General features: G+C 71.2%; 392 protein-coding genes and 1 pseudogene (2 of these 393 only partly in view). 169 read left to right on the top strand and 224 right to left on the bottom strand.

What is annotated here, in order from left to right; genetic code table 11:
• Positions 1–480, bottom strand: partial view of an SIS domain-containing protein gene (locus EOE66_RS02670; RefSeq protein ID WP_128227126.1) — the 5' portion only. It extends 66 nt beyond the left edge of the window; only the first 480 of its 546 coding nucleotides appear in the window; its start codon is at positions 478–480; the stop codon falls past the left edge of the window.
• 235 nt (positions 481–715) lie between these two features.
• Between EOE66_RS02670 and EOE66_RS02665 the strand changes: the two genes are divergently transcribed.
• Positions 716–1,867, top strand: coding sequence for a trypsin-like serine protease (locus tag EOE66_RS02665; RefSeq protein WP_164884974.1), 1,152 nt, complete (start codon positions 716–718; stop codon positions 1,865–1,867).
• Positions 1,868–1,935: 68 nt separating this feature from the next.
• Here the strand turns inward: EOE66_RS02665 and EOE66_RS02660 are convergent, their stop codons facing one another.
• Complete coding sequence (locus EOE66_RS02660; protein ID WP_128227125.1) at positions 1,936–2,388, bottom strand: YraN family protein; 453 nt, start codon at positions 2,386–2,388, stop codon at positions 1,936–1,938.
• Here EOE66_RS02660 and rsmI point away from each other — a divergent pair.
• Positions 2,381–3,316 (top strand): 16S rRNA (cytidine(1402)-2'-O)-methyltransferase, encoded by a 936-nt coding sequence (gene rsmI / locus EOE66_RS02655; RefSeq protein ID WP_128227124.1) that lies wholly within the window; start codon positions 2,381–2,383, stop codon positions 3,314–3,316. The two genes, EOE66_RS02660 and rsmI, sit on opposite strands and share 8 nt — an antisense overlap.
• A gap of 2 nt (positions 3,317–3,318) precedes the next feature.
• On the opposite strand, the gene EOE66_RS02650 is transcribed toward rsmI, so the two are convergent.
• Positions 3,319–3,684 (bottom strand): hypothetical protein, encoded by a 366-nt coding sequence (locus EOE66_RS02650; protein ID WP_128227123.1) that lies wholly within the window; start codon positions 3,682–3,684, stop codon positions 3,319–3,321.
• A gap of 232 nt (positions 3,685–3,916) precedes the next feature.
• Between EOE66_RS02650 and tldD the strand changes: the two genes are divergently transcribed.
• From tldD to EOE66_RS02630, 4 genes are all read left to right on the top strand, one after another.
• On the top strand, positions 3,917–5,392 hold the full coding sequence (gene tldD, locus EOE66_RS02645) for a metalloprotease TldD (protein ID WP_128227122.1): 1,476 nt from the start codon (positions 3,917–3,919) through the stop codon (positions 5,390–5,392).
• A complete protein-coding gene (locus tag EOE66_RS02640) occupies positions 5,389–6,594 on the top strand; it encodes a threonine ammonia-lyase (protein WP_128227121.1) in 1,206 nt (401 codons plus the stop codon). Before tldD ends, EOE66_RS02640 begins: the two co-directional genes overlap by 4 nt.
• Before the next feature lie 11 nt (positions 6,595–6,605).
• The gene (locus tag EOE66_RS02635) at positions 6,606–7,295 is read left to right on the top strand and encodes a DUF502 domain-containing protein (RefSeq protein ID WP_245478872.1); all 690 of its coding nucleotides are present in this window, start codon (positions 6,606–6,608) and stop codon (positions 7,293–7,295) included.
• A 213-nt stretch (positions 7,296–7,508) separates the two neighbouring features.
• Positions 7,509–8,639: a 3-deoxy-7-phosphoheptulonate synthase gene (locus EOE66_RS02630; RefSeq protein WP_128227120.1), complete on the top strand. Its 1,131-nt coding sequence runs from the start codon at positions 7,509–7,511 to the stop codon at positions 8,637–8,639.
• Positions 8,640–8,889: 250 nt separating this feature from the next.
• Here EOE66_RS02630 and EOE66_RS02625 read toward each other — a convergent pair whose 3' ends face one another.
• The 3 genes and pseudogenes from EOE66_RS02625 to EOE66_RS22430 form a co-directional block, all read right to left on the bottom strand.
• Positions 8,890–9,612: a PEP-CTERM sorting domain-containing protein gene (locus EOE66_RS02625; protein ID WP_164884973.1), complete on the bottom strand. Its 723-nt coding sequence runs from the start codon at positions 9,610–9,612 to the stop codon at positions 8,890–8,892.
• Between the two features lie 316 nt (positions 9,613–9,928).
• Positions 9,929–12,868: a serine/threonine-protein kinase gene (locus EOE66_RS02620; protein ID WP_128227118.1), complete on the bottom strand. Its 2,940-nt coding sequence runs from the start codon at positions 12,866–12,868 to the stop codon at positions 9,929–9,931.
• A 1,999-nt stretch (positions 12,869–14,867) separates the two neighbouring features.
• Positions 14,868–15,809, bottom strand: a pseudogene (locus tag EOE66_RS22430) (serine/threonine-protein kinase); the annotation flags it as partial.
• Between the two features lie 40 nt (positions 15,810–15,849).
• Between EOE66_RS22430 and EOE66_RS02610 the strand changes: the two are divergent.
• Positions 15,850–16,539, top strand: a complete 690-nt coding sequence (locus tag EOE66_RS02610) for an ECF-type sigma factor (RefSeq protein ID WP_164884972.1) — start codon at positions 15,850–15,852, stop codon at positions 16,537–16,539.
• On the opposite strand, the gene EOE66_RS02605 is transcribed toward EOE66_RS02610, so the two are convergent.
• Positions 16,472–17,371, bottom strand: a complete 900-nt coding sequence (locus EOE66_RS02605) for a PEP-CTERM sorting domain-containing protein (RefSeq protein WP_128227116.1) — start codon at positions 17,369–17,371, stop codon at positions 16,472–16,474. The genes EOE66_RS02610 and EOE66_RS02605 overlap by 68 nt on opposite strands.
• Positions 17,372–17,536: 165 nt before the next feature.
• Here EOE66_RS02605 and EOE66_RS02600 point away from each other — a divergent pair, with 165 nt between their 5' ends.
• Positions 17,537–18,133: an ECF-type sigma factor gene (locus EOE66_RS02600; RefSeq protein ID WP_128227115.1), complete on the top strand. Its 597-nt coding sequence runs from the start codon at positions 17,537–17,539 to the stop codon at positions 18,131–18,133.
• Between the two features lie 30 nt (positions 18,134–18,163).
• Here the strand turns inward: EOE66_RS02600 and EOE66_RS02595 are convergent, their stop codons facing one another.
• The 7 genes from EOE66_RS02595 to EOE66_RS02565 all read right to left on the bottom strand — a co-directional run bounded on the left by EOE66_RS02595 (position 18,164) and on the right by EOE66_RS02565 (position 27,328).
• Positions 18,164–19,231, bottom strand: a complete 1,068-nt coding sequence (locus EOE66_RS02595) for a hypothetical protein (RefSeq protein WP_128227114.1) — start codon at positions 19,229–19,231, stop codon at positions 18,164–18,166.
• Positions 19,232–19,374: 143 nt separating this feature from the next.
• Positions 19,375–19,950 (bottom strand): cob(I)yrinic acid a,c-diamide adenosyltransferase, encoded by a 576-nt coding sequence (locus EOE66_RS02590; RefSeq protein WP_128227113.1) that lies wholly within the window; start codon positions 19,948–19,950, stop codon positions 19,375–19,377.
• A gap of 103 nt (positions 19,951–20,053) precedes the next feature.
• Positions 20,054–20,368: a hypothetical protein gene (locus EOE66_RS02585; protein WP_128227112.1), complete on the bottom strand. Its 315-nt coding sequence runs from the start codon at positions 20,366–20,368 to the stop codon at positions 20,054–20,056.
• A 93-nt stretch (positions 20,369–20,461) separates the two neighbouring features.
• A complete protein-coding gene (locus EOE66_RS02580; protein WP_128227111.1) occupies positions 20,462–21,319 on the bottom strand; it encodes a PEP-CTERM sorting domain-containing protein in 858 nt (285 codons plus the stop codon).
• Positions 21,310–23,796 (bottom strand): PEP-CTERM sorting domain-containing protein, encoded by a 2,487-nt coding sequence (locus EOE66_RS02575; protein WP_128227110.1) that lies wholly within the window; start codon positions 23,794–23,796, stop codon positions 21,310–21,312. Before EOE66_RS02575 ends, EOE66_RS02580 begins: the two co-directional genes overlap by 10 nt.
• 27 nt (positions 23,797–23,823) lie before the next feature.
• The gene (locus tag EOE66_RS02570) at positions 23,824–24,060 is read right to left on the bottom strand and encodes a hypothetical protein (RefSeq protein WP_128227109.1); all 237 of its coding nucleotides are present in this window, start codon (positions 24,058–24,060) and stop codon (positions 23,824–23,826) included.
• Between the two features lie 130 nt (positions 24,061–24,190).
• Positions 24,191–27,328 (bottom strand): ATP-binding protein, encoded by a 3,138-nt coding sequence (locus EOE66_RS02565; protein ID WP_164884971.1) that lies wholly within the window; start codon positions 27,326–27,328, stop codon positions 24,191–24,193.
• Positions 27,329–27,401: 73 nt separating this feature from the next.
• On the opposite strand from EOE66_RS02565, the gene EOE66_RS02560 reads away from it, so the two are divergent.
• The gene (locus EOE66_RS02560; protein ID WP_128227107.1) at positions 27,402–28,820 is read left to right on the top strand and encodes an FAD-binding oxidoreductase; all 1,419 of its coding nucleotides are present in this window, start codon (positions 27,402–27,404) and stop codon (positions 28,818–28,820) included.
• Between the two features lie 14 nt (positions 28,821–28,834).
• On the opposite strand, the gene EOE66_RS02555 is transcribed toward EOE66_RS02560, so the two are convergent.
• The 3 genes from EOE66_RS02555 to EOE66_RS02545 form a co-directional block, all read right to left on the bottom strand.
• The gene (locus tag EOE66_RS02555; RefSeq protein WP_128227106.1) at positions 28,835–29,062 is read right to left on the bottom strand and encodes a hypothetical protein; all 228 of its coding nucleotides are present in this window, start codon (positions 29,060–29,062) and stop codon (positions 28,835–28,837) included.
• 95 nt (positions 29,063–29,157) lie between these two features.
• On the bottom strand, positions 29,158–32,244 hold the full coding sequence (locus EOE66_RS02550; protein ID WP_128227105.1) for an FAD-binding and (Fe-S)-binding domain-containing protein: 3,087 nt from the start codon (positions 32,242–32,244) through the stop codon (positions 29,158–29,160).
• Positions 32,241–32,936 carry a GntR family transcriptional regulator gene (locus EOE66_RS02545; RefSeq protein WP_128227104.1) on the bottom strand — a complete coding sequence of 232 codons (696 nt, stop codon included), beginning with the start codon at positions 32,934–32,936 and terminating at the stop codon, positions 32,241–32,243. Before EOE66_RS02545 ends, EOE66_RS02550 begins: the two co-directional genes overlap by 4 nt.
• Positions 32,937–33,048: 112 nt before the next feature.
• Here EOE66_RS02545 and EOE66_RS02540 point away from each other — a divergent pair, with 112 nt between their 5' ends.
• On the top strand, positions 33,049–34,254 hold the full coding sequence (locus EOE66_RS02540; protein ID WP_128227103.1) for a pyridoxal-phosphate-dependent aminotransferase family protein: 1,206 nt from the start codon (positions 33,049–33,051) through the stop codon (positions 34,252–34,254).
• A 115-nt stretch (positions 34,255–34,369) separates the two neighbouring features.
• Positions 34,370–35,347, top strand: a complete 978-nt coding sequence (locus tag EOE66_RS02535) for a Bug family tripartite tricarboxylate transporter substrate binding protein (RefSeq protein WP_128227102.1) — start codon at positions 34,370–34,372, stop codon at positions 35,345–35,347.
• Positions 35,348–35,357: 10 nt separating this feature from the next.
• Here EOE66_RS02535 and EOE66_RS02530 read toward each other — a convergent pair whose 3' ends face one another.
• The 5 genes from EOE66_RS02530 to EOE66_RS02510 all read right to left on the bottom strand — a co-directional run bounded on the left by EOE66_RS02530 (position 35,358) and on the right by EOE66_RS02510 (position 44,686).
• Positions 35,358–37,571 (bottom strand): putative bifunctional diguanylate cyclase/phosphodiesterase, encoded by a 2,214-nt coding sequence (locus EOE66_RS02530; RefSeq protein WP_128227101.1) that lies wholly within the window; start codon positions 37,569–37,571, stop codon positions 35,358–35,360.
• Positions 37,568–39,766, bottom strand: coding sequence for an HDOD domain-containing protein (locus EOE66_RS02525; protein WP_128227100.1), 2,199 nt, complete (start codon positions 39,764–39,766; stop codon positions 37,568–37,570). Before EOE66_RS02525 ends, EOE66_RS02530 begins: the two co-directional genes overlap by 4 nt.
• Positions 39,767–39,921: 155 nt before the next feature.
• Positions 39,922–41,478, bottom strand: coding sequence for a SpoVR family protein (locus tag EOE66_RS02520; protein ID WP_128227099.1), 1,557 nt, complete (start codon positions 41,476–41,478; stop codon positions 39,922–39,924).
• Positions 41,475–42,764: a YeaH/YhbH family protein gene (locus EOE66_RS02515; RefSeq protein ID WP_128227098.1), complete on the bottom strand. Its 1,290-nt coding sequence runs from the start codon at positions 42,762–42,764 to the stop codon at positions 41,475–41,477. The genes EOE66_RS02520 and EOE66_RS02515 overlap by 4 nt, the downstream gene beginning before the upstream one ends.
• The gene (locus tag EOE66_RS02510; RefSeq protein WP_128227097.1) at positions 42,764–44,686 is read right to left on the bottom strand and encodes a PrkA family serine protein kinase; all 1,923 of its coding nucleotides are present in this window, start codon (positions 44,684–44,686) and stop codon (positions 42,764–42,766) included. Before EOE66_RS02510 ends, EOE66_RS02515 begins: the two co-directional genes overlap by 1 nt.
• Before the next feature lie 479 nt (positions 44,687–45,165).
• Between EOE66_RS02510 and EOE66_RS02505 the strand changes: the two genes are divergently transcribed.
• Entirely contained in the window at positions 45,166–46,341 is a 1,176-nt protein-coding gene (locus tag EOE66_RS02505) for an MFS transporter (RefSeq protein ID WP_128227096.1), read from the top strand.
• 7 nt (positions 46,342–46,348) lie between these two features.
• Here the strand turns inward: EOE66_RS02505 and EOE66_RS02500 are convergent, their stop codons facing one another.
• From EOE66_RS02500 to EOE66_RS02490, 3 genes are read right to left on the bottom strand one after another with little or no spacing between them, the layout of a single operon-like run.
• Positions 46,349–47,251, bottom strand: a complete 903-nt coding sequence (locus EOE66_RS02500) for a ParB/RepB/Spo0J family partition protein (protein WP_128227095.1) — start codon at positions 47,249–47,251, stop codon at positions 46,349–46,351.
• A 29-nt stretch (positions 47,252–47,280) separates the two neighbouring features.
• Positions 47,281–47,793, bottom strand: coding sequence for a hypothetical protein (locus EOE66_RS02495; protein WP_128227094.1), 513 nt, complete (start codon positions 47,791–47,793; stop codon positions 47,281–47,283).
• Entirely contained in the window at positions 47,790–48,341 is a 552-nt protein-coding gene (locus tag EOE66_RS02490; RefSeq protein WP_128227093.1) for an RBBP9/YdeN family alpha/beta hydrolase, read from the bottom strand. Before EOE66_RS02490 ends, EOE66_RS02495 begins: the two co-directional genes overlap by 4 nt.
• A gap of 47 nt (positions 48,342–48,388) precedes the next feature.
• Between EOE66_RS02490 and argC the strand changes: the two genes are divergently transcribed.
• Positions 48,389–49,327, top strand: a complete 939-nt coding sequence (gene argC / locus EOE66_RS02485; RefSeq protein WP_128227092.1) for an N-acetyl-gamma-glutamyl-phosphate reductase — start codon at positions 48,389–48,391, stop codon at positions 49,325–49,327.
• Between the two features lie 15 nt (positions 49,328–49,342).
• Here argC and EOE66_RS02480 read toward each other — a convergent pair whose 3' ends face one another.
• From EOE66_RS02480 to EOE66_RS02455, 6 genes are all read right to left on the bottom strand, one after another.
• A complete protein-coding gene (locus EOE66_RS02480; RefSeq protein WP_128227091.1) occupies positions 49,343–50,131 on the bottom strand; it encodes a GNAT family N-acetyltransferase in 789 nt (262 codons plus the stop codon).
• Positions 50,128–50,925 (bottom strand): ParA family protein, encoded by a 798-nt coding sequence (locus EOE66_RS02475; protein WP_128227090.1) that lies wholly within the window; start codon positions 50,923–50,925, stop codon positions 50,128–50,130. Before EOE66_RS02475 ends, EOE66_RS02480 begins: the two co-directional genes overlap by 4 nt.
• A complete protein-coding gene (locus EOE66_RS02470; protein WP_128227089.1) occupies positions 50,922–51,533 on the bottom strand; it encodes a LysE family transporter in 612 nt (203 codons plus the stop codon). Before EOE66_RS02470 ends, EOE66_RS02475 begins: the two co-directional genes overlap by 4 nt.
• 120 nt (positions 51,534–51,653) lie before the next feature.
• Complete coding sequence (gene rsmG / locus EOE66_RS02465) at positions 51,654–52,292, bottom strand: 16S rRNA (guanine(527)-N(7))-methyltransferase RsmG (RefSeq protein WP_128227088.1); 639 nt, start codon at positions 52,290–52,292, stop codon at positions 51,654–51,656.
• 4 nt (positions 52,293–52,296) lie between these two features.
• Positions 52,297–54,282 carry a tRNA uridine-5-carboxymethylaminomethyl(34) synthesis enzyme MnmG gene (gene mnmG, locus EOE66_RS02460; RefSeq protein WP_128227087.1) on the bottom strand — a complete coding sequence of 662 codons (1,986 nt, stop codon included), beginning with the start codon at positions 54,280–54,282 and terminating at the stop codon, positions 52,297–52,299.
• A gap of 110 nt (positions 54,283–54,392) precedes the next feature.
• On the bottom strand, positions 54,393–54,638 hold the full coding sequence (locus EOE66_RS02455; protein ID WP_128227492.1) for a DUF2061 domain-containing protein: 246 nt from the start codon (positions 54,636–54,638) through the stop codon (positions 54,393–54,395).
• 98 nt (positions 54,639–54,736) lie between these two features.
• Here EOE66_RS02455 and EOE66_RS02450 point away from each other — a divergent pair, with 98 nt between their 5' ends.
• Both EOE66_RS02450 and EOE66_RS02445 read left to right on the top strand, forming a co-directional pair.
• Positions 54,737–55,003, top strand: a complete 267-nt coding sequence (locus EOE66_RS02450; RefSeq protein WP_128227086.1) for a YkgJ family cysteine cluster protein — start codon at positions 54,737–54,739, stop codon at positions 55,001–55,003.
• Between the two features lie 234 nt (positions 55,004–55,237).
• Positions 55,238–55,432, top strand: coding sequence for a YgaP family membrane protein (locus EOE66_RS02445; protein WP_245478871.1), 195 nt, complete (start codon positions 55,238–55,240; stop codon positions 55,430–55,432).
• 84 nt (positions 55,433–55,516) lie between these two features.
• Here EOE66_RS02445 and EOE66_RS02440 read toward each other — a convergent pair whose 3' ends face one another.
• From EOE66_RS02440 to EOE66_RS02425, 4 genes are all read right to left on the bottom strand, one after another.
• Entirely contained in the window at positions 55,517–57,622 is a 2,106-nt protein-coding gene (locus tag EOE66_RS02440) for a peptidase domain-containing ABC transporter (RefSeq protein WP_245478870.1), read from the bottom strand.
• Positions 57,619–58,866, bottom strand: a complete 1,248-nt coding sequence (locus EOE66_RS02435) for an HlyD family secretion protein (protein ID WP_128227085.1) — start codon at positions 58,864–58,866, stop codon at positions 57,619–57,621. Before EOE66_RS02435 ends, EOE66_RS02440 begins: the two co-directional genes overlap by 4 nt.
• A 90-nt stretch (positions 58,867–58,956) precedes the next feature.
• Positions 58,957–59,175, bottom strand: a complete 219-nt coding sequence (locus EOE66_RS02430; protein ID WP_128227084.1) for a hypothetical protein — start codon at positions 59,173–59,175, stop codon at positions 58,957–58,959.
• Between the two features lie 159 nt (positions 59,176–59,334).
• Positions 59,335–60,024 (bottom strand): autoinducer binding domain-containing protein, encoded by a 690-nt coding sequence (locus tag EOE66_RS02425; protein WP_164884970.1) that lies wholly within the window; start codon positions 60,022–60,024, stop codon positions 59,335–59,337.
• 236 nt (positions 60,025–60,260) lie between these two features.
• Between EOE66_RS02425 and EOE66_RS02420 the strand changes: the two genes are divergently transcribed.
• Positions 60,261–60,569, top strand: coding sequence for a DUF4902 domain-containing protein (locus EOE66_RS02420; RefSeq protein ID WP_128227082.1), 309 nt, complete (start codon positions 60,261–60,263; stop codon positions 60,567–60,569).
• Positions 60,570–60,662: 93 nt separating this feature from the next.
• Here EOE66_RS02420 and EOE66_RS02415 read toward each other — a convergent pair whose 3' ends face one another.
• From EOE66_RS02415 to EOE66_RS02400, 4 genes are all read right to left on the bottom strand, one after another.
• A complete protein-coding gene (locus EOE66_RS02415) occupies positions 60,663–61,829 on the bottom strand; it encodes an ABC transporter permease (protein WP_128227081.1) in 1,167 nt (388 codons plus the stop codon).
• On the bottom strand, positions 61,826–62,638 hold the full coding sequence (locus tag EOE66_RS02410; RefSeq protein ID WP_128227080.1) for an ABC transporter ATP-binding protein: 813 nt from the start codon (positions 62,636–62,638) through the stop codon (positions 61,826–61,828). Before EOE66_RS02410 ends, EOE66_RS02415 begins: the two co-directional genes overlap by 4 nt.
• Positions 62,635–64,164, bottom strand: coding sequence for an alpha/beta fold hydrolase (locus tag EOE66_RS02405; protein ID WP_128227079.1), 1,530 nt, complete (start codon positions 64,162–64,164; stop codon positions 62,635–62,637). Before EOE66_RS02405 ends, EOE66_RS02410 begins: the two co-directional genes overlap by 4 nt.
• 124 nt (positions 64,165–64,288) lie before the next feature.
• The gene (locus tag EOE66_RS02400; RefSeq protein ID WP_128227078.1) at positions 64,289–64,654 is read right to left on the bottom strand and encodes a glutaredoxin; all 366 of its coding nucleotides are present in this window, start codon (positions 64,652–64,654) and stop codon (positions 64,289–64,291) included.
• 140 nt (positions 64,655–64,794) lie between these two features.
• On the opposite strand from EOE66_RS02400, the gene gstA reads away from it, so the two are divergent.
• Positions 64,795–65,406, top strand: a complete 612-nt coding sequence (gene gstA / locus EOE66_RS02395) for a glutathione transferase GstA (protein ID WP_128227077.1) — start codon at positions 64,795–64,797, stop codon at positions 65,404–65,406.
• A 77-nt stretch (positions 65,407–65,483) separates the two neighbouring features.
• Here the strand turns inward: gstA and EOE66_RS02390 are convergent, their stop codons facing one another.
• Positions 65,484–67,058 (bottom strand): thioredoxin family protein, encoded by a 1,575-nt coding sequence (locus EOE66_RS02390; RefSeq protein WP_128227076.1) that lies wholly within the window; start codon positions 67,056–67,058, stop codon positions 65,484–65,486.
• 194 nt (positions 67,059–67,252) lie between these two features.
• On the opposite strand from EOE66_RS02390, the gene prsT reads away from it, so the two are divergent.
• Both prsT and xdp1 read left to right on the top strand, forming a co-directional pair.
• The gene (gene prsT, locus EOE66_RS02385; protein WP_245478869.1) at positions 67,253–70,084 is read left to right on the top strand and encodes an XrtA/PEP-CTERM system TPR-repeat protein PrsT; all 2,832 of its coding nucleotides are present in this window, start codon (positions 67,253–67,255) and stop codon (positions 70,082–70,084) included.
• Between the two features lie 169 nt (positions 70,085–70,253).
• A complete protein-coding gene (gene xdp1, locus EOE66_RS02380; RefSeq protein WP_128227075.1) occupies positions 70,254–71,153 on the top strand; it encodes an exosortase-dependent surface protein XDP1 in 900 nt (299 codons plus the stop codon).
• An 84-nt stretch (positions 71,154–71,237) separates the two neighbouring features.
• Here xdp1 and EOE66_RS02375 read toward each other — a convergent pair whose 3' ends face one another.
• The 3 genes from EOE66_RS02375 to EOE66_RS02365 all read right to left on the bottom strand — a co-directional run bounded on the left by EOE66_RS02375 (position 71,238) and on the right by EOE66_RS02365 (position 73,761).
• Positions 71,238–72,614 carry an EAL and HDOD domain-containing protein gene (locus tag EOE66_RS02375; protein WP_128227074.1) on the bottom strand — a complete coding sequence of 459 codons (1,377 nt, stop codon included), beginning with the start codon at positions 72,612–72,614 and terminating at the stop codon, positions 71,238–71,240.
• Between the two features lie 78 nt (positions 72,615–72,692).
• Positions 72,693–73,472 (bottom strand): hypothetical protein, encoded by a 780-nt coding sequence (locus EOE66_RS02370; protein WP_310733086.1) that lies wholly within the window; start codon positions 73,470–73,472, stop codon positions 72,693–72,695.
• A 7-nt stretch (positions 73,473–73,479) separates the two neighbouring features.
• Positions 73,480–73,761, bottom strand: coding sequence for a DUF427 domain-containing protein (locus EOE66_RS02365; protein WP_128227073.1), 282 nt, complete (start codon positions 73,759–73,761; stop codon positions 73,480–73,482).
• 124 nt (positions 73,762–73,885) lie between these two features.
• On the opposite strand from EOE66_RS02365, the gene EOE66_RS02360 reads away from it, so the two are divergent.
• Positions 73,886–74,764 carry a pirin family protein gene (locus tag EOE66_RS02360; protein ID WP_128227072.1) on the top strand — a complete coding sequence of 293 codons (879 nt, stop codon included), beginning with the start codon at positions 73,886–73,888 and terminating at the stop codon, positions 74,762–74,764.
• A 16-nt stretch (positions 74,765–74,780) separates the two neighbouring features.
• On the opposite strand, the gene EOE66_RS02355 is transcribed toward EOE66_RS02360, so the two are convergent.
• The 3 genes from EOE66_RS02355 to EOE66_RS02345 all read right to left on the bottom strand — a co-directional run bounded on the left by EOE66_RS02355 (position 74,781) and on the right by EOE66_RS02345 (position 77,732).
• Entirely contained in the window at positions 74,781–76,058 is a 1,278-nt protein-coding gene (locus EOE66_RS02355) for a DUF4397 domain-containing protein (RefSeq protein WP_128227071.1), read from the bottom strand.
• Positions 76,059–76,173: 115 nt separating this feature from the next.
• Complete coding sequence (locus EOE66_RS02350; RefSeq protein ID WP_128227070.1) at positions 76,174–76,548, bottom strand: hypothetical protein; 375 nt, start codon at positions 76,546–76,548, stop codon at positions 76,174–76,176.
• A 212-nt stretch (positions 76,549–76,760) separates the two neighbouring features.
• Complete coding sequence (locus tag EOE66_RS02345; RefSeq protein WP_128227069.1) at positions 76,761–77,732, bottom strand: MBL fold metallo-hydrolase; 972 nt, start codon at positions 77,730–77,732, stop codon at positions 76,761–76,763.
• Between the two features lie 163 nt (positions 77,733–77,895).
• Here EOE66_RS02345 and EOE66_RS02340 point away from each other — a divergent pair, with 163 nt between their 5' ends.
• On the top strand, positions 77,896–79,038 hold the full coding sequence (locus tag EOE66_RS02340) for a metal-dependent hydrolase (protein ID WP_128227068.1): 1,143 nt from the start codon (positions 77,896–77,898) through the stop codon (positions 79,036–79,038).
• 19 nt (positions 79,039–79,057) lie between these two features.
• On the opposite strand, the gene EOE66_RS02335 is transcribed toward EOE66_RS02340, so the two are convergent.
• Both EOE66_RS02335 and EOE66_RS02330 read right to left on the bottom strand, forming a co-directional pair.
• Positions 79,058–79,540 (bottom strand): DUF456 domain-containing protein, encoded by a 483-nt coding sequence (locus EOE66_RS02335; RefSeq protein WP_128227067.1) that lies wholly within the window; start codon positions 79,538–79,540, stop codon positions 79,058–79,060.
• Between the two features lie 14 nt (positions 79,541–79,554).
• Complete coding sequence (locus EOE66_RS02330) at positions 79,555–80,148, bottom strand: NnrU family protein (RefSeq protein ID WP_128227066.1); 594 nt, start codon at positions 80,146–80,148, stop codon at positions 79,555–79,557.
• A 62-nt stretch (positions 80,149–80,210) separates the two neighbouring features.
• Between EOE66_RS02330 and EOE66_RS02325 the strand changes: the two genes are divergently transcribed.
• The 5 genes from EOE66_RS02325 (at position 80,211) to EOE66_RS02305 (ending at position 84,169) form a co-directional block, all read left to right on the top strand.
• Entirely contained in the window at positions 80,211–80,732 is a 522-nt protein-coding gene (locus EOE66_RS02325) for a MaoC family dehydratase (RefSeq protein WP_128227065.1), read from the top strand.
• Positions 80,729–81,448 (top strand): SDR family NAD(P)-dependent oxidoreductase, encoded by a 720-nt coding sequence (locus EOE66_RS02320; RefSeq protein ID WP_128227064.1) that lies wholly within the window; start codon positions 80,729–80,731, stop codon positions 81,446–81,448. The genes EOE66_RS02325 and EOE66_RS02320 overlap by 4 nt, the downstream gene beginning before the upstream one ends.
• 121 nt (positions 81,449–81,569) lie before the next feature.
• Positions 81,570–82,703, top strand: a complete 1,134-nt coding sequence (locus EOE66_RS02315) for an extracellular solute-binding protein (RefSeq protein ID WP_128227063.1) — start codon at positions 81,570–81,572, stop codon at positions 82,701–82,703.
• Between the two features lie 28 nt (positions 82,704–82,731).
• The gene (gene lhpI / locus EOE66_RS02310) at positions 82,732–83,682 is read left to right on the top strand and encodes a bifunctional Delta(1)-pyrroline-2-carboxylate/Delta(1)-piperideine-2-carboxylate reductase (protein ID WP_128227062.1); all 951 of its coding nucleotides are present in this window, start codon (positions 82,732–82,734) and stop codon (positions 83,680–83,682) included.
• Positions 83,683–83,737: 55 nt separating this feature from the next.
• Positions 83,738–84,169, top strand: coding sequence for a hypothetical protein (locus tag EOE66_RS02305; protein ID WP_205702611.1), 432 nt, complete (start codon positions 83,738–83,740; stop codon positions 84,167–84,169).
• An 85-nt stretch (positions 84,170–84,254) separates the two neighbouring features.
• Here EOE66_RS02305 and EOE66_RS02300 read toward each other — a convergent pair whose 3' ends face one another.
• The 4 genes from EOE66_RS02300 to EOE66_RS02285 all read right to left on the bottom strand — a co-directional run bounded on the left by EOE66_RS02300 (position 84,255) and on the right by EOE66_RS02285 (position 89,559).
• A complete protein-coding gene (locus EOE66_RS02300; RefSeq protein ID WP_128227061.1) occupies positions 84,255–85,949 on the bottom strand; it encodes an AMP-binding protein in 1,695 nt (564 codons plus the stop codon).
• Between the two features lie 143 nt (positions 85,950–86,092).
• Positions 86,093–86,923: an HDOD domain-containing protein gene (locus tag EOE66_RS02295; protein ID WP_128227060.1), complete on the bottom strand. Its 831-nt coding sequence runs from the start codon at positions 86,921–86,923 to the stop codon at positions 86,093–86,095.
• 336 nt (positions 86,924–87,259) lie between these two features.
• A complete protein-coding gene (locus EOE66_RS02290) occupies positions 87,260–88,879 on the bottom strand; it encodes a GMC family oxidoreductase (RefSeq protein WP_128227059.1) in 1,620 nt (539 codons plus the stop codon).
• A 38-nt stretch (positions 88,880–88,917) separates the two neighbouring features.
• The gene (locus EOE66_RS02285) at positions 88,918–89,559 is read right to left on the bottom strand and encodes a MarC family protein (RefSeq protein ID WP_128227058.1); all 642 of its coding nucleotides are present in this window, start codon (positions 89,557–89,559) and stop codon (positions 88,918–88,920) included.
• 249 nt (positions 89,560–89,808) lie between these two features.
• Here EOE66_RS02285 and rbp point away from each other — a divergent pair, with 249 nt between their 5' ends.
• Positions 89,809–90,297 carry an RNA-binding regulator gene (gene rbp / locus EOE66_RS02280; RefSeq protein WP_128227057.1) on the top strand — a complete coding sequence of 163 codons (489 nt, stop codon included), beginning with the start codon at positions 89,809–89,811 and terminating at the stop codon, positions 90,295–90,297.
• Positions 90,298–90,426: 129 nt separating this feature from the next.
• Here rbp and EOE66_RS02275 read toward each other — a convergent pair whose 3' ends face one another.
• Genes EOE66_RS02275 through EOE66_RS02250 form a run of 6 tightly spaced genes read right to left on the bottom strand, consistent with a single transcriptional unit; the run spans position 90,427 to position 94,770 of the window.
• On the bottom strand, positions 90,427–90,735 hold the full coding sequence (locus EOE66_RS02275) for a P-II family nitrogen regulator (RefSeq protein ID WP_128227056.1): 309 nt from the start codon (positions 90,733–90,735) through the stop codon (positions 90,427–90,429).
• On the bottom strand, positions 90,732–91,664 hold the full coding sequence (locus EOE66_RS02270) for a sodium-dependent bicarbonate transport family permease (protein ID WP_128227055.1): 933 nt from the start codon (positions 91,662–91,664) through the stop codon (positions 90,732–90,734). The genes EOE66_RS02275 and EOE66_RS02270 overlap by 4 nt, the downstream gene beginning before the upstream one ends.
• Before the next feature lie 36 nt (positions 91,665–91,700).
• Positions 91,701–92,486, bottom strand: a complete 786-nt coding sequence (locus EOE66_RS02265) for an SDR family oxidoreductase (RefSeq protein ID WP_128227054.1) — start codon at positions 92,484–92,486, stop codon at positions 91,701–91,703.
• An 18-nt stretch (positions 92,487–92,504) separates the two neighbouring features.
• On the bottom strand, positions 92,505–93,200 hold the full coding sequence (gene lptC / locus EOE66_RS02260) for an LPS export ABC transporter periplasmic protein LptC (protein WP_245478868.1): 696 nt from the start codon (positions 93,198–93,200) through the stop codon (positions 92,505–92,507).
• Entirely contained in the window at positions 93,197–93,784 is a 588-nt protein-coding gene (locus EOE66_RS02255; RefSeq protein ID WP_128227053.1) for a KdsC family phosphatase, read from the bottom strand. The genes lptC and EOE66_RS02255 overlap by 4 nt, the downstream gene beginning before the upstream one ends.
• Complete coding sequence (locus EOE66_RS02250; RefSeq protein WP_245478867.1) at positions 93,781–94,770, bottom strand: KpsF/GutQ family sugar-phosphate isomerase; 990 nt, start codon at positions 94,768–94,770, stop codon at positions 93,781–93,783. Before EOE66_RS02250 ends, EOE66_RS02255 begins: the two co-directional genes overlap by 4 nt.
• A gap of 28 nt (positions 94,771–94,798) precedes the next feature.
• Here EOE66_RS02250 and EOE66_RS02245 point away from each other — a divergent pair, with 28 nt between their 5' ends.
• The 3 genes from EOE66_RS02245 to EOE66_RS02235 are packed head-to-tail and all read left to right on the top strand — an operon-like array spanning position 94,799 to position 97,964.
• Positions 94,799–96,799, top strand: a complete 2,001-nt coding sequence (locus EOE66_RS02245) for a cation:proton antiporter (RefSeq protein WP_128227052.1) — start codon at positions 94,799–94,801, stop codon at positions 96,797–96,799.
• A gap of 8 nt (positions 96,800–96,807) precedes the next feature.
• Positions 96,808–97,395, top strand: a complete 588-nt coding sequence (locus EOE66_RS02240) for a histidine phosphatase family protein (RefSeq protein WP_128227051.1) — start codon at positions 96,808–96,810, stop codon at positions 97,393–97,395.
• 17 nt (positions 97,396–97,412) lie between these two features.
• Entirely contained in the window at positions 97,413–97,964 is a 552-nt protein-coding gene (locus tag EOE66_RS02235; protein ID WP_128227050.1) for an adenine phosphoribosyltransferase, read from the top strand.
• A gap of 24 nt (positions 97,965–97,988) precedes the next feature.
• Here EOE66_RS02235 and mnmE read toward each other — a convergent pair whose 3' ends face one another.
• The 5 genes from mnmE to rpmH form a co-directional block, all read right to left on the bottom strand.
• On the bottom strand, positions 97,989–99,398 hold the full coding sequence (mnmE, locus tag EOE66_RS02230; protein WP_375137448.1) for a tRNA uridine-5-carboxymethylaminomethyl(34) synthesis GTPase MnmE: 1,410 nt from the start codon (positions 99,396–99,398) through the stop codon (positions 97,989–97,991).
• A 201-nt stretch (positions 99,399–99,599) separates the two neighbouring features.
• Positions 99,600–101,285 carry a membrane protein insertase YidC gene (gene yidC, locus EOE66_RS02225; protein WP_128227049.1) on the bottom strand — a complete coding sequence of 562 codons (1,686 nt, stop codon included), beginning with the start codon at positions 101,283–101,285 and terminating at the stop codon, positions 99,600–99,602.
• Entirely contained in the window at positions 101,282–101,605 is a 324-nt protein-coding gene (gene yidD, locus EOE66_RS02220) for a membrane protein insertion efficiency factor YidD (RefSeq protein ID WP_245478902.1), read from the bottom strand. The genes yidC and yidD overlap by 4 nt, the downstream gene beginning before the upstream one ends.
• Positions 101,606–101,691: 86 nt before the next feature.
• Positions 101,692–102,156 (bottom strand): ribonuclease P protein component, encoded by a 465-nt coding sequence (locus EOE66_RS02215; RefSeq protein ID WP_128227047.1) that lies wholly within the window; start codon positions 102,154–102,156, stop codon positions 101,692–101,694.
• A gap of 59 nt (positions 102,157–102,215) precedes the next feature.
• Positions 102,216–102,350 (bottom strand): 50S ribosomal protein L34, encoded by a 135-nt coding sequence (gene rpmH / locus EOE66_RS02210; protein WP_006299042.1) that lies wholly within the window; start codon positions 102,348–102,350, stop codon positions 102,216–102,218.
• Positions 102,351–102,464: 114 nt separating this feature from the next.
• Here rpmH and EOE66_RS22260 point away from each other — a divergent pair, with 114 nt between their 5' ends.
• From EOE66_RS22260 to EOE66_RS02190, 5 genes are all read left to right on the top strand, one after another.
• The gene (locus tag EOE66_RS22260) at positions 102,465–102,590 is read left to right on the top strand and encodes a hypothetical protein (RefSeq protein WP_259376377.1); all 126 of its coding nucleotides are present in this window, start codon (positions 102,465–102,467) and stop codon (positions 102,588–102,590) included.
• Positions 102,591–102,689: 99 nt separating this feature from the next.
• On the top strand, positions 102,690–104,135 hold the full coding sequence (gene dnaA, locus EOE66_RS02205; RefSeq protein WP_128227046.1) for a chromosomal replication initiator protein DnaA: 1,446 nt from the start codon (positions 102,690–102,692) through the stop codon (positions 104,133–104,135).
• A 315-nt stretch (positions 104,136–104,450) separates the two neighbouring features.
• Positions 104,451–105,560: a DNA polymerase III subunit beta gene (dnaN, locus tag EOE66_RS02200; protein ID WP_128227045.1), complete on the top strand. Its 1,110-nt coding sequence runs from the start codon at positions 104,451–104,453 to the stop codon at positions 105,558–105,560.
• Between the two features lie 100 nt (positions 105,561–105,660).
• On the top strand, positions 105,661–108,228 hold the full coding sequence (gyrB, locus tag EOE66_RS02195; RefSeq protein ID WP_128227044.1) for a DNA topoisomerase (ATP-hydrolyzing) subunit B: 2,568 nt from the start codon (positions 105,661–105,663) through the stop codon (positions 108,226–108,228).
• Between the two features lie 770 nt (positions 108,229–108,998).
• Positions 108,999–109,601: a hypothetical protein gene (locus tag EOE66_RS02190; RefSeq protein ID WP_128227043.1), complete on the top strand. Its 603-nt coding sequence runs from the start codon at positions 108,999–109,001 to the stop codon at positions 109,599–109,601.
• On the opposite strand, the gene EOE66_RS02185 is transcribed toward EOE66_RS02190, so the two are convergent.
• Complete coding sequence (locus tag EOE66_RS02185; protein ID WP_205702610.1) at positions 109,602–111,488, bottom strand: type IV secretory system conjugative DNA transfer family protein; 1,887 nt, start codon at positions 111,486–111,488, stop codon at positions 109,602–109,604. It abuts the gene before it with no gap.
• Positions 111,489–111,559: 71 nt separating this feature from the next.
• Positions 111,560–112,099 (bottom strand): SEL1-like repeat protein, encoded by a 540-nt coding sequence (locus EOE66_RS02180; protein ID WP_128227041.1) that lies wholly within the window; start codon positions 112,097–112,099, stop codon positions 111,560–111,562.
• 285 nt (positions 112,100–112,384) lie between these two features.
• On the opposite strand from EOE66_RS02180, the gene EOE66_RS21705 reads away from it, so the two are divergent.
• The 3 genes from EOE66_RS21705 to EOE66_RS02170 are packed head-to-tail and all read left to right on the top strand — an operon-like array spanning position 112,385 to position 114,293.
• Positions 112,385–112,699, top strand: coding sequence for a hypothetical protein (locus EOE66_RS21705; RefSeq protein WP_164884968.1), 315 nt, complete (start codon positions 112,385–112,387; stop codon positions 112,697–112,699).
• Positions 112,692–113,384, top strand: coding sequence for a Fic/DOC family protein (locus EOE66_RS02175; RefSeq protein WP_164884967.1), 693 nt, complete (start codon positions 112,692–112,694; stop codon positions 113,382–113,384). The genes EOE66_RS21705 and EOE66_RS02175 overlap by 8 nt, the downstream gene beginning before the upstream one ends.
• A gap of 48 nt (positions 113,385–113,432) precedes the next feature.
• Positions 113,433–114,293, top strand: a complete 861-nt coding sequence (locus tag EOE66_RS02170; RefSeq protein WP_128227039.1) for a tetratricopeptide repeat protein — start codon at positions 113,433–113,435, stop codon at positions 114,291–114,293.
• Between the two features lie 13 nt (positions 114,294–114,306).
• On the opposite strand, the gene EOE66_RS21700 is transcribed toward EOE66_RS02170, so the two are convergent.
• Entirely contained in the window at positions 114,307–114,459 is a 153-nt protein-coding gene (locus EOE66_RS21700) for a hypothetical protein (RefSeq protein ID WP_164884966.1), read from the bottom strand.
• Between the two features lie 157 nt (positions 114,460–114,616).
• Between EOE66_RS21700 and EOE66_RS02165 the strand changes: the two genes are divergently transcribed.
• Positions 114,617–114,916, top strand: a complete 300-nt coding sequence (locus tag EOE66_RS02165; protein ID WP_164884965.1) for a hypothetical protein — start codon at positions 114,617–114,619, stop codon at positions 114,914–114,916.
• 25 nt (positions 114,917–114,941) lie between these two features.
• On the opposite strand, the gene EOE66_RS02160 is transcribed toward EOE66_RS02165, so the two are convergent.
• The gene (locus EOE66_RS02160) at positions 114,942–115,481 is read right to left on the bottom strand and encodes an acyl-CoA thioesterase (protein WP_128227037.1); all 540 of its coding nucleotides are present in this window, start codon (positions 115,479–115,481) and stop codon (positions 114,942–114,944) included.
• A gap of 53 nt (positions 115,482–115,534) precedes the next feature.
• Here EOE66_RS02160 and EOE66_RS02155 point away from each other — a divergent pair, with 53 nt between their 5' ends.
• Complete coding sequence (locus EOE66_RS02155; RefSeq protein WP_128227036.1) at positions 115,535–116,041, top strand: MarR family winged helix-turn-helix transcriptional regulator; 507 nt, start codon at positions 115,535–115,537, stop codon at positions 116,039–116,041.
• 17 nt (positions 116,042–116,058) lie between these two features.
• Here the strand turns inward: EOE66_RS02155 and EOE66_RS02150 are convergent, their stop codons facing one another.
• The 3 genes from EOE66_RS02150 to EOE66_RS02140 form a co-directional block, all read right to left on the bottom strand.
• Positions 116,059–116,754, bottom strand: coding sequence for a hypothetical protein (locus tag EOE66_RS02150; RefSeq protein WP_128227035.1), 696 nt, complete (start codon positions 116,752–116,754; stop codon positions 116,059–116,061).
• A 101-nt stretch (positions 116,755–116,855) separates the two neighbouring features.
• Entirely contained in the window at positions 116,856–117,503 is a 648-nt protein-coding gene (locus tag EOE66_RS02145) for a Crp/Fnr family transcriptional regulator (RefSeq protein WP_164884964.1), read from the bottom strand.
• Between the two features lie 121 nt (positions 117,504–117,624).
• Positions 117,625–118,362 (bottom strand): Crp/Fnr family transcriptional regulator, encoded by a 738-nt coding sequence (locus tag EOE66_RS02140; RefSeq protein ID WP_245478866.1) that lies wholly within the window; start codon positions 118,360–118,362, stop codon positions 117,625–117,627.
• Between the two features lie 146 nt (positions 118,363–118,508).
• Here EOE66_RS02140 and EOE66_RS02135 point away from each other — a divergent pair, with 146 nt between their 5' ends.
• The 6 genes from EOE66_RS02135 (at position 118,509) to EOE66_RS02110 (ending at position 122,182) form a co-directional block, all read left to right on the top strand.
• Positions 118,509–119,585 (top strand): extracellular catalytic domain type 1 short-chain-length polyhydroxyalkanoate depolymerase, encoded by a 1,077-nt coding sequence (locus EOE66_RS02135; protein WP_128227032.1) that lies wholly within the window; start codon positions 118,509–118,511, stop codon positions 119,583–119,585.
• A 63-nt stretch (positions 119,586–119,648) separates the two neighbouring features.
• Positions 119,649–119,981 (top strand): BON domain-containing protein, encoded by a 333-nt coding sequence (locus tag EOE66_RS02130; protein WP_128227031.1) that lies wholly within the window; start codon positions 119,649–119,651, stop codon positions 119,979–119,981.
• A gap of 70 nt (positions 119,982–120,051) precedes the next feature.
• Complete coding sequence (locus EOE66_RS02125; RefSeq protein ID WP_128227030.1) at positions 120,052–120,234, top strand: CsbD family protein; 183 nt, start codon at positions 120,052–120,054, stop codon at positions 120,232–120,234.
• A 204-nt stretch (positions 120,235–120,438) separates the two neighbouring features.
• Complete coding sequence (gene queC / locus EOE66_RS02120) at positions 120,439–121,161, top strand: 7-cyano-7-deazaguanine synthase QueC (RefSeq protein ID WP_128227485.1); 723 nt, start codon at positions 120,439–120,441, stop codon at positions 121,159–121,161.
• Positions 121,158–121,790: a 7-carboxy-7-deazaguanine synthase gene (gene queE, locus EOE66_RS02115; protein WP_128227029.1), complete on the top strand. Its 633-nt coding sequence runs from the start codon at positions 121,158–121,160 to the stop codon at positions 121,788–121,790. The genes queC and queE overlap by 4 nt, the downstream gene beginning before the upstream one ends.
• Positions 121,787–122,182, top strand: a complete 396-nt coding sequence (locus EOE66_RS02110; RefSeq protein ID WP_128227028.1) for a 6-carboxytetrahydropterin synthase — start codon at positions 121,787–121,789, stop codon at positions 122,180–122,182. Before queE ends, EOE66_RS02110 begins: the two co-directional genes overlap by 4 nt.
• 13 nt (positions 122,183–122,195) lie before the next feature.
• Here the strand turns inward: EOE66_RS02110 and EOE66_RS02105 are convergent, their stop codons facing one another.
• The 4 genes from EOE66_RS02105 to EOE66_RS02090 form a co-directional block, all read right to left on the bottom strand.
• Positions 122,196–122,951, bottom strand: a complete 756-nt coding sequence (locus tag EOE66_RS02105; RefSeq protein WP_164884963.1) for an HvfC/BufC N-terminal domain-containing protein — start codon at positions 122,949–122,951, stop codon at positions 122,196–122,198.
• The gene (gene bufB / locus EOE66_RS02100) at positions 122,948–123,805 is read right to left on the bottom strand and encodes an MNIO family bufferin maturase (protein WP_128227026.1); all 858 of its coding nucleotides are present in this window, start codon (positions 123,803–123,805) and stop codon (positions 122,948–122,950) included. The genes EOE66_RS02105 and bufB overlap by 4 nt, the downstream gene beginning before the upstream one ends.
• A 5-nt stretch (positions 123,806–123,810) precedes the next feature.
• Positions 123,811–124,089 (bottom strand): BufA1 family periplasmic bufferin-type metallophore, encoded by a 279-nt coding sequence (locus EOE66_RS02095; RefSeq protein WP_128227025.1) that lies wholly within the window; start codon positions 124,087–124,089, stop codon positions 123,811–123,813.
• Positions 124,090–124,235: 146 nt separating this feature from the next.
• Positions 124,236–124,721, bottom strand: a complete 486-nt coding sequence (locus EOE66_RS02090; protein WP_164884962.1) for a TlpA family protein disulfide reductase — start codon at positions 124,719–124,721, stop codon at positions 124,236–124,238.
• A gap of 281 nt (positions 124,722–125,002) precedes the next feature.
• Between EOE66_RS02090 and EOE66_RS02085 the strand changes: the two genes are divergently transcribed.
• From EOE66_RS02085 to EOE66_RS02075, 3 genes are all read left to right on the top strand, one after another.
• A complete protein-coding gene (locus tag EOE66_RS02085; RefSeq protein ID WP_128227023.1) occupies positions 125,003–125,821 on the top strand; it encodes a spondin domain-containing protein in 819 nt (272 codons plus the stop codon).
• Positions 125,822–125,891: 70 nt separating this feature from the next.
• A complete protein-coding gene (locus tag EOE66_RS02080; protein ID WP_128227022.1) occupies positions 125,892–126,596 on the top strand; it encodes a response regulator in 705 nt (234 codons plus the stop codon).
• Positions 126,593–128,113, top strand: coding sequence for a sensor histidine kinase (locus tag EOE66_RS02075; protein ID WP_128227021.1), 1,521 nt, complete (start codon positions 126,593–126,595; stop codon positions 128,111–128,113). The genes EOE66_RS02080 and EOE66_RS02075 overlap by 4 nt, the downstream gene beginning before the upstream one ends.
• Here the strand turns inward: EOE66_RS02075 and EOE66_RS02070 are convergent.
• Together EOE66_RS02070 and EOE66_RS02065 are read right to left on the bottom strand one after the other, a co-directional pair.
• Positions 128,110–129,381, bottom strand: a complete 1,272-nt coding sequence (locus tag EOE66_RS02070) for a hypothetical protein (protein ID WP_245478865.1) — start codon at positions 129,379–129,381, stop codon at positions 128,110–128,112. The genes EOE66_RS02075 and EOE66_RS02070 overlap by 4 nt on opposite strands.
• Positions 129,378–129,938, bottom strand: coding sequence for a peroxiredoxin-like family protein (locus tag EOE66_RS02065; protein ID WP_128227020.1), 561 nt, complete (start codon positions 129,936–129,938; stop codon positions 129,378–129,380). Before EOE66_RS02065 ends, EOE66_RS02070 begins: the two co-directional genes overlap by 4 nt.
• 92 nt (positions 129,939–130,030) lie before the next feature.
• Here EOE66_RS02065 and EOE66_RS02060 point away from each other — a divergent pair, with 92 nt between their 5' ends.
• Both EOE66_RS02060 and EOE66_RS02055 read left to right on the top strand, forming a co-directional pair.
• Positions 130,031–130,888 carry an AraC family transcriptional regulator gene (locus EOE66_RS02060; protein WP_128227019.1) on the top strand — a complete coding sequence of 286 codons (858 nt, stop codon included), beginning with the start codon at positions 130,031–130,033 and terminating at the stop codon, positions 130,886–130,888.
• Positions 130,885–131,445 (top strand): DUF7482 domain-containing protein, encoded by a 561-nt coding sequence (locus tag EOE66_RS02055; protein WP_164884961.1) that lies wholly within the window; start codon positions 130,885–130,887, stop codon positions 131,443–131,445. Before EOE66_RS02060 ends, EOE66_RS02055 begins: the two co-directional genes overlap by 4 nt.
• Positions 131,446–131,499: 54 nt before the next feature.
• On the opposite strand, the gene EOE66_RS02050 is transcribed toward EOE66_RS02055, so the two are convergent.
• Positions 131,500–134,943 carry an ATP-binding protein gene (locus EOE66_RS02050; protein WP_164884960.1) on the bottom strand — a complete coding sequence of 1,148 codons (3,444 nt, stop codon included), beginning with the start codon at positions 134,941–134,943 and terminating at the stop codon, positions 131,500–131,502.
• A gap of 73 nt (positions 134,944–135,016) precedes the next feature.
• Here EOE66_RS02050 and EOE66_RS02045 point away from each other — a divergent pair, with 73 nt between their 5' ends.
• On the top strand, positions 135,017–136,147 hold the full coding sequence (locus EOE66_RS02045) for a flavin monoamine oxidase family protein (protein WP_128227016.1): 1,131 nt from the start codon (positions 135,017–135,019) through the stop codon (positions 136,145–136,147).
• On the opposite strand, the gene EOE66_RS02040 is transcribed toward EOE66_RS02045, so the two are convergent.
• On the bottom strand, positions 136,144–136,518 hold the full coding sequence (locus EOE66_RS02040; protein WP_128227015.1) for a hypothetical protein: 375 nt from the start codon (positions 136,516–136,518) through the stop codon (positions 136,144–136,146). The genes EOE66_RS02045 and EOE66_RS02040 overlap by 4 nt on opposite strands.
• Positions 136,519–136,659: 141 nt before the next feature.
• Here EOE66_RS02040 and EOE66_RS02035 point away from each other — a divergent pair, with 141 nt between their 5' ends.
• Positions 136,660–137,295: a Crp/Fnr family transcriptional regulator gene (locus tag EOE66_RS02035; RefSeq protein ID WP_245478901.1), complete on the top strand. Its 636-nt coding sequence runs from the start codon at positions 136,660–136,662 to the stop codon at positions 137,293–137,295.
• Positions 137,296–137,355: 60 nt separating this feature from the next.
• On the opposite strand, the gene EOE66_RS02030 is transcribed toward EOE66_RS02035, so the two are convergent.
• From EOE66_RS02030 to EOE66_RS01940, 19 genes are all read right to left on the bottom strand, one after another.
• The gene (locus EOE66_RS02030) at positions 137,356–138,591 is read right to left on the bottom strand and encodes a vWA domain-containing protein (RefSeq protein ID WP_128227013.1); all 1,236 of its coding nucleotides are present in this window, start codon (positions 138,589–138,591) and stop codon (positions 137,356–137,358) included.
• An 8-nt stretch (positions 138,592–138,599) separates the two neighbouring features.
• Positions 138,600–140,960, bottom strand: coding sequence for a DUF5682 family protein (locus EOE66_RS02025; RefSeq protein ID WP_128227012.1), 2,361 nt, complete (start codon positions 140,958–140,960; stop codon positions 138,600–138,602).
• 10 nt (positions 140,961–140,970) lie between these two features.
• A complete protein-coding gene (locus tag EOE66_RS02020; protein WP_128227011.1) occupies positions 140,971–142,071 on the bottom strand; it encodes an ATP-binding protein in 1,101 nt (366 codons plus the stop codon).
• A 25-nt stretch (positions 142,072–142,096) separates the two neighbouring features.
• A complete protein-coding gene (locus EOE66_RS02015; RefSeq protein WP_128227010.1) occupies positions 142,097–143,611 on the bottom strand; it encodes a DUF5691 domain-containing protein in 1,515 nt (504 codons plus the stop codon).
• Positions 143,608–144,930: an SWIM zinc finger family protein gene (locus EOE66_RS02010; protein ID WP_128227009.1), complete on the bottom strand. Its 1,323-nt coding sequence runs from the start codon at positions 144,928–144,930 to the stop codon at positions 143,608–143,610. Before EOE66_RS02010 ends, EOE66_RS02015 begins: the two co-directional genes overlap by 4 nt.
• A gap of 123 nt (positions 144,931–145,053) precedes the next feature.
• A complete protein-coding gene (locus EOE66_RS02005) occupies positions 145,054–147,288 on the bottom strand; it encodes a xanthine dehydrogenase family protein molybdopterin-binding subunit (RefSeq protein WP_128227008.1) in 2,235 nt (744 codons plus the stop codon).
• Positions 147,285–147,773: a (2Fe-2S)-binding protein gene (locus EOE66_RS02000; protein ID WP_128227007.1), complete on the bottom strand. Its 489-nt coding sequence runs from the start codon at positions 147,771–147,773 to the stop codon at positions 147,285–147,287. The genes EOE66_RS02005 and EOE66_RS02000 overlap by 4 nt, the downstream gene beginning before the upstream one ends.
• A gap of 97 nt (positions 147,774–147,870) precedes the next feature.
• Positions 147,871–148,578, bottom strand: a complete 708-nt coding sequence (locus tag EOE66_RS01995; protein WP_128227006.1) for a PEP-CTERM sorting domain-containing protein — start codon at positions 148,576–148,578, stop codon at positions 147,871–147,873.
• Between the two features lie 58 nt (positions 148,579–148,636).
• Positions 148,637–149,212, bottom strand: coding sequence for a DUF2894 domain-containing protein (locus EOE66_RS01990; RefSeq protein ID WP_128227005.1), 576 nt, complete (start codon positions 149,210–149,212; stop codon positions 148,637–148,639).
• Positions 149,209–149,931 (bottom strand): OmpA family protein, encoded by a 723-nt coding sequence (locus EOE66_RS01985; RefSeq protein WP_128227004.1) that lies wholly within the window; start codon positions 149,929–149,931, stop codon positions 149,209–149,211. The genes EOE66_RS01990 and EOE66_RS01985 overlap by 4 nt, the downstream gene beginning before the upstream one ends.
• Entirely contained in the window at positions 149,928–152,258 is a 2,331-nt protein-coding gene (locus EOE66_RS01980) for a coiled-coil domain-containing protein (protein ID WP_128227003.1), read from the bottom strand. Before EOE66_RS01980 ends, EOE66_RS01985 begins: the two co-directional genes overlap by 4 nt.
• Positions 152,255–153,148 (bottom strand): DUF3348 family protein, encoded by an 894-nt coding sequence (locus EOE66_RS01975; RefSeq protein ID WP_128227002.1) that lies wholly within the window; start codon positions 153,146–153,148, stop codon positions 152,255–152,257. Before EOE66_RS01975 ends, EOE66_RS01980 begins: the two co-directional genes overlap by 4 nt.
• Before the next feature lie 133 nt (positions 153,149–153,281).
• Positions 153,282–154,451, bottom strand: a complete 1,170-nt coding sequence (gene galK / locus EOE66_RS01970; RefSeq protein ID WP_128227001.1) for a galactokinase — start codon at positions 154,449–154,451, stop codon at positions 153,282–153,284.
• On the bottom strand, positions 154,448–155,512 hold the full coding sequence (locus EOE66_RS01965; protein ID WP_128227000.1) for a UDP-glucose--hexose-1-phosphate uridylyltransferase: 1,065 nt from the start codon (positions 155,510–155,512) through the stop codon (positions 154,448–154,450). The genes galK and EOE66_RS01965 overlap by 4 nt, the downstream gene beginning before the upstream one ends.
• Positions 155,513–155,531: 19 nt before the next feature.
• Positions 155,532–157,727: an alpha-galactosidase gene (locus EOE66_RS01960; RefSeq protein WP_128226999.1), complete on the bottom strand. Its 2,196-nt coding sequence runs from the start codon at positions 157,725–157,727 to the stop codon at positions 155,532–155,534.
• 8 nt (positions 157,728–157,735) lie between these two features.
• Positions 157,736–158,896, bottom strand: a complete 1,161-nt coding sequence (locus EOE66_RS01955; protein WP_128226998.1) for an ABC transporter ATP-binding protein — start codon at positions 158,894–158,896, stop codon at positions 157,736–157,738.
• A gap of 26 nt (positions 158,897–158,922) precedes the next feature.
• Positions 158,923–160,245, bottom strand: coding sequence for an ABC transporter substrate-binding protein (locus EOE66_RS01950; protein ID WP_128226997.1), 1,323 nt, complete (start codon positions 160,243–160,245; stop codon positions 158,923–158,925).
• An 86-nt stretch (positions 160,246–160,331) separates the two neighbouring features.
• Positions 160,332–161,222 carry a carbohydrate ABC transporter permease gene (locus tag EOE66_RS01945; protein ID WP_128226996.1) on the bottom strand — a complete coding sequence of 297 codons (891 nt, stop codon included), beginning with the start codon at positions 161,220–161,222 and terminating at the stop codon, positions 160,332–160,334.
• Positions 161,219–162,145, bottom strand: a complete 927-nt coding sequence (locus EOE66_RS01940) for a carbohydrate ABC transporter permease (protein ID WP_128226995.1) — start codon at positions 162,143–162,145, stop codon at positions 161,219–161,221. The genes EOE66_RS01945 and EOE66_RS01940 overlap by 4 nt, the downstream gene beginning before the upstream one ends.
• Before the next feature lie 143 nt (positions 162,146–162,288).
• On the opposite strand from EOE66_RS01940, the gene EOE66_RS01935 reads away from it, so the two are divergent.
• From EOE66_RS01935 to EOE66_RS01920, 4 genes are all read left to right on the top strand, one after another.
• On the top strand, positions 162,289–163,356 hold the full coding sequence (locus tag EOE66_RS01935) for a LacI family DNA-binding transcriptional regulator (protein ID WP_128226994.1): 1,068 nt from the start codon (positions 162,289–162,291) through the stop codon (positions 163,354–163,356).
• Positions 163,357–163,666: 310 nt separating this feature from the next.
• Positions 163,667–166,252, top strand: a complete 2,586-nt coding sequence (locus tag EOE66_RS01930; RefSeq protein WP_128226993.1) for a TonB-dependent receptor domain-containing protein — start codon at positions 163,667–163,669, stop codon at positions 166,250–166,252.
• 89 nt (positions 166,253–166,341) lie between these two features.
• Entirely contained in the window at positions 166,342–167,874 is a 1,533-nt protein-coding gene (locus EOE66_RS01925) for a tryptophan halogenase family protein (protein ID WP_128226992.1), read from the top strand.
• Positions 167,867–169,354, top strand: coding sequence for a glycoside hydrolase family 32 protein (locus EOE66_RS01920; RefSeq protein ID WP_245478900.1), 1,488 nt, complete (start codon positions 167,867–167,869; stop codon positions 169,352–169,354). Before EOE66_RS01925 ends, EOE66_RS01920 begins: the two co-directional genes overlap by 8 nt.
• 23 nt (positions 169,355–169,377) lie before the next feature.
• Here the strand turns inward: EOE66_RS01920 and EOE66_RS01915 are convergent, their stop codons facing one another.
• The 3 genes from EOE66_RS01915 to EOE66_RS01905 all read right to left on the bottom strand — a co-directional run bounded on the left by EOE66_RS01915 (position 169,378) and on the right by EOE66_RS01905 (position 173,920).
• Positions 169,378–170,727 carry an MFS transporter gene (locus tag EOE66_RS01915; RefSeq protein ID WP_128226990.1) on the bottom strand — a complete coding sequence of 450 codons (1,350 nt, stop codon included), beginning with the start codon at positions 170,725–170,727 and terminating at the stop codon, positions 169,378–169,380.
• A gap of 133 nt (positions 170,728–170,860) precedes the next feature.
• Positions 170,861–171,958 (bottom strand): LacI family DNA-binding transcriptional regulator, encoded by a 1,098-nt coding sequence (locus EOE66_RS01910; RefSeq protein ID WP_245478864.1) that lies wholly within the window; start codon positions 171,956–171,958, stop codon positions 170,861–170,863.
• Between the two features lie 51 nt (positions 171,959–172,009).
• Positions 172,010–173,920 (bottom strand): amylosucrase, encoded by a 1,911-nt coding sequence (locus tag EOE66_RS01905; protein WP_128226989.1) that lies wholly within the window; start codon positions 173,918–173,920, stop codon positions 172,010–172,012.
• 270 nt (positions 173,921–174,190) lie between these two features.
• Between EOE66_RS01905 and EOE66_RS01900 the strand changes: the two genes are divergently transcribed.
• The 5 genes from EOE66_RS01900 (at position 174,191) to EOE66_RS01880 (ending at position 178,345) form a co-directional block, all read left to right on the top strand.
• Positions 174,191–174,538: a hypothetical protein gene (locus tag EOE66_RS01900; RefSeq protein WP_128226988.1), complete on the top strand. Its 348-nt coding sequence runs from the start codon at positions 174,191–174,193 to the stop codon at positions 174,536–174,538.
• 68 nt (positions 174,539–174,606) lie between these two features.
• A complete protein-coding gene (locus EOE66_RS01895; protein ID WP_128226987.1) occupies positions 174,607–175,842 on the top strand; it encodes a hypothetical protein in 1,236 nt (411 codons plus the stop codon).
• A 62-nt stretch (positions 175,843–175,904) separates the two neighbouring features.
• Positions 175,905–176,846: a carbohydrate kinase family protein gene (locus EOE66_RS01890; protein ID WP_128226986.1), complete on the top strand. Its 942-nt coding sequence runs from the start codon at positions 175,905–175,907 to the stop codon at positions 176,844–176,846.
• 203 nt (positions 176,847–177,049) lie between these two features.
• Positions 177,050–177,496: a hypothetical protein gene (locus tag EOE66_RS01885; protein ID WP_128226985.1), complete on the top strand. Its 447-nt coding sequence runs from the start codon at positions 177,050–177,052 to the stop codon at positions 177,494–177,496.
• Between the two features lie 12 nt (positions 177,497–177,508).
• Complete coding sequence (locus EOE66_RS01880; RefSeq protein ID WP_128226984.1) at positions 177,509–178,345, top strand: SIR2 family NAD-dependent protein deacylase; 837 nt, start codon at positions 177,509–177,511, stop codon at positions 178,343–178,345.
• A 24-nt stretch (positions 178,346–178,369) separates the two neighbouring features.
• Here EOE66_RS01880 and EOE66_RS01875 read toward each other — a convergent pair whose 3' ends face one another.
• The gene (locus tag EOE66_RS01875) at positions 178,370–179,188 is read right to left on the bottom strand and encodes a hypothetical protein (RefSeq protein WP_128226983.1); all 819 of its coding nucleotides are present in this window, start codon (positions 179,186–179,188) and stop codon (positions 178,370–178,372) included.
• 190 nt (positions 179,189–179,378) lie between these two features.
• Here EOE66_RS01875 and EOE66_RS01870 point away from each other — a divergent pair, with 190 nt between their 5' ends.
• Together EOE66_RS01870 and EOE66_RS01865 are read left to right on the top strand one after the other, a co-directional pair.
• The gene (locus EOE66_RS01870; protein WP_128226982.1) at positions 179,379–181,025 is read left to right on the top strand and encodes a choice-of-anchor I family protein; all 1,647 of its coding nucleotides are present in this window, start codon (positions 179,379–179,381) and stop codon (positions 181,023–181,025) included.
• A 62-nt stretch (positions 181,026–181,087) separates the two neighbouring features.
• The gene (locus tag EOE66_RS01865) at positions 181,088–182,374 is read left to right on the top strand and encodes an alpha/beta fold hydrolase (RefSeq protein ID WP_128226981.1); all 1,287 of its coding nucleotides are present in this window, start codon (positions 181,088–181,090) and stop codon (positions 182,372–182,374) included.
• A 13-nt stretch (positions 182,375–182,387) separates the two neighbouring features.
• On the opposite strand, the gene EOE66_RS01860 is transcribed toward EOE66_RS01865, so the two are convergent.
• The 6 genes from EOE66_RS01860 to EOE66_RS01835 form a co-directional block, all read right to left on the bottom strand.
• Positions 182,388–183,668, bottom strand: coding sequence for a hypothetical protein (locus tag EOE66_RS01860; protein WP_128226980.1), 1,281 nt, complete (start codon positions 183,666–183,668; stop codon positions 182,388–182,390).
• 122 nt (positions 183,669–183,790) lie between these two features.
• Positions 183,791–185,728 carry a methyl-accepting chemotaxis protein gene (locus EOE66_RS01855; protein WP_245478863.1) on the bottom strand — a complete coding sequence of 646 codons (1,938 nt, stop codon included), beginning with the start codon at positions 185,726–185,728 and terminating at the stop codon, positions 183,791–183,793.
• Positions 185,729–185,854: 126 nt separating this feature from the next.
• Positions 185,855–187,276 (bottom strand): S8 family serine peptidase, encoded by a 1,422-nt coding sequence (locus EOE66_RS01850; RefSeq protein WP_164884959.1) that lies wholly within the window; start codon positions 187,274–187,276, stop codon positions 185,855–185,857.
• A gap of 109 nt (positions 187,277–187,385) precedes the next feature.
• Entirely contained in the window at positions 187,386–190,136 is a 2,751-nt protein-coding gene (locus tag EOE66_RS01845) for a CHAT domain-containing tetratricopeptide repeat protein (RefSeq protein ID WP_128226977.1), read from the bottom strand.
• A gap of 38 nt (positions 190,137–190,174) precedes the next feature.
• Complete coding sequence (locus EOE66_RS01840; protein ID WP_128226976.1) at positions 190,175–190,753, bottom strand: hypothetical protein; 579 nt, start codon at positions 190,751–190,753, stop codon at positions 190,175–190,177.
• A 93-nt stretch (positions 190,754–190,846) separates the two neighbouring features.
• Complete coding sequence (locus EOE66_RS01835; protein WP_164884958.1) at positions 190,847–191,419, bottom strand: RNA polymerase sigma factor; 573 nt, start codon at positions 191,417–191,419, stop codon at positions 190,847–190,849.
• A 72-nt stretch (positions 191,420–191,491) separates the two neighbouring features.
• Between EOE66_RS01835 and EOE66_RS01830 the strand changes: the two genes are divergently transcribed.
• The 3 genes from EOE66_RS01830 (at position 191,492) to EOE66_RS21920 (ending at position 193,809) form a co-directional block, all read left to right on the top strand.
• Positions 191,492–192,562: an NAD-dependent epimerase/dehydratase family protein gene (locus EOE66_RS01830; RefSeq protein ID WP_128226974.1), complete on the top strand. Its 1,071-nt coding sequence runs from the start codon at positions 191,492–191,494 to the stop codon at positions 192,560–192,562.
• A gap of 126 nt (positions 192,563–192,688) precedes the next feature.
• Positions 192,689–193,066: a 4-carboxymuconolactone decarboxylase gene (pcaC, locus tag EOE66_RS01825; RefSeq protein ID WP_128226973.1), complete on the top strand. Its 378-nt coding sequence runs from the start codon at positions 192,689–192,691 to the stop codon at positions 193,064–193,066.
• A 53-nt stretch (positions 193,067–193,119) separates the two neighbouring features.
• Entirely contained in the window at positions 193,120–193,809 is a 690-nt protein-coding gene (locus tag EOE66_RS21920) for an OmpA family protein (protein ID WP_245478862.1), read from the top strand.
• Here EOE66_RS21920 and EOE66_RS01815 read toward each other — a convergent pair.
• Both EOE66_RS01815 and EOE66_RS01810 read right to left on the bottom strand, forming a co-directional pair.
• Positions 193,796–194,644 carry an alpha/beta fold hydrolase gene (locus EOE66_RS01815; RefSeq protein WP_128226972.1) on the bottom strand — a complete coding sequence of 283 codons (849 nt, stop codon included), beginning with the start codon at positions 194,642–194,644 and terminating at the stop codon, positions 193,796–193,798. The genes EOE66_RS21920 and EOE66_RS01815 overlap by 14 nt on opposite strands.
• 37 nt (positions 194,645–194,681) lie before the next feature.
• Positions 194,682–195,584, bottom strand: coding sequence for a LysR family transcriptional regulator (locus tag EOE66_RS01810; RefSeq protein ID WP_128226971.1), 903 nt, complete (start codon positions 195,582–195,584; stop codon positions 194,682–194,684).
• Positions 195,585–195,743: 159 nt separating this feature from the next.
• Between EOE66_RS01810 and EOE66_RS01805 the strand changes: the two genes are divergently transcribed.
• The 4 genes from EOE66_RS01805 to EOE66_RS01790 are packed head-to-tail and all read left to right on the top strand — an operon-like array spanning position 195,744 to position 199,684.
• Positions 195,744–196,724 (top strand): Bug family tripartite tricarboxylate transporter substrate binding protein, encoded by a 981-nt coding sequence (locus tag EOE66_RS01805; RefSeq protein WP_128226970.1) that lies wholly within the window; start codon positions 195,744–195,746, stop codon positions 196,722–196,724.
• Positions 196,725–196,732: 8 nt separating this feature from the next.
• Positions 196,733–197,488 (top strand): maleate cis-trans isomerase family protein, encoded by a 756-nt coding sequence (locus EOE66_RS01800; protein WP_128226969.1) that lies wholly within the window; start codon positions 196,733–196,735, stop codon positions 197,486–197,488.
• Positions 197,489–197,502: 14 nt separating this feature from the next.
• A complete protein-coding gene (locus EOE66_RS01795; protein ID WP_128226968.1) occupies positions 197,503–198,699 on the top strand; it encodes a CaiB/BaiF CoA transferase family protein in 1,197 nt (398 codons plus the stop codon).
• Between the two features lie 10 nt (positions 198,700–198,709).
• On the top strand, positions 198,710–199,684 hold the full coding sequence (locus EOE66_RS01790; RefSeq protein ID WP_128226967.1) for a hydroxymethylglutaryl-CoA lyase: 975 nt from the start codon (positions 198,710–198,712) through the stop codon (positions 199,682–199,684).
• A 62-nt stretch (positions 199,685–199,746) separates the two neighbouring features.
• Here EOE66_RS01790 and EOE66_RS01785 read toward each other — a convergent pair whose 3' ends face one another.
• Entirely contained in the window at positions 199,747–200,562 is an 816-nt protein-coding gene (locus EOE66_RS01785) for a PEP-CTERM sorting domain-containing protein (RefSeq protein ID WP_128226966.1), read from the bottom strand.
• A 592-nt stretch (positions 200,563–201,154) separates the two neighbouring features.
• Between EOE66_RS01785 and EOE66_RS01780 the strand changes: the two genes are divergently transcribed.
• Entirely contained in the window at positions 201,155–202,867 is a 1,713-nt protein-coding gene (locus EOE66_RS01780; protein ID WP_164884957.1) for a methyl-accepting chemotaxis protein, read from the top strand.
• Positions 202,868–202,894: 27 nt separating this feature from the next.
• On the opposite strand, the gene EOE66_RS01775 is transcribed toward EOE66_RS01780, so the two are convergent.
• Entirely contained in the window at positions 202,895–204,139 is a 1,245-nt protein-coding gene (locus tag EOE66_RS01775) for an MFS transporter (RefSeq protein ID WP_128226964.1), read from the bottom strand.
• Positions 204,140–204,189: 50 nt separating this feature from the next.
• Between EOE66_RS01775 and EOE66_RS01770 the strand changes: the two genes are divergently transcribed.
• A complete protein-coding gene (locus EOE66_RS01770) occupies positions 204,190–204,837 on the top strand; it encodes a CatA-like O-acetyltransferase (RefSeq protein WP_128226963.1) in 648 nt (215 codons plus the stop codon).
• A 1-nt stretch (position 204,838) separates the two neighbouring features.
• On the opposite strand, the gene EOE66_RS01765 is transcribed toward EOE66_RS01770, so the two are convergent.
• On the bottom strand, positions 204,839–205,978 hold the full coding sequence (locus EOE66_RS01765; RefSeq protein ID WP_128226962.1) for a serine hydrolase domain-containing protein: 1,140 nt from the start codon (positions 205,976–205,978) through the stop codon (positions 204,839–204,841).
• A gap of 150 nt (positions 205,979–206,128) precedes the next feature.
• Here EOE66_RS01765 and EOE66_RS01760 point away from each other — a divergent pair, with 150 nt between their 5' ends.
• The gene (locus tag EOE66_RS01760) at positions 206,129–207,235 is read left to right on the top strand and encodes a PAS domain-containing sensor histidine kinase (protein WP_128226961.1); all 1,107 of its coding nucleotides are present in this window, start codon (positions 206,129–206,131) and stop codon (positions 207,233–207,235) included.
• On the top strand, positions 207,232–207,882 hold the full coding sequence (locus tag EOE66_RS01755) for a response regulator (protein ID WP_128226960.1): 651 nt from the start codon (positions 207,232–207,234) through the stop codon (positions 207,880–207,882). Before EOE66_RS01760 ends, EOE66_RS01755 begins: the two co-directional genes overlap by 4 nt.
• A gap of 34 nt (positions 207,883–207,916) precedes the next feature.
• On the opposite strand, the gene EOE66_RS01750 is transcribed toward EOE66_RS01755, so the two are convergent.
• Both EOE66_RS01750 and EOE66_RS01745 read right to left on the bottom strand, forming a co-directional pair.
• Positions 207,917–209,050 carry a hypothetical protein gene (locus tag EOE66_RS01750; protein WP_128226959.1) on the bottom strand — a complete coding sequence of 378 codons (1,134 nt, stop codon included), beginning with the start codon at positions 209,048–209,050 and terminating at the stop codon, positions 207,917–207,919.
• 222 nt (positions 209,051–209,272) lie between these two features.
• A complete protein-coding gene (locus EOE66_RS01745) occupies positions 209,273–210,262 on the bottom strand; it encodes a response regulator (protein WP_128226958.1) in 990 nt (329 codons plus the stop codon).
• A 230-nt stretch (positions 210,263–210,492) separates the two neighbouring features.
• Between EOE66_RS01745 and EOE66_RS01740 the strand changes: the two genes are divergently transcribed.
• From EOE66_RS01740 to EOE66_RS01705, 8 genes are all read left to right on the top strand, one after another.
• The gene (locus tag EOE66_RS01740) at positions 210,493–211,881 is read left to right on the top strand and encodes a CmpA/NrtA family ABC transporter substrate-binding protein (protein WP_128226957.1); all 1,389 of its coding nucleotides are present in this window, start codon (positions 210,493–210,495) and stop codon (positions 211,879–211,881) included.
• A 1-nt stretch (position 211,882) separates the two neighbouring features.
• Entirely contained in the window at positions 211,883–212,785 is a 903-nt protein-coding gene (gene ntrB / locus EOE66_RS01735; RefSeq protein ID WP_128226956.1) for a nitrate ABC transporter permease, read from the top strand.
• 105 nt (positions 212,786–212,890) lie between these two features.
• Positions 212,891–213,775 carry an ABC transporter ATP-binding protein gene (locus tag EOE66_RS01730; protein WP_128226955.1) on the top strand — a complete coding sequence of 295 codons (885 nt, stop codon included), beginning with the start codon at positions 212,891–212,893 and terminating at the stop codon, positions 213,773–213,775.
• Positions 213,772–214,215, top strand: coding sequence for a cyanase (cynS, locus tag EOE66_RS01725; protein ID WP_128226954.1), 444 nt, complete (start codon positions 213,772–213,774; stop codon positions 214,213–214,215). Before EOE66_RS01730 ends, cynS begins: the two co-directional genes overlap by 4 nt.
• A gap of 221 nt (positions 214,216–214,436) precedes the next feature.
• The gene (locus EOE66_RS01720) at positions 214,437–215,420 is read left to right on the top strand and encodes a TRAP transporter substrate-binding protein (RefSeq protein WP_245478861.1); all 984 of its coding nucleotides are present in this window, start codon (positions 214,437–214,439) and stop codon (positions 215,418–215,420) included.
• 8 nt (positions 215,421–215,428) lie between these two features.
• The gene (locus EOE66_RS01715; RefSeq protein ID WP_128226952.1) at positions 215,429–215,965 is read left to right on the top strand and encodes a TRAP transporter small permease subunit; all 537 of its coding nucleotides are present in this window, start codon (positions 215,429–215,431) and stop codon (positions 215,963–215,965) included.
• Positions 215,955–217,286 carry a TRAP transporter large permease gene (locus tag EOE66_RS01710; protein ID WP_128226951.1) on the top strand — a complete coding sequence of 444 codons (1,332 nt, stop codon included), beginning with the start codon at positions 215,955–215,957 and terminating at the stop codon, positions 217,284–217,286. Before EOE66_RS01715 ends, EOE66_RS01710 begins: the two co-directional genes overlap by 11 nt.
• Positions 217,287–217,293: 7 nt before the next feature.
• Positions 217,294–217,764, top strand: a complete 471-nt coding sequence (locus EOE66_RS01705) for a nuclear transport factor 2 family protein (RefSeq protein WP_128226950.1) — start codon at positions 217,294–217,296, stop codon at positions 217,762–217,764.
• A gap of 3 nt (positions 217,765–217,767) precedes the next feature.
• On the opposite strand, the gene EOE66_RS01700 is transcribed toward EOE66_RS01705, so the two are convergent.
• From EOE66_RS01700 to EOE66_RS01690, 3 genes are all read right to left on the bottom strand, one after another.
• Complete coding sequence (locus EOE66_RS01700; protein WP_128226949.1) at positions 217,768–218,616, bottom strand: toll/interleukin-1 receptor domain-containing protein; 849 nt, start codon at positions 218,614–218,616, stop codon at positions 217,768–217,770.
• A 147-nt stretch (positions 218,617–218,763) separates the two neighbouring features.
• Complete coding sequence (locus EOE66_RS01695) at positions 218,764–219,168, bottom strand: hypothetical protein (RefSeq protein WP_128226948.1); 405 nt, start codon at positions 219,166–219,168, stop codon at positions 218,764–218,766.
• 7 nt (positions 219,169–219,175) lie between these two features.
• The gene (locus EOE66_RS01690) at positions 219,176–220,156 is read right to left on the bottom strand and encodes a tripartite tricarboxylate transporter substrate binding protein (protein ID WP_128226947.1); all 981 of its coding nucleotides are present in this window, start codon (positions 220,154–220,156) and stop codon (positions 219,176–219,178) included.
• A 216-nt stretch (positions 220,157–220,372) separates the two neighbouring features.
• Between EOE66_RS01690 and EOE66_RS01685 the strand changes: the two genes are divergently transcribed.
• The gene (locus EOE66_RS01685; RefSeq protein WP_128226946.1) at positions 220,373–222,100 is read left to right on the top strand and encodes an alkaline phosphatase D family protein; all 1,728 of its coding nucleotides are present in this window, start codon (positions 220,373–220,375) and stop codon (positions 222,098–222,100) included.
• A gap of 45 nt (positions 222,101–222,145) precedes the next feature.
• Here EOE66_RS01685 and EOE66_RS01680 read toward each other — a convergent pair whose 3' ends face one another.
• From EOE66_RS01680 to arsS, 3 genes are all read right to left on the bottom strand, one after another.
• Complete coding sequence (locus EOE66_RS01680; RefSeq protein WP_128226945.1) at positions 222,146–223,273, bottom strand: ProQ/FINO family protein; 1,128 nt, start codon at positions 223,271–223,273, stop codon at positions 222,146–222,148.
• Between the two features lie 406 nt (positions 223,274–223,679).
• Positions 223,680–224,363 (bottom strand): TIGR04283 family arsenosugar biosynthesis glycosyltransferase, encoded by a 684-nt coding sequence (locus EOE66_RS01675; protein ID WP_128226944.1) that lies wholly within the window; start codon positions 224,361–224,363, stop codon positions 223,680–223,682.
• A 16-nt stretch (positions 224,364–224,379) separates the two neighbouring features.
• On the bottom strand, positions 224,380–225,354 hold the full coding sequence (arsS, locus tag EOE66_RS01670) for an arsenosugar biosynthesis radical SAM (seleno)protein ArsS (RefSeq protein ID WP_128226943.1): 975 nt from the start codon (positions 225,352–225,354) through the stop codon (positions 224,380–224,382).
• Positions 225,355–225,499: 145 nt separating this feature from the next.
• On the opposite strand from arsS, the gene EOE66_RS01665 reads away from it, so the two are divergent.
• Positions 225,500–225,886, top strand: a complete 387-nt coding sequence (locus tag EOE66_RS01665) for a hypothetical protein (protein ID WP_128226942.1) — start codon at positions 225,500–225,502, stop codon at positions 225,884–225,886.
• A gap of 9 nt (positions 225,887–225,895) precedes the next feature.
• Here EOE66_RS01665 and EOE66_RS01660 read toward each other — a convergent pair whose 3' ends face one another.
• Positions 225,896–227,758: a DUF885 domain-containing protein gene (locus EOE66_RS01660; protein ID WP_128226941.1), complete on the bottom strand. Its 1,863-nt coding sequence runs from the start codon at positions 227,756–227,758 to the stop codon at positions 225,896–225,898.
• 169 nt (positions 227,759–227,927) lie between these two features.
• Here EOE66_RS01660 and gshA point away from each other — a divergent pair, with 169 nt between their 5' ends.
• Positions 227,928–229,451 carry a glutamate--cysteine ligase gene (gene gshA, locus EOE66_RS01655; protein WP_128226940.1) on the top strand — a complete coding sequence of 508 codons (1,524 nt, stop codon included), beginning with the start codon at positions 227,928–227,930 and terminating at the stop codon, positions 229,449–229,451.
• A gap of 3 nt (positions 229,452–229,454) precedes the next feature.
• Here the strand turns inward: gshA and EOE66_RS01650 are convergent, their stop codons facing one another.
• The gene (locus EOE66_RS01650) at positions 229,455–231,911 is read right to left on the bottom strand and encodes an alpha/beta hydrolase family protein (protein WP_164884956.1); all 2,457 of its coding nucleotides are present in this window, start codon (positions 231,909–231,911) and stop codon (positions 229,455–229,457) included.
• A gap of 337 nt (positions 231,912–232,248) precedes the next feature.
• Here EOE66_RS01650 and EOE66_RS01645 point away from each other — a divergent pair, with 337 nt between their 5' ends.
• Positions 232,249–235,251 (top strand): TonB-dependent receptor domain-containing protein, encoded by a 3,003-nt coding sequence (locus EOE66_RS01645; protein ID WP_128226938.1) that lies wholly within the window; start codon positions 232,249–232,251, stop codon positions 235,249–235,251.
• An 85-nt stretch (positions 235,252–235,336) separates the two neighbouring features.
• On the opposite strand, the gene dacB is transcribed toward EOE66_RS01645, so the two are convergent.
• Entirely contained in the window at positions 235,337–236,881 is a 1,545-nt protein-coding gene (gene dacB, locus EOE66_RS01640; protein WP_164884955.1) for a D-alanyl-D-alanine carboxypeptidase/D-alanyl-D-alanine endopeptidase, read from the bottom strand.
• A 37-nt stretch (positions 236,882–236,918) separates the two neighbouring features.
• Here dacB and EOE66_RS01635 point away from each other — a divergent pair, with 37 nt between their 5' ends.
• The 10 genes from EOE66_RS01635 (at position 236,919) to EOE66_RS01585 (ending at position 247,884) form a co-directional block, all read left to right on the top strand.
• Positions 236,919–237,881, top strand: a complete 963-nt coding sequence (locus EOE66_RS01635) for an N-acetylmuramoyl-L-alanine amidase (RefSeq protein ID WP_128226936.1) — start codon at positions 236,919–236,921, stop codon at positions 237,879–237,881.
• 18 nt (positions 237,882–237,899) lie between these two features.
• Positions 237,900–238,940 carry a GNAT family N-acetyltransferase gene (locus EOE66_RS01630; RefSeq protein ID WP_128226935.1) on the top strand — a complete coding sequence of 347 codons (1,041 nt, stop codon included), beginning with the start codon at positions 237,900–237,902 and terminating at the stop codon, positions 238,938–238,940.
• 252 nt (positions 238,941–239,192) lie between these two features.
• Entirely contained in the window at positions 239,193–240,689 is a 1,497-nt protein-coding gene (locus tag EOE66_RS01625) for a glycoside hydrolase family 10-like protein (RefSeq protein WP_245478860.1), read from the top strand.
• Positions 240,690–240,724: 35 nt separating this feature from the next.
• Positions 240,725–241,606, top strand: coding sequence for an N-acetylmuramic acid 6-phosphate etherase (locus EOE66_RS01620; protein ID WP_375137455.1), 882 nt, complete (start codon positions 240,725–240,727; stop codon positions 241,604–241,606).
• A gap of 29 nt (positions 241,607–241,635) precedes the next feature.
• Positions 241,636–242,820, top strand: a complete 1,185-nt coding sequence (locus EOE66_RS01615) for an acyltransferase family protein (protein ID WP_128226933.1) — start codon at positions 241,636–241,638, stop codon at positions 242,818–242,820.
• 132 nt (positions 242,821–242,952) lie between these two features.
• Entirely contained in the window at positions 242,953–243,876 is a 924-nt protein-coding gene (locus tag EOE66_RS01605) for a dioxygenase family protein (protein WP_164884954.1), read from the top strand.
• Between the two features lie 68 nt (positions 243,877–243,944).
• Complete coding sequence (locus EOE66_RS01600) at positions 243,945–244,640, top strand: response regulator (RefSeq protein ID WP_128226931.1); 696 nt, start codon at positions 243,945–243,947, stop codon at positions 244,638–244,640.
• Complete coding sequence (locus EOE66_RS01595) at positions 244,637–245,779, top strand: ATP-binding protein (protein ID WP_128226930.1); 1,143 nt, start codon at positions 244,637–244,639, stop codon at positions 245,777–245,779. The genes EOE66_RS01600 and EOE66_RS01595 overlap by 4 nt, the downstream gene beginning before the upstream one ends.
• A gap of 63 nt (positions 245,780–245,842) precedes the next feature.
• Positions 245,843–246,847 carry a recombination-associated protein RdgC gene (locus EOE66_RS01590; RefSeq protein ID WP_128226929.1) on the top strand — a complete coding sequence of 335 codons (1,005 nt, stop codon included), beginning with the start codon at positions 245,843–245,845 and terminating at the stop codon, positions 246,845–246,847.
• A 152-nt stretch (positions 246,848–246,999) separates the two neighbouring features.
• Positions 247,000–247,884, top strand: coding sequence for a PEP-CTERM sorting domain-containing protein (locus tag EOE66_RS01585; protein WP_128226928.1), 885 nt, complete (start codon positions 247,000–247,002; stop codon positions 247,882–247,884).
• A 16-nt stretch (positions 247,885–247,900) separates the two neighbouring features.
• On the opposite strand, the gene EOE66_RS01580 is transcribed toward EOE66_RS01585, so the two are convergent.
• Entirely contained in the window at positions 247,901–248,818 is a 918-nt protein-coding gene (locus EOE66_RS01580; RefSeq protein WP_128226927.1) for an L-lactate dehydrogenase, read from the bottom strand.
• Between the two features lie 92 nt (positions 248,819–248,910).
• Here EOE66_RS01580 and EOE66_RS01575 point away from each other — a divergent pair, with 92 nt between their 5' ends.
• On the top strand, positions 248,911–250,110 hold the full coding sequence (locus tag EOE66_RS01575; protein ID WP_128226926.1) for a cation:proton antiporter: 1,200 nt from the start codon (positions 248,911–248,913) through the stop codon (positions 250,108–250,110).
• Between the two features lie 127 nt (positions 250,111–250,237).
• Positions 250,238–251,122, top strand: coding sequence for a PEP-CTERM sorting domain-containing protein (locus EOE66_RS21915; RefSeq protein WP_205702608.1), 885 nt, complete (start codon positions 250,238–250,240; stop codon positions 251,120–251,122).
• Here the strand turns inward: EOE66_RS21915 and EOE66_RS01565 are convergent.
• Entirely contained in the window at positions 251,094–252,005 is a 912-nt protein-coding gene (locus tag EOE66_RS01565) for a class I SAM-dependent methyltransferase (protein WP_245478859.1), read from the bottom strand. The genes EOE66_RS21915 and EOE66_RS01565 overlap by 29 nt on opposite strands.
• A gap of 200 nt (positions 252,006–252,205) precedes the next feature.
• On the opposite strand from EOE66_RS01565, the gene EOE66_RS01560 reads away from it, so the two are divergent.
• Both EOE66_RS01560 and EOE66_RS01555 read left to right on the top strand, forming a co-directional pair.
• Positions 252,206–253,021: a hypothetical protein gene (locus EOE66_RS01560; RefSeq protein ID WP_128226925.1), complete on the top strand. Its 816-nt coding sequence runs from the start codon at positions 252,206–252,208 to the stop codon at positions 253,019–253,021.
• Positions 253,022–253,033: 12 nt separating this feature from the next.
• Positions 253,034–253,789: a transporter substrate-binding domain-containing protein gene (locus EOE66_RS01555; RefSeq protein WP_128226924.1), complete on the top strand. Its 756-nt coding sequence runs from the start codon at positions 253,034–253,036 to the stop codon at positions 253,787–253,789.
• On the opposite strand, the gene EOE66_RS01550 is transcribed toward EOE66_RS01555, so the two are convergent.
• The 3 genes from EOE66_RS01550 to cphA all read right to left on the bottom strand — a co-directional run bounded on the left by EOE66_RS01550 (position 253,776) and on the right by cphA (position 258,785).
• Positions 253,776–253,991 (bottom strand): hypothetical protein, encoded by a 216-nt coding sequence (locus EOE66_RS01550; RefSeq protein WP_128226923.1) that lies wholly within the window; start codon positions 253,989–253,991, stop codon positions 253,776–253,778. The genes EOE66_RS01555 and EOE66_RS01550 overlap by 14 nt on opposite strands.
• Before the next feature lie 103 nt (positions 253,992–254,094).
• Positions 254,095–255,918 (bottom strand): Mur ligase family protein, encoded by a 1,824-nt coding sequence (locus EOE66_RS01545; RefSeq protein ID WP_128226922.1) that lies wholly within the window; start codon positions 255,916–255,918, stop codon positions 254,095–254,097.
• A gap of 17 nt (positions 255,919–255,935) precedes the next feature.
• Positions 255,936–258,785 carry a cyanophycin synthetase gene (gene cphA, locus EOE66_RS01540; protein WP_128226921.1) on the bottom strand — a complete coding sequence of 950 codons (2,850 nt, stop codon included), beginning with the start codon at positions 258,783–258,785 and terminating at the stop codon, positions 255,936–255,938.
• Positions 258,786–258,921: 136 nt separating this feature from the next.
• Between cphA and EOE66_RS01535 the strand changes: the two genes are divergently transcribed.
• From EOE66_RS01535 to EOE66_RS01525, 3 genes are all read left to right on the top strand, one after another.
• The gene (locus tag EOE66_RS01535) at positions 258,922–260,130 is read left to right on the top strand and encodes a hypothetical protein (RefSeq protein WP_128226920.1); all 1,209 of its coding nucleotides are present in this window, start codon (positions 258,922–258,924) and stop codon (positions 260,128–260,130) included.
• A 192-nt stretch (positions 260,131–260,322) separates the two neighbouring features.
• The gene (locus tag EOE66_RS01530; RefSeq protein WP_128226919.1) at positions 260,323–261,021 is read left to right on the top strand and encodes an anti-sigma factor; all 699 of its coding nucleotides are present in this window, start codon (positions 260,323–260,325) and stop codon (positions 261,019–261,021) included.
• 106 nt (positions 261,022–261,127) lie between these two features.
• The gene (locus tag EOE66_RS01525) at positions 261,128–261,688 is read left to right on the top strand and encodes a DUF3455 domain-containing protein (protein ID WP_128226918.1); all 561 of its coding nucleotides are present in this window, start codon (positions 261,128–261,130) and stop codon (positions 261,686–261,688) included.
• Positions 261,689–261,698: 10 nt separating this feature from the next.
• Here EOE66_RS01525 and EOE66_RS01520 read toward each other — a convergent pair whose 3' ends face one another.
• The 3 genes from EOE66_RS01520 to EOE66_RS01510 all read right to left on the bottom strand — a co-directional run bounded on the left by EOE66_RS01520 (position 261,699) and on the right by EOE66_RS01510 (position 263,477).
• A complete protein-coding gene (locus tag EOE66_RS01520) occupies positions 261,699–262,517 on the bottom strand; it encodes a S1/P1 nuclease (protein WP_205702607.1) in 819 nt (272 codons plus the stop codon).
• 73 nt (positions 262,518–262,590) lie between these two features.
• Positions 262,591–262,803 (bottom strand): hypothetical protein, encoded by a 213-nt coding sequence (locus EOE66_RS01515; RefSeq protein ID WP_128226917.1) that lies wholly within the window; start codon positions 262,801–262,803, stop codon positions 262,591–262,593.
• Between the two features lie 77 nt (positions 262,804–262,880).
• On the bottom strand, positions 262,881–263,477 hold the full coding sequence (locus tag EOE66_RS01510) for a phosphoesterase (RefSeq protein WP_128226916.1): 597 nt from the start codon (positions 263,475–263,477) through the stop codon (positions 262,881–262,883).
• A gap of 89 nt (positions 263,478–263,566) precedes the next feature.
• Here EOE66_RS01510 and mdeB point away from each other — a divergent pair, with 89 nt between their 5' ends.
• Complete coding sequence (mdeB, locus tag EOE66_RS01505; protein ID WP_128226915.1) at positions 263,567–266,209, top strand: alpha-ketoglutarate dehydrogenase; 2,643 nt, start codon at positions 263,567–263,569, stop codon at positions 266,207–266,209.
• Between the two features lie 244 nt (positions 266,210–266,453).
• Here mdeB and EOE66_RS01500 read toward each other — a convergent pair whose 3' ends face one another.
• The 9 genes from EOE66_RS01500 to EOE66_RS22330 all read right to left on the bottom strand — a co-directional run bounded on the left by EOE66_RS01500 (position 266,454) and on the right by EOE66_RS22330 (position 277,646).
• Positions 266,454–267,491, bottom strand: coding sequence for an NAD(P)/FAD-dependent oxidoreductase (locus EOE66_RS01500; protein WP_164884953.1), 1,038 nt, complete (start codon positions 267,489–267,491; stop codon positions 266,454–266,456).
• The gene (locus tag EOE66_RS01495; protein WP_128226913.1) at positions 267,488–267,688 is read right to left on the bottom strand and encodes a hypothetical protein; all 201 of its coding nucleotides are present in this window, start codon (positions 267,686–267,688) and stop codon (positions 267,488–267,490) included. Before EOE66_RS01495 ends, EOE66_RS01500 begins: the two co-directional genes overlap by 4 nt.
• A gap of 160 nt (positions 267,689–267,848) precedes the next feature.
• Complete coding sequence (locus EOE66_RS01490) at positions 267,849–268,295, bottom strand: PH domain-containing protein (RefSeq protein ID WP_128226912.1); 447 nt, start codon at positions 268,293–268,295, stop codon at positions 267,849–267,851.
• 32 nt (positions 268,296–268,327) lie between these two features.
• On the bottom strand, positions 268,328–269,170 hold the full coding sequence (locus tag EOE66_RS01485) for a cyanophycinase (RefSeq protein WP_128226911.1): 843 nt from the start codon (positions 269,168–269,170) through the stop codon (positions 268,328–268,330).
• Positions 269,171–269,245: 75 nt separating this feature from the next.
• Positions 269,246–269,743 carry a hypothetical protein gene (locus tag EOE66_RS01480; RefSeq protein ID WP_128226910.1) on the bottom strand — a complete coding sequence of 166 codons (498 nt, stop codon included), beginning with the start codon at positions 269,741–269,743 and terminating at the stop codon, positions 269,246–269,248.
• Between the two features lie 133 nt (positions 269,744–269,876).
• Positions 269,877–270,881 carry a Bug family tripartite tricarboxylate transporter substrate binding protein gene (locus EOE66_RS01475; RefSeq protein ID WP_128226909.1) on the bottom strand — a complete coding sequence of 335 codons (1,005 nt, stop codon included), beginning with the start codon at positions 270,879–270,881 and terminating at the stop codon, positions 269,877–269,879.
• A gap of 106 nt (positions 270,882–270,987) precedes the next feature.
• Positions 270,988–273,366 carry a TonB-dependent receptor plug domain-containing protein gene (locus EOE66_RS01470; RefSeq protein WP_128226908.1) on the bottom strand — a complete coding sequence of 793 codons (2,379 nt, stop codon included), beginning with the start codon at positions 273,364–273,366 and terminating at the stop codon, positions 270,988–270,990.
• Between the two features lie 99 nt (positions 273,367–273,465).
• Positions 273,466–275,643 (bottom strand): GGDEF domain-containing protein, encoded by a 2,178-nt coding sequence (locus EOE66_RS01465; RefSeq protein ID WP_128226907.1) that lies wholly within the window; start codon positions 275,641–275,643, stop codon positions 273,466–273,468.
• Positions 275,640–277,646 carry a GGDEF domain-containing protein gene (locus EOE66_RS22330; RefSeq protein ID WP_128226906.1) on the bottom strand — a complete coding sequence of 669 codons (2,007 nt, stop codon included), beginning with the start codon at positions 277,644–277,646 and terminating at the stop codon, positions 275,640–275,642. The genes EOE66_RS01465 and EOE66_RS22330 overlap by 4 nt, the downstream gene beginning before the upstream one ends.
• A gap of 119 nt (positions 277,647–277,765) precedes the next feature.
• Between EOE66_RS22330 and EOE66_RS01455 the strand changes: the two genes are divergently transcribed.
• From EOE66_RS01455 to EOE66_RS01375, 17 genes are all read left to right on the top strand, one after another.
• Positions 277,766–278,872 (top strand): S-(hydroxymethyl)glutathione dehydrogenase/class III alcohol dehydrogenase, encoded by a 1,107-nt coding sequence (locus EOE66_RS01455; protein WP_128226905.1) that lies wholly within the window; start codon positions 277,766–277,768, stop codon positions 278,870–278,872.
• A gap of 13 nt (positions 278,873–278,885) precedes the next feature.
• Complete coding sequence (gene fghA / locus EOE66_RS01450; protein ID WP_128226904.1) at positions 278,886–279,743, top strand: S-formylglutathione hydrolase; 858 nt, start codon at positions 278,886–278,888, stop codon at positions 279,741–279,743.
• Positions 279,744–279,745: 2 nt separating this feature from the next.
• A complete protein-coding gene (locus EOE66_RS01445; RefSeq protein ID WP_128226903.1) occupies positions 279,746–280,825 on the top strand; it encodes an RNA methyltransferase in 1,080 nt (359 codons plus the stop codon).
• A 245-nt stretch (positions 280,826–281,070) separates the two neighbouring features.
• A complete protein-coding gene (gene atzF / locus EOE66_RS01440; RefSeq protein WP_128226902.1) occupies positions 281,071–282,942 on the top strand; it encodes an allophanate hydrolase in 1,872 nt (623 codons plus the stop codon).
• A gap of 60 nt (positions 282,943–283,002) precedes the next feature.
• Positions 283,003–283,995, top strand: a complete 993-nt coding sequence (locus EOE66_RS01435; RefSeq protein WP_128227477.1) for an ABC transporter substrate-binding protein — start codon at positions 283,003–283,005, stop codon at positions 283,993–283,995.
• 8 nt (positions 283,996–284,003) lie between these two features.
• Positions 284,004–284,882, top strand: a complete 879-nt coding sequence (locus EOE66_RS01430; RefSeq protein ID WP_128226901.1) for an ABC transporter permease — start codon at positions 284,004–284,006, stop codon at positions 284,880–284,882.
• A 5-nt stretch (positions 284,883–284,887) separates the two neighbouring features.
• Positions 284,888–285,709: an ABC transporter ATP-binding protein gene (locus EOE66_RS01425; protein ID WP_128226900.1), complete on the top strand. Its 822-nt coding sequence runs from the start codon at positions 284,888–284,890 to the stop codon at positions 285,707–285,709.
• Positions 285,706–285,921 (top strand): DUF4089 domain-containing protein, encoded by a 216-nt coding sequence (locus EOE66_RS01420; RefSeq protein WP_128226899.1) that lies wholly within the window; start codon positions 285,706–285,708, stop codon positions 285,919–285,921. Before EOE66_RS01425 ends, EOE66_RS01420 begins: the two co-directional genes overlap by 4 nt.
• Positions 285,918–287,339, top strand: coding sequence for an AtzE family amidohydrolase (locus EOE66_RS01415; RefSeq protein ID WP_128226898.1), 1,422 nt, complete (start codon positions 285,918–285,920; stop codon positions 287,337–287,339). Before EOE66_RS01420 ends, EOE66_RS01415 begins: the two co-directional genes overlap by 4 nt.
• 4 nt (positions 287,340–287,343) lie before the next feature.
• Entirely contained in the window at positions 287,344–287,766 is a 423-nt protein-coding gene (gene hpxZ, locus EOE66_RS01410) for an oxalurate catabolism protein HpxZ (protein ID WP_128226897.1), read from the top strand.
• On the top strand, positions 287,763–288,902 hold the full coding sequence (locus EOE66_RS01405; protein WP_245478858.1) for a BMP family ABC transporter substrate-binding protein: 1,140 nt from the start codon (positions 287,763–287,765) through the stop codon (positions 288,900–288,902). The genes hpxZ and EOE66_RS01405 overlap by 4 nt, the downstream gene beginning before the upstream one ends.
• A 13-nt stretch (positions 288,903–288,915) precedes the next feature.
• Positions 288,916–289,998: an ABC transporter permease gene (locus EOE66_RS01400; protein WP_128226896.1), complete on the top strand. Its 1,083-nt coding sequence runs from the start codon at positions 288,916–288,918 to the stop codon at positions 289,996–289,998.
• A gap of 10 nt (positions 289,999–290,008) precedes the next feature.
• Positions 290,009–290,932 carry an ABC transporter permease gene (locus tag EOE66_RS01395; protein WP_128226895.1) on the top strand — a complete coding sequence of 308 codons (924 nt, stop codon included), beginning with the start codon at positions 290,009–290,011 and terminating at the stop codon, positions 290,930–290,932.
• A gap of 16 nt (positions 290,933–290,948) precedes the next feature.
• Positions 290,949–291,632, top strand: a complete 684-nt coding sequence (biuH, locus tag EOE66_RS01390; protein ID WP_128226894.1) for a biuret amidohydrolase — start codon at positions 290,949–290,951, stop codon at positions 291,630–291,632.
• A gap of 28 nt (positions 291,633–291,660) precedes the next feature.
• Positions 291,661–293,247: an ABC transporter ATP-binding protein gene (locus tag EOE66_RS01385; RefSeq protein ID WP_128226893.1), complete on the top strand. Its 1,587-nt coding sequence runs from the start codon at positions 291,661–291,663 to the stop codon at positions 293,245–293,247.
• Positions 293,244–293,969 (top strand): cysteine hydrolase family protein, encoded by a 726-nt coding sequence (locus tag EOE66_RS01380; RefSeq protein WP_128226892.1) that lies wholly within the window; start codon positions 293,244–293,246, stop codon positions 293,967–293,969. The genes EOE66_RS01385 and EOE66_RS01380 overlap by 4 nt, the downstream gene beginning before the upstream one ends.
• A 65-nt stretch (positions 293,970–294,034) precedes the next feature.
• A complete protein-coding gene (locus tag EOE66_RS01375) occupies positions 294,035–294,715 on the top strand; it encodes a GntR family transcriptional regulator (protein ID WP_128226891.1) in 681 nt (226 codons plus the stop codon).
• Between the two features lie 3 nt (positions 294,716–294,718).
• Here the strand turns inward: EOE66_RS01375 and EOE66_RS01370 are convergent, their stop codons facing one another.
• The 5 genes from EOE66_RS01370 to EOE66_RS01350 form a co-directional block, all read right to left on the bottom strand.
• Positions 294,719–296,710: a putative bifunctional diguanylate cyclase/phosphodiesterase gene (locus EOE66_RS01370; protein ID WP_128226890.1), complete on the bottom strand. Its 1,992-nt coding sequence runs from the start codon at positions 296,708–296,710 to the stop codon at positions 294,719–294,721.
• 21 nt (positions 296,711–296,731) lie between these two features.
• Positions 296,732–297,352, bottom strand: a complete 621-nt coding sequence (locus EOE66_RS01365; RefSeq protein ID WP_128226889.1) for a glutathione S-transferase family protein — start codon at positions 297,350–297,352, stop codon at positions 296,732–296,734.
• A gap of 217 nt (positions 297,353–297,569) precedes the next feature.
• Positions 297,570–299,231, bottom strand: a complete 1,662-nt coding sequence (locus EOE66_RS01360) for an ABC transporter ATP-binding protein (RefSeq protein WP_128226888.1) — start codon at positions 299,229–299,231, stop codon at positions 297,570–297,572.
• 10 nt (positions 299,232–299,241) lie between these two features.
• Entirely contained in the window at positions 299,242–300,312 is a 1,071-nt protein-coding gene (locus tag EOE66_RS01355) for an ABC transporter permease (RefSeq protein ID WP_164884952.1), read from the bottom strand.
• 12 nt (positions 300,313–300,324) lie between these two features.
• Positions 300,325–301,263 (bottom strand): ABC transporter permease, encoded by a 939-nt coding sequence (locus tag EOE66_RS01350; protein ID WP_128226887.1) that lies wholly within the window; start codon positions 301,261–301,263, stop codon positions 300,325–300,327.
• Between the two features lie 201 nt (positions 301,264–301,464).
• Between EOE66_RS01350 and EOE66_RS01345 the strand changes: the two genes are divergently transcribed.
• The 6 genes from EOE66_RS01345 to EOE66_RS01320 all read left to right on the top strand — a co-directional run bounded on the left by EOE66_RS01345 (position 301,465) and on the right by EOE66_RS01320 (position 312,787).
• Entirely contained in the window at positions 301,465–303,273 is a 1,809-nt protein-coding gene (locus EOE66_RS01345) for an ABC transporter substrate-binding protein (RefSeq protein ID WP_245478857.1), read from the top strand.
• 63 nt (positions 303,274–303,336) lie between these two features.
• Positions 303,337–305,208 (top strand): ABC transporter substrate-binding protein, encoded by a 1,872-nt coding sequence (locus EOE66_RS01340; protein WP_128226886.1) that lies wholly within the window; start codon positions 303,337–303,339, stop codon positions 305,206–305,208.
• Entirely contained in the window at positions 305,205–307,046 is a 1,842-nt protein-coding gene (locus tag EOE66_RS01335) for an ABC transporter substrate-binding protein (RefSeq protein WP_128226885.1), read from the top strand. Before EOE66_RS01340 ends, EOE66_RS01335 begins: the two co-directional genes overlap by 4 nt.
• A gap of 10 nt (positions 307,047–307,056) precedes the next feature.
• Entirely contained in the window at positions 307,057–308,862 is a 1,806-nt protein-coding gene (locus EOE66_RS01330; protein ID WP_245478856.1) for an ABC transporter substrate-binding protein, read from the top strand.
• Positions 308,859–310,748: an ABC transporter substrate-binding protein gene (locus tag EOE66_RS01325; RefSeq protein WP_128226883.1), complete on the top strand. Its 1,890-nt coding sequence runs from the start codon at positions 308,859–308,861 to the stop codon at positions 310,746–310,748. Before EOE66_RS01330 ends, EOE66_RS01325 begins: the two co-directional genes overlap by 4 nt.
• Complete coding sequence (locus EOE66_RS01320) at positions 310,745–312,787, top strand: acetoacetate--CoA ligase (RefSeq protein WP_128226882.1); 2,043 nt, start codon at positions 310,745–310,747, stop codon at positions 312,785–312,787. The genes EOE66_RS01325 and EOE66_RS01320 overlap by 4 nt, the downstream gene beginning before the upstream one ends.
• Before the next feature lie 24 nt (positions 312,788–312,811).
• Here EOE66_RS01320 and EOE66_RS01315 read toward each other — a convergent pair whose 3' ends face one another.
• Together EOE66_RS01315 and EOE66_RS01310 are read right to left on the bottom strand one after the other, a co-directional pair.
• Positions 312,812–313,432 carry an OmpA family protein gene (locus tag EOE66_RS01315; protein WP_128226881.1) on the bottom strand — a complete coding sequence of 207 codons (621 nt, stop codon included), beginning with the start codon at positions 313,430–313,432 and terminating at the stop codon, positions 312,812–312,814.
• Between the two features lie 73 nt (positions 313,433–313,505).
• Entirely contained in the window at positions 313,506–313,955 is a 450-nt protein-coding gene (locus tag EOE66_RS01310; protein ID WP_128226880.1) for a hypothetical protein, read from the bottom strand.
• Between the two features lie 213 nt (positions 313,956–314,168).
• On the opposite strand from EOE66_RS01310, the gene EOE66_RS01305 reads away from it, so the two are divergent.
• The 5 genes from EOE66_RS01305 to EOE66_RS01285 all read left to right on the top strand — a co-directional run bounded on the left by EOE66_RS01305 (position 314,169) and on the right by EOE66_RS01285 (position 319,515).
• On the top strand, positions 314,169–314,888 hold the full coding sequence (locus EOE66_RS01305) for a response regulator transcription factor (protein WP_128226879.1): 720 nt from the start codon (positions 314,169–314,171) through the stop codon (positions 314,886–314,888).
• Complete coding sequence (locus EOE66_RS01300; RefSeq protein ID WP_128226878.1) at positions 314,889–316,715, top strand: sensor histidine kinase; 1,827 nt, start codon at positions 314,889–314,891, stop codon at positions 316,713–316,715. It abuts the gene before it with no gap.
• A 108-nt stretch (positions 316,716–316,823) separates the two neighbouring features.
• Positions 316,824–317,333, top strand: a complete 510-nt coding sequence (locus EOE66_RS01295) for a hypothetical protein (protein ID WP_128226877.1) — start codon at positions 316,824–316,826, stop codon at positions 317,331–317,333.
• Positions 317,334–317,470: 137 nt separating this feature from the next.
• Positions 317,471–317,980, top strand: a complete 510-nt coding sequence (locus EOE66_RS21905) for an OmpA family protein (protein WP_205702606.1) — start codon at positions 317,471–317,473, stop codon at positions 317,978–317,980.
• A gap of 2 nt (positions 317,981–317,982) precedes the next feature.
• Positions 317,983–319,515: a caspase family protein gene (locus EOE66_RS01285; RefSeq protein ID WP_128226876.1), complete on the top strand. Its 1,533-nt coding sequence runs from the start codon at positions 317,983–317,985 to the stop codon at positions 319,513–319,515.
• A gap of 21 nt (positions 319,516–319,536) precedes the next feature.
• Here EOE66_RS01285 and trxC read toward each other — a convergent pair whose 3' ends face one another.
• On the bottom strand, positions 319,537–319,971 hold the full coding sequence (trxC, locus tag EOE66_RS01280; protein WP_128226875.1) for a thioredoxin TrxC: 435 nt from the start codon (positions 319,969–319,971) through the stop codon (positions 319,537–319,539).
• 88 nt (positions 319,972–320,059) lie between these two features.
• Here trxC and EOE66_RS01275 point away from each other — a divergent pair, with 88 nt between their 5' ends.
• Complete coding sequence (locus EOE66_RS01275; protein WP_245478855.1) at positions 320,060–320,971, top strand: M48 family metallopeptidase; 912 nt, start codon at positions 320,060–320,062, stop codon at positions 320,969–320,971.
• A gap of 21 nt (positions 320,972–320,992) precedes the next feature.
• Here the strand turns inward: EOE66_RS01275 and EOE66_RS01270 are convergent, their stop codons facing one another.
• From EOE66_RS01270 to malZ, 4 genes are all read right to left on the bottom strand, one after another.
• A complete protein-coding gene (locus tag EOE66_RS01270) occupies positions 320,993–321,661 on the bottom strand; it encodes a Crp/Fnr family transcriptional regulator (protein ID WP_128226874.1) in 669 nt (222 codons plus the stop codon).
• Positions 321,662–321,708: 47 nt separating this feature from the next.
• On the bottom strand, positions 321,709–322,452 hold the full coding sequence (locus EOE66_RS01265; RefSeq protein WP_245478854.1) for a helix-turn-helix transcriptional regulator: 744 nt from the start codon (positions 322,450–322,452) through the stop codon (positions 321,709–321,711).
• A 115-nt stretch (positions 322,453–322,567) separates the two neighbouring features.
• Positions 322,568–323,230, bottom strand: coding sequence for a helix-turn-helix transcriptional regulator (locus EOE66_RS01260; RefSeq protein ID WP_128226873.1), 663 nt, complete (start codon positions 323,228–323,230; stop codon positions 322,568–322,570).
• Positions 323,231–323,304: 74 nt separating this feature from the next.
• Complete coding sequence (gene malZ, locus EOE66_RS01255) at positions 323,305–325,080, bottom strand: maltodextrin glucosidase (protein ID WP_164884951.1); 1,776 nt, start codon at positions 325,078–325,080, stop codon at positions 323,305–323,307.
• A 121-nt stretch (positions 325,081–325,201) separates the two neighbouring features.
• Between malZ and EOE66_RS01250 the strand changes: the two genes are divergently transcribed.
• From EOE66_RS01250 to EOE66_RS01240, 3 genes are read left to right on the top strand one after another with little or no spacing between them, the layout of a single operon-like run.
• Positions 325,202–326,137 (top strand): LysR family transcriptional regulator, encoded by a 936-nt coding sequence (locus EOE66_RS01250; protein WP_128226871.1) that lies wholly within the window; start codon positions 325,202–325,204, stop codon positions 326,135–326,137.
• Positions 326,134–326,763 carry a M15 family metallopeptidase gene (locus EOE66_RS01245; RefSeq protein WP_128226870.1) on the top strand — a complete coding sequence of 210 codons (630 nt, stop codon included), beginning with the start codon at positions 326,134–326,136 and terminating at the stop codon, positions 326,761–326,763. The genes EOE66_RS01250 and EOE66_RS01245 overlap by 4 nt, the downstream gene beginning before the upstream one ends.
• A 36-nt stretch (positions 326,764–326,799) precedes the next feature.
• Positions 326,800–327,837, top strand: coding sequence for a S66 peptidase family protein (locus EOE66_RS01240; RefSeq protein WP_205702605.1), 1,038 nt, complete (start codon positions 326,800–326,802; stop codon positions 327,835–327,837).
• Between the two features lie 6 nt (positions 327,838–327,843).
• Here the strand turns inward: EOE66_RS01240 and EOE66_RS01235 are convergent, their stop codons facing one another.
• Positions 327,844–328,128 carry a GNAT family N-acetyltransferase gene (locus EOE66_RS01235; protein WP_245478853.1) on the bottom strand — a complete coding sequence of 95 codons (285 nt, stop codon included), beginning with the start codon at positions 328,126–328,128 and terminating at the stop codon, positions 327,844–327,846.
• A 67-nt stretch (positions 328,129–328,195) separates the two neighbouring features.
• Between EOE66_RS01235 and EOE66_RS01230 the strand changes: the two genes are divergently transcribed.
• Entirely contained in the window at positions 328,196–329,326 is a 1,131-nt protein-coding gene (locus EOE66_RS01230; RefSeq protein ID WP_205702604.1) for an EAL domain-containing protein, read from the top strand.
• Between the two features lie 25 nt (positions 329,327–329,351).
• Here EOE66_RS01230 and EOE66_RS01225 read toward each other — a convergent pair whose 3' ends face one another.
• The 6 genes from EOE66_RS01225 to bchE form a co-directional block, all read right to left on the bottom strand.
• Positions 329,352–330,020: an SRPBCC family protein gene (locus EOE66_RS01225; RefSeq protein ID WP_128226869.1), complete on the bottom strand. Its 669-nt coding sequence runs from the start codon at positions 330,018–330,020 to the stop codon at positions 329,352–329,354.
• A 32-nt stretch (positions 330,021–330,052) separates the two neighbouring features.
• On the bottom strand, positions 330,053–333,319 hold the full coding sequence (locus EOE66_RS01220; RefSeq protein WP_128226868.1) for a PAS domain S-box protein: 3,267 nt from the start codon (positions 333,317–333,319) through the stop codon (positions 330,053–330,055).
• Positions 333,320–333,329: 10 nt separating this feature from the next.
• Positions 333,330–334,187 (bottom strand): orotidine-5'-phosphate decarboxylase, encoded by an 858-nt coding sequence (gene pyrF / locus EOE66_RS01215; RefSeq protein ID WP_259376374.1) that lies wholly within the window; start codon positions 334,185–334,187, stop codon positions 333,330–333,332.
• 5 nt (positions 334,188–334,192) lie between these two features.
• The gene (gene purB, locus EOE66_RS01210; protein WP_128226867.1) at positions 334,193–335,566 is read right to left on the bottom strand and encodes an adenylosuccinate lyase; all 1,374 of its coding nucleotides are present in this window, start codon (positions 335,564–335,566) and stop codon (positions 334,193–334,195) included.
• 146 nt (positions 335,567–335,712) lie between these two features.
• Entirely contained in the window at positions 335,713–336,348 is a 636-nt protein-coding gene (gene bchJ, locus EOE66_RS01205) for a bacteriochlorophyll 4-vinyl reductase (RefSeq protein ID WP_128226866.1), read from the bottom strand.
• A complete protein-coding gene (gene bchE / locus EOE66_RS01200; protein WP_128226865.1) occupies positions 336,345–337,988 on the bottom strand; it encodes a magnesium-protoporphyrin IX monomethyl ester anaerobic oxidative cyclase in 1,644 nt (547 codons plus the stop codon). The genes bchJ and bchE overlap by 4 nt, the downstream gene beginning before the upstream one ends.
• A gap of 151 nt (positions 337,989–338,139) precedes the next feature.
• Between bchE and EOE66_RS01195 the strand changes: the two genes are divergently transcribed.
• Entirely contained in the window at positions 338,140–338,853 is a 714-nt protein-coding gene (locus tag EOE66_RS01195) for a haloacid dehalogenase type II (protein ID WP_128226864.1), read from the top strand.
• Positions 338,850–340,634, top strand: coding sequence for a tetratricopeptide repeat-containing diguanylate cyclase (locus EOE66_RS01190; protein WP_128226863.1), 1,785 nt, complete (start codon positions 338,850–338,852; stop codon positions 340,632–340,634). Before EOE66_RS01195 ends, EOE66_RS01190 begins: the two co-directional genes overlap by 4 nt.
• 9 nt (positions 340,635–340,643) lie before the next feature.
• Here the strand turns inward: EOE66_RS01190 and EOE66_RS01185 are convergent, their stop codons facing one another.
• Complete coding sequence (locus EOE66_RS01185; RefSeq protein WP_245478852.1) at positions 340,644–341,543, bottom strand: DUF3667 domain-containing protein; 900 nt, start codon at positions 341,541–341,543, stop codon at positions 340,644–340,646.
• 32 nt (positions 341,544–341,575) lie between these two features.
• On the opposite strand from EOE66_RS01185, the gene chrA reads away from it, so the two are divergent.
• The 5 genes from chrA to EOE66_RS01160 all read left to right on the top strand — a co-directional run bounded on the left by chrA (position 341,576) and on the right by EOE66_RS01160 (position 348,264).
• On the top strand, positions 341,576–342,916 hold the full coding sequence (gene chrA, locus EOE66_RS01180; protein ID WP_128226862.1) for a chromate efflux transporter: 1,341 nt from the start codon (positions 341,576–341,578) through the stop codon (positions 342,914–342,916).
• 164 nt (positions 342,917–343,080) lie between these two features.
• A complete protein-coding gene (locus EOE66_RS01175) occupies positions 343,081–343,578 on the top strand; it encodes a DUF6795 domain-containing protein (RefSeq protein ID WP_205702603.1) in 498 nt (165 codons plus the stop codon).
• 31 nt (positions 343,579–343,609) lie between these two features.
• The gene (locus EOE66_RS01170; protein WP_128226861.1) at positions 343,610–344,782 is read left to right on the top strand and encodes a lipase family protein; all 1,173 of its coding nucleotides are present in this window, start codon (positions 343,610–343,612) and stop codon (positions 344,780–344,782) included.
• An 82-nt stretch (positions 344,783–344,864) separates the two neighbouring features.
• Complete coding sequence (gene deoC, locus EOE66_RS01165; RefSeq protein WP_128226860.1) at positions 344,865–345,869, top strand: deoxyribose-phosphate aldolase; 1,005 nt, start codon at positions 344,865–344,867, stop codon at positions 345,867–345,869.
• Between the two features lie 7 nt (positions 345,870–345,876).
• Entirely contained in the window at positions 345,877–348,264 is a 2,388-nt protein-coding gene (locus EOE66_RS01160) for an aldehyde dehydrogenase family protein (RefSeq protein WP_245478851.1), read from the top strand.
• A 93-nt stretch (positions 348,265–348,357) separates the two neighbouring features.
• Here EOE66_RS01160 and deoA read toward each other — a convergent pair whose 3' ends face one another.
• The 9 genes from deoA to EOE66_RS01115 form a co-directional block, all read right to left on the bottom strand.
• Positions 348,358–349,686: a thymidine phosphorylase gene (deoA, locus tag EOE66_RS01155; RefSeq protein ID WP_128226859.1), complete on the bottom strand. Its 1,329-nt coding sequence runs from the start codon at positions 349,684–349,686 to the stop codon at positions 348,358–348,360.
• Positions 349,683–351,440, bottom strand: a complete 1,758-nt coding sequence (locus tag EOE66_RS01150) for a bifunctional metallophosphatase/5'-nucleotidase (protein WP_128226858.1) — start codon at positions 351,438–351,440, stop codon at positions 349,683–349,685. The genes deoA and EOE66_RS01150 overlap by 4 nt, the downstream gene beginning before the upstream one ends.
• Before the next feature lie 20 nt (positions 351,441–351,460).
• On the bottom strand, positions 351,461–352,774 hold the full coding sequence (locus EOE66_RS01145) for an exonuclease/endonuclease/phosphatase family protein (RefSeq protein WP_128226857.1): 1,314 nt from the start codon (positions 352,772–352,774) through the stop codon (positions 351,461–351,463).
• 17 nt (positions 352,775–352,791) lie between these two features.
• Positions 352,792–353,601, bottom strand: a complete 810-nt coding sequence (locus tag EOE66_RS01140) for a purine-nucleoside phosphorylase (RefSeq protein ID WP_128226856.1) — start codon at positions 353,599–353,601, stop codon at positions 352,792–352,794.
• Positions 353,598–354,023 carry a cytidine deaminase gene (gene cdd, locus EOE66_RS01135; RefSeq protein WP_128226855.1) on the bottom strand — a complete coding sequence of 142 codons (426 nt, stop codon included), beginning with the start codon at positions 354,021–354,023 and terminating at the stop codon, positions 353,598–353,600. The genes EOE66_RS01140 and cdd overlap by 4 nt, the downstream gene beginning before the upstream one ends.
• Positions 354,007–354,975, bottom strand: coding sequence for an ABC transporter permease (locus tag EOE66_RS01130; protein WP_128226854.1), 969 nt, complete (start codon positions 354,973–354,975; stop codon positions 354,007–354,009). The genes cdd and EOE66_RS01130 overlap by 17 nt, the downstream gene beginning before the upstream one ends.
• Positions 354,968–356,077: an ABC transporter permease gene (locus EOE66_RS01125; protein ID WP_128226853.1), complete on the bottom strand. Its 1,110-nt coding sequence runs from the start codon at positions 356,075–356,077 to the stop codon at positions 354,968–354,970. The genes EOE66_RS01130 and EOE66_RS01125 overlap by 8 nt, the downstream gene beginning before the upstream one ends.
• An 88-nt stretch (positions 356,078–356,165) precedes the next feature.
• On the bottom strand, positions 356,166–357,674 hold the full coding sequence (locus EOE66_RS01120) for an ABC transporter ATP-binding protein (RefSeq protein ID WP_245478850.1): 1,509 nt from the start codon (positions 357,672–357,674) through the stop codon (positions 356,166–356,168).
• A 65-nt stretch (positions 357,675–357,739) separates the two neighbouring features.
• Complete coding sequence (locus EOE66_RS01115) at positions 357,740–358,747, bottom strand: BMP family lipoprotein (protein ID WP_128226851.1); 1,008 nt, start codon at positions 358,745–358,747, stop codon at positions 357,740–357,742.
• A gap of 157 nt (positions 358,748–358,904) precedes the next feature.
• Between EOE66_RS01115 and add the strand changes: the two genes are divergently transcribed.
• Entirely contained in the window at positions 358,905–359,996 is a 1,092-nt protein-coding gene (add, locus tag EOE66_RS01110) for an adenosine deaminase (RefSeq protein WP_128226850.1), read from the top strand.
• A 10-nt stretch (positions 359,997–360,006) separates the two neighbouring features.
• Here the strand turns inward: add and EOE66_RS01105 are convergent, their stop codons facing one another.
• The 8 genes from EOE66_RS01105 to EOE66_RS01070 all read right to left on the bottom strand — a co-directional run bounded on the left by EOE66_RS01105 (position 360,007) and on the right by EOE66_RS01070 (position 370,853).
• Complete coding sequence (locus EOE66_RS01105; protein WP_128226849.1) at positions 360,007–362,472, bottom strand: putative bifunctional diguanylate cyclase/phosphodiesterase; 2,466 nt, start codon at positions 362,470–362,472, stop codon at positions 360,007–360,009.
• Positions 362,469–363,125, bottom strand: a complete 657-nt coding sequence (locus EOE66_RS01100; protein ID WP_310733085.1) for a methylamine utilization protein — start codon at positions 363,123–363,125, stop codon at positions 362,469–362,471. Before EOE66_RS01100 ends, EOE66_RS01105 begins: the two co-directional genes overlap by 4 nt.
• A gap of 108 nt (positions 363,126–363,233) precedes the next feature.
• Complete coding sequence (gene mnmA, locus EOE66_RS01095; RefSeq protein ID WP_259376383.1) at positions 363,234–364,457, bottom strand: tRNA 2-thiouridine(34) synthase MnmA; 1,224 nt, start codon at positions 364,455–364,457, stop codon at positions 363,234–363,236.
• Positions 364,458–364,482: 25 nt separating this feature from the next.
• Entirely contained in the window at positions 364,483–364,737 is a 255-nt protein-coding gene (locus EOE66_RS01090; RefSeq protein WP_128226847.1) for a hypothetical protein, read from the bottom strand.
• Positions 364,738–364,853: 116 nt separating this feature from the next.
• Positions 364,854–365,825 (bottom strand): M14 family metallopeptidase, encoded by a 972-nt coding sequence (locus EOE66_RS01085; RefSeq protein WP_128226846.1) that lies wholly within the window; start codon positions 365,823–365,825, stop codon positions 364,854–364,856.
• A gap of 11 nt (positions 365,826–365,836) precedes the next feature.
• Complete coding sequence (locus tag EOE66_RS01080) at positions 365,837–366,754, bottom strand: phosphoribosylaminoimidazolesuccinocarboxamide synthase (RefSeq protein WP_128226845.1); 918 nt, start codon at positions 366,752–366,754, stop codon at positions 365,837–365,839.
• A gap of 84 nt (positions 366,755–366,838) precedes the next feature.
• A complete protein-coding gene (locus EOE66_RS01075) occupies positions 366,839–367,918 on the bottom strand; it encodes a serine hydrolase (RefSeq protein ID WP_164884950.1) in 1,080 nt (359 codons plus the stop codon).
• Between the two features lie 118 nt (positions 367,919–368,036).
• The gene (locus EOE66_RS01070) at positions 368,037–370,853 is read right to left on the bottom strand and encodes a TonB-dependent receptor (protein WP_128226843.1); all 2,817 of its coding nucleotides are present in this window, start codon (positions 370,851–370,853) and stop codon (positions 368,037–368,039) included.
• A gap of 248 nt (positions 370,854–371,101) precedes the next feature.
• Between EOE66_RS01070 and EOE66_RS01065 the strand changes: the two genes are divergently transcribed.
• Positions 371,102–372,448 carry an MFS transporter gene (locus EOE66_RS01065; protein ID WP_259376373.1) on the top strand — a complete coding sequence of 449 codons (1,347 nt, stop codon included), beginning with the start codon at positions 371,102–371,104 and terminating at the stop codon, positions 372,446–372,448.
• Between the two features lie 31 nt (positions 372,449–372,479).
• Here EOE66_RS01065 and EOE66_RS01060 read toward each other — a convergent pair whose 3' ends face one another.
• From EOE66_RS01060 to EOE66_RS01010, 11 genes are all read right to left on the bottom strand, one after another.
• On the bottom strand, positions 372,480–373,130 hold the full coding sequence (locus EOE66_RS01060; protein WP_375137454.1) for a YidB family protein: 651 nt from the start codon (positions 373,128–373,130) through the stop codon (positions 372,480–372,482).
• Complete coding sequence (locus tag EOE66_RS01055; RefSeq protein ID WP_128226841.1) at positions 373,018–373,746, bottom strand: 16S rRNA (uracil(1498)-N(3))-methyltransferase; 729 nt, start codon at positions 373,744–373,746, stop codon at positions 373,018–373,020. Before EOE66_RS01055 ends, EOE66_RS01060 begins: the two co-directional genes overlap by 113 nt.
• A 5-nt stretch (positions 373,747–373,751) precedes the next feature.
• Positions 373,752–375,089 (bottom strand): amidase, encoded by a 1,338-nt coding sequence (locus EOE66_RS01050; protein WP_128226840.1) that lies wholly within the window; start codon positions 375,087–375,089, stop codon positions 373,752–373,754.
• A 35-nt stretch (positions 375,090–375,124) separates the two neighbouring features.
• Entirely contained in the window at positions 375,125–376,756 is a 1,632-nt protein-coding gene (locus EOE66_RS01045) for an AMP-binding protein (RefSeq protein ID WP_310733084.1), read from the bottom strand.
• 159 nt (positions 376,757–376,915) lie between these two features.
• Positions 376,916–377,998: a DNA polymerase III subunit delta gene (gene holA / locus EOE66_RS01040; RefSeq protein WP_128226838.1), complete on the bottom strand. Its 1,083-nt coding sequence runs from the start codon at positions 377,996–377,998 to the stop codon at positions 376,916–376,918.
• Positions 377,999–378,015: 17 nt separating this feature from the next.
• Positions 378,016–378,492 carry an LPS-assembly lipoprotein LptE gene (locus tag EOE66_RS01035; RefSeq protein WP_310733083.1) on the bottom strand — a complete coding sequence of 159 codons (477 nt, stop codon included), beginning with the start codon at positions 378,490–378,492 and terminating at the stop codon, positions 378,016–378,018.
• Between the two features lie 10 nt (positions 378,493–378,502).
• Entirely contained in the window at positions 378,503–381,151 is a 2,649-nt protein-coding gene (gene leuS / locus EOE66_RS01030) for a leucine--tRNA ligase (RefSeq protein WP_128226836.1), read from the bottom strand.
• 46 nt (positions 381,152–381,197) lie between these two features.
• Positions 381,198–381,629: an ExbD/TolR family protein gene (locus EOE66_RS01025; RefSeq protein WP_128226835.1), complete on the bottom strand. Its 432-nt coding sequence runs from the start codon at positions 381,627–381,629 to the stop codon at positions 381,198–381,200.
• The gene (locus EOE66_RS01020) at positions 381,630–382,286 is read right to left on the bottom strand and encodes a MotA/TolQ/ExbB proton channel family protein (RefSeq protein WP_128226834.1); all 657 of its coding nucleotides are present in this window, start codon (positions 382,284–382,286) and stop codon (positions 381,630–381,632) included.
• 19 nt (positions 382,287–382,305) lie between these two features.
• On the bottom strand, positions 382,306–383,121 hold the full coding sequence (gene dapB, locus EOE66_RS01015; RefSeq protein ID WP_128226833.1) for a 4-hydroxy-tetrahydrodipicolinate reductase: 816 nt from the start codon (positions 383,119–383,121) through the stop codon (positions 382,306–382,308).
• A 9-nt stretch (positions 383,122–383,130) separates the two neighbouring features.
• The gene (locus EOE66_RS01010) at positions 383,131–383,631 is read right to left on the bottom strand and encodes an outer membrane protein assembly factor BamE (protein ID WP_245478847.1); all 501 of its coding nucleotides are present in this window, start codon (positions 383,629–383,631) and stop codon (positions 383,131–383,133) included.
• A 220-nt stretch (positions 383,632–383,851) separates the two neighbouring features.
• Here EOE66_RS01010 and fur point away from each other — a divergent pair, with 220 nt between their 5' ends.
• Positions 383,852–384,283, top strand: a complete 432-nt coding sequence (gene fur / locus EOE66_RS01005) for a ferric iron uptake transcriptional regulator (RefSeq protein WP_128226831.1) — start codon at positions 383,852–383,854, stop codon at positions 384,281–384,283.
• A gap of 16 nt (positions 384,284–384,299) precedes the next feature.
• Here fur and hprK read toward each other — a convergent pair whose 3' ends face one another.
• The 3 genes from hprK to hpf all read right to left on the bottom strand — a co-directional run bounded on the left by hprK (position 384,300) and on the right by hpf (position 386,307).
• A complete protein-coding gene (hprK, locus tag EOE66_RS01000) occupies positions 384,300–385,256 on the bottom strand; it encodes an HPr(Ser) kinase/phosphatase (protein ID WP_128226830.1) in 957 nt (318 codons plus the stop codon).
• A gap of 1 nt (position 385,257) precedes the next feature.
• Positions 385,258–385,728, bottom strand: coding sequence for a PTS sugar transporter subunit IIA (locus tag EOE66_RS00995; RefSeq protein WP_128226829.1), 471 nt, complete (start codon positions 385,726–385,728; stop codon positions 385,258–385,260).
• A gap of 237 nt (positions 385,729–385,965) precedes the next feature.
• On the bottom strand, positions 385,966–386,307 hold the full coding sequence (gene hpf / locus EOE66_RS00990) for a ribosome hibernation-promoting factor, HPF/YfiA family (RefSeq protein WP_054138449.1): 342 nt from the start codon (positions 386,305–386,307) through the stop codon (positions 385,966–385,968).
• Between the two features lie 395 nt (positions 386,308–386,702).
• Between hpf and EOE66_RS00985 the strand changes: the two genes are divergently transcribed.
• From EOE66_RS00985 to EOE66_RS00975, 3 genes are read left to right on the top strand one after another with little or no spacing between them, the layout of a single operon-like run.
• A complete protein-coding gene (locus EOE66_RS00985; protein WP_128226828.1) occupies positions 386,703–388,019 on the top strand; it encodes an amidohydrolase family protein in 1,317 nt (438 codons plus the stop codon).
• Between the two features lie 54 nt (positions 388,020–388,073).
• Complete coding sequence (locus tag EOE66_RS00980; protein WP_128226827.1) at positions 388,074–388,691, top strand: glutathione S-transferase family protein; 618 nt, start codon at positions 388,074–388,076, stop codon at positions 388,689–388,691.
• Positions 388,691–389,335 carry a flavin reductase family protein gene (locus EOE66_RS00975; RefSeq protein ID WP_128226826.1) on the top strand — a complete coding sequence of 215 codons (645 nt, stop codon included), beginning with the start codon at positions 388,691–388,693 and terminating at the stop codon, positions 389,333–389,335. Before EOE66_RS00980 ends, EOE66_RS00975 begins: the two co-directional genes overlap by 1 nt.
• Here EOE66_RS00975 and EOE66_RS00970 read toward each other — a convergent pair.
• The gene (locus EOE66_RS00970; protein ID WP_128226825.1) at positions 389,313–390,998 is read right to left on the bottom strand and encodes an FMN-binding glutamate synthase family protein; all 1,686 of its coding nucleotides are present in this window, start codon (positions 390,996–390,998) and stop codon (positions 389,313–389,315) included. The two genes, EOE66_RS00975 and EOE66_RS00970, sit on opposite strands and share 23 nt — an antisense overlap.
• A 255-nt stretch (positions 390,999–391,253) precedes the next feature.
• On the opposite strand from EOE66_RS00970, the gene metX reads away from it, so the two are divergent.
• Together metX and metW are read left to right on the top strand one after the other, a co-directional pair.
• On the top strand, positions 391,254–392,414 hold the full coding sequence (gene metX / locus EOE66_RS00965) for a homoserine O-succinyltransferase MetX (RefSeq protein ID WP_128226824.1): 1,161 nt from the start codon (positions 391,254–391,256) through the stop codon (positions 392,412–392,414).
• A complete protein-coding gene (gene metW, locus EOE66_RS00960; RefSeq protein ID WP_128226823.1) occupies positions 392,411–392,995 on the top strand; it encodes a methionine biosynthesis protein MetW in 585 nt (194 codons plus the stop codon). The genes metX and metW overlap by 4 nt, the downstream gene beginning before the upstream one ends.
• A gap of 21 nt (positions 392,996–393,016) precedes the next feature.
• Here the strand turns inward: metW and EOE66_RS00955 are convergent, their stop codons facing one another.
• From EOE66_RS00955 to EOE66_RS00920, 8 genes are all read right to left on the bottom strand, one after another.
• A complete protein-coding gene (locus EOE66_RS00955; RefSeq protein ID WP_128226822.1) occupies positions 393,017–394,885 on the bottom strand; it encodes a PAS domain-containing protein in 1,869 nt (622 codons plus the stop codon).
• Between the two features lie 27 nt (positions 394,886–394,912).
• On the bottom strand, positions 394,913–396,607 hold the full coding sequence (locus EOE66_RS00950) for a M14 family metallopeptidase (RefSeq protein ID WP_128226821.1): 1,695 nt from the start codon (positions 396,605–396,607) through the stop codon (positions 394,913–394,915).
• 60 nt (positions 396,608–396,667) lie between these two features.
• Positions 396,668–397,468 (bottom strand): LytR/AlgR family response regulator transcription factor, encoded by an 801-nt coding sequence (locus tag EOE66_RS00945; protein WP_310733082.1) that lies wholly within the window; start codon positions 397,466–397,468, stop codon positions 396,668–396,670.
• A 17-nt stretch (positions 397,469–397,485) separates the two neighbouring features.
• The gene (locus EOE66_RS00940; RefSeq protein ID WP_128226820.1) at positions 397,486–398,625 is read right to left on the bottom strand and encodes a sensor histidine kinase; all 1,140 of its coding nucleotides are present in this window, start codon (positions 398,623–398,625) and stop codon (positions 397,486–397,488) included.
• Complete coding sequence (locus tag EOE66_RS00935) at positions 398,622–399,836, bottom strand: sensor histidine kinase (protein ID WP_128226819.1); 1,215 nt, start codon at positions 399,834–399,836, stop codon at positions 398,622–398,624. Before EOE66_RS00935 ends, EOE66_RS00940 begins: the two co-directional genes overlap by 4 nt.
• Positions 399,837–399,940: 104 nt before the next feature.
• Entirely contained in the window at positions 399,941–400,705 is a 765-nt protein-coding gene (locus EOE66_RS00930; protein ID WP_128226818.1) for a class II glutamine amidotransferase, read from the bottom strand.
• 31 nt (positions 400,706–400,736) lie between these two features.
• Positions 400,737–401,453 (bottom strand): peptidylprolyl isomerase, encoded by a 717-nt coding sequence (locus tag EOE66_RS00925; protein WP_310733081.1) that lies wholly within the window; start codon positions 401,451–401,453, stop codon positions 400,737–400,739.
• A gap of 17 nt (positions 401,454–401,470) precedes the next feature.
• Positions 401,471–402,736 (bottom strand): NAD(P)/FAD-dependent oxidoreductase, encoded by a 1,266-nt coding sequence (locus EOE66_RS00920; protein ID WP_245478846.1) that lies wholly within the window; start codon positions 402,734–402,736, stop codon positions 401,471–401,473.
• A gap of 130 nt (positions 402,737–402,866) precedes the next feature.
• Here EOE66_RS00920 and EOE66_RS00915 point away from each other — a divergent pair, with 130 nt between their 5' ends.
• From EOE66_RS00915 to EOE66_RS00905, 3 genes are all read left to right on the top strand, one after another.
• Entirely contained in the window at positions 402,867–404,471 is a 1,605-nt protein-coding gene (locus tag EOE66_RS00915; RefSeq protein ID WP_128226817.1) for a Re/Si-specific NAD(P)(+) transhydrogenase subunit alpha, read from the top strand.
• Between the two features lie 19 nt (positions 404,472–404,490).
• On the top strand, positions 404,491–405,906 hold the full coding sequence (pntB, locus tag EOE66_RS00910) for a Re/Si-specific NAD(P)(+) transhydrogenase subunit beta (protein ID WP_128226816.1): 1,416 nt from the start codon (positions 404,491–404,493) through the stop codon (positions 405,904–405,906).
• 220 nt (positions 405,907–406,126) lie between these two features.
• Positions 406,127–407,452: a M20/M25/M40 family metallo-hydrolase gene (locus tag EOE66_RS00905; RefSeq protein WP_245478845.1), complete on the top strand. Its 1,326-nt coding sequence runs from the start codon at positions 406,127–406,129 to the stop codon at positions 407,450–407,452.
• Here EOE66_RS00905 and EOE66_RS00900 read toward each other — a convergent pair.
• From EOE66_RS00900 to EOE66_RS00875, 6 genes are read right to left on the bottom strand one after another with little or no spacing between them, the layout of a single operon-like run.
• Positions 407,446–408,348, bottom strand: coding sequence for a 2-hydroxyacid dehydrogenase (locus EOE66_RS00900; protein ID WP_128226814.1), 903 nt, complete (start codon positions 408,346–408,348; stop codon positions 407,446–407,448). The genes EOE66_RS00905 and EOE66_RS00900 overlap by 7 nt on opposite strands.
• Positions 408,345–408,845: a CinA family protein gene (locus EOE66_RS00895; RefSeq protein ID WP_128226813.1), complete on the bottom strand. Its 501-nt coding sequence runs from the start codon at positions 408,843–408,845 to the stop codon at positions 408,345–408,347. Before EOE66_RS00895 ends, EOE66_RS00900 begins: the two co-directional genes overlap by 4 nt.
• Positions 408,833–409,360, bottom strand: a complete 528-nt coding sequence (locus EOE66_RS00890; protein WP_128226812.1) for a phosphatidylglycerophosphatase A family protein — start codon at positions 409,358–409,360, stop codon at positions 408,833–408,835. The genes EOE66_RS00895 and EOE66_RS00890 overlap by 13 nt, the downstream gene beginning before the upstream one ends.
• A gap of 1 nt (position 409,361) precedes the next feature.
• Positions 409,362–410,327, bottom strand: coding sequence for a thiamine-phosphate kinase (gene thiL, locus EOE66_RS00885; RefSeq protein WP_128226811.1), 966 nt, complete (start codon positions 410,325–410,327; stop codon positions 409,362–409,364).
• 2 nt (positions 410,328–410,329) lie between these two features.
• Positions 410,330–410,983, bottom strand: a complete 654-nt coding sequence (locus EOE66_RS00880; RefSeq protein ID WP_128227458.1) for a response regulator transcription factor — start codon at positions 410,981–410,983, stop codon at positions 410,330–410,332.
• A gap of 15 nt (positions 410,984–410,998) precedes the next feature.
• Positions 410,999–413,179, bottom strand: coding sequence for a PAS domain-containing sensor histidine kinase (locus EOE66_RS00875; RefSeq protein WP_375137447.1), 2,181 nt, complete (start codon positions 413,177–413,179; stop codon positions 410,999–411,001).
• Positions 413,180–413,385: 206 nt separating this feature from the next.
• Between EOE66_RS00875 and EOE66_RS00870 the strand changes: the two genes are divergently transcribed.
• From EOE66_RS00870 to EOE66_RS00860, 3 genes are all read left to right on the top strand, one after another.
• Positions 413,386–415,719: an NADP-dependent malic enzyme gene (locus tag EOE66_RS00870; protein ID WP_128226810.1), complete on the top strand. Its 2,334-nt coding sequence runs from the start codon at positions 413,386–413,388 to the stop codon at positions 415,717–415,719.
• 125 nt (positions 415,720–415,844) lie between these two features.
• Complete coding sequence (locus tag EOE66_RS00865) at positions 415,845–416,282, top strand: guanyl-specific ribonuclease (protein WP_164884949.1); 438 nt, start codon at positions 415,845–415,847, stop codon at positions 416,280–416,282.
• A gap of 56 nt (positions 416,283–416,338) precedes the next feature.
• Positions 416,339–416,734, top strand: coding sequence for a barstar family protein (locus EOE66_RS00860; protein WP_128226809.1), 396 nt, complete (start codon positions 416,339–416,341; stop codon positions 416,732–416,734).
• A 235-nt stretch (positions 416,735–416,969) separates the two neighbouring features.
• On the opposite strand, the gene rsmA is transcribed toward EOE66_RS00860, so the two are convergent.
• Genes rsmA through EOE66_RS00845 form a run of 3 tightly spaced genes read right to left on the bottom strand, consistent with a single transcriptional unit; the run spans position 416,970 to position 421,515 of the window.
• Positions 416,970–417,740, bottom strand: a complete 771-nt coding sequence (gene rsmA, locus EOE66_RS00855) for a 16S rRNA (adenine(1518)-N(6)/adenine(1519)-N(6))-dimethyltransferase RsmA (protein WP_128226808.1) — start codon at positions 417,738–417,740, stop codon at positions 416,970–416,972.
• A 48-nt stretch (positions 417,741–417,788) separates the two neighbouring features.
• Complete coding sequence (locus EOE66_RS00850; protein ID WP_128226807.1) at positions 417,789–419,135, bottom strand: peptidylprolyl isomerase; 1,347 nt, start codon at positions 419,133–419,135, stop codon at positions 417,789–417,791.
• The gene (locus tag EOE66_RS00845; RefSeq protein ID WP_128226806.1) at positions 419,128–421,515 is read right to left on the bottom strand and encodes an LPS-assembly protein LptD; all 2,388 of its coding nucleotides are present in this window, start codon (positions 421,513–421,515) and stop codon (positions 419,128–419,130) included. Before EOE66_RS00845 ends, EOE66_RS00850 begins: the two co-directional genes overlap by 8 nt.
• A 131-nt stretch (positions 421,516–421,646) precedes the next feature.
• Between EOE66_RS00845 and EOE66_RS00840 the strand changes: the two genes are divergently transcribed.
• Positions 421,647–422,249, top strand: coding sequence for a hypothetical protein (locus EOE66_RS00840; RefSeq protein ID WP_128226805.1), 603 nt, complete (start codon positions 421,647–421,649; stop codon positions 422,247–422,249).
• 68 nt (positions 422,250–422,317) lie between these two features.
• Here the strand turns inward: EOE66_RS00840 and EOE66_RS00835 are convergent, their stop codons facing one another.
• The 3 genes from EOE66_RS00835 to EOE66_RS00825 form a co-directional block, all read right to left on the bottom strand.
• Positions 422,318–422,770, bottom strand: coding sequence for a fasciclin domain-containing protein (locus tag EOE66_RS00835; protein ID WP_128226804.1), 453 nt, complete (start codon positions 422,768–422,770; stop codon positions 422,318–422,320).
• A 61-nt stretch (positions 422,771–422,831) separates the two neighbouring features.
• A complete protein-coding gene (locus EOE66_RS22325; RefSeq protein ID WP_310733080.1) occupies positions 422,832–424,637 on the bottom strand; it encodes a fasciclin domain-containing protein in 1,806 nt (601 codons plus the stop codon).
• A gap of 149 nt (positions 424,638–424,786) precedes the next feature.
• Positions 424,787–425,764, bottom strand: coding sequence for a LysR family transcriptional regulator (locus tag EOE66_RS00825; RefSeq protein ID WP_128226803.1), 978 nt, complete (start codon positions 425,762–425,764; stop codon positions 424,787–424,789).
• A gap of 82 nt (positions 425,765–425,846) precedes the next feature.
• Between EOE66_RS00825 and EOE66_RS00820 the strand changes: the two genes are divergently transcribed.
• Entirely contained in the window at positions 425,847–427,703 is a 1,857-nt protein-coding gene (locus tag EOE66_RS00820) for an ABC transporter ATP-binding protein (protein ID WP_128226802.1), read from the top strand.
• A 21-nt stretch (positions 427,704–427,724) separates the two neighbouring features.
• On the top strand, positions 427,725–428,384 hold the full coding sequence (locus tag EOE66_RS00815; RefSeq protein WP_128226801.1) for a DedA family protein: 660 nt from the start codon (positions 427,725–427,727) through the stop codon (positions 428,382–428,384).
• 115 nt (positions 428,385–428,499) lie between these two features.
• Here EOE66_RS00815 and EOE66_RS00810 read toward each other — a convergent pair whose 3' ends face one another.
• From EOE66_RS00810 to EOE66_RS00785, 6 genes are all read right to left on the bottom strand, one after another.
• Positions 428,500–429,177 (bottom strand): PEP-CTERM sorting domain-containing protein, encoded by a 678-nt coding sequence (locus tag EOE66_RS00810; RefSeq protein ID WP_128226800.1) that lies wholly within the window; start codon positions 429,175–429,177, stop codon positions 428,500–428,502.
• A 190-nt stretch (positions 429,178–429,367) separates the two neighbouring features.
• Positions 429,368–431,092 carry a DUF885 domain-containing protein gene (locus EOE66_RS00805; protein WP_128226799.1) on the bottom strand — a complete coding sequence of 575 codons (1,725 nt, stop codon included), beginning with the start codon at positions 431,090–431,092 and terminating at the stop codon, positions 429,368–429,370.
• 8 nt (positions 431,093–431,100) lie between these two features.
• Positions 431,101–432,459 (bottom strand): aminopeptidase P family protein, encoded by a 1,359-nt coding sequence (locus EOE66_RS00800; protein WP_128226798.1) that lies wholly within the window; start codon positions 432,457–432,459, stop codon positions 431,101–431,103.
• 9 nt (positions 432,460–432,468) lie between these two features.
• Entirely contained in the window at positions 432,469–433,776 is a 1,308-nt protein-coding gene (locus tag EOE66_RS00795) for an NAD(P)/FAD-dependent oxidoreductase (RefSeq protein WP_128226797.1), read from the bottom strand.
• Entirely contained in the window at positions 433,773–434,744 is a 972-nt protein-coding gene (locus EOE66_RS00790) for a 4-hydroxyproline epimerase (protein WP_128226796.1), read from the bottom strand. Before EOE66_RS00790 ends, EOE66_RS00795 begins: the two co-directional genes overlap by 4 nt.
• Positions 434,745–434,748: 4 nt before the next feature.
• Positions 434,749–435,453: a GntR family transcriptional regulator gene (locus tag EOE66_RS00785; protein ID WP_128226795.1), complete on the bottom strand. Its 705-nt coding sequence runs from the start codon at positions 435,451–435,453 to the stop codon at positions 434,749–434,751.
• 116 nt (positions 435,454–435,569) lie between these two features.
• On the opposite strand from EOE66_RS00785, the gene EOE66_RS00780 reads away from it, so the two are divergent.
• Together EOE66_RS00780 and EOE66_RS00775 are read left to right on the top strand one after the other, a co-directional pair.
• Positions 435,570–436,499 carry a dihydrodipicolinate synthase family protein gene (locus tag EOE66_RS00780; RefSeq protein ID WP_128226794.1) on the top strand — a complete coding sequence of 310 codons (930 nt, stop codon included), beginning with the start codon at positions 435,570–435,572 and terminating at the stop codon, positions 436,497–436,499.
• Positions 436,500–436,512: 13 nt separating this feature from the next.
• A complete protein-coding gene (locus EOE66_RS00775; protein ID WP_164884948.1) occupies positions 436,513–438,222 on the top strand; it encodes an MFS transporter in 1,710 nt (569 codons plus the stop codon).
• 18 nt (positions 438,223–438,240) lie between these two features.
• On the opposite strand, the gene EOE66_RS00770 is transcribed toward EOE66_RS00775, so the two are convergent.
• Both EOE66_RS00770 and EOE66_RS00765 read right to left on the bottom strand, forming a co-directional pair.
• Entirely contained in the window at positions 438,241–439,725 is a 1,485-nt protein-coding gene (locus tag EOE66_RS00770; RefSeq protein ID WP_128226792.1) for a M20 family metallopeptidase, read from the bottom strand.
• A gap of 34 nt (positions 439,726–439,759) precedes the next feature.
• The gene (locus tag EOE66_RS00765; protein WP_128226791.1) at positions 439,760–440,650 is read right to left on the bottom strand and encodes an alpha/beta hydrolase; all 891 of its coding nucleotides are present in this window, start codon (positions 440,648–440,650) and stop codon (positions 439,760–439,762) included.
• A 166-nt stretch (positions 440,651–440,816) separates the two neighbouring features.
• Here EOE66_RS00765 and EOE66_RS00760 point away from each other — a divergent pair, with 166 nt between their 5' ends.
• Positions 440,817–442,004 (top strand): cyclic nucleotide-binding domain-containing protein, encoded by a 1,188-nt coding sequence (locus EOE66_RS00760; RefSeq protein ID WP_128226790.1) that lies wholly within the window; start codon positions 440,817–440,819, stop codon positions 442,002–442,004.
• Between the two features lie 38 nt (positions 442,005–442,042).
• Here EOE66_RS00760 and EOE66_RS00755 read toward each other — a convergent pair whose 3' ends face one another.
• Entirely contained in the window at positions 442,043–442,837 is a 795-nt protein-coding gene (locus tag EOE66_RS00755) for an exodeoxyribonuclease III (RefSeq protein WP_128226789.1), read from the bottom strand.
• 21 nt (positions 442,838–442,858) lie between these two features.
• Between EOE66_RS00755 and pyrE the strand changes: the two genes are divergently transcribed.
• The gene (gene pyrE / locus EOE66_RS00750; RefSeq protein WP_128226788.1) at positions 442,859–443,536 is read left to right on the top strand and encodes an orotate phosphoribosyltransferase; all 678 of its coding nucleotides are present in this window, start codon (positions 442,859–442,861) and stop codon (positions 443,534–443,536) included.
• On the top strand, positions 443,537–444,253 hold the full coding sequence (locus EOE66_RS00745; protein WP_128226787.1) for a hypothetical protein: 717 nt from the start codon (positions 443,537–443,539) through the stop codon (positions 444,251–444,253). It abuts the gene before it with no gap.
• Between the two features lie 21 nt (positions 444,254–444,274).
• On the opposite strand, the gene gatB is transcribed toward EOE66_RS00745, so the two are convergent.
• From gatB to gatC, 3 genes are read right to left on the bottom strand one after another with little or no spacing between them, the layout of a single operon-like run.
• Positions 444,275–445,723 carry an Asp-tRNA(Asn)/Glu-tRNA(Gln) amidotransferase subunit GatB gene (gatB, locus tag EOE66_RS00740; RefSeq protein ID WP_128226786.1) on the bottom strand — a complete coding sequence of 483 codons (1,449 nt, stop codon included), beginning with the start codon at positions 445,721–445,723 and terminating at the stop codon, positions 444,275–444,277.
• Positions 445,720–447,228, bottom strand: a complete 1,509-nt coding sequence (gene gatA, locus EOE66_RS00735) for an Asp-tRNA(Asn)/Glu-tRNA(Gln) amidotransferase subunit GatA (protein WP_128226785.1) — start codon at positions 447,226–447,228, stop codon at positions 445,720–445,722. Before gatA ends, gatB begins: the two co-directional genes overlap by 4 nt.
• Positions 447,225–447,524 carry an Asp-tRNA(Asn)/Glu-tRNA(Gln) amidotransferase subunit GatC gene (gatC, locus tag EOE66_RS00730; protein WP_128226784.1) on the bottom strand — a complete coding sequence of 100 codons (300 nt, stop codon included), beginning with the start codon at positions 447,522–447,524 and terminating at the stop codon, positions 447,225–447,227. Before gatC ends, gatA begins: the two co-directional genes overlap by 4 nt.
• A 368-nt stretch (positions 447,525–447,892) precedes the next feature.
• Between gatC and EOE66_RS00725 the strand changes: the two genes are divergently transcribed.
• Both EOE66_RS00725 and mreC read left to right on the top strand, forming a co-directional pair.
• Positions 447,893–448,939: a rod shape-determining protein gene (locus tag EOE66_RS00725; RefSeq protein WP_054140609.1), complete on the top strand. Its 1,047-nt coding sequence runs from the start codon at positions 447,893–447,895 to the stop codon at positions 448,937–448,939.
• 31 nt (positions 448,940–448,970) lie between these two features.
• A protein-coding gene (gene mreC / locus EOE66_RS00720) for a rod shape-determining protein MreC (RefSeq protein WP_128226783.1) crosses the window boundary here: on the top strand, positions 448,971–449,239 show its beginning. The gene runs 673 nt beyond the window's last position; 269 of the gene's 942 nt are visible here — the first part of the coding sequence; the start codon lies at positions 448,971–448,973; its stop codon lies beyond the right edge, outside the window.

The raw sequence follows: 449,239 nt of genomic DNA, 5'->3' as shown, positions 1-449,239 counted from the left end.
CTGCAGCTCGGCCACGCGCGCTGCGCGCTCATGGGGCACGGCCACCAGCACATCGGTCTCGGCCAGCAGTTCGCTGAAGGCCTGGGCCCCACGGCCGGCGAGCACGACGATGGTCATGTCCTTGCCCTGCGCAGCGGAGATGACCATGGTGCTGTGGCCTTCGCCGTCATCAATGTAGAGCAGCACATCCCCCGGCAGGCCCAGGGCCTTGACCTGCTGTGCGGCGTCGGGGCCGGGCGAGAGGGCCAGGGCCGCCAGCGGTGGGCGCTGGCGCTCGAAGCGCCCGGCAAACAGGCGGGCGAGGTGCGGCGCCAGGGCTGCGCCTGCGCCACTGCCCCCCACCAGCACCTTGCCGCCGCTGGTGATAGCCGCCAGCAGGGCGGCGGTGGCCTCGGCGATGGGACGCGCCAATGCCTCGGCGGCCTGGTATTGCAGGTCAGCGCTCTCGAAGAACTGCTGTTGGATGCGCTGTTCAAGCATGGACACGCATCATATGACGGGGTTTCGGCGGGTCGGTTCCCGCCCGCAGCGCCGGCCAAGGCCGGTGCGGGTGTCGCCTGCACGCACCACCCCCCCGCGAACCCGGGGCTACTCCGGCCCCCTGGGCTCGGGGTTGTGCCGGTTTTGCACCGCCATCGCTGGTTACGATCCGGCCATGTCAACGGTCTGTGGACCGCACTGGCGCCCGTTCAACTTCACCGAGTCGATACACCACATGAAGACCCGCATTCTCAAGACCGCCTTCACGGCGCTGGCGCTGGCCGCTTCGATGGCAGCTTCTGCTGCAGACGGCGCGCGCACCAATGTCGCCTCGGGCTCGTTCAACGGCCTGCAGTGGACGGCCCAGAGCCTGCTCACCGGTTTCGCCACCGCCGGCACCGGCACGGCCTCGGCCGCAGGCGACGCTGCCTACCTGCCCAGCTTCCCCGCCAGCACCGGCGTCGTCGGCCTGCTGATGGCCACCACCGCTGGCAACTTCATCTGCACGGGCACGCTGCTGCCGGACCGCCAGTCCATCCTGACCGCAGGCCACTGCGTGAGCGATGGCGCCGGCACCGCCAACCCCCTGAGCACGACGGTGTTCTTCCAGCCGCCTACTGGCCTGAGCCCCACGGCGTCGATCTTCAACAACCCGGCTGCCACCTCGCGCACCGTCACGAACTACTTCGTGAACTCGGGCTACACCGGTGAAGTGATCGACCAGAACGACATCGCCGTCCTGCGCCTGAACGCCCCGGCGCCTGACTGGGCCGTGTCGCACGGCATCTACACCGGTGGCGACCTGACCGGCCAGAACTTCACGGTCAACGGTTACGGCCGCTTGGGCACCGGCGCTGGCGGCACCAACACCGCCACCGGTCGCCTGCGCACCGGTGACAACCGCTACGACTTCCGCTTCGGCGACAGCGCCTTCGGCCCGGGCTACTGGAACGGCGCCTTCGGCACGGCCTCGGTCGAGTTCTCGTACCTCTCCGACTTCGACAACGGCCTGGCCCTCAACGACGCTTCGTGCCGCCTGGCCGCCGACCCCGACTTCACCATCCCCGCGGGTTCGGCCCAGTTCTGCAACACGGGTGTCGGCATCCGTGAAGTCGGCGTTGCCGGCGGTGACTCGGGTGGCCCGAACTTCATCAACGGCCTGATCTCGGGTGTGAACAGCTACGGCCTGAGCTTCGGCACCGCCTACGGCGACGTCAACACCACCCTGAACAGCAGCTTCGGCGAGTTCAGCGGCTACGTGCCCACCTTCATCCACGCCGACTTCATCAACGCCTCGATGGTGCCGGAAGCCTCGACCTACCTGATGATGGGCCTGGGCCTGATCGGCATCGGCGCGGTGGCCCGCCGCCGTCGCACCCAGGCCTGATCACCCGCCTGGCGCAGGCGCGGTCGCGTCTGCAACCGAACGGCCCGCTTCGGCGGGCCGTTTTGTTTTCAGGCCTCGAAGGCCGCCTGCAACCACTCCACCTGCTCGCCGTCCAGCGCCAGCACATCGAAACGGCAGGGCGGCAGGCTCGCGAAGCGCAGCAGGTAGTGCTGCGCCGCCAGCACCAGGCGGCGCTGCTTCGCAAAGGTGACGCTGGCGGCGGCACCCCCGTGGTCGCCGCTGCGGCGCTGGCGCACCTCGACGAAGACCAGCGTGCCATCGCGGTCGCGCATGACGAGGTCGATCTCGCCGCCGCGCGCCGAGGGCCCGCGGGCCACCCGATAATTCCGCTGCTCCAGCACCAAGCCCCGCGCCTGCAACCAGGCCAGGGCACGCAGCTCGGCGGCCTCGCCGCGTGCGGTGGTGGACGTGCCCGCGGCCGTGCCGGGGCTGCCCGCGCGGCCGGCTGCCGTGTGCTGACTTGCTGCGCCTGCCCCGCGCCCTGCCGCCTTCGTGACCACCGACCCCGCCCCCCTGCTGCACGCCGCGCGCCTGGCCACCGGCCACCAGCAGCACCCCGCCGGCACACTCTACGTGGTGGCCACGCCCATCGGCAACCTGGCCGACCTGACGCTGCGCGCCATCCACGTGCTGGGCCTGGTGGACGCCGTGGCCTGCGAAGACACGCGCGTGGCCGCGCAGCTGCTCACGCACCTGGGCCTGCACAAGCCGCTGCGCGCGCTGCACGCCCACAACGAACACGAGGCCGCCCAAGGCGTTTTGGCGCTGCTGGCGCAGGGCCAGCGCGTGGCTTATGTCAGCGATGCCGGCACGCCGGCCGTCAGCGACCCCGGCGCGGTGCTGGTGGCCGCAGCGCGCGCCGCCGGGCACGCTGTGGTGCCGCTGCCCGGGCCCAGCAGCGCGCTCGCCGCCTTGAGCGCCGCGGGCGACACACTGGCCACGGCCTTCTGCTTCATCGGCTTCCTGCCAGCCAAGGGCGGTGACCGCCGCACGGCGCTGGCCGCAGTGCTGGCCGATGCGCGCGCGCATGTCCTCTTCGAGGCACCGCACCGCATCGCCGAGCTCGCTGCGGCGCTCGCCGAGGCTGCGCCGCAGCGCACCGTGACGCTTTGCCGCGAGCTGACCAAGCAGTTCGAGAGCATCGTCACGCGCCCGGCCGCCGAACTGCCAGGCTGGCTGGCGGCCGGCGCCCACCACGAGCGCGGCGAGTTCGTGCTGGTGCTGCATGCCTTGCCGCCGACCGTGGCCGACGATGAAGCGCTGCCGCCCGCAGCGCTGCAGGCCCTGCGCGTGCTGATGCGCGAACTGCCGCTGAAGCAGGCCGTGGCGCTGGCCGCCGAATTGAGCGGCGCGCCGCGCAAGGCGCTGTACCAGCGGGCGCTGGCCGAGCGTGATGCCGGCGCGTCAGAGGGCGAAAGCGACGCCTGAGCTCACGGCGTCGGCGTGGCCGCCGGCTTGGCGTTCTGCGCGTCGTGCTTCTGGTGGCGGATGTCGCGGCTGGCCTTGTTCTGCAGGTGGTGCAGGCGCTTGCGCTCCTGCGCCGTCACGGTGCCGTCGGCCTTCGCGTGCGCCTCGGCCCTGGCGATGCCCTTCTGCTCCATCTCGAGCCGGCGCTGTTCACGCCGCGTCAGGGTGCCTTTCTGCTCACCGGCTTCGATGCGCTGGTCCTGGATGGCCTGGCGGGCGTCCACGCGCGGCGTGGCCGGTGGGGCCGCGGGCTCGGCGGCTTGTGCCCAGGTGGCGCTGGCCAGCAGGCTCAGCAGCGTGGCAGCGGCGGTGATGCGGAGGTTCTTCATGGTCTTCGGGCCTTTCCGGGGGCTGGGGGTTGGAACACCGGCGAGCGGCGTGCTTCCACAATGCGCGCCGCCCTGGCCGCGTTCACATCGCGCGGTCAAGGCGCGGTAAAGAACTGCGAACGGCCGTGCCCAGGCGTGAGCGCCCCACAGCACGGAGAGCCCCAGGGTCATCCGGCCCTGCAGGGGGCGGCTCCTACAATGGTTTTCCACTCCAGCACGCAGGCCGCATGCCATGATCACCCGCGAACCGACGCTCGAACGCCTGGCCATCGCCCAGGGCCTGATGCTCGAACCCTTCGGCATCGGCGAGAGCACGCTGCAGCAGGCCCTGGCCACCATCCGCGAACACCGCGTGGACGACGCCGACCTCTACTTCCAGACCACGCGCCACGAGGGCTGGAGCCTGGAAGAGGGCATCGTCAAGAGCGGCAGCTTCAGCATCGACCAGGGCGTGGGCGTGCGCGCCGTGGCGGGCGAAAAGACGGCCTTCGCCTACAGCGACGACCTGAGCCCGGCCTCGCTGATGGACGCGGCGCGCACCGTGCGCACCATCGCCGCGGCCGGCCAGAACAAGCGCGTGAAGCTGGCGCGTGCGCCCAAGATCGCCGGCAGCCGCGTGCTCTATGCGCCCACCGACCCCATCGGCACGCTGGACAGCACGCAGAAGGTGGCGCTGCTGGAGCGCATGGAGAAGATGGCCCGCGCCAAGGACCCGCGCATCGCGCAGGTGATGGCCAGCCTCTCGGCCGAGTACGACGTGGTGCTGGTGGCGCGTGCCGACGGCACGCGCGCGGCCGACGTGCGCCCGCTGGTGCGCCTGAACCTCACCGTCATCGCCGAGCAGACCGTGGGCGGCGTGGTGCGCCGCGAGGTGGGCAGCGGCGGCGGCGGCGGCCGCTTCGGCCTGGGCTTCTTCACCGACAGCGTGATCCAAGGTTATGTCGACCACGCCGTGAAGGCCGCGCTGACCAACCTGGAAAGCCGCCCCGCCCCAGCCGGCGAGATGACCGTGGTGCTCGGCCCGGGCTGGCCCGGCGTGCTGTTGCACGAGGCCGTGGGCCACGGCCTGGAAGGCGACTTCAACCGCAAGGGCAGCAGCACCTTCAGCGGCCGCATCGGCCAGCGCGTGGCCGCCAAGGGCGTGACGGTGCTCGACGACGGCACGCTGGCCGACCGGCGCGGCAGCCTCAACATCGACGACGAAGGCCACGCCAGCCAGCGCAACGTGCTGATTGAGGACGGCATCCTGCGCGGCTACATCCAGGACAGCCTCAACGCGCGCCTGATGGGCGTAAAGCCCACCGGCAACGGCCGCCGCGAAAGCTACGCCAGCCTGCCCATGCCGCGCATGACCAACACCTACATGCTGGCCGGCGACAAGACCCGAGAAGAGATCATCGCCAGCATGAAACGCGGCCTCTACGCCACCAACTTCGGCGGCGGCCAGGTCGACATCACCAGCGGCAAGTTCGTCTTCAGCGCGAGCGAAGCCTTCTGGGTGGAGAACGGCAAGATCCTCTACCCGGTGAAGGGCGCCACGCTGGTGGGCAACGGCCCCGAGGCGATGACGCGCGTGAGCATGATCGGCAACGACATGGAGCTCGACACCGGCGTGGGCGTGTGCGGCAAGGACGGCCAGAGCGTGCCCGTGGGCGTGGGCCAGCCCACGCTGCGCATCGAAAGGCTGACGGTCGGAGGCACGGCTTGACCGTCACCTTTGCCGACATCGAAGCCGCCGCCGGCCGCCTGGCCGGCCAGGTGCTGGACACGCCTTGCGTCGAGAGCAAGACGCTGGGGCAGATCGTCGGCGCCCGCGTCTTCCTGAAATTCGAGAACCTGCAGTTCACGGCCTCGTTCAAGGAACGCGGCGCGCTGAACAAGCTGGCCACGATGGTGGAAAGCGGGCAGCCCATCAAGGGCGTGATCGCCGCCAGTGCCGGCAACCACGCCCAGGGCGTGGCGCACCACGCGCAGCGCCTGGGCCTGCGGGCCGTCATCGTGATGCCGGTGGCCACACCCACCGTGAAGGTGGAACGCACGCGCGGCTTCGGCGCCGAGGTGGTGCTCCACGGCGAAACCTTCGACGAAGCGCGCAAGCACGCGCTGATGCTGGCCGAGCAGCAGGGCCTGAGCTTCGTGCACCCCTTCGACGACGCCGCTGTCATCGCGGGCCAGGGCACCATCGGCGTGGAGATGCTGCGCGCGCAGCCCGATCTGGACACGCTGGTGATCGCAGTGGGCGGTGGCGGGCTCATCAGCGGCATTGCGACCGCGGTGCGCGAGATCAAGCCCGGCGTGCAGATCGTCGGCGTGCAGACCAGCCGCTTCCCGGCGATGGTCAACGCCATCAAGGGCACGGCGCACCCGCAGGGCGCCAGCACCATCGCAGAAGGCATTGCCGTGGGCCAGCCAGGACAGCTGACGCGCGAACTCATCCGCCAGCGCGTAGACGACCTCGTGCTGGTGGACGAAGGCGACATCGAGCAGGCCGTGCTGATGTTGCTGGAGATCGAGAAGACCGTCGTCGAAGGCGCGGGCGCTGCCGGTCTTGCGGCGCTGCTCAAGCACCCTGAACGGTTCGCCGGCAAACAGGTGGGCCTGGTGCTGTGCGGCGGCAACATCGACCCGCTGATGCTGTCCGCGTTGATCGAACGCGGCATGGTGCGGGCCGGGCGCCTGGCGCGCATCCGCGTCAACGCACGCGACACGCCCGGCGTGCTGGCCCGCATCACCGCCGTGGTGGCCGAGGCCGGCGCCAACATCGACGAAGTGCACCACCAGCGCGCCTTCAGTTCGCTGAGCGCGCAGAACGTGGAGGTGGAACTGGTCTTGCAGACGCGCAATGCCGCGCACGTGCAGGACGTGGTGCAGCGCCTCGCCGCGGCGGGTTTCGAGGCGCAGACGGGCTGAGCGCCATGCCGATGAAACGCGCCCACGCCCACCTGCTGCGGCTCTTCGTCACCGGGCTGCTGGCGGCGCTGCCACTGGCGGCCACCGTGGCCATCTTCGCCTGGGCCGGCAGCGTGCTGGTGCGCTGGCTGGGGCCCGAGAGCCCGGTGGGTTCGCTGCTGGTGGCCATCGGCCTGGGCGTCACGGGTTCGGAGGTGGTGGGCTACCTCATCGGCATCGGCCTCGTGCTGCTGGCGCTGGTGGCGCTGGGGGCCTTGGTGGAAGCCGGCCTGCAGCGCGGCCTGGTGCGGCTGGTGGACGGCGTGATGCGCCGCATTCCGCTGGTGCGGCAGGTCTACGAGATGGTCCAGAAGCTGGTGGCCCTTTTCGCGCAGCGCGACCCGAACCAGGCGCGGGCGATGCAGGCGGTGTGGGTGCGCTTTGGCGGCGAAGCCGGCGGCGCGGTGGTGCTGGCGTTGCAGACCACGGCCACGGCCTTGCTGGTGGAGGGCCGCCGCTGCGTGCCGGTGCTGGTGCCCACGGCGCCCGTGCCCGTGGGCGGCGGGCTGCTCTTCGTGCCCGAGGATTGGGTGACACCGGCGGGCCTGAGCGTGGAGGCGGTGACGAGCGTGTATGTCTCGATGGGCGTCACGGCCCCGCAGCACCTGCCCGTGGCTGCCGGCGCTGTCGCCGCACCAGCGGCCGTCAGCCAGCCGACATGAAGTGCGTGCTACATTCCGCCCCATGCGCCCCGCATCGTTTTACTTTTCGTACTTTTGGTTCTCGCACCGCTTGGCGGCTGGAGAGGCAAACGCGTAAGGTCAACGAACGCACCGCACCCCAGAAACCGCCGGCAGCCCCGGCGGTTTTTTCTTGTCTGGGGCCCTGCAGGCCAGCCTTCAACACCCGAAACGGAACCCGTCAGGAACCCCTTCATGAGCCCGAAGAACGCGATCCCCAACGACGAGCGCCTCGCCCTGTCGGAGAAGACCAGCCAGACCGACGACCAGCGCATCCGCGATGTCACGCCGCTGCCGCCGCCGGAGCACCTGATCCGCTTCTTCCCCATCGCCGACACGCCGATCGAGACGCTGGTGAAGGACACGCGCAACCATGTGCGCCAGATCATGCAGGGCGAGGACGACCGGCTGCTGGTGATCATCGGCCCGTGCAGCATCCACGACCCGGCCGCCGCGGTGGAGTACGCCCGCAAACTCAAGGCCGAGCGTGAACGCCACGCCGGCGAGCTGGAGGTGGTGATGCGCGTGTACTTCGAGAAGCCGCGCACCACGGTGGGCTGGAAGGGCCTGATCAACGACCCCTACCTGGACGAGAGCTACCGCATCCACGAAGGGCTGCGCATCGCGCGGCAGCTGCTGGTGGACATCAACCGCCTGGGCGTGCCAGCGGGCAGCGAGTTCCTCGACGTGATCAGCCCGCAGTACATCGGCGACCTCATCAGCTGGGGCGCCATCGGCGCGCGCACCACCGAGAGCCAGGTGCACCGCGAACTGGCCAGCGGCCTGAGTGCGCCGGTTGGCTTCAAGAACGGCACCGACGGCAACGTGAAGATCGCCATCGACGCCATCCAGGCCGCCAGCCGCCCGCACCACTTCATGAGCGTGCACAAGAACGGCCAGGTGGCCATCGTCGAGACCAAGGGCAACAAGGACTGCCACGTCATCCTGCGCGGCGGCAAGACGCCGAACTACGACGCCGCCAGCGTGGCCGCGGCCTGCGCCGAGATCGAGGCCAGCAAGCTGCCCTGCCGCCTGATGGTGGACGCCAGCCACGCCAACAGCAGCAAGCAGCACCAGCGCCAGATCGAGGTGATGAAGGACGTGGGCGCGCAGCTCGCCGCCGGCAGCCGCTGCATCTTCGGCGTGATGGTGGAAAGCCACCTGAGCGGCGGCGCGCAGAAGTTCACCCCGGGCAAGGACGACCCGGCCAAGCTGGCCTACGGGCAGAGCATCACCGATGCGTGCATCGACTGGAACGACACGGTGGGTGTGCTCGACGGGCTGGCGGCGGCCGTGAAGGCCAGGCGTGCGGCGAAAAAGAGCTGAGCCGGGTGCTCAGCCGGCGCGAATGGGCCGCTCTCGCTGACTCAGCCAACCAACGCGCCGACACGGCTGGGGTCCCTTCGTTGCCTCAGGGAGCCAGTTCGTGTCGGAACCTCACGAATGCGGACCGGCCCCCGCTGCGGCATCGCTGCACGGAGACACAGTCTGGGCACCGATCGGTCGCGGATGTTGCACTGGCCCGCTGGGAGAAGCCTGCAGCGGATCGTGGCCCCTCAGGGGAATCGGACGGCTGTCAATCAGCGCGGCTGCGGCTGCGGCCACGACTCAAGCCGAGGCCCATCAGCGCCAAACCAACCAGTGCCAGAGAACCGGGTTCGGGCACTTGCGTCACGACTGGCGAGGTACCGAAGGTGGTTGCGTCGTTGTGGATGCGGATGAAATCCACCCGGCCGGCAAAAGCCTCGTTCTGGCTCGTCGCGAGGTCATCTTCGACGAAGTTCAGGACGTTGCCTGACGGTACGCCCTGGTTGCCGGTCGAAGCAACGCTCACCAGATTCACGCCATTCAGCCAGAGAGACAGCGAATTGGTGGCGCTTGAACGAACCAGACCGACGGTGAAGTCGGTGTCCAGGCTGACGCTGCCGAAAGTGCCGGTCGCGGTGTAGAACCTGATGGCTCCGTTCAGCACGTAGAGGCCAAGGTCGCTGCTGAGATCTTCAAAGTCGATCAGCTTGTTGTAGCCCGACGTGCTGTCGGTGACACGCAAACGCATCTCGATGGCGTAGTCAGTGGTGCTGGGAAGCGCAGAGGTCAGACGCAAGCCCTGATTCAGGCCGAAGGTGTAGCCGCCAGCGCCCAGAACACCCCCTGATGCTTGCAAGGCATTGCCATTGCCCAGGGTGTCGGTCAGGGTGCCATTGAAGTCATAGCTCTTCACGAGCGCCGCGTTTGCAGCCATGGCGCCAACGGTCAGCAGCGCGCCAACGAGCATCTTCAGGGGGGAATTCGGTGTCATCTTGGATTCGAATGAGAAAGGGCGGGGATTTTTGAGGCTCTGACAGCACGCTTCATGCCACACGCGCATCGAGCATCACCGAGCGAGCCTAAGCGCCTGATTCAAAACAGATTCGGGCAGAGCAGCCTGCATTCGGGACACCCCACGGCAGGCAGGGGTTGTCAAGTTTCACGACAGCTGTCGGGATGTTGCCCGCCAGCCGCCCGTGCAGGCGCGCCGACTCAGCAGGGGTCCAAGCCATCCGGGTCTGCGACGGGCCACCCGACGGTGCAACCCGCGGTCGCGCGAGGCCCCGTACAAGGCCTGAGCACGCCGCTCAGCCGGCGGCCTGCGCGGCCAGCCAGCGTGATTCGGCCCGCGTTGCGGGCTCCACCAGCCCGCGCGCTGCCAGTTCGGCCTGCTGCTGCAGCGCCGCCGTCACCAGCCGCGCTTGCAAGGCCGCGGTGGCTTCGCCCGTGCAACTCACCGCCAGGCGCACGGCCAGCTGCCAGCTGCGCACGGCCTCGATGGCGTCACTGGGGTCGCGCACGGCGCGCATGGCCTGCAGGCGTTCGAGCGCGGCCTCGGCCGAGGCGGCGGCTTCGTCGGGCAGGCCCATCGCGCTGGCCAGCTGCGCGCCCGCGATGTGGATGTTGGCTTCCAGCTCGCAGTCCAGCGCGGCGGGGTCGTCGCGCAGGCGCAGCGTGCCGCCGTGCATCCAGGCGTGCAGGCGCTGCAGCCGCTGCTGCGCGGCGTCCAGCCGGCCGCAACGCGCCCAGGCCAGGGCCTGCAGGCTGTCCATCCACGCGTGCTGCCAGGGGCGTTTGCACAGCGGGTCGGCTTCATGCGCGGGGGTCAGCACCGGCAGGTGCTGGTGGGCCTGGGTGTACAGCGCCTCGGCCTCGGCTTCACGGCCGCGGTGCAGGCACAGGTCCAGCAAGGTCTGCGAAACAGCCACCAGCTGGCGCTGCCGGTGTTCGTCGCCCGGGTTGTCGTGCAGGTCGCGCTGCGCTTGCAGCAGCGCCGGGGCCAGGGCCTCCGCGCCTTCGTCGTAGAGGCCCGCCGCGCGGCTGGTGATGGCCACGCGGATGGCGGCCTGCGCGTAGTCGCTGGCGCGCAGCGGCTCGCCGTCGGGCAGGCCGATGGCGCGCTCCAGGAAGGCGAAGGCCTCGCGCTCTGCCGCCACGGCGGCTGGCAACTGCCCTGAGATGGCCACGTGGCCGGCGGACAGGCGCATGACGAAGCCCCGCACGCGCAGCGCCTGGGGCTGCGTGGGCGCCCAGGCCACGAGTTCTTCGCTGCGCCGCACGGCGGCTTCGACGTGGCGGCGCGCCAGCGCCAGATCGGCCAGGCCGTGGAAACGCACCACCGGGTAGGCCTGGTCGGCGCGGTGGGCCAGCAGCGCGCACTCGTGGCAGCGCAGGCGCAGGTCTTCCGGCGCCAGCTTCACGGCCTGCTGGGCGTGGCCCACCGCCCTGTCGATGGCGGCCATGGCTTCTGCCGGCCGGCGCAGCTGGCGTGTGACGGCGAAGCGCCCTTCCAGCGCCGCGCCCATGGCCGCGTGCCAGCCGGCGTGGGCCTGCAGGCGCGGTGCCAGCGGCTCCAGCACCTGCAGCGCGCGGTCGTAGAGCACCAGCGCGCCGGCCACGTTGCCGACGTTGTTGGTGTTCTCGTGCCCCTCCAGCCGCGCCAGGCGGGCCAGGGCCATGCCCAGCTCCACGCGCTCGGCATCGCTCATCTGGCCGAAGGCGGTCTGGCGTTCCAGCGATTGCGCGGCCGCACTCACCAGCGCCTTGCGGCCTTCGATCTGGCCGCGCTCCAGCGCCTCGTTCACCTCGAAGACCATGCTGTTGGCCAGCCGGCGCAGCTCGCCCAGGTGGCGCGTGGCGCTGTCGCGCGCACGCGCAGCCTCATCCAAGGCGCGCTGCGCCCGCTGCGCCTGCACCAGCGCCAGCACCAGGCCGGCGCCCAGGCCGGTGGCGCCCAGCGCCAGGGCCACGCGCCCCTGCAGCAGCGTGGCCAGCAGGCCCGTGAGCAGGCCCAGGCCGCCCAGGGCGCCGGCCGCCGCGGCCGCGCGGTGGCGGCGCAGCCACTTGCCCAGCACGTAGGCCGGGCTGGCGGCGCGTGCGCTGACGGGCCGGCCGTCGAGGTAAGCCTGCACGTCGGCGGCCAGCGCGTCGACGCTGGCGTAGCGCTCGGCCGGCTGCTTGCCCAGGGTCTTGAGCAGGATGTTGTCGAGGTCGCCTTCGAGCCGGCGGCGCGTCTGCACCCATTGCGGGTCGGGCACGTCTTCGCTGCTCAGGCGGCTGGGGCGCGTGGGCTGCTCGTCGAGCACGCTGCGCGCGGCCTCGGCGGCGTTGGTGGCCTTGCGGCCGGTGGGCCGCGTGCCGGTGAGCAGCTGGTACAGCAGCACACCCAGGCTGTAGATGTCGGTGGCGGTGGTGACGGGTTCGCCGCGCACCTGCTCGGGGCTGGCGTAGTGCGGCGTGTAGGGGCGCACGCCGCCCACGGTGGTGGCGCCGTCGGCGTCGCCGTCGGGGCCCAGGCGATGCTCCAGCGGGTCCAGCGCCTTGGCGATGCCGAAGTCGAGCAGCTTGACCTGGCCGTCCTGGTCCACCAGCACGTTGCTGGGCTTGAGATCGCGGTGCACCAGCAGGTTGCGGTGCGCGTGCGCCACGGCATCGGTCAGCTGCAGGAAGAGGCGCAGCCGCGCCTCCAGCGGCATGGTGGCGGTGGCGCGGTGGATGGGCTGGCCTTCCACCAGCTCCATCACGAAGTAGGGCCGGCCGTCGGCGCTGAGCCCGGCATCGAGCAGCCGCGCGATGTGCGGGTGGTTCAGGCGGGCCAGCGCCTGCTGCTCTTGTGCAAAACGCGCCAGCACGGCAGCGCTGTCCATGCCGCGCTTGAGCAGCTTGACGGCGGCCGCACCCTCGAAGCGCCCGTCGTTGCGCGCGGCGCGCCAGACCTCGCCCATGCCCCCGGCGCCCAGCGGCGCCAGCAGGCGCCACGCGCCCAGCTGCAGGCCGGCGGTGGTCACGGGCGCGGGCAGCGGGCGTGCCGCGGTGTGGTCGAGAAAGGCGGCGCCGTCGGCGTCGGCGCTGCTCACCTCGGCAGCGTGGGCCAGCAGCGAACGCAGCTCCGCCACCAGGGCCGGTGTCAGTGCGGGGTCGGCCAGCAGGGCCTCGCGTTCGGCGGCCGCCAGGGGCAGTGCGGCGTCGAAGAGCTCGCGCAATCGGGCCCAGTCGGACTGGGGCACGGGGGCGGGAGGCAGGCTCACGGCGCGATGTTAGGAGCGATGGCCGCCCGGCCTCGCGGCGCGCGCCGGTCGCAGCCGGTGCGGCACAGGCGGTGGATCGCCCTGCTCCCGACGCCGGCGCGGGCGTGGTGCCGGGGCGGGTGCCGCACGGGGCCCGGAGCCGCCGCTGCCGGCCAGCACGGTGCAGCGCCCGCCGGTGTGCGGGTGCAGACGCGGGCGGGGTCCGTGGGCATGGGGTGTTTCCTGGGGCCGGGTCATCGGGCGCGCTGGCAGCAGCGTCGGGCCCTGCCATCCCCCGCTTACGCCGCGCGGCGGGTGCAAACGTGTCACGCGCAGCCGGCGGCTTCAGCGCCCCACGGCGGCTGCGGCTGCCTGCACCAAGGCCGCGAACAGCGGCGGCAGCGGCTTCCTCACGCCGGCCGGCGCCGGCCAGGGCCCGCGCGCGCTCGCCTTCGGCCAGCGCCAGGCCCCAGCGGCGAGCGGCGTTGTCGGGGTCGGGCGGCGTGGCCTGCACGAGGGCCAGCGCGGCGTCGGCATCGGCCAGGGCCTGGGCTGGCGAGGGCGCGGGTCCGGCCAGGTGCATGCGGGCCCGCCAGAGCCGCGCCTCGGCGTGCCAGTGCGTGACCAGGAAATCCTGCCCGTGGGCCGGGGGCAGCGTGGCCAGCGCCTCGTCCAGGCGCGCCAGCGCCTCGGCGCGCCGCCCCGCCAGCGCCGCAGACCGCCCGCGCACCACCTGCAGCACGGCCAGGTCGCGCTGCAGCGCGCGGTTCTCCTTCTCGGCGGCGGCCAGGCGTCGGTTCTGCGCGTCCACGTCGTCCAGCAGCGCCTGCGAGCGGGCGTGTTCCCCGGCCAGCGCCAGGCTGGAGCCCAGGCGCAGCTGGAAGACCACCGCCTGGTAGCGCAGGTGATGGTCGTCGGGACGCGCCGCGGCGGCGCTGCGGCGCAAGGCCAGGGCCCGTTCGGCCGCGGCCGTGGATGCCGACCACTCGGCCTTCAGCAGATGCAGCACCTGCTGGTTGCCCACCGCCCACGCCAGCTGGTGCTGCCATTCGGCGACCTGGGGCTCGCGCGCCATCAAGCCTTCGAGCAGCGCCGTGGACCTCGCGTAGTGCCCCGCGGCTTCGTCGATGCGGCCCAGGCTGGCCAAGGAAGCCGCGCCGGCCTTCACCAGGCCCAGCCGCCCCTCCAAGGTGGCCAGGCGCGACACCGCGGCCGGCGTGTCGCCCAAGGCCTGGCGCATGCGCTCGGCCAGGGGCTGGGCCTGCTCCAGCGCCCGCAACGCCGGCTGCAGACGGCCGCGCCGCGTGTGCAGCAGCGAACGCATCAGCCACATGTCCACCGCCGGCGGCAGCGCGGCGGGGTCCACGCGGGCGCGCTGCAGGTACAGCGGCTGCAGGCGCAACGCCTGCTCGATGCTGGCCTCGGCAGCGTCCAGCCGCTCCTGGCTGGGCGAGAAGGTCTCGCCCTGCAGCGCCGCCACGCGGAAGTGGGTTTCCGCGAGTTCGCGGGCGAGCGCTGCGTCGTCGCCCACCTCGGCAGTGAGGGTGGCCAGATAACGCTGCGCGTCGGCCAGCAGCGCCTCACGCGCCGGCAGGGCGCCCGCGAGGTTGACGATCTTGTCGTGGTGCTCGAACAGCAAGCGCTGCGACAGCGCGCGGGCCTGCGCGAAGCGCCTCTCCGCCTGGGCCTGGGCGGCCTGCGTTTCGTGCACCTGGTGCAACAGCGCCGCCAGGGCGCCCAGCAGCGCCAGCAGGGCAGCCGCCGAGAGCGCCACGGGCACGCGGTGCCGCGCCAGGAAACGCCGCACCCGGTAGGCCGCGCCCGGCGGGCCCGCGCTGACGGGACGGCCGTCCTGCCAGGCCCGCAGGTCTGCCGCGAGCGCGTCCACGCTGGGGTAACGCTCGACCACCTGGAGCGCCAGCGCCTTCATCACGATGCGATCGAGATCGCCCCGCAGCGTGCGCACCCAAGGGTCGCCGGCGGGCAGCGCCTGGCTGGGCGGCACCGGGGTGGTGTTCAGCACGGCCTGCAGCACCTCGCGCGCGCCAGGGCCGGCCTGGGCGTGCGGGCGCCGGCCGGCCAGCAGTTCGTAGAGCATCACGCCCAGGCTGTAGACGTCGGTGCCGGTGCCCACGGGCTCGCCGCGCACCTGCTCGGGGCTGGCGTAGTGCGGTGTCAGCGGGCGCTCGCCCGCCTGCGTGAGGCCGGGGTCGGCGCCCTCCAGCGGGTCCAGGGCCTTGGCAATGCCGAAGTCCAGCAGCTTCACCTGCCCTTGCTGATCCACCAGCACGTTGCCCGGCTTGAGGTCGCGGTGCACCAGCAGCTGCCGGTGCGCAAAGGCCACGGCATCGGCCAGTTGAAGAAAGAGGGCCAGCCGCTCGCCCAGCGGCCGGCCAGCGCAGGCGCGGTCGATGGGCTGGCCTTCGACGAGCTCCATCACGAAGCAGGGCGTGCCGTCGGGCAGGCGCTCGGCATCCAGCAGCCTTGCGATGTGCGGGTGGTTCAGCCGCGCCAGCGCCCGCTGCTCCTGGGCAAAACGCGCCAGCACGGCCGCGTTGTCGATGCCCGGGCGCAGCAGCTTGACGGCCGCGCGGCCGGCCCAGGCGCCGTCGGCGCGGTGTGCCGACCAGACCTCGGCCATGCCGCCCTGGCCGAGCCGTGTGTCCAGTTGCCAGGGGCCGACCTGCTGGCCCTGACGTTCGGGCCAGGCCGCCGCCGCCGGGGCAGCGCCCGGCAGGCTGGCGGGCTGCGCCAGGAAGCGCTCGCCGGCGCGCTCTTCGGCCGCGTGCTGGGCCAGCAGCGCCCGCACCTCGGCCAGCAGGGCCGGCGGACCTTCGGCGGCCCGCAGCTGCTGCTCGCGCTCAGGCGGCGGCAGGTCGAGCAGGCGCTCGAACAGCGTCTTCACCGCCGGCCAAGGCGGCCGTTCGCTGCCTTGCGGGGGAGGAGGATCGGGGTCGGACATCGCTGCAGCGCCCAGGCGTTCAGACAGGCCACGGCGGCCCGTGGCAGCCATCGTAGGCGCACCCCGCAGGCGGGGGGCCGTCATCGTTCACGCTGCAGCGGTGCCGCTGGTGGGGCATGGCTTGCCTGGCGCCACGCCCTGCACCAGCATCACCGCCGTGGACAAGCCCGCGCCCGCCCTCGACGACTGGCTCGCCCGCCTGGGCACCGACCCGCAGGCGGCCCAGCAGGTCTACACGCTGCTGTACGGCGAGCTGCACCGCGCGGCCGCCGGGCACATGCGGCGCGAGGCTGCCGGCCACACGCTCAGCGCCACGGCGCTCGTCAACGAAACCTGGCTGCGTCTGTCGGCGCAGACGCGTACGGCCTGGCAGAACCGGCAGCACTTCGTGGCAGTGGCCAGCACGATGATGCGGCGCATCCTGGTGGACCACGCGGTAGCCCACCGAGCGGCCAAGCGCGAGGCCGAGCTGCAGGTGCTCAACACCACGCTGGTGGACCGTCATGCGCTGGGCGTGCAGGCCGACGTGGTGGCCGTGCACGAGGCGCTGCTGGCGCTGGAGCAACAAGACCCGCGTGCCGCGCAGGTGGTGGAGCTGAAGTTCTTCGGCGGGCTGGACGTCGACGAGATCGCGCAGGCGCTCGACATCTCGCGCGCCACCGTCAAGCGCGACTGGGCGCTGGCCCGGGCATGGCTGCGGCGCGAGCTGGGCGGCCAGACCGAGCCCTGAACAGAAGACCGGCCAGCGCCAGCACCGCCAGGGCCAGGCTGCCGGGCTCGGGCACGCTGCCGCCGCCAGGGTTGCCGGGGCCGGTGGCGGGGGCCAGGCCCAGCGACATCGAAGTCAGCCTGAACTCGCCCTCCGCCCAGTAGTCCAGCACGTTGACGGCGCTGTAGCGGTACATCAGGTAGCTGTTGGTCTGACCGCCACCGGGTGCGCCGGTGATGGCAGCGATGTCGGCGGCGTCGAAGTCGAGGGTCTGCACCAGCGCGTCGCTGGCCAGGAAGTCGAAGATGCCGAAGAGCTTCAAGCGCAGCTGCGTGGTGGCCAGGGCGCCGCCCGAGCAGGTGGCCGGGTTGCTGTTGTCGCTGCACAGCAGGCGCTGGCTGCCGTCGCCGATCTCGTAGATGTCCTGCTGCACGAAGTTCACGGGCGGGATGTTCTGCACCGCGGCGTATTCGAGGCTGTGCTGCGTGGCCGGCCCCATGTACTCGCTGGCGTTGAAGTTCCTGCCGGCGATGCTGTAGGTGGCGGTGAAGAAGTCAGCGGGCTGGGGAAAGAGCCCGTTGGTGGGCCCGTAGCTGCCGTTGTAGATGCTGGCGTTCTGGTCGGCGTAGGCGGTGCTGTCGATGACGATGCGGCCGCTGATCACCTGCCCGTTCTGGCCGCCCTCGGTGTTGGCACCGAAGAGCTCGCCCATGCCCGGGTTGCCGCGGTCTGCGCTGTTGGTGATGACCCCGGTGAAGTTCAGGTGGTACAGCGGGCCTGCGGCGGCTGGCAGCGCGCCCACGGCCAGGGCCAGGGCCGCGGGCAGGCCGACGAGAAAGCGGATGCTGGGCATGGAAGGTCTCCGTGAGGGGTTGCCGCGGGCCCGTGGCCTGCTCAGGGTTCTCACGCGCAACGCCCGCGGATCCGGGCTCACCGCCGCCGCCGGCCCCCCGCGTCCCGGGGGGCGCCGTGCCGGCGCGGGCTGGCGTGAGGCCGCGGCACCACAATCACCCCCGCGATGTCTTCCGCCGCCCTTCCGGACCCTGCCGACGCCGAAGCCCTGGGCGACGTCACGCAGTGGCTGCAGCAACTCGGCCCCAGCGGGCCCGAGGCGTCCAGCGAGCTCTTCGTGATGCTCTACGACGAGCTGCGCCGCATGGCACGCAGCCACCTGCGGCGCGAGGACGCCGGCCACACGCTCAGCCCCACGGCGCTTTCGCACGAGGCCTGGTTCCGCATGGCCGAGCAGACGCGCACGGCGTGGAAGAACCGCAACCACTTCCTGGCGGTGGCCAGCACGATGATGCGGCGCATCCTCGTCAACCACGAGATGGCGCGCCGCGCCGCCAAACGCGAGGCCGAACTGGTGCCGATGACGCTGTCGGGCCTGGCCGAGCTGGGCGCACCGCCCGACCGCGACCTGGTGGCCGTGCACGAGGCCCTGCTGGCGCTGGAGGCCACCGACCCGCGCGCCGCCAAGGTGGTGGAGTTGCGCTTCTTCGGCGGCCTGGAACTCACCGAGGTGGCCGAGGCCCTGGGCCTGAGCCGCGCCACCGTCAACCGCGACTGGGCCCTGGCCCGCGCCTGGCTGCACCGCGAGCTGGCCGAGCGTTGAGTCGCCGTGAACGGCCCGGCCCGCGCAGGCTCACCGTTCGCTCTTCAGCCGCGCCACGAACATCTGGCCCACCTGGCCCAGCCCGCCGCCCACCACCTCGCGGTAGCGCACGGGGTCGGCCACGGCTTCCATGGCTGAGCTGCTGTTGCTGTCCTTGCTGCCGATGGCAAAGGCCAGCACCGCCACGGCCACCGCACCCGCCTTCTCGCCCGTGCTCTTGGCCTGCTCGCGCACGGTGCTGAAGGCGCTGGCGTCCAGCGCCAGCGCGCGCGTGAGTTCCAGGCTGCCGCGCACGGCGCCGACCTGCACGCCCAGCGTGGCCTTGCCGACGCTCGGCGCCGTCTTGGCGCCCACCGAAGCGGTGCTGGAGATGCGGCCGAAGAAGCCCTTGTTGTTGTTCGTCAGCTCGACGAAGTTCACCACCATGTGCACCTCCAGCAAGGCGGCGTCGCCCAGCTCCTTGCCCAGCGCCTGCACGTCGCCGATGGAGCCGATGGCCGAGGCCACGCTGCTGAAGCCCGAGAACGTGCCCAAGAGGCCCGCGCTCTTCCCAGGGGCCGTGGCGATGGCCCGGTTCGTGCCGTAGAGCGCCAGGCCCTGGGGCGCCACGGTGATGCTGCTGTCTTCCCGCACCGGCGTGCTCACGCCCGAAGCGGCCAGCTTGGCGTAGCTGGGCGCGGCCGTCACCTGCGCCAGCGGCAGCACCTCCAGCCCGCTGGCGGCCAGGGCCTGCAGGAACTCGACGTACAGCGCCTCCGTCATGGCCTGGAACTCGGGCTCGGCCACGCCCTGCAGGCGGTAGCTGGCCGTCACGCGCGCGCGGCCGGCGGCGGCGAAGCCCGAGGTCTCGGCGCTGGCGCTGTCGGCGGTGATGAACTCCACGCTGAACTGCGGCACGGCCACCCGCCGCAGACCCTTGAGCAGCTGGGCCTCGCTCACCTTCAGCAAGGCGCCCGCCTGCGCGGCAGCGTCGAAATCAGCGGCCACGGCCACGGGCTCGGGCACGTCCTTGGCATGCAGGGCGGCGGGGCCCGCCGCCATGAGCAGGGCCAGGCCCAGCAGGGCGGGGAGGCGGCGAGGCAAACAGCGGACGGGCATGGCGGGCTCCAGGCTTGCGGGGCCGGAAATAGCCCCGCTTGCCGGTCAACGCCGCCTGCGGGCGCCCAACGTCTCACGATGCCTGCACACCGTGGGTTCGCACCGGGGTGCGCGCACCCCGCCCACCTCGGTCCGGCGGCGGCTCAGCCGCCTTCGCGCGCCAGGCGCTCGCTGCGCCAGTAGACGTCGTCGCCGCCCAGGCCGTCGAGGTTGGCGCGGTTGAGCACGCGCGCCAGCACGAAGAGCAGGTCGCTCAGGCGGTTGAGGTACTGGCGCGGCGCGTCGTTCACGGGCTCGGCGGCGGCCAGCGCCACCACGGCGCGTTCAGCGCGGCGCGCCACGGTGCGGCTCACGTGCGCCAGCGCGGCGCTGCGCGTGCCAGCGGGCAGGATGAATTCCTTCAGCCGTGGCAAGGCCGCGTTGTAGTGCGCCAGCGCGTCGTCCAGCCGCAGCACGGCCTCGGCCTTCAGCAGCGTATAGCCCGGGATGCTGAGCTCGCCGCCCAGGTTAAACAGCTCGTGCTGGATGGTCACCAGCAGCTCGCGCACGTCGGCCGGCAGCGGCTCGGCCAGCAGCACGCCCAGGCCCGAGTTCAGCTCGTCGACATCGCCCATGGCCATCACGCGCAGCGCGTCCTTGCGCGTGCGGCTGCCATCACCCAGGCCGGTGGAGCCGTCGTCTCCGGTGCGGGTGGCGATCTGGGTCAGGCGGTTCGACATGGGGCGGCTCGGGCAGGCGGTGGACGAAGCCGCGTATTGAACCACCGTAGCCCTCACCCGCCCGTGGCACGGGTCGCCCGGGCTGGCAGCCCGGGCGTGGTGCTCAGCCCAGCAGCCGCACCGCCACACGCTGCAGCAGCGGCTTGCGGCGCCACTCGCGCGTGGCGCGGTCGGCGAAATCGCGGCCGCGCGGCGACAGGCGCCAGCACTTCGTGCGCGGGCGCTGATCGGGCACCGTCACGGGGTCGATGAGGCCGTAGGCGCGCAGCGTGGGCATCGAGTGGTAGATCGGTGCGCCGCTCAGCACACAGCAGCTGTCGGTCTCGCCGTTCTGCACGAGCAGGTGGCCCTGGCGCAGCAGGTTGAGCACGTCGACGAACTCGGCGCGGTCGGGGATGATCGGATTCGGAGAAGGCATGGCAGGCTCCGGAAACAAGGGCACGAGCACCTTGATTTCGGCACGACGCGGCCGCCAGCAGCCTCCGAAATCCGGGGGATTCCCGGCGTGTTTCTACCGCGTCTGGCGCCGCCGCACCAGCAGGGCCGCCACGCCGCCGAGCATCAGCGCCCAGGTGGCGGGTTCGGGCACGGGGCTGAGGATGGGTTGCGTCGAGAAGCTCACGGTCACCCAGCTGTCCTGGCGGCCGCTGCGCGGGTCGCCGGCGTTGTCGCCGAGCCAGGTTCTGATCTGGATGTCGGGCCGGCTCCACGTGCCGTTGGGCGAACCGCCGTAGGCCCACGAGCCGCTGGCCGAGCCGGTGCCGCTGATGGCCTGGTTGAAGACACCGGAGAAGTACACGTTGTTGCTGGCGATGGCATTGCCGGTGGTGGCGATGTGCCAATCCAGCCGCCAGTACAGGTTCAGGGGCTGCGGGCCGAGCCAGATCGAGGCGTAGCCGTCGTGATTGGCATTGGTGCTGATGCCGTAGCCGGGCTCGTTCTCGCCCAGCACGTTCCACAGGTGGATGAAGGTGCTGGACACGCCGCCGTTGTCCAGCACCTGCTGCGGGCCGACGGTCACCTGGCCGCCCGAGTAGGTGTTGCCCACCGCGCCGCCGCGAGCCAGCAGTTCCCAGCCGACGGTGAGGTTGGCTTCGGCGTTGGCGTAGCCCGGCCGGCTGCTCCAGTTGCGCCCCTGCCCGCTCCAGCTCACCGAAGAGCCGTCGGGGGCCGACGTGGCGCCGTAGCCCCAGTCGGGGCCGAGGTCGGAAGACCACTCGGCGCCGGCCGACATCTGGCTGGCGGGCCAGCCGCCGGCCAGCGTCCAGGCAATGAACTGGGCCTGCTGGGCGGCGGCCGGCAGGCTGACGCAGAGACCGGTGACGAACAGCGCCGCCAGCGGCGCGCGCAGCGAGATCTTCAGATGCATGGGGCTCTCCTGGATGAAATGGTGAATGGCGCCGTGCCGGCTTGCGGCTCGACATCGGCATGGTGGGCAGCCGGCGTTTCACCGGCGTTACGCGGCGCCACGGCGGCCAGGCCGGAGCGCTGCCGCCTGCGCAGCAGACCGCAGGCCAGGCCCCCCAGCATCAGCGCCCAGGTGGCCGGCTCAGGCACGGCGGTCACCGACAGGGCGCCGCCGGTGTACAGATCGCTGGTGTCCCAGGCCAGGCCTTCGGCCAGCGCGGGCAGGGCCAGCGTGGTGAAGCTGCCGCTGACGCCGCCGTTCCAGTCGAAGAGGTCGAAGGCGCTGCCGGCCGCCAAGCCGGCGGCGAGGGCGCTGCCATCGGCCAGAGACAGCGTGGCGCCGTCCAGCAGCACGGCGCCGTTGAAGACGATGCGGTCGTGGGCCAGGGCGCCCGCGGGGCCGGCCGGGCCGCCCGCTGCCTCGGGCGGCCCGCCACCCAGGTTCAGCGCCACTTCGGACGCCACCACGGCGCGCGGGGTCACGTGCAGCACGGTGGGCGTGCTGCCCAGGGCCAGGCCGCCTTCGAAGCGCACTTCGCCGGTGCCGGTGAGCACGCCCGTGCCTTCCACGCGCCCGAAGAAGCTGGCCGCGCCGCCGGCCGACACCCGCAGCTCGCCGCGGTGCACCACGCTGCCGTAGAAGCTGGCGCGCGCGCCGTTGGAAACCACCAGCAGGCCGTTGTTGGTGACCTTGCCGGTGATGCTGCTGTCGCCGAAGCTGAAGGCCAGCGTGCCGGCGTTGAACAGCTGCGGGGCGCCCGCGCCTTCGGGCATGCTGATGTGCGCGTTCTGCAGGCTCACTTCGCCGAAGTTCGACAGGCCGCTGGCCAGCACCGCGTCGGCATGCTGCAGTTGCAGCCGGGCGCCGGCCTGGGTGTAGAAGGCACCGCCCGACACCTGCAGCCGCGCCGGCGCGAAGGCCGTGCCCTGCGCCCGCACGGTGCCCTGGTTGTCGAGATAGGCCACGGCCAGCTGCTGCTGTTCACCGGCGCCCACTTCGATGCGGCCCCCGGCGCGCACGCGCAGGTCGTCGCCGGTCTCCAGGCGCCCACTGCCGCGCAGCACGCCGCCGTTGGCGATAGCCGATTCGGTGAAGGTGGCGACGTTGCCATCGCTCAGGCGCGTGGTGCCGCCGTTCAGGTCCAGCGTGACGAGATGGCCGGCCGTGCCGCCGATGCGCAGCGAGCGCGCCTGGCCGTCGGCGCTGCCCCGCACGGTGGCGCTGCGGCCGGGGTCGATGACGACATCGTGCATCGCGCCCACCCGCGCGGCCGCGGTGCCGGTGCCGGCCCAGTTCCAGCGCTGGCCGGTGCTGTCGTCCCAGGCGCCGTCGCCGCCGTTCCAGTCGGGGTGCAGCGTCATCAGGAAGGCGCGGCTGCCGGCGCTGGTGCTGGCCGTGCCCACCACCTGCGCGAAGCTGTTGATGCCGGAGGCCTCGACGGGGTTCACGCCCGCGCCGGCCAGCGCCGACAGGTTGCTCATGCCCGCGCCTTCGCGCCACAGCATGGCCACGTTGGCGCTGGCGCCGGCCAGGCGCGAACTGCCCACCACCTGGCCGAAGTCGTTGAGGGCCAGCGCCGCGCTGGTGCCGGCGCCCAGGTGGCCCAGGCTGCGCGTGCCCGTGGTGGCCTGCCAGATGAAGGCCTGCACCGTGGTCTGCGGCGTGTTGGGGTTGGTGATCAAGCCCATGCCAACCACGACGCCCAGGTTGTTGATGTCCCGCGGCGCGAGCGAAGGCAGCGCCGTGACGCTGCCGTCGGCTTGCCACAGCTGGCCCACGCCGAACAGGCCGCCCACCATCTGCCCGGCGTCGTTGATGCCCGTGACCTGGCGGTCCTGTGGCTGCAGCTCCAGCAGGCTGCCGTCGTTGCCCCAGCGCATGCCGCGGTCGACGTAAGGCCCCGACCAGTAGCCGGCGGCCACCCCGGCCTCGTTCAAGGCCAGGGCCGCACCGCTGGGCTCGCCCGACGGCACGGGCAGCACGCGCAGCCCGGTGCTCGCTGACCACAGGAAGGGCGCAGAACGGCGGTTGCCCTCCAAGTAGCGCCCTGCCACCTGCCCCGCGTTGTTGATGGCCATCGCGTCACCGGAGACGCTGGCCGGCGTGAGCGCCTGCATGCCGCTGCCGGCCTGCCACAGGAAGCCGCGTGTCACGGCGCCGTCGGAGCTGCTGCCCACCACCTGCCCGAGGTCGTTGACGCCACGCGCCGCGCTGAAGTTGCCGCCCAGCGTCGGCAGCACCTGCACGGTGGCACGGGGTGCGGCGGTCTGCGCCTGCGCCTGCATCTGCGCGGCCAGACACAGCAAGGCGCCCGTGATGGCGGCCCAGCGCACACGCCGGTGCCGATGCTTCGGCAGTGCCGCCGTGGTGGCGCTGACACCCATGCAGGCGGCAGGCGCGGTTGCTGGGGCCTTGCGGCTGGAAGTGCTGGCGTTCATGGGTTTCTCGCTCCTGGTCGTCAAGCGTCAAGGGAGGCCAAGCCGACCCGAGGTCGGGTCTGCAGCCGCATGGTCGGCAGCCGGCGTTTCGCCGGCGTTACCCGGCGCTGCGACAGCGCCGGTCACCGCCCGCTGCAGGTAGGCGGCCACCGCGGCAGGCTCGGTGAACAGCTCGGCGTGCTCGTCGCCCACGGCGCGCAGCACGGCGCGGAACCCGCGGGCGTGCCGCCACACCTGCAGCGTGTACAGCCGGGCTTCTTCCATGGCGCGCACCTCCGGCCGGGGCCAGGGCGGCCGCCCCGGAGCTTCCGGCTGCGGTGCAGGATCGGGCGCGGGCGTTTCTCCGGCGTTTCTCCGACGCTTTCCCGGCGTTGCAGCGCCGCCCGGCAGCGCCTCAGTGCGCTGGCAGCAGCTCGTCGATGGCCGCCCGCAAGGTGGCGTCGGGGTCGGCAGGCGGTGGCCGGGGTTCGCCGGCGTCCAGCAAGGCCTGCAAGGCCGCGCCGGCCTGCTTCTGGCGCTCGGCGTCGGCGCGCGGGTGGGCCGCGCAGGCTGCCAGCAGTGCCGCCGCACGGCCGCGGTGGCCGGTGGCCACCAGCAGCCGCGCCAGGTAGTAGGGCAACTCGGTGAAGAAGGTGGTGGCGTAATTCATCTCGCGCACCGCGCGCGCCACCCGCTGCAGCCGCAGGCGGGCCTGCTCGAAGGCGGCGGCCGTGCCCTGCGCCACCTCCACCAGCACCAGCTCCAGCTCGGCCACCTGCGTCACCTGGTGCAGGCCGCTGGCCTGTGCCAGCGCCAGCGCCTGCCGCAGCGAGGCCGCGGCCTCGGCCGGCGCCTGGCGCCGACTGACCAGCAGCCCCAGGGCCAGGTGCAGGAAGGGCAGCATGTTCGTCAGGCCGTGCTGGCGGCTGAGCGCCAAGCCTTCTTCCAGCACGCGCTGTGCGGCCTCCCAGTCGCCCATGACGCGGTGCAAGCCCCCGAGGTTGTTCAGTTGCACGACGGTGGCGTTGGTGTCGCCCAGCTCTCGGGCCAGCGCCAGCGCGCCGAGGTAGTGCTGCAAGGACAGCTGCAGGCGGCCCAGGCGCTTCTCGGTGATGGCCAGGTTGCCCAGCACCACGGCCTCTTCCTGGCGCTGGCCATGGCGCCGCGACAGGCGCAGCGCGCGCTGGAACAGGTCGCGGGCAAAGGCGTAGTCGCCCGAGGACGAGGCGATGTTGCCCAGCACGTTCAGGCAACCGGCGGCGGCCGCGTGCTCGCCGCAGGCCTGTGCCGGCGCCACGGCGGCCTGCGCCAGCTCGTGCGCCTGGGCCAGCTCGCCGGCGCGGTAGCAGAGCATGGCCACCGCGTGCCGCGTGCGGGCCAGCGCACGCGGTGCCCAGCCGGGCTCACCCGCCGGCACCGGGTGCTGCAGCGCCAGGCGCAGTTCGGCGCCGCCTTCCAGCAGCCGGCCGCGCACTTCGAAGAACCACCGCAAGGCCTGCACCATCACGGCCACCAGGTCGTGGCGCCCGGCGGTGATGGCCCTGCGCCAGGCCGCGCGCACGTTGGCTTCTTCTTCCGAGATGGCCAGCGCCAGCCGGCCCTTGGCCGTGCGCAGCAGCGGCGAGAGGCCTTCGAGCCAGCGCGCGTAGTGCTCGGCATGGCGCAGCCGCAGCGCGGCCACGGCGGCCTGCGCGGCACCGGGCGCATCGGCCCCGCCGTCCCCACCATCACCGCCGTCTGCGGCCACCGGCGCCGCCAGGCGCGCCGCGGCGTCGGTGGCCACCACCGGGTGCAGCCCGAAGCGGCCGTGCTCGTCCACGGCCAGCAGGCTCTTGTCGACCAGCGACGAGAGCATCGGCATCGAGCAGCCCGCCACCGCGCGCGCCGCTGCCGTCGTGAAGCCACCCTCGAAGACCGACAGCGCCATCAGCGCCGCCCGCTCCTGCGGCGCCAGCAGGGCCCAGGTGCCGTCGAGCACGGCGCGCAGGCTGGCGTGCTCGGGGCGGGCCAGCGGCTCGGCGGCGGCGGGGTCGCGTTCCAGCAGGTCGATGGAGCCGCGCAGGTCTTGCGCCACCTGCTCGGGGGGCAGCAGGCGCACCCAGCGCGCCGCCAGCGTGATGGCCAGCGGCAGGCCGCCCACGGCCTCGACGATGGACAGCACGGCGTCCAGGTGGCGGGCGAGCTGGAAGTCGCGCTGCACGGCCTGCGCGCAACGCTCGAACAGGCGCACGGCGTCGTAGCTGCCAGCGGCCTCGAGGTCGCGGCTGTCGGCGTCGGGCACGGCCAGGCCGGGCAGCGGGTGCACGGCATGGCGCAGCGTGTCGTCAGGCCAGGGCAGGCGCTGGCGCGAGGTGAACAGCAGCGCCAGCTGCGGCGCCGCCTGCAGCAGGCGCTGCAAGGGCGCGGCCAGCGGGGTGAGGTGCTCGGCGTTGTCCAGCACCAGCAAGCAGGGCGCGGTGGGCAACGCGCGCGCCAGCAGCGGGATGGCGTCGACGGTGTCGCTCGGCGCCGCACCCAGCGCTTGCGCGATGCGGGCCAGCGCCTCGCTGGGGGTGCGCAGGTCCTGCAGCTCCACCCAATGCCGCGCCCCCGGGAAGCGTGCGGCCAGGCGCAGCAGCAGCTGCTGCGCCAGCCGGCTCTTGCCCACGCCGCCGGGGCCCATCAGCGTGACGCTGCGCAGGCCGGGCTCGTCCCACAGCGCCTGCAGCGCTGCCAGCTCTGCACGGCGGCCGACGAAGCCGTCGTCGGGCGTGGGGGCGGCGCCGGCCGTTGGCGCGGCCGACACGGCAGCTGCAACGCCTGGCGCCTGTGCCGCCGGTGCTGGCTGAGCCGAGGGCACCGCAGCGCCGTGCACCAGCGCGCGCAGCGCCGCGGCGGGCTCCACGCCCAGCTCTTGCGCCAGGCGCCGGGCGTAACGCTGGTACTCGGCGCGCAGCTCGGCCAGGCGGCCTTGCGCGGCCTCGGCTTGCAGCAGCAGCGTCACCGCGGCCTCGTCCAGCGGGTCGACGTCCAGCAGGCGGCGCGCGACCTCGGCGCGCCCACCGGGGTCGGCCTGGGCCTGGGCATGGGCCAGTGCGGTGTCGCGCCACGCGGCTTCCAGCCGCGTGCGTTCGGCCTGCAGCCAATCGGTGAAGGCGCCGTTGCGGGGGTCGTCCAGGCCCTGCAGCGGCGGGCCGCGGCGCCAGGCCAGGGCGGCGGCGCGTTCGGCCGGCTGCTCGCGCTGGGCGCGGAAGGCCTGCACGTCGCTGCGCACCGGCCAGCGCAGCGCGTGCGGCTGGGCCTCCAGCCCTTCGAGCCGGTGGGCTTGTGCCAGGGCGTGGGCGTCGTGCACCACCTTGCGCAGGTTGCGGCGGGCGTCGGCAGCACCGCGCTCGGGCCACAGCAGCGCGGCCAGACGGTCGCGCTCGATCCAGCCACCGGCCTGCAGCGCCAGCACGGCCAGCAGCTGGCAGCGGCGCTCGGCGCTGAACACCAGCACCGCCCCCTCGGCACCCTGCCATTCGGGAACGCCCCACAAACGCAAGGGGGGCGGACCTTCGGGGCTGGGGTGCATCGGGGTGTTGGTGGGCGTGGCTTGCAGGCAAGATGCCGGACCCGCCATCGCGCGTCAACCCGCACGCCCCCCCATGAACGCACCCACGCCCGCCCAGCACCTGCAACGCCCCGTGCCGCCCGCCATGCTGGCCGCGCTGCGCGCGGCCTTCGGCGAGCGCTGCAACACCGCCTTGAGCGTGCGCGAGCAGCACGGCCGCGGCGAGAGCGTGTACGACGCCGCGCCGCCGGAGGCCGTGGTCTTCTGCGAAAGCAACGAAGACGTGATGACCGTGGTGCGCCTGGCCGCGGCGCACGGCGTGCCCGTCATCCCCTACGGCACCGGCACCTCGCTGGAAGGCCACCTGCTGGCGGTGCAAGGCGGCGTCAGCATCGACCTGAGCCGCATGAACCGCGTGCTGCGCCTCAACGCCGAAGACCTGACGGTGACGGTGCAGGCCGGCGTGACGCGCGAGCAGCTCAACCGCGAGATCCGCGACAGCGGCCTCTTTTTCCCCATCGACCCTGGGGCCAACGCCAGCCTGGGCGGCATGGCTGCCACGCGCGCCAGCGGCACGAACGCCGTGCGCTACGGCACCATGCGCGAGAACGTGCTGGGGCTGACGGTCATCACCGCCAGCGGCGAGCTGATGCACACCGGCACGCGTGCGAAGAAAAGCAGCGCGGGCTACGACCTCACGCGGCTGTTCGTCGGCAGCGAGGGCACGCTGGGCGTGATGACCGAGATCACGCTCAAGCTCTACCCGTTGCCCGAGGCGGTGAGCGCGGCCATCTGCCACTTCCCCAGCATCGATGCCGCCGTGCAGACCACCATCCAGACCATCCAGATGGGCGTGCCCATCGCGCGCTGCGAGCTGCTGGACGCCAACGCCATCCGCGCCGTCAACCTGCACAGCAAGCTGGGCCTGCGCGAAGCGCCGATGCTGCTGATGGAGTTCCACGGCAGCGAGGCCGGCGTGCAGGAGCAGGCCGAGACCGTGCAGGCCCTGGCCGCCGAACACGGCGGCGAGGCCTTCCAGTGGGCCAAGACGCCCGAAGAACGCACGCGGCTGTGGACGGCGCGCCACCAGGCCTATTTCGCGGCGCTGCAGCTGCGCCCGGGCTGCCGCTGCCAGAGCAGCGACACCTGCGTGCCCATCTCACGCCTGGCCGAAAGCATCAACGAGAGCGTGGCCGAGGCCGAGGCCAGCGGCATCCCTTACTGGATCGTCGGCCACGTGGGCGACGGCAACTTCCACCTGAGCTACCTGATGGACCCGAACGACGCCGCAGAGGCCGCGAAGGTGGAGGAACTCAACGTGCGGATGGTGCGCCGTGCGCTGCGGCTGGAAGGCACCTGCACCGGCGAGCACGGCGTGGGCCTGCACAAGATGGGCTACCTGCTGGAAGAAGCCGGCGCGCCGGCGGTGGCCGCCATGCGGGCGATCAAGCAGGCGCTGGACCCACAGAACATCATGAACCCGGGGAAGGTGTTCGCGCTGCAGCCGGTCTAGGCGGAAAGCCAGCCTCAGACATTGCCCGCCCAGGGCAGCAGTTCCTCGGGCAAGGGCTCTTCCCGGTTCACCTCGCTGAAGCCCAGCAGGTGCACGGCCGCACGCAGGCCCTCGAGAAAGCGGCCGCGCCGTGCGGCCAGCAAGGTGAGGCTGCTGCCCAGGCAGACGATGAACAGCGCACCGTGCAGACCGGGCAAGAGGGTCAGCGCCGGCAGGGCCAGCGGCAAGGCAGTGCGCTCCATGCCCGTGATGTTGCGGTGCCGCACCCGGGGCCAAACGCGGAAATGCGGCGGCCCGGCAGCGCATTCCTGCGGTCTGCGTGGCTGTGCGCCCGGGCTCAGTGGAGCAACGAAGCCAGCAGCGCCGCCGCATGCACGGCCTGCCGCTGCGCGCCGTGTTCGATCTGGTGGCGGCAACTGGTGCCGTCGGCCACCACCACGGCATCGGGCTGCTGGCGGATGGCAGGCAGCAGGCTGAGTTCGGCCATCTGCTTCGACACCGCCTGGTGGCGCGCCTCGTAGCCGAAGTGGCCGGCCATGCCGCAGCAGCTGCTCTCGATGAGTTGCGGTTGCGCGCCGGGGATGAGCTTCAGCACCTCCAGCACCGGGCTGACGGCGCCGAAGGCCTTCTGGTGGCAGTGGCCGTGCACGAGCAGCGGTTGGTCCAGCGGCCTCAGCGACAAGGCAAAGCGGCCGGCCTTCACTTCGCGGGCGATGAACTCCTCGAAGAGCAGCGCTTGCGCGGCCACCGCCTCGGCCTTGGGGCCGAGCTTCAGCGCCAGCGCCTCGTCGCGCAAGGTGAGCAGGCAGCTGGGCTCCAGGCCCACCACGGGAATGCCGGCGCTGACCAGCGGCAGCAACGCGTCGAGCAGCGCCGAGAGCGAAGCCCGCGCCGCGGCCACCTGGCCGGCGGCCAGCATCGTGCGGCCGCAGCAGTGGTGGCCGCCGTCCTTGCTGACCGTGTGCAGCGCGTAACCGGCCGCGTGCAGCACGCGCGCGGCATCGAGCGCGTTTTCGGTCTCGAAGCCGCCGTTGAAGGTGTCGACGAAGAGCACGGCCACCCTCTGGCCGGCGCGCGCCGCGGCGATGGCTTCGTCGGCCCCGACGAAGGGCGTGCCCGGTGTGGCGGCGGCGCGGCGCGCCCAGAAGGTGTCGCGCCGGAAGGCCGGCAGCGTGCGGCCGGCGGCGATGCCCAGCCAGCGCTCGCCCAGCCGCCGCGCCAGCGGGCTGCGGTTGCGCAGGTTCAGCAGCGCGGCCAGGCCCGGCACACGTGCGGCGCGCTGCACCTGCCGCGGCAGCCCGGCGAGCAGCCGGTCTTTCAGCGTGAAACCATGGCGCGCCTTGTACTGCGCGGTGAACTCCAGCTTCATGCGCGCCATGTCCACGCCCGTGGGGCAATCGCGCTTGCAGCCTTTGCAGCTGACGCAGAGGTCCATCACCTCGGCGACGGCTTCGCTGGTGAAGGCGTCGGGCCCGAGTTGCCCGCTCAGGGCCAGCCGCAGCGTGTTCGCGCGGCCACGGGTGACATGCTGCTCGTCGCGCGTGACGCGGTAGCTCGGGCACATGGTGCCGGCGTCGAACTTGCGGCAGTGGCCGTTGTTGTTGCACATCTCCACGGCCATAGCCAGGCCGTGCGTGCTGTCGCCGCCAGTGCCAGGCGCGGTGGTTTGCTCGGTGACGGGGTGGGCCTGGACGTTCCAGGCGCTCCAGTCGAGCACGGGTGTCAGTGCGATGCGGCGGTAAGGCTTCGGCGCGTCGGCCGGCGGAAAGCGGAAGAGCGCGCCCTCGTCCATCTTGGGCGTGTCGACGATCTTGCCGGGGTTGAAGAGGCGCTGCGGGTCGAGCTCGTGCTTGATGGCGCGGAAAGCTTCGCCCAGCTTCGGCCCGAACTGCCATTCGATCCACTCGCCGCGGCACAGGCCGTCGCCGTGCTCGCCGCTGAAGGCGCCCTTGTACCGGCGCACCAGCGCGGCGGCTTCTTCGGCGATGGCGCGCATGCGCTGTGCGCCATCGCGCCGCATGTCGAGAATGGGCCGAACGTGCAGCGTGCCCACGCTGGCGTGCGCGTACCAGGTGCCGCGCGTGCCGTGGCGCGCGAACACCTCGGTCAGCGCATCCGTGTACTCGGCCAGGTGCACCAGCGGCACGGCGCAGTCTTCGATGAAGCTCACCGGCTTGCCGTCGCCCTTCAGGCTCATCATGATGTTCAGGCCGGCCTTGCGCACCTCCCACAGGTTCTTCTGCGCGGCCTCGTCGGGCATGGCCACCACGGTGCCGGGCAGGCCCAGGTCGCCCATCAGGGCCTCGAGGTCGCGCAGCTTCTGCAGCAGGGCCGCCTTGTCGGCACCGGCGAACTCCACCAGCAGGATGGCCTCGGGTTGGCCGATCAAGGCCGTGCGCATGGTGGGCGCGAAGGCGGGGTTGGCCAGGGCCAGCTCCACCATCGTGCGGTCGACCAGCTCCACGGCCGTAGGCCCCAGCTTCACGAGGTGCTGCGCGCTGTCCATCGCGCGGTGGAAGCTGGTGAAGTTGACGATGCCCAGGGCCTTGTGCCGCGGCAGCTCGGCCAGGTTCAGCGTGAGGCTCTTCGTGAAGGCCAGCGTGCCCTCGCTGCCCACCAGCAGGTGTGCGAGGTTGACACTGCCGTCGGGCGTGTACGGGCGCTCGCTGCGGGGGTGGAAGATGTCGAGGTTGTAGCCTGCGACGCGGCGCATCACCTGCGGCCAGTGCGCCTCGATCTCGGCGCGGTGCTGCTCGGCCAGGCCGCGCACGAAGTTCGCGAACTGCGCGGCGCGGCCGCTGGCCTGGTCAACGCGGCCGAAGTCCACCACCTCGCCATCGGCCAGCCAGGCCTGCGCGCCGGCCACGTTGTGCACCATGTTGCCGTAGAAGAGGCTGCGGCTGCCGCAGGAGTTGTTGCCTGCCATGCCGCCCAAAGTGGCCTGCGCGCTGGTGGACACGTCCACCGGGTACCAGAGGCCGTGTTGCTTCAGCGCGGCGTTGAGGTGGTCCAGCACCAGGCCGGGTTCCACCGTGGCGGTGCGGGCCTCGGGGTTCACATCGAGCACGCGGCGCAGGTGCTTGCTGCAGTCGATGACCAGCGCGGCGCCCGTGGTCTGGCCGCACTGGCTGGTGCCGCCGCCACGCGGCAGCACGGGCACCTTCAGTTCACGCGCCACGGCCAGCGCGGTGGCCACGTCTTCTGGCGTGGTGGGCACGAACACGCCCACGGGGGTGATCTGGTAGATCGACGCGTCGGTGGCATAGCGTCCGCGCGAGGCGGCGTCGAACATCACCTCGCCGCGTGTTTCGGCGCGCAGGCGGCGCGCCAGGGCTTCGCACACCTCGTTGGACGGCAGAGCGGTGTGCGGGTGTTCGGCCGGCGGGCCCAGGCGCGCGGTTTCTTCGCGGGTGAGGGCGTTCATGCCTGCTGCCCCTGCCAGCGCTCGGCCAGCGTGCCGGCGCGCATCAGCTCCAGCACGGTGTCGCGCTTGTGCGCGAGGTGGGTCTTCAGGATCTGCCGCAGCGCCGCGCCGTCGCGCGCGTCCAGCGCTTCGAGCATCTGCGTGTGCTCCTGCATCGCGCGCTGCCACTTGGCTTCGTTCTGGTTGGTGCGGAAGCGCAGGCTCTGCACCCGCGCGTTCACCTTCTGCAGCGTGCTGTCCAGCACCGGGTTGGCAGCCGCTTCGGCGATGCCGGCGTGGATCAGCGCGTTCAGCCGGTAGTAGCCCGAGAGGTCATGCCGCGCGTGGCAGGCCAGCATCTCGTAGTGCTTGGCGCGCAGTTCGCCGCGTGCGGCATCGGTGATGCGCTGCGCGGCCAGCTCGCCGGCCAGGCCTTCCAGCTCGGCCAGCAGCTCGAAGCTGTGCACCACGTCGGCCTCGGTCAGCTTCACGGCCACGGCGCCGCGGTTGGGCAGCAGGTCCACCAGGCCCTCGGCGGCCAGCATCTTGATGGCCTCGCGCAGCGGGGTGCGGCTGATGTGCAGGGCCTCGGCGAGTTCACGTTCGTTGAGCTTGGCGCCCGGGGCGATGCGGCCTTCCACCAGCCAGGTGCGCAGGCGTGCGGCGGCCTGCTCGTGCAGCCCCGCGGGGCCCAGTTCGATGATGTCTGCCATGGTGAGCACATTCTGCATGCAAATCTGGACGGGTGACGCAGAGGCAGCCTCGGGTAATCCAGCAAGCCCCAGGCTGTTTTGCATGCAAAACTTCGGCGCGAAAGGAATTCCCATGCTCACGCTGAACCAGCACCCTTCCGGCCGGCACTTCCTGCAGATCCCTGGGCCCAGCCCGGTGCCCGACCGCATCCTGCGCGCGATGTGCCTGCCCACCATCGACCACCGCGGCCCCGAGTTCGGCCGCCTGGGGCTGAAGGTGCTGGCCGGCATCCAGCAGATCTTCCAGACGCAGCACCCGGTGGCCATCTACCCCGCCAGCGGCACCGGCGCCTGGGAGGCGGCGCTGGCCAACACCATGAGCCCCGGTGACCGGGTGCTGATGGTGGAGACCGGCCAGTTCGCCACGCTGTGGCAGAAGATGGCCACGCGCCTGGGCCTGCAGACCGAGTTCATCAGCGAGCCCGGCACCTGCGCCGAGACCGGCCTGCCGCTGGCCTGGCGCCGCGGCGTCAATGCGGCGCTGATCGAAGAGCGCCTGCGGGCCGATGCCGGCCACCAGATCCGGGCCGTGTGCGTGGTGCACAACGAAACCAGCACCGGCGTCACCAGCGACATCGCCGCCGTGCGCCGCGCCATCGACAGCGTCAAGCACCCGGCGCTGCTGATGGTGGACACCATCTCGGGCCTGGCCAGCGCCGACTACCGCCACGACGAGTGGCGCGTGGACGTGGCCATCAGCGGCTCGCAGAAGGGCCTGATGCTGCCGCCGGGCATCAGCTTCAACGCTTTGAGCCCGCGTGCGCTGGAGGTCAGCAAGACCGCCAAGTTGCCCAAGAGCTTCTGGGCCTGGGACGAGATCGTGGAGATGAACAAGGGCGGCTACTGGCCCTACACGCCCAGCACCAACCTGCTCTACGGCCTGCACGAGGCGCTGGACATGCTGCTGGCGCAGGGCCTGCCCACCGTGTTCGCGCGCCACCAGCGCTGGGCCGCCGGCGTGCGCGCGGCCGTCACGGCCTGGGGCCTGCCCATCCAGTGCGCCGACCCGGCGGTGTACTCGCCGGTGCTCACCGGCGTGGTCACGCCCGCGGGCGTGGATGCCGACGCCGTGCGCAAGCTCATCCACACACGCTACGACATGAGCCTGGGCACGGGCCTGGGCAAGGTCAAGGGCCGCATGTTCCGCATCGGCCACCTGGGCGACTGCAACGACCTCACGCTGGTGGCCACCGTGGCCGGCTGCGAGATGGGCCTGAAGCAGGCCGGCGTGAAGCTGGCCGGCAGCGGCGTGCAGGCCCTCATGGAAGCTTTCACATAGCCCCCAGGCTCGCTCCGCTCGCCACCCCCCGAGGGGGCTCTGGCAGCGGCCCGGCAGAGCCGGTTCCGCGCCAGGCCTTGATGAGTTCCCGTTCACAAAAGCAGGAGACACGACGATGAAGAGACGCACCCTGATCCAAGGCGCCGCCGCGGCACTGGCCGTTCCAAGCGCCGCGTTCGCGCAAAGCGGCTGGCCCAGCGGCCCGGTGAAGATCGTCGTGGGCTTCCCGCCCGGCGGCGGCACCGACGCGCTGGCGCGTGTGGTGAGCGCCAAGCTCACGCAGATGTGGGGCCACCAGGTCATCGTCGAAACCAGGGCGGGCGCGGCCGGGCTGATCGCGGCCGAGCACATCGCGCAGCAGCCGGGTGACGGCAGCGTGCTGCTGATGGCGCACATCAACAGCCACGCTTTGGGCCCGGCGCTGCAGGGCGCCAAGCTGCGCTACAACGCCGAGAAGGACTTCGTGCCCATCTGCCTGGTGGGCGTGACGCCCAACCTGCTGGTGGCCAACCCCGGCGTGCCGAACAAGAGCGTGGCCGAGGTGGTGGCGCGCTGCCGCGCCGAGCCGGGCAAGATCGCCTTCGCGTCGGCCGGCCAGGGCTCGGCCCAGCACCTGGCGCTGGAGATGTTCAAGGTGCGCGCGAAGGTGGACGCCATCCACGTGCCCTACAAAGGCAGCGGCCCGGCGCTCACCGACCTGATGGGCGGGCAGGTGCAGTACTGCTTCGAGACCATGACCTCGGCCACGCCGCACGTGAAGAGCGGCAAGATCGTCGCCGTGGCCCAGACCCGCCTGCAGCGCGCCAAGGGCCACCCCACGGTGCCGACGATGCAGGAGCAGGGCTTCGATGGCTTCGAGGCCACCACCTGGTACGGCCTGGTCGGGCCCAAGGGCCTGCCGGCGGCCATCGCCGACAAGATCAACCGCGACACCAACACCGTGCTGGCCATGCCCGACGTGGTGGCGCAGCTGGAAACCTACGGCGCCGAAGACGGCGGCGGCAGCCGCGAGAAGTTCGCGCAGTTCATCCTGAGCGAGCAGGCCAAGTGGGCCAAGGTGGTGAAGGACGGCAACGTGAAGGTGGACAGCTGAGGCCTGGCCTTCACCCGCCCAGCGGCGTCGGCAACTGTGGCGGGTGGCTCAGCAAGGGTGTCAGCGCCGACGCCGGCATGGGGCGGCCGAGCAGGTAGCCCTGTACCTCGTCGCAGCCCATCGCACGCAGCGCCTGCAGCTGCTCCACCGTCTCCACGCCTTCGGCCACCAGTTGCAGGTTGAAGCCGCGCGCGATGCCGACGATGGCCTGGATGATGGGCGAGTCACCCTCCACGCCCAGGTCGCGCACGAAGCTCTGGTCGATCTTCAGGCTGTGGATGGGAAAGCGCCGCAGGTAAGCCAGCGACGAGTAGCGCGTGCCGAAATCGTCGATGGCCACGCGCACGCCCTGCGCGCGCAGGCGCTCGAGCTTTTCCACGACGCTGGGCGCGTCGTCGAGCAGCATGTTCTCGGTGATCTCGATCTCCAGCGCACCCGGCGGCAGCAGGTGGCGCGCCAGCGGTGCGGTCACGCGCTCGACGATGTCGTTGCGCACCAGCTCCAGCGGACTGAGGTTCACCGCCATGCGCAGATGGCGGTAGCCCAGCGCGTGCCACAGCGCGAGTTGGCCGCAGGCGCGCTCCAGCACCCAGTCACTCAAGGCGCAGATCATCCCGGTCTCTTCGGCCAGCGCCACGAACTGGCCGGGCATCAGCAACCCGAGCACCGGGTGGCGCCAGCGGATGAGCAGCTCCACACCGACCACGCGCCCCTGCCCCAGGCTGACCTGGGGCTGGAAATGCGCCTCGAACTGGCCCTGGGCGACAGCGCGGCGCAGATCGTTCTCCAGCGCCAGGCGCTGCGTGTGGCCGGCGTTCATCCCGGTGGTGAACATGCGCCCGCCATTGCGGCCGCTGGTCTTCACCTCGTACATCGCGATGTCGGCGTTCTGCATCAGCTGCTCGGCCGTGAGCCCGTCGCGCGGGTAGGTGGCAATGCCCACGCTGGCGGTGGCGCGGAACTCGCGGTCGCCCAGCAGGAAGGGTTTGTCCAGCTCGGCCAGGATCTTCTGCGCGATGGGCAGCGCGTCATCGGCATTGGTCAGGTCGGGCAGCAGCACGGTGAACTCGTCGCCGCCCTGGCGCGCCACGGTGTCGCCCGCGCGCACGCAGCCGCGCAACCGGTGCGCAAAGCTGCGCAGCAGCTCGTCGCCCAGCAGGTGGCCGTAGGTGTCGTTCACGAGCTTGAAGCGGTCGAGGTCGATGAACATCACGCCCACCAGCTGGCCGCGGCGTTCGGCCTGCACCAGCGCCAGCTCGAGGTGGTCCTTGAACAGGCGGCGGTTGGGCAGATCGGTCAGCTGGTCGTGCAAGGCCTGGAAGCTGATGGTCTCTTCGGCGCGCTTGCGGTCGGTGATGTCGCGCACCACGCCGTAGCTGCCCACGAAACGCCGCCGCTGCCGCAGGCCCGAGGGCGCGCCGGGCACCGCGCCCGGCGCGGCGGTGTCGTCGTACACGCCCATGGCGCTGACCGTCGTCACCAGGTGGCGTTGCGCTCGGCCGCCGGCCAGGCGCGGCCCGCACAGCAGGCGCAGCTCGATGTTGGTGGAGGCGCGTTCATCACTGCGGCGCTCGGCGAACGCGAAACGCGCCAGGGCCACGTCGTCCTCGTGCACGATGCGCGTGTAATGGCTGCCCAGCAGCTCGTCACGCGCATAGCCCAGCAGCGATTCGACGCGCGGGTTCACGAAGACGAAGCGCCCGTTCTCGTCGAGCGTGTAGACGATGTCGGGCGAGCTTTCCACCAGGAAGCGGTGCAGCCGCTCCGAGTGCGCCAGCCGCGCCGTCATCTCGGCGTTCTCGCGCTGCAGGCGCAGGCGCAGCAGCGTCTGCTCCACGCGCTCGGGCAGGAAGTCGAGGTCGTCGGGCTTGCGCACGAAATCGAGCGCACCGTGGCGCAAAGCGCGCACGGCGGCTTCGAGTTCGCGCTGGCCGCTGACCATCATCACGCCGGTGTGCGGGCGGTTCTCGGCCAGCCAGCGCAGCACGTCCAGGCCCGAGATGCCGGGCAGGCCGATGTCGAGCAGCACCAGGTCGAAGCTGCGCGCCTTCAGCGTGGCCAGGGCCTCTTCGCCCGAGCCGGCTTCGGCGATGTCGCGGCCGGGCTGCGCGAGCAGCAGGCGGAAGCTGCCGCGCAGGCGCGCGTCGTCGTCCACCAGCAGCAGCTGCGGCGTGCCGGGGCCGGCCGGCAGCGGCGTATGGAGATGGTCGACCAGCGCGTTCATGGGGCAGCAGGCGGGGACACGAGGCGCTGGGCCGGGGTGGCTGTGCCGGCATCGGCAGGCTGCTGCGGCAGCAGGATGAAGAATCGCGTGCCGCGGCCGGCCTGGCTCTGGCAGGCGATTTCGCCGCCCAGGCGGGTGACGAGGGTGTGGACGATGGACAGTCCCAGGCCCGAGTGCCCCGCACGGCGCGTTCGGCCCAGCGGCCGGAACAGCGACACCATCACGTCACCCGGCAGGCCGGGGCCGTTGTCGGCGATGCACAGCTGCGTGTAGATGCGGCCGTCGCGGTGGATGTGGTCGGCGGTGCTGGTGGTCACGCGCGCACCGGGGGGCAGCGCCTCGGCCGCGTTCTTCCACAGGTTCAGCACGATCTGGCGCAGGCCGTCGCGGTCGGCGCGCGTGGCGGCCAGCGGACGCTGGAGTTCCAGCGCCAGCTCGATGCCGGCGCGCCCGAACAGCGGCTCTGCGTAGAGCGCATACAGGCCTTCGACGGCGGTGTTGAGATCCAGCGTGTCGGCAGCCGCAGCGCTGTCCGGCGGCGGCTCGCCCAGCTGGCGCACGATGCGGCCCACGCGGTCGATTTCCTCGTGCAGCACCTGCAGCTCCTCGCCGAGCTGCACGCCCTCGGGCAGCTTGCGCCGCACCAGGGTGAGGTAGTTCTTGATGATGCCCAGCGGGTTGCTGACCTCGTGCACCACCTGGCGCTCGCGCTCGCGCAGGCGGTCGGCGGTGGCGGCTTCGAGTTCGCGGTCGCGTTCGCGCTGCGCGCGCCACTGCTGCAGGTGGCCGGCCAGCAGGCCGGCAAAGCTGCCCAGCAGCGCCAGGCGCTGCTCCAGCCGTTCGGCCTGCAGGCGACCCACGGGGCAGGCCATCACGCCCAGCACCACGCCGCCGGCGGCCATGGGCACGCACAGCAGGCCTTCGCTGCCCAGGGCACGCGCCAGCTGCAGGTCGCTGACCGACAACGGCCCCGCAGGCCCGCTCTCGAAGGTGGAACAGGTGCGCCCGGTGTGCGCCGCGCGGCCGCAGGCGCCCGAGGCCGCGTTCTGCAGGTTGACCTGCAGGCGCTGCAGCTGCGGCGGCTGGCCGGGCAGCGACAGGGCCGAGAGCACGGCGTCGGCGCCGCTGCGCAGCAGAAAGACGACATCGCGCACGCCGAAGAGGATGCGGGCCGATTCGCGCGCGGCGTTGAGCAATTGCGGCTCGCTGTCGGCCGCGGCCAGCTCGTGCTGCAGCGGCTGCAGCGTGGCCATGGCGCTGAGTGTTTCGCGCAGCTGCTCGCGGGCGACATCGGGCGTGGCCGGTGGCGCCGGGCGCCACAGCGGCAGGGGCGTAGGCCCGGCAACGGTTTTCACGCCCAGGGCGCCGGCCAGCGTGGCCACATCGGCCTGCGCCTGCCCCACCAGACGCGCCAGCAGCATGGCGGGCAGGCCCACCAGGTGGCCGGCCGATTCGAAGGCGGCGGCATCGGGCGCGGCATCGGCGGCCAGCGCGTCGCAGGCGTGGGCCACCCACAGCGCGCGGGTCAGCGGGTCGGCCAGCGCCACGTCTTCCGGGCTGTGGTGGTGGAAGAGCAGCGCATCGGCCATGAAGGAAGGCAGCTGCCAGCGGTCGACCAGCCAGGCGCCCACGGCCGCGTGGTCGGTCTGCAGCGCGGCGCGTTCCAGCGGCACCAGTGCTGTCTCGGTGCCGCCGGCTTCGCCCAGCAGCGGGCCGTAGCGGGCAGGCAGGCCGCCCAGCAGCAGCAGCTCGCCCACATCGTGCAGCAGGCCGGCGAGGTAGGCTTCTTCGGGGTTGGGCTGCTCGGTGGCCGTGGCGATGGCCTGCGCCAGCTCGGCCACCATCAGCGTGTGGCGCCAGAAGCCGTCGAAATCGCCGGCCCGCGCACCGGTCAGGCCTGCGAAGGCCTCGCGCACGGCGATGCTGGCGGCGATGCTGTGCAAGGTGCGCACGCCCAGCACCTGCAGGCACTGCTTCAGGCTGCGCAGTTCTCCGCGGGTCTTGTAGGCGGCCGAGTTGGCCACCGTCAGCACGCGCGCGGCGAGTGCGGGCTCGCGCCGCACCAGCTCGGCCAGCTCGTCCATCGAGATGTCGTCGCGCGCGACCGCCTGAAGGAAGGCCAGCACGGCGCCCGGGGGCGTGGGCAGGTCCAGCGACTCCAGCGCTTCCAGCGTCGGACGGGGCAGGTTGAGCAAGTCGGGGCCTTGGGGCGTGGGCAGCTGTTCAGGGCTTGGCTGGACAGGCGCCAGTCAATCCTCAATGGTAACGAGATCGTTACCGATTTCTGCGCACTTGCAGGGCGCCGTGCCCTGCCGAACGGGCCAGCGCCCGCCCGCAAACCGGGCCGGTTTCAGGCCCCCGTGGGCGCCTGAACGCCAAAGCGCTTGGTGACCTCGCCCTTGGCGTTGACGCTTTCCAGCTGCACGCCGAAACCCCACAGCCGCGCCACGTGCTTCAGCACCTCCTGGCCGCTGTCGTGCAGGGGCCGGTCCTGGTGCTGGAAGTGGCGCAGCGTGAGGCTGCGGTCGCCCCGCAGGTTCACGTTCCAGACCTGGATGTTGGGTTCGCGCTGCCCCAGGTCGTACTGCCTGCTGAGCGATTCGCGCACGCGGCGGTAGCCGGCTTCGTCATGGATGGCGCTGACCTCCAGCTCGCTCTGCTTCTCGTCGTCGGTGATGGCGAAGAGGCGCAGCTCGCGCATCAGTTTCGGGCTGAGGTACTGGCCGATGAAGCTCTCGTCCTTGAAGTTGCGCATGGCGTGGTCCAGCACCGGCAGCCAGGGCTTGCCGGCGATGTCGGGGAACCACTGGCGGTCTTCTTCCGTGGGGTGCTCGCAGATGCGCTGGATGTCGGTGTACATCGCGAAGCCCAGCGCATAGGGGTTGATGCCGCTGTAGGCACGGTGGCCCACCGGCGGCTGGTAGATGACGTTGGTGTGCGAGGTCAGCCACTCCAGCATCACGCCGTCGGTGAGGTAGCCGTCGTCGTACATGGTGTTGAGCAGGCGGTGGTGCCAGAAGGTGGCCCAGCCCTCGTTCATCACCTGCGTCTGGCGCTGCGGGTAGAAGTACTGCGCCACCTTGCGGACGATGCGCACGATCTCGCGCTGCCAAGGCTCCAGCAGCGGCGCGTTCTTCTCGATGAAGTACAGCAGGTTCTCCTGCGGCTCTTCCGGGAAGCGCTTGGCCTCGGGCGCCACGCCTTCCTTGGCGGCCGTGCGCGGCAGCGTGCGCCAGAGGTCGTTGACCTGGCGCTGGGCATAGGCCTCGCGGTCGATGCGTTCGCTCAGCTCCTGCGCCAGGCTCTTGCGGCTGGGGCGCCGGTAGCGGTCGACGCCGTGGTTCTGCAGCGCGTGGCAGCTGTCGAGAAAGCTCTCCACGGCATCCAGGCCGTGCTTCTCTTCGCACTGCGCGACGTAGTTCTTCGCGTAGACCAGGTAGTCGATGATGGACGCTGCATCGGTCCACATGCGGAAGAGGTAGTTGCCCTTGAAGAAGCTGTTGTGGCCGTAGGCCGCGTGCGCAATCACCAGGGCCTGCATCGCCAGCGTGTTCTCTTCCATCAGGTAGCTGATGCAAGGGTTGCTGTTGATGACGATCTCGTAGGCCAGGCCCATGTGGCCGCGCTTGTAGTTCTTCTCGGTGGCGATGAACTCCTTGCCGTAGCTCCAGTGGCGGTAGTTCACCGGCATGCCCACGCTGGCGTAGGCGTCCATCATCTGCTCGGCGGTGATGATCTCCAGCTGGTTCGGGTAGGTGTCCAGCCCGAAACGCTCGGCCGTGGCCTTGATGACGCGGTGGTACTGCTCGATGAGCTCGAAGCTCCAGTCGCTGGGGGCGGCCAGCGGTTCGCCAGGGCGCTGGGCCAGCGGCAGCGGTTGTTCCAGGGCCAGGGGACGAGGCTTCATGCCGCTTTCGCGCCTTCCTTCTTGAACAGATCGCGGAACACCGGGTAGATCTCGCTGGCCTGCACGGCCTTGCGCATCGCGAAGTGGCGGTGCGCGGCCTGCAGCTGCGTGTACTCGTCCCACAGGTTCTGCTCTTCTTCGGCCACCTGCACGTAGGCGAAGTAACGCACCAGCGGCAGGATCTTCTCGCTGAGGATCTCGCGGCAGCGCCCGCTGTCGTGGTGCCAGTTGTCGCCGTCGCTGGCCTGCGCGCCGTAGATGTTCCACTGCGCCGGGTCGTAGCGCGCCTTGATGATCTCTTCCATCAGCACCAGCGCGCTGCTGACCACGGTGCCGCCGGTTTCACGCGCGTGGAAGAAGTTCTGCTCGTCCACCTCTTGCGCCTGCGTGTGGTGGCGGATGAAGACGAGGTCGATCTTCTCGTAGTGCCGCGTGAGGAAGAGGTACAGCAGGATGAAGAAGCGCTTGCTGAGCTCCTTGCGCGCCTCGTCCATGCTGCCGCTGACGTCCATCAGGCAGAACATCACCGCCTTGCTCGTGGGCACCGGCACCTTGATGCGGCTGCGGTAGCGCAGGTCGATGGGGTCGAGGTAGGGGATGCGTTCGATGCGGCCGCGCAGGAGGCGTATCTCTTCGGCCAGCGCCTTCACGGCGGCTTCGGCCACCACATCGCCCGGCTGCAACGCGGCCTGCATCTCGGCCAGGCGTTCTTCCATCGCATGCAGCTCGCGCCGCGGCCCGTTGCCCAAGGCGATGCGCCGGCCCAGGGCGCCGCGCATGCTGCGCACCACGTGCAGGTTGTTGGGCGTGCCGTCGCTGGAGAAACCGGCGCGTTGGCTTTTCCATTCGGGCATTTCGGCCAGTTGCGTGCGCACCAGGTGGGGCAGCGCCAGGTCTTCGAAGAAGACCTGCATGAACTCTTCCTTGCTCAGCGCGAAGACGAAATCGTCCTCGCCTTCGCCGCTGTCGCTGGCCTGGCCTTTGCCCGAGCCCCCACCGCCCTGCCCGCCTTTCGGGCGTTCGATGCGATCGCCCTGCACGAAGTCCTTGTTGCCCGGGTGCACCACCTCGCGCACGCCGCCCGGGCCGTGGCCGAACACGGGTTCGCTCAGGTCCTTCTTCGGGATGTGGATGTCCTCGCCGCGCTCGACATCGCTGATGCTGCGGCCGTCGATGGCACGCTTGACCGCCTCGCGGATCTGCTCCTTGTGCCGGCGCAGGAAACGCTCGCGGTTGCCGATGGACTTGTTTTTCCCGGCAAGGCGGCGGTCGATGATCTGCTGCATCAGCTGCTCTTCCGCACGCGCAGGTACCACTCACAGAGCAAGCGCACCTGCTTCTGCGTGTAGCCCTTGGCCACCATGCGAGTGACGAAATCTTCGTGCTTCTTGGCCTCGTCGGCGCTGGCCTTGGCGTTGAAGCTGATCACCGGGAGCAGCTCCTCGGTGTTCGAGAACATCTTCTTTTCGATCACGGTGCGCAGCTTCTCGTAGCTGGTCCACACCGGGTTCTTGCCCTGGTTGCTGGCGCGCGCGCGCAGCACGAAGTTGACGATCTCGTTGCGGAAGTCCTTCGGGTTGGCAATGCCGGCGGGCTTCTCGATCTTCTCCAGCTCGGCGTTCAAAGAGCCGCGGTCGAAGACCTCGCCGGTGTCGGTGTCGCGGTACTCGTGGTCTTGTATCCAGTAATCGGCGTAGGTGACGTAGCGGTCGAAGATGTTCTGGCCGTATTCGGAGTAACTCTCGAGATACGCGGTCTGGATCTCTTTCCCGATGAACTCGGCATAACGCGGCGCCAGCAGTTCCTTGATGTAGCCGACGTACTTGTCTTCCAGTTCTTTCGCGAACTGCTCGCGTTCGATCTGCTGCTCCAGCACGTACATCAGGTGCACGGGGTTGGCGGCCACCTCGGTGCTGTCGAAGTTGAAGACCTTGCTGAGGATCTTGTAGGCAAAACGCGTGCTGATGCCGTTCATGCCCTCGTCGACACCGGCGTAGTCGCGGTACTCCTGGTAGCTCTTGGCGCGCGGGTCGGTGTCCTTCAGGTTCTCGCCGTCGTAGACCAGCATCTTGGAATACAGCGACGAGTTCTCCGGCTCCTTCAGGCGGGTGAGGATGGCGAACTGGCTCATCATCTTCAGCGTGCCCGGCGCGCAGGTGGCCGCGGCGAGTGACGAGTTCTTCAGCAGCTTCTCGTAGATCTTGATCTCTTCGCTCACGCGCAGGCAGTAGGGCACCTTCACGATGTAGATGCGGTCGAGGAAGGCCTCGTTGTTCTTGTTGTTGCGGAAGGCCTTCCACTCACTTTCGTTGCTGTGCGCCAGCACCACGCCGTCGAAGGGGATGGCGCCGAAACCTTCGGTGCCCTTGAAGTTGCCTTCCTGGGTGGCCGTCAGCAGCGGGTGCAGCACCTTGATGGGCGCCTTGAACATCTCCACGAATTCCAGCAGGCCCTGGTTGGCCAGGCACAGGCCGCCGCTGTAGCTGTAGGCGTCGGGGTCGTCTTGTGAATAGCTCTCGAGCTTGCGGATGTCGACCTTGCCGACCAGGCTGCTGATGTCCTGGTTGTTCTCGTCGCCGGGCTCGGTCTTGCTGATGCCCACCTGCTTGAGGATGCTGGGGTGGCGCTTGACCACCTTGAACTTGCGGATGTCGCCGCCGAACTCCTCCAGCCGCTTCACGGCCCAGGGGCTCAAGATGCGGTTGAGGTAGCGGCGCGGGATGCCGTATTCGCTTTCGAGAATCGGCCCGTCCTCCGCGGCGTCGAAGAGCCCCAGCGGGCTCTCGTTCACCGGGCTGCCCTTGATGGCGTAGAAGGGCACTTCCTGCATCAGCTGCTTCAGGCGCTCGGCGATGCTGCTCTTGCCGCCGCCCACCGGGCCCAGCAGGTAGAGGATCTGTTTCTTTTCCTCCAGCCCCTGCGCGGCGTGTCTGAAATAGGACACCACCTGTTCGATGGCGTCCTCCATGCCGTAGAACTCGGCGAAGGCCGGGTAGACCTTGATGACCTTGTTCGCGAACAGGCGCGAGAGCCGCGGGTCGTTGCGCGTGTCCACCGTGGTGGGCTCGCCGATGGCCTTGAGCATGCGCTCGGCGGCGCTGGCATAGGCCAGGGGGTTGCGCTTGCACTCCGCGAGGTAGTCCTCGAGCGAGAGCTCTTCTTCACGCGTACGCTCGTAGCGAGCGGCAAAGTGGCTGATCACGTCCATGCGGCCTCCGGTGTTCGCAGGCGCGGCCGAAGTGGACCCATATCCACCCCCAACCGTGCCCGGGAAGTTCTGATGGAGTCCCGGCTTGACAGACCCAGGCTCCATCAGAGCTTTCCTTCGCCACCGGCCCCACCGGTTCATGCGGGGCGCTGTCGTGTGATCTCAGCTTCGTTCATTCTGCTCCGCACCCATGCGGCGAAGTCCAGCCCTTTCCACAACCTTTTCTGCGGCAACGGCATTTCCGCAACGCTGGCTCCGCTGTGCAAGAGCTATGCCCTGGGGGGCCCTCATCTGCGGCATCACCAGCCCGAGGTGCCCTGGCTTCAACGCCCGGGCCCGCGCGCAGGCTGACCACGGCAGGCCCCACGCACCGCGATGGAGCTCCACCGCCCTGCAAAGGTTCCACACGGTGCGATGATCGGCCCGACGCGCGCGCCACACCGGCGCACTGCGCACAGCCCTGGGGTCGCGCCCTGCCGATGAATGCAAACCTCTGGCTGCTGACCGTCTGTCAGGCGCTGTTTCTCGTCAACAACGTCACCTTCATCGCCATCAACGGGCTGGTGGGGCTGTCGCTGGCGCCGCTGGGCTGGATGGCCACACTGCCCGTCACGGGCTATGTGGTGGGGGCGGCGCTGTCGGCCATGCCGGTGTCGCGGCTGCAGGCGCGTGTGGGGCGCAAGCGTTCGTTCCAGATCGGGCTGTTGGTGGCCATCGTCGCCTGCGCGGGCTGCGCGCTGGCGGTGTCCCTGCAGAGCTTCTGGCTGCTGTTGCTGTCCACGGTCATGGCGGGCTTCTACAGCGCCAACGGGGCGCTCTACCGCTTCACCGGCGCCGAGCTCGTGGCACCCGCCTACAAGGAACGCGCCCTGTCGATGGTGCTGGCCGGCGGCATTGCCGGCGCCTTCATCGGGCCCAACCTGGCCAGCGCCACGCGCGACTGGCTGCCGCTGCCCTTCGCCGGCGCCTACCTGGCCCTGGTGGGCGTGGCCCTGCTGGCGCTGGCGGTGCTGAGCTTCATCCGTTTTCCGGCCCACGTGCCGCCGGTGCCTGGCGCCGCCCTCGGCCGGCCCGCGGCCGAGCTGATGCGCCAGCCCATCTTCGCCGTGGCCGTGATCGGCGCGGCCTTGGGCTACGGCGTGATGAACCTGCTGATGGCCGCCACGCCGATCGCCATGCAGCAGTGCCAGCACCCCTTCAGCAGCGCCGCGCTGGTGCTCGAATGGCACGTGCTGGGCATGTTCGTGCCCAGCTTCTTCACCGGCCACCTCATCAAGCGCTACGGCGCGCTGCCCATCATGTTCACGGGCGGGCTGCTGAACCTGGTGTGCGTGGCGGTGGCGCTGTCGGGCGTGGACCTGATGCAGTTCCTGGTGGCGCTGTTCGCCCTGGGCGTGGGCTGGAACTTCCTCTACACCGGCGGCAGCACGCTGCTCACGCAGGCCTACCGGCCGGAGGAGAAGAACCGCGCCCAGGGCCTGATGGACACGGCCGTGTTCTGGACCATGGCGCTGAGCTCCTTCGCCTCGGGCGCGCTGATCACCACCCAGGGCTGGACGCTGCTGAACCTCGGTTCGCTGCTGCCCATCGCGGCGGTGATGGCGGCGGTGCTGTGGCTGCTGCTGAAGCAGCGCGCGGCGGCCCAGCCGGCCTGAACACCCCTCAGGCTTCGCCGGCGCCCAGCTTTTCCAGCAAGCCGTTCAACTCTTCCAGCGAACCGAAGGCGATGGCGATCTCGCCGGCCTCGCCACGCGCGGTGCGCTTCTGCACGCGGATCTCCACGCTGGCCGTCAGCAGGTCGGCCAGGCGTTCTTCCAGCCGCAGCAGGTCGCGCGATTTCGCCGGCTTGCTGCGGCTGGCGCCGCCGCCACCACTGCGGCCGGGCGTCTGCCGCGCCACCAGGCGCTCGGCCTCGCGCACGCTGAGCTTCTTGGCGCTGATCTCGTGCGCGGCCATCACCTGCTCGGCCGCCGGCAGGGCCAGCAGCGCGCGGGCGTGGCCCATGTCCAGGTCGCCGGCCAGCAGCATCTGCTGCACGGGCTCGGCCAGCTGCAGCAGGCGCAGCAGGTTGCTGGCGGCGCTGCGCGAACGGCCCACGGCCTGCGCCGCCTGCTCGTGCGTGAGGCTGAACTCGTTGACCAGGCGCTGCAGTCCCTGCGCCTCTTCCAGCGGGTTGAGGTCTTCGCGCTGGATGTTCTCGATCAGCGCCATCACCGCGGCGGCTTCGTCGGGCACCGGCTTCACGAGCACAGGCACCTCGGCCAGCCCGGCCAGCTTGGCGGCACGGAAGCGGCGTTCGCCGGCAATGATCTCGTACTGCCCCGGCTCGGCCAGCGGGCGCACGAGGATGGGCTGCATCACGCCCTGGCCCTTGATGCTTTCGGCCAGCTCGTAGAGCGAGCCCTCGTCCATGCGCGTGCGCGGCTGGTACTTGCCGGCACGCAGGCGCTCCAGCGGCAGGCTGTTGGGCAAGGCGGGCGCGGCGGCGGCCGGCACTTCGCTGACCTTGGGGCCGAGCAGGGCCTCCAGGCCCATGCCCAGGCCCTTCATCTTCTTGGTGACCATGGGCGGATTGTCATGTATGGGCCGGTGCCTCAGGCACGTTCGCGGCGGCGTTGCGCCGGGTAGAGCAGGTCGCGCTCGAGATAGCGCCGCAGCTTCTGCATCCGCGGCTCGTCACGGCCGGGCATGCTGGCGAGGTAGGCGATGACGGCGTCCACGCGCAGCATCAGCAGGCCCTGCTCGTTGCGGCGCCAGGCGCCGGTGTGGCGCGCGGCCAGCGCTTCTTCGGGCTCACGGCGGCGCAGCACGCGCAGCAGGCCGGGGCCATCGAGCCAGACATGGCGGCCATCGTCTTCCACGCGCAGCGTCACGCCGTCGAATTCATGGTGCTGGCCTTCGTCGGCGCCGGCCAGCTTCTCGCGCAGCGCCGCGCGGGCGTCGCTGGTGCGCTGCAGCAACCACCACAGGCCCCCGACCGCCCCAGCGCACACCACGGTGATCAGCAGCACCGAAATCCCCAGGTGGCTGCCCAGCAAGCTGCTCCAGCCCAGCACGGTGGCGATCACCAGGCCGATCACCACGGCCCATCCGGCACGGCTGTTCATGCGCCGCGCCAACCCAGGGCCTGCAGCCGGGCCAGGCCCTCGGGCCAATCACCCAGGCCCGAGTCGCCGTTGATGTGGCCGAGGGCGCCCAGGCCGTGCGCCGCGGCGCCCCAGGCCTCGGCCAGTGCTTGCGTGCGCCCGGGCGCTGCGTACGGGTCGTCGGCGCTGTACAGCACGGTGGCGGCGAAGGGCAGGCGTTCGCAAACCATGGGCCGCCAGTTGTGCAGTTGGGGAGGCATGTCTTCGCGCTCGGTGTCGGGCGGGGCCACCAGCAGCGCACCGAGCACGCGAGCCGTGTGGCGGCTGTGCGCGGACCAGGCGGCCACGAGGTGGCAGCCCAGGCTGTGGGCCACCAGCAGCGCCGGGGTGTCGGCGGCCAGCAGCACTTCTTCCAGCCGGGCCATCCAGTCGCCGCGGCGGGGCCATTGCCAGTCGGCCTGCTGCACACGCTCGAAACCGTGCAGCACCTCCCAACGGCTCTGCCAGTGCGTCGGGCCGGAATCCATCCAGCCGGGCAGGTTCAGTACGCGGGGTGCCGCGTCATTCATGGCTTGTATCCTCCGCGCCTTGCAGCGGCATTGTGAGTGAGGCACCCATGAGCACCAAAGTCTTCGTCGACGGACAGGAAGGCACCACCGGGCTGCGCATCCACGAGGTGCTGGCCGCGCGCAGCGACATCGAGGTGCTGCGCATCGACGCCGACAAGCGCAAGGACAGCGCCGAGCGCGCCCGCCTGCTGAACGCCGCCGACGTGGCCTTCCTGTGCCTGCCCGACGCCGCCTCCCGCGAAGCCGCGGCGATGGTGACGAACCCGAACACCTGCCTCATCGACGCCAGCACCGCGCACCGCACGGTGCCGGGCTGGGTGTACGGCCTGCCCGAACTGGCGCCCGGCCAGCGCGCCGCCATCCGCGGTGCCAAGCGCATCGCCAACCCGGGCTGCCACGCCAGCGCCTTCATCCTGCTGCTGCGGCCGCTGGTGGACGCCGGCCTGGTGCCGAAGAGCGCCGTGATCTCGGCCACCTCCATCACCGGCTACTCGGGCGGTGGCAAGAAGATGATCGAGCAATATCAGGCACTTCCCACGGAGCCGGCGCTCACATCACCACGGCCTTACGGGTTGACGCTGGCGCACAAGCACCTGCCCGAGATGGCGACGCACACAGGGCTGGCCCAGCCGCCGATCTTCCAGCCCATCGTTGCCAACTTCTACAAGGGGCTGGCAGTAAGCGTGCCGCTGTCGCTGGCGGCGCTGGGCACCACGGCCGAGGCGCTGCAGCAGGCCTACGAGCGCCACTATGCCGGCGAGCGCTTCATCCGCGTGATGCCGCTGCGCGACGCGGCCACGCTGGAAGGCGCCTTCTTCGACGTGCAGGCCTGCAACGACACCAACCGCGCCGATCTCTTCGTCTTCGCCAGCGAGTTCCAGGCCGTGGTGATGGCGCGGCTGGACAACCTGGGCAAGGGCGCCAGCGGCGCCGCCGTGCAGGCGATGAACGTGCACCTGGGTGTGGAAGAGAGCCTGGGGCTCTGACTGGGCGCGCCGCCCTCAGACCCTGCCGCCCGCGGGCGGGGCCTGGCGGTAGTGGTAGGCGTAGGCGTCGGCGAAACCCAGGCGCGTGTACACGCGGCGGGCCGGCGCGTTGTCGGCTTCCACCTGCAGGTAGGCCACCCGCGCGCCTTGCCGAAACGCTTCTGTAAGCAGGTGCTCACACAGCCACCGCGCCAGGCCCTGGCTGCGGGCGGCCGGCGCGGTGTGGATGTCGTACAGGCCCACCAGATCGCCTTCACGGGCGAACTGGCCACAGGCCAGCACGTCACCGGCCTCATCCTGCACCACCCAGCCGCTGTAAGGCACGGGTGACGAGGCCAGGCGTTGCGCATGCGCCTGTCGCTGGGCCGCGGGCGAGCCACGCAGCCGGCCGACCACATCGGCAAAGGCGGGCGCCGACAGCGGCGCACACACCAGCCCTGCGGGCCAAGCCGGCGGTGTGCCGTCCGTCAGCGCCGGGCACACCATCACGCGCGTGTCATCGAGCGTGGCCCAGCCTGCCGCAGCGAGCCGCTGGTCCAAGCCTGCAGGCTCGGTGTAGGGCGTGATGCGGAACAGCAGCGGCACGCCTTGCTCATCGAACCACGCAGAGGCACGCTCCAGCTTCTCTGGCCAAGGCTGGTGACCTGGCGCCACCGCGTTGATGCAGCGGGCCCGTTTGGCCTTGCCGGGCGAGGCCCTCAGCAGCCAACCGTCCATCCAGCGCTGCTGGGGCGGTGCGCTGGCGTTCAGGCCGGCGTCTTCCACGCGGCGCAGCAGGCCGTCGCCGAAGGCCGCCGGGTTCATGGGGTGCGGCCGAGGCGCTGCACCATCTCTTTGGCGAACTCGACGAAAGCCTGCGCGCCCTTGCTGGCCGGGTCGAAGGTGACACCGGGCTCGCCATAGCTGGGCGCTTCGGCCAGGCGCACGTTGCGCGGGATGACGGTGTCGAAGACCTTCTCGCCGAAGTGCGCCTTGAGTTGCTCGCTCACCTGCTGCTGCAGCGTGATGCGCGGGTCGAACATCACGCGCAGCAGGCCGATGATCTGCAACTCGGGGTTGAGGTTGGCGTGCACCTGCTTGATGGTGTTCACGAGGTCCGACAGGCCTTCCAGCGCGAAGTACTCGCACTGCATGGGCACCACCACGCCATGCGCAGCGCACAGGCCGTTCAGCGTGAGCAGGCTCAGGGAGGGCGGGCAGTCGATGAGCACGAAATCGTGGTCGGCGGCCACGGCGGCGATGGCGGCCTTCAGGCGCTTCTCGCGGCGCTCCAGCGGCACCAGTTCCACCTCGGCACCGGCCAGGTCGCGGTTGGCGCCCAGCACCATGTAGCCGCCCTTGGGGCTGGGCTGGCGGGCTTCGGCGATGCCGGCTTGTTCGAGCAGCACGTCGTAGACGCTGAGCGGCAGCGCGCGCTTGTCGATGCCCGAGCCCATGGTGGCGTTGCCCTGCGGGTCAAGGTCAACCACCAGCACGCGCTGGCCGATCAACGCCAGGCCGGCGGCGAGGTTCACCGTGGTGGTGGTCTTGCCGACGCCACCTTTCTGGTTGGCCACGCAGAAGATGCGCGGACCGGGCACGGCGCTGGCCTGGCTCATTGCACCCCCAGGCGGATGCCGAAGCCCACGAGGAAGACGCCTGCCGCGCGTTCCAGCAGGCGCCCGATGCGCGAGTTCTTCTTCAGCCGCGCACCGATGGCGTCGGCAAAGAAGCACAGCGTCAGGCAGTAGGCGGCGGTGATCACGGCGATGGTGGCCGCCATGGCAGCGAAGGTGACGGCACCGCGGTGCTGGGCCGGGTCGATGAACAGCGGGAAGAAGGCCATGTAGAAGACGATGGCCTTGGGGTTCAGCAGCGTGATCAGGAAGGCCTGGCGTGCGTAGTGGTGCGGCTCGATGCGGATGGGCGAGGCCTCGCCCGGCTTGGCGAAGATGAGCTTCAGGCCGATCCACACCAGGTAGGCCGCGCCCAGGTACTGAACGCCTTGGAAGAGCACGGGGTTGGCACTCAGCAGGGCCGCGACACCCGCCACGGCCAGCCACAGCAAGGCCTGGTCACCGAGGATGACGCCGGCCGTTGCCGCGGCGCCCGCCCGCATGCCGCCCTTGGCCGTGGAGGTGAGCAGCGCGAAGGTGCCCGGGCCGGGCAAGGCGAGGAACAACAGGATGGCGGCGCAGAATGCGCCGTAGTCGCCGATGCCGAGCATGGAGTTTCGCTCTGTGTTGTGGGTGGGTGGGGGCGGCTGAAGCGTGCGCGCGAAGTGGGAAAGAGCGTAGCCGAGATTCGGCGCCGAACCGCCCGCGTTGGGCCGCGGCGGTCTGCTTTTTCAGCCTGCGGGACGCATCCAGACCAGACAACGCTGGGCCTCCAGGCCCGGGACGACCAGTTGTTCCACGTGAAACACGTTCACATCGGCCGGCAGCTCGGCCGCTTCTTCATCGGGCGCCCTGCCCTTCATCGCCATCCACACGCCGCCCGGTGCGAGGTGCGGGCGGGTCAGGCGCGTGAAGTCGGCCAGTGAGGCAAAGGCGCGCGAGGTGATCAGGTCGTAGGGCGGCTGCTTGAGTTGCTCGATGCGGGTGTGCTCGGCGCGCAGGTTGGGCAAAGGCAGGGTACCGGCCACCTGGCGGACAAAGGCCATCTTCTTGCCGACCGCGTCAACGCAGGTCACGCTCCACGCTGGCAGCAGCGTGGCGATCACCACGCCCGGCAGCCCGCCGCCGCTGCCCACATCCAGCAAGCGCCCGCCCTCGGCATGGCGTTGCAGCGGCGGCACCACCGCCAGGCAGTCGGCCAGGTGCTGCGTGAGCATGGCCGCCGGGTCGCGCACTGCGGTCAGGTTGTAGGTGGCGTTCCAGCGCTGCAGCAGCGCCAGGTAGTCGGCCAGTGCCTGCAGCTGCCTGCCGTCGGGGTTCAGGCCACAAGCTGCGCAGAGCGCCGCAATCTCGTCCAAGTGCGAGCTCACGCGCTCAGGCCGCCTGGCTGTCGGCCGCCGGGGCTGGCGTCGTGGGCACGCGCGCAAAACCTTCGAAGCGGTTCTTCTTCAGGTGAACCAGCAGCAGGGAGATGGCCGCCGGCGTCACGCCCGAGATGCGCGAGGCCTGACCCAGCGTCGCGGGCCGATGCCGGGCCAACTTCTGGCGCACCTCGAAGGACAGGGCCGTGACGCTGGCGTAGTCCAACTGTTCGGGCAGCTTCAAGTTCTCCAGCGTGGCGGCGCGCTCGACCTCGTCGTTCTGCTTCTCGATGTAGCCGGCGTACTTCACGGCGATCTCGGCCTGCTCGATGACGGCGTCGGCCTCGCGCTGGCCCCACGCGGCCCGCAGTGTTTCACGTGAAACACGGTGGTGCTCGGTGCCGCCAGCCACGGCAGCCACGGCGCAGACGGCGTCGAAGTCCACCCCCGGCCGGCGCAGCAGGTCGTCCAGCGGGTACTCGTGCTCCAGCGCCTTGCCCAGCAGGCGCTCGGCCTCGGCCGCCGGCACCGTGGCCGGCCGCACCCAGGTGCTGCGCAGGCGCTGGCGCTCTTGCTCCAGGCGCTCGCGCTTGGTCTCGAAGGCCACCCAGCGGGCATCGTCCACCAGGCCCAGCGCCCGGCCCTGCTCGGTGAGGCGCAGGTCGGCGTTGTCCTCGCGCAGCTGCAGCCGGTACTCGGCGCGGCTGGTGAACATGCGGTAGGGCTCGGTCACGCCCTTGCTGGTGAGGTCGTCCACCAGCACGCCCAGGTAGGCCTGGTCGCGGCGCGGCAGCCAGGGTTCACGCCCCTGCACCTGCAGCGCGGCGTTCACCGCGGCGTACAGGCCTTGGGCCGCCGCCTCTTCGTAGCCCGTGGTGCCGTTGATCTGCCCGGCAAAGAACAGGCCCTGGATCGCGCGCGTCTCGAAGCTGGGCTTGAGTTCGCGCGGGTCGAAGAAGTCGTACTCGATGGCGTAACCAGGGCGCAGGATGTGCGCGTTCTCCAGGCCGACCATCGAACGCAAGGCGCCGAGCTGGATGTCGAAGGGCAGCGAGGTGCTGATGCCGTTCGGGTAGAACTCGTGCGTCGTCAGGCCCTCGGGCTCCAGAAAGATCTGGTGGCTGCCCTTGTCGGCGAAGCGGTTGACCTTGTCTTCGATGCTGGGGCAGTAGCGCGGCCCCACGCCTTCGATCACGCCGGTGAACATCGGGCTGCGGTCGAAGCCGCTCTTGATGATCTCGTGCGTGCGCTCGTTGGTGTGCGTGATCCAGCACGGCACCTGGCGCGGGTGCTGTTCGGGGCGCCCCAGGAAGCTGAACACGGGCACCGGGTCGAGATCACCGGGCTGCTCCACCAGCTTCGAGAAATCGATGCTGCGCCCATCGATGCGCGGCGGCGTCCCGGTCTTCAGCCGGCCCTGCGCCAGCTTCAGCTCTTTCAGCCGCGCCGAGAGGCTGACAGCCGGCGGGTCGCCCGCCCGCCCCGCGCTGTAGTTCTGCAGGCCCACGTGGATGCGGCCGTCGAGAAAGGTGCCCGCCGTCAGCACCACCGCGCGGGCGCGGAAGCGCAGGCCGATCTGCGTGACGGCGCCCACCACGCGGTCGCCTTCCACCATCAGGTCGTCCACGGCCTGCTGGAAGAGCCACAAGTTGGGCTGGTTCTCCAGGCGCTGGCGGATGGCGGCGCGGTACAGCACGCGGTCGGCCTGGGCGCGCGTGGCGCGCACGGCCGGGCCCTTGCTGCCGTTGAGGATGCGGAACTGGATGCCGGCTTCGTCCGTCGCAGCGGCCATGGCGCCGCCCAGCGCGTCGATCTCCTTGACCAGGTGCCCCTTGCCGATGCCGCCGATGCTGGGGTTGCAGCTCATCTGCCCCAGGGTCTCGAGGTTGTGGGTGAGCAGCAGCGTCGTGCAGCCCATGCGGGCGCTGGCCAGAGCGGCCTCGGTGCCGGCATGGCCGCCACCGACCACGATGACGTCGAACTCCTGCGGGTGCAGCATGGAAGACCTCTGGAAAAAGCCGAGCGCGGCCGGGCCAAGACCGGCCAGACCGCGCGCAAGCCCTTGATTTTACGGGCCTTCCTGGCGGCCAGCAGCCACCAGCGCCACGCTCAGGCCGGCGCGGCGCCAGAATTCGCGCCGGGCGCGACACTCCACACGGCGGCAGCCGCTGCTGCGGCCTGCTGGCGCCGCTCGCGCCGGGCCCACCAGCGGTCGAAAAAGTAGTGCGCCACGGTGTTCACCACCGGCTCGACGAGGGTGATGGCGCCGGCGATCGCAACGCTGCCCATCAGGACAAAACTGACGCCGAAAGCGATGCCCAGGTGCATCACGCCGAATGTTGCCGACTTGGCCACCATGCCACCTCTTTGAGAATGATTCCTGTTTGAATTGTGCAGACCCCCGGGCTGCCGCAGCATGGCTTGTGCCGATGGCAGCGATAGCATCGGCGGCCATGGATTGCCGACCTGGCTGCGGCGCGTGCTGCACCGCGCCTTCGATCACTTCACCCATCCCCGGCATGCCGCAGGGCAAGCCGGCGGGCATTCGATGCGTGCAACTGGACAACGACGCACGCTGCCGGGTGTTCGGCCGGCCCGAACGCCCGGCCGTTTGCGCCTCCCTGGCGCCCAGCGCAGAGATGTGCGGGCCCGACCGCGTGCACGCCATGGCCTGGCTGCTGCGCCTGGAAGCCCAGACGCAACCCCCAGCCACGCCGTGATGGCACATGCCGCGCTGCAACCCGGCACGGCACGTGCGCAGCAAGCGCCGAGTGCCCGCGCCCTGAAACCGCGTGTCGAAAAGAAGCACTGAGTGACCCGGGTCCTCGCCCCGGGCCCGGTCTGGCGGCAGAATCGGGGCGCGGCGCCGGCAGTGAGGGGGCCGCGTCCTTCATCCTTGCCACGGCCCACCCGCTTGCGCGCGGGCCACGAACACACTGCCTGGAGACCACACCATGATCGCCAAGAACATGTCGGGTTACGACCGCGTCTTCCGTATCCTGCTGGGGCTGTTCCTGATCGCCTTTGCCATCAGCGGCAAAGTGGGCGGCTGGGCCTGGGTCGTGGGCCTGGTGATGCTGCTCACGGCAAGCCTTGCGCGCTGCCCGATGTACGCACTGCTCGGCTTCCGCGTGCGCAAGTCGGGCTGAGGCCTGACGTGGAAGGCCTCAGGGCCTTGCACGCCTGCAAGAGGCCCGACCGCGACTTCGCGCCAGAGGGCTGACCCCGCCTTGTCAGCCTGCGGGTGCGCCCGCGGCCGGCACGCTGCGCAGATCTTGCGCGACGCGTCCCTCGTGCAGCGCCACCACGCGGCCGGCCGACTGGATGGTCTCGGGCCGGTGCGCCACGATCACGCGCGTCAAGGCCAGGTGGCGGATGGCCTGATTGACCGCTCTCTCCCGCTCGACGTCCAATGAACTCGTGGCCTCGTCCAGCAGCAGGATCTTCGGCCGCTTGTACAGCGCCCGCGCCAGCAGCAGGCGCTGCTTCTGCCCGCCCGACAGGGCCGCGCCCATGTCGCCAATGAGCGTGTGGTAGCCCATGGGCATGGCCGCGATCTCGTCGTGCACGCAGGCCAGGCGCGCACATTCCTGCGCCCAGGCGGCATCGGGCTCGGGGCTGAAGAAGCTGATGTTGTCGAGCAGGCTGCCCGAGAACAGCGGCTCGTCCTGCATCACCACGCCCACGTGCTCGCGCCAGGCATGCAGCCCGGCGCGACCCAGCGGCACCCCACCCACCAGCACCTGCCCTGCAGTGGGCGCGTGCACGCCCAGCATCAGCTTGAGCAAGGTGGTCTTGCCACAGCCTGAGGGCCCGACGATGGCCACGCTCTCCCCGGGCTCGATGCGCAGGTTCACGCCCCGCAAGACCTCGGGTTCGCCATCGGCGTAGGCGAAACGCAGGTCGCGCAGTTCCAGGCTGCCATCGAGGGGCCGCTGTGCTTCGGGGGCTTCGGCCTCCAGCTCGGGCGCGGTCAGCACGATGTCGGCCAGGCGTTCGCCCTGCAGGCGCAGCATCTTCAGGTCGACGGCCTTGTCGACCAGCGCACTCACACGCGCCGCGAAGGTCTCCTTGTAGGCGACGAACGCGAACAGCATGCCCAGCGACAGCCGCTGGTCGATGACCAGCAGCGCCCCCAGCCACACCACGGCCACGCGCTCCAGCCCGAAGAGCAGCCGGTGCAGCACCGTGAACACCAGCTCCAGCTTGCGCACCGTGAGCTGTGCGTTCATGGTCTCCACCACCAGGCTCGCGAAACGCGATTGCCGCTCACCCTGTGCATTGAAGAGCTTGATGGCCAGCACGCCGCGCAGTGATTCCAGGAAGTGGCTGCTCTGCCGCGCCTCGAACACCAGCGCCTCTTCACTCGCGCGCCGCAACGGACCGAAGAAGACCCAGCGCAGCAGGCCGTAGCCGGCCACAGCGCCCAGCACCACCGCCGTGAGCAGCGGGCTGTAGAGCAGCATCATCACCAGCGTCAGCAGCACCAGCAGGCCGTCGAGCACGGCCTCGATGAAGCTCGTCGTCAGCGTGCGCTGGATGTGCTGCACTGCACCGAAGCGCGACCAGATGTCGCCGGCATGGCGCTTCTCGAACCACGCCACCGGCAGGCGCAGCAAGTGCGCGAAGACGTTCACCAGCCACTGCAGGTTCAGGCTGGCCGACAGCGCCAGCACCGCCCAGCTGCGCGCCGCGGCCGTGGCCGCCTGCACCAGCACCAGCAAGCCGAAGCCGATGCCCAGCGTCAGCACCAGGTCGCGGTCGGCACTCACCAGCGCGCCATCCACCACCCACTGCATGAAGAACGGGCTCAGCAACACGAAAGCTTCCAGCGCGAACGCCAGCATGAAGATCTGCAGCAGCGAGCGCTTGAGCCCGCGCACCGGGCCCAGCAGTTGCCGCAGGCTGACATGCTGGCGCTCGCGTGCAGGCTGGAAACCCGCGGCAGGCAGCAGTTCGAGCAGCACGCCGCTGAAGTGGCGCGACAGCTCGGCCAGCTTCAAGCGCAGCAGGCCGCGCGCCGGGTCGTGGATGACGGCCTCCTCGCGCTGCAGCGCCACCAGCACCACGAAGTGGTTCAGGTCCCAGTGCAAGACGCAAGGCAGCTGCACCTGGGCCAGCTCGGCCGGCTCGGCGCGCAGCGCGCGTGTGTTGAGCTGCAGCACGTGCGCCATGCGCACCATCTCGGCCAGCGTCACGCCCTTGAGCGAGAGCGAGAAGCGCCGGCGCAGCGTGGGCAGGTCGGTGTCCAGGCCGTGCGCGCCGGCCACCATCGCCAGGCAGGCCAGGCCGCATTCCGCGGCCTCGGACTGCAGCACCACCGGCACCCGCCTGCTCACAGCCGCCCTTTCAGGCCGAGCAGCGGCTCGAACAGCCACTCGATCAGGCGGCGCCTTTCCAGCAGCACGTCGGCCTGCAGGCGCATGCCGGCGCTGAGCGGCGCCACCGGTTCGCCTTCCAGCGCAACGGTGATGCGGAACAGCGGCTCGGCCCCGGCGCCCACCGCCGGCAAGGCCAGGGCGGCCAGCTCGCTGGCCGCCAGCGGCGTGCGCGACACCTGCAGCACACGCGCAGGCTGCTGTCCGAACTTCTGGTACGGGAAGGCTTCGAAGCGCAGCCGCACCGCCTGCCCGGGCTGCACAAAGCCGATGGCGCTGGACGGCGCGAACAGCTGCGCCTGCAGCACCGCACCTTCGGGCATCAGCGTGGCCAGGGCCGAAGCGGGTGACACGCTCTGGCCAGGCTCGGCCAGCAGCGTGCTGACCGTACCGCTCTGCGGCGCACGCACCACGAGGCGCTGCTCGGCGCCCTGCTCGACCGCGTCGCGGTCGGCCTGCGCGAGGTCGCGCGCCAGGCTGCCCAGAGCCGCGCCCGCCACCAGCGGCAGCGCACGCCGCTCGCCTTCAAGCTCGGCCCGCTCACGCAACAGGGCGGCGCGCTGGCGCTGCAGCCCCTGGGCGGCCACCTTCAGGCCCAGTACCTCTTCCGCTTTGGCCTGCGTCTGCGCCGCAGAGATGAACTGGTCGGCCTGCAGCGACTGCAGTCGCGCCAGGTTCTGCTCGGCCATGGCCAGCCGCTGCTGCTGGAGGCCGGCCTCGACGTCAAGCTGCGCAAGCTCGCCCTCCATCGCGGCCAGTCGCCGCTCCAGCGCGGCGCGCTGCGTGCCCGCCAACGCCTGCTGCGCGCCCGCGGCCTCGGCCAGGCTGCGCCGGCGTTCGTCCAGGCTGCGGCGCACCACAGCCTGGGCATCGGCCGAAAGCAGCGGGCGCTCCAGCGCCAGCACGAAAAGCACATCGCCCGCGCGCACCGCCTGCCCTTCGGCCACCCGCCGCTCGAGCACCGTGCCGGCCGCTGCAGGCACCAGGCGGATGAGCCCCCGATCCGGCACCACCACCCCAGGGCTCGTGGCCTTGCGCGTGTACTGCGCCAGGGAAAGAAAGGCCCCGAGCGCCAGCGCCACCACCACGACACCCGCGGTCAGCCAGGCCAATGAAGGCGGGCGAACGAGCTGCACCCCGCCCAGCCACTGCAGGCGCTGGGCCTCCACCGCTTCAGGCCTGAACAGGGGGCGCGGATCAGCCATGAAAAAAAGGGTCGGCTACGCCGACCCACGAACACCTCAATCCCCGAGGGATGGGCTTTGAGATGGGACCAAAGAAATCAGGCGCGCAGCTCAGCTGACGCTGGGCTGCGTGGTGACGCTGCTTTCGGCCGGCGGCAGGGCCACCGACGAACCACCCAGGCCCCCGACACGCGGCAAGCCGCCGCCCACCAGCGCCATGGCTTCGGGCGTGAGCTCGGTGGGCTGCGCAGGAGTGGTTTGCACGGCGCCCGAAGTGGCAGCCGCGGCTTGAACTTGGGTGCGGGCGAACAGGTTCTTGAAGGCTTGCATGGCTTGAGCTCCGGCTGATGACTCGTGCGAAATCGCACGCTTGGCAGCATTGGAGCAGCCGGCATCGGCGCGGGGTACTGTCAGGTCTTACAGGTCGCAAGACCAAATTCAAGGGAGCCCTGGCCGCCCTCAGCCCAGCGCCAGGCCACAGGCCCAGGCTCAATCGATCAGGCCCAGCCGCAGGGCCTTGAGCACCGCCTGGTGCTTGTTCACGCACTGCAGCTTGTGCATGGCGTTGTTGATGTGCAGCACCGCCGTGCGCTCGCTGATGCCCAGCACCGCGCCCACCTCCCAGGCGGTCTTGCCTTCCATGGTCCAGCGCAGCGCCTCGAGTTCGCGCGGCGTGAGCGCGGGCCGCTCGGGTTGCTGGGCCACGGGCAGCAGCAGGCGCATGGCGGCCTCCTGCGCGTGCACCGCGAAGAGCTGCAGGTCGGCCACCACGCGCTGCAGCTCGTGGGGGTCGGCGGGCAGGGGCTGGTCGCGGTCGACGCCCAGCAGGAAGTGCTTGCCCTCAGGCAGGTGCAGCGCCATCGCGATGCCGGTGCGGTAACCGAACTGCGCCTGCTGTTCCCAGAGGTCGCCCACGCCATGGGCCACGTAGGTGTCCTGGTTCCAGATGATGGGCACGGTCTGGCGGCGGCAGTGCTGCAGCACCGGGTCGCGCTTGCCGCTGGCGGCATCGCCGTAGGTCTGGGCGTAGCTGGTGGGCGTGTTGTCCACCATGATGAGATCGCACTTGCCCCGGCCGTGGTCGATCATCGTGACCGCCGAGACGGTCTCGAAACCGAGTTGCTGCGTGAAGCGCACCACTTCATCGCGAAACTCGTCACGGTTGCGGGCTTGCAGCACCGCTGAGTAACCACCCGGGAGCATTGCTCTCCTCGCCCGCCGAAAGACCCGGCCCAAAGGCGTCAGCGACGCCGCCCTGACAGGGTTTACAGCTGTTCGCCGCCAGGACGCTAACGAAGAATGTGTGTATGCAACCCAACGCACACATGATTTCGTCACCTGTCCACCCCTTGACCACGGCGTGGGCTTTGCGCTCGTGGCCGCCTTTATTGTGGCAGGCCACCGAGCCCAAACCTGTGCGGTTTCACCACCTTGGCACGCACATCACCCCGACGGGCAGCCTGCCCGGCTGCTTCTCGGGCCAGACGCTGTGGATGGCACACGGCGCAGAGGGCGAAGCCGGCATGGCCTGGGACTGGATCGAGATCGCGCACGGCGTGGTGGCCATGGCCGACCCGCTGTCGGTGGTGAGCAACGTGCGCTTCATCGGCGAAGAAGGCGAAGTGCTCACCGCCCTGCAGGCTGCGCCCTACCTCAACGGGCTGGTGCACCAGCTGCCCTGGCAGCAGGAGGTGGCACGTGCGCTGCGGCGCCAGCTCAACTGAGCCGGCGCGTGCAAGGCCGGAAGGCCTTGTACGGCTGGCGAAGGCTTCGCGGCGATTTCACGCCACGAGGCATGAGCCGGCGCGTGCGCCCCTTCACTTCAACGCTGCGCTGCGCAGCACGCGCGCCACGTAGGCCACCGCCAGCGCCGTCAGCACGCCGCAGACCAGCAGCGAGGGCATCAGGTCGGCCATCGGCAACGCCTCGCCCTTGAGCACACGGCCCATCAGCGTGGTCTGCGCCAGGGCCGGCATCCACAGGTGCCAGGGTGCCGTGCCTTCCTGGTTCATCACCAGCACCAGCGGCAGCATCGAGATGGCCAGCACCAGGATGGTGGCGTTGGCCTGCGCCTCCTTGAAGGTCTTGCAGCGGATGGCGATGGCCATCAGCAGCGCCGACAGCGCACCGGCCAGCGGCAGCAGCAGGCCGATGAACCAGGCCGCCTCCAGCGGGCCGAAACGGAACATGGCCGACAGCGCCTCGCTGCGCAGCAGCTGCTGCGCCGGCAGGAAGCTCAGGCACGAAAGCACCGCGATCAGGATGCCCACCGTGGCCACCGCGCCCCACTTGCCCAGCACCAGCGCCAGGCGCGACGCGGGGTTCATCAGCAAGGGCTCCAGAGACCCGCGTTCGCGCTCGCCGGCCGTGGTGTCCAGCGCTGCGTTGAGCGCGCCGTACAGCACCGCCATCAGCACGAACACCGGCACCATGAAGCTCAGCTGCGCGGCCCGCGCGGCGGGGTCGGCCAAGTCGCGTTCTTCCACGCGCACCGTCTCCAGCGCCGAGGGCGCCACGCCGCGCAGCGCCAGGCGCAGGGTGGCCTGCTCCTGGTTGTAGGCGCGCAGCAGCCGCTGCAGCGAGCCCGTGCCGCCTTGCGCGCGCTGGTCGGTGGCGCTGCTGACGATCTCGACCACGGGCGCCTCCAGGCGCGCCACCGTGGCCGCGTAGTCGGCCGGCACCACCAGCACGGGGTGGCCGAGCTTGCTGTCGCGCAGGCGCTGCTCCCAGTCGGCCGGCGCCTTCTTCAGCACGTAGGTCTGGCGCTCGAGATAGTTCTGCAGGCCGGGCGCGTGTTCGATGCCCACGGCGTAGACCTCACGGGCCTCGGCGCGCTTCTCGATGCCGGCCACGAGTTGCGAGATCGCCACCAGCACCAGCGGGCCGATGGCCACCGAGCTGAGCAGCACCATGGTCAGCGTGCGCCGGTCGCGCAGCGCGTCGCGCAGTTCCTTGAGGAAGACAACCCAGGCGGCGGCAATCATGCGGCGCTCCCGGCGGTGGTGTGGGTGGCGGCACCTTCGGCACCGAACACCGAAGCGGCGCCTTCGGCACCGAAGGCAAGCTTCACGAAGGTCTCCTCGAAATCGGTCTGCCCGGCCGCGGCCGAGAGTTCGACGACGGTGCCCGCGGCCACGGTGCGGCCATGGGCCACCACGACGACGTGGTCGCACAGGCGCTCCACCTCTTGCATGATGTGCGTGGAGAAGACGATGCACTTGCCCTCGTCGTCGCGCAGCCGGCGCAGCGCCTCGCGCAGAGCGCGCGTGGCCAGCACGTCCAGGCCGTTGGTGGGCTCGTCGAGCACGATGTTGGGCGGGTCGTGGATCAGCGCGCGGGCCAGCGCCGTCTTCATGCGCTCGCCCTGGCTGAAGCCTTCGGTGCGGCGCTCGAGCAGCGGCGCCATGTCCAGCGTCTTGGCGAGCACGTCCACGCGCGCGGCGGCGGCGGCGGCCGTCATGCCGTGCAGGCGGCCGTAGTAGATGATGTTCTCGCGCGCCGTCAGCCGCGGGTACAGGCCGCGCGCATCGCTGAGCACGCCCATGCGGGCCAGCGCTGCGGCGGGCTGCTGCGCCACGTCGATGCCGTCCACGCGCACCGTGCCGCTGTCGGGTTCGATCAGCGCCGCAGCGATGCGCAGCGTGGTCGTCTTGCCCGCGCCGTTGGGGCCCAGCAGCCCGGTGATGCGGCCGTTGGGCGCGGTGAAGTTCACGCCGTCCACCGCCTGCACGGTGCGCTTCTTGCGCCCGCTGCCCTGGGTGAAGCTCTTGCGCAGTTGTTCGATCTGGATCATTTCGCGGCCTCCGCCACGGGCGGCAGGTGAACGGGCGGGCGGGGGATGTTCTCGGCGCAGCTGGCGTCGACCTTCAGCGCTTCGGCATCGCTTTCGGCGTTGATGAAGCGGAAGAGCACGTCGCGCATGCAGCCCAGGCCCATCACGCCGTGGCCGGCTTCCTTCACCACCACGTGGCGCGCCTGGGCGCCGAGCAGCTTCGTCACACGCTCGCCATGGCGCGGCGGCGTCACGGGGTCGGCCCCGCCCGAGAGCACCAGCGTGGCGGCCTGCGCCGGTGGCACGGTGTAGAAGGCCGCCGGCACCTCGCCGCGCGGCCAGCTGCCGCAGATCCGCTGGTACTGCTGCGCGAAGGTGCTGCCGAAATCGGCGCCGGGCACATCGGTGGCCTGCGCCAGGCGTGGATAGTCTTCGGCGCACACCACCGAGAAGTGCATGCCTTCGGACATGCGCATGGCGCGCCCGCCACCCCCCGCGAAGGCGATGGCCAGGCCCACCAGCGGCTCCAGCCGGCCGGCCGCGCCTTCGCCGATGGCCATGGGCAGCGCCGAAGCCAGCACCGGCACGTACATCGGCGCACGCACCAGGTTCAGCAACCCGTCCCGCGTGAGCGTGGCCTTCTCGGTGCGGCCGAGGACCGGGTGCGCCACCGTCATCTCGCGCGGCATGGAGGCCAGCAGCTTCTGCCAGTCTTCACGCAGCTGGGGGTAGCGCGCGCGGCAGGCGGCGTCGGCCTCGCAGCTCTTGAACACCTGCGCCAGCGCGGCCTGGTTGTCGGTGCTGAAGGCCGCCGGCAACACCATGTCCGGCGGCGCCACGCCGTCGATGACGGCGCGCCGCACGGCCTTCGGGAACTGGCGCATGTACTCCAGCACCGCGCGGGTGCCGTAGGAACCGCCCACCAGGTTGATCCGCGGCGCGCCCAGGGCCTGGCGCACGGCGTCCACGTCCTGCATCGCCACGGTGGTGGTGTAGTGGCGCAGGTTGCCATGCGGCAGCTTCTGCAGCTGGGTGGTGCAGGCCTGCAGGCGCGCAGCCTGGCGCTCGTTGTCCATGCCCTGCACCAAGGGTTCGAAGACCGAGACCTCGTCGCAGTACAGCGGCGCGGTGCTGCCGGTGCCCCGCTGGTCGACCAGCACCACGTCGCGCCGGTTGCCCAGGCGCGCCAGCAGGCGGCTGATCTGGCCGCCCAGGGCGATGGCGCTCTGGCCCGGCCCGCCGGCGAAGAAGAACACCGGGTCGCTCTGGCGGTTGCGCGCCAGCGCCGGCAGCACGGCGTAGTGCACTTCGATCTGCACGCCCTGCGGCTGCGCCGGGTCGAGCGGGCGGCGCAGCACGCCGCATTGCGCGTCGTGCACGACGCCCTGCACGCGGCAGGGCTTGAGGCCGGGGCGGGCTTCGGCCGCCAGGGCCTGCGGGGCCGTGGCGGCGGCCAGTGCGGCCAGACCGGCGGCAGCGGCCACGGCTTGCAGCGCGCCGCCCCAGCCGCGCTGGCGCGGGCGTGGGAAGGTGGGGGGGGTGTTCATGGCGCCCATTCTGCGGCGCCCTCACCTCCGCCCCAGCCGCCGCGCGGCGAGTGGCAGATTGCCGCGACGAACGCCCCCAAAGCCCGCGCGGGCGGCGGCGACGGGCCCGCGGATGCCGGACGGCTCAGCCGAGCAGGCGCTTCAGCTCACCGCTGGCGATCAAGGCCTGCAGGTCCTGCGCACCGCCCACCAACACCCCGCGCACGAAAACCATCGGGAAGGTGGGCCAGCCCGTCCACATCTTCAATGCATTGCGGCGGCGCCACTGGCTGGTGTAGCCACCGATGTCGATGTCGTGGTGGGCCACGCCGGCGGCGTCGAGCGCCTTGCGTGCCTGGCGCACGAAAGGGTTGAGCGCCATGCCCACCACCACCACGGCGTGGCGGGCGGTGGCGTCCTGCACCTGCTGCACGGTGTCGGCGTTCAGGCGTGCGACCGCCTCACGGATGGCGGGATGCAGGCGGGCTTCTTCGAGGATGGCGCGGGGCATGGTCAGTCTCGGGCGGCGGCGACAACAAGGGCCCCCAGTATGGCGGCGCATCGAACGATGGCTTCAGCGCGATGCAATGCCGGCCCAGGACGGCGTGGCTATGCTCCCCGGTGTTCCACCACCCCTCGCGGAGACACCCCATGACCAAGCTGTACTACAGCCCCGGCGCCTGCTCGCTCAGCCCGCACATCGTGCTGCGCGAGACCGGCCAGCCCTTCCAGCTGGTGATGGCCAGCACCAAGACCAAGAAGCTGGCCGACGGCACCGACTACCTCACCATCAACCCCAAGGGCCAGGTGCCCCTGCTGGAACTCGACGACGGCCAGCGCTTGAGCGAAGGCCCGGTCATCGTGCAGTACATCGCCGACCAGGCCCCGGCCAGCGGCCTGGTGCCGCCGGCCGGCACCATGGCGCGCTACCGCGTGCTGGAGTGGCTGAACTACATCAGCACCGAGCTGCACAAGGGCTTCACGCCGCTGTTCACGCCCGGCACGCACGAAGACACGAAGACCGCCTCGCGCGCCAAGCTCGGCGAGAAGCTGGCCTGGGTGGACAGCCAGCTCGCCGGCAAGACCTGGCTGATGGGCGACAGCTTCACCGCCGCCGACGCCTACCTCTTCACCGTGGCCGGCTGGGGCAAGTACGTGGGCGTGGACATCGCCCCGCTGGCCCACCTGAGCGCCTACATGGGCCGCGTGGCCGCGCGCCCGGCCGTGCAAGAGGCGCTGAAGGCCGAAGGCCTGCTGAAGTAAACCCTGCCGCACCAGGGAAAAGCCGCCCGGGCCTGGGCCCGCGGCGGCTTTCTTCTGGACAGTCTGCGGGCTGGCGCTCAGGCCTTCTTCGCCGCCGGCTTCAGCAAGGCCTGGCAGGTGGCGCGCTGGCCCTCAGCGGTGTCGACCTTGGCGCACACGCCGCTGAGCTGGCCCTGCAGGCGCTTCATCGCGGCCGCCTGCTTGCCATCGCCGTTCCAGGCCACCAGCTTGGCGCTGATGCGCTGCAACGAGCGCGCACTGCGGCCCTCGAAGGCGCCTTCATCCTTGGCGGCTTCGGCCAGCAGCTGGGCGGTGGTCTTCTCGATGCGGGCGGCGTCCTGCGGCGCCAGGTCCACCAGCGCCATCAGGTAGGTGGCCCCCCACTGCAGGCGTGTGGCCGGGCCTTCGCTCTTGTCGAAGGCCTGCGCATACCAGTTCAGCGCCTCGTCGTTCCTGCCCTGCTTGCGCGCGTTGCTGCCCAGCTGGCTCATCAGGTAGTAGGGCGAGTGGCTCTTGGCCAGGTTGGCCTTCAGCAGCGTCTCGCTCTCGGCCCACAGCCCGGCCAGGCCCAGGGCGCTGCCGGCGTAGGTGATGACGGCCTGGCGCTCGTAGCCGTCGGTGATCTCGCGGTCGGCGCGGGCGACGAACTCGCGCACGTCCTTCAGCAGCGGCTCGGGCAGCTTGGGCTGCACGGTGTCCTTGGGCATGTCGATGCGCGCGAGCTGGATGCGGGCGTAGAGCGCGTCCATGCGGTTGCTGCGCGACAGCGTGGCATCGGCCTGCAGGCGCTGCAGCGCCGCGTCGAAAGCGGCCACCAGGGGCGCGCGGCCCGCGCTGCCCTCGGCTTCGAGCGTGCGCACGATGTCCACGGCGCCGCCGGCGATGGCGTCGATGTGCTCGCGCGATTGCGCCGGGTCGGCCAGCACGCGGCGCACGCGCTCGCGCAGGCTGGCGTCGGGTTTCACGCCCTGGCCGTCGTCGCTGGCGGCCAGGGCCTTCAGCCACAGGCGGGTGGTGATCTCGCTCTCGGTGCCGGCACCGGCGGCGGGGCTGGCCACGGCCAGGCGCGTCAGCAGCGCGGGAAGCTCGGCCTTGGGCACGACCTGGGCCTCATCGGTTTCCCACGAGTAGTAGGCCAGCAGCTTCCAGTCGCCGGCGCTCAAGGGCTTGGCAGCCAGCGCGTCGGCCAGCACGGCCTTCACGGGGCGGCCGCCGTTCAGGCCGAGTTGCAGCACCTGCAGCATCTGCGCGGCGTCCACCTCACCGGGCAGGCGGGTGATTTCCTGGCCTTCGGGCGTGAACAGCACCGTGGTGGGGTAGCCGCTGACCTTGAAACGCCGGCTGAGCTTCTGCGCGCCGGGGCGGTCGCCGTCCACGTGCACGGCAACGAAGTTCTTCGACAGCGCCGCGAACTCCGCGCGGTTGAAGAGCGTGGCCTTGAGCTGGTTGCAGGGCGGGCACCAGGTGGCACCCCAGTACAGCAGCACGGGCTTCTTGGCGGCGCGGGCCTGGGCAAAGGCGCGCTCGATGTCGGCATCGGCCGCGGCGGCCTGCCAGGCGACGTTGGTGCTGGGGAGGCTGGGGGCGGCTTGGGCGGGGCCGGCCAGCTGCAGGGCGCCAGCGACGAGGAGGGCAAGAAGGGTGGGCTTCATGAAGTGGGCTTTCAGAAAGCGGTGGGGCTCCGCCCCGCCAAGAGCCGCGATTGTCGGCGTGAATGCGTCAGTTTGCGCTGCAGGGCCACCACAGGCAACGTGCGGGGAAGCTCACGCTACAACTGCACACGCGGGCCGCCGGCGGTGGCGGCGCCCGAGAGAAACCGCGCAAGCATCTTTTACGATGCGGGACGATGAAAACGAAACTCTCGCTGCGCAGCCCCGTGGGCTGGCGAACCCCCCTGCTCGCCCTCGCCTTGGCGATGGGGGCGCTGGCGGCTGCCGGCCCTGCCGGGGCCTCCGGCGCCAAGGCCTCCCAGTTCTACGAAGACGCCCTGAGGCGCTTCGAGAACAAGGACTACCCCGGCGCCATCGTGCAGCTGAAGAACGTGCTGAAGGCGGACAACAAGAACCTGTCCGCACAGGTTCTGCTGGGCAAGGCCCTGCTGGAGAACAACGAGGTCGGCGCCGCCGAGGTGGCGCTGGCCGAGGCCCTGCGCCTGGGCGTGAGCCGCGCCGAGGTGGTGACGCCCCTGGCGCGCGCGGTGATCGCGCAGGGCAAGCCCGAAGAAGTGATCAATGGTTCACGCTTTGCGCTCGAAGGCCTGCCCAAACGCACGCAGTTCGACCTGCTGCTGCTGCGCGCTGGCGCGGCCGGCGAGATGGCGGATTCCAAGGTCGCGATCAAGGCCATCGAGGACGCCCGTGCCCTCGAGCCGCTGGACTCGGCGAGCTGGGTGGCCGAAGTGCCGCTTCGCATCCGGGCGCGCCAGCTGAAAGAGGCGCTGGCCGCTGCCGACAAGGCCATCGCCATGGCGCCCACGCTGGCCGAAGCGCACTTCGTCCGGGGCGAGGCCCTGCATGTCGTGCCCCAGCTGAACGCCGCGCTGGGCAGTTACGACAAGGCCCTGCAGATCGAGCCCACGCACGTCGGCGCCCTGGTTGCACGCGCCGGGGTCTACATGGACCTCAACCGCATCGAGGACGCCGGCCGCGACATCGCCGAGATCAAGAAGGCCGCGCCCCGCGACCCCCGCGGCATCTACCTGCGCGCCCTGCTCGCTGAGCGACAGGGCAGGAGGGAAGACAGCCGCGCGGCGCTCAACGAGCTGACCGCCATGCTCGACCCGATACCGCTGGGGTTCCTGCGCTACCGGCCGCAAACCCAGATGCTCGGCGGTCTGGCGCACTACAGCCTGGGCCAGCGCGAGAAGGCCAAGCCCTACCTGGAGGGCCTGCTGCGCAACTCGCCGGGCCATGCGGCCTCCAAGGTGCTGGCCAACATCTACCTCAGCGAAAAGAACATCGACCGCGCGATCGAGACCCTGGACCTCTACATCCGCGCCAATCCGGGCGACACCCAGGCCATGATGCTGCTGGCCTCGGCCCACATGTCGGTGGGCCGGCACTCCCGGGCCACCGCCATCGCACAAGAGGCGCTGAAGATCAGCGACCAGCCCATGGTGCGGACCGCGTTGGGGCTGAGCCTGGTGGGCAGTGCTCGCTTCGGCGAGGCCATCAAGGAACTGGAGGCTGCGTTCGCCAAGGACCCCAAGCAACTCCAGGCAGGCTACGCCTTGGCATCGCTCTACGTGCAGTCGGGCCAGGGAAACAACGCGGTACGGGTGGCAGAGGCCGTGGACAAGGCCCACCCCAAGAACCCGGGCGTGCTGAACCTGCTCGGCGCAGCCAGGCGTCTCAAGGGCGACGTGGCTGGCGCCCGCACGGCTTTCGAGGCGGCGGCGGCGGCAGATCCAGGCTTCACCACGGCACAGGTCAGCCTGGCGCGGCTGGACATGGACGCCAACAACCTGCAGGCGGCGGCGACGAGGCTGAACGCTGCGATCGCCAAGGACGACAAGAACATCGAGACGCTGCTGGCCGTGGCGCAGCTGGCCGAGCGCAACCGGCAACTGGCCGACGCGCAACGCTGGCTGAGCAAGGCCGACGAACACGCCGGCCCCGACAACTCTGCGCCCGCATTGGCGCTGGTGGACTTCCACCTGCGCAACGGCCAGGCGGCTGCGGCGAAAGAGGCGGTCAAGCGCGCCCAGAACCGGGCGCCGGATTCGGTGCAGACCTTGATCGCCCTGGGCCGCGTCAGCATCGCCAATGGCGACGTCACCGCGGCGCGGGGGCACCTCACCCGCGCGGCCACCACGGCCAGCTTCAACGCGCCCCAGCTGACCCAGATCGCCGTGCTGCAGAACCAGGCGGCAGACACGAAGGGCGCCGCCTACACCCTCGACAAGGCGCTGACCGAGCGCCCTGACTACGTGCCGGCCCTGAGCCTGCGCGCCAGCGTCGACACGCGCCTGGGCGAGCTGGCGCAGGCCGAGCAACGGGCCAAGCGCGTCATCGCCCTCATGCCCAAGGCCGGCCTGGGCCACGCGCTGCTGGGAGACGTGGCGCTGGCGCGCAAGCAGCTGGATGCCGGCGTGCAGGCCTACCGCAAGGCGCACGAGCTGGACAAGTCCACCGACAGCCTGATGCGGCTCTTCGTGGTGCAGGCGCAGCGCGACCCCGCCGGCGCCATGCGGCTGGCCGAACAATGGCTGGCCACCCGGCCCCGCGACGCCGTCGTCTGGCGAGCCCTGGCCGACACCCAGCTCAACGCCGGCAACATGGCGGGCGCCCGCCGCAGCTACGAATCACTGGTCAAGCTGCAGGCGGTCAACGCCGACACGCTCAACAACCTCGCCAACGTCATGCTCATGCAGAAGGACCCTGGCGCCCAGAAAGTGGCCGAGCAAGCCTTGGCGATGGCGCCCGACGCGCCGCACGTCATCGGCACGGCGGGCTGGGCAGCCTTCCGCGCCGGGCAGGCCGACCGCGCCCTGCAGCTGCTGCGCGACGCGCGGCTGCGAGACCCGAGCAATGCAGACACCCGCTTCTTCCTCGGCAGCGTGCTCGCCAGCCAGGGGCGGAAGGCAGAAGCGCGTGAAGAACTCACGGCGGCCCTGAAGGCCCCGGCCGGCTTCCGCCAGCGCGCCGAAGCCGAAGCCTTGTTGGCAACCCTGAGGTGAGCGGTGCCGCCAGGTGTCGGATTTACTTACGCTTACTGCGATGGCACCTGCACCAATTCCAGCAAACTCTTGTCAGCGTTGATGTTTTTGCTTCTGGCCCGCTGATTGCTCCAACTCCAGCGCAGCCTTCGAAGATTTTTCTGAAGCGCGTTTTTTGAGGAAACCCGAAATGTTCACCACCACCCTTGCACGCACGGCTGTGCTCGCTCTGGGCTTGGCCACCGCCGGCGCCGTCAGTGCACAAACCAGAACGTGGAGCTTCCTGGACAACGCCAACCCGGGTGGCTGCAGCGGCAACACCACGGCGGTTGGCGGCGCGCTCGGCACGTCCACCGGCAACACCTGGAACTGCACGGACCAGTCGTCCAATGCCCCGCCGTTCAACCTGGCCATCACCGCCTTCAGCGCCGCCAACACGCGTGCCAACACCTCGCTGGCGGCGGGCAACACCAACGTCGGCGGCACCGCCACCAACACCTTCGCCACCTCCACCATCGTGCTGCACGGCGGCCAGACGCCCACCCCCACCTCTGACGGCTTCGGCCTGGGTGTCGGCAACGCAGCCGAAGGTGGCAGCGCAGCCACCAGCACCAACGGCAACCACGCCATGGACAGCAACGACGGCAGCACCGACATGCTGCTGCTTTCGTTCACCAGCGCGCAAGTGCTGCGCACGGTGACCATGGGCTGGGCCAACCCGGACGGCGATTTCCAGGTTCTGGCCTGCGTGGGTTGCACGAGCACGCAAGCCAGCATCGCCGGCAAGACCGCCGACGGCCTCCTGACCGGCGGTTGGTCGCTGATCTCTACGGTGGATGGCACCAGCGGCTACAGCCCCGACCGTGTCTTCAACATCAACGGCGGTGGCGTTTCGTCGAGCTACTGGCTGATCAGCGCCTACAACAGCTCGTTCGGCGGCACCAACCTGGGCTCGACGGGCGACGCGATGAAGGTCATGGGCGTCACGTCGCGTCCGAACGGCGTGCCCGAGCCCGGCTCGCTGGCGCTGGCCGGTCTGGCGCTGATGGGCGCCTTCGCGACCCGTCGCAAGCTGCAGGTGCGTGGCTGACCACTCACCGCGCCCAGCGTGAACCGAAGGCCGCTGCAAAGCGGCCTTTTTCTTTTTGGCCGCGATGCGCAGCGCGCCGGGCGGTCAGGGGCTCTCGCTGTCGACCTCGGTGGCCCACTGCCAGGCAACAGCCACGAGCTCGCGCATCTGCGCCACCGTGCCGCCAACGGCCACCGCCCACTGTTCGAGCGCCTCGTCGTCGCCGCGGTCCCACGCCTCCAGCATGGCGAGCCTCGGCGCCAGCGCGCCTTGCCGGTGCAGCAGGGCCGCCCTGAAGTCTTCCCCGAGGCGCAGCGGCCCCAAGGCCTGCGCCACGGGAACCTGCAGCAACGGCTCGATCAGCGAAAGCACACCGAAGGTGAAATGCGCGCCAGCGTTGAGCTCGCCGTTCTGCTGCGCCAGGGCCTCCAGGATGCGGCCCCGCGCCAAGGCACTTTCCTCCAGCGCACGCCCCGCCGCCCGGCCGGGTGAACTGGCCGCCAGCTGCACCGACAACCACCGCCGCAGTTCCGCCCGGCCCAGCAACTGCACCGCATCGTCCACCGCCTCCACCGCACGCTTCAAGCCGATGGCCGGGCTGTTGGCGTAGCGCAGCAGGCGGTAGGTGAGCGTGGCGTCGCCGCGCACCGCATCGGCAATGACCGAGGTGTCGCGGTCTTGCGCCAGGTCGTTCAGCAAGCCGACGATGCGCAGCGCTGCAGCGCCCAGCGGGCGCGGTGGCGGGGCGCTGCGGCTGCGGCCGAGCTCGCCGCTGGCGAGGTCCACACCGGCCTGCAGCAGCTGTTCGACGTCTTCGAGGTGCTGCAGCCCGGTGCACACCAGGCGCACACGCGGCAGCACTTCGCGCCAACGCTGGACTGAAAGCAGCAGGCTGTCGATGCCGGCCGCTCCGCCTTGCAGCAGCACGAAATCAGGGCTCGGTTCGGCCTGGGGCGGTCCATCGGGAACGCCCAGATGGGCACCGCGGGCCCGCAGGGCCTCGGCCTGCGCGGCGGGCAGGGTGGCGAGGTCGCTCACGGCCACCCAGGCGCCCGGCGGCACCAGCGCGGCCATCGCTTCCTGGGCCAGCGCGGCCGCCGGCAGGCGCACCAGCGCCGCGCGGCCGCCCGCAGCCACCGCGGCGGCCGTGTTCAGCAGCACGCGGTGGTAGAGCTGGGCCGAGGGCGTGTCGGCGCGCCCGGCGAGCCGGCGCTCGACCGCCGGTGCCAGCAGCAGCTCGAAGCCGGCCACCTGGCCCTGGCGCCCGACCAGGGGGCGGCGCACGCCCAGGCCGTCCACCGGCAGGTCTTCCAAGGCCGCCGCGCGGGCCACTGGCGCCGGTGGCGGGGCCACGGCCTGAGGGGTGGGCGCCGCGGGCCGCACCGGCGCCGAAGCACTGGCGGCCGCCCGTGCGGGCAGGGCCGCAGGCGGCGGCTTGCTCACAGGCGCAGCAGAGCGCCCCAGCTTCAACCAGGACAACATGGGTTCCAACCTCGGTGGCAAGGCACGCAGCGCGCGCGCCGGCGGGATGCGGGCAGCATCCCCCTGGCTATCGGCCGTTCAGCCGCCGGGTGTAGCCGTGTCTGCCAGCCAGGCCGAGCCCTCGGACTCGTCGTGCGGCTCGGGGTGGGCCTTGGCCAAGGCCATCCACACCGCCAGCGGCAGGCGCATGGCCCGGCGCGGCGCGGGGCGCGCCACCACCAGGCCGCTGGCGCTGGCGAACATCACGCCGTAGGCCGGCGGCACCTCGTCGGACTCGGCAATGCCCTCGCGCAGCACATACCAGCACTGGCTGGAGACCGCGAGGTAGGCCGCCGCCTTCTCGGGCCGGCGCAGATCGCTCAGCAGGTCGGCGCGACGCACCTTGATCTCGTGCGCGATGGGTTCGACGTGGTCTTCCACCGTGGTGTGGCGGATCGAATAGACATCGGGCATGGCCACGGCCCACACGGTGGGCGACCGGGCGGGCGCGGCGGCGGTGGCCGTCTCGATGCCGCCCCCGTTGTGGGCAGGCGGCGCAAGCTCGGCCGGCTCCGCACGCAAGGGCGCGCGCAGGCTCAGGCCCCGCCAGGCGATGCGGCCGGCGCGCTGCATCTCGCGCGCCACGCGGGCCACCAGCGCCTCGTGCTCGGTGTAGGCCGCCTGGTGGCGCTGGCGCGCCTCCGCCAGCCGCTGCAGGCCGGCATCGGTGACCCGCAGGGTTTCGCGCTCGGCGGCATCCCAGCGGCGCTCCAGCAGGCCGGCGGCCAGCAGGTCGAGCTCGATCGCGTCGTGGCAGGGCCAGCCCGCCGAGCGCCACATCTCGCGCAGGCGGCGGCGTTGGCTGGCGGTCAGCGCCACGCGGCCTTCACTCGACGACTTGCACACCCTTCCAGAAGGCCAAACGGCCCTTGATCTCGGCGGCGGCGTCTTTCGGGTCGGGGTAGAACCACACGGCATCGGGGTTGGCATCGCCATCGACGAAGAGCGTGTGGTAACTCGCCTGGCCCTTCCAGCTGCACATGGTCTTGGTGTTGCTGGGCAGCAGGTACTCGGCCTTCACGGCCGCAGCCGGGAAGTAGTGGTTGCCTTCCACCACCACGGTGTCGTCGCTCTCGGCAACCACGGTGCCTCTCCAGATGGCCTTCATCGCGCGGGCTCCTGCTCGTTCGTCTGCGTTGGGGGTGCCGGGCAGATTACCACCCGGCCGCTTCCGAACGTTGCGTGCAAGCCCGTGCAACCCGGGGCCGCGCGCGGCTGGCTACAGTGCCTGCATGGACACCACGCCCCCCCCTTCCCGCCCGGCCACCTTGACCGCCCCGCGCCTCGTCGAGCGCCTCATCCAGGGCCAGGCCACCAGCGACGGCGCCGGCGTGCGCCTGACGCGCCTGCTCACGCAAGACCTGCAGCGGCGCCTGGACCCCTTCCTGATGCTCGACCTCTTCGGCACCGAGAACCCGGGCGACTACATCGGCGGCTTCCCCGACCACCCGCACCGCGGCTTCGAAACCATCACCTACATGCTGCAAGGCCGCATGCGCCACCGCGACAGCGCCGGCAACGAGGGCCTGCTCGTGCCCGGCAGCGTGCAGTGGATGACGGCCGGCCGCGGCGTCATCCACAGCGAGATGCCCGAGCAGCAGGAAGGCGCCATGGAAGGCTTCCAGCTCTGGCTGAACCTGCCCGGCCGCGACAAGATGCGCGAGCCCTGGTACCGAGACATCGCCACCGCCGAGGTCCCCGAGTGGCAGGGCGAGGGCGTCACCGCGCGGGTGATTGCCGGCGCCACGCACGGCGTGCAGGGCGCGGTGCAGCGCGATGCCACCGAGCCGCTGTACCTCGACCTGCACCTGGCCCCCGGCGCCGTGTTCACGCAGCCGCTGCCGGCGCACCACAACGCCTTTGTGGTGGTCTACCGCGGCGAGCTGAACGTGGCCGAGACGCTGGTGCGCACGCGCCGCATGGCCATCCTGGCCAACACGCCCGGCAGCGACGGCGTGCTGCTGCGCGCCGGTGAAGCGGGCGCGCGCGCCATCCTGGTGGCGGGCCAGCCGCTGAAGGAGCCCATCGCGCAGTACGGGCCCTTCGTGATGAACACGCAGCAGGAAATCTTCGACGCGGTGAACGACTTCCGCGCCGGCCGCCTGGCCTGAACCCGCGCCCCGAGCCTCAGCGGTCCTTGCGCACGATGCCCACCGGTGCCGTCGGGCTGCCCACCAGGAAGACGGTGTAGTTCGACGCGGCCACGAAGGTCTGCTCGGTGGTCTCGAAGAGCGGCAGTGCGGTGCCCGCGGCCACCACCGAAAGGCGGCCGGTGGTGGTGGCGTCCACCAGCTCGTAGACCGAAGCCTTGCCGGCGTCCACGCCGTCGGCCACCGGCGAGAAGTCCGCACTCATCGACAAGGTGCCGGTCAGGCCCTGCACGCCGTTGACCAGCCGCAGCTTGGCGCGGGTGCGGTCCGTTGGAAGCGTGTTGTTGTCGGGCAGCAGCGCCACAGCGGGCGTGCCGCTGGGGCTGCCGTAGACGAGCACGGTGTAGTCGCTGCCCACGGCCAGCGTCTGCGTGGTGGTGGAGACCACGGTGCCGTTGACCGTGACGATGGTCTCGCGCGCGCCGGCGCTCACCAGCGTGTAGTTCGTGACCGCCGGCGCGGTGACATTGGCGAAGAGCGCCGTGCCGCCCACCCGCAGCCCGGCGCTGCCGGCGCTGCTCAGGCCCGAGGCCAGCCGCACGCGCGCCTGCGTGGGCGCCAGCGTCGTGATCTCGCCTTGCTGCGTGAGCAGCAGCGCCTGCACCAGCACGCCGCCCGTGGTGGGCGTGAGCACCAGCGTGGCCACCTGGCGGCTGCCGAGCGTGAGCGCAGCCACGTCCAGGCGCAGGTCGGTCTTGCTGCCGGCGGCCGTCACGCGCAGGCGGTAGCCGCCGCTGTTGAGGGTGAGCCAGGCGCCCACGGCGTCCACCGCGGCGGCGGCCTGCTGCGGCACGCTGGCGGCCAGGGTGTCGTCGGTGCCGGTGAGGTAGACATCCAGCGCGCCGGCGTCGGGCGCGGCGTTCACCACGCGCAGCAGCGCGCGGTTGGTCTCGGGCGCGCCGGCGTTGTCGTCCAGCAGCACCTGCCTCGCAGCGCCGGACGCGCCGTAGGCCAGCACCGTGTAGTGCTTGCGCGCCGACACACTGGGCGTGAAGCTCAGCAGCGAGGTGCTGTTGCCCGCGCTGTGCAGCGTGAAGGCCTTGCCAGGGTCGGCTTCGACATAGCTGGCCGCGTTGCCGTAGCTCACGCCGGCCTGGCGCACTTCGTTGTCCACGCGCAGGTCGAGCTGGGTGTAGCCACTGCTGGCGTTCACCAGGCGCACCTGCGCCTTGGTGCGGTCGGCGCCACCGCCGCAGGCGGCCAGCAAGGCTGCGGCGGCCAGGGCCAGGGTGGCGGTCCATCGAAACAGGGTCATGGCGGGGTCCTCACGCGCCCGCCGTTGGGGCGGTGGGCGATGGCTTCGAGCGTCAGGGCGGCGCTTCAGGGTGCGCGCCGCCGGGCCCGCATGATGCCTGCGCCGGCGGCCGCGCTCATGTCACGGCGGTGAAGGCGCTGGCCTGGGCCCCGGGCGGCTCGGGCCGCCAGCCCTGCAGCTGCAGCTCCAGCCAGGCGGCCAGCGGCAGGTCGGCCAGCGCAGGGTCGCTGCCGGGCAGGCCGGTGTGTTCCTCCACGCGCAAGCCCTGCTGCAGATCGAGGCTGGAATCGAACCAGCCACAGCCGCGGTGGCGGTCGTCTTGGTCGGTGCTTGAGAGCACCGGCGCTTCGGTGTCGGCACCACGGTGCGGTTGCAGGGCGTCCTGCAGCCGCTGCATCCAGCGCTGAGACAGCACGCAGGCCGGCAGGCGGTGCACAGCCGCAGCAAGCAAGCGCTGGGCCGGGGACAAGGGGCAGGTGGTCGAGGTCATGGCAGCGGGCCTTTCGCGCCGCCGCTGTGTCGGCGCTGCCGGTCTGCAGCGCCGTTTCAGGGCGGTGCGCCATGCTCGCCAGACGGCCCGTGGGGAACCATCGCTCCGAGGTCGGCGCGGCGTGGGCCCCCGGCCCGGGGCCCCGCGCGGGGGTGCTGCCCGCCTCCCCCCGCGGGTGGGGCCGGGGCCTGCCGGCCCGGCCCAGCGCCGGGTCAGGCCATCGGCTGGAAGGCGTAGCCCTGGCCGGCCGCGGCCATGCGGCCGAAGGCCGGGAAGGGGAAGTGGAAGCCGCCCACCATCGCGTTGCTGCTGACGATGCGCGCAAACACCTCGCGGCGCACCTTGCGCGCGGCCTCGGCGTCCATGTCGAAGGTCACGGCCCAGTCGGGGTTGCGTGCGAACAGCGCCGGCACGTTGGTGAGGTCGCCGATGAACATGAAGGTCTGGCCGGCCGACTTCACCTCGAAGAGCGTGTGGCCCGGCGTGTGGCCGTAGGCGGCCACCGAGCGGATGCCCGGCGCCAGCTCGGTGCCGGCCTCGAAGCGCTGCAGCGTGCTGGCCGGCATGGTGGCGAAGACGCGGCGCACGTTGTTGAAGGCGCCCTTCATGCCTTCCGGCGCGGCGGCCATCTTGGCGTCGTCCATCCAGAAGTTGTATTCGGCGGCCGGCACCATCACCTTGGCGTTCGGGAACACCAGCTCGCCGGCGCGGGTGCGCAGGCCGTTGATGTGGTCGCCGTGGAAGTGCGTGATCAGCACGGTGTCGATGTCGGCCGGCTGCACGCCCGCGGCGCGCAGGTTCTCCAGCAGCTTGCCCGTGGTGGGGCCGCCGAACTCGCCCAGGCCCGTGTCCATCAGCACGCGGCGGCCGCCGCCCACCACCAGGAAGGGCGTGAAGGGGATGTCGATGTAATCGGTGGCCAGCCCCTGCGAGGCCAGCAGCGCCTTCACCTCGGCCAGCGGCGCGTTCTTCACGAACTCTTCGCCCAGCGGGCGGCGGGCGATGCCGTCGATCAGCGAGATCACTTCGATCTCGCCCAGCTTCATGCGGCGGAAGCCCGGGCTGGGCAGCGTGGGCGTGCCCAGGTTCGGCGCGTTCTGCGCCCAGGCGGGCACGAAGGAGCCGGCGGCGTAGGCCAGGGGCGCGGCGAGGCCGGCGCTGAGGAAGTCTCGACGGGTGAACATGCGGCGTTGCCTGTGGGGTGGTGGGAGAGGCGCGCATGATGGTCAGCCGGCGCGCATGCGCCAGCAAGGGCGGGCAAAGACGCCTGATCGCGAAGGGTTATCCCAAGCCCGCGCCGAGCCCGCGCCAGCAAGGGCCGGGCAGCCTGCGGCATGCTCGCGACCCATGGATACCCTGACCCACGCCTTGTCCGGTGCCCTGGTGGCGCGCCTGATCGCCGCCCGCGGCCCGGTGCCGCTGGCCGCAGCGCCCGGCTCGCAGCCCCCCGGCCGCTTCACTGCCGCCTGGGATGGTGGCGCCGCCGCGCCGCTGCCGTGGCAGGGCGTGGTGGTGGGGCTGGTGGCGGGGGCCTTCCCGGATGTGGACGTGGTGGCGCAGTGGTTCGGCGACATCGCCTACCTCACCCACCACCGCGGCATCACGCACTCGGTGCTGCTGCTGCCGCTGTGGGCCTTCATCGTGGCGTGGTTGATGGCACTGGCCTTCCGCACCACGCGCGGCCAGCCCGGCGGGTGGAAGAGCCTCTACGTCTTTGCCGCGGCCGGCATCGCCATCCACATCGCGGGCGACTGGATCACGCAGTTCGGCACCATGCTGCTGCAGCCCTTCTCCGACCGGCGCTTCGGCCTGGGCTCGATGTTCATCATCGACCTGATGTTCAGCGGCCTGCTGCTCGCCGGACTGGTGCTGGCGGCGGTGTTCCCGCGCCGGCGCTGGCCCGCCGCTCTCGGCCTCGGCACCGCGGCGGCCTGGGTGGGCCTGGCCACGGTGGGCCAATACGAGGCGCTGGCGGTGGGCGAGCGCCACGCCCGCGCCCAGGGCATGAAGACGGCCGAGGTGAGTGTGATGCCACGCCCGGCCTCGCCCTTCAACTGGACGGTGACGGTGTTCGACGGCCAGACCTACCACCTCGCCCACGTCAACACCCGCCGCAGCGAAGCACTGCAGGTGGAGGCCGACAGCAACTTCATCCAGCGTTTCTCCGCCCCCTACCTGCCGGTGCCGCAGGCCGTGTGGCAGCAGGTGCCGAAGTTCGGCAGCGCGGGTGCGCCAGCGTGGGTGGTGGAAGCGTGGAACGCGCCGGCCTTCGGCTTCTTCCGCTGGTTCGCCCAGACGCCCGCCTGGCTGCCGGGCCCGCCCGACGGGCCCGGTGAGCGCTGCGCCTGGTTCCGCGACCTGCGCTTCGATTTCCCGGGGCGCGAGGAAGGTCCCTTCCGCTACGGCGTCTGCCTGCCGGCCGCCGGCCAGGGCGGCGCCGAGGCGGCACGCATCTTCAAGCTGGAAAGCGGCGTGCGGCGGCCGGTGTGAGCCGCGCCCGGCGTGGTGCTCAGAACACCAGCGCCACGATGAAGATGCCGATCATCATGAAGGCCAGCACCACCTTGGCCAGCAGCCCGGCCATGATGCCCAGCCAGGTGGCCACGCCGACCTGCAGCGCCTGGCGCTCGTCCTTGCGGGCGAGGTACTCGCCCACGGCCGCGCCCACCAGCGGCATGAAGAGCACACCGACGATGCCCATGAACAGGCCCACCACCGTGCCCACCGCGGCACCGATCAGCGCCTGCTTGCTGGCACCGGCACGGCGCGCACCCATCAGGCCGGCCACGTAGTCCAGCACCCAGGCCAGCACTGCCAGCACGGTGCACAGCACCACCACCCACACCGGCACGCGGGTGAAGTCGTCGATCCACGCACCGAGCACGATGCCGCCCAGCACGAAGGCCGTGCCCGGCAGTGCCGGCAGCACCGTGCCGGCCACGCCCACCACGATGAGCAGCGCGCTCAGCGCCCAGAGCAAGCCTGCGCTCATGCCTCAGCGCCCCTTCAGGCGCCGCCCATGGGGCCGAAAGGCTTCACGCCGATCAACGCACCGTGGGCCCAGAAGGCGAACACGGCCCAGGCCACCAGGCCGGCCACCACGGTGATGACGGTGGGCACCGCGCGGCCCGGCGCGTAGACCGTGCCGTTGGCGCGGTCGCGCGCACGGGCCGCGCGGAAGTTCAGCACCGCCCACAGCAGGAAGCCGCCGAAGAGCAGCAGGTCGGCCAGCGTGTTGTTGGCGATCAGGTGCGACAGCGCCCAGACCTTCACGCCCAGCACCATCGGGTGCTTGAGCTTGGCCTTGATCGAATTGCCAGGCACATAGGCCGCGGCCAGCAAGACGAAGGCCGGCAGCGTCAGCAGCGCGGCCAGGTGGCGCGTCCACCGCGGCGAGCCCCACAGCACCGTGGGGTCCAAACGCGCCTGGCCGTAGCCCCACACCAGCAGCACGAAGCCGGCGATGGAGACCACCGTGTACAGGCCCTTCCACGTCATCTCGCCGCGCTGGGCGATGAAGTTCGTGCGCCAGCCCTCGGCAAAGATGCGCGTGGAGTGCGCGCCGAGGAAGAGGATCAGGCCGAGGATCAGCAGCGTCATGACGGTGGGCTTGTTCGAGGTTCGCGGTGGCGCGCATTGTGGCGCCGCTATGCTGGCCGTCCATGGAGAACGAACAGCCCCCAACCGTATTGCGGACGAAGCGCAGCCCGCGCCTTTTCTGGGAAGACTTCCCCATCGGGCATGTGCTGGACTTCGAGGGCCGGCCGGTCAGCCGCGAGGCCGTCATCGCCTTCGCCAGCCAGTTCGACCCGCAGCCCTTCCATCTGGACGACGAAGCCGGCGCCGCCTCGGTCTTCGGCGGCCTGTGCGCCAGCGGCTGGCACACCTGCGCGATGGCCATGCGCATCATGTGCGACGGCTACCTGCTCGACAGCAGCAGCCAGGGCAGCCCCGGCATCGACAACCTGCGCTGGCACAAGCCCGTGTTCCCGGGCGACACGTTGCGGTTGCGCATGGAAATCCTGGAAGCGCGGCCCATGAACAGCAAGCCGCACATCGGCCTGCTGCGTTGCCGCTGGACGATGCGCAACCAGCACGAGCAGCCGGTGCTCACGATGGAAGGCTGGGCGATGTTCGGCCGGCGTGATGTGCCGAATGACGTGCCGGCCCCGGCTCCCGAATGAGCACCCTCGCTTCCTTGCCCGAGGGCTACCGCGCCGCCGTCATCGGCGCCACGGGCGCCATCGGCGGCGCGCTGGTGCAGGCGCTGCAGGCCGATGCGCGCTGCGGCGGCGTGCACGCCTTCTCACGCCGCAGCGCGCCGGCGCTCGACCTGCTGGACGAGGCCAGCATCGCCACGGCGGCCGCGCACCTGCGCGAGCAACTGCCCGGCCCGGGCGGCCTGCACCTGCTGGTGTGCGCCACCGGTGTGCTGCAGCTCGGGCCCCGCTCGCCCGAGAAGCGCCTGGCCGACCTGGCGCCCGAGACGCTCGCCCGCGCGATGGCCCTCAACGCCATCGGCCCGGCGCTGGTCCTCAAGCACTTCTGCGAGCTGCTGCCGCTGAAAGAGCGTGCGCTGGTGGCCGTGCTCTCGGCGCGCGTGGGCAGCATCGGCGACAACCGCAAGGGCGGCTGGTACGCCTACCGCGCCAGCAAGGCGGCCCTCAACCAGTTCCTGCACACCGCGGCCATCGAGGTGGCGCGCAAACGCCCGCTGGCGGTGCTGGCCGCGCTGCACCCGGGCACGGTGCAATCGGGCCTGTCGGCGCCCATCATCGGCGACGCGGAAGCCACCACGCCGCCGGTGGCCGCCGCCAACCTGCTGCGCGTGCTGAACGGCCTGCAGCCCACCGACAGCGGCGGCTTTTTCGCCTGGGACGGCACGGCCATTGCGTGGTGAGGGTGGGCGCGGGCGGCCGGTCGGCCACAATCCCGCCCCGTCCGTTTCAGGTGCTGGCCTGTCGGCCCTGAAGCACGCCAGAACCGCTCATCCCCGCCATCCCCCCGAGGAGCCCACCGCCATGCGCACCGCCCGCCGCCCCTTCACCCGCACCCTGCTCGCGCTCGGCTTGGCCGGCGCAGCCCTCTTCACCAGCGGGGCCGCCATGGCCCAGGCCCCCGAGCCCAAGGTGCTGAACGTGCTGAACTGGGCCGACTACATCGGCCCGGACACCATCGCCAAGTTCGAGAAGGAAACCGGCATCAAGGTGCGCTACGACACCTTCGACAGCAACGAGACCCTGCACGCCCGCCTGGTGGCCGGCAAGACGGGCTACGACGTGGTGGTGCCTTCCTCGCACTTTGCCAAGCGCCAGATCGAGGCCGGCCTCTTCCTGCCGCTGGACCGCGCGCTGCTGCCGAACTGGAAGAACCTCGACCCCGCGCTGCTCGAGAAGCTGGGCGAAAGCGACCCCGGCAACAAGCACCTGGTCACGTGGCTGTGGAGCTTCGTCACCATCGGCATCAACACCGACAAGGTCAAGGCCGCGCTCGGCACCACGCCCATGCCGGCCAACCCGCTGGACCTGATCTTCAAGCCCGAGCTCGCCGCCAAGGTGAAGAGCTGCGGCATCCACGTGCTCGATTCGGCCAGCGAAGTGATCCCCGTGGCCATGATCTACGCCGGCAAAGACGGCTACAGCAGCAACGCCAAGGACTACGAAGCCGCCGCCGCCGTGCTGAAGGCGGCGCGCCCCTTCGTCACGCGCATCAGCAGCCCCGGCCCCATCAACGACCTGGCCCAGGGCCAGATCTGCGTGAGCCTGGGCTACGCCGGCGACTTCAACATCGCCGGCAGCCGCGCCGCCGAAGGCAAGACCGGGCAGAAGATCCAGGCGCTGATCCCGCCGGCCGGCGCCACGCTGTTCTTCGACACCATGGCCATCCCCAAGGACGCCAAGCACCCGAAGAACGCGCACGCCTTCATCAACTTCATCATGAAGCCGGAGAACCACGCCGCGCTGACCAACCAGGTCTTCTACGGCAACCCCAACAGCGCCAGCAAGCCTTTCGTGAAGCCCGAGCTGGCGGCCAACCCGGTGATCTTCCCGCCGGCGGCCGAGCTGAAGAAGATGGCCATGCCCAAGGCGCTGGACAACAACGCCCGCCGCCTGCAGACGCGCACCTTCACCAACTTCAAGGCCAACGCGAAGTAAGGCGCAGCGGCCGCCGGCACCCGGGCCCGTGCTGCAGCTCGACGCCGCCACCCTCGCCCAGCGCCTGCCGCTCGGCGCGCTGGTGCCGGCGCTGCGAGAGATGTTCATCGCGGGCTGCGAGGTGCCGCAGCGGCACACCCACCGCATCACGCACCCCACCGGCGAAGCCGGCACGGTGCTGTTGATGCCGGCCTGGCAGCCGGGGCGCCACCTCGGCGTGAAGACCATCAACATCTTCCCCGGCAACACGGCGCTCGGCCTGCCGGGGCTGCATGCCATCTACCTGCTGTTCGACGCCAACACCGGCGTGCCCGTGGCGCTGATGGACGGCAGCGAACTCACCGCGCGCCGCACCGCCGCGGCCTCGGCGCTGGCGGCGCACTACCTGGCGCGCGCCGATGTGCAACACCTGGTGGTGCTGGGCAGCGGCCGCGTGGCCACGCTGCTGCCCCAGGCCTACCGCCAGGTGCGGCCCAAGCTGCAGCGCGTGACGGTGTGGAACCACCGCCCCGAAGGCGCCGAGCGCCTGGCCGCGCAGCTGCGCGATCAGGGCTTCAACGCCCAGGCCAGCACCGACCTGGAAGCCGCCGTGCGCAGCGCCTGCATCGTCAGCTGCGCCACGCTGGCGCGGCAGGCGCTGGTGCACGGCGCGTGGCTGGCACCGGGCACGCACCTCGATCTGATCGGCAGCTTCGCGCCCGACACGCGCGAGGCCGACGCCGCCTGCTTCACGCGCGGCCGCGTGTTCGTCGATACCGAAGAGGCGCTGCTCAAGGCCGGCGATCTGGTGCAGGCCGCGGCCGAGGGGCAGTTCAAGCCGGCGCGCCTGCAGGCCACGCTGGCGCAGCTGTGCCGCGGCCAGCACGCCGGGCGCCAGCAGGGCGGCGACGTCACGGTCTTCAAGGCCGTGGGCAGCGCGCTGGAAGACCTGGCCGCGGCCGAGCTGGCCCTGGCCTGGGCCGACACACCCGGCGGCTGATAATCCGCGACCACCCCCCGCTCATCCCCCGCCCTGCGCGCCTTGCGCCCTTGCCATGTTCAAACGTGTTGTCCTGCCCCTGCTTGTGCTGGCCCTGCTGTTGGCCGCGTACTTCTGGGCCGCGCTGAGCTGGAGCTACTCCACCGGCGACCGCGCCGGCTGGGTGCAGAAGCTCTCCAACAAAGGCTGGATCTGCAAGACCTGGGAAGGCGAGCTGGCGCTGGTCTCGCTGCCTGGCACCACGCCCGAGAAGTTCCTCTTCACGATCTGGAACGACGAAGTGGCGCAGCAGGTCACGCGCGCCATGGGCAAGCGCGTGACGCTGCACTACGAAGAGAAGGTGGGCCTGCCCGGCAGCTGCTTCGGCGACACGCGCTACTACGTGACGGCGGTGACCGTCAGCGACGAGATCCCGCTGGCCACGGGCGTCATCGTGCCCAACGCGCAGGCGCCTGCCGTGCCGGCCTCGGCCGCTTCCCGGCCTTGAGCGGCCCTGAGGCCGCGGCACCGCGCATGAACAACGGGGCCCTTGGGCCCCGTTTGTTTTCTGCCGGTCAGGCCGGTCGAGCCCATCAGGCCCCGTACCAGACCACCTTCTTGCGCGAGCCCACCCACTTCTCGTAGTTCTTCGCGAACAGGTCTTCGATGCGGTTGCGCTTGACCTTGAAGGTCGGCGTGATGATGTCGTTGTCCACCGTCCAGGCCTCTGACATCAGCACGATGCAGTCGAGCTGCTCGTGCGGGTCCAGCGAGGCGTTGATGGCGTCGATGTGCGCCGCCATCGTGCTTTCCAGCTCGGCGCGGCCCTCGGCGCTTTGCGCCTTCTTTGCGCCATCGGGGTTCAGCATGGCCAGCGCCAGCGGCTGGCCGAGGTTGGCGCCCGTCACGCAGCAGGCTTCCACCGCGGGGTGCATCACCAGCTTGTCTTCGATGGGCGCGGGCGCAACGTACTTGCCCTTGCTGGTCTTGAAGAGGTCCTTCACGCGGCCGGTGATCTTCAGCCGGCCCTGGCCGTCGACCGCGCCCTTGTCGCCGGTCTTGAGCCAGCCGTCGGGTGTCATCGCGTCGCGGCTGAGCTCGGGCTCGCGGTAGTAGCCGAGCATGGTCCACGGCGCGCGCACCTGGATCTCGCCGTTCTCCGGCGCGATGCGGCACTGCACCACGTCATAAGGGCGGCCCACGGTGCCGAAGCTCACCGGATCGCCGTCGGTGATGTGGCTGGCGCCCAGGTTCTCGGTCATGCCATAGCCCTCGGCCACGCGCAGGCCGAGGCGGGCGTACCAGTGCAGCAGTTCGTGCGGCATGGGCGCTGCGCCGCCAGCGGCGAAGATGCACTCCTGCAGGCCCAGGGCGGTGAGGATCTTCTTGCGCACGATGCCGCCCAGGATGGGCAGGCTCAGCAACAGGTTCATCTTCTTGGCCGGCATCTTGGCCTGCACACCCTGCTGGAACTTCACCCACAGGCGCGGCACGCTGAAGAAGACCGTGGGGCGCGCGCGCTGCAGGTCTGCGGTGAAGGTCTCCAGGCTTTCGGCGAAGAAGACGTGCATGCCCGTGGCCAGCTGGCCGTGCTCGACGAGTGCGCGCTCCACCACGTGCGACAGCGGCAGGTAGCTCAGCATGCGGCCGTCTTGCCGCAGCGGCACGCGCTGCAGGCCCTGCTGCACCGCCTGCGCAAAGCTGCCGAAGCTGTGCATCACGCCCTTGGGCGCACCCGTGGTGCCGCTGGTGTACATGATGGTGGCCAGGTCGGCCGCCTCGCGCACCGGCTGGCCTTGCATCGGCGCGGTCTTGGTCGTGATGCTTTCCCAGGTGGGGTAGCTCTTGGCGGCATCGGCCGGGCACAGCGGCAGGCTGATGCAGGGCAGGCCGGCAGGGATGCCGGGCTTCATGCCATCCCAGCCGTCGAGCTTGCCCACGAAGAGCAGCTTGGCGCCGCTGTGCTCGAGGATCTGGCGGATGGTGCCCGCGGCCAGGGTGGGATACAGCGGCACCGAGATGCAGCCGGCCATCCAGATGGCCAGGTCGCTCATGATCCAGTGCGCCGTGTTCTTCGACAGCATGGCCACCTTGTCGCCGGGCTGCAGGCCCAGGCTCTGCAGGTGGCTGGCCATGCGGCGCACCTGGTCGCCCACCTGCTTCCAGGTGTAGTCGAGCACCTGGCCGCCGCCTTGCGGCTGCGTGAAGGCGACGCGATCGGGCGTGGTGGTTTCCCAGTGGTACAGGCGCTGCAGGGCGAGCGCTTCAGGCGAGACGGTGGAGGCCATGATGAGGTGGTGAGGGCGTGCGGGCCCGTGGACAGCGCAAAGAGGCGCGAGACTACCCAAGCGCGGCACCGCTGCCCAGACGGGCTTTCCTCAAGCTGACAGCCGGATACCGGGCATCCCTCGGAAGGGGGATGCCCCGCGGTTCAGTGCAAGGCAGCGCGGCCGGCCCTTTGCGCGTCGGCCAGTTGCTCGTGGGCTTGCCGGGCGGCGCGCAGCACGAGCATCTCGTCCAGGTCGGCGGCCGGTGCGACGGCGCGCACGGCCTCGTCCAGCCGTCCGGGGTCTTGCATCAGCACGTGGGCCAGCACCGACAGCGCACTGATCGAGCGCCGCCCTTCGGCCGCCGGCAGCGCCAGTGCCGCCTGCGCCACCACATGATGGCGAACGCTGGCCACCGCCGCAGCGCCCAGGCCCCAGCTCTCGCACAGGGCGGCACCCAGGGCGTCGTGGCTGACACCGAAGCCGGCATGCTCCAGCCCGACCAGGTCGACGTCGTTGTCGGTGGCGCGCAACATGGCGCGGTAGTGGTCGCTGGCGTGGCGGAAGAGAACGGCCTTGCCGCACTCCTCGAAAAGCCCGGCCGAATGCGCCCCCCAGGCATCCAGCGAGAGCCTGGCCGCGAGCTTGCCCATGAGGGTGCCGCGCTGCCCGGCGCGCTTCCACAGGGGTTCGAGTTCTGGGGCCGGCGGAAAGGCCGCACGCAGCCCCATCTCGAAGGTGATGGCCGCCACCTCGCGCATGCCCAGGTAGGTGATGGCCTGGTGCACGCTCTGCACGCGGCCCTTCAAGCCATAGAGCGACGAGTTCACGGCCTTCATCACGGCGGCTGCCAGCGCCATGTCGTTCTCGATCAGGCTGGCCGCAGCCTGCATGTTGATGTCTTCGTCGGCCATCAGCAGCGAAAGCTGCACCAAAGACTGAGGCTGCGACGGGATGTCGATGTCCAGCTTGCGCAGTTCAGGGTTCACGGACATGGCAGACCTTCAGGCGTTCGGGGCAGGGGCTTCTCGCGCCCATGCTAGGCCGCTGATCCACGGCCTATCGCCCGAAAGACACCCGAAACACCGGCCTCCAAAACGGCACGGCCACGAAAAAGGCCCTGACCAGCGGCGAGAACATGAAAAAGGCGCCGACCAGCGGCGCCTTGGAAAAGCCAACCCATCTGCGGGGTCGGTCTGTGTTCTGCTCTTCGAATTCTGTCCGATGTCTCCTCAGGCCCCCGTGAGGCGGGCCGGAAGACCAAGGTCAGGCCGACAACGCCACGAGTGACACAAATGTAACAACCGGGCCCCGGCGCCCACCATCCGGACTTACCCGCCGGCCCGCAACCACTGCGCGGCGCGCTCGGCAATCATCAGCGTGGGGGAGTTGGTGTTGCCGCTGGTGATGGTGGGCATCACGCTGGCATCGGCGATGCGCAGGCCGGCAAGGCCGCGCACCTGCAGGCGTGGGTTCACCACCGCACCGGCGTCACCCTCGGCGCCCATGCGGCAGGTGCCGACGGGGTGGAAGATGGTGGTGCCGATGTCGCCGGCCAGGCGAGCCAGTTCTTCATCGCTCTGGAACTGCACCCCGGGCTTCACCTCCTGCGGCCGGTACCTCGCGAGCGCCGGCATGGCGGCGATGCGCCGTGTCAGGCGCAGCGAATCAGCGGCCACCTGGCGGTCTTCGGGCGTGGAGAGGTAATTCGCCAGGATCACCGGCGCGTCCTCGGGGCGCGGGCTGCGCAGGCGCACGTGCCCCCGCGAGGTCGGGTTGAGGTTGCAAACGCTGGCCGTGAACGCGTTGAACCGGTGCAGCGGCTGGCCGAAGGCGTCCAGCGACAGCGGCTGCACGTGGTACTGCACGTTGGGGTGCGGCTGATCCGGCGACGATCGGGTGAAGGCCCCCAGCTGCGAGGGCGCCATGCTCATCGGCCCGCTGCGCTTGAGCAGGTATTCCAGCGCGATGGCCGCCTGGCCCAGCAGCGAATTCGCCTGCGTGTTCAGCGTCTTCACGCCTTCCACCGAGAACACGGCGCGGATCTGCAAGTGGTCTTGCAGGTTCTCGCCCACGCCGGGCAGCTCGTGCCGCGGCGTGATGCCCAGGGCGTGCAGCCGCTCGCCCGCGCCAATGCCCGAGAGCTGCAGCAGCTGCGGCGTGCCGATGGCCCCGGCGCACAGCACCACCTCGCGCGCGGCGCGCACGGCCACGGGGGCGTCGGTGCCGCGCTGCACCTCCACGCCCGTGACGCGCGAGCCTTCCATCAGCAGGCGCCGCGCCTGGGCATGTGTCCACACCGTCAGGTTGGCGCGGCCGCGCACCGGCCGCAGGAAGGCCTTGCTCGTGTTCCAGCGGATGCCGCTGCGCTGGTTGACCTCGAAGTAGCCCACGCCTTCGTTGTCACCGCGGTTGAAGTCGTCGCTGGCGGGAATGCCGGCCTCGCGCGCCGCGGCGGCGAAGGCGTCGAGGATCTCCCAGCGCAGGCGCTGCTTCTCCACCCGCCACTCGCCGCCAGCGCCGTGCGCGCCGGCCACGGCGCCGCGCCAGTGGTCTTCATGGCGCAGGAAATGCGGCAGGCAGTGCTCCCAGGCCCAGCCGGCGTCGCCGGTGATCTGCGCCCACTGCGCGTAGTCGCGCGCCTGGCCGCGCATGTAGATCATGCCGTTGATGCTGCTGCAGCCGCCCAGCACCTTGCCGCGCGGGTAGCGCAGCTGGCGGCCGTTGAGGCCGGGGTCGGCTTCGGTGAAAAAGAGCCAGTCGGTGCGCGGGTTGCCGATGCAGTACAGGTAGCCCACCGGGATGTGGATCCAGTGGTAGTTGTCGGGGCCGCCGGCTTCCAGCAGCAGCACGCGGCACTTCGGGTCGGCCGAGAGGCGGTTGGCCAGCAGGCAGCCGGCGGTGCCGGCGCCGACGATGACGTGGTCGAAAACGGGGCTGCTGTCGTTCATCGGGCGGGGGGTGCGCAAAACGGCGGGGCCTGGGTGGCTCAGCGCGCCACGTGGCTGGCCAGCACCGGGAAGAGCTTCACCAGGCCGTCGGCCAGCAACTCCACGGCCATGGCGGCGAGGATCAGGCCCATCAGCCGCGTCATGATGTTGATGCCCGTGCGACCCAGCACCTTGGCGATGCGACCGGAGGCCGAGAACACGAGGAAGACCACCAACGCGATCACCACGCCGTAGGCCACCAGCACACCCAGTTCCCACAAGTGCCGCGTCTTGTCGGCGTAAATCACCATCGTGGAGATGGTGGCCGGCCCGGTGAGCAGCGGGATGGTGAGCGGCACCACCGCGATGCTGGCACCGGCGTCGACCTTCTGGTCGCCTTCGTTGAGGTCGCTGGGCTTGGTGTCGGCCTGCTCGGCATTCAGCATCGCCAGGCTGCTGATCAGCAGCAGCGTGCCGCCGCCGACCTGGAAACTGGCCAGCGAGATGCCGAAAAACTCGATGACCTTCAGGCCTGCCACCGCGCTGATGGCGATCACGCAGAACGTGGCGAAGGCGCTGATGCGGATGGTGCGCTGCCGCTGATCGCGGTTGAAGGCCTGTGTGAAGTGAATGAAGAAGGGCACCACCCCGATCGGGTTGACGATCGCCAGCAGGGCGATCAGGGGCTTGAGCAGGTCCATGGGCGCCGATGGTAGGCGCTGGCTCCGGGGTGCCACGGGCCGGGGTGCGCCGAAACTGGCCGTACCCGCGGGCCGCCCGGGTTTTTCCGCGGCGCGCGAAAACAACACTCGTGACTCGGGTTCTTTACATGCCGCTTGCGGCGGTGCGCTAATAGGGAGTCTGTGTTTGGCAGCCGCACCTTTCGCATGATTGGTTCACGCAGGGTTGAGCTCCGCATGGTTATTGACAGGTTCTTTTGAGGGCTCCCCGTGGGAAACAAACTTTACGTAGGTAACTTGGCTTACTCGGTTCGCGACGACTCGCTGCTGCAGGCCTTTTCGCAGTTCGGCACCGTCACGTCCGCCAAGGTGATGATGGACCGTGAAACCGGTCGTTCGAAGGGTTTTGGCTTTGTCGAGATGGGTTCCGACCCCGAAGCACAAGCCGCCATCAACGGCATGAACGGCCAGCCCATCGACGGCCGCGCCGTCGTGGTGAACGAAGCCCGTCCCCGTGAAGAGCGCCCGGGCGGCTTCGGCGGTGGCGGTGGCCGCAGCGGTGGCGGCGGGTACGGTGGTGGTGGCGGCGGTGGCTACGGCGGCGGTGGTGCCGGCGGTGGCGGCGGTCGCAGCCCCTACGGTGGCGGCGGTGGTGGCGGCGGTGGCCGCAGCCCCTACGGTGGTGGCGGCGGCGGTGGCCGCAGCGGCGGCGGTGGTGGTGGTTACGGCGGTGGCGGCGGCAGCCGCGGCGGCTACTGAGCACCCCAGCGCTGCGCTGGCCCCAAGGGCCAGCACGCCAGCAAATCAAAAGGCACCCTCGGGTGCCTTTTTGCATGGTGGGGCGACAAGCAGCGCTGCCGCCGGCCGCGCTTCGCTTGCCAGCGGCCCTCAGTAGCGTTCGGGACGCAGCACTTGCACCGGGCTGAAATACAGCGCCACACCGTAGTTCGGCGCATACACGCTCAGCACGTGGGCCGCGATGGCGTCGGCCACGGCCGGTTCGCAGATGAGTTTCATCTCGATCGTGCGGTCGGCCTCCCATGCTCCTTCACGCACGCCCCCATGGCCGCCGCCGTGCACTTCGGCCACGGTCCAGCCTTGCGCGCCGCGCTCGCGGGCGTCTCGCACCAGGGCTTTTTCCAGCACCGCCTCGGCCACGATGACGAGGAGGGTTTTCGGGTGTTTCTGCAGGCTCATGCCGTCCATCTTTTCGCCAGTTCGATATAGATCGGTATGCCGATCACGATGTTGAACGGGAAACTGATACCCAGCGCTGCCGTGATGGAAAGTGCCGCATTCGCCTCGGGCACGGCAATGCGCATGGCCGTCGGCGCAGCGATGTAGCTCGCGCTGGCGGCCAGGGTGGCCAGCAGGGCCACGCCGCCGGTGCTGAGCCCCAGGGCCAGGCCAGTGGCCGCCCCGGCCAGCGCCAGCAGGGGCGGCGCGCCCAGGCCGATCACCAGCACCGCCGGGCCGAAACGGCGCACCTCGCCCAGCCGGCCCCCGGCCACCAGGCCCAGTTCCAGAAGAAAGAGCGCGAGCACGCCCTTGAAGGGGTCGATGAACACGGCCTGGATGGGCTTCGTGCCCTCCACGCCAGCCACCGCGCCGATGACCAGCCCCCCCAGCAACAGGAGCACGCTCTTGCCGAAGGCCACGTCGTGCGCCAACCCGCGCCAGTTCGTGGCGCCGCCCCGGCCCATGCGCGCCAGCAGGATGCCGGCCACGATGCCCGGCGCTTCCATCACCGCCACCCACAGCGCGGCATGGCTCTCGTAGGCGATGCCCTGCCGCGTCAGCGCCGCCGTGGCCACAGCGAAGGTCACCACGCTCACGGAACCATAGTGCGCCGCCAGCGAGGCCGCATCGGCCTGCACCAGTTTCAGCGCCCGGCCCAGCGGGTAGAGCAGGAAAGGAATCGCAAACCCCAGCGCCATGCACACCAGCACCTGCGGCACCAGGGCCACCAGCGGCTGCTTGCTGAGCTCGATGCCGCCCTTCAGGCCAATGGCCAGCAGCAGGTAGATGGACAAGGTTTCGTAGAGCGCCTCGGGCAGGCGCAGGTCGCTGCCCACCAGGCGCGCGAACACCCCCAGCAGGAAAAAGAAGACGACGACATCGATCATGGCGGGCGCGATGCTGCCATGCCGCGCAAGCCGCCCTCAGGCGCGGCGGGGCTTGCGCCCGCGGCCGGCCATCAGGCGGTCGTACAGCGGGTTGGGCAGCAGGCGCAAGAGCTTCGCCACCACGCCCATCTGCCAAGGGATGACGCGGTAGCTGTCGCCCGCCTCGATGGCACGGAAAGCGCGTTCCGCAAAGGCGTCGGGCGCCATCAGGAAGGGCATGCTGTAGGGGTTCTTCGCCGTCAGCGGTGTGGCCACGTAGCCCGGCAGCAGCGTGACGACGCGCACGCCGCTGCCGCGGCATTCCACGCGCAGACTCTCGCAATACGCCACCACGCCGGCTTTGCTGGCGCTGTAGGCACCATGCCCCGGCAGGCCGCGGATGGCGGCCACGCTGGCCACGCCCACCAGGGTGCCGTGCCCGCGCTGGCGCATGGCGGCCACGAAGGGGTGGAAGGTGGCGGCCAGGCCGATGTTGTTGAGCGCCAGCACGTCGCGCAGCACATCGAGATCGGCGCGCTCGGCGGTGTCCATGCCCACGCTGATGCCGGCGCAGGCCAGCACCACCTCGGGCAGGCCCTGCGCGGCGATGCAGGCCTGCCCGGCTGCCACGACGCTGTCAGGCACCGCGACATCGGCGCCATAGACCGCCACGCGCTCGGGCCCCAGCCCCTGCGCCACGGCCCAGGCCTGCATCTCGGCCGTGCGCCGCGCCACCAGCGCCAGCCGCCAGCCGGCGGCCGCGTACCGCGCCGCCAGCGCCTGGCCGATGCCGCTGGAGGCCCCGGTGATGAACGCCAGCGGTGCGGCGCCGCGGTCTGCCATCTCAGCCCGCCCTGCCGCTCAGGGCCGCGGCGCCGGGGCCGCGCGGGCCGGCACCGGCGCACGCGGCGTCAGCTCGGCCCGCATCGGGCCCAGCAGTTCCAGGCGGCGCTGGCCGTGGTCGTAATCGAGGCCGGCGGCGCGCAAGGCGTTGCCGCCCAGGCGCACCTCCACCGGCAGGTGGCTGCGCACCTGCTCGGTGACGAGGAAGGCGTGCAGGAATTCGCTGCGCATCACCAGCGGCTGCCCGTTGGCGTCGGTGGCCGTGACCTCGGCGCCGCCACGCAGCTGCACTTCGCTGCCATCCCCGTTGCCCAGTGCCAGCTTCGCCCGCGCCAGGGTGACACGGCCGTCAGGGGAGATGGCCCGGATCTGCGCGTCTTCGATCTCGATGCGGTCGGTGGCCGGGAAGTGTTTCAGCGTGGCGCCTTCGATGCGCAGCTTGAGCCGACCCTGCGCATCGAAGCGCTCCAACGCGAACTGCGCCATCGTGTAGTCGGGCTCGTTGCTCACGGGTCGCTCTTCCGCCGGCGCCAGGGGCCGCGGCGAGTTCTTCACCAACCACCAGCTCGCCAGCACCAGCAGCGCCATCACCAGCAGCGGCAGGTAAGACGACAGCTGCTCGCGCCAACGCAGGTGCCAGGGCAGGCGGGGGCGTGGCTGGCGGCCCGCCGCGGGCGCCAAGGCGCCCGAAGGTGCCGAATCGGCAAAGCTCACGCGCTGTCCAGCGTCTGCAGGTGCCCCTGCAACAGCGCGGCGTACCGGCCGCAGGCCATCAACAGCAGGTCGCAGAACTCGCGCGCCGCGCCCTCACCGCCGCGCGCACGGGTGACGTGGTGGGCCACGGCCCGCACCTCGGCATGCGCGTTCGCCGGTGCGCAGGCGAAGGCAGCGCGTGTGAGCAGCGGCAGATCGGGCCAGTCGTCGCCGATGGCGGCCACCTCGGGCCAGCCCAGGCCCAAGCCGGCGAGCACGCGCTCGGCGGCGGCCGCCTTGTCGTGCACGCCGTAGAGCGCATGCGTGAGGCCCAGGTCTGCCACGCGGCGGCGCACGGCGGGTGAGTCGCGCCCGGTGATCACCAGTGGCTCGATGCCGCCCTGCTTCAGCAACTTCAGGCCGTGGCCGTCCAGCGCGTGGAAGGCCTTCACGGTCTCGCCCTGCTCGCTGATGTAGAGGCGCCCGTCGGTGAGCACGCCGTCCACGTCGAAGATGGCCGCCTTCAGGCCCAGGCCCGCGCCCTGCGCCCGCAGCAGCGTCTCGGGCGGGAAGCGCAAGGCGGCTTGCAGCAGCGGCGCGCTCATATGACCTTGGCGCGCATCAGGTCGTTGCTGTTGAGCGCACCCACCAGCAGGCCTTCGCCATCCACCACCAGCACGCTGGTGATGCGGTGCTGCTCCATCACGCCGGCGGCGTCCACCGCCAGCGCGTCGGCGCGCACCAGGCGCGGGCTGCGGTGCATCACCTGCTCGGCCGTCAGCGAGCGCAGGTCGGTGCCGCGTTCGATGAGGCGGCGCAGGTCACCGTCGGTGAAGATGCCCAGCGGGCGCTGGGCCTCGTCCACCACGGCGGCAAAGCCCAGGCCCTTGGCGCTCATCTCGCGCAGAAGCTCGCCGAACAGCGCGCCGGGCGCCACACGCGGCAGCGCGTCGCCACTGCGCATCAGGTCGTGCACGTGCATCAGCAACTTGCGCCCCAGCGCACCGCCGGGGTGCGAGCGCGCGAAGTCGGCCTCCTTGAAGCCGCGCGCATCCAGCAGCGCCACGGCCAGCGCGTCGCCCAGCGCCATCTGCGCCGTGGTGCTGGCGGTGGGCGCCAGGTTCAGCGGGCAGGCTTCTTCGTCCACGCCGCTGTTCAGCACCGTGTCGGCGTGGCGCGCGAGCGTGGAGCCGGGGCGCCCGGTCATCGCGATGAAGTGCACGCCCAGGCGGCGGATGGCAGGCAGGATGGCCGCGAGCTCGTCGCTCTCGCCGCTGTTGCTGATGGCCAGCAGCACGTCGCCGGCCACCACCATGCCCAGGTCGCCGTGGCTGGCCTCGCCGGGGTGCACGAACATCGCCGGCGTGCCGGTGGAAGCCAGCGTGGCCGCGATCTTGCGGCCGACGTGGCCGCTCTTGCCCATGCCCATCACCACCACGCGGCCGCGGCAGGCCAGCACGGCTTGCACGGCTTTTGCAAAGCCTTCGTCCAGGCGCGCGGCCAGCCCGGTGAGGGCCCGCGCCTCGATCTCGAAGGTGCGCCGGGCCATGGCCAGCGCGCGAGCCGCATCGAAAGTGCCGTCGAATAGCATCGAAGCATTCTAGGAGCCCACCCCCACCTTGGCGTCGACCCTCGAACTCGTTCTGCTCTACCTGGTGGCGGCCGTGCTGGGCGTCGTGGTGTGCCGTTCGCTGAGGCTGCCGCCGATGCTGGGCTACTTGGTCGTGGGCGTGCTGATCGGGCCCAACGCGCTGGCCTTCGCGCAGGACAGCGCCGGCGTGAAGTACCTCGCCGAGTTCGGTGTCGTCTTCCTGATGTTCGTCATCGGGCTGGAATTCAACCTGCCCAAGCTGCGCAGCATGCGCACGCTGGTCTTCGGGCTGGGCCTGAGCCAGGTCAGCCTGACGATGGCCGGCACGCTGGCCGGCCACGGCCTGCTGGTGTGGGCCTACGCCACCTTCCTGGGCAAGACCTGGCAGATGGGCTGGCAGGGCGCCGTGGTGCTGGGCGGCGCCATCGCGATGAGCAGCACCGCCATCGTCGTGAAGCTGATGGCCGAGCGCCTGGAAATGGAAAGCGAACACGGCAAGCGCGTGATGGGCGTGCTGCTGTTCCAGGACTTGGCCGTGGTGCCGCTGCTGGTGCTGATCCCTGCCTTGGGCAGCTCGGGCGAAGACCTGATGATCGCCATGGGCCTGGCGGCGCTGAAGGCCGGTGCGCTGCTCACGCTGCTGCTGGTGGGCGGCCAGCGCGTGATGCGCTGGTGGCTCACGCTGGTGGCGCGGCGCAAGAGCGAAGAGCTCTTCATGCTGAACCTGCTGCTCGTCACGCTGGGCCTGGCCTATCTCACCGAGCACGCGGGCCTGAGCCTGGCGCTGGGCGCTTTCGTGGCCGGCATGCTGGTGGCCGAGACCGAATACAAGCACCAGGTGGAGACCGACATCCGGCCCTTCCACGACGTGCTGCTGGGCCTGTTCTTCATCACCATCGGCATGAAGCTCGACTGGCGGCCGGTGCTCGACCAGTGGGCCCTGGTGCTGCTGCTGACCACGCTGCCCATCATCGCCAAGTTCGTGCTGGTGGCCGCGCTCGCACGGGGTTTCGGCGCACAGCCGGGCGTGGCGCTGCGCACGGGCCTGTACCTGGCGCAGGCCGGCGAGTTCGGCTTCGTGCTGCTCACCCTGGGTGCCGACCGCGGCCTGGTGGCGCCCGAGTGGATGAGCCCGGTGCTCGCCAGCATGGTGCTGAGCATGCTGGCCACGCCCTTCCTCATCCTGTACAGCAACCGCATCGTCAACCGCCTCAGCGCGAGCGACTGGCTGATGCAGAGCGTGGCGCTGACGACCATCGCCAAGAAGGCCATCGCCACCGAGAAACACGTGATCATCTGCGGCTACGGCCGCAGCGGGCAGAACCTGGCGCGGCTGCTGCAGCCCGAGGGCATCCCTTACATGGCGCTGGACCTCGACCCCGACCGCGTGCGCCAGGCCGCCGCCGCTGGCCAGAGCGTGGTCTTCGGCGATGCCGCACGCCTGCCCAGCCTGATGGCGGCCGGCCTGAACCGCGCCGCCGCGGTGGTGGTGAGCTACCACGACACGCCCAGCGCGCTGAAGATCCTGGATCTGGTGCGCGCCCACGCGCCCAAGGTGCCGGTGATCGTGCGCACCATCGACGACAGCGACATCGAGAAGCTGCGCGCCGCCGGCGCCACCGAGGTGGTGCCCGAGGCCATCGAAGGCAGCCTCATGCTGGCCGGCCACGCGCTGGCGCTGGTGGGTGTGCCGATGAAGCGCGTGATCCGCATCACCCGCGACGCGCGCGACGCGCGCTACAGCCTGCTGCGCGGCTACTTCCACGGCGCCGACGACGACACCGTGCAAGAGCTCGACCAGGCGCGGCTGAAGAGCGTGACCATCCCCGACGCCGCGCGCTGCGTGGGCCAGACGCTCGATGCCCAGGCGCTGCACGCGGTGGGCGTGAGCGTGGTCTCGGTACGCCGCGCCCACGGCGGCGTGCTGGCGCCCGCGCCTGAGATGGTGCTTCAGGCGGCCGACACGTTGGTGCTCTCGGGCCTGCCCGAACCCCTGGCGCTGGCAGAGGAAAAGCTGCTGCGCGGATGATGCGGCGCATGAGCGCCACCTCCCGCCGTCAAGTGCTGCAAGGCAGCCTCGCCTTGCCACTGTGGGCCCTCGCCGGCGAGGGCGAGGCTGCCGACGACACGCTGGCGCTGCTCCGCCAAGGGGGCGTGGTGCTTGCGCTTCGCCACGCACTGGCCCCAGGCACTTTCGACCCGCCCGAGTTCAAGCTCGGCGACTGCCGCACCCAGCGCAACCTCAACGACGAGGGCCGCGCACAGGCGCGGCGCATCGGGCAGTGGTTCCGGCGCCAGGGCCTGCAGCCCGCCGCCGTGCGCAGCAGCCCGTGGTGCCGCTGCATGGACACGGCCACCGAGGCCTTCGGCAGCAGCGGTGCCGTCCAGGCCTGGGCAGCGCTGGGCTCGCCCCACGGCCGCAGCGAGCAGACCAACGAAGCCAGCCGCGCGCAGCTGAGGGCGGCCCTGCGTGCCGTGCCGGCCGGGCGCTTCGAGCTGTGGGTGACGCACGCCTTCGTGCAGCAGGCGCTGGCCGGGCAGAGCACCGGTTCGGGCGACGGCCTGCTGCTGCGGGCCGCGCCTGGTGGCGATGTGCAGGTGCTGGGGCGCTTCAGCGTGGGCTGAGCGCCGACAATGCCCGCATGAACGACGCCCTCTCGCCCGCCGACTACATCCGCAGCCACATCCGCACCGTGCCGCACTGGCCTGCGCCTGGCGTGATGTTCCGCGACATCACGCCGCTGCTGGCCAACCCGCGGGTGTTCCGGGTGCTGATCGACCAGTTCGTGCACCGCTACTTCGACGTGAAGCCGGCGGCCATCGCGGGGCTGGACGCGCGCGGCTTCATCATCGGCAGCGTGGTGGCCTACGAGCTCAACGTCGGCTTCGTGCCCATCCGCAAGAAGGGCAAGCTGCCCTTCACCACGGTGGAAGAGACCTACGAGCTCGAGTACGGCAGCGCCACGGTGGAGATGCACACCGACGCCGTGAAACCCGGCGACCGCGTGGTGCTGATCGACGACCTCATCGCCACCGGCGGCACGATGATGGCCGGCAAGAAGCTGCTGGAGCGCCTGGGCGCCGAGGTCATCGAAGGCGCGGCCATCGTCGACCTGCCGGAGCTGGGCGGCTCGAACAAGCTGCGCGACGCGGGGCTGCCGCTGTTCACGCTGGTGAACTTCGCCGGCCACTGAGGCCGCGGTGCCTGGCAGGCGCTGTCACTTGCCGATGCAGAAGCGGCTGAAGATGACGCCCAGCAGGTCTTCGGTGCTGAACTGGCCCGTGATCTCGCCCAGGGCCCGGTGCGCCAGGCGCAGCTCTTCGGCCAGCAGGTCCAGCGCGGCATCACGCAATGCAGCTTGCGCTTGCGCCTGCAGCAGGTGCGCGCGCGCGCGCTGCAATGCCTGCACGTGGCGTGTGCGCGCGATGAACAGGCCCTCGGGTGCGGCTTGCCAGCCGGCTTGTGCCAGCAGCGCGCGGCGCAGGGCGTCCAAGCCTTCACCCGTGCGCGCTGAAAGACGCAAGGCGCCTTCCGGCAACACGCGACCGCCGCCACCTTTGACATCGGCCTTGTTGTAGACCTGCAGCCGCGGCACGCCTTCGGGCAGCTGCGCGCGGATCAGCGTGTCAGCCGCTTCGTAGTCGGCCTCGCCCACACGCCCCAGGTCGTGCAGGAAGATCACCACGTCGGCACCACCGATGGCCTGCCAGCTGCGCTGGATGCCGATGCGCTCCACCTCGTCGGCCGCCTCGGCTTCGCTGCGCAGGCCGGCGGTGTCGGTGATGTGCAGCGGCACGCCTTCGATCTGCAACGTCTCGCTGACGCGGTCGCGCGTGGTGCCGGGGATGGGCGTCACGATGGCCAGCTCGGCGCCCGCCAGCGCGTTCAGCAGGCTGCTCTTGCCCACGTTGGGCTGGCCGGCCAGCACCACGCGCAGGCCCTCGCGCAGCAGCGCGCCCTGGCGCGTGCGGGCCAGCGCTTCGTCCACCGTGGCCAGCAGCGCATCGAGCTGACCGCGCGCGCCGGCTTTTTCCAGGAAATCGATCTCTTCTTCGGGGAAGTCGAGCGTGGCTTCCACCAGCATGCGCAGGTGCACGGTGCGTTCGGCCAGCCTTTCGATCTGGCGGCTGAAGTCGCCGCTGAGCGAACGCGCGGCCGAGCGTGCAGCGGCTTCGGTGCTGGCGTCGATCAGGTCGGCCACGGCCTCGGCCTGCGCGAGGTCGAGCTTGTCGTTCAGGAAAGCCCGTTCAGTGAACTCGCCCGCCTCGGCCAGGCGCAGGGCGGGCTGCGCCTGCAGGCAGCGCGCCAGCAGCAGTTGCAGCAGCACCGGGCCGCCGTGCGCCTGCAGTTCCAGCACGTCTTCGCCGGTGTAGGAGTGTGGTGCAGGGAAGTGCAGTGCCAGGCCACGGTCGAGCGGCTGTCCGTCTTCGCCCAGGAAGGGCAGCAGCGTGGCCACGCGCGGCGCCAGCGGGCGGCCGCACACGGCCTGGATCAGCGGCGACAGGTCGCGCCCGGAAGCTCGCACGATGCCCACCGCGCCGCGGCCCGGGGCCGAGGCGATGGCGACGATGGGGTCTTGGTGGCGGCCCGGCAGCAAGGCCGGGGCGCGGGGTTCGGCGGCACGCATGGTGGGCCGATTCTGGCTTGCCGCCGGGGCCCGTTCAGGCACCCGGCGGCGGGGGGCAAGTGGCGCGGGTGGAGCAGCGTTGCCGCCGTGTCTCCTGAGCCGCCTCGGTCAGAGGTGGGTCGCCCGCATGTCCGCATGGTGCGCCTGCGGGCGCGTGGCGCTCAAGCCCCCGCGTGGGGATGAAACGCGCCGCGCCGTGCGCTATTTACCGAGCACGCCCAATTGCTTGTTGATGAACCACTGCTGCGCGATCGACAGGATGTTGTTCGTCAACCAGTACAGCACCAGGCCGGCCGGGAAGAAGAAGAACATGAAGCCGAAGGCCAGCGGCATGATCCACATCAGCTTGGCCTGCATGGGGTCCGGCGGGGCCGGGTTCAGCCACACCTGGAACAGCGAGCTCGCGGTCATCAGCACGGGCAGGATGAACCAGGGGTCGATGGCCGAGAGGTCCTGGATCCAGCCGATCCACGGCGCGCCGCGCATTTCCACGCTGCTCAACAGCACCCAGTACAGCGCGATGAAGAAGGGCATCTGCACGAGGATGGGCAGGCAACCGCCGAGCGGGTTGACCTTCTCCTCGCGGTAGATCTTCATCATCGCCTGCTGCATCTCCTGCGGCTTGTCCTTGTAGCGCTCGCGCAGCTCGGTCACGCGCGGGGCCACGGCCTTCATCTTGGCCATGCTGCGGTAGGCGCTGGCGTTCAGCCAGTAGAAGGCGATCTTCAGCAGCACCACCAGGCCCACGATCGCCCAGCCCCAGTTGCCCAGCACGCCGTGCAGCTTGTCCAGCAGCCAGAACAGCGGCTTGCTCAGCACGGTGAGCCAGCCGTAGTCCTTCACCAGTTCCAGGCCGGGGGCCAGGGCGGCGAGCTTCTTCTCTTCCTGCGGGCCGGCGAACAGCACGGCCTCGTGCGTGGCGCTGGCGCCCGGCGCCACGGTACCCAGCGGCTGCACCATCGCGATGGTGTAGTGGTTGTCGGAGACCTTGGCGGTGCGGAACTCGCGCGCGCCCGGCGTCTTCACCAGCCAGGCACTGGCGAAGTAGTGCTGCACCATGGCCACCCAGCCGTTGTCGGCCGCCTTCTCGTGGCTGGCGCTGCCCTTGGCGATGTCCTTGAAGTCGATCTTCGTGAACTTCGCGGCGTCGGTGTACATCGCCGGGCCGGTGAAGGTGAAGTAGAAGCTGCTCTCGCCTTCGGGCGGGTTGCCGTCGCGCGCCAGCTGCAGGTACACCTGCGGGGCGATGGGTGCCGTGCCCTGGTTGCTGAACTCGTGTTTCACGCCCACGGTGTACTCACCACGCGTGAAGGTGTAGGTCTTGGCCAGCTTGTGGCCATCGATCAGCGGTGATTCGAAGCGCAGCGCGAGCGTCTTCGCGCCGGCGGCCAGCGTGCGTTCGCCAGGCACCACCGTCATCTGCGTGAAGTGGTTGGGCAAGGCTACGCCCGGCGTGGCGGCCACGAGGCCCGTCTGCGCCACGTACAGGCGCTTGGGGCTCTGGTCGAGCAGCACCACGTTGCGCTTCGGGTCGACACCGTCCTTGTAGCCCAGCAGTTCCAGGTAGACGAGATTGCCGCCCTGGCTCTCGAAGACGGCCTTCACCACGTCGGTGGTGATCGTCACGCGCTCGCCAGTGGGCGTGGGCGCTGCCGTCGGCAGGCCCGGGGCCGTGGGAGCGGCTCCCGCCGCCGCAGGCACGGCGGCCGGGGCAGGCACGCCGCTGCCGGCCGGCATGCCCGGGCTGCTGCCGGCAGCCGCCACCGGGCGTGGCGCCGGACCGCCGAACAGCGAGCCATGGCCGGTGTGCTTTTGCCAGGCGTCGTAGATCAGCACCAGCGACATGCCAAAAACCACCCAGAGCAGGGTGCGACGGATATCGTTCATGGGGTTTTCCGGGTCGGGGAAGGCGTGGATGGCCGGTCTTCAGCAAGCGGCGCATCGGAATTCAGGCCCAGCCGTGTGAACAGGCCGGCGGTCGGGCGGGGCAGATTCTCAGGCACGGGGTCGTGGCCCCCGTTGCACCAGGGGTGGCAACGCAGCAGGCGCCAGCCCCCCAGCGCGCTGCCCCCCAGCGCGCCATGGCGTTGCAGGGCTTCCAGCGTGTAGGCCGAGCAGGTGGGCTCGAAGCGGCACGCATTGCCCAGCCAGGGCTTGAGCAGCAGGCGGTAACCGCGCACCAGCAGCATCAGCACACGTTGCGGCAAGCGCACCGCCCAACGCAACACACGCACCCACAGCGGTGCCACGGCTTCAGGGGTGGAACGGTGGGGCGTCATCGCGGCACGAGGCGTCAACGGGCCCGCGGGGTGGCAGGCGCGAACAGGCCTTCCAACTCCTGCCGTGCTGCCTGACGCAAGGCGTCAGAGGCGGCCGAAGGGAAAGCCGACACCGCAAACGGCTGGCGCAGGCGCACGAGCCACAAACCGCCGGGCAGGCCGGCGGCATGGCGTTCGAACGCCCCCCGCACTTGCCGCTTGAGCAGGTTGCGCGTGACCGAGCGGCGCGCATGGCGCTTGGGCACCACGTAACCGAGCCAGTGGCCTGTGGGCAAGTCATCCACAGGCGGTGGGCAAACCGGTGCAGGGGCTGTGGACAACTCGGTGGACACCGCGGGGGTTGCTGCAAGGCGGGCCGGCTTGGCAGCCGGTGTCGGCGCGCTGGGCACGTGGTGCACCGCGAAATGCGCGCTGCGCGCCCAGGGGCGCGCTCCGAGCAGGCGCTCGAAATCCGCCTTATTCACAAGGCGGGCTGGCATCGCGGCCCGGGGGCCTTGCGGCGAGATGATGCGGACAGGTCGCGGACCGGCCGCGAACCTCAGACAGCCAGGCGCTTGCGGCCCTTGGCGCGGCGTGCGTTGATCACGGCACGGCCGCCGCGCGTCTTCATGCGCACGAGGAAACCGTGGGTGCGGGCGCGGCGGATCTTGGAGGGTTGGTAGGTGCGCTTCATGGCGGACTCCGTCGGGGGGCTTGTTGTGGACTTGCAGTCTCAGGGGGTGCGGGCCCGCTCGAGGGCGGGCCGGTTCGGGGCCGTGCCGCGTCAGTGTTCCGAAGGACTCACCGCGTGCCCGATTCCGAAGGCCGCCATGCAGGCGCTGCTGTTTTTTCCGCCGAAGATGGATTCGGGAAACCCACGATTACAGCAAAAAACTCCAATCCGGTCAAACACTTGCACCACAGCCTGCAGTGAAGCGCGGGGCTTGACGCGCTTTCCGAATGTGTGGATAACTGCGTTCCGCCGGCTTAGAGGGGCCTCAGTGCTGGCGGCTCACGACAAAAGATATCCACAATGAGCTCAGACCTGTGGCTGCGCGGTTGCGAACGTCTCGCCGCCGAATTGCCAGAACAACAATTCAACACCTGGATCCGTCCGCTGGCGCCCGAGTTGCGGGCCGCGGGCCCCGGCGACACCGTGGAGGTGGTGGCCGTGCAGGTGCCCAACCGCTTCAAGCTCGACTGGATCCGCTCGCAGTACGCCGGGCGCATCGAACATGCGCTCAGCGAAGTGGCCGGCCACCCCGTGCGCCTGGAACTGACGTTGGCCCCGCGCGCCGAACCCCTGCCCGGCGCGGCCGAGCGCAGCCCGGCCAACAGCGGCCCCGCCAACGCCGCCAGCCTGCTGGGCGCGGCGCTGGAGCGCCCGAATGGTGCCCCGCCGCTGACAGCAGGCCCTGCAGCCAACCCCCGCGGCACGAACCCCGCCCCGGCCGCCACCACACACCGCCTGAACACGGCGCTGACCTTCGACACCCTGGTGGCCGGCCGCGCCAACCAGATGGCCCGCACCGCCGCACTGCACGTGGCCGGTGCCCCGGGCCAGATGTACAACCCGCTCTTCATCTATGGCGGCGTGGGCCTGGGCAAGACCCACCTCGTGCACGCCGTGGGCAACGCGCTGCTGAAAGACAACCCACAGGCCCGCGTGCTCTACCTGCACGCCGAGCAGTTCATCAGCGACGTCGTCAAGAACTACCAGCGCAAGACCTTCGACGAGCTCAAGGCCAAGTACCACAGCCTCGACCTGCTGCTGATCGACGACGTGCAGTTCTTCGCCGGAAAGGACAGAACCCAGGAAGAGTTCTTCAACGCCTTCGAGGCCCTGCTCACCAAGCGCGCGCACATCATCATGACGAGCGACACCTACCCCAAGGGGCTGGTGGACATCGACGAGCGCCTGACCAGCCGCTTCGACGCCGGCCTCACGGTGGCCATCGAGCCGCCCGAACTGGAGATGCGCGTGGCCATCCTGATGCGCAAGGCCGCGGCCGAGCACACCGAGATGCCGGAGGACGTGGCCTTCTTCATCGCCAAGAACGTGCGCGCCAACGTGCGTGAGCTCGAAGGCGCGCTGCGCAAGGTGCTGGCCTACAGCCGCTTCAGCCACAAGGACATCAACATCGCGCTGGCGCGCGAGGCGCTGAAAGACCTGCTGAGCATCCAGAACCGGCAGATCGGCGTGGAGAACATCCAGAAGACGGTGGCCGACTTCTACAAGATCAAGGTCGCCGACATGTACAGCAAGAAACGCCCGGCCAGCATCGCCCGGCCGCGCCAGATCGCCATGTACCTGGCCAAGGACATGACCAAGAAGAGCCTGCCCGAGATCGGCGAACTCTTTGGCGGCCGTGACCACACCACCGTGCTGCACGCGGTGCGCAAGATCGGCGCCGAGCGCAGCACCAACCCCGAACTCAACCAGCAACTGCACGTGCTGGAGCAGACGCTGAAGGGCTGAAGCCCCCACCCCGTCACCACCCCAGCCAAAGGCCGTGCCAGAGGCCGAAAAAGGCCCGCCGGCGCGTCACAATCCACCCTGGATCACGTTTGAACAAAGCTGTGGAGAAAAGCCGCACAAGCCTGCCCTTGTCCACAGGCCCGGCCCCCGCCGCAAAGTTGTTCCATCCGGCACGACAGCGGCACCGGGGCCTGGCCCACAGGCTTCAGAGGCTGGCAAGCCTTTGATCTGCAAGGGAAAAACAGGCTTGTCCCCAGAAGCGGCTGGGCTCTACCAGCTACTACCAAGTTAAAAAAGAGAGAAAGAGGCACAGGCATGATCGTTCTCAAAGCGCCGCAGGCCAAGCTCCTCGAGGCCCTGCAGTCGGTGGCCGGCATCGTGGAGCGGCGGCACACGCTGCCCATCCTGGCCAACGTGCTGCTGCGCAAGAACGGCGATGGCATCGAGTTCACCACCAGCGACCTGGAGATCCAGGTGCGTACCAATGCCGAACTGGGCGGTGACGGCGGCCAACTCAGCACCACGGTGGGTGCGCGCAAGCTCATCGACATCCTGCGCAGCCTGCCGGCCGACCAGACCGTGACGCTGAGTGCCGCGCAGAACAAGCTCACGCTGCAAGGCGGCAAGAGCCGCTTCACGCTGCAGACGCTGCCGGCCGATGACTTCCCGCTCGTGAACGAAAGCGTCGACTTCGGCCCCACCTTCAGCGTGCCGCAGAAGACGCTGCGTGAACTGATCAACCAGGTGCACTTCGCGATGGCGGTGCACGACATCCGCTACTACCTCAACGGCATCCTCTTCATCGCCGAAGGCAAGACGCTGACGCTGGTGGCCACCGACGGCCACCGCCTGGCCCTGGCGCAAAGCCAGCTGGAGCAAGACGTGCCGAGCAAGCAGGAAGTGATCTTGCCGCGCAAGACCGTGCTGGAGCTGCAACGCCTGCTGAAGGACGAAGACACCGCCATCGAAATGCGCTTTGCCAACAACCAGGCCAAGTTCGTGTTCGGCGCGATGGAGTTCGTCACCAAGCTGGTGGAAGGCAAGTTCCCCGACTACAACCGCGTCATCCCCAAGAACCACAAGAACGCCGTGGTGCTGGGCCGTGCGCCGCTGCTGGCCAGCCTGCAGCGCGCCGCCATCCTGACGAGCGAGAAGTTCAAGGGTGTTCGCGTCAACATCGAACCCGGCCTGCTCAGGATAGCCAGCAGCAATGCCGAGCAGGAAGAAGCCAAGGAAGAACTCGAGATCGACTACGGCGGCGACGCCATCGAGATCGGCTTCAACGTCACCTACCTCATCGACGTGCTGGCCAACAGCCCGCACGAGATGGTGAAGCTCGAACTGCAGGACAGCGCCGCCAGCGCGCTGTTCAGCATCCCTGAGCAACCCGGCTTCAAGTACGTGGTGATGCCGATGAGGATCTGAGGCGCGCCCTGCGCCACAGCCGATTGCAGCGGGCCACGGCCCGCTTCAGCGTTTTTGAAGGGGCCAGAAAGTGCAGCCCCGCGACAGCAGAAAGCTCCCGATGACCGACCCGCAGAAGCCCAGCAAGCCCTCCGACGATGGCGTGACGCAGCGTGCCGTGCCCACGGCCGAAGGCCAGGCCGCCAGCACCGGCAGCGAGGCCAGCGCCGCCTATGGCGAAGGCAGCATCCAGATCCTGGAAGGCCTGGAAGCCGTGCGCAAGCGCCCGGGCATGTACATCGGCGACACGTCTGACGGCACCGGCCTGCACCACCTGGTGTTCGAGGTGGTGGACAACTCCATCGACGAAGCGCTGGCCGGCCACTGCGACGACATCGTCGTCACCATCCACACCGACAACAGCATCAGCGTCACCGACAACGGCCGCGGCATTCCCACCGGCGTGAAGATGGACGACAAGCACGAGCCCAAGCGCTCGGCCTCTGAAATCGCCCTGACCGAGCTGCACGCGGGCGGCAAGTTCAACCAGAACAGCTACAAGGTCAGCGGCGGCCTGCACGGCGTGGGCGTGAGCTGCGTCAACGCGCTGAGCGTGTGGCTGCGCCTGACGGTGCGGCGCGAAGGCAAGGTGCACTTCATCGAGTTCAAGCGCGGCGTGACGCAAGACCGCGTGATCGAGATGCGCGACGGTGTTGAAACCAGCCCGATGAAGATCATCGGCGACACCGAGAAGCGCGGCACCGAGGTGCACTTCCTGCCCGACGACACCATCTTCAGCAACATCGACTTCCACTACGACGTGCTGGCCAAGCGCCTGCGCGAGCTGAGCTTCCTGAACAACGGCGTGAAGATCCGCCTGGTGGACGAGCGCAACGCGAAGGAAGACAACTTCGCTTTCGCCGGTGGCGTGAAGGGCTTCGTCGGCTTCATCAACACCGGCAAGAAGACCCTGCACCCGAACATCTTCCACGCCATGGGCGACAAGATGAGCGACCAGGGCACCAACATCGGCGTTGAAGTGGCGATGCAGTGGAACGACGCCTACGCCGAGAACGTGCTCTGCTTCACCAACAACATCCCGCAGCGCGACGGCGGCACCCACCTCACCGGCCTGCGCGCGGCGATGACGCGCGTGATCAACAAGTACATCGACGACAACGAGATCGCCAAGAAGGCGAAGGTGGAGATCGCCGGTGACGACATGCGCGAAGGCCTGGCCTGCGTGGTGAGCGTGAAGGTGCCCGAGCCCAAGTTCAGCAGCCAGACGAAAGACAAGCTCGTCAGCAGCGAAGTGCGCGGCCCGGTGGAAGACATCGTGAGCAAGCTGCTGACCGACTGGCTGCTCGAGAACCCCATCGACGCCAAGATCATCTGCAGCAAGATCGTGGACGCCGCGCGCGCCCGCGAAGCCGCCCGCAAGGCCCGCGAGATGACGCGCCGCAAAGGCGTGCTGGATGGTCTGGGCCTGCCCGGCAAGCTGGCCGACTGCCAGGAAAAAGACCCGGCGCAGTGCGAGATCTACATCGTGGAGGGCGACAGCGCAGGTGGCAGCGCCAAGCAGGGCCGCGACCGCAAGTTCCAGGCGATCCTGCCGCTGCGCGGCAAGATCCTGAACGTGGAGCGCGCGCGGTATGAACGCCTGCTCAGCAGCGACAGCATCGTCACGCTGATCACGGCCCTGGGCACGGGCATCGGGGCTGAAGACTTCAACGCCGACAAGCTGCGCTACCACCGCATCATCATCATGACCGATGCCGACGTGGACGGCGCGCACATCCGCACCCTGCTGCTGACCTTCTTCTACCGGCAGATGCCGGTGCTGGTGGAGCGCGGTCACATCTACATCGCGCAGCCGCCGCTCTACAAGGTGAAGCTCGGCAAGCACGAGGAATACCTCAAGGACGGCTTGGCGCTCGACGCCTTCTTGCTGAAGGTGGCACTGGACGGCGCCAGCGTGTGGCCCGACGGCCTGGCTGAAGGCGGCCGCCCCGCCATCGAAGGCAGCGCGCTGGAAGTGCTGGCGCGCCGCTACCTGGTGGCCAACGCGGTGAGCGACCGCCTGAGCAACTGGATGGACGTGGACGCCGTGCGCGCCATCAGCAGCGGCCTGACGCTGAACCTGGACACGCTGGAAGCCGCCGAAGCCAGCGCCACCGCGCTGCAGGCCAAGCTGAAAGACGCCATGGTCAGCGCCGAGTTCGACGCGCGCAGCGACAAGCACCTGCTGCGCATCAGCCGCCGCCACCACGGCAATGTGAAGAGCAGCGTCATCACGGCCGACTTCGTGCACGGCGCCGATTACGCGGCGCTGGCCGACGCCGGCCTGGCTTTCCTCGACCTGCTGGGGCCTGAAGCCGTGGTGCGCCGCGGCGAGGGTGAGAAGTTGAAGGAACAAAAGGTGGGCGACTTCCGCGCCGCGATGGCCTGGCTGATGGGCCAGGCCGAAAGCGCCGTGGGCCGCCAGCGCTACAAAGGCCTGGGCGAGATGAACCCCGAGCAGCTGTGGGAAACCACCATGGACCCCACCGTGCGGCGTTTGCTGAAGGTGCAGATCGATGATGCGATCGAGGCTGACCGCGTGTTCACGATGCTGATGGGGGATGAGGTGGAGCCGCGCAGGGACTTCATTGAGGCGAATGCGCTCAGGGCGGCGAATATCGACGCTTGAGTTTGTCTGTAGGTTCTCAAAAGTCGCGCCAACTTTCTCAGTATTCCGGAGATCGCTGCAGAGGCGGTGACCATCAGCTACCCGCCCGTCTTGAACGAACTGGCTGCACTAGTTCGTCAGCTTGTTTCAGAGTCAACAAATCCCAAGCGGAACCGCTTGCTGGAATTGCTCGCGAGCTCCCCTGCTACCGTTGATCCGGTCGCAATACTGGCGAACTTTTGCGGATCTCCTACTCCCGGCCGGCCAGCTTCCATAGACGGTAAATGCGATTTCGGGTCGGCTTCGGTAGAGCTTGTTCGTCTGAAGAGACAGACCAAGAGGTCGCTCTATGGACGCTTGTTGATTCCAGGAAACCCGTGGTTCGCTCCCAGTAGAGTTCTCTTTGATCTGCTGTATGGAGGGCGAACTTCCGATATCGTGGTGCTCGCCTACCGGGCAGAGCGCATATCGCTGCCTACCCCCAGGAAGATGCCAACTGGGTTCGTGTTTGCGTCGATCGATGAACCGAATTTGCAGGCGCTCGATGTGATCGCGCCGGGAGCGGATACTCAACTTCTTGAATGCTCTCCTCGATCTCAATGTCTTTCAGCTCACGCACCGTTGGTCGACGGCCTAGCGTGTTGGCGCGCCTGGGGGACGGCATGAGGTCAGCCCATGATGTGATCGAACTGACGGGCTTGTAGGTAACGGGCTTGTTGTTGTCGGTCATGTGGCGGTCCTCCCTGCTTACCTCTACCATGACCGGACCTTGGATTTCAGCAGCATTCGCCATGGCTACCTCTGACCCTGGAAGCATTAACGACCCCCTTGCTGACGCTGTGGAAGCTCTCGCCAAGCGCTATGGGGAGCGCCGGGAGCGGTTGCTGCAGCAGCAAGTAGACACGCGTGCGGAGCGCGAGGCACGCACCTCCCACGTGGACCGGAACGTTAAGCGAACCTACGACCAGATTGACGGCCTGCAGCTGGCGCGGCTGGACGCCGAGCATCGACGCGAGCTGGCCATCCTGGCTGCCCTCGGTCAGGCTCCGGAGGGGATGAACGACGCCCAGATCGCGCGCGACGTGAAGGAACCTGTCCAGGTCTTTGCCAAGCACACGACGCGACGCGAGCCAACCGCGGAGTTCCAGGAGCAAGCGAAGAGGCCTGGCGGCATTAGCCCGGTGGGCGAAAAAATCGACGCCCTAGCCGCGTTGGCCGATGCTGGCGGGAATCCGGTGTTGTTTCAGCGCAGCACCGAGCCACACCCCGACATCAAGGCCGCGAAGCAGCGGGCTATCGAGCAGGCGATCGGGCCGTTCGATGACCCAGGCGGCAAAGGAGGCCGAGGGCGGGAGCGCGAGGGGCAGGGCCGGGGTGGCTACGAGCGAGAGTAGTCAGACCTCATCCCAGCGGCCCGCCAGTTCAGGGTCCTTGAAGTAAGCCAGGCGCTCAATGTAAATCGGCGCGCTGCTGGGCGGTAGCACGAACATCCCTTCATTGCGCATCACCTCATCAGGGGTGCGCAGCTGACGCTTGGCCGCGCTGGTCGTCGTGCTGTTGTTGCCGCCTGAGGTGTTCGTGCTTGTTGCCTCCACGGTGGCCTCGCCGAGCATGTCCGAGACGTACTTGGCGGTGTCGAAATCCTGCACCCCGAAGAAGCAACGCAGCCCGGCGTTACCGGGGAAGGTCGGCCACTTCTCCTTGTAGGTGTCCTTCATCTGCGCCAGGTCCTGGAACACCGCCCAGACCTGAATGCCGTACCCGGCCCCAATGCCAAGGGCATCCTCCACGGGCTTCATGCGGCCGAGGGCGGCCAACTCGTCGAGCATGAACATCACCGACTGCGGCGGCGGGCTCAACCGCCTGGTCATGGCCCTCAAGGCACCGATGACAACCAGCCGTAGCCAACGGCTGTAGACCGTCAGCAGGTCAGGCGGAACACACAAGTAGACCGACAGGGCGCTACCGCGCTGCCAGGCGCTGAAGTCGATGGCATCGACGCCATCAAGACCGAGGTTCTTCTGCAGCGTCGGGTTGTCGAGGAAGTCGGTCTCGGTCGCCGCCGTCGAGATGATCGAGGAGAACTCCTTGCCGTCGCTGAGAGCGAGCATCGTTCCTGCGCGCGAGCGGATCACGTCGGGCCCGAAGGTGCTGGCCGCCATGGCTCCCAGCGTCGGCCGCAGCCTTTGGGTCAAGAGCTGCCGGACGATCGTGAGGTCGGCGACCGGCCGCAGGTTCGGCTCGGTTACCACGAAGGCAATGAGGCCCTCCAGTAGTTGCCGCGCTGAATCGCTGAAGTGCCGGTTCGGCCCGTCACTCGGCATGACCAGGGCACCGGCAATCACCGCCGCGCCGGTTGCCACCTCTTCAAGGCTGTTCGATGCCGCCAGCTCAGCCAGTGGGTTGAAGCCGCTAGACGGACGCCCGGTGATGCCCCATGGGTCGAGGTAGCAGACTGGTCCGTAGCTCTCGCGGTGACGGCCGGTGCGCAACGCGTTCTCGCCCTTGGGGTCGAGCACCATCACTGGGCCCGTATAGGAGAGCAGATTCGGGATGAGAAGGTCGCGCCCTTTTCCGCTGCGCGCGCTAGCGACGACCAGCACGTGCTTGTCGGTGCGGTAGGCCAGCGGTACCCCGACTGGACTCGGTTCGCCATCGTCGCCAGCAGGATGGGCAAGCCCAAGACGCACTGTCGCGCCCTTGTGGGCGGCCGCCTTGGCGTCGGCGTTCCAGCGGTCTACTTCCTCGATCGAGGCAAACCGCGCGGTGCCGAACGTTTTGCTTGGTTTGCTCTTGAAGAGGAAGAACGTCGCGACGTACCCGAACCAACACAGCACCATGCAGATGAGGCCAAAGAGACGCCAGTCAAGCGCCAACGCGACTACGGCAATGCCAGCACCGACGATGTTTGCCTTCAGCGAGGTCGCCTGGCGCTTGTGGTCTGCAACCAAGTCACCCACAACAGGGCTCACCGAGCGCTTCTGCGTCAGCCGCCGTAGATGAAGGAACGCCAGTGCCGCGACGAGCAGGCTAGCCAGGATTGCCGGGAGGCGCAGGTACAGAAGGCCCTCGCGGTCGCGGTCCTCCTGGGTTCTCATCGGCGGCTGCGCGGGCTGCGTGCTCGCAACCCACTGCGGCCAAGTGCGCTGCGTGAAGGTCACGCAGGCGTTGAAGTCGTTGAGCATCGCCGCGGGCGGCTCAGGGGCTTGCGGGTTCCGCTGGCGTTCGCTCTTGGCCCGGTCGTAGCTCTCCCGGCATTGCTTCCCCAGGATCGGGTCCATGGCGGCCAGGCTGCTGGTCGACCAGGTCGCGGCCATCAGCAGCACGGCGCACCAACGGCGTGCGCGGACCGTCACGGTTTTGTCGCTGAGGCTGCCGACGCCGCTGGCGCAGAGGCCGCGCTATCGGGTTCGTCGTCACGGCTGTGAGGCAGCCTCTTCTCCATTTCGCGCACGGCTTCCGCGTCATCTGCCTTCGCTGCGAAGTTGAGCCACATCAGCCCGCGTGCCGATGGGCTGCTGCCCCAGTAAAGCTGTTCCTCATCGCGCGACATGGGTAGCGGAGCCTTGCTCGGTAGTGGGCCGTTCTCGTCATCAAGATAGAGAAGGCCAAGCTCTCGCCGCGCCGCAACGTGACCCGTCTCCCAGGCGAACAGGCCAGGCTTTGCGGCGCGGAGGTACCAGAACTCTGCCGCCTCAGGATCACGCGCGAGGAAGCCGCCGTAGTGGCGCTGTTGGCCCATCCAGAACTCAGCGTGCGGCAACGCCAGGCCGATTGGCATGTAGACCAGCAAGAGCAGCGGCAGCATGGCCAGGAGCCGGAACGTCGCGGTCGCTAGCAGCGACAGAACGACAAGCGGCGTGTAGATGAACCACCCGACGGGTGTGTCCATCGTGAGCAGGAGCCTGTCCAATGGCCCTATGCCAAGCCCCTTCAGCAACTCCCTCATCGCTACCCCCGGCCTCTTTCTCGCTGTATGGACTCAGTTTAAGTGCGGCGTGGTGAACTTCATGGCGTGGCCGGGATGCCCCGTGCCCGCCCAAGGAACTGAAAAGGGGCCGGCGGTGCGGCTGGCCTGTCGGATGCGCAGCTGCGCGTCAGTTCTATCTGGCTTGACTTTGGCGGTGCCGCGAGTGGCCAAATAGACGGGGAGGATCGACCATGACAGACTGCGTGAATGAGCACTACGGCATCACCGATTGAGGCCATCGCTGCCGAGGTGGCGCGCATCCTGACGGCGCTGCTGGCCGGGGCCGACGAGGATGCCAAGACGCACCGGTTTACGCCCCTGACCGATGCTGAGCTTGCGGTACGCCGCCCCCGCGCCTTGCAGGCCAAAGCCAGCGCCGAGCTTGAAGGCGTGCTGCCGACCGTGGCCGGGGAGGGCCTTGAGGAGGCCTTCTTCAAGCAGCGCTGGGACGGCGAACGATGCTGCCGCTACATCATCCAGTCTGCGCAGAAGGGCGTCTTGCCGTCCGCCAACCGTGAGTGACCCGTACCTATACCCGGGCACTGAGGTCCTGCAGAACCTCTTGGGTATCTGTGACCAGGCTCAGCTTCAGGAGGTCGAACATCGGTTGAGTGCGAGCCGCGCCATTAAGGAGCTGCCCAAGGGTGACTTCAGTTATGCCCACCTCAAAGCCATCCACTGGCACCTGTTCCAGGATGTCTACGACTGGGCTGGCGACGAGCGCATCGTCGAGATGGTCAAAGACGACACGGTTTTCTGCCCCTCTGAGCACATCACCCAGCGCATGACCGAGATCGCTGACGACCTGGCCGCTGAGTACCATTTGGTCGGTATGGCAGCGCCCGAGTTCGCCGCACGAGCTGCGCACTATCTATGCGCCGTCAACGCCGCGCACCCCTTCCGCGAAGGCAACGGCCGGACGCAGCGCGCCTTCTTTGCTCAGCTCGCCGAGCAGGCTGGTCACCGGTTGGACTTTTCTCGAGTGACTGCGGCGCAGATGCGCGAGGCGTCGGTTGCCGGCGTGCACGGGGAGGAGTCACCGATGGCTGCCCTGATGCTGCAAGCCGTTAGTCGTGCGCCAGCCCGGAAGGCAGCGATCGAACGGGCTTTGCAGAAGCCTGGGCCGCATAGCAGCTGTGAGGAGACAATGGCTCAGCGGAAACAAGAGCGCCGAATGCGTACCCGTGACCACGACATCGAGCGCTGAGCTGTCTCTGCACAACAGGCGGCGATCGCGCCAGTCGGGGAGAGGTTGATGGAATTGCTGTCGCCAGCTAAAGGGATGTTCTCGGTGTTGGCGCTGCTCGCGCTACCTACGGCAGTGGTGCTGTACAGCCTTATGCCCACAGGGCGAAAGGTCGCGCTGCCCTCGACGCGGTTGGCGTTCGGGCTGTTGGCCACACTCTTGGTTGGTGCTGCCGCGACATATCAGGCCTTTCGAGAGCGCGCTGCAGTGAAGCCAGCGCTGCTGAAGGCATGCCAAGCTAGCCCATTCCTTAGCGAGATAACCGCCGACTGGAAGGAAGCTTCGCAAAGGTTCTGTGACTGCGCCTTGTCGCGGACTGTGGGCGCGGGGTTCTTGTCGAAGGGCTTGGCCAGCACGTTAGGCCTGCCACTTGTCGCCGCTGACACAGTGCGGCTGCGATTTGGTCTCAGTGAACCTATAGACATCGTTCCAGACCTCACGCCGCTAGCAGACGGGCGATGCAAGTCAGATGCACGATGGGTGGACCCCATGAGCATGTGGACTCATGGCGTCAGCCACCTCTGGGGCCTGAGCAGCAAGGAGCTCAACTACGCCCTGGGAGTCAAGTGGGTGACCAAGGCGGCAGAGAGCGGCTTAGCGCGAGCGCAAGGAACATTGGGGTCCCTGTACTTGTCTGGTGAATATGGACAGGCCAAGGACGATGCTCTAGCGAGATCTTGGTTGACCAAGGGCGCCGCACAAAGCGATCCGCGCTCTCTGTACCTGCTTGGATACATGCACCTCATGGGGCGCGGCGGTCTCAAGGAAGACGCGATCGAGGGACGGCGGCTCATCGCCAAAGCGAAGGAGCTGGGTTTTGCCGACGCCTCACCACCTCAGTCATCGCCTGCAGCTTCCTCGTCGAGGTAGTCCACAGGCTTCTTTATTCGCAGCGGCCCTTGGCCAGCCGACGTCGTAGTCGCTCAGCTTCGCGCTTGACTGCCTCCTCAACGGCCGCAAGCTTAGTCGGGTAGGTGCCGGTTTTCAGGATGAAGCGCAGCGCCTCACCTGCCTCAGCTTCGAGCGTGCCGATCACCGCATCGCCACCGGCCTCAAGTCGCCGGGCACGGCCATGCGCGCGGTAAACCGCGTTCGGTAGCGTGCCGCCCTCGCTGGTCGCGGTCTCCTTCGTTGGGCTTATGCATCAGGCGCCCACACGGGCGCGACCCCGGTAAGGGTCCGCCGCACGTGACATGTCATGTGAAATTTCTCGTCGGGCCAGTTTGCTGAGCTTCAAGAGCGTACCGCTCATCCTGTCCCTCTGCATTTTTGCCAACGACCAGGAGATCAGCACGATCATCTATCGCGCTGCAGCCGCCTGCGGCCTTGTTCTTGCAAAGCTTGCTGCCGGCAGCGTCTCGAAACTGGACAACCCGCTCCCTTCATCGCGCGCTCGAGCAGGAGCGGTGAAGACGAAGACACCCGCCTTTCGCGCCGTCCTGCGCGGCGAGGCCCAGCGTGCGGGCTCGACATCCAGCGCCATCACGCCCTGAGCGCAGAGCCTGAGCCTGCGCAGCCTCAAGTGGCGGCTTCGAAGTCCTTCATCACGCCGGCTTCCGCGGCCAGCCAGTGCTGCACCGGCACGGGCAGTGCCTGTTGCGTGAACTCGCGCCCGAGCCGCGCGTACGAGCGCTCGTTCGGCACCAGGCCGTTGCGGCTGACCGCGGCGCCCTTCATGTAGCCCGCCGCACAAGGCGTGCCGTCTTCGCGTAGGAACTCGAAGCGCATGTAGTTCCAGGCATGGTCGGCCCCCGCCAGCGAGAACCTGATGCGGTAGCGCTGCCACGGGGTCAGGCCCTTGCGGTAGGTGATGAAGGCGCCGCCCGACATCGGGCGCCAGCCGGCCTTCAGCATCACCCTCGCGAAACCGCTGCGCACGAAGTACTCCACCAGCATCAGGTCGACGATGGTCAGGTAGCGGCCGTTGTTCATGTGGCCGTTGATGTCCAGGTCGTTGGGCAAGACGCGCAGCCGTCGTTCGATCCACGCTCCAGGCTCGATGGGCTGCAGGCGGGCCGAGCGCAGCAGCGCCCAGAGCAGGCGAAGGTAGAGGTTCATGGCAGCCGCATAATTGGTTCGTTAGTGAACAGTATAGTTCGAAAACGAACCACATGAACCGAGCTCCGAAGTCAGCACCTGCCCGTGTTCCGCGCAAGCGCGCATCCATCGCAGAGGAAGACCGCAACGCCGAAGCCGTGCGCTCGTGGCTGTCGGTCGTGCAGGCTTATCACCTGTGCGATGCGCTCATGACACGGCGCCTCGCCGAGCTGGGTGTGCGCGTGCCAGAGCACGAGATCCTGGCCAACCTGCGCCGCGAGCCCGGCATCACGCAGCAGGTGCTGGCCTCGCGCTGCTTCTCGGCCAAGAGCCACATCAGCGCGCTGCTGACCTTGCTGGAAGGGCGCGGCTGGGTGCGGCGCGAACCCGACCCCAGCGACGCCCGCGCCAAGCGGCTGTTCCTGGCCGCGGAGGGCGAGCGCATCGCCGCACAGACGGCAGCGGTGCAGACTGCCGTGGTGGCCGCGATGGTCGACGGCGAAACGGACACGGCCTTGCAAGCGGTGACCGAGGCGATGAAGCGCGTGGCAACGCGGCTGAAGGCCCAGCTCGAGGCATGAGCGCCGCGTCCGCGACCTCAGCGGATGTTCCCCGGCCCCACCTGCTGCGCCAGGCCGCCCACCACAGGCCCGACAGGCACCATCGGCGGGCAGAAGGTCGGCACCGGCCCACCGCCCATCACGTTGTGCAGCAGGTTGGTGCTCAGCCAGGGCATCAGGGCCTTGTTCAGGCCATCGGCCACCGCCTGGGCCACGCCTTCGGCACACGGGGGTTTGTTGTGGCCGAACTTCTGCACGATGGCCTGCTTCACGGCACCGGGGTCGACGAGCGCCAGGCCCGGCATGCACAGGGTGAGCAGCTTCTCGGGCCGGGCCGGCTGCGGCGGGGCCACCGGGCCGGGCCAGGCCGCGAACTGCGGGTACCACGCCAGCCCGGGCACGATGGCCAAGGCAAGCATCTGGTGGAACTGGTTGTGCACGCCAGCGGCAATGGCGGTGTTGTAGGCCGCCCAGTTGCCAGGGGGGTTGGCGCCGCGGATCAGGGGGTCGAGCAGCGGGCCCACCAGGCGCCCGCCCGAGACGATCGGCCCGGCGATGATGGCCCCCTGCAGCACCGTGCGCTGCCGCCATTGGTCCAGTGCGGTACCGATGCACTGGCCGATCTGGCCCAGGTAGGTGTTGAAGGTGTCGCGGTTCGTGCCGGCGGGCATGGTCTGGCGCGAGAAGGCCGAGACCGCGGTGGTCTTGAAGAGGTTGATGTCGAGGTTGGGCATGGGCACAGCTCCAGAGGGCTGGCGGCCATGCTGCTGCGCAGGCGTTTCTCGGGCGTTTCGCTGCGCGGTCGCGGCACCGCGTGCGCGCTTGGGTTCCACCCTCAGGTGCGCCCCTCGCTGAGCACCTGGATGTGGCCGCGGCTGTAGCGGATCAAGCCCTCGCGCTGCAGTTGCAGCGCCGCCACCGTCACGCCCTCGCGGCGCACGCCCAGCATGCCTGCAATGCGCTCTTGCGTGATGTGCAGGTCGTCGCCCACCTGCCTGTCCAGGTGCTGCAGCAGCCAGCAGCACACCTGGCGCGTCAGGGTGTGGTGCCGGTGGCAGGCCGATGTCTGCGCCATGTGGGTGAACAGCGCCTGCGTGTAGCGCAGCAGTTGCTGCATCACCGGCGCGGAGTCACGCGACAGGTCTGCAATGTCGCTGGCCCGCATGCGCCACGCCTGCCCGCCGCGCTGCACCACCGCGCTGCTCAGGGCGTTGCCGCCGCCCATGAAGGCGCACACGCCCACGACGCCTTCACGGCCGACCACGGCCACTTCGGTGCAGGCGCCGTCTTGCATGGGCGACACGAGCGATACGACGGCCGTGACCGGAAAGTAGACCTGCCGCAGCAGCGTGCCCGCTTCGTAGAGCGTGTCCCCTGCTTTCAGCTCAGTGGCTTCGGCGCGGGCGTGCAGAGCTTCGGCCACGTCGGCCGGCAGGGCGGCCAGCAAGTCGTTCCTGGATCGTGTGTTGCTGTCGGTGCTCAAGGGGCAGTGGCTCGTGGGCGACCTCAAGGTCGAAGGGCCTCAATCTAGAGCGCGCTGTTTCGATCCTTCATGTCGAAAGACACAGAGGTGCATCCGCCCCACACACCCCGGTGCAGGCCCGTCAGACCAAGGGCCGCGGCGGCGGGCGGCCGTCGCCGTAGAGGTCGGCCAGGCGCGCCAGGGCCTTCACGTCGCGCAGGTAGAGCCGGCCCTCGGCGATGCGGTGCAGGCCGTGGCGCTCCAGCTTGCGCAGGGTCTTGTTGGTGTGCACGAGCGAGAGGCCCAGGCCGTCGGCGATGTGCTGCTGCGTCAGCGGAAAAGCCACGCCCCCGGCGCCCGCATCGAGCTGCAGCGCGCCAGCGCGCTTGAACAAGAGGATGAGCAGCGAGGCGATGCGTTCTTCGGCACTGCGCCGGCCCACCGAGAGCAGCGTGTCGTCGACCATCGACTCTTCGTGCGCGGTGAGCCAGGTCACGTTGAAGCCCATCATCGGGCTGCGCCGGTGCAGTTCCCACAGCGCGTCACGCTGGAACACGCAGGCCAGCGCGTCGGTGAGCGTCTCCACGCCGTGCGCCGCGGCATCGCCCATCTTCTGCTGCACGCCGATGAAGTCACCGGCCAGCAGGAAACTGAGGATCTGTCGGCGCCCGTCGCTCAGGGTCTTGAAGCGGAAGGCCCAACCCTGCAGCAGGGTGTAGAGCGGTGCATCGGTCTGGCCTTCGTGAATCAGCACTTCACCGGGCACCAGGCGGCGCTCTCGCCGCTTGAGCGATTGAACGAGCTCGAGCTCTTCGCCCGTCGGTTCATGGAAGAGCTTCAGGGGCCGCAGCGGGCAATCGCGGCAGGCTGTCTCTGGCACCGGTGCCGGGGGTGCGCGGGGCGGTGGCGGCGGGGTGGGGTTCATCCCGCAGTGTGGCGCAGTGGGGCCTTCAGCGTGTGCCGGTGTGCCAGCCACTGCGCGACAGCGCACCGAAGGGCCCGTGCAAGCCGCGCACACTGCCCCGGATGACCCAGAGATTTCGCTTGGCGGCCTGGAGCCGCGCGGTGCGGCGCCAGCTCGCGGCCCTGAAGCGCCTGGCCCAGGGTGCGAACAAACGGCCACGCGCCAGCACCGCACCCGGCAAGGCAGGCCCGCGTGCGCCCACGCGCGGCCCCGGCGTGTGGGAGCCGGGCGTGGCGCTGGGCCCGGCGGGCGCCCGGCGCTACCGGCTCTACCGGCCGCCCGACATGCCGCCTGGCGCGCGCCTGCCCTTGCTGGTGATGCTGCACGGTTGCCAGCAGGACGCTGCGGGTTTCGCCGCCAGCACGCGCATGAACAGCTTCGCGCGCCGCGAAGGCTTCGTGGTGCTCTACCCGGAGCAAGACCGCCTGTCGCACAACCAGGCTTGCTGGAACTGGTACGGCATCGACAACGGCCGTGCCGCCCGCGAAGCCGCCTCCATCCTGCAGGCCATCGACCAGGTGTGCCGCTGGCACCCGGTGGACGGCCGCAAGGTGGCCATCGCCGGCTTGTCTGCGGGCGCCAGCATGGCGGCCTTGCTGGTGGAGCGGCAGCCCGAGCGCTTCAAGGCGCTGGTGATGCACTCGGGCATTGCGCCGGGCGTGGCGCACTCCGGCCTGTCAGCGCTGGCCGCCATGCGGGGCCGGCGCACGGCACCCGCCAGGGCGCCCGTGCCGGGCGCGGGTGATGCGGCGTGGCCGCCCTTGCTGGTGATTCACGGCGATGCCGACGGCGTGGTGTCGCCTGCCAACGGCCGGTCTGCGGCCGAGGCCTGGGCGCAGGCCACCGGCGCGCAGGCCGTGCCTTCCACCACCGTGCGCCGCGGGCAGCGCCGTGCGATGACCGTCACGCAGTTCAAGCGGGCCGGCGTCACCGCTTCCGCCTTGATGGCCGTGCACGGCCTGGCCCACGCCTGGAGCGGGGGCGCCGGCAAGCAGCCTTTTGGCGATGCCCGCGGGCCCGACGCTTCACGGCTGGTCTGGGCCTTTGCGAACCAGCAGTTCCGCAACGTCGAGGGTGCGGGGCTGGCCGCGGCGGTGCGCGTGCGTCATCGCACAGACCCGCGCCTTCGCAGTGCCTAGCCTGGGCGTCTGGCGGGCCGCTTCAGACGATGCGGCCCGTGGACAACGAACCGAGGACGCCCCATGAAGAACCGAACACTCGCCGGCCTGCTGCTGGCCATCGCCGCCGCGGCATCACCCCTGGCTTTGCACGCCGCCGAGGCCCAAGGCGCCCAGGAGAAGACCAAGGAATACGTCAAGGACTCGGTGATCACCACGAAGGTGAAGACCGAGCTCGCCGCGGCCAAGCTCTCCAGCCTGCTGAAGATCCAGGTGGAAACCGGCAACGCCGGCCGCGTCACCCTGACCGGCACCACCAACACCCCATCGGCCAGGAACAAGGCCGTGTCCCTCACCAAGGCGGTGAAGGGTGTGACCTCGGTCGACAACCAGATCAAGGTCGTCGCTGACAAATGAACCCAGGTCGGCCGCGCCCACCCGGCCTGGCCCCAGGGTTTCCCGATCGCAACGCAAGCAAGGAACAGCCATGAACAAGGATCAAGTCAAGGGCACGCTCAAAAGCGCCGCCGGCAAGGTGCAACAAGCCACCGGCAAGGTGGTCGGCAGCAACGAGCAGCAGGCCAAGGGCCTGAAGAAGCAGGTGGAAGGCCAGGCGCAGAAGGCGGTGGGCGACATCAAGGAAGTGGTCAAGGATGCAACCAGGAAATAGGGCCGCTGCGCACTGGGGAAGGCGCTGAAACGGCGCTGAAACGGCGCAGAAAGGTCGCAGAATCGCGCGTCCCAGAACTCCAGCGCCCGCCTGGCCCCAACGCGGCCCTGCCCGCGCGCGCGACGACCTGCATGCAGCGCGATGCCCTGATCTCCACGCAACACCTTGGCCCACGCCGCCCCGGGCCCTGCGGCGCTGCCGGCCATGTCTGACGCGCGCCCGGTGCACACGCAGGCCTTGGTGCTGTTTTCGGGCGGCCAGGATTCGGCCACCTGCCTGGCCTGGGCGCTGTCGCGCTACGAGCGGGTCGAGACCATCGGCTTCGACTACGGGCAGCGTCACAAGGTCGAACTGACGTGCCGGGGCCGCTTCCTCGAGGCCTTGAAACAGCGCTACCCGCAGTGGGCCCGCAAGATCGGGGACGATCATCTGCTGGACCTCGCGCTGCTGGGCCAGATCAGCGACACCGCGCTGACCCAGGACAAGGCCATCGCCTTTGCATCGACCGGCCTGCCGAACACCTTTGTCCCGGCGCGCAACCTCGTGTTCCTGACCCTGGCCGCGGCCATCGCCTACCGCCGCGGGCTCACGGTGCTGGTGGGCGGCATGTGCGAGACCGACTACTCGGGCTACCCCGATTGCCGCGACGACACCCTCAAGGCGCTGCAGGTGGCGCTGAGCCTGGGCATGGACAGCCGCTTCCTGCTCGATACGCCGCTGATGTGGCTCAGCAAGGCCCAGACCTGGCACCTGGCCGAAAGCCTGGGCGGCCGCCCGCTCGTCGAGCTGATCCGCGAGGAGACCCACACCTGCTATGCGGGCGACCGCCAGACGCGGCACGCCTGGGGCTACGGCTGCGGCAGCTGCCCGGCCTGCGAGCTGCGCCGCAAGGGCCACGACACCTACCTCGAGGCGCCCGCCCCGTGACCTACAGCGTCAAGGAGATCTTCTACACGCTGCAGGGCGAGGGCTTGCGCGCGGGGCGGCCGGCCGTGTTCTGCCGCTTCGCGGGCTGCAACCTGTGGACGGGCCGCGAGCCCGACCGGGCGCAGGCCGTCTGCCAGTTCTGCGACACCGATTTCGTCGGCACCGACGGCACCTTGGGCGGCAAGTACGGCAGCGCCCCGGCGCTGTCGGCACAGATCGCGGCGCTGTGGCCCGCCGGGCACGGACACCGGTACGTGGTGCTCACCGGGGGCGAGCCCTTGCTGCAGGTGGACGGCGCGCTGGTGGCGGCGCTGCATGCAGAGGGCTTCGAGATCGCGGTCGAGACCAACGGCACGGTGGCGGCTCCGCCGGGCATCGACTGGATCTGCGTGAGCCCCAAGGCCGGCGCCGCGTGGGTGCAGCGCACGGGCCATGAGCTGAAACTCGTGTACCCGCAACCCGGCCTGATGCCCGAGGCCGTGGACACCGAGGGCTTCGAGCACTGCCTGCTGCAGCCCATGGACGGCCTCCTGCAGCGGGCGAACACCCGCGCCGCCATCGCGCACTGCCAGGCCCATCCTCGCTGGCGGCTGTCTGTCCAGACCCACAAGATCCTCGACATCCGATGAGCCTCTCGCAGCCCGCCGGTGCGGTGTACGAACTCTCGCAGCGCTTCTACTTCGAGGCGGCCCACACGCTGCGGCGCAGCCAGGAAACGGCCGGCAGCCTGCGCATCCATGGCCACACCTACGAGGCCGAAGTGACGCTCAGTGGCCGGCCCGACCCCGCCACGGGCATGCTGATCGACCTGGCCCTGGTGCGCGCCGAGATCGCGCGCGTGCGCAGCCTGCTCGACCACCGCTTCCTCGACGAGGTGGAAGGCCTCGGGCCGGCGACGCTGGAGAACCTCTGCGCCTATCTGCGGGCGCAGTTGCAGACCGGCCTGCCGGCGCTTTGCGCCGTGATGGTCGAACGGCGCGCCAGTGGCGACCGCTGCGTGCTGCGCTGGCCCGCGGCCTGAGGGCTGCCCGGGCTCAATCACTCGCCGCCAGCCGGCTCGCACCACACAGCCACTCCTGCTGCAAGGCGCTTTGCAGCCAGTCAGCAAAGTCGAAGGTCTCGTCGGGCGGGCTGTCTGGTCGCGCGGCGGCTGCTTCCAGCGCGGATTGCAAAGAATGACCAGCCAGCACGGCGCCGAAGAAGCTCGCCTGCGGCGCCGAAACCGATATCCACGCCGCACGCCACGCCTGGCGCCACACGAGCAAGTGCCGCGGGCCCATGCCGTCAATGCCCAGCAAGCTCAGGGCCTCGGCTTCCATGTGCAGCAGCTGGAGGCCTGGGCGCAGTGCCAGCTGCAGCGTGTCGGGCGTTTCGGTGGCCAGGCATTGCAGGCTGTCAACGTCCAGCACCGCATTGGCCGCGCGTTCGGCCTGGTGCAGCGCCCAATCCAGCCGCGCCAGGCCTGGCAGCCCTGAAGCAGCCCCAGCCCGGTCCATCAGAAAGGCTTCGAGCCCGCTGCCCCACTGCGCCAGGTCGCCACTCGCCGGGGGTTCTGCGCGCCAGAAGCTCCACGCCAGCGCAGCAAAGTCGGCTTCGCCCAGGTGCGCCACGAGCTGCGTGAACACCTGGCCCAGGCTGCGCGCGCTGAGGCTGCGCAGGTGGCCCTGGTAGGCCGCAAGCCCACGCGCTTTTGAAACGGCCGGCAGTCCCTGCAGACCCGGCGGCGGCGCGTCGGCACCCAGCAGGGCGTGCAGCAAGGCTTGCTGCTGCAGAACCAGGGCCGCGCTCACGCGGGTGCTCCGGTGCCGTGCCCGGGCTGGCAACGGCGGGCCCTGGCCGCCTCGTCCTGCAGCACCTCCAGCGCGGGCACATCGGTGTCCCATTCGATGAGCGTCGGCACCAGGCCCAGGCGGCGCAAGGTGTGTTCGTAGAGTTGCCAGAGTTCATCGCTGACGCGGCTGCCGTGATCGTCGATGACCACATCACCCTGGTCGCAATGGCCTGCCAGATGAATCTCGCCCACGATGCCGGGTTGCAGCGCCGCCACCCAGGCCTGAGCGCTTTGTACCGCGGTGGCGGGGCTGTCGCCGCGGTTGCGGCTGTTCACCATGAGGTTGTTCAGATCGAGCAGCAAGCCACAGCCGCTGCGGCGGCAAAGCTCGTTGAAGAACGCGGGCTCGGCCATGGTGTCGCTGTCCCAGGCCAGGTAGGCGCTGATGTTCTCCACCAGCAGGGGCCGCCGCAAACGGTCTTGAACCTGCTGCACGTGGCTCACCATCACGGCCAGCGAGGCCTCGTTGAAAGGCACGGGCAGCAGATCGCTGGCATGCGCGCCCGAGGCCACCCTGGCGAAACAGGCATGGTCTGACACCAGCGCGGGCTCGAAGCGTTCCACCAGGCGTGCCAGGCGCTCAAGGTGCCAGCCATCCAAGCCGGAAGCCGAACCCAGGCCCAGGCCCACCCCGTGCAGGCTCAGGGCGTACGCCCCGCGGCCGGCTTCCAGCACAGCCAGCGTGGCGCCGCCCTCGGCAAAGAAGTTCTCGGCATGCACCTCGATGAACCCGAGGGCGGGCCGCTGTTCCAGCAGGCTGCCGTAATGGGCCTGCCGCCAGCCCAGGCCCACCGCGTTCGGGGCGAGGCGCACGCGTCTCACTTCTTCATTTTTGCCTTCGCCTCTTCGGCGCTCAGGCCGCCTGCCTTGGCGCAGGTGCCCTTGGCGACGTACTTCCACTCCTCGGGTGACTTGTCCACCTTCGCCTGGCCGGCGCAGGAATGCGAGCCGCTGAGGTTGGCGCAATCGTTCTGCCCGGCCTTGGCGATGCCGTAGCACTTTTCCTTGGCGGCCTTGTCCTGGGCAGCGGCCTGTCCCACCAGGCCCAGGGCGAGCGCAGCAGCAAAGGCGGAAGAAACAACGAGCTGGGTTTTCATCGACAGGACTCCATCAAAGGTTGAAAACACGGGTGCGCCGGTACGGCGGCGTCAACAGCCCGATGCCGTTGACGCGGGCTGGGTCGTGCAGACCACGGCACTCATTACAGAAAAGCCTGGCCATGGTGCCGATGGACGCGGCGGCGCTAGGGCAGCAGGTCGGCCAGGTCGTCCCAGACGCTGGCGGGCACGCGGCCTTCATGCCGCGCCTTGAGCGCGCCTTTGTCGTCGAAGATCAGCGTGACCGGCAGGCGTGCCTTGGCGGCCCAGCTGGCGGTCCATTCGATGTCGCCGTGCCAGAAGCTCCACAGGGGCCCGTCGGCGCCACTCACCTGACGCCGCAAGCGGTCGTAGGTCTGTGCGTCGGTGCGTTGGGCATCCAGGCTCACGGTCACCAGATCAAACGGCTTGTTCTTCCACCCCAGGGCGTTGGCACGCAGCTCGGGCATCTTGTTCAGGCACACCGCGCAGTCGGTGCGCCACAGCACCACCATCACCACACGGCCGCGCTGCGCGGCCAGGTCAAAGGCTTTGCCTTCCAGGCTGGGGCCCCGCAGCACGGCAGGCCCAGCCACCGCCGCAGGCGAAGGCGCAGCGCCAGGGGCCTGCGCCCACACAGGCGGCACCGTCATCAGGCATGCGGCACCCAGGCCGGCCAGCCAGCGGCAGGGCCGCATGAGAGAACTGGGTCGAAAGCTTGGGTTCATGGCGGCGCAGCTTAACCCGCGACATCCCACGGGAGCATCACGAAATCGCGACATCCCCGAAAGCCGTGCTGCTGTCGAGGTGCCGCCCAAAACCTCCCGCTCCGGTGATCTTTCGGTGAGGCGCCCGGGAACCTGAATTTCTAGCATGGCCTTGGCGAAGTTTGCTTCGTCTTGTTCTCCATTCAAACCCAGCCAGGAGTCAGCCCATGCCTACGAATCTTCACCGCGCGCTCCGTGCGACCGCCGTCGCGTTCGCGGCGGCTTGCACCGGCCTGTCCGCAAGTGCCGCCATCGTCGACGTCACCGTCACCGTCCAGAACCTCGTGCCCGCCAACGGCATCGCCTTCGCACCGCTGCACCTGGGCTTCCACAACGGCAGCTTCGATGCCTTCAACCTGGGCGGCGTTGCCACCGCACCCATCATCTCGGTGGCTGAAGGGGGCGCCGGCGGCGCGTGGCAATCGGCCTTTGCAGCGGCAGATCCCACGGCCACACGCGGCACTGTCGGGGGCCTGTTGCTGCCGGGTGCGACCAGCAGCCTCACGCTGCGCGTCGACACCTCGCTCAACCCGAACTTCACGTTCGCAGGCATGGTGGTGCCCAGCAACGACTTCTTCATCGGCAACGACAACCCCTTGGGGTACCGCCTGTTCGACGCTGCCGGTGGGCTGGCCATCCCGTCCATCACCATGAAGGCCAGCGAGATCTGGGACGCCGGGTCCGAGGCCTTCGATCCCGCGGCTGCCGCTTTCGTGGGCGCCAACGACCTGCGCACACCGCAGAACTCGGTGGTGGCCTTCAACTTCGCTGAACTGGCCGCATTCAACGGCCTCGCCACAGGCGCGGGCTACACCTTCAACAGCGGCCTGAGCGCCGGCAGCGAGGTCTATCGCATCAGCTTCGCGGTGTCGCCGGTGCCCGAGCCCGGCAGCCTGGCGATGCTGACGGCCGGCCTGCTGGGTATCGGCTTTCTCGTGCGCCGACGCCGTGAGGAAGGCGCCCGCGGCCCTGCGCGCGCAGCCTGAACGGCAGGGGCTGCGTTCTGTTTCAATGACGAACGGGTCCGCCATCGGCGGCGGCCCGCACGGGCCACGCATGAACAAGCATCTGCTGCTGGTGGAAGACGACGACGCCATCGCGCAGGCCCTGGGCCTGCACCTGGAGCAAGCGGGCTTCCGACTGCACCGCGAGGCCGATGGCCGCCACGCCATGGCGGCCATCGACCGCCAACGCTGGGACCTGGTGCTGCTGGACCTGATGCTGCCCGGCGCCGATGGCTGGGAGGTCTGCCGCCACCTGCGCGAGCGCCATGCCGATGTGCCTGTGATCATGCTCACCGCGCGCTCGGCCGAGGCACACCGGGTGCTGGGCCTGGAGCTGGGCGCCGACGACTATCTGGCCAAGCCGTTTTCAATGCTGGAGCTGGTGGCCCGCATCCGCGCGCTGTTCCGGCGCATCGAGCAGCTGAGCGCGGCATCACCGGCGTCGCACGCGCTGCGCTTCGGCCCGTTCCGGCTTGACACCGTGCGTCGCGAGCTGCTGCGGGACGACCAGGCGGTGCCGCTCACCCTGCGTGAATTCGACCTGCTGCACTTCCTGCTGAAGCACCCGGGTCGGCCCTTCAGCCGGGGCGAGCTGCTGCAGCGTGTGTGGGGCGCCGGCTTCGACGGCTACGAGCACACGGTCAATTCGCACATCAACCGCCTGCGCAGCCGCATCGAAGACGACCCGCGCGAGCCGAGGCGGGTGGTCACCGTATGGGGCGTGGGCTACCGCTTCGACCTCGAGCCGGCCCCATGAGGGCCCGCGGCGTTTCGTTCACCACACGCCTGGCGCTGGTGCTGGCCTTGCTGCTGCTGGGTCATGGCGCCTTCGTGGCGCTGATCGGGCGGCAGTACGCGCAAGAGCAGGCACAGGAATCGCTGCAGCGCCTCTCGCACGGGCTGGCGCAGCACATCGTGGCGCAATGGCCCGAGATCACGGCGGCCGGCGCGCCGGGCTCGGAAGGCGCGGAGGGCGCGGCGCGCAAGGCCCTGCTGCAGATGCTGATGTCGGTGAACCCTGGCGTGCAGGTCTACCTGCTGGACGCTGCGGGCCGGGTGCAGCATTACATCGGCGAGCCGGGCATGGTGCGGCAGAACCAGGTGGACCTGGACGTGGTGCGCGCCTTCCTGACCGGCGCCAATCTGCCGCTGCGTGGCACCGACCCCATGGGTTCGGGCGTGCCGCGCATCTTCAGTGCGGCGATGTTCCCGCCCCGCCCAGGCGACGCCCAGGCGCCGGGCTACCTGTACGTGGTGCTCGACGGCACGGCGCGCGAGCAGGTGGCTGCACAGCTGGGCGCCGATCGTCTCTGGCAAGGCATTGCGTGGGCTTCGTTGGCAGGGTTGCTGGTCACGCTGGCGCTGGGCGTGTTCACGTTCCGCCGCTTGAGCCTGCCGCTGCGCCGGCTGGCCACAGACATGAACGGCTACCAGCGGCGCGAGCCCGGCAGCGCCCTTGTTGCCGGAACCTCCGGCAAGCGGCCGGCCGGCGACGAGGTGCAGGCCCTGGCCAGGGCTTTCGGCGAGTTGCGCACGCGCGTCGAAGCCCACGCCGAACGCGAACACCGCCAGATGGCTGACCACCGCGAGATGCTGGCCAGTGTCGCGCACGATCTGCGCACGCCGCTGACCGCGCTGCACGGCCACCTCGAAGCCCTGGAGCAGGGTTCACTGCACAGTGGCGGGCCAATCGCGCCGCCGCGCGCTGCCGTGCTGCAGGCCGCGCTGGCGCAGAGCCGCAAGGTGGGGCGGCTGTCGCAGCAGCTGTTCGAGCTGGCCGCGCTGCAGTCGGGCGACCCTGGGCTGCAGCGCGAGCGCTTCGCATTGGACGAAGTGGTCAGCGATGCGGTGCAGAAGTTTGAAGTCGGCCACGCCAAGCCGCCGGTCACGCTTCAAGGTGTGCCACCCGGGCGGATGGAACTGGACGGTGATCTGCAGCTGATCGAACGGGCGCTGACCAACCTCATCGACAACGCCGTGCGCCACGCGCCCGCGCAGCAGCCCGTGCGCGTGAGCCTGCGGCGCGAAGGCATGCAGGCCGAGATCGTGATCGAGGACAGCGGGCCCGGCCTGCCTAGCGATCTTCAGGAGCGCCTGGAGCGAGGCCTGTCGCTGCGCGAACCGCCGATCAAGCGGCTCAGCGGCGGCATCGGCGGGCTCGGTCTGGCGATCGCGCAACGCGTGGCGGTGCTGCACGGCGGCAGCCTTCGCCCCTTGCCGGCCCCGGGCGGGGGAACCCGGCTTTGCCTGCTGCTGCCGTTGGCAGCCCCTTAGCTGCGCTTGCCGGCCGGCAGCGGCGTGCTCACGGGCGCCAACAGCACCCCGCCATCGTCCAGCAGGCCCACCCAGGCCGAGGCATCGGCCAGTGCGGTGGTCTGCACCACCCGCGCGGGCAGCGGCAGCGCGCCCTCGTCGGCCCACTCCCGCGCAGGGTTGAAAGTCCTCAGCACCAGGCCGTTCTGGCTGGGCAACAGCAGGCGCCCATGCAGCCAGACGGCCAAGTCGGTCTCGCGTGAGCCGATGCGGTGTGTGCTGATGTCGCCAGCCAGCAGGCGTCGCACCAGGCGTTGCCCTTCCTGGCGGTACGCATGAAGCTGGCCGCCTATGTGCGGTGTGTGCACCGCCACGATCTGCCGGCCGTCGGTGGTAGGGGCCAGCCAGCGGTGGAAGCCGCCCACCGGTTCGCCCAGACCGGCCAGTTGCAGGCGGGCGGGTTGCGCTGGGTCCGCGACCAGCAGGGCCAGTTGGCCGCCTTCGGGCCCGGCGCGAACCGTCAGCAGCCCGGTGGTGCCGGCAGGCCCGGGCAGCGCCACAGGCCGCGGTGCGATGTCCTCGAAGACATGCGGCGCCGGCAGGTCCAGCGCCCGCATCAACTCCAGGCCATGGCGCTCGAGCCACAGCACGCGCGTGGCTTCCACCGCGTCGCCCAGCACGCCGTGCCGGTAGCGCTGCGTGTCAGGGCCGGCCAGCACCACGATGTGACCGCCGTCGCCGCGGCCGTCCAGATCGGCCTGCAGCGGGCGCGCGTCGGGCAAAAGAGCCTCTCGCGACCTGGCCACGGCGTGCCAGCGGCCGCCACTGGCAGGTTCGAAGCGCACCAGCCTGTGGCCCTGAGCCGCCACGCCCAGCACGGCCAGCGGCAAGACCAGCAGGCCCGCGTGTGGCGCCAGGTCTGCATCACGCTGTGTCTGGACTTGGCCGGCAGCCCGATCGAACACCCAGAGGCCGCCGTCGGCGGTGCGCGCGGCAATGCGACCGTGGCCGCTGGCCAGTGGCGTGGCGGGATCCAGGCCGTCGGCAAGGCGCAGTGGCAGCGCTTGCTGCGGCCACAGGGCCCACAGCGCGCCGTCGAAGGCCAGCCCGAGCAGGCCGGAGGGGCCGCCCGCGTGCAGTTGCGCGATCCGGGTTCCAGCGGGCAGGTTCAACAGGCGCGGCGTGCCGTCGCGAAGCGGCGCGGAGCGGCTGCCGTGCGCGCCCGCGGCCATCAAGCCCGCCAGCAGCGCACTGCGGCGAGAGATGAAACGCGTGCCGGCCGCCTTCACACCGCGCCCGCGTACTCGCCACGCGCGGGGTAGGCCTTGGCCAGCGCGAAGTCGACGGCCGCCAGCAGTTCGTCGAAATGGGGCCGTGCGAAGGGCATGGTCTGCACGGCACCGTAGTACAGCGTGCCGTCGGGTCGCACGAGGAAGACACCCGGCTCCGAAAACAGCGCCGGCTCCTCGATGCCGATCGAAGTGGTGCCCCGCGAGGTGCTGATGTACAGGCCCCACGCACGGGCCTGGGCCAGCGGCAGGCTGTGGCCCATGCGCAGGCCCGGCGCCTTCAGCTTGTCGGCCATGGCCTGCGCGCGCTCGGGCGTGTCGCTCGACAGCGCGATGAGCTTCACGCCACGTTGCTCGAAGTCGGCCTGCAGCCGGCCCAGTTCGAGCAGGTACTTCAGGCAGATGGGGCAGTGCAGCCCGCGGTAGAAAACCAGCAGCGTGAAGTTCGTCGCCCCATCTCCGCCGAGCTCGAAAACGCCGTGTTCGAGCGTGGGTACCTGCAGTGCCGGCACAGGCTGGCGTGGCATCAGGGCGTTCGGCGCAGTCGCGGTCGTCATGGCGGGCTTCGGGCAGATGAGACAGGTGCACTCTAGCGCGGGCGGTGAGATGATTGGCTGCGTTTCATCTCAGAGATTGCTCTTCTCGTCTCATGTCTGACCGCCTGTCGGCCCTGCTGCAGCGCTTTGAGCTGCGTGCGCAACTCTTCACGGGTGGCTTGCTGCACCACGAGCGGCCGATCGAGCCCCACGGCAGCGACGGTCATCTTCACGTGCTGGGCCGGGGGCCGCTGCGACTGCTGGGGCCGAAACGGCACCGTCACCTTCTGAACCAGCCGAGCCTCGTCTATGTGCCGGGGCCCCTGCCGCATCGGCTGATGGCCCCCTCGGCGGAGGGCGCTGAGCTGGTCACGGCCGCCATCCATTTCGGTGCCCCCGACGAGAACCCGCTGCTCAGCAGCTTGCCACCGGTGCTGTGCGTGCCGATGGTGCAGTTGCCGGGCCTGGCGCTCACGCAGCAGGTGTTGTTCGCCGAGGCCGCGGCCGGCCGCTGCGGCCATGCCGCCGTGGTGGAGCGTTTGGTGGAGGTGCTGATGATCCAGCTGCTGCGCCACGCCATGGCCACGCGGCTGGTGGACGCCGGCCTCATGGCGGGCCTGGGCGACGCACGTCTGGCCAAGGCCCTCAGCGCGATGCACGCCGATCCGTCGCGGGGCTGGACTTTGGAAACGCTGGCCGCGGTGGCTGGCATGTCGAGGGCGCGCTTTGCCGCGCACTTCGCGGGCACCGTGGGCGTGCCACCAGGTGACTATCTCACCGGCTGGCGTCTGGGGCTGGCGCGCCGGCTGCTGCGCCGAGGGCTGGCGGTCAAGCAGGTGGCCGCCGAGGTGGGCTATGCCAGCCCGGGTGCTTTCGGACGGGTGTTTCTGCAGCGGGTGGGGCGTACGCCCCGAGATTGGCAACGAGCGGCCGCGTCGTCGGCCATGGCACAGGGAGTTTCGCAATGGTGAAGAAGTGGCTCGTGCCGCTGGGCCTGGTGGCGGCGTTGGCGGGCTGCGTGCACACGCCTGCCCCACCAGGCCCCGGGCCGGGCCCGGGCCAGGTTCAACTGCCGGTGCTGATGGGCTGGTTCGATGGCGAGGCGGTGCTGTACGTCACCACCGATGTCTCGCATGCCGACGTGGCCGCGGCCAAGGGAGCGAACTTCGCGCCGCGCCTGGCCCACGCCCTGCCGGGCGGCCCACCCCAGCCCGGGCGGGTGTCGTCTGTCGACAAGGTTTACGCGGTGACCAACTTCCAGCAGCCGAGCTTGTTCGCCTCGGCACCGCGGCCGGTAGGGCCGGCCAGTGGCGATGCCGGCTACAGCCCCCTGTGGCAGATGGTCAAGGTCACCTGGCAGCCCGGCCGCACCCCGCGCGAACTGCGGGCCGAAGAGGCCGTGCTGGCCGCCGCCGAAAAGGGGGATGTGGTTCTGGAGCCCACCCCGGTGGTGTTGAACTGCCCGATCGTTCAGCGCGATGGGCAAGGCAGCTTGCCGGGTGTGGTGCTGCCGCGGTCGCAGCGCTGAACGCGAGGGCCGCGGCGACACCAGGCGGGGTCCGGCGCGGCGCAGGCCGCGCCCTCAGCGCCCGCCCCGCGCCGCCCACAGCGCCACGATCTCGCGGTGCACCGGGATGCGCGCCAGAAACATCTGCCGCAGCGCCGCGTCTTGCAGCGTGTCGGCCTGGGCCTGCACCTCGCGGTGCGCGCGGTGTAGCCAGGCGTCGGCGCGCGGGTCGCCAGCGGCCGCCAGCACCTGGTGCAGGGTGAGCTCGATCAGGCGCTGTGATTCGGCGCCGTCGAAGCGGCCCACCGCCCCGTGCGTGCTGTCGGGGGAATCGCCGGCCGCGGGGTCGTGTGGCGGTGCGGCCATGGCCATCAGGGCCTCGGCTTGCTGCAAGGCCGCTGCCAGATCGCCCTGCTTCAACGCCACCCGGGCCAGGCTGGCGCTGGCGTCGAAGCGGCAGCCGTGGCCGATGCCCTGCGCCAGACGCTGGGCCAGCGTGTAGGTTTGCGCAGCAGCGGCCAACTGGCCCAGCGCGATTTCGGCCTGCCCGCGGCTCAGCAACGCCAGCACCTCGTAGTGCGGCGCGCGCACGGCCCCCGCGATGTCCAGCGCTCGCCGGGCCAAGGCCAGCGCCTGTTCGTCGTCGTCTTGCTGGTGCGCCAGGGACGACAGGCCCAGTGAGCATGCGCACTCGGCAATGCGGTCGCCGTTCTGGGCCACCACCCGCAGCGCGTCTTGCAGGTCTTGCCCCGCGGCGTCGAGGTGGCCCAGGTTCAGCCAGCCCACGCCCACGTTGATGAGCGCATTGCCCTCGTTGCGCCGGTCGCCGGCCCGGCGCAGCAGGCCCAGGGCTGCCCGGGCCAGCTCGAGCATGCGCACGTGGTCGCCGCGGCGCAAGGCCAGCGCCGACAGGCTGTTCAGGCAGAAGGCCTGCAGCTTGAACAGGCCGCGCACACGGCCTTCGTCCAGGGCCTGCTGCAACAGGGCCTGCCCTTCGTCCGGGCGGCCCTGGTGCACGGCGGCCAGGCCTTGCAGGCGCAGGTTGAAGAGCCGCTGTTCGTGCAGCTCCTGCGCGCTGCCGCTGCCCTGGGCCAGTGCCTGCTCGGCGAGGTCCACGGCACGGCGCGCAATCGTCTCGCACTCGGCATGGCGGGCCATATGCAGCGCGCGGTGCGCGCGGCGGTTGGCGGCGTAGGAGCGCCGGGCGTCGTCGGCCAGTGCTTCGGCCATTCCGTCCATGGCATCCAGCGCGTGACCTTGCGCTTCGCGCGAGCCCTGGAAATCCAGCGTTCGTTCCTGCACGTGCAGCAGCCGCCAGCGCAGCAGCGCATGGCGCGCCGCGGGGCCCAAGGTGTCGAGCAAGGCCAGCCCCTGCTGCACATGGCCCAGCACGGCCGTGTGCGCCAGGCGGCCGATGGCGTGCTCGGCGGCCCTGGCGTGGAACTCGGCCGCTTCGGCGGCGGCGCCGGCCTCCTGGAAGTGGTGCGCGGTGACGCCAAGAAAGTCGCCCGCCCGCGCGCTGTTGCTCTCGCTCTGCGCCGCCAGCCAGGCGGCCAGCTTGGCGTGCAGCAGGCGGCGCTCGCGCTTGAGCACGGTCTCGTAGGTCACCTGGTGCAGCAGCGCGTGCTGGAAGGCGTACTCGCGCAGGCCGTCGGGGTGGGTGTCCTGGCGCGGCAGGGCCAGTTCGCGGCGCACCAGCCTTGGCAGCGTGGTCTCGGCCCGCGCGTCCAGCGCGATCAGCGCACGGTCCCAGAACAGCGGCCCGATGACGCTGGCTTCCTGCAAGGTCAGCCGCTCGGCGGCGGGCAGGCCGTCCAGCCGCGCCTGCAGCACGCCCGTGAGCGTGACGGGCACTTTGCTGGCCACCAAGCGGTGTTCTTGCAGCTGCCAGGTGTCGCCGCTGGCATCGATGGCGCCCTGGTCGATGAGCATGCGCACCAGCTCTTCGGTGAAGAAGGGGTTGCCCTCGGCGCGGCCGGTGATCAGCGCGGTCAGCACCGCCGGCGGCGCGGGCAGCTTCTGCAGCAGCTCGCCCACCAGCGCTTGCTGCGCTGGCGCATCCAGCGGCTGCAGGTCGATGCGTTCGTGCGGCCAGTGGCTGCGCCGCTCGAAGAGCGTGGGCCGCGTGAAGGCCAGCACCCACAGCGGCAGGTCGCTGTTCACGTTGCACAGGTGGCCCAGGAAATCGAGGCTCTCGTTGTCGGCCCAGTGCAGGTCTTCCAGCTGCAGGATCAGCCGCGTGCCGCGTTGCGCGCCCGCGGGTCGGCTCAGGCGCCGGAACATCTGCACCGCCGTGTGCTGCGCGCGGCCGTGGATCTGCTTGGGGTCGTCGAGGATGCCGCGCAGGTGCGGGCTGTCCTTCCAGTCCAGGCCGATCAGGTGCCCCAGCAGGTGGGCGTGCCCTTGTGCGAAGGCCGGCTCGTCGGCGAACAGCGGCATCAGGCCGCCTTCGATCTTCGCCTTGGCTTCGTCGAGCGTGTCGTCGTCGCCGATGTGCAGCCACGTGGCGATGAGGTCGCGCAGCAGCGCATAAGGCTGGCCCTGGCTCTGCGGCGTGGCGCGGCCGTGGAAGCGCAGCACCGGTTCGGCCTGCCGCGCGGTCCAGGCCTGGAACTCGTCCAGCAGGCGGCTCTTGCCCAGGCCCGCCTCGCCCACCACCGTGACGGCCAGCAGTACTTCGTGCGTGCAAAGCCGCTGGAAGGCGGCCTGCAGCGCCGCAAGCTGGGCCTCGCGGCCGACCATGCGCGTGGCCACGCCTTCGATGCCGCGCGCGCCGCGGCGGAAGGCCAGCGGCAAGGCCTTGTGCACCAGGTGGCTGACGATGGGCGCATCGACACCCTTGACCTGCAGCAGCTCGGGCGGGCTGAACTCGAACAGGCCTCGCACCTGCGACCAGGTGTCCTGGCTGATGCGCAGCGCACCGGCCGGCGCGCTCTGCTCCATGCGTGCGGCGATGTTGACGGCCAGCCCGCGGACAGCGCTCTCGTCACCGGCACCGCCGCCCCCGCCGCCCACCAGCACGCCGCCGGTGTGGATGCCCACGCGCACATCACAGCCCGCCTGCCCGTGCGCGGCCAGCACTGCGGCGCCCAGCTCGCGCCCCAGCGCCAGCAGGCGCAGGCCACAGCGCACGGCGCGCTCTGCGTCGTCTTCGTTGGCCTCGTCCATGCCGAAGACACCGAGCAGGCTGTCGCCCGCGTACTGCACCACGCGCCCGCCGTGGGCCACCACCAGCGCCGTGCCGCGGCGCAACGCGCCGTCCATCACGGCGCTGGTCTCTTCGGGGTCGAGGTGCTGGCTCAGCATGGTGGAGCCGACCACGTCCACGAACAGCAGGCTCACCTGCTTGAGCGCGCGTGCGGGGGCGGCGCCTTCCTTGGCCTGCAGGGCCGCCAGCCGGGCGCGCAGGCCGCCCAGGGCGGCATCGACCACGGCATCGCCCAGCGTGGCGCGCTGCGCCTCCAGCGCGGCGATGCCGGCTTCCAGCGCTGCAGCTTCGGGGGCGGGCGTGGCGGTCATCGCGCCCATTGTGGGCTGCGCCATCGCCAGCGCTTTCCGCCGTCTGACCGAAGGCGGATCTGAAAATGCCGCGATGACTGCGACGCCCGATGAACCCCGTGTGAAGCCCGCCGTGGCGCCCGTCGCCATCGTCGGCGCCGGCCTCGCCGGCCTGCTGGCGGCCCGCCTGCTCGAAGCGGCTGGGGTGCGCGGGGCCCTGCTCTTCGAAGCCGAGTCCACGCTGGGCGGGCGCATCCTGTCCGAGCCTGCTGGCGTGGCCGGTCGTTTCGACCTCGGCCCCACCTGGTTCTGGCCCGAGCACCAGCCCGATCTCAGCCGCCTGATCGACGAGCTGGGCTTGTCGCGCTTTGCCCAGTTCGACATCGGCGACCTGCTGCTGGAGCGCCACCCCGGCGCACCGCCGGAGCGCGTGCGCTCGCCGTGGGAGACGCCGGTATCGATGCGCCTGCAGGGCGGCATGGCCGGCCTGACCGAGGCGCTGCACGCCAGCCTGCGCCACACCCGCGTGCTCGGCCGGCACCGCGTGCTGCACCTGGCCGTGCACGACGCGGGTGTCGCGCTGACGGTGCAAGGCCCGGCCGGCGAGCCCGTGCGCTGGCAGGCCGGGCACGTGCTGCTGGCCCTGCCGCCGCGCCTGGCGGCCGGCCTGGGCTGCACGCCGCCGCTGCCGCCAGCGCTGCAACGGGCCTGGAGCAGCACGCCCACGTGGATGGCCCCGCATGCCAAGTACGTGGCCGTCTACGACACGCCCTTCTGGCGCGCGCAGGGCCTCTCAGGCCAGGCCCGCAGCGCTGTCGGGCCGCTGGGTGAGATCCACGATGCCAGCCCGCCGCAGGGCAGTGGCGCGCTCTTCGGGTTCTTCGGTGTGCCGGCCGCGGTGCGCCTGCGTCTGGGCGAAGGCGCGATGCGCGATCTGGCGCGCGCGCAGTTGCAGCGCTTGTTCGGCCAGGCAGCGGCCGCGCCGCAAGCCGAGTTCTTCAAGGATTGGGCCGCCAGCCCGCACACGGCCACCCCGGCCGACTTGCAGGCCGCCCCCGCCCACCACGCCCCTGCGCCCGAAGCTGCAGCCGCCAGCGGGCCCTGGGCAGGCCGCCTCACCGGCATCGGCAGCGAATGGTCGCCGCAGCACCCGGGCTACCTGGCCGGCGCGGTGGAAACCGCGCAAGACGGCGTGGCCGCCTGGCTGGCTCGGCGGCAGCCTTAGCGCGGGGCCAGTGCCGTCTTGCTCAGCCCGCGGGGGTACACGCGCGCCTGCAGCACCGGTGCAGGGCGGCCAGTCAGGGCGGCCCAGGTGCTGAGCTCTTCCTGCGTCACGTCCCAGTCCTTGCCGAACACCTGGGTGGCGTTCTGCGCCATGAACAGCGCGAGCTCGGCCGCGGGCGCGTGGCCCGCGTTGGCCAGTGCGATGAAGCGGCCGTAGGCCTCGGAGAAACGCCCCTGCTGGAACGAGGCCAGGGCGTTGGCGTGCAGCTGGTCGCGCAGCGGCACCGTCTGGGCCTGTGCGGCCGGCGCGAGGCAGGCGGCGGCCACAAGCGTGATCTGGGCGGCGCGGAAGAAGGCGGTAGGCTGGAACATGGGGCTCTCCTGTTGCGGCCCTGCTGGTGGGGCCGGTGCAGGGATGCTCCATCCAGCCGATGTGCGGCGCGCACCATCGTTCAATACTGACCGCTGGGCGGTGCCGCACGGGACCGCACCGCGTTCAAGCCGGGGGTGGGTATGTTGCAAGGGGCGCAGGCCGGGACGGCCGATGACATCCTGGCCGAGCTGGCGCGGCTGGGCGAGACACGCACCTGGGAGCCCGGCAGCACCGTGGTGGCCGAGGGCGACGAGGCCGACAGCCTCTACCTCGTGCACGAAGGCGAGCTGCGCGCCTACGTGGCCGGCGACGGCGGGCGCGTGGTGGAGCTCAACACGCTGCACGCCGGCGAGCTGTTCGGCGAGCTGATGCTCGGCGGCCAGCGCCGCACCGCCACCGTGCAGGCGCTGACCCGGGCGCGCCTGACGCGCGTGATGCGCGGCCAGGCCGAACAGGCGCTGGCCGAGCACCCGGCCCTGGCCTTGCAGCTGATCCAGCGCCTGGCGCAGCGCGTGCGGGTGCTCACGCACACGGTCAGCCGCCTGGCCTCGGTGGATGTCTACGGCCGGCTCGTGGGCCTGTTCGAGGCCCTGGCCGTCGACGACCACGGGCAACGCTGCGTGCCCGGGCCGCTGAGCCAGCAGCGCATCGCCGAGCGCGTGGGCGCTTCCAAGGCAATGGTCAACCGGCTGCTGGCCGACCTGGCCCGCGGCGGCTACATCGAGGTCACGCGCGAGCGCATCGTGCTGCTGAAGAAGCTGCCGCCGAAGTGGTGAGGCCGGCCGGGTGCTCGCGCACTCGGGCGAAGCGCACCGGCCAGGTGATCGACGCCTGCCTCACCGTGGGGGCTCTCCAGGCCGTGTCGCCACCAGCCCGCGCCCGGCCGCCCAGGCGTTGACGTCTTCGCGGCGGATGGCCGCGGCCATCAGCGCCGGGAAGGCATCGGGCGTGCACGCGAAGCTGGGCACGCCCAAAGCGGCCAGCTGCGCGGCGAGTTCGCGGTCGTAGGCCGGTGCGCCTTCGTCCGACAGCGCCAGCAGCGTGATGAACTGCACCCCGCTTTCCACCAGCTCGGCCGCGCGGCGCAGCAGCTGCGGCGCCACGCCGCCCTCGAAGAGGTCGGAGATCAGCACGAGGATGGTGTTGCGCGGTTCGCGGATCAGCGTCTGGCAGTAGCCCACCGCGCCGTTGATGTCGGTGCCGCCACCGAGCTGCACGCCGAAGAGCAGCTCCACCGGGTCGTCGAGCTTCTCGGTCAGGTCGACCACCGCGGTGTCGAAGACCACCAGCTTCGTGCTCACGGCCGGCAGGCTGGCCATCACCGCGCCGCAGATGCTGGCGTAGACCACCGACTGCGCCATCGAGCCGCTCTGGTCGATGCACAGCACCACCTCGCGCTGCGGCCGGCGCGCCTTGCGGCCGTAGCCGTGCAGCACCTGCGGCACCACGGTGCGGTACTCGGGCTGCCAGTGGCGCAGGTTGGCGCGGATGGTGCGGTGCCAGTCGATCTCGGCATGGCGCGGGCGGCGGTTGCGCTGGCTGCGGTCGAGCGCGCCCGTCACGGCGCTGCGCAAGGGCTCGTCCAGCCGCTGCATCAGCTCGTCGACCACGCGCCGCACCACGGCGCGCGCGGTGTCGCGGGTCTTGGCCGGGATCACGCTGCTCAGCGCCACCAGCTGCGCCACCAGGTGCACGTCGGGCTGCGCGGCTTGCAGCATCTCGGGCTGCAGCAGCATGTCGCGCAGGTTCAGGCGTTCCAGCGCGTCGCGCTGCATCACCTGCACCACTTGCGAAGGGAAGTAGCGGCGGATGTCGCCCAGCCAGCGCGCCACGCCCGGGCGCGAGGCGCCGCGGCCGCCGCGCCGGTCAGGCCCCAGGCCGCCGTTGCCATCGGCTTCGTACAGCGCGGCCAGGGCCTGGTCGATGTCGGCCTCGGCGCCCAGCGGTGCGCCGCAGGCGGCTTCGGCCTCGCCGCCCAGGGCCAGGCGCCAGCGGCGCAGGCGGGTGGCGTCGTCCACGCGCACGGGCTCGGCCGGGGCGCGGTCTTCGGGCGCTGGCGTGAGGTCTGTCATGTCTGAGCTCATGCCGCCACCCCCAACCAACGCCGCAGCCAGGGCAGCGGCAGGGCAGCCTTGTCGGCCGGCCAATCCGGCGCCACGGTGGCCGGTGTGATGGTGGCCACGCCTTGGCGCGCGCGGGCCCCCAGGTCGCGCCGCTCGCCGGGGCCGAAGGCCGAGAAGCAACGCCGCACCAGCGGCAGCACGCGCAGGAAGTGCGCGTCGCTCAAGCCCGCCAGCCAGGCGTCCAGCAGCTGCCAGACGGTGGCGTCGTGCAGCAGCAGCGTGGCGTTGCGGTTGAGAAAACCGTCCAGCCAGGCCGCCGCTTCGGCCGGCTCGCTGCCGGCCGAGAGGTGCAGTGACATCGCCTGCGCCGCCGCGGCCGGCGCGCGCTGGCCTTCGTCCAGCAGCAGGCGCAGCGTCAGGCCCTGCAGCAGCGGGTGGGCGCTGGGGCTGTCGGCCAGCTGCTGCAGCGCGTGGCGCCAGGCGGCCAGCGGGGTGGCGTCTTCGGGCGTGGCGCTGTCGTCGTCGGCAGTGGCCGCGGTGGCTGCGTCGGCGGGGGCCTCGCGCAGGCGCAGCGCGCCGTGGGCGGCCAGCAGGTGTTCACGCAGGGCGCCAGCGGCTTCTTCGTCCAGCGCCTGCGCGGCCAGCGGCAGGCCGATGGCGGCGCGCTGCACCAGGCCGTCCAGCACGCCGGCCACCAGCGTGGCGTCGGTCTGGCGCACGTTGCCGTAGCGGAAGACGTTGGCCAGCGCCGGCAGCGCCGCCAGCAGCTGCGGCACGTCGCCGCTGAGCGCGGCGCGGTCTTGCAGCGTGTGCGTGGCGGCCTGCACGGCGGCAGGCAGGTCGGCCAGCAGCGCGTCGTCCACACACTTCGAGAGTTCGGCCAGGCCCGGCAGCGTGGGGCAGCGTTCATGGATGCAGGCCGTGGCCGCCTGCTCCAGCGTCTGGCCCCAGCGGCTGGCCTCGATGAGGCGCAGCGCGAACTCGGGCTGCCATTGCAGCTGCCAGACCTCGTGGAAGCTGCCCCGGGCGCCGCTGGGCGCGCCGGCCCGCTGCCCCACGCGCGCCAGCGTGCCCCAGGGGATGCCGAGCAGCACCAGCCGGTGCAGCAGGCGGCTGCGCGCCAGATCGCCGGGCTGGCGCAGGTCGAGGTCCAGCGTCTTCTGCAGCGCCTCGGGCTTGAGGCGCAGGGTCTTCTGCTGGGCTTCCAGGTCGCGCTGCAGCGGCACGGTGGGCACGTCGGCCGGCACCTCGCCCAGGCGGTCGCCGATGACCAGGGCCTCGCACACGAAAGCCAGCACGGTGTCGTCGCCCATCGTCAGCACGGCGCGCGTGGCTTCGTTCAGCTCGTCCAGGCCCGGGGCCGCGCGGCCGCGCATCGCAGCCAGGCTTTCGGCCAGGCGCGTGGCTTCGATGAGGTGGCCGCTGGAACAATCGAGATCCCGCTCGCGCATCAGCGTGGCCACGCGCGCCAGCCAGCCGGCGGCGCGGGTGCGGCCCGTGGCCCCCGCGGGGCCCCCAGTGCCACCGCCAGTCGCCCAGAGGTGCTCGTACCAGCCGGGTGAACGCACCCCGGCGCCGTAGCCGCTGGCGCGCGCCAGGTGGCGGTAGGTCCAGGGCACCCAGGTGGCCGCCACCTTGCGCTTGGGGGCCCCCTTGAGCAGCGCGGTGTCGGCCTTGGCGGTGGGCGCGCCGGGCACGTCCAGCCGCAGGGCCGGCACGTGCCAGGCGCCGCACACCACGGCGATGCGTTCGGCGTCTTCGCGGCGCGCAGCGCGCAGGCACTGGCGCATGTGGGCTTCGCGCAGGGCGTCGATGTCGGGGGTGGGCTCGGCGCTGGCGTCGGTCGGAACGTCAGCGCCCTTGGGCTCGGTTTCGGCCTCGCGCAGCGCCACCATCGCTTCGGTGATGGCCTCGAAGAGCCCGGCCGCCTCGTGCCGCTCTTCCACCTGCTGGTTCCACCAGGCTTCGCCGTCTTCGAAGCCGGCGGCCTGGGCCAGCGCGCCCAGCGGGTCGCGGCGCGGTGTGCCGGCGGCTTCAGCCGGCGCGTCGTCGTCTTCTTCGGGCAGCGCCAGGCGGTGGGCCTGCGGCAGGTCGATGAAACGCAGCGCCACGCCGCGCTCGGCCGCCCAGGCCAGCGCCTGCCACTCGGGCGAGAAGCGCGCGAAGGGGTGGTAGACGGCGCGCCGCGGCTCGTCCACCGCGTGGGTCAGCACGGCCACCGGCGGCACCAGCGCCGGCACGTGCGCCAGCAGCGCGTCGGCCTCGGGCGGGCCTTCCACCAGCACCAGCGTCGGCGCCCAGGCGTCGAAGGCCGCGCGCAGGCTGCGCGCGCAGCCCGGGCCGTGGTGGCGGATGCCGAAGAGCCGGGTTTCGCTCATGCCGGCCAGGTCACAGCGTCTCGCGGCAGGCGCGGTAGAGGTCCTTCCACTCGCTGCGCTCCTTCACCACCGTCTCCAGGTACTCGGCCCAGACCACGGCGTCTTGCACCGGGTCTTTCACCACCGCGCCCACCAGGCCGGCGGCCACGTCGCGCGGACGCAGCACGCCGTCGCCGAAGTGCCCGGCCAGCGCCAGGCCGCTGTTGATGACGGAGATGGCCTCGGCCGTGCTCAGCGTGGAGCTGGGCGACTTCAGCTGCGTCTTGCCGTCTTCGGTGCGGCCGTTGCGCAGCTCGCGGAAGATCTGCACGATGCGCCGCACCTCCTTCAGCGCCGGCGGTTCCGCCGGCAGCTGCAGCGTGCGGCTCATCTCGCCCACGCGCTTCGTGACGATGGCGACCTCGTCGTCTTCGCTGGCTGGCACCGGCAGCACCACGGTGTTGAAGCGCCGCTTCAGCGCCGCCGAGAGTTCGTTGACGCCCTTGTCGCGGTTGTTCGCCGTGGCGATGACGGAAAAGCCCGCCACGGCCTGCACCTCGCTGCCCAGCTCGGGGATGGGCAGGGTCTTCTCCGACAGCACCGTGATCAGCGAATCCTGCACGTCGGCCGGGATGCGCGTGAGCTCTTCCACGCGTGCGATGCGCCCGTTGCGCATGGCCTGCATCAGCGGGCTGGGCACCAGCGCGGCTTCAGACGGCCCGTGGGCCAGCAGCTGCGCATAGTTCCAGCCGTAGCGCAGCTGTTCTTCGCTGGTGCCAGCCGTGCCCTGGATGAGCAGCGTGGAGTTGCCGCTGATGGCCGCGGCCAGGTGTTCGCTCACCCAGCTCTTGGCCGTGCCGGGCACGCCGTAGAGCAGCAGCGCGCGGTCGGTGGCCAGCGTGGCCACGGCCACTTCCATCAGCCTTTCGTTGCCGATGTACTTGGCGCTGACCTCGAAGCCGTTGTCGAGCCGGCCGCCCATCAGGTAGCGCAGCACCGCCCAGGGCGAGAGCAGCCAGTTCGCTGGGCGGGCGCGGTTGTCCTGCTTGGCCAGCTCGGCCAGCTCTTCGGCGAACTGCTGCTCGGCGTGTTGGCGCATCACTGCGGTGCTGGCCGGGCTGGTGCTACTCATGGGCGTGTCTTTCATCGATGCGGGTTCAAGGGCTGCCTGCCGCGTGCAGCAGGCCGCGGGCGGTGGCGATGCGCTGCACCGTGTGCAGCAGCGCCGTCACGGCGGGCGTGTCGTCGGGGTGGTGCGTCAGCGTGCGCAGCGGCGGCAGGGCCAACGGGTGCAGCAGGCCGGTGATGTCAGCGAGGTTCTCGCGCAGCGGCCAGTCGGTGGCGAGATGGCCTTGCACCAGGCGCTGGCACAGCCCCGCGGCCACGCGCTGCGACAGCGGCAGCGAGAGGTGCTGCGGGCTCGGGCAGCCCGCGCCCAGTTGCATCAGCAGGGCATCGGGCAAGGGTGGGTCGGTGTCGAGCTGGGCTTGCCAGTGGGCTTCACGCTCGGGCAGCGGCAGCAGGGCCAGCACCGCGGCGCGCTGGTCGGGGCCGGCGCCGCGCGGCCAGTGGCGCAGGAAGGCGGCGCACCACGCGGGCTCGGGCGCAGCGAACAAGGCGTCGCGCCAGGCGCGGTGCAGGGCATCGGCCCAGTCGGTGCTTTCGGCCCAGCGCAGCAGCTCGGCCGGCGTCTGGCCCAGGTGCTGCGGCCACCAGGCCAGCGGCACCTGGCGCGCCGCCATGTAGAGCCACCAGGCGCGTTCGCCCAGCGGCTCGTGCTTGGGTCGGGCGGGGTCTGTGGCGGGCACGGTGGCTGGCGGCTCGATCAGCCAGCGCTTGCGCAGCAGCACGCGTTCCTGCTTCAGCAGTGCTTCGATGGTGGCGATGGCGCGCGCCGCAAAGGCGCTGCCCGGCAGGCGCTGCAGCAGCGCTGCGGCGGTCTGGCGCACCTCGCGGCTGCGGTCTTGCAACAGGGTGTCGAGCAGCGCTTCGTCGGCATCGCTCAGGCCGGTGGCGAGCGTGGCCACGAGTTCGGCGCGTTCGTTGGCCGGCAGCTCGTGCAAGGCCGCGGCCAGACGTTCACGCGCCGCGGCGGGGGCCTGGCTGCGCTGCTGGCGCAGCCAGGCGCTGCGCTGCACCAGCGTGCCTTCGGTCCAGGCGGCCTCGCCGTCATCGGCGGTGGCGGTGCTGGCGGCCCAGCGCCAATCGTCACGTTGCGCGGCCAGCCAGGCGCCGCGGGCACCCAGCACGGCGGCCACGGGCGCGCGCAGCGCGGTGCTGCGCCGGCCCAGCTCCAGCGCCGCGGGCAGCCAGGCCCCGGGCAGCACCTGCCCGCGCGCGGCCAGCACGGCCAGCAGTTCGTGCTGCACGCGCGGCACGCCTTCGCGCAGCAGCCAGCCGAGCAGGGGTTCGTCAGGCGCGATGGGCTGGGTTTCGGCCGGCGCGGCCGTGGGCAGCGGCGCTGTCCAGGCCTGGCCGAACTCGCTGGCGGTCTGCACCACGGCCAGCACACCGGCGGCACGCAGCAGCCCCGTGGCCCGGGCCGGGGCCGCGCTGGCGGCTTGCAGCACTGCGCCCACTTCGGCCGGCCAGCCGCCCGCCGGCGGCCAGGCGCCGCTGTGGCGTTCGGTACCCACCAGCGCGGGCGGCAGCAGGGGCGCCCAGGCGCTCATGCGGCGGCCCCCCGTTGCCACAGCGGCGGTGTGCCCGGCGCCGCCCACGCGGTGAGCAGCGTGCCGCGGCGGCCGTCCCACTCGCCGGCCAGTTGCAGCGGCTGGCCGCCGCTGCGCGCCTGCAGGGCCCAGGCCTCGTCGTCGTTCAAGGCCAGCGCGAAGGCGCGGCCGCCAGCCAGGGCCTGCCAGCCGCCGGCCTGCACCAGCACGGCGTCGCACCACAGCACCGGGTGCAGCGGCACGAAGGGGTTCGCGGCCACGCGTTCGGCCAGGCGCTGCCACTCGTCTTCGGGCGCTGGCAGCGTGGCCACGCCCAACGGCACCGGGGGCGCTTCGCACAGTGCGCGCAGCGGCGCGGCCGAGGGGTAGAAGACCAGCGTCGCCTCCACGTCCACGCCAGCCACCCAGCCCTGCTCGAAACCCTTGCCGGCGTAGGCGTGCTCCAGCAGCAGCGCGCGCCGGCCGCTGGCGTGGCCGTGCAGCCAGACGCGGCGCTCGGTGAGCTTGGGTTCACGTTCGTCCTGCGCCACCGCCAGCACGCACCAGCGGTCGGCCACGGGCGTGCCGCGGGCCAGCACGTCCGTGCGGTCGAGCGGCCAGCCCACCAGCGTGCGCAGGTCGGCCTGTTCGGCCGCGGGCAGGCTGCCGCGCCGCGCCAGGCCTTCACAGGCCAGCTGCAGCAGGCCCAGGCGGGCCAGCGTGTGTTCGGGGGCCTCGCCGATGTGCGCGGCGGCGTCGCGCACCCGTTGCGCCAGGCCCGGGGCCTGCGCGTCCACCAGGCGCGCGGCCATCGTGGCCCAGGCGGCCACAGCGGCCGGGTTCAGCGCGCCCAGGCCCTGCTGCAGTTGATCGGCCAGCCAGCGCGCCAGGTCGGCGCCGGCGTGGTCGATGCGCTGCCAGCGCTGCGCCTCGCGGCGCGCGGCGGCTTCGGGGTCGGCGGGGGTGTCGGGCTGGGCCGTGGCCGCCGCGGCGCGGGCTTCCTGCTTCTGCGCCTTTTCGGCGCGCGTGGCCAGCCATTCGCTCACCCAGGCCGGCGGCGGGCCGCCCGTGAAAGCCGCGCCATCGGCCACCTTCATCAGCAGCAGCGCCAGGCCGTGTTTGCAGGGGAACTTGCGGCTGGGGCAGCTGCAGCGGAAGGCCGGGCCGGCCAGGTCCACCTGCGTCTGGTAGGGCTTGCTGCCGCTGCCCTGGCACTCGCCCCAGACGGCGCGTTCGTCGGCGCCGCGCAGCGGCCACTTCGAGGGCGCCACCAGCCCACGGGCCGCCTTGGCCGAGGCCTCGTCAGGCGCCAGCGCCAGCACGGAATCGGTGGTCAGCATCGTGGGCCGGCCTTGGTGTTTCAGTCTCCCTGGCGCGCGAGTCTACGGTGCTGCGCCACAGGCCCCAGTGATCAAGACCATGGCCGCCAGAGGTGGGTTCTGCCCGCGCAGACCCGCGGGGGCTCAGGCGAAAGTCACTTGCTTGCCGAACGGCATCTCGCGCAGCCGCTGCCCCGTGGCCGCGAAGATGGCGTTGGCCAGCGCCGGCGCAGCCGGCGGCACCGGGGGCTCGCCGACGCCGCGCACCTGCGGCCGGCGCTCCAGGCCGCGCACGGTGATGGCCGGGCACTGGTTCAGGCGCAGGCCGGTGTGGGCCGGGAAGTTGGTCTGCTGCGCGCGGCCGTCGGCGTAGGTGATCTCGCAATTCATCGCGTGGCCCAGGCCCCAGACCACGGCGCCCTGCACCTGGTTCTCGAAGTTCACGGGGTCGATGACACGCCCCACCTCCAGCGCCACCCACACGTGCGCGATGCGCAGGCCCTGCGGCGTCTGCACCACCTCCACCACCTGGGCGCAGGGCACGCCGAAGGATTCGACGAAGGCCACGCCGCGCCCGCGCCCCGGGCCCAGGCGCGCGCCCTGCCAGTTGCACATCTCGGCCACCGCTTCCAGCACGGCCTGCGCGGGCGTGCCCTGCGCCAGGCGCAGGCGTTCACGCATCGGGTCGGCGCCGGCGGCGTGGATCAGTTCATCCAGAAACCCATCGGCAAAAAACCCTGCCGAAGACGCCCCCACCGAGCGCCACGAGCTCGTGGGCGCCAGCTCGGGCACGCGGTAGGCGCGCATGCGGAAGTGCGGGAACCGGTAGGGCAGGTTCCAGGCGCCTGCGGCGATCTGCAGGTCGGGCCCGACCATGGGCTGGCCCAGCCGCGCCAACTGCGACGCGCTGGCCGAGACCGAGGCGATGTCCAGCGCCATCGCCTCGACCTGCCCGTTCTTCACGCTGCCGCGGCCGCGGGCCATGGTGATCTGGCGCGGGAAGTCGTGCGCGAAGTCTTCCTCGCGGCTGAAGGTCAGCTGGATGGGCACGCCGGGCATCTGCCGGGCGATCTCGGCGGCCAGCGTGATGTTCTCGAACTCCAGCCGGTGGCCGAAGCTGCCGCCGGCGGGCTGGTTGTGCACGTGCACCGCGGCCACGTCCACGCCGGTGATGCGCGCCACCTTCTCCTGCGCGAAACGCGGTACCTGGGTGCTCACCCAGAGGTCCACGCGCTCGGGCGTGCAGCGGCAGATGGCCGACAGCGGCTCCAGCGGCGCGTGGGCCACGTAGGGCGCGCGGTACTCGGCGCTCAGCGACTGCTCGCTCAACACGGTGTCGACCGCGCCGTCATCGCGCCAGGTCTTGTCCAGCCGCTCGGGCACGAAAGACTCGGCCACCGCGCGCCAGTGTTCGGCCTGCTCGGCCGGGTAAGGCGCGGGGCCCCACTCGGGCTGCAGCGCCTGCACGGCCTGGAAGGCGCGCCAGGTGTTGTCGGCGATGACCGCGATGCCGCCCGTCACCGGCACCACCTTCTTCACGCCGCGCCGGCCTTCGGCGGGCTTCGTGTCCACGCGCAGCATCGCGCCGCCCTGGCGCGGGTTCACCTTCACGGCGGCGTGCAGCAGCCTTTCGGGCCGCAGATCGATGCCGAACTTCAGCGTGCCGGTGGACTTGGCCACGATGTCCAGCCGCTGCATGGGCTTGCCGATCAGGCGCCACTGCGCAGGCTCGCGCAGCACCACGTCTTGCACGGGCTCGATCTTGGCGGCGTCGGCCGCCAACGCGGTGTAGGCGAGGCGGCGGCCGTCGGGCAGCACCACGGCGCCGTCGGCGGTCTTCAGCTGGGCCACGGGCACGCCGGCCTGTTTCGCGGCGGCGAGCTTGAGCGTCTCGCGCGCCACGGCGCCGGCGCGGCGCAGCTTGTCGAAGCTGTCGGGCACGGTGCTGGAGCCGCCGGTGAGCTGCAGGCCCAGCACCTTGAACAGCGCGCCCATGGCGCCGCGCACACCGTCGGCCACCGCGCTGGTGTCGGTGGCCAGGAAGGGCGCCTGCTCGGCGCCCAGGGCGGTGTTGTAGTAGGCCGCGCTCGGCGGGCCGGGTTCCACCCTGAACTGGCCCCAGGCCAGGTCCAGCTCTTCGGCGATGAGCGCAGCCTGCACCGACAGCACGCCCTGCCCCAGCTCGGTGTGCGGCGCGATCAGCGTGATGCCCTGTGCATCGATCTTCACCCAGGGGTTGAACACGGCCTCGCCTTCTCGCTGCCCTTCCAGCAGCGGGTTGGCCGGCGTGCGGCGCACGAGGTAGGTGCCGAAGGCCACGCCGCCGGCCAGCACGGCCGAGGCGACGAGGAAGCCGCGGCGTTTCAGGCTGCCGCTCATTTCGACACCCCGGCACTGGCCTGTGCGGTGGGTTTCGCCGTGGCCGTGGCCGCCGCCTTCACCGCCGCGCGGATGCGCGGGTAGGTGCCGCAGCGGCAGAGGTGGCCGGACATGGCGTCGTCGATGTCGGCGTCGCTGGGCGTGGCGTTGCGCGCCAGCAGCGCCGCCGCGGCCATGATCTGGCCCGATTGGCAGTAGCCGCACTGCGCCACCTGGTGCTCGATCCAGGCGCGCTGCACGGCGTGCAGGGCCGCGGGCGTGCCCAGGCCTTCGATGGTGGTGACGGCGCCCTGCACGGCGCTGGCGGGCGTGACGCAGGCGCGCATCGGCTGGCCGTCGATGTGCACCGTGCAGGCCCCGCAAAAGCCGATGCCGCAGCCGTACTTCGGGCCGGTGATGCCGAGTTCGTCGCGCAGCACCCACAACAGCGGCATCTCGGGTTCGACGTCCACCTCGTGGGGCCGGCCATTCACGTTCAAGCGCATGCAAATCTCTCCTGCAGGCCTGAAGTGTCGCCGCCCCGGGCGCAACGTGCGGCCGGGGCGGCGTGGAAGGGGCTTGTCGGCCGCAGGGCCGGGGGCCTCAGCGCGGTGCCATGCGGCGCCGCCAGGCCAGCCCGGCCAAGCCGGCCAGACCGAAGGCGAAGCTCAGCGCCGTGGCCGGCTCGGGCACCGGCGTGGTGATGGCCCGGCCCATCACGTCTTCGTACGCGAAGGCGTTGAGCGTGAGGCTGAAGTTCGGGTTGATGGTGATGTCGGCGTAGCCGTAGAACACGTCGCTGGCGCTGTTGCCGGCCGGGTTGCGGATGGTCAGGCCCACGTAGCCGCGCCCCACCTGGCCGTTGCCGAAGAGCGGGCCGATGTCGGGGAAGCCGGCGCCCGGGCTCTGGTAGCCGGTGTTCGGGCCGATGACGGCCCCGTAGCCGAACCAGGCCGGGTTGGGGTTGTCCACCGACTCGTAGACCACGCCGTTGCCGCGCGAGAAGAAGCCCTGCGTGAAGATCATGGCCTCGGGGCTGCTGTAGGTCACGGTGTCGAGCAGCAGGAAGAACAGGCCGTCGGCGAAGAGCGGGTCTGGGAAGAAGAAGCCGCGGCTCTCGGCGGTGCCCGTGAGCACGTTGAACCAGACGCCGGTGCCGTCGTTGAGGCCGCCTCCGGTGTTGGGCGCGGTGGTCAGGGGTGTGGCCAGCGTGGTGACGCGCACCTCGGCCTGCGCCGGCGCGGTGGCGGCCAGGGCGGCGAGCGCGGCGGTGGCCAGCGCGGTGCGGAAAGAGAAGCGGCTGCTGTTCATGGGGTGGGTGGGGAGGAAAGGGGACAGCCGGCATGGTCGGCCAGCGCCGCGCGGCCGCCTATCCCCCGATTCCGGGCCCGTGGCCGCGGCGGGCCGGTGCGCTGAGCTGCTCCAGCCACAGCAGCGCCTCGCCCTGCACCACCAGGCGCTGCAGGTAGGCCGGCGAGAGCGTGTTCAGCGTGCGCAGCGCCTGGTGCACGAGGCGCTGCGTGTTCAGCGGCCCGGCGTTGCTGGGCACGCTGGCCAGGGCCTGGTGCAGGCGCTGCTCCACCGCCAGGCGCGACCAGGTGCTGCGGTAGTCGCGCACGGCCTTCAGCTCGCGGTGGCTGCGGGCCGAGGGCGTGTGCGGCGCGGCAGCACCGCCCGGGCGCGGGGCCGCGGGCCCGGCCTCGGCGCCCGCCGGGCCGGGGCCCCACTCGCTGCCATCGGTGATGTCCGCCAGCTCGGCCAGCAAGGCGGCCAGCGGGCTGGGGCCTGCCGGTTCGGGCGGCGGCGCCGCACGGGCCTGCGGCGCGCCGGCCTGCAGGGCCTGCAGCCGCGCCTGCAGCAGCGCCCGCACGGCCTCGGGCTGGCCCTCGGCGCGCCGCGCCAGGGCGGCCTGGTGGGCCTGGTGCAGGGCGGAGATCGCGCTCATCGTGCCGGGGCGGAAGCGGTGGTGGGTGCGGCGCTGGGCGCGGCCGGGGCGGCCTTGGCGCGCGGCATCGGTGCGATCTCCACGCGGCGGTTCAGCGCGCGGCCGGCGGCGTCGCTGTTCGACGCCACGGGCTGCTCGGCGCCGAAGGCCGCCGCGAAGACCGAGGCCGAAGGCACGCCGGCCTCGATGAGCGTGCGCGTGACGGTGAGCGCACGCTGGGCCGAGAGCTCCCAGTTGTCGGCGAACTTCTCGCTGCCGCCGCGCACGCCGCGGTCGTCGGTGTAGCCGCTGACCATCAGCACCTCGTCGCTGGCCTGCAGGTAGGCCTGCAGCGTGCCGGCCAGGTTCTTCAGCAGCGCGCGGCCTTCGGGCTGCAGCTCGGCCGAGTTGAAGGCGAAGAGCAGGCTGCTGCTGATGCCGATGCGCCCGCCGCTGAGCGTGACGCGCCCCTCGGCCAGCGGCACGGCCAGCGCCTGCGCCAGCGCGCCGCTGCGCTGCGCTTCGGCGCGGCGTTGCTGCACCTCGGCTTCCAGGCGCTCGGCCATGGCCAACTGCAAAGCCAGCGCCGCCACGAGGATGAGCACGAAGGCGCCCAGCAACCCCGCCATCAGGTCGCCGAAGACGGCCCACTCCGGGGCCACCGGCGCGCCGCCGGCGTCTTCGCGTTCGAGCGGCTCGTCGAAGCCTTCTTCGAGGCCGCTGTCGGTGGCGGTGTTCATGCCGCGGCGGCCTCGGGGGCCGCGCCTTCGCGCGGGGCGGCCAGGCGCTGCAGGTCGTCGACGATCTGCTTCTGCGACAGCAGGCTCAGGTCGATGACCTCGCGCGCCTGCGCCACGTAGTAGGCCAGCTGCTCGTCGCTGCGCGCGCCGGCGCGGGCCAGGGCCTCTTCCACGCGCTGCAGCTGCGCCAGCATCTGATCGCTGCCCTGCGCGAATTGCCCCACCGCGGCGCCGAAGGCCTCGCCCAGGCTGGCCACGTCCACCGCGCTGGCGCCCAGCTGCGCGGCCACGGCCTGCAGGCGCGCGGCTTCGGCCTCGGCCTGGGCCTGCACCCGCGTCTCGGCCTCGCCCAGCACGCGCGTGCCGGCTTCCACGAGGGCCTGCACCGCGCCCTGCTGCGCGCTGGCGCCGGCCTGCAGCTCGGCCAGCACGGCCTGCAGGGCCGCCAGCAGCTGTTCGCGCTCGGCCAGGCGGGTGTTGTCCTGCACCAGGCTCTGGCTGAACTGCTCGCGCAGCTGGGCCGCGAGTTCGGCCGCGGCGCGCGGCGCCTCGCCGGCGGCCTGCACCACCTGCGCCACTTCGGCGATGGTGGCGCGGGCTTGCGTCTCGGCTTGGGCCACCATCTCGCCGGTGCGCTGCTGCAGCTGTTCGGCCATCTGCTGCAGCGCGGCGCTGAACTGCGCCAGGCGCTGCGTGTCGGCCTCGGCCGTGTGGGCCTGCTGGGCCGCGAGCGTGGCCTCTTGCTGCGCCTGCAGCGCCTGCAGCATGGCACCGGTGTGCTGCTGCACCTGCGCGCCCACGGCGGCCACCCAGGTGCTGCTCTGGCGCTCGAAGCTCTGCGTCAGGCCGTCCAGCTGCTGTTGCACGCCGCCGATCAGGCTGCCTAAGGCGGCGGCGGTGCGGCTGCGCTCTTCCAGCAAGGCGCTGTCCTGCGCCAGGCTGCGGCTGAGCTGCTCGCGCAGCTGGGCCACCACCTCGGCGGCGGCGCGCGGGGCCTCCACGGCGTGGTTCTCCACGCTCTGCACCAGCCGCGCCACTTCGTCCAGCGTGCCGCGGGCCTGCGCTTCGGCCTGCGCCGTCATCGCCTGCGTGCGCTGCTGCAACTGCAGCGCCATCTGCTCCAGGGCGGTGGTGTAGGCCGCCAGGCGGGCCTGCTCGGTTTCAGCCGCTCGTTGCTCGGCGGCGGTCTGCCGCGCCTGTTGCTGCGCCTGCGCATCACCCAGCGCCTGCAGCAGTGCCTGGGTCTGCTGTTGCTGCTGGGTGCCGACGGCCGCCACCCAGGCCGTGGCCTGCGCTTCGAAGCGGGCCGCCAGGCCGTCGAGCTGCTGCTGCACCGCGCTGCGCACGGCGCCGTGCAGCGCCGCGGTTTCGCGCGCGATGCCGTCCATCGCCGCCTGCACCGCCGGCTGCAGCGTGGCCGCGGCCTGCTGCGCGGCGCCGGCCAGGCTGCGCTGCAGGCTGCTGTCGACCGAATCGGCCAGCGCCCGGGTGGTCTGGGCGGTTGTTTCGTGGAAGTGTTGCTGGCGCTGCAGCAGCGCTTCGTTCGCCGCCTGGCTCTGCTGCTGCAGCTGGGTCACCAGGGCCCGCAGCGCTTCGGCCTGCGCCTGCTGGGCGGCCAGCTGGGCGGCCTGTTGTGCCTGTTGTGCCGCGGCCTCCTGTGCGCGCTGCGCCTCGCGCGCCTGCTGTTGCTGGTGGGCGCGGGTGTGGGGCAGCAGCGTGCCGGCGATGTGGGCGTCCAGCGCCTGCAGGGCGGCCGTGCGGCTGCGGCGCGCCAGTGCGGCCATCAGGCCTAAAGCGGCCGAAGCCGCCACGCCGGCCACCGAAGCGCCGAAGGCCAGGCCCAGCCCGCGCACGGGCGCCGCCAGCGAATCGCGCAGCGTGGCCACGTCGCCCGCGCTTTCCAGCGCCAGGCCGGTGCCGCGCAGCGTGACGATCATCCCCGCGAAGGTGCCCAGCATGCCCAGCAGCACCAGCAGGCCGGTGAGGTAGGGCGCCATCGCGGGCGCAGGCAGGGGCGCGCGGCCGCTGGCCTGCACGCGGCGCGCCACGGGCTCGCGCAGCAGGGCTGGCAGCGCGGCCAGCCAGGTGGCCAGGGCGCCGGCATCGAAAGGCGTGCTGTCGCCCGCGGGCAGTTGGTCGAGGGCCTTTTGCAGCCCCAGCGTGGCGCGCTGGTGGCGCAGCAGCTCGGCCACACCGGCCGCGTAGACGGCGCCGATCAGCAGCGTCATGGCCAGGGCCAGCGGGTGGCCCTGCAGGTAGCCGGCGGCCACCCAGGCCACAGCCAGCGCGCCGGCCAGGCCGGCGGCGGGGAAAAGCAACTTGTTCATGCGGAACCCGGAGAACTCGGGAGAGGGCCACGCAAGGCGTCCAGCAGGCCCAGCGTGGGCTGCAGGCGCAGCTCCAACTCGGCCTGCAGCATGCGGCGCATGTCGTGGCGGAAGGTGGTCAGCCAGGCCGGGGCGGCCTGGGGCTTGCGCGCGCGGGCGGCGGGTGCCGGGGCTGCGGGGTTTGCGGCGGTTGCTGGGGGCTGCGCGGGTGAGAGGGCGCTGGCCGCTTCGCGCAGGCGGGTGTGGTGCTTCTCCAGCAGCACGGGCAGCTGCGCCAGCAGGGCCTGCTCGCGCGGGGCCAGCGCGCCGGCCAGGGCCGCGTCCAGGGCGGCCAGTTGCGCCATTGGGGGGCCGCTGCGCGCCAGCAGCGCGCGCGCCTGCTCGCGCAGCGGCGCGAGCGTGAGCTCCATGGCCTGCTGGGCGCCGAAGTAGCGGCGGCGGTGGGGCAGGAAGTCGCTGCCGTCTTCAGGCGCTTCCTTCAGGGCTTCTTCGAAGCGGCGGGCCAGCACGTCGCGCACGCGCTGCACCTCGGCCTGCAGCCGGGTGGCGGCGCTGGCGGCGGCCGTGGCGGCGCCGGCCGGCACCGTGGGGGGTGCAGCCGAAGGCGGGGCGGTCGGGCCCGTGGGGCGGCCGGGGCCAGCGCCGAGGCGTCCGTCCGATCGCTCGGGCGGTGCCTGCAGCACGGCCGACACGGCGATGGCTTCGCGCCAGCCCAGCCAGCGGCCCAGGCCTTCCACCAGGGAAGGCGGCGCTGCAGGGCGGTCGGACAAGGCCAGCTGTGCCAGCAATCCCACGAGGGCCGAACCGTTGAGCGTGGCGCTGGGGGGCGCCGCGGCCCGTGCGCCCGGGGTCAGGCCCGGGGCGGGGCCGGCGGGCGGTGCACGCAACATGCGGGGGTCGGTGGGACGAAAAACCTGGCACTCTACACCGCCGGCCCACCCTGCCTGCCTGCCCCACCGGCTCGGCGCCGGCTTCTCGCGGCGGCGTTCCGGCCCGGATCGGCGCGGGCTGTGCCGCCGCGGCTCAGGCCGCGCCCACGCCCCCGGCCGCCTCGCACACCCACACCGTGGCCGGCTCGCCGCCCGGCGCGCGGTACTCGGCGGCGATGCGCGCCTGCAGCGCCGGCACGCGCGCTTGCGGCAGCAGCGCCACGATGCAGCCGCCGAAGCCGCCGCCCGTCATGCGCGCGCCACCCTCGGGCCCGATGGCCGACTGGGCGATGGCCACCAGCCGGTCCACCGCCGGGTGCGTGATCTCGAAGTCGTCACGCATGGAATCGTGCGAGGCTGCCATCAGCACGCCCAGCCGGCGCAGGTCGCCCTTGGCCAGCGCCTCGGCTGCATCGAGCGTGCGCTGGTTCTCGGTGACGATGTGCCGCGCGCGGCGGTAGGTGGTGGCGTCCAGCCCCGCCGCGCCGGCCTGCAGCTGCGCCAGGTTCACGTCGCGCAGCGCCGGCACGCCGTAGTGCGCAGCGGCGGCCTCGCACTGGCGGCGGCGCTCGTTGTAGGCGCTGTCGACCAACCCGCGCTGCACGCGCGAATGCACGATCACCACCGCCATGCCCGAAGGCAGCGGCACGGCGCGGGTCTCCAGGCTGCGGCAGTCGATCAGCAGCGCGTGGCCGGGCTCGCCGCAGGCCGAGATCATCTGGTCCATGATGCCGCACTGGCAGCCGACGAAGCTGTTCTCGGCCCGCTGCGCCAGCAGCGCCATCGCCGGGCGCGCCAGGCCCAAGCCTTGCAGCGTGCTCAGCGTGTGCAGCACCGCCACTTCCAGGCTGGCGGAAGACGAGAGGCCCGCGCCCTGCGGCACGTCGCCGGCGATGGCGAGGTCGGCGCCCTGCACGGCCACACCGCGGGCCGCCAGCTCGGCCTGCAGCACCGCCACCACTCCGCGCACGTAGTTGGCCCAGGGTGCGCTGGCGTGGTGGGGCACGGGGGCCTGGGTGCTGAATGCGTCCAGCGCGCCGGCCATGTCGGCGGCGACCACGCGCAGCTGCCCGTCGCTGCGCGGGCGCGCCGCCACCAGGGTCTGGCGGTCGATGGCGCAGGGCAGCACGAAGCCAGCGTTGTAGTCGGTGTGTTCGCCGATCAGGTTCACGCGGCCGGGCGCGCGCACCCACAGCGTGGGCTCGCCACCGTGGACCTGGGTGAAGGCGTCGGCAACGCGGTGGTGCAGCGGGGGGGTGGTCATGGCGTGTTCGGCGCGGTGCGGCTGCGGTAGTGAAGGTCGGGCAGCGCACGCAGGCGCTCGGCGGCCTGCTCGGGCGTTAGGTCGCGCTGGGCCTCGGCCAGCATCTCGAAACCCACCATGAACTTGCGCACCGTGGCCGAACGCAGCAGCGGCGGGTAGAAGTGCGCGTGCAGCTGCCAGGGCGCGGGGTCTTGCCCGTCGAAAGGCGCGCCGTGCCAGCCCATCGAATACGGGAAGCTGCATTCGAAGAGGTTGTCGTAGCGCGTGGTCAGGCGGCGCAGCACCTCGGCCAGATCGGCACGCTGCGCGGCGTTCAGCTGCGGCAGGCGCTGCACGGCAAAACGCGGCAGCAGCAGGGTCTCGAAAGGCCAGGTGGCCCAGAAGGGCACGATGACGAGCCAGTGCTCGCTGGCCAGCACCTCGCGCGGGCCGCCGGCTTCGCGCGCGGCCACGTCCAGCAGCAGCGGGCGGCCGGTGCGGGCGTGGTGCTCGCGCTGCTGCCGGTCTTCGGTCGCGGGTTCTTCGGGCAGGAAATCGCAGGCCCACACCTGGCCGTGCGGGTGCGGCTGCGAGCAGCCCATCACCTCGCCCTTGTTTTCGAAGACCTGCACCCAGCGCCACTGCCGGCCGAGCTCTTCGGTCTGCGTGCACCAGGTGTCCACCACGGCCTGCAGCGCCGGGGCCTCCAGCTCGGGCAGCGTGCGTGCGTGGTCGGGCGAGAAGCAGATGACGCGGCTGGTGCCGGCCGCGGGCTGCAGCGTGAAGAGCGGGTCTTCGCCGGCCGCCGGGGGGGCGGTCGGCGCGGGCACCTCGGGCATCAAGGCCGCGTGGTCGTTGGTGAAGACGTGGGTGCCGGTGTAGGCCGGGTTGCGTTCGCCGTTGACGCGCAGGTTGCCGGCGCACAGGTAGCAGTGGGGGTCGTGCGCGGGCAGCGCGGCCTCGGTCTGCGCCTCCTGCCGGCCCTGCCAGGGGCGGCGTGCGCGGTGTGGCGACACCAGCACCCAGCGCCCGTTCAGCGGGTTGCGGCGGCGGTGGCTGTGTTCGGCGGGGTCGAAGTTCATGGCCTGGTCCATCGCGCCCTCACACGGCCTGCAGGTCGACGATGAAGGCCGTCTCGGCGTGCACACGCGGCATCGGCAGGCCGGCTTGCAGCAGCCAGGCGCCGCTGACGCGCAGGCCCTCGGGCGTGTTCATCGCATCGAAGAAGGGCGCGGTGTGGTGCCGGCCCGTGGGCGCGGCTTCACCTTCGGGTCGCAGCTGGCGCAGGCGGTAGTGGCGCGTGGGGTCGAGCATGGGCAGCGGCAGCGGCGGTGCGTAGCGGTGGTCGCTGGGGCGCGTGCGGTAGACGAAGAGCAGCAGCTGGTGGGCCGGCGCCTCGGGGTAATCTGGGGCCTCGGCCGCCTCGCCATGCGCCTGCCACACCAGCCCGTCGCTGCCGTGGCCTTCGGCGCGGCCGCACCACACGCGGCCGTGGTGCAGGCGGTCGCGCAGCTGCTGGTGCAGCCTGATCCAGGCTTTCAGCTCGGCGCGCTGTTCGGGCGTGAGCTGGCGCACATCGAACTCCACGCCCAGGTGCCCCGGCAGCGCCACCGCGGCGCGGAAGGCCATGGCCTGCGTGCGCCCCGTGGTGTGGGCCGGTGCGGTGCCGACGTGTGCGCCCATCACCTCGGGCGGGAAGAACTGCAGGCAGCCGCGCTGGATGTCCACACGCGAGAGGGCGTCGATGCAGTCGCTGGTCCAGACGCGGTGGCTGTGCTGCAGCACGCCGAAATCGATGCGGCCACCGCCGCCCGAGCAGCTTTCGATCTCCACCTGCGGATGCGCCGCGCGCAGCCGCGCCATCAGCGCCCAGGCCGCGTGCACCTGCGCGCGGTAGCCGGCGCGGCCGTCGGCCAAGCCGGCGGTGGTGAGGTCGCGGTTGTGGTCCCACTTCAGGTAGGCGATGGGGTGGGCCGCCAGCTGTGCGGAGATCTTGCCGAAGAGGTAGTCGGCCACTTCGGGCCGCGCGATGTCGAGCACGAGCTGGTGGCGCGCCGTCAGCAGTGGCCGGCCGGCCAGCTGCAGCGCCCAGTCGGGGTGGGCGCGGAAGAGCTCGCTGTCGGGGTTGACCATCTCGGGCTCCACCCACAGCCCGAACTCCATGCCCAGGCCGTTGACGTGCGCGATCAGCGGCCCCAGGCCCTGCGGGAACTTGCCCGCATCGGGCCACCAGTCGCCCAGCGCGGCGCGGTCGTGGTGGCGGCCGTGGAACCAGCCGTCGTCGAGCACGAAACGTTCGATGCCCACCTCGGCCGCGGCCGTGGCCAGCGCCATCACCTTCTCGGGTTCGAGGTCGAAGTAGAAGCCTTCCCAGGTGTTCAGGTGCACCGGCCGCGGGCGCATGCGGCCGCCGGGCCAGGGCAGGCGGCGGCGCAGCTCGGCGTGGAAGTTGGCAGCCAGCCCGTTGAAGCCGGCGCTGGACAGCGTGGCCACCACCTCGGGCGTGTGCAGCTGCGCGCCGGGCGCGAGCAGGCCTTCGCCCGGCGCCAGCCATTCGCCCAGCTGCCACTGGTACTGGCCGTCGTGCAGCCACTCCACCGTCTGCTGGTGGTTGCCCGACCAGGCCAGGTGCGCGCCATAGACCAGGCCCGTGTGCTCGGTGGCGCCGGGCGTGGTGAGCACGGCGCCGGGAAAGCAGTCGTGCGAGGTGCGGCCGCGGCGGCTCTCGCGGCGCCACAGGCTGCGCGAGAGCCGGTCCTCCTGCAGCAGGAACTCGTGCATGTGCTGGCCGGCGTAGCTGCGCACGGTCTGGCAGTGGCCGGGCAAAGGCAGCGTGGCGGCGGCCAGCCACTGCACGTCCAGCGGCGTTTCGCCTTCGTTGGTGAGCGTGCTGCGCACGCGCAGCACGTCGGTCTCGGGCTGCAGTTGCAGGTGCAGTTCCACGCGCAGCTGCGCCACGCTGTCGTGCAGCACCAGTTGCAGTTCGCGCCCGGCTTGCAGCCAGTGCGCTTCACAGGCCGTGGTGCTCTGCGCGAAAGCCAGCCCGCCGCGGTGGGCCAGCAGCGCGCTCTGGTTGAACCAGCCCACGCCGAAGCCGGGCAGCACGCTCAGCGGCACGTCGGCGTCGAGGTTGAAGCTGGGCAGCATGCGCGTGTCGCGCAGCGCGGTGGGCGGTGCCGCGCCATCGGGCAGCCGCGGGCCCCAGTAGCGCCACAGCGGCGCCTCGTCGGGGCGCATCTCCAGCACCAGGCTGCTGCGGCGGCCGTGCAGGGTGAGGAAGGTAGGGGTGTCGGTCATGGCGATGTTCACGCGGCGGCCGGCAGCGTGATGTCTTCGTCGGCCACGCAGCGCGGCAGGGCCTGGCCCTGGGCGTCGAAGCAGTGCAAGGCGCGGGCCGGCAGGCCGAAGGCGATGCGGTGGCCGGGCTGGGCGTGCGTGGCGCCCGGGGCCTTCACGATCAGCGGTGCGCTCAAGGCGGTGTCACCGCCGCTGCCCTCCAGGTAGAGGTAGGTGGCTTCGCCCAGGCGTTCCTGCCAGCGCACCGGGCGCACGATGTGCTGCACGGCGGTGCCCAGCTCGGCGTGCTCGGGCCGCAGGCCCAGCGTGACGGCGGCGCCGGGCGCCAGGCGGCGTGCGTCCACCGCGGCTTCCAGCAACTCGCCGCCGGGCAGCTGCACGCGGGCGCTGGCCGGGCCGGCTTCCACCAGCGTGCCGGGCAGGAAGTTCATCTTCGGGCTGCCGATGAAGCCTGCCACGAACAGCGAGCGCGGCCGGTGGTAGAGCTCCAGCGGGCTGCCGCACTGCGCCACGCTGCCTTCCTTCAGCACCGCGTCGCCGGCGTTGAGCAGCAGGATGCGGTCGGCCAGGGTCATGGCCTCCACCTGGTCGTGCGTGACGTAGACCATGCTGGCGCGGCCGTATTCGCGGTGCAGGCGTGCGATCTCGAAGCGCGTCTGCACGCGCAGCGAGGCGTCGAGGTTGGACAGCGGCTCGTCGAAGAGAAACACCCCCGGCTCGCGCACGATGGCGCGGCCGATGGCCACGCGCTGGCGCTGGCCGCCCGAGAGCTGCTTGGGCTTGCGGTCGAGCAGGGCTTCGAGCTGCAGCACGCGCGCGGCCTCGTTCACCTTCCGCGCGATCTCGTCGGCCGGGCGCTTGGCCAGCGTGAGCCCGAATGACAGGTTCTCGCGCACGCTCAGGTGCGGGAAGAGCGCGTAGCTCTGGAAGACCATGGCCACGCCGCGGCGCGCCGGCGGCACGTCGTTCATGCGCTGGCCGCCGATGAGCAGCTCGCCGCCGGAGATGTCTTCCAGCCCCGCCACCATGCGCAGCAGCGTGCTCTTGCCGCAGCCGCTGGGGCCGACGAAGACGCAGAACTCGCCGTCGGCGATGTGCAGGTCGACGTTGCGGATGACGCTGACCGCGCCGTAGGACTTCTGGATGTTCTGCAGTTGGATGTCGGCCATGGGGGGCTTTCGGGAAACGTGTTCGTCTAGCGCGCAGGCGCCGCGGCGGGCGCACCGCGCTGCAGCAGGCGGTTGACCTGGGTGTTGGCGGCCTTCAGCGCAGGCCCGGCCTTCTCGCGGCCGGCCAGCACCGATTCGATGGCGCCCTTCATCAGCTCTTCGATCTGCGCGGCGTCGTCGGCCATGGGGGTGGCGTAGGTGTGCTCGCGCGCCATCTGCAGCAGCGCGCCGGTGTCCGCGCCGCGCCGGCGCTGCACGGCCTGCGCCTGTTCGGCCAGGCCGAGGATGGCGGGGAAGACAACGCCGTGGCCGGCCACCACCTGCTGGCATTCGCGCGAGGCGAGGTACTTCACCCAGCGCCAGGCGGCTTCTTTGTGGCGCGAGCCGGCCCAGATGGAATCGGCCAGGCCGTTGAGCATGCTGGCGCGCCGGCCGGTGGGGCCGATGGGCAGCGGCACCCAGGTGTACTCGAACTTCGCCTGGTTGGCGAAGTAGGAGACCATCCACGAGCCCTCGGGCACCATGGCCGCCTTGCCGGCGATGAACATCGCGCCGCCGCCCAGGCTCTTGGCGTTCTGGAAGGGCGCCGAGAGGCCGCGGGCCGACAGGCCGGCCAGCCAGTCCAGCGTCTCGGCCAGGCGCGGGTCGTCGTAGAGGAACTGGCGGGCCCAGGGTGCGGGCTGGTAGCGGAAACCGTTGCTCACCGCGAAGTGGCTCCACTCCACCTGGCCCGTCATGCCGCCCGCGCTGCCGATCTGGAAGCCGTGCACGGCCACGCGGCGCGCATCGAAGCCCGGCTCGTCGGCGCGGCGGCCCTGTGCGTCCACCGTGAGGCGGCGAATGACGCGCTCGAAGCTGCCGCCGTCCTGCGGGTTCCAGCGCATCTGCTGCAGCTCGGCCAGCGTCACGCCGGCCTGCCGCGCTTGGGCCAGGTTCACCACCAGGCCCACGGTGTCCCAGTCTTTCGGCAGGCCGTACTGGCGGCCGTCGCGCTGCCACACGGGCAGCAGGCCGGGGGTGTATTGCGCCAGGTCCAGGCCGTCGCGGCGGATGTAGGGCGCCAGGTCGACCAGCAGGCCGTTGCGCGCGTACTCGGGGTACTTGCCGGGGTGGTTGACGAAGACATCGGGCGCGCTGTCGGCGATGAAGCCGATGGACAGCGCCGTCCAGTAGTCGCCCCAGCCGGCCTGCGAGATCTTGATGCGCAGATCGGGGTTGGCGCGCTCGAAGTCGGCCGCGCACTGGCGGTAGGCGGGCAGCTGGATGCTGTCCCACATCATGTACTTGACGGTGGTGGGCTGGGCCGTGGCGGTGCCGGCGGCCGCCAGCAGCCAAGCCGCGCAGGCCATCAGCCAAGGCCTTGCACGGAACCGGCTCCGCCGGGCCGTCGCAAGAGCCCCCTCGGGGGGCAGCGAACGAAGTGAGCGTGGGGGCACTATTTCCCCCCCGAGTACTGCACCGACTCGACGACACGGCGCCCGAAGGCCAGCATCAGCAGCACGGTGGGCAGCAGGGCCACGGTGGCGGCGGCCATCAGACCGGTCCAGTCGGGCTGGCCTTGCGGCGTCTGCGTCTTGAAGGTCTGCAGCGCCACGGGCAGCACCTGCAGGCTGTCGTCGCGGCCCACCAGGTAGGGCCAGAAGAATTCGTTCCACATGTTGATGCCGATGAGCATGGCCACGGTGGCCAGCGCGGTGGTGGACAGCGGCAGCGCGATGCGCCAGAACACGTAGAAGTGGCTGGCGCCGTCCATCAGCGCGGCCTCTTCGATGTCGCGCGGGATGGACAGGAAGAACTGCCGCAGGAAGAACACCGAGAAGCCCTGCATCAGGCAGAAGGGCGCCACCATGCCGGCCACGGTGTTGAGCCCGCCCAGCTGCTTGAGCAGCACGAAGTTCGGTATCAGCGTGACGACGCCGGGCACCATCATCGACGCGATGAACAGGCCGAACAGCACCCGCTGCCCCGGAAACCGCAGCCGCGCGAAGGCGTAGGCCGCCATCGCCGCGCAGAAGGTCTGCATCACGACGATGACGCCGGTGAAGACCACCGAGTTCATCAGCGCACGGCCGAAGTTCACGTCGGCGCCCGAGCCGCCGAGCGCGATGCCTTCCTCGGGGCTCAGCAGCCCCAGCACGCGGCGGAAGTTGTCCAGCGTGGCGCCGTGCGGCCACAGCGTGGCCGATTGTTCGAAGAGCGTGGCGTTGGGCACCAGCGCCGTCTTCAGCACCACCAGCAGCGGCAGCAGCGTGAAGGCCAGCATGCCGGCCAGGGCGGCCCAGGCGAGCATGCGGCCCGGGCTCATGCGGGGGGTGGCGGCGCTCATGCCAAGTCACTCTCGTTCGCGCGCATCACGCGCATCTGCACCACCGTGTACAGCACCATCACCGCGGCCAGCGCCATGGCCATCGCGCTGGCGTAGCCCATCTTGTAGAAGGTGAAGGCGTTCTGCACGATGTAGTGCACGATGACGCGGGTGCTGTCCTGCGGGCCGCCGTTGGTGGTGACGGCGATGGTGTCGAAGATCTGGAACGCGCCCGTCACGCTGGTGACGAGCACGAAGACCATCACCGGCCGCAGCAGCGGCAGCGTGACACGGCGGAACATCTGCCACTCGCCCGCGCCTTCCAGCGCCGCGGCTTCGTACAGGGTGCGCGGAATGTTCTGCAGCCCCGCGAGAAAGAGCATGGCCACCAGGCCCATGTGGCGCCAGACGTTCACCGCGGCCACCGTCACCAGGGCCTGGTCGGCATCGCCGAAGAAGGGCTGCCGCTCCAGGCCCACGTGCTGCAGCGTGTGGTTCACCAGGCCCAGCACCGGGTCGAGCATCCACAGCCACACCATCGCCACCAGCACGTTGGACAGCAGGTAGGGCAGCAGCACCACGCCCTTGACGAAGAGCGATCGCGTCAGCCGGTCCATCGCCACGGCCAGTGCCAGGCCCAGCGCGATCTGCAGCGGGATGTTGAGCAGCACGTAGTACAGGCTCAGCTTCATGCCGTTCCAGAAACGGCCGTCTTCCAGCATGGCGGCGTAGTTGGCCAGGCCCACGTAGCGCGGTTCGCTGAGCAAGTTCCAGTCGGTGAAGCTGATCTCCAGCGCCCGCACCGTGGGCAGCGCGTAGAAGGCGAGGAAGCCCACCAGCGCGGGCAGCACCAGCGCCCACGCGGTGAGCGTCTCGGCGCGCCGGGTGGGGCTCAGGGCGTGGGGCCGGGGGCGGTGGGGCGCGGGGGCTGGCAGGGGGCTCACGGTGGGAGGCTTTCTGGCGTCAGGGCGGGAAGGGTCGCTGGCAGGCGATGGCCAACCCGCCTCTAACGCGCGTTAGTTGAACTGTAGAGGGCGGGGTGCGGGCCGGTATCGGGGGAAGTACTAAACCGCGTTAGCATGCTTGGATGAACCCGCTCGATCCGGCCGCCCCGCCCCGCGTCGTGCCCAGCAGTGCCGAGGTGGCGCGCCGGGCGGGTGTCTCGCGCACGACGGTGTCCTTCGTGCTCAACGACGTGCGCGACCGCGGCATCAGCGAGGCCACGCGCGAGCGCGTGCTCGCCGTGGCGCGCGAGATCGGCTACGAGCCGCACGCCGCCGCGCGCATGCTGGCCGGCGGCGCCACCGGCACGGTGGCGCTGGTGGTGCCGCGCATGGCGCACCTGTCGGTGGACGCCTTTCTTTCGCAGCTGGTGGCCAGCATCAATGCCGAATGCCACCGCCACGGGCTGGCGCTGCTGATCGAGAGCACCGAGGACGAAGGCCGCGAGCCCGGCGGCTTCCTGCGCCTGGTGCGCAGCCGCCGCATCGACGGCCTCATCGTGGCCAACCTGCGCACGCAGGAGATCGCCCACCTGCAGCAGCTGCGCGCGGGCGGCGTTCCGCTGGTGGTGTTCGGCTGCCAGCTGCCCGAGGCCGAGGGTTTCCACACCATGGGCGACGACACCTGGCAATCCGCGCGCCTGGCGGTGGACCACCTGCTCGACCTCGGCCACCGCCAGGTGGCCTTCGTGAACTACGCGCAGCCCGAGTTCCACAACGTCAACCAGCGCGAACGCGGCTGGCGCGCGGCGCTGCAGGCGCGCGGCATCGAGCCTGACGCCGCCTGGCTGGCGCACGCCGACATCAGCGCCGAGAGCGGCTACCTCGCCACGCGCCGCCTGCTGGCGCGCGGCGTGCCCTTCACGGCGCTGTTCGCGGGCAACGACACCATCGCCTTCGGTGCGCTGCGGGCGCTGCGCGAAGCCGGCCGCCGCGTGCCGCAGGACGTGGCCGTGGTGGGCTACGACGACATCCCTCTCGCCCCCTACGCCGACCCGCCGCTGAGCAGCGTGCGCACCGACCCTGCCGTGCACGGCCGCCAGGCCGTGCAGACGCTGCTGGCGCAGCTGCGCCCTGGCAGCGGCGTGGTGGATGCCGTGCCCGCGCCCGTGCTGGTGGTGCGCGCCTCCTGCGGCGCGGCCCCTCGGCGCTGAAGGCCGGCGCAGGACTGCAAACGGTTTACAGCTTTGGCCCTGCCCAGGGCGCACCGCCCAGCCGGCCGTGGTTCCCGATCGACCCGTCTGAATGCCGGAAACCAGGGTTTCACCCGGTGATTTCCGCGTTTTCCCGAGGATCATCAAGTGGCGTGCTGGCGACATATTCGCACCCTAACTCGTGTTAACCCTATTTTGCAATCGATTGCTGCCCGATAGTCTTTCGTTCCGTGATCGCCCGGCGTCGCAGGCCTTGCTTGGCTGCGCGACGGACTTTGGCCACGCCCAGCCCCACCCGCGAGGAGACACCATGAACAGCCCCCTGAACCGCCGCCAAGGCGGTCCGAAGCTCACCCCCATCGCCGCGCTGCTCGCGTCGACGGCCTTCACGCTGGCGCTGGCGCCGGCGGCCCATGCGCAAGCCCAGGCGGCTGCTGCCGCAGCCCCGGCGGCCTCGGCGCCCGAAGCGGCAGCCGCTGCCAGCTTCGGCAGCGCCGGCCTGGAGCGCATCGTCGTGACCGCCACGAGCCAGGCGAAGTCGAAGATGCGCAGCTCGGTGTCGGTCACCGACATCGACCAGGAGCAGGTGCAGAACCTCGGCGCCCGCTCCGAAGCCGAAGTGCTGCTGCTGATCCCCGGCATCCGCACCGAGCCCACGGCCGGCCCTGGCGGCAACTCGAACATCTCGGTGCGCGGCCTGCCCATCTCGTCGGGCGGCTCGAAGTACGTGCAGCTGCAGGAAGACGGCCTGCCCACCGTGCAGTTCGGTGACATGAACTTCGGCAACAACGACTACTGGATCCGCTTTGACAACAACGTCGAGAGCATCCAGACGCTGCGCGGCGGTTCTTCCTCGGTCTTCGCCTCGCAGGCGCCCGGTGCCGTCATCAACTACATCAGCAAGACGGGCAAGAACAAGGGCGGCTCCATCGGTCTTTCGCAAGGCCTGAACTTCCGCGAGACGCGTTTCGACGGCGACTACGGCAACCGCCTCGCGCCCGACCTGTACTTCCACGTCGGCGGCTACTACCGCCAGGGCGAAGGCGCGCGCAAGTCGACGCCGAACTCGCTGCTGGGTTACCAGATCAAGGGCAACATCACCAAGGAGTTCAACGGCGGCAAGGGCTACTTCCGCGTGAACTTCAAGGCGCTGAACGAACACGCGCCGACCACGCCGCAGACTTTCGTGCGTGCCACGCAAAGCGGCAACAAGATCAGCGGCTTCAGCAAGGCCGCAGGTTACGACGGCACGCGCGATTCGCAGTACAGCATCTACAACAGCACCCTGCCGGGCATCGACCCGCTGACGCGCCAGCTCACGAACACCTCGCTGGTGGACGGCATCACGGTGGACACGCAGGCCCTGGGCTTCGAGTTCCGCAACGAACTCAGCAACGGCTTCACGGTGGACAACAAGTTCCGCCTGACCAAGGCCTCGGGCGCCTTCCAGGCGCAGTTCTGGGACGTGAAGACGCTCTCCAACATGCTCAGCGGCTTCGGCGCCGGCGCCACCGCGCGCTTCTACAACGGCCCGCGCACCGGCCAGGCCGCCACGGCCACCACGCTGCAGACCGGCCTGGTCTCGCAAGGCGCGGCCATCAACGTCACGCTGCCCGACATGGGCATCCTGGTGAACGACTTCTCGGTGGCCAAGCAGTTCAAGACCGGCTTCGGCTCGGTGGACCTGCGCGGTGGCTTCTACCTCTCGCGCCAGAACGTGGTGCAGCGCTGGTCCATCAGCGAACGCATCATGGAAGTGGGCCGCAACGGTGCCGTGCTGGACGTGTTCGATGCCAGCGGCGCGGCCCTCACCACCGCGGGCCTGACCGGCTACAACAACCAGTGGGGCGGCTGCTGCGCGCGTGACGTGGACGCCAGCTTCACCACGCAGGCGCCCTACCTCGGCCTGAACTTCGTGGCCGGCCAGCTCGACATCGACGCCGGCGTGCGCCGCGAGTCCTTCAACGCCAGCGGCAGCTACGCCTCGGGCAGCAGCCGGCCCTTCGACGTCGACGGCAACGGCACCATCACCGGCGCCGAGCGCAACGTGTACCTGATCAACCAGGGCACGCCGCGCGGTCTGGTGGACTACACCATCCACTACAACAACTACTCGCTGGGCGCGAACTACCGCCTGAACAACGACCTCAGCGTGTTCGTGCGCACGAGCAAGGGCAACCGCGCCATCGCCGACCGCCTGCTCTTCAGCGCCAACATCGACGCCGTCACGGGCCAGCTCACCTCGGGCGGCAAGGACGCGGCGCTGGCGCCGGTCAAGCAAAGCGAGCTCGGCCTGCGCTACCGCGGCAACACCAGCTGGGGCAACTACGGCCTGTCGGTCACTTACTTCAAGTCGACCACCAACGAGTTCGACTACGACCAGACGCGCCAGGACAACCCCAACCTGCCCAACTACCAGGGCCCCAAGCTCAACGTGCTGGGCTTCAAGGCCGACGGCATCGAGCTCGAGACCGCCGGTTCCGTGGGCAACCTGGGCCTGAACGTCAACGTGGTGTATTCCAAGGAAACCATCACCAAGAACCTGGGCGACCCGTCGCAGGTGGGCAAGACCTCGGGTGGCGTGCCCAAGCTGCGCTACACCATCTCGCCGACCTACTCGCTGGGCGACCTGACGCTGGGTGCCACCATCCGCGGCCAGGGCAAGGTCTACGCCGACAACAACAACGTCACCACCATCGACGGGCACTACGTGGTCAGCGCCTTCGTGACCTACGACTTCGGCGGTGGTCTCATCGGCTCGCTGAAGGTCAACAACCTGCTCGACAAGGTCTACCCCACCGGCGGTGGCGGCTTCGTCGGCGGCTCGACCAGCATCTTCGGCGCCGGCATGGAGACGGGCCGCACCATCAACGCCTCGGTGCGCTACCAGTTCTGAGCGTCCATCGCCAGGCACTCGGGGGAAGCAGCGGCTTCCCCCTTTTTCATGGTCAGCCCAGAATGACCGCCAGCCCACAGAGCCCCACCATGCACACGCCTGAAGACCGCCGCATCCGCCACGTCGTCATCGTCGGGGGCGGCTCCGCCGGCTGGATGAGCGCGGCCGCCCTCTCCCGCGCGGTGGGCACCGCCTGCCGCATCACGCTGGTGGAATCCGAAGAGATCGGCACCGTTGGCGTGGGCGAGGCCACCATCCCGCCCATCCGCCTGTTCAACCAGATGCTGGGCATCGACGAGGCCGAGTTCCTGCGCCGCACCCAGGGCAGCTGCAAGCTGGGCATCGAGTTCGTGAACTGGGGCGCCGAGGGTCACCGCTACTTCCACCCCTTCGGCCCGCACGGCCTGGCCTTCGACCTGGCGCCGCTGCACCAGCACTGGCTGCGCCACCGCCACACGCCAGGCGTGGCCGGGCTGGACGAACACTCCATGGCCTGGAACCTCGCGCGCCGCGCTCGCTTCGAGCGGCCCAGCGGCGACCCGCGCAGCGTGATGTCGACCTTCGACTACGCCTACCACTTCGACGCCGGGCTCTACGCGCGCTTCCTGCGCGAGCTGTCCGAATCACGCGGCGTGCAGCGGCTGGAAGGCCGCATCACCGGCACGCGGCTGCGCGGGCACGACGGCTTCGTCGAGGCCGTGCAACTCGCCGACGGTCGCAGCGTGGAAGGCGACCTCTTCATCGATTGCTCGGGCTTCCGCGGCCTGCTCATCGAGGAAGCGCTGCACACCGGCTACGAAGACTGGCGCCACTGGCTGCCCTGCGACCGCGCCATGGCCATGCCCTGCGCGTCGGCCGGGCCGCTGCTGCCTTACACGCGCAGCACGGCGCGGGCGGCGGGCTGGCAGTGGCGCATCCCGCTGCAGCACCGCACCGGCAACGGCTACGTCTACTGCAGCCAGTACATCAGCGACGACGAGGCCGCCGCCACGCTGAAGAGCCACCTCGACGGCGAGGCCCTGGGCGAGCCGCGGCCGCTGCGCTTCGTCACCGGCCGGCGCAAGCAGCTCTGGCACCGCAACGTGGTGGCCGTCGGGCTGGCCAGCGGCTTCATGGAGCCGCTGGAAAGCACCAGCCTGCACCTGGTGCAGTCAGGCCTGTCGCGTTTGCTGGCGCTGTGGCCCGACCGCGATTTCGACCCGCTGGTGACGGCCGAGTACAACCGCATCGGCGTGCAGGAGTTCGAGCGCATCCGCGATTTCCTCGTGCTGCACTACAAGCTCAACGCGCAGCGCAGCGGGCTGAACCAGCCGCTGTGGCGCTACTGCGCCGAGATGGCCATCCCCGAGACGCTGCAGTACAAGATGGCGCACTTCCGCCGCTACGGCCGGCTGGTGAGCGACGGCCCCGATCTCTTCGGCGCCGCCAGCTGGCTGGCCGTGCACATCGGGCAGCTGCACTGGCCCGAGCGCCACGACCCCATGGTCGATCTGCGCCCGCTGGACGGTGCCTCGGTGCTGCAGCGCCAGCGTGCGGCCATGGCGCAGGCGGCGGAGGCCCAGCCCACGCACGCCGCTTTCCTGCAGCGCCACGCGCCGGCCGCGCCCGTTGCGCGTGTCTGAAACCTCGCCACCCGGCCTGCCCGGCCCCGACGGCGCGCTGCCCACGCCGCACTGGCGCCCGCGCCTGCACTTCACGCCGCCCGCGTGGTGGATGAACGACCCCAACGGCCTGGTGTGGCACGCCGGCCGCTGGCATCTCTTCTACCAGTTCCACCCGCACAGCCGCGTGTGGGGCCCCATGCACTGGGGCCACGCCAGCAGCAGCGACCTGCGCGTGTGGCAAGACCACGGCGTGGCGCTGGCGCCCACCGCGGCAGGCATGGTGTTCTCGGGCAGCGCGGTGCTCGATGCCGCCCACACCAGCGGCCTGGGCAGCGCCGGGGCGCCGCCGCTGGTGGCGCTGTACACGCTGCATGACGAAGCCGCCGCGCAGGCCGGCCAGGCGACCTTCCAGCACCAGGCCCTGGCCTACAGCCTCGATGGCGGCGGGCAGTGGCAGCGCCTGCCGGGCCCCCCCGTGCTGCCCAACCCCGGCACCCCGGGCACGCGCGATTTCCGCGACCCCAAGCTGCGCTGGCTGCCCGAGCGCCAGCGCTGGCTGATGGCGCTGGCCGTGGGCGACCACATCGCCTTCTACAGTGCAGCCGATCTGCGCCACTGGGTGCACGAGAGCGACTTCGGCGCCGGCCTGGGCGCGCACGACGGCGTCTGGGAGTGCCCCGATCTCTTCCCCTTGCCCACGCCCGAGGGCGAGCTCTGGGTGTTGCTGGTGAGCCTGGTGAAGGGCGGCCCGGCCGGGGGCTCGGCCACGCAGTACTTCGTGGGCCACTTCGACGGCACGCACTTCCACGCCGATCCCGAAGGCCCCGGCGTGCGCTGGATCGACCACGGCCCCGACAACTACGCCGGCGTCACCTGGGCTGGCGTGCCCGACGGCCGCGCCGTCTTCATCGGCTGGATGAACAACTGGGATTACGCCCGGGAGCTGCCCACCGCCCCCTGGCGCGGCGCGATGACGCTGCCGCGCGAACTGCAGCTGCGCCGCAGCGGTGCAGGCCCCGGCGGCGTCTGGCGCCTGTGCAGCACGCCCGCGCGCGAAGTGCAGGCAGGCCTGGGCCCGGTGCTGTGGCAGACCGGCGATCCGGCGGAGGCATTGAACTTCGCGCTGCAGGCGGCCGGCGGCTGTGCATGGCTCACGTGCCAGGCCGATGCGCGCGAGAGTTTCAGCCTGCTCTTCGACAACGGGCTCGGCGATGGCCTGCGCGTCGGCTTCGATGCCGTGGATGGCGTGTACTTCATCGACCGCCGCCTGGCCGGCGAGACCGGCTTCCACCCAGCCTTCGCCGCGCGCCACGAGGTGCCACGCTGGGCGGCTGGCGAAGCGCTCACGCTGACGCTGGTGCTCGACACCAGTTCGGTGGAGCTGTTTGCCGACGAGGGCTGCAGCGTGCTGACGAGCCAGGTCTTCCCGCGCGCACCCTGGGGCCGGCTGCTGTGCCAAGGCCCGGTGCAGGGCCTGCGGCTGCAGGCCCTGGGCTGAAGGGCGCGCCGCCGCCGCGGTGCTCAGCGCGCCGCGTCGGCCAGGCTGTCGGGGGCTTTCTCGGGCACCTTCACCAGCAGCGTGGCCACGGCCGCGGCGATCAGCAGCACACCGGCCAGCACCACCACGTTGCGCGGGTCGCCGCCCAGCAGCGGCTTGTAGAACAGCGGCAGCGTGAAGCTCTGGATCAGCATGGGCACCACGATGAACATGTTGAAGATGCCCATGTACACGCCCGTGCGCTCGGGCGGGATGCTCTTGGCCAGCATCACGTAGGGGTTGCCCATGATGCTGCCCCAGGCCAGGCCGATGCCCACCATGGGCAGGAAGATCCAGGCTTTGTCCTGCAGGCCGGGCAGCGCCATCATGCCGATGCCGCCGGCCGTGAGGCACAGCGCATGCACGGCCTTGGCGCCGTGGCGCCGCGTGAAGGGCACCATCGCGAACGCGGCCACGCAGGCCACGGCGTTGTAGAAGCCGCCGGCCTGCCCGTTGGTGAGCACGGCCTCGCGGAAGCCGGCCGAGCTGGCATCCGAGGTGTCGTACAGCGAGCGTGCCAGCGCGTGCACCACGTACTGCCAGTAGCAGACCATGGCGTACCACTGGAAGAGCTTCATCAGCGCCAGCTGGCGCATGGCCTTGGGCATGTCGACGAAGGCGTCCTTGATCTCGACGAAGGTCGAGAGCCAGCCGCTGCGCTGCGCCTTGTGCGCGCGGATGGCGGCGATCTGCGACTCGGTCAGCGGCAGCTCGCGCACCGTCAGCACCGAGTAGAGGATGGTGCACAGCGACAGCGCCGCACCGATGAAGAAGGAGATCTTGGTGATGTCGGGGATGCCGTTGCTGTCCACCGCATCGCGGTTCATGCCCATCCACACCAGGATGGAGGGCGCGAGGTAGCTCAAGGTCTGGGCCAGCCCCGTGAAGGCACTTTGCGTGAGGAAGCCGCTGGCGTGCTGCTTCTCGTCGAGGCGGTCGCTCACGTAGGCGCGGTAGGGCTCCATCGTGATGTTGTTGGCCGCGTCCAGGATCCACAGCAGGCTGGCCGCCATCCACAGCGCCGCGCTGTAGGGCATGGCCAGCAGGCTCAGCGAACACAGCACGGCACCGATCAGGAAGTAGGGCGTGCGGCGGCCGTACTTCGAGAGCGTGCGGTCGCTCATCGCGCCGACGATGGGCTGCACCAGCAGGCCCGTCACCGGCCCGGCCAGGTACAGCAGCGGCAGCGCCGATTCGTCGGCGCCCAGGTAGGCGTAGATCGGGCTCATGTTGCTCTGCTGCAGCCCGAAGCTGAACTGCAGGCCGAGGAAGCCGACGTTCATCTGCAGGATCTGCCGCGCAGACAGCAGCGGCTTGGCGAGGGAAGCGCTCATGGACAGGCACCCGGGTTGACGGTAGCGGCAGCTTAGGAAGCGCCGCAATCGATTGCAATCGTGATTACCCGCAGGGCTGCGCCCAGGCGGCTCGGCTGGGCGGTTCAGCCGCGCCGCGAGCCCGGCGGTACCTTCAGGCGCGCTGCGAGCTTTCCCGCGCGTGGAAGGTCGTCGGCAGCACCCGCGAACTCGGCCGTGCGCCACCGATCTGCGCCAGCACCTCGGCCACCAGCGCAGGCCCGGCTTCGCCCAGGGGCTGGCGCACGGTGCTCAGCGGGGGGTGGAAGTGCTCGGCCAGCGGGATGTCGTCGTAGCCGGCCACCAGCACGTCCTGCGGCACCTGCCGCCCCAGGCGGCGCAGGGTGCTGATCACCGTCATGGCCATCAGGTCGCTCGCGGCGAAGACGGCGTCGAAGCGCGTGCCGCTGGCCACCAGGTTTTCCACCGCCGCCTCGATGGCGCTGTTCACGAAGGGCACCGGCAGCATCAGCTTGGCCGCCGGGCGGGCGTTCACCGCCTCCAGCGCCTGCAGGTAGCCCTGGTGGCGCTGGCCCACCTCGGGCAGCTGCCAGTCGCCGAAGAAGGCGATGCGGCGCGCACCTTGCTGCCACAGGTGGCTGGTGGCCAGGCGGCCGCCCTGCACGTTGTCCGAACCCACGGTCGCATAGGCCTGCCCGGGCAGCGCCGCGCCCCACACCGCCAGAGGCAGGCCGCGCACCGCCAGTGCGTTGAGCTGGTCGTGGTGGCGCCACTGCCCCACGAGGATGAGCCCCGCTGCACGGCCGGCCTCCACACCCTGCGCGGCGAGGTCGAGCCGGTTGGCATCCACGCGCGACAGCAGCATCTCGTGGCCACGGTCGGTCAGCGCGTCGGCCAGGTTGCCGATGAGGCTGAGGAAGAAAGGGTCCGACAACGGTTGGCGCAGGTCGGCGTCGAAGGGCACCACCACCGAGACGGTGCGGTTCTGGCGCAGCCGCAGGTTCTTGGCCGCCACGTTGACGGTGTAGTTCAGCGAGCGCGCCAGCTCGGCCACCCGTTCGCGCGTGGCGGCGTTGACGAGCGTGCTGCCCGCCAGCGCCCGCGAGACCGTGGCCACCGAGACGCCCGCCAGCCTTGCGATGTCGGCCATCTGCAGACGCGAGGCCTGCCGCGCGTCACGCGGGTCGGTGGCAGGTGCGGGGGGCGGGGCCGTGGGGGCCGGCGGCTGCGGTGTCTTGGGCGTGCGGGGCATCTCGGGGCGCGAGCTTAAACCTTGGGGCGCCCGGCGCCGTGTCGCCACCGTTCAAGTTTCCGGATAACGCAGCCACAGCAGCGCATAGGGCGCCAGGCCCAGGCCGTCGCGCAGCGTGTGGCGGGTGCCGCCCAGTGCGCAGGCGGTCTGCGCCGGCCCGGCGCTGAACACCGCGGCGTCGATGCGCTGCGGGTGCTCGCTGAAGTTGCCCAGCACGAGCACACGCTCGGCCCCTTGCCCGCGCAGGTAGCCCAGCACGTGCGGGTTGCCGCTGTGGAAGGGCACCAGCGCGCCGCCACGGAGCCCCGGCAGTTGCTGGCGTGCCGCCACCAGGCGCTGGAAGCCCGCGAAGATGCGGCCGGCGTCGGTGGCCGCGTCCAGCCGCTCGGCAAAGCGCTGCGCGCTGGCCGCGGGGCGGTGCACCCAGCGGCTGTCGCCGGCGCGGGCGGGGTCCTGCAGGTAGCCGTGGTCGTTGAGCTGGCCGAGTTCGTCGCCCAGGTACACCAAGGGCAGGCCCCCGCTCGAGAAGGCCACGCCATGCAGCAGCAGGATGCGCGCCACCGCGTGCACATCGCGCTGCTCCAGCCCGCACAGCGAGGCGCAGGTGCCGCTGACCCGGCAGTCGCCCGTGGCCGGGTTGTCCTGGAAAGGCACGCCCCGCGCGAAGCTGCCCGGGTGGCGGTTGACGTAGAAGCGGTTGAGGAACTGCCGGTGGTCGTGGCCGCGGATGCCCAGGCGTTCGGCGTCTTCGTCGGCAAAGGTCCAGCCGATGTCGTCGTGGCTGCGCACGTAGTTCACCCAGGCCGTGCCCTCGGGCAGTGCGTGGCGTTCGCTGAGTGCGGCCTGCAGCAGGTTCACCTCGCGCGTGGCCAGGCTGTTCCACAGCAGCGCCATCTGCAGCGGGTTGTAGGAGATCTGGCACTCGTGCGGGCCGATGTAGCTGAGCACGTCGTCGGGGTGGACGATGGCCTCGCTCTTGAACACCAGCGAAGGCGCGGCCAGACGCGCGAGCGCGTTGAAGGCGCGGATGAGGTGGTGCGCCTCGGGCAGGTTCTCGCAGCTCGTGCCCAGGCGCTTCCAGATGAAGGCCACGGCGTCCAGGCGCAGCGCCTCCACGCCCAGGTTGGCGATGGCCAGCATCTCGCCGGCCATGGCGTTGAACACGTGCGGGTTGGCGTAGTTCAGGTCCCACTGGTAGCTGTGGAAGGTGGTCCAGATCCAGCGCCCGTCGGGCAGCTGCGAGAAGGCGCCCGCATGTTCGTCGGGAAAGATCTCGCGCACGGTGCGCTCGTAGGCGTCGGGCATCGCCCGGTCGGGGTAGACGATGTAGAAGTCTTCGAAGCCCGGTTGCCCCGCCGCGCAGGCGCGCGCCCAGGCGTGGTCGCTGGCGGTGTGGTTGAACACGAAGTCCAGCACCAGGCTGATGCCGGCGCGGCGCAGGTCTTCGGCCAGCCCGCGCAGGTCGGCCATGCTGCCCAGGCGCGGGTTCACCTCGCGGTAGCTGCTGACGGCGTAGCCGCCATCGTTCGGGCCCTCGGGCACCTGGAAGGGCGGCATCACGTGCAGGTAGGTCACGCCCAGCTCGCGCAGGTAGGGCACGCGCTCGCGCACGCCCGCCAGGCCGCCAGCCCAGAGGTCGGCGTAGCAGACGGCGCCGATGGCGCGCTCCGACGTGAACCACGGTGGCTCGTGTTCGCGCTGCGCATCCAGCGCCCGCAGGGCGGCGCTGCGCTCGCACCAGCCTTGCCAGGCCGTGAGAACGGCCGCGCCCAGCACGTCCAGGAAATCGGCGCGTTCGCCATAGACGGCATGCAGCTCGGCGGCCAGCACCGGCAGGTGGACCTGCAGGCGCGCCTGGAAGGCGGGCCAGCCCGCGTGCTGCTGGAGCTGCGGCTGCTGCTGTTGCAGCGCGGCCTGCGCGTGCGCCACGAGCAGGCGCGTCTGGTGCTGGGGGTGGAGCATGGGCGGACGGTCGGGCAGGAAACAAATCGCCAGGGATCGAAGCCGCGAGGTATACCCAATTTGCAAATGATTGCAAAGCGGGATGTCCCGCGGCACAACCCGCCTCCGTCGCTTGCCGACAGAGGCCATTGCCCAGCGTAAATCAGTCGCCAGGGTGTCTGGCGACTACGGGATCACCCGGATGCTGCAATCGTTTGTAATCCGGCTAGGATTGCGCCATCGTCGCCGCCCGCCGCGGGCGGGTTGCCTGCTTCGTCGAGGGCTCTTGCCATGCCTTTGCTCACCACCGGTGTCTTCGTCGCCTCAGGGCCTCGGCCTGGGCAGCGCCTGCCCGTCCGCGCCAACCCGCGGGCCGCGCGCGCGTTGCCGGCCGTCGCTGCCACCGCGCCTGGCGCGCGCTTCAGCCCGGCCGAACGCGAGCGCCTGTTGCTCGAGCGCGGCATCGGCCCCACCACCGTCGAACGCCTGGAACGCGCGGGCTTCGCCTCGCTGGAGGCGCTGCGCCGGGCCGGAGTGCAGCAGGTCGTGGCGACCGTGGTTTCGGCGGTCGAGACGCCGGGCTGGCGCAACCGCCTGCGCGCGCTGGAGCGCGTGGTGCAGGCCACGCAAGCCCGATGAAGGCGCCTCTTGCCCCGCGGGCGCGGCGCGCTGGCGACGGGGCCGTGCCGGCGGCCTGCAGGGGGGTTGTGCCCACGGTCGTGCATGCCGCGGTGCTGGCGGTCGTGCTGGCAAGCGGTCCGGCGGCACTCGCCCAGACTGCGGCCGCGCCGGCCGCCGCCGCCTCGGCCCCCACGGTGCGCGCCGAGATCGCCGCACCCTTGCAGGCCGCGCAGGCCCTGCTGCAGGCCGGCCGCGCGGCCGAAGCGCTCGCGCAGGTGCGCCTGGCCGAAGCCGTGCCGGGTGCGAACGCCCACGAGCGCCAGACCGTGCTGCGCATGAAAGGCAGCAGCGCGCTGGCCTTGCGCGACGATGCCACGGCACTGCAGGCCTTCCAGGCTGCGCTGGACACCGGCGCCGTCCCGCCTGCCGAACAACTGCCGCTGCTGCTGGCCACCACCCGGGCTGCCGCAGCCCAGGGCCGTACCGAAGCCCTGCTGCGTGCCGGCCGCGCCTACCTGCAGCAAGGCGGCCGCGAGCCCGCGGTGCGCGTGGCGCTGGCGCGCGCGATGCTGGCTGCCGGTGATGCCGCGGGTGCCACCGAGCAGGCCCGCGCGCTGCTGGCCGAGCAGCCGGCCGGCACGCCCCCACGCGAAGAGACGCTGCAACTGCTGCTGCGCGCGCAGCGCGCCGCCAAGGACGAAGCCGGGCTGGCTGCCACGCTGGAGGCGCTGGCCACCCACCATCCCCGCCCCTCCATCTGGGCCGAGCTCGTGGTGCGCGTGCAGGGCGCTGACGACTTCGCCGACCGCCTCACCATCGACGCCTACCGCCTGCTGCGCCACACCCGCGCGCTGGGTGACGCCGCGGCCCATGCCGAGCTCGCCCGCCTGGCCCTGCGCGCCGGCCAGCCGGCCGAGGCGCTGGCCGTGCTGGACGAAGCCCTGGCCCAGCCGCGCATTGCGCAGGGCCCCGATGGCCCCGCGCTGCGCACGCAGCGCGAACAGGCCGCTGCCGCCGTGGCGGCCGAACGCAGCCAGCGTGCGGCCGAGGAAAAGAGCGCCCGCGCGGCGGCCGATGGCGGCCCGCTCTTCGCGCTGGGGCTCACGCTGGCCGCCGGGGGCGAGGCACCGGCAGGCCTGGCGCTGATGGCCGAAGCCCTGGCCAAGGGCCTGAAGGCGGGGGCCGACGACGCCCGCCTGCGCCTGGGCGCGGCCCAGCTCCAGGCGGGCCGGCGCGCCGAAGCCGAGCAGACCCTGGCCACCGTGCAAGGCCGCGACGGTGCGGCGACACTGGCCCGCCTGTGGCGCCTGACGCCGCGCTGATCCACCCACCCGGCGGGTAGGCCCCGGCCTGCCCTGCCGTCACCCGAACCCTGGAGCCCCCGATGATCGTCGTCAGCGGCGAAGCCTTGATGGATGTGTTCGACGCCGGCCCCACCGCCACGGGCCAGCGGCTCGACGCCCGCATCGGCGGCTCGCCGCTGAACGTGGCCATCGGCCTGGCACGCCTGGGGCAGCCGGTGGGCTTCTTCGGCGCCATCGGCCGCGGGTTTCTCGGCGAGCGCCTGCTGCAGGCGCTGCAGCAGGAAGGCGTGGACACCACCGCCGTGAGCCGCGTGGCCGCACCCACCACGCTGGGCCTGGTGGGCCTGAGCGCCCAGGGCGTGGCCGACTACGCGTTCTACGGCGAGGGCGCCGCCGACCGCCAGCTGCACCCGGCCGACCTGGCGCGCGTGCCTGCGGCCGCGGCCTACCACTTCGGCAGCTACGCCATGGTGGTCGAGCCCGTGGGCGGCACGCTGCGCACGCTGGCCCGCCAGCTGCGGCAGCAGCGGCCCGAGGCGCTGGTCAGCTACGACGTCAACGTGCGCACCAACGTCGAACCCGACATCGCACGCTGGCACGCCGTGCTGGCCGACATGCTGCCCTGCACCCACCTGCTCAAGCTCAGCGACGAAGACCTGCACCACCTGCACCCCGGCGCCGACCCCGCGGCACTGGCGCAGCAGTGGCAAGCCCACGGCGTGGCGCTGGTGGTCCTGACGCGGGGTGCCGCGGGGGCCACCGCCTACACCGCCGCCGGGCCAGTGCACGTGGCCCCGGTGGCCACGGCGCTGGTGGACACCGTGGGCGCCGGCGACACCTTCCACGCCGCGCTGCTGGCCGCGCTGGCCGAGCGCGGGGCGCTGTCCGCCGCTGCCGTGGCCGCGCTGCGCCCCGAAGACTGGCACCCGCTGCTGCAGTTCGCGGCACAGGCCGCGGCGCTGACCTGTTCGCGCCGCGGCGCCGACCTGCCGCGCCGCGAGGAGCTGCCCGCCCTTGCCTGAAAGCCGGCCCGCGGGCCGGCTTTCCGGGGCCAGCGTCCCCCCGCTGGCGTATGCGCGGCCGGCGGTTGCGGCAGGCCGCCTCGGGGCGCGCCTGGGCACCTGGGCCTGCGGGGGGTGCCGCTCGGCGCGGCTCTGCCGTAGAGTGCGTCTTCCGCGAGCGCCCCCCGGCCAGAAGGGGGCCCGCGCCGAGGAAGGAGATCCCCATGCAACACCCCACCCTCCGTGCGGCCCTTCGGGCTGTGGTCTTCGGCTTGGCCGGCGCTGCCGTGCTGCCCGCGGCCGCCCAGACGCCCACCGCCGCTTCGCGCAACCCCGCAGCGCAAGACCTGCGCTTCGAAGGCGTGTGGGCGCGCCCCGGCTCCGTCACGCTGATCAAGCAGTTCCCCAAGCATCTTGTGCTGCAGGGCAAGGACGAGGCCTCGGTCTGGTCGGCGCGCTGCGTGCTGGGCGGCGGCAAGGCGGTCTGCCGCGGCCACGGCTTCACCATCACCGGCTACGACTTCGCCTACGAGAGCGTGGTCACGCTGGAAGGCGGCGGGCTTCGCGATGTCTGGCGCGCGGTCTTCCCCGACGCGCAAGACCTCACCGGCAACGACCTGCTGCGCGCCGTGCCGCTGCCGGCCTTCGAGCCGGGCCGCAAAGCCCCCTGACACGCCCGGCCCATGCCGGAAAGCCAGGCCCAGGCCGTCGCCCGCGCCGCCGAGCTGCTGGCGCAGGCCGATGGGCTGATCGTGGCGGCCGGGGCGGGCATGGGCGTCGATTCGGGCCTGCCCGATTTCCGCGGCACCGAGGGCTTCTGGCGCGCCTACCCTGCGTTGAAGCAGGCCGGCCTGGCCTTCGAGGAGGTGGCCTCGCCGCTCACCTTCGTGCACGAGCCGCGCCTGGCCTGGGGCTTCTATGGCCACCGCCTGCAGCTCTACCGGCGCACCCTGCCCCATGCCGGCTTCCAGACCCTGCTGCAGTGGGGCGAACGCCTGCCGCACGGCGCCTGGGTCTTCACCTCCAATGTCGACGGCCAGTTCCAGAAGGCCGGCTTCGCGCCGCGGCGCGTGGCCGAGTGCCACGGCAGCATCCACTGGCTGCAATGCACGCACTGCGAGGCCCTGCCCTGGCCTGCCGACGCGCTGGCCGTGGAGGTGGACGAAGCCCGCTGCCGCTGGCTGGGCGCGCTGCCCACCTGCCCGCACTGCGGCGCGCTGGCGCGGCCCAACATCCTGATGTTCGGCGACGGCGCCTGGCGCGAAGAGCGCACCCAGGCGCAGCTGACGGCGCTGCAGCACGCACTGGCGGGCATGCGCGCGCCGCTGGTGCTGGAGCTCGGCGCCGGCAGTGCCATCCCCAGCGTGCGCCACTTCGGCCACCGCGTGCTGCGCGAGCACGGCGGGCGCCTGGTGCGCATCAACCCGCGCGAGAGCCAGGTGCCCGGCGCGCTGGACGTGGGCCTGCCCATGGGTGCTGCCGCGGCGCTGGCCGCGCTGGCGGCGGCCCTGCAGGCCTGAGCAGCGCTGCCAGTGCCCCTGCCGCTAGGGGCGGGGCAACGGGGGCAGCGCGGGCAAGGCCGGCAGCTTCACCTGCCCCACGTAGGCCTGGCGGTAGGCCGCCAGGCGCGTGGCCAGGGCTTCGCGCTGGGTGGCCAGCGCGGCCTCGTAGATGGTGGCCTTGCCCGAGGCGTAGTGCAGCCGCGTGCGCGCCTTGTTGAACTTGAAGAAGAGCACCTGCGTCATCTCGGTGTGGGCCTGCAGCTCGAAGGCCGCCAGCGCCACCTGCAGCAGCCCGCCGGGCGCCATCTCGGCCGTGGCCACCTGGAAATGCGCCGACTGCTCGCGCCGCGACTGGCGCTCGAAGAGGGTCAACCACGGCGCGTTGTCCTCCATCGACTTCAAGCCGTCGAAGGCCGCCTGCAGCACCGCCAGCGCGCTGGCCTGCGGGCCCAGCAGCGCCGAGACCACCGGCAGCACGGCCTCGTGCGCGATGGCGCCGCTGCTCTTGAACTCGTAGCGCTCGAAACGCTGGTCGCTCTGTGCCCAGCCCAGCGCCGACAGCGCGCCGAAGTAGGCCGTGTACCAGGCTGTGGCCTGGCTGGCGTCGCCCACCTCGGCGGTGGCCACCAGCTGCGCGAACAGCGTGCAGTTGATGAGGTCTTCGCGCATCTGCACCGGCACCTTCTGCGCCGCCACCACCAGACCGCTGCCGACCACCAGGGTCTGTGCGTCCGAGGCCTTGAGCTGCAGCGGCGGCGTGTCGGCCACGGCGCCGGCACTGCGGCTGCGCGGGCGCGCCGGCAGCGCCGGCAGGCGGGCCTTGGAGACGAAGCGCTGGCTGCTGGCGGGGGTGACGATCATCGCGGGCTCCTCGGGTCGGGGGCTGGCGCCGCACGCGGCGGCGGACCGGAAGCACTGTAGGCCGCCCCCGCGAGCGCGGCCATCCCCAGGCGCCCTTCCTCGCGCACCCTGCAGGCGCGGGGGGCGGCTGTCACGACACCGTCAAACGCCGTGGCGAGCATGCGCGGTTTCCGCCACCACCGCCGCCGCCATGCACCACCTGAAACCCCGCCTGCACACCCTGGCCGCTGCCGTGGCCCTGGCCACCGCCGCCCTGTCGGCCGGCGCCAGCAACCCGATCGCGGCGGTCACGCCGCTGTGGACCTTCAACCACAACGTCGAGCCTACCATCGGCCGCTCGTCCGAGATCCCGGTGTGGGACGCCGGCACCTCGGCGTTGTGGATCATCGGCGGCAACGGCCTGGACGTGCTGAACCTCACCGGCCAGCGTGTGCAGAGCTTTGCCACCAGCGCCTACGGCAACGTGAACAGCATCGCGATTGCCGGCAACACGCTGGCCGTGGCCTTCACCAACAGCAGCAACGCCGGCCTGCCGGGCTCGGTGCAGTTCTTCGACACCGCCACCTTCCTGGCCCAGGGCGGTGCCGCGGCCCACCTGGGTGGCGTGGCCACCGGCGCGGTGCCCGACATGCTGACGTGGACGGCCGGCGGCACGCGCCTCCTGGTGGCCAACGAAGGCGAGCGCCAGAGCGACGCCAACAACCCGGCGGGCAGCGTGAGCCTGATCGACGTCTCGCGCGCCGGCGGCAGCCTCGTCACCAGCGTCACCACCGCCGGCTTCGGCGCCTTCGACGGCCAGGAAGCCGCGCTGCGCGCCGCGGGCGTGCGCATCCAGGCCGGCGTGGCCGCCTCGGTGGCCTTCGAGCCCGAGTACATCGCCGTGGCCCCGGGCGGGCAGTTCGCGCAGGTGACGCTGCAGGAGAACAACGCCATCGCCGAGCTGAACCTGCAGACCGGCCAGTTCACGCGCATCCTGCCGCTGGGCAAGAAAGACTTCAGCCTGCCCGGCAACGCCATCGACACCAGCGACCAGGACGGCGGCATCAGCCTGCGCAACGTGCCCGTCAAGGGCCTGTACATGCCCGACGCCATTGCCAGCTACAGCCGCGGCGGCCAGGCCTACTACGTGATGAGCAACGAGGGCGATGCCTTCGTCGACGACGCCGACATCGTGCGCTTCGGCAACGCCGCGGTGACGCTGGACCCCACCGTCTTCAACGGCACGAACCTGCCCACGCAGGCGCAGCTCAAGCCCAACAGCGTGCTGGGCCGCCTGAACGTGCTGCGCGCTGGCGCCACCGGTGACGGCAGCAGCACCAACATGGTGGAGATCGTCACCCTGGGCGGGCGCTCGTTCAGCATCCGCGATGCCGACGGCAACCTGGTCTACGACAGCGGCAACACGCTGGAGCAGGCCGCCATCGCCGCCGGTGTGTACGCCGACAACCGCAGCGACGACAAGGGCGTGGAGCCCGAGGGCGTGGCGCTGTTCGAGATCAACGGCCGCACGCTGGCCTTCGTGGGCCTGGAGCGCACCACGCGCAGCGCGGTGGCGGTGTACGACATCACCGACCCCGCGCAGGCCAGCTTCCTGCAGCTCATCGTGAGCAGCGACACCACCGTGCTGCGCCCCGAGGGCCTGGTGGCCTTCGAGAGCGAGGGCCGCACCTTCCTGGCGGTCTCGCACGAGAGCACCGAAGACCTCATCATCGCCGGCGGCGGCAGCAACCGCACGGTGCTGTACGAGATCAGCCCCGTGCCCGAACCCGGCACCTGGGCGCTGATGCTCGCCGGCCTGGCCGGCGTGGCCACGCTGGCGCGCCGCCGCCGCGGCTGAAGCGGCCGGCAGGCGAGCGCATCGGTGGCAGCGGCCCAGGCGCCGCTGCTACGCTTGCCTGCATGCAGATCTTCAAGTTCTGGCCGCGCGTGCTCGTGGCGCCGCTGGCGGCCTGCGCGCTGGCGCAGGCGGTGGCCGCAGGCGCCCCGCCCTTCGAGCCCCTGCCGGCCCCGGCCGGGGCGCCCGCCACGCTGAGCAGCGAAGCGCGCTGGGCGGGGCACGGCTGGCAGGCCATCGAGGCCGAAACGCAGCGCCTGGCCGTGCGCGAGATCGGCAGCTTCCAGGGCCGGCCCACGGGCGGCTTGTTCGGCCTCGGCACGCGCCCGGTGCAGCTGCACTGGCGCGCCTACCGCCACCGCAGCGAGAGCCGCGGTGCCGTCATCGTGGTGCCCGGCTTCACCGAAGCCCTCACGATGTACCAGGAGCTGGTGCACGACCTCGTCGTGGCCGGCTGGTCGGTCTATGTGATGGACCACCGCGGGCAGGGCTTCAGCAGCCGCCTGCTGCCGCCCGAGCCGCCCACCGCGCAGGGCGACGATGACGCGGGCGAGCGCGGCCACATCGACGAGTTCGAGCACCTCGTGGACGACCTGCAGGCCTTCGTGCAGCGGGTGCAGGCCTCGCGGGTGACCGATGCCGCTGCGGCGCAGCGCCCCACCGTGATGCTGGCGCACTCGATGGGCGGCGCCGTGGTCTCGCGCTACCTCGCGCGCGTGGGTGCGGCCTCGCCGGTGGCGGCAGCGGCCCTCGTCACGCCCATGCACGAGCCGCGCGTGGCCGAGCCGGGCACGAACAAGGTGCTGCGGCGCTGGTGCGATGACGGCGCGGTGCAGCTGCCCTTCCAGCTGCCCGGCCTGAGCGCGCGGCGCGTGCAGGGCGAAGGTTTCGACGTGGAACGCGCGGCTTGGTGGGCGCAGGCCGACCGCGCCGACAACGAACTCACGGCCAGCGTGCCCCGCCTGCAGCGCCGCTGGGCCGACCGCATGGCGCGTTGCGAAGGCGAACACTGCGGCCACCCACACGCCCGCGTGGCCGGGCCCACGCTGCGCTGGGTGGCGCAGGCCTGCGCCGGCGCGGCCGCGGCGCGCGGGCCCGAGGCGGCGCGCATCGCGGTGCCGGTGCTGCTGCTGCAAGGCGGGTTGGACACCGTGGTGGAGCCCGCGGCGCAGCAGGTCTTCTGTGCGAACGTGAATGCCGCGGCCCCGGGCCGCTGCACCGCCTGGCGCCTGCCGCAGGCGCGCCACTCGGTGCTGGTGGAGGCCGATGCGCAGCGCGGCCCGGCCCTGCAGGCGGTGCTGCAGTTCCTGGCCGCGGCGCCGGCCCGCGGGCCTGACCTGCGCGCGCCCTAGCCGGCGCCCGGGTTCAGAGCCCGCGGCACTGGTCTTCCTTGTTCGCGGCCACGTTGCCGCTGCCGCTGGGCGCCGGCAGGTTGTCCTTGCACTGCAGGTTGCCGCCGGCGCGGTTGTTGTTGAGCACCGCGCCGCCGGTGTTGCCCAGCACCTGCAGGTCGCCCGTCAGCGTCAGGCCCTGCAGCCACAGCAGGCCGGTGCCGGCCACCGCCTGCAGCGAGCCCCCGACGCGCGTGCCGTTGAGCGTGGTGGCCTGCGCGCGCGCCAGCTGCACCGAACCGTCGATGCGGCCGCCGTCCATCTGCACGGGGCCGGGTGTGTCGCCGTTGAGGCTGCCGTTGATCTGCGCCTGCACGCCCTTCACGCTCGCCCCCGGGGCGAGCTCGAGGTTGCCGGTGAGCTGCGTGCCGATGAGCTCGCAGCGCGCGCCGGCCGGCACTTCCACGCTGGCGTAGCGGGTGGCGTCCAGGCTCAGGTCGCGGCAGACCACGTTGCTGCCGGCGGTGAACACGCCTGCGGGCAGGCTGGGCGCCGGCAGCGTGGGCGTGGTCGGCGGCACCGGGGCCACCGGCGGGTTGACGGGCGTGCCCGGCGCCGGCGTGGGCGCAGGCGCCAGGCTGCGGCACTGGTCTTCCAGGGTCGCGGCGGTGTTGCCGCTGCCCTGCGGCGCCGGCAGGTTGTCCTTGCACTGCAGGTTGCCGCTGGTGCTGTTGTCCACCAGCGTCACACCGCCCAGGTTGCCCAGCACCTGCACGTTGCCGCTGGTGCGCAGGGCTTCGGCCCGCACCGGGCCGGCATGCGCCTCGATCTGCAGGTTGCCGGCGATGCGCAGGCCCAGCAGCGTGGCCGCGCCGCCCTGCACGAGCTGCACCGAGCCGGTGACGCTGGAAGCGCCGGCCACCAGCACCGAGGCAGCGCCGTCGGCCTGCAGGCTGCCGACGATGGTGATGTCGCGGGCGTCGAGCACGCTGCCCGCGCCCAGCTTGATGTTGCCTTCCACGCGCGTGCCCTGCAGCACGCACACCTGGCCGGCGGGCACCTCGATCTCGCCGCTGCGCAGCGCGCCCAGCGTCACGTTGCCGCAGCGGTAGGTCACGGCCGGCACGGGCGTGGCACCAGCGGGCAGTGCGGGGGCGGCCGACAGTGCGAAGGCGCGCGTGCCGGGTGCTTCGTTCGCACCGGCGGCCGTCGCCGGGGCATCGGCGCCACCGCCACCGCCGCAGGCCGCGAGGAACAGCAGCGACCAGGCGGCTGCGGCGGTGTGGGTGAGTTTGAGTTTCAGGTCGGTGCGCATGTCGATCTCCTTGGGTGCAGTGGGGCCCGTTGCGGGCGTGTGCTGCACAGAAGGAGGGAACTGCTGCGCGATACACCCTCATCTGCAATCTTTGGTGACAGCTCCGCAGCGGCTGGGGCGGGCTAGATCCTGAACACCGCCACCGTGCCCTGCAGCGAGACCGCCTGCTGGCGCAGGCTCTCGGCCGCGGCAGCACCTTCTTCCACCAGCGCGGCGTTCTGTTGCGTGACCTGGTCCATCTGCGTGACGGCATCGCCGATCTGGGCGATGCCGGCGCTCTGCTCCTGCACCGCGGCGCTCACCTCGGCAATGAGGTCCGACACGCGGCGGATGGACTGCACCACGCTCTGCATGGTCTCGGCCGCGTGGCTGCCCTGTTCGTTGCCGGCTTCCACGCGCTCCTGGCTGGCGGTGATGAGGCTGCGGATCTCGCGCGCGGCCAGGGCGCTGCGCTGGGCGAGGGCCCGCACCTCGCTGGCCACCACGGCAAAGCCCCGGCCCTGCTCGCCGGCCCGCGCGGCCTCCACCGCGGCGTTCAGTGCCAGGATGTTGGTCTGGAAGGCGATGCCGTCGATGGTGCCGATGATGTCGGCCATGCGGTGCGCGCTGTCTCTGATCTGCGCCAGCGTGCCGGCGAGATCCTGCACGGCTTGGCCGCCGTTGCCGGCCACGTCGCTGGCCTGCAGGGCCAGCTGGTGCGCCTGGCGTGCGCTGTCGGCGCTTTGCGCGACGGTGGCGCGCAGTTCGTCCATCGAGGCCGCGGTCTGCTCCAGCGCACTGGCCTGAGATTCGGTGCGTGCCGACAGGTCGTGGTTGCCCTGGGCGATCTCCGCGCTGGCCGTGGCCACCTGCTCGGCGTTGTCGCGCACCGTGGCCACCACCTGGCCCAGCTGGCGCGCCATCGCGGCCAGTGCCACCACCAGGCGCTGGCCTTCGTCCTGCGTGCCCGGGGGCAGCGTCTGCGGCGTGCCGGGTGGCAGCTGAAGGCGTCCGTCCGCAACGGCGTCGGCCAGGCCGATGGCCTGTTCGATCGAGCGTGAAGCCCCGCGCGCGATGGACCACAGCAGCCAGCCGCCCCCGGCACCCAGCACGAGCAACAGGCCGGCGATCCAGCCGACGGCCTGGGTTTCCCACTGGCGGTGCTGCGCCAGGTCCTTGGACAGCGCGGCCATGGCGGCATCGCCGAGCGCAAGCTGGTCGTCGATGGCTTGCGAGGTCTGCGCCCACCACTCGGCGCGGGGGTGATCCAGCGCCTCGGCCTCGATGAGCTTGCTGCGGGCGAGGGCCAGCGCTGCGTTGAGCGACTTCTCGGCCCGGGCCGGCGCGTCGCCGAGTGCCGCAGCCACGGCCGCATCGGCCTGTACGGCATTGGCCAGCGCGCGCTGCGCCGAAGCGGCCGCGAAGAGCGCACGTTCGGCGTGCACGGCCAGCCGGCTGCGCTCGGCGCTGCTGGCCTGGCCCTTGGCCAGCATGCCCATGCCGCTGCCCCGCAGCCGGCCCAGCAGTTCCGAGACCAGCGGCAGGTGGTTCAGCGCGGCGTCCTGCAGGTGGTAGCCCGAGGCCCAGGGGTTGAGGACCAGCTCGGAACGGATGGCCACGTCGTGCAGCAGAGCGAGCTGCCCCTCGACGATGGCGGTGTGCCGCTGGAAGCTTTCGGGCGCAGGCACGCCGGCCGTCGCCACGGCCTGGGTCAGCGTCTGCTGCGCCTGCCACAGCGCTTCCAGCCGCCGGCTCAGCGTTTCGTCGCCGAAGGCCGCGAAGCTCGCTACCGAAGCCGCTTGGCGCTCTTGCAGCGCCTGCCACGCCTTTTCACGGGGGGCGGCTGCGCTGCTGTCGCCGTTCAGCACGCCGTTGGACAGCCCCCGGTGCTGCGCCGTCGTGCGTGCCAGACCCACCAGGGCCTGGGCTGGTGGCAGGCCCGAGATCTCGTTCTCGACCTGTGCCAGCGAGGCCTGCACGCGGTGGAGGAAGAATCCCGTCGGCAGGGCCGCCATGGCCAGTGCCAGCGCACCGATGAGGGCGAACTTGTGGCGCAGTCGCAGGCGCTGCATCAAGGGCATGAGGGATCCTCCGACCGGTAGGGCGGGAATGCCCATGTTCCCGTATCGGCTGGCATCCGACGTGCTTGATGGCGGTCTGCCGCCGCCTGGACCGGCGTCAAGCCGGGTGAGAAAAAGTGCCGGGCATCAGGGGCAGGCGGGCGCCGGCGCCGGCGTGTTGCTGACGGCCGCCGCGGCGTCGATCTGCCGGAGCGCGGCCCCGCACACCGGCTTGCTGCGGTCTTCCAGGCGCTTCATCAGGTCTTCGGCGCGCCACTGGCGCAGCGCCGTGGCGCCGGGCACGGGGCTGGGGCTGGGCGTGCCCAGCACCAGCGCCGCGGTGCCCGCGGCCAGCGGTGCGGCCATCGAGGTGCCCGACCACGTGCCGTAGCCCCCGCCGGGCACGGCGCTGACGATCAGCTCGCCCGGCGCGGCCAGCTTGATCCAGCCGCCCGAGTTGGAGAAGGCAGCGAGGCGCTGCGCCTGTGAGGTGGCGCCCACCGCGCGCGTGCCGGGCGCGCTCTCGGCAGCGGGGTAGACGCGCTCGTCGGGGCTGCCCGCGTTGCCCGCCGCGGAGATCACGGCCGCGTTGCGGCCCTGCGTGCAGCGGGCGCGGTCGTCGTCGAAGCCGGCGTCCTTGAAGTTGTCGTCGTCGTCGCTGAACTCGCAGTTGGCCAGCGCCACGGCCACGGCCAGCAGGCGCGTGGGGCGGGTGCTGCCCAGGCTCATGTTGATGACGTGGGCGCCGTCGTCAGTGGCGGGGTTGGCGTCGGGGTCCACGGCCCAGGCCAGGGCCTCGGCCAGCACCCAGGCGTTGCCGCGACCGGCGCGGTCGAGCACACGCAGCGGCATGAGCATCGCGCCCGGCGCGGCCAGCGCCACGAGGCCGGCCACGTGCGTGCCGTGGCCGTAGCCGGTGTCGCTGCGGCTGCCTTCTTCGGCCGGGTTGTCGTCGTCGTCGACGAAGTCGCGGCCCAGCAGGCTGCCGTCGGCGCGGCGCGCCAGGCGGCCGGCGAAGGCGGGGTGGGTGGCGTCGATGCCGGTGTCGAGCACGGCCACGCGCACGCCGGCGCCGGTGCTGCGGGTGTGGGCATCGGCCAGGCGCAGGGTCTGCGGGGCCCATTGCGTGGCGTAGGTGCCGCTGTCGCCGCCGATCACCCAGACGGTGTTGCGCGTGGTCTCCGGCGTCTCGTTGGGCAGATCGGGCTCGGCGAAGACCACGCCCGGGGTGGTGGCCAGCGCAGCGGCCACGGTGTCGGCGTTGGCGCCGGCGGGCAGCTGCAGGCGGTAGATGGGGCGGCGGCCGAACTGCTCGGCCACGGTGGCGTTGCGCGCGCGGGCGAGCGCGGCCACGTCGGTGCCGGTGGCCACCTGCACCAGCACCACGGGGCCGGCGGCCGGGGTGGGCGTGGTGGGCGGTGGGTTGGCCACAGGCGCGCTGTCGCCACCGCCACCCCCGCCGCAGGCGGCCAGCATCAGCAGCGCGGCGGCAGCGGCGCACGCGCGCAGGGCGGTGGCCCGCTTCGGTCGGGTGCAGGCTTGGGGGCGGCGGGAGGGGACGGTTTTCATGGGTCTGTTTCGGGGCCTGGCGGTTGTGCCGTGGTGCACAGAGCCGCGCCGGCGCTGCCTGATACAGCGCCGGCGCCTGTGGCGGCGGACGGCAGGCAGCCTGCCCGTCTCAGGCCCGCCCATGCAGCGCGAAGCCGGCCCATGCGTAGGGATGATGACCGGCCTGCGCCGCCTCGGCCTGCGCGCGCTGCAGCGCGCCGGCCGGCCCCAGGCCTTCGTGCAGGCCGGCATAGAAGCGCAGGGCCAGCGCGGCCGTGGCGCGGTCTTCCACCGGCCAGAAGGTGGCCAGCACCGTGCCCGCGCCGCCGCGCAGGCAGCTGCGCACCAGGCCTTGCAGTTCTTCGCCGGGTGCCACGCGGCTGGCCCCGGTTTCGCAGGCCGACAGCGCCACCAGCCCGGCTGGCAACTGCAGCTGCGCCAGCTCCAGCAGCGTCAGCGGCCCGTCGCCGAGCAGCACCGATGAGAAGGCCGGGTTGTCGGCGCGGAACTGGCCGTGGCAGGCCAGGTGCAGCACGTCGGCCGTGGCGGCGGCGCGGCCCAGCGCGGCGCGGGTGGCGGCTGCGCCCAGCAGCAGCTCGCCGCCCGCGCCGAAAGCCGCGGCCACCTGCTGCGCTTCCACCTCCACCTGCGGCAGTTGGGGGTCGCCCACGCCCAGCACCAGCGCGCGTTCGTAGCGGGGCGCCGGCCGCTGCTGCAGCGCCAGCCACACGGCGGCGCTGGGGGCCCAGGCCAGCTCGGTGTGCTGCACCAGCCAGTGCCGGCCGTCGTGCAGCGCGGCGAAGGGCACGGCGTGCAGGTCGCGGTGCGGCAGCAGCACGCAGCGCGTGCGCCCGCCCAGCAGCGGCAGCAAGGGCGCCCACAGCGCGGCGTGCAGCGCCTGCAGGCGGTGGCGCACCCGTTCGAGCAGCAGCGCGCCGTGGCGCTGGGCCAGCACGTCGCCATGGCGCAGCGCATCCATCTGGAAGCGCAGCGCGCGCACCTGGCCCGCCACACCGGGCGCCGCCCAGGCGCGGTGCGCCACACCCTCGGCGGTGACCACGCAGGCCAGCAGCGTGTCGCCCTGCAGGTGGTAGGCCACCAGCGCCCGGTCGGGGCCCAGGGCGGCCTGCAGCGCGGGCAGGTCGTCGGCGCCGAAGCCGGGCCCCAGGGGCACCGCCGGGCCGCTGCCGGCCGGCAGGGGCTGGCCCAGGCTGCTGCGCCGGTGCGCCTCCAGCAGCTTCTGCTCCAGCGCCTGCACGCGGGCCGCCAGCGCGGGGGCGCGCTCGGCATCGCCCTCGCTCAGCGTCTGGCGCCATTGCTGGCGCAGCCACTGCAGGTGCGCCGCCTCGGGGCCTTGCGCGGTGGGGGCCACCGGCGCCTGCAGCTCGGCCAGGGCCAGCGCCAGGCTGCGCGCGCGGCCGCGCTCCATGTCCACCAGCAGCTGCAGCGGCGAGCCCTGGGCCTGGGCCACGGCCACCAGGCCGTCGTGCACGGTGCTGCCGGCTTCGGCCTGGGCGCTGCGCAGCTCGTCGCCGGGCAGCGCGGCGCGCAGGTCTTCAAGCACGGCCAGGGCCTGCTCGTACGCGTGGCGGGCGCCGGCCAGATCGCCGCTGGCCTGCGCCAGGGCGCCCAGCCCGGCGTGGCAGGGCCAGGCCAGCTGCGGCAGCGCCGGCGCGCCGGTGGCCGCGGCCAGCACCGCCCGGTAGGCGGCCGCGGCGCTCTCGTGCGCGCCGGCCGCGGCATCGGCATCCGCGCCCAGCACCTGGGCTTCCAGCTGCCAGGCCAGCAGGCCGCTGCCTTGCAGTGCCGTCTGCGCCCGTTGCGCGCAGGCGCGTGCCGTGGCGGCATCGCCTTGCGCCAGTGCCAGGCGCCCCTGTTCCAGCGCGATGAGGCCCAGCACCGGGCCGTTGCCGGCCTCGGTGTAGAGGGCCTCGGCCTGCGCGAAGCCGGCCGTGGCGGCGGTGGCATCGCCCAGCTGCGCGTGGGCGCGGGCCCGTTGCAGCGTGGCCCAGGCGCGTTCGGTGGGCAGCCCGAAGGTCAGCGCCTCCTGCACCAGCGCGTCGTACAGGCTCACGGCCTCGGCGCGCAGGCGTACGCCGAGGTAGGCGTCGGCCAGCGCAGCCTCGGCCTCGATGCGGCGCTGTGGCGGCGCGCCGCTCTCGGCCACCAGCCGTGCCGCGGCGGCCAGCTCCTGCAGCGCGCGCTGGCCGTGGCCGCGGTGCATCTCGATCTGGCCCACGCCCTGGTGCACCTGCGCCACCAGCACGTGCAGCCCGCGCGGCAACGCGCGCAGGCGCGCGCGTTCGTACATCTGCAGCGCCTCGTCGAAGCGGAACTGCCAGCCCAGCAGGTTGGCCAGCGCGACATCGGCGCCGATGCTCAGCTCGGCATCGCCCGTCTGCGCGAAACGCAGCGCGGCGCGGCGGAAGTGCGGCTCGGCCTCGGCGTGGCGGTCTTGCCGGAAGAGCACGCTGCCCAGGTTCAGCTCCACCTTGCCGGCCGAGCGCACGTCGCCGGCCGCGATGAACTGCGCCAGCGCGCCTTCAGCGCAGGCCTGGGCTTCGGCCTCGCGGCCCAGCATGGCCAGCACGCCGATCTGCGGCACGCGCGTCTCGGCCGCGCGGCCGGGCTCGCCGCGCGCCTCGAAGGCGGCTTGCGCGCGCTGCAGACGGCCCAGCGCATCGGGCAGCCGGCCCTCGGTCAGCGCGGCGATGCCGGCCGTCCAGGCGGCCAGGGCCTGCAACTCGTCGCTGTCGGCATGGGCGGCGGCCAGCAGCGCCAGCTCGGCGGCCGCCGCACGCGAAGCCGCGGGGTCGCGGTGCCAGGCCTCGTAGCAGGCCGCCTTCAGCGCCCAGCCGGTGGCTTGCGGGGTGTCGCTCACGGCCCGGCGCCCAAGGCTCGGCGGTCAGCGAGCGGGGTTCAGGGCGCCGCCCGCACGAACAAGCCCAGTTCCACCGTCCAGTCGGCCGCGCTCAGCACCAGGTGGCAGGGGCCGGCTTCCATGGGGGCGAACTCGAACTCGGCGAGTTCGTTCCAGGGCACCACCTGCAGCGGGGACGCTGCGGCCGTGTCGGCCGCCGGGGCGGGCCGCAGCTCGGCCCGGCCGCTGAGCTCGGGGCCGAGCACCTGGCCGCTGAGCACCCAGCGCGCGCCGCCGTCCAGGGGCGTGAGGCGCAGGTCGATGTCGCGGCCTTCGGTGGAGTACAGCAGCTGCCGCGCCGCCAGGTGCCCCAGCGTGGCCGCACCGCGGCGGCCGCCCGCCAGCGCGCCGTGGTCGAGGCTGTCGAAGACGAGGGTGGCCACCAGCCGGCGCAGCCCGCCCAGGGCCGAGGCCACGGCAGCGGGCGCGGCGGACACCGGCACGGCCGCCGGCTGCTGCCACAGGCCGATGGCGCGCAGCACCAGCGCCTCGGGCGCGTCCTGCAGCACGCGGCTGGCGCCCAGCGCGGCCGCGAGGGCCTCGTCATCGTCTTCGGCGGGGTTCGGTGGCTGGTTCATGGCGCAGGGGTGGCGGCAAGGGCGTGGAGGGGCGGCAAGGCTGCGGTGCCAGCCACCGAGGGCCGGCCCGGCCGGTAAATACATGCCTGCATCTCAATTCCCCATCAGCTTGCGCAATTTGGCCAGGCAGCGCGCCCGCGTGGGGCCGATGCTGCCTTCGGGGATCTGCAGCCGCCGCGCGATCTCGGCATAGGGCAGGGGCTCGTCCTGCAGGAAGAGCAGTTCGATGAACTGGCGCGCCGCGGGTTCCAGGCGGTCCACCGCCTCGCGCAGGCGGTGGTGCTGCTGCAGCGCCGAGAGCTGCTCGTCCTGCAGCGGAGCCGGGTCGGGCAGCGCGGCCAGCGGGTCTTCGTCGGGCGCTTCGGCGGAGGCCGGCAGGGCGGTGTCGTAGTGGCGGTTCTCGGCCAGCAGGCGCAGCGTCTCGCGCTTGGCCGTGGTCACCAGCCAGGCCCGCACGCGCGAACCGTCTTCCAGCCGCGCCAGGTGCTGGTGCAGCCGCTCGAAGGTGAACTGGAAGACATCGGCCGCCTGCTCTTCGGGCAGCCCGGCCGTGCGCGGCACGGTGTAGACCAGGCGCTGGTAGCGGCGCACGAGCGTGCTCCAGGCGCCTTGCTCGCCCTGGCGGCAGCGCTCCACGAGTTCAGGATCTTCGAGTTCTGTGTACACCGGGGCTTGCAGGGCAGGGTGGCCGGGCTTGGCAGCGCATGATGCCACCGCCCCGAACCCACCCGGCCTTTCATGACACCTGCCGCCACCGCCCCGCCCCTGCCGCCCCGCCGTGTGTTGCTCACGGGCGGCACCGGCTACCTCGCGATGTTCCTGCTGCGCCGGCTGCTGGCCGCGGGCTGGGCCGTGCACGCCACGCTGCGCCAGCCCGCCCGCGAGCAGGCCCTGCGCGCCGCGCTGCATGCGCCCCTGTGCGGCGAGCCGGGCGTGGACGACGGCGCCCTGCACTGCCACCGGGCCGAGCTGACGGCCGACGACGGCTGGGCCGAAGCTGCCGCCGGCTGCAGCCATGTGCTGCACGTGGCCTCGCCCTTGCCGGTGGGGCAGCCGCGCGATGCGGACGAGCTCATCGTCCCCGCGCGCGAAGGCACCCTGCGTGTGCTGCGCGCCGCGCGCGCGGCCGGGGTGCGGCGCGTGGTGATGACCTCCAGCACCGCCGCCATCGCCTACGGCCGCGGGCGCGGCGTGCACCACCTCACCGAGGCCGACTGGACCCCCGACGACTGGCCCGGCGCCACGCCCTACATCCGTGCCAAGACACTGGCCGAGCGCGCCGCGCGCGCCTGGGTGGCGGCCGAAGGGGGCGGGCTGGAGTTCTGCAGCATCAACCCCTCGGTGGTGCTGGGCCCGGTGTGGGGGCCCGACCACTCGGCCTCGGTGGAGATCGTGCGGCGCCTGCTCCAGGGCCGCATCCCGGCCTGCCCCGACATCGGCTTCGGCGTGGTGGACGCGCGCGACGTGGCCGAGCTGCACCTGCGCGCGCTCACCGCCCCCGGCCTGGCCGGTGAACGTTTCATCGCCAGCGGTCGTTTCATGAAGCTCTTCGAGCTGGCGCAGCTGCTGCGCCGCGAACTGGGTGCCGACGCGCGCCGCGTCACGCGCTGGCGCGCGCCCGATGCCCTGGTGCGCCTGGCCGCGCTCTTGCACCCGCAGGTGCGCGCGGTGGCCGGCGAGCTGGGCGCCGAGCGCCACGCCAGCAGCGCGCATGCGCAGGCGGTGCTGGGCTGGCAGCCGCGCCCGGTGGAAGACACCGTGCTGGACACCGCGCGCAGCCTGCTGGCGCTGGGGCTGGTGGGGCGATGAGCGCGCGGGCTGCCAGGCGCGAGTTTCCAAACGCGGGTTGCCAAGCGCGGGATGGTGGCCGCGGCGCCGGCCCGCGATGCTCGCCACAGAATCCGGCATCCCCAACCAACCCGGAGCCCACCGCGCATGAACCCCGATCTCTTCCAGCAAGGCCTGCAGACCCGCCGCGAGGTGCTGGGCGCCGCCTACGTCGACGCGGCCATCGCCAACGCTGATGACTTCAACCGCCCGCTGCAGGAGCTGGTGACGGAATACTGCTGGGGCGACGTGTGGAACCGCCCGGGCCTGGACCGGCGCACGCGCAGCATGCTCAACCTGGCCATGCTGACGGCGCTGAACCGGCCGCACGAGCTGAAGCTGCACGTGCAGGGCGCGCTGAACAACGGCGTGACGAAAGAAGAGATCCGCGAGGTGCTGATGCAGACGGCCATCTATTGCGGCGTGCCTGCCGCGGTGGACAGCTTCCGCAACGCCCGCGAGGTGTTCAAGGACCTGGGCGTCTGACGGTCTGACCCTCTGACCGACGCGCCCGCATTGCCGCCCCTAGGCCCCAGACCATGAAACCGACCCTGCCCCGCCTCCTTCTGCCAGCCAGCCTGGCCACGATGCTCGTGCTGGCGGGCTGCGCCACGCAGCCGCTGCCGCCCGACGATCGCAGCGCCGTCGTCACGCGCACGCCCAGCACCACGGTCTGGGCCACGCCCGAGGCCGAAGCGGCGGCCAAGGCGCAAGAAGAAGCCACGGCCGCGGCGCGCCGCCAGGCCAACGCGCAGCGGGCGGCGACACGGCCCGCTGCGGGCGGCCCGCCGGCAGCGGCTGGTGGCACGGCGGCCTCCACCGTCAGGCCCGTGGCGGCCCCTGCGCCGGCAACGGCGGCTTCGGCTGCGGCCGGGGCACCCGCGGCCGCAGCACTGCCGCCCGAGGCGCGCACCGTGCAGTTCGCCTTCGACAGCTACGAGCTCGAGCCCGGCTTCCTCACGCTGCTGGAAGCCCACGCCGCGGCCCTGAAGGCCCAGCCCGGCCAGCGCGTGGTGGTGGAAGGCCATGCCGACGAGCGCGGTGGCAGCGAATACAACCTCGCGCTCGGCCAGAAGCGCGCCGAGGCGGTGGTGAAGGCGCTGGCGCTGCTGGGCGTGGCGCCCGAACGCCTGGAGGCCGTGAGCTTCGGCGACACGCGCCCCGTGGACCCCGCGCGCACGCCAGAGGCCTGGGCGAAGAACCGCCGCGCCGAACTCAGGCTGCCGTGATGAACTGGCGCAGCAGCGCCATGGCTTCATCGGGGCAATCGCGCCAGGCGCCGTGGCCGGCCCGCGGGAAGGTGACCAGCCGGCCCCAGGGCTGGGGGATGGCTGCCGCGATCTCCTGCGCGTCGGCCAGCGGCGTGACGGGGTCGAGCTCGCCGGCCATCACCAGCACCGGGCACTGAACCCGCGCCAGGCCGGGCAGCAGCTGCATGGTCTGCTGCTCGCCGCTGGCGCTGGTGAAGAGGATCTCCTCGTTCATCAGCGTGCGCGCCCGCGCCACCGGGTCGCCGGGCGTGGGGTTGTAGACGTCGCGGCAGTGCCTGTTGTAGGGCGCCCAGGTTTCGGGGCAGGGTTTCGTCCAGAAGGCGCGGGCCGCTGCGCCGGCCTCGGGCCCGCCGAAGCGTGTGAAGGCTTCGACCTTGCGTTCCAGCCCCAGGTGGTGGCTGGTGCTGCTGAGCACCACCTTGGCCGGGTGCGCCGGGTGGCGCGCCAAATAGCGCTGCGCGACGAAGCCGCCGAAGCTCTGGCCCAGCACGATGGGCTTCTCGACGCCCAGGGCGTCGCACAGGCGCACCACGTCGTCGGCGAAGGTGTCCAGCGTCCACTCGGCCGCCGGCCGGCGGCTGCTGCGGCCGTGGCCGCGGTGATCGACGTAGACGATCTGGGCGATGTCGGCCAGGCGGCTGAACAGCGGCTTGAAGCTGGAATGGTCGTAGCCCGGGCCGCCGTGCAGCAGGATGAGCGTGGGCTTTTCGCGCAGGCGCGGGCCGTCGGGCACGAAACCCGGGCCCTCGATGTCGACAAACAGGCGCACGCCGGGTTCGATGGTGATGAGCATGGGCGCAAAGAGGCTGAAGATGGAGAGACAGGCCGCGTCAGGCCTCGGGCACCGCCAAGCGCACGAAGGCCTGCGCGGCGGGTGAGAGGGTGCTGCGTTCGCGCAGCGCCAGCAGCAGGTGGCGCTCGGTGCGCATGCCGCTGATGGCCACCAGCGCCAGCCCCAGCGCGCGCACATAGGGCGCGGCGCCTTCGCGCGGCAGCACCGCCAGCCCGAGGCCGGCGCTGACCATGCGCGCCATGGCGTCGAAGCTGCGCACCTGCGCGCGGATGCGCAGCGGTCGGTGCGCGCCTTCGGCCGCCGCGGCCAGCTGCCGCGTCAGCGAGGTGGTGCGGCCGAAGGCCACGAGGTCGTGTGCCAGCAGCGTGTGCAGCGGCACCGGCGCGGCGGTGGCCAGCGCGTGGCTGGCCGGCAGCATCAGCACCAGCTCGTCGGTGTGGCACACCAGGGTCTGCAGGCCCTCGGCCGCGGTGTTTTCGCCGATGACGGCCAGCTCGGCCGCGCCACGCGCCACGGCGCGCACGGCGTCTTCGCTGATGGCGTCTTCCAGGTCCAGCACCACCTGCGGGTGGGCCTGCGCGAACCGCGCCAGCAGCGCCGGCAGGAAGCCGCCGAAGGCCGAGGTGTTGGCCCACAGCCGCAGGTGGCCGCCGGTGCCGCGCCGCACGTCGCCCATGGCCAGCGCCAGCTGTTCGAGCCGGGCCACCATCTCCACCGCATGGGGCAGCAGCGTCTGCCCGGCGTCGGTGGGCACCACGCCGCGCTTGCTGCGTTCCAGCAGCGGCGTGCCGACGTGGGCCTCCAGCTCGGCGATGCGCTTGCTGGCCGCGGCCAAGGAGACATCCAGCCGCTCGGCGCCGGCGGTGAGGCTGCCGGTGTCCACGGCGGCCACGAAGAGGCGCAGCGTGGTGAGGTCGAAGCGGTTGAGGTTGATGGCCATGGCGCGAGGTGCAGCCTTTGATGCTCAACCAGCGGTTGAGGATGTGTCAACCAGATGTGTACCCAAGCCAGTGGCGCGGCGGCCACCATGCGCGGCGCGCCTTTCACATGGCGCCACGCCCCCGCCCTGCCGCCAGACCACAAGACCGGAGACTTCCCGATGCGCCTTCCCCGCCGTGCCCTGCTTGCCGCTGCCACCACCCTGGCCCTGACGGCGCCTTTCACCGGCGCCGCCTTCGCGCAGGCCTACCCGGCCAAGCCCATCACCTTCATCGTGCCCAACCCGCCGGGCGGCGTGGTGGACACATCGGCGCGCCTGCTCGGCGACCCGCTGGCCAAGCTGCTGGGCCAGGCCGTCGTCATCGAGAACAAGGGTGGTGCCAGCGGCAACATCGCCTACGGCCAGGTGGCCAAGGCCCCGGCCGACGGCTACACGCTGCTGATCAGCTACTCGGCGTACCACGTGGGCAACCCGTCGATGTTCAGCAAGATGCCTTGGGCGCAGAAGGACTTCGTGCCCGTGGCGCTGCTCACCGCCGCCACCAACGTGATCGCCGCCCACCCCAGCGTGCCGGCCAACACGCTGAAGGAGTTCGTGGCCTACGCCAAGGCCAACCCCAACAAGCTCAACTACGCCTCGCAGGGCATCGGTTCGCTCTCGCACGTGGGCACCGAGCTCCTGCTGGTGAACACTGGGGCCGACATGACCCACGTGCCCTACAAGGGCAGCGGTGCGGCCATCGCCGACGTGCTGGGCGGCCAGGTGCAGGTGTTCATGACCACGCCGCCGTCCGTCATGCAGCACGTGCAGGCCGGCAAGCTCAAGGCCTTTGCCGTCACCGGCAAGAGCCGCCACCCCGGCCTGCCCAACGTGCCCACCACGGCCGAGGCCGGGCTGCCGGGCTTCGAGGTCGAGGCCTGGGTGGGCCTGTTCGCGCCGGCCGGCACGCCGCCGGCCGTCATCCAGCAGCTCACCGAGAAGGTCAAGGCGGCGCTGGCCACGCCCGAGGCCAAGGCCGTGGCCGACAAGACCGGCATCGAGATCCGCTACATGGACCCGGCGGGCCTGGCCAACCTGGTGACCAAGGAAACCGACTACTGGGCCGGCGTCATCAAGGCCAAGAACATCAAAGCCGACTGAGCCCCGCGATGCCGCGCACCCACTACCGCATCGGCCAGATCGTGCCGAGCTCCAACACCACGATGGAGACCGAGATCCCGGCCATGCTGCGTGCCCGCGAAGCCGTGGCGCCAGAGCGCTTCAGCTTCCACTCGGCGCGCATGCGCATGAAGCACGTGACGAAGGACGAGCTCGCGAAGATGGACGCCGACAGCGACCGCTGCGCGCTCGAACTCAGCGATGCGCGCGTGGACGTGCTGGGCTACGCCTGCCTGGTGGCCATCATGGCCATGGGCCGCGGTTACCACTGCGTGAGCGAGCAGCGCCTGCGCGCGCTGACGCTGCAGAACGAGGGCCCGGCGCCGGTGGTGACGAGCGCCGGCGCGCTGATCGAAGGCCTGCAGGCCCTGGGCGCGAAGAAGATCGCCGTGCTCACGCCCTACATGAAGCCGCTCACCGCGCTGGTGGTCGACTACATCGAGCACCAGGGCATCGAGGTGCTGGACGCACTGAGCCTGGAGATCAGCGACAACCTGGAAGTGGGCGCGCAGGACCCGCGCGCGCCCATCGAGCTCAGCAAGCGGCTGAACACCGCCAACTGCGACGCGGTGGTCATCAGCGCCTGCGTGCAGATGCCCTCTCTCGCCAGCGTGCAGCCGGTGCAAGACCGCATCGGCCTGCCCGTGGTGAGCTCGGCGGTGTGCACCACCTGGCGCATGCTCAAGGCGCTGAACCTGCCGGCGGTGTCGCCGAACGCCGGCACCTTGCTGTCGGGCGCCTACTGAAGGCCGGGGCCGCCATGGTGAACCGCGACGCGCTGCAGGGCCTGAAGGTGCTGGAGCTGGGCCAGCTGATCGCCGGGCCCTTCGCCGGCAAGACGCTGGCCGATTTCGGTGCCGACGTCATCAAGATCGAACCTGCCGAAGGCGGCGACCCGCTGCGCAAGTGGCGGCTGCTGCGCGAAGGCACCAGCGTCTGGTGGGAGGTGCAGAGCCGCAACAAGCGCAGCGTGGCGCTGGACCTCAAGACGCCCGAAGGCCAGCAGGCCGTGCGCGCGCTGGCCGAGCAGGCCGACGTGCTGATCGAGAACTTCAAGCCCGGCACGCTGGAAGGCTGGGGCCTGGGCTGGGAGGCGCTGCACGCGCTGAACCCGAAGCTCATCATGCTGCGCATCAGCGGCTTCGGCCAGACCGGCCCTTACCGCGGCAAGCCCGGCTTCGGCGTGCTGGGCGAGGCCATGGGCGGCCTGCGCCACCTCACGGCAGAACCCGGCCGCGTGCCGGTGCGCGTGGGTGTGAGCATCGGCGACACGCTGGCGGCGCTGCACGGCGTGATCGGCGTGCTGACAGCGCTGCGCCACCGCGAGGTGAACGGTGGCGAGGGCCAGATGATCGACGTGGCGCTGTACGAGAGCGTCTTCAACGTGATGGAGAGCCTGCTGCCCGAGTACGACGCCTTCGGCGCGGTGCGCGGCGCCGCCGGCAGTGCGCTGCCGGGCATCGCACCCAGCAACGCCTACCGCTGCGCGGGTGACGCCTATGTGCTGGTGGCCGGCAACGGCGACAGCATCTTCCGCCGCCTGATGAACGCCATCGGCCGCGACGACCTGGGCCAGGACCCGGGCCTGGCGCGCAACGACGGCCGCGTGGCGCGCGTGGCCGAGATCGACGCCGCCATCCAGGCCTGGACGCAGCAGCGGCCCATCGACGAGGTCATCACCACGCTGGAGGCCGCGGGCGTGCCCGTGGGCCGCATCTACACCGTGGCCGACATCGTGGCCGACCCGCAGTATCGCGCGCGCGAGATGCTCGTGCCCACCGCCGACGCCGAGGGCCGGCCGCTGCTGGTGCCCGGCATCGTGCCCAAGCTCGCGGCCACGCCCGGCCGCCTGCACAGCCCGGCCCCGCGACTGGGCCAGCACACCGAGGCCGTGCTCGGGGCCGTGGCCGCCGGCCGCGGCTGGCCGGCGCGCGCCGCGGCCAACGACGAAAGCTGAAGGTCCCGCCATGCCCGCCCTGCCCGCCACCCGCCTGCACGTGCACGAGGTCGCGCCACGCGACGGGCTGCAGATGGAGAGCGTCTTCGTGCCCACCGAGGCCAAGGTGGCCTGGATCGACCAGCTCTCGGCGCTGGGCTACGCGAAGATCGAGGTCACCAGCTTCGTCTCGCCCGCCGCCATCCCGGCGCTGCGCGACGCCGAGGCGGTGATGCGCCTCATCACGCGCGCGCCGGGTGTCGTCTACACGGCCCTGGTGCCCAACGTGCGCGGCGGCGAGCGCGCCATCGACGGCCGTGTGGACGAGTTCAACCTCGTGATGTCGGCCAGCGCCACGCACAATCTCGCCAACCTGCGCATGACGCAGGCGCAGAGTTTCCGCACGCTGGCCGAGACCACGCGCCTGGCGCAGCAGGCCGGCGTGGCGGTGAACGTGTCCTTGTCCTGCGCCTTCGGCTGCCCGATGGAAGGCGCGGTGCCGGCGGCCACGGTGGCCGATTGGGTGGCGCGGTTCGCCGACCTCGGCGTGCAGGGCGTGACGCTGTGCGACACCACCGGCATGGCCGACCCGGGCCAGGTGCTGGCACTGTGCAGTGCCACCGCGCAGGCCCATCCCACGCTGGCGCTGACGGCGCACTTCCACGACACGCGCGGTCTCGGCGGCGCCAACGTCTTCGCCGCGCTGCAGGCCGGCATCACGCGTTTCGATGCCAGCCTGGGCGGCATCGGCGGCTGCCCCTACGCACCCGGCGCCAGCGGCAACGTGGCCACCGAAGACCTGGTGCACCTGCTGCAGTGCCTGGGCCTGGACTGCGGCATGGACGCCGAGGCCCTGGCCCCCGCCGCGCAGACCTTGGGCGAGCTGCTCGGCCACGGCCTGCCCAGCGCCGTGGGCCGCGCCGGCCCGCGCTGGCGGCGCCACCCGCTGCCGGCCGATTTCGAGCAGACCCGCGAGCGCGCGCTGGCGCGCGAGCTGGCGATGTAGCGCGCAGTCAATGGCCTATAGCGGCCCTCGGCGACGCGCCGGCTTTCGTGGCCATTGGCGACTCAGGCGCCAAGCGCTGCCGTAGGCGACCGCCGAGCGCGACGCCGCAGCGCCAGTGCGCATACGCCAGCCAGCGCCACCAGTGACAGCGAGCCGGGTTCCGGCACGCTCTGTTGCGCACCTGCCGCTGCCATGTTCAGGGCGTTGGCCATGATGCGCCCCCCGTCGGTGTTGGCGCTCCAGAAGTCGTTGCGAACCGTGCTCGAAGGCGCGTAGAAGTTCAAGCCAACCACCGGAGCGGCACGGTCATTGCGCACCGCTGCGAATTCTTCGCCGTTGGTCCAGCGGCCCAGCACCTGTGCGCCGCTCTTCGCGGAGATACCGGTGTTGCAGTAGGCGGAGCTGCCACCATTGAAGCTGGTGACCCCAACGAACAGGGCGCTCCCTGGCACATCACGCACGCCAAGGGCGCCGCAATTGCCCTGGGAGGCGCCGCCCGTGAACACGTCATAGTTCTGACTCACGAAACGCCCACCGAGTGCCAGCCCGCCGCTTTGGTAGTGAGAAAAAGTCATCTCTACCACGCCTCGGCCGGCATCGACGTAATCAGCCAACACGTTGCCGAGCAGGTTCGCGTTTTGGTAGCCCGTATCGCTGTACACGAGCACTGCGTCGTAGGCCAGCAGGGTAGCCAGGGTCGGTGTGGAGGTGCTGACATTGATGATGTCGACGCCGCCAGAAATCAGCCCGGTGGCTTCTATCTTGGCCTTCACGTCGAGGTTCCAGGCAGGGGAGCCGGGCGCACCGAGAATGACGACGCCGGCGTGGGAAACCACGGCCGAAAGTCCGAGCACAGCGGCGATTGCGAGCTTCTTCATAGCTTTTTTCCTGGAGATTTGAGGCAGCCGCAACAACGCAATCCTCGGGCCAGAGCCGAAAATGTTTTGTGGATCATTGAGTTGCGACGTTTGGTCGAGACCGGCACCGGCCCAAGCGGTGATCGTGTAAAGCGGGTTGACAGTCGTTGGCGCGGCAGGCCGCAGCAACCGAGGCTTTCCAGTTGCAGGCTGTAGCCATGCGGGGCCGTGTGCGTGGGTGTAGCCGGTGTGGCGGGCGATGGCTCCACTGCCGGCGCCTGGCGAGCCTGGACCTCATGCCGTTGAGAGTCTGACCTGGGGCTGGTGGCTGGGAACGCACGATCCCCGCGGCGGGTCATCGCAGCCTGCTCCGTGCGCGCCGTGTTCATTGACCTTGTGGCTTTCAGCTTCGCTGGCTTGGTGGTTGGAAGACAGACCGCCCCCGGGTCTCATCGACCTCGCCGCCGCCGGGCTTGAGCCCGGCGCCGCCCTCAAGCCGCGGTGGCCTGCAGCCGATATGGCCTGCAGCGCCCGGGTTCGCCGGCGCGCAAGCCTGGGCCTCGTTCTGCCATCGCGGCAGCGGGCCTCTTTGCCTGATGTTTGGAGACTTCCCATGAGCTTTCAGCGCCGCGGCCTCACGCTCGTGACCCAGATGTGGATACCCGTGGTCGTGCTGGTGGCCACCATTGCCGTGGCCGCCGCTTCCTCGCTGGCCCGCAGCCTTTCGCAGATCGCCAGCAGCGGCGAGCTGATGGTGAAGCAGGAGACGAAGCTGACGCTGCTGACGGGCGCGCAGGACCTGGCCGCCCTGCATGCGGCACTGGCAGCCTCGGGCGAGGCTGCCGGCAAGCAGGACGCTGCCCAGCGCCTGAACGCGCTGACCGAGCAGCTGCGGCCCTTGATGCAGGACGACGAAGAGCGCCGCGCCCTGGAGCGCCTGGCGCCCCTGGTGGCCGCGCACGTGAGCCAGCCCAGCAGCAGCAGCCTGGCCGCGGTGCGCGAAGCCGCGGCGGCGGCGCTGAAGCTCGAGCAGCAGCGCAGTGCCGCGCTGCGCGAGCACATGGGGCAGCTGCGCCTGAACAACAACTACCTCACCATCGCCATCATGGTGGTGCTGTCACTGGCCATGGCCGGCGGCACCTGGCACCTCATCCGCACCATCATCCACCCGCTGCTGCGCCTGGCCGACCGCGCCACCGCCATCGGCGCCGGCAACCTGGGCACGCCCATCGAGGTGAACCGCGGTGACGAGCTGGGCCAGCTGCAGCAGGCGCTGGCCGACATGCGCGACGGCCTGGCCGACATGGTGCGGCAGGCCCACCAGGGCGCCGACAGCGTGCAGACCGCGGCGGCCGAGATCGCCGGCGGCAACCTCGATCTCAGCCAGCGCACCGAGACCACCGCGGCCCACGTGCAGCAGACGCATTCGGCGCTGTCCGAGCTGGGCGTGGCCGTGCGGCACAGCGCGCAGAGCGCCGCCACCGCCAACCAGCTGGCGCAAAGCGCCTCGGCCGTGGCCCTGCGCGGTGGCGAGGTGGTGGGCCAGGTGGTCAGCACCATGGAGCAGATCAACAGCAGCTCGCGCAAGATCGCCGACATCATCGGCGTCATCGACGGCATCGCCTTCCAGACCAACATCCTGGCGCTGAACGCGGCGGTGGAAGCCGCGCGGGCCGGCGAGCAGGGCCGCGGCTTCGCCGTGGTGGCCGGCGAGGTGCGCAGCCTGGCCAGCCGCTCGGCCGAGGCGGCGCGCGAGATCAAGTCGCTCATCGGCGCCAGTGTCGAGCGCGTGGACGCCGGCACCCGGCTGGTCTCCGATGCAGGCAGCACCATGGGCGAGCTGGTGGCCCAGGTCAACCGCGTCTCCGACATCATCGGCGAGATCAGCGCCAGCACGGCCGAGCAGAGCCAGCACCTCAACGGCGTGGCGCAGAGCATGGAGCAGCTCGACCAGATGTCGCAGAGCAACGCGGCCCTGGTGGAAGAAGGCGCGGCAGCGGCCGAGAGCCTGAAGGAGCAGGCCGTGAAGCTGCACCAGCTGGTGCGCCGCTACCGGGTGGACGTCAGTGCCGAACCGGCGCGCACTGCGGCGGTGCTGCCGCCAGCGCTGCCCGTCAAGGCCGCTGCGCCGGCCCTGAGCGTGCAGGCGAGCGTCAGCCCCGTGCCGACAAAGGCCGCAACGGCGCCGCGCGCCAGCCTCGCGCCGGCACCGGCCCCCGCTGCCCTGAAGACGCCGGCGCCGGCGCCCGCCAAGGCCCCGGCACCTTCGCCGGCACCCGCCCCGGCGTTGGCCGGTGGCGACGACGGCGACTGGGAAACCTTCTGAGCCCGGCGGCCGCCTGCCGGGCGGCCTTCAGCGGGGCAGTTGGCGCATCAGCCAGGCCGCGCACAGCGCGCCGGCCAGCGCCATCGCGCCGGTGGCCCAGCCCGTGAACTGCCAGCCCCCCACAGCGCTGGCCACGGCCGCCACGAGCGGCGGCCCGCCGAACTGGCCCAAGGCCGACCACTGCTGCATCCAGCCCACCGTGCTGGCCACCGTCTGCGGCCCGGGCGCGGCGCGCAGCGCCAGCGAGAACAGCGTGGCCGGGATGAGCCCGCCACCACCCGAGAACACCAGCAGCGCGCCATAGGCCAGCGCCAGCGGCAGCCGGGCGCCCTCGGCCGTGGTGCCGAAGGCGGCCAGCGCCCCCAGCGCCATGGCGGCGAAGCCGGCGCCGAGCAGCCAGCCGGCGCCCACCCCGCGCTGCAGCAGGCGCCCGGCCGTCAGGTTGCCGCCGATGTTGGCCGCGGCCACGAAGGCGCTCAGCACCCCCGTCAAGGCCGCGCCGACCCCGGCTTTCGTCAGCAGCGTGGGCAGGAAGCCCACCACGGCCAGCCACTGCGCCGAGTACGCCGCGAAACACAGGGCCACGCCCCAGGGGCCTGGGCGGGCCAGCGTGAGCCGAACGCGCTGCCACCACGGCGCGGCTGGCCCGGGTGCGGCAGCCTGGGGCAGCCGCTGCGGCACGCTGCGCCACAGCAGCGCCGCCATCAGCAGGCTCAAGGCCCCCAGCGCCCACCACCAGGCGCGCCAGCCGGATGCCACCAGCGCCAACGGCCCCAGCAGCAGCGCCAGCGCCGTGGCCAGCGGCATGTAGGCACCCCACACGCCCAGCATGGCGGCGGTGCGGGCCGGCGGCACCAGCGCCCGCACCAGGCCCGGGGCCGGCAGCACCACCATCAGGAAGCCCAGGCCCTCCAGCACGCGGCTGGCCAGCAGCCAGGTGGTTGCGGTGGGGCCTTGCGCCGCGCCGCCGGCGAGGCTGGAGCCGCCCACCAGCAGCAGCCCCAGCGCCATGCTGCGGCGGCCGCCGAGGCTGTCGGCCCAGGCGCCCAGCAGGAGGCCCAGCGCCATGCCCGCACCCTGCACCACCGACAGCAGGAAGCCCGCCTGCACCAGCGTGAGCCCCAAGCCGCCCTGCAGGGCGGGGATGGCGGGCGCCAGCTTGCCCACGTGCAGTGCGGCGCACACGCCCGCGGCGATCACCACCCAGGCCGCTTGCATGCCCGGCGGGGCAGGCGGGTTCAGGCCGGGGGCGGAGGTGTGCGGTGCTGACATCGGCGGCTGCGGGCTCGGTGGGCCAGTATCGCGGCAGGCATCATCCCGCCATGGCCACCTACCTGAACACCGCCACCTGGGCCCGTCGCGAGGCTTTCGAGTTCTTCCGCGGCTTCGACCAGCCCGGCTTCAACGTCTGCGTGCGCGTGGACGCCGCGCCGATGAAGGCCGCCGTGGCCGCGCGCGGGCAGAGCTTCTCGCTGGCCTGCCTGTTCATCGCGCTGCGCCTGGCCAACCTGCACGAGCCCTTCCGCTACCGGCTGGAAGAAGACGGCCGCGTGCGTGTGTACGAGGCGGTGCACGGCAGCAGCACCGTGCTGCGCGAGGACGAGAGCTTCGGCTTTTCGTACCTCGACCACACGCCCGACTGGGCCTCCTTCCACACCCAGGGCCAGGCCGCCGTGGCCGCAGCGCGTGCACGCGCCACCATGGCCGATGCGCGTGAGGCCGACGCCGGGCTGCTGTACTTCACCACCCTGCCCTGGCTGCACTTCACGAGCTTTGCGCATGCGCGCACAAGCGGGCAGGAACGTGGCATCCCGAAGATCGCCTTCGGCCGCGCGCTGGCCGAGGGTCCGCACCTCTGGCTGCCCTTGAGCGTGGAGGTGCACCACGCGCTGATGGACGGCCTGCACGTAGGCCGCTACGTGCAGGCCTTCGAGGCCGCGCTGTCGGCGCCCGAGGCCTGGCTGGCCTGATTCAGGCCGCGGCCAACGCCAGCCCGGCGATCTCGGCCCCCAGCCGGCCCACGTGCACCGCCGGGCCGTCGGCGTTGTGCAGCACGGCCACGGTGAGCGCCGGTCCCGGCAGCCAGATCAGCACCGACTTGAAGCCGTGGATGCCGCCACCGTGCAGCAGCGCGGGCTGGCCGTACAGGGTTTCGCGGCGCAGGCCGAAACCGTAGCCGTCCTTCTGTGCCGCGCCTTCGGGCGTGGTCATGCGCGCGTAGGTCTCGGGCCGCAGCACGCGGCCGCCGTGCAGCGCCAGGTTCCATTGCCAGAGCTCGTCCACGGTGCTCAGCAGCGCGCCTGCGGCGTGCGGCTGCGTCATGCTCACGAGGCCGGCGCGCCGCGGGCCACCGCCTTCCGCAGCGCGGCGCTCGCCGTAGCCCGTGGCCAGCCCGGGAATGACCCGCAGCGGGTCTTCGTAGAGCGTGCGCTCCAGTCCCAGCGGCTGCAGCATCGTGGCCACCTGCGCGTGCCAGGGCTGCTGCGTGAGGGCCTCGATCACCGCGCCCACCAGCACGTAGCCCGAGTTGTTGTAGGCCCAGCCGGTGCCGGGCGCGAAATCCGCCGGCAGCGCGCTGAACTCGGCGATCAGTTCGGCGGTGCCAAGGTCGCGCCGTACCGGCCCGTGCATGTAGCCCGGGATGCCGGTGTAGCTCTTCACGCCTGACGTGTGATTCAGCAACTGCGCCAGCGTGATGGCGGCACCGTTGGGGTAGGCCGGCAGGAACTTCGCCAGCGGGTCGTCGAGCCGTGCGCGGCCCTGCTCCACCAGCTGCAGCAGCGCTGCGGCGGCGTACTGCTTGGTCACCGAGCCGATGCGCTGCACGTGTTCGGGTGTGAGCGGCACGCCCAGCTCGATGCTGGCCATGCCGCGTGCGCGCCGTGCCAGCACCGTGGCGCCGCGCGCCACCAGCACCGCCAGGCCGGGCCCGTCGGCGGGCACGCTGCGGGCCATCAGGGCGTCCAGCGCGGGCAACAGCTTGGCGGCGGGGTCTGCCGCCGTTTCGGCTCGCGCAAGGCGGCTGGCCGGGGCCAGGGCCAGCGCACCGGCCAGGGCGGCGCCTTGGCGCAGCAGCTGGCGCCGGCTGGGGTGGGGCAAGCGTTTGTGCATGGGGTGGGCTCAGGGGTGCGGCAGGAGTTCTCACTGTCGTGCGCGGGCGCCGGCCTGCCAAGCGGCGTGCGACAGGCTGCCGATCGCACCGGCTGCAGCGTCTGCCAGGCGCCGTGCCTGCGGTGGCACGCGCCTTGCGCCACCCCGCCCATGCCCACCGCCACCGACCGTCTCACCCTGCTGCTGGAAAGCACCGGCGAGGGGATCTTCGGCATCGACATGGCCGGCCAGTGCACGTTCGTGAACCGCGCCGCCGCCGTGGCCCTGGGCTACCGCACCGAAATGGTGCTCGGGCGCAACATGCACGAGCTCATCCACCACTCGCACGCCGACGGCCGCCACTACCCGGAGTGCGACTGCCCCATCTTCAACGCCTTCCGCCGCGGCCTGCCCTGCCGCATCGACGACGAGGTGCTGTGGCGCGCCGACGGCAGCAGCTTCCCGGCCGAGTACAGCAGCTACCCCGTCATCGAAGACGGCGTGGTGCAGGGCGCCGTGGTCACCTTCGTCGACATCACCGAGCGCAAGCGCGCGCAAGAGCTGCTGAAGAAAACCAACGACGAGCTGGAGGCCCGCGTGGCCGAGCGCACCGCGCAGCTGCGCGACCTGGCCAACCACCTGGAGACGGTGCGCGAGGGCGAGCGCAAACGCATCGCACGCGAGATCCACGACGAGCTCGGCAGCCTGCTGGTGGCGCTGAAGATGGACACGCACTGGCTGGGCCGCCGCGTGGAGGGCCAGGCCGCGCTGCAGGCCAAGTGCCAGGGCATGGGGCGGCTCATCGACACTGCCGTGGACAACGTGGGCCGCATCATCACCGACCTGCGGCCCAGCATCCTCGACCACCAGGGCCTGTGGGCCGCGCTGGAGTGGCACGCGCAGGAGTTCATCGAGAGCAGCGAACTCGACGCCACGCTGCAGGTGCACGTGGCGCGCGGCGTGCCGCCGCCCGAGGGCGGGCTGGCCATCGCCGTCTTCCGCATCTTCCAGGAGATGCTCAGCAACGTGGCGCGCCACGCGCGGGCGCGCAGCGTGCAGATGCGCATCACGGTGGATGACCCGCCCGAGCCCGTGCTCTACATCGACGTGCGCGACGACGGCGTGGGCGCGCCGGCCGCAGCGCTGGCCGACCCGCACAGCTTTGGCGTCATCGGCATGCGCGAGCGCGCCTCGCACTTCGGCGGGCGCGTGCTCATCGACAGCGCGCCCGGCCACGGCACGCGCGTGCGCCTGGTGATGCCGCTGGAAGCCGCGTGAGCAAGATCCGCGTCCTCGTCTGCGACGACCACCTCATCGTGCGGCAGGGCATCCGCATGCTGCTGGCCGATGCGCCCGACATCAGCGTGGCTGCCGAAGCCGCCAGCGGCCCCGAGGCGCTGGCCGCGGTGCGCACCGGCGGCATCGACGTGGTGCTGCTCGACATCGCCATGCCGCAGCGCGACGGCCTGGACATCCTGCGCCAGCTCAAGAGCGAGGCGCCCAGGCTGCCCGTGCTGATGCTCAGCACCTACCCCGACCGCCAGTACGCCGTGCGCAGCCTGAAGCTGGGCGCGCAGGGTTACCTCAACAAGAGCCTGGACGCCGAGCAGATGGTGGAGGCCATCCGCCGCGTGGCGCGCGGCGGGCTCTTCATCACCCCCAGCGTGGCCGAGCTGCTGGCCGGCGCGCTGGCGCTGCCCGGGGCCGCGGCGGCCGAAGACAAGCCGCTGGACGGCCTGCTCTCGCACCGCGAGTTCCAGGTCTTCCGCCTGCTGGCCGGCGGCCGCAGCGTGGGCGAGATCGCCGAGCAGCTGGTGCTGGCGCCCAACACCGTGAGCACCTACCGCGCGCGCATCCTGGAGAAGACCGGGGTGCGCAACGACGTAGAGCTGGCGCTGCTGGCGGTGCGGCAGGCCCTGCTTTAGCGCACGCGCCAGCGCAGGGCCTGGGCGACGGGGCTCAGTTCAGTTCGCAGCCCAACGTGCGGGTGAAGCCGATGGCCTTGTCGATGCCCGGACCGCAATCCAGCCCGATGGTGCCGGTGGTGATGCCTTCCGTCAGCAGCAAGGCCTCGTCGTCGCCAGCGCCCGCACTCACGTTGCCAGCCAGTGCGATGCGCGTGGCGGGCAGGCCCTTGAAGGCGAGGTTGATCTTGTCGTTGCCGGCCCCCGTGATGGCTGACACGTTGGCGTTGACGTTGGCCGCGGTCAGGGCGGTGAAGTTGTAGAGGAGCTCGTTCATGCCGGCGCCACCGGTCAACGTGCCGCCGAGCCTGACGTTCTGGGCCGCCGAGACCATCTCGAAGTTCATGTTGCTGCCCGTGGCGACGCCCACCGGATCGAAGTCGACGCTGGTGCTGTTGGCCGGGTCATCGCTCAGGATCTTGGTGCTCAGGAACATGACGTTGCGGGGCCGGATGACCATGGCCAGGTTCTGCGATTCGTTGTCCACCGTCAGCTCGGCCTTGCTCAGGCCGTTGCCGAAACGCAGGTCCATCAACCCCCGGGCCTGCTGGCTGCCTTGCTTGAACTGCATCTCGCCCTTCACCTCGGCATCGCCGTCGCCCAGCACCTGGGTCCATGCGAAGTTGGTGCTGGCGGCAAAGTTCTCCAGCTGCACCTGGATCTTCTTGAGCCCCGTGGCGGCGGCGATGTGGACGCTGGGCGTGGTGCCTGAAGGGGCGCCGGCCGGGATGATCCACTTCACGTCCACCTGGCTCTGGCCCGCGCCCGTGTCCACGCGCACGTCGAACTCGGCCGCCTGCGTCACCTCGAAGGCGACGGCGTCGTCGGCCGCCCCGCTGCGCCAATCGATGGCGTTGATGTTGTTGTACGTGGTGCCATCGGCCACGTCCGGCAGGCCGAAGACCTGCACCTGTCCGGCCGCTGGGCCGACGACGATCTTGGCGTTCACGGGCACCGCATAGGTGAAGACCAGCGTGCGCCCGCTGGTCGACACCGCCAGTGCGCGCGCGGTGCTGTTCGAGGGTTGCGCCTGGGCCGGGGCCTGGGCTTCGACGTAGGACTCTCCGCCGCCGCAGGCCGCCAGCAGGGCGGCCAGGGCGAGAACGGACAGGTTTTTCAGCTTGTTCATGGTGAGATTTCCTCGGGTGTGGTGGGCTCTGGAGGGGGTCTGGCGGGCCTGGAGGCCTCGCCAGCGGGCGGCCGAACGGCCTGCTGCCCGCCACTCCAGCGGCTCACAGAGGGGCCACCTTCGGGTTTCGTACATCGAATTTCGGGTCTCAGCGCTGCGGGGCGGTGCATCGCCCGGGCCGGCGCGGCCGCGCTCAAGCCGGCTGAGGCGAGCCAGGCACCCTCAGGCGTGCGGCAGTTCGCCAGCCACGGCCTGGGCGATGCACGCCAGCAGGGCTGCCTCTTCGTAGGGCTTGCCCAGCACCAGCGTGACGCCCGCTTCGGCGGCGGCGGCCTTCAGCCGGTCGTCGGCCGAGGTGATCATGATGATGGGGATGTTCGCGGCGCGCGGGTGCGTGCGCACGTGGCGCGTGAGCGCAAAGCCGTCCATGTGCGGCATCTCCACGTCGGTGACCAGCACCAAGGGCATCTCTTCCTCGATGAGCTCGGCCGCCTGCTCGCCGTCTTCGGCGAGCACCACGCGGTAGCCGTGCTGGGCCAGCAGGCGGCTGGTCTTCACACGCACCACCTTGGAGTCGTCGGCCACCATCACCAGCGTGTCGGCCGGCGCGCGCACGGGCGTGGCGGCGGGCGGGGGCGCCGCCGGTGGCAGGGCGGTGGCCGATGCCGCTGCTGCTTCTGCAGCCGCCTGCGCAGCGGCTTGTTCTGCGCGTTCGGCCTCGGCCTTCGCGACGGCTGCGGCTTCCGCCTGGGCACGCGCTTCGGCTTCGCGCCGCGCTTGCAGCTCGGCTTCCAGCAGGGCCAGGCGGCGCTCGGCGGCGCGGGCTTCGGCGGCCTGGGCCTCGGCGGCGCGCGCGGCCAGTTCGGCGGCACGCTGTTCGGCTTCGGCCGCCTGGCGGGCGGCCTGCTCGGCGGCCAGGCGCTCGCCTTCGCGGTAGGCGGCCTGCACCGCAGCACGGGCTTCGGCCTCGGCCGCCTGCTCTGCGGCCTGTTCTGCCGCGCGTTCGGCGGCCTCGGCGGCGGCTTTCTCTTCGGCGGCGCGCTCGGCGGCCACCCGTTGGGCTTCGGCCATCGCCAGCGCCAGCGCACTGGCTTCGGCTTCGCGCCGGCGCTCGGTTTCGCGGCGGCTGCGCCGCAGCGCCAGCGCCACCGACACGGCGAGCGTGCCCAGCACGCCCAGCCCGGCGATCCACAACAGGAGTTCTTGGTTCATGCGTCTTCCATCGGCGGGCCCGCAGGCCAGGCTGTCTCGCCGCACCCGGCAGCTTAAGCCGGTGCCTGCTGCTTCGCGCGGCCGCAGGCGGGGCCAGCGTGCGTTTTGCCCTGCACCGCGCGCCGGCATGCCCGTTGGTGTAGGGCCAGCCCTACAAGGCTTTCGACCGGGCTTCGATTTTGCAAGGGGGGGTGACTGCCTACAGTCATCTGCAACCCCGAGGACCTGCCATGACCCAAGACCGCGACCCCTACGGCCTGTACGACGCCGACCGCCCGCTGCGCCTGGGCTGCCGCTGCGGCAGCCACGGCAGCGAGGCTGAACACGCCGCCGCCGAACTGCGCGCACGCAGCGAGACGGCAAGCTTCGAGAGCGAATCCAACGCCTTCGTCGAGGCCACGCTGATCAAGGCCCTGTTCCCGCAGGACGCGCTGCGCCGCAGGTTCCTGCGTGCCGTGGGCCGCAACACCGCCATGGCGGCCATCGGCAGCGTGCTGCCCATCGCCTCGATGCAGGCGCTGGCGCAGGACAAGATGGGCCCGATCGAGAAGAAGGATCTGAAGATCGGCTTCATCCCCATCACCTGCGCCACGCCGCTGATCATGGCCAAGCCGCTGGGCTTCTACGAGAAGCAGGGCCTGAACGTGGAGGTGGTGAAGACCGCGGGCTGGGCGCTCATCCGCGACAAGATGATCAACAAGGAGTACGACGCCACGCACTTCCTGAGCCCCATGCCGCTGGCCATCAGCCTGGGCCTCGGGTCCACCGCCACACCCATGAACGTGGCCACCATCCAGAACACCAACGGCCAGGCCATCACGCTGAGCGTGAAGCACAAGGACAAGCGCGATCCGAAGAGCTGGAAGGGCTTCAAGTTCGCGGTGCCGTTTGAGTACAGCATGCACAACTTCCTGCTGCGCTACTACGTGGCGGAAGCGGGCCTGAACCCCGACACCGACATCCAGATCCGCGTGGTGCCGCCGCCCGAGATGGTGGCCAACCTGCGCGCCGGCAACATCGACGGCTTCCTCGGCCCCGACCCTTTCAACCAGCGCGCGGTCTTCGAGGAGGTGGGTTTCATCCACCTGCTCACCAAGGAGCTGTGGAACGGCCACCCCTGCTGCGCCTTCGGCACCAGCACCGAGTTCATCCAGAAGAACCCCAACACCTTCATCGCGCTGTACCGCGCGGTGCTCACGGCCGCGGCCATGGCGCGCAAGCCCGACAACCGCGAGCTCATCGCCAAGGTCATCAGCCCGCAGGCCTACCTGAACCAGCCCGAGACCGTGGTGGCGCAGGTGCTCACCGGCAAGTTCGCCGACGGGCTGGGCAGCGTGAAGAACGTGCCCGACCGCGCCGACTTCGACCCCATGCCCTGGCAGAGCATGGCGGTGTGGATGCTCACGCAGATGCAGCGCTGGGGCTACATCAAGGGCGACGTGAACTACAAGCAGATCGCCGAGAAGGTTTTCTTGCTCACCGACGCGAAGAAGCACATGAAGGCGCTGGACATGCCGGTGCCGGCCGGCGCGTACCCGAAGTTCACGATCATGGGCAAGGTCTTCGACCCCGAGAAGGCCGCCGCCTACGCCAACAGCTTCGCGATCAAGAAAGCCTGACGTGAAGGCTTCCCTGGACCTGCGCGCAGCGCTGCTCTCGCTGCTGCTGCTGGGCGTGATCCTCGGCGTGTGGCACCTGGCCACGCTGCCGAGTGCCGCACCGGCAGCGCCTGCCGCGGCGGCGGCTGCGGCGCTCACGCCCGAGCAGATCGAATACGCCAAGCTCATGGGCAAAGACCCCGCCGCGCTGGCGGCCGGCAGCGGCGGCACGCCCACGCAGAAGGCCGGCTTCCCCACGCTGGCGCAGATGGGCAGCGTGGTCTACAAGCACCTGAGCAGCCCGTTCTACGACAACGGCCCCAACGACAAGGGCGTGGGCCTGCAGCTGGCCTACTCGCTGGGCCGCGTGGCGCTGGGTTACCTGCTGGCGGCGCTGGTGGCCATTCCGCTGGGCTTCGTCATCGGCATGAGCCCGCTGATCTACCGCGCGCTCGACCCGTTCATCCAGGTGCTCAAGCCCATCTCGCCGCTGGCGTGGATGCCGCTGGCGCTGTACACGATCAAGGACAGTGCCATCAGCGGCATCTTCGTCATCTTCATCTGCAGCATCTGGCCGATGCTCATCAACACCGCCTTCGGTGTGGCCAGCGTGCGCAAGGAGTGGCTGAACGTGGCGCGTACGCTGGAAGTGCCGCCGCTGCGTCGGGCGTTTGAAGTGATCCTGCCGGCCGCGGCGCCCACCATCCTGACGGGCATGCGCATCAGCATGGGCATCGCGTGGCTGGTGATCGTGGCCGCCGAGATGCTGGTGGGCGGCACGGGCATCGGCTACTTCGTGTGGAACGAGTGGAACAACCTGAGCCTGCCGAACGTGATCTTCGCCATCCTGATGATCGGCATCGTGGGCATGCTGCTCGACCTGATGTTCGCCAAGCTGCAGAAGGCGGTGACGTATGCAGACTGAAATGAGGCCCCCAAGCTCGCTGGCGCTCGCTACCCCCCGGGGGGGGCGTCCGCCAGCGGCCCGGCAAAGCCGGTTCCGCGGCGGGAAGCTTGGGACGGACAGACGATGAGCGGCCCTGAGTTTCTGAAGGTCCAAGGGCTGGCCAAGGCCTACCCCGGCGCGAAGGAGCCCGTCTTCGAAGGCGTGAACTTCGACATCGCGCAGGGCGAGTTCGTCTGCATCATCGGCCACAGCGGCTGCGGCAAGACGACCATCCTCAACGTGCTGGCGGGCCTGGAAAGCGCCACCTCCGGCCACGTCTTCATGGACCGCCGCGAGGTGGCCGGCCCCAGCCTGGAACGCGGCGTGGTTTTCCAGGGCCACGCGCTGATGCCCTGGCTGACGGTGCGCAAGAACATCGCCTTCGCCGTGCGCAGCAAGTGGCCGAACTGGGGCCGTGCGCAGGTGGACGAGCACGTCGAGAAGTACGTGAAGCTCGTGGGCCTGAGCGGCGCCATCGACAAGAAGCCGAGTGCGCTCAGCGGCGGCATGAAGCAGCGCGTGGGCATCGCGCGGGCCTTCGCCATCCAGCCGCGCATGCTGCTGCTGGACGAGCCTTTCGGTGCGCTGGACGCACTGACGCGCGGCACGATTCAAGACGAGCTGCTGCGCATCTGCGCCGAGACGCACCAGACGGTGTTCATGATCACGCACGACGTGGACGAGGCCATCCTGCTCGCCGACCGCATCCTGCTGATGAGCAACGGCCCGCAGGCCCGCGTGGCCGAGATCGTGAAGAACACGATGAGCCGCGAGCGCACGCGCGCCACGCTGCACCACGACCCGCAGTACTACCGCATCCGCAACCACCTGGTGGACTTCCTGGTGGCGCGCAGCCAGGACCTCTCGCACGGCCGCGCGCCGGCGCAGCCCGTCACCGTGAGCCCGGGTCTGGACCCCGAGCCTGCCGAACCCCGACCCGAACCCATCCCTCTCAGGAGAATCGCATGAGCCGCCTTGCCGTCACCGAAAAGATCATCACCACCAAGGTCACGAAAGGCCTGAAGTGGAGCGACGTCGCCGCGAAAGTGGGGCTGAGCAAGGAGTGGGTCACCGCCGCCTGCCTGGGGCAGATGACGCTGACGCCCGAGCAGGCGGGCGTGGTGGGCGAGATCTTCGGGCTCACCGAAGACGAGAAGAAGTGGCTGATGGTGGTGCCCTACAAGGGCAGCCTGCCCACCAGCGTGCCGACCGATCCGCTGATCTACCGCTTCTACGAACTGGTGAGCGTGTACGGCACCACCTTCAAGGAACTCATCCACGAAGAGTTCGGCGACGGGATCATGTCGGCCATCGACTTCAAGATGGATTTGAAGCGCGAGGCGAACCCGATGGGCGACCGCGTGTCCATCGTGATGAGCGGCAAGTTCCTCCCCTACAAAACTTATTGAAGACGACGCGCTTCGCGCGCGTCTTCAATCCTCCTTGTTCAAGCCGACACGGCGGCGCCGTGCGGCTCAACGCGTCGCACTGTCTTTTTCTTTCTTCACTTTTGGGGGTTGGGATGGATCGCACTTCTTCTCTTGCGCGCCGTGGGGCGCTGAAGGCCGGCCTCGCTGGCGCGTTGGCTGTGCCTGCGGTGGCGCAGGCACAGCAGACCTACCGCTGGCGCATGACCACCACCTGGCCCGCTGGGCTGCCCTTCTATCAGGTGGGGCCGGGCAGCGCGCAGGCCTTCGCCGAACGCTGCGACAAGATGTCTGGCGGGCGCATCAAGATCCAGATCTTCGCGGCCGGTGAGCTGCTGCCGGCCTTCGAGGGTTTCGACGCCGTCTCCAATGGCACCGTCGAGCTCAACCACGGCGTGTCCTACTTCTGGTCGGGCAAGACCTTCGCAGCGCAGTACTTCGCCACCGTGCCCTTCGGCATGAGCTTCCAGGGCCACTACGCCTGGCTGCAGTTCGGCGGCGGCAACCAGCTCTGGGAAGAGGTCTACAAGCCGCTGAACGTGATGCCGTTTGCCGCGGGTTGCAGCGGCGTGCAGATGACGGGCTGGTTCAAGAAAGAGATCAAGAGCCTGGCCGACCTGAAGGGCCTGAAGATGCGCATCCCCGGTCTGGCCGGGCGCATCTACGCCGCGCAGGGCGTGGAGGTGCGGCAGTTGCCCGGCGGGGAGATCTTCCCCGCGCTGGAGCGCGGCGTCATCGACGCGGCCGAGTTCGTGGGTCCCTTCCTCGATGCGCGCCTGGGGCTGCAGAACGCCGCCAAGAACTACTACGCCAGCGGCTGGCACGAGCCCAGCACCGTCAGCGAGATCGTCATGCAGCGCAAGATCTGGGACGCCCTGCCGCCCGACCTGAAGGAGATCGTGCGCGCCGCGGCCGACGCCACCAACCAGGAAGGCCTGTTGCTGCTGGAGGCCCGCAACGCCGACGCGCTGGACCAGCTGGTCAACCGCGACAAGGTCATCGTGCGGCAACTGCCGGTTGACGTGGTGAACGCGCTGCGCAAGACCACCACCGACGTGCTGAACGAGGCCGCCACCAAGGACGCGATGACGAAGAAGGTGCACGACTCCTTCTTCACCTTCAAGAAGAAGCACGACCGCTGGTCCGAGATCAGCGACGAGACCTTCCTGGCGAAGTCACGGGGCTGAGTGCGCGGATGAGCAAGCTTGCCGACGCGGCCGACTGGCTGATCGACCGTGTCGGCAGTTTCACCGCCTGGCTGACGCTGGCGATGGTGCTGCTGATCAGCGGCAACACGCTGTCGCGCTACTTCTTCAACGCCAGCACGGTGTGGCTGCAAGAGCTGGAATGGCACCTGCTGGCCGTGGTGGCGCTGTGGGGCATCGGCTACCTGCAGCTGCGCGGCACCCAGGTGCGCGTGGACCTGTTCTACCAGCACTACAGCGCACGCACCAAGCTCTGGCTCGACTTCCTCACCGCGCTGCTGGTGATGCTGCCCTTCTCGCTGTTCGTGTGTTTCCTGGGCTGGAAGTTCGCGGCCTACTCGTGGTCGCTGGCCGAGGTGTCGCCCGACCCTGGCGGCCTGCCCTGGCGCTGGGCGGTGAAGTCGCTGGTGGTCTCCGGTTACGCGCTGCTGGCGCTGGTGGCCTTCAGCATCGTGGTGCGCACCGGTACACAACTGGCGGGGCGTGCCCCCGCCTCACCGTCCCCGGAGGCCTCCCATGGCACTTGAGTGGCTGGCGCTGGCCATGCTGGTGGCCTTCGTGGGGGTGCTGCTGATCGGCATCCCTGTGGCCTATGCCGCTGCGGCCACCGGCCTCGTGTTCGGCTTCATCGGGTTTGGCGAGAGCCTCTTCAACCTGCTGCCGGCGCGCATCTACGGTGTGGCCACCGACCAGTCGCTGCTGGCGCTGCCCATGTTCGTGTTCATGGGCGTGATGCTGGAGAAGTCGCGCCTCGGGCAGGACATGCTCGAAGTCATCGGCCACATCGCCGGCCGCGTGCCCGGCGGCATGGGCGTGGGCATCATCCTCTTCGGCGTGATCATGGGCGCCACCACCGGCATCGTCGGCGCCACCATCGTGCTGCTGGGCGTGATCGCGCTGCCCACGCTGCTGAAGTACAAGTACGACCACGCACTGGCCGCCGGCACCATCTGCGCCAGCGGTACGCTGGGGCAGATCATCCCGCCCAGCCTGGTGCTGCTGCTGCTGGCCGAGATCATGAACGAGTCGGTGGGCACGCTGTTCGCTGCGGCGCTCGTCCCCGGTCTGATGCTGGCGGGCATGTACGTCGCGTACATCCTCATCTACGCCTGGCGCCACCCGGACAAGGCGCCACCCATCCCGGCCGAGGAGCGCGCGGCGCTCTCGCGCGGGCAGCTCATGGTGCGCCTCGTCAAGGGCGTGATGCCGGCGCTGCTGCTGGTGTGCGCAGTGCTCGGCTCCATCATGGGCGGCGTGGCTGCGCCCACCGAGGCGGCGGCCATCGGCGCCCTGGGCGGGCTGCTCATCGTGGGCCTGAGCGGCAAGCTCAGCCTGAAGGTGCTGCGCGAGACCTGCACCGACACGCTGACCACCAGCGTGATGATCTTCTTCGTGATCATGACGGCGCAGGCCTTCAGCCTGGCCTTCCGCGGCCTGGGTGGCGAGCGCCTCATCCAGGATCTGTTCGCCCTCGTGCCCGGCGGCGCCACTGCCGACCTGATCTTTTTCATGGGCGTGCTCTTCCTGGCCGGTGTGCTGCTGGAGTGGGCCGAGATCAGCTACATCGTGCTGCCGCTCTTCCTGCCCTACTTCGCGGCGCAGGGCGTGGACATGGTGTGGCTGGCCGCCCTCATCTGCATCAACATGCAGACCAGCTTTCTCACACCGCCAGTGGGCTGGAGCCTGTTCTTCTTCCGGGGCGTGGCGCCGGCCGCGGTGCAGACGCGCGAGATCTACCGCGGGGTCTGGCCCTTCATTTACATCCAGCTCGCAGCGGTGCTGGTGGTGATGCTGTTCCCGTCCATCGCCACCTGGCTGCCCACCTCGATGGGCTGGATGAACAAGTAGGCCTGCGATGACCGACACCCGCCCGCCCTTGCCCCCCTTCACCGAAGCCACCGCCCGGCAGAAGGTGCGCGGCGCCGAAGACGCGTGGAACACGCGCGACCCCGAGGTCTGCGCCCGGGTCTACACGGCAGACACCCGCTGGCGCAACCGCGCCGAGTTCCCGGTGGGGCGTGAGGAAGTGAAAGCCTTCCTGCGCCGCAAGTGGGCCCGCGAACTCGACTACCGGCTCATCAAGGAACTGTGGGCGTACACCGGGAACGTGCTCGCGGTGCGCTTCGCCTACGAGTGGCACGACGAAGCCGGCCAGTGGTTCCGCAGCTACGGCAACGAGAACTGGGCTTTCAACGAGGCCGGGTTCATGACCCACCGCCACGCCAGCATCAACGACCTGCCCATCACCGAGGCCCAGCGCCTCTTCTTCTGGCCGCTGGGCCGGCGGCCCGATGAGCACCCGGGCCTCAGCGAACTGGGCCTCTGAAGCTCAGACCCGCGCCGTGCGGCGCATGCCCATCGAGCTGAGGTACAGCAGCCCGGCGGGCAGCAGGCCGAGGAAGAGCACCGAGGCCACGTCGGTCTCGCCGCTGCTGCCAGCGGCCAGCATCACGAAGGCGCCCAGGTGCAGCCCGGCGGCCCACTTCAGCGCCTGCTCGCGGCTCAGCGCGCGCAGCTTGTTGTGCAGCGGTAGGCGCAGCGCCACCGCGGCGGCCAGCATCAGGCCGAGCAGGCCGGTGAAGGTGTGGTCGGAGACCTCGTCGACGAAGGCGCTGGCGATCAAGCCCAGCACCAGCGCCCCACCGGCGAACAGCGTGTAGAGGCCACCCACCGCGGCGTGCAGCCGGGCGCCGGGTTCCACCGGGGGCCAGGTGCCGCCCACGGCCTGCACGGTGGCGCCCACGAGGTCGCGCACGTCGGCGTCCAGCCGCGTGGTGCGCACTTCCATGCAGTTCAGCAGGCGCAGGCCCTGCAGGTCGTCGGGCAGGTCTTCGGCGGCCGGCAGGCGGGCACCGTCCAGCAGCACGGGGATGACGCGGATGCCGCGGCGCAGGGCTTCGGCCACTTCGATGCGCACCCAGTCGCGTTCGTCGTGGATGCGCGCCGGCTGGCCTTCACGTTCGCCCACCCAGCGCTTGCCGATGAGCGCCACCACCACCTCGCAGCCTTGCACCACGTCGCGCAGGCGGCGGGCGAAGTCGGCGCCCGGGGCGATGTCGTGCACGTCCATGAAGATCTGGTCGCCGCCCAGGTGGTCGGCCAGGCGGTCGTGGATGGCGTGCGAGTAGCCGGCGGCGTCGTCGCGGCGGTAGCTGATGAAGATGCGTGAGCGGGCCATGGTGATCTCTCCTGGCGGTGCCGCTGTCGTGCATCGACGGGCGGCGGGTGGCGCGGTGTCTGCACCGCATGGCCTGTATTTCGCCACCCCGCCTCCGCGCTGCGAAGGAGACCGAGGGATACCTCGGCGCGCGTTCAGCGCGTGTTTCTAGGGGGTGGCGTCCACCACCCGCGCGGGGTCGATCTCGCGCAGCCGGTGGTCGACGTAATAGCCGCCGAACTCCGTGTACTGCAGAAAACCGCGCCCGCAGGCCGCGCAGGCCCACACCTCGCAGCGGTTGTACGGAAAGAACGCCGGCGCGATGGGCGCGTGCGGCGATTCGTAGCGCGAGCCCTCGGCGTGAAACTCGGCCACCGTGGGCTCGGCTTCGTCGGGGTCGCGCAGCGTGCCCAGCTTCACCAGCCGCGGCGCGCCCGTGTTCTCGCCCAGCGGGCCGGTGATGCTTTCCCAGCCCGGCGCGTGCAGCGCCGTGCAGTCGCAGTCAGGCGGTGTGTCGGCAGGGCTGGGCAGGCGGCGCAGGTCGGCCGCCGTCAGGCGTGTTTCGGTGGCCAAGCGGGGCTCAGTCGGCCTTGATGTTGTGGGCCTTGACGACCTGGGCCCAGGTGTCGATCTGGCGCTCGATGAAGGCCTGCCCCGCCGCCGGCGTGCCCAGGTTCACCGTGATGCCCTGCGCTGCCAGCTTGGCTGCCACATCGGGCTGCTGCATGGCCTTGTTGATCTCGGCATTCATGCGCGCCACGATTTCCGGCGGCGTCTTGGCCGGGGCCAGCACCGCCCACCAGGCCGGGGCGTTGAAGCCGGCGTAGCCGCTCTCGGCCAGCGTGGGCACGTTGGGCAACTGCGGGCTGCGCTTGTCGGTGGTGACGACCAGGGGGCGCAGCCTGCCGCTGTCGATGTGCGGCTTGGCCACGAAGATCGAGCCGATGGACAGCGGCACGTGGCCGGCGATGGCGTCCTGCATCAGCGGGCCGCCGCCGCGGTAGGGCACATGCGTGAGGTCGAAGCCGTTGCCCTTGGCCAGCAGCGTCACCGCCAGGTGGCCCAGGCTGCCATTGCCGATGGTGCCGTAGCTGACGTTCTTGTTCGCCTTCACGGCGGCCACCACGTCGGCGAAGGTCTTGTAGGGCGTGTCGACGTGCGTGGAGATCACCATGGGGCTGGTGCCCAGCATGGCCACGGTGGCGAGGTCCTTGCGCGTGTCGAAGGGCAGGTTGGGCTGCAGCGCCGGGTTCACGGCGTGGCTGTCGAAGACCACCGCGAAGGTGTAGCCGTCGGCCGGCGCCGCGGCCACCAGGCCGGCGCCGATGCTGCCCGACGCACCGCCCTTGTTCTCGACGATGACGGTCTGGCCCAGCTGCGCCTGCAGCGCCGGCGCGAGGATGCGCGAGACCTGGTCCACCGAGCCGCCGGGCGGGAACACCGCCACCAGCTTGACGGGCTGCTTGCCCGGCCAGGCCTGGGCCAGGGCGGCGGTGGGCAGCGCGGTGGCGGCCAGCAGGGCGGTGGCGAGCAGGGTGCGCAGGGGCAGGCGGCGTTGCATGGCGGGGCGGTCTCCGGTGTTGTGGGTGTCGGGGTCGAACTGCGTAGGCTGCCTGTGGCCGGGGCCGCAGGGCAGCGGAGAACTACGTATCGCGGGTATGCCCCGAGGTCGGCACCCACGCGCGGGTGGCCGCCGAGCAGCCGTCATGGGCGCGACACGGCGCGGTCATGCGCGCTGCCTAGCGTGCGGGTTTTCATCGCACGCAGGAGTGTTGCCATGGGTCGTCCCTCTGTCCTCAAGCCCCGGCCGCCGGCCGGCACCAGCCGCCGTGGCTTCTTCCAGCGCTCGGGTTCGGCGGCGGTGGCGCTGGCCTCGGTGGCTGCGCTGCCGCTGTCGGCGGGCAAGGCCAGTGCCGCTGCCGATGCCCGTCGCGGCACCGGTGTGTTCCAGCACGGCGTGGCCAGTGGCGACCCGCTCCCGAATGCCGTGATCCTGTGGACGCGCATCACGCCGGCCGTCCCCCGCGGCGCGCCGCAGGCCAGCCACGCGGTGCGCTTCGAGCTCGCAACCGACCCCGGCTTCACCAACGTCGTCGCGCGCGGCGCCACCACCACCGACGCCGCGCGTGACTACACCGTGAAGGTCGACCCCGCGCGCCTGCGTCCGGCCACCACCTACTACTACCGCTTCCACGCCGAGGGCGAAACCTCGCCCATCGGCCGCACGCGCACGTTGCCGGTGGGCGCCACGCCCCGCCTGCGCATCGCCGTGGCCAGCTGCTCCAACCACGCCGCGGGTTACTTCAACGCCTACCGCCGCATCGCCGAGCGCGCCGACCTCGACCTGGTGCTGCACCTGGGCGACTACCTCTACGAATACGGCCCCGACGAGTACGGCAGCGTGCGCACGCCCGAGCCCGCACGCGAGATGGTGACGCTGTCCGATTACCGCCAGCGCCACGCCCAGTACAAGCGCGACGCCGACCTGCAGGCCGTGCACCGCCAGCACCCCATGGTGTGCATCTGGGACGACCATGAAGTGACCAACGACGCCTGGGTGGGCGGCGCCGAGAACCACACCGAAGGCGCAGAGGGCAGCTGGCCCGAGCGCGTGAACGTGGCGCTGCAGGCCTACTACGAGTGGATGCCCATCCGCACGCCCGACATGCGCCCGGGCACGCCCGACCTGCGCCGCAACCAGCGCGCTTTCCGCATCGGCGACCTGGTGGAGCTGGTGATGCTGGAAGAGCGCCTGAGCGCACGCTCCAAGCAGCTGGCCGCCACGGTGCCCACGCCCTTCGGCAACGGCTTCGTGCAGGCCGGCGAGTTCCTCAACCCGGCGCGCACGCTGTTGGGCGCGGAGCAGGAAGCCTGGCTGGCCGCGCGCCTGCGCCAGAGCCCGGCGCGTTGGAAGTTCATCGGTCAGGGCGTGATGTTCGCGCAGCTGAAGCTGCAGGGTGCGCCTTTGGCGGCCGGCGGCGGCGTCTTCGTCAACACCGACCAATGGGACGGCTACCAGCCCGCGCGCGACCGCGTGTACGACGTGCTCAAGGGCACGGGCGGCCAGCCCGGCGTGGACAACGTGGTGGTGCTCACTGGCGACATCCACAGCAGCTGGGCCGCCGACCTGACGCAGGACCCGAACAACCCCAACGTGGCCGGCGGGGGCTACAACCCGGCCACGGGCGAAGGCTCGCGCGCGGTGGAGTTCGTCTGCACCAGCATCACCTCGCCGGGCCTGCCCGACCCGAATGGCAGCACCGCGGCCTTCCTGCGCAGCGTGAACCCGCACTTCAAGCACATCGAGCTCACGCAGCGTGGCTACATGCTGCTGGACGTGACGCCTGCGCGCACCGTGTGCGAGTGGTGGACGGTGGACACGGTGGCCAGCACGAGCAATGTGCAGACCTTCGCCACCGCTTTTGAAGTGCAGCACGGCAGCAACCGGCTGCAGCCTTCGGCGCAGACCACGCCGCCGGCGAACGTGCCGCCCCTGGCGCCCTGAGGGCGCCAGTCTTTCCGAGGTCAGCGCCCTCAGGTCGCAGTCCGTTCAGCGTCCCGGCTTCTGCGGGGGTTTGCCGGCCGCAGCAGCGGGCGCTGGGCCGCTGCCGGCCGGGCGCGTGCGTTCACCCGCAGGCAGTGGGGCGCGCGGTGCATCGCGGCGCGGGCCCCGGTTGTCACGGCCGCCACCGAATTCGCGCGGGCCGCGCTCGTCGCGGCGCGGCTCGGGGCGGCTGTCGGGCCGCGGCTCGGCGCGTGTTTCCTGGCGCGGATCGGGGCCGCGCGCTTCACGTTCCTGGCGTGCCTGTGCGAGGCGGCTGTCGAGCTCGGCTTCGCTGATGCGCTTGAGCACGCAGAAGTTGGCCTTGGTCAGCGTGCTGCCCTCGAAAGCGCGCAAGAGCTGCGCCCGCTCGCGGCGCGCTTCCAACTCGGCCGGGGGCAAGGAGGGCTGGCGGGGTTCGCGCGGCTCGCGGGGTTCACGCACTTCGCGCGGGCTCTGCAGCGCCGCATCCGCGGCAGCGGGCGTGGCCCCTTCCGGCTGGGCGGCGCGCGGCGGGCGCAGGGGGCGGTCGGGGCGGGGTGGCCGCGGTGGGCGCTCGCCCGGGTTGCCGCGCGGGCCGCGGTCGGCGCGGTCACCGCGTTCGCCCTGCGCGGGCCGAGGGCCGCGTGCTTCTTGCGGCGGGCGCGGGCCGCGGGGTGCGCCTTCGGGCCGGGGCTGCCGGGGCGGGCGCGGCGGGCGGGCTGCTTCAGGGCTGCCCTCGGCCGGGGCTGCAGCGCCGTCGCCGGCCGGTGCGCCGCCAGCGGCCGCACGCGCGGCGCGGGCCGCCTCGCGGTAGGCCTGGCGCTGCGCCTCGCGCTCGGCCAGGCGTTTGGCCTCGACGATGGCGCGGCGGCGTTCCACCTCGGCGGTGGCGGCCACGCGGTGTTCTTCGGCCACTTCACCGGCGGGTTGGCCGTCGAGGTCGTGGCGTGTGGGGATGTTCACCAGCGCCTTCAGGTAGGCGGTGCTGGTGGTGTGGCGGTGCAGGAAGATGCTCAAGGCCTTCTTCGTGAACACGCCCGGCGCGCGCGCCTGGATGTCGGCCTGGATGCGCAGCTTCAGCGGCAGCGCACGCGGCGCGCCGAAGAGCAGCGGGAAGTGCGTGGCCAGCGCTTTCGCCACGGCGGCCGGGCTCATCTCGGGCGCCGCTGTTTCGCCGGCGGCGGCGACTTGCGTTGCGGCGGCTTCGGGCGTTGCTTCGACCGGCGTGTCATCAGCCAATTCGGCAGCCGATTCAGCAGCGGGTTCGTCAGTCGTTGCGGCAGGCGCTTCCGCGGATGTTTCCACGGATGCATCGGCCGACGCATCGGCAGGTGCTTCGGTTGTCGATGCAGCGGGCGCGGTCACAGCGGCCTCGGTGCTGGCCGGCGCAGGTGTCTCGGGGGCAGCCGCTGCGGCCACGGGCGCGGGGGCGGGTGCGCCGGGGGCGGCGTCTTCGGGCAGCGGAGGATCTTGGGTGTCGGACATGGCCAGGGTCAAAGGGCTGCGGCAGTGCAGGGGGCCGATTGTCAACGCTATCCCGCCAGCGCCGGCAGGGCCTGTTTCAGCGGTAGGCGCGGGCCAGTTCTTCTGCCGGCGTACCTCGCCAGTAGCGCCAGCGCAGCGTCCACATCAGCCAGATGGTGCGCCACGCGCCGCGGCTGTCCCAGCGTCGGCCGGAGGTGGTCACACGCTCGCGCAGGCAGGCCGGGTGGCCGAAGGCGCGCAGCCGTGTGCAGAGCTCGATGTCTTCCATCAGCGGCAGCGGCGCGTAGCCGCCCAGTTCGCGGAAGAGCGGGGTCTCGATGAACAGGGCCTGGTCGCCGGTGGCGATGCCCGTCAGCCGCGAGCGCCAGTTCATCAGCCGCGCCACCACTGGCAGCCAGCGCGAGCGGCCTTCGATGTGCACGTCGAAGCGCCCCCAGCGCGCGCCGCGCTGCAGCGCGGCCGTGATGGCGGCATCGGCGCCGGCTGGCAGGCGCGTGTCGGCGTGCAGGAAGAGCAGCACTTCGCCCGTGGCCACCGCCGCGCCGGCGTTCATCTGCCGCGCGCGGCCCCGTTCGCTTTCCACCACGCGGCTGGCCCGCGGTGCGGCCAGCGCGGCGGTGCCATCGGTGCTGCCGCCGTCGACGACGATGACCTCGTGCCCCACTGCGCGCAGCGGTGCCAGCGCCTGCAAGGTCGCCGCGATGCCGGTGGCCTCGTTCAGCGCCGGCAGCACGATGCTCAGGCGCAGGGCCGAGCGCATGGCTGCAGCGGCTGGCTCAGCCGCCGAGCGCACCACCGCAGCTGCTGCCCTGCCCGGCCGTGCAGCCGTAGCAATGCTCGGCCACGCGGATGGCGCTGCCGCGGCCATCGCTGCTGTCAGCGCCGAGCAGGTCGCGCAGGTGCGCCGTGGCCCGTTCACCGACCTGCGCGCGCAGCCCCAGCATCTGGTTGAAATCGCAGTCGTAGAGCTGGCCCTGCCAGTCCACGCTGAGCGTGCTGCGGCACATCACGGTGTCGAGGTTGTGCGCCTGGAAGCTGTTCTTCAGCAACTGCAGGTAGCTCTGGAAGCCGCCCTTGCTGACCAGCGTGCTGCCGAAGCGCTGGATGGGCATGTTGGTCAGCGCGTACAGGTGGTTGAAGACGATGCCGAAGTGCGCCATCAGCTCGCGCTTGTAGTCGGCCTCCAGCGCCTGCTGCGGCGGCGGCAGCACCGCGCCTTGCGGGTTGTAGACGAGGTTGAGCACCAGGCCCGTGCCTTCCACGCCGTAGCCCAGCGCGTTGAGCGCCTGCAGCCCGGCGATGCTGCGGTCGAACACGCCTTCGCCGCGCTGGCGGTCGACGTTGCCCACCGAGTAGCAGGGCAGCGAGGCCGTGACTTCCACGCCCTGGCCGGCCAGGAACTCGGCCAGGTCTTCCTGCCCCGGCTCGCTGAGGATGGTGAGGTTGCAGCGGTCGATCACGCGCACGCCCAGGGCGCGGGCGCCGATGACGAGTTCGCGGAAGTGTTCGTTCAGCTCGGGCGCGCCGCCGGTGAGGTCCAGCGTCTGCACGCGGCGCTGGCGCAGCACCTGCAGCACGAGGGCCGCCGTCTCGGCGTCCATCATCTCGGTGCGCTGCGGGCTGGCGTTCACATGGCAGTGCAGGCAGCTCTGGTTGCACTTGTAGCCGAGGTTGACCTGCAGGGTCTCCAGCGCGCGGCGGCGCAGCGCCGGGAAATCGGTGGCGGCCAGCAAGGGCAGGGTGGCGTGCATGGGCGAAGTTTTCCTTCGTGGTCAAAGGGTGGGCTGCACGCTGTGTCGTGCAACCAGACCCCCACCTTACAACGGCCTCGGCGGTGCCGGCCCGGGCGGGGCTTTGTGCAGGGCCGCACCCGCCACCGCAGAATGCCGGCCGACGATGAAGGCTCTCTCACCGCCACCCCCCGGCCCGCCGCCCGCTCCCGAACGCTGGGCCCTGAAAGCCGGCGACGCCGCCACGGCCACGTTGCTGATCCCCGCCGACCTGAAGCGCGAGCGGCGCTTCGAGATCGCCTGCGCCATCACCGTGGCCGTGCCGGAGGCCGCGCCCGGCCCGGCGCCGTGGCTGCAGATGACGGTGCTGGCCGATGGCGCCCAGCAGTGGCAGCGCCGCCTGCCAGCGCAGAACCCCGGCGAGTTCGACGGGCTCGACTTCCGCTTCAGCCGGCGCGTGCCGGTGGGCAAGCCGCTGCGCGTGACGGTGTCGGTGGCCGGCCAGGGCGTGCGGCGGCGCACGCTGCACATCGAGGCCGACGAGATCGCCTGACCCCGGGATTCAGGCCCTCTGCCGCGCGGTCGCCCACTCGCGGACCGTCGTGGCCATCACGTCCAGCGGCACGCTGCCGGTCTTCAGCACCACGTCGTGGAAGGCCTTGATGTCGAACTTCGCACCCAGCCTGCTGCGCACTTCGTCGCGCAGCGCCAGGATGCGCAGCATGCCGATCATGTAGGCCGTGGCCTGGCCGGGCATGACGATGTAGCGCTCCACCTCCTGCGCGCCGATGCCGTAGCTGATGGCCTGCTCGCGCGTCCACTTCTTCGCGTGCAGGCCGGTATCCACCACCAGCCGGCGCGCGCGGAAGAGCTCGCTGTTCAGCGCACCCAGCAGGCTTTGCGGGTCGCCTTCGTACCAGCCCTCTTCGATGGCCAGGCGCTCGGCATACAGCGCCCAGCCCTCGGCGTGCGCGCTGCCGCCGCCGAAGATGCGGCGCTGGCGCCACTTGGGCAGCGTGGCCTGCTCCTGCTGCAGCGCCAGCTGGAAGTGGTGCCCTGGCACGGCCTCGTGCACGGCCAGGCTGCGCATGCCCAGCACGTTGTAGGTGGGGCCGGGCAGCGGCATCCAGAAGATGCCGGGCTGGCTGCCGTCGGGTGCCGGGGTCGTGTAGTACGCGCTGCTCGTGCGCTCGGTCAGCGCCGGCACGCGCCGCACCTCCACCGGCGCCTTGGGCTGCAGGTTGAAGAGCGCCTGCGCGCGGCGCTCGGCGTCGCGCACGGCGGCGGTGTAGCGGGCCAGCAGCGCCGGGCGCGGGTCGGGCTCGGGCGGCGGCGAGGTGGCGTCGCGCAGCGCGGCGTAGCGTGCGTTCACGGTGCCCTCGCTGCGGCCCAGGCTGCGCAGCACGCGGTCCATCTCGGCCTCGATGCGGGCCACCTCGCGCAGGCCGATCTGGTGGATCTCTTCGGCCCCCAGCGTGGTGGTGGTGTTGGCGGCCAGCGCCTGGGCGTAGGCCTGGTCGCCATCGGGCAGGCGCCACAGGCCGGCGTCGGCGGTGGTGCGCGGCAGCACTTCGTCCAGCAGCGCCAGCACGCGGCCGTAGGCCGGCAGCACCTGCTGTTCCACCAGCTGTGTTGCGCGCGCCATGGCTTGTTCGCGCTGGGCCGGTGTCACCCCGCTCAAGCCGGCCGTGCGGCGCCCCAGTGCGGTGACGAACTCGCTCTGCGCCGGCGGCAGGGCCAGCACGGCCTGCACCTGGCCGCGCGCCCGCTCGGCAATGAAACGCGGCGGCAGCAGCCCGCGCGCCACCGCGGCGCGTGAACGCGCCAGGCTCTCGTCCAGCCGCGCGGCCACCTGGCCCAGGCGTTCGAGGTAGGCCTCGACATCGGCCGCCGTGCGCAGCGGGTGCGTGACGGTGAGAAAGCTCACCAGCCGCAGGTGCGGCCCGCTGAGTTGGTTGAAGAGGAAGTTGTGGTCCTGGTAGGGCTCGCCGGCGATCTCGCGCTCCAGGCTCCAGCGCAGGATGGCCGCACTGACGCGCTGCTCGGGCGCGAGCGCCTCGGACTTGAAGGCGGCCAGGCGCTGCAGGCCTTCGCGCGCCAGGCGGCCCTGCGCGCCGCGGCGGCCGGGTGTCTGCGGGCCGAGCTGGCGGTCCAGCGCCGCCTGCTCGGCGCCGCTGAAGTACTGCGTGGAGGTGGCGCGCTCGGGCGACAGGCGCACCCAGTCGGCGGCAAAGGCTTCGCTCCAGGCATCGAAATCGGGGGCGGGCGCGGTGGGGCCTGGGGGCGGGCCGCTGGCGCAGCCAGCCAGCGAGAGGCCGCCGCCCAGGCCCAGGGCCAGCGCGGCCTGCAGGCTGCGGCGGCGTGCCCGATCGGGCAAGGGGGCATCGGGGTGCGGGCGGGCGGGGGTGTCAAGGAGGTGTCGCATCGTCGTGCCAGTCTAGGCGGGCCGCAGCGGCGCCGCCGCTCGTGGCTTGCCCTGGGGCTGCGTCCAAGGTTTGACCAGCCTCCTGCACGAACAGACGGCAGGCTTTAACCTTCGCCCCCCGGCGGCTGTGGCGTTCCACGGCCGGCCCCCTTGCCTTGGAAGAGATCCCATGACCCTGGCTCAACGACTGCGCCAACTGCCGACCGAGCGCCTGCTCGGCATCCGCCGTGGCGTCGAGAAGGAAAGCCTGCGCGCGCTGCCCACGGGCGGCCTGGCGCTCACGCCGCACCCGGCCGCGCTCGGCTCACCGCTGACGCACCCGCACATCACCACCGACTACAGCGAGAGCCAGCTCGAGCTCATCACCGGCGTGCACGCGGGCGTGGAAAGCTGTCTGGACGAACTCACGCGCATCCACCAGTTCGTCTACCGCGAACTGGCCAAGACCGGTGACGAACGCCTGTGGGTGGGCAGCATGCCCTGCGGCCTGCCCACCGACGAGACCATCCCGCTGGGCCGCTACGGCAGCAGCAACATCGGCCGCGCCAAGAGCGTCTACCGCATGGGCCTGGGCCACCGCTACGGGCGGCGCATGCAGACCATCAGCGGCATCCACTACAACTGGTCGATGCCGGGGCTGAGCAACGACGAGCACTTCGCGCTGATCCGCAACTTCCGACGCCACGCCTTTCTGCTGCTCACGCTCTTCGGCGCCAGCCCGGCGGTGTGCCCCACCTTTGTCGAGGGCCGGCCGCACGGCCTGGAGCGCCTGAGCCCGGGCACGCTCTACCACCCCTATGCCACCAGCCTGCGCATGGGCCGGCTGGGCTACCAGAGCGAGGCGCAGGCCAACCTGGCCGTCAGCTACAACAGCCTGGATGGTTATGCCGCCAGCCTGCACGGCGCGCTGACGCAGCCCTACCCGGCCTACGAGAAGATCGGCGTGCGCAACCTGGGCGGCGAGTACAACCAGCTCGCCACCACGCTGCTGCAGATCGAGAACGAGTTCTACGGCACCATCCGCCCCAAGCGCGTGATCAAGAGCGGCGAACGCCCGCTGCACGCGCTGCGCGAGCGCGGTGTCGAGTACATCGAGGTGCGTTGCATGGACCTCGACCCCTTCGAGCCGGTGGGCATCAACGCGCAGACGCTGCGTTTCCTGGATGTCTTCCTGCTGCACTGCCTGCTGCAGGACAGCCCGCCCGACACACCGGCCGAGATCGCCGAACTCGGCCGCAACCAGCACCACACCGCCGCCCACGGCCGCGAGCCTGGCCTGACGCTGGAGCGAGGCGGCCAGCCCGTGCTGCTGGCCGACTGGGCGCACGAGCTGCTCACCGAGTGCGCCACCATCGCGCTGGCGCTGGACGCCGCGCACGGCACCGAGGCCTACAGCGCCGCGGTGGCCGCGGGCCAGGCGGCGCTGGCGGCACCTTCCACGCTGCCCTCGGCCCGCGTGCTGGCTGCCATCGAGAAGGATTTCGACCTGCGCTACACCGCCTTCATCCGCCACCAGGCCGAGGCCACGCGCGCGCAGATGCTGGCGCTGCCCTGGCCGGCCGAGCACCAGGCCAACTTCGAGGCCATGGCCGCGGTGTCGGTGCGGCGCCAGCAGGCGCTGGAGGCGGAGGACTCGATGGACTTCGAGACCTTCCGCCAGCACTACGTCTCTGAAGCGCGCCTGAACGTCTAGGCCTTACTTCGCGGCCGGCGCGCGCGGGTCGCGCGTCTGGCGCTTCATCCAGTCGCTCATCTCGCGCAGCGTGTGGCCCACGCTCTCGCGGGCGATGTAGCCGTGTGATTCGAAGGGCAGCACCACGTAGCGCACGTTGCCACCCGTGCCGGCCAGCGCCTGGTACAGGCGCTGCGACTGGATGGGGAAGGTGCCGGCGTTGTTGTCGCTGTCGCCGTGGATCAGCAGCACCGGTTCCTTCAGCTTGTTGGCGTAGTTGAAGGGGCTCAGGCGCAGGTAGACGTCCTGCGCCTCCCAGTAGCTGCGGCGCTCGCTCTGGAAACCGAAAGGCGTGAGCGTGCGGTTGTAGGCGCCGCTGCGCGCGATGCCGGCCTTGAAGAGGTCGGTGTGGGCCAGCAGGTTGGCCGTCATGAAGGCGCCGTAGCTGTGGCCGCCGACGACGATGTTTTCGCGCTCGGCCACACCCATCTCCACGGCCTTGTCGATGATGGCCTGCGCGTTGGCGGTGATCTGCTCGACGAAGCTGTCGTTCACCGTCTCGGGCTTGCCCACCACGGGCATGGTGGCGTCCATCAGCACGGGGTAGCCGTCCAGCACCAGCATCAGCGGGCTGGTGGTGCCGAAGGTGCTGAAGCGGCTGTTGGCGCCGCTCACCTGGCCGGCGGTGCTGGCGTCGGTGAACTCCAGCGGGTAGGCCCACACGAAGGCCGGGCGGCGCTCGCCGGGTTTCTGGTCGGGCGGGGTGTAGAGCCAGAACGAGAGCTCCACGCCATCGGCGCGCTTGAACTTCACCAGCTCGCGCTGGATGTTGCGCAGCTGCGGCGTGGGGTCGGCGTGGGTGGTCAGGGCCTGCATCTGCGCCAGGCCCTCGCCGCTGCGCAGCACGATGTTCGGCGGCTCGGTGGCGCTCTCGCGGCTGGTGAGCATGCGGCCGTCGGCCAGCACGGCCAGCGGGCGCTCGTAGTGGGTGGCCGTGGACTGGAAGCGCCGCTCGGTCTTCGCGCTGGCCAGCGTCAGGCGGTCGAGGAAGGGGCGCTCGCCCTGCGGGCTGGCGCCGGCGCCGATGAGCCACAGCGCGCCGCCGTCCACGCGCACCGCGCTGCGGCCGTTGGCCAGCGTGCGGCTCACGGGCGTGCCCGGGTCGCGGTAGCGGTCGCGCATCGAGCGGTCCTGCAGCGTGCGCGCCGGCGCGCTGCCGTCCAGCGCCACCAGGGCGCCGGTGACCCACAGGCGGTCGCGGTCGAAGTCGGTCACCAGCGCGCGCGGGCCGTCTTCGAGGAAGAGCAGCCCGCCCAGCCGGCCGGCGGTGCGGTGCACCTCGCGAGGCTCGCCGCGGTAGGGCGCGTCCAGGCGCATCAGGCGGTCGCGGTGCGGCACCTTGGCCTTGGGGTCGCCGCCGTCCAGCGCTTCCACCCAGTAGACGGCGCCATCGGCCAGCGGCGAGGCCCAGAACTGGCGCGGGCCGGTGACGACGCCGCCGATGGGCACGCCGACGGCCATCTTCACGCGGCCCAGCTCGCGCTGCACCTGGCCCTGCGCGTCGCGCAGCTCGGCCACCGAGTTGAAGTCGTTCCAGGCCACCTGGTAGCTGAAGGGCGGCACCAGGCGCTCGGTCAGCAGCGCGCCGTTGCCGGCCACCACCAGGTTGAAGAAGAGGCCGGGCTCGCCGATCTCGCGCGTGGCGCCGGTCTTCAGCTGCACGCGGCGCAACACCGAGGTGGCGTGGTGCGTGAAAACGGCCTCGTCCTGGCTGTCCTTCAACAGGTCTTGCAGCGTGCGCTCGGGCGAGACGCGGCCCATCGATTCCTGCACCACCGGGCCGCTGGGCGCGGTGAACACGGGGGCCGGGCCGCGCTTGTCGGGCACGGCCAGCACGGCGATCTCGTCGGCCGAGAGCCAGGCGATGTCGGCGCCCAGCACCGCGTTCAGCCGCACGCCCTTCAGGGGCTTGACCTGGGCGCTGGCCACCTCACCCACCCACAGCTCGGTGGCGCTGTCGGTGCGGCGCTGCAGCAGGAAGCGGCGGCCGTCCGGCGACCAGCGCATCTGGTGGAAGGCACCGCCCGGAGGCAGCGCGACGACACGTTCAGGGGCGCCGGCCTGCTCGACATTGCGCAGCGCCAGGCGTTCGATGGTGCCCACCAGCTGCGGGCCGCTGGCCGCGGGGTCGAAGCGCACGCCGGCCAGGCGCAGCGAAGGGCGCGCCAGCTCGGCCACGCTGCGGTGGCGGCGCAGCTGCACCACGGCCAGCGTGCGCTGGTCGGGCGAGACGCTGTGCTGCGGCAGGCCGGGTGCGTCGAGCACGGCGCGGATGTCGGCAGAAGGCTGCTGGTAGACGGCCGTAGCAGGTTCGTTGGCGCTGGCGGGCAGGCTGCCGAGGCAGGCCGCCGCGACGAAAGCGCAGGCTGCCGCGACACCGCGCGCCGGCAGGCAGGAGGAAGGGAGGGAGCGGGAAGACATCGGCAGGCCTTTTCGCCGCAGGGGCGGCATGACAGCGTTGCGGCGCGCCGCGCCGCCTGGCGCCCCGGCGCGCCGGAAGAAGCCGCGGAATCTAGCAGGCGTTGCGCGCGACCGTGTGGCCGCACCTGGTGTCGGCAACGTGCGCACTTTTGCGCCTTTGTGGCGCATGGCCGATGCGGCGGCGCCACAAATTGGGGCAAGCCCGGGCATGCCGGGCAGGGGCGCGGTGATGCAATCACTTACGAACCGGAAAGATGCCCGTAACACGGACGTCACCCGGAAATGGCATGGATGCTGCTTTCGGCAGCGCCTTTCGCAAAAGAACGAGGGACCCTCCTTGAAAGCACGTCACCACCTCCTCGCCCTGGCGGCCCTGGCCGCCATCGCCGCGCCCGCCCTGGCGCAGACCACGCCCGCGGCTGCTCCCGCTGCGGCTGCCACGCCGCAACGCATCGAGGTCACGGGCTCGCTGATCAAGCGCACCGACACCGTCACGCCGTCCGTGGTGCAGAGCTTCGGCCGCGAAGAGATTTCGCGCTCGGGCTACACCAGCATCGAAGAGCTGCTGCGCTCCACCGGCGCCGTGGACACCGGCTCCATCGGCGACGCCGCCGCTTCGGGCTTCGTCGGCGGCCTGTCCACCATCTCGCTGCGCGGCTTCGGCTCGCAAGCCACGCTGGTGCTGATCAACGGCCGCCGCACGGCCCCCGTGGCCGCGGTGGACATCAACTTCGGCCGGGGTTCGCTCATCAGCGTGAACACCATCCCGAAGGGCGCCATCGACCGCATCGACGTGCTGAAGGACGGTGCCTCGGCCATGTACGGCTCCGACGCCATGGCCGGCGTGATCAACTACATCCTGCGCAAGGACTACCAGGGGGCCGAGGCCAGCGCCAGCTACTCGGCCAACGACCGCGGCCGCGGCGTGCAGAAGGGGGTCGACCTGACCTTCGGCTTCGGCAACATCGACACCCAGCGCTTCAACGTCTTCGGCGGTGTCAGCTACAACAAGCGTGACCCGGTCAACTTCATCGACCTCGTCGACCGCGGCAACCAGGCCCGCTACGACGCCTTCCTCACGAGCACCGGCTCGCTGGCGCGCTTCACGCCCGATTCCAGCGCCTCGTTCTACGGCAACTACTACCGCGTGCCGGCCAGCCTGACGGGCAGCACCACCATCAACGGCATCTCGGTGGCCAACAACAGCCTGTCGGGCGTGAACTACCTCGGCACGCTGCCGGGCTGCCCGACCGAGCAGACCGTGGGCCAGGGCGTGCCCAACCGTCCGGCCGGTTTCCTGGCCACCACCGGCAGCCTGCCCACCGGCATGTGCCGCTTCAATTTCGACGGGGCCGACGAAACGATCTCCGAGCAGGACCGCTTCAACGCCACGGTGCGCGGCACCTTCGCCATCAGCAACAGCCTGACGGCCTACGCCGACCTGATGTACTCGCAGACGAAGACGAACGAGCAGCGCATCCCGTATGCGATGACGACGACGCTCTTCACCACGACCAGCAGCAGCTCGGCCGTGACCTGGCCGCTGCTCAACGGCACCTTCCGCCAGCAGCCCGCCATCGTCCTGCCGGCCACGCACCCCGACAACCCGACGCGCGGCACCGCCAACGCGCAGCCCATCCAGCTGATCTACCGCTTCGAGGACCTGCCCCGCGGCGACATCAACACGCTGAAGTCGCTGCGCCTGACCACCGGCATCGAAGGCACCTTCGGCGACTGGGACTTCGATGCTGCGCTGCTGTACAGCAAGCAGGACAACATGCGTGAGCAGGAAGGCCGCGTGCGCGCCTCGCTGCTGACCGCCGCCATCGCCAACCAGACCTACCGTTTCGGCAAGCCCAACACGCCCGAAGGCATCGCCAGCGTGTCCAGCACCGCCGTCAACGAGGGCGAATCCACCATCACCTCGCTGGACTTCCGCGCCAGCCGCGAGCTGTTCAAGCTGAGTGGCGGCAATGCGGCCGTGGCCCTGGGCGTGGAAGCCCGCCGCGAGTCGCTGACCGCCACCTCGGACCCCAACTACTTCGCGGGTGACTACATCGGCCTGGTGGCCAACGGCGCCAGCGGCAGCCGCACCACCTTCGCCGCCTTCGGCGAACTGAGCCTGCCCGTGCTGAAAGAGCTGGAACTGCAGGCCGCGCTGCGCGCCGAGAAGTACAGCGACTTCGGCAACGCCACCACCGGCAAGCTGGGCTTCAAGTGGACGCCGATGAAGGGCGTGCTGGCCTTCCGCGGCACCGCCGCCACGGGCTTCCGCGCGCCGTCGATCTCGCAGATCGGCAACGCCTTCAACCTGTCCTTCCACAGCTTCGGCGAGCGCCGCATCGTCGACAGCCTGCGCTGCAACAACACGCTGGCCACGCCCGCCACCTTCAACTCGCCGGCGATCAACCTGAACACGCCGCGCGACTGCAACGTGCTGGGCTTCAGCCCTGGCGTCACCGGTGTGGCCAACCCGGGCAGCATCGCCACCGTGGTGGGCGGCAACCCGAACGTGAAGGCCGAAACCTCGCGCTCCTTCACGCTGGGCATGGTGCTCGAGCCGATCAAGGAAATCGACCTCGGCATCGACATGTGGTACTTCCAGCGTGACGACGAAATCCGCGTGCAGCGCGGCGCCGACATCATGGATGCCTACAACGCCAACCCGAGCGGCCCGGCGGCGGCACAGATCACGCGCGACCCCAACCAGGGCACCTGGCTGCGTGACGCGCAGGGCAACCTCATCCCCAACAGCGGCCCGATCATTCTGCTGACGCGCCAGTACGGCAACTTCAAGTGGACGAAGACCGCCGGCATCGACTACGACCTGACGGTGCGCCTGCCGGCCACCGACATCGGCAAGTTCAGCGTGAAGCTGCAGGGCACCTACACCAAGCGCTTCGACCGCCTGGTGCTGGAAGGCGCGCCGATTGATCGTTGGGTGGGCACCTCGAACAGCGACATCCCGCGTTCGCGCGGCAGCGTGACGCTGCGTTGGGATGCCGGCGCCTTCAACAGCTTCCTGCGACACAACCACAGCGATCCGATCTCCACCGGCACTTCGTCGGCCTGCCTGAACAACGCCGCCTCGACCCTGAGCGCAGCGCAGCAGCAGCTGAAGGCGGCCGGCCGTTGCAAGGTGCGCCATGAGCGCACGGTGGACCTCGGCGTGAGCTACGACGGCATCAAGAACCTCACGCTCAACGGCACGATCTTCAACCTTGCCAACGACTACAACCGCGCCAACGGCTTCCCCTCGGCCTTCACCTACTGGGATCCGGGCCTGCAGAGCGCGCTGGGTCGCCGCTTCAGCCTGAGCGCCAGCTACAAGTTCTTCTGACGCTGGCTGCCAGGGCCCCGGCTGCGGCCGGGGCGTGCCATGGAACCGCCGACGCCCCTCACGGGGCCCGGCGGTTCTTCTTTTTTCAGGGCCAGCGGCCCGGCTGCGGCGGGGTGTCGGGCTGCTGCAGGAAGCTCTCAGGCCACGCGATGTAGGGGCCTGACCGTGCGAAGTGGTCGACGAAGGCGTCGAGCACCGGCCGCGCCTGCGATGCGCGTTCGTGGTTGACCATCAGCGCCAGCGCCCAGGGGCGGCCGTTGTCATCGCGCACATAGCCGGCCAGCGCCACCGCGTTGCGCAGCGTGCCGGTCTTCAGGCGCGCCCAGCCGGCGGCCGGGCCTTCCTTCAGGCGGTTGCGCATGGTGCCGTCCACACCCACGGTGGGCAGGCTCATCACCAGGTCGCTGGCGTTCGGCCCGGCCCAGGCCACCTGCAGCAAACGCGCCATCTGCCAGGCGCTGATGCGTTCGCTGCGGCTCAGGCCCGAGCCGTTGTCCATCACCAGCCCCGTGGGGTCGATGCCGTTTTTCGTGAACCAGCCGCGCACCGCGCGGTCGGCCAGCTCGAAGGTGCTGGCCTGCGGGTTGGCGGCCATGGCCGGCACGCCCAGCTGCAGGTAGAGCAGGCGCGTGAGCGCGTTGTCGCTGGTCTTGTTCAGCGGGCGCAGCAGCTCGCCCCAGGGGCGGGCGTCGCGCCGCGCCAGCACCTGCGTGCCGGCGGGTGCAGCGGCTTCGCGCACGCGGCCCGCCCAGGTGCCGCCCAGCTGCTGCCACAGCGCGCGGAACATCGCGCCGGCCATCTCGCTGCGGTCGATCAGCTGCAGCGCCACGCGGCGCGTGCAGTTGCGCGGGAAACTGCCACGCAGTTCGATCTGCGTGCCTGTCGTGGCGTTGGTGCCGGGCGTCACGGCCGCCGGCAGCCAGCCGTCGTCCCAATCGGCGCAGCGCTTGTCGTTGAGCGTCATGCGGCTGCTGAAGCTGATGCCGGGCAGCGCCGGCACGGTCTCGGCGCGCACCGTGCCGTCGGGCAGCGAACGCAGCTCGAAAGGCAGCAGGTTGCCTGCGAGGTAGAGCGCGTCGGGGATGACGTTGTAGGGGAACTCGGGCGCTTCGTCGAAGGGCGGCAGGTTCTGGTCGAAACGCGCCGGGCGGAAGAGCGTGCGGTCGAGCACCAGGTCGCCCTGGAGGTGCTGCACGCCACGCTGGCGCAGATCCACCAGCATCGCCCACAGCTGCGGCAGGCCGAGTTCGGGGTCGGCGCCGCCCTTGAGCACGAGGTCGCCCTGCAGCACGCCGTCGTTCAGCGGGGCGGCGCTGCGCAGTTCGGTGTGGCCGCGGTGGTTGGGGCCCAGCAGGTCCAGCGCCACCACGCTGGTGACGAGCTTCATCGTCGAGCCGGGTTGCACCGGCACGCGGCCGCGGTGCTCCCAGGTCGTGGCGCGGTGGCCCAGTGGCAGCGCCACGGCGGCCAGGGCTTCGGCGGGCAGGCCTGCCTGGGCCAGCGCGGCCTGCACGGGGGGTGGCAGCGTGTCTTGCGCCAGTGCGGCGGCGGCACTGAACAGGCCGGCCGCGGCCAGGGCCACGCCGTGCAGCGCGGCGCGCAGGGTTATGGGACGTGAGCGAAGCAGCATGCAGGGATTGTGCGATGCGGCGGCAGAATGCAGCGCCATGAAGATGCCCCGTCTGGCCCCCACCCTGGCCCTGGTTCTTGCTGCGCTGCTCGCCGGCTGTGCCAGCGGCCCGCCCACCACCACCGAAGGCGGCGTACCCATCGACGCCACGCGCACCGCCAAGGGGCAGGACAGCCGGGTGCTCTTCCTCGTCATCCACTACACGGTGGCGAACTTCCCCACCTCGATGAAGATCCTCACCGAGCAGCAGGTCTCGGCGCACTACCTGCTGAGCGACGAGCCACAGCCGCGCATCTTCCGGCTGGTCGACGAGAACCGGCGCGCCTGGCATTCGGGCGCCAGCGCCTGGGGCCCGAACCACCGCCTGAACAGCAGCAGCATCGGCATCGAGATCGTGCACCCGGGCTACGTGCAGCTGCCCAACGGACAGAAGGTGTTCGCGCCCTTCCCGCAGGCGCAGATCGACGCGCTGATCCCGTTGGTGAAGGACATCGTCAAGCGCCACGGCATCAAGCCCGAGCACATCCTCGGCCACGGCGAGGTGACGCCCAGCTACAAGGAAGACCCGGGCCCCACCTTTCCCTGGAAGCTGTTCAGCGATCTGGGCATCACCCCGCCCTGGCCCGACGCCGCCGCCGTCGCCGCGCAACGCGCCGTCTTCGAAGCGCAGCCGCCGGAGATGATCTGGATCCAGCGCAGCCTGGCCCAGCACGGCTACAACGTCCAGCCCACCGGCGTGTTCGACAAGCAGACCGAGCGCGTGCTGATGAACTTCCAGATGCGCTACCGGCCCACCAGCTACAGCGGCCTGCCCGACGCCGAAAGCTCGGCAATCCTGTGGGTGCTGACCAAGGGCGGCGCCAAGACCGAGCCGGCGGGGCCGGCGCCGTTTGCACAGCCCATCGTGCCGCCAGCGCGGCCGGCGCCGCGGCCTGCTGCACCGGCTGCGCCGGCCGCAACACCCGCCTCGCCGGCAGCCAGCGCTGCCGCCGCGCTCTGAGACCCGCCGCAGCCGGCCATGCAGGGCGCCGTGCCCGATGAAGCCTGGGCGCTGGCCGGCCCGCGCGTGCGCCTGCGCCGCTTGCGCGCGGCCGACACCGCGGCCTTTCACGCGCTGCGGGCCGACCCCGAACTCGGCCGCTACCAGGGTTGGTCGGCGCTGAGCCTGGCCGAGGCCGCGGCCTTCATCGCGGCCGTGGCCACGCCCGAGGCCACACCTTTCTGCCCGGCCAGTGACTGGCTGCAGATCGCCATCGCCGACACCACCAGCGATGCCCTGCTGGGCGACATCGGCCTGCACCTGCACGCCGATGGGCAGGCGCTGGAGATCGGCTTCACGCTGGCGCGCGCGGCGCAGGGACGCGGCCTGGCCGCCGAGGCCGTGGGCCTGGCGCTGCAGGCGGTGTGGTCCGGCACGCCGGCGCGGCGCGTGCTGGGCATCACCGATGCGCGCAACGCGGCTTCGGTGCGGCTGCTGCAGCGCCTGGGTTTCAGGCCGCTGGCCACGCTGGAGGCCGATTTCCGCGGCGAGCGCTGCACCGAACACCACTTCGTGCTGCACCGCCCCGGCCGCGCGGCCCCGGCGCTGCGTGCCGCCACGCCGGCCGATGCCGCGGCCGTGGCGCGGGTGCTGATCGAGAGCCGGCGTGTGCTGCTGCCTTTCCTGCCGCAGGTGCATGGCGACGAGGACGTGGCCGCCTGGGTGGCCGGCACCTTGCTGCCGCGCGGTGGCGTGACGGTGGCGCTGGTCGACGGCGAGGTGCAGGGCGTGCTGGCCACGGCGCTCGACCCCGCCGACCTGCCCGAACCTGCCGGCTGGATCGAACAGCTCTACGTGCACCCGGCCCACGTGGGCGCTGGCCTGGGCCGCGCCTTGCTGGCGCAGGCCTTGCGCACGCTGCCACGGCCCGTGCGCCTCTACACCTTCCAGGCCAACGGGCAGGCCCGCGCCTTCTATGAGCACCACGGTTTCGTGGCGCGCTCCTTCAGCGATGGCCGCGGCAACGAAGAGCGCTGCCCCGATGCGCTGTACGAACTGCCGGCGGCGCAAAGCCGATGAACCCCGGCGCTAGGATGAACCCATGCTGACCTTGCCTCGTTCCTGTCTGGCTGCGCTGCGCGCGGTGGTGCCGGTTTGAAGCGCCGCCGTTTCGGCGCGGCGGCCCTCGCTGCGGTGGGCGCGCCCTGGCTGGCCGGCAGCAGCGGGTGTGCGCAACAGCCCCTGCAGCCGGCTGGGGCCCCTGGCGCCGCGGCCGAAGCAGGCGGCGCTGCTGCACAGCCGCCTGGCCCCGCGGCCGCTGCGCCCGCGGGCGTGGCCCCGCCCCCGGCCGTCGGCCCGCTGCAGCCGCCGCCGGCGCCGCGCGAGTTCCGCGCCGCCTGGGTGGCCACGGTGGCGAACATCGACTGGCCCAGCAAAACCGGCCTGAGCGCCGCCGAGCAGCGCGCGGAGGCGCTGGTGCTGCTGGAGCGCGCCCGCACGCTGGGCCTGAACGCGCTCATCCTGCAGGTGCGGCCGGCCGGGTGTGCGCTGTACGCCAGCACGCTGGAGCCCTGGACCGAGTACCTCTCGGGCACGCAAGGCCAGCCGCCCTGGCGCGCCGATGAAGCGCCCTGGGACCCGCTGGCCTTCTGGGTGGAGGAAGCCCACCGCCGCGGGCTGGAGCTGCACGCCTGGTTCAACCCCTACCGCGCCCGGCACGCCACGGCCAAGAGCCCGCTGGCGCCACCGCACATCGCGCTGCGCGAGCCGGCGGCCGTCAAGCGCTACGGCGAGATGCTGTGGATGGACCCGGCCGAGCCCGCCGCCGTCGCGCAGACCCTGGCCGTGGTGGCCGACGTGCTGCGCCGCTACGACATCGACGGCGTGCACATCGACGACTACTTCTACCCCTACCCCATCCCCCAGCCCGGCGGCCCGGCCGGCGCTGAAGTGCCCTTCCCCGACGAAGAAGCCTGGGCCCGCTACCAGCTCGCCGGCGGCACGCTCACACGCGAAGACTGGCGCCGCGAGCAGGTCAACCGCCTCGTGCAGGCGATGCACCGCACCGTGCGCGAGGTCAAGCCGCACGCGCGCTTCGGCATCAGCCCCTTCGGCCTGCCGCGGCCCGACCGCCGGCCGCCCGGCATCACCGGCTTCAGCCAGTACGACAAGCTCTACGCCGACGCCGAGAAGTGGCTGGAAGAAGGCTGGCTCGATTACTGGACGCCGCAGCTCTACTGGCCCGTGGCGCGCAGCGGCCAGCAGTACGGTGTGCTGCTCGACCACTGGCTCACGCAGAACCCCAAGCAGCGCCACGTCTGGCCGGGCCTCTTCACCAGCCGCGTGGGCACCGCCGGCGTGGCGGCGCAGGGCGTGCCGGGCAACGTGTGGCCGGCGCGCGAGATCGCCGACCAGATCGCGCTCACGCGCCACCGGCCCGCGGCCGGCGGCCACGTGCACTTCAGCCTGATCACGCTGCAGCAAGACCGCGACGGCATCGCCACGCTGCTGCAGCGCGGCGCCTACGCCACGCCGGCGCTGGTGCCGGCCACACCCTGGCTGGAAGCGCCGGCCGTGGGCCTGCCCGGCCTGCGCCGCGTGGCCACCCCGGCCGGCCTGCGCGTGCGTGTGGAGCCTGCGGTGGCCGGTGCTCTGCCGGTGCGCTGGGCGGTGTGGCGGCGGTATGGCGGGCCTGAGCACCCGCGCTGGGTGTTCAGTGCGCCCGGCCCGGCCGAACGCGAGCTCGACCCCGAGGGCGCCGACCTGCTCTGGGTGCAGGGCGTCAACGCCGTGGGCCAGCTGGGCCCGCGGGCGCTGATCCAGCTCTGACGAACCCACCTTTCCCCCGACACGCCGCCCCCATGCTGCTGAACACCGAACAAGCCCACCCGGATCACCCCCAGCTCGACCGCTACGACACCGCCACGCTGGTGGATGCGCTGGCCGCAGACCAGGCCTGCGCCGCCGAGGCCGTGCGCGCCGCCGGCCCCGCGCTGGCGCAGGCGGTGGACGCCGCCGCGGCGCGCCTGCGCGAAGGCGGCCGGCTGGTTTATGCCGGCGCCGGCACCAGCGGCCGCCTGGGCCTGCTCGACAGTGTGGAGCTGCACCCCACCTTCTCGTGGCCGCACGAACGCGCCCTGGCCTTGCTGGCCGGCGGCGAGGGCGCGCTCTACCGCGCGGTGGAAGGCGCCGAAGACAGCCGCGAAGGCGGCGCGGCCGACATCGCCGCGGCCGGCGTGGGCGCGCTCGACGTGGTGCTGCTGCTGGCCGCTTCCGGTGGCACGCCATACGCACTGGGCGCGGCCGAGGCGGCGCGTGCGCGCGGCGCGTTGACCGTGGGTTTCGCCAACAACCCCGGCGCGCCTTTGCTGGCGGCCTGCGAGGTGGGCGTGCTGCTCGACACCGGCCCCGAAGTCATCAGCGGCAGCACGCGCCTGAAGGCCGGCACGGCGCAGAAGATCGCGCTCAACACCTTCAGCAGCGCGGTGATGGTGAAGCTGCACAAGGTCTACGGCAACCTGATGGTCGACGTGCAGGCCAGCAACGCCAAGCTCGTGAAGCGTGCGCTGCGCCTGACCATGCTGGCCAGCGGCGCCGACGAAGCCGCCGCCAGCGCCGCGCTGGCGGCCAGCGGCAGCCGCGTGAAGCTGGCCATCGTGATGCTGAAGGCCGGCCTGGGGGCCGAGGCCGCGCAGGCCCGGCTGGAGGCCGCCGGCGGCAGCATCGAAGCCGCCTTGCGTCGCTGAACGCGCGTGAATGCTTGGAGCCCGCTGCGATGAACACGCAACGCCTGCTCTCGCTGGACGTCTTCCGCGGCGCCACCGTGGCGCTGATGATCCTCGTCAACAACCCGGGCAGCTGGGCCCACCTGTACCCGCCGCTGGCGCACGCCGGCTGGCACGGCTGCACACCCACCGACCTGGTCTTCCCCTTCTTCCTGTTCGCGGTGGGCAACGCGCTGGCGCTGGTGATGCCGGGGCTGCGCGCCGCGGGGCAGGCCGTGTTCCTGCGCCGGGTGGCCAAGCGCGTGGCCCTCATCTTTGCGCTCGGGCTCTTCCTCAACGCCGCGCCTTTCGTTTTCTGGACAGCCGATGGCGCGCTGGCGCTCAAGAGCATGGAGACGCTGCGCACGATGGGCGTGCTGCAGCGCATCGCCTTGTGCTTCGGCGCGGCGGCGCTCATCGTCTGGTGGCTGTCGGTGCGCGGCGCGCTCATCGCGGTGGCCGTGCTGCTGCTGGGCTACTGGGCGGCCTGCCTGGCCTTCGGCGACCCGGCCGACCCCTACGGCCTGCTGGGCTGGTTCGGCACCGCGGTCGATCGTTCGCTGCTGGGCGCGAGCCACCTGTACCGCGGCGAAGGCCTCCCCTTCGACCCCGAGGGCCTGGCCAGCACGCCGCCGGCCATCGCGCAGGTGCTGCTGGGCTGGTGGGTGGGCCATCTGCTGATGCAGCACGGGCGCGTGGATGCGGCGCTGCTGGTGCGCTTCTTCGTCATCGCCGCGGTGCTGGCGCTGGCGGCCTACGCCTGGCAGCTGGCGGTACCGCTGAACAAGAAGATCTGGACGCCGAGCTACGTGCTGCTCAGCACCGCGCTGGCACTGGCCACGCTGGCCACGCTGATGCACCTGCTGGAGAACCGTGCACCGGGCGCGGCCCCGCTGCCGGGGCCGGCCCGCTTCACGCTGCGGCTCTTCGAGGCCTTCGGCAAGAACCCGCTCTTCATCTTCGTGCTGGCCGGCTTCGTGCCGCGCGTGCTGGCGCTGATCCGTTGGCCCGATGCCTTCCGACCCGATGGCACCGTGGCTTACATCAGCCCGTTGCCCTGGCTGTACCAGAACGTCTTTGCCGGCCTCGGCAGCGACCCGCGGCTGGGCTCCTTCCTCTTCGCCTGCGCCAACCTCTCGGCCTACGCCGCGCTGGCGCTGTGGCTGGACCGGCGGCGCCTCTACTTCCGCGTCTGAAGGCCCGGCCGACGACGTGCGCGGCCGCCCGCGGCCGCGTTTTTCAGCTTCGACACAAAACACCGATACCGCCGACAAGCGCGGCCGGTGCAATGGCGCATCGCTTCTCCCACACCCCACGGAGCCATCGCCATGACGCAGCACCCCGCCCGCCACACCCCCGCCTCTGCCGAAGCGCAGCACGACCACGACCAGGGCCTGGCCCACGACGTCGCCCTCATGCTGGCGCAGCAGCAGCGCCGCCGCGGCGCGCTGCGCTGGCTGGTGGGCGGTGCCGGCGCCGGTGCGATGGCGCTGATGGGCTGTGGCGGCGGCGGCAGCGACGCCGGCAGCACCACAGCCACCACCAGCTCGGGCGGCGGCACCACCACCACCGGGGGCGGCAGCGGCACGGGCAGCAGCACCAGCTGCAGCGTGATCAACGAAGAGACCGCCGGCCCCTACCCCGGCGACGGCTCCAACAGCTCGAACGGCAGCATCGCCAACGCGCTGGCGCTCAGCGGCATCGTGCGCAGCGACATCCGCACCAGCGTGGCCAGTGCCAGCGGCACGGCGCAGGGCGTGCCGCTGACCATCATCCTCGACCTCGTCAACACCAACGGCAGCTGTGCCGACCTGGCCGAGTACGCCATCTACCTGTGGCACTGCGATGCGCTGGGCCGCTACTCGATGTACAGCAGCGGCGTCACCGCCGAGAACTACCTGCGCGGCGTGCAGCCCACGGCCAGCGACGGCACGGCCACCTTCGTCACGGTCTTCCCGGGCTGCTACTCGGGCCGCTGGCCGCACGTGCACTTCGAGATCTACCGCAGCACCAACAGCGCCAGCAGCTGGACGAACAAGCTGCGCACCTCGCAACTGGCCCTGCCGGAAGATGTGTGCAGCACGGTCTATAACGGCAGCAGCCTGTACAGCGCCAGCGTGGCCAACCTGCGCAACATCACGCTGGCCAGCGACAACGTGTTCAGCGACGGCACGGGCACACAGATGGCCACCGTCACCGGCAGCCTGAGCGCCGGTTACGTGGCGCGGCTGCAGGTCGGCATCGCCGCTTGAGTCGCTGGCACGCCGTGACTCTGGGTAACCTTCCACCATCGGCCCGCACGGCCGGGGTGGAGGAAACGATGACGCGCTGCCTGGTGGTCGACGACGACCCGGAGATCCGCAGTTCGCTGTGCAGCTACCTGCAGAGCTTCGGCTTGCAGGCCCAGGCCGCCGCCGATGGCGCCACGATGCGCCGCCTGGTGCAGGCCGGCACGGCCGACCTCGTGCTGCTGGATCTGATGCTGCCCGGCGAAGACGGCCTGAGCCTGCTGCGCTGGGTGCAGCAGCAGCACCCGAACCTGCCGGTGATCATGCTCACTGCGCGGGGCGACCCCACCAGCCGCATCGTGGGCCTGGAGCTGGGCGCCGACGACTACGTCGCCAAGCCCTTCGAACCGCGCGAACTCATCGCGCGCATCCAGGCCGTGCTGCGGCGCGGGCAGCGGGGCGGTGCGGCGGGCGCGCGCATGGCGCGTTTTGCCGGCTGGCGCTTCGACCGCGTGGCGCGCCAGCTGCTCACGGCCGACGAGGTGACCGTGCCGCTGTCGGCCGCCGAGTTCCGCCTGCTCTCGGCCTTCGTCGAGCATCCAGGCCGCGTGCTCAGCCGCGAGCGCTTGCTTGAGCTGACGCGCGCGCCCGGCGTGGACGTCAACGACCGCAGCATCGACCTGGCTGTCTCGCGCCTGCGCGCCAAGCTGGGCGACACCTCGCGCGAGCCCACGCTGCTGCGCACCGTGCGCGGCGAGGGCTACCTCTTCGACGTGGAGGTGCAGTGAGCGCCGCGCCCCCCGGCGGGCGCCGGCGCCGCTGGCGCGGTGACACGCTGGCGCTGCGCCTCTTCCTGCTGATGTGGGCGGCGCTGGTGCTCAGCCACGTGGCGGCCTGGAGCACCGTGCGCCTGCTCGCCGGCCCGCCCCCCGGTGCCTTCGAGAGCACGAGGCCGCCACCGCGCGCCGGGGATGAAGCGCGCCGGCCCCCGCCGCGCGGGGAGCCGCCCACGCCCACCTTCCCCTCGCTGCCGCCACCGCTGCCTGGCGGCCTGTGGGTGATCGATTACGGTGTGCGCTTCGTCATCATCGCGCTGGCCGCCTGGTGGGGCTCGCGCTGGCTGGCCCAGCCGGTCACGCGGCTGGTGGGCGCGGCAGAACGGCTGGGGCCGGCGCTGGCCCAGGGCCGGCAGCCCGCGCCGCTGGACGAGCGCCACGGCACGGCCGAGGTGCGCAGCGCCGCCACCGTCTTCAACCGCATGGCGCAGCAGCTGCGCGAGGTCTTCGAGGGCCGCGGCTTGATGATGGCTGCCATCTCGCACGACCTGCGCACCCCGCTCACGCGGCTGCGCATGCGGCTGGAAACCACCCCGCTGGAGGCCCAGTTCCAGCGGCGCAGCGTGGCCGACCTGGCCGAGATGAACGCGCTGATCGACGCCGTGCTGGAGGTCTTCCGCGGCAGTGCGGGGGGCGCGGCGCCGCAGCAGGTGGACGTGGCGGCCCTCTTGCAGGCCCTGGTGGACGACCGCGCCGAGCAGGGCGAGCCCGTGGCCCTGCGGCCCGGGCCCGAAGGTGCCGCGCCCACGGTGCTGGCCACCGAGCCGCTGGCGCTGCGCCGCATCGTCGACAACCTGGTGGGCAACGCGCTGCGCTACGCCGGCGCGACCGAAGTGGTGCTGCAGGCCACGGCCGAGGCGGTGGAGGTGCAAGTGCTGGACCGCGGCCCCGGCATCCCTGAGGCCGACCTGGCCGCCGTGATGCAGCCCTTCGTGCGGCTGGAGAGCTCGCGCAACCGCGCCACGGGTGGCGCCGGGCTGGGCCTGTTCATCGCGCGTGAACTCGCGCAGCGCCTGGGCGGCGCGCTCACGCTGGGGCCGCGCGCTGGTGGTGGGTTGCAGGCCGTGCTGCGGCTGCCGCGGCGGCCATAATCGCGCCCCTTTCCCCCTGCCTGACGCCCGCCCCTGGGGCCCTTCAGGCCACCCGGCCCCGCCATGTTCAAGAACGCCCTCGTCTACAGCATCGAACACTGGGACGCCCCCGGCCTGGCCGAGATCGACAAGCGCCTGCAAGGCGCGCGTTTCGTCGAGTGCGGCGCCAGCCAACCTGAATCCATCGGCTGGGTGGAGCCGCGCGGCGAGGCCCACGGCCCGCTGATCGAGAGCGTGGGCGGCCAATACCTGCTGCGCCTGGCCACCGAGACCAAGGCCGTGCCCGGCGGCGTCATCAAAGATCAGGTGGGCAAGAAGCTCGATGCCATCGAGAAGGACACCGGCCGCCGCCCCAAGGGCAAGATCGTCAAGGAGCTGAAGGAAGAGGTCATCCACCAGCTGCTGCCGCGCGCCTTTCCGAAGCGCTCGCACACCGCCGTGTGGATCGACCCCAAGGCGCAGTGGCTGCTGGTGGGCGCCGGCAGTGTGAAGAAGGCCGATGCCGTGGTCACGCGTCTCGTGGAACAGCTGGGCGGCGGCTTCAAGGTCGCGCTTGTGCAGACGGCGCTGGCCCCGGCCAGTGCCATGGCCGCCTGGCTGGCCGAGAAGGAAGCGCCGGCCGGCTTCAGCATCGACCGCGAATGTGAACTCAAGCAGCCCGACAGCGAGAAGGCCACCGTGCGCTACGCGCGCCACACGCTGGACATCGACGAGGTGGGCGAACACGTGCGCCAGGGCAAGCTGCCCACGCAGCTGGCGCTCACCTGGGCCGGGCGTGTGAGCTTCGTGCTCACCGAAGCGCTGACGCTGAAGAAGATCAAGCTGCTGGACGTGGTGCTGGAAGGCAGCGGCGCCGACGCAGGCGCTGCGCAGAAGGACGAGGGCGGCTTCGATGCCGACGTGGCCCTCTTCACCGGCGAGCTCAAGCTGCTGATCCCCGAGCTGATCGAGGCGCTGGGCGGCCTGCAGCAGCGCACCGAGCCCGCGGCCTCCGCGCCGGGGGCCTTGGCCGCAGGCCCGGCCAGCGACGACGGCTCGGTCGCGCCCTGGGACACCGTGCCGGCCTGAGGCCTGCCGGCGCTGCGCATCCCCCATTCACGGGGTGCGGGGCCTGGCTTGCGAGACGCTGCCGGGCTTCCTCGGCATAGTCGGTCGCGTTGCGGCGTGGCCGCAGACCCCGCTCACAAAAGCCGTCAGGCCACCCCAGGGAGGACACCGCCATGAACACCCGCAGCGCCCTGCACACCGGCCGCAAGGCCGCCATCGCCGCCACGCTGGCCCTGGGCCTCGGCTTGGCCACCGACAAGCCGGCCGAAGCGCTGACCATCATGCTGAACTTCGTGGCCGCGCCCACGATCGACCGCGCCGGCGTGGCCAGCGTGCCCGAAACGTTCGCGAGCTGGGGCTTCACCGGGATGTCGATCACCGACATCCGCAACGCCACGCTGGCCGCGGTGCAGAACCACTACCTGGGCTACCCCAGCTTCGCCACCAACGCGCAGAGCCCGCTGCCCGCCGGCTACGAGCTGAACATCAACTTCGAGTGGAGCAACGGCAACACCGCGCCCACCAACGGCGACACCGAGTGGTACACCATGGCCATTGGCGACGCCAACCCGAACGTCGGCTTCCTCGGCCAGGCCTGCCTGGGCTGCGTGCGCAACAGCGCCGGCGTCTCCAGCGTCGCCAACGGCACCATCTTCGGCAGCACCCTCACCGACAGCATCGCCGGGCTGCTGAGCCTGGCCACCAACAACCAGCAGCGCATCAACCTGCTGGCCGGTACCGTCACGCACGAGATCGGCCACGGCCTGAGCCTGGTGCACCCCAGTGGTCAGGCGCCCAACCCGGGCGAGAGCCTGTGGTCGGTGATGGCCACCGGCGCCTCGCCGTCGCTGATGCCCAGCATCGAGCGCACGAAAGACCGCGATTTCTCCTACGCCGAGTTCGCCACGCTGATCCAGACCGTGGGTCTGCGCCAGGTGGCGGTGATCCCCGAGCCCGGCACCTGGCTGCTGATGGCCCTGGGCCTGGTGGCCGTGGGCGTGCAGGCGCGCCGCGTGGCGCCCGCTCGCCAGCGGCAAGCCGAGCCCGCGCTGGCCTGAGAACCCGGCCGGCGGTTCAGGCCGCCACGCTGGCGGCCGCGGCCTGCAGCACCTGCGCCGAGTGGGCCAGCGCCGCCTGCTCGGCCGCATCCATCTGCGGCACCAGCACCTGCACGCCGCCGCCGCGGCCCACCACCGTGGGCAGCGAGAGCGCCACGCCCTGCAGCCCCGCCGCGCCCTGCTGCACGCGCGAGACCGTGAGCACGCGGCCCTCGTCGCGCAGCAGCGCCTGCAGCAGCCGGGCCGTCACCATGCCGATCGCGTGGTTGGTCATGCCCTTGCGCTGGATCACCTCGTAGGCCGCCACGCGCACCGCGTGGGCGAGCCGCGCCTCGGTTTCGGCCTGCCAGCCCCGCCACTGGCGCAGCGGCACCCCGCCCACCTGCGCGCCCGACCACAGCACCAGTTCTGAATCGCCATGCTCGCCCAGCACCTGGGCGTGGATGGAGTTGGTGGCCACGCCCAGCTCCGCGCCCAGCATCTGGCGCAGGCGTGCGGTGTCGAGCATGGTGCCGGTGCCCAGCACGCGCTCGGGCGGCAGGCCGCTGGCCTGCTGCAGCACGCGCGTCAGCACGTCCACGGGGTTGGTGACCAGCACCACCGTGCCCTCGAAGCCGGCCAGCGCGTGGCCGACGTCGGCCATCACGCGTGCGTTGTCGCGCAGCAGGTCCAGGCGCGTCTCGCCGGGGCGGCTGTTGCGGCCGGCGGCCACCACCACCACGTCGCACTGCCGCATCTCGGCCAGCGTGGCGGTGCGCAGCGCGCAGGCGGGGTAGAAGGCCGCGCCGTGGGCCAGGTCCATGGCCTCGCCTTCGGCGCGGGCGGCGTTCAGGTCGTGCAGCCACAGCGTGCGCGCCACGCCCGCCTGCAGCGTGGACACCGCCACGCTCGTGCCCACCGAACCGGTGCCGATGATGCCGACCTGCCTGCGCATGCAACCTCCCGCTCTGAGGGTTCCGACGATAGCCGCGTCGGCGGGGTACATTCGCGCGCTTTCGCACGCCGCCCTGCCCCGACCCCCCCTCGATGAACACCACCGAGCTCTTCCTCGTCGCGATGCTGATCGTCTTCAGCATCCCCTACCTGATCTGGCGCGTCTTCCGCACCGATTACTGGGCGCCGCTGGTGGTGGTGCAGATCGTCACCGGCGTGCTGCTGGGCCCCGGGCTGCTGGGCGCGGCGCTGCCCGAGGTCTACGGCGCCATCTTCACGCCGCCGGTGATTGCGTCGCTCAACGGCGTGGCCTGGTGGGCGGTGTCGCTGTTCGTCTTTCTGGCGGGCATCGAGCTCGACCTGCCGCTGGCCTGGAAGAGCCGGCGCGAAAGCGCCGTCACCGCGGGCTTCGCGCTCTTCACGCCGCTGCTGGCCGGCTGCGCCGCGGCGGCGCTGCTGCTGCTGGTGCCGGGCTGGGTGGGCCCGAAGGCCGCCACCTGGCAGTTCGTGCTGGGCATCGGCATGGCCTGCGCGGTGACGGCGCTGCCCATCCTGATCCTGCTGATGGAGAAGATGGACATCCTGCGCCAGCCGCTGGGCCAGCGCATCCTGCGCTATGCCAGCCTCGACGACATCGCCATCTGGGGCGTGCTGGCCATCATCCTGCTGGACTGGCAGCGCGTGGGCCGGCAGGTCATCTTCCTGGTGCTGTTTGCGCTGGCTTGCTGGGGCCTGCGCTGGCTGATGCAGCGCCTGGCCGAGAGCGACCGCTGGTACGTGGCGCTGGTGTGGCTGATCGTCGTGGCGCTGGGCGCCGACTGGTGCGGCCTGCACTACATGGTGGGCGCCTTCCTGGCCGGCGTGGCGCTGGACATGCGCTGGTTCGACCGCGACAAGCTCGACCAGCTGCGCCACCACGTGCTGCTGGTGCTGATGCCGGTGTTCTTCCTCAGCACCGGGCTGCGCACCAACTGGACGCTGGGCGGCGCCACCGTCTTCCTGGCTGCGGCGCTGCTGCTGGCCGCCAGCGTGGGCGGCAAGCTGCTGGGCATCCACCTGGCCGCGCGCGTGCAGCGCTGGCAGCCGGGCGAGGCCAGCCTGGTGGGCTGGCTGCTGCAGACCAAGGCGCTGATCGAGATCATCTTCGCCAACGTGCTGCTCGACAAAGGTGTCATCACCTCGGGCACCTTCACCGCGCTGCTGCTGATGGCGGTGGCCAGCACCATGCTGACGGTGCCGCTGGTGACGCCGATGCTCAAGCGCAACCCGGGGCTGATCGGGCGCAGCGGCTGAAGGCGTGCGGCGCCCCGCGTTCGCGGGGTGGAGGCCGGCGGTGTGACACACCGGCCGGGCCGGGGCGGCGTAAGCAAGGGACCGGGGCCGGGGCCTCGGGCATTTCACCCTTGCCAAGGTCTTTGCCATGCGCTCTTCCCGCGTCTTCATCTCCCTGGCCTTGGCCGCTGCGGCCGGGGCCCAGGCCGCACCCATCCAGCTGAACTACACGGCCCGCTTCGACACCTGCGCCGGCAACGGCTGCACCAGCGCCATCGCGCAAAGCCACTGGGGCTCGGTCAGCGGCACTTACATCTTCGACCCTGCGATGGTCACGAGCACCAATGCCCCGCCCAATGGCTACGTGCCCAGCAGCTTCAACACCAGCCTCGTCCACAACTTCACCGGCCTGAACAGCTTCAGCGCCTCGCTGCAGGCCGGCGGCCTGCAGGCGCGATCGACGGGCCTGGCCTTCTCGCCTTCGCCCAGCAGCGCCTACAACGGCGTGGGCCCCGGCTCGGCCGCGGCCGTGGTGACCAACGGCGACGCGGGCCGCCTGCACGACCGGCTGCAGTTGATCGACCAATCGATGAACGACATCACCGGCCTGCCTGCCGGCTGGCAGGTGGGCCCCGGGCTTTACGGCGGCGGTGTCACCGGGCGCCTGGCGCTGACCTTCGCCTGGGGCCTCTACGACCCGGTGATCAGCGGCACCGACATCCCGCTGGCCATCGACAGCGTGCCCGGCACGCTGAGCGTGCAGGCCATCGGCTTCGGCTTCTTCTGGAACCGCAATGGCGGCCCCGACACCTTCATCAGCTACAGCGGCAGGATCACGAGCTTCAGCACCCAGCCCTACGTGGCGCCGCCCGCGTCACCCCCGGGCGGTGGTGCGCAGCCGGTGCCCGAACCCGGCTCGCTGGCGCTGATCGGGCTGGCGCTGCTGTCCCTGCTGGCGGCGCGGGCGGTGCGGCCACCGAAGAGGCCGCCCGCAGGCCCCGGCCTCAAGCCGGCTTCACATACCGGTGCGTGAAGCGGTCGCTCTCGCCGATGGCGGCGTAGCGCTCGCGTTCGACTTCCTTGCGCGCGAAGGTGGGCGGCAGCGTCCACACGCCGTTCGGGTGGTCTTTCGTGTCCTTCGGGTTGGCGTTGATCTCGCTCTTGGCGGCCAGCACGAAGCCGGCGGCGCGGGCGCGTTCTTCCATGAAGGCTTCGGTGACGTAGCCGCTCTTGGCCATGGCTTCCAGCGTGGTGCCGGGGTTGGCGCGGTGGTCCACCACGCCCAGCACGCCGCCGGGCTTGAGCATCGCGAAGCAGCCGCGCAGCTTGTCGTCCAGGCTCTTGTCGCTGACCCAGTTGTGCACGTTGCGGAAGGTCAGCACCAGGTCGGCGCTGCCGGCCGGCACCTCGGGCGCGCCGGTGGCCGTGGGCAGCGTGGCCAGCACGGCCTTGTCGTAGAGCTCGGGGGCCTTGGCCATGCGCTCGGCGAAGTTCGCACGGCTGCGGCGCATGTTGGCGTTGGCGCTGTCGGCCGGGAAGTGCGCCAGGTAGAGCTTGCCGCTGGTGCGCAGGTAGGGCGCCAGGATCTCGCTGTACCAGGCGCCGCCGGGCGAGAGCTCCACCACCGTGAGCGTGGGGCGGATGCCGAAGAAGGCCAGCGTGGGGCCGGGGTTGCGCCACACGTCGCGTGCGCGGTTGGCTTCGCTGCGGTGCGGTGCGGCCAGCACGGCCCGCAGGGCGGCATCGGGCTCGGTGCTGGCGCTGCCACCCAGGCTGGCACAGCCGGGCAGGCCGACGGCCAGCAGTGCGGCGGGGCCGGCGGCCAACAGGTGGCGGCGCTGCAGGCCGCGGCCCGGGCCGGTGGACAGGCCGGCCGGAGCCGGGGCGGTGAGGAGGGGGTGGGCGGGGTGCGTCATGGGCGCGCATTCTGGTGGCGCGGCTGCGGCCGGCGCTGCTCGTGTTCCCCAAGACCCCAGCCTTCGGGACGCCAAGCGGGCGTTGCCGGGCGGCGGTGCACCGGCGCGCCGGCCCCCTAGCTTCACGGTTGCCTGCAGGTCGACAGCGCGGGCCGCAGTGCCGACCATGCGCTCCCGTTCACCCGACCTGGAGATGCCGCATGCGCCCGTCCTTCGCCCTGTCTTGCTTCCAGCCCCGCACCGCAGCCCTGGCCTTGCTGTGGTGTCCCCTGCTCGCCCTGGCCAGCGGCGACGGTCCCGGCGGCAGCCAGCCCCCCACCGTGCAGTTCACGCAATGCACCGAATTCGTCGGCGTCGCGGTGGTGGACGCTGCCGCCGCGCGTGCCCTGGTGCCGGCCCGCTACACCCTGGTGGCCGATGCGGCCGGCGCGCGCCTGGTGGTGCGCGCCGCCGACTGTGCGGCCGTGCGCGTGGGCGCCCGCCCGGCGCGGCCGGGGCGCGTGGCGCAGGTCGGCCTGATCATCGTGTCGCCCGACGGCACCGGCACCGACCCCAACACCGCCATCAACAACTACACCCTGGGCTACGTGAGCAACAGCCCGGCCCTGGTGCAGGCACTGCGCGGCGCCGGCGTGCCGGCAGTGCTGGACGAGGGCCTGGCCTACACCGCCCCGGCGCCCACGGCGGCGGGCGGCAGCGGCGATCTCTTCGTGGCCGTGGCGCCCGAGCACCCGGCCGCCGGGCCGCGCTGGTTCCTCCACGGCACGGTGAACGTGCCGGGCTTCGACACCAGCTTCCTGGCCAACTGGTGGGTGGCCGGCCCGGGCGGGCGCGAGACGAAGATGGCCACCACGCTGCCGCTGATCAGCTTCGATTTCGGTTCGCAGGTGAGCTTCACCACGCAGCGGCAGGGCGCGCTGGCCACGCTGCTGCCGGGCCACCGCATCGAGAACTTCGTGCTCAGCTTCCGTGGCGCCTTCCCGGCGGCCACGATGGTGACCACCGTCACGCGCTGAGCGGGGCCGTCGATGCACGAGGCCCCGCTGCTGGCGCCCCGCGGCACGCTGCACGCCGCCATCAACCTGGGCAACCCGCTGCTGGCCCGCGCCGGGGCCGGGCCGGGCACGGCCGAAGGCGTGAGCGTCGATCTCGCCCGCGCCCTGGCCGCGCAGTTGCGCGTGCCCTTGGCGTTGCAGGTGGTGGAAACCGCCGCGCAGGCCGTGGCTGCGGTGCGCAGCGAAGCCGCCGACCTGGGCTTCTTCGCTGTCGATCCGCAGCGTGGCGAGGGCCTGCGCTTCTCGGCGCCCTACCTGTTGATCGAGGGCGCCTATCTGGTGCGCAGCGCCAGCCCGCTGCAGCGCAACGACGAGGTCGACCGCCCCGGCATGCGCGTGGTGGTGGGCCAGGGCAGCGCCTACGACCTCTACCTCAGCCGCACCCTGCAGCACGCCACGCTGCAGCGTGCACCCAGCTCGCAGGCCGTGGTGGCCGAGTTCCTGGCCAGCGGCGCGGAGGTCGCCGCGGGTGTGAAGCAGCCGCTGCAGGCCGAGGTCGAGCGCCTGGGCCCCGCAGCCGGCGGGCTGCGCCTGCTGCCCGGCCGCTTCATGGTCATCGAGCAGGCCACTGGCATTCCGGCTGGCCGCGGCGCGGCGGCGCAGCGGGTGCTTCATCGGTTCATCGAAGCGGCCAAGGCCGAGGGCGCGGTGGCCGCGGCACTGCGACGCCACGGCGTGGAGGGGGCCGGGGTGGCACCCCCGGCGGCTCCCTCGATCAGCGCGGGCTGAGGGCGCTGCCGATGCTGGCGGCGACCTTGCTGCGGCTGGTGCCGCTGGCCAGGGGTTCGCCGCCGTCGCCTTGGCACGACGCCAGCAGCAGCGCCGCGCCCAGGCAGGCGCACAAGGCGGCGCACAAGGCTGCCTGCCAGGCGTCGCCGCGGCCGGGCTCGGCGGTGTCTCGCGGGCTCGGCGGCGGGGCGACCGGCGGCATGCTCGGCGGGGTGCCGGCTTCAGGGGCGTGGTGGGGCATCGGCGGCTGGCAGGCTGTGAATGGAATGACAGCCCACAGTTCAACAGCGCCAGGTTGCAGGCGTTCAGCCAGTTCTTGTCGGCGCCGACACATCGCCCGTTTCGGCACCTGGGCCAGCGGCCGTGCCCTGCGCCAACACCTGGGCCAGCGCCTGCCGCACGGCCGTGGTGTGCACGGGCAGCACCACCACGTCGCCGGGCTGTGCCCAGGCCAGCAGGGCCAGCGCGGCGGCTTTCTCGTCGGGCTCGTGCTGCAGCGCGTGGGCCGGCAGGTCGGCCTGATGCAGCGCAGCGGCCAGCAGCGCCGGCACCTCGCCCAGCGCGCGGCCGCGCAGCATCTGCGGCAGTTCCTTCACCACCACCCGCGCCGGCGCGAAACGCGCCGCGGTCTGGGCCAGCCCCGCGATGGCCGCATCGTCGCGGTTGCCGGCCTGCCCCAGCAGCAGGCCCAGGCGCACGGGCTTCAGCGCCTGTGCCACCTGCAGCAGCTGCGCCAGGCCGTCGGGGTTGTGGGCGTAGTCCACCAGCACGGTGGCGCCGCGCCAGGGCCAGCGTTCCAGGCGGCCGGGGTTGTCTTGCGGCGCGGCGCCGAACTGCGCCAGTGTGGCGCGCAGCGCCGGCAGTGGCAGGTCGCCAGCGAGTGCGGCCAGCACCGCGGCGGCGATGTTCTCGATGTTGTGCCGCGCTGCGCCCTGCAGCGTGAGCGGCATCTGCGAGATCTCGCCCAACGAAGCTTCCACGTCGCCCTGGGCCCAGACGAGCTCGCCGCCCGCACTGCCGCACACCGGCGCGCCTGTGGCACGGTGTGCCTGCAGCAGCGGGTGTGCCAGGTCGTGCGCGAAGAGCGCCACGCGGCCGGCGTCGAACAGCGCCTGCACGTGCGGCGTGCGCCGCGCCACGGCCATCAGCACCGCGTCGCCGCCGTTGAGCACCAGCGTGCCGTGCTCGCGCAGCGCGTGCGCCACCACGAGCTTGGCCTCGGCGATGTCCTCCACGCTGGCGATGCCGTACTCGCCCAGGTGGTCGGCGCTGACGTTGGTGACGATGGCGGCATCGGCCTGCCGCGCCACCAGGCCGCGGCGCAGCAGGCCGCCGCGTGCGGTTTCCAGCACCGCGAACTGCACCGCCGGGTGCCGCAGCACGGCGCGGGCGCCGGCCGGGCCGGCGTAGTCGCCGGTGTGCACGGGCTGCCCGCCCACCACCACGCCTTCGGTGCTGCAGTGGCCGGCCACGCGGCCGGCGGCTTCGGCCATCGCCACCAGCAGCCGCGTGGTGGTGGTCTTGCCGTTGCTGCCCGTCACCAGCAGCACGGGTTGCGCGTGCAGTTGCGACCAGGGCACGTCCATGGGCAAGGGCAGCACGGCGCGCGGCCAGGTGCGGCTGCCGCTGCCGATGCCGATGGAGACGCTGTCGTCGTCGTCGAACAGCGGCAGGCCGTGCGCGTGGGCGGCGGCTTGCAGGCGCTGCAGCGGGCGCGAGGCCTCGGCGGCGGTCTTGGCGCGGAAGTGCCGGGCCATGGCGTCTATGTCGTCGCACGCGGGCTGCGTCAGCGCGAAGCCCTGCGCGGCCAGCGGCGCGTGCGCCTCGGCCGCGCGCTCCCAGGCCCATTCGTTGAGGTCGGTGGCCGTCAGCAGCGCGGCCTCGGGCGGCACGAAGGCCAGCACCGTGCCGGCCGCGCCCGTGGCCACGTGCGTTTGCGGCGCCGGCCAGCCCAAGGCGGCGCACAGCGCTTGCACACGCTGCTGCCAGCCGGACAGTGCGCTGGGGTCTGCAGCTGCCGCGCCCAGCGGTGTCAGGGCCACGGCCGGCACCGAAAACCAGCGGTTGGGGCCGGTCAGCCGGCGCGAGCTCTCGAACGCCGGTGGCGGGCCTTCATCGTCGTCGTGCACGGGTGCTGTGCCGCGGCTCAGTCTGAAGCTTCGCCAACGAAGCGCAGGCCGCGTTCGTCGCGCACGAAGCCGCTGGCCAGCAGCGCGCCGTCGTCGGAGAGCGGGTTGCGGTGGCGGTCTTCCGAGCCGCTGTCGCCGCCCTCGGCGGCCGCCTTGGGTGTGCTGGCCATCGCGGGCGCGGCCTGCGCCACCGCGCCCTCGGGCCTGAACTTCGTCACCTGCTTCCAGCTGCGAGTGAGGGCGTCGGCAAACACCAGCAGCAGGTCGCCGAACTGGCCCATGCGCAAGGCGTGGTCGATGGCTTCCTGCTCGTCGGGGATGATGGTGATCTGGTCTTCGCGCACGCCCTGCGCGCGCAGCACGGCGGCGATCATGTTCGGCACCTCGTCGCTGGCGCGGCCGCGCAGGCCGTCGTCGCGCCGGCAGATGTAGTGGTCGAAGCGCCCGGCCACCGCCCGCGCGATGTCGCGGATGTCTTCGTCGCGCCGGTCGCCCGGCCCGGCCACCACCACGATGCGCCGGCCGCGCACGTCCAGGCGCTGCGCCAGGTCGGCCATCACGCCCACGGCGTGCGCGTTGTGCGCGTAGTCGAAGATCACCTTGAACGGGTGCTCGTCGTACACGTTCATGCGCCCCGGCGCCTGGAAGAAGGTGGTGTCGAAGGTGCGCAGGCCCTGGCGGATGGCGTCGAGCTTGATGTCCAGGCTGAAGGCCAGCGCCGCCGCGAACATCGCGTTCTGCACGTTGTGCATCGCGCGGCCTTCGAGGGTGGCCGGGATCAGGTGCGTCCACATCAGCGGGATGTGCCGGCCCTTGTCGTAGAGCGTGATCATCTGCCCGTTCACACCGGCTTCCAGCGCACAGGCGCGGCCGCCGGCGCGGATGTGCTCGCGCACCACGGCGTGTTCGGGGTTGGTGGTGACGTAGCAGAGGTGCTTGGCGTCGGTGTGCGCGCTCATGCGGATGACGTTCTCGTCGTCGGCGTTCAGCACGGCGCAATCTTTGGCCACCTCCACGATGATGCGTTTGACCTCCGCCAGCTGCTCCAGCGTGTCGATGCCTTTCATGCCGAGGTGGTCGCTCTTGACGTTGAGCACCGCGCCCACGTTGACGAAGGGCACGCCCATGCCGGCGCGCAGCAGGCCGCCCCGCGCCACCTCCAGCACGGCCATGTCGATCTTCGGGTCGGCCAGCACCATGCGCGTGGCGACCGGCCCCGTCATGTCGCCTTCCACGGTGCGCTGGCCGTCGATGTAGACGCCGTCGGTGGTGGTCAGGCCCGGCGTGTAGCCGGCCATCTTGGTGATGTGCGCCAGCATGCGGCTGGTGGTGGTCTTGCCGTTGGTGCCGGTGATGGCGGCAATGGGCACGCGGCTGGGCGTGCCCGGGGGGAACAGCATGTCGATCACCGGCCCGGCGGCGTCGCGCGGCGTGCCCTCGCTGGGCGCCACGTGCATGCGGAAGCCCGGCGCGGCGTTGATCTCGCAGATGCCGGCGCCCGCGTTGGCCGCGGCCTTGTAGCTCTCGCTGATGTCGGGGCAGAGGAAATCGACGCCGCCCACGTCGAGGCCGATGGCGGTGACGGCGCGCACGGCCATCTCGCGGTTGTCGGGGTGGATGATGTCGGTCACATCGGTGGCGGTGCCGCCGGTGCTGAGGTTGGCGGTGCTGCGCAGCAGCACTTCCTGGCCTGCGGCGGGCACGCTGTCCACGGTCAGCCCCTGGCGCGTGAGCATCATGTCGGCCTGCGCGTCGAGCTCGATGCGCGTCATCACCTTCTCGTGGCCGATGCCGCGGCGCGGGTCCTGGTTGACGATGTCCACCAGCTGCTTCACGGTGTGCGTGCCGTCGCCGATCACGCGGCCCGGCGTGCGCTTGGTGGCAGCGATGAGCTCGCCGCCCACCACCAGCAGGCGGTGGTCTTCGCCGTTCAGGTAGGTCTCCACGATCACGCTGCTGCTGTGCTCCTGCGCGGCGGCGAAGCCGGCGCGCACCTCGTCGGGCGTCTTCAGGCCGATGCTGATGCCGCGGCCGTGGTTGCCGTTGTAGGGCTTGGTGACGACCGGGTAGCCCAGGCGCTCGGCGGCGCGCACCGCGCGGTCGGCGCTGCGCACGAGTTCCTGCCGCGGCACGGGCAGGCCGCAGTTGGCGAGGATCTTGTTCGTCTCTTCCTTGTCCTGCGCCAGCTCCACGGCGATGTAGCTGGTGCGGCCCGTGACGGTGGCCTGGATGCGCTGCTGGTACCTGCCGTGGCCCAGCTGGATCAGGCTCTGCTCGTTCAGGCGCAGCCAGGGGATGTCGCGCTCGACCGCGGCCTTCACCAGGCTGGCGGTGCTGGGCCCGAGGGCGCGGCGCTGCGCATAGCGGATGAAGCCGTCGCGGGCCTCGGCCCAGTCCCAATCCTCGGGCACCACGTCGGCCGGGCGCAGCTCGGCCGGCAGCAGGCTGCACAGCAGTTTGAGGGCGAGTTCACCGGCCTCGATGCCCTGGTCGCGCTGCTCGTACTCGTAGACCACGGTGTAGACGCCGGGCTGGCCGTCGATGCTGCGTGTCTTGCCGAAGGTGACGTTCTCGCCCGAGATGTTCTGCAGCTCGATGGCCACGTGCTCCATCACGTGGCCGAGCCAGGTGCCGTCGGGGTCTTCGGCGTCGCCGCGCATGCGCCGGATGAAGCCGCCCGGCACGCGGTAGCTGCAACCGTGTTCCTGCAGCCCCGGCAGCGCGGCCACCAGCGCGTCCACGTAAGCCGCCCCCAGCTTGCCGGTGGGCCAGGCTTCCAGCGCGCCCAGGTCGAGCACCAGCTTGATGACCGGGAAGTGCGCGTACAGCGACGGGCCCACATAGACATTGCGTTCGACGATGCGCATCGCGCAGGCTCCTTCTCGAAGGGGGGTGGACAGCGCCCCGGGGCGCCGCTGCTTCGGCATGATGCCAGTGCGGCCAAGGCTCGCCGCCAGGGTTTGCTGCACACTCGCGCGCTCCGTGTTCTTGCCCTGCTGTTGCATGAAGCTCTGGACCGTGTTGTTGCCGCGCCTTCTGCCGCTGTGGCTGGCCACCGCCGCAGGCGCAGGCGCACAGCCCGCAGGCAGCCCGGCTGCCGCCGCCCCATCCACCCCATCGGCCCCATCGGCCCCGGCCCCCATCGCCCTGGCCGCCGAAGCGCCCACCTGGCACCTCTGGCGCGGCTACCAGGTCTGGCGCGATGAACTGCCCGACACCCTGCCGGCCGAGCAGGTGGAGATCGTCGTGCTCTCGCCCGACCAGCGCTGCCGGCCGCCGGCCACCGCCAAGGTCTTCGGCCTGAGCCTCGGGCCGGGCGTCGACCCCGCCACGCAGCGCTTCTGCAGCGCGCTGCAGGCTTACACCGCGGCCCCGCCTGGCCCTGCGCTGCCCGTGCCGGTGCGCCTGGCCACGCAGGCCCTGCCTTCGCGGCAGCCGGCGGCCATCGTGGCGGCGCTGGCGCCGGCCCCGCAGCGGCGCTACGTGGCGCTGGTGGTCTGGCAATGGCGTGAAGACCGCAGCGACCTGTTCTGGCTCTTCGAAGAGGCCGTGATCGACCGCGACACCGGCCGCTGGCTTTGGCACGCCGGGCGCTCGCAGCGGGTCTTCATGTTCGACCGCAAGGCCATCGAAGAGACGCTGCCGCAGGCCCTGCAGACGCTGCTGCGCCACGAGATCCCGCGCGACCTGCTGCGCCGCGGCTGGTGGCGCGAGGCCGTGCCCCTGGCCGACAGCCGCTGGGTGCCCGCCGCCGAGATGGCCAGCTGGAAGCCGGCCGAGGGCCGCGCCGGCCTGGTGTTCGTCAACGAGATGCCCAACAAGCTGGCCGAGCCTCTGCTGGGTGGTGCCAAGCTGTGGCCGGCCGGCACGGCCGAGCAGCCCGAGCCGCCCGGCGGCGACATCACCACGCGGTCGACGCGGCGCTGGGTGCAGGGCACGCCGCTGCTGGGCACGCGCACGCACGCCCTGCTCGACCTGCCCGCCGGCGACTACCTGCTGCGCGTGGGCGAGCAGCCACAGCCGCTGCGCGTGGAGGCCGGCCGCATCACCGCGCTGCGCCTGCAGCGCCAGGCGCTTACCGCCATCCCGCAGACCAGCACCGAGCCCGAGGCCTGGTGGCGCGAACGTGGCCTGCCGCGGCTGCGCCACGCTTTCCTGGCCGAGCCCCCGCAACAAGGCGCCGAAGGCCTGGTGAGCTGGTTCCAGCCCTGAACGGCTGAGCGCCCGCGGCCGCGGGTGTGGCATTTGCCGCGCTGCCGGCTTGGCCGGGCGCGTCCGGGCGCCCCTGCGCGCATCTCTTTGGGGCTGGGCTGCGTATCCCTCCTGACCGCCACTCAGCACGAGACCCGCTTGCAACACTGCCCCTTGCTCTCCCAGTGCCGCGCCGCGGCGGCGGGCTGAGCCGTGGACTACGGCCGCCCCGAGCGCGCCGACGGCCTGGCCGCTGGCTACGTGCTGGGCACCCTGCGCGGCCCCGCGCGCCGGCGCCTGCAGGCGCTGCTGGGCGCCCACCCCGCGCTGCGCCGGGCCGTGCGGGCCTGGGAACAGCGCCTGGCGCCCTTGTACCTCGCTCTGCCTCCCGTGGCCGTGCCCGAGCGCGTGTGGACGGGCCTGGAAGCGCGGCTCTTCCCGCCGGCCGCGGCGGCCACCGGCGCGGCGCCTCGGCCCTGGTGGCAGGCGCTGGCGCTGTGGCGCGGCTTCAGCGCGCTGGCCAGCACGGCGGTGCTGGTGCTGCTGCTCTGGCCGCCGACGCCGGGGCCGCCGCAGGCACCCACGGTGGTGGTGCTGGCGCCCCAGCCCGGCGCCGCCGTGGCCGGGCCGGCGCTCTTCGTGGCCAGCCTCAGCGCCGATGGCCGTGCGCTGGTGCTGCAGCCTCTGCAGGCCCCGTCGCTGTCGGCGGCACAGGCGCTGGAGCTGTGGGCGGTGCCCAGCCAAGGGGGGCCGCGTTCGCTGGGCCTGGTGCGTGCCGACCGTGCCACCACGCTGCTGCTGCCCGCCAGCGCGCAGCGCGGCACGGCGGCCTTTGCCGTGAGCGTTGAACCCATCGGCGGCTCACCCACGGGTGCGCCCACGGGGCCGGTGGTTTCGGTGGGCCCGGTCTGAACCGGGGCCTGCATCCGCTTCGGGCCGGGCCGCGTAAGGGAGGGCGTGGGCGCCTGGAAACGCCCCGCCCGACCCTCCGAACCCTTCTTCACCGCCTGGAGTCCGCATGCACAAGAACACCCGCCCCGCCCTGCTGGCCACGTTGGCCGCCGCGGCCCTGCTGTCGGCCTGCGCCGGCACCCCGATGACAGCCGCCCCCACCTTCAGCCAGGCCCTGCTGCCGTCCGCCGTGCAGGTGCCCGCCGGCCACCGCGTGGCGATGGAGACCGTGGGCGTGGGCCGCATCACCTACGAATGCCGCGAGAAGGCCAGCACGGCCGGCCAGTTCGAGTGGGTGTTTGCCGGCCCCGAGGCCTCTTTGCAAGACCGCAGCGGCCGCCGCGTGGGCCGCTACTTCGGCCCGCCCGCCACCTGGGCGCTGGACGACGGTTCTTCGCTCACCGCCACGCAGCTGGCCGTGGCCCCGGCCGGGGCCGGCAGCATCCCGCTGCAGCTGGTGAAGGCCAACCCCGCGATGGGCGCCGGCGCGCTGACGGGTGTGACGCACATCCAGCGTGTGGCCACCAAGGGCGGCGTCGCGCCGGCCCTGGCCTGCGGTGCCGCCGATAAGGGCCGCCGCGAGGTGGTGAACTACCAGGCCGACTACATCTTCTGGAAGGCGGCCTGAACCCCGCCGATCAACGGGCGCCCAGCGCCTCGTTGAGCACCTGCGCCAGCCGAACGCTGGCGGCCTGCAGCCGCTGCGTCAGCGTGCCGGCCCAACGCGGCGCATAGCTTGCGGGCAGGGTGCGCTCTTCCGGGTAGAAGCCCGGCTGCGCCACGATCTTGCAGCTTTCTTCGGCCCACAGCACCGGCGTGCCTTGCACGGCCGGGGCTGGCGCGGTTTTCACCGCCGTGCGGAAGGCCTCGTCGCCGCCGGGCCAGTTCACGGCCAGGCCGGTGTCCCACAGCGCATGCAGGTTGGTGCCGCGCTCGAAGGCCTGCAGCTGGAAGCTGTTGCCGCCGCGGTCGTCGAAGAAACCCGCGTGCAGGGGCTGGTGCACATCGGCCACCAGGTGCACCACGTACTTCAGCGCCGTGAGACGCTCGGCGTCGGTGGTGCCGGCCTGGGCCAGCAACGCCATCTGCTTCTGCAGCGCGCCCACCACGCATTCACCCTCGATGCACAGGCGCGCGGGTTCGTACTGGCAGCTTTCGCCGCGGTGGAAGTTCACGTAGTGCCAGCGCGCGGTGCCGAGCGAGCGGTTCTCGTCGGCCCAGGTGGAGATGCTCGCCAGCGTGGCTCCGGGCTCCAGCGCCAGCAGGCGTTGCGCCTCGGCACGTGCGGCCGGGCTCAGCCGGGCCTCGGCCGTCTCGGCGATGAGCCGGTGGCCGGCGCCGCCGAAAGCCCCGGCGCTGGAGGCCGCGCCCAGCAGGCCGGCGGCCACCGCGCCGAGCAGCCCGGCGTGGAGCGGGCGAAGGATGCGAGGCAGGTGCGAGAAGAGGCGGTTTTGCACGGCAGGCAGCGGGCGTTGGCAGCAGGGCCGCCGAGCATAGCGACCCGCCTGCGCGTGGCGGCTGCCCGCGGGGCTACCAGTTGTCGACCGACTTGCCGGCGCCGTCGCCGAAGTCGCTGACCACGAGGTACTGGTCGGCCGCCGTGTTCACGGTGACGGCTGTGGCCGCGGCCACCACGCCGCGGCGCAGGAGGGTGTCGGCGCCGCCGTCGGCGCTGCGCTGGAAGAGTTCGAGCAGCAGGCGCGTGCTGCGGCTGTCGGTGCACTGGACTTGGATGGCGGCCATGGCGTTGCTCGGCCCCCGCGGGCGGGGGCTGGGGTGGTTGCGGATCGAGGCGCGACTGTAGGCGCTGGCCGACCGCTTCAGGCCCCCAGCCGGCCCGCCATCCCTACAAAGCAGGCCCCGGCCAGCGCGCCCAGTGCCAGCCCGGCGGCCACCTCCGCGCGCGTGTGCCGCTGCAACTCGAGCCGCGACCATGCCACGCCCGCGGCCAGCAGCGCCGCTGCCAGCGCCCACAGCGGCTGCGGCCACAGCAGCGCCACCGCCAGCACGGCAAAACCCACGTGCAGCGAGACCTTGCCCCAGCGCCGCAGTGCCAGCGCCGCGGCCACCAGCGCACCGCCCAGCGCCAGGCCCAGGCTCGTCACCGCCGGCTGGCCCAGGGCGGCCAGCAGCGCGGCCATGCCGAAGAGCAGTGCCACGAGCAAGAGGTTGAGCTCCAGGCGCTCGCGCGGCTGCGAGGCGTCCACGTGCGCCCAGCGGCCGGCCTTCACGCGCCAGGCCGTGTAGGCGCCCACGCACAGCGCGATGAACACCGCCGCGCCCAGGCCGGCGGCGAGCGTGTCGCGCGCGCCGGGGCCGCCGCCGGCCGCGCTGCCGCCGCCGGCCACGGCCAGGGGCATCAGCAGGGCCGGGTGGCCGGCAATCGAGAGGGCGCGGGCCCAGGCGGTGTGCGACATGGGTCGAGACTGTAGAGCGCGGGGCGCATCGCCCCGGCGCGGCCTGCCGTGACACGGCGCCACACAATGGCGCCAGGAGACCGAACACCATGAACGCACGCGACCCGCAGGCCCCGGCCGCCGAGCTGCCCCAGGACCCCTGGCACGACCCCCGCCACGACAGCGACCCCGAAGAAACGCGCGAGTGGCTCGAAGCCCTGCAGGCCGTGGTGGCCGGCGCCGGGCCCGGGCGCGGCCTCTTCCTCATCGAGCAGCTGCAAGACCAGGCGCAGCAGCAGGGCCTGGTGCCGCACCTGCAGCCGTTTTCGGCCTACCGCAACAGCATCCCGCTGGAGCGCCAGGGCCCCTACCCCGGCGACCTGCGCACCGAAGAACGCCTCACCGCCGTGATGCGCTGGAACGCGCTGGCCATGGTGGTGCGCGCCAACGAGGCGCACGGCGAACTGGGCGGCCACATCGCCAGCTACGCGAGCGCGGCCGAGATCTTCGAGGTCGGCTTCAACCACTTCTTCCAGGGCAGTGCGTGCGGCCAGCGCAGCGACCTCGTGTACTTCCAGCCGCACAGCGCGCCGGGCGTCTACTCGCGGGCCTTTCTCGAAGGGCGCCTGAGCGAGGGGCAGCTCGCGCGCTACCGGCAAGAGATCCAGGCCGAAGACAGCACTTCGGAAGGCGGTCTGTGCAGCTACCCGCACCCCTGGCTGATGCCCGAGTTCTGGCAGTTCCCCACCGGCAGCATGGGCCTGGGGCCGATCAACGCGGTGTACCAGGCGCGCTTCATGCGCTACCTCACCGCGCGCGGTCTGCTCGACTGCAGCACGCGGCGCGTCTGGGGCGTGTTCGGCGACGGCGAGATGGACGAGCCCGAGTCCATCGCCGGCCTCACGCTGGCCGCGCGCGAGAAGCTCTGCAACCTGACCTTCATCGTCAACTGCAACCTGCAGCGCCTGGACGGCCCGGTGCGCGGCAACGGGCAGATCATCCAGGAGCTGGAAGCGCTGTTCACCGGCGCCGGCTGGCACGTCATCAAGGTGCTGTGGGGCAGCGAGTGGGACGCGCTCTTCGCGCGCGACACCGAGCACGTGCTGCTGCGCGCGCTCAGCCGCACGGTGGACGGGCAGTACCAGACGCTGGGCGCCAACGACGGCGCCTACAACATCGAGCACTTCTTCCGGCAAGACCCGGCCGTGCAGAAGCTGGTGGCGCACATGAGCGAGGCCGAGATCGATGGCCTGAAGCGCGGCGGCCACGATTTCCGCAAGCTCTACGCCGCCTTCGCCGAAGCGCGCGACCACCGCGGCCGGCCCACCGTCATCCTGGCCAAGACCAAGAAGGGCTACGGCATGGGCGGCGCGGGTGAAAGCCGCATGACGGCGCACCAGGCCAAGAAGCTGGACCTGGAGGCCGTGAAGGCCTTCCGCGACCGCTTTGCGCTGCCGCTCAGCGACGAAGACGTGGCCGCGCTGCGCTTCCTCAAGCCCGCCGAAGACAGCGCCGAGATGCGCTACCTGCGCCAGCGGCGCGAGGCCCTGGGCGGCCCGCTGCCTAAGCGCAACGGCACGGCGCCGGTGCTGCCCGTGCCGCCGCTCTCGGCCTGGGGCGAGTTTGCGGTGAAGGCCGAGGGCAAGGAGATGAGCACCACCATGGCCGCGGTGCGCATGCTCGGCAACCTGCTGAAGGACCCCACCCTCGGCCCGCGCATCGTGCCCATCGTGGCCGACGAGGCGCGCACCTTCGGCATGGCCAGCCTCTTCCGCCAGGTGGGCATCTACGCGCCCGAGGGCCAGCACTACGAGCCCGAAGACCGCGACACGATGCTGTACTACCGCGAAACGCGCGACGGCCAGCTGCTGGAAGAAGGCATCAACGAAGCCGGCGCGCTCAGCAGCTGGATCGCCGCGGCCACCAGCTACAGCGTGCACGGGCTGCCCATGCTGCCGGTCTACATCTACTACTCGATGTTCGGCTTCCAGCGCGTGGGCGACCTCATCTGGGCCGCGGCCGACCAGCGTTCACGCGGCCTGCTTTTCGGCGCCACCGCCGGCCGCACCACGCTGGGCGGCGAGGGCCTGCAGCACCAGGACGGCAGCAGCCTGCTGGTGGCCAGCACGGTGCCCAACTGCGTGGCCTGGGACCCGGGCTTCGCGGGCGAGCTGGCGGCCATCCTGCAGCACGCGATGCACCGCATGCTGGTGCAGCAGGTCGACGAGTTCCATTACGTGGTGATGGGCAACGAGAACCACGCCATGCCCAGCCTGCCGGCGGGTGTGGAAGACGATCTCTTGCGCGGCTTGTACCGGCTGCAAGGCTTTGGCGAAGGGCCGGCGCGGGTGCGCCTGCTGGGCTCGGGCGCCATCCTGCGCGAGGTGCTGAAGGCGGCCGAGCACCTGCACGCTCAGCACGGCATCGCCTGCGAGGTCTACAGCGCCACGAGCTACAGCGAACTGGCGCGCGAGGCGCAGGCCTTGCAGCGGCTCGACCGGGCGCAGCCGCTGCCCGAACGTCGCCTCAGCCACGTGCAGCGCCTGCTGGCCGGCAACGCGCCCATCGTCGCCGCCAGCGACTGGGTGCGCGCCTGGCCGCAGCTCATCACCGAGTACGTCGACGCGAAGATGGTCACCTTGGGCACCGACGGCTTCGGCCGCAGCGACACGCGGGCGCGGCTGCGGCGGCACTTCGAGGTGGACGCGCAGGCCGTGGTGGCGGCGGCGCTGGCGGTGTTGCGCCCGGCCTGAGCGCGGCGCGGGCCGGGCCGGCCTGGAAGGGGCTGGGAAAACCTGTTGTTGCACACAGTGCTGGGTGCGTATACAGTTCTTTCCAGTCGCTTTCCGTCGCCCGCACTTCCAGGAGATTCGCCATGCGCCAAGCCCTGCGCCAGCACTACCGCCCCGACAGCGTGCGCCTGCCCCAGTGGGTGTGGCGCGTCTGGGCCTGGTTCTGAACTGACACGGCGGCCGGCCCTCGGCGGCCGGCCTTGAATCAGGCGCCGGCCAGCATGGCTTGCGCCAAGGCCCGGCCACTGAGCCAGGCGCGTTCCACACCCTCGGGCACCGCGGCGGGGCCCGGCCCGGCAGACAGCCGGGCAGCCAGCGCAGCGGCCCCGCCGCCCCAGGCATCGCCACAGCTGCCCAGGCGCAGCGCGGCATCCCAGCCGCAGGCCGCGGCCGCCGGTTCGGCCACCTGCGCGTAGCGCCAGCGGTGCGCTACCGCGTGGGCTGGGGCCGGCACGGGCGGGCCGGGCTCGGTCAGGTTCTGCAGGGCTGCCAGCAAGGCCACCACGGCGTCTTCGGGGCGCTGCTCCAGCGCGGCGGCGCTCCAGGCGGCCGTGGCGTGCAGCACCCAGCGCTGCCAGCCCGGGCCCGCTGTTGGCGCGGGGCCGGGCAGCGCGCTCACATCCACCACCTCGGCCAGCACCGGGCTGGCGGCCACCCGCGCCGGGTCGGGCAGCGCTGGCGCTGCCACGCCGGGCGGCCAGCCCAGCATCAGCGTCCAGCAGGGCTGGCCGTGCACGCCGGCCAAGGCCTGCAGCAGCGATGGGCTGTCGGCGCACAGCGGCCGCGTCTGCTCGGCCGGCACGGCCAGCAGCAGCACGTCGAAGGTGCCGGGCAGCGTGCCGTGTTCGGCGGTGGCGAGTTGCCAGGTGCCGTCGGCATTCCGCTGCGGGGGCCGCACGGTGTGTTCCGTGCGCAGCGCCAGGCCCTCGGCCAGGTGGCGCGCAAGCGCGTTCATCGTCGGCCGGCCGGCCCAGCGGCCTGATGCGTCGGCCGCCGCCCAGCCTTGGGCCTGCCAGACCGCCAACGTGTCCCGGAAGGCCGCGCTCTGCGCGCCGAAGCCCGCCACGCCCTGGTGGAAAGGCCCCACCTCGCTGCGCCGCGTGGCACAGCGGCCGCCGGGCCCGCGGCTTTTCTCGAAGACGGTCACCTTGCAGCCGGCTTCGGCCAGCGTGCGCGCGGCCACCAGGCCGGCGATGCCCGCGCCCACCACGGCCACGCGGGGTTTTGCAGCCCCGGCGCTCACGCTTCGAACAGCGGCGGCTGCTGCAGCTCGGCGTCCAGGTTCATCAGCAGGCTGGCCAGCGAGAGTGCCCGCCACAGCGGCTCGGGCATCTGCAGGATGGCGTCGGGGGTGCGCGCCTCGGCGATGTAGGCGCCGATGTCGTGGTGCTGTTCGGGCGACAGCAGGCGCAGGCTGAGCATCTCGTCCAGGGTCTTCACGGGGCTCCTTCCGTCGTCATCGTGGGGCTCCGTCCATCGCGGGGCACGCCGGGTCCGTCCGAGGGGCCGCGGGCCGTTGCCGGCGCGCTGCTGCGCATTGTCGGGCCGCGGGCTGCAGCGTGCTGGCGCGGGGTTGCGCGGCGGCTGCGCGCAGCGCTGCTCACAGCCGGTACATCGGCACTTCGAGCGCAAGCGTGAGCGGGTGCTGCGGCCCGCCGCGCGAAAGGGCCAGCGCGTGCAGGGCCGCCAGGTGCAGCGTGTCTCGCGGCAGCAGGTAGTTGCGACCCTGCCGGTCGCGCAGGCGGATGCCCACCACCAAGGGCACGCCGCGCAGGTGCTCGGCGCTGGCGATGTCCTCCCAGCCCACGCTGCGGCGCCAGCCCCAGAAGGTGCCGAGCTTCAGGCCCTCGGGCCCGGCCTCGGTGGGCATGAGCAGGTGGATCATCACCACCGTCACGGCCGCAGCCGCCATCAGCGGCAGGCTCTGGGGCCATGAAAAGGGCTCCCCTTGCAGCCAACCCCAGCCTTGCCCGGCCAGGGCGCCGAGCATCACGCTGGGGAAGGCCTGCCGCCACAGCGCCGGCAGGCGCACCGGAAAACGCTGCATCCCGGCCCCGGTACCGGCGCCGCCCACGGTGCTCAGCGCTTGGGTTCGTGCAGCACGCCGGCGTCGGCCAGGCGCGTGTGCAGGTTGAAGGTGGCGCCCTGCGTGAGGATGTGCAGCTTCACGCCCAGCAGGCACACCGGCCGGCCCTCGTTGACCGTGTCCATGCTGCTGAACTGCACCTCGGCGGCGTCCACCACGGTGATGCCGCCGCTGCCTTCCACGTGCACGGTGTTGTCCGGCGCGATGAAGGCCGCGGTGTCTTCGTCCAGGCCGATGCCCACGGCAAAGGGGTTGTAGGCCAGCGCCGTGAGCAGGCGGCCCAGGCGGTCGCGCTGGCGGAAGTGCTGGTCGATGATGAAGCGGTTGGTCAGGCCCAGCCCCGCGGCCAGGCGCACGCTGCCGGCAATCGGCGTGCTGCCCTCGTCGCCGAAGGCGATCATGTGTTCGCTGATGAAGGCCGCGCCGGCGCTGGTGCCGGCCACGGGCACGCCGGCAGCGTTCATCACGCGCACGGCCTTGGCGATGGGCGTGCCGCCGATCAGCGTGCCCAGGCGCAGCTGGTTGCCGCCGGTGAAGAAGATGCCGGTGGCCTGCTGCAGGCGTTCGAGCCGGCCGGGCTCGTCGCAATCACGCCGGGTGTCGAAATCGAGCGCCGTCACCCGCGCGGCACCCAGTTCCCCGAAGATGCGTTCGTAACGCGGCCCGGTGCTGCGCATCTGGCTGGCCGTGGGAATGACGACGATGTCGGCCTGCCGCCCACCCGCCAGCTGCACGAAACGGTTGAGGATCTGTGGCGCGTTCTCTTTTTCCTCGGCACCGCCGATGGGGATGATCCATCCGCGCTGCTTGCCTTCGGCCACCTTGCTGGCACACATCCTGTTCGCCGTCCTTCCGTTCGTCAGGGCGGGGATGATGCCACCGGGCGCCGTGCACCCGGCCTGGCCGCGGGCTCAGAAGCCGCTGAGGCCCAGTGGCGCCAGCTCCAGCAGCTGGTCGGCCAGCCACAGGCGCAGCACGCCGCAGCCGCCGGGCACTTCCAGCACGAACACGCCTTGTTCACCGAGTGACGCACTGGCCACTGGCGCCAGGGCCAGCGGCAGCGAGGCGGTGCTGTCTGCAACGGCCCCGGGCCCCGCGAGGTCGATGTCCAGCGCGGCCGTGGTGGGGCCCAGGGCCAGTGGCCACCAGCTCACCACGCCCCCGGCACAGTCGCCATAGACGGTGCCGCACAGGCGGTAGCCGCTGCTGCCCCCGCGCGGCGACAGGACACGAAGCTGCAGGTCGTGCGTGCCCAGGCTGTAGAGCAGCTGCCGCGGTGTCGCGCGCTGCTTGAAGTGCGTCGTCTCGGGCTCGGGCCAGACCGAGGCGAGCAGGTGCTCGTCGGCGCCCGCCGGCGCGTGGGCCGGCGGAGGGGCGGAGGGCATGAGGTCGAGCAGGAGTGCAGGCATGGCAAGGGCGGCAGGTGTGGCGTGCAGGTGCCTCACAGAGGGGCCCTGCTACGCGCTGATACATCCCCGTCCGGCGGGCGCTGCGGCGTGCCCAAGGCGGCCTGGAGGCCGACGCAGGCGCTCGCCCGCACGCTCAGTCGACCTTGGCGCCGGAAGCCTTGACGACCACCGCCCACTTCTTGGTTTCGGCGTCGATGAACTTCGCGAACTCGGCCGGGCTCATGCCGCTGGGGATGGCGCCCTGCGACTGCAGGCGCTCCTTGATGGCCGGGGTGGCCATGGCCTTGGCCGTCTCCTGCTGCACGCGGTTGACAATGTCGGCCGGCGTGCCGGCGGGTGCCAGCAGGCCGAACCACGAGCTGGCCTCGTAGTTGCGCAGCAGCGAGCCGCCGGCCTCGGCGATGGTGGGCAGATCGGGCAGGGCCGCCGAACGCACGCCGCTGGTGACGGCCAGGGCCTTGAGCTTGCCGCTCTTGATGTGCGGCATGGCGCTGGGCAGGTTGTCGAACATCAGGTCGACGTTGCCGGCCATCAGGTCGATGAGCGCCGGGCCGCTGCCGCGGTAGGGCAGGTGCAGCATGAAGGTGCCGGTCAGGCTCTTGAAGAGCTCGGCCGCCAGGTGGATGCTGGTGCCGTTACCCGAACTCGCCACGTTCAGCTTGCCCGGGTTGGCCTTGGCCGCGCGGATGAGGTCGACCACCGAGTTGACCTTGTACTTCTGCGCCGACTCGGGGTTGAAGACCAGCACGTTGGGCACGCCGGCCACCAGCGTGATGGGCGCGAAGTCCTTGACCGCGTCGTAAGGCATCTTCGGGTACAGCGACGGGTTGATGGCGTGCGTGCCCACCGTGCCCATCAGCAGTGTGTAGCCATCGGCGGCTGACTTGGCCACCTCGGCCGAGCCGTTGTTGCCGCCGGCACCCGGCTTGTTGTCGACGACGAAGGGCTGGCCGAACACCCGCTGCAGCTCGGGCGCGATGGCGCGGGCGAGGATGTCGGTGGTGCCGCCGGCGGCGAAGGGCACGACGATGCGCACCGGCTTGCTGGGCCAGGCGCCTTGGGCGTGGGCGTAGCGGCTCAAGGCCAGCCCCAGCGGCAGGGCGGAGGCGGCGGCGAGCAGGTGGCGGCGTTGCGTCATGGGGGCAGGCAGGGTCTGTTCAAGGGAACAGCCAGTGTGCCCGCAGGCCACCACCGCGGCAGCCGGGGCAACCCGGGTGCCGCGGCGTTGGCGTGGTGCCGCGGCCCTAGAGCTTCAGTTCCAGCCGCAGCTGCCAGTTGATGTCGCTCGGCCCCGTGCTGCGCGTGCGCGTGCGCTCGGTGACGCCGGCCACGACGCTGTCGTTGGCGGTGCTGGTGCTGAAGTCACGCGGGTTCAGGTTGCTGCCCAGCAGGCGCAGGCCGACGTTGGGGTTGAAGGTCCACAGCGCGTAGGCGTCCCACACCTGCTTGCTGCTGACGGTGACGGTCTGGTCGGCCTCGATGCGCGTGGTGGTCTCGGGCACCCAGTTGACGTTGCCGCCCAGCGTCAGCGGCATGCTGCGCAGACGGTAGTCGGCGCCGAAGTTGGCCGTGGCCTTGCTCTGCTGGTCGAGCCGGTTGTCGGGGCCGGGCACGGCCTTGACCTTGCTGTCGAAGACCGAGAGGTTGGCCCGCACTTCCACCGGCGTGGCGCCGGTGATCAGCTGGTCGAGGCGGAACTTGGCCTCCAGCTCCAGGCCCGAGGTGGTGGCGTCGCCGATGTTCTGCATGCGGCGCACATAACGCGGGAAGGGGCTCCAGCTCACCGTTTCCAGCCGGGTCGCGCCGCGCATCAGGTTGCTGATCTGGCGGTGGAAGAGGTTGGCGCTGAGCACGCCGCCGCTCTCCAGGTAACGCTCCAGCGCGATGTCGATGCCGGTGGCCAGCTCGGGCTTGAGGTCGGGGTTGCCGGCACGGTCGGGCGCGGTCTCGATGTTGCTGCCGGTGTCGGGGTCGTAGTCGCGGTTGATGGTGGGCCGCGCGATCAGGTTGCCCAGGTCGGGGCTGCGGTAGCTGCGCGTCAGGCTCATGCGCACCTGGTCGCGGCCCTTGGGGTCGGGCTTCCACACGGCGTGCAGCAGCGGCGTCCACACGCTGCTGCGGTTGGTCGGGCGGAAAGCCCCGGCCGCGCCGGCGCTGTCGCCCTTGGTGGTGATGCCTTCCCAGCGCAGGCCGGCATGCGCCGACCAGTTCGGGTTGATCGTCCACTCGTCCTGCGCGAAGGCCGCCAGGCGCAACGAGCTGGCCTTGAGGTCGTCGCCGAAGTCGGAGAGCACCGGCGCGCCGTTCTGCAGCGAGCTGCGCGCTTCGCTGCGGCGCGAGGCGTCCACGTCCAGGCCGCCCACCAGGCTGTGCTCGCCACCGCCCTCGGGCTTGCCGCCGGTCAGGCCCGAGAACTTGAGCTTGAGGTCGATGTTGGTCTGCTTGGTGCGGCCCGTGTCCACCAGCGTGCGCGCGGCGGTGGTGCCGCCGGTGTTGAAGTCGCTGCGCAGGCTGTCGTTCTCGCTGCGGAAGACGCCGCCGCCGCCGTTGAGCTCGGCGCGCACGGCCCCCAGGCGCTGGCGCCACTGCGCGTTCAGCCGCGCGTTGGTGAAGCTCGTCTCGCTGCTGGTGTTGCCGAAGTCGTAGAGCACGGCGCGGCCGGGCCGGCGCAGGCCTTGAGTCAGCGTGTACTGGCTGCTGCTCTTGCCGCTGGCGTGGAAGATGGTGGGCGCCAGGGCCAGCATGTCGCCCGTGCCTTCACCCAGGCGCCACTGCAGGCGGCCGCTGAAGTTGCCGCCCAGTCGCTTGTCGGTGGTGCTGCTGCGGGTGCTGCGGTCTTCCAGCAGCGCGCCCGTGGCCGCGTTCTCCACCGTCGTGCGGCTTTCGCTGCGGTTGTTGTTGCGGCGCTCGAAGACCGAGCCCGAGAGGTTGTAGACGAGCTCGCCGGCGGCGTCGTTGTGCGTCCAGTTCACGCCCGGGCTGACCTCGCCGTCCTCGACGCCGAAGCCGATGCGCACGTCGTTCAGGCGGCGCCGGAAGCCTTCGCGCGTGATGATGTTGATGGTGCCGGCGATCGCCCGCGCACCAGTTTCGGCCGTGGGCGCGCGCAGGATCTCGATGCGCTCCACCTGCTCGGGCGTCAGGCTCTCCAGGCTGAAGCCAGGCGGCACGCGCTGACCGTCGATGAGCAGCTGCGTGAAGCCGCCGCCCAGCCCGCGCATGCGCGGCGGGCCGCCGCGCCCGGGCGCGCCGGGCGTGGTGACACCGGGCAGGCGGCGCAGCACCTCGCCCACGGTGGCGTCGCCGAACTTGTCGATCTCCTCACGGCCGATGACGATCTTGCTGGCCGTGGCCTGGCGGCGCTGCGTGGTGTCGTTCTCGCGGCCGCCGGTGATCTCGATGCGCTGCGACGGGTTGGCGCTGGCCGGGGCGGGGGCAGGCGCCGGCGTGGCGGCAGGCCGCGGCCGCGGCGCTGAAGCGGCCCCGGCCGGGGCCTGGGCGGCGGGGGCGGGCTGCGGTGTCGGGGCGGTCTGCGCCCAGGCGCTGGTGAGGGCCAGTGCGAGGCAGGGTGTGAGACAGGGGACGAGGGCCTGCGGCAGGCGTGCTTTGTTCTTGGAGGGCATGCCGGGGATTGTCCCTGCTGGCACGAAAGCTTTCAGGCGCAGGGCTGCCTTTGCCTGGGCTTTGCATTTCTTCACGCCGGCCGTGCCGCCGGCGCGGGCTCAGACGCGCAGGGCCTCGGCCTCGCGGGTGCTGCCGGGCGCGCCGGTGGCGGGTGCGTCGTCGGCCGGCGGGCCGTTCAGGCGCTCCAGCAGCACCCGGCCTTCGCTGCGGGCGAGATCGAAGTCGATTTCCAGGGCGCTCAGCGCCTCGGGCGTGGTGGCGCTGGTCATCACGATGCCCATGGCGCAGTTGCGGCCGTGGTTCTTGGCCGTGTAGAGCGCCATGTCGACGAGGTTGATGGCGCGCTCCAGGCTCAGCGGCAGGCGCGCCGGCTCCAGCGGGAAACAGGCGTGGCCGAGCGACACCGTCACGCGCAGCGAGCCGCCATCGGGCAGCGCATAGGGCCGGCCGCCCACGGCCTCCAGCACGCGGCGGGCCAGTTCCTGTGCGCGTGCAGCGCGGCCCGCAGCCGCGGCGCCGTTGTCGCGCGGGCCGGTCAGGCAGACGATGAACTCTTCGCCACCCCAGCGCACCACGAGATCGTCGTCGGCGTCGCCGGCGGCCGGGCCCACGGCCTCGCGCACGCGGCGCGCGGTCTCGACCAGCACGGCGTCGCCGGCGGCGTGGCCGTGGCGGTCGTTGATGCGCTTGAAGTGGTCGATGTCCAGCAGCAGCAGGGCGCCCTCGAAGGCCTGCGTGAGGCCGCGCGCCTGCATCGTCTCCTGCAGGCCGCGCCGGTTGTGCAGGCCGGTCAGCGGTTCGCGGCGGCTCTGCTCGCGCAGGCGTTCCTGGTTGTCCTCCAGGCGGCGCCGCAGGCGCCGCACGCGGCCGACCATCAGCGCCACAAGCACCGCTGCCAGCAGCACCACGGCGGCCCCCGCGGCCCACACCTTCTGCAGCGCGGCGCGGTTGTCGAGCTGCGTGTTGACGAGCGTGCGCTCCAGGCCCAGCTGTTCCAGCCGGCGTTGCTGCGCCTCGTGGTCGAAGCGCTTGCGCAACTCGGCCAGGGCCGCGTCGCGGTTGGCCGCCATCATCTCCGCGGCCAGGCGCCGCTCGGCGTGGAAGAGCTCCAGCGCGGCCGGCAGGTCGCCCGCAGCGGCATAGGCGTCGGCGTATTCGCGCAGCGCCTGCGCCTGGTCGGCGGTGGCGCCGCCCTGGCGGTAGCCCGCCAGCACCAGGCCCATCTCGCGCCGGGCCGCTTCGGTCTGGCGCAGGCCGATGTGGGCCAGCGCCGCGTTGTGCATCAGCACGCGCTCGGTGCGGCGGTCGCCCAGCCGTCGCACCACGGGCAGCGCCGCGTCCACGGCCTGCAGCGCCTCGCGCGGGCGCTGCAGTGCCACCAGGGCATCGGAAAGGTTGGCCTGGTGGCTGCTCTCCAGCCGCAAAGAGCCGCCCTGGCGCGCCAGCGCGATGCCGGCCTCGGCCGTGCGCCGGGTGGCTTCCAGGTCGCCGCGGCGGCGGTGCATGCGGGTCTCGGCGATGAGCACGCGCGACCGCAGCAGCGGGTCGCCGTCGGCCTGCGCCAGCGACTGGGCGCGCGCCAGCTGGCGCTGTTCGGCCACGGCATCGCCCATCAGGCCAGCGGCGTCGGCCGCCGAGGCCAGGGCCAGCGCCTGGTAGGCGCCGTCGCCGGCGGCACGGGCCAGTTCCAAGGCCGCCATCGCGTGTTCCAGCGCGGCGCTGCTCAGGCCGCGCCTGCGGTCCTGGCGAGAAAGCAGGTGCAGGGCGAGCCAGCGGGGCTGCAGGTCGCAGGCCCGCGCCGGGGTGCAGGCGCTGGCATAGGCGTCCACGGCGGCTCGCGCGGCCTTCTGCGCGGTTTGGGGGTCGTCGGCGGCATCGGCCCAGGCCGCCTGCAACAGCGCGGCATCGGCCGCGGCCACGGGGTCGGGGTTCAGGGCCGCCAGCGCGGACAGCGCCTGGCCATGAAGCTCGGCACGGCCCGAGGCGGCAGCCACCAGGCCGCGCGCCAGGGCCAGCGGCCGAGCGCCGGCACCTTTCGCGGCCAGGGCCCGCAGGCCGGCCAGGGCCGCGTCGGGATCGTCCTGCGCCAGCTGTACCTGCGCGTCGAACGCAGGCCAGGGCAGCGCCGGCTGGGCTGCCGTCGGCTGGCTGGCGGCAGCGGTTGTGGCCGCAGGGGCGGACCTGGCCGCGTCCGCCCCCAAGGCGACACCAGCCAGCAGCCCCGCCCAGGCCAAGGCCCCTGCCGCGCACCGCAGACGCAGAGGCCTTGGGCTCATGGCAGTGCTGCCTCTGCCGCGGGTGCCGCGCCAGGGCCTTTCAGGTGCGCGAGCTCGGCCCGCCCCTGGCGCCACGCGGCCTCCAGGGCCAGGCCGGGGTTGGCGCGGCTTTCCGGCTGCTGGGTTTGCATCGAGCGCACGCCGTAGGCCCGGTTGCGGCCGTGGGCCTTGGCCAGGTAGAGCGCGGTGTCCACCACGTCCAACGCCCGCTCCCACGAGACGGGTTCGCGCGCCGGCGGCAGCGGGAAGCTGGCAAAGCCGATGGAGGCGGTCACCGCCACGGCCTCCTGGCCGTGGAAGACCGGCCGGCTGCCCACCGTGGCGAGCAGGCGCTCGGCCAGGGCCTCCACCTGCTCGGGCGGCAGCTGCCGCACGAGCACGAGGAACTCTTCGCCCCCCCAGCGCACGGTCAGGTCTTCCTCGCGCAGAACGCCCTGCAGGCGCTGCGCGATGTCCACGAGCACGGCGTCGCCTGCGGCATGCCCGTGGCGGTCGTTGATGCGCTTGAAGTGGTCCAGGTCGAGCAGCAGCAGCGTGCCCTCGAAACGCGCCGCCGCGCTGTGCTGCATCACGGCGTGGAAGTGGCGGCGGTTGGCCAGACCGGTGAGGGGGTCGCGCTCGGTGGCCACCTTCAGGGCCTCGTTGCTGTGGCGCAGGCGCAGGTTGGCCTGGCGCATGCGGCGCAGCAGCAGCGCCAGCACCCCGAGCAACAGCAGCCCCGCCACCAGGCCCAGCGCCCACAGGCGTTGCTGCAGCTCGCGGGCGAGCAGCTGCTCGGCCTTCAGGCCGTTCTCGGTTTCAAGTGCGGCCAGCTCGCGCTGGCGGCGGTCGGCGTCCAGGCCCTCCTGCAGCTCCAGCACGGCCTGCTGGTGTTCGCGCTGGAAGACGCGGTCGGCCAGCCGGCGGTGTTCGACCCACGCGGCCCAGGCTTCCTTCAGGTGACCGTGTTTCTCCAGCGCGGCGCCAAGCTCCCCGTGGGTGTCGGCCAGGGCCGGCAGCCCCGAGGTGCGCTCATCGATGACCAGTGCCTGCCGGATCAGCGCGATGCCCTTCTCGTGCCGGCCCAGGCCGATCTGGGCGAGCCCGGCGTTAATCAGTGCCACGGCTTCGCTGCTCGGCTGCCCGACCTCGCGTGCCAGCGGCAGGGCCTGCTCGGCCAGCGCGAGCGCGGTGCGGTAGTCGCCGCGCTTGACGTAGAAGTCGGCGAGGTTGGCCATGGCCAGGGCCTCCAGGCCCCGGGCACCGGCCTGGCGGGCGAGGTCGACCGCCAGCTTGGAGGCCTTCAGCTCCTCGTCGTCGTTGCCGAGTGCCGTGTACAGGATGGCCGCCGTGGTGGCCGAATGGATGCGGGCGTTGATGTCACCGGCTGCCACGGCGATCCGGTCGGCTTCGATGTTGATCGGCATGGCGCGGTCGGTCTGCTGCGCCAGGTACAGGCTGTAGGCCAGCGCTGAGCGTGCTTCCGAGCGCTGCCAGGCCACGCCGCCGGCGTCGGCCTGCTCCACCGCCTGCTGGCTGAAGGCCACCGATTCGTCGAGCCGGCCCAGCGCCTGGCGCATGCGGGCCTGCTCGTTGGTGAAGTACCAGCGCACCTGCGGCGGTGTGGCCGCCGGCAGCGCGGCCGCCGCGGCGTTGAAGCTGCGGTCGGCGCGGCCCAGCGGGGGCGTGCGCGACACGGCCAGACCCCGGGCCAGCAGCGCGGCGGCGGGCGCCAGCCCGGATTGCGGCGCCAGCGCTTCCAGCGCCTGCGCCGTGGCGTCCAGGCCGGCCAGGTCTTGCTGTGCGTACTGCTGGCGCGCCTGCAGCAGCAGCGCCAGGGCGCGCTCGTCGCCGCGGGCGTCTGCCAGCACCGGCTTCAGGGCCTCCAGCATCGCTTCCGGCTGGGCCCGCAGCGTGCGTTCGATCTCGGCCAAGCGTGGCGAAGCCGCCGCCGCGCCCAGCCACAGCAGACCGACCAGCCCAGCGGCGCACGCGCGCACGGCCAAGGAACCAAAGCGACCCATCTTGAGCGCATTGTCGGCCGCCCGGCGCCGAACTTGACCGCGGCCCTGCCCCCGCACGCACGGGCTACCCAGCCCAGCGGTGACAATCCCTCCGTTCAGCTGACCTGAGGAAAACCCCAATGAAGACCCGCGCAGCCGTGGCCTGGAAGGCCGGTGCCCCGCTCACCATCGAAACGGTCGACCTCGAAGGCCCGCGCGCCGGCGAGGTGCTGGTGGAAATCAAGGCCACCGGCATCTGCCACACCGACCAGTACACGCTCAGCGGCGCCGACCCCGAGGGCCTGTTCCCGGCCATCCTGGGCCACGAGGGCGCCGGCGTGGTGGTGGACGTGGGCCCGGGCGTCACCAGCCTGCGGCCCGGTGACCACGTCATCCCGCTCTACACGCCCGAATGCCGGCAGTGCAAGTTCTGCCTGAGCCGCAAGACCAACCTGTGCCAGGCCATCCGCCCGACGCAGGGCAAGGGCCTGATGCCCGACGGCACCTCGCGCTTCAGCCTCAATGGCCAGCCCATCCTGCACTACATGGGCACCAGCACCTTCGCCAACCACATCGTGGCGCCGGAGATCGCGTTGGCCAAGATCCGGCCCGACGCGCCTTTCGACAAGGTTTGCTACATCGGCTGCGGCGTCACCACGGGCGTGGGCGCGGTGCTGTTCACGGCGGGCGTGGAGGCGGGCGCGAACGTCGTCGTCTTCGGCCTGGGCGGCATCGGGCTGAACGTGATCCAGGGCGCGAAGATGGTGGGGGCCGACAAGATCATCGGCATCGACATCAACCCGGCCCGGGAAGCGATGGCGCGCCAGTTCGGCATGACGCACTTCATCAACCCGAAGGACGTCGAGAACGTGGTGGATGCCATCGTGCAGCTGACGGACGGCGGCGCCGACTACAGCTTCGAGTGCATCGGCAACACCAAGACCATGCGCCAGGCGCTGGAGTGCTGCCACAAGGGCTGGGGCAAGAGCGTGGTCATCGGCGTGGCCGCGGCGGGGCAGGAGATCAGCACGCGGCCCTTCCAGCTCGTCACCGGGCGGGTGTGGATGGGCAGTGCCTTCGGCGGCGCGCGCGGCCGCACCGACGTGCCGAAGATCGTGGATTGGTACATGGACGGCAAGATCAGCATCGACCCGCTGATCACGCACACGCTGAAGCTGGAGGAAATCAACCACGGCTTCGAGCTGATGGAGCGCGGCGAGAGCATCCGCTCGGTGGTGGTGTTCTGAAGCAGGCTGGCCGATGACTTTCGAGGTGATCAGCGAGCACGCCTGCTTCGGCGGCGTGCAGGGCTATTACAAGCACTCGTCGACCGTCATCGGCCTGCCGATGCGCTTCGGCGTTTACCGCCCGCCGCAGGCCTATGGCCCGGCCGCCAGGCCAGTGCCGGTGCTGCTGTACCTGGCGGGCTTGACCTGCAACGAAGAGACCTTCGCTATCAAGGCCGGCGCGCAGCGCGTGGCGGCGGAGCTGGGCCTGATGCTGGTGACGCCCGACACCAGCCCGCGCGGCACCGGCGTGGAAGGCGCCGACGCGGCCTGGGACTTCGGCACCGCCGCCGGTTTCTACCTTGACGCGACGCAGGCGCCTTGGGCCCACCACTGGCGCATGGAGAGCTACCTCACCGGCGAGCTGCCGGCGGTGCTGGCGCAACACTTCCCGGTGGAGAGCCGCGATGGCTTGCATCTCGGCGTGTTTGGCCATTCGATGGGCGGGCATGGCGCGCTCACGCTCGCGCTGCGCCACCCGGGTTTGTTCCGCAGCTGCTCGGCCTTCGCGCCGATCGCCGCGCCGATGCAGTGCCCGTGGGGCGTGAAGGCCTTCACCGGCTACCTGGGTGAAGACCGCAGCGCCTGGGCGGCCCACGACGCCACCGCGCTGGTGCAGGCCGGGCACAAGGCGCCGCCGCTGCTGGTGGACCAGGGTGAGGCCGACAAATTCCTGGCCGAGCAGCTGCACCCACACTTGTTCGAATCGGCCTGCCGCGAGGCCGGGCAAGCGCTCACGCTGCGCCGGCACGCCGGCTACGACCACGGCTATTTCTTCATCAGTTCGTTCGTCGAAGACCACCTGCGCCATCACGCCAAGCACCTCGCCTGACCATGCAGATCAGCGCCCTGCGCCAACGCCTGCGCGCCCTGGGTGCGCTGCCGCTGCACGAAGACCGCGTGCTGCGCCGCTGGGCGATGGCGCAGCCGCAAGAGGGCGGGCGCAAGCAGCTGGAGCATTTCCTGCCGCTGGCGCTGCGCGAGCAGCTGCCGGGCATCGTCGATGAGCTGCAGGGCCTGGTGCGCCTGCACAGCCGGCACGACGCCGAAGACGGCTCGGCACGCTTGCTGGTGAACCTGCACGACGGCCAGCAGGTCGAGGCGGTGCTGCTGCAGCCTGATCGGCCCAAGCGCCACACCCCCGCTTTGCCGGCCAGCGGCGTGTGCGTCAGCACCCAGGTCGGCTGCGCGGTGGGCTGCGTGTTCTGCATGACGGGCACCGGCGGCCTGGTGCGCCAGCTGGGCAGCGCCGAGATCGTGGCCCAGGTGGTGCTGGCACGCACGCTGCGGCCCGTCAACAAGGTGGTGTTCATGGGCATGGGCGAGCCGGCCCACAACCTGGAGGCGGTGCTCGAAGCCATCGAGCTGCTGGGCACCGGCGGCGGCATCGCGCACAAGAACCTGGTCTTCAGCACCGTGGGCGACCCGCGCGTGTTCGAGGCCTTGCCGCAGCAGCGCGTGAAGCCGGCGCTGGCGCTCTCGCTGCACACCACGCACGCCGACAAACGCGCCGAGCTGCTGCCGCGCGCCCCGCGTTTCGACCCCGCCGATCTGGTGGACGCCGGCGAGGCCTACGCACGCGCCACCGGCCACCCCATCCAGTACCAGTGGACGCTGATCGAAGGCGTGAACGACGGCGACGACGAGGTGGAAGGCATCGCGCGCCTGCTGGCCGGCAAGCACGCGATGATGAACCTCATCCCCTACAACAGCGTGGACGGCATGCCCTGGCAGCGGCCCTCTTGGGAAAGAGCGGCAGAGATGGCGCGCACGCTGCACCGCCGCGGCGTGCTGACCAAGCTGCGCCAGAGCGCCGGGCAAGACGTGGACGGCGGCTGCGGCCAGCTGCGCGCACGCGCCGCCGCGCCGGCGCGGCGCATCGCCATCCACGCCGCGCGCAGCCCTGGTGCGTGATGCACCGGCCGGGCGCAGCCCCGGCCCCGCAAGCCTGTCCGCCGCCAGGCCGCTGAGCGCCCGCCGCCGCGCCCGCCGGGTTCCACGCTGAGGTCCACGCTGGAGGGCTGCTGCCCTCGGTGGCCGCCCTGACGAACCCTCGCCCAACCCGCGCCGGCCCCGGTGCGCTGCCCCGTGCCTGCCCGCACTGGCATGGCTTGTGCATGACAACGTGTACTCGCTTGTATACAAGACGGCATGCACTCATGATCCCCGACACCGTCCCCACCGTTGCGTCGGCCGTGGCCGTGCCGGCCACCCTGGTGGCGTGGCAAGCCGCCGTGGCCGCCGGTGTGGAGGTGCGGCCCCTGCTGCAGGCGGTGCGTGCGCGCTGCCAGGCCAGCGCCCCGGAGGTGTGGATCCACGCCGTGGACGACGCCGCCTTCGAGGCCCAGCTGCAGCGCCTGGAGGCGCTGGCGGCGGCCCAGCCCGACCGTGCCGCACTGCTGCGCCAGTACCCGCTGTTCGGCGCGCCCTACGCCGTGAAGGACAACATCGACATCGCTGGTGCGCCCACCACGGCCGCCTGCCCGGCGTTTGCCTACACCGCCGCGCAGGATGCCTCCGTCGTGGCGCGCCTGCGCGCTGCCGGCGCGGTGTGGCTGGGTAAGACCAACCTCGACCAGTTCGCCACCGGCCTGGTGGGCACGCGTTCGCCCTATGGCCAGCCGGCCAGCGTGTTCAGCAGCGCGCACATCAGCGGCGGTTCCAGCTCGGGTTCGGCGGTGGCGGTGGCCAGCGGCGCGGTGCTCTTCAGCCTGGGCACCGACACCGCCGGCTCGGGCCGCGTGCCGGCGGCCTTCAACCAGATCGTCGGCCTGAAGCCCACGCCCGGCCGCGTCAGCAATGCCGGCGTCGTGCCGGCCTGCCGCACGCTGGACTGCGTGTGCGTCTTCGCGCTCACGGTGGACGACGCCGCGCAGGTGCTGGCGGTGATCGAAGGCGCCGACGAGGCCGACCCCGGCTCGGCCTTCCAGCCCGGGCCGCCCAGCCTGGGCCCGGGGCCGCTGCGCCTGGGCATTCCGCAAGACCTGCTGCTCGACCCCGCCAGCCACCCGGCCTGGGCCGCCGCACTGGCCGAGGCCCAGGTGCTGGGCCACCGCCTCGTGCCACTGGACTTCACGCCACTGCACGAGACCGCGGCGCTGCTCTACAGCGGGCCCTGGGTTGCCGAGCGCCATGCCGTGGTGCAGGCGCTGATGGAGGCGCAGCCCCAGGCGCTGGACCCGGTGGTGCACACCGTCATCGAACAGGCGCGCCGCTACAGCGCCACCGACGCCTTCCGCGCGCTCTACCAGTTGCAGGCGCTGCGGCAGCGCTGCCAGGCGCTGTGGCAAGACGTGGACTTGCTCTTCGTGCCCACCGCGCCGCGCCACCCGCGTTTTGACGAGGTGGCGGCCGACCCCGTGGGCGTGAACAGTGCGCTGGGCGCCTACACGAACTTCGTCAACCTCCTGGGTTGGTGCGCGCTCGCCCTGCCGGCGGGCACGGCGGCTGGCGGCCTGCCCTTCGGCATCACGGCCATCGCCCCGGCCGGGCACGATGCGGCGCTGGCCGCCTGGGGCGGGCGCTGGCAGCAGCAACTGAATCTGCCGCTGGGCGCGCTGGCGCTGACCCCCGCGCAGGCCGCGGCCCCGGCGCCTGCGTGGACGCGCCGGCCCGCGGTGCGCGCCAGCCTGCCGCTGGCCGTGGTGGGGGCCCACCTCTCGGGCCTGCCCCTGAACAGCCAGCTCACCGAACGCGGCGCGCGGCTGCTGGAGGCCACCACCACCGCGCCCTGCTACCGCCTGCACGCCTTGCCCGGCACCAAGCCGCCCAAGCCGGGCCTGCAGCGCTGCGCCGCGGGTGAAGGTGGCCACGCCATCGCGGTGGAGGTGTGGGAGATGCCGGCCGACCAGCTGGGCTCCTTCCTCGCCCTGGTGCCGCCGCCCCTGGGCCTGGGCAGCGTGCTGCTGGCCGACGGCCGCCACGTGCACGGTTTCCTGTGCGAGGCCCACGCCTTGCATGGGGCCCCCGATGTCAGCGCCCACGGCGGTTGGCGCGCCTACCTGCAGTCCCTCGCCCCTGCCGGGGTCTGAACCCCCACCGAACCCCAGCCTGGAGCCCCCGTCATGAGCCTGCCCCGCCCCTGCCCCCTGATGACCCTGCCGCAGCGGCAGCCGCGCCGCCGCCAAGTGCTGCAGGGCGGCCTCGCCCTGGCGGCGCTGGGCGCCCCGGCGCTGCTGCGCGCCCAGGCCGGCCCGAAGATCCGCATCGGCTACTGGCCGGTGGCCGCCGGCCTGCCCTTCTACGCCGCGGTGGAGCTGGGCTACTTCAAGGAGGCGGGCCTCGATGTCGAACCGCTGCGCTTCGCCGGCGCGCAGCAGGTGATGGAGGCCATGCTGGCCGGCCGCGCCGACGGCAGCTCCAACGGCACGGGCTCGGGCAACCTGGGTGTGGGCGAGATCGCCTCACCGGGGCTCTTCAAGATCATCGCCACCAACCCGAGCAACGCCCGCTACGTGCTCGACCAGTTCCTGGTCGCCAAGGACAGCCCCTACAAGACCATCGCCGACCTGAAGGGCAAGCGCGTGGCCTCGGGCCCCGGCATCCAGAACAAGACGCTGGCCCTGACGGTGCTGGAACGTGCCGGTGCACCGGGCACCACGGTCGTCGAGCTGCCCATCGGCCAGCACGTGGCGGCGCTGGCGGCCGGGCAGGTGGACGGCGTCTACACGCTGGAACCCACGGGCACCATCGGCCGGCTCAACGGCACCACGCGCATGCTGGAGGCGGGTGTCATCGCCAAGTACATCCTGGGCGATGCCAACGCGCCCTGGCACGGCGGCTCGGCCACGCTCACCACCGAGTTCATCAAGAAGAACCCCGAGCTCACACGCAAGTACATCGCCGCCTACACCAAGGGCATCCAGCTCGTGCGCACGCAGCCGGCGCAGGCGCGGCAGTACCTCAAGGGCTACACCGCCATCGAAGGCCCGCTCACCGGCGAGGTGCCGCTGGCCAGCTACATGCTCTACAACGAGTTCAAGCCCGCCGATGTGGCGGCCTTCCAGAAGTTCTTCGACCTCTTCACCGAGAAGGGCGTGTTCGAGAAGAAGCTCTCGGTGGAATCCTTGCTCTACAAGGGCTGAGGCGCCGCATGAGCACGCCCGCCACCCACCCGGCCGAGGACACCCCCTCGGCGAAGCCGCCGCTGAAGCTGGCCGTGCCCGCCACCCCCTGGGCCGCGGCCAACCCCACGCACGGCAGCACGCCGCCCAAGGCCTCGCCCTGGCTGAAGTTTCTGCCGGCCATCGGGCCCGTCGTGCTCTTCATCGTGTGGGACCTGGTGGTGCGCGCCGGCCTCATCCGCCCCATCCTGCTGCCGCCACCCCTGGCCACGCTGGAAACCCTGGTGGTGGGCCTCTTCGGCGGGGCGCTGCTGGGCGACTTTCTCGTCACGGTGTGGCGCACGGTGCAGGCCTTCTGCATCGCCGCGGCGGTGGGCATGCCGCTGGGGGTGCTGCTGGGCAGCAACGAGCGCGCCTACCGCAGCGTCGAGTTCCTCATCGACTTCTTCCGCTCCACGCCTTCTTCGGCGCTGATCCCGCTCTTCCTGCTGATCTTCGGCGTGTCCGACATCAACAAGGTGGCCATCGCCGCCTTCGGCGCCTTTCTCATCGTCGTCTTCAACAGCGCCTACGGCGTCATCAACGCGCGCAAGCAGCGCGTGATGGCGGCCCAGGTGATGGGCGCCAGCCGCTGGCAGATCTTCAAAGACGTGCTGATCTGGGAAAGCCTGCAACCCAGCTTCGTGGGCCTGCGCTCGGCGGTGTCGATGGCGCTGGTGATCGTCATCGTGGCCGAGATGTTCATCGGCTCCGACAAGGGCCTGGGCCACCGCATCATCGACGCGCAGCAGGTGCTCAACGTGAAGACGATGTACGCCGCCATCCTGGCCGCCGGTGTGCTGGGCTACGCGCTGAACATCCTCTTCCTGGTGGCCGAACGCCGCATCGTGCACTGGAGCGGGAGGTGATCGCCATGAACACGGTCCTCAATGCCGCCGTCGTGGCCGATGTGCCCCCGCCGCGTTTCGTGCCGGGCCCCGCCGGCACGCACATCACCATCCGCGGCCTCACGAAGTACTTCGCCGGCTGGCCGCTGTACGAGAACTTCGACCTCGACATCCCCAAGGGCAAGATCGTCTCGGTCTTCGGCCCCAACGGCTGCGGCAAGAGCACGCTGATCAACATGATCGCGGGCCTGGTGCCCGTCGATGCCGGGCAGATCCTCTTCGACGGCAAGTCGCTGGCCGACACCAAGATCGGCTACGTCTTCCAGAACTACCGCGAAGCGATGTTCCCGTGGATGCGCACCATCGACAACATCGCCTACCCGCTGAAGCTGGAGGGGCGCAGCAAGGCCGAGGTCGACCGCCGCATGGCCGAGCTGGTGGCCAGCTTCGACGTGAAGTTCGACCTGAACCGCTACCCCTACGAGCTCTCGGGCGGCCAGCAGCAGACGGCTTCCATCATGCGGGCGCTGGCGCCCAAGCCCGAGGTGCTGTTCCTCGACGAGCCCTTCTCGGCGCTGGATTTCGAGATGACGCTGTTCATCCGCGAAAAGCTGCAAGAGGTGTTCATGCAGACCGGCACGACCATGCTGCTGGTCTCGCACGATCTCGAAGAAGCCGTCTACCTGGCCGACGAGGTGCTGCTGCTGACCAAGCGGCCCACGCGCGTGGCCGAGATCCTGCCCTATGGCGATGCGCGCCCGCGCACCGTGGCCACGCTCAGCGAAGACAGCTTCGTGCGCACCAAGAAGCGCAGCCTGGAGATCTTCCAGCGCGAGGTGCGGCGGTGAGTGCGGCGCTGAGTGCGGCGCAGATCGAAGCCGCGGTGGACGCGCAGGCCGCCGTGCTGGGCCTGGTGCTGGCGCCCGAACACCGGCCGGGCGTGCTGCAGTACTACGCGCTGGCCGCCGGCATGGCGGAGCTGGTGCAGGGCCTGCCGCTGGGCCCCCACGACGAGCCGGCGCCGGTGTTCACGCCGGTCTCGCCCGGGGCGGGTGCATGACGGCAGCCGCCGCGTCGGAACTGCTGAACCAAGGCGCTGCGGCCATGGCGGCCGCGGTGCGTGGCGGCCGGGTCGGCGCCACGGCCTTGGTGCAGGCCAGCCTGGCGCGCATCGCGGCCACCGACCGCGAAGTCAACGCCTTCACCGACCTCACCGCCGAACGCGCCCTGCAGCAGGCCGGGCGCATCGACGCGCGCTTGCAGGCCGGCGAGGCCCCGGCCGACCAGCCGCTGCTGGGCGTGCCCTTCGCGGTGAAGAACCTCTTCGACGTGGCCGGCCTCGCCACGCTGGCGGGCTCGAAGATCGAACGCGATGCGCCGCCGGCCGTGCAAGACGCGGTGCTGGTGCAGCGCTTGCAGGCCGCCGGCGCGGTGCTGGTGGGTGCGCTCAACATGGACGAGTACGCCTACGGCTTCACCACCGAGAACAGCCACGTCGGCCCCACGCGCAACCCGCACGACCTCACGCGCATCGCCGGCGGCTCGTCGGGCGGCTCGGCCGCCGCGGTGGCCGCGGGCCAGGTGCCGCTGACGCTGGGCTCCGACACCAACGGCTCCATCCGCGTGCCGGCCTCGCTGTGCGGCGTGTTCGGCTTGAAGCCCACCTACGGCCGCCTGTCGCGGCGCGGCAGCTACCCCTTCGTGGCCAGCCTCGACCACCTGGGCCCCTTCGCGCGCCACGTGCAAGACCTGGCCCTGGCCTACGACGCGATGCAGGGCCCCGACGCGCAAGACCCGGCCTGTGCGCAGCGCCCGCTGGAGGCCACGCTGCCGGCGCTGGACGCGGGCACCGCCGGCCTGCGCGTGGCCACGCTGGGCGGCTACTTCGAGCAGCACGCCGGCCCGCAGGCGCTGGCGGCCGTGGCGGCCGTGGCCGCCGCGCTGGGCGCCACGCGCACGCTGGAACTGCCCGAGGTGGCGCGCGCCCGCGCGGCGGCCTTCCTCATCAGCAACAGCGAAGGTGCCGCGCTGCACCTGGCCGACCTGCGCCGCCGCGCGCAGGATTTCGAGCCGCTCTCGCGCGACCGTTTTCTCGCCGGTGCGCTGCTGCCCTCCGCCTGGGTGCAGCAGGCGCAGCGCGTGCGGCGGTGGTTCGCGCAGCAGGTGGCGCAGGTGTTCGAGGGGTCAGACCTGCTCATCGCCCCGGCCACGCCCCTGCCGGCCACGCCGCTGGGCACCGAGTGGATCGAGGTGCAGGGCCAGCGCCTGCCGGCACGGCCCAGCACGGGCCTGCTGGCCCAGCCGCTGTCGTGCATCGGCCTGCCGGTGTGCTGCGTGCCGGTGTGGCTGCCCGGTGCGGCCCTGCCCATCGGCGTGCAGCTGGTTGCCGCACCCTGGCGCGAAGACCTCTGCCTGCGCGCGGCCCGCGCGCTGGAGGCCGCCGGCGTGGCGCAGGCGCCGGTGGCCGCCCTGGGATGAAACCATGAACGACACCCTCGCCATCAACCTGCCCGACGTGCACGCCGAGGTGAGCGCCGCCTTCGCGCGTTATGAAGACGCGCTGGTGAACAACCGCATCGAGGTGCTGGACGAGCTGTTCTGGGACAGCGAACACACGGTGCGCTACGGCGCCACCGAGAACCTGCTCGGCATCGAGGCCATCCGCGCCTTTCGCAACGCACGCCCCGCGCAGGGCCTGCAGCGCACCTTGATGCGCACCGTCATCACCACCTACGGCCGCGACTTCGCCACGGCCATGACCGAGTTCCGCCGCGAGGGCGGCAACAAGCACGGCCGCCAGAGCCAGACCTGGGCCCGCATGCCCGGCGGCTGGTGCGTGGTGGCCGCCCACGTGAGCCTGATCGACCCCCCACCTTCTTCCACAGCCCCGAGGAGTGACCGATGACCCACCCCCGCCCCGCCCCCCAAGACCTGATGCGCCGCCGCCTGCTGGCCACCGGCGGCCTGGCCGGCGTTTCGCTGGCGCTGCCCGGTGCGCTGCGCAGCGCCTTCGCGCAGGCGCCCATCACCGTGGGCATCATCTACGTGGGCCCGCGTGACGACTTTGGCTACAACCAGGCCCACGCCGAAGCCGCCGCGCAGCTGAAGAAGATGCCGGGCGTGAAGCTGGTGGAAGAAGAAAACGTGCCCGAGACCCAGGCCGTGCAGAAGAGCATGCAGGGCATGATTTCGCAGGACGGCGCCAAGCTGCTCTTCCCCACCAGCTTCGGCTACTTCGACCCCCACATGCTGGAGGTGGCGAAGAAGAACACCGGCGTGCGCTTCAGCCATTGCGGCGGCATGTGGACCCAGGGCAAGCACCCCGCCAACACCGGCAGCTTCTTCGGCTACATCGACGAGGCGCAGTACCTCAACGGCGTGGTCGCCGGCCACATGAGCAAGAGCAAGAAGCTGGGCTTCGTGGCCGCCAAGCCCATTCCACAGGTGCTGCGCAACATCAACGCCTTCACCATGGGTGCGCGCTCGGTCGACCCGAAGATCACCACCACCGTCATCTTCACCGGCGACTGGAGCATGCCGGTGAAGGAAGCCGAGGCCACCAACGGCCTGGCCGACCAGGGCGTGGACGTCTTCACCATGCACGTGGACGGCCCCAAGGTGGTGGTGGAAACCGCCGCCAAGCGCGGCAAGATGGTCTGCGGCTACCACGCCAGCCAGGCCAAGCTGGCGCCGCAGGCCTACCTCACGGGGGCTGAGTGGAACTGGCTGACGGCCTACACCCGCATCCTGGAGGCCGCACGCACCGGCAAGCCGCACCCGAACTTCGTGCGCGGCGGCCTGAAGGACGGCTTCGTCAAGACCTCGGCCTACGGCCCCGCGGTGTCGGAAGCGGCGCGCAAGGGTGCCGACGCCGTCAAGGCCCGCATGGTGGCCGGCAGCTTCGACATCTTCGGCGGCAGCGGCGAGATCAAGGACAACACCGGCAAGGTGGTGGTGCCCAAGGGCAAGGTCTTCAAGCAGACCGACCTCGAACTCGAAGGCATGAACTACCTCGTCGAAGGCGTCATCGGCAAGGTCTGAGGCGGTACCGGCCATGACGCCCCGCCTGCACCCCGCTGCCGAGGCCATCGCCCTGCCCGTGCTGGCGCTGGCGGGCGGGCTGGCCTTGTTCGGCCTCTTCGTCTGGGTGGACGGGCACAGCCCGGTGCAGGCCTGGACGCTGCTGTTCCTGGGCGCTTTCGGCGACGCGTTTTCGCTGCAGAACACGCTGCAGCGCGCGGCACCCCTGATGCTGACCGCGCTGTGCGTGGCGCTGCCGGCACGGGCCGGCCTGACCATCATCGGCGGCGAGGGGGCGTTGGTGCTGGGCGGCCTGGCCTGCGCCGGCTTGCCGCTGCTGCTGCCCTTGCCCATGGGCTCGGCGGGCACGGCCTTGATCTTGCTGGCCGCGGCCGTGGCCGGGGGCGTGTGGATTGCGCTGGCCGGCTGGCTGCGCCAGTGGCGCGGCGTCAATGAAACCATCAGCAGCCTGCTGCTGGGCTACACCGCCATCGCGCTGTTCAAGCACGTGGTGGAAGGCCCGCTGCGCGACCCGGCCAGCCTGAACAAACCTTCCACCCTGCCGCTGCCCGAGGCGCTGCGCATCGGCAGCATCGGCGGCTTCGACGTGCACTGGGGCCTGGTGTTCGGCGTGGTGGCCTGCCTGCTGGCGGCCTGGTGGCTGGGCGCCACCACGCACGGCTTTGCCACCCGCGTGGTGGGTGGCAACCTGCGGGCGGCGCAACTGGTGGGGCTGCCGGCGCGGCGGCTCATCGTCGTGGCCTGCGCCTTGGGCGGCGCGGCGGCCGGGCTGGCCGGCGGCATCGAGGTGGCGGCCGTGCACACGGCGGCCAATGCCTCGCTCATCGTCGGCCTGGGCTACACCGGCATCCTGGTCAGCTTCGTGGCGCGGCACAACCCGCTGGCCATCATCCCGGTGGCGATTCTGTTCGGCGGCTTCCTCGCCGCCGGCAGCCTGCTGCAGCGGCGCATGGGCCTGCCCGACGCGGCGGTGCCGGTGCTGATGGGCTTCTGCTTTGTCTTCATCCTCGCCAGCGAGGCCTGGCGCGGCCGCCTGGGTGAGTTGTTCGTGCTGCGCCGCCCACAGCCGGGTGCACCGGCCGGGGCCTCGGCATGAAGGGCCTGCCATGAGCACCAGCAACCTCTGGCTCGACGTGCTGGTGGCCGTGCTGGGCGGCGCCATCCGCGTCGGCACGCCTTTTCTCTTCGTCAGCCTGGGCGAGTGCATCACCGAGAAGGCCGGCCGCATCAACCTGGGCCTGGAAGGCGTGCTGGTGTTCTCGGCCATGGCCGGCTTTGCCGGCAGCTATCTCACCGGCCACTGGTGGATGGGTGTGCTGATGGCCGGCTGCAGCGGCGCGCTGATTGCGATGCTGCACGGCCTGGTGAGCAGCCTGCCCCGCGTGAACGACATCGCCGCGGGCATCGCCATCATGATGCTCGGCGCCGGCCTGGCCTTCTACCTGGGCAAGCCGCTGATACAGCCGCAGGCGCAGCAGATCCCGGCGCTGGCGCTGGGCTCCTGGTCTTCTTCGCCGCAGGTGGCGGCGGCGCTGAACATCAACGCGCTGTTTCCCATCGGCGTGGTGCTGGCGCTGGTGCTGGCCTGGGCGCTGAAGAACACGGGCTGGGGCTTGAAGCTGCGCATGGTGGGCGACTCCGCAGACGCCGCGCGGGCGCTGGGCACCAGCGTCACCGGCGTGCGCGTGGCGGCCACCACGGCCGGCGGCTTCATCGCCGGCCTGGGCGGCGCGAGCCTCTCGCTGCATTACCCGGGCAGCTGGAACGAGGGCCTCTCCAGCGGCCAGGGCCTGATCGCCGTGGCGCTGGTGATCTTTGCGCGCTGGCACCCGGTGCGCTGCCTCTGGGCGGCGCTGCTGTTCGGCGGCGCCGGTGCGCTGGGGCCGGCCCTGCAGTCGGTGGGCATCGGGGGCTACTACCACCTGTTCAACGCCGTGCCCTATGTGCTGACGCTGGCCATCCTGGTGTGGACCTGTTCACCGCGCCAGAGCCTGCGCGGCGCACCGGCTGAGCTGGGCGTCGCGCGATGAATCCAGGCTTCCACCCATGAAACACGTCACCGCCAACCCCTACCCCTGGCCCTTCGACGGCAGCCTGCGGCCCGAGACCACCGCGCTCGTGGTCATCGACATGCAGACCGACTTCTGCGGCCATGGCGGCTATGTCGACAAGATGGGCTACGACCTCAGCCTCACGCGCGCGCCCATCGAGCCCCTCCAGCGTCTGATGGCCGCCATGCGCAGCCGGGGCTACACCCTCATCCACACCCGCGAAGGCCACCGCCCCGACCTGAGCGACCTGCCCGCCAACAAACACTGGCGCTCGCAGCGCATCGGTGCCGGCATCGGCGACCCGGGCCCCTGCGGCCGCATCCTGGTGCGCGGCGAGCCGGGCTGGCACATCATTCCGGAGCTGGCCCCGCTGCCCGGAGAAATCATCATCGACAAGCCGGGCAAGGGCAGCTTCTGCGCCACCGACCTGGAACTCATCCTGCGCGCGCGCGGCATCCGCAACCTGGTGCTCACCGGCATCACCACCGATGTGTGCGTGCACACCACCATGCGTGAAGCCAACGACCGCGGCTTCGAGTGCCTGATTCTTGAAGACTGCACCGGCGCCACCGACCTCGGCAACCACCAGGCGGCATTGAAGATGGTGACGATGCAGGGCGGCGTCTTCGGTGCGGTGTCGAACTCGGGCGCCGTGATCGAAGCCGTGCTGCAAGCCTGACGCGCACCGTCGACAGGAGCCACCCCCCATGACCCACGCCCTGGCCCTGCAGACCTTCGAGCTGAGCAAGCGCTTCGGCAGCTTCACCGCGCTCGACCGCGTGTCCATCGACGTTCGGCCCGGCACCGTGCACGCCCTGCTGGGCGAAAACGGCGCGGGCAAGAGCACGCTGGTGAAGTGCATCGTGGGCTACCAGCAGCCCGACGGCGGTGCCGTGCTGCTGGGCGGCCGGGAACACGACCTGCCCAGCCCCGCCGCGGCGCGCGCCCTGGGCATCGGCATGGTGTACCAGCACTTCACGGTGGTGCCGGGCATGACGGTGGCCGAGAACCTGCTCATGGCCAAGGGCGAACTGCCGGCGGTGGTGAACTGGCGCGCCGTGCGCAGCGAGTTGCAGGCCTTCATGGACAGCGCACCGTTCCGCCTGCCGCTGGACGCCACGCCGCAGGACCTGAGCGCCGGTGAAAGGCAGAAGCTCGAGATCCTGAAACAGCTGCTGCTCAAGCCGCGCCTGCTGATCCTGGACGAACCCACCTCGGTGCTCACCCCCCAGGAGGCCGACGAGGTGCTGGGCACGCTGCGCGAGCGGGCGCATGCCGGCCTGTGCACCGTGCTGATGATCACGCACAAGTTCCGCGAGGTGCTGGCCTTTGCGGACGAGGTGTCGGTGCTGCGGCGCGGCGTGCTGGTGGCGGCGCGCGCGGTGCAGGGCGCCACGGCCTCCGAGCTGGGGGCCAGCATGGTGGGGGCGGCAGCGGTCGCCGGGCCCGAGGCCCCGGCCTCGACAACTGCTGCGGCTGCAGACACTGCCGCGCCCCCGCGCACGGCCCCCGGCGCTGTGCGCCTGGCCCTGCAAGGTCTGCAGGTCCGCGGCGACCGAGGCGAACGCGCCGTCGCTGGGGTCGATCTGGAAGTGCGGGCCGGCGAGATCGTCGGCATCGCCGGCGTCAGCGGCAACGGCCAGCGCGAGCTGATGGAAGCCCTGGCCGGCCAGCGCCCGCGCGAGGCCGGCCGCGTCACCGTGGCGGGCGTGGACTACCGCGCCACACGCGCGCAGAACCGGCACCTCAAAGTGCGCGGCCTGCCCGAGGAGCCGCTGCGCAATGGCTGCGTGGGCGGCATGAGCGTGGCCGACAACATCGGCCTGCGCAGCTTCGACCGGCCGCCCCACGCCCGCGCCGGCCTGCGTGTGCCCGGCAGTCTGGCGCAGCGCGCGCGCGAGCTGATCACGCAGTTCCGCGTCAAGACCCAGGGCGAACACGCGCCGATGGCTTCGCTCTCGGGCGGCAACGTGCAGCGCGCGGTGCTCGCGCGTGAACTCTCCGAGCCTGCCGACGTGCTGCTCGTCAGCAACCCCGTGTTCGGGCTGGACTTCACGGCCGTGGCCGAGGTGCATGCGCGGCTGCGCGCGGCGCGCGACGGCGGCAGCGCGGTGCTGATGGTCAGCGAAGACCTGGACGAACTGCTGCAGCTGGCCGACCGCATCGTGGTGATGAGCGAAGGCCGCTTCGTGCACGCCTGTGACTGCGCCGGCGCGAGCCGCCACGACATCGGGCGCCACATGGGTGGTGGCGAGCTGACCGACAACACGCCCGACCTGAAGGTGGCCGCATGAGCAAGCCACAGGGTCCAGCGCCCGAGGCCGGGCCGGTCACGGTGGCGGCACGCCCCTTTGCCTTCGAGCTGCAACCCGGCCGCGCCGCGCTGCTCGTCATCGACATGCAGCGCGACTTCGTCGAGCCCGGCGGCTTCGGCGCCTCGCTGGGCAATGACGTGACGCTGCTGCAGGCCGCCATCGCCCCCACCCGCGCGCTGCTCGACGCCTGGCGCGCCCGCGGCTGGCCGGTGCTGCACACGCGCGAATCGCACGCCGCCGACTTGTCGGACTGCCCGCCCGCCAAGCGCCTGCGCGGCCAGCCTGCCTTGCGCATCGGCGACGCCGGGCCCATGGGCCGCTTGCTGGTGCGCGGCGAACCGGGCTGCGCCATCGTGCCCGAACTGGCGGCGCTGCCCGGCGAGGTGGTCATCGACAAACCCGGCAAGGGCGCCTTCCACGCCACGCCGCTGCAGGCCACCCTGCAGGCGCTGGGCGTGACGCAACTGGTGGTGGCCGGGGTCACCACCGAGGTGTGCGTGCAGAGCACGATGCGCGAAGCCAACGACCGCGGCTACGACTGCCTGCTCGTGGAAGAGGCCACGGCCAGCTACTTCCCGGCCTTCAAGGCGGCGGCCATCGAGATGATCGTGGCGCAGGGGGGCATCGTCGGTTGGGCGGCACCGCTCTCGGCGGTGCTGTCGGCACTGCCTGCCGAGCCTGCAGCAGCGGCCGCGCCTTGAGCCCAGGTCGACGGGATGCGCCTCGGTAAGATCCTCGGCATGGAGTCTTCAGCACAGGGGCCGGCATGAAGGCCGAGACGCTGCCGCGCCAGAACCTGGCCGAGCAGGTCTACCTCCGCCTCAAGGCCGACATGCACGAGTTCAACCTCGTGCCCGGCGACCGCCTCTCCGAAGCCGAGATCGGCACCCGCCTGGGCGTGAGCCGCACGCCGGTGCGCGAGGCGCTCTTCCGCCTGCGCAACGAAGGTTTCCTGGCCGTGGAGGCCAAGACCGGCTGGTTCGTCAAGCCGCTGGATTTCGGCAAGCTCGACGAGCTTTACGACCTGCGCATCACGCTGGAACTGGCCAGCTTGCACAAGCTGTGCACCCAGGGTCCGCAGGACGCGAGCGAACTCGACGGCCTGAAGGCGGTGTGGCTGGTGCCCGCCGCCGAGCGCCTCAGCGATGCGCGGCAGGTGGGCGCACTGGACGAGCAGTTCCACGCCACGCTGGTGCGCGCCGCCGGCAATGGCGAGATGAGCCGCGTGCACTGGGACGTGACCGAGCGCATCCGCGTCATCCGCCGGCTTGATTTCACGCGGGCCGACCGCATCGACGCCACCTACGCCGAACACGCCAAGATCCTGCGCGCGGTGCTGCAGCGCAAGCCCGATCAGGCGCAGCTGCTGCTGAAGGCCCACATCGAGCAGAGCAAGACCGAGGTGCGCAAGATCACCTTGCACACGCTGCACGAGGCGCGGCGCTGAGCTTCAGCGCGCTGCCAGCAGCGCCCCGAAATCCGCCACTGGCAGCGGGCGCGCGAACAGGTAGCCCTGGCAGAACTCGATGCCCTGGGCGCGCACCCAGGCCAGTTGTTCCTGCGTCTCGACGCCCTCGGCCACCACGCGCAGGCGCATCAGCCGCGCCATCGAGACGATCAGCTCGGCCAGCGCGCGGTTGTTCTGCAGGCCCTGGATGAAGGTCTTGTCGATCTTGAGCGTGTCGATGGGGAAGCGCTGCAGGTAGGCCAGGTTCGAGTAACCGGTGCCGAAGTCGTCGAGCGCCAGGCCGAGATGCAGGTCTTGCAGTGACTGGAAGAGCGCCAGCAGTTCGTTGTCCTGCCCCAGCAGCATGCTCTCGGTGATTTCCAGCTGCAGCTGGCGCGGGTCGGCGCCGGAGGCGCGCAGCGCCGCAGCCAGGTCGGAGAGCAGTTCGGCGCCACGCAGCTGGCGTGCCGAGAGGTTCACTGCGATGCGCAGCACATGCCCCGCCTGCGCCCAGGCCACCTGCTGGTGCGCGGCGCTGCTGAAGACCAGCGCACCGAGGCGGCGGATGAGGCCCGTGCTTTCGCACAGCGGGATGAAGACATCGGGCGCCACCAGCCCGCGCTGCGGGTGGCGCCAGCGCACCAGCGCCTCGGCGCCGACGATGCGGCCGCTGAGCGCTTCGACGATGGGCTGGTAGTGCACCTCGAACTCGCGGCGCTCGAAGGCCAGGCGCAGCTCGGCCTCCAGCGCCGTGCGGCCTTCCACGGCATCGGCCATGGCGGCGTCGTAGTAGGCCAGGGCGTTGCGCCCGCCTTCCTTGGCCGAGTACATGGCCAGGTCGGCATTGCGCATCAGCGTCTGCACGTCGCTGCCGTGCTGCGGGTACAGCGCCACGCCGATGCTGGCGGTGACGTGCAGGTCGCGCCCGCCCAAGTGCACCGGCTCGGCCACGGCGCGTGTCAGGCGCAGGCGCACGCGTTCGATCTCGCTGCGGATGTCGGAGGCCACCATGAGGATGAGGAACTCGTCGCCGCCCAGCCGTGCCACGAGATCGCTGCCGCGCACGGCGCCGCGCAGGCGGCGCGACACCTCGATCAGCAGCGCGTCGCCCGCGGCGTGGCCCAGGGTGTCGTTGACGTCCTTGAAGTGGTCGAGGTCGATGAAGATCAGCGCCGCTTGCTGCTGCGCGTCGCGGATGGCGCCCAGCACCATCTCGAAACGCTGCGTCAGGTGGCTGCGGTTGGGCAGGCCGGTGAGCGCGTCGTGCAGCGCCATGTACTGCGCCTGCGCCTCGGTGCGCTTGATGGCGCTGACGTCGACCTCGCTGACCAGCAGCGCCGCCTGGCCGGTGACGGCGTCCTTGCAGCGCCGCGCCGAGATCTCGTGCCAGCGCGGGCCGGTTTCGGTGTGCACCGCCAGCGTCTGCGTGGCCATGCCTTCGCTGGCCAGCGCCGCCAGCAGCGAGGCGTGGCTGCGCGTGTCGACGATGCGCTCGGCCAGCTTCTCGTCGAGGCGGCGCACCGAGGCCCTGGCTGCGGGGTTGCGGTACAGCGGCCGGCCGTCTTCGCCGAAGAGCGTGATCATCACCGGCGTGTGCAGCAGCGCCTCCACCGAGCGCAGCGATTCGGGCTCTTCCACGGCCTGCTCGCGCCCTTCGCAGAGCATGGCCATGCGGCCGTCGTCCAGCCGGTGCCCGCTCATGCGCACCGTCAGCGACACCGGCTTGCCACCGGGGTAGAGCGTCCACTGCTCGTTGAAGGTCGCGCCCTGGCTGATGAAGTCGCTCTGGTACTGGGCCAGGCGGCGGGCCACCGATTCCGACATGTCGGCACCCATGTCGCGTGCGCACAGTTCGGCTAGCGAAGGCGCGCTCCAGATGTGCAGCGCGGCGTTGTTCGACCAGTGCACGCGGCGCAGGTCGATGTCGAAGATCCACACCGGGTGGTGCAGCAGGTTCAGCGCGGCGTAGCGGGCCTCGCGGGGCTGCAGGTCCATGTTCGGGTGGGCTTTGCGGGCTCAGTGGGCCAGCAGTTCACCGATGTCGGTGTAGCCCGGCGTGCTGCGCACGCGCTGCATCCAGGCCTGCACCGCGGGGTAGCGTTCGAGATCGAAGCCGCCCTCGCCGGCCAGGTGGGTGTAGCCGTACACGGCCACGTCGGCCACGCTGTAGCCGTGGTCGGTGATGAAGGCGCGGTGCGTGAGGTGCTGTTCCAGCACGCCCAGGCCGCGGTGGCCGGCTTCCAGCCAGCGCGGGATGTCGGCGGCGTGCGCCTCGCGCTGTGCCGGCACGATGTGCGTGAAGAAGCGGGCTGGCGAGATGTTCGGCTCCAGCGCCGTTTGCTCGAAGATCATCCACTGCAGCGCCTGCGCGCGGCTGACCGCGTCGGCCGGCATCAGCGGCGTGCCTTCGGCCGCCCACCAGGCGATGGCGTTGCTCTGGCCGATGCCGCGGCCATCTTCCAGCACCAGGTAGGGCACCTGGCCCAGCGGGTTGATGGCCAGGAACTCGGGGCGGCGGCTTTCACCGGCCAGCACATCCAGGAACTTCAGCGTGGCACTGCGGCCGGTCTGGCGCAGCACCAGCGCCGGCTTGAAGCTGTTGCCCGAACCGCGGGTGAGGTACAGCGTGGCAGGCATCAGCAGGCTCCCAACGAAGGGCTCGGGCCGGCGGCGAAGCGCCGGCTGCGGCCACCGTGGCCGCCCTGGGTCTCTCGGCACGGCAGCGGCCCGTGTTGAGCGGGTGCGCCTGCGCGAGAGCGGCAGGTGGCGAATATGACACGGATGTGCCCCGTGTCCGCCGGCCCTTGGAGGGATGGGCGGCGCCTTTGGGGCCTGGCGGCACGGCGCCGCGCACTCAGGCGGCGGCGGTGTACCCGCGCGGAATGGCCGCCAGCAGCCGCTTGGTGTAGTCCTCTTTCGGCGCCGCCAGGATCTGCTCGGCGCTGGCCTGCTCCACCACCACGCCGTCCTTCATCACCAGCACTTCGTCGCTGATGAAGCGCACCACCGCGAGGTCGTGGCTGATGAAGACGTAGCTCAGCCCGAACTCGTCCTGCAGGTCCTTCAGCAGGTTCAGCACCTGGGCCTGCACGGAGACGTCGAGCGCGCTCACCGCCTCATCCAGCACCAGCACCTCGGGGTTCAGCGTCAGGCAGCGCGCGATGGCCACGCGCTGGCGCTGGCCGCCGCTGAATTCGTGCGGGTACTTGCCGAAGGCGCGGCCGTCCAGGCCCACCTTCTCCAGCAGCGTGCGGGCGCGCTGTTCACGCTCGGCCAGGTCTTTGCCGATGCCGTGGATGACCATGGGCTCCACCAGCGTCTGGCCGATGGTGAAGCGCGGGTTCAGGCTGGCGTAGGGGTTCTGGAACACCACCTGGATGCGGCGGCGCATCGGCAGGCGTTCGCTGTCGCTCAGCTTGAGCAGGTTCTGGCCGTCGAAGATGACTTCGCCGCCCGTGGGCTCGTGCAGGCGCAGGAGCGTGAGGCCCATGGTCGTCTTGCCCGAGCCCGATTCGCCCACCACGCCCAGGGTGTGGCCCTTCTTGAGCTTGAAGTTGACGTTCTGCACCGCCTTGAACTCGCGCTTGCCGAACAGGCCCTGCTTGAGCCAGAAGCTCTTGGCCAGGCCGCGCACTTCCAGCACCACGGGGGCGTTCGGGTCCTTGGCCTTGCCGTGCTGCTGCGAGGCTTTGCCGGCGATGTGGTCGTCGATCACCATCAGCCGCGCCGGGTTGCCTTCCAGGCTGGGGCGGCAGGCGAGCAGGGCGCGTGTGTAGTCGTCCTTCGGGGCTTCGAAGATCACGCTGCTGGCGCCCTGTTCGCGGACCAGGCCGTGGCGCATCACCACCACGTGCTGGGCGAGTTCGCCCACCAGCCCGAGATCGTGGCTGATGAACAGCACGCTCATGCGGTGCTTGTCCTGCAGCTTGCGCAGCAGCTCGATGATCTGGCGCTGGATGGTCACGTCCAGCGCGGTGGTGGGCTCGTCGGCGATCAGCAGCTTGGGCTCGCAGGCCAGGGCCATGGCGATCATCACGCGCTGCTGCTGGCCGCCGCTCATCTCGTGCGGGTAGCTGTTCAGGCGGCGCTTGGGCTCGGGGATACCCACCTCGCCCAGCAGTTCTTCGGCGCGCACCAGCGCCTGCTTGCGACTCAGGCCCAGGTGGCGCATCAGCGGTTCGCAGAGCTGCTGGCCGACGTTGAACACCGGGTTCAGCGAGCTCATCGGGTCCTGGAAGACGCAGGCGATGTCCTTGCCGCGCATGGCCTGCAGCTCGGGCAGGCTGGCCTGCAGCAGGTCTTTGCCTTGCCACAGCACGCGGCCCTGGCGCACGGCGTTTTCCGGCAGCAGGTTCAGGATGGACATGGCGGTGACGCTCTTGCCCGAGCCCGATTCACCCACCAGCGCGACGGTGGTGTTCTCGGGCACGTCGAAGCTCACGCCCTTGACGGCCTCCGCCAGGACGCCCTTGCCCATGCGGAAGCTGACCTTCAGGTCTTGGATGCTCAGCAGCATGTTCTTGTCCTTATTCCAGGCCGCGGAGTTTCGGGTCGAGCGCGTCGCGCAGCGCGTCGGCCATCAGCGAGAAGGCGGTGACAAAAACCGCCATGAAGAGCGTGGCCGCGGCCAGCTGCCACCAATGGCCCAGCAGCAGCTCGGCCTGGCTTTCAGCGAGCATGGTGCCCCACGAAACTTGGTCCACCCGCACGCCCAGGCCCAGGTAGCTCAGGATGACCTCGGCCTTGATGAAGGCCACCACCATCAGGCCCATGCGCACCAGCACCACGTGGCTGATGTTGGGCAGGATGTGGCGGAACATGCGGCTCATGCGCGTGGCGCCGATGGCCTCGGCACTGCGCACGTACTCGCGGCTGCTGTGCTTGATGAACTCGGCGCGCACCTGGCGGTACATGCCCGTCCAGCCGGTGAGCGCGAGGATGATCACCACGCTCTCCACGCCCCGGCCCACCACCGCCGCGAAGGCGAAGATCAGCAGGATGTTGGGGATGCTCTCGAAGACGTTGTAGAGCCACTCCAGCAGGTCGCCGATCTTGCCGCCGAAGAAGCCGCCGAAGGCGCCCAGCAGCACGCCGATGGTGGTGGCCACCACCGCCGCAGCCAGGCCCACGAAGACGCTGATCTCGGTGCCCTTGATGGTCTTCTCCAGCACGTCGCGGCCCAGGCGGTCGCCGCCCAGCGGCAGCGTCTGCGCCTTCACGGTCTCGGTGGTCTGGAACTGCTTGGCGCGTTCTTCCCACTCCTTGTAGCGCGGGGCCAGCGGGTCGATGTCGGAGAGGTCGACGTTGGGGCCGGTGGGCACCTCGATGGCGCCTGCGGCCTGCGGCGGCTTCGGGCCCAGGAAGGTGGGCGGCGCGTTGGGCACGCCCACCTCGGTCTGCCAGCCCTTGGCGACCAGCCCGGAGTAGCTGAGCACGATCAGCAGCAGGAAGCCCAGCACCACCAGCATGGAGGCCAGGCCCACGCGGTCGGCCTTGAAGCGGCGCCACGCGGCGGCCCAGACGCCTTCGCTCTTCTGCAGCGCGTCGTCCATCGAGGCCGCGCTGCCCAGGGCAGCGGATTTGACAGCGGAGTTCATCTTGGCGGCCCCTTACTTCAGCACGACCCGTGGGTCGGCGACCTTGTAGGCCAGGTCGGTGAGCAGGTTGATGAACATCGTCAACACGGCGAGATAGATGGTCACGGCCTGGATCACGGGGAAATCGCTGCGGTTCACGGCCAGCAGCACCTCGCGCCCGATGCCGGGGATGGAGAAGAAGACCTCGATCAGGAAGCTGCCGACGAAGATGCCCGGCAGCAGCAAGCCGATGTTGGTGAGGATGGGGATGGTGGCGTTGCGCAGCACGTGGCGGAACAGCACCGTGTTCTCGGTCAGGCCCTTGGCGCGCGCGGTGCGCACGTAGTCCTGCCCCAGCTCATCGAGGAAGAAGCTGCGGTACAGGCGGGTCTGCGGCGCCAGGCTCACCAGCAGCGCCAGGAACACCGGCAGCGGCACGTAGGTGCTGAGGTTGGTGAGCGTGCTGTCGCTCCAGCCCTGCACCGGGAACCAGCCGAGCTGGAAGCCGAACAGGTACTGGCCCACGATGACGTAGACCAGGAAGCTGATCGACAGCGCCACGGTCGTCACCACCGTCAGCGTGCGGTCGGTCAGGCTGCCGCGGCGGTAGGCCACCCACATGGCGATGGGGATGGCCAGCGTCACTTCAAGAATGAGGATGGGCACCATCACCGTCAGCGTGGCCGGCAGCCGCGTGGCGAAGAGGTTGCTCACGGCCTCGTTGGTGGCCCAGCTCTTGCCCCAGTCGAAGGTGACGATCTGCTTGACGAAGATCCACAGCTGCACCCAGACCGGCTCGTCCAGGCCCAGGGTCTGGCGGATCGCCTTGATCTGGTCGGGGCTGGCATTCAAGCCGCCCAGCACCTCGGCCGGGTCGCCGCCGAAGTACTTGAAGAGGAAAAACACCAGCAGCACCACGCCTGCCAGCGTGGGAATCATCTGCCACAGGCGGCGTATCAGATAGGCAGCCATTGAAAAGGATCTCCGTGGGCAGCCGCACTCGTGGCGGGCCACCCGGTTTTTGGGATGCGCGAGTGTAGGGGGGCCCCCGAGGGCTTTCCGCCGGTGATTTCCCCCCCGGTATGCGGGTGATCGCCAGCAAGCGGCGTGCCCGGGCACCCCTAGACTTCGCGCTTTTCTTCGAGGCCCCCTGCGGGCCCCGCGCACCCGTCCATGCTGCTACGCCCGATCTCTGCCTGCGGGGCCGCCGTGCTGGTCTTCTGGATGGCACTGTGTGCCGCCGGGCCGGCCAGTGCGCAGGCGGCGGCCGCGCCGAAGGTGCTGCGCGTGACTTTCCTGGCCAGCGAATCGGGTTTCGACCCGCCGCAGATCAGCGACGTCGTCAGTGCCGCCATCGTCACCAGCCTCTTCGACGCGCCGCTGACCTACGACTACCTGGCCCGGCCCGCGCGCCTGAAGCCCAACACCGCCGTGGGCCTGCCCGAGGTCCACGACAACCACACGCGTTTCGTCTTCACGCTGCGCCCTGGGGTGTTCTTCACCGATCACCCGGCCTTCCAGGGCCGCCCGCGCGAGCTGGTGGCGGCCGACTACGTCTACAGCATCAAGCGCTACTTCGACCCGCTCACGCGCAGCCCCACCATGTTCCAGTGGGAGAACGTCGGCCTGCTGGGCCTGAGCGAGCTGCGCAAGCAGGCGCTGGCGACGAAAAAGCCCTTCGACTACGACACCGAGGTGCCCGGCATCCGCGCGCTCGACCGTTATCGTTTCGAGGTGCGCGTGGCCCAGCCGGCGCCGCGCCTGCCCTACCTGTTCGCCACGCCGGCGGTCAGCGGCGCGGTGGCGCGCGAGGTCATCGAGGCCCACCCCGGCGACACCATGCGCCACCCCGTGGGCACGGGGCCGTTCAAGTTGGGGCGCTGGGTGCGCAGTTCGCGCATCGAACTGGAGCGCAACCCGCTGCACCAGCACAGCGTGCACGACGAGCAGCCCAACGCCGACGACGCCGCTGGCCAGGCCATTGCGCGGCAGATGCGCGGGCGCAAGCTGCCCATGGTGGACCGCGTGGAGGTGGCCATCATCGAAGAGGCCCAGCCGCGCTGGCTGGCCTTCCTGAACGGCGAGCTCGACATCCTCTGGGTGCCGCCCGAGTTCATCACGCGCGCCGCGCCCAACAACCTCCTCGCGCCCAACCTGGCCAAGCAGGGCGTGCAGATGCGGCAGCTGGTCATGCCCATCACGCGCCACGTCTACTTCGGCATGGAGCACCCGATGGTGGGCGGCCTCACGCCCGAGAAGGTGGCGCTGCGCCGCGCGGTGGGCCTGGCCTACGACGTGCAGCGCGAGATCGACCTCGTGCGCCACGGGCAGATGGTGCCGGCCCAATCGCCCATCCCCCCGGGCGTGAGCGGCTACGACCCGAAGCTGCGCTCGGAGATGGGCACGCACGACCCGGCGCGCGCCAAGGCGCTGCTCGACCTCTACGGTTACATCGACCGCGACGGCGACGGCTGGCGCGAGAACCCCGACGGCAGCCCGCTGCAGCTGGAGCTGACCACCGAGCCCACGCAGCTGGCGCGGCAGTTGCAGGGTCTGTGGCAGAAATCGCTGAAGGCGGTGGGCGTGAAGATCAGCTTCCGCATCGGCGCCTGGCCCGAGAACATCAAGGCCAGCCGCGCCGGCAAGCTGATGATGTGGACCACCGGCTGGAGCGCGGCCATCCCCGACGGCACCTACTTCATGGACCTGCTCTACGGCCCAAACAAGGGCCAGTCCAACGCCTCGCGCTTCAACCTGCCGGCCTTCAACACGCTGCACGAGCGCCAGCGGCAGCTGCCCGACGGCCCCGAGCGCGACGCCCTGATCCAGCAAGGCATGAAAATCGCGTTGGCCTACATGCCCTACAAGGCCAGCGGCCACGACATCCAGACCTGGGTGATGCAGCCCCGCGTGCAGGGCTACATGCCCCACCCGTTCATGCGCGATTTCTGGCGCCACGTCGACCTGACGCCGGCCCCCTGAACCGCGCGGCCCGGCCCGAGCGACACTCGGCCGGCTGCCGCGCAGACGATGCGAGAGACACCGATGAAGACCCCCGTGAAGTCCTTGATCTCCGGCCTGGCCCCCGTCCTGGTGCTGGCCATCGCCGCCCTGGCCTTGCCGGCTGCGCAGGCCCAGACCGCGGCGCCTGCGGCCAGCGCCGCGCCGGCCGGCGCGAAAAAGATCATCCGCTACGCCTTCCGCATTGCCGAGACCAGCTTCGACCCGGCGCAGATCACCGACCTCTACTCGCGCACGGTGGCTGCCGGCATCTACGACGCGCCCTACGAGTGGAGCTTCCTCGCCAAGCCCATGCAGATGCGCCCGGCCACCGCCGCGGCCCTGCCCGAGATCAGCGACGACTTCAAGACCTTCACCATCCGCATCAAGCCGGGCATCTACTTCGCCGACGACCCGGCTTTCAAGGGCCAGAAGCGCGAGCTCACCGCGGAAGACTACGTCTACAGCCTCAAGCGCCACTACGACCCGCGCTGGAAGAGCGGCAACCTCTACATCCTGGAGAACGCCAAGATCCTGGGCCTGAGCGAACTGCGCAAGAAACTCATCGCCGAGAAGAAGCCCTTCGACTACGACACGCCCGTCGAAGGCCTGAAGGCGCTGGACCGCTACACCTTCCAGATCAAGCTGGCCGAGCCCGCGCCGCGCTTCATCAGCAGCAACTTCACCGACGGCTCCTTCACCGGCGCGCTGGCGCGCGAGGTGGTGGAGTTCTACGGCGACAAGATCGGCGAGCACCCCGTGGGCACCGGCCCCTACCGGCTGGCGCAGTGGAAGCGCAGCTCGCGCATCGTGCTGGCTCGGAACCCGAACTTCCGCGAGGTCTACTACAACGAGACCGCGCCCGAGGGCAACGCCCGGCTGCAGGCCATCGCCACCAAGCTCAAGGGCCAGCGCCTGCCCATGGTGGACGAGGTGCACATCTCCATCATCGAGGAGAACCAGCCGCGCTGGCTGGCCTTCCTGAACGAAGAGCACGACCTGATGGAAGAGATGCCGGCCGACTTCGCCGGCAGCGTCATCCCCAACAACCAGCTGGCGCCCATCTACGCCAAGCGCGGCATGCAGATGGTGCGCTACCCGCGCGCCGACGTGGCGGTGTCGTACTTCGGCATGGAGAACCCGGTGGTGGGCGGCTACGAGCCGCACAAGGTGGCGCTGCGCCGCGCCATCAGCCTGGCGGTGGACGTGGACCGCGAGATCCGCCTCGTGCGCCGCGGCCAGGCCATCCCGAGCCAAGGACCGATTGCGCCCGAGACCAGCGCCTACAACCCCAAGCTCAAGACCGTGATGAGCGACTACAGCCTGGCCCAGGCCAAGGCGCTGCTCGACCTGCACGGCTACGTCGACAAGAACGGTGACGGCTGGCGCGACCAGCCCGATGGCAGCCCGCTGGTGCTGCAGTACGCCACCCAGCCCGACCAGCAGAGCCGCCAGCTCATCGAGCAGTGGAACCGCAACATGAAGGCGATCAACATCAAGATCGAATTCAGCGCGGCGAAGTGGCCCGAGAACCTGAAGAGCAGCCGCGCCGGCAAGCTGATGATGTGGGGCGTGGGCTGGAGCGGTGGCCCTGACAGCGACACCTTCCTGGCGCTGGGCTATGGCCCGAACAAGGGCCAGGCCAACCACGCGCGCTTCGACCTGCCGGCCTTCAACAAGCTCTACGAGCAGCAGCGCGGCATGCCCGACGGCCCCGAGCGTTTTGCCGTGATGGCCGACGCCGCGCGCCTGATGGTGGCCTACATGCCCTACAAGGTGCACGTGCACCGCATCTTCACCGACATCGCCCAGCCCTGGGTGGTGGGCTACCACCGCAACATCTTCGTGCGCGATTTCTGGAAGTACGTCGACGTCGACCTCGAGGCCTTCAGCCGTTCCAAGGGGGCGGCGCAATGAAGCGGCGCGACACCCTGGGTGCCGGCCTGGGTGCGGCACTGGGCCTGCACGGCGTGGCGAACGCGCAGGCCACCGCAGCCGAGGCGGCCGCGTCTGCGGCCGCTGCGGGCGAACGCGTGCTGCGCTATGCCTTCCAGATCGCCGAAACCGGCTTCGACCCGCCGGCGCTCAGCGACATCTACTCGCGCATCGTCACCTCGCACATCTTCGAGGCCTTCTACGGCTACGACCACCTCGCCCGGCCGCCCAAGGTGGTGCCGCTGGTGGCGCAGGCATTGCCCGAGATCAGCCCCGACTTCAAGGTCTGGACGGTGAAGATCCGCCCGGGCATCTTCTTTGCCGACGACCCGGTCTTCAAGGGCCAGAAACGCGAGCTCACGGCCGAAGACTTCGTCTACACCTACAAGCGTTTCGCCGACCCGGCCAACAAGAGCCCGGCCTGGAGCACGGTGGAAGACGCCAAGATCATCGGCCTGGACATGCTGCACAAGCAGGCCCTGGCCACGAAGAAGCCCTTCGACTACGACGCGCCCATCGAGGGCCTGCGCGCGCTGGACCGCTACACCGTGCAGTTCAAGCTGGCCGAATCGCGCCCGCGCTTCATGGAGGTCCTCACCGCCAGCGACCTGCTGGGCGCGCAGGCGCGCGAGGTGGTGGAGTTCTACGGCGACAAGATCAGCGCCCACCCGGTGGGCACCGGGCCTTTCCGCCTCAGCAGCTGGCGGCGTTCTTCGCAGATCGTGCTCACGCGCAACCCGGGCTACCGTGAGCGCGTCTGGGAGGCCCAGCCCGCCGCCAACGACGCCGAGGGCCAGGCCATCGCCGCCAAGCTGCGCGGCCGCAAGCTGCCGCTGATCGACCGCGTGGAGATCAGCATCGTCGAGGAGAACCAGCCGCGCTGGCTGTCCTTCCTGCAGGGCCAGGCGAACTTCATCGAACGCGTGCCGGGCGAGTTCATCAACGCTGCCATGCCGGGCGGCAAGACGGCGCCCAACCTGCTGAAGCAGGGCATCCGCGGCCAGCGTGTGCTGGTCACAGACGTCGTGATGACCTACTTCAACATGGAAGACCCGGTCATCGGCGGCTACACGCCCGAGAAGGTGGCGCTGCGCCGGGCCATCAGCCTGGCGGTGGACCTGGAGCGCGAGATCCGCATCGTGCGCCGCGGCATGGGCATCCCGGCGCAGAGCCCGGTCATCCCCTACACCTCGGGCTACGACCCGCAGTTCAAGAGCGAGAACAGCGAATACAACCCGGCCAAGGCCAAGGCGCTGCTCGACCTCTTCGGCTACGTCGACAAGAACGGCGACGGCTGGCGCGAACTGCCCGACGGCAGCCCGCTCGTGCTGCAGTCGGCCACCCAGCCCGACCAGCAGAGCCGCCAGCTCAACGAGCTGTGGCAGAAGAACATGAATGCCATCGGCCTGAAGATCGAGTTCAAGCCCGCGAAGTGGCCCGAGAACCTGAAGGCCGCACGCGCCGGCAAGCTGCAGATGTGGGGCGTGGCTTCTTCGGCGGCCGGGGGCGACGGGCAGGGCATCCTCGAGCGCTACTACAGCCCCTCGGCCGGCCAGGGCAACCTGGCGCGCTTCAAGCTGCCGGCCTTCGATGCCGTGTTCGACAAGCTCACCGAACTGCCCGACGGCCCCGAGCGCGAGGCCCTGTTCAAGCAGGCCAAGAAACTGGCCGTGGCCTACGTGCCCTACAAGCTGCACTGCCACCGTTTCGTGGCCGACATGATGTACGCCGATGTCTTCGGCTACCGCCGCCCGGCCTACTGGAACGAGTGGTGGCACATGGTGGACATCGAGCCGCGGGCCGCGGCGAAACGCACTTGAGGCCCTGCGCGTGAAGCGGCGGCAGACGCTGGCGCTGGGGCTCTCGGCCGGCCTGGCCACTGGCCTGGGCGCGGCCTTCGCCCCGGCTGCAGCCCAAGGCACGGCCCGTGTGCTGCGCTACGCCTTCCAGGTGGCCGAGACCGGCTTCGACCCGGCGCAGATCAGCGACACCTACTCGCGCACCGTCACGGCCCACCTCTTCGAGGCGCTCTACGCCTTCGACCACCTCGCGCGCCCTGCGAAGCTGGTGCCGCTGACGGCCGAAGACCACCCGCTGGTGGAGAACGACTACCGGCGCTGGACGGTGAAGATCCGCCCCGGCATCTACTTCGCCGACGACCCGGCCTTCAAAGGGCAGAAGCGCGAGCTGGTGGCCGCCGACGTGGTCTACAGCTTCAAGCGCTTCGCCGACCCGGCGGTGAAGAGCCCCTTCTGGGCCAGCATCGAGGACCTGAAGTTCCTCGGCCTGGCCGCGCTGCGCCAGCAGGCGCTGAAGAGCAAGCAGCCCTTCAGCTACGACACGCCCATCGAGGGCCTGCGCGCGCTCGACCGCTACACGGTGCAGTTCAACCTGGAAGAGCCGCGCCCGCGTTTCCAGGACACGCTGGCGGTGAGCGACCTCTACGGCAGCGTGGCGCGCGAGGTGGTGGAGTTCTACAAGGACAAGATCGCCGAGCACCCGGTGGGCACCGGGCCCTTCCGGCTGGCAAGCTGGCGGCGTTCGTCACGCATCGTGCTGGCGCGCAACCCCAACTACCGCGAGCGCCTGTGGGACGCCCAGCCCGCGCCCGACGATGCCGAAGGCCAGGCCATCGCCGCCAAGCTGCGCGGCCGCCGCGTGCCCCTGCTCGACCGCGTGGAGATCAGCATCATCGAAGAAAGCCAGCCGCGCTGGCTGTCCTTCCTGAACGGCGAGGCCGACCTGCTCGACCGCGTGCCGGCGGAGTTCATCGACATGGCCATGCCCGGCGGCGTGATCGCGCCCAACCTGGCCAAGCGGGGCGTGCGCGGCCGCCGGGTGCTGACCTCCGACATCGTCATGACCTTCTACAACATGGACGACCCGGTGATCGGCGGCCTCGCGCCCGAGAAGGTGGCGTTGCGCCGTGCGCTGAACCTGGCTGTCGACCTCGACCGTGAGATCCGCCTCGTGCGCCGCGGCATGGCCATCCCGGCGCAGAGCCCGGTGATGCCGCACCTGAGCGGCTACGACCCGGCCTTCAAGAGCGAGAACAGCGACTACGACCCGGCGCGCGCCCGTGCGCTGCTCGACCTGTACGGCTATGTCGACCGCGACGGCGACGGCTGGCGCGAGCTGCCCGATGGCCGGCCGCTGGTGCTGCAGTACGCCACGCAGCCCGACCAGCAGAACCGCCAGCTCAACGAACTCTGGCAGCGCAACATGGACGCCATCGGCGTGCGCATCGAGTTCAAGATCGCCAAGTGGCCCGAGAACCTGAAGGCCGCGCGCGCCGGCAAGCTGCAGATGTGGGGCGTGGCCTCGGCCGCCACGGGCGGCGACGGCATGGGCATGCTCACGCGCTACTACGGCCCGCAGGCCGGTCTGCAGAACCTGGCGCGCTTCCGCCTGCCGGCCTTCGACGCCATCCACGAACGCATGGCGCAGATCCCCGACGGCCCCGAGCGCCTGGCGCTCTTCGATCGGGCCAAGCGCCTGGCCGTGGCCTACGCGCCCTACAAGCTGCACTGCCACCGCTACCAGGCCGACCTCATGGCGCCGGGCCTGGTGGGCTACCGCCGCCCGGCCTTCTGGAACACCTGGTGGCACCTGGTGGACATGGAGCCCCGGGCATGAAGCGCCGCGGCCTCATCACGGGCCCGGCCGCGCTGGCCGCGGCCACGGCGCTGCAAGGCGCGCTGCCCAGCGTGGCGCGCGCCACCGTGGCGGCCAAGACGCTGCGCGTGGCCTTCGACTTCGCCGAGACCGGCTTCGACCCGCCGCGGGTGGGCGACCAGTCGTCGATCCGCGTCATCTCGCACATCTTCGAAGGCCTGCTGGCCTACGACCCGCTGGCCCGGCCCGGCGTGCTGGTGCCGCAGACGGCCGAGGCGCTGCCCGAGGCCAGCGCCGACTTCAAGCGTTTCGTGTTCACGCTCAAGCGCGGCATCTACTTCGCCGACGACTCGGCCTTCAAGGGCCAGCCGCGCGAGCTGGTGGCCGCCGACTACGTCTACGCCTTCAAGCGCTTCTACGACCCGGCCATCCGCACCGAGCACCTTTACCTGTTCGAGAACGAGAAGATCCTCGGCCTGAGCGAGCTGCGCGCCGCGGCGCTGAAGAACAAGACGCCCTTCCCCTACGACGTGGAAGTGCCGGGCCTGCGCGTGCTCGACCGCTACCGGCTCGAGTTCGTGCTCGCCGCGCCGTCGCCGCGGTTCGCCCAGCTGCTGGCCGGGTGGATGACCGGGGCCGTCGCGCGCGAGGTGGTGGAAACCTACGCCGACGACCTGATGGCCCACCCCGTGGGCACCGGCCCCTTCCGCCTGGCGCAGTGGCGCCGCGCCTCGCGCATCGTGCTGGAGCGCAACCCGCGCTTCCGCGAGCAGGTGTTCCACACGGTGGGCGCCGGCCCTGGGCTGGAGCCGCTGGCCCGGCAGCTGGCCGGCATGCGCGCGCCGCGCATCGACCGCGTGGAGATCGACATCATCGAAGAGAGCCAGCCGCGCTGGCTCGCCTTCCTGAATGGCGACCACGACGTGCTCACCGTGCCGCGCGACCTGGGCGGCCTGGCCCTGCCGGGGGGCAAGCTGGCGCCTTTCCTGGCGCGGCAGGGCATCACCGCCGAGCAGCAGGTCAACGGCGTGGCCCACACCTTCATCAACCACGACGACCCCATCGTCGGCGGCAACGCGCCCGAGCGTGTGGCGCTGCGCCGTGCGGTGATGCTGGCCTTCGACAGCGCCGAGGAGCTGCGCATCGTGCTCAACGGCCTGGGCCTGCCCGCGCAGAGCATGCTGCCGCCGGGCACCTATGGGCACGAGCCCGAGCTGCGCAGCGAGTTCGGCCAGTCCAGCGCCTCGCGCGCCCGCGCCTTGCTCGACATGTACGGCTACACCGACCAGAACGGCGACGGCTGGCGTGAGCTGCCCGACGGCAAGCCCCTGGTGCTGCGCATCGCCTTCACGCCCGACCGCCGTGCGCGCGCCAGCAGCGAGCTGTGGTTCAAACGGCTGAAGGCCGTGGGCCTGCGGGTGCAGATCGAGATCGCGCCCTTCGGTGAACTCATCCGCCGCTCGCTGGCCGGGCAGGTGATGATGTGGGGCTTCATCTGGAGCGGCCAGGTCGACGGCGACTTTTTCCTCGGCCTGGCCTACGGCCCCAACAGCGGCCAGAGCAACGACGCGCGCTTCAAGCTGCCCGCTTTCGACCGCCTTTACGAGCGCCAGCGCGTGCTGCCCGACGGGCCCGAGCGCCTGGCACTGATGCACGCCGCCAACCGGCTGATGCTGGCCTACGTGCCCTATATCGCGCATTACCACCCGCTGATGACCGAGCTGCGCCGGCCGCACGTCACCGGCCCCTTCCGCCACCCCTACAACGGCGATTGGTACCGTTGGGTGAGCGTGGAGCCCCCAAGCTCGCTGGCGCTCGCTACCCCCCGAGGGGGCCGTCCGCCAGCGGCCTGGCAAAGCCAGTTCCGCGGCGGGAAGCTTGATCCTTCTTCCTCGGACCCGGCATGACCCTGCCGCCGCCCCGCCTGCATGACTACCAGCAATGGCTGCAGGCCACGCGCGGCCTGCGCTCCGACAGTTACGAGGCGCTGTGGCAGTGGTCGGTGAGCGACCTGGCGGGCTTCTGGCAATCGCTGTGGGATTACTTCGACCTGCGGTCGCCCACGCCGCACCGCTGCGTGCTGGAAGCGCCGGTGATGCCCGGTGCGGTGTGGTTCCCGGGTGCGCAGCTGAACTACGCGCAGCAGGTGCTGCGCCATGCCGATGCGGCGCACGCCGCGGGGCACCCGGCGCTGGTGTTCCAGAACGAGCGCCTGGCAGCGCCTGTTGAAACCTCGTGGCCCGAGCTGCAGTGCCAGGTGGCCGTGCTGGCCACGCGCTTGCAGGGCCTGGGCGTGCAGCGCGGCGACCGTGTGGTCGCCTGGCTGCCCAACACGCCGCACACCATCGTGGCCTTCCTCGCCTGCGCGAGCCTGGGCGCGATCTGGAGCGTCTGCAGCCCCGACATGGGCCCCGTGGCCGTGCTCGACCGCTTCTGCCAGATCGAGCCGAAGGTGCTGTTCGCGGTGGATGGCCAGGTCTGGGGCGGCGTCACGCACGACCGCCGCGCGGTGCTGCGCGAGATCCTCGCCGGCCTGCCCACGCTGCAGCACCTGGTGCTGGTGGCCGATGTGGACCCCCACGCCCGCGCGGCCGATTTCCAGGCCGATCTGCAGGCACAGGACGCCCGGGCCCACGACTGGCCCGCGCTGCTGCAAGGCGATGCGCCTGCGGGCTGGGCACCGGCCTGGCTGCCCTTCGACCACCCGCTGTGGATCGTCTATTCCAGCGGCACCACCGGGTTGCCGAAGCCCATCGTGCACGGCCACGGCGGCATCGTGCTCGAGGCGCTGAAGGGCGGCTTGCACAACGACGTCTTCCCCAGCGTGCAGACGGGCGAACGCTTCTTCTGGTTCAGCAGCACCGGCTGGATCATGTGGAACGCGCAGCTCGGCGCGCTGCTGGGCGGCACCACCATCTGCCTCTTCGACGGCAACCCCGGCGGGCCGTCGAAATCACCCCACTGGGGCACGCTCTGGCGCTTTGCCGGCGCGGCCGGCGTCACCTGGTTCGGCAGCGGCGCGGCTTTCTACGCCAGTTGCCTGAAGGCGGGTGTGGTGCCGCAGCAGCAGGCCGATCTGTCGCGCCTGCGCGCCGTGGGCAGCACGGGCAGCCCGCTGTCGGAAGACGGCTACCGCTGGATCTGGGAACAGATGCCGCAGGTGGGCGGCGCGCCGATCTGGCTCAACCCCATCAGCGGCGGCACCGATTTCGCCGGCGCGTTCGTCGCCGGCCACCGCGGCCTGCCCGTGACCCTGGGCGAGATGCAGGTGCGCTGCCTGGGCGCCGCCGTGCAGGCCTACAGCGAAGACGGCCAGCCGCTGATGGGCGAGGTGGGCGAGCTGGTGTGCACGCAGCCCATGCCCTCGATGCCGCTCTTCTTCTGGAAGGACGAAGGCGGCCGGCGCTACCGCGACAGTTACTTCGACATGTTCGACGGCCGCGATGGCAAGCCTGTGGCCTGGCGCCACGGCGACTGGATCCGCCTCGTGCCCCACCCCGAAAGCGGCTCGGTGGGCGCGGTGATCTACGGCCGCAGCGACGCCACCATCAACCGCCACGGCGTGCGCATGGGCACGGCCGAGCTCTACCGCGCGGTGGAGGCCCTGCCCGAGGTGCTGGACAGCCTGGTGGTGGACCTGGAGTACCTGGGCCGCGAAAGCTGGATGCCGTTGTTCGTGGTGCTGCGCGAAGGTCTGGTGCTGGACGAGGCGCTGACGCAGCGGCTGAAGCAGGCCATCCGCGTGGCGCTCTCGGCGCGCCACGTGCCCAACGAGGTGTTCCAGGTGGCGGCCGTGCCGCGCACGCTCTCGGGCAAGAAGATGGAGCTGCCGGTGAAGAAGCTGCTGCTCGGCGCCGCGCCCGAGCAGGTGCTCAAGCGCGATGCGATGGCCAACGCCGAGAGCATCGACTGGTTCGTGGCCTTCGCGCAGGCCCGCGCGGGCTGAGCCTGCCCGCCGCGCTGGCGGGCTTCAGCCGGGCTGCGCGACGATGGTCACGCGGCGGTTCTCGGGTGCGGCCGGGTCGCTGGGATTCATCAGCGCGCTGCTGCCCTTGCCCACCGCATTCACGCGCTCTGCGGCCAGGCCGTGGGCCGTGGTGAGGTAGGTGCGCACGCTCTCGGCGCGCGCCTGGCTGAGCTTGAGGTTGAGCTCTTCGCTGCCGCGCGGGTCGGCGTGGCCTTCGATGGTGAACTTGACGGCGGCGAGCTTGTCGCTCTTCATCGCGGCGGCCAGCACGTCCAGCGCGCTCTTGGCGCCGGCGGTGAGGTCGGCCGAGTTGGTGACGAAGGTGACCAGGATGGAAGCCCGTGCCGGTTGCGCCGCCGCCGCGGCCGTGCCCGCTGCGGCCGCCGCCGGGCGCAAGGCCGGGCGGAAGCTGCGGGTGCGCACGCCCGACGCGGCCCCGTCGGCCGGCTGGGCCGCGTCTTGAGCCGCCGCGGGGGCAGCCGGCGTCAGCGCGTCGATCAGGGCCTGCTGGGTGACCTGGCCCTCGCGCAGCACTTTCTCGGGCGCCTTGTCCTGTGCGAGGACGGTGCCGGTGGCGAGCAGGGCGGCCAGGGCCAGGGTGGTGAGGCGGGCGGTGAGCTTCATGGCGTTCTTTCCGGGGTTGGGTGGCCGGGGCGCAGCGGCTGTATCCGAATGCTACGCCCAGCGGCGGGGTGATTCACGCGCCGCGTTGCGGCTTGGCGAGGGTCTTCAGTGCGAAACGGCCGTCGGTCTGGAAGAGCCAGGCTTCGATCAGGCCCTCTTCGCGCAGCATCTGCTGGGCCTTGGGCGTGAGGCCCACCGGCGCCGGCAGCTGCGCCACCGAGGCGATGGCGGCCTGCGTCATCTCGGGCTGCTCGGGGTTGTCGCGGAAGACCTCGGCGCGCCACTGGTTCTGCTCGTCGAGCTTGATGCGCAGCACCACCACGGCGCGCAGCAGCGGCTGTGGGCGGTCGTTGTGCACCTTGCCGGCCGAGTGCTGGTACACGGCACGTGCGAAGTCGGCCTTGACCTGGTCGGCGCTCTGGGCCTGGGCCTGGCCGCACCAGGAGCCCAGCAGCAGGGCGGCGGCCAGGGTGGCGGTGGCGGCCAGGGGGCTGACGGTGCGGTTGTTGTTGCGGTTCATCATGGTGCGGTCCTCGGTGTCGGGTGGCGGTTGCGGGGCTGTTGTTCAGGCGCCGCTGGTGTGGCGGCATGGGCTGTATTGCGCCCGAAGCGGCGCCCCCTGAACAGGAGACCAAGGTATACGGGCCCGCTGGCCCGCCGCCGTTTCGGCGTGATACCTTGCTGATCCGCCGGCCGCGTGCCGAGCGCCTACCACCGAGGCCGCCGCCCAGCCCCCATGAACAGCCCCACGAACCCCGCCGGATCGGTACTTCTCGCCGACGACCACGGCCTCGTGCGCCACGGCCTGCAGCTGCTGATCGCCGAGGTGATGCCGCAGCTGCGCGTGCAGCTGGCCGGCTCGCTGGCCGAAACGCTGCAGGCGTTGCAAACCTCGGGCCGTTTTGACCTCGTGTTACTCGACCTGACGCTTTCCGACGTGCACGGCCTGGCCGGGCTGCACCGGCTGCGCGAAGACTTCCCCTACGTGCCGGTGGTCATCCTCAGCGCGCAGGACGACCGCGACACCGTGCTGGCCGCGCTGGACGGTGGTGCCATGGGCTTCATCAGCAAGGCCGCCTCGCCCGCCGAGCTGAAGGATGCGCTGCTGCATGTGCTGGTGGAGCACCGCATCCACCTGCCGCAGTCGGTGAGCGGTGGCATGGCCGCACTGCCGTCCATGGGGGCCGACGGCGGCGGCGGGCGTGCGCTGGCCGAGCTGTCGGCACTGGGCCTCACGGAACGCCAGATCGAGGTGCTGGGCTACGTGGTGCAAGGCTTGCGCAACAAGGAGATCGCGCGCCTGCTCGACCGCAGCGAGGTGGTGGTGAAGAAGCACGTCACCGCCACGCTGCAGGCCCTGGGCGCGCCCAACCGCACCAAGCTGCTGGTGCTGCTGAGCCAGCGCGGCTACCGCGTGCCCTCGATGCGCGCCGGGGCCGCCCCGGCCGACGACTGAATGCAGCCGGGCGACGCCGCCAGCATCAGCGAACAGCTGCCGCGGCGGCGCCGGCGCCTGGGCCTGGCGCTGGTGGGACTGGGCGTGCTGGCGCTGGCCGCTCAGGCCTGGCTGGAGTGGCTGCTGCCCTACGACCTGGCGGCGCTGGAGGCCCTGCGCCGCCTGAGCGGCCTGCCCACCCTCACGCCGGCGCAGCTGGTGTGGGCCTGGGCGCTGCTGTGCGCGCTGCTGCTGTGGGGCCTGGCCCGCGCGCGTGCCGCCTCGCTGCTCGAGACGCAGGGCCTGGCCGTGCTGTGCGGCCTGGCGCTGGGCTCGGCGCACGGCACTGCCGGCGGGCCGGCGGCCTCTTCGGCCGTGCTGCTGCTGGTGGGCGTGGCCAGCCTGGGCTGGCAGGCGCTGCGCGAAGGCGGGCTCACGCTGCTGGCCGCCACGGCGGTGGCGGTGGCGGCCTGGGACGCTGCGCTGTCGAACTTCCCCACGCTGTGGCTGGCCGCCCTGGTGCTGGGGCTGATGTTCGTGTGGATCGACCGCATGCACATCCGCGCGAACGACCGGCGCCTGTTCAGCGCGCTGGCCGAGCGCGATGCCCTCATCACACGGTTGGACCAGCGCGGCGAGCAGCTCACCGCGCTGCAGGGCGCGCGCACACGGTTGCTGGCGAGCATCAGCCACGACCTGCGCCAGCCGCTGCAGGCCGTGCGCCTGTTTGCCGAGGCGCTGCAGGCGCGCAGCGAACCCGGCGACACGCAGGCCGAGCAGCGCCGCACCGACCTGCTGCGCCAGCAGATGCGCGCGGCCGACGATGCCGTGGCCATGCTCGACCAGTTCAGCGAGTTCAGCGCCATCGAGCAGGGCGCGCTGCAGTCGCACCCGCAGTGGGTGGACGTGCGCGATGTGCTCGACGGCGTGGCCGCCAGCCTGCAGGCCACGCACCCGCGCGAGCAGCTCAGCCTCACGGTGCACGGCGCGCGCCAGTGGCTGCACACCGACCGCACCCAGCTCGCGCGCCTGGTGCAGAACCTCGCCGGCAACGCGGTGCGCTACAGCCTCGGCGCCCGGCCCGGTGAGCGCGCACGCGTGGTGCTGGCGGTGCGGCCGCACAGCTTCGGCAGCGGCGAGCGGGGCCGCGCGCAAGGCCTGGCCATCGACATCGTCGACAACGGCCGCGGCATCCCGGCCGACAAGCTGGAGGCCATCTTCGAGCCTTATGTGCAGCTGGAGGCTGGCAGCGCCGGCGCCTCGCGCGGCGGCCGCGGCCTGGGGCTGGCCATCGTGCGCGGCCTCGCGGCGCAGCTGGGGCTGCAGCTCGCGCCGGTGCGTTCGCGCGTGGGGCACGGCACGCGCTTCCGCGTGCTGGTGCCGGCCGATCAGCGCCGCGCCGAGCCGGTGCAGACCGAGGCCGATGGCGGCCCCGACACCGTGCCGGGCGAAGACCCGGCGCGCCTGGACGGCTGGCTGCTGGCGCTGCTGGACGACGAGGCCGGCCCGCGCGCCGCGCTGCAGGCCGCGCTGGAGGGCGTGGGCGCCACGCTGGTGAGCGCGGCCACGCTGGCGCAGCTGCAGGCGGCGCTGGACGCCGAGCCGCGCTTCCCTGACGCGCTGGTCTTCGACCTCGACCTGGGTGCCGGCCAGCCCGACGGCCTGGCCGCCGTGGCGGCGCTGCGCGAGGCCTGGGAGCTCAACTTGCCGGCAGTCATCGTCACCGGCCGCATCGCCGCCATGGGCACGGTGCCCCTGCCGCCGCGTTGCACGGTGCTGGCCAAGCCGGTGCCGCTGGTGACGCTGGTCGCCACGCTGCGCCGCATGGCGCCCGGCGAGGCGGCCTGAAATCGCGGGTTGGGTATCCCAAGGGATCATGCCCACGGCGGCGGTGCCGGCGCGAGAATGCGGCTCAGCATCGCAAACCGCGCCCGCCGCGGCCCCGAGGACCCATCGATGAACACCCCCTTGCGCATCGGCATCGCCTGCCTCGCCCTGTGGATGGCGGCCCTGCAGGCCCGCGCCCAGGCTGCCTCCGAAGGCTTCGACCTCATCACCGCCACCGAGGCGCGCGATGAGGCACAGGCCCAGGCCAGCACGCCCCTGGCACCGATGACGCCGCGCACACGCAGCCTGCCGGTGCCCAGGCCCAACCAGCCGGTGATCCAGGTGGTGGCACCCAACGCGCCCGGCGAGGCCGTTCCAGCGCCGGTGCGCATCCAGCTGGCCTTCAAGCCGGCACCGGGCACACGCATCGTGCCTTCCACCTTCCGCGTGCTCTACGGCCTGCTGAAGATCGACCTCACCGAGCGCCTGCGCAAGCACGCCACCGTCACCGAAGAAGGCGTGGTGGTCGACCGGGCGCAGGTGCCCGCGGGCCAGCACCGCTTGATCCTGCAGGTGGCCGACGACCAGGGCAACACCGCCGAACAGGAACTGCGCCTGCGGGTCGGGGGCGCGTCGTGAAGCCCGCGCGCGCGGCCGGCGCCCTGGCTGCAGGCGTCTTGCTCGGCGCGCTGGCCGCAGCGCCAGGGGCCAGCGTTGCGGCCCAGCCCGCACCTGCCGCGGCGGCCAGCCCAGCGGCCGCACCTGACACGAAAGAGATGATCGATGCCCTGATGCCCAGCCAGACGCGCAGCCTGCGCAACCTGGTGGTGCGCCAGCGCACCGAGGCCGCGTCGGCCCCGGCCCAGGTGCCCCTGCCTGCGCCCGCCCCGGTGGCGGTGGCGGCTTCGGCTGCGCCGGCCGCGCCTGCCAACACGACCCCAGGCGAGGCCCCGAGCCTGGCCCTGGCCATCCAGTTCGAGCCGAACTCGTCGCGTGTGCGGCCTGCCAGCGGCGCGGTGCTGGGCTCGCTGGTGGCGGCCATGCAGTCGCCCGAGCTGAAGGCCAGCCGCTTCATCATCGAAGGCCATGCCGATGGACGGGGCGCCGCCGAGCACAACCTGCGCCTCTCGCAGGAGCGTGCCGACGAAGTGCGGCTCTACCTCGTGGCCCTGGGGGTGCACCCCTCCCGCCTGCGCGCCGTGGGCAAGGGCGCGAGCGCGCCCGTGCGGCCCGGCGAGCCCGCCGCCGCCGAGAACCGGCGCGTGCGCGTGGTGACGGTGGAGTGAGCATGGCGCAGACGCTGCGGTGGGGCTGCGCAGCGCTGGCCGCGCTGCTGCTCGCCGGGCCGGTGGCGGCCCAGCCGGCGGGCGCGGTGGCTGCCCCGGCCGAGCGCGCCACGCGCCACGCGCTGGTCATCGGCATCGGCACCTACACCGACCCCGCCGTGCCCGCGCTCAAGGGCGTGGTGCACGATCTCGTCAGCGCCCGCCGCATGGCCGCTGCGATGGGCGTGCCCGAGGCCAACATCACCGTCGTGCGTGACGAAGCCGCCACGGCCGAGCGCATCCGGCAGGAGATCGACGCGCTGGGCCGTCGCGTGAACGACGGCGACCGTGTCTTCGTCTACTACTCGGGCCACGGCACGCGCTGGTTCGACGAGGCCGTGAAGGCCGAAGGCTGCACGGAGGGCCTGCTCGCGACCGATGGTCGCGTGCTCAGCAACGTCGAGCTCGGTCAGCGCCTGGCGCCGCTGGCCGCGCGCGCCGACAAGATGCTGGTCTTCTACGACGCCTGCTTCTCGGGGGGCGTGGCCGGCGAACCCTTCCGCACGCGCAGCTTCGTGCGCAGCGCCAGCACGCCGGCGGGCGAGCAGGTCACGCCCAAGTTCACCCGCGTCGGCGCCCCCGAGGCCTGCGCGCAGCCCAGCAACTTCCGCACGCGTTCGCTGGCGCAGGGGCTGCAACCGGCGCAGCCGGTGGCGCAGAACGTGGTGCACATCGCTGCGAGCCGGCCCGACGAAGTGAGCTTCGACAGCAGCAGCTTCGGCGGCTACGCCACGGTGCACTGGCGCGACTGCCTGCTCGGCCAGGCGCGCGATCTCGACGGCAGCGGCGCCATCACGGTCGACGAGGTCACGCGCTGCGCACAGGCGCGCATCACGCCCTCGCTGGCCGGGCAGCCCGGCATCCTGGGCCAGCAGATGACCATCGCCGGCAACGCGAACTTCGTGCCGGCCTGGATGGGCGCGGCCTTCGCCCCCACGGCCGCCCCGGCGGCGGTGAACACGGCGCCGGCCCGGGTGGCCAGCCCGGCGGAGATCCTGGCCGAGGTGCACGGCCAGCGCGATGGCAGCCGGCGCGTGGTGGCCACGGTGCGCCAGCCGCTGATGAAGATCGGGCGCGACACGCTGGACCTCGACGTCACGCCCTCGCGTGACGGTTATCTCTACGTGGCCCTGGCGGGCAGTGACGGGCAGAGCCTGTATCTGCTGTACCCCAACGCGCTGGCCACCGACAACCGCGTGCAGGCCGGCCGCCGCGTGAGCCTGCCGGGTACGGGCGGTTGGGAGATCGTGGCCGCCGGCCCCCCCGGTCCCGAGACCTTGCTGGTGATGGTGAGCGACGCCCCGCGCGACCTGCGTGGCCTGGCGCAGGCCCCGGCCGGTCCCTTCATGCAGACGCTGCTGGACGGCCAGGGCCGCGCCCGTCTGCAGGCGGTGCTGGGCAACGGCACGCCGCTGGCGGGCTGCGGCCAGCCGGGCCGGCCCAGCTGTTCAGACGCTTTCGGCGCCGCGCTGCTGAAGGTGGAAACGCTGCGCTGAGCAGCGCCCCGGCCGGGGCCGTCAGCCGCGCTGGGCCAGCGCCACGATCGCGCCCGCGGGCAGCGCGCCTGATTGGCGCGAGGTCTCGCGCCCGGCCTGCAGGCGCACCAGCGTCGGGATGCTGCGGATGCCAAAGCGCTGGCTCAGGCCCGGGTTGTCGTCGCTGTTGACCTTCACGAACAGCACCTGGCCCTGCAGCTGCGCCCCGGCCTGCGCGAAGGCCGGCGCCATCATCCGGCAGGGGCCGCACCACGGCGCCCAGAAGTCCACCAGCACAGGCAGCGCGGTGGCCGCGACCACGGCGTCGAAGTTGTCGTCGCCCAGTTCCAGGGGCTGGCCTTGCAGCAGGGGCCCACCGCACTTGCCGCAGTTGGGCGCATCGTCGATGCGGGCCGCCGGCAGGCGGTTGGTGGCGCCACAGTGCGGGCAGGGCAGTTGCAAGCGGGGGGTGTCCATGCGGGACATGTGGTGCGTCACGGCCGGGTTTCAATGCGACGGGCGCGGCTCCCTAGAATTCCGGGCCGCAGCCCCCATCTGGCCCACCGTGAGCACTATCTCCGATTCCTGGCCTGACGCAGCCGACACCGGCCGCCCCAGCCCCTGTGGCTGCACGGGCACGACTCGCCGCCTCTTCACGGGCCTGCTGGCCGGCGCGGCCCTGGCGCCCCTGGGCGCAGCGCAGGCGCAGTCCATGCCCGAATGCCGCCGCTCGCGCGCCGCAGGGCTGATACCGGCCGGCCAGGTGGAAGGCTCGGCGCAGCAGCAGTACGCGCACATGCTGAGCCAGGCGCGCAGCCAGGGCGCGCTGGCCGTGACCAACGACCCGCAGCTGCAGCGCCTTCGCTACATCGCCGCACGCATCGTGCCCTTCGCGCCCGCGTGCAACGAGCGCGCGTCGCAGTGGCGCTGGGAGGTCAACCTGCTCGGCAGCAAGCAGATCAATGCGTTCTGCATGCCGGGCGGCAAGATCGCGTTCTACACGGGCATCCTGCAGCAACTGCAGCTCAACGACGACGAGGTGGCCATGATCATGGGCCACGAGGTGGCGCACGCGCTGCTGGAGCACGCCCGCGAGCGCATGGCCAAGAGCGGCGGCACCGAGCTGCTGCTGCGCGGCGGCGCGGCGCTGCTGGGGCTGGGCAACCTGGGCGACATGGCCGCGGCCGGCGCCTCGCAGCTGCTCAGCCTTCGCTTCGGCCGGCAAGACGAATCGGAAGCCGATTCGCTGGGCCTGCTGATGGCCGCGCGCGCCGGCTACGACCCGGCCGCCGGCGTGACCCTGTGGCAGAAGATGGGCAAGGCCACCGGCGGCAAGGCACCGCCGCAGTGGCTGTCCACGCACCCGGCGGGCGAGACCCGCATCAAGGACATCCAGGCCAAGCTGCCCACGGTGCAGCCCCTGTTCACGGCTGCGGCCAAACCCGATCGGCGTTTCGCGCCGCCGCCGGTCGGCTGAAGCGGCGCGCGGCGGTGCTGCTCACCACTTCGCGGCCAGCGGCCGCAGCAGCCGCAGCCGGCGGCGGCCCACCTCGACGTAGCCGCCCTTCTCCAGCTCCTTCAGCACCTTGCTCACCATCTCGCGGCCGCAGCCGAGCAGCTGCGAGATCTCCAGGTGCGAAGGTGCCGGGTCGATGAGCCGGCTGCCGTCGGGCTGGGCTTCGGCCAGGGTGTCGAGCAGGGCCTTCAGGCGTCCGTAGACGTCGTTCAGCGCGATCTGCTTCATGTTCAGCGTGGCCGAGCGCGCGCGCCGTATCACCTTGGCCAGCAGCTCGAAGGCGAAGGCCGGGTCTTCCTGCAGGTGCGTTTCCAGCGTGGCGCGCGTGACCATCGCGCACAGCGTGGGTTCCACCGCCTCGACATGGGCCGAGCGGGCCCCGCCGTCCAGGCCCATCTCGCCGACGAACTCGCCGGCGCCGTACAGGCCGTAGGTCAGCTCGCGCCCATCGCTGCCTGTCGTGTAGGCCCGCAGGCGGCCGTGCAGCACGATGTAGATCGTGTCGCCGACATCGCCTTCGTTGATGAGCTGCGCGCCCTTGCGCAGCGGCCGTTGCACACCCCGGCGCGCCAGCGCCCGCAGCGATGCGCTCATCGGGGCCGCGTGCAGCAGGTCTTCGGTGTCGGCGGGGGGCGGGGGGCGGCTGGGCATCGATCGGTGGGCCGGGGCGGGACCTGCGCCCCACCAGCCCGCCGATCTTAGCGGCGCGGCCCTGCCGAGCCGGCTGCCCCGCCGAGGCCGCGCAAGGCCCCCACCAGCGGCGGCAGCACGGCCACCTGGCGCACCAGCTCGCGGATGCTGCCGGCACCGGTTTTCGTGCGGATGCTGCCGATCTGCGTGCGCACCGTGGACACCGCCACGCCTGCGCGCGCCGCCACTTCGCCGGGCCGTGCGCCGGCGCACAGCTGCTCCAGCACGCGCGTCTCTGCCGGCGTCAGCCCCACGCTGCGGGCGTAGCCCTGCACCGAGAGCTGTTCGCACACCTGGCGCTTGCCCAGCACCAGCAGCGTGGCGCGGGCCGGGTCGGTCTGGCCGGTGGCCGTGGGCCCGGGCATGGGCACCACCGAGACGCACACGCGCTGCGTGCCTTCACCCAGCGTCACCAGCCGGCGCAGCCCGCGCTGCGCGGCGGCCAGCGCGTCGTACAGGGGCGCCACGTCTTGCGCACGGTGCGCGCGCAGCGTGTTGCCCAGCAGTTGCAGTGGGTGGTCGCCGTCGAGCTCCAGCCGCGCCGCGTGGTTCAGGTAGCTGACCTGCGCGTCGGCGGTGACGAGCAGCATGCCGTAGTCGATCTCGTCGAGCATGCCCAGCATCCAGACGCTGGGTTGGCCGTGGTCGCGGCTGGCCCGCTCGCCGCGTTCACGGCCGTCGTCCGCTGCGGCGCGCGCCATCACGGCCGCCATGGTCGGCATGGCCGGTTTCGGTTGAATGGCTTGAAGCATGGCACCTCCTCTGTGTCGCTGGCCTGTGGCTGCCGATGTCGGCGCCCTGGGTGCAACCTTAGGTGAAGGCTCGGGCCGAAGGGGGTGAATAGAGGGGCGGCCCTTGGTGAACTATTCACCTTGGCCAGGCGGGCGCCGCCGCGCGATGGGAGGGCCCCATCGGTGGTGCCACGGGCGGCAGGCGCCCCAGGGTCTGCACCAGCGCCGCCAAGGAGGCGTGCCGCGTCTTGCGGCGCAGCGCCAGCACATGGGTGCGCACGGTGGTGGCGCGCAGGCCCAGGGCGGCGGCGGCCTGTGCGCTGCCTTCACCCAGGGCCAGGCGTTGCAGCACGCGGGTTTCGGTGGGGCTCAGCGCGTGGGCGCTGGCGTAGCTGGGCAGGTCGTTCGCATGGCCGGGCGCCGGCGGCAGGCTGAGCAGCAAGGTGCAGGCCCCATCCTCCGGCCCGGGCAGGCGGCAAAGGCGTGCGCCTGCGGGGTGGGCCAAGGGCACGCGCAGCGCGGCGGGGGCGGCACGCACGGCGCTGAGAGCCGTGTCGAATGCCTCGTCGGCCGCGCCGCCCACCGGGCGCACGCGCTGCTCGGCGTCGAGCTGCCAGTCGCGGCCGTCCTGCAGCAGCACGCGTGCGGCCGCGTTGGCGTGCAGCAGCGTGCCGTCGGCCTGCAGCACCAGCAGGGCCGCCGCCAGGGCGTCGGCGGCCTCGGCGAGGCGGGCCGCGTCGGGCGCCAGGGCAGGCCGGGGCGCCGGTGCGGCAGCAGAAGAAGCGGGCAGCGTCGTCATTCCCGCAAGTTAGCCGGCGTTGGCTTCGTCGGCATCGACCCACGGGGGGATGGAGCGCCCGGCGGGGCGCGCGCTCAGGCGTCGAGCAGCAGCACGGTGCTGGCGCAGGCGGGCACCGTGAGCGTGGCCACGCCGCTGGCCACCGCCACGGCTTCGCCCTGCCAGCCTTGCACCCGCCGGGGCCGCAGCGGCAGGCGGTGCAGCGGCAAGGCCGCCGACGTGGCCGCCCCGCGGTTCACCAGCACCACGCTGGCGGCTTGCGGCGTGTAGCGGGCATAGGCCAGCCAGTCGTCGCCCTGGTCCAGCGTGAGCGTGGCGCCCTCGCGCCACTCGGCGCGCTGCGCCCGCAGGCGCGCCAGGCGCTGCACGTGCTGCCACAGCGGCATCGGCCAGTGGCTGCGGTCCCAGTCGAAGCAGCGGCGGCAGTCGGGGTCGGCGCCGCCTTCCAGGCCGATCTCGTCGCCGTAGTAGAGGCAGGGCGCGCCGGGCCGCGTGAACAGCAGCGTGAAGGCCAGTTGCAGCCGCGCGTGGTCGCCGCCCAGTTCCGTCAGCAGGCGCGGCACGTCATGGCTGTCGAGCAGGTTCATCTGCGCCAGCTGGTTGGCGTAGGGGATGGCCGCGATGGCGCGCGTGAGCCAGGCCTCGAAGGCCGCGGTGCTCAGGCGCTGGCGCACGCCGGCGAGTTCCAGCCCGGCCAGCCAGCCACGCACGGGCGTCGTGAAGCCGTGGTAGTTCATCGCGCCGTCTTCCTGGTCACCCTGCAGCCAGCGCGTGGCCTCCGAGAAGTGCTCGCCCAGCAGGTAGGCCTGCGGGTTCTCTTCGCGCACGGCCTGGCGCATGCGGCGGATGTGGCGCGCGTTGTGGCGCGCGCCGGTGCCTTCACCCAGCATGTGCACGACATCCAGCCGCCAGCCGTCGATGGACCAGGGCGGCTGCAGCCAGCGGCGCAGCACGCTGTCGGGCGCGCCGTAGACGGCCTGCTGCACGCCGGGCACGGAGAAATCGAGCACCGGCAGCGTGCCGTGGCCCTTCCAGCCGAGCACGCGGCCTTCCGCATCGCGCGCGTACCAGCCGGCATGCTGCTGCAGCCAGGCGTGCTGCTCGCCGGTGTGGTTGACCACCGCGTCCAGCATCAGCCGCATGCCGCGTGCCTGGGTGGCCTGGCGCAGTGCCAGCAGCGCCGCGTTGCCGCCGAGCAGGGGGTCGACCTGCGTGTAGTCGCTGGTGTCGTAGCGGTGGTTGCTGGGGCTCTGGAACACCGGGTTGAGGTAGAGCGCGGTGACGCCCAGTTCGTCTTGCAGGTAGGGCAGCTGCTGCGTCACGCCGGCCAGATCGCCCCCGAAGAACTGGCGCTGGCCCAGGCATGAATCGGGCTTGGCGCCCCAGGGGCTGGCCACCGCACCCGGCGGCGCGACGAAGGGCGCTGGGTTGCCGCGCGCAAAGCGGTCAGGGAAGACTTGGTAGAAGACCTGGTCGCGCACCCAGGCCGGCGGCTGGCCGTGGCGGTGGTGGCGGAAGTGCACGGCCTCGGGTGGCAGTTCGGCGTGCAGGCCGTCGGCGGCCAGCCACTGCAGGCGACCTTCGTCGCCCGGCGCGGCACCTTCCAGCGCCACCACGAAGCAGTAGCGCTGCAGGCCGTGCCCGCCGTCCCAGGCGATGTGGGCGCACCAGCGCTGCAGGGTGCCTTCCTGGCCGTCGGGCTGCAGGGGCGTGAGCAGCTCTTCGTTGTCGGGCAGGCTGCGCACGAACACGCGCCCGGCGGGCAAGGGCTGGTCGCTCAGCAGCACGAGATGCAGGCCGGTGGCGTCGGGCACGGCCCAGGGCGGGGTGGCAGGGTGCAGCAGGAACATGCGCCGGGATTGTGCCCAGGGCCCTTCGACCCCAACGGGCTGCTCGGCCTGCAGGCGTGCGCTGGCTATGATGGACCTCCACCATGGCACCGACCTGCCCCCCGCCCCCCGTGCCGCTGCAATGAGACTGCGCCACATCGAAGTCTTCCATGCGGTGATGCAGGCCGGCACCGTCAGCGGCGCGGCGCAGGTGCTGCACATCTCGCAGCCGGCCGTCACCAAGCTGCTGCAGCATGCCGAAGCGCAACTGGGCGTGCTGCTCTTCGACCGCAGCAAGGGCAAGTTCGTGCCCACGCCCGAGGCGCAGCGGCTCTTCGTGGAGGTCGACCGCCTGCAGGGCGACCTGCTCGCCGTGCGCCGCCTGGCGGCCAGCCTCAAGACCGGGCAGACGCAGACCATCCGCCTGGCCGCCACGCCCGCGCTGGGCCTGACGGTGGTGCCCGCGGCCATGGCGCGCTGGCAGCAGGCCACGCCCGGCGGGCGCTGCCTGCTCAGCACGCAGCACACGCGCGAGCTCATCAGCGCGCTGCTGCTCGGCGAGGCCGACATGGCCCTCACGCTGCAAGACCCCCGCCACCCCGGCCTGCGCGCCGAGGTGCTGGCCACCGCACCCATGGCTGCGCTGGTGCCCATGCGCCAGCCTGCCGCGCGCCATGCCGGCCCGCTGCACGTGAAGGACCTGCCGCCGGAACTGATCGGCCTGGCCGACGACGACCCGCTCGGCCACCGCGTGCTGGCCGCCTGCGAGGCCACGGGCACGGTGCCGCAGATGCGCGTGACGGTGCAGACCTACCCCCTGGCGCGTGCGCTGGCCGAGGCCGGCCTGGGTGTGACCGTGGTCGACCCCTACACCGCCGCCAGCGCCGACCGCAGCCGTGTGCGCGTGCGCGTGCTCGAGCCCGCCCTGCCCGTGCCGCTGGTGCTGCTCTCGGCCCACCAGGCGCCGCTGTCGCAGGCCGCGCGCCGCCTGCTCAAGCATCTGCGCGAGGCCGCCGAGGCCTGCCTGCAGCCGCTGCAGGAACCGGGCGCCGCGCTGGCGCGGCAGGCGGTGGCATGACGCTGGCCTTGCACGCCGTGCCGCCGGTGCCGGTGGAGGCCATCGGCAGCCACCCGATGTTCCGCCCGCTGGCCAGCCTGCGCGGCGTGCGGCACGACCTGCGTTACGCCAGCCGCAACAACTTTGCCGGCGTGGAGCTCTACCGCGGCATGGACTGCGCCTGGTTGCGCCGCGAGGCCGCCGAGGGCCTGGAAGCCGCGGCCGAGGCCCTCCAGGCCGAGCGCCCGGGCTGGCAGATCGTGGTGCTGGACGCCCTGCGCCCGCAGCGTGTGCAGGAAGCCATCTGGGCCGATGTCGAGGGCACGCCGATGGCGCAGTACTTCGCCCACCCGGTGCGCGGCTCCATCCACAGTTTCGGCATGGCCGTGGACGTGACCTTGCTCGACCCCCAGGGCCGCGAAGCCGACATGGGCAGCGGTTTCGACGAAATGACGCTGGCCTCGCACCCGGCGCTGCATGCCGAACACCTGAAAAGCGGTGTGCTCACGGCCGCGCACGTGGCCGAGCGCGAGTGCCTGGCGCGCGTGATGGCACGCGGCGGCTTCCACGGCATCGCCACCGAGTGGTGGCACTTCGACCACGGCGACCGCGAGCGCGTGCGCCACGAGTGGCCGCGCGTGGTCTAGACGGCGCGCGCCTCCCTTCTTCACGGAGTTCCCTGCATGGCCTTGCCCCGGCGTCACTTCCTGGCCGCTTCGATGGCGGCGACCGCGGCCGCCACCGCCGCCACCGCGGGCGCTGCGGTACCGCCGCTGCTGCGGGCCCCGCGCCTGCGCCCGGGCGACACCGTGGCGCTCATCAACCCCTCGGGCGCCATCTACGAGCGGGCGCCCTACCAGTTCGCCACCGAGGCGCTGCAGGCCCTGGGCTTCAAGGTGCGCGAAGCACCGAACCTGCGCGCGCGCTACGGCCACTTCGCCGGCACCGACGCGCAGCGCGCCGCCGACGTGAACGCGATGTTCGCCGACCCCTCGGTGCAGGGCATCCTGGCCATGACCGGCGGCTCGGGCGGCAACCGCATCCTGCCGCTGATCGACTACGCGGCCATCCGCCGCAGGCCGAAGTTCCTGGGCGGCTTCTCCGACCTCACCGCGCTGATCAACGCCGTTCAGGTGCAGACCGGCCTGGTCACCTTCCACTGCCCCATGGGCGCCAGCGAGTGGAACGACTTCAGCGTGCAGTGGCTGCGCAGCGCGGTGATGGAAGCGCAGGCCGTGACGCTGGCCAACCCGAAAGACCGCGAAGACAACCTTGCCGTGCGCGGTGGCCGCATCACGACGCTGCGCGGCGGCACGGCACGGGGGCCGCTGGTGGGGGGCAACCTCGCGGTGCTCAGTTCGATGGCGGGCTCGGCCTACTGGCCGCGCTTCGACGGTGCCATCCTCTTCCTGGAAGACGTGAACGAGTACATCTACCGCGTCGACCGCATGCTCAGCACGCTCAAGCTCAGCGGTGCGCTCGACCGCGTGGCGGGCGTGGTGCTGGGCGGCTTCACGAACTGCGGCCCGGGCGACGGCAACTACGGCACGCTGACGCTCGATGAAGTCTTCGACGACTACTTCAAGCCGCTGAACGTGCCGGTCTACAGCGGCGCGCTCTTCGGCCACATCAAGCGCAAGTTCACGCTGCCGGTGGGCCTGCCCGTGGAGATGGACGCCGACGCCGGTACCGTGCGTTTCCTGCAGCCTGCGGTGCTGTAGCGGGCCCTACAGCAGGTCTTGCGTCTCGGGGTGGCGCTGCATGTAGGCCGCCACGTAGCTGCAGGTGGGCCGCACCCTCAGGCCTTGCTGGCGGGCCCAGGTCAGGGCCTCTTGCACCAGCGCTGCGGCGATGCCGCGGCCTTCCAGGGCTGGCGGCACCAGGGTGTGCGGCAGCACCAGCACACCGTTCTCGCGCCGGTAGCTGCACAGCGCCAGACCCTGCGGCATGTTCACGACGAAGCGCGAGGCCTCGGGCTGGTGGACGACATCGGGCCTTGAGTCTGGGGGCATGCCGTGATTCTGCCGCGCGGGTGCACCGCCCTTTCGGCTACATTGAGTTGCAAGCGGGCGGCCGGGCGTGGCGCAGGGGGTGGTGGTGGTCGAGGGCGTGTTCCTGGAGAGCGTGGCAGCAGACGGTACGCACGTGGTGCACACCGTCCACAAGCTGCCTTTCCGCATCGGGCGCGAGGTCGACAACGAGCTGTCGGTCGAGGCGCGCGGCCTCAGCCGCCACCATGCGGTGCTGTCGCTGGGGCCGGGGGGCGACCTGCTCCTGAACGACCTGAACAGCACCAACGGCACCTACGTCAACCGCACGCGCCTGACCGCGCCGCACGTGCTGAAGGAGGGCGACGTCATCCACTTCGGCGCCGCCGAGTTCCGCTACGGTGTGCTCAGCACGGCCCTGCGCACGCAGCCGGGCGGGGCCGAGGACGAGCAGCGCACGATGATCGTGGCCACCCAGCCGCGCAAGCTGTCGAGCAACTTCGTGCGCGAGGAGCGCCCGTTCCGCGAGTTCCTCCAGGGGCGCGGCATGTCGGCGGCTGCGCAGCCCATCGTGCAGGCCCGGGGCGGTGCGGTGTTCGCCTACGAGCTGCTGGGCCGCTGCGACCACCCGGAGCTGCGCTACTCCCCCATCCACCTCTTCAAGCTGGCCGCCACGCTCGACCTCGAGGTGGAGCTCAGCAGCGCCTTTCGCGCGCATGGCGTGCAGGCGCTGGCCCCGCGCCTGCAGGGTGCCCACCTCTTCGTCAACGCCCATCCGCTGGAGACCTTCAGCGACGCCTTCTTCGACGACCTGCAGGCGCTGCGCCACGGCCCGGGGCAGCCGCTGCTGGTGCTGGAGGTGCACGAATCGGCCGTGGTGGAAGTGCCGCGCATGCGCGAGCTCGCCGCACGGCTGAAGGACATCGACGTGCGCTTCGCCTACGACGACTTCGGCGCCGGGCAGGCGCGGCTGAACGAGCTGTGGGAGGTGCCGGCGCACTTCGTCAAGTTCGACATGGGCCTGATCCGTGGCATCCACGAAGCCGGCGAGGCCAAGCGCCGCGGCCTGGCCGGGCTGGTGCGCCAAGTGCTGGATGTCGGCAGCGTGCCGCTGGCCGAAGGGGTGGAACTGGAAGCCGAAGCCGCGCTGTGCCGCGAGATGGGCTTCCAGCTCATCCAGGGCTACCTCACCGGCCGCCCGGTGCCCGTGACGGCGGTCTGAACGCCGCGGCGGGGCTTCGGCGCCCTCAGCTTTTCTTGCCGAAGAGGCCAGCCAGCCAGCCCTTGAACACCGTCCACATCAGGCCCAGGGCGTTGAGCTCCTTCACCTGCGCCGGGGCCACGGGCGCACGCACCGCCGGAACGGCCGGCGTGGGCGCCGGCAGGCCGGCGCTGGCCGTGCCGGCAGCGGCTTCGGCAGACGGCGCCGCCTGAGCCTCGGCCGGCGCCGCGGCCACCGGCACCGCCGCAGCGGCCGCGCGGAAGTTGTCGGCGAACTGCGCCAGCATCGCGTCGCTCACCGGCACCAGCAGCCGGCTGCCGAACTGCGCCAGCTTGCCGCTGACCGTGATGGTGGCCTGCCCCATCAGCACCGTGGTGCCCGGCTCCTCGCCCGGCTCCAGCCGCGCCGTGAGCTGCATCGAGGCCGACGAGCCGGCCTTGTCGGCGCCTTTGCCCAGCATCTTCAGCTCGCGCGTGGCTGCGTCCAGGCCCTGCAGCTCGATGTCGCCGCCGAAGCTCATCACCGCAGGGCCGATCTTGCTTTTCACGGTGCCCTTGAAGTGGGTCTCGTCGAGCTGCTCGGTGATGGCCGCGCCCGGCATGCAGGCGGCAATGGCGTGGATGTCGCTGAGCACGGCCCAGGCCTGTGCCGGCGTGGCGGCAACGGGGTAACGCTTGTCGAGCTTGACTTCCATGGTCTCTTTCCGGGGGGATGGCGCCAGTATTGTCAGTCTGGCGCGGCAGGCGCTGTGGCGCGTTGGCCGCACCAGCGGGCCAGCGTGGCGCGCAGGCGCTCGGCGTCGATGGGCTTGGTGAGGAAGTCGCTCATGCCGGCTGCCAGGGCCTCATCGCGCTCGGTCACCAGGGCCGCGGCGGTGAGCGCGATCACGGGCACGGCCAGGCCCGCGTCACGCAGGCGCCGCGTGGCCTCGTAGCCGCTCATGCGTGGCATCTGCACGTCCATCAGCACGGCGTCGAAGCCGCGCCCGGCAGCCTGGGCCTGCTGCACGGCAGCCAGGGCCTCGTGGCCGTCACCGGCCTGGGCCACTTCGGCGCCCCAGGCTTCCAGCAGGGCCACCGCGATCATCATGTTGACGGCGTTGTCTTCCACCATCAGCACGCGCCGGCCTTCCAGGCTGGCCGCGAGCTCGGGTTCTTCCGCGTTCGGGGCCGCCATCTCTGCGGCCGCAGCCACTGGCAAGGGCAGTTCGGCCCAGAAGGTGCTGCCGCTGCCGGGCAGGCTGTGCACGCCCACGCGGCCGCCCATCAGCGTGGCCAGTTCGCGGCAGATCGACAGCCCCAGGCCGGTGCCGCCAAAGCGCCGCGTGATGCTCTGGTCGGCCTGCGTGAAGGGCTCGAAGAGCCGCGCCTGCAGCTCGGGTGCGATGCCCGGCCCGGTGTCCTCCACCTCGAAGCGCACCATGCCGACACCCCCATCATCATCGGCGGCCAGGCGCCGCGCGCGCATCACCACCTGGCCGCTGGCGGTGAACTTCAGGGCGTTGCCGAGAAAGTTGCTGAGCACCTGGCGCAGGCGCAGCGCGTCGCCCGTCACGCGGCCCAGCGGTGCGCCGGGCAGGGCCGGCGGCAGCTGCAGGCGCAGCGCCAGGCCGCGCGCGTCGGCCAGCGTGGCGTAGGTGCGCTGCAGCGTGTGCAGCTGCCCGTCGAGGTCGAAGCTGCCGGCCTCGATGTGCAGCTTGCCGGCTTCGATCTTGGACAGGTCGAGGATGTCGCTGATGATGCCGGCCAGCGACTGCGCGCTCTCGACGATCTGCTCCAGGTACTGCTCGCGCCGCGCGCTGTCGCTGCGCTCGTCGCGCGCCAGCCGGGCCAGGCCGATCATGCCGTTGAGCGGCGTGCGCAGCTCGTGGCTGGTGTTGGCCAGGAAGGCGCTCTTGGCGCGGCTGGCAGCCTCGGCCTCGTCGCGCGCGCGGGCCAGCGCGCTTTGTGCTTCTTCGCGCGCGGTGACGTCCTCGATGATCCACACCGTGCCGCCATCGGCGGGGTTCTGCGGGTCGATGGCACGGCCGCGCACGAAGGCCAGGAAGGTGCTGTTGTCCTTGCGGCGGGCCGCGCACTGCAGCTGCACCGCCTCGCCACGCGCCAGCGCCGGCCCGATCTCCCGGCCGAGCTGCTCGTAGGCCTCATGCCCGGGCCAGACCTCGGCGCCCGAGCGGCCGATCATCTCGCCCGGCTCCCAGCCGTAGAGCTGCTCGAAGTGGCGGTTGGTGAGCGTGAAGACACGGTTGCGCGTGACGGCGATGCCGATGGACGCGTTGGTGAGGATGGCCTCGCGCTCCAGGCGCTGGCGCTCGCGCTCGCTGACGTCGCGCGCGTTGATCACGATGTACTCGCGCCGCTCGATGGTGAAGCGGGCCGCGGAGACGATCATCGGCATCGTGCGGCCCGCGCGCGTGCGGAAGACCACGGGCGCATCGACCACCTGCCCGTCCTGCTGCAGCGCCTGCACGAAGCGCTGCCGGTCGGCTTCGCCGGCCCACACGCCCAGCTCCAGCGAGGTGCGGCCCACCGCTTCGGCGGCCGACCAGCCGATGTGCTGCTCGAAGCTGCGGTTGACCATCGCGTAGCGACCGGTGGCCAGGTCGGTGAGCGTGATGAGGTCGGGGCTGGTGGCCACCAGGTGCGACAGCAGCGCTTCCGAGCGGCGAACGGCTTCCTCGGTGGCGATGCGCTCGGTGTCATCGATGAAGATGGCCAGCAGCGCGGGGCCGCCTTCGGTGTCCACGCGCACGCTGGTGCCGCGCACGAAGATCTGCCGGCCCTCGACATCGAGGGTGAAGTTGGCCACCGGCAACGCATTGCCCGGGGCCTGGCGCTGCAGCGTTTGCATGCGCTCGGTGGCGCGGGCGCGCGAATCGCCGTCCTGGTAGCGCTCCAGCAGGTCGGTGCCCAGCATGCCGGCCAGGTCGGCATGGCCGAAGAGCGACACCGCTGCGGGGTTGGCGTCGAGCACGCGGCCGTTGCGGTGCAGCACCAGCGGCGTGGGGATGCGCGAGAACAGCTCCTGGTAGCGCGTCTCGGTGGCTTCCAGCGCGTGGTGCGCAGCGTGAACGGCCGTGACGTTGCGCACCACGCCCCAGTAGCCGGTGAAGACGCCGCTGCTGCCGAAGCGTGGCTCGCCGCTGATCAGCAGCGCGTGCTCGCGGCGGTGTTCGTCGGTCCAGAAGACAGGCACGTCGCGGAAGGGCAGGCGCGCGTCCATGTCGGCCTGCAAGGCGTCGAGCACGTCGTCTTCGCAGCGGAACTGCGGCAGCTCCCAGGGAATGCGTCCGCCCCCTTCCTCCGGCGCCAGCGCGCGTGGCGCCTCGCGGCCGATGGCGGCGGTGATGACGCGGTAGCGCTCGTCGGTTTCCCAGTAGGCATCGGCGGCCAGCGAGAGCAGGCGGCGGAAGCGGTCTTCGCGGTCGCGTGCCTGCGCGGACAGCCGCTGCAGCGCCTGCGAGGCCAGCACGCCGCAGGCCATGCCGGTGCCCAGTGCCAGCAGGCAGACGCCCAGCAGCATCGGCACCCCAGGCAGGCCGGGGCTGGCGGGCACGGTGGGCACGTTCAGCGCCACCGCCAGCACCATGGCCAGCGCCAGGCCGCACAGCATCAGGCCCGCGCGCCAGCCCGCCGTCACGCAGAGCATGCACACCAGCAGCCCCAGCAGCGGCATCGACGGCGTGCGCAGCCCCCAGCCCTGCACCACGCTGTTGACGCCGATCAGCAGCACCAGCGAAGAGAACACCAGCGTCACGGCCACCCGCAGTGCCGTGCCGCGCAGACGGGTGCTGAACAGCGCCACCACCGCCAGGGCGCCGAAGGCGAGCGCGGCGTAGTGCGCCTGCGCATGCCCCGACAGCAGCAGGTAGACGAGCCCGGTGCCCACCAGGCAGGCCACGCCGCTGACGGCCAGGAAGACCCGGCTCATCAGACCGACCGCCTCGGCCTCGGGCGCCTGGGCGGCGGGTGGGGCTTCGGGGGTGTCGGCCATGGGGGATGGTTCAGCCGCGGGGACGCGCCTGCTGCAGTTGCTCTCGGGCCGTCAGCGCGGCATGGCGTGCGGCCCCGGCGAACCGGGCCGGGCCCTGCTCACCCTGGGTGCCGGCGTAGAGCACGGCACGCGAGGAGCTCACGACGATGGGCCCCTCAGGCCGCCAGCCGGCGCGCACGGTGGCCTCGGCATCCCCACCTTGCGCGCCGATGCCGGGGATCAGCAGCGGCAGCGTGGGTGCGAGTTCACGCACGCGCGCCACTTCGGCCGGAAAGGTGGCGCCCACCACCAGCGCCAGTTGGCCACCGCGGTTCCAGTCGCCTGCCGCCAGGCGCGCGATGTGCTCGTAGAGCAGGCTGCCGGGCTGGCCGTCCGCGCCGGCCAGGCGCTGCGCCTGCAGGTCGCTGCCGCCAGGGTTGCTGGTGCGGCACAGCAGGATCAGGCCCTTGCCGGCCCACTTCATGTAGGGCTCGATGGAGTCCAGGCCCATGAAGGGCGAGAGCGTCACGGCGTCGGCGCGGTAGCGCTCGAAGGCCTCGCGCGCGTACTGCTCGGCGGTGGCGCCGATGTCGCCGCGCTTGGCGTCCAGGATCACCGGCACCTGCGGCGCCACGGCACGGATGTGCGCCATCAGGCGTTCGAGCTGGTCTTCGGCCCGCTGCGCGGCGAAGTAGGCGATCTGCGGCTTGAAGGCGCAGACGAGGTCTTTGGTGGCGTCGACGATGGCCGCGCAGAAATCGAAGATGCGCGACGGGTCGCCCTGCCACGCGCCGGGAAACTTCGAGGGCTCGGGGTCCAGGCCGACGCAGAGCATCGACTGGTTCGTGGCCTGTGCGGCCACCAGCTGGGCGCGGAAATCGGCGCTCACCGTTGTCAGGCCTTCCAGCGCGCGGCCAGTTCGGCCGCCAGGCCGGTGTAGCTGCCGGGCGTCATTGCCAGCAGGCGCTGCTTGTCTTCTTCAGGCAGCGCCAGGCCCTGGATGAAGCCCTGCATCAGCTCGCGCGTGATGGGCTGGCCGCGCGTGAATTCCTTGAGCTGGTTGTAGGGGTCGGGCAGGCCGTGGCGGCGCATCACGGTCTGCACCGGCTCGGCCAGCACCTCCCAGGCGGCGTCCAGATCAGCGGCCAGTGCCGCGGCGTTGACCTCCACCTTGTCGATGCCGCGGCTCAGGCTGTCGCAGGCCAGCAGCGCGTAGCCCAGGGCCACGCCCATGTTGCGCAGCACGGTGCTGTCGGTCAGGTCGCGCTGCCAGCGGCTGACGGGCAGTTTGTGGCTCATGTGGCCCAGCAGCGCGTTGGCCAGGCCGAAGTTGCCTTCGGCGTTCTCGAAGTCGATGGGGTTGACCTTGTGCGGCATCGTGCTGCTGCCGACCTCGCCCTTCTTCACCTTCTGCTTGAAGTAGCCCAGGCTGATGTAGCCCCAGACGTCGCGCGCCCAGTCGATGAGCAGCGTGTTGGCACGCGCCACGGCATCGAAGAGCTCGGCCATGTAGTCGTGCGGCTCGATCTGGATGGTGTACGGGTTGAAGCTCAGCCCCAGGCGATCTTCGACGACGCTTCGGCTGAAACCCTCCCAGTCGAAGCCGGGGTAGGCGGCCAGGTGTGCGTTGTAGTTGCCCACCGCGCCGTTCATCTTGGCCAGCAGCGGCACGGCAGCGATGCGCGCACGCGCCGTGGCCAGGCGCGCGGCCACGTTGGCCACTTCCTTGCCCACCGTGGTGGGGCTGGCGGTCTGGCCGTGCGTGCGGCTGAGCATGGGCAGCGCGGCCAGCGTGTGCGCCATCGCGCCCAGCTGCTGCAGCAGCTTGTCCAGCGCCGGCAGCAGCGCCTGCTCGCGCGCGGCCTTGAGCATCAGCGCGTGGCTGGTGTTGTTGATGTCCTCGCTGGTGCAGGCGAAGTGCACGAACTCGGCCGCGGCCTCCAGGTCGGCATGGCCCTGGAAGCGGCCCTTGATCCACATCTCCACGGCCTTGACGTCGTGGTTGGTGGTCTTCTCGATGTCCTTGATGGCCTGGGCGTCGGCCTCGCTGAAGCGCAGCGACAGCGAACGCAGCAAACCGCGCGAGGCCTCGCTCAGCGGCTTGAACTCGGCAAAACCGGCGTCAGACAGCGCGATGAACCACTCCACCTCCACCTGCACGCGGTGCTGCATGAGGCCGAACTCGGAGAGCAGGGGCCGCAGCGTCTGCAGCTTGGCGGCGTAACGCCCGTCCAGGGGCGACAGGGCGGTGAGGGCAGAGAGGTTCATGCAGCGGGCGGAGTGAGCAGGCCCGCGCAGCGGTGCGCCGCGGGAGGGGCGGCTGCGGACCCGGCGCGGGTGCCGCAGATTCTAGGCGGCGGCCCCGGGCGCGAACGGAGTGGAAGCCCGCAGTCCGCGCGTCCGCCCCGGCGGCTTCAGGCGCGCCAGCGCAGCTCGAAGCGGCACTCGGCGTCGCCGCAGGCCTCGCAGGCCACCTCGCGCACGCGGGTGGCCGGGTGCACCAGCACCTGGAACAGGCGCTCGAAGGTGGCGGCGTAGTAGTCGCAGGCCGGCGCGCTGCTGTGCAGGCCCTGGCACAGCGGGTTGTGGCGGATGTGCAGTTGCACCGGTGGCTGGCCCGCGCCGCCGAACCAGGGCGCCACGGTCGCGCTGAACTCGCCGCTGCCGGTGAAGGTCCAGGCGTTGCGCGTGATGGCCTTCAGCAGCACGCGCGCGGCCAGCGCTGCGGGCAGCCAGCGCAGCAGGCGCTGAACGGCCTGCGGGATGCGGTGCGCCAGCAGGTAGTGCGCGGTGCAGCGCCCGGCCGCGCGGGCGATCTCGCCAGCGTCGGCTGCGCCCAGCTGTTCGCGCAGTGCGCCATGCAGGCGCCGCACGTCGGCCTCGTCCACCATCTGCGTGGGCGGCGTGCGGAGGTGGCGCAGCAGGCCGGCGCGGTCGAACAAGTCCCAGGTGGCACTGGTGCCCAGGCGGGCGGCCAGGGCCTCGGCCACGCGGGTGATGGCGTTCGGGCCGATGCGGCCGGCAGGGGGGCCGAGGGTGGCGATGCTCATGTTTCCTGCAGCTGTTCCTTGCCCCCGCCGCAGGCCATCGCCGCCTCGGCCGCAGCGAAGTTCTCTTCACCCTTGCGCCGACGCATCTCGATCTTCGGGCCGTGCATGGTCACCCAGTCGGCATCGGCGCGGGCGATGGCCTCGGCATCGGGCCGCTCGTGCACCTGGGTGCCGGCGAACTGGAAGTCGACCTTCTTCTTGCTTTGCGGGCCCCAGTAGCCCACGCGCCCCAGGTCGTAGAAGGTGCGCTGGAATCCGCTCTTCAAGAAGGCCTTGAGGCAGCCCATCAGGTACTTGCGCCGGAACTTGTCCTTCTCCCAGGGGTACTGGAAGAAGCTCTTGTTCATGAAGAAGCGGCGGTAGTTGTTCATCACCCGGTCGAGCAGCTCGGCGCGGTCGAGCGCGTCGGGCTTCATGATGGGCGTGACGAAGTTGTATTTCTCGAAATCGAAGACCTCGACCTTGTCGCCCAGCTCCTGGAACAGGTCGGAAAACGGCCAGGGCGTGTACATCGCCCAGTTGGCCATGTCGGGGTTCCAGTCGCGCGCCATCTGGTAGGTCTCTTCCAGCGTCTCGGCGGTTTCGTTCTCCAGGCCCACGATGAACTGCGCCTCGGTGACGATGCCGGCCTCGCGCAAAAGCCTGATGGCCTTCTTGTTCTGCTCGATCGTCGTCTCTTTGTTGAAGCGGTCCAGCTTGAGCTGCGCGGCGGCCTCGGTGCCCAGGCTCACGTGCACCAGGCCGGCCTGGCGGAACATGGGCAGCAGCTTCTCGTCGCGCAGGATGTCGGTGACGCGGGTGTTGATGCCCCACTGCACCTTCTCGGGCAGGCCGCGCGCGATGAGTTCCTCGCAGAAGGCGATGAACTTCTTGCGGTGGATGGTGGGCTCTTCGTCGGCCAGGATGAAGAAGCCCACGCCGTGGTCCTTCACCAGCGTCTCGATCTCGTCGACCACCTTCTTCGGTTCGCGGATGCGGTAGTCGCGCCAGAACTTCCACTGGCTGCAGAAGCTGCAGGTGAAGGGGCAGCCGCGCGCGAAGTTCGGGATCGCCACGCGCACGCCCAGCGGGATGTAGGTGTACTTGTCCCACTCCAGCAGACCCCAGTCGGGCGTGATGCGGTCCAGGTCCTGGATGGGCGGTTCGGCCGCGGTGGCCACCACCTGGCCCTGGGCGTCGTTGTAGGCCACGCCGCGCACCGAGAGCGGCTCGCGGGCCCAGGTGCCGTCTTCCACCGCGCGCACGAAGTTCAGGAAGACCTGCTCGCCTTCGCCGCGCACCACGGCGTCGATCCACGGTGCTTCCTTCAGCACCTGCGGGTACATGAAGGTGCCGTGGATGCCGCCCAGCACGGTGACGATGGCCGGGTTCACTTCCTTGGCCACCTGCAGCAGCTTTTCTGCCTTGTAGATGGCCGGCGTGATGGCGGTGCAGCCGACGATGTCGGGCGCTATCTCGCGGATGCGCGCTTCCACCTCATCGTCGCTGAGGTGGTGCGTCATCGCGTCGACGAAGTGCACGTCGGTGTAGCCGTCGGCCTTGAGATACCCGGTGAGATAGGCCACCCAGGCCGGCGGCCAGTTGCCGGCGATCTCGGCCCCGCCCGAGTGGTAGTTGGGGTGGATGAAGAGGATGCGCATGGGGCGGTCTCGGGCCGTGTGGTGAAAGGGGCGAGGGCAGGGTGCCCACCGTAAGCGCGAGGGCCGGCCCCGGGTTTGAGGTGTGTCAAATTCACGTGACACCGCACACCAACGTGCCGCGCCCACGGCAGCAGCCCTACCCTTGCCAGCGATGACTCACGCTCACGCCCTCCCCGACGTGCGGGCCCTGTGCTTCGACGTCTTCGGCACCGTCGTCGACTGGCACGGCAGCATCGCCGCCGAAGTGCAGCGCCTGCGCCTGCCTGTGGACGGCAGCGCCTTCGCGCTGGCCTGGCGCGCCGGTTACCAGCCGGCCATGCAGCAGGTGCGCAGCGGCGCGCTGCCGTGGACGAACATCGACGGCCTGCACCGCCGCATCCTGGATGGCTTGCTGGCCGAACACGGCATCGCCATGGACGAGGCCGCGCGCGCTGACCTCAACCGCATCTGGCACCGCCTGCAGCCCTGGCCCGACAGCGTGGCCGGCCTGCTGCGCCTGAAGCGCCGCTACACCCTCACCACGCTGAGCAACGGCAATCTCTCGCTGCTGGTGGCCATGGCCAAGTTCGGCGGCCTGCCGTGGGACGCGGTGCTTACGGCCGAGTTCTTCCACCACTACAAGCCCGACCCCGAGGTCTACCTCGGCGCCGCGCGCCTGCTCGACCTGGCGCCCGAACAAGTGATGCTGGTGGCCGCCCACCCCAGCGACCTGCGCGCCGCGGCCGCCTGCGGCCTGCGCACGGCCTACGTGGCGCGCCCGCTGGAGCGCGGCCCGGGCGGCGCGATGGAGCGCTGGACGCCGGGTGAGTTCGATCTCGCGGTGGACAGCTTCGAGGCGCTGGCCGCCACCTTGGGCCTGCCATGAACACCGCCGCGCCCCAGGCCGCGGAGATCGACGCCCTGGTGGCGCAGGCCTACGCGCTGCGCCACACCGACGCGCGCGCCGCGCTGGCGCTGGCCGAGCATGCCCACAAGCTGGCGCTGGCCTGCGACCACCAGCGCGGGCTGGCCTATGCGCTGCTGCGGCGGGCGGTGTGCCTGTCCATCCTGGGTGATGCGGCGCCGCCGGGAGAAGACTGCGAGTCGCTGCTGCAGCAGGCCGTGAGCCTGCTGCGCAGCCTGGGCGACAGGGCGGGTGAAGCCGAGGCGCTGAACCAGCAGGGTGTGCGCCTGGCCATGAGGGGGCAGGGCGAGGCGGCCATCGGCGTCTACGAGCACGTGCTGGCTTTGCGCACGGCCACGGACGACCAGCCCGGTGTGGCGGCGGTGCTGGTGAACATCGCGCTGCAGCACCGGGACAACGGCGATCTCGCTTCGGCGCTGGCCTGTGGTGCAGAGGCGCTGGAGGCGGCGCGGCGCTGTGGCGATGCGCGCTCCTTGGCCTACGCCCACACGCACCTTGGCGTGGTGCTGGGCGCACTGGACGAGCCGGCCGCTGCCGAGCAGCAGCTTGAACGCAGCCTGGCGCTGGTGCGCACCACGGCCGACCGCGCCCACGAGAGCACCGTGCTCGTGGCCCTGGCCCACTTGAAGCGCCAGGCCGGTGAGGCCGCCGCTGCCGAAGCCGGGGCGCGGCAGGCCCTGGCCTTGTCACGCGCCACGGGCAATCAGAGTGATCAGGTCGAAGCGCTGGTGGCCACGGCGCTGGCCCTGCAGGCCCAGGCGGCGCACCCAGGCGCCAGCGCGCTGCTGGACGAAGCTGCGCTGCTGGCGCAGCGCCGGGGCGACCTCGGGCTGCAGGCCCAGGTGCTGCTGGCCCAGGCCGAAACCCCCCGGGCCCTGGGCCGGCCTGCAGAAGCCCTGCCCTTGCTGGCCCAGGCCCACCAGCTGGCCGAAGCCGCTGCCGCGCTGCAGCTCAGCGCCCAGGCCCACGAAGCCCTGTCCCTCGCCCATGAAGCCGCGGGCGACCTGGCCGCCGCGCTGCGCCACCAGCGCGCCTTCCAGGCCTGTGAACGCCGCCTGCGCAACCAGCCTGCACAACGGCGTCTGCGCCAATTCCTGCAGCAGCAGGCGCTGGCCAGTGCCGAGAGCGACGCCCAGGCCGAACGCGAACGCAGCGCGCAGCTGCTGCAGGCGCTGGACGAGGCGCGCCGCGCCGAACAAAGCCGCAGCCAGTTGCTGGCCGAACTGCAGGCCCAGGCCGAGCTGCTGCAGCAGCTGGCTCGCGAAGACGGCCTCACCGGCGTGGCCAACCGCCGCTGGCTCGACCTGCAGCTGCAGCGCGAGACCGAACGCGCCCGCCGCTTCGGCCACCCGCTGGCGGTGGCGATGATCGACGTCGACCACTTCAAGGCCGTCAACGACCGCCTCTCGCACGGCGTGGGCGATGCGGTGCTGCGCACGCTGGCCGGGCTGCTGCGTGCGAACTGCCGCGCCAGCGACGTGCTGGGCCGCTACGGTGGCGAGGAGTTCATGCTCATCCTGGTCGAAAGCTCGCTGGCCCAGGCCCTGGAAGCCTGCGAGAAGCTGCGCGAGCGCGTGGCCTGCCACGACTGGGCTGTGGTGCATCCGGCCCTGGAAGCCTTGAGCGTGAGCATCGGCGTGGCCGCCTTCGAGGCCGGCGCGCCCGATGAAGGCCTGGTGCAGGCCGCCGACCACCAGCTCTACCGCGCCAAGCACGGCGGGCGCAACCGCGTCTGCGGCTGAAGCGCCCGCTCAGGTCAGCAGCGCGTACAGCCCCACGCCCACCATCGCGAACGACAGCACCGTCAGGTAGAGCGTGCTGACCACGGCCGCGCGCAGCCAGCGCCAGCCCCAGCCGCCGCCGTAGACGCGTTTCATCGCCATCAGTGTGTAGACGGGCATCGCCAGGACCACGAGGTCTTCCACGCCGCCCAGCGGCAGCAGGGTGCAGGCCACCAGCAGGAACCAGCAGGCATGCACGTGCAGGCCGAAGACCAGGTGCTCGGTGTAGCGCAGCCGGCGGTTCAGGTAGACCAGCTTGAGGAAGAGCGCGAAGCTCGGCACCAGCAGGAACATCGCCAGGCCGAGGTTGCCGATGAAGCCTCCGAGGAAATCCCGCACGGCGTCGGCCACGGCTTCGGGCTTCACGTCGATGCGCCGCTGCAGCCGCTTGCACAAGGTCTGGGGCAGGCCTTCACAGAAGAACACGCCGTCCTTCATGCCGGCCCTGGCCGCGATGAGTTCGATGGCGAAGCCCGGCTTGTCCCGGACGTCCTGGCTGTCGATGTGGACGGCGCCGGGCGCTTCCAGGCTGGCCTGCGCCACCAGCCGCAGCGCCAGCAGCACGAGCAGGCTGATGGTGAGGTACAGGCGCAGCGGCAGCACATAGTGCTTGCGGCGGCCGGCCAGGTACAGGCGCGTCAGTTCACCGGGCTTGAGCAGCAGCAGCTTCAGCGTGCGCCACAGCGCGCCTTCGGTGCTGAAGTAGGCGCCGCCGAACTGCTGCGCGAACTCGCCGATCCGGGGCGCGCGCACGCGCGTCTCCTGGCCGCACTGCGGACAGAAAGGCGGGGCCGGGTCGGGCAGTGCGTGGCCGCAGTTGCGGCAGTGGCCTTCGGGCAGTTGCTCGGGGGCGGGCAGGGCTTCGGGCATGGTTGCAGACGTTAGCGCATCAAAATGCCGCGATGCAGGCCCCGCCGACACCCCGTTTCACCGAGGCGCTGAAGTTCTGGTTCAAGCTCGGGTTCATCAGCTTCGGCGGCCCGGCCGGGCAGATCGCGCTGATGCACGCCGAACTGGTGGAGCGCCGGCGCTGGATCAGCGAGCGGCGTTTCCTGCATGCACTGAACTACTGCATGCTGCTGCCGGGGCCCGAGGCGCAGCAGCTCGCCACCTACATCGGCTGGCTGATGCACCGCCGTTGGGGCGGCATCGCCGCAGGCGCGCTGTTCGTGCTGCCTTCGCTGCTGCTGCTGGTGCTGTTGAGCTGGGTCTACGTGTGCCATGGCGACGTGCCCTGGGTCGCTGGCCTGTTTTACGGCCTGAAGCCCGCGGTGACGGCCTTGGTGCTGCAGGCGGCTTGGCGCATCGGCCAGCGCACCCTCAGGCACCCGGTGCTTTGGGCGATCGCCATGGCCGCGTTTGCGGCGCTGTTCCTGCTGCGCCTGCCCTTCCCGGCCATCGTGGCCGGCGCAGCGCTGGCCGGCGTGCTGGCCGCCCGCGTGTGGCCGCAGGCCTTTGCGCCCGGCGCGGGCCACGGCGGTACCGCCGCGGATGCGCCGCACCCGCCGGCCTGCATCGACGACGACACGCCCACGCCCCCGCATGCGCGCTGGCATCGCGCCGGCTTTCTGCGGGTGGTGGGGGTGGGCCTCGGCTTGGGCGCGGGCGTGGCCGCCGCGCTGTGGGCGCTGCAGGGTGGGCCGGGGCTCTTCACGCAGATGGCGGGCTTCTTCACTCAGGCAGCGCTGCTGAGCTTCGGCGGTGCCTACGCGGTGCTGCCCTTTGTGGCCCAGGGTGCCGTGGAGCAGTACCAATGGCTCAGCGCACCGCAGATGATCGACGGCCTGGCCCTGGGCGAAACCACGCCCGGCCCGTTGATCATGGTGGTGGCCTTCGTGGCCTTCCTCGGCGGTTGGGGGCAGCCGGCCTTCGGGCCCGATTCGGCCCTGGCCACTGCCGTGCTGGCCGCGGTGGTGGTGAGCTTCTTCACTTTCTTGCCGAGCTTCGTGTTCATCCTGGCCGGCGGCCCGCTGGTGGAAGCCACGCACGGTCAGCTGCGCTACACGGCGCCGCTGGCCGCCATCTCGGCGGCGGTGGTGGGCGTCATCGTGAACCTGGCGCTGTTCTTTGCGCAGCACGTGTTCTGGCCGGCCGGTTTCGCGGGCGGTTTCGACGCGCTGGCCGCCGCCATCGCCCTGGCCGCGGCGCTGGCCTTGATGCGCTTCAAGCAGGGCGTGATCCCGGTGCTGGCCGGCTGCGCCCTGGCGGGGCTGCTGGCCCACCTGGTGCTGGGTCGGCTCTGAAGGCGTGCCCCAGCGGCCTCCCCTGGCCGCAGGAGGGTGTTCGGATTGGTTGCGATTTCCCCCTGGCGCCGGGCGCGGCGGCTGGCTATCGTGCCGGCTCGTCAGCGCAATTCCCGCGGCAGACCCGGCACCTCCCGCAGCTTGCCAGGCGCCGCAACACCCCGATGGACAACGCCCCGATCACCGCCCGCAACCGCACCCTGCGCCGCCTCCTCGGGCTGGCAGGGCTCTTGCTGGCGGGCCTGGGGCTCACCCTGGCGACACAAGGCACGGCAATGGCAAAGATGGTGATGTTCTCGGCCGTCAGCGGCAAGGTGCTGCAGGACGGCAAACCCGTGGCAGGCGCGGTGGTGGAGCGCGAGTTCCGCTGGTCGTGGAAATCCGAGACGGGCACCGACGCCACGCAGACCGACGCCCAGGGCGTTTTCAAGCTGCCGCTGATCGAGCGCAGCTCGTTCATGGGCTCGGTGCTGCCGCACGAACCCAACGTGCGCCAGACCATCCTCATCAAGCATGGCGGCAAGACCTACAAGGCCTGGATGTTCGACAAGCCGAACTACAAGCCCGAAGGCGAGATCGGCCGCCCCATCGTGATGACCTGCCGGCTCGAGAAGGAGCCCACGCACCACGGTGATGTGTTCGGCATCTGCGAACTGAACTGAGCGCCCCCGCTGCCCGCTTTAGGAGACCGGCATGCCCATCCTCACCCCACCCGAAGCCGCCCTGATCGCGCGCCGCGTCTACGCGCTGCGCGAAAGCACCGTCAGCGCCGAGCGCGAGCGCGGCGTGCGTTTCGGCACCGAGGGCAAGTTCGCCCTGGCCGACAGCTCGCAGTTCGCGGGCAAGACCGGCGCCTTGAAGTGGACGGCGCTGTCCAACTTCGGCTACGTGGCGGCGGGCATCGGCCCGCACGAAGGCGAGGTGCTGGTGGCCACACGCGGCACCGCCATCGGCCTGGACTGGCTGGTCAATCTGAACATCGGCATGCAGCTGGGCCCGGCGGGTTGGCCGGTGCATGCCGGTTTCCACGAGACCTGGAAGTCCTTCCAGAAGAACCTCACCGATTTCCTGCGGGCGCAGCGGCCTTCGCGCATCCATTGCGTGGGCCACAGCCTGGGCGGCGCGCTGGCGGCGCTGACGGCCGACTGGGCCAGCGCCCACGCCGTGGCGCCGGTCACGCTCTACACCTTTGGCGCGCCGCGTGTCGGCGACGCCGTGTTCGCCGGGGCGCTGAGCCAGCGCCTGGGGGCCGGCAACATCCACCGTGTCTACCACCCGGCCGATGTGGTGCCGATGATCCCCATGCTGCCCTTCTTCCATGCGCCGCTGGCCGGTGGCGGGCTGTGCCTGCCCACGGGCTCGGCGGCGCTGTTCAGCATCGCTGCGCACAACATGGAAGGCAGCTACATCCCTGGCGTGGCCGGGCGCAGCTGGGAAGGCCTGGCCAAGGGCCAGGGCTCGGCGCCGAACGACGGGGTCGAGGTCAAGGGCTGGCTGGAGCGCGCCGCCGAGGGCCACGGCGGCTTCGCCATGGGCTCGGCCAAGCTGCTGAGCCTGATCGGCCGTGCGCTGGCCTGGCTGGTGCGCAAGGCGGTCTACCTCATCGGCAGCGTGCTCGGCGCCGGGGTCACGGCCGGGCTCACGCTGCTGGACCAGCTGGCCTGGCTGCTGGGCCACGCCGCCCAGTTCAGCAAGGAAGTGGCGGGCCACGTGAAGACGCTGATGGGCGCGATCTTCCGTTTCCTGGGCCGCAAGGTGGTGCTGGGCACGGCCGAAGTGACCGTGGCCTTCGTGCGCTGGGTGCTGGCGCTGCTGATGACCACGCTCACCAGCGTGGCGCGCCGGGCCATCGACAGCCTGTCCTGAGCCCCGGCGCACGGGCTGCGGCGGCGGCCCTGGCAGGCCTTATGCTGCGCGGCTTCGCCCAAAAGCCCTGGAGTGCCTGCGCATGAGCGCCGTTGCCAAGCCCAAGAACGCCGCGCCGCCAGCCGCTGCTGCGGCCCCGGCCGCCCCACCCTTGAACGCCGGCACGCCGCTGGACCTGGCGCGCGTGCGCACCGTGCGCGTGAATCAGCCCGCCGTGGCGCGCCGCGTGGCCGTGCTCAACGCCAGCCGCTCGGTGAAGAAGGCCTACCAGGCCGCGTGGCTGGTGAAGGCCATCCAGTGCATGGACCTCACCACGCTCTCGGGCGACGACACGCCCGGCCGCGTGCGCCGCCTGTGCGCCAAGGCGCGCCAGCCGCTGGGTGCCGAGTTGCTGTCTGCGCTGGGGCTGCCGTCCTTGCAAGTGGGCGCGGTCTGCGTCTATCACGAGATGGTGGCCGAGGCCGTGCAGGCGCTGCAGGGCAGCGGCATCCCGGTGGCGGTGGTGAGCACGGGTTTCCCGGCCGGCCTCACGCCCATGGAGACCAAGCTGCGCGAGATCGAGCTCAGCGTGGCCGCCGGCGCGCAGGAGGTCGACATCGTCATCAGCCGCCGCCATGCGCTCACGCACGACTGGGCCGCGCTGTACGAAGAACTGGTCTCGTTCAAGAAAGCCTGCGGCCCCGCGCACCTGAAGGCCATCCTCGCCACCGGCGAGCTGCAGACGCTGGAGAACGTGGCCCGCGCCTCGTGGGTGGCCATGATGGCCGGCGCCGACTTCATCAAGACCAGCACCGGCAAGGAAGGCGTGAACGCGACGCTGGACGTCTCGCTGGTGATGGTGCGCGCCATCCGCGACTTCCAGGCCGAGACCGGCCAGGTGGTGGGCTACAAGCCCGCCGGCGGCATCAGCTCGGCCAAGGGCGCGCTGCAGTACCTCGCGCTGATGAAGGAAGAGCTGGGCCCCCGCTGGCTGCAGCCCGACTTGTTCCGCTTCGGCGCCAGCAGCCTGCTCACCGACATCGAGCGGCAGTTGGAGCACTACGTCACCGGCCACTACAGCGCTGCCCACCGGCACGCCATGCCCTGATTCCGCCATGCCGACCCTGCAAGACATCCTCGCCACCATGGACTACGGCCCCTCCCCCGAAAGCGCCGAGGTCGCGCAGGCCTGGCTCGAACGCCACGGCCGCCGCTTCGGGCACTTCATCGACGGTGCCTGGGTCAAGGGCCCGAAGAGCGCCTCGCACTTCGACAGCACCAACCCCGCCAACGGCAAGACGCTCGCGGCCATCGCCCAAGGCGATGCCAAGCTGGTGGATCGCGCGGTGGCCGCGGCCTCCGCAGCACTGCCCGCCTGGCAAGCCTTGGGCGGCCACGGCCGCGCCAAGCTGCTCTACGCGCTGGCGCGCGCGCTGCAGAAACACGCGCGGCTCTTCGCGGTGCTGGAGACGCTGGACAACGGCAAGACCATCCGCGAAACGCGCGATGCCGACGTGCCCTTGGCCGTGCGCCACTTCTACCACCACGCCGGCTGGGCGCAGCTGCTGGCGCGTGAGCTGCCCGGCCACGAAGCCCTGGGCGTGGTGGGCCAGATCGTGCCCTGGAACTTCCCGCTGCTGATGCTGGCCTGGAAGGTGGCGCCGGCGCTGGCCTGCGGCAACACCATCGTCTTCAAGCCTGCCGAACAGACCTCGCTGACGGCGCTGCTCTTTGCCGAGATCTGCCAGGAAGTGGGCTTGCCCGCCGGTGTGTTCAACCTCGTCACCGGCGACGGCGCCGTGGGCCAGGCCATCACCGCGCACCCGGGCATCGCCAAGATCGCCTTCACCGGCAGCACCGAGGTGGGCAAGCTCATCCGCCAGGCCACCGCCGGCAGCGGCAAGAAGCTGAGCCTGGAGCTGGGCGGCAAGAGCCCCTACATCGTGTTTGCCGACGCCGACCTCGACGCTGCCGTGGAAGGCATCGTCGACAGCATCTGGTTCAACCAGGGCGAGGTCTGCTGCGCCGGTTCACGCCTGCTGGTGCACGAAGGCACGGCCCCGGCGCTGCTGGCCAAGCTCAAGGCGCGCATGGCGAAGATCCGCGTCGGCGACCCGCTGGACAAGAGCATCGACATGGGCGCGCTGGTCGACCGCACGCAGTGGCAGCGCGTGAGCGGCTTCGTTGAACGCGCACGCGCCGAAGGCGCCGAGGTCTACCAGGCCTGCGCGACCGAGTTGCCGCAAGGTGAACACTGCTACTTCCCGCCCACGCTGGTGACGGGCGTGGACACCGCCAGCGAGATCGTGCAGCAAGAGGTCTTCGGCCCCGTGCTGACGGTGCAGACCTTCCGCACGCCGGCCGAGGCGGTGGAGCTGGCCAACAACACGCGCTTCGGCCTGGCGGCCTGCGTGTGGAGCGAGAGCATCACGCTGGCACTGCATGTGGCGCCACAGCTCAAGACCGGCGTGGTGTGGGTCAACACCGCGAACCAGTTCGACGCGGCCTGCGGCTTCGGCGGCGTGCGCGAATCGGGCTACGGCCGCGAAGGCGGGCGCGAGGGGCTGCGCGAGTACCTCAAGCCCATCGCTGCGAAGGGCGCGAAGGCCACGAAGTCGGCGGTCAAGTCAGCGAAGACCGCGAAGGCCAGCACTGCCCTGGTGGCCGCCGACCCGAACGCCATCGACCGCACCGCCAAGCTCTACATCGGCGGCAAGCAGACGCGCCCCGACGGCGGCTACAGCCGCGAGGTGTGGGCCGGCAACACGCTGCTGGGCCTGGTGCCCGAAGGCAACCGCAAGGACATCCGCAACGCCGTGGAGGCCGCGCGTGCGGCCGCCGGCTGGGCGCGCAACAGCGCGCACGGCCGCGCCCAGGTGCTGTACTACCTGGCCGAGAACCTGCAGGCGCAGCGCCAGCGTTTCGTCGAGCTGCTGGCGCCCTTCAGCAGCGAAGCGGCGGCCGCCGCCGAGGTGCAGGCCGCGGTGGAGTGCCTCTTCGACTTCGCGGCCTGGGCCGACAAGCACGACGGCGCCGTGCACCAGCCGCCGATGCACGGCGTGACGCTGGCGCTGCACGAGCCCGTGGGCCAGATCGGCGTGATCGCCCCCGACGACGCGCCGCTGCTCGGCCTGGTGGCGCTGATCGCGCCGGCCATCGCGATGGGCAACCGCGTGGTGGCCGTGCCCTCGCGCCGCCAGCCGCTGGTGGCCGCCGAGCTCTACCAGGTGCTGGACACGAGCGACGTGCCCGGCGGTGTGGTGAACCTCGTCACGGGCGACGCCGATGCGCTGGCCGAGACCCTGGCTTCGCACGCCGAGGTCGATGCGTTGTGGTGGCCCGGTGCCGCGGCCGCACAGTGCGCGAAGGTGGAGGCGCTGTCGGTCAGCAACCTCAAGCGCACCTGGGTGGGCGAAGCCGCCGCCGCGTCGCTGCACGACCTGCACACCGTGCTGGAGCAGGCGGTGCAGGTCAAGAACGTCTGGGTGCCCTACGGCGTGTAGTAGAGCCCCCAAGCTCACTGCGTTCGCTACCCCCCAAGGGGGCTCATGCTGCGGCCCGGCAAAGCCGGTTCCGCGCATGTCCTTGATCGCGCCTCAGGTGTCGATCACCTCGGCGATCAGCGGCAGCGCCGTCGGCGCTTCGTCGCCGATCTGCACGGTTGCCAGCACCGCGGCGATGGCCGCCTCGGCTGCGCCTTCATCGGCCGCGTGCACGAAAGCCAGCGGGTCGCCCGTCTGCACCGTGGCCCCGCGGCCCACCACGCGGTCCAGACCCACGCGCGGGTCGACCCGGTCGCCCGGCCGCACGCGCCCGCCGCCCAGCGCCACCACGGCGTAACCGATCGCCCGCACGTCGAGCTGCTGCACGTGGCCGGCGCGCGGCGCGGGCACGGGCTTGATCACCGGCGCCACCGGCAGCTGCGCATCGGCCAGCACGTCGCGCGGGCCGCCGAGTGCGGCCACCATCTGCGCGAACTTCTCGGCCGCAGCACCGCTGTCCAGCACTTGCGTGGCCATGGCCGCACCGCCTTCCGCCGTGGCGGCCAGGCCGCCCAGCTGCAGCAGGTGGCCCACCTGCGCCAGCGTCAGCGCGTGCTGGCGCGGTTCACGTTCTTCACCGCGCAGGTAGCGCAGCGCCTCGGCCACCTCCAGCGCGTTGCCTGCGCTGCTGCCCAGCACCTCGTTCATGTCGGTGATGAGCGCCCGCGCCGGCAGCCCGGCGCCGCGCGCCGCGCGCACCAGGCTCTGCGCCAGCGTGCGCGCGTCGTCCAGCCGCTGCATCACCGCGCCGCTGCCCACCTTCACGTCCAGCACCAGGGCTTGCAGGCCGGCCGCGAGCTTCTTGCTCAGGATGCTGGCGGTGATCAAGGGCACGCTGTCCACCGTGGCCGTGACGTCGCGGATGCCATAGAGCCGCCGGTCGGCCGGCGCCAGCGTGTCGCCGGCGCCCACGATGGCGCAGCCCGCCGTGCGCAGCGTGGCCAGCAGCGTTTCGCGTGGCGGGTTCACGCCGTAGCCGGGCAGGGCTTCCAGCTTGTCCAGCGTGCCGCCGGTGTGGCCCAGGCCGCGGCCGCTGATCATCGGCACCACGCCGCCGCAGGCCGCCACCATGGGCGCGAGCATCAGGCTGAGCTTGTCGCCCACGCCGCCGGTGGAGTGTTTGTCGAGGACGGGGCCGTGCAGGTTCTCAGCGGCCCAGCGCAGCACCTCGCCGCTGTGTGTCATGGCGCGCGTAAGGGCCACGGTCTCGGCCTCGTCCATGCCACGCAGCACGATGGCCATGGCCAGTGCCGCTGCCTGGGCGTCGGCCCAGTCGCCGCTCACCAGGCCTTGCACGAAGCCTTCGATCTGCGCCGTGCTCAGCGTGCCGCCGTCCCGCTTGGCGGCGATCACGCGCACCGGCAGTTCGGCCGGCGTGCTCATTCGACCGTGTAGCGCAGGTCGGGGTCGGGCGTCACGCCGTTCGTGTTCGCGGCGAGGAAGGCCATCAGCGCATCAATGTCCACATCGCCGCCCACCCGGTTGCGGCCGGCGCGCAGCGTGGTGAAGCCGTCGCCGCCTTCGGCCATGAAGCTGTTGACGGTGAGGCGGTAGTCCTTGGCCGGGTTCACCGGCTCGCCGCCGATGCGGAGGTTCTGCACACGCTGGCCTTGCGGCGCGTTGGCGCGCCAGGTCCAGCGGATGTTGCTGGAAGGGATCAAGGCACCGGCACGGCTCTGGCCCTCGATCAGCGCCTGGATCTCGGCGCCGCTGAGCGTCATCACCACCAGCGTGTTGCCGAAGGGCTGCATCGTGAACACGTCGCCGAAGCTCACGTCGCAGGGCGGCGTGCCGCGGCACACCAGCGCGGCGCGCACGCCGCCGTTGTTCATCAGCGCGAACTGGCTGCCGCCGCGTTCGGCCGAGCGCGTGCTGTGCCATTGCGCATCGGCCACCAGGCGGCCGGCGGCCATGTCGCCGTTGTTGGCGCCCGTGGCGAAGTTGCCGGCGATGCGGCCCACCTTGCGTTCGGCCAGCGGGCGCGCGCGTTCGCTGTAGGCGGCCACGCGCGCGGCGATGGCGGCGTCGGGCTGCGCCGCGCTCAATGCAAAGGCGTAGGGCGCGGGCTCTTGCGAGATGACGAGCTCGCGGTGCGCCGCGGTCGTCTTCTCGTTGAACACCGGCAGGTTGCGGTGCAGGCTGCGCGCGCGGTCGACGTCGCCGGTTGTCGGGTCGAGCACGAGGTCGAGCACGCTCAAGCCCCGGCCCTGGGCCGTGGCCTGCATCACCGGGCGGCCGTTGATCTTGCAGTTGTAGCCCTGGTGCGAGTGGCCGGAGAGCACCACGTCCACGGCCGGCGAAAGCTGCTTCTCGATCTCGAAGATGGCGCCGCGGCGGTTGGCGCAGCCGGCGTCGTTCCACTCCATGGTGCTGCCGGGCTCGCCGGTGTTGCCGCCTTCGTGGATGACGGCCACCAGCGCCTGCACGCCCGCGGCCTGCAGGCGCGCGGCCTCGGCGTTGATGGCTTTCGACTCGTCGATGAAACGCAGCCCGGCGATGCCCGAGGGCACCACCAGCGAGGGCATGTCGGTGGTGACGGCGCCGATGAAGCCGACCTTGATGCCGCCCACCTCGCGGATGACCGAAGTCGCCACCAGCGGGCGCCCGTTGTCCTGCACGATGTTGGCCGAGACGAAGGGGAACTTCGCGCCTTCGTACTCGCCCAGGGCGCAGCTGACCGCGGGGTCGCCGGCCTTGGGCGCGCGGCAGCCACCGTTCACCATGCGCTGCAGCTCGGCCACGCCGGCATCGAACTCGTGGTTGCCCAAAGTAGCGATGTCCACGCCCATGCGGTTCATCACGTCGATGGTGCTCTCGTGCCAGAACAGCGCCGAGACCAGCGGCGTGGCACCGATGGCGTCGCCACTGCTCACCACCACGCTGTGCTGCGCGCCGGCGCGCAGGGCTTTGATCAGCCCGGCCTGGTGGGCCGCGCCACCCACGGCCATGCGCAGAGCCTGCCCGGGCTTGGCGGGGTCGGGGTGGGGCAGCACGAGGTTGCTGCTTTCCAGGTTGCCGTGCAGGTCGTTGAAAGCGATGACGCGCAGCGTGACGGGCGCCGATGCGGGGCCGGGCGCCGTGGCGCAGCCGGCCAGTGCGGCCGCGGCAGCCGCAGCCAGGAGGGTGAGCAATCTCATGGGGCGGGCGTGTCCAGGTTTCAGAGCCGCAGGCGGGCCACCTTCGGGCAGTGGTCGCTGCTCTCGATGGGCTGGCCCGGGCGGCCCAGCACCGGCACCTTGCGCGAGGCGATGTCGGCCGGCGCGCTTTGCTGCATCAGCGTGTGCACGCCCGCGCCGACGACGATGTGGTCCAGCCCGGTGAAGCCGCTGCAGCCGGCCTCGGTGGCCTGCAGCGGCAGCTGGAAGAGGGCCGGCGAGCCGTCGTTGAGTTCGGGCCAGAGGTAGCGCGTGCCCACGCGGCCTTGCGTGTCTACGGGGTTGGGGCCGGCCGGGTTGGAGCCGTCGGCGCGCACCTGGTTCGCCGCCAGGCCCATCGTCGCTTCTTCGTCGATGCGGCGGTTGAAGTCACCCAGCAGCACGAAGCGTGTCGTCTGCGCGGCCACGGCCTCGATCCAGCTTTCCAGCACCGGCACCTGGCGGTTGAGCACCTCGCAGGCCTCCACGCGGTCGGTGAGCAGCCGCGCCGGGAAGCGCGGGTTGCTGTTGGTGGCACTGGCGCAGGCCGCCTTCAGGTGCACGTTCATGAAGACCACCGGCGCGCCACTCACCGTCAGCCGCAACGCCAGCCCGGGGCGCACGCGGCGGAAAGCCTCGGGGTCGTTAGGAGGGTCCAGCACGGCCAGCGGCTGGTGCGGCGTGCACACGCCGGGGGTGGACGAGAGCGTCTTGTCCCAGGCGAAGGCCACAGTCTGGAAGGCGTTGTGCGGCGCCGCGCAGACCTCGAAGCGCTCGTTGTAGCGGCCCAGCACGGCGCGCACGGCCTCGGCCGAACTCACCTCTTGAAAGGCGATGACACGCACACCCTCGCGCTGCACCAGCGCTTCCACCGTCTCGCGCAGGCCGTCGAGCTTGGCCTGGTAGGCGGCCACGTTGCGCACGGCGGCGGGGTCGGGCGCCGGTGCGCCGGGCGCGCGCGGCGCGCTGTTGCGGTAGGCGCTGCAAGGCGCCACGCGCATCGAGGCCTGCGGCCCGCCCGCGGCAGCGATGGTGGCCTGCTGGCAGGCCGCGGCGCGCGCGCTTTCTTCGGGCGTGGCCTGCGTGGTGCCGGGCTGCCAGCGCGCGCGGGTGTCGCACCAGTTCACGGTGGGCGCGCTGCACACGGCCAGGTGCTGCTGGAAATCGGCCACCGTGCCGGCCCAGGCCATGTTGAAGGCGGCGATGGCCACCGGCTGCGGGGCCGCTGCCGGGGCGCTCACGGGGGCGGCCTGCTGGACGACCGGCGGGCTGCCACAAGCGGCCAGCAGCACCGCAGCGGCGGCGGTCGGGGCCAACAGGCAGAAGAGGCGCTGCATCACGGCTCCGGTCGCGTTCAGGGCTTCAACGCCTGCACCACCGCGGCCAGCGTGGCCACGGCCCGCTCGCTGGCAGCGTTGGCCGTGGCCAGCGTGTGCGCGTGGCTCAGCACCTCGTTTTCCATGCCGGCGGCCATGTTGGTCATCATCGACAGCGCCAGCACCTTCAGCCCGGCGTGGCGCGCGAGGATGGTCTCGGGCACCGTGCTCATGCCCACGGCCTGCGCGCCGAAGGCCCGCAGCATGCGGATCTCGGCCGGCGTCTCGAACTGCGGGCCCAGCACCCAGGCGTAGATGCCCTCGTGCAGCTGCGTGCCCATCGCTGCGGCGGCGGCCTTGGCCTGCGCGTTGAGCCCCGGGTCGTAGGCGTGGTTCATGTCCTGGAAACGCTTGTCGCCGGGCTCGCCGATCAGCGGCGAGCGCTGCACCACGTTCAGGTGGTCGCTGATGAGCATCAGCTCGCCCGGGCGCATGCCGGCGTCCATGCTGCCGGCGGCGTTGGTCTGCAGCAGCACTCTCACGCCCCAGGCCGCCAGGCTGCGGATGGCGCCCAGCATGCCGTCGGCATTGCCGGTTTCGTAAGCGTGCTTGCGGCCGGCCAGCACCGCCACGCGCGTGTTCCCCACCGTGCCCACGCGCACCAGGCCCTTGTGCCCGCCGACGGCCAGCGCCGGGAAGGCTGGCAGCTCGGCATAGGCCACTTCGGTGGCGCCTTGCAGCACCTCGGCAAACGGGCCCCAGCCCGAGCCCAGCAGCACGGCGATCTCGGGCGCCGGGCCCAGGCGTTGCTGCAGCGTGGCGGCGGACAGGCGGATGTGTTCGTTCATGGTGTCGAAGGGGGAAGGTGCGAAGGCCCGAAGCTGTGCGGCAGCAGGCCCCCGAGGGTGTAGGTGCCGCGCACGCCGCTGTCATCGGCGGCCCAGACGGGGCAGGTGCCGGCCGCGAACTCGCGCAGCTTCTGGCGGCAGCCGCCGCAGGGCGTGACGGCCTCGGGCGCCACCGCATAAACCGCCGCGGCCTGCACCTGCTTGCCACCGGCCATCACCATCGCGGCCAGCGCCGAAGCCTCGGCGCACCAGCCCTGCGGGTAGGCGGCGTTCTCGACGTTGCAGCCAGCGTGGATGCGGCCTTGTTCGTCCAGCACCGCCGCGCCCACCGCGAAGCGCGAGTACGGTGCGTGGGCCTTTTCACGTGCAGCCTTGGCCGCAGCGATCAGCGCCGCCTGGTGCTGTTCAACGCTCTTTGACATACGGCCTTCCCAAGGCGGCCGGTGCCACGCTCTTGCCGATGAAGCCGGCCAGCAGCACCACCGTCAGCACGTAGGGCAGGGCCTGGATGAACTGCACCGGCACGGCGCCGATGAAGGGCAGTTCGGCGCCTTGCATGCGGATGGACACGGCATCGAGAAAACCGAAGAGCAGACAGGCCCACAGCGCGCCCACCGGGTGCCACTTGCCGAAGATCAGCGCGGCCAGCGCCATGTAGCCGCGGCCGGCGGTCATGTTGGGAATGAAGCTCGGGTTCTGCGCCAGCACCAGGTAGGCGCCGGCCAGCGCGCTGAGCACGCCGTTGAGCGCCAGCGCCTGGTAGCGCAGTGCTTTCACGCTGACGCCGGCGGCGTCGATCATGGTCGGGTTCTCGCCCGCGGCGCGCAGCCGCAGGCCGAAACGCGTGCGGTACAGCAGCCACCACACGCCCACCACGAGCAGGAGCGCGCCGTAGACCATGAGGTTGTGGCCGAAGAAGGCCAGCGAGAGCGTGGGCCCGATCAGCGGGATCTGCGCCACCACCTCGCCCGCGCCCACGAACCAGCGGCTCAGGCGCACGGCCTCGGGCACCGGCGGCGTCTGCCCGCCCTGCGCGAACCACGCGATGCCCAGCACCACGCTCAGGCCTGCCGCCGTCATCGTGATGGCCATGCCCAGCACGACCTGATCACCATGGTGGCTCACGCACGCGTAGCCATGCACCATCGACAAGGCCACACCCACCGCCAGGGCCGCCAGCAGCGCCAGCGCGAGCGAGCCGCTGGCCACGCCCACCGCGGCGGTGGCAAACGCCGTCAGCAGCATCTTGCCTTCGAGACCCAGGTCGATGACGCCCGAGCGTTCGCACAGCACGCCGGCCAGCGCGCACAGGATCAGCGGCACGCTCACGCGCAAGGTGCTGGCCACCAGCGTGCCGATGAAGACCTCATCCATGGCGGCCTCCCCCGAGAGCCTTGTAGGCCTTGAACAAGGCGGGCGCGGCCACCTGCGCCATGGCACCGGCGAAGAGCACGATCAGCCCCTGCAGCATGAACACCATGTCGCGGCTGAAGCCGCTGATCTCGAAGGCCAGCTCGCTGCCGCCCTGGTACAGCGCGCCGAAGAGCAGCGCCGCCAGCACGATGCCGCCCGGGTGGTTGCGCCCGATCAGGCTCACCGCGATGCCTGCAAAGCCCGCGCCGGCGACGAAATCAGGGATCAGCCGGCCGTGCACGCCGGCGATCTCGTTCACGCCCACCAGCCCTGCCAGTGCGCCGCTGGCGGCCATGGCCATCACCACCAGACCCTTGGGCTGGATGCCGCCGTAGACGGCCGCGTCGGGCGAGAAGCCCACCGCGCGCAGCGCGTAGCCGCCGCGTGTCTTCCACAGCGCCAGCCACACCAGCACGGCGGCCGCGATGGCCAGCAGCACGCTCAGGTTCAGCGGCGTGCTGGGCCACTCGATGCCGATGCGCGCCAGCACGTCGTGCACACCCGGCAGGCGCGCGCTGTCGGCAAAGGCGCGGCTCTCGGGCGTCATGTTGCCGGGCTCCTTCAGCTGGTTCACCAGCAGGTAGCCCACCACCGCCGAGGCGATGAAGTTGAACATGATGGTGGTGATGACGGTGTGGCTGCCGCGCCAGGCCTGCAGCGCACCGGGGATGCCGCCCCACACCGCGCCGAAGCCGGCTGCGGCCAGCACCATCAGCGGCAGCATCAGCGCCGCGGGCAGGTGCTCGGACAGCGCCAGCGCCACCACACCGGCCCCGAGCCCGCCCATGATGGCCTGGCCCTCGCCGCCAATGTTGAACTGCCCGCCATGGAAGGCCACCGCCACCGCCAGCCCCGTGAAGACGAAGGTGGTGGCGTAGTACAGCGTGTAGCTGATGCCGGCCTGCGAGCCGAAGGCGCCCTTGATGAGCAGGCCCAGCACCTGCAGCGGCTCGAAGCCCACCAGCGCCACCACGCCGCCGGCCACCAGCAGCGCGATGGCCAGGTTCACGGCGGGCAGCAGGGCCACGTCCATCCAGCGTGGCAACTCAACAGGTTGGCTCATGCGCCCACCCCCGAAGCGGCTGCGCCGCTCCCCCTCAAGGGGGCGACCCCAGCGGCCCGGCGAAGCCGGTTCCGCGGCGTCTGCTTGATCACTGGGCACCTCCCATCAGCCTGCCCAAAGCGGCTTCACTGCACTGTTCGATCGGCAACTCGCCGCTGATGCGCCCGGCGTTCATCACGATCACGCGGTCGGCCAGGGCCAGCACCTCGTCGAGCTCGCTGCTCACCACCAGCACCGCGCCGCCGGCGTCGCGCATGGCGCGCAGGCGGCCGTGGATGAACTCGATGGCGCCGATGTCGACGCCGCGCGTGGGTTGGCCCACCAGCAGCACCTGCGGCTCGGTGGCGAAAAACTGCGCCTCGCGCGCCAGCACCAGCTTCTGCTGGTTGCCGCCGCTGAACTTGCTGCTGCGCAGTGCTGGGTTGCGCGGGCGCACGTCGTAGCGCTCCATCATCAGCGCGGTGTCTTCGCGCATGGCGCGCTGGCGCATCCAGCCGAACCAGCGGCTGTAGCGCGGCTGCTGCTGGTGGCCGAGCACGGCCGATTCCCAGGCGCCGAAAGGCAGCACCATCGCACGGCGGTGGCGGTCTTCGGGCACGTGGGCCAGGCGCAGCGCGCGCGCGGTGCGCGGGTTCAGCCAGCGCTGCGGTGTGAAGCTCTGGCCGCCTAAAGTGAGCGTGCCGCTGCTGGGCGCTATCAGGCCCGACAGCACATCGAGCAGTTCGCTCTGCCCGTTGCCCGAGACCCCGGCAATGCCGACGATCTCACCCGCACGCAGCTGCAGCGACACCTCGGCCAGCCGCGCCACGCCCAGGCTGTCCACCACGCCCAGCCCCTGCGCACCCAGCAGCACGGCGCCGGGCTTCGCGGCCGCGCCGCTGCGGCCCAGGTTCACGCGCCGGCCCACCATGGCCTCGGCCAGGCCGTCGATGCTGGTGTCGGCGATCTTCGTGTCCAGCACCACCTGGCCGGCGCGCATCACCGTCACGGCGTCGCACAGGGCCATGATCTCTTTGAGCTTGTGCGTGATCAGCAGGATGGTGGTGCCGCGCTGGCGCAGGCCGCGCAGCGTGACGAAGAGTTGTTCCGTCTCTTGCGGCGTGAGCACCGCGGTGGGCTCGTCGAGGATGAGGATGCGCGCGCCGCGGAACAGCGCCTTCAGGATCTCCAGCCGCTGGCGCTCGCCCACCGGCAGCTCGTGCACCAGCGCGTCCAGCTGCACCTGCAGGCCGGTCTCGCGCATCAGTGCTTCAAGCTTGGCGCGCACCTCGGCGCGTGCGGCGGCCAGGCGCCAGCTGGGCTCGGCGCCGAGCATCACGTTGTCGAGCGCGCTGAGCGTGTCCACCAGCATGAAGTGTTGGTGCACCATGCCGATGCCCAGGGCGATGGCCTCGCGGCTGCCGCGGATCTTGGCGGGCACGCCTTCGATGCTGATCTCGCCCGCGTCGGCCTCGTAGAAGCCGTAGAGGATGGACATCAGCGTGCTCTTGCCGGCACCGTTCTCGCCCACGATGCCGTGCACCGTGCCGCTGTCCACGCGCAGCTGCACGGCGCGGTTGGCATGCACCGCGCCGAAGCGTTTTTCGATGCCCTGCATCAAAACGGCCGGGGGCCGTGAGGCCCCCGTCGTTTGTACAGCGGTCGCGACAGCCTGCTCCGGCATCACTTGCAGGTGTTGTTGACCATGTAGTCGATGACCTTGATCTTGCCGCTGATGATGTCGGCCCGCGCGGCGTCCACGCGTTTCTTCATCTCGGGCGTCACCAGCTTGGCGTTGTGCTCATCGAGGGCGATGTCCACGCCGCCTTCCTTCAGCCCCAGGTTGGTGATGCCGGGCGTCACGCCCTTGAAGGCGGTGTAGACCGCCACGTCCACGCGCTTGACCATGCTGGTCAGCATGGTGCCGGGGTGCAGGTGGTTCTGGTTGCTGTCCACGCCGATGGCCAGCTTCTTGTTGTCCTTGGCCGACTGGTACACGCCAAGGCCGGTGCCGCCCGCTGCGGCGAACACGACATCCACCCCGGCGGCGAACTGCGCCTTGGCGAGTTCGGCCCCGCGCGCCGGGTCGTTCCAGGCCGTGGGCGTGGTGCCGGTCATGTTGGCCAGCGTCTCCACCTTGGGGTTGGCGTACTTGGCACCCTGCTCGAAGCCGCACTGGAAGCGGCGGATCAGCGGGATGTCCATGCCGCCGACGAAGCCCACCTTGCCGGTCTTGCTGGCCATGGCGGCCATCATGCCGACGAGGAAGCTGCCTTCCTGCTCCTTGAAGAGGATGCTCTGCACGTTGGGCAGCTTCACCACGGCGTCGATGACGGCGAACTTCAGCTTCGGGAAGTCCTTCGCCACCTTCTCCATGCTGCTGCCCTGGCTGAAGCCGATGCCCACGATGGGATCGGCGCCGCGCTGGGCCATGCGGCGCTGGGCCTGTTCACGCTGGGCCGGGTTGCTGACCTCGAATTCGATGTAGGTCTTGCCGGTTTCCTTCTTCCAGCGCTCGGCGCCTTCGTAGCCGGCCTGGTTGAAGCTCTTGTCGAACTTGCCGCCCATGTCGTAGATGACGGCCGGCTGGGCCTGGGCCAGCGCTGCGCCATGGCCCACCAGCCCGGCGGCCAGGGTGAAGGCCAGGGTCAGCGCCGAAGGGGCGGTGAGCTTGAGCGTGGGGCGGAACATGGGCGTGCGTCTCCTGCGTGCAGCCCGGCAGGATAGCAAGACTCGCGCCGTGCAGACTGGGGTGCGAACCCCAAAACGCCCGGGGCCGCCCCCGTGGCTGCCGGCTGCATCAAGTGGGCCGCCCGGCGGGTCTGCCAGGCGCCATTAGCATTCACCGATGAGAACACCCGCATCGCCCCCTGCTCCGCCGCCCGCCGCGGCACTGGAGCGTGCCCGCCAGCTGCCCAAGGTGCTGCTGCACGAACACCTCGACGGCGGCCTCCGCGTGGCCACCCTGCTGGAGCTGCTGCAAGAGCGCGGCATCGAGCCCGCAGCCCCCACGGTGCAAGGCCTGGCGGACTGGTTCGCCGGCAACGCCCATGCCGGCAGCCTGGAGAAATACCTCGAAGGTTTCGCGTTGACGGTGGCCGCGATGGCCAGCCCCGCGGCGCTGGAACGCGTGGCCTTCGAGGCTGCCGAAGACGCGCGCGCCGATGGTGCCGTGCTGGCCGAGTTCCGCATCGCGCCGCTGCTCTTCGAGGCCCACGGCGTGCCCGGCGAAGCGGTCGTCGAGGCGCTGCTGGCCGGCTTGAAACGCAGCGCGCTGCCCAGCGGCCTGCTCATCTGCGGCATGCGCCAGCTGCCCGAAAGCGAGACCGCACGCGCTGCCGAGCTGGCGCTGAAGTACCGCAGCCAGGGCGTGGTGGGCTTCGACCTCGCCGGCCCCGAGTTCGGTTTTCCGCCCGGCAACCACGCCCGTGTGCTGCAGCGCCTGCGCGAAGCCGGCCTGCCGCTGACGCTGCACGCCGGCGAGGCCGATGGCCCCGAGCGCGTGATGGAAGCCATCGAACTCGGCGCCACGCGCATCGGCCACGGCGTGCAGCTGGTGCAGGCCTTGAACGACCCCGCGCGTGCAGCCTGGGTCGAGCGCGTGCGCGAACGCGGCGTGCACCTGGAGGTGTGCCCCAGCAGCAACGTGCACACCGGCGCAGCCACCAGCATCGCCAGCCACCCCATCACCGCGCTGTGGCAGGCCGGCGTGAGCCTGAGTTACCACACCGACAACCGCCTCATCAGCTGCGTGACGCAGAGCGAGGAGGCCGCGGCGCTGCTGGCCCAGACGGCGCTGGAAGAGATCGACTTGCTGGCCATGGCCACCGAGGCCGCCCGCCACGCCTTCCTGCCCGCTGCGCAGCGAGATGCCGCGCTGGAGACCATTGCGCTCTTCTCGGCGCCGCGGCTGCCGCCGGTGCCGGTGGTGCGGGTGTGAACCTGCGCGTTCAGGCCGCCACGGTGCCGGCCCCGGCCGGCGCCAAGGCCGGCAGGCCAGCGCGCTGACGCGCCCAGGCCGCCATCTCGGCGGCCGGCATCGGCCGCGCGAGGTGGTAGCCCTGGGCCTCGTCGCAGCCCAGTTCGCGCAGCAGCACCAGGATGGCGGCGTTCTCCACCCCTTCGGCCACCGCGCGGAAGCCCAGGCTGTGCGCCAGGCCGATGGTGCTGCGCACGATGGTGGCGTCCTTCTCGTCGCGGTCGATCTGCTTGATGAAGATCTGGTCGATCTTCAGCTCGTGCACCGGCAGCGTCTTCAGGTAGCTCAGCGAGGTCTGGCCCTCGCCGTAGTCGTCGATGCTGAGCTCGAAGCCAGCGGCCGCCAGCGTGTGCAGCATGGCCAATGCGCGCTTGGGCTCGTTCATCACCGCGCTTTCGGTGATCTCCAGGCAGAAGGCCGTGGCCGGCACGCCCTGGCGGCGCAGGATGGCGTCGAAGCGCGTGGGCAGCTCCGGGTCGAGCAGGTCGCGCGTGCTGAGGTTCACCGAGATGCGGTGCAAGCCCAGGGCGTGCAGCGCGGCCCACTGCCGCGCCGCTTCCTCGAAGACCCACAAGGTCAGCTGCCGCACGAAGCCCGTGTCTTCGGCGAAGGGGATGAACTGCCCGGGCGGCACCATGCCGCGCGTCGGGTGCTGCCAGCGCACCAGGGCCTCGGCACCGACCAGCATGTCGGTGGCGACATCGATCTTGGGCTGCAGGAACAGGCGCAGCTCGTGCGCGCCGATGGCGTGGCGCAGCTCTGACAGCAGCGTCAGTGTCTTCTGGCTGCCGGCGTCGAAGCCGGGGTCGTACACCGCCATGTGCGCCGACTTGCCGCGCTTGGCCGCGTGCATGGCCATCTCGGCGCGGGCCAGCAGCACCTCGGCCTGCTCGCGGCCGGCGGGGTGCGTGGCATCCGTCACCTCGGGCGCATGCTGCGGCCACCCGGCCACGCCGAAGGTCAGCGAAACGTCCACCGTCTCGCCCTGCACGACGATGGGGTGCACGAAGGCGGCGCAGATGCCGTCGATCACCGCCGCGGCGCGCTGCAGGTCGGCGCCGCCGAGCAGCAGCGCGAACTGGTCGCCTGCGAGGCGGGCCACCACGTCGCCCTCGCGCTGCACGTGGCGGCGCAGGCGCAAGGCCACCTCGCGCAGCACCTCGTCGCCCAGCGTGTAGCCGAGGTTCTCGTTGATGTTCTTGAAGCGGTCCAGGCCGAGCATCACGGTGGTGAAGCAGGCCGGCTCGCCGCTGCCGGTGGCCTCGCCCCGGTTCTCGTCGATGGCCCGGCGCAGCGCGTCGGCCAGGCTCACGCGGTTGGGCAGGCCGGTGAGGCGGTCGGTGTAGGCCAGCTCGCGGATCTCGGCCTGCTTGGCGCGGATGTTCTCGCGCATCACGTCCACCGCCCGGGCGAGCTGCCCCACCTCGTCGCGGTGGTGGGGCAGGGGCACAGGCGCATCGAAGTCGCCTTCGCCCAGCCGCCGTGTGGCGGTGGCCAGGTCGTTCAGCGGCGTGGTCACGCGACGTGCCGTGAACAGGCTGCCCATCAGCGCCAGCAGCACGCCGATGGCCGAGGCCGCCAGCAGCGGGAGCGTCAGCTCGTCGAAGGGCTTCTCGATGCGGTTCACGGGCGTCAGCAACAAGGTCTGCATCTCGCCATAGGGCCCTTGCACCGCCGCCGACCGGCGCAGCAGGTGCTTGCCGCTCGGCAGCATCACGGTGCGGCTGTCTGCCGACAAGGCCAGGAGCGCGGCGTTCTCGCCCACGGAGACCGAGGACAGGGCCACCTGCGGGGGCCGGTCGGGCCGCTGCACGATCAGGGCCACTTCCATGAGCGCCGTCTTCTGCATCACCCGCGGGATGTCGGCCGACAGGGGCACGCCGGCCACGAGAAGACCCGCGCCGCCGCGCATGCGGCTGACCACCAGCAGGCTGGGCTCGTCGCCGATCAGCATCAGCCGGCTGGCCGAGCGGCGCAGCGGCGTGGGCCGCAGGCCCTCGACCAGGTCCTTCACCACCGGCAGCAGAAGCTGGAGATCGGCATCGGCGGTGCTTTCGCCAAGGAAACGAATCTCCAGGGTCTCGGACAGCAGCGCCGAGCGCGTGGCGGCCAGGCGCGAAGCGGCGTTCTCGATGGCCGAGCGTGCGGTGTCGGGGTCGTTCTCCTCGGCCGCGGCGATGAGTGCGCGGTTGAGGCCGCCATCGTCGGCCTGCAACTCCAGTTGCCGCTCGCGCACGCTGGCGCGCGAGTTCAGAAGTTCGAGCCACACCTGTTCGCCGCGGTCGAGGTCTTGCGCGCCCAGCATCTGCACGAGGCCGGGCACGCTGTGCTGCACCAACGTGAACACCACCACCTGCACCAGCAGCAGGAGGCCCACCGAGATCACGGCAATGCGGCGCCACAGGCGCCGGGTCCACCAGTCCTTCAGCGCTTTCACAGGGCGCTGGCCGTCAGCGGCAGTTTCACCTGCGTGCGGACACCAACGGCAGGCACTTCCAGCGGGCTCTCCGTGGCCGGTGTGCCTGGCGGCAGCCCGGCATGCCAGACGCGCAGGCGGTAGCGGCCGGGCGGCACGTCAGGCAGCCTGGCCAGGCCGGTGGCCGGGGCCACGGCGTGGTGGGGCGTTTCCACCACCACCACCCAGCCGACCATGTTGTCGTGGATGTTGCAGCCCAGCACGGCCACGCCGGGCTTGTCGAAGAGCACCGGGTTGGCCGGCGTGCCGGTGTAGAGCTTGAGCTCGAAGGTCTTGGCTGGCGACAGCGAGTAGACGTGGTGCCGCACCTTGTCGCGGTTCGGGAAACGGACCTCGGTGCCCGGCACCACCACCAGCACGCGCGGCACGAAGCGCCGCTCGATCTGCTGCATTTCCGCCATCCCCCCGGGCTTGGCGGCGGCCTTGGCTTCGCCCGATTCAAGGAAGACCACGGTCTCGGGCAAAGGTTTGCCGTCGCTGCCCAGCGCCAGCACTTCCACCGGCGCGGCGCGCGAGGTGGCGCCAGCCAGCAGCGCCAGCGCCAGCAGGGGCGCGTGGATGCGCCGCTGCTGCGGCATGCGCAGGCGCCAAGGGAACGAGAGCGGGCGGAACATGCGAGGTTTTCGGCCGCGCAGCGGCGCGATTGAGCGCCCTGGGCCGAGAGGCGGCCTCTGAACACCCATCATCATGGCGAAGGCGCAGTGCTGCAGGCGCCCGGGCCTTCAGGTCGCGCGTGCGTTTTTCACGGCCGACGGGCGCCGCTGTCGACCGCGAGAGCCCCGTGCCCGCAGCGGCTGGGCCGGCACCAGCGGTGGCGTGGCTGCGCGTGCGATGACGCCGCCGCCGAGGCAGACCTCCCCGTCGTAGAGCACGGCGCTTTGGCCGGGGGTCACGGCCCATTGCGGTGTGTCGAATTCGAGGCGCAGCACCCCGGGGCCGGGCAGGGCCAGGCTGCAGGCGGCGTCGGTCTGGCGGTAGCGGGTCTTCGCCGCCAGCACACCCGCGGCCGGGGCCTGGCCAGCCACCCAGCTCAGGTCCTCGGCTTCCAGCCAGGGGCTCTGCAGCCAGGGGTGCGCGTGGCCCTGCACCACGTGCAGGGTGTTGGCCGCCACGTCCTTGTACGCCACGTACCAGGGTGCGTGCACGCCCTCGGCGGCGGCCTTGTCGGCGCCGTCGAAGTTCTTGCCGCCGATGCCCAGGCCCTGGCGCTGGCCCAGCGTGTAGAAGCTCAGGCCCACGTGCTGGCCGAGTTCACGGCCCTGGTCGTCGAGCATGGGCCCGGGGGTGTGGCTGAGATAGCGGTTGAGGAACTCGCGGAAGGGCCGTTCGCCGATGAAGCAGATGCCGGTGCTGTCCTTCTTCTTGGCGTTGGGCAGGCCTATCTCGGCCGCGATGCGCCGCACCTCGGTCTTGTGCAGCTCGCCCACCGGGAACAGCGTCTTGCTCAGTTGCGCCTGGTTCAGGCGGTGCAGGAAGTAGCTCTGGTCCTTGGCCGGGTCCAAGCCCTTGAGCAACTGGAAGCCCTCGGCGGTTTCACGCACGCGGGCGTAGTGCCCTGTAGCGATCTTCTCGGCGCCCAGGCGCAGCGCATGATCGAGAAAGGCCTTGAACTTGATCTCGGCGTTGCACAGCACATCGGGGTTGGGCGTGCGCCCGGCGCTGTACTCGCGCAGGAACTCGGCGAAGACGCGGTCCTTGTAGTCGGCCGCGAAGTTGACGTGCTCGAGCTCGATGCCCACCACGTCGGCCACCGCGGCCGCGTCGACGAAGTCGATGTTGGACGAACAGTAGGCGCTGTCGTCATCGTCTTCCCAGTTCTTCATGAAGATGCCGACGACGTCGTAGCCCTGCTGCTTCAGCAGCCAGGCGCTGACGGCGGAATCGACGCCGCCGCTCAGGCCCACCACGACACGCTGCTTCTTCATGCGCCGGATTATCCGGCGCAGCCCGCGGACTGCGGGCGCGCGGGCCTCAGCAAGCCAGCGCGGGGGAGCGCTTGCGGATCAGCTCGCGGGCGCGGTTCATCGCGTACTGCATGGCCTCGTCGGCCGAGGGCCAGCGGTAGCCGCAGGCCAGGCTGTCGTCGCGGAAGGCGACGCCGGCATCGATGCTGCCGCCCTGCATGCGCTTGAGCACCATGGCGGCGATGTAGCCGTCGCCCCGGGTGGATTCGACGGCGCCCACGTAGATGCGGTAGTCGCCCTCAAAGCTTTCGCTGAATTGCATGCTGATCTCCTCGGCCCGGTCTGTGTGTGTGCGCAGAACGGTCGAAATGATCGACCCGCGAAGGTGGGCCTCGCATCCCTCGGCAGAGGGAAACCACCTTCAGGGGGAGGCAGGCTTCAAACGATGGGCCGGCGGCTCGGCTGTGCGAGGTAGAACCACTCGTGCCCGGGCTGCGCGCCGACATCAGGGAAGACGATGTAGCCGGCCTGCGGCGCGCGCAGTTCGCTGCCGTCGGCGCGCACGGCGATGAGCTCGCCTTCGGCCAGCGGGTCGAAGCTGGTCCAGGTCTTCACGAAGCGGTCGCCTTCGGCGTGGCGGTCCACCACCTCGGCCAGCGCCAGGCATTCAAACGGCCGCATGGGTGGGGCCAGCGGCGTGTCGGTGTGCCCCAGCAGCGCCAGGGTCTGGCGGATGGCGCGGTAGGCCACGTGCTCGCCTTCGGGGTCGTCGTGCTGGCCGCATTCCAGCGTGACGCCGTAGCCGCCCTGGCTGCGCATGTACTCGGTGGTGCCGACGCCGTAGCTCGGGTCTTCGTGCACCGCGCCGGGCGTGAGGCCCCGTTCGCGCCGGCGCGCCACGCCGGCGGCGTAGGCGCTCATCCAGCCTTCGACGATGCGGTTCACGCCCACGTGCGCGGCCAGCTGGGCCTCGGCCGCCGCATGGCGGAAGGGCTCCAGCGGGCCCGTGTTGTCGGCCGGGCCGCGCATCACGAAAGGCCGGCCCGGGCTGCGGAAGCTGTGCAGGTCGAGCAGCACGTCGTGCTCTGCCAGCAGCGGGCACAGCACGTTGGCGATGCGGTCTTCGAAGTCCTGCGGCGTGGCCGTGGGCTGCAGCCGCCGGTTGAGGTTGCGCTCGCCCATGCGCCGCACGTGGTTGTAGGCCAGCGGGTTGCACACGGGCACGAAGGTGACGACGCCGCGCACGATCTCGAGCTCGCCGTGGTCGATCTCGGCCAGCACGCGGCGGATGCCTTTCGTGCCCGCCACCTCGTTGCCGTGCACCGCGCCGGTGACGATGAGGCGCGGCACGCTGGCCCCGCCCTGCAGCCCCGTGATGCGGTGGCTGCGCAGTTGCTGGTTGCTGATCATCGCCAGGGTCCTCAGGCCGCCGGCCCGCACAGCAGGCGGTGCGCGCGGGCGTAGCGTTCGTGGATGCCGAGGATCACGTCTGCCGGCAGGTCCAGCGCGGCCTGCTCGGCACCGCCCGTGACGCCGGTGCTGGCCAGCCAGTCGCGCAGCGGCTGCTTGTCCAGCGCGGTGATGCGGCCTTGCGCCAGTTCGTCGGCCAGCCAGAAGCGCGAGCTGTCGGGCGTGAGCACCTCGTCCATCAGCGTGAGGGTGCCGTTTTCGTCGAGGCCGAACTCGAACTTGGTGTCGGCGATGACGATGCCGCGCTGCGCGGCGTGGTCGCGTGCGGTCGTGTAGATCTGGATGGCCATGCTGCGCACCTCGGCCGCGCGCGCGGCGCCGAGCAGCTTCTCCAGCTGCTCGAAGCTGATGTTCTCGTCGTGGTCGCCCACGGCGGCCTTGGTGGCCGGCGTGAAGATGGGCGCGGCCAGCGGCGTGCTCATCTGCAGCCCCGCAGGCAGCGGCTGGCCGCAGACCGTGCCGCTCTTGGTGTATTCCTTCCAGCCCGAGCCGGCCACGTAACCGCGCACCACGGCCTCGCAGGGCAGCGGTTGCAGGCGTTTCACCAGCATGCTGCGGCCCTGCACCTGCGCCACCTCGTCGGGCGCCACCACGCTCTCGGGCGCTTCGCCGGTCAGGTGGTTGGGCACCACGTCCTTCAGCAGCTCGAACCAGAAGAGCGCCATGCCGGTGAGCAGCTTGCCCTTGCCAGGCACGGGCGCCTTCATCACCACGTCGAAGGCGCTCAGGCGGTCGCTGGCCACCATCAGCAGGCGGTCGTCGCCCACCGCGTAGAGATCACGCACCTTGCCGCGCGCGATCAGCGGCAGCGAGTGCAGGGTGGTGGCGGGCACGGCGGGGCCGAGCGAGGCGAGCGTGGGCTGGGTCATGGCGGGGCGGCGCGGTGCGCCGGTTCGGGCTGCGGTCTGCCCGCTATTGTCGTCGGCGCACGAGGCCGGCCGTGGCCCCGGCGCTCAAGACCAGCGTTCCAGCAGCCCGCGCAGCGCGCCGCCCAGCGCCGGCAGGCGCCAGGTGGTGGCGCAGCCCTCGTGCGCCGCGTATCGGCGGCCCAGGTTGCTGAGCACGGCCACCAGGTAGTGCGCCCCATCGGCGTGCACGATGCCGGCGTCCGAGGCGTAGTTGTCGGTGGTGCCGGTCTTGTGCGCGAAGCGGGGCGCGTCGGGCAGGCCGCGCACCCAGCCTTCGTGGCGCTGCAGGCTGCCGCTGGAGAGCACCTCGTCCAGACGCTGGTGGCGCAGCACCGCATGCAGGTGGCCGCGCGTGGCGTCGCCCAGCAGGCGCATGCCGAAGGGCAGCCAGGGCGGCGGTGGTGCCGCGGCGTCCAGCAGCCACAGCAGGCGCACGGTGTCCCAGGCCGTCATGTGGATGTGGCCGACGCCGGCGCCGTCGGCATTGCGCCAGCCGCCGGCGGGCGTGGTGTTGTTGAGCTGCAGCGTGTGCAGGCCCAGTTCGGCCAAGCGCTGGTTCAGCAGGGCCACAGCGCCCACGGCGTGCAGCTGCGCCACGCAGGCATCGGTGGCGGCGTTGTCGCTGACGGTGATCATCGGTTCCAGCGCGGCCGGCCAGCCCGCGAGCAGCCCGCGGTCGATGGCCAGGCCGAGGCCCACGGCCACCAGCAGCTTCAGCAGCGAGGCCGGGTAGGGCGCCGGGAAGCGCAGCGCGCCGGCGGCCAGCGGCGGCGCGCCGGTGCGCTGCAGCGGCTGCCAGGGCAGCGCGGCCCAGTCGGCGCCCGGCGCCCAGGCGATGGACTCGCGCGCCGGCGGCGGCCCCTGCAGGTCTTGCAGGAACTCGATGTTCTGCACGGCGCCGGCCTCGCGGCCGATGTGCGCCACCACGCCCTGCGGGTGCTCGCGCGAGAACAGCACGTTGGCCCAGCGCGGCGGCTCGTCGGGCGGGAAGGCCACCACCGCCAGGTCGATGCTCGGGTGCTGGCCCACGGGTGCGCCGCCCTGGGCGCTGTCGGGCGTGGCCGCGAAATCCTGCAGGAGAACGGCCTGGCGCAAGGCTTCGGCAAAGGCGGGGTGGACGTGCATGGGGGAATGTCTCCGGGCAAACATCAGGGGCGCCGTCTTGCTGCGGCTGGCCCAAGAAAAAAAGGGGCCTCGTGCGAGGCCCCTTCGGGTCAGGGTCGGTGCGCTGCGGGCAACGCGTTCAGAAGAACTTGTAGCCGAAGGACAGCTGCACGGTGCGGCCGCGCGGGTCGGCCACGCGGGGGTCCCAGCCGGCGCCGATGACGTTGTCGACGTTGTGCCAGGTGAAGGGCGGTTCCTTGTCGAACAGGTTGATCACGCCGGCCGTGATGGTGAGGTTCTTCACGCCCGAGTAGGTGGTGAAGAGGTTGGTCACGAAGTAGGGCTCCACCGTGCGGCTGAAAGGCGCGTTGGCGGTGTAGGGTGCGCGGTTCTCGTCGTCGTAGCTGCTGCTCCAGCGGGCCGACAGCGTGGTGTTCCAGGCGCCCTTCTTGTAGGCCAGGCTGCCGTCGATGCGCCACGGCAGGTACAGCGTGACGTTGCTCCACTTGCCCACGAATTGCTGCAGCGGCTGGCTGGCGATCAGGCGCTCCTTGTGGCTGATCATCTTCGTGCCGTTGAGCTTGGCCGTCAGGCGGCCGCCGCCCACGTTGCCGATGCCGGTGACGTTGAAGTCCAGGCCCTTGGTCTCGCTCTGCGCCGCGTTCACCCAGCCGGCCTGGATGTACGACACGTTGCCGTTCGCGTCACGGATGAAGTTGCTGGTGAACAGGTCGTAGTTGGCGATCATCAGCGCCGGCGAGAGCTGGCGGATGCGGTCGTCGAGCTTGACCTGCCAGTAGTCCATGCCCACCGAGAACCAGCTCAGCGGCTGGAAGGCGAAGCCGATCAGCGCCTGTTCAGACGTTTCGGGCTTCAGCGTGGGGTTGCCACCCTGGCGGTAGGGCAGGCTGGCGCGCGTGCACTGCGTCGGGTCGATGGGGTTGGCGGGGTCGGCGCAGCGCACCGGGTCGCGGAAGGTGCCGGTCAGCGCCAGTTCCACGGTGCCCAGGTTCAACTGCTGCGGCGTGGGTGCGCGGAAGCCGGTGTTGGCCGACGCGCGCAGGATGAAGGTGTCGGTGGGCTGCCAGCGCAGCGCGATCTTCGGGTTGGTGGTGCCGCCGATCTGCGAGTAGTTGTCGTGGCGCACGGCCAGCTGCATCGACAGCGACTTGAACACCGGCACCGCCAGTTCGGCGAAGACGGCGTTGATGTCGCGCGTGAGCTTGGGCGAGCTGGCGTTGCCCGGGCAGCCCATCACCGAGTTCGGCAGCGCGGCATTGGCCGCAGTGAAGGTGCTCACGCAGGTGAAGCCCTGCGTGCCGGAGAACTCGTAGCCCTCCTTGCGCGAATCGAAGCCCACCGCGAAGTCCAGGCTGCCGGCCGGCAGCTTCATCAGCGGGCCGGAGACCGAGCCGTCGAACTGCGTGACGCTGGTCTTGCCGCCGAAGACGCGGCCGCGGGCCTGCGTCGATTCGATCAGGTCCTTGGCCTGCTGCGTCTGCTGCTGGCCCGGCTGCAGGAAGGGGTTGATGATGCCGCTGGCCAGGGCGTCGACCAGCTTCTGCGTGAAGGCGTAACCCTGCTTCAGGTAGGTGTCGCCCTTGGCCTGGCCGCTGGAGGCGCCAACGCGGTAGCTGTAGGCACCGAAGTCGCCTTCAGCGCCCAGCGCGATGCGGGTGTTCTCGCTCTTGTTGGTGTTGGTCCGGTAGCCCCAGTCGTTCATGCGCAGCCGGTAGGCGATGGGCAGCGTGGGGTTGAACTGCGTGGCGCCGACCAGCGTGCGCATGTTCAGGTAATGCGGGCTGGTGGGCTGGAGGTGCGTGAGGGCGTTCGACGTGGTGCTGAACTGGAAGGGCGTGTACTCGCCGTCGATCTCGGTGCGCGAGCCCACCAGTTCCAGGAAGCCGACGTGGTCGCGGGCGATCTTCACCTGGCCGCGGGCGACCACGTTCCAGCTCTCGCGCGGGGCGCGCAGCATGAACTGGCGGCCGTAGTCGGTGCCGCAGCGGTAGCGGCTGTTGGCGTTGGTGTAGCCGAGGCGGTCCCAGAGCGTCGCGTTGGCGGCGAGTGACACGCCGAAGGGCATGCCTTCGCACTGCCCCTGGATCGCCAGCAGGTTGAGGTTCGTGTAGAGCGTGGTGTCGCCCGTGCCGACCACGCTGCCTGTCGTGGGCAGTGCGGTGCCTGCTGCACCGATGATGTTGGCGTGCGGGGCGCTGGTGGTTTCGGGAGAAAGCTGGCGGCCCGGCTGGTAACCGGAGGCCCACTCGCGATCGATGCCGCGCAGGATCTGCGCCTTGTCGTAGGTGACGCTGGAGAGGAAGTTCCAGCCGTCGCTGTCCATGTCGCCGAAGCCGAAGCTCAGCGTCGCGCGCTTGGCGCCGCCACCGCCCTTGGCCTCGGGCTCGGAGATGGTGCCGCCGATGGCCGCACCCTGGTAGTTCGACTTCAGGATGAAGTTGATGACGCCGCCGATGGCGTCGGTGCCGTAGATGGCCGAAGCGCCGTCCTTCAGCACCTCCACCCGCGCGATCGCCGACATCGGGATGGCGTTCAGGTCGACGGCCGAGCCGCTCTGGCCGTGTGTGCTGATGCGCCGGCCGTTCAGCAGCACCAGCGTGCCGGTGGGGCCCAGGCCGCGCAGGTTGGCGAAGGCCGCGCCGCCGGTCAGGCGGTCTTGGTCAGGGCCGAAGACGGTGTTGCTCGACACCTCGTTGTTCGTGTTGGCCGAGTTCGCACCCAGCGAACCCAGCAGGTCCTGGGCGGTGACCAGGCCCTGCTGCTCGATCTCTTCGGCGGTGATGACCTGCACCGGCAGTGCGCCCTCGGCGGCGATGCGCTTGATGCTCGAGCCGGTGATGACGATGCGTTCGGGCTTGGCCGGCACGGTCTGCGCAACGGCATGCGTGGCCAGGCCCAGCAGGGCCAGGCTGCCAACGATGGTCTTGAGTTTCATCGGGGTTCCTCGGGAGGGTTGGTCAGGCGCCGGGTCTTGCAGCCGGTTCGCTCGGGGTGGCACACCTTGTGACAGTGTTGCCGCTCAGCATACGGCGGCCCATCAGTGATAACCAATGTTCGGCGGTTGGAAGCCCATAACCGCAGGCGATGCGGCATCCGTACAACAGTGTTTGGACACCGGCGAGGCCGCCAGCCGGCCCCGGAACCGTGTGAACATCGCGGCCTGCGCCGCTTGCCGACAGCCCCTTGAGCACCTCCGCCGCCCCCTCCGTACCGCCCCCGCCGCCTGCCGCCCCCACGCATCCCTGGCGCTGGATCCCCACGCTGTACTTCAGCCAGGGCCTGCCCTATGTGGTGGTGATGACGCTGGCCGTGGTGATGTACAAGAACCTGGGCGTCAGCAACACCGACATCGCGCTGCTCACCAGCTGGCTCTACCTGCCCTGGGTCATCAAGCCCTTGTGGGGCCCGGTGGTCGACCTGCTGGGCACCAAGCGGCGCTGGATCGTGGTGCTGCAGTTCCTGGTGGGCGCGCTGCTGGCCATGGTGGCGCTGGCGGTGCCGGCGCCGGCCTTCCTGCAGATGACGCTGGTGGTCTTCTGGCTGATGGCCTTCGCCTCGGCCACGCATGACATCGCGGCCGACGGCTTCTACATGCTGGCGCAGCCGGCCTCGCAGCAGGCGGCCTTCGTGGGGGTGCGCAGCACCTGCTACCGACTGGCGATGATCGGCGGCCAGGGCGGGCTGGTGTACCTGGCGGGGCATCTGCAGCAAACCACCGGCAACGTGGCCACGGCCTGGGCCTGGGTCTTCGGGCTGATGGCGGCGTTTTTCGTCACCGTGGCGGTGTGGCACCACTTCGTGCTGCCGCGCCCGGCCAGCGACCGCCCGGTGCCGCGCAGCGCCACCTTCTTCGCCGATTTCGCGGCCGTCTTCGTGGCCTTTTTCAAGCGGCCCGGCGTGGCGCGCATCCTGGCCTTCCTGCTGCTCTACCGCTTTGCCGAGGCGCAGCTGCTGAAGCTGGTGACGCCCTTCCTGCTCGACCCCCGCGAAGCCGGGGGCCTGGGCCTGACGACGCAGGACGTGGGCATCGCCTACGGCACCTTTGGCGTGGGCGCGCTCACCCTGGGCGGCCTGCTGGGCGGCTGGCTCATCAGCCGTGGCGGGCTGAAGAAGCTGCTGTGGCCACTGGTGTTGTGCATGCACCTGCCCAACACCGTGTACGTGGCGCTGGCCGTCTGGCAGCCCACCGGCCTGGTGCCGGTGGCCGCGGCCATTGCCACCGAACAGTTCGGCTACGGCCTGGGTTTCACCGCCTACATGGTCTACATGCTGATGATCGCCGGCGGCCATGACGGCACCGCGGGCACCGACGGCGCCGGCGGCGAGAACCCCAACAAGACGGCGCACTACGCCCTGTGCACCGGCTTCATGGCCCTGGGCATGATGCTGCCGGGCATGTGGGCCGGCTGGCTGCAAGACCAGCTCGGCTACACGAACTTCTTCATCTGGGCCTGCGTGGCGACGCTGCCCTCGTTCGCGGCCGCGGCGCTGCTTCGCATCGACCCGGCCTTCGGCAGGAAGGCCGAGTGAAGGCCGATTGAGGGCCGATTGAAGGCCCGCGTCAGCGCTTGCCGAGCAGCCCGCCCAGCAGGCCACCGAGGTCGCCAGCGCCAGCGCCGCCACCTCCCCCGAGCAAACCGCCCAGCATGCCGGCGAGGTCGGCGCCGCCGCCCTGGCCCAGGCCTTCCGGCAAGCGGCCCTGCGGGCTGAGGCCGTCCACCACCTGCGGCAGCAGCTGGGCCAGCATGCCCAGGCCCTGCTGGGGGTCGATGCCGAGCTGCCGCGCGAAGCCGGCCACCGTGTCGCCGCCCAGGGCCTGGCCCAGCGCATCGGGCGAGATGGCCTGGTTCGGACCGGTGGAGATCCACGAGGCCACCGCGTCGCCCAGGCCGCCCTGCTGCAACTGCTGCAGCAGCGCGGGCAGGCCGCCGCTCTGGTTCATCAGGCCCATCAGGGCTTGCAGGGGGTCTGAACCGCCGGCGCCGCCGGCCTGGGCGCCGAGGGCGCCGATCACTGAGTCGAACAAGCCCAAGGGGCCTCCTGCGGTGTGGTTGTGAAGTGGTGTGACTGTGCCCGAAGTCCGGCACCCGGCCGCAGCCTCAGGCCACCGCCTGCAGGCCCAGCCAGGCCAGCACCGCCAGCGGGGCCGTGTCGGCGCGCAGCACGCGCGGGCCCAGCGCCACCGGGCGGAAACCGGCGCGACGTGCCGCAGCCTCTTCGTCAGGGGTGAGGCCGCCCTCAGGGCCGCTGAGCGTCAGCACCGGGCTGGCCTCGGCGGGCACCAGCAGGGCCAGCGGCTGCGCATCGGGCTGCAGGCTCAACAGCAGGCGCGTGCTGGCGCCGGCAGGGGGCAAGGCGGCCAGCCAGGTGCCCAGGTCTTGCGCCGCGCCCACGGCGGGCACGCGGGCGCGGCCGCACTGCTCGCAGGCGCCCTCGGCGATGGCCTGCCAGTGCTGCTGCTTGCGCTGTGCGCGCTCGCCGGCCAGGCGCAGCACCGAGCGCTGGCTCATCAGCGGCTGCACGCCGGCCACGCCCAGCTCGGTGGCTTTTTCCACCAGCGCGTCCATGCGCTCGTTGGCCGGCATGGCCAGCGCGATGTGCACCGCGCGCGGAAGTTCGCGCTGCACGGTTTCGGGCGTGCCCAGCTGCACACGCACCTCGCTGCGGCCCACGGCCAGCACGGTGGCAGGCCAGTCTTGGCCGCTGCCATCGAAGAGGCGCAGCGTGTCGCCCGGCTGCACGCGCCGCACCTGCGCATGGCGCGCGGCGCCCGGCGGCAGGCTGAGCTCGGTGCCGGCCTGAAGCGCTTCAGGAACGAACAGACGCATACGGCTCAGCCCCGCCGCAGGACGGCTTCCACCGCCAGCGCCACGCCGGCCAGCGCGGCGTCGTGCCCGCCGGGGGCGGCCAGCATCAGGCCCACCGGCAGTTCGCCGGGCGCCTGGCAGGGCAGCGTGAAGGCGCAGCCGTCGAGGAAGTTGATGAGGAAGGTGTTGCGCAGCAGCAGGGCGTTGCTGCGGAAGAAGGCCTCGTCATCGTGCAGCAGCTCGGCGATGGGCGGCGCCAGGATGGGCACCGTGGGGCAGATCAGCGCGTCGAAGCCGGCCAGGCGCTGCGTGGTGCGCAGGACCCACTCGTGCCGGCGCTGCTTCAGCAGGGTGTGGTCGTCCACGCTCACGCCCTCGCCCAGGGCAATGCGGCGCGCGACACGGGGGTCGAACAGCTCGCGCTGCGTGGCCAAGGCCTCGCGGTGCACTTCGTAGGCCTCGATGGCCGCGAAGCCGCCGCGCGCGTTGATCTGCGCCACCTCGGCCAGTTCGGTCAGCGGTACGGGCACGATCTGCGCGCCGGCCTGCGACAGGCGCTGCAGCGCGCCTTCGAAAGCCGTGGCCACGGCGGGCTGCAGGGCGTCGAGCACCACGGTCTGCGGCAGCGCCAGGCGCAGGCCACGCACGCTGCGCGCCGGCACTTCCAGTGGCGCACCGGCCAGCACGCCATCCACCAGCAGGCAGTCGGCGACCGTGCGCGCCATGGCGCACGCGGTGTCGAGCGTGAAGCTGAGCGGAAAGGTCCCGTCCAGCGGCGTGCGCGCCTGCGTGTTCTTGAAACCCACCAGCCCGCACAACGCCGCCGGCACGCGGATGGAGCCGCCGGTGTCGGAGCCCAGCGCGGCCACGGCCTGGCCCAGCGCCACCGACACCGCCGCGCCCGAGGACGACCCGCCGGGGATGCGCGCCACCGCGGCATCGCACGGGTTGCGCGGCGTGCCGTGGTGGGGGTTCATGCCCACACCCGAGAAGGCGAACTCGGTCATGTTCGTCAGGCCGGTGATCGCGGCGCCGGCACGCTGCAGCCGCGCGACGGCTTCGGCGTCGCGCAAGGCCGCGGGCGCGCCGCGGCGCTGCACCGAGCCGGCCAGCGTGGTACGCCCCGCGATGTCGTAGAGGTCCTTCACGCTCACCGGCAGGCCGGCCAGTGGGCCCTGCGCCTGGCCGGCGGCGAGCGCGGCATCGGCTGCTTGTGCCGCCGCGCGCGCGCGTTCAGGCAGCAGGGTCGTGTAGACGCTCGCGGCGGCGGGCCCGCGCGCTTCTTCGAGCACCCGCTCGATGAGCGCGGCGTGGGCCCCTGGGGTGGCGAGGGTGGCGCGGAGTTCGGTGATGGCAGGCAGCATGGGCTGCGAGCTTAGCCGGCAAGCGTGATCCCGGTTCACCCCGTCTCGCGCAGCGCCCGGCGCAGCACCTTGCCCACGGTGCTCTTGGGCAACTGGCTGCGGAACTCGACCACCCGCGGGCGCTTGTAGCCGGTGAGGTTGGCTTCGCACCAGGCGCGCACGTCGGCCTCGTTCGGCCGGCCGGCGCCCCCTTGACGCACCACCACGGCCTTCACGAGTTCGCCGACACGCGCGTCGGGCACGCCGATGACGGCGCACTCCTGCACGCCGGGCATCTGCGCCAGCACGTCTTCCACCTCGCCCGGGTAGACGTTGAAGCCGCTGACGAAGATCAGGTCCTTCTTGCGGTCGACAAGGCGCAGCCGGCCCTGTTCGTCGAGCATGCCGATGTCGCCGCTGCGCAGCCAGCCGCCGGGGGCCATCACGCGCGCCGTCTCGTCGGGGCGCTGCCAGTAGCCGGCCATCACCTGCGGGCCGCGGACGGCGATCTCGCCGGCGGTGCCGGCGGGCACCTCTCGCCCTTCGTCGTCGAGCAGCGCCACCTCGGTGCCCGGCAAGGGCACGCCCAGGTGCCCGCTGTAGCCGCGGGCATCCACCGGGTTGCAGCACACCGAGGCCACGGCTTCACTCAGGCCATAACCCTCGCACAGCGCGCAGCCGGTGCGGGCTTGCCAGGCGGCCGCGGTGGCCGGCTGCAGCGCCATCGCGCCGCCCAGGCACAGCACCAGCGAAGACCAGTCCACCCGTTCCAGGCCCGGGTGGCGCAGCAAGGCGGCGAACAGCGACTCGACGCCCGGGAAGGCGTGCACGCGGTGGCGTTCCAAAGTCTTCAGCAGCGCACCGGTGTCCTGCGCCTGCGGCACCAGCAGGCTGCAGCCGCCGGTGAACAGCCCCAGCAGCGCGACGATGTGGAAGCCGTAGGCGTGGTGCAGCGGCAGCGCCGCCACCGTCAGCGGCTGCTCACCGGCAGGGATGCGCGCCAGCGCCGGGGCATACCAGGCGCGGCTCTGCACCAGGTGCGCCACCACGTGCCGGTGCAGCAGCACCACGCCGCGGCTGGGCCCGGTGGTGCCCCCGGTGTACTGCAGCACGGCGATGTCGTCGGGGCCCAGCGCGGGCCGCACCAGCCGGGGCTGCAGGCGCCGGCCCTGGGCCAGTGCCGCCATCAAGGGCACGGCCATCGGCAACCGGAAGCTGGGCACCAGCTTGCGCACGCGGCGCGACACCTGGTTGACCAGCGCGCCCTTCAGCGGCCCGAGCAGGTCGCCCAGGCCGGCCAGCAGCACGTGCTGCACGGGCACCTGCTCCAGGGCTTGCTGCAGCGTGGCCGCAGCCTGGTCGATGACGACGATGGCGCGCGCGCCGGCATCCTTCAGCACATGCTCGAGTTCACGCGCGCTGCTTTGCGGGTCGACGTTCACCACCACCAGCCCGGCGCGCAGCACGCCCAGCGCGGCCACCAGGAAGCTGGGCGTGTTGGGCAGCATCAGGACCACACGCTCGCCGCGCGTCAGCCCCTGGGCCTGCAGCCAGGCGGCCAGTTGCAGCGAACGTTGGTCGAGCTCGGCGTAGCGCAGGCTGCGCCCCAGGCAGATGCAGGCGTTGCGGTTGCGGTGCGTGTGCAGCGCCTCGTCGAGCAGCGCCACCAGCGAGGGCCAGGCGTCCACGGCCACCTCGCCGGGCACGCCAGCGGGGTATTGCCTGAGCCCAGTTGTCGCCATCCCCACCCCGCGCTGTACCGGGGCGGATTCTGACGGCTGGCTGACAACCGGCCATCCGGAGCTTTCCCATCAGGGCCGACCCGTGGCCGGCCCTGTGGCCGGGCCTCAGGCCTGCAGGGCCAGCGAGGGCGCGCGTGCCGGCACGCCGTGGCGTGTGTGCTGCATCGCCATCAGCATCAGGCGGCGCAGCGCGTCCCAGGGGTTGTGCGGCCACTCGGGGTGCTTCAGGCCCTTGACGATGCCGTCGCAGATGCTGGCGGCTTCCAGCAGGTGGGCCAGCTGGTGGCCGGCCAGCAGCGGCAGCACGCGCTCGAAGAGCTTTTCCTTCAGGCCCCAGGCGCGGGCTTCGCGCAGCGCCAGCGGCATGGGTTTGCCGTCGTCGAGCGCCGCGCGGGCGCGCGCCAGGTTGCGCAGGTCGTCGGCCAGCGTCCAGTGCACCAGCACCGCGGCTTCGCCTTCGTGGCGCAGGCCGTCCAGCACGCGCAGCGCACGCGGCACGTTGCCCGTCCACACGGCTTCGCTGAGCTTGGCGGTGTCGAAACGCGCCACGTTCAGCACCGCGGCTTCCACCTGTTCGAAGCTCAGCTCACCCGGCGGGTGCAGCAGGCCCAGCTTCTGCAGCTCTTGGTGGGCGGCCAGCAGGTTGCCTTCCACGCGGTCGGCAAAAAACGCCAGCGTGCGCTGGCCTTCCTCGCCGGCGCGCACGCGCTGGCCCTGGCGCTGCAGGCGCTGCGCCAGCCAGGCGGGCAGGGCCTTGCGGTCCAGCGTTTCCACGCGCACCGTGGTGCCGTGGCTGTCGAGGGCCGCGAACCACGCGGCCTTGAGCTGCTGGAAATCGAGCTTGGGCAGCGTCACCAGCGTCATCACGTCGTCGCTGAGCTGCTCACAGTAGCGTTGCAGCATCTCGCTGCCTTCCTTGCCGGGTTTGCCGGAAGGGATGCGGATTTCGATCAGCTGCTTCTCGGCGAAGAGGCTCATGGCCTGCGCCGCGCCGAGCACGCCGCTCCAGTCGAAGTGCGCGCCGCTGACCGTGAAGACCTGGCGCTCGGTGTAGCCGGCCGCGCGCGCGGCGGCGCGGATGGCGTCGCCGGCCTCTTGCGAAAGAAGAGGCTCGTCGCCATGGATGGTGTAGACGGGCTTGAGGCCGCGGGCGAGCTGGGCTTCGAGCTGTTCGGGGCGGATCTGCATGGTGCGCTGGGGGGAGTTCAGACCTGCACCGCGGCGAGGCGCCGAAGCACCTGGCCGACCAGGTCGGCCTGCATCTCGCGGAAGAGCTCGGCCTCCTCAAACTCTTTGGCCAGGGCCGCGGTTTCGCTGTAGCTCAAGTCGCGCTGCAGCAGCAGCTCCGAGCGCGCGATCAGCTCGCGCCCCGCCGGCGTGTGCGCGCGGAAGTTCAGCTTCAGCCGCAGCTGCAGTTCGCGCACCTGCGCGGCCGAGGTGCTGGCCACCACGCTGCGTTCGCGCTGGTCTTCCAGCGCGTGCAGCACCACCTGGGCGCGGGCGGGCGTGTCGAGCACCCGCACCTGCTGCAGCAGCTGGCGGCGCAGCTCTTCGGCCAGCGGCGAGCGGGGCGCAAATCCCGTCAGCGAGATGCTCTCGAAACCCAGGCGCGGCGGCCGGCGCAGCTCGAAGCCGCAGCCAGCCAAGGCGCCGGCCGGGGCCAGCGCCAGCGCTGCGCGCAACCAGCGGCGTCTAGACGACCACATTGACCAGCCGGCCCGGCACGATCACCACCTTCTTTGCGCTCTTGCCTTCGGCAAAGCGCTGGAATTCGGGGCTGGCCAGCGCCGCGGCCTCGATCACCGTGCGGTCGGCGCCAGCCGGCACGCGGATGCTGCCGCGCAGCTTGCCGGCCACCTGCAGCATCAGCTCGATCTCGTCCTGCACCAGTGCGGCTTCATCCACGGTCGGCCAGGGGGCGCCGACGATTTCGCTGCCGTGCTTCTGCACAAAGCCGAGTTGCTGCCACAGCGCGTGCGTGATGTGCGGCGCGGCCGGGTAGAGCGCGCGCAGCAGCAGGCCGAAAGCCTCTTGCGCCACTGCCGCATCGGCCGGCGTAGCGGCCAGCTTGGCGTCTTCGATGGCGTTGAGCATCTTCATCGCGCCCGAGATCACGGTGTTGTATTGCAGGCGGTCGAAGTCGCTGGTGATCTGGCGCAGCAGCAGGTGCATCTCGCGGCGCAGCGCCGCGGCAGCGGGGCTGGCGCCTTCGAACGAGGCTGCCGCCGTGGCCAGCGCCGGCGCGAGCTTCACGCCGCTGTTCCACAGCCGGCGCAGGAAGCGGTAGCTGCCCTCGGCGCCGCTGTCGCTCCAGGCCGCACTCTGGTCGGGCGGGCCGGCGAACATGGTGAACACGCGCGCGGTGTCGGCGCCGAACTTGGCGATGATGTCTTTCGGCTCGACGACGTTGTTCTTGCTCTTGGACATCTTCTCGATGCCGCCCAGGCTCACGGGCAGGCCGTCGGCCTTGGCGGTGGCCGAGACCGGCGCGCCGCGCTCGTCGTACTGCACCTCCACTTCGCTCGGGTAGAACCAGCGCTTCTTGCCGCCGACCTCTTCACGGTAGAAGCTTTCGTTGAGCAGCATGCCCTGCGTGAAGAGCTTGGTGAAGGGCTCGCTGAAGCTCACCAGGCCGAGGTCGCGCATGGCCTTGGTCCAGAAACGCGCGTACAGCAGGTGCAGCACCGCGTGCTCGATGCCGCCGATGTACTGGTCCATCGGCATCCAGTACTCGTTGCGCGCGTCCACCATGGCCTGGTCGCTGCCCGGGCAGGCATAGCGCATGTAGTACCAGGCGCTGTCGACGAAGGTGTCCATGGTGTCGGTTTCGCGCTTCGCCGGCTTGCCGCACTGCGGGCAGGCCACGTTCAGGAAACTCGCGCACTTGTTCAGCGGGTTGCCGCTGCCATCGGGCACCAGGTCTTCGGGCAGCACGACGGGCAGGTCTTGCTCCGGCACCGGCACGCTGCCACAGCTGTCGCAATGGATGATCGGGATGGGCGTGCCCCAGTAACGCTGGCGGCTGATGCCCCAGTCGCGCAGGCGCCAGGTGGTCTTCTTCTCGCCCAGGCCTTTTTCCGCCAGCACGGCGGCGATGGCATCCACGGCGGCCTTGTAGGGCAGGCCGCTGTAGTTGTCGCTGTTGACGGTGAAGCCGCGGGTCTTGTCGCCGTACCAGTCTTGCCACTGGTCGTAGCTGAAGGTCTCGCCGTCGATGGCCACCACCTGCAGCATCGGGATGCCGTACTTCTTGGCGAAGGCGAAGTCGCGCTCGTCGTGCGCGGGCACGCCCATCACGGCGCCGTCGCCGTAGCCCATCAGCACGTAGTTGCCCACCCACACCGGCACGTCCTGCCCGGTGATGGGGTGCTGCACGTGCAGGCCCAGCGGCAGGCCGGCCTTTTCCTTCAACGCCAGCTCGGCTTCCGTCGTTCCACCCTTCTTGCACTCTTCGATGAAGGCGGCCACCTGGGGCTGCGTGGCCGCGGCCAGTTGCGCCAGCGGGTGCTCGGGCGCCACGGCGCAAAAGGTCACGCCCATGATGGTGTCGGCGCGCGTGGTGAAGACGTAGAGCTTGCCGTCCTGCACCAGCTGGCCATCGGCGCCCGTGATGCGGTGCGGGAAAGCGAAACGCACGCCCTCGCTCTTGCCGATCCAGTGCTCCTGCATCAGGCGCACGCGCTCGGGCCAGCCTTCCAGGTAGTGCGGTACGGTGTGGTCGTTCACGCCGCTGAGCAGCTCTTCGGCGTACTGCGTGATGGCCAGGTAGTAGCCCGGGATCTCTCGTTTTTCAACGAGCGCACCGCTGCGCCAGCCGCGGCCGTCCACCACCTGTTCGTTGGCCAGCACGGTCTGGTCGACCGGGTCCCAGTTGACGATCTGCGTCTTCTTGTAGGCGATGCCCTTCTCGAGCATCTTCAGGAAGAACCACTGGTTCCACTTGTAGTAGCTGGCGTCGCAGGTGGCCAGCTCGCGGCTCCAGTCGAAGGCCAGGCCCAGCGGCTGCATCTGCGCCTTCATGTCGGCGATGTTGGCGCGTGTCCAGGCCGCCGGCGGCACGTTATTGGCCATCGCCGCGTTTTCGGCCGGCAGCCCGAAGGCGTCCCAGCCCATGGGCATGAGGACGTTGTAGCCCTTCATGCGCAGGTAGCGCGCCATCATGTCGTTGATGGTGTAGTTGCGCACGTGCCCCATGTGCAGCTTGCCGCTGGGGTAGGGCAGCATGCTGCAGGCGTAGAACTTCGGGCGCGAGGCGTCTTCGGTGACGGTGGTGGCGCCGCTGGCCTGCCAGTGGGCTTGCGCGGCCGATTCGACCTCGGCGGGGACGTATTTGTCGTTCATGCGCCGATTCTACGAAGCGGCCTCGGCGGAACGACGTCGCTTTCGTCTACTTCGCGGGCGCTTCGGTCACCAGGCCGATGCGGTTCAGCCCGGCGGCCTGCACCCAGCCCATCACCTCGGCCACGCGGCCGTAGGGCACACGGCTGTCGGCGCGCAGCTGCACCTCGGTGCCGGGGTCGCGCTGCGCGGCTTCGCGGCTGCGCTGCGTGACCAGGGCCTGCGCCTGCGCGGCGTCGAGCTTCTGTTCACCCAGGTAGAGCTGGCCTTGTTCGTCGATGGCCAGCACCAGCGTGGCGGCCGCCTCGGTGGGTTCGCCGGCCTCGGCCTTGGGCAGTTCCAGCTTCAGGCTGCTGGCCATCAGCGGCGCGGCGATGATGAAGATCACCAGCAGCACCAGCATCACGTCGATGAGCGGCGTCATGTTGATCTCGCTCATCGGCTTGGCGCCGGGGTTGCGCTCGAGCCGACCGAAAGCCATTCAGCCCTCGCCGCTGCCAGGCAGCATGACTTCTCGCAGGTCGTGCGCGAAACCTTCGAGCTCGGCCTCGCAGGCGGCCACCCACTTGCCGAACACGTTGTAGGCCAGCACCGCCGGCACGGCCACGGCGATGCCGGCGGCCGTCATGATCAGCGCCTCGCCGATGGGACCGCTGACCTTGTCGATGCTCAGGTTGCCGGTGGCGGCGATGCCGGCCAGCGCGTGGTAGATGCCCCAGACGGTGCCGAAGAGGCCCACGAAAGGCGCCGTGCTGCCGATGCTGGCCAGCAGCACCTGGCCCCACTGCAGGTGCGCCACGGCGCGGTGCAAGGCGTCGCGCAACCGGCGCGTGAGCTGCGAGGCCACCTGGCCCGCGCCTTCCAGCGTGCCGGGCGCGGGCTGCGCCAGGGCCGCATCCAGCAGCGGCAGCAGCACCTGTTCGCGGTCCATCGCGGCCAGGCGCGTGCGGCCATCGGGCAGTGAAGCCGCGTCCCAGAAGGCCGGCACGGCGCGGGCGATGTCGGCCTGCGCACGGCGCAGCAGCCAGCCCTTCCAGAAGATCAGCACCCAGGCCGCCACCGACATGGCCAGCAGCAGCAGCGCCACTGCGCGGCCCACGCCGTCGCTGGCGTTCCAGAAGGTGCTCAGGCCTTCCATGCCGGGTGCGGACGCTGCTTCAGGCCAGGTCCAGCACGTCGGCCATGCCGTAGAGGCCCGCCTGCCCGGCGGGCAGCGCGGCCAGGAAACGTGCGGCGCGCAGGCTGCCGTCGGCGTAGTTGGCGCGGCTGCTGCTCTTGTGCGCGATCTCCACGCGCTCGCCGGCGCCGCAGAACATCACGGTGTGCTCGCCGATGATGTCGCCGCCGCGCACGGTGGCAAAGCCGATGCTGCCGGGCGTGCGTTCACCGGTGTGGCCGTGGCGCGTGAACACGCCGTTGGCGTCCAGCGTGGTGCCGCGCGCGGCGGCCAGCACCTCGCCCATGGCCAGCGCGGTGCCGCTGGGCGCATCGACCTTGTGCTTGTGGTGCGATTCGACCACCTCGATGTCGTAGCCCGGGCCCAGCGCCAGCGCGGCGTCGCGCAGCAGGCGCAGCATCACGTTCACGCCCACGCTCATGTTGGCCGAGAAGACGGTGGCTTGGGCGGTGGCATGGGCGGCGATCTGCGCCTTCTGCTCTGCGCTGAAGCCGGTGGTGCCGATGACGGTGCGCACGCCCAGCTCGCGGCACACCGCCAGGTGAGCCAGCGTGCCCTCGGGGCGCGTGAAGTCGATGAGCACCTGCGCGCCGGCCAGGCCTTGATGCAGGTCGGCGGTGACGTTCACGCCCGTGGCCTTGCCGGCGTGCAGGCCGGCGTCCTGCTCGAGGGCCGGGCTGCCGGGCACGTCGAGCGCTCCGCTCAGGCGGCAATCGGGGCTGGCGAGCACGGCGTCGATGAGCATGCGGCCCATGCGCCCCCCGGCGCCTGCAATGGCAACCTTGATCGGCGGCATGCCGGACGCTCAGCTCTTTTCCAGCGGCGGGTACTCGCGCACCGGGCCCATGGGCTCGGCGGCCGGGGCTTCGCGCTTGGGCGGCACGGGCAGTGCGGCGCGTTCGGCCTCGGTCAGTTCCAGCTTGGGCGGCTTCACGTCCTTGAAGCGGCTGATGCTGGCCACGAACTCGCGCTCGGAGGGCAGCTTGGGCGCGTCGATGGACTTGACCGTGTCGCCGTCGAAGAACACCACCACGCTGCGGCGCTGCGCCTCGGCGCCGGGCCGGCGCAATGTGAAGATGTAGTCCCAGCGGTTGGCGTGGAAGGGGTCGGTCATCAGCGGCGTGCCCAGCACGTCGCGCACCTGCAGCCGCGTCATGCCGGGCTTGATGGCCGCCGCCTGCTCCTGGGTGATGGCGTTGCCCTGCACGATGTCGATGCGGTAGGGCGTGATCACGCCGAACAGGCTGTCGGTGCGCTGCAGCGATTCACACCCCGCCAGCAGCGCGGCTGCGGCGAGAAGGCTCAAGAGGGGGGTCGGGCGTGGCATGGGGCGTTCGGGAGGACGTGCTGCAGCGCCGCTGGAGAGGCGCGATGGGCTGCTGAACCTGCGTTCGGTGCCGGGCCCAGTGCGGGCAGCGGCGGCTGCGCTGGGGTCACGCCCGGCTGGCTATGATCGACGCATTCTAGCGAGGGGCCTGCGCCCACGACGGCAGCGGCCCCGCCGCCGGGCTGCGATGGAGAAGCTGATGACGCGTCTGGACGAACTGAAAAGCAGCGGCTTGAAGGCCACGCTGCCGCGCATCAAGATCCTGGAAGTCTTCCAGCGCACCGAGCGCCGCCACATGACGGCCGAAGACGTGTTCAAGGCCCTGCTCCACGAAGGGGCCGACATTGGCCTGGCCACCGTCTACCGCGTGCTGATGCAGTTCGAGCAGGCCGGCTTGCTGAGCCGCAGCAATTTCGAGAGCGGCAAGGCCGTCTTCGAGCTCAACGAAGGCGAGCACCACGACCACCTCGTTTGCCTGGACTGCGGCCACGTCGAAGAGTTCTACGACGCCGAGATCGAGCAACGCCAGCGCGCCGTGACCGTGTCTCGCGGTTTCGAACTGCAGGAGCACTCTCTGTCGCTCTACGCGCGCTGCACGCGCCAGAACTGCGAACGCAAGGGCGCCAAGTAGCACCCGGGCGCCGGGCTCAATCGAGCCCGCCGCGCTCCATCGCGGCCTGGTGCCGCTTGATGAATTCCTGGTAGGTGTCGATGCCGCGCAACTGCAGCACGGTGTTGCGCACCGCGGCTTCCACCAGCACCGCCAGGTTGCGGCCGGCATCCACCGCGATGACCACCTTGCGCACCGGCAGGCCCAGCACTTCTTCGTTCAGCGGCTCGTAGGGCAGGCGCTCGAACTCGCGCTCCATGGTCTCTTTGCGCACCAGGTGCACGATGAGCTTCAGGCGCATCTTCCGGCGCACCGCGGTCTCGCCGAAGATGGCCTTGATGTCCAGCAGGCCGATGCCGCGCACTTCCAGCAGGTTCTGCAGCAGCGCGGGGCAGCGGCCTTCCAGCGCCGTCTGGCTGATGCGGAAGATGTCCACCGCGTCGTCGGCCACCAGGCCGTGGCCGCGGCTGATGAGTTCCAGCCCCAGTTCGCTCTTGCCCAGGCCCGATTCGCCCGTGAGCAGCACGCCCAGGCCCAGGATGTCCATGAACACGCCGTGGCGCGTGACACGCTCGGCGAAGTGCTGGCCCAGGTAGCCGCGCACGACGTCGATGACGTGGCCGGCCGATTGCTGCGTGACGAAAAGCGGGATCTCGGCGCGGTCGCACATCGCCACCAGGCGGTCGGGCGGCACCTGGTCGTCGGCAACGATGATCACCGGCGGCTCCAGCGTCACGATGCGCGAGATGCGGCGCTCCTGGTCGTCAGGGGCGCTGGCCAGCAGGTAGGCCACCTCGCGGCGGCCGACGATCTGCACCCGGTAGGGGTGGATGTAATTGAGGTAGCCCACCAGGTCGGCCGCGCTGCGCGCGTCGCGCACGGCGGCGTCGTCGAAACGGCGGTCGGGGTGGGCGTGGCCGGCGATCCACTCCCAGCGCATCGCCTCGCGGTGGGCTTCGAACAGCGCCTCAGCGCTGATCGACGTGGGCTTCACGTCAAGCCACCGACTTCAGCGGTTCCCAGTCGGAAATCAGCTTGTGCACGCCGGCCGCTTCGGGCTCGGTCTTCAGGCGTTCGCGCAGTTCGCGGTCGCTCAGCATCTCGGCGATTTCCGAGAGGATTTCCAGGTGCCGCTGCGTGGCGGCTTCCGGCACCAGCAGGAAGATCAGCAGCGAGACGGCCTCGTCATCGGGCGCGTCGAAGGGGATGGGCTGCTGCACCCGCACCACGGCGGCCAGCGGGTTCTTCAACCCCTTGATGCGGCCGTGCGGGATGGCCACGGCATGGCCCAGGCCGGTGGAACCCAGGCGCTCGCGGGCGAAGAGGTTGTCGGTGACCGTGCTGCGCGCGATGGCGTGCTGGTTCTCGAACAGCAGGCCGGCGTGCTCGAAGACGCGCTTCTTGCTGGTCGCATCCACATTCACCAGCACGTTGCTGGCGGGCAGGATCGAGGCGAGACGGTTCATCGGGCCGGACCCCGTGGCGGCGGCCGGTGGCGGCGCGCTTCGGGCGGGGTTGTTGAATAGGGAGGGCGGATCATAGACCTCGGCTCAGGCGTCATGTCAGCGAAGAAGGCCTTGAATCGGGTGGAATCCGTTGGCGATGCGGCGCTGCAGCAACACCGTTGCCACCATGCAAAACGGCCCCGCAGGGCCGTTTTGCACCTCAGGGCGGGCCGGGCTGCGCCGGCCGCCGCGGGCGTTTCAGACCGCACCCATGTCCATGCGTTTGGCCGTGGCGTGGTGGTGGTCCTGCACGCGGTCCTTGTGGCGCACGACCTGGCGGTCGAGCTTGTCCATCAGCTGGTCGATCGCGGCGTACAGGTCTTCGTGCGACTGCTCGCAGAAGATGTCGCGGCCCTTGACGTGCAGCGTCACCTCGGCCTTCTGTCGCCGTTCCTTTTCCTTCATCTTCTCCACCGTCAGCAACACGTTCACATCCACGACCTGGTCGAAGTGGCGCGTCACGCGTTCCAGCTTGGTGAGTACGTACTCACGCAAAGCCGGGGTGACTTCGAGGTGATGGCCGCTGATCGTCAAGTTCATCAGAACCTCCTTTAGCGAGGGTGGGCAAGAAGCCGGCGCGTCAGCGCCGGCGGGGGGTGAAGGGCGTGAGCGCCGGCGCCAGGGCCGCACGGGGACAGCAGGCTCAAGGCCGGCACGAGGCTGGGGCGGGGGCGTGCCGACAAGGGCAGGGGCTGGAAGAAGGGGAGGGGGAAGCGGGGGTCGGTGCAAGGGCCCGAAACCGGAACCCGTCGAACCCAGTGTGCGCCCGTTCGCGGGGGTTGACAAGCGGCCCTTGCGCCGGTGCAGGAAAGCCCGAATCGGGCCGTGACGGATTCGCTCCCACCGGACTCGGCGCGCGTCTCGGCCCGCCGGGGCGCCGTATGCTGGCATCCGACTTGCCTGCATCGGGGCAGGCATCCTCCCCGGCAGGCCCCATGCCCCAGAACGCGCCGCTGTTCGTCCGCAATGCCACGCTGCCCGACGGCCGCGCCGGCCTCGACCTGCTGGCCGAAGGCGGCCGCATCACCGCGCTGGCCCCGGCGCTGCCGGTGCCACCGGGCGCGCAGGTGATCGACGCCGGTGGCTGGCTGCTCAGCCCGCCTTTCGTGGACGCCCACTTCCACATGGACAGCGCGCTGAGCCACGGCCTGCCGCGCGTGAACGCCAGCGGCACGCTGCTGGAGGGGATCCAGCTCTGGGGCGAACTCAAGCCCCTGCTCACCGAAGAGGCCATCGCCGAACGCGCGCTGCAGTACTGCGACTGGGCCGTGGCGCGCGGCCTGTTGGCCATCCGCAGCCATGTCGACGTCTGCGACGAACGCCTGCTCGCGGTGCGCGCGCTGCTGGAGGTGAAGCGCCGCGTCGCGCCCTACCTCGACCTGCAGCTGGTGGCGTTTCCGCAAGACGGCCTGCTGCGCAGCGCGGGCGCGCTGGTGAACCTGAAGCGCGCACTCGACCTCGGCTTGGAGGTGGTGGGCGGCATCCCGCACTTCGAACGCACCATGGCCCAGGGCGCCGAGAGCGTGCAGGTCCTGTGCGAGCTGGCGGCCGAGCGCGGCCTGCGCGTGGACCTGCACTGCGACGAGAGCGACGACCCGCTGTCGCGCCACATCGAGACCCTGGCCTTCCACACCCAGCGCCTGGGGCTGCAGGGCCGCGTGACGGGCTCGCACCTCACGTCCCTGCATTCGATGGACAACTACTACGTCAGCAAGCTGCTGCCGCTGATCGCCGAGGCCGGCGTGCACGCCGTGGCCAACCCGCTGATCAACATCACGCTGCAGGGGCGGCACGACGCCTACCCTAGACGCCGCGGCATGACGCGCGTGCCCGAGCTGCTGGCCGCCGGCGTGAACGTGGGCTTCGGCCACGACTGCGTCCTCGACCCCTGGTACGCCTTGGGCTCGGGCTGCATGCTGGAGGTGGCCGCGATGGGCCTGCACGTGGCGCAGATGACTTCGCTAGCCGCGCAGCGCCAGTGTTTCGAAGCGGTGACGGTGAACAACGCACGCATCCTGGGGCTGGAGGGCTATGGCCTGGACCTGGGTTGCCGCGCCGACATGGTGCTGCTGCAGGCGCGCAGCCCCGAAGAAGCCATCCGGTTGCGTGCGCAGCGCCTGTGCGTGGTGCGTGGCGGGCAGGTGGTCTCGCGCATGGCGCCGGCAGTGGCCGAACTGGCCCTGCCGGGCCGGCCGGCGCGCGTGGATTTCACGCGACACGGCCGGGAGATCGGGAAATCACCCCCTGGCTAGAATGAACCGGACCCCAGGGAAGAGCACAGGCACCAGCGCAAAGCGCGGCACAACATGAAACTCATCGGTTCACTCACCAGCCCCTACGTGCGCAAAGTGCGCGTCGTGATGGCCGAGAAAAAGCTCGACTGCGAACTGGTGCTGGAAGACGTCTGGGGCAACGACAACATCGTCAAGAGCAACCCGCTGGGCAAGGTGCCCTGCCTGGTGCTGGACGGCGGCGAAGCCATCTTCGATTCACGCGTCATCGTCGAGTACCTCGACACGCTCTCGCCCGTGGGCAAGCTCATCCCGCCCAGCGGCCGCGAGCGCACCGAAGTGCGCACCTGGGAGGCGCTGTCCGACGGCCTGCTCGACGCCAGCATCCTGGCGCGCCTGGAAGCCACCTGGGGCGGCCGCACCGAGGGCCAGCGCTCGCAGGCCTGGATCGACCGCCAGATGCGCGCCGTGCACAACGCGCTGAAGTCGATGAGCCTGGGCCTGGGCGACAAGCCCTACTGCGCCGGCAACCACCTCACGCTGGCCGACATCGCGGTGGGCTGCGCGCTGGGCTACCTCGATTTCCGCTTCCCCGCCATCGACTGGCGCGGCGACCACCCCCACCTGCACAAGCTCTACGACAAGCTGGCCGCGCGGCCAAGCTTCGTCGATTCGGCACCTCCGGCCGCTTGATGGCAGGCGCAACCGGACTGCCGCTCTTCACGGCGCTGCACAGCTACGAGCCGCGCGCCGGCCACGGCCTGCCGCACGACCCCTTCAACGCCATCGTGGGCCCGCGGCCCATCGGCTGGGTCAGCACGCGCAGCGCCGAGGGCGTGCTCAACCTCGCGCCCTACAGCTTCTTCAACGCCTTCAACTACACGCCGCCGCTGATCGGCTTTTCCAGCACCTCGGAAAAGGACAGCCTGCGCAATGCGCGCGCCACCGGCGAGTTCGTGTGGAACCTCGTCACGCGGCCGCTGGCCGAGGCGATGAACACCACCTGCATGGCCGTGCCGCCCGAGGTGGACGAGTTCCAGCTCGCGGGCCTGACGCCCGTGGCCTCGCAGTGCGTGGCCGTGCCGCGGGTGGGTGAAAGCCCGGTGGCCTTCGAGTGCAAGGTCACGCAGATCATCGCGCTGCAGGGTGCCGACGGCAGCCCGGCCGGTGCCTGGCTGACGATGGGCGAGGTGGTGGCCGTGCACATCGCACGCGAGCTGCTGGTGGACGGCCTCTACGACACCGCCAACGCCCAGCACATCCTGCGCGGCGGCGGGCCGGCCGACTACTTCAGCATCGGGCCCGAGCAGCTCTTCAAGATGCACCGGCCGCGCTGAGCGCGCGGGGGTTCACGGCCTGGGGCGCGAAGCTCTCGGCACTGGCCAGCGGCCAGTAGAGCTCGTACACGCGGTGCGGCCAGGCGCCGCGGCCCTCGGCAGCCGCCTTCAGGGCGCCAGGCGCCACGAAACTGAGTTCGTTGGCCAGCAGCCGCACGTCGCTGTCGCTGCGACGCCGCACGATGTGGCTGGCGCTGATCTCGTTGGGGTGCTGCAGGCCCGCGGCCTGCACCAGTTCCTTCAGCGCTTCCAGCGTGTGGTGGTGGAAGCGGTAGACGCGCTCGGTCTTGTCGGGCACCACCAGGGCCTTCTGGCGCTGCGGGTCCTGCGTCGTCACGCCCGTGGGGCAGGCGCCGGTGTGGCAGGTCTGGGCCTGGATGCAGCCCAGGGCGAACATGAAGCCGCGCGCCGCGTTGCACCAGTCGGCGCCCAGGGCCATGGCGCGGGCGATGTCGAAGGCGCCGATGACCTTGCCGGCGCAGCCGATCTTCACGCGGTGGCGCAGGCCCAGGCCGGTGAGCGTGTTGTGCACGAGCAGCAGCCCTTCCTGCAGCGGCGCGCCCACGTGGTCGGTGAACTCCAGCGGCGCGGCGCCGGTGCCGCCCTCGGCGCCGTCGACCACGATGAAGTCGGGCACGAGGTCGGTCTCCACCATGGCCTTGCAGATCGCGAACCACTCCCAGGGGTGGCCGATGCAGAGCTTGAAGCCCGTGGGCTTGCCGCCCGAGAGTTCACGCAGCCGCGCGATGAACTGCAGCAGCTCGCGCGGCGTGCCGAAGGCGCTGTGGCTGGCCGGGCTGACGCAGTCCACGCCCACCGGCACGCCGCGCGCGGCGGCGATCTCGGGCGTGACCTTCGGCCCCGGCAGCACACCGCCGTGGCCCGGCTTGGCGCCCTGGCTGAGCTTGAGCTCCACCATCTTCACCTGCGGGTCGCGCGCGTTGACGATGAACTTCTCTTCGCTGAAGCGGCCCTGCTCATCGCGGCAACCGAAGTAGCCGCTGCCGATCTCCCAGATGAGGTCGCCGCCATGCACGCGGTGGTGCTGGCTGATGCTGCCTTCGCCGGTGTCGTGCGCGAAGCCGCCCTTCTTCGCGCCGCCGTTGAGCGCGAGGATGGCGTTGGCACTCAGCGCACCGAAGCTCATTGCCGAGATGTTGAAGAGGCTGGCCGCGTAGGGCTGCGTGCAGCCGTTGTCGGCATGGCCGACGGTGACGCGGAAGTCGTGCGTGGGCACGGTGCTGGGGCTCATCGAGTGGTTGATCCACTCGTAGCCGGGCGCATGCACGTCGAGCTGCGTGCCGAAGGGGCGCTTGTCGGGCTCGCCCTTGGCGCGCTGGTAGACCAGGCTGCGCTGCGTGCGAGAGAACGGCGTGGCTTCGTTGTCGCCTTCGATGAAGTACTGCCGCACCTCGATGCGCACGAACTCCAGCAGGAAGCGCAGGTGGCCGATGACCGGGTAGTTGCGCAGGATGCTGTGGCGGCGCTGGCGCACGTCGCGCCAGCCCAGCGCCACGAGGAAGAGGCAGACCAGCGCCGCCGGCCCGCCCCAGCCGAAGGCCACCCAGGTGAAGGCGAAGAGCAGGCAGCCGATGGCGCTGAGCAGCCACGCCGTGTAGCGCACCGGGAAGTGCTGGTCGATGCTGTTCAGCCAAGCGTGCATGTGGTGACCCCGTTCTTTTGCAGCCCTGGTCGGCGCGATGCTAGCCACGCCAGCGCCTGCCCGAACTCGGAAGTGCGCTGCTTTTCTGCCTCTGCCCCGCCCTTGCACGAGTGCCGGGCGGTGGTGACGGCTGGCTACAATGGGCGACCACAGCGCCGATTTGTTCCAGATTGCGGGCGCTCAACAAATACCGCTAAAAGAGGACGCCGGGCCCGGTGTCCGCTTCATGCGGCACCGGGTTTCGCTTTTCCGATCATGGCTTCCGTCGGCCCCGTCACCGCCCAGCAGATGCACTTCAGCGAGCCGCTGCCGCTGCAGAGCGGCGCGCTGCTGCCGAGCTACCAGCTCACCTACGAGACCCACGGCACGCTCAACGCCGAGCGCAGCAACGCCGTGCTGGTGTGCCACGCGCTCAACGCCAGCCACCACGTGGCGGGCGTGGATGCCAGCGGCAACAAGGGCTGGTGGGACAACCTCATCGGCCCGGGCAAGCCGCTGGACACGAACCGCTTCTTCGTCATCGGCGTCAACAACCCGGGCTCGTGTTTCGGCAGCACCGGGCCCATGCACCTGAACCCGTTGTCACCGGTGCCGGGGCGCGTGTGGGGCGCCGATTTTCCCGTGGTGACCGTGGAAGACTGGGTCGACGCGCAGGCGCGCCTGGTGCAGCGCCTGGGCATCACGCAGCTGGCCGCAGTGCTCGGCGGCAGCCTCGGCGGCATGCAGGCCCTGGCCTGGACGCTGCGCCACCCTGGCATGCTGCGCCACTGCATCGCCGTGGCCACCGCGCCCAACCTCAGCGCCCAGAACATCGCCTTCAACGAGGTGGCGCGCCGCGCCATCGTCACCGACCCCGATTTCCACGGCGGCCATTTCTACGAACACGGCGTGGTGCCCAAGCGCGGGCTGCGCGTGGCGCGCATGGTGGGCCACATCACCTACCTGGCCGAAGACGCGATGGACAGCAAGTTCGGCCGCGAGCTCAAGGCCGCTGCGCTGCGCTACTCCACGCAGGACATCGAGTTCCAGATCGAGAGCTACCTGCGCCACCAGGGCGACAAGTTCGCCGAGTACTTCGACGCCAACACCTACCTGCTGATCACGCGCGCGCTCGACTACTTCGACCCCGCTGCCGCGCACGGCGGCGACCTGGCGCGCGCCTTCGCCGCGAACGCCGAGACGCTGCGCAAGCGTTTCCTGCTGGTGAGCTTCACCACCGACTGGCGCTTCGCGCCAGAGCGCAGCCGCGAGATCGTCAAGGCCCTGGTGGCCAACCGCATCGCCTGCAGCTACGCGGAGATCGACGCCCCGCACGGCCACGACGCCTTCCTGCTGGAAGACCCGCGTTACCACGCGGTGATGCGCAGCACCTTCGAGCGCATCGCGGCCGAGGTGGCGGCGGGAGTGCGGTCATGAGCGAGCGCAAGGACCTGGAGCTCATCGCCGACCTCGTGCCGGCCGGCAGCCGCGTGCTCGATCTGGGCTGCGGCGACGGCGAACTGCTGGCCCACCTGCGCGACCGCAAGGGCTGCACCGGCTACGGCATCGAACTGGCCGACGCCAACGTGCAGGCCTGCGTGAAACGCGGCATCGACGTCATCCAGCTCAACCTCGATGAGGGCCTGGCGCTGTTCGAAGACCGCAGTTTCGATGTCGTGCTGCAGCTCGACACCCTGCAGCACCTGCGCAACACCGAGAAGATGCTGCGCGAGACGGCGCGCGTGGGCCGCATCGGCATCGTCAGCTTCCCGAACTTCGCGCACTGGCCCAACCGCCTGCACGTGCTCACGGGCCGCATGCCGGTGACTCGCGCGCTGCCCTACGAGTGGTTCGACACGCCCAACATCCGCGTCGGCACCTATGCCGATTTCGGTGTGCTGGCGCGGCGCTGCGGGCTGCAGGTGACCGACAGCTTCGGTCTGCAGAACGGCCAGGTGCGCAGGCGTTGGCCCAACCTGCTGGCCAGCGTGGCGGTGTTCCGCTTCGAAAGCGCCTGAAGCCCGGCTGGGGGCGGGCGCTCAGCCCGCTGGCAGGTTGATGGTGAAGGTGGCGCCGGCACCGGCCTGGCTGCGCACCGTGATGCTGCCGCCCATGGCCTCCACGAGCTCGCGGCTCAGCGCCAGGCCCAGGCCCGTGCCCGCCACCGGCCCGCGCTGCGCGCCCAGGCGTTCGAAGGGCTGGAACAGCCGCGCCTGCTGCAGGGCGTCGAGCCCCGGCCCGCTGTCGCTGATGTGGATGCTCACCCAGCCCGACACGGTCTCGAACTGCACCCTCACCCAGCCTTGCGGGTGGTTGTACTTGATGGCGTTGCCGATGAGATTGCTCAGCACCTGCAGCAGGCGGCGGCGGTCGGCACGCACGCTGCACGGCGGCGCGTCGCAGCTGTCGTCATGCAGGCTCACCTGGGCCGCCGCAGCGCTGGCCGCCAGCATGGCCAGTGCCTCGTTCAGCGGCTCGCGCAGCGGCAGCACCTCGGTGGCCATCGCCAGCTGGCCCGTTTGCGCGCTGCTGAGGTCGAGCACGTCGTCCATCAAGGCCAGCAGGTGCCTGCCTGCGCTCAGCACCTGCGCGACCCACAGCCGCTGGCGCTCGCCATCGCCCGGCTCCAGTTCCAGCAGCTGCGTGAAGCCCAGCACCGCGTTCAGCGGCGTGCGCAGCTCGTGGCTGACGCGGCTCAGGAACTGCGATTTCGCCAGGTCGGCCGCGGCGGCGCGGTCGCGCTCGGCGCGCAGCGCGTCGGCCTGCTTGCGCAGCGTGATGTCGGTGTGCGTGCCCACCATGCGCAGCGGGCGGCCCTGTTCGTCGCGCGTGAGCACCATGCCGCGCGAGAGGATCCACTTCCAGCTGCCGTCCTTGCAGCGCACGCGGTGCTCGTTGATGTAGATCGGCATCTGCCCCGCGAAATGGGCGTCGCGCGCGATGCGCATGGCCTCCAGGTCTTCGGGGTGGGTGCGGCTGTCCAGCGCATCGGGGGTGTCGGGCAGTTCGTCGGGCGCAAAGCCATACAGCGCCTTGCAGGCCGGCGAGAGCAGCTCGCGGCCTTCCTGCACGTGCCAGTCCCAGACGCCGTCGCCCGTGCCTTCGAGGGCCCGTTTCCAGAGATCGCCGCTCTGCGCCAGCGCCAGCTCGGCCTGCTTGCGCTCGGTGATGTCGATCATCACGCCGATGCGGATCTGTTCTTCGTCCGGGTTGCCGGCCGGCACCGAGATCTGCTGCACCCAGCGTTGGCTGCCATCGGCCCGCACGATGCGGAACTCGGTGGTCAGCGGGCGCCGTTCGCGCGCAGCGGCGTTGAGTTCGGCGTCCACGCGCAGCAGGTCGTCAGGGTGGCGGAACTGCGCCAGCAGGCGCCGGTTCTGCACGGCGTCTTCGGGCTCCACGCCGTAGAGCGCGCGCACGCCGTCGCTGACGAAGTCGATGCGCCGGGTGTCGTCATCGTCCAGCACCACGCGGTAGACCACGCCCGGCACCTGGGCCGTGATCTCGCGCAGCTCGCGCTCGCGGTGCTCCAGCGCGCCGCGGGCCTGCACGTGCTCGGTGATCTCCTCGACGGTGCCCTCGAAGAACAGCACCTCGCCATCGGGCCCCCGCACGGCATGCGCGTTCTCGCGCACCCACAGCCGGCGACCGCTGCCGCGCGCGCGCGCCTCGGATTCGAAGCCCACCACGCGGTCCCCGCGCAGCAGCAGCTCCATGAAAAGGCGCTGGCGCCCGGGCTGCACGTACCAGCTCTCGGCCGCGCCGTTGACGATGGCCAGGTGCTCGGCCTCGCTGGCCAGGCCGTTCATCCGCACGAGCGCGGGGTTGCTGCGCAGCAGCACCCCGTCCGGGCGCTTGCGGTAGGCCCCGATGGGCAGAAACTCGAAGAGGCTCGAAAAATCGTCCACCCGGGTTCCTGGCGCCTGGTGCCGGGCTCAGTCCAGGGTCACTTCGGTGTGCACCGTGCCCGCGCGGTCGGCCGTGGCCTTCAGCGCGATGCGGGTGCCCCGGGCGCCCTTGACCACCCACTCCACCACGGCGCGGTCGGCGGTGACCTCGCGGCTGGGCAGGAAGGCCTGCTGGCTGCTCTTGGGTGCATGGCCCTCGAGATGGGCGCCGATCTCGCGTTCCTTGCCGCTGACCAGGCTCACGCCCTCGGGCAGCAGGATGCTGAAGACGGTGCCGCGCACGGTCTTGCGCTCCAGCGCGCGCTTGCTGATGTAGCTGGGCAGGTAGCCGGCATTGGCCACCGCGAAACGCACGCGCCAGGTGTCGGGGCCCAGGGCGCGCACCTCGGTGCGCAGCACCTCCAGCTTGGGCAGGGTCAGGCCGATCTGCAGCAGCCAGGCCGGGAAGCGAGCGGCCTCGCGCTCGCGCAGCGCCGGCGGCGGGTTGCGCCAGTAGTTCATGCGGTCCCAGCCGCCGAGCTCCACCATGCCCAGCTGCGGGTGGCGGAAGGGGTGCCAGTCGACGTAGGCCTGGCCGCCGCACTGCTCGTCGCTCCACTTCAGCAGCTTCAGGTCGTCTTCCACCGGGTGCTCGCGGTACCAGTCGATCCACTTGTAGTCGGTGATGCCGGCTTCCTTGTTCGGCGCCCAGATCTCCACCGTCCAGAACAGCGCACCCAGGTGCTCGTAGAGCCAGTCCTGCGTGCCGGTGATCACCTGCTTGGGGTGGTACTTGAAGTCGTGCCAGATGCTGATGGCCGGGTAGCCCGTGAGCTTGGCGCCGATGTCCGACAGGCGCTTGAACATCCACAGGTCTTCCGGCGTCATGTCGTCGTCGCTCTGCGTGCCCATGGGCCGCAGGATCACGCCGCTGTGCGTGTGGAAGCTCACCGCCGCGCCGATGTTGGGGTGCTTGGTGATGAAGTCGACCATGGCCCGCACCTCGGGCTCGCTGGTGGGGTAGGGGCCGGCGCCGACTTGCTCGAACTCCTGCCGCCAGAAGGCGGGGAAGTTGCGGTTGAAGTCCAGGCCCTCGCGGTCGGGGTTGGCGGTGATCTTCAGGCCGTCGAAGTTCTTCAGCGTGCCCTCGGGAATCAGGCGGTAGTACTCGCCGCCGAATTCACCCGGCTCGCGCGCCACCATCAGCCGCGGCTCGGTGGGGTGCTTCTTGTAGGTGCCGTGGGGGTCGGGCACGCGCATCTGCAGCACGCGGCCGTCGCCGTCGACGTCTTCCACCGTCAGGCCTTCGACCGGCTCTTCGTCGAAGGGGTAGGGCCGCGTGCCGCTGCGGATGTGGCGCGGCTTGTCGGCCAGCGCGAGCTCGGCGCCGTCGGGGTTCAGGCGCGGCACCATGTAGACCACGCGCGTGTCGAGCAGCTGGCGCACCTGCGCGTCGGTGTCGTAGTTCGCCAGCAGCTGGTGCAGCCAGTACAGGCAGGCGGTGCTGGCCGTCAGCTCGGCGGCGTGGATGTTGCCGTCCACCCAGAAGGCGGGCTTGTCGATGTCGGCACCGGTGGTGGTGTGGGTCAGCGTCAGCAGCCAGATGTCGCGGCCCTCGAAGCTCTGGCCCAGGCTGCTGAGCTGCACCAGGTGCGGCGCCGCTTGCGCATAGTCTTGCAGCAGGCGGGTGAGCTCGGCGTGGCGGTAGAACTGGTCGAAACGCGGGACGGGCAGCGCTGGCATGGGGGCGGGCCGGTGTGGGGGGTGGCCGATGCTACTGCGGCCCCCGCCCCCGCCACACTCTCACTGGCCCTTGAAAAGCGCCTGGAAGTGCCGCGATACCGGCAGTGTCTCGGGGCGGCCGCGCAGCGTGAGGTGCATGTGGCCTTCGTCCACGCGCACGGCGCTGGCGATGTGGCGCTGGTTGACGATGACGCTGCGGTGCACCTGCCAGAAGAGCTGCTCGTCCAGCTGCGCCAGCAGTTCCTTCAGCGGCGTGCGGATCAGCGCATCGCCGGCACCGTGCGGGCCGTCGAAGACGACACGCGTGTAGCGGCTGTCGCTTTCGAAGTAGACCACCTCGTCGGTGCGGATGAGCCGCACCTCGCGCCCCACGCTGGCCTGCAGCACCTGCAGGGGCGGTGCGCGGCGCGTCTGCCCGGCCAGCTGCGCCAGCAGTTGGTGCAGCGCAGCGGGGTCGGGCGGGGCCGCGCCGTGCGCCGGTGTGGCGCCCGCCTGCAGGCGCTGGCGCAGGCGCACCACGGTCTGCGCCAGGCGTTCGGGGTCCACGGGCTTCATCAGGTAATCCACCGCACCGGCATCGAAGGCGGCCAGCGCATGGTCGCCATAGGCCGTTGCGAAGACCACCGGCGCGCGGCCATCGATGCGCCGCGCGACGTCGATGCCCGAGAGCCCGGGCATGCGGATGTCGAGAAAGCACACGGCAGGCTCGTGCTCGAGGAAGGCGTCCCAGGCGTCGACGCCGTTGACGGCCTCGGCCACGATCTGCAGGCCGGGCCAGGCCTGCTGCAGCGCCAGGCGCAACTGCGCGCGCGGCGCCTCTTCGTCATCGGCGATCAGGGCGGTGAGGGGGGGCATGGTCATTGGGCTCATCGTCGTCGTCAGGAAGCCGGGCTGGCGTGGGCGGGCAGCACCACACGGGCGGTGCAGCCGCCGGCATCGCCCGACAGCAGGTGCAGTGCGGCCTGCTGCCCGTAGGCCTGGGCCAGGCGGGCGCGGCTGTTGCCCAGGCCCACGCCTTCGGCCGCGCCAGGGGCCAGGCCGGGGCCGGTGTCGTGAACGGTGAGCACGGTGCCGCCCGCTTCCTGGCGCGCCTGCACCAGCACCTCGGCGCCGTGCAGGCTGGCCTGCACGCCGTGCTCCACCGCGTTCTCCACCAGGGTCAGCAGCAGGCCGGGGGGCACCTGCAGCTCCGCGGCGGCAGGGTCGATCTCGATGCTGAAGCGCAGGCGCTCGCCCAAGCGCAGCTGCATCACCTGCAGGTAGCGGCGCGCGGCCTCGGCCTCGTCGCCCAGGCGCAGCCGGGCCTGGTTGAAAAGCGGCAGCGTGGCGCGCAGGAAAGCGGTGAGTGCATCCAGCATCGGTGCGGCGCGGTCGTCCTTGGCCTGCACCCAGTGCTGCAGCGAGGCCAGGCTGTTGAAGAGGAAGTGCGGCTGGATCTGCGCCGCCGCGAGCTGGCGCGCCATCTCCACCGCCCGCTCGCGTTCGGCCTGCTCGCGCAGGCGCCCGGCCACCTGCTCGCTGCGGTAGACGGCCAGGAACCAGAGCCCGAGGCTGGAGCTCACCGCCATCAGCCACACGGTGCCGAAGACCCAGCGTTCTTGCGTGGGGTCGGCCCACCGGGGTGCCAAGGCCAGCGCGAGGCCCAGGACGAAGCCCACCCCCATGAGCGCAAAGTTGAAGCGCGTGAGCAGCCGCCTTTCGGGCCGGCTCCAAAGGCGGCGCGCCAGGGCCAGCACGCTGACGCTGCCGCCGGCCATGAGGCCCGTGAGCACGGCTGTCAGCGGGGCCGGTGCCACCTGCAGCACCACCCAGGCGATCAGGGCGATGTTGATGAGCACAGACACCACCAGCGTGCGCGAAGGCCCGTCCTGCGCGGCCCGGCGCAACTCTTCGTCGGTGAACACGCGCACCGGGCCGGGGTTCCAGATCTGGCTCCAGTCGATCTGGTCGGGCCCGACGACGCGGCCGCTGGCGGCCGAACAGCGCAGGTTCTGCAGGCGGGGCAGGCGGAAGTTCATGCAGCCTCCTGGGAAACCACGGGCTCGGCCACCTCGATGCAGGCCCGTGTGCCCGGGTGCAGGGCCTGCAGCGTGAGCCGCGCGCGGCCGCCGAAGTGGTGGTGCAGGCGCTGGCGGCAGTTGGCCAGGCCCACGCCCTCCTGCCAGCCGCTGGCCAGGCCCTGGCCGTCATCGCTGACGCACAGCTGCCAGCCTTCGGCCGTGCGGCGCGCCTCCACCCGCACGGTGCCGCCGCGCAGCGCGGGGGCGATGCCGTGCTCCACGGCGTTTTCCACCAGCGTCAGCAGCAGGCCCGGGGGCAACTGCAAGGCCGCCAGTGCCGGGTCGGCTGCGGTCTTGAAGTGCAGCCGCTCGCCCAGCCGCGCCTGCAAGGTGGCCAGGTAGTGGCCGGCCAGGGCCAGCTCTTCGCCCAGGCTCACCTGCTCGCGCGCCAGCAGCTCGGTGCTGCCGCGCAGGAAGGTGCTGAGCGAGCGCAGCAGCGGGCCGGCACGCGGGTCGGCGGTGTCCACCCAGTGCTGCACGGCGGCCAGGGTGTTGAAGATGAAGTGCGGCTGCACCTGCGCCTGCAGCAGGCGCAGCTGGGCCTCGGCGGCCTGGCGCGCGGCCGCGTCGCGTTCCTGCACCAGGCGCATCTGCGCGAGCTCGCGGCGGTCGTGCTGCTCGCGCCATTGCGCCATGCCCCAGACCAGCAGGGTGATGGCCGCCAGCGCCACCAGCAGGAACGGCGTGGCCGCGCGTGCGGCGGCCCACAGCGAATCGAGCAGCGTCTCGGGCTGCAGCCCTGCCGGGCGTGCCAGCCGGCCGACCAGGAAGCCGACAAAGGCGCCGGCATAGCCGAGCAGGAAGATGCCCAGGCTGCGCCGCAGCAGCTGGCGCGCGGTGAACTTGTGCGGCTGCAGCCAGGCCCCCAGTGCCGCGGTGGGCAGGCCCAGCCACACCAGCAGCGAGCACAGCACCGCCAGCGCCACCGGGAAACCCGTGGCCACCAGACCGGCCACGCTGCCCGTCACGGCGCCGGCCAGGCCCAGCAGCAGGCCCAGGCCGCCGCGGCTGTACAGCCAGCGGTCCAGGCGGCGCGCCTCGGCGGCCAGCGCCGGGTCCATGCGGGCGTAGTGCTTTTCGGCCCAGCCGAAGTACAGGCGCTGCAGCCGGTTTGCGCCGGCCGGCGCCGACGTGTCGGGCGTGCGGGGAAGGGGGGGCAGGGCTGCCATGGCGGCAGTGTAGGCAGGCACCCGGCGCTGCCGCGGCGCCAGGCGTGCGGGCTGCCGGCCGGGCGGGCGAACGGCGGCCCCGCCGGGATGGATGGCGGGCGGCCTCAGCCGCAGCGGCCGTGCCGCACGCCGCCCTGGAACACCCGCAGCTCGCCCGGCTCGAAGGGCACCCAGGTCTCGTTGGTGGTGAGCGGCTCGGTGGCGACCACGGCCACGCGGTCTTGCGGTGTGGTGTGGGCGGCGAAGTCGACGCTCAGGTCTTCATCGGCCAGCGTGGCCGCGGTGAAGGGGTGGGCGCGCTCCACCGACCAGAGCTTCGTGGTGCCGTGGGCCCACAGCGCCTGGCCGTTGCTCAGCAGCACGTTGAAGGTGCCGTGGCGCGCCGGCTGCGGCAGCAGCTCGCGCAGGGTGCAGCTCAGCTCGTCGACCGAGGGCACGTCGGCGTGGGCCTTGGCCAGCTCCTGCATCAGCCAGCAGAAGGCGCGTTCGCTGTCGGTGTCACCCACGGGGCGGAACTGGCCGTGCAGGCGCGGGTGGTAGTCCTTCAGGTCGCCGTTGTGCGCAAACACCCAGTAGCGGCCCCAGAGCTCGCGCACGAAGGGGTGGCAGTTCTGCAGCGCCACCGAGCCCACGGTGGCCTTGCGGATGTGCGCGATGACCACCTCGCTCTTGATCGGGTAGCGCTTGATCATCTGCGCCACCGGCGAGCCGATGGCGCCGTCGCGGTCGATGAAGTGGCGCAGGCCGCGGTCTTCGAAGAAGGCGATGCCGAAGCCGTCCTTGTGCTCGTCGGCGCGCGTGGCCAGCCCCGTGAAGCTGAACATCACGTCGGTGGGCGTGTTGGCGTTCATGCCCAGCAGCTGGCACATGGTGTGTGTCCTGCCTGGGATCGCTGGCGGTTCAGCGCGTCTGGCGGGCGCGCGTGATGGTGATGTTGGGCGAAGGGATGCAGTCGCCCGCCGGCAGCAGGGCCGTCCAGGCCGTGCAGCTGGCATTGATGGCGGCGGTGAGCACGGCGTTGCCGCTGGTGACGCTGCCGAACACCGCGTAGCCGCGCTGGTTGTCCGCGCTGCCCGTCCGGTTCAGGAAGGTGTTGTTGGTGAGGTTGACGAAGAACTGCGAGGTCGCGCTGTCGGGCGCGTTGGTGCGGGCCATCGCGACGCTCAGGCACAGGTTGGACAGCCCGGCGTTGTCTTCCAGCGCGATGGGGGCATTGGTGGGCTTGAGAGCCGGCACGGCGCCGCCGGCGGTCAGCGGGCCGGTGTAGCCACCGCCCTGCAGCACGAAGCCCGGCGCATGGCGGTGGAAGACGGTGCCGTCGTAGAAGCCGGCGTTCACGTAGGCCAGGAAGTTGGCCACCGTCACCGGCGCGCGCGCCGGGTCGAGCGTCAGCACCACATCGCCACTGACCGCGCCGCCGTTGCTGAGCGTCAGCGTCACCTGCGGTGCATTGGCCGCCGGGGCCGGGTTGGTGGTGGTGGGCGTGCACAGGGCCGCCGCCGGGGGGGCCGGGGTGGGCGCCGGCGAACCGGCACCGCCGCCCCCGCCGCCGCAGGACGAGAGCAGCGACGACATCGCAACGGTGGCAAAGAGCAGGCGGGTGCGCTGCAGGCTCATGGTGGGGCTCCCTGGGGTTACTCGAACAGCAGTTTGGTGACGCCGCTCAGCGTGAACAGCCGTGCGGGGTTCTGGGTTTCGTCCAGCACGCCGGCCATGCGGCGCAGGATGCGTGGGCTCTTGCGGGCGCGCCAGATCAGCAGGTCGGCCAGCCAGGGCCAGTCGTTGACGATGCCCGCGCGTTCGTACAGCACGAACTGCGGCTGCAGCTGGCGCAGCGCGGCGGCGTAGGCCTGCAGCACCTGGGCATCGGCCTGGGCGGGTGTCTGGGTCCGCGCGTGCAGCAGGGCCTCGGCGGCGAGCATGCCGCTTTCCATGGCCTTGCCGATGCCTTCGCCGCTGAAGGCGTAGGTGGTGCCAGCGGCGTCGCCGGCCACCAGCAGGCCCGGCCGGCCCCAGTGTTCGCCCGAGACCCCGCGCAGCGAGCAGCGCAGCGGCGCACCCTTCAACGGCCCGAGCACCTCGCCCTCGCGCATCAGCCGCGCCGCGGGTGGGTAGACCTCACAGAAGTCTTCGAACATCTCGCGCAGGTTGCGGCCCCGCCGCCGGCCCTTGCCACCTTCCAGGCTGTGGCTGCCGATGACGCCCGTGCCGATGTTGAAGACGCCGTCGGGCCCCGGGAAGACCCAGCCGTAGCCGCCGCGCAGGCGGCCGTGCCAGATGACCTGCAACTGCGTGATCTCGCGCGCCAGCTCGGCGTGGCGCACATAGGCCCGCACCGCGGTGCCGGTGGGCGTGCGGCGGTCGCACAGGCCGGCGGCGGTCAAGGCCTGCGGCACGGCACCTGTGGCCAGCACCACCCAGCTTGCACGCACCTCCACCGGCGGCTGGCCCTCGGGGCCCTGCAGCCGTGCGCCCACCACGCGCTCGCCCTCGACCAGCGGCGCCTCGAAGCGCAGCGGCGTGTGCAGCTCGGCGCCGGCCTGCTGCGCGGCGCGCACCAGGATGTGGTCGAGTTGCCGGCGCGGCAGCACGCTCATCGTGCCGGGCACGTCCACATGGCCGCCGCGCGCGCCGACGCAGCGCACGTGCTGCACGGGCTGGGCCGATGCAGCCACCTCGTCGTAGACCCCCAGGCGCCTGAACGCGGCATGGCTGTCGGGAATCAGGCCGTCGCCGCAGACCTTCTCGCGCGGAAAATCGTGCTGATCCACCAGCACGGTGCGCAGGCCCTGACGCGCGAGCAACTGGGCGCAGGCGCTGCCGGCGGGGCCTGCACCGACGACGAGCACGTCGGCAAACGCAGGCGGGGCGGTGGGGGTGCGGGTCGGCGTCTCGATCACGAGGGCATTCTAGGCAGCGGCCTCCGCAGAGTCCCACGGCGCCGGCCGCCAGCGGTGTTTGTGTTACCTTCCGCCGCCCGAAATTCCAGCCCTTCCGGGACCCGGCGAAGAACAACTGAGGAGAGCTTTCATGGCTTTGCTGATCGGCGTGCCCCAAGAGACGGCGGCGGGTGAAAAGCGTGTCGCCACCGTGCCCGAGGTGGTGGAAAAGCTCATCAAGCTGGGTTTCCAGGTGGCCGTGCAGAGCGGTGCCGGGGATGCCGCGAACTGCAGCGACGAGGCCTACCGCACGGCCGGCGCCGAGGTGCTGCCCGATGCGGCCACGCTGTGGGCCCGCGCCGACATCGTCTTCAAGGTGCGCGCGCCTTCGCCCGAGGAAGTGGGCCTGATGCGCCCCGGCGGCATGCTCATCGGCTTCGTCTGGCCGGCGCAGAACCCCGAGCTGATGCAGCAGCTGGCCGCCAAGGGCGCCACCGTGCTGGCCATCGACGCGCTGCCGCGCCAGCTGAGCCGCGCGCAGAAGATGGACGCGCTCACCTCGCAGGCCGGCGTGAGCGGCTACCGCGCCGTCATCGAGGCGGCCAACGCCTTCGGCCGCTTCTTCAACGGCCAGATCACGGCCGCCGGCAAGGTGCCGCCGGCCAAGGTGTTCATCGCCGGCGCCGGCGTGGCGGGCCTGGCGGCCATCGGCACCGCGGCCAACCTGGGCGCCATCGTGCGCGCCAACGACACGCGCGCCGAGGTGGCCGACCAGGTGGTCTCGCTCGGCGGCGAGTTCGTCAAGGTCGACTACGAGGAAGAAGGCTCGGGCGGCGGCGGTTACGCCAAAGTCATGAGCGAAGGTTTCCAGGCCGCGCAGCGCGAGATGTACGCCAAGCAGGCCCGCGAGGTCGACATCATCATCACCACGGCGCTGATCCCGGGCAAGCCGGCGCCCAAGCTCATCACCGCCGAGATGGTGGCCACGATGAAGCCGGGCAGCGTCATCGTCGACATGGCCGCCGAGCAGGGCGGCAACTGCGAGCTCACCGTGCCGGGCCAGGCCGTGGTGCGGCATGGCGTCACCATCGTCGGCTACACCGACCTGGCCAGCCGCCTGGCCAAGCAGAGCAGCACGCTCTACGCCACCAACCTGCTGCGCCTGACCGAAGAGCTTTGCAAGACCAAGGATGGTCAGGTCAACGTCAATTTCGAAGACGACGCCATCCGTGGCCTCACGGTGATCAAGGAAGGCGCCGTCACCTGGCCCGCGCCGCCGCCCAAGCTGCCGCCGGCGCCGCCGAAGGCCAAGGCGGAGGCCGCCCCGGCGGCGAAAGCCGGGGCCTCGAAAGGAGGCCACGGCCACGGCTCGGTGGAGCCGATGTCTGCCAAGACGCTGGCCATCGTGTTCGCGGTGGGTGCGGTGCTGTTCTGGTTCGTGGGCGCGTACGCGCCGGCGAGCTTCCTGCAGCACTTCACCGTCTTCGTGCTGGCCTGCTTCGTCGGCTACATGGTGGTGTGGAACGTCACGCCCAGCCTGCACACGCCGCTGATGAGCGTGACCAACGCCATCAGCTCCATCATCGCCATCGGCGCGCTGGTGCAGGTGGCGCCGCCGCTGGATGCCGCGGGGGCTGCCGACCGGCCCAACACCTTGATCTTGGTGTGCGCGGTCGTGGCGCTGGTGCTCACGGCCATCAACATGTTCGGCGGCTTCGCGGTCACGCGTCGCATGCTGGCCATGTTCCGCAAGTGACGAACGGGCAGACAAGAACATGAGCGCAAGCCTCGCCACCGTCGCCTACATCGGCGCGATCATCCTTTTCATCATGAGCCTGGGCGGCCTCTCGAACCCCGAGACGGCGCGCCGCGGCAACTTCCTGGGCATGGCCGGCATGGCGCTGGCCGTGGTGGCCACGGTGCTGGGGCCGCGTGTCACGGCGGCGGGCATCCCGTGGATCGTCGGCGCGCTGGTCGTCGGTGGTGCCATCGGTGTCATCGCCGCCAAGAAGGTGCAGATGACGCAGATGCCCGAGCTCGTGGCACTGATGCACAGCCTGGTGGGCCTGGCGGCCTGCCTGGTGGGCTTCGCGAGCTATGTGGACACCTCCACCGTCTTCCCCACGCCCGTGGAGAAGACCATCCACGAGGTCGAGATCTACGTCGGCATCCTGATTGGCGCCGTCACCTTCTCGGGCTCCATCGTCGCCTTCGGCAAACTCTCGGGCCGCATCGGCGGCAAGCCGCTGCTGCTGCCGGGCCGCCATCTGCTGAACCTCGTGGGGCTGCTGGTGGTCGTCTACTTCGGCTACGTCTTCCTGCAGTCGCACGACGTGAACGCGGGCATGCTGCCGCTGCTGGTGATGACGGTCATCGCGCTGCTCTTCGGCATCCACATGGTGATGGCCATCGGCGGCGCCGACATGCCGGTGGTGGTGAGCATGCTCAACAGCTACTCGGGCTGGGCCGCGGCGGCCACCGGCTTCATGCTGAGCAACGACCTGCTGATCGTGACGGGCGCGCTCGTGGGCAGCTCGGGCGCCATCCTCAGCTACATCATGTGCCGCGCGATGAACCGCAACTTCATCAGCGTCATCGCGGGCGGCTTCGGGGGCGGGGCGCCGGCACCTGCGGGCGCGGGTGGCGCGGCGCAGCCGGCCGGCGAGGTGGTGCCGGTGAGCGCGGCCGAGACGGCCGAACTGCTGAAGGAGGCCAAGAGCGTGATCATCGTGCCGGGTTACGGCATGGCGGTGGCGCAGGCCCAGCACACGGTGTTCGAGATCACCAAGCTGCTGCGCGACCGTGGCGTGAACATCCGTTTCGGCATCCACCCCGTGGCCGGCCGCATGCCGGGCCACATGAACGTGCTGCTGGCCGAGGCCAAGGTGCCCTACGACATCGTGCTGGAGATGGACGAGATCAACGAGGACTTCCCGGCCACCGACGTCACGATGGTCATCGGCGCCAACGACATCGTGAACCCGGCCGCACAGGACGACCCCACCAGCCCCATCGCCGGCATGCCGGTGCTGGAGGTGTGGAAGGCCAAGACCAGCATCGTGATGAAGCGCAGCATGGCCAGCGGCTACGCGGGCGTGGACAACCCGCTGTTCTACAAAGAGAACAACCGCATGCTCTTCGGCGACGCGAAGAAGATGCTCGACGAGGTGCTGGCCGCGCTGCGCGCTTGAGCGCGCTGCCGTCGTCCGTCCTGGGGCAGGGGCGCCGCACCCCTGGCTTGAGGGGGCGCCCCCGCTCTGCGCCTGGCCGCGCAGGGCGGCCGGCCGAAGTGGGTCCAGAATGGGTTGGTCGACCCCGGGCTGCCCAGCGCCCGGGCTCCCCCCACTTTCGCAGGTAGCTCCCATGACGTCTCGCCTTGCCGCTCGCCTTGCGCGGGCCTCTGCCGCCCCCTTGTTCGCCGCCTTGTTCGCCGCCTTGCTGGCGGGCCTAGTCCCGGCGGCCGCGCAGGCCGCGCCGGTGTGGATCACCGTGGGCGACGACGCCTACCGCGTGCTGCAGAAGGTGGCGCCCTCGGCGCGCGCCGTGGCCACGCGCGGCGTGGCCGTCAACGTGCCGGTGCAGCGCGGCAGCGCCCGCCTCACGCAGGCCATCGAGAACGTGCACGTGGTCGAGATCGACGACAACATGATCCCCACGCTGTCGCTGGCCGTGCACATGAAGCTGGCCAAGTGCGGGGGCTTCATGCAGCACGCCAGCCAGGCCGAGGCCCTGGCCGCGCTGCACCGGCTGGAAGGCAACCCCGAGCCGCTGCTGGCGCCCAGCTACACCATCGACAACCAGACCCAGGTGAACGCCATGCTGCCGCAACTGCAGGCCAGCAACCTGCTGTCCACCATCACGCAGCTGTCGAACTTCCAGAACCGCCGCTACAACAGCACGCACGGCGTGGCGGCCTCCAACTGGCTCCTCAGCCACTGGCAGAGCCTGAACCCCGGCAACCGCCGCACGATCCGTGTGCGCCAGATTCCGCACACCTGGGCCCAGCCCTCGGTGGAGTTCGAGATCCTGGGCACCGGCAACTCGGGCGAAACGGTGGTCATCGGCGCCCACCTCGACAGCATTGCCGGCAGCGGCATCGAGACCTCGCGCGCCCCTGGCGCCGACGACGACGCCAGCGGCGTGGCCGGCCTGACCGAGATCATCCGCGTGATGATGGCCAGCAACTACCAGCCCAAGCGCAACATCCGCTTCATCGCCTACGCGGCCGAAGAGGTGGGGCTGCTCGGTTCCAAGGCCATCGTCGCGCAGCAGGCCGGGCGCCGCGACAAGGTGGTGGGCGTGATGCAGCTCGACATGACGGCCTTCCAGGGCAGCGCCACCGATCTCTGGATCTACACCGACTTCACCAACGCAGCCCAGAACGCCTTCGTGGCCAATCTCGCGGCCACCTACCTGCCCACGCTCACGGTGGGCTACGACCGTTGCGGCTACGGCTGCAGCGACCACGCATCGTGGCACGCCGGCGGCTTTGCGGTGAGCTTCCCCTTCGAAAGCTCCGACCTCACCTACAACCGCGCCATCCACACCGCCAACGACACCATCGCCACCTTCGGCAACCAGGCCAACCACGCGCTGAAGTTCACGCAGCTGGCGCTGGCTTTCTTGGTGGAACTGGCCAGCGACGCCACGCCGGCCGTGGCGCGCGGCGAAGCGGCTGCGGCCACCCGCAAAGCCCCCGGGGCTGCCCGCGCGGTGGCCACCACCGCCGCTCAGTAAGCGCGCGCGCGCTCCACGCGGTGCGCCGGCTCGCCGCCGGCCAGCACCGCACGCACATTGGCCGCGGCCACCTGCGCCGCGCTGCGCGGGTCGGTGGCGGCGGCGGCGTGGGGCAGCACCGTCACCTGCGGGTGCTGCCAGAAAGCATGCCCCGCGGGAAGCGGTTCCTGGTGGAAGACATCCAGCACCGCGTGCCCCACCTGCCCGCTGGCCAGCGCCGCCAGCAGGTCTTCGTCCAGCACGTGCGCGCCCCGCGCCAGGTTCACCACGCCGGCCCCGCGCGGCAACGCCGCGAAGAAGCCCGCGTTGAGCAGGCCGCGCGTAGCCGGCGTGAGCGGCAGCAGGTTCACCACGATGTCGGCCTGCGCCAGCAGCGGTGCGAGCGCCTGGCCGTCGCGCCGCCAGCCGCTGACGGCGTAACCCTGCTGCGCCAGCCGCGCCGCGGCCGTGCCGCCCATCTGGCCCTGGCCCAGCACCAGCACGCGCACTTCATCGGCACGGCGTTGGGGAAGTGGCTGCCACGCCTCGGCGCGCTGCTGCGCGGCGTAGGTGAAGAAGTGGCGGTGCAGCGAGAGCACGGCCCACAGCGCGGTTTCCGCCATCGCGGCGTTCATGGCCGGGTCGACCATGCGGGCCAGCGGCACGCCGTGCGGCAGCGTGGTGTCGGCCAGCAGGCGGTCGACACCGGCCCACAGGCTCTGGATGAGCCGCAGCGCCGGCAGGCCTTGCAGGCTGCCGGGCGGCGGGTTGGCCACGATGGCGGCCACCACCTCGGGCGCGGCTTGCTGGGCCTGCGCCGGGTTCAGCAGCGTGGCTTCGGGCAGGGCGGCTTGCAGTGCCGCGCGCCAGACGTCTTCTTCGCCCGGATCGAAACTGCCGGCCAGCAGCAGCTTCATGCCGCGGCTTCCGTGCGTGCGGCCTCGTTCAGGCGCCGCAGCGCCGCAGCCACGGTGGCGCTGCGCACGGCGCCGCGGTCGCCATCGAGTTGCAGGCGTTCGGCCTGCACCTGTGCCGCCGTGCCCCAGGCCAGCCACACCGTGCCCACCGGCTTGCCCGGCACCGCACCGCCGGGGCCGGCGATGCCCGTCACGGCCACGGCCAGTTGCACCGGGGCGTGCTGCAGCGCGCCCTGCACCATCGCGCGGGCCACCTCTTCGCTCACCGCGCCGTGCGCGGCGATGAGCGCCGGCGGCACGCCCAGCAACTCGGTCTTGGCCTCGTTGCTGTAGGTGACGAACCCGCGCTCGAACCAATCGCTGCTGCCGGCCAGGCTGGTGCAGGCCGCGGCGATCAGGCCGCCGGTGCAGCTCTCGGCCGTGGCCAAGCGCCAGTTTCGGGCGCGCAGCGCGGCCGCCAGGTCTTGAAGCGGGGTCTTGAGGCTCAGGAATTCCATGCGCGCATCCACACGGCGATGACGAGCAAGGTGCAACCGGCTGCCACCAGGTCGTCGAACAGGATGCCGAAGCCTTGGCGCCAGCCGATGGCCTCGCCCGCACGCAGCTTGAAGCGGCGGTCGGCCCAGCCCACCGGGCCGGGCTTGGCGGCGTCGAAGTAGCGGAACAGCGCAAAGGCCGCCAGCTGCGCCCACCAGGCCGCGGGCGTCAGCAGCCACAGCACGATCCAGAAGGCGACGATCTCGTCCCACACGATGGCCCCGGGGTCGGCCACGCCCATGTGCTGCGCCGTGCGGGTGCAGGCCCAGGTGCCGACGATCAGCGCACCGGCGATCAGCCAGCCCCAGGCGGCTGCACCCAGCCACTGCGAGAGCACCAGGAAACTCAGCCAGCCCCACAGCGTGCCCACCGTGCCCGGCGCCTTCGGGCTGAGCCCGCTGCCGAAGCCTAGAGCCAGCCAGCGCGCAGGGTGGCGCCACATGAAGCCGGCGGTGGGGCGCGCGATGCCGCTCATGTCACTGGAAATGGTCGAAGCTGCGCCAGGGCGTGGGCACGGGCTGGCCGGCGGCGTTGATCACGCGCAGGCCCGGCGTGGCCTCGATGCGGCCGCAGCAAGTGACGGTCACGCCGGCCTGCCGCCCCGCTTGCAGCACCGCGGCGTGGGCCGAGGCGGGCGCGGTGAAGAGCAGCTCGTAATCGTCGCCGCCGGCCAGCAGGCACTCGTGCTGCAGCGCCTGTGGCTGGGCGGCCAGCACCGCGCTGCGCGGCAAGGCGTCCACCTCGACGGTGGCGCCCACGCCCGAGCGTTGCAGCACGTGGCCCAGGTCACCGAGCAGGCCGTCGCTGATGTCGATGGCGCTCGTGGCCACGCCGCGCAAGGCCAGGCCCAGCGTCACGCGCGGCTGTGGCAGCTCCATCGCGCGGCGCACGGCTTCGAAGGCCTCGCCCGGCAAGGCGTGCGTGCCGCGGAAGACCTCCAGCGCCAGCCGCGCATCGCCCAGCGTGCCGCCGCTGACCCACAGCTCGTCGCCCGCCCGCGCGCCGCTGCGCAGCAGCGCCTGCCCCGCCGGCACCTGGCCGAAGACGGTGATGCAGAGGTTCAAGGGCCCGGCCGTGGTGTCGCCGCCCACGAGTTCGATGCCGTGGGCATCGGCCAGTGCGAACAGCCCGCGCGCAAAGCCGGCGACGAAGGTCTCGTCGGCGCGCGGCAGCGCCAGCGCCAGCGTGCAGCCCAGCGGCTCGGCGCCGCAGGCGGCCAGGTCTGAGAGGTTCACCGCCAGTGCCTTGTGGCCCAGGCGCTCGGGCGCCACGGTGCTGAGGAAGTGGCGGCCTTCCACCAGCATGTCGGTGCTGATGGCGAGCTGCTGGCCGGGCGCGGGCTGCAGCAGCGCGCAGTCGTCGCCCACGCCGAGCGCCAGCGCCGGCCGCGCGCTGCGGCCCGGGCGCGTGAAATGCCGCGCAATGAGTTCGAACTCGCCCATGGTCAGGGGCGCGGCGGGCTGTCGCGCAGCAGGTTGGCGAGTTCGACGGCTGACTTCACGCCCATCTTCTCGAACACGCGCGCGCGGTGCACTTCCACCGTGCGCACGCTGATCTGCAGCTCGTCGGCGATCAGCTTGTTCGGTCTTCCCTCGGTGACGAGCTGGGCCACCTCGCGTTCACGCTCGGTGAGCTCGTTCCAGGCGCGGGCGGTGAGGTCTTGCCCGCGGCGCGCCAGCAGGGCCTGCGCGCTGAGCTGCAGGGCCTGCTCGACGCGGTCGACCAGCGTGTTGTTCGAGAAGGGTTTCTCGACGAAATCGAAGGCGCCGCGCTTGACAGCCGCCACCGCGGTGGGCACGTCGCCATGGCCGGTGAGGAAGATCACCGGCAAGGTGGGCAGCATGCCGCGCTGTGCCAGGCTTTCGAACAGCACCAGCCCGCTGGTGCCGGGCATGCGAACGTCCAGCACCAGGCAGGAAGGCGCCGTGGGCCAGGGCGTGCCACGTTGGGCGAGGTGTTCTTCGAAGGCCTCGGCACTGCCGAACCCTTCTGACAGCAGCCGGCGTGAGCGCAGCAGCCAGGCCAGGGCGTCGCGCACCACGTCTTCGTCGTCGACGAGGTAGACGACCGGGAGGCCCAGGGAGGGGTCGAGCTGCAAGGTCACGGGGCGGCTTCAGGCGGTGGCGCGGGAAGCCGAAGTTTCGCCGCTTTCGGGCGCCGCCGAAGCTGTCGGCGCAGCAGCGGGTAGCGTGAATCGGAACTCGGTGCCGCGGCCCGCCGGCCCCGGGCCGTGGTCGAGCGCGCCGCCGTGCTGTTCGATCACCGTGCGGCACAGGCTCAGGCCCAGGCCCATGCCCTCGGGCTTGGTGGTGAAGAAGGGCGTGAACAGGCGAGCGGCCACGTCGGGGGGGATGCCCCGGCCGCAGTCGATGACCGACACCGTCACCCAGCGCGGGTGCGTCTGGCGCGCGCGCAGCGTGAGCACGCGCTCGGCCGCCGGCGTGTGGCCTTCCATGGCCTGGATGGCGTTGCGCGCCAGGTTCAGCAGCACCTGCTCCACCATCGTGCGGTCGCAGCGCACGCGTGGCGTCTTGGCCGCTGCCGTGCCGTCGCCGGCCGGGGGCAGGTCGATCTCGATGCGCGTGCCGCTCTTGCGCGCCTGCAGCCGCGCCAGCGGCAGCACGGCTTCGAACAGGCGCTCGGCCGTCAGCGTCTCGTGCAGCTGCTCGCGGCGGCGCACGAAGTCGTGCACGCTCTTGATCACGCGGCCGGCGCGTTCGGCCTGCTCGGCCATGCGTTCCAGCGCGCCGCGGATCATCGCGGGCATCTCGGGGTTGGCCTGCATCTGCGGGTCGGCCATCAGGTTCAACGAGCCGCTGGCGTAGCTGGCGATGGCGGCCAGCGGCTGGTTCAGCTCGTGGCTCAGCAGGCTGGCCATCTCGCCCACGGTGGCCAGGCGCGCCGTGGCCTGCAGGCGGTCTTGCTGCTGGCGCGAGAGCTCTTCCACGCGGCGCTGCGCGCTGAGGTCGACCACCGCGCTCATCCAGCCGGTGTGGCGGCCCTGGCCGTCCACCAGCGGGGCCTCGTAGATCATCACCGGGAAGCGTTCGCCGTTCTTGCGCATGAACACGGTTTCCCAGCCTTCGCGCGGGTCGCGCGGGTCGGCCGGTGCCGGGCCCTCGCTCTCGTGCCCCAGGCGCAGCTGCTGGCGGCGGTGGTACTCGGCCGCAAACTCCGGCGGCCAGTAGGGTGGTGTGTAGGGCGCGCCCGTGTCGGTGCTGGGCGCGAACAGTTCGTCGGCGCTGCAGCCCACCATCGCGCAGAAGGCTGGGTTCACGTAGGTGATGGCGCCGCGCAGGTCGCGTGCGCGCAGGCCGGTGGAGAGCGAGTCTTCCATCGCCTTGCGAAAGGCCAGCGCCTCGGCCAGCGCGCTTTCGGCAAAAGCGCGGCGGCGCACGTCGCGGGCCAGCAGCAGCACCAGGCCGAAGAGCGCGATCGACAGCCCCAGCACCAGCGCGGTGGCCAGGTTGGGGATGAGGCTGGGCCGCCCGGCGCTGCTGTCGGCGCGCAGCTGCAGCGTGGCGCCGTGCAGGTCGACCACGCGCTCGGCGGTGTAGACGCCCGCGCCGCGCGGCACGCCGGCGCGCGCCAGCCGCGTGCCATCGCCCTCGACGAAGCTGATCTCGTGGCGGCGCAGGCTGCGCGCGGTGATCGAGGCTTCCAGCAGGTCGGCCAGCGCGAAGCTGGCGACGAGGAACCCCGCCTCACGCCCTGCGTTCTGCATCGGCAGGCAGAGGTCGATCACCTCCAGGCCCAGGCCCGCCTGCAGCGGCACGAAGTAGCTGCGCGAGAAGGTGGGCGCGGCGCTGCGGCGCGCCGCGTTGCAGGCGAGTTCGGCGTCTATCGACAACTCGGCGCGGGGCAGGGTGTTGAACAAGCGCGGCAGGTAGGGCGTCTGCGCCGCCTCGGTGACGGCCAGCGAGGGCGCGCGCCATTCCACCCGCTTGAGCTCGCGCTGCGTGCGCAGCAGGGCCTCGGCAGCGGCGCGGGCATCGCCTGGTGCGCCCTCCACCCACGACAGCGACTGCAGTGTCTGCACCACGCCCAGCAGGGCGCGGCGCACCTCGGCCGCGGCCTCGGCGGCGGCGGCGTCGGCCTCTTCCTGCGCGCGCGATTCCTCGTAGCGCACCGTCAGCGCCACCAGCAGCGTCTGCGCCACCACCAGCAGCGCCACCAGTGCGCCCCAGAGCAGCGCGCGGCGCGCGCGGCGCGGGGCAACGGCAGCGGGCAGCGGCGTGGCCAGCGCGTCGCCGTGGGTGGTGGGCGCGGCCGGCGGCGGGGGCGTTGGGCTCACGGCGTTGCTCGCAGCGTTGTCCAGGGCACGTGGGGGGCGTCCGGCGGTGGCACCAGGCGGATGGGCCGCAGTATTGGCCGGGGCGAACAGGGCGCGGCTACGCAGTTTCGCGCATGGGCCCAGGGCCCGCAGCACTGACACTGCGCTCCTACAATCCGCGCCCGCCCGCAGCTTGGGGCGCGGCCACACCAGGAGACTCTTGCGCGATGTCCAGCAACGAACAGAAAGCCGCCGAACTGAAGCAGGCCGCGCTCGAATACCACGAGTTCCCGACCCCCGGCAAACTGGCCATCAGCGCCACCAAGCAGATGATCAACCAGCGCGATCTCGCGCTGGCCTACAGCCCGGGTGTGGCCTTCGCCTGTGAAGCCATCGTCGAAGACCCGGCCAACGCCTTCCGCTACACGGCGCGCGGCAACCTGGTGGCCGTGGTCACCAACGGCACCGCGGTGCTGGGCCTGGGCGACATCGGCCCGCTGGCCAGCAAGCCGGTGATGGAAGGCAAGGCGGTGCTGTTCAAGAAGTTCGCCGGCATCGATGTCTTCGACCTCGAGATCAACGAGAAGAACCTCGACAAGCTGGTCGACGTGATCGCCGCGCTGGAGCCCACCTTCGGCGGCATCAACCTCGAGGACATCAAGGCGCCGGACTGCTTCTACGTCGAGCGCAAGCTGCGCGAGCGCATGAAGATCCCCGTCTTCCACGACGACCAGCACGGCACCGCCATCGTGGTGGGCGCGGCGCTGCTCAACGCCTTGAAGGTGGTGGGCAAGCCCATCGGCGAGATCAAGCTCGTCACCAGCGGCGCCGGCGCTGCCGCGCTGGCCTGCCTGGGCCTGCTGGTGAAGCTGGGCGTGAAGCGCGAGAACATCTGGGTGACCGACCTCGCAGGCGTGGTCTACGAGGGCCGCACCGAGCTGATGGACGAGGACAAGATCGTCTACGCCCAGCGCACCCCGGCGCGCAAGCTGGCCGAGGTGATCGAAGGCGCCGATGTCTTTCTGGGCCTGAGCGCCGCCGGCGTGCTGAAGCCCGAGATGGTGGCCAAGATGGCGCCTCAGCCGCTGATCTTCGCGCTGGCCAACCCCACGCCCGAGATCAACCCGGCCGAGGCCAAGGCCGTGCGCCCCGACGCCATCATCGCCACCGGCCGCACCGACTACCCGAACCAGGTCAACAACGTCCTGTGCTTCCCCTACATCTTCCGCGGCGCGCTCGACTGCGGCGCGACGACGGTGACCGACGCGATGGAAATCGCCGCCGTGCACGCCATCGCCGACCTGGCGCAGGCCGAGCAGAGTGAAGTGGTGGCGGCGGCCTACGCCGGCGCCACGCTGAGCTTCGGGCCCGAGTACCTGATTCCCAAGCCCTTCGACCACCGGCTGATGATGATGATCGCGCCGGCGGTGGCGCAGGCCGCGGTGGAGTCGGGGGTTGCGCTGCGGCCCATCCACGACCTCGAGGCCTACCGCGAGAAGCTCAAGGGTTTCGTCTACGCCTCGGGCACGACGATGAAGCCCATCTTCCAGGCTGCCAAGCGCGCCACGCACAAGCGCGTGGCCTATGCCGAGGGTGAAGAAGAGCGCGTGCTGCGCGCCGTGCAGGTGGTGGTGGACGAGGCCCTGGCCCGGCCCACGCTCATCGGCCGGCCAGCGGTGATCGCGCAGCGCATCGAGAAGTTCGGCCTGCGCCTGCAGGAAGGCCTCGATTACGAGGTCGTCAACGTCGAGCACGACGAGCGCTACCGCGATTTCTGGCAGACCTACCACCAGCTCACCGAGCGCAAGGGCGTGAGTGTGCAGATGGCCAAGATCGAGATGCGCCGCCGGCTCACGCTGATCGGCGCGATGATGCTGCGCAAGGGCGAGGTCGACGGCCTGCTCTGCGGCACCTGGGGCACGACGGCCCAGCACCTGCACTACATCGACCAGGTCATCGGCAAGCGCCACGGCGGCAGCCCGCGCACGGTGCAGGACGTGCAGGTCTATGCCTGCATGAACGGGCTGATGCTGCCGGGCCGGCAGGTCTTCCTGGTGGACACGCACGTGAACGTGGATCCCACGCCTGAAGAGCTGTGCGAGATCACGGTGATGGCGGCCGAGGAGATCAGTCGTTTCGGCATCGAGCCCAAGGTGGCTTTGCTCAGCCACTCGAACTTCGGCACCCACGACACCCCCAGCGCCATCAAGATGCGCCGCACGCTGGCGCTGCTGCGCGAGCAGGCGCCCTGGCTGGAGGTGGACGGCGAGATGCACGGCGACGTGGCGCTCGACCCCGCTGCGCGGGCCAAGCTCATGCCCAACAGCACGCTGCATGGCGAGGCCAACCTGCTGGTGCTGCCCAACATCGACGCCGCCAACATCGCCTACAACCTGCTGAAGACGGCGTCGGGCGGCGGCATCGCCATCGGCCCGGTGCTGCTGGGTGCTGACAAGCCGGTGCATGTGCTCACGCCCTCGGCCACCGTGCGCCGCATCGTCAACATGACCGCGCTGACGGTGGCCGACGCCGCAGCCGGACGCAGCCCCGGCACCGCCTGACACAGCCCGCGCCGGCATGTGAGCGCCCACTGAGTACCCCTGCCTGCTGCCCCATTCTTGGGCAGCAGCTTGAGTTTTTAGGGGGGTTCCGCTAACATTCTGGTTTGATTTTTCAGGGTAAACCCGTGTTTCGGACCGGTCTGGCCTCGTCGAGCAGTGGGCTGCGGCGAGCGTTGCACAAGTGGGGGGCTGCCGTTGTGGTGGCCGCTGGCTTGGCGTCCGGTGGGCTGGTGCCGAATGCCATCGCCCGCACCCCTGAGAACCCCTCTCGGGTGCCACCGGTGGCCTTGGTCACCCTGCCGCCAGAGGCGCAAGCCACCCACAAACTCATCCTTGCGGGCGGCCCGTTCCCCTACTCGAAAGACGGCACGGTGTTCGGCAACCGCGAACGCCTGCTGCCCTTGAACCCCCGGGGCTACTACCGAGAGTACACCGTCAAAACACCGGGGCTGCGTCACCGGGGTGCCCGCCGCATCGTCTGCGGCGGCACACCGCCGACGAAGCCCGACACCTGCTACTACACCAGCGATCACTACGCGAGTTTCCAACGCATCGCCCCATGAACGCCGGTGTCGCCAGTTCTGAAACCTTTTCGCCCTTGCCAAGGAGGATCGCGACCATGGAGTTGCAGACCATCCGCTCGAACATCGTGCAGGCCATCCGGGCCTACCGTGTCGACGATCTGATGAAGGCGGCCGACACGGCCGGCCAGCATTTCCTCTACGCCAACCTGTCGGCGGCGCAGTCCAAGCAGGAAGTGCTGGAAGGCATTGCCGAGGCTTTCACCTTTCCGGCGCACTTCGGCAAGAACCTCGACGCCCTGTACGACTGCATGACCGACCTCGTGCACAAGGCCGGCCAGCAGCCGGGCTTCGTGGTCGTGCTGGAGCAGTTGCCCGACAACCCGCGTTTCGACCGCGAAGCGCGTGAGCAGCTGCTGGAGGTGTTCCGCGACGCCGCCGAGTTCTGGGGCGAACGACGAATACCCTTCAGGTGTTTCTATTCTTTTCAGTAGCCCGCTCCCAGGAAAACGGGTCATGGGAGCGGGCTGCTGAGGTGGCCCCGACAACCGCTACGGCGGCGACTGTCAAACCGGCAGTCAAGGTTGTGCCCAAGAACGGCACCAACCCGAACTTCGGCATGAACATGCCGATGATGAGCAGCGCGTTCGATACCGCTGCATGGTTGAGCGCGGCCTGACCCCAGGTCTTGCGTTCTCAAACATCAAGGGCTCCTTCGGGAGCCCATTTTCATGCCTGGGCGGTTTTCGCTGTTCGCGCCAGTGCCAGGTACTCGGCCACCGGCACCTCTTCGGCGCGGCGTTGCAGATCGAAATCGACCTCCAGGCCCTGCTGGGCGATCCAGCGGCCCAGCGTGCCGCGCAGGATCTTGCGGCGCTGCGAGAAGGCCACGGCCACCAGTTCGCCCAGGCGCGCGCCGTCCACGCCATCGTCGGCGGGCAGCGGCTCCATGCGCACGATGGCCGAATCCACGCGCGGTGGCGGGTCGAAGGCCTCGGGCGGCACGTCGAGTACGTTCTCGATGCGGTAGCGCCACTGCAGCATCACGCTCAGGCGGCCGTAGTCCTTGTTGCCGGGCGCGGCCGCCATGCGGTCGACCACCTCTTTCTGCAGCATGAAGTGCTGGTCCTGCACGCGGCCGAAGACGCCCAGCAGGTGGAAGAGGATGGGCGTGCTGATGTTGTAAGGCAGGTTGCCCACCACCCGCAGCGGCTGGCCTGCGGCATCGGCCAGCGCGGCGAAGTCGACGTTCAGCACGTCGGCCTCGATGACGTTCAGGCCGGCCTGCTTGCGCAGCCGGGCGGCGAGGTCGCGGTCGAGCTCGATGACGGTCAGCGCCTGGCAGCGCTGCAGCAGCGGAAAGGTCATCGCGCCCAGGCCAGGGCCGATCTCCACCAGCGCCTGCCCCGGCAGCGGGTTGATGCAGCGCACGATGTCGTCGATGACGGCGTCGTCGGTCAGGAAGTGCTGGCCGAAGCGCTTGCGGGCGACGTGTTTCATCGCGCCGAACCGGGGTTCACGTCAGCGGGCCCAGCCGGGAAGGCCGGCTCACTGCGGCGGCTCGCGGTACTCGACGTAGGCGCGCGAGCGCAGCTCTTTCGTCCACTCGGCATAGGCCTGGTCGAAGCGCTGCTCGCGCAGCACGTTGCGCGCCTGCTCGCGCAGCTGCTTCAGCTCCACCGCCTGCTCGCGGCGCTCGAGCACCTGGATCAGGTGCACGCCGAAGCGCGAGACCACGGGCTCCGACAAACCATTGATCGGCAGCGCGTTCATCGCCTGCTCGAACTCCGGCACCATGGTGCCGGGCGACGACCAGCCGAGGTCGCCACCGCCGGCGGCCGAGCCGTCTTCGCTGAACTCGCGGGCGATGGCGTCGAAGGTCTTGGTGCCGGCCTCGATCTGGCGGCGGTACTCTGCCAGGCGGCGTGCGGCCACCTCGGCCGTGAGCTGCGGCGAGGTGCGCAGCAGCACGTGGCGCGAGCGGGTCTGCTGCACCTGGCCCAGCACCACCTCCTTGCGCGACACCACCTTCAGCAGGTGGAAGCCGGCGCCGGTGCGCAGCGGCTGCGCCGTCACCTCGCCGGGCTTGAGCGCCTTGGTGGCTTCGACGAAGGCATCGGGCAGGCGCGAAGCGGGCCGGGCACCGATGACACCGCCCTGTGCGCGGTTGGCGTCTTCGCTCACCTCGCGGGCCACGGTCTCGAAGGCCTCGCCGCCCTTCACGCGGGCCAGCGCCAGCTCGGCCACGGCACGGCGTGCGGCCACGGTGGCGGCATCGGCGTCTTCGGGCACGGTGACCAGGATCTGCGCCAGGTTGGTCTCGGCGTCGGCGTTGGCCGCGGCGCGCTGCTCTTCGATGTATTTGTCGACCTCCTCGTCGGCGATCTTGATGCGCTGGTAGACCTCGCGCTCACGCAGGCGCTCGATCATGATCTGCTCGCGGATGTTGGCGCGGAAGCGGAAGAAATCGGTGCCTTCGGCGGCCAGGCGCTGGCGCAGCACCGGCAGCGTGATCTGGTTCTGCGCCGCGATGCTCTGGATGGCGCGGTCGACCTCGCCGTCGTCGACCCGCATGCCGCTCTCGCGGGCGTTGCTGATCATCACGCGTTCGTCGATCAGCGCGTCCAGCATCATGCGGCGCAGTTCGGGTTCGGGGGGCAGGCGCACGCCGCGCGCGGCCTCGGCCTGGGCGCGCTCCATGCGGCGGTCGACTTCACCGGCTGTCACCAGCTCTTGGTTCACGACCACGGCGATGTAGTCGCCGCTGCGGGTGCGGGCTTGGGCGTGGGCCTCGGCCCAGGGGCCCAGGCCGAGGCACAGCGCTGCAAGGCCAACGCCGAAGCCGATGCGCAAGGCCTGCGCGGCAGGGCGCAGGCAGAAAAGGGGTTCAGTCATGGACAGGAGCGGTGGGCCGTTCGTCGGCGGATGAGGCCGCGCTGCGCTCGTCGCGCAGCAGGCGGTAACCGGGGATATTGTCCTTCAAGACCCTCAGCGGGTTCGACCCGATGCGCGACAGGCCCACCAGCTCCAGCTGCAGCATCAGCCGCGTGGTGGCTTCGCTGCGGCCGGTGGACAGGCGCTCGGCGACGAAGCGGCCGATCCAGCAGCCCGCGTCGTACTCCAGCCCCAGCACCGAATCGGTGATGCGGCTGTCCTTCAGGCTGTAGTTCACACGCCCCACCGAATACCAGGTGCCGCTGCACGCCTTGCCGCCTTCTTTCGCCTTGCTGCCGCCATAGACCGGCCATTGCCAGCCCAGTTCCATCTGCTCGGACAGGCCGCGCGCCAGGCGGTAGGTGGTGCCGATGGTGCGGAAGGGCCCCGGCGAGTAGCGCACGCCGATGATGGAGCGCACCGAGCGCTGGATGTCGGTGCTGTACTGCACCGCGCCGTCCAGCGTCCAGCCGGGCAGCACGCTGGTGCTGCCGAGCAGCAGCGCGTCGCTGAACTTCTGCTCCAGCGGCGCGCCGTCGGGCGAGCCGTCGGCCTGCGGCGTGACACGCTGCGTGCGGAACAGGTAGCGCTGCACCAGCCCCAGGCGCAGCGCCTCGGCGCCGGTGACGGCGTCGACGAAGCGCGTGGTGACGCCGGCGGTCAGCGCGTTGGCGTCGTTGACGCGGTCCACGCCGGAGAACTGGTTGTCTGTGTAGATGGAGACGAAGTTGAAGTCCTTGGCCGCCGCGTCGTAGCTGGGCAGCTGGCTCTGTGCGCGGTAGGGCGTGCGCACGTAGAGCAGCCGCGGTTCCAGCGTCTGCAGCAGGGCCCGGCCGAAAGCCGTGGTGCGGCGCTCGAGCTCGAAGCCGGTGTCGACGCTGAGCGTGGGGATCACGCGGCCGGTCTTGTGCAGGTCGTTGCGGTAGGCAGCGGCGTTGACGCTCAGGCGCGGCACCAGCCACCAGCCGGGTTCGCGCAGCGCGTGGCTCACGTGGCCGAGCAGGTGCACCCGTTCACCGCCTTGGCGCCCGGCGCGGCTCTCGGTGCCTGTGGGCAGGGTGAAGCGGTTGTATTCGCTTTCCACCGCCACGTCCCAGCCGTCGCGCCGCCAGCCCAGGCGCACACCCACTTGCGGCGTGCGCTCGTAGGGCGACACCACCGCGGCGTCCGAGCCCTGCAGCACCTGCCAGCGCAGGGCGCGCAGGTAGGCCAGCCCCTGCACCTCTCCAGACTGCAGCGGCTGCTCCAGGGCCACGCGGCCCGGCAGCAGGCGCGCCGTCAGGCTGCGGCCGGCGTTCGGAAAATCCTTCCACCACTCGTCGTCGGACACGCGCACCAGGTCCGCGCTGTAGCGCAGCCCGCTGCCCGTGGCGCCCTGGTGCTGCCATTGCAGCGCCTGGCGCGAGCGGCCCGTCAGGCGGTCGTGCGGCAGCCAGTCGAAGTTCACCGTGCCTTCGTCGCGCGGCTCCAGGTAGCGGAACTCGGTGTCCAGGCCCAGGCCACGGCGTGTGATGAGCCGCGGCGTGAGCGTGGCGTCGCGCTGCGGCGCGATGTTCCAGTACCAGGGCACCGAAAGCTCGACACCGCTGCGGTTGTCGGTGTTGATCGAGGGCGGCAGCCAGCCCGACTTGCGTGCGTCAGACAGCGGAAAACTCAGCGCCGGCAGCGCCAGGATGGGCACGCCCAGGAAGCGCAGCACGGCGCCTTCGGCCACGCCTTCGTTCTTGTCGAGGTCGAGGCTCACGCGGTCGGTGCGCAGCACCCAGGCGGGTTCTTCGGGCGTGTCGCGCGGGCAGCTCGTGTACTCGGCCCTGGTGGCGCGCGAACGTGCGCTGTCCCGGAAATCGATGCGCTCGGCGCGGCCGCCGGCGCCCAGCTGCGTGAACTCGAACGCGGGTGTGAGGAAGTAGCCCTCGAACCGTTGCACACGCAGCACCAACTCGGGGCCGGTGTAGATGGCGCCGGCGCGGCTGATGCGCACCTGCCCCTGGGCCGCGGCCTGGTCTTGCGCGGTGTCGTAGGCCAGGCGATCGGCCTTGATCACGGTGCCGCCGCGGCGGAACTCGACCCGGCCTTCGGCCACCGTCTCCAGGTCGGGCTGGCTGGTGATGCGGTCGGCCTGCAGCACGATGGGCAGGCGTTTGGCGGCCTCGCCGCGCGGCAGGGGCTGCAGCAGGCGGCTGGCCTCCAGCTTCAAGGCCGAGCCGCCGCCTGGGGCCGATGCGGCCGAGGCCGCGGCGCTGGCGGCGGGCGGCGGCAGGGGCGCAGGGGGCGCCTGCCCACGGGCTGCACCGGCGCCGGCCAGGAGGCCCGCCGCCAGGGCCAGCGGGGTGTAACGCATCGGGTGCAAGAGGGGGGCGGGTGGGGCCGTGCCAGACGCGGCCGGTTCTTAGAATTCATTATCCATGAGGGGTTTGCAGGCCTCTCGCCACCCACCCCTCCATGCGCCCCGGCGCGAATGGCCCCGTCCCCATGCACGCACCAGACCCCGCGCGGGCGCCCTTGCAGGCGCTGCTGCAGTTCCAGGCCACGGCTGTCGCCGCAGGCGATGACGCGGGCTCGGCGCCCAGCGCGGGTGTGGCTGCGCTGGCGGCCTTCGCGGCGTGGTGCCAGCAGCATGCCCGCGGGCACGTGTGGACCGAGGCCGAACTGGGCGGGTGGGCGCGTGTCTCGCAGGCCCTGCTGATGAGCGAGGCGGCGCAGCCTGTGGTGCCGCTGCAGAAGGGCCCCGGCCTGGGGCCGCTGGTGCATGACATCGCGCTGCTGCTGCGCGCCGAGGGGGTGCACGAGGACGAAGCCGTCGAACTCGACCTCGCCATCCGCTGGTGGGAAGGCGCGCGCCGTGCCGGCCTGCCGGTCGACCCCGATTTCGGCGCTTGCTGGCAAGCCATCGAATGGGCGGCCTTGATGCAGCACCTGCAGCGCCTGTCGGCCGGCGCTGGCACGGCCGAGGCCGAGGCGCGGCTGCTCGCGGCCGTGGCCAAGGTGGCGCTGCGCTACAGCCCGCTCAAGCCGCTGCTGCGCCTGCTGCCGGCCCAGCCCGGGGGCGAGGTGGGCGCGGGCTACACCTTCTAGCCCGCCCATGAAAAAGGGCGCGGCGGCCCCGCAAGGCCCCGCGCCCGGCACACACCGAAAGGGTGTGATTACTTCGGCAGCACCACGGTGTCGATGACGTGGATGACGCCGTTGTCGGCCACGATGTCGGTCTTCACGACCTTGGCGTTGTCGACCGTCACGCCGCCCTTCGTGCCGATGGTCAGCGAGCCGCCCTGCACCGTCTTGACCATGCCGGCCTTGACGTCCTTGGCCATCACCTTGCCCGGCACGACGTGGTAGGTCAGCACGGCGGTGAGCTTGGCCTTGTCCTTCAGCAGCGCGTCGAGGTCGGCCTTGGGGATCTTGGCGAAAGCCTCGTCGGTGGGCGCGAACACGGTGAAGGGGCCCTTGCCCTTGAGCGTGTCCACCAGGCCGGCGGCCTGCAGTGCGGTGGCCAGGGTCTTGAAGCTGCCGGCGGCCACGGCCGTGTCGACGATGTCCTTGGCCTGCACGGCCAGGGTGCTGGCAGCCAGGGCGGCGGCGATGAGGATCTTCTTCATGGTGACTTCTCTTTCAGGGTTGAACAAGGAACAGGAACGGTGCAAAGAACGGCGGCCCGCTTCACGGCGCCGGGAGGATGACCTTGTCGATGACGTGAATGACGCCATTGCTCGTGAGCACGTCGGTGCCGGTGATGTTCGAGCGGCGGCCGCGCGCGTCGGTGATGGCCAGCGCACTGTTGACCGTGAAGGTGCCGCCCTGCACCGTGGTGATGGCGGGGCCGACGGGCACGCCGGCCTTCAGCACGCGGCCGGGCACCACGTGGTAGGTCAGCACCTGGGTCAGCAGCGCGGTGTTGGCCAGCAGCGCTTCCTTGGTCACCCCCAGTTCGGTGAGCAGCGAAGCAAAGGCCGCGTTGGTCGGCGCGAACACCGTGAAGGGGCCCGTGCCCGAGAGCGTGCCCTGCAGGTTGGCCGCGACCACGGCCTCCACCAGGATGCTGAACTCGGGCGCCGAGGCGATGGCGGTCTCGACGATGTTGCGGTTGGCCGGCAGCAGCACCTTGTCGATGGCGTGGATGACGCCGTTGCTGGTGCGCATGTCGGTGGCGGTGATGGTGGCCTTGCGGTTGCGGCCGTCGTTGACCACCAGCGCGCCGTTCACGGCATCCACCTTGAAGATGCCACCGGCCAGCGGCGTGATGGCCTGGCCCGCCGGCACCTGGGCGCGCAGCACCTGGCCGCCCAGCACGTGGTACTGCAGCACGGCGGTGAGCAGCGGCACGTCGGCCAGCAGCTGCGCCTTGGTCAGGCCCAGCTCGGTGAGCAGGCTCTGGAAGGCCGCATTGGTGGGGGCGAACACCGTGAAGGGGCCGGTGCCCGCGAGCGTGCCCTGCAGGTTGGCCGCCACCACGGCTTCCACCAGGATGCTGAATTGCGGCAGTGCCTGCGCCTGCGTGACGATATTGCGCTGCGTGCTCAGCGTGATGTCGGCCGGCAGGATCACCTTGTCGATGACGTGGATGACGCCGTTGCTGGTGAGCACGTCGGTGGCCGTGATGTTTGCGGTGCGTGCGCGGCGGTCTGTGATGGCCAGCGAGGCGTTGACGGTGAGCGTCTCGCCATTGACGGTGGTGACGGCCGGGCCCACCGGCACGTCGGCGCGCAGCACGCGGCCGGGCACCACGTGGTAGGTCAGCACCTTCGTCAGCAGGGCGGTGTCGGCGAACAGCGCTTCCTTGCTGGTGCCCAGTTCCGTGAGCAGGGCGGCGAAGGCGGCATTGGTGGGCGCGAACACCGTGAAGGGGCCGGTGCCCGAGAGCGTGCCTTGCAGGTTGGCCGCGACCACCGCTTCCACCAGGATGCTGAACTCGGGCGCCGAGGCGATGGCGGTCTCGACGATGTTGCGGTTGGCCGGCAGCAGCACCTTGTCGATGACGTGGATCACGCCATTGGCGGCGCTGATGTCGGTGCTGGTGATGGTGGCGGTGCGGTTGCGGCCGTCGGTGATGACGAGCGCACCGCTGCGGTTGTCCACCTTGAAGATGCCGCCAGCCAGCGGCGTGATGGCGCGGCCCAGCGGCACGTCGGCGCGCTGCACGCGGCTGCCCAGCACGTGGTACTGCAGCACCGCCGTGAGCAGCGGCTTGTTGGCCAGCAGCTGCGCCTTGGTCAGGCCCAGTTCGGTGAGCAGGGCGTTGAAGGCCTCGTTGGTGGGCGCAAACACCGTCAGCGGGCCCGGCGCCGAGAGCGCGGTGGCCAGATCGGCGGCGACCACGGCTTCGGCCAGCACCGTGAAGCGGCTGTCGGTCTGCGCGATCTGAACGATGTTCTGGGGCGGGTCGAGCGTGATCTCGTCGCTGCCGCCGCAAGCGGCGAGCGTCGACACCATTGCCAGCGCGAACAGTCGGCGTGTCCAGTGTTGCATCGGGGGTTCCTCCGGCGGGGGCATCAAAGGCGGCGAGGCGCCGCACCGCAGGGTTCTTGAACTGCGGCGGCCGGAGTGTGAACTGATCAGTTCACATTAACAACTGTACGGTCTTGTTGTAACGACTCAGTCGCAAATGCGGGGCGGGATCATCCGGCCGCCGGCATCGGCCCATTCCAGGGCGTGGCGCAGCCGGCGGCCTGCAGCCAGGGGTCGCGGTCTTCGCCGCCGAAGATCTGCAGCAGGAAATCGAGGAAGACGCGCGTGCGTGCCGGCAGGTAGCGGCGCGAGGGCATGCCCGCCCACAGCGTGATGTCGAAGAGCCGCCACTCGGGCAGCACGCGCTCCAGCGCATGCTCGAGCAGGGCGTCTTCGATCACGTAGCTGGGCAGCCCGGCGATGCCCAGGCCTGCCAGGGCGGCGGCATACATGGTGTCGATGTGCGTGGTGGACAGCGCGTTGCGCTCGCGCATGGGCACTTCCACGCGCTGGGCACCGCCGTTCATCGGGCCGCTGAAGAACACCAGGCCGCGCTGCTGCGCGACCATCGGCGGCACCACGGCCTCGTGGTCGGGCAGCTCGGTGGGGTGCTGGGGGCGGCCGCGGCGGTCGAGGTAGTCGGGCGATGCACACACCACCACCTCGCTGCGCGCCAGGCGCCGCGCGATGAAGTCGCCATCGGGCAGCTCGCGGCTGGCGAAGATGGTGATGTCGTAGCTGTCGTCGATGGTGTCCACCGGGCCGGGCGAAGTGATCTCCAGCGTCACCTGCGGGTACTGGGCCTGGAAGCGCGGCATGTGCTTGGCCAGCTGGTGCACGGCGATGGCCGGCGGGCACAGCAGGCGCAGGTGGCCGCGCGGCAGCAGCGTGGCGTCGGCGGCGATGGCCGCGGCCTCGTCCACGTCGGCCAGGATGCCGCGCACCTTGTCGAGGTAGCGCTCGCCCACCTCGGTGAGCGAGAGCCGGCGCGTGGTGCGCGTGAGCAGGCGCGCGCCGAGGTGCTGCTCGAGCTCGGCCACCAGGCGCGTGACCACGGGCGGCGCCATGTCCAGCGAGCGCGCGGCCTTGGCGAAGCCGCCGTCGTCGACGACGCGGGCAAAGACGCGCATGGCGCGCAGCTGGTCCATGGTGGGGCTCTCCTGCAGCGTGAGCCTGCATTCTTGCGGCATCGGCGCCCTTCGGGGGGCACTGCCACAATCGTCCGCATCCATGTTCGCCTTCTTCGAAACCCGCATCCGCCCCACCGCCCGCCCGGGCAGCGCCCCGCCCGCGGGGCTGATGGCCTTCTATTGGCACTACGTGCGCCAGACCAAGGGCCTGTTCGGCGCGATGTTCTTCACGGGCTTGCTGGTGGCGCTGATCGACACGCTGATCCCGGTGTTCATCGGCAAGCTGGTGCGGCTGATGCAGGCCAGCGACCGCGCGGCGGCACTGGCCGACGCGATGCCCATGCTCATCGCGATGGCGCTGCTGATCCTGCTGGGCCGGCCTTTCGCGCTGATGCTCGACAGCCTGGTGCGCAACAACGCCGTGGTGCCCGGCGTCACCAGCCTCATCCGCTGGCAGAGCCACTGGCACGTGGTGCGCCAGAGCTGGCCCTTCTTCCAGAACGACTTCGCCGGCCGCATCGCCAACCGCGTGATGCAGACCAGCAATGCGCTGCGCGACTGCGTGGTGAGCTCCATCCGCGCGGTCTGGTACATCCTGGTCTACGGCCTCTCGGCCACCGTGCTGATGAGCCTGGCCGACTGGCGCCTGGCCATCCCCACGGCGCTGTGGTTCGCGGGCTATGTGTTCTTCCTGCGCCACTTCGTGCCCAGGATGCGCGACCTGGCCAAGACCAGCAGCGAACTGCGCAGCATGGTGATGGGGCGCGTGGTGGACAGCTACACCAACATCCTCACGGTCAAGCTCTTCGCACGCTCGAAGGACGAAGATGCCTACGTGCGCGAGGTGATCGAGGAGCACACCGGCGCCATCCAGGCGCACATGCGCCTGATCACCACCTTCATGACCACGCTGTCGGCGCTGAACGCGATGCTGCTGGTCAGCACCGCGGCCATCGGCATCACGCTGTGGGGGCAGGGGCAGATCGACGCCGGCACCGTGGCCACCGCGCTGCCGCTGGCCTGGACCATCGCCAACGTGGCCGGCTGGGTGAGCTGGGAGGTGACGGGCATCTTCGAGAACATCGGCGTGGTGCAGGAAGGCATGGAGACCATCGCCGTGCCGCACGCCATGAACGACGCCCCGGCCGCGCGCGAGCTGGTGGTGAAGCCCGCGCCCGAAGGCGGCGAGGTGCGTTTCGAGCACCTGACCTTCACCTATGGCCGCAACGACGGCAGACGAGTGCTCGACGACCTGAACCTCGTCATCCGCCCCGGCGAACGCGTGGGCCTCATCGGCCGCAGCGGCGCGGGCAAGAGCACGCTCGTGAACCTGCTGCTGCGCTTCCATGATCTGGAAACGGGCAGCCTGCGCATCGACGGCCATGACGTGCGCGAACTCACGCAGGAGAGCCTGCGCGCGGCCATCGGCATGGTCACGCAGGACACCTCGCTGCTGCACCGGAGCATCGCTGCCAACATCGGCTACGGCCGGCCGGGCGCGAGCATGGACGACATCGTTGCGGCAGCGAAGAAGGCCCAGGCCCACGAGTTCATCCTGCAGCTGCAAGACTGGAAGGGCCGCACCGGCTACGAGGCCCACGTGGGCGAGCGCGGCGTCAAGCTCAGCGGCGGGCAGCGCCAGCGCATCGCCATCGCGCGCGTGGTGCTGAAAGATGCGCCCATCCTCGTGCTGGACGAAGCCACCAGCGCGCTGGACAGCGAGGTCGAACTCGCCATCCAGACGCAGCTGCTCGGGTTGATGGAAGGCAAGACGGTGATCGCCATCGCGCACCGCCTGTCCACCATCGCGCGCATGGACCGCCTCATCGTGCTGGAGCAGGGGCGCATCGTCGAGCAGGGCAGCCATGCCGAACTGCTGGCGCAGAACGGCCACTACGCGAAATTGTGGGCACACCAGAGCGGCGGCTTCCTGCTGGAAGACCTGCCGGCCGCCTGAGCAACGAGAATCCGCGCCGCCATGGAAATCATCAGCTTTCTCATCGACTTCATCCTGAACGTCGACGACCACCTCGCGGCCTTCGTGCAGGCCTACGGCGCCTGGGTCTATGCGCTGCTGTTCCTCATCATCTTCGTCGAGACGGGGCTGGTGGTGATGCCCTTCCTGCCCGGCGACAGCCTGCTCTTCGTGGTGGGCGCGCTCTGCGGCCTGGGGCTGATGAGCCTGCCATTGGCGATGGTGCTGCTGACGCTGGCGGCCATCCTGGGCGACCAGACCAACTACACCATCGGCCGCTACTTCGGGCCCAAGGTCTTCAGCTGGCCGAACTCACGCTGGTTCAACCGTGCCGCCTTCGACCGCACGCACGCTTTCTACGAGAAGTACGGCGGCATCACCATCGTGGTGGCGCGCTTCGCGCCTTTCCTGCGCACCTTCGCGCCCTTCGTGGCCGGCGTGGGCGAGATGACGCGCAGCAAGTTCACGCTCTACAACGTCGGCGGCGGCATCCTGTGGGTGTGCGGCCTCACGCTGGCGGGCTACCTTTTCGGCAACCTGCCCTGGGTGCAGAAGAACCTGTCGATGATCATCTGGGCGATGATCCTCATCCCCGGGCTGCTGGTGATCTTCGGCGCCTGGAAGGCCAGCCGGCAGAAGACGGCCGAAGGCACGGCGGCCTGAGCTTGCCCAAGGTTGCCCTCGAGGCGCCAAAAGAGAAAACCCCGCGAGCTTGGCGCCCGCGGGGTTTCTTGTTTCAGCGCTGGCCGGGCCTGGCGGCCCGGCGGCAACCGGCGCTTCAGCCTTGCTGGCGGCGGCGGGCAGCCGCACCCACCACGGCCAGCAGGCCCAGGCCCATCAACGCGTAGGTGCCCGGCTCGGGAATCGCGCCCACGTTGCCCAGCGTGACGCTGCCGGCCGTCCAGTTGGCATCGATCGCACCTTCGACGTCGTCGAAGCTCTCATAGAACTCGACGATCAGCAGGCCATCGGCGCCGACGTTGAACGACAGGCCGAACTCCGACAGCAGTGCGCTGTCGGCGTAGGTGCCGGTGCCCGGGGCGTCGTCGCCGAAACCTGCCGTCAGCACCACGCCGTCGCCGTTGGAGTTCAGGAAGGAGATGGTGGCCTCCGACAGCCAGCTCGCCCCCACCGTGGCCAGCGAGAGGTTGTAGGCGATGGCGTCCACCAGCGCGCCCGGGGCGAGGTTGAAGGTCAGCACCGTGTTGCCAGGGGCGGCCGGGCCGTCGAAGCTGGCCACGCCGGCGGCGCTGATGACCAGGTCGCTCATCGGCACCGGGGCGGCTGCATTGGGGTTGGCCGGCGCGAACGCGCTGCCACCACCGCCCGAGGCCTTGGCGAAGGTGCCGGTGATCGGCTTGACGCTCGTCTGCGCCTGGGCACTGCCAAAAGCCACGCTGGCCAGCACCATGGCGGCGCCAGCGACGGTGCGCACGGCCCATTGATTCAAAGACATCGATTTCCTCCTGGATGGACACTCGGCCGCGGCAACCCCACGTTCCCGCCGGCCCACGCCCCTAATCTGACAGGCGCCCCCGGCCCTGGCAAGCCGAAACCGGCCGTTCCAGCCCAAAGGCCCCTCATGCGAGGGGCCTTGCGCCCGTGCCTGTGACCCGGCACCCCCTGGGCTCGCTGTGAACACGGCTTCACACCGGTGCGGATGCGCGGCTTTCGGCCCATGCCTGCACGGCGCTGCGCAGGGCCGGCAGCGGCACGCAGCCTTGGGCCAGCACGTGGTCGTGGAAATCGCGCAGGCTGAAGCGGGTGCCCAGCCGGCCTTCGGCCTCGCGGCGCAGGCTGCGGAACTGCATCTCGCCCACCTTGTACGACAGCGCCTGGCCGGGCCAGCCGATGTAGCGGTCGACCTCGGTGGTGACCTCGTGTTCACTCAGGGCGGTGTGCTCGCGCAGGTAGGCCTGCGCCTGCTCACGCGTCCAGCCCAGCCAGTGCAGCCCCGTGTCCACCACCAGGCGGCAGGCGCGCCACATCTCGTAGCTGGCGCGGCCGAACTCTTCCAGCGGCGTTTGGTAGATGCCCATCTCGCTGCCCAGGAACTCGGCGTACAGCGCCCAGCCTTCGCTGTGGGCCGACAGGCCCTCCAGCCGGCGGTAGGCGGGCTGGCTGGTGTTCTCGGCGGCCAAGGCAAACTGCAGGTGGTGGCCGGGCACGGCCTCGTGCAGGGTCAGGGCCGGCAGCGCGTACCAGGCGCGGGATTCCAGCTTGCAGGTGTTCACCCAGTACAGCGCCGCCTGGTCGCTGTCTGCCGCGGCGGGCACGTAGCGACCGCTGGTGTAGAAGGGCGCAAGATCGTCGGGCACGGGCGCCACGCCAAAGGGCTGGCGCGGCAGCTTGCCGAAGAAGCGCGGCAGCACCGTGTCCACGCGCTTGGCGATCCAGGAGGCACGGCCCAGCAGCGCTTCGGCCGATGTTGGGTAGTGCTGCGGATCGTTGCGCAGCTGCGCCAGGAAGTCGGCCAGCGTGCCGTGGGCGCCGCAGGCGCGCATCAGCCGGTGCATGTCGTCCAGGATGCGCGCCACCTCGGCGCGGCCCTGTTCGTGCACCTGCTCGGCCGTCAGCGGCAGCGTGGTGAAGGCGCGCACGCGCTCGGCATAGAAGCCCTCGCCGCCGGGCAGTGCGCGTGCCGCCGTGGTGGTGCGTGTGCGCGGCAGGTACTGGTGGCGCATGAAGTCGGCCAGCTTGGCGTAGGCCGGCAGCACCTTCTGGGCGATCACGCGTTCGGCTTCTTGCGTCAGCTTCTCGAAATCGGCCGGCGCGATGCCCGTGGGCCGTTGCAGGAAGGGCTTGAAGTAGGGCGTGGCGCGGGCATCGCCCCAGGCCAGCATCTGCTGCAGCGGCGCGTCGCGGCCCTGCATCACCACGGCCGGCGGCACCAGGCCGCGCTGCAAGGCCTCGGTCAACAGTTCGATGTGGTCGTCGAAGTAGGTTTCGATGGCAGCCAGCCGCCCCAGGTGGCTGTGCAGCTGCTCGGCGGTGTGCAGCGCCTGCTCGCGCCAGAGCTCGGGCAGGTAGCTGTAGAAGGCCGAGTCGCCGTCCAGCGGCATCCAGGCGCCGCCGTGTTCCAGCTCCACCAGCAGGGTGTCGATCTGGTTGGCATAGACGGCGTGGTCTGCCCGGCGGCCGGGCGGCAGCTGCTCGGCGCTGATGCGACGCAGCGCCTCGCGCGTGCTGCGCCAGCGGCTCAGGCGCGCGGCAAGGCTGTCGGCGTCCATGCGCTCCAGGCGGTGGTCGTGCTGGTGCTCGCCAGCCTGCGTGGCCAGGCGCGGAAACTCGCTCAGGCGCCAGGCCCATTCGTCCTCCACCAGGCGGTCGAAGGCGGCTTCGCTTTCGTTGTGGGTGTTGTGCTTGTCCATCGGGGCCCTCACTCAGCGCCTGCGCAGGCGGCTTCGACTTCTTCCACCGTGCGCGCGATGTGCGGGCCCAGCACGCGGGCGCCGTGTTCGGTGACGAGCACGTCGTCCTCGATGCGGATGCCGCCCGAGCGGAACTGCGCCATGTGGCGCTGCATGGCGCCGTAGTCGATGAGGTCGGTGTGCAGGCCCTGCGCTTGCCACTGCGCGGCCAGCCAGGGGTTGAAGTAGAGGCCGGGCTCCACCGTCAGCACGAAGCCCGGCTGCACCGCGCGCGCCATGCGCAGGTACTTGTGGCCGGGCAGCGTGCTGCGTGTGTTGCCTTCACCGTAGCCCACGTGCTGTTCGCCCAGGCCTTCCATGTCGTGCACGTCCAGGCCCAGCATGTGGCCGGTGCCGCAGGGGAAGACGATGGCGTGCGCGCCCCGTTCGACGGCCTCGGCCGCGTTGCCGCGCATGAAGCCCAGGCCGATCATGCCGTCCACCAGCACGGTGCAGGCGTGCTCGTGCACCTGGCGGTAGGGCACGCCGGGCTTCAGCAGGGCGATGGCTTCCTGCTGGGCCTTCAGCACCACGCGGTACAGGTCGGCCTGCAGCGGTGTGAAGCGGCCCGATGCCGGGATGGTGCGCGTGATGTCGGAGGCATAGCCCAGCGGCGATTCGGCGCCGCTGTCGTTGACCACCAGGTCGCCGGCCTGCAGCGTCTGGTCGTGGTGGTGGTTGTGCAGGATCTCGCCACGGCTGCTGAAGATCACCGGGTAGGCCATGCGCAGGCCGCGTGCGGCCACCAGGCCTTCCATGGCCCCCACCACCGCCTGTTCGGCCACGCCCACGCGCGCCTGGCGCAAGGCCAGCAGGTGCATGTCGCGCGTGGTGTGCAGGGCCTGCTCGATCTGCGCCACCTCGTCGGCCGTCTTCACGGCGCGCAGGGCCACCACGGCATGCAGCAGCGCGGCGCTGGCGCCGGTGGCCTCGCCCGTGCGGGCCACCGGCAGGCGGTGCACGGTGCGGCCCTGGGCCTGGGCCTGTTCCACCAGGGCCTGCAGGCTGGACAGAGGTGCGTGGTGCTCGATGCCGGCGCGCGCGGCCTGCTCGGCGCGGCTGGGCACGGGGCCGGTCCAGACGATGTCGTCGGGGTGCGGGTCGGCGGCCAGCAGCGTGGTCTGGCCGCTGTCGCAGTCCAGCAGCAGGGCGATGTCGGGCACCGCCAGGCCGCTGAAGTACAGCAGCGTGCTGTCCTGGCGGAAGGGGTAGCAGTTGTCGCGGTAGTTGCACGGGCTTTCGGCATGGCCCGGCAGCAGCACCAGGCCGTGGCCGACACGGCGCGCCAGTTCGGCGCGGCGTTGTTGGTAGGTGAGGGTGTCGATCATGCGCAGGGCCTAGGCGAAACGTGCCGGGTTGAAGGGCTGCAGGTCCAGCGGCGGCGTCCGGCCGGCCACCAGCGCGGCCACGATCTCGGCGGTGGCCGCCGACTGTGTGAGCCCCAGGTGGCCATGGCCGAAGGCGTGCGTGACGCGCGCGTCGGTGGGTGAGGGCCCGATGGCGGGCAGCGAGTCGGGCAGCGAGGGGCGAAAGCCCATCCACGGCGTGCCGCCCTCGGTGCGCAGGCCGGGCAGGAAACGCTGCGCCTTGCCCAGCAGCACTTCGGCGCGCCGGTAGTTGGGCGCGGCCCTCAGGCCGGCCAGTTCGACGGCCCCGCCCACGCGCACGCCACCGGCGATGGGCGTGACCACGAAGCCGTGGCTGGGGAAGCTCAGCTGCCGCTGCAAGGCGAAGGCGCCCGCCGGCAAGGTGGTGTTGTAGCCGCGCTCGGTCTCCAGCGGCACGCGCTCGCCCAGGGTCTGCGCCAGCTGGTGCGACCAGGCGCCGGCGGCCACCACCACGTGCCGGGCCCGCACCAGGCGGCCATCGGCCAGCCGCAGGCCCATGTGCGGGCCTTCAGGCTGCAGCGCCTGCACCGCGGCCTGGCGCAGCCGGCCCCCGGCGGCCATGAAGGCGCCGGCGATGGTGTGGCACAGCAGCAGCGGGTCTTCGATGGTCTGCCAGCCGGGCACGAAGGTGGCCGCCACCAGCGCCGGGCTCAGGCCGGGCTGCCAGCGTGCGATGGCGGTGGCGCCGTGGGCGTGCTCGAAGGCGATGCCGTGCTCGGCCCGCAGCTGCCAGCCGGGCAGCGCGGCTTTCCATTCGGCTTCGCTCTCGTACAGGTGCAGGTTGCCGCCGCTGTGCAGCAGGTGCTGCGCACCCGCGGCCTGCAGCAGGCGCAGCGTGGCCGGCGCGGCCAGCCGCATCAGCGCCACCTGGGCCTGCAGGCTGCGCGCGAAGGCGGCCGGCCGGCTGGCCCGCCAGAAGCGCCACAGCCAGGACAGCAGGGCCGGCAGGTAGGCCGGCCGCAGCGCCAGCGGGCCCAGGGGGTCGAGCAGCCAGCGCGGCACCTGGGCCAGGATGCCGGGCGAGGCCAGCGGCAGCACGTCGGAGAAGGCGAAGGCACCGGCGTTGCCGCGGCTGGCCTGCGCCGCCACGCCCTGGCGGTCGAGCAGCCACACGGCGCGCCCCTGGCGCTGCAGCAGCAGCGCGCAGCTCAGGCCGACGATGCCGGCGCCGACCACCACCACGTCGGCCTGCAGCTCGGCATCGGCCAGCGGGGGTGGAGCCGTCGGGTCGGCCGCGGCCAGCTCAGCAGGTGTCATGCCGGGGTGCCGTTCGGTGCTGCGTTGATGCCCCAGGCGAAGGGGTCTTGCGGGTCGAACACCAGCGTGGCGTCCAGCGTCACGTAGGCGGTGCCGTGGATGAAGGGCAGCACGCGCCCAGGTTCTGCGGCCGGCTGGTAGTGGGCGTTGAAGACGCTGCCGATCACGCTTTCCTGGTGCCAGACCTGGCCGGGCTGCAGTTCGCCATCGGCCGCCAGGCAGGCCAGCTTGGCGCTGGTGCCGGTGCCGCAGGGCGAACGGTCGTAGGCCATGCCCGGGCACAGCACGAAGTTGCGGCCGTGGTGGCGTGCATCTTGCGGCGGGCCCATCAGTTCGATGTGGTCGATCTCGGCGCCATCGGCCCCCGTGATGCCCGCCGCCACCAGCGCCTGGCGGAGGGCCTCGGCGTGCGCGGTGAGCGGCGCCACCTGGGAGGCCGACAGGTCCAGCCCATGGTCGGCGCACAGGAAGAACCAGTTGCCGCCCCAGGCCACGTCGCCGTGCACGCGGCCCAGGCCGGGCACGTCCACCGCCACGGCCTGGGCGTGGCGGTAGGCCGGCACGTTGGCCACGGTGACGCTGCGGTCGTCGTGCAGCGTGGCCTGCACCGTGCCCACGGGCGTGTCGATGGCATGCACGCCGGGCTGGATGCGGCCCAGGTGGGCCAGCGTGGCCACCACGCCGATGGTGCCGTGCCCGCACATGCCGAGGTAGCCGACGTTGTTGAAGAAGATCACGCCGCACAGGCTGCCGGGCGCCTGCGGCGGCGTGAGCAGCGCACCCACCAGCACGTCGGAGCCGCGCGGCTCGTTCATCAGCGCCCGCCGCCAGGGGTCGTGCTGGGTGCGGAAGCGCTCGCGAAGCTCGGCGAGGCTGCCGGTGCCCAGCTCGGGGCCGCCGGTGAGGACCAGGCGCGTGGGTTCGCCGCCGGTGTGGGAATCGACGATGCGGGTGGTGGGGACTTGCATGGTTTCAGGCGGCCGGTGTGCGCTGCTGGCGCCGTTGGGGGGTGGGTGCGGGGTTCAACAGGCGGTGCAGATCCTTGCGCACCGCCTCGATGTGCCCGGCCAGGTGCGCGCACGCGGCGTCGAGCTGGCCCGTGCGGCACAGCTGCAGCAGCTTGCGGTGCTCGCGTTCGGCGCGGGGCAGGGCCTGGTGTGGGTTCGCCCGGTTCATCTGCACGCGGGTGTAGCGCTCGCTGGTCTGCAGCAGCTGCGTCACGATGGCCAGCGTGCGTGGCTGCCGTGCATGGCGGTACAGCGCCTGGTGGAAACGGGCGTTGAGCTCGCCCCAGTGGGCGACGTCCTGCTGCGCGATGGCGCCGGCGAAGGCCTGGTCGAGCTGCGCGATGTCGGCAAAGTCGGCCTCGGTGAGCAAGGGGGCCGAGCTGCGCAGCAGGCGCGGCTCCAGCAGCGCGCGCAGGTCGAACACGTCGTCGATCTCGGCGCGCGAGAAGGTGGACACGATGGCGCCCTTGTGCGGCGCGATCTGCACCAGGCCTTCGGCCTCCAGCTGGAACAGCGCCTCGCGCACCGGGATGCGGCTGACGCCGAACTGCGCGGCCAGCGCGTCCTGCCGCAGCTGGCTGCCGGCCGCGTGCGTGCCCGACAGGATGCCTTGGCGCAGCTGCTCGGCGATGGCCGAGGACAGCGTGCGGTGAACCAGGTTCTGCTTCATGGCGGGCGGGGCTCGGTCAGGCATTCTGCCGGTGTTGCATGGCCGGGTGTTGACTTGTCGATTGTATAAAATCTACGATCGGCGCATCACAGCGGCCATCCCCCCAAGAGCAAACCATGAGCGCAGCGGTCCACTGGCAAGGCGTCTTTCCCGCCGTCACCACGCAGTTCCGGGAAGACCACTCGCTGGACATCGAGGCCACGGCCCGGGTCATGGCCGCGCTGATCCGTGACGGCGTGTCGGGGCTCATCATCTGCGGCACCGTGGGCGAGAACACCTCGCTGTCGCGCAGCGAGAAGGCGCAGATCATGGAAGCTGCCGTGGCCGTGGCGGCCGGCCGCGTGCCGGTGATCTGCGGCGTGGCCGAATTCACCAGCGCCTTTGCCATCGAAACCGCCCGCGAGGCCGAGCGCGCCCGGGTCGACGGCATCATGCTCATGCCCGCGCTGGTGTACTCGTCCAAGCCCTTCGAGTCGGCGGCGCACTTCCGCACCGTGGCCACCGCCATCGACCTGCCGGTGATGGTCTACAACAACCCGCCGGTCTACAAGAACGACATCACGCCCGACATCCTGGCCAGCCTGGCGGACTGCGAGAACATCGTCTGCTTCAAGGACAGCAGCGGCGACACGCGCCGCTTCATCGACACCCGCAAGCGCGTGGGCGACCGCTTCGTGCTGTTTGCCGGCCTGGACGACGTGGTGGTGGAAAGCGTAGCCATGGGGGCGGCGGGCTGGGTGTCGGGCATGTCCAACGCCTTTCCGCGCGAAGGCGAGACGCTCTTCCGCCTGGCCCAGGCCGGGCGCATGGCCGAGCTGATGCCGCTGTACGAGTGGTTCATGCCCTTGCTGCACCTGGACGCGCGGCCCGACCTCGTGCAGTGCATCAAGCTCTGCGAACACCTGGTAGGTCGTGGCTCCTGGCGGACGCGCCCGCCGCGTCTGGCGCTGCAGGGCGAGGACAAGGCGCAGGTCGAGCGGGTGATGGCCGAGGCGCTGGCCCACCGGCCGCTGCTGCCGGATGTGGGCCTGCCCGCGCTGCTCTGAAGCATTTGGCCCCATGCGCCTGCCCAACCTGCTCGACACCCGGATCGGCCGCCTGACGGCCTTCTTCTTTCTCTACCTGACCGAAGGCATCCCGCTGGGCTTCGGCGCCACCGCCATCGCCACGCAACTGCGCCGCGCCGATGTGGGCCCGGCCGAGATCGGCGCCTTCGTCGGCTCGTTCTACCTGCCCTGGGCCTTCAAGTGGGCCTTCGGGCCCTTCATCGACGTCTTCACCTCCGAGCGCCTGGGCCGGCGGCGCGGCTGGATCCTGGGCACGCAGGTCATGCTGGTGCTGACGCTCGTCGTCGCGGCGCAGGTGCCGCTGCCGGCGCAGCTGGGGCTGCTGACGGGCATCCTGCTCGTGCACAACACCTTCGGCGCGATGCAGGACGTGGCCATCGACGCGCTGGCCGTCAACACCCTGCGTGCCGACGAACGCGGCCTCGCCAACGGGGTGATGTTCGGCGGCGCGTCCATCGGCATGGCCCTGGGCGGCGGCGGCGTGCTGTTCCTGATGCCGGTGTTTGGGCTCACGGGCGGCTTCTACTTCGTGGCGGCGTGCATCGCCGCCGTCACGGTGTTCATCGTGCTGCCGCTGCGCGAGGCGCCCACGCCCGAGGCCGAGCGCCGCGCCGCCGGGCTGGCCTCAGCCGGCCGTGAGATCAAGCGCTTCTGCGGCGAGGCCTTCCGCAGCTTCCTGGGCACGCGCGGCGCCTTCGCGGGCCTCTTCTTCGCATTGCTGCCCGCCGGGGCGATGAGCCTGGGCCTGGCGCTGCAGAGCAACCTGGCCGTGGAGTTGGGCCTCAGCGACCAGAGCGTGGGCTCGCTCTCGGTCATGACGCAGGTGGTCGCCGCCACCTGCATGGTGCTCGGCGGCTGGCTGTCCGACCGCCTGGGCCGCCGCCGCACGCTCTTCGTCTACATGGCGCTGATGAGCCTGCCCGTGCTCTACCTCATGACCGTGCTGCAGCAGCATGGCTGGGTGATGCCCAACCCGGCCGAAGGCCCGCTCAAGCGCACCGCCTTGCCGGCGCTGGTGACGGCGCTGTGGGTGGCCACGCTGCTCTACGCCGCGGCGCAGGGCCTGATGTACGGCACGCGTTCGGCCATCTTCATGGACGTCACCAACCCGCGTGTGGCCGGCACGCAGTTCACGGCCTACATGGCGATGATGAACCTCGCCATTTCGTACAGCGCCACGTGGCAGGGCATCGCGGCCGAGGCCATCGGCTACCCGAAGACGCTGTTGATCGACGCCCTCACCGGCCTGCTGTGCCTGGCGGTGCTGCCTTTCATCAAGCCCAGCCTGACGCCCGATGGCGATGGCGGCGCCGGACGCCGCGCGCGCCGCCTGGCCACGCTGCTGGCCTTGGGCTGCGTGGCCGCGGTGGCCTACCGCCTGGGCGCCTGGGACGCGGGCAAGGCGGCGCCGATGTTCGAGATCCTGTTCATGCTGGTCTTCGTGGCCTCGGCGGTGTTTCTGGGCACGGGCGCGGTGGTGCTGGGCGCCGCCACGCCGCAGGCGGCGCGCATCGGCCGGCTGGGCCTGCTGATGGCCCCGCTGCTGGTGGCCATGTACCTGCGCAAGTGGTGGCCCGAGCCGCAGGCCTTCTATGTGGTGGTGCCGGCGCTGGCGGCGCTGCTGCTGGCGTGGCAGGCGCGGCTGCCCTGGACCGCGCTGGCCGAAAGGCCCGAAGCGCCAGCCCAGCCAGCGGCAGCCTGATGCCGTGCCGGCGTCGGCTCAGGGGCAGGCCGTGATCACCTGCGCCACGGAGGCCGTGAGCTTCTTGCCGTAGGGCACGTGCAGGAACTCGTTGGGGCCGTGGGCGTTGCTCTTGGGGCCGAGCACGCCGCAGACCATCATCTGCGCCTTCGGGAAGCCCTTCTGCAGCATGCTCATCAGCGGGATGGTGCCGCCCTGGCCGATGTAGCCCACGGGCGCTCCGAAGTGCGCCTGCGAGGCGCGGTTCATCGCGTCTTCCAGCCAGGGCGAGAGCTCGGGCGCGTTCCAGCCCGTGGCGCCCAAGGCGCCGGCGCGACCGTCGGGGTGGAAGGTGACCTTGGCGTTGTAGGGCGCGTTGTCTTCCAGCAGCGTCTTCAGCGCCATGCTGGCCTCGTGCCCGTCCACCAGCGGGGGCAGCCGCAGGCTCAGCTTGAAGGCGGTGTAGGGGCGCAGCACGTTGCCGGCGTTCTTCAGTTCGGGGAAGCCGTCGACGCCCGTCACGCTCAGCGTGGGCCGCCAGGTGCGGTTGAGCAGGCCTTCCACGGGGTCGGTGGTGGTGGGCAGCACGGCGCCGCCGTCGGCGCCGCAGGCCCAGGGCATGCGCTTCCACACTTCATCGCCGAGGATGGCCGCCGTGGCCTGCGCCTGCGCCAGGCGAGAAGTCGGCACCTGGCAGTGGAAGCTTTCGGGCAGCAGGCGGCCGGTCTTGCTGTCTTCCAGGCGGTCGAGCACCTGGCGCAGCACCCGGAAGCTGCTGGGCACCAGGCCCGAAGCGTCGCCGCTGTGGATGCCCTCGGTGAGGATCTCCACCTTCAGCACGCCGCTGACCATGCCGCGCAGGCTGGTGGTGAGCCAGAGTTGGTCGTAGTTGCCGGCGCCGCTGTCCAGGCAGACGACCAGGCTCACGTTGCCCAGGCGGTTGCCGAGGGCGGCGATGTAGGCCGGCAGATCGTGGCTGCCGCTTTCCTCGCAGCTTTCGATCAGACCCACGCAGCGAGGGTGCGGCAGGCCTTGCGCATGCAGCGCTTCCAGCGCGGTGACGGCGGCGTAGACCGCGTAGCCGTCGTCGGCGCCGCCACGCCCGTAGAGCAGGCCGTTTTCGTACTTGGGCGTCCACGGGCCGAGGTCCTTGCGCCAGCCGCTGAACTCGGGCTGCTTGTCGAGGTGGCCGTAGAGCAGCACGGTGTCGCCGCTGGCGGCGCGGCCTTCGGTGCCGCCGCTGGCGGGCACTTCGAAGAAGATCACCGGCGTGCGGCCCTCGATGCGGATCACCTCCAGCTTCAGGCCCGGCAGCTTGCGGCCTTCCACCCAAGCCGCGGCGTCGCGCACGACGCGGTCGACATAACCATTCTTCGCCCAGTCGGCGTCGAACATCGGGCTCTTGGCGGGCACGCCGATGTAGTCGGTCAGGGCCGGCACGATGCGCTGGTCCCAGGCTTCCTCGCTGAACTGGGCCAGCGCGGCCAGGGCGGCGGATTCTTCGGCTCGGGTGGGGGCGTTCATGGACAGATCTCCGCAGCGTAGAAGGAGGGGCAGTTTAGGCCGGTGCGGGGGCGGGCAGCGCACCCAGCCAGGCCAGCAGCCGGGCTTCGACCTCGGCGTGCTCGGGCTCGTTGAAGATCTCGTGGAAAAGGGCCGGGTAGTCCTGGGCCTGCACCACGCCAGCCGGCGCCGCGGCTGCTAAGCGGGCACTGCCTTCCGGGCGCACGCAGCGGTCGGCCCCCGCCCAGAGCAGCAAGGTGGGGGTGCGCCAGCGCGCGGCCAGGCGGCGCAGCACCGCGCCTTCGCTGACGATGAAGTGCAGCAGCCGGGGCGTGATGCGGTCGTGCACCAGCGGGTCGGCCTCGTAGGCGCGCACCACGGCGGGGTCGCGGCTCAGCCACGCCGCCTGCAGGCCGTTGGGCAGGGCCAGCGCGGGCATCAGCGGGCGCAGCACCGCCAGCAAGGCCCGCTGGGGCCAGCCCAGGCCAATGTCCAGTGCCGGGCTGCTGAGCGCCAGACCGGACATTTCGCGGTACCACGGCCGTGGGCGCTGCATCAGCCCCTCGGCGACGAAGCGCGCGGCGATCAGCCCGCCCAGGCTGTGACCCAGCAGCACATGGCGCGGTCCGGCGTCGCCGGAAGCTCGCACGGCGTCGATGGCCAGGGCCAGGTCGGGCAGCAGCGCCGGTTGCAGCGGCAGCACGCCGCGTGCGCCGCTGCTGCGGCCGTGGCCGCGGTGGTCGTGCCCGGCCACGTGCCATCCGGCGGCGTTGAGCCTGCGCGCCAGCGCGTCGTAGCGGCCGATGTGTTCACCCAGGCCGTGCACGATCTGTACCGTGCCCCGCAGCGGCCCGGCCTGCGTGCGGGCTGACCAGTGCTGCAGGTGCAGGCGCTGGCCATCTGGCGTGGGCAGCAGGCGCGGCGTGGGCGTGGGGGCGCCAGGCATGGGCGAACTCTCCGCTGGGGGATGCGGCAGTGTAGGCAAGCGCGCCGCGTGGGCCGGAGCCCGTCAAAATTGCGCAAATTTGATAATTCAGCGGAAATGCTACTTGGGTTAGATTCTGCAAAGATCATTTCCATCGATTGAGCGCCTCACTCGCGCCCTGACCTCCATGCTTCGCACCAGCCTCCTCCAGTTCGCCGAGCACTGCCGCTTCAGCCAGGTGCGCCTGTTCGCCGGTGAAGTGCTCTACACCGAAGGCATGCCCGCGCCGAACCTGTACGTGGTGAAAGACGGCGAGATCGACCTCTTCCTCGTGCGCGATGAGAAGCGCACCGTGGTCGAGACCCTGGGCCGGGGCCAGTGTTTCGGTGTCGAGCCGCACCTGGGCAAGCCCACACGCCTTCAGGGCGCTGTGGCGCGACGCTATTGCGAGCTGTACGTGATCGACCTGGCCGTGATGAACCAGGCCGCGGGCCTGAGCCCCGATCTCGTGCAGGGCCTGCTGCACACGATGTCCGAGCGCCTGACCGTGGCGCACGGGCTGATCGCCAGCCGCGTCAACCACCAGCCCGATCTGGCGCTGTATGCGCAGCTGCTGTACCTGATGGGCGCGGCCGAGGTGGGCAAGGGCGCGGTGCACGGCCGCAGCGCCAGCGCCGGCGGCAGCGTGGTGCTGGCGCGCCCGCTGCTGCAGGACGTGATGGCGCAGGCCCGGGCCATGTTCGGCCATGCCGACCGCCACATCCGCGCCTGCCTGGACAAGCTGGTCAACCTGCACCTCGTGCGCATCGACGACGAGCGTGGCACGGGCAAGCAGGTGATCTTCGCGCCACGCGACATCGTGGCCCAGGTGCGCAAGTGCCTGGCACAGGCCGAGGCCGTGGGCGAGAAGCAGACGCACGAGTACATCGGCGTGGGCGAGTTCGCCCAGATGGTGGACGTGGACCGCAGCACCTTGCTGCGCAAGCTGGCCAGCGGCGAGTTCGCCGAAGACGTGTTCACCTTCCGGCGCAGCGAGATCGTGCGCCTGCTCGACGAGAAAGGCCGGCGCTACTTCGTGGAGCGCCGCATGAAGTCACCCGCGGAATTCACCGATGTCACCGACATCGAGTTCGCCGACGCGAAGGCCGTGCATGCCGTGGTCGCCAAGATGGACACCTACGACCTGGCCAAGGTGCTGTCCACGCTGGACGAAGGCCCGGTGCGCAACAAGGTGCTGGGCGCCTTGTCGCGGCGCCGGCGCGACGACGTGGAAAGCGACCTGCGCGACCTCGGCCCGGTGGACCCTGTGGAGGCACAGATGCTCGGCCAATCGATGCTCAAGGAACTGAAGGCGGCGATGCTGCAGGCCGCCTGAGGGCGCGGCGGCAGTCTGCAGGCAGCCGCGAGCCTGCCTCAGAGCGTGAAGTCGTAGTCGATGGTCAGCGGCGCGTGGTCGCTGAAGCGCTGCGCCTTGTGGATGTGCGCGGCGCGCGCCTTGGCCGCCAGGCCGGGCGTGGCGAGGTGGTAGTCGATACGCCAGCCCACGTTCTTCGCCCAGGCCTGGCCGCGGTTGCTCCACCATGTGTAGCTCTCGTCGGTGGTGTCGGGGTGCAACCGGCGGTACACATCCACCAGCCCGCCTTCACTCAGCAGGCGCGTCATCCAGGCGCGCTCTTCGGGCAGGAAGCCGCTGTTCTTCTGGTTGCCCTTCCAGTTCTTGAGGTCGGCCTCGCGGTGCGCGATGTTGACGTCGCCCACCAGGATGAACTCGCGTTCCTCCTTCAGTCGCATCAGGTGCGGGTAGATCAGCGCCAGGAAACGGAACTTGGCCTGCTGGCGTTCTTCGCTGCTGCTGCCGCTGGGGAAGTAGCAGCTGATGATGGAGAGCTTGCGCCGGGCGGTGTCGTAGCGCGCTTCCACCCAGCGGCCTTCGGCGTCGAACTCGGGGTTGCCGATGCCGGTGATGACTTCGCGCGGCTTCTTCTTCAGGTACAGGCCCACGCCCGAGTAGCCTTTCTTCTCGGCGCAGTGGAAGTGGCCCTTCATCCCGGCGATGGAATCGAGGCTGCCTGCGATGTCAGCGTGGTGGGCCTTGAGCTCCTGCACCCCCATACAATCTGCGGCCGCGCTTTCAGCCCAGTCTTGCAGGCCTTTGTTGGCCGCCGAACGTATGCCGTTCACGTTCAACGAGATCAGTCGGAAGCCCAAACTCCACTCCTTTTGAAGACCATGCCGAACGACAATTCCACCCCGCTGGCGCAGGAATTCGTGTCGTTTGCCGTGCAGGCCGGTGTGCTGCGCTTCGGTGAGTTCAAGACCAAGGCGGGGCGGCTGTCGCCGTACTTCTTCAACGCCGGCCTGTTCGACGACGGCGCCAAGCTCGGCCGCCTCGCGGAATTCTATGCACGCCGCCTCATCGACAGCGGCCTGCAGTTCGACATGATCTTCGGCCCCGCCTACAAGGGCATCACGCTGGCTGCCGCGCTGTCGGTGGAACTGGCGCGCCACGGCCGCAACGTGCCTTTCGCCTACAACCGCAAGGAAGCGAAAGACCACGGCGAAGGCGGCACCCTTGTCGGCGCGAAGGTGGCCGGCCGCGTTCTCATCGTGGATGACGTCATCTCCGCAGGCACTTCGGTGCGCGAATCCATCGCGATGATCACGGCCGCCGGCGGCACGCCTGCCGGGGTGGCCATCGCGCTCGACCGCCAGGAACGCGCCACCGACGCGAAGGGGCAGGAGGTGCCCTGGAGCGCCGTGCAGTACGTTTCTGATGAGTTGAAACTGCCTGTGGTGGCCATCGCCACCTTGCAGGACTTGCTTCAGTATCTGCACGCCCATGCCGATACGCCCCTGAGCGCCTACGCCGCCCCGGTGCAGGCCTACCGCGAACGCTACGGGATCTGAATGCGCCGAGCACCGACCTGCCAACCCCTGCACCGCCTGGCCTTGCTGCTGGCGGTGGGCGTGAGCGCGGGTGCGGCCCTGGCACAGCCGGCCCCGCCGGTGGCGGGCATCTACACCTGCATCGACGACAAGGGCCGCCGGCTGACCGCCGATCGGCCGATCGTCGAGTGCGCGGCCAAGGAACAGCACATCCTCAATCGCGATGGTTCCCTGCGCAAGGTGATCCCGCCCACGCTCACGGCCGAAGAGCGGGCCGAGAAGGAAGCGCGTGAGCGCGCCGAGAAGGAAGCCAAGGCCGCCGCTGCCGATGCCGTGCGGCGCGACCGCAACCTGATGGCGCGTTTCCCGAACGAGGCTGCCCACCAGCGCGCCAGAGAAAACGCGCTGGACACCGTGCGCCTGGCGATGAAGGCCACCGAACTGCGCCTGCGGGGGCTGGCCGCCGAACGCAAGCCGCTGCTGGACGAGGCCGAGTTCTACCAGGGCAAGCCGCTGCCCCCGCGGCTGAAGTCGCAAATCGATGCCAACGATGCCGCCGTGGATGCGCAGAGAGCCGCCACGGCCACGCAACAGGCCGAGCTGGAGCGCATCAACAGGCTCTACGACGCCGAGCTCGACCGCCTGCGGCGTCTCTGGAGCGGCGCGCCGGCCGGTTCGCTCGGGCCGATGCCGGCGGCCCCCGCAGCCCCTCCCGCCCCCAAGCCTGCCAGCCGCTGACCGGCTGGCGGCTTGCGCGTTTCAGCCCAGGCGCTGGCGCAGCAGTTCGCCGGCCTGCGCCGGGTTGGCCTTGCCCTTGCTGGCCTTCATCACCTGGCCGACCAGCGCGTTGAAGGCCTTTTCCTTGCCGGCGCGGAACTCTTCCACGCTCTTGGCGTTCGCCGCGATCACCTCGTCGACGATGGCCAGCAGGGCGCTGCTGTCGTTCATCTGCTTGAGGCCCTGGGCTTCGATGATGGCGTCGACATCGGTCTGCGCGCCCGACCACAACAGCTCGAAGACCTGCCGCGCGCCGTTGTTCGACACCGTGCTGTCGGCCACGCGGCGGATCAGCGCAGCCAGCGTGGCCGGTTGCAGCGCGGCGGCTTCGATGCCGCGGCCTTCGGCGTTCAGGCGCTTGCTCACCTCGCCCATCAGCCAGTTGGCGGCGAGCTTGGGGGTGCCACAGCCGTCGCGCACGGCTTCGTAGAACCTCGCGAAGGCCAGGCTCTGCGTCATCAGCGCGGCGTCGGCCTCGGGCAGGCCGTCCTCGCGCACGAAGCGCTCGGCCATCGCGGCCGGCAGCTCGGGCATCGCGGTCTTCACGCGCGCCACCCACGCGGGCGAAATCACCAGCGGCGGCAGGTCGGGGTCGGGGAAGTAGCGGTAATCGGCCGCGTCTTCCTTGCTGCGCATCGCGCGCGTCTCGCCCGTGTCGGGGTTGAAGAGCACGGTGGCCTGCTCGATGGGCAGGCCGTCTTCCACGCGGTCGATCTGCCACTGCACCTCGAAATCGATGGCCTGCTGCAGGAAGCGGAAGCTGTTGAGGTTCTTGATCTCGCGCCGCGTGCCGAAGGGCGCGCCGGGCTTGCGCACGCTGACGTTGGCGTCGCAGCGGAAGCTGCCTTCCTGCATGTTGCCGTCGCAGATGCCCAGCCACACCACCAGCGTGTGCAGCGCCTTGGCGTACTCCACCGCTTCGGCGCTGCTGCGCATGTCGGGCTCGGAGACGATCTCCAGCAGCGGCGTGCCGGCGCGGTTCAGGTCGATGCCGGTCTGGCCTTGGTAGTCCTCGTGCAGGCTTTTTCCCGCGTCTTCCTCGAGGTGGGCGCGCGTCAGGCGCACGGTCTTCTTCTGCCCGTTCAGCACGAACTCGACCTTGCCGCCCTGCACCACCGGGATCTCGTACTGGCTGATCTGGTAGCCCTTGGGCAGGTCGGGGTAGAAGTAGTTCTTCCGCGCGAAGATGGACAGCGGCGCCACCTTCGCGTGCACCGCCAGGCCGAACTGGATGGCGCGCTCCACCGCGCCCTTGTTCATCACCGGCAGCGTGCCCGGCAGCGCCAGGTCCACGGCGCAGGCCTGGGTGTTGGGCGCGGCGCCGAACTGCGTGGAAGCACCGCTGAAGATCTTGCTGGCGGTGGAGAGTTGCGCGTGCGTTTCCAGGCCGATGACGACCTCGTAGCCGCGGATCAGGGCGGGCGCGCTCACAGCTGCGGCTCCTTCAGGTGGAAATCGGTGGCCTGCTGCAGGGCATGCGCCGTGTGCAGCAACTGGCCTTCCTGGAAGTAGTTGCCGATGAGCTGCAGGCCCACGGGCAGGCCGCCTTCGCCGAAGCCCGCCGGCACGCTCATGCCGGGCAGGCCGGCCAGGCTGCCGGGCAGCGTGAAGATGTCGGCCAGGTAGTCCTGCAGCGGCTCGCGCTGCTGGCCCAGGGCCCAGGCCACCGTGGGCGCCACAGGCCCGGCGATCACGTCGCAGTGCTGGAAGCAGGCCTGGAAGTCGTCGGCGATCATGCGGCGCAGCTTCTGCGCCTGCAGGTAGTAGGCGTCGTAGTAGCCGTGGCTCAGCACGTAGGTGCCGATCATGATGCGGCGCTTCACTTCGGGCCCGAAGCCCTCTGCGCGCGTCTTCTTGTACATGTCGAGCAGGTCGCCATGCTGCGCAGCCCGGTGGCCGAACTTCACGCCGTCGAAGCGGCTCAGGTTGCTGCTGGCCTCGGCCGGGGCGATCAGGTAGTAGACGGGGATCGAAAGCTCGGTGCGCGGCAGGCTCACGTCCACCAGCGTCGCGCCCAGCTTCTCCAGCTCGGCCAGCGCGCTGCGCACGGCGCCGTTCACGTCGGCCGCCAGTGCGGCGGGGAAAAACTCCTTCGGCAGGCCGATGCGCAGGCCCTGCAGCGGCTTCGCTGCGCTGGCGCCTGCACGCGGCTGCAGCATCTGCGCATGGAAGTCCTGCGGTGGCCGTTCGGCGCTGGTGGCGTCGCGTTCGTCGAAACCGCTCATGGCCGAGAGCAGCAGCGCGCAGTCTTCGGCCGAACGGGCCATCGGGCCGGCCTGGTCCAGGCTGCTGGCGAAGGCCACCATGCCGTAGCGGCTGCACACGCCGTAGGTCGGCTTGATGCCGGTGATGCCGGTGAAACTGGCGGGCTGGCGGATGGAGCCGCCGGTGTCGGTGCCGGTGGCCGCGGGCACCAGGCGAGCGGCCACGGCGGTGGCGCTGCCGCCCGAGCTGCCGCCGGGCACGCGCGTGGGGTCCCAGGGGTTGCGCGCGGGGCCGTAGGCGCTGTTCTCGTTGGCCGAGCCCATCGCGAACTCGTCGCAGTTCAGCTTGCCCAGGGTGACGGTGCCGGCGGCCACGAGGCGCGCCACCACGGTGGCGTCGAAGGGGCTGGCATAGCCCTTCAGCATCTGGCTGCCGGCGGTGGTGGCCAGGCCGCTGCGCGCGAAGTCGGTGACGAAGATGTCCTTGTGCGCCAGCGGTATGCCGGTCAGTGGGCCGGCCGTGCCCGTCGCGATGGCGGCATCGGCAGCGCGGGCTTCGGCCAGCGCTGTGTCGGGGTTCGTCGCGAGGAAGGCGCCCAGGCCGGCGTGCTGCGCCATGCGCGCCTGCAGCACCTGCGTGAGTTCGACGCTGGAGAAGGCTTTCGCGGCCAGGCCGCGCGCCAGGGCGGCGACGCCCAGCGTGTGCAAGCCGTCGTGCACGGGCGTACTCATTCGATCACCTTGGGCACGAGGAAGAGGCCGTCTTCCACGGCCGGGGCGCTGCGCTGGTGGGCCTCGCGCTGGTTGGTCTCGGTGACGCGGTCTTCGCGCAGACGCAGTTCCACCGCCTGCACGGCCGACAGCGGCGTGTACAGCGGCTCGACGCCGCTCGTGTCGACGGCGCTCATCTGCTCGACGATGCCGAAGAAGCCGTTGAGCTGTTCGAGCATCTGGGTCTGTTCGGCGCTGGAGAGTTCCAGGCGCGCCAGGTGAGCGATGCGGCTCACTTCCTGCAAGGTCAGGGCCATCGGTGCCAGGGGTGTGTGCCCGCGCGGGGCGTCTCGGATGGGGCCCGCCAGAGCCCGATGCAAGCGCTTGCCCTGCTGAAAAAAGCAGCGCCTTACCACGGAGGCGGGAGGTGTTTACGTTATTATCTCCGGTTACCCGCAAGTCCTTTGGTGCGCGGCCGCAAGCGGGTTACCGTGGCGGCCCTGAAAGCGCCGGGTCTTGCGACCCGAACACCCCCAACACCCCAGCGCCAGCGCCCGGCGGCCCTGCCGTCGTACCCGGTCAGACCTCAGGTTTCCACCCGGTCCACCCCCCAGGCCCTCCACCCGCCTGCGAACGACGCACCCCGTCCGCCCGCCGCCCGCGCACCCGTTCTGCCCCACCGCCCATGTTTGCTGCTTCCCTGCGCCGCTACTTCTCCACCGATCTCGCCATCGACCTCGGCACCGCCAACACGCTGATCTACGTGCGAGGCAAGGGCATCGTGCTGGACGAGCCTTCGGTGGTGGCCATCCGCCACGAGGGCGGCCCCCAAGGCAAGAAGACCATCCAGGCCGTCGGCAAGGAAGCCAAGGCCATGCTGGGCAAGGTGCCCGGCAACATCGAGGCCATCCGCCCGATGAAAGACGGCGTCATCGCCGACTTCACGGTGACGGAGCAGATGCTCAAGCAGTTCATCAAGATGGTCCACCCACGGTCCGTCCTGCGCCCGAGCCCCCGCATCATCATCTGCGTGCCCTGCGGCTCGACGCAGGTGGAGCGCCGCGCCATCCGTGAATCCGCGCTCGGCGCCGGTGCCAGCGACGTCTACCTGATCGAAGAGCCCATGGCCGCGGCCATCGGCGCCGGCCTGCCCGTCAGCGAGGCCAGCGGCTCGATGGTGGTGGACATCGGTGGCGGCACCACCGAGGTGGGCGTCATCAGCCTGGGCGGCATGGTCTACAAGGGCAGCATCCGCGTGGGCGGCGACAAGTTCGATGAAAGCATCATCAACTACATCCGCCGCAACTACGGCATGCTGATCGGCGAGCCCACGGCCGAGGCCATCAAGAAGAACATCGGCAGCGCCTTCCCCGGCAGCGAGGTGAAGGAGATGGAAGTCAAGGGCCGCAACCTCAGCGAGGGCGTGCCGCGCAGCTTCACCATCAGCAGCAACGAGATCCTCGAAGCCCTCACCGACCCGCTGAACCAGATGGTCAGCGCGGTGAAGAACGCGCTGGAGCAGACGCCGCCCGAGCTGGGCGCCGACATCGCCGAGCGCGGCATGATGCTCACCGGCGGCGGCGCGCTGCTGCGCGACCTCGACCGCCTGCTGGCCGAAGAAACCGGCCTGCCCGTGCTGGTGGCCGAAGACCCGCTGACCTGCGTGGTGCGCGGCTGCGGCATGGCGCTGGAGCGCATGGAGCGCCTGGGCTCCATCTTCACTTCCGAGTAAGCCCGGCACCGCTGCAGCAGGAGCGACCCCAATGCCTTTGGGAACGCTCGACCGCACCCCGCCGCCTTTCTTCCGCCAGGGCCCTTCGGCCCTGAGCAAGCTCGTCTTCTTCTCGGCGCTGGCGGTGTTCCTGATGGTCGCCGACACGCGCTTTGGCTGGACGCAGCCCTTGCGAGCGGCGCTGGCCGTCGCACTGCTGCCGGTGCAGCGTGCGCTGGCCGTGCCCGTGGAGATGTGGGAGGGCGGCGAAGACTACCTGCGCGGGCTGCGGCAGGCCCAGGCCGCCGAGCGCGAGGCGCA

This window comes from Rubrivivax rivuli, assembly GCF_004016505.1.
GTDB classification, from domain to species: domain Bacteria; phylum Pseudomonadota; class Gammaproteobacteria; order Burkholderiales; family Burkholderiaceae_C; genus Rubrivivax; species Rubrivivax rivuli.
This window is presented reverse-complemented; position numbering and strand designations above follow the sequence as displayed.

Excerpts from the sequence above, each read along its gene's own strand:
- EOE66_RS02665 (WP_164884974.1), top strand. The coding sequence starts at position 716 with ATGAAGACCCGCATTCTCAAGACCGCCTTCACGGCGCTGGCGCTGGCC.
- EOE66_RS02650 (WP_128227123.1), bottom strand. The coding sequence starts at position 3,684 with ATGAAGAACCTCCGCATCACCGCCGCTGCCACGCTGCTGAGCCTGCTG.
- tldD (WP_128227122.1), top strand. The coding sequence starts at position 3,917 with ATGATCACCCGCGAACCGACGCTCGAACGCCTGGCCATCGCCCAGGGC.
- EOE66_RS02635 (WP_245478872.1), top strand. The coding sequence starts at position 6,606 with ATGAAACGCGCCCACGCCCACCTGCTGCGGCTCTTCGTCACCGGGCTG.
- EOE66_RS02630 (WP_128227120.1), top strand. The coding sequence starts at position 7,509 with ATGAGCCCGAAGAACGCGATCCCCAACGACGAGCGCCTCGCCCTGTCG.
- EOE66_RS02625 (WP_164884973.1), bottom strand. The coding sequence starts at position 9,612 with ATGACACCGAATTCCCCCCTGAAGATGCTCGTTGGCGCGCTGCTGACC.
- EOE66_RS02605 (WP_128227116.1), bottom strand. The coding sequence starts at position 17,371 with ATGCCCAGCATCCGCTTTCTCGTCGGCCTGCCCGCGGCCCTGGCCCTG.
- EOE66_RS02600 (WP_128227115.1), top strand. The coding sequence starts at position 17,537 with ATGTCTTCCGCCGCCCTTCCGGACCCTGCCGACGCCGAAGCCCTGGGC.
- EOE66_RS02595 (WP_128227114.1), bottom strand. The coding sequence starts at position 19,231 with ATGCCCGTCCGCTGTTTGCCTCGCCGCCTCCCCGCCCTGCTGGGCCTG.
- EOE66_RS02590 (WP_128227113.1), bottom strand. The coding sequence starts at position 19,950 with ATGTCGAACCGCCTGACCCAGATCGCCACCCGCACCGGAGACGACGGC.
- EOE66_RS02585 (WP_128227112.1), bottom strand. The coding sequence starts at position 20,368 with ATGCCTTCTCCGAATCCGATCATCCCCGACCGCGCCGAGTTCGTCGAC.
- EOE66_RS02580 (WP_128227111.1), bottom strand. The coding sequence starts at position 21,319 with ATGCATCTGAAGATCTCGCTGCGCGCGCCGCTGGCGGCGCTGTTCGTC.
- EOE66_RS02575 (WP_128227110.1), bottom strand. The coding sequence starts at position 23,796 with ATGAACGCCAGCACTTCCAGCCGCAAGGCCCCAGCAACCGCGCCTGCC.
- EOE66_RS02570 (WP_128227109.1), bottom strand. The coding sequence starts at position 24,060 with ATGGAAGAAGCCCGGCTGTACACGCTGCAGGTGTGGCGGCACGCCCGC.
- EOE66_RS02565 (WP_164884971.1), bottom strand. The coding sequence starts at position 27,328 with ATGCACCCCAGCCCCGAAGGTCCGCCCCCCTTGCGTTTGTGGGGCGTT.
- EOE66_RS02560 (WP_128227107.1), top strand. The coding sequence starts at position 27,402 with ATGAACGCACCCACGCCCGCCCAGCACCTGCAACGCCCCGTGCCGCCC.
- EOE66_RS02555 (WP_128227106.1), bottom strand. The coding sequence starts at position 29,062 with ATGGAGCGCACTGCCTTGCCGCTGGCCCTGCCGGCGCTGACCCTCTTG.
- EOE66_RS02550 (WP_128227105.1), bottom strand. The coding sequence starts at position 32,244 with ATGAACGCCCTCACCCGCGAAGAAACCGCGCGCCTGGGCCCGCCGGCC.
- EOE66_RS02545 (WP_128227104.1), bottom strand. The coding sequence starts at position 32,936 with ATGGCAGACATCATCGAACTGGGCCCCGCGGGGCTGCACGAGCAGGCC.
- EOE66_RS02540 (WP_128227103.1), top strand. The coding sequence starts at position 33,049 with ATGCTCACGCTGAACCAGCACCCTTCCGGCCGGCACTTCCTGCAGATC.
- EOE66_RS02535 (WP_128227102.1), top strand. The coding sequence starts at position 34,370 with ATGAAGAGACGCACCCTGATCCAAGGCGCCGCCGCGGCACTGGCCGTT.
- EOE66_RS02530 (WP_128227101.1), bottom strand. The coding sequence starts at position 37,571 with ATGAACGCGCTGGTCGACCATCTCCATACGCCGCTGCCGGCCGGCCCC.
- EOE66_RS02520 (WP_128227099.1), bottom strand. The coding sequence starts at position 41,478 with ATGAAGCCTCGTCCCCTGGCCCTGGAACAACCGCTGCCGCTGGCCCAG.
- EOE66_RS02515 (WP_128227098.1), bottom strand. The coding sequence starts at position 42,764 with ATGCAGCAGATCATCGACCGCCGCCTTGCCGGGAAAAACAAGTCCATC.
- EOE66_RS02510 (WP_128227097.1), bottom strand. The coding sequence starts at position 44,686 with ATGGACGTGATCAGCCACTTTGCCGCTCGCTACGAGCGTACGCGTGAA.
- EOE66_RS02505 (WP_128227096.1), top strand. The coding sequence starts at position 45,166 with ATGAATGCAAACCTCTGGCTGCTGACCGTCTGTCAGGCGCTGTTTCTC.
- EOE66_RS02500 (WP_128227095.1), bottom strand. The coding sequence starts at position 47,251 with ATGGTCACCAAGAAGATGAAGGGCCTGGGCATGGGCCTGGAGGCCCTG.
- EOE66_RS02495 (WP_128227094.1), bottom strand. The coding sequence starts at position 47,793 with ATGAACAGCCGTGCCGGATGGGCCGTGGTGATCGGCCTGGTGATCGCC.
- EOE66_RS02490 (WP_128227093.1), bottom strand. The coding sequence starts at position 48,341 with ATGAATGACGCGGCACCCCGCGTACTGAACCTGCCCGGCTGGATGGAT.
- argC (WP_128227092.1), top strand. The coding sequence starts at position 48,389 with ATGAGCACCAAAGTCTTCGTCGACGGACAGGAAGGCACCACCGGGCTG.
- EOE66_RS02480 (WP_128227091.1), bottom strand. The coding sequence starts at position 50,131 with ATGAACCCGGCGGCCTTCGGCGACGGCCTGCTGCGCCGCGTGGAAGAC.
- EOE66_RS02475 (WP_128227090.1), bottom strand. The coding sequence starts at position 50,925 with ATGAGCCAGGCCAGCGCCGTGCCCGGTCCGCGCATCTTCTGCGTGGCC.
- EOE66_RS02470 (WP_128227089.1), bottom strand. The coding sequence starts at position 51,533 with ATGCTCGGCATCGGCGACTACGGCGCATTCTGCGCCGCCATCCTGTTG.
- mnmG (WP_128227087.1), bottom strand. The coding sequence starts at position 54,282 with ATGCTGCACCCGCAGGAGTTCGACGTCATCGTGGTCGGTGGCGGCCAT.
- EOE66_RS02450 (WP_128227086.1), top strand. The coding sequence starts at position 54,737 with ATGGATTGCCGACCTGGCTGCGGCGCGTGCTGCACCGCGCCTTCGATC.
- EOE66_RS02445 (WP_245478871.1), top strand. The coding sequence starts at position 55,238 with ATGATCGCCAAGAACATGTCGGGTTACGACCGCGTCTTCCGTATCCTG.
- EOE66_RS02435 (WP_128227085.1), bottom strand. The coding sequence starts at position 58,866 with ATGGCTGATCCGCGCCCCCTGTTCAGGCCTGAAGCGGTGGAGGCCCAG.
- EOE66_RS02430 (WP_128227084.1), bottom strand. The coding sequence starts at position 59,175 with ATGCAAGCCTTCAAGAACCTGTTCGCCCGCACCCAAGTTCAAGCCGCG.
- EOE66_RS02415 (WP_128227081.1), bottom strand. The coding sequence starts at position 61,829 with ATGATTGCCGCCGCCTGGGTTGTCTTCCTCAAGGAACTGCGCGACGCG.
- EOE66_RS02410 (WP_128227080.1), bottom strand. The coding sequence starts at position 62,638 with ATGATCCAGATCGAACAACTGCGCAAGAGCTTCACCCAGGGCAGCGGG.
- EOE66_RS02405 (WP_128227079.1), bottom strand. The coding sequence starts at position 64,164 with ATGAACACCCCCCCCACCTTCCCACGCCCGCGCCAGCGCGGCTGGGGC.
- EOE66_RS02400 (WP_128227078.1), bottom strand. The coding sequence starts at position 64,654 with ATGCCCCGCGCCATCCTCGAAGAAGCCCGCCTGCATCCCGCCATCCGT.
- gstA (WP_128227077.1), top strand. The coding sequence starts at position 64,795 with ATGACCAAGCTGTACTACAGCCCCGGCGCCTGCTCGCTCAGCCCGCAC.
- EOE66_RS02390 (WP_128227076.1), bottom strand. The coding sequence starts at position 67,058 with ATGAAGCCCACCCTTCTTGCCCTCCTCGTCGCTGGCGCCCTGCAGCTG.
- prsT (WP_245478869.1), top strand. The coding sequence starts at position 67,253 with ATGAAAACGAAACTCTCGCTGCGCAGCCCCGTGGGCTGGCGAACCCCC.
- xdp1 (WP_128227075.1), top strand. The coding sequence starts at position 70,254 with ATGTTCACCACCACCCTTGCACGCACGGCTGTGCTCGCTCTGGGCTTG.
- EOE66_RS02375 (WP_128227074.1), bottom strand. The coding sequence starts at position 72,614 with ATGTTGTCCTGGTTGAAGCTGGGGCGCTCTGCTGCGCCTGTGAGCAAG.
- EOE66_RS02365 (WP_128227073.1), bottom strand. The coding sequence starts at position 73,761 with ATGAAGGCCATCTGGAGAGGCACCGTGGTTGCCGAGAGCGACGACACC.
- EOE66_RS02360 (WP_128227072.1), top strand. The coding sequence starts at position 73,886 with ATGGACACCACGCCCCCCCCTTCCCGCCCGGCCACCTTGACCGCCCCG.
- EOE66_RS02355 (WP_128227071.1), bottom strand. The coding sequence starts at position 76,058 with ATGACCCTGTTTCGATGGACCGCCACCCTGGCCCTGGCCGCCGCAGCC.
- EOE66_RS02350 (WP_128227070.1), bottom strand. The coding sequence starts at position 76,548 with ATGACCTCGACCACCTGCCCCTTGTCCCCGGCCCAGCGCTTGCTTGCT.
- EOE66_RS02345 (WP_128227069.1), bottom strand. The coding sequence starts at position 77,732 with ATGTTCACCCGTCGAGACTTCCTCAGCGCCGGCCTCGCCGCGCCCCTG.
- EOE66_RS02340 (WP_128227068.1), top strand. The coding sequence starts at position 77,896 with ATGGATACCCTGACCCACGCCTTGTCCGGTGCCCTGGTGGCGCGCCTG.
- EOE66_RS02335 (WP_128227067.1), bottom strand. The coding sequence starts at position 79,540 with ATGAGCGCAGGCTTGCTCTGGGCGCTGAGCGCGCTGCTCATCGTGGTG.
- EOE66_RS02330 (WP_128227066.1), bottom strand. The coding sequence starts at position 80,148 with ATGACGCTGCTGATCCTCGGCCTGATCCTCTTCCTCGGCGCGCACTCC.
- EOE66_RS02325 (WP_128227065.1), top strand. The coding sequence starts at position 80,211 with ATGGAGAACGAACAGCCCCCAACCGTATTGCGGACGAAGCGCAGCCCG.
- EOE66_RS02320 (WP_128227064.1), top strand. The coding sequence starts at position 80,729 with ATGAGCACCCTCGCTTCCTTGCCCGAGGGCTACCGCGCCGCCGTCATC.
- EOE66_RS02315 (WP_128227063.1), top strand. The coding sequence starts at position 81,570 with ATGCGCACCGCCCGCCGCCCCTTCACCCGCACCCTGCTCGCGCTCGGC.
- EOE66_RS02305 (WP_205702611.1), top strand. The coding sequence starts at position 83,738 with ATGTTCAAACGTGTTGTCCTGCCCCTGCTTGTGCTGGCCCTGCTGTTG.
- EOE66_RS02300 (WP_128227061.1), bottom strand. The coding sequence starts at position 85,949 with ATGGCCTCCACCGTCTCGCCTGAAGCGCTCGCCCTGCAGCGCCTGTAC.
- EOE66_RS02295 (WP_128227060.1), bottom strand. The coding sequence starts at position 86,923 with ATGTCCGTGAACCCTGAACTGCGCAAGCTGGACATCGACATCCCGTCG.
- EOE66_RS02290 (WP_128227059.1), bottom strand. The coding sequence starts at position 88,879 with ATGAACGACAGCAGCCCCGTTTTCGACCACGTCATCGTCGGCGCCGGC.
- EOE66_RS02285 (WP_128227058.1), bottom strand. The coding sequence starts at position 89,559 with ATGGACCTGCTCAAGCCCCTGATCGCCCTGCTGGCGATCGTCAACCCG.
- EOE66_RS02275 (WP_128227056.1), bottom strand. The coding sequence starts at position 90,735 with ATGAGCCTGCAGAAACACCCGAAAACCCTCCTCGTCATCGTGGCCGAG.
- EOE66_RS02270 (WP_128227055.1), bottom strand. The coding sequence starts at position 91,664 with ATGATCGATGTCGTCGTCTTCTTTTTCCTGCTGGGGGTGTTCGCGCGC.
- EOE66_RS02265 (WP_128227054.1), bottom strand. The coding sequence starts at position 92,486 with ATGGCAGACCGCGGCGCCGCACCGCTGGCGTTCATCACCGGGGCCTCC.
- EOE66_RS02255 (WP_128227053.1), bottom strand. The coding sequence starts at position 93,784 with ATGAGCGCGCCGCTGCTGCAAGCCGCCTTGCGCTTCCCGCCCGAGACG.
- EOE66_RS02250 (WP_245478867.1), bottom strand. The coding sequence starts at position 94,770 with ATGCTATTCGACGGCACTTTCGATGCGGCTCGCGCGCTGGCCATGGCC.
- EOE66_RS02240 (WP_128227051.1), top strand. The coding sequence starts at position 96,808 with ATGAGCGCCACCTCCCGCCGTCAAGTGCTGCAAGGCAGCCTCGCCTTG.
- EOE66_RS02235 (WP_128227050.1), top strand. The coding sequence starts at position 97,413 with ATGAACGACGCCCTCTCGCCCGCCGACTACATCCGCAGCCACATCCGC.
- mnmE (WP_375137448.1), bottom strand. The coding sequence starts at position 99,398 with ATGCGTGCCGCCGAACCCCGCGCCCCGGCCTTGCTGCCGGGCCGCCAC.
- yidC (WP_128227049.1), bottom strand. The coding sequence starts at position 101,285 with ATGAACGATATCCGTCGCACCCTGCTCTGGGTGGTTTTTGGCATGTCG.
- EOE66_RS02215 (WP_128227047.1), bottom strand. The coding sequence starts at position 102,156 with ATGCCAGCCCGCCTTGTGAATAAGGCGGATTTCGAGCGCCTGCTCGGA.
- rpmH (WP_006299042.1), bottom strand. The coding sequence starts at position 102,350 with ATGAAGCGCACCTACCAACCCTCCAAGATCCGCCGCGCCCGCACCCAC.
- dnaA (WP_128227046.1), top strand. The coding sequence starts at position 102,690 with ATGAGCTCAGACCTGTGGCTGCGCGGTTGCGAACGTCTCGCCGCCGAA.
- dnaN (WP_128227045.1), top strand. The coding sequence starts at position 104,451 with ATGATCGTTCTCAAAGCGCCGCAGGCCAAGCTCCTCGAGGCCCTGCAG.
- gyrB (WP_128227044.1), top strand. The coding sequence starts at position 105,661 with ATGACCGACCCGCAGAAGCCCAGCAAGCCCTCCGACGATGGCGTGACG.
- EOE66_RS02190 (WP_128227043.1), top strand. The coding sequence starts at position 108,999 with ATGGCTACCTCTGACCCTGGAAGCATTAACGACCCCCTTGCTGACGCT.
- EOE66_RS02185 (WP_205702610.1), bottom strand. The coding sequence starts at position 111,488 with ATGGACCCGATCCTGGGGAAGCAATGCCGGGAGAGCTACGACCGGGCC.
- EOE66_RS02180 (WP_128227041.1), bottom strand. The coding sequence starts at position 112,099 with ATGGACACACCCGTCGGGTGGTTCATCTACACGCCGCTTGTCGTTCTG.
- EOE66_RS21705 (WP_164884968.1), top strand. The coding sequence starts at position 112,385 with ATGAGCACTACGGCATCACCGATTGAGGCCATCGCTGCCGAGGTGGCG.
- EOE66_RS02170 (WP_128227039.1), top strand. The coding sequence starts at position 113,433 with ATGGAATTGCTGTCGCCAGCTAAAGGGATGTTCTCGGTGTTGGCGCTG.
- EOE66_RS02165 (WP_164884965.1), top strand. The coding sequence starts at position 114,617 with ATGTCATGTGAAATTTCTCGTCGGGCCAGTTTGCTGAGCTTCAAGAGC.
- EOE66_RS02160 (WP_128227037.1), bottom strand. The coding sequence starts at position 115,481 with ATGAACCTCTACCTTCGCCTGCTCTGGGCGCTGCTGCGCTCGGCCCGC.
- EOE66_RS02155 (WP_128227036.1), top strand. The coding sequence starts at position 115,535 with ATGAACCGAGCTCCGAAGTCAGCACCTGCCCGTGTTCCGCGCAAGCGC.
- EOE66_RS02150 (WP_128227035.1), bottom strand. The coding sequence starts at position 116,754 with ATGCCCAACCTCGACATCAACCTCTTCAAGACCACCGCGGTCTCGGCC.
- EOE66_RS02135 (WP_128227032.1), top strand. The coding sequence starts at position 118,509 with ATGACCCAGAGATTTCGCTTGGCGGCCTGGAGCCGCGCGGTGCGGCGC.
- EOE66_RS02130 (WP_128227031.1), top strand. The coding sequence starts at position 119,649 with ATGAAGAACCGAACACTCGCCGGCCTGCTGCTGGCCATCGCCGCCGCG.
- EOE66_RS02125 (WP_128227030.1), top strand. The coding sequence starts at position 120,052 with ATGAACAAGGATCAAGTCAAGGGCACGCTCAAAAGCGCCGCCGGCAAG.
- queC (WP_128227485.1), top strand. The coding sequence starts at position 120,439 with ATGTCTGACGCGCGCCCGGTGCACACGCAGGCCTTGGTGCTGTTTTCG.
- EOE66_RS02110 (WP_128227028.1), top strand. The coding sequence starts at position 121,787 with ATGAGCCTCTCGCAGCCCGCCGGTGCGGTGTACGAACTCTCGCAGCGC.
- EOE66_RS02095 (WP_128227025.1), bottom strand. The coding sequence starts at position 124,089 with ATGAAAACCCAGCTCGTTGTTTCTTCCGCCTTTGCTGCTGCGCTCGCC.
- EOE66_RS02090 (WP_164884962.1), bottom strand. The coding sequence starts at position 124,721 with ATGACGGTGCCGCCTGTGTGGGCGCAGGCCCCTGGCGCTGCGCCTTCG.
- EOE66_RS02085 (WP_128227023.1), top strand. The coding sequence starts at position 125,003 with ATGCCTACGAATCTTCACCGCGCGCTCCGTGCGACCGCCGTCGCGTTC.
- EOE66_RS02080 (WP_128227022.1), top strand. The coding sequence starts at position 125,892 with ATGAACAAGCATCTGCTGCTGGTGGAAGACGACGACGCCATCGCGCAG.
- EOE66_RS02075 (WP_128227021.1), top strand. The coding sequence starts at position 126,593 with ATGAGGGCCCGCGGCGTTTCGTTCACCACACGCCTGGCGCTGGTGCTG.
- EOE66_RS02065 (WP_128227020.1), bottom strand. The coding sequence starts at position 129,938 with ATGACGACCGCGACTGCGCCGAACGCCCTGATGCCACGCCAGCCTGTG.
- EOE66_RS02060 (WP_128227019.1), top strand. The coding sequence starts at position 130,031 with ATGTCTGACCGCCTGTCGGCCCTGCTGCAGCGCTTTGAGCTGCGTGCG.
- EOE66_RS02050 (WP_164884960.1), bottom strand. The coding sequence starts at position 134,943 with ATGACCGCCACGCCCGCCCCCGAAGCTGCAGCGCTGGAAGCCGGCATC.
- EOE66_RS02045 (WP_128227016.1), top strand. The coding sequence starts at position 135,017 with ATGACTGCGACGCCCGATGAACCCCGTGTGAAGCCCGCCGTGGCGCCC.
- EOE66_RS02040 (WP_128227015.1), bottom strand. The coding sequence starts at position 136,518 with ATGTTCCAGCCTACCGCCTTCTTCCGCGCCGCCCAGATCACGCTTGTG.
- EOE66_RS02035 (WP_245478901.1), top strand. The coding sequence starts at position 136,660 with ATGTTGCAAGGGGCGCAGGCCGGGACGGCCGATGACATCCTGGCCGAG.
- EOE66_RS02030 (WP_128227013.1), bottom strand. The coding sequence starts at position 138,591 with ATGACAGACCTCACGCCAGCGCCCGAAGACCGCGCCCCGGCCGAGCCC.
- EOE66_RS02025 (WP_128227012.1), bottom strand. The coding sequence starts at position 140,960 with ATGAGCGAAACCCGGCTCTTCGGCATCCGCCACCACGGCCCGGGCTGC.
- EOE66_RS02020 (WP_128227011.1), bottom strand. The coding sequence starts at position 142,071 with ATGAGTAGCACCAGCCCGGCCAGCACCGCAGTGATGCGCCAACACGCC.
- EOE66_RS02015 (WP_128227010.1), bottom strand. The coding sequence starts at position 143,611 with ATGAGCGCCTGGGCGCCCCTGCTGCCGCCCGCGCTGGTGGGTACCGAA.
- EOE66_RS02010 (WP_128227009.1), bottom strand. The coding sequence starts at position 144,930 with ATGCTGACCACCGATTCCGTGCTGGCGCTGGCGCCTGACGAGGCCTCG.
- EOE66_RS02005 (WP_128227008.1), bottom strand. The coding sequence starts at position 147,288 with ATGAGCGGCAGCCTGAAACGCCGCGGCTTCCTCGTCGCCTCGGCCGTG.
- EOE66_RS02000 (WP_128227007.1), bottom strand. The coding sequence starts at position 147,773 with ATGCGCTTGAACGTGAATGGCCGGCCCCACGAGGTGGACGTCGAACCC.
- EOE66_RS01995 (WP_128227006.1), bottom strand. The coding sequence starts at position 148,578 with ATGAACAGCAGCCGCTTCTCTTTCCGCACCGCGCTGGCCACCGCCGCG.
- EOE66_RS01990 (WP_128227005.1), bottom strand. The coding sequence starts at position 149,212 with ATGAGCGCGATCTCCGCCCTGCACCAGGCCCACCAGGCCGCCCTGGCG.
- EOE66_RS01985 (WP_128227004.1), bottom strand. The coding sequence starts at position 149,931 with ATGAACACCGCCACCGACAGCGGCCTCGAAGAAGGCTTCGACGAGCCG.
- EOE66_RS01980 (WP_128227003.1), bottom strand. The coding sequence starts at position 152,258 with ATGAACAAGTTGCTTTTCCCCGCCGCCGGCCTGGCCGGCGCGCTGGCT.
- EOE66_RS01975 (WP_128227002.1), bottom strand. The coding sequence starts at position 153,148 with ATGTTGCGTGCACCGCCCGCCGGCCCCGCCCCGGGCCTGACCCCGGGC.
- galK (WP_128227001.1), bottom strand. The coding sequence starts at position 154,451 with ATGACCACCCCCCCGCTGCACCACCGCGTTGCCGACGCCTTCACCCAG.
- EOE66_RS01965 (WP_128227000.1), bottom strand. The coding sequence starts at position 155,512 with ATGAACTTCGACCCCGCCGAACACAGCCACCGCCGCCGCAACCCGCTG.
- EOE66_RS01960 (WP_128226999.1), bottom strand. The coding sequence starts at position 157,727 with ATGACCGACACCCCTACCTTCCTCACCCTGCACGGCCGCCGCAGCAGC.
- EOE66_RS01955 (WP_128226998.1), bottom strand. The coding sequence starts at position 158,896 with ATGGCCGACATCCAACTGCAGAACATCCAGAAGTCCTACGGCGCGGTC.
- EOE66_RS01950 (WP_128226997.1), bottom strand. The coding sequence starts at position 160,245 with ATGGCCTGCGCGGCTTGGCTGCTGGCGGCCGCCGGCACCGCCACGGCC.
- EOE66_RS01945 (WP_128226996.1), bottom strand. The coding sequence starts at position 161,222 with ATGAGCGCCGCCACCCCCCGCATGAGCCCGGGCCGCATGCTCGCCTGG.
- EOE66_RS01935 (WP_128226994.1), top strand. The coding sequence starts at position 162,289 with ATGAACCCGCTCGATCCGGCCGCCCCGCCCCGCGTCGTGCCCAGCAGT.
- EOE66_RS01930 (WP_128226993.1), top strand. The coding sequence starts at position 163,667 with ATGAACAGCCCCCTGAACCGCCGCCAAGGCGGTCCGAAGCTCACCCCC.
- EOE66_RS01925 (WP_128226992.1), top strand. The coding sequence starts at position 166,342 with ATGCACACGCCTGAAGACCGCCGCATCCGCCACGTCGTCATCGTCGGG.
- EOE66_RS01915 (WP_128226990.1), bottom strand. The coding sequence starts at position 170,727 with ATGAGCGCTTCCCTCGCCAAGCCGCTGCTGTCTGCGCGGCAGATCCTG.
- EOE66_RS01910 (WP_245478864.1), bottom strand. The coding sequence starts at position 171,958 with ATGCCCCGCACGCCCAAGACACCGCAGCCGCCGGCCCCCACGGCCCCG.
- EOE66_RS01905 (WP_128226989.1), bottom strand. The coding sequence starts at position 173,920 with ATGCTCCACCCCCAGCACCAGACGCGCCTGCTCGTGGCGCACGCGCAG.
- EOE66_RS01900 (WP_128226988.1), top strand. The coding sequence starts at position 174,191 with ATGCCTTTGCTCACCACCGGTGTCTTCGTCGCCTCAGGGCCTCGGCCT.
- EOE66_RS01890 (WP_128226986.1), top strand. The coding sequence starts at position 175,905 with ATGATCGTCGTCAGCGGCGAAGCCTTGATGGATGTGTTCGACGCCGGC.
- EOE66_RS01885 (WP_128226985.1), top strand. The coding sequence starts at position 177,050 with ATGCAACACCCCACCCTCCGTGCGGCCCTTCGGGCTGTGGTCTTCGGC.
- EOE66_RS01880 (WP_128226984.1), top strand. The coding sequence starts at position 177,509 with ATGCCGGAAAGCCAGGCCCAGGCCGTCGCCCGCGCCGCCGAGCTGCTG.
- EOE66_RS01875 (WP_128226983.1), bottom strand. The coding sequence starts at position 179,188 with ATGATCGTCACCCCCGCCAGCAGCCAGCGCTTCGTCTCCAAGGCCCGC.
- EOE66_RS01870 (WP_128226982.1), top strand. The coding sequence starts at position 179,379 with ATGCACCACCTGAAACCCCGCCTGCACACCCTGGCCGCTGCCGTGGCC.
- EOE66_RS01865 (WP_128226981.1), top strand. The coding sequence starts at position 181,088 with ATGCAGATCTTCAAGTTCTGGCCGCGCGTGCTCGTGGCGCCGCTGGCG.
- EOE66_RS01860 (WP_128226980.1), bottom strand. The coding sequence starts at position 183,668 with ATGCGCACCGACCTGAAACTCAAACTCACCCACACCGCCGCAGCCGCC.
- EOE66_RS01855 (WP_245478863.1), bottom strand. The coding sequence starts at position 185,728 with ATGCCCTTGATGCAGCGCCTGCGACTGCGCCACAAGTTCGCCCTCATC.
- EOE66_RS01850 (WP_164884959.1), bottom strand. The coding sequence starts at position 187,276 with ATGAAAACCGTCCCCTCCCGCCGCCCCCAAGCCTGCACCCGACCGAAG.
- EOE66_RS01840 (WP_128226976.1), bottom strand. The coding sequence starts at position 190,753 with ATGAACCAGCCACCGAACCCCGCCGAAGACGATGACGAGGCCCTCGCG.
- EOE66_RS01830 (WP_128226974.1), top strand. The coding sequence starts at position 191,492 with ATGACACCTGCCGCCACCGCCCCGCCCCTGCCGCCCCGCCGTGTGTTG.
- pcaC (WP_128226973.1), top strand. The coding sequence starts at position 192,689 with ATGAACCCCGATCTCTTCCAGCAAGGCCTGCAGACCCGCCGCGAGGTG.
- EOE66_RS21920 (WP_245478862.1), top strand. The coding sequence starts at position 193,120 with ATGAAACCGACCCTGCCCCGCCTCCTTCTGCCAGCCAGCCTGGCCACG.
- EOE66_RS01815 (WP_128226972.1), bottom strand. The coding sequence starts at position 194,644 with ATGCTCATCACCATCGAACCCGGCGTGCGCCTGTTTGTCGACATCGAG.
- EOE66_RS01810 (WP_128226971.1), bottom strand. The coding sequence starts at position 195,584 with ATGGCCATCAACCTCAACCGCTTCGACCTCACCACGCTGCGCCTCTTC.
- EOE66_RS01805 (WP_128226970.1), top strand. The coding sequence starts at position 195,744 with ATGCGCCTTCCCCGCCGTGCCCTGCTTGCCGCTGCCACCACCCTGGCC.
- EOE66_RS01800 (WP_128226969.1), top strand. The coding sequence starts at position 196,733 with ATGCCGCGCACCCACTACCGCATCGGCCAGATCGTGCCGAGCTCCAAC.
- EOE66_RS01795 (WP_128226968.1), top strand. The coding sequence starts at position 197,503 with ATGGTGAACCGCGACGCGCTGCAGGGCCTGAAGGTGCTGGAGCTGGGC.
- EOE66_RS01790 (WP_128226967.1), top strand. The coding sequence starts at position 198,710 with ATGCCCGCCCTGCCCGCCACCCGCCTGCACGTGCACGAGGTCGCGCCA.
- EOE66_RS01785 (WP_128226966.1), bottom strand. The coding sequence starts at position 200,562 with ATGAAGAAGCTCGCAATCGCCGCTGTGCTCGGACTTTCGGCCGTGGTT.
- EOE66_RS01780 (WP_164884957.1), top strand. The coding sequence starts at position 201,155 with ATGAGCTTTCAGCGCCGCGGCCTCACGCTCGTGACCCAGATGTGGATA.
- EOE66_RS01775 (WP_128226964.1), bottom strand. The coding sequence starts at position 204,139 with ATGTCAGCACCGCACACCTCCGCCCCCGGCCTGAACCCGCCTGCCCCG.
- EOE66_RS01770 (WP_128226963.1), top strand. The coding sequence starts at position 204,190 with ATGGCCACCTACCTGAACACCGCCACCTGGGCCCGTCGCGAGGCTTTC.
- EOE66_RS01765 (WP_128226962.1), bottom strand. The coding sequence starts at position 205,978 with ATGCACAAACGCTTGCCCCACCCCAGCCGGCGCCAGCTGCTGCGCCAA.
- EOE66_RS01760 (WP_128226961.1), top strand. The coding sequence starts at position 206,129 with ATGCCCACCGCCACCGACCGTCTCACCCTGCTGCTGGAAAGCACCGGC.
- EOE66_RS01750 (WP_128226959.1), bottom strand. The coding sequence starts at position 209,050 with ATGAACAAGCTGAAAAACCTGTCCGTTCTCGCCCTGGCCGCCCTGCTG.
- EOE66_RS01745 (WP_128226958.1), bottom strand. The coding sequence starts at position 210,262 with ATGAACCAAGAACTCCTGTTGTGGATCGCCGGGCTGGGCGTGCTGGGC.
- EOE66_RS01740 (WP_128226957.1), top strand. The coding sequence starts at position 210,493 with ATGACCCAAGACCGCGACCCCTACGGCCTGTACGACGCCGACCGCCCG.
- EOE66_RS01730 (WP_128226955.1), top strand. The coding sequence starts at position 212,891 with ATGAGCGGCCCTGAGTTTCTGAAGGTCCAAGGGCTGGCCAAGGCCTAC.
- cynS (WP_128226954.1), top strand. The coding sequence starts at position 213,772 with ATGAGCCGCCTTGCCGTCACCGAAAAGATCATCACCACCAAGGTCACG.
- EOE66_RS01720 (WP_245478861.1), top strand. The coding sequence starts at position 214,437 with ATGACCACCACCTGGCCCGCTGGGCTGCCCTTCTATCAGGTGGGGCCG.
- EOE66_RS01715 (WP_128226952.1), top strand. The coding sequence starts at position 215,429 with ATGAGCAAGCTTGCCGACGCGGCCGACTGGCTGATCGACCGTGTCGGC.
- EOE66_RS01710 (WP_128226951.1), top strand. The coding sequence starts at position 215,955 with ATGGCACTTGAGTGGCTGGCGCTGGCCATGCTGGTGGCCTTCGTGGGG.
- EOE66_RS01705 (WP_128226950.1), top strand. The coding sequence starts at position 217,294 with ATGACCGACACCCGCCCGCCCTTGCCCCCCTTCACCGAAGCCACCGCC.
- EOE66_RS01700 (WP_128226949.1), bottom strand. The coding sequence starts at position 218,616 with ATGGCCCGCTCACGCATCTTCATCAGCTACCGCCGCGACGACGCCGCC.
- EOE66_RS01690 (WP_128226947.1), bottom strand. The coding sequence starts at position 220,156 with ATGCAACGCCGCCTGCCCCTGCGCACCCTGCTCGCCACCGCCCTGCTG.
- EOE66_RS01685 (WP_128226946.1), top strand. The coding sequence starts at position 220,373 with ATGGGTCGTCCCTCTGTCCTCAAGCCCCGGCCGCCGGCCGGCACCAGC.
- EOE66_RS01680 (WP_128226945.1), bottom strand. The coding sequence starts at position 223,273 with ATGAGCCCGGCCGCCGTGGCGAAAGCGCTGGCCACGCACTTCCCGCTG.
- EOE66_RS01675 (WP_128226944.1), bottom strand. The coding sequence starts at position 224,363 with ATGCGCTCGGCCCTGCGCCTGAGCATCGTGCTGCCGGCGCTGAACGAG.
- arsS (WP_128226943.1), bottom strand. The coding sequence starts at position 225,354 with ATGCACGCCACCCTGCCCTTGCTGGCCGCCACCGATTTCCCGGCGCTG.
- EOE66_RS01665 (WP_128226942.1), top strand. The coding sequence starts at position 225,500 with ATGAAGGCTCTCTCACCGCCACCCCCCGGCCCGCCGCCCGCTCCCGAA.
- EOE66_RS01660 (WP_128226941.1), bottom strand. The coding sequence starts at position 227,758 with ATGCGACACCTCCTTGACACCCCCGCCCGCCCGCACCCCGATGCCCCC.
- gshA (WP_128226940.1), top strand. The coding sequence starts at position 227,928 with ATGACCCTGGCTCAACGACTGCGCCAACTGCCGACCGAGCGCCTGCTC.
- EOE66_RS01650 (WP_164884956.1), bottom strand. The coding sequence starts at position 231,911 with ATGTCTTCCCGCTCCCTCCCTTCCTCCTGCCTGCCGGCGCGCGGTGTC.
- dacB (WP_164884955.1), bottom strand. The coding sequence starts at position 236,881 with ATGCTGCTTCGCTCACGTCCCATAACCCTGCGCGCCGCGCTGCACGGC.
- EOE66_RS01635 (WP_128226936.1), top strand. The coding sequence starts at position 236,919 with ATGAAGATGCCCCGTCTGGCCCCCACCCTGGCCCTGGTTCTTGCTGCG.
- EOE66_RS01630 (WP_128226935.1), top strand. The coding sequence starts at position 237,900 with ATGCAGGGCGCCGTGCCCGATGAAGCCTGGGCGCTGGCCGGCCCGCGC.
- EOE66_RS01615 (WP_128226933.1), top strand. The coding sequence starts at position 241,636 with ATGAACACGCAACGCCTGCTCTCGCTGGACGTCTTCCGCGGCGCCACC.
- EOE66_RS01605 (WP_164884954.1), top strand. The coding sequence starts at position 242,953 with ATGACGCAGCACCCCGCCCGCCACACCCCCGCCTCTGCCGAAGCGCAG.
- EOE66_RS01600 (WP_128226931.1), top strand. The coding sequence starts at position 243,945 with ATGACGCGCTGCCTGGTGGTCGACGACGACCCGGAGATCCGCAGTTCG.
- EOE66_RS01590 (WP_128226929.1), top strand. The coding sequence starts at position 245,843 with ATGTTCAAGAACGCCCTCGTCTACAGCATCGAACACTGGGACGCCCCC.
- EOE66_RS01585 (WP_128226928.1), top strand. The coding sequence starts at position 247,000 with ATGAACACCCGCAGCGCCCTGCACACCGGCCGCAAGGCCGCCATCGCC.
- EOE66_RS01580 (WP_128226927.1), bottom strand. The coding sequence starts at position 248,818 with ATGCGCAGGCAGGTCGGCATCATCGGCACCGGTTCGGTGGGCACGAGC.
- EOE66_RS01575 (WP_128226926.1), top strand. The coding sequence starts at position 248,911 with ATGAACACCACCGAGCTCTTCCTCGTCGCGATGCTGATCGTCTTCAGC.
- EOE66_RS21915 (WP_205702608.1), top strand. The coding sequence starts at position 250,238 with ATGCGCTCTTCCCGCGTCTTCATCTCCCTGGCCTTGGCCGCTGCGGCC.
- EOE66_RS01565 (WP_245478859.1), bottom strand. The coding sequence starts at position 252,005 with ATGACGCACCCCGCCCACCCCCTCCTCACCGCCCCGGCTCCGGCCGGC.
- EOE66_RS01560 (WP_128226925.1), top strand. The coding sequence starts at position 252,206 with ATGCGCCCGTCCTTCGCCCTGTCTTGCTTCCAGCCCCGCACCGCAGCC.
- EOE66_RS01555 (WP_128226924.1), top strand. The coding sequence starts at position 253,034 with ATGCACGAGGCCCCGCTGCTGGCGCCCCGCGGCACGCTGCACGCCGCC.
- EOE66_RS01550 (WP_128226923.1), bottom strand. The coding sequence starts at position 253,991 with ATGCCGCCGGTCGCCCCGCCGCCGAGCCCGCGAGACACCGCCGAGCCC.
- cphA (WP_128226921.1), bottom strand. The coding sequence starts at position 258,785 with ATGCGCATCGTCGAACGCAATGTCTATGTGGGCCCGTCGCTGTACGCG.
- EOE66_RS01535 (WP_128226920.1), top strand. The coding sequence starts at position 258,922 with ATGAAGCTCTGGACCGTGTTGTTGCCGCGCCTTCTGCCGCTGTGGCTG.
- EOE66_RS01525 (WP_128226918.1), top strand. The coding sequence starts at position 261,128 with ATGCACAAGAACACCCGCCCCGCCCTGCTGGCCACGTTGGCCGCCGCG.
- EOE66_RS01515 (WP_128226917.1), bottom strand. The coding sequence starts at position 262,803 with ATGGCCGCCATCCAAGTCCAGTGCACCGACAGCCGCAGCACGCGCCTG.
- EOE66_RS01510 (WP_128226916.1), bottom strand. The coding sequence starts at position 263,477 with ATGTCGCACACCGCCTGGGCCCGCGCCCTCTCGATTGCCGGCCACCCG.
- mdeB (WP_128226915.1), top strand. The coding sequence starts at position 263,567 with ATGAACGCACGCGACCCGCAGGCCCCGGCCGCCGAGCTGCCCCAGGAC.
- EOE66_RS01490 (WP_128226912.1), bottom strand. The coding sequence starts at position 268,295 with ATGCAGCGTTTTCCGGTGCGCCTGCCGGCGCTGTGGCGGCAGGCCTTC.
- EOE66_RS01485 (WP_128226911.1), bottom strand. The coding sequence starts at position 269,170 with ATGTGTGCCAGCAAGGTGGCCGAAGGCAAGCAGCGCGGATGGATCATC.
- EOE66_RS01480 (WP_128226910.1), bottom strand. The coding sequence starts at position 269,743 with ATGCCTGCACTCCTGCTCGACCTCATGCCCTCCGCCCCTCCGCCGGCC.
- EOE66_RS01475 (WP_128226909.1), bottom strand. The coding sequence starts at position 270,881 with ATGACGCAACGCCGCCACCTGCTCGCCGCCGCCTCCGCCCTGCCGCTG.
- EOE66_RS01470 (WP_128226908.1), bottom strand. The coding sequence starts at position 273,366 with ATGCCCTCCAAGAACAAAGCACGCCTGCCGCAGGCCCTCGTCCCCTGT.
- EOE66_RS01465 (WP_128226907.1), bottom strand. The coding sequence starts at position 275,643 with ATGAGCCCAAGGCCTCTGCGTCTGCGGTGCGCGGCAGGGGCCTTGGCC.
- EOE66_RS22330 (WP_128226906.1), bottom strand. The coding sequence starts at position 277,646 with ATGGGTCGCTTTGGTTCCTTGGCCGTGCGCGCGTGCGCCGCTGGGCTG.
- EOE66_RS01455 (WP_128226905.1), top strand. The coding sequence starts at position 277,766 with ATGAAGACCCGCGCAGCCGTGGCCTGGAAGGCCGGTGCCCCGCTCACC.
- fghA (WP_128226904.1), top strand. The coding sequence starts at position 278,886 with ATGACTTTCGAGGTGATCAGCGAGCACGCCTGCTTCGGCGGCGTGCAG.
- EOE66_RS01445 (WP_128226903.1), top strand. The coding sequence starts at position 279,746 with ATGCAGATCAGCGCCCTGCGCCAACGCCTGCGCGCCCTGGGTGCGCTG.
- atzF (WP_128226902.1), top strand. The coding sequence starts at position 281,071 with ATGATCCCCGACACCGTCCCCACCGTTGCGTCGGCCGTGGCCGTGCCG.
- EOE66_RS01435 (WP_128227477.1), top strand. The coding sequence starts at position 283,003 with ATGACCCTGCCGCAGCGGCAGCCGCGCCGCCGCCAAGTGCTGCAGGGC.
- EOE66_RS01430 (WP_128226901.1), top strand. The coding sequence starts at position 284,004 with ATGAGCACGCCCGCCACCCACCCGGCCGAGGACACCCCCTCGGCGAAG.
- EOE66_RS01425 (WP_128226900.1), top strand. The coding sequence starts at position 284,888 with ATGAACACGGTCCTCAATGCCGCCGTCGTGGCCGATGTGCCCCCGCCG.
- EOE66_RS01415 (WP_128226898.1), top strand. The coding sequence starts at position 285,918 with ATGACGGCAGCCGCCGCGTCGGAACTGCTGAACCAAGGCGCTGCGGCC.
- hpxZ (WP_128226897.1), top strand. The coding sequence starts at position 287,344 with ATGAACGACACCCTCGCCATCAACCTGCCCGACGTGCACGCCGAGGTG.
- EOE66_RS01405 (WP_245478858.1), top strand. The coding sequence starts at position 287,763 with ATGACCCACCCCCGCCCCGCCCCCCAAGACCTGATGCGCCGCCGCCTG.
- EOE66_RS01400 (WP_128226896.1), top strand. The coding sequence starts at position 288,916 with ATGACGCCCCGCCTGCACCCCGCTGCCGAGGCCATCGCCCTGCCCGTG.
- EOE66_RS01395 (WP_128226895.1), top strand. The coding sequence starts at position 290,009 with ATGAGCACCAGCAACCTCTGGCTCGACGTGCTGGTGGCCGTGCTGGGC.
- biuH (WP_128226894.1), top strand. The coding sequence starts at position 290,949 with ATGAAACACGTCACCGCCAACCCCTACCCCTGGCCCTTCGACGGCAGC.
- EOE66_RS01385 (WP_128226893.1), top strand. The coding sequence starts at position 291,661 with ATGACCCACGCCCTGGCCCTGCAGACCTTCGAGCTGAGCAAGCGCTTC.
- EOE66_RS01380 (WP_128226892.1), top strand. The coding sequence starts at position 293,244 with ATGAGCAAGCCACAGGGTCCAGCGCCCGAGGCCGGGCCGGTCACGGTG.
- EOE66_RS01375 (WP_128226891.1), top strand. The coding sequence starts at position 294,035 with ATGAAGGCCGAGACGCTGCCGCGCCAGAACCTGGCCGAGCAGGTCTAC.
- EOE66_RS01370 (WP_128226890.1), bottom strand. The coding sequence starts at position 296,710 with ATGGACCTGCAGCCCCGCGAGGCCCGCTACGCCGCGCTGAACCTGCTG.
- EOE66_RS01365 (WP_128226889.1), bottom strand. The coding sequence starts at position 297,352 with ATGCCTGCCACGCTGTACCTCACCCGCGGTTCGGGCAACAGCTTCAAG.
- EOE66_RS01360 (WP_128226888.1), bottom strand. The coding sequence starts at position 299,231 with ATGCTGCTGAGCATCCAAGACCTGAAGGTCAGCTTCCGCATGGGCAAG.
- EOE66_RS01355 (WP_164884952.1), bottom strand. The coding sequence starts at position 300,312 with ATGAACTCCGCTGTCAAATCCGCTGCCCTGGGCAGCGCGGCCTCGATG.
- EOE66_RS01350 (WP_128226887.1), bottom strand. The coding sequence starts at position 301,263 with ATGGCTGCCTATCTGATACGCCGCCTGTGGCAGATGATTCCCACGCTG.
- EOE66_RS01345 (WP_245478857.1), top strand. The coding sequence starts at position 301,465 with ATGCTGCTACGCCCGATCTCTGCCTGCGGGGCCGCCGTGCTGGTCTTC.
- EOE66_RS01340 (WP_128226886.1), top strand. The coding sequence starts at position 303,337 with ATGAAGACCCCCGTGAAGTCCTTGATCTCCGGCCTGGCCCCCGTCCTG.
- EOE66_RS01335 (WP_128226885.1), top strand. The coding sequence starts at position 305,205 with ATGAAGCGGCGCGACACCCTGGGTGCCGGCCTGGGTGCGGCACTGGGC.
- EOE66_RS01325 (WP_128226883.1), top strand. The coding sequence starts at position 308,859 with ATGAAGCGCCGCGGCCTCATCACGGGCCCGGCCGCGCTGGCCGCGGCC.
- EOE66_RS01320 (WP_128226882.1), top strand. The coding sequence starts at position 310,745 with ATGACCCTGCCGCCGCCCCGCCTGCATGACTACCAGCAATGGCTGCAG.
- EOE66_RS01315 (WP_128226881.1), bottom strand. The coding sequence starts at position 313,432 with ATGAAGCTCACCGCCCGCCTCACCACCCTGGCCCTGGCCGCCCTGCTC.
- EOE66_RS01310 (WP_128226880.1), bottom strand. The coding sequence starts at position 313,955 with ATGATGAACCGCAACAACAACCGCACCGTCAGCCCCCTGGCCGCCACC.
- EOE66_RS01305 (WP_128226879.1), top strand. The coding sequence starts at position 314,169 with ATGAACAGCCCCACGAACCCCGCCGGATCGGTACTTCTCGCCGACGAC.
- EOE66_RS01300 (WP_128226878.1), top strand. The coding sequence starts at position 314,889 with ATGCAGCCGGGCGACGCCGCCAGCATCAGCGAACAGCTGCCGCGGCGG.
- EOE66_RS01295 (WP_128226877.1), top strand. The coding sequence starts at position 316,824 with ATGAACACCCCCTTGCGCATCGGCATCGCCTGCCTCGCCCTGTGGATG.
- EOE66_RS21905 (WP_205702606.1), top strand. The coding sequence starts at position 317,471 with ATGATCGATGCCCTGATGCCCAGCCAGACGCGCAGCCTGCGCAACCTG.
- EOE66_RS01285 (WP_128226876.1), top strand. The coding sequence starts at position 317,983 with ATGGCGCAGACGCTGCGGTGGGGCTGCGCAGCGCTGGCCGCGCTGCTG.
- trxC (WP_128226875.1), bottom strand. The coding sequence starts at position 319,971 with ATGGACACCCCCCGCTTGCAACTGCCCTGCCCGCACTGTGGCGCCACC.
- EOE66_RS01270 (WP_128226874.1), bottom strand. The coding sequence starts at position 321,661 with ATGCCCAGCCGCCCCCCGCCCCCCGCCGACACCGAAGACCTGCTGCAC.
- EOE66_RS01265 (WP_245478854.1), bottom strand. The coding sequence starts at position 322,452 with ATGCTTCAAGCCATTCAACCGAAACCGGCCATGCCGACCATGGCGGCC.
- EOE66_RS01260 (WP_128226873.1), bottom strand. The coding sequence starts at position 323,230 with ATGACGACGCTGCCCGCTTCTTCTGCTGCCGCACCGGCGCCCCGGCCT.
- malZ (WP_164884951.1), bottom strand. The coding sequence starts at position 325,080 with ATGTTCCTGCTGCACCCTGCCACCCCGCCCTGGGCCGTGCCCGACGCC.
- EOE66_RS01250 (WP_128226871.1), top strand. The coding sequence starts at position 325,202 with ATGAGACTGCGCCACATCGAAGTCTTCCATGCGGTGATGCAGGCCGGC.
- EOE66_RS01245 (WP_128226870.1), top strand. The coding sequence starts at position 326,134 with ATGACGCTGGCCTTGCACGCCGTGCCGCCGGTGCCGGTGGAGGCCATC.
- EOE66_RS01240 (WP_205702605.1), top strand. The coding sequence starts at position 326,800 with ATGGCCTTGCCCCGGCGTCACTTCCTGGCCGCTTCGATGGCGGCGACC.
- EOE66_RS01235 (WP_245478853.1), bottom strand. The coding sequence starts at position 328,128 with ATGCCCCCAGACTCAAGGCCCGATGTCGTCCACCAGCCCGAGGCCTCG.
- EOE66_RS01225 (WP_128226869.1), bottom strand. The coding sequence starts at position 330,020 with ATGGAAGTCAAGCTCGACAAGCGTTACCCCGTTGCCGCCACGCCGGCA.
- EOE66_RS01220 (WP_128226868.1), bottom strand. The coding sequence starts at position 333,319 with ATGGCCGACACCCCCGAAGCCCCACCCGCCGCCCAGGCGCCCGAGGCC.
- purB (WP_128226867.1), bottom strand. The coding sequence starts at position 335,566 with ATGAACCTCTCTGCCCTCACCGCCCTGTCGCCCCTGGACGGGCGTTAC.
- bchJ (WP_128226866.1), bottom strand. The coding sequence starts at position 336,348 with ATGAGCATCGCCACCCTCGGCCCCCCTGCCGGCCGCATCGGCCCGAAC.
- bchE (WP_128226865.1), bottom strand. The coding sequence starts at position 337,988 with ATGCGCATCCTCTTCATCCACCCCAACTACCACTCGGGCGGGGCCGAG.
- EOE66_RS01195 (WP_128226864.1), top strand. The coding sequence starts at position 338,140 with ATGACTCACGCTCACGCCCTCCCCGACGTGCGGGCCCTGTGCTTCGAC.
- EOE66_RS01190 (WP_128226863.1), top strand. The coding sequence starts at position 338,850 with ATGAACACCGCCGCGCCCCAGGCCGCGGAGATCGACGCCCTGGTGGCG.
- EOE66_RS01185 (WP_245478852.1), bottom strand. The coding sequence starts at position 341,543 with ATGCCCGAAGCCCTGCCCGCCCCCGAGCAACTGCCCGAAGGCCACTGC.
- chrA (WP_128226862.1), top strand. The coding sequence starts at position 341,576 with ATGCAGGCCCCGCCGACACCCCGTTTCACCGAGGCGCTGAAGTTCTGG.
- EOE66_RS01175 (WP_205702603.1), top strand. The coding sequence starts at position 343,081 with ATGGACAACGCCCCGATCACCGCCCGCAACCGCACCCTGCGCCGCCTC.
- EOE66_RS01170 (WP_128226861.1), top strand. The coding sequence starts at position 343,610 with ATGCCCATCCTCACCCCACCCGAAGCCGCCCTGATCGCGCGCCGCGTC.
- deoC (WP_128226860.1), top strand. The coding sequence starts at position 344,865 with ATGAGCGCCGTTGCCAAGCCCAAGAACGCCGCGCCGCCAGCCGCTGCT.
- EOE66_RS01160 (WP_245478851.1), top strand. The coding sequence starts at position 345,877 with ATGCCGACCCTGCAAGACATCCTCGCCACCATGGACTACGGCCCCTCC.
- deoA (WP_128226859.1), bottom strand. The coding sequence starts at position 349,686 with ATGAGCACGCCGGCCGAACTGCCGGTGCGCGTGATCGCCGCCAAGCGG.
- EOE66_RS01150 (WP_128226858.1), bottom strand. The coding sequence starts at position 351,440 with ATGAGATTGCTCACCCTCCTGGCTGCGGCTGCCGCGGCCGCACTGGCC.
- EOE66_RS01145 (WP_128226857.1), bottom strand. The coding sequence starts at position 352,774 with ATGCAGCGCCTCTTCTGCCTGTTGGCCCCGACCGCCGCCGCTGCGGTG.
- EOE66_RS01140 (WP_128226856.1), bottom strand. The coding sequence starts at position 353,601 with ATGAACGAACACATCCGCCTGTCCGCCGCCACGCTGCAGCAACGCCTG.
- cdd (WP_128226855.1), bottom strand. The coding sequence starts at position 354,023 with ATGTCAAAGAGCGTTGAACAGCACCAGGCGGCGCTGATCGCTGCGGCC.
- EOE66_RS01130 (WP_128226854.1), bottom strand. The coding sequence starts at position 354,975 with ATGGATGAGGTCTTCATCGGCACGCTGGTGGCCAGCACCTTGCGCGTG.
- EOE66_RS01125 (WP_128226853.1), bottom strand. The coding sequence starts at position 356,077 with ATGAGCCAACCTGTTGAGTTGCCACGCTGGATGGACGTGGCCCTGCTG.
- EOE66_RS01120 (WP_245478850.1), bottom strand. The coding sequence starts at position 357,674 with ATGCAGGGCATCGAAAAACGCTTCGGCGCGGTGCATGCCAACCGCGCC.
- EOE66_RS01115 (WP_128226851.1), bottom strand. The coding sequence starts at position 358,747 with ATGTTCCGCCCCACGCTCAAGCTCACCGCCCCTTCGGCGCTGACCCTG.
- add (WP_128226850.1), top strand. The coding sequence starts at position 358,905 with ATGAGAACACCCGCATCGCCCCCTGCTCCGCCGCCCGCCGCGGCACTG.
- EOE66_RS01100 (WP_310733085.1), bottom strand. The coding sequence starts at position 363,125 with ATGTTCCGCCCGCTCTCGTTCCCTTGGCGCCTGCGCATGCCGCAGCAG.
- EOE66_RS01090 (WP_128226847.1), bottom strand. The coding sequence starts at position 364,737 with ATGCAATTCAGCGAAAGCTTTGAGGGCGACTACCGCATCTACGTGGGC.
- EOE66_RS01085 (WP_128226846.1), bottom strand. The coding sequence starts at position 365,825 with ATGATCAGCAACCAGCAACTGCGCAGCCACCGCATCACGGGGCTGCAG.
- EOE66_RS01080 (WP_128226845.1), bottom strand. The coding sequence starts at position 366,754 with ATGACCCAGCCCACGCTCGCCTCGCTCGGCCCCGCCGTGCCCGCCACC.
- EOE66_RS01075 (WP_164884950.1), bottom strand. The coding sequence starts at position 367,918 with ATGCACGTCCACCCCGCCTTTGCCGAAGCCTTGCGCCAGGCCGTTCTC.
- EOE66_RS01070 (WP_128226843.1), bottom strand. The coding sequence starts at position 370,853 with ATGAAACTCAAGACCATCGTTGGCAGCCTGGCCCTGCTGGGCCTGGCC.
- EOE66_RS01055 (WP_128226841.1), bottom strand. The coding sequence starts at position 373,746 with ATGCGTCTGTTCGTTCCTGAAGCGCTTCAGGCCGGCACCGAGCTCAGC.
- EOE66_RS01050 (WP_128226840.1), bottom strand. The coding sequence starts at position 375,089 with ATGCTGCCTGCCATCACCGAACTCCGCGCCACCCTCGCCACCCCAGGG.
- holA (WP_128226838.1), bottom strand. The coding sequence starts at position 377,998 with ATGCAGATCCGCCCCGAACAGCTCGAAGCCCAGCTCGCCCGCGGCCTC.
- leuS (WP_128226836.1), bottom strand. The coding sequence starts at position 381,151 with ATGAACGACAAATACGTCCCCGCCGAGGTCGAATCGGCCGCGCAAGCC.
- EOE66_RS01025 (WP_128226835.1), bottom strand. The coding sequence starts at position 381,629 with ATGGCTTTCGGTCGGCTCGAGCGCAACCCCGGCGCCAAGCCGATGAGC.
- EOE66_RS01020 (WP_128226834.1), bottom strand. The coding sequence starts at position 382,286 with ATGGAAGGCCTGAGCACCTTCTGGAACGCCAGCGACGGCGTGGGCCGC.
- dapB (WP_128226833.1), bottom strand. The coding sequence starts at position 383,121 with ATGCCGCCGATCAAGGTTGCCATTGCAGGCGCCGGGGGGCGCATGGGC.
- fur (WP_128226831.1), top strand. The coding sequence starts at position 383,852 with ATGACGCGTCTGGACGAACTGAAAAGCAGCGGCTTGAAGGCCACGCTG.
- EOE66_RS00995 (WP_128226829.1), bottom strand. The coding sequence starts at position 385,728 with ATGAACCGTCTCGCCTCGATCCTGCCCGCCAGCAACGTGCTGGTGAAT.
- hpf (WP_054138449.1), bottom strand. The coding sequence starts at position 386,307 with ATGAACTTGACGATCAGCGGCCATCACCTCGAAGTCACCCCGGCTTTG.
- EOE66_RS00985 (WP_128226828.1), top strand. The coding sequence starts at position 386,703 with ATGCCCCAGAACGCGCCGCTGTTCGTCCGCAATGCCACGCTGCCCGAC.
- EOE66_RS00980 (WP_128226827.1), top strand. The coding sequence starts at position 388,074 with ATGAAACTCATCGGTTCACTCACCAGCCCCTACGTGCGCAAAGTGCGC.
- EOE66_RS00975 (WP_128226826.1), top strand. The coding sequence starts at position 388,691 with ATGGCAGGCGCAACCGGACTGCCGCTCTTCACGGCGCTGCACAGCTAC.
- EOE66_RS00970 (WP_128226825.1), bottom strand. The coding sequence starts at position 390,998 with ATGCACGCTTGGCTGAACAGCATCGACCAGCACTTCCCGGTGCGCTAC.
- metX (WP_128226824.1), top strand. The coding sequence starts at position 391,254 with ATGGCTTCCGTCGGCCCCGTCACCGCCCAGCAGATGCACTTCAGCGAG.
- metW (WP_128226823.1), top strand. The coding sequence starts at position 392,411 with ATGAGCGAGCGCAAGGACCTGGAGCTCATCGCCGACCTCGTGCCGGCC.
- EOE66_RS00950 (WP_128226821.1), bottom strand. The coding sequence starts at position 396,607 with ATGCCAGCGCTGCCCGTCCCGCGTTTCGACCAGTTCTACCGCCACGCC.
- EOE66_RS00945 (WP_310733082.1), bottom strand. The coding sequence starts at position 397,468 with ATGACCATGCCCCCCCTCACCGCCCTGATCGCCGATGACGAAGAGGCG.
- EOE66_RS00940 (WP_128226820.1), bottom strand. The coding sequence starts at position 398,625 with ATGAACTTCCGCCTGCCCCGCCTGCAGAACCTGCGCTGTTCGGCCGCC.
- EOE66_RS00935 (WP_128226819.1), bottom strand. The coding sequence starts at position 399,836 with ATGGCAGCCCTGCCCCCCCTTCCCCGCACGCCCGACACGTCGGCGCCG.
- EOE66_RS00930 (WP_128226818.1), bottom strand. The coding sequence starts at position 400,705 with ATGTGCCAGCTGCTGGGCATGAACGCCAACACGCCCACCGACGTGATG.
- EOE66_RS00925 (WP_310733081.1), bottom strand. The coding sequence starts at position 401,453 with ATGAGCCTGCAGCGCACCCGCCTGCTCTTTGCCACCGTTGCGATGTCG.
- EOE66_RS00915 (WP_128226817.1), top strand. The coding sequence starts at position 402,867 with ATGGCTTTGCTGATCGGCGTGCCCCAAGAGACGGCGGCGGGTGAAAAG.
- pntB (WP_128226816.1), top strand. The coding sequence starts at position 404,491 with ATGAGCGCAAGCCTCGCCACCGTCGCCTACATCGGCGCGATCATCCTT.
- EOE66_RS00900 (WP_128226814.1), bottom strand. The coding sequence starts at position 408,348 with ATGAAGCTGCTGCTGGCCGGCAGTTTCGATCCGGGCGAAGAAGACGTC.
- EOE66_RS00895 (WP_128226813.1), bottom strand. The coding sequence starts at position 408,845 with ATGGAATTCCTGAGCCTCAAGACCCCGCTTCAAGACCTGGCGGCCGCG.
- EOE66_RS00890 (WP_128226812.1), bottom strand. The coding sequence starts at position 409,360 with ATGAGCGGCATCGCGCGCCCCACCGCCGGCTTCATGTGGCGCCACCCT.
- thiL (WP_128226811.1), bottom strand. The coding sequence starts at position 410,327 with ATGGGCGAGTTCGAACTCATTGCGCGGCATTTCACGCGCCCGGGCCGC.
- EOE66_RS00870 (WP_128226810.1), top strand. The coding sequence starts at position 413,386 with ATGTCCAGCAACGAACAGAAAGCCGCCGAACTGAAGCAGGCCGCGCTC.
- EOE66_RS00860 (WP_128226809.1), top strand. The coding sequence starts at position 416,339 with ATGGAGTTGCAGACCATCCGCTCGAACATCGTGCAGGCCATCCGGGCC.
- rsmA (WP_128226808.1), bottom strand. The coding sequence starts at position 417,740 with ATGAAACACGTCGCCCGCAAGCGCTTCGGCCAGCACTTCCTGACCGAC.
- EOE66_RS00850 (WP_128226807.1), bottom strand. The coding sequence starts at position 419,135 with ATGACTGAACCCCTTTTCTGCCTGCGCCCTGCCGCGCAGGCCTTGCGC.
- EOE66_RS00845 (WP_128226806.1), bottom strand. The coding sequence starts at position 421,515 with ATGCGTTACACCCCGCTGGCCCTGGCGGCGGGCCTCCTGGCCGGCGCC.
- EOE66_RS00840 (WP_128226805.1), top strand. The coding sequence starts at position 421,647 with ATGCACGCACCAGACCCCGCGCGGGCGCCCTTGCAGGCGCTGCTGCAG.
- EOE66_RS00835 (WP_128226804.1), bottom strand. The coding sequence starts at position 422,770 with ATGAAGAAGATCCTCATCGCCGCCGCCCTGGCTGCCAGCACCCTGGCC.
- EOE66_RS22325 (WP_310733080.1), bottom strand. The coding sequence starts at position 424,637 with ATGCAACACTGGACACGCCGACTGTTCGCGCTGGCAATGGTGTCGACG.
- EOE66_RS00825 (WP_128226803.1), bottom strand. The coding sequence starts at position 425,764 with ATGGACCAGCTGCGCGCCATGCGCGTCTTTGCCCGCGTCGTCGACGAC.
- EOE66_RS00820 (WP_128226802.1), top strand. The coding sequence starts at position 425,847 with ATGTTCGCCTTCTTCGAAACCCGCATCCGCCCCACCGCCCGCCCGGGC.
- EOE66_RS00815 (WP_128226801.1), top strand. The coding sequence starts at position 427,725 with ATGGAAATCATCAGCTTTCTCATCGACTTCATCCTGAACGTCGACGAC.
- EOE66_RS00810 (WP_128226800.1), bottom strand. The coding sequence starts at position 429,177 with ATGTCTTTGAATCAATGGGCCGTGCGCACCGTCGCTGGCGCCGCCATG.
- EOE66_RS00805 (WP_128226799.1), bottom strand. The coding sequence starts at position 431,092 with ATGGACAAGCACAACACCCACAACGAAAGCGAAGCCGCCTTCGACCGC.
- EOE66_RS00800 (WP_128226798.1), bottom strand. The coding sequence starts at position 432,459 with ATGATCGACACCCTCACCTACCAACAACGCCGCGCCGAACTGGCGCGC.
- EOE66_RS00795 (WP_128226797.1), bottom strand. The coding sequence starts at position 433,776 with ATGACACCTGCTGAGCTGGCCGCGGCCGACCCGACGGCTCCACCCCCG.
- EOE66_RS00790 (WP_128226796.1), bottom strand. The coding sequence starts at position 434,744 with ATGCAAGTCCCCACCACCCGCATCGTCGATTCCCACACCGGCGGCGAA.
- EOE66_RS00785 (WP_128226795.1), bottom strand. The coding sequence starts at position 435,453 with ATGAAGCAGAACCTGGTTCACCGCACGCTGTCCTCGGCCATCGCCGAG.
- EOE66_RS00780 (WP_128226794.1), top strand. The coding sequence starts at position 435,570 with ATGAGCGCAGCGGTCCACTGGCAAGGCGTCTTTCCCGCCGTCACCACG.
- EOE66_RS00775 (WP_164884948.1), top strand. The coding sequence starts at position 436,513 with ATGCGCCTGCCCAACCTGCTCGACACCCGGATCGGCCGCCTGACGGCC.
- EOE66_RS00770 (WP_128226792.1), bottom strand. The coding sequence starts at position 439,725 with ATGAACGCCCCCACCCGAGCCGAAGAATCCGCCGCCCTGGCCGCGCTG.
- EOE66_RS00765 (WP_128226791.1), bottom strand. The coding sequence starts at position 440,650 with ATGCCTGGCGCCCCCACGCCCACGCCGCGCCTGCTGCCCACGCCAGAT.
- EOE66_RS00760 (WP_128226790.1), top strand. The coding sequence starts at position 440,817 with ATGCTTCGCACCAGCCTCCTCCAGTTCGCCGAGCACTGCCGCTTCAGC.
- pyrE (WP_128226788.1), top strand. The coding sequence starts at position 442,859 with ATGCCGAACGACAATTCCACCCCGCTGGCGCAGGAATTCGTGTCGTTT.
- EOE66_RS00745 (WP_128226787.1), top strand. The coding sequence starts at position 443,537 with ATGCGCCGAGCACCGACCTGCCAACCCCTGCACCGCCTGGCCTTGCTG.
- gatA (WP_128226785.1), bottom strand. The coding sequence starts at position 447,228 with ATGAGTACGCCCGTGCACGACGGCTTGCACACGCTGGGCGTCGCCGCC.
- gatC (WP_128226784.1), bottom strand. The coding sequence starts at position 447,524 with ATGGCCCTGACCTTGCAGGAAGTGAGCCGCATCGCTCACCTGGCGCGC.
- EOE66_RS00725 (WP_054140609.1), top strand. The coding sequence starts at position 447,893 with ATGTTTGCTGCTTCCCTGCGCCGCTACTTCTCCACCGATCTCGCCATC.